We start from the raw sequence: 461,373 nt of genomic DNA, 5'->3' as shown, positions 1-461,373 counted from the left end.
TGAGTGCGATGCTGGCAATCGAAGCGCCGGGCTGGACGCACTCTTGAACGACTTGGGCCTTGAAGGACTTGGAATAGGAACGGCGTGTTGGCTGCATGAAATACCCGCTTAAAAGGCTAGAACTGGTGCCCACTTAAATTTAAGCGCACACCATGTCTTGGCTTTGCAGGGCTGGGTAGATGACTTGGCCGGACGGTTACGACTCTCTACGGTGCCGGGCAGCACCACCACGAAGGGGGCACCGGCCAACCGGCACAGTAAACCCTGACGCCGAAGATTGAGCAGCAACAGGTGACTGATCGCAACCACCACCTCATCGCCCTCGGCGTGCCCGAAGCGCTACCCAGGGTTTGCCGTTGTCGGCAAGAAGCTCTTATTAGTAAGGCTGCACGAGCATTTAGTTAGAGAGCAATTTGTCACAGGCCTCTGCCGGCTGGTCAGCAGTACTCCACCTATTACGGCCCCTTTGTTTGGCACGGTAAAGCTGTATATCGGCCTCGCTGACAAGCCAGCTTGGCAGGGAACCTGCCGTAGGAATTTGCGTGGCAACGCCAATACTTACGGTGATAAACGGGTATGTCTGTGAGGTAGCGTGTTCTATTTTTAACTCGCGAATCCTGTCGAGCATTTGCCGGGCTATCTCCGCAGCGCCAATGCTCTCGGTATTAGGCAGCACACAGGCAAACTCTTCACCTCCGTATCGTGCCGCCAAGTCGTACGGGCGCTTTAAGATGCTTTTTATGGCGCGTGCAACCTGCTGCAAACACTTATCTCCCTGTTGATGCCCGTAATGATCGTTGTAACTTTTGAAATGGTCGACATCGATCATCAGTAGAGATAAATATTCAGTATTTCGCGCGCACTGTAACCAATCCCGCTGTAGATGTTCGTCGAAACGTCTACGATTGGCGATACCGGTCAGACCATCTGTCAGCGCAATGGATTTGAACAGGTCAGATTGTAGTTTTAACGCTAAATGCGTTTTGATCCTGGCACGCACCAACGGTGCCTTTATAGGTTTGGATATAAAATCAACGGCCCCCAAAGCAAATCCGAGCATTTCATCAGCCTCCTCTTCCTGAGCCGTCAGGAATACAACAGGGATGTCACAGGTTCTGCTCTCTGCTTTCAGCCTTCGGCAAACTTCATGGCCGGACATATCAGGCATCAATACATCCAGAATAATTAAATCCGGGTATTGCGTTTCGCATTTCAGAAGGGCCTGCTCGCCCTCCATTGCCATGATCACATCGCATTCATCTTTGAACAGCTCATGGATCAGACGGATATTTAGGGGCTGGTCATCAACCACCAGAATCCTCGGCCTGAAGCCTCGACCCTCTGCGAGTTCTTTCAAGAGTGACTGCATCAAACTTGTCCTTCCAATAACCGCTTAATTGTCAGCAGGGCTGCGTCAAAGTCCAGGTCACGCACCTGTTCGGCGAGTCTGCTGAAGGCTGTTCTCTGGGATACAGGCGTGTGACGCTCGAGCTCTGCAACAACGTCCAACGCCTGCATATTGCCCGCAATCAATAACACCATTAGCTCTTCCAGACTCCCTTTTCTTTCTTTTAAAGACCACGCAGAGGGGTCTGTCTCTACGTTTGAGTCGCTCACAAAACCGGTGTGAAAGGCTCGCAGAAGACGCTTGTCACTTTCGATGATCAGTGCGGAAAGCTTAGAGATCATTTCAGCCGACAGTAAATTTGAAGCTTGCGTATCAGGATTTTTCCGGATAAATATTTCCAACTCCCCTGCCTGCTTGGCAAGCGCAAGCGCCCCAACAGTGCTGGAAATACCCCTCAACGCGTGCAATGTGTTGGCAATGCCAATCGTGTCATCGCTTCGCAAATCCATGTGCAGCGCGCTTAGCATTCGTCCGGCTTCTTTGGCGAAAATGGACAGGGCCGAACCGTAAACATCATGCAGGCCTCCCAAGCGATTAAGGATGCTATCCAGCGGCTCGATGAAGTCCTCTATTCCTAACGACTTCGGCTCTGTGACAGGAACCTTGTCGCTGTGATCTCGCCCGGTAATTCGTCTCAGCAGTGGCAGTACTTCGTCCATATTGATCGGTTTTGCTACGTGCTCGGTCATACCACTTGCCAAGCAGTTAATCCGGTCGGTGTGTGAAGCATTGGCTGTCATCGCAAGTATAGGTAGTGATTCAAACCGACTATCTGACCTAATGCGGCGCGTGGCCTCCATTCCATCGATATCTGGCATTTGGACATCCATGATGACAGCATCAAATTCACCGTAGGTCCGTGTGGCAATTGTTACCCCCTCCAGACCATTCTCGGCCAACGTCACTTTGGCTCCCTCTGCGGTCAGCAACTCGCTGACGACCTGCCGGTTAAGTGCATTGTCCTCCACCACCAGCAGGCGCATCCCTGCAAGCTGGTGTATTGCGGGTATTTCAGCGGCAGGCACGCTTGATACGCCAACGCCATCCAACGCCTGTTGAATCGCTTCGAACAGCTGTTGCGGTGTCACAGGTTTTGTGAGGAATTCCTCAAATGGAGCGTTTTTACTGTCGATCGCTAGCGTCAGCTCTTCCCGGCCAAACGCGGTCACCATTACGATCACAGGCGGTTTATTGTGCAGGCTGGCATTTTTGATCAGGGTTGCTGCCGCCAAACCATCGAGTTCGGGCATTCGCCAGTCCATGATAACCGCATCGAAAGGCTCACCCTGCTGCATGGACTGATGTACCGATTGTACGGCGGCATTCCCGCCATCGGCATAAACAGCCTCCCAGCCGAGGGCCTCAATCGTGTGGGTCATTATTTGCCCGGATAACACATTGTCATCGACAACGAGAATGCGACGGCTGGGCGCCGAGCTGCTACGTGGGGCTGTCAGGGGCGTCCATTCCTCAACGGTAAGTGTCAAGTCAAACCAAAACTCGCTCCCTTTGCCCTGTTCGCTCACGACTTGCAGGCTGCTCCCCATCAACTCAACCAGACGCTTGCTGATCGCAAGCCCAAGACCAGTGCCCCCATAGCGCCTTGTTGTTGAAGCTTCAGCTTGGGTAAAACCGTCAAAAATGTGCGTCAGCTGCTCAGGGCTGATGCCTATGCCGGTGTCTTTGACGGAGACTCGCAGTGTTATCTGACCGGCGCCACGCCACAGTTCGGCCAGTTGCACAATCACATGGCCCGTCTGCGTGAATTTCGTGGCGTTGCCCGCCAGATTGATCAGAATCTGCTGAAGACGAAGTTGGTCCCCGATCAAAACACGGGGCAATTGAGGCGCGACCTCAAACAGCAACTCGACGTCCTTCTCTTGCAAATTACAAGACAGCACGACGGCCAGATCGCACATCAGCGTTTCAACGCCGAACGGATGCAGGTCCAGCTCCAGCTTGTCTGCATCAATCTTTGAAAAGTCGAGAATGTCATTCAGCAGGCCCAGCAGCGAGCGAGCTGCAGTCTGGGCTTTGGTAGCATAGTCATGCTGCCGCGGATCTAGTCCCGTCTGCGTGAGCAGCTTTAACATCCCGAGAACCGCATTCATTGGGGTACGGATTTCGTGGCTCATGTTCGCCAGAAACTGCCCCTTGACGATAGTGGCTTGCTCCGCGTGGTCTTTGGCACTCAGAAGCTGGGCCTCGACTTCCTTGCGTTCGGTAATATCAAGATTGATCCCGGTTACACGAGTGGCGACACCCTCCGAGTCACGCTCGACATACGCTCCAGCCTGCACAAAACGTATAGAGCCGTCCGGCCTTAGTACCCTGAATACAGGATCATAATTACCGAGGCCATCAATGGCTGCGACCAGGCTTGCTTCCGTCGCAGCGATATCGTCCGGGTGGACCCGGGAGCGCCAGTGCTCATAGATACCTGATTTACCGTTCAACGCTGCGGGCAGCGCATACAAGCTGAACATCCGGTCATTCCAGTCCATTACATCGTCGACCATCAACCAACTCCATATCCCAAGTTGCGCGGCTTCGGCGGCCAGGACAAGTTGATCGCGTGCGGCCGCGAGCTCGCGGCGCTGTCGCTGCTGCAGGGTAATGTCAGTGGCGATACCGAGATAACCAGTAATCTTGCCCGTGCGGTCTCGCATGGCCGTAACAACCAACGAAACGGTTAGATGCGTTCCATCTTTGCGCACGTACGTCCACTCACGTGTTTCGGCTCCTTCGATTTCGGGGATGTGTACAAAGGCCCGAAAACCTTCTATGAGCACACCCTGCTCATGACTAAGTACTCGAGCGCGTGCACTGACTTCTTGGTCCAAATGAAACTTCGCCGAGCTGAGCACGCCCACCACCTCGTCCTCGCTATAGCCCAGCATACGCTGGGCGCCCATATTGAATACTTTAATTAAACCCTCCGTGTCAGTCGCGATGATTGAAACTTCGGAAGCGGCGTGCAATACATTGGTCAATAAAAGATGTAGTTCCGAAAGCTCTTCATCCGCAGCTCGCCGATCCGTAACGTTTATACGCAACGCTATATAGCGTTCGATTACGCCATGACTATCAAATGTGGGTGCAACAACGGTATCGAACCAGCGCAGGCTGCCATCACTGGTGCGGTTGCAAATCTCTCCGTGCCAGGCGTTTCCTTCAAGCAGCATCGTCCACATCGTTTGCCAAAATAAGTCGTCATGCGCTCCCGAATTGAGCAGCCGGTGGTCTTGGCCAATCAGCTCTGAGCGAGTTAACCCGTGAACCTCACAAAAACGTTCATTCACGTCCACTATCAGACCATTGGCATCTGTCGCTGAGTAGAGCAGTTGCTCGTTGATGGTCTGCAGCAGTACTTCGTTCGCGCGAAGGGCGCTTGCAAGATTCAATCGGCTTTCTGTCAGATCTGTCACATCATGGGCGATCACAAAGAAGCCGTTCACTTCGCCGTCGCTGACGTCCGGGATGTAGTGGGTAAGTGAATGGCGAATCTTCCCGTCAGGCCCTGGAATGGTCCGCTCGAATGTTTGCGGCTCGCCGCGCAGAACTCCCTCGATGTAGCTGCGGTTTGCCTGAAAAAGCGCCTCACCCAATACTTGCTGCATTGGCCGACCCGGCAAGGTCGAAGGTTCGAGCCCGAACCAGATCTTGTAGGCATGGTTGGCTACCCGGTTCACGAGAGAACTGTCCCAATAGCCGATCATTGACGGCAATGAGTCGAGCAAGGTGCGCAGGGTACGCTGTGCATTTCCCAGCTCAAGTGTTCGTGCCAGCACCTCTTCTTCCAGTCTGGCGTTGATTGCCAGCACTTGTGCCTCGGCCGCCTTCTCTTTCGAAATGTCGCGAACAGTTTTAGACGCACCAACGATGCGACCATCCGGACTGTATACCGGCGATATGGACACAGACACATTGATCAGGTGGCTGTCTTTGTGCTGGCGCAGGGTCTGAAAGGGCTCGATTTTCTCGCCTTTGCCAAGACGCTCAAGTATGTGCTGCTCCTGCTCTTGGGCGTCGTTCGGCACTATTAGCGAGGAGAGAGAACGCCCCACCGCGTCTTGAGCGGTGTATCCAAAGATCTGTTCGGCGCCTCTGTTCCAGCTCACCACGACTCCAGAAAGGGTCTCCCCGATTATGCCGTCGATTGAGCTGTCGACGATGGAGGCAAGCGACAACCGCGCTTCAGTAAGTTGGCTGCGTCTGCGTCGATTGAGGCTCCAGGAAAACACCAATATCGCCAGCACAACACTTGAGAACGTACCGCTTATGGCAAGCGTTCGGACAAACACGAGGGGAAGACTTTCAGCAAAGGCGGGGTAAATATCAAGCGTGAGACACCAGTTGCGCCCATAGAACGTCTGGTTAAGCGAATAGCTTCCAATCGCTATAACATCAGCCTTGGGCTTGGTGGTGGTATAGAAAGAAACAGGCTCGTCCTGCACAGTCTGGTCTTGCATCCTGATCTGCGCTTGCTCGAGATTTATGCCGCTATTACCTAATACGTCTTGGATGCTGAGAACAGCGTAACTCCATCCGAAAGCGTCATTAATCCTGGCAGCTTGTGTATCTGGTGTTTGTCCGGTTCGGTAAATAGGCAATAAGAACAGGAATGACTGATTAGGCATGCCTGTCGACTGAATTAAGGTAATCGGGCCCGTCAGAGTAGCTTCGCCGCTGCGCATCGAACTTTGCGCAGCAGCACTGCGATTGGCTTCCGACGCGATGTCCAGTCCAACGGATATGCGGTTCTTTTCGACCGGTTCTATATATTGAACAACGTAAAGCTCGCCATCATGGGGAGCGAACTGTCGAATCGATAAATCAGGGAAATCGTCGCGACGTGCCTTTTCGATAAAGGCAGCTTCTTGCGCCAGGGAAACGCGCCGGATAAACCCGAAGCCTTGAGCACCAGGGAACTCCACCTCCATATGGCGGCTATCGCTGTATCGCTTGAACTGCTCGCGTGTGATCGTCAGTTCGCCGCCCGTAAGAATGGCGCCACGTGCACCGCGCAGACCGTATTGATAGCGCTCCAACCGGGACTGGATGACCTCAGCTGCCTTCTGAGTGGCTGCGACCATGGCTTTATGGGTGATCTGCTGGTTGCGTTCCATGCCCCACCAACAGACTACTGCGGTTAGGATCAAGCCCATCGTCAGGGTCAAAAGCGCCTGGACCAGTGCAGGAGTTTGCCGCTCGGTCCTTGATGAACCGAATTCGATAGGATCGGGCATTGCGGACTCCTGGTATCAAGCTGGTTCGCGCACACAGCTCGACTGAGAGGCTATCGCCTTAGGTGTTTTTTCGGTGGGACGAGTAAAACAGCACGCGTGACAAAAAGTCCTCGAACTCTTCCATCCGCATGGCCCTGCCGTATAAATATCCCTGCATAATCTCGCAACCGAGACTGACCAGCATCTGCGCCTGCTTCGCCTGATGCAAATCATTTACTAACGCTCGGGTGGTGTGCCGCTTTTTTACCAGTCCGGCTCATAGCTCACGTCGCGGATCTCGCATCCTTTAGGGGAAGGCTGTCATTTCGGAGCAAAGGCAGGTCAAAAAGGCACAAAAAAAGCACTTGCGGTAAACGCTTAGTGCTTGATTTGTATTGAGTGTTTGGTGTGCCGAGGGGATTTGAATTTCAAGTTCATCTAATTGATTTTCTGGCTTATTTTTTTCCTGGTCAGCTAAGTGGAATACCGTTTGGAATGCCGCTTACTCTGAACGCAGGGCAAATCTTCGGGAATCGTTATATATGATTATCCACATCATCTAGGGCGGATCCGAAATGAGCAGAGTCTCTAGTCCGTTTCCTGCCAACGAGTCGGAAGTACGGCGCGCCCGAGAATAGAGCCTGCCGTATCCACCAATTTCTTATCCGGGGTGATTTACGCGACCCTCCGTCTAACTTGTTATCCGTTTGGTTTGGCAGATATCGGTGGTGTTTTAGATCGCTAGGTGCTGTGGCCGATAGCTTTTCCGTAAATGAGTCGAATGATCATTGCGCCTTGTTGAGCAAGCGTACCTTCAACCGCTCTATCGTCCAACGCCACTTGGGTGTGGTTGGGCGGCAGACGGTGTTTTGGTTGCCAAACAGACCGACTTCCTTGATGGCCTGTTCAACCGGCACGGTCTGCAGCCATTCCACGGGCACGAAGTACTCGCACAACGCTGGGTCGTTGCTGTATTCGGCGTGGTAGGTGCCACGTTTGGCGGCTTGCAGCACTGGCGTGTCGACGCCGTTATAGGGGACGGTGAAGTCTGCCGCTGCTGTGGCTCGCCCGGCTACGCGGCCAACACCGACGTACCCTTGCTGCGGAATGTTGACCCACACCCGGTCGCCGGGCGCGAGCATCTTCAGGCTGTTGCTGTACCAGGTGCCGCCACCGCCACAGATAAAACCGAAGGCTTGCGCATCTAGCCAGGAACGCGTCGGACTTTGGCCAAACGAGCAATAAAACTCACCATTCCACGGCTCACTAGGGCCATCGCTGCGGGTGTTGCTGACATTGGCTTGGGTTTCCACAGGGTCGAGCAGCCAGGAACGGCTGATCAGCTGTTGCTCGCCCTGCTGGAACACCTGAAAGCACAATACGTTGATGGCGATATCCCGCTCGCTGAGGTAGGCCACGATGCGCTCTGTACTGGCATCAAGCCCGGACGCGACGATGATAATCTGGTGGCTCTGATTGAGCGCCTCTTCATCCAGCGGAACGCCGAAGTAGGCGTGAAAGTCTACCGCCAGATCAGCGTCCTGGCGGTAGCGTTTGTAGATAGCGGCAATATCTTCGGCGGCCAGTTTCTCCACCCACGAGGCATAGTCGAGTGCCTGCGCCACCACATCACGCGGAGTGCGGTCGCGCTTGAGTTCGATCAGCACGAGGGAGGCATCCGGGGCGATAGCCAACAGATCAATCCGCCCGCCCAGGCCGGTGCTTTCCTGGCGGCCGATCAGCATCCACTCCTCCGACAATAGCCGTGGCGCGCTGACGATCATCTCCTCCAGCAACTGCTCGCTGGGCAGAATGCCCTCATGCAACTGGCTGGGTTGCCCACCGACCGTCCAGATTTGCGTTTTTATGGGCATAGGGTTGTCCTTTTTGGAAGGCGGTGTATGTTTTTCCGGTACCCGTGGCCATCACCAGCAGGATACGGTCCTGGTCGCGCGCCACAGCCTCGACGGTGCGGTTGATGGCATTCATCTGGTAGTAGCGTGGCATGCGTCCGGAGCCGTCGTCGTAGTTGGGCGCTTCGATCTTGTGCTGGACTGTATTAGCCAGCCCCTTCCACTGGCAGTAACGCTGCCAAAGTTCGGCAGGGCTGGGGAATTGATCGAGGGTGAGTTCTGCGCGGCGTGCTTCGCCACGGCTGTGAAGTTTTCCCCGGACGATAATGCGGCCTTTGGTAAAGCTGACTTCCTCGCGCACCTGCTTGTGCATGTCCCATCCAGCTTGCTGAACGGCTGGGGCGATGTACTTGCTGCCTATGTCCCGCTCGGAAAGCGACTTTTTGTCCATAACCCCAATTCCCTTTCACGGCAGCATTGTCGTGCCACCCCGGCATTGCTGATCCGCCTATTAGGCGTGAATGTAACCTGTTTGAGCCTCATTACGCATTTTGTTACTGGTCACTAGCCAATCGCAGGCTTATGACTTGAATGGGAAGGTAGATCTAATACTTTCGCGGGCAAGCGCGCTCCTACAGGAGGGGACATCAAGATCAAGAAAATGTCCGCGCAGAAAATCACCAAAACCCGGGCAACAAAAAGCCCGCGATAAACGCAGGCTCTTTGTAGGATTTGGTGGAGCCGGGGGGATTTGAACCCCCAGCCAAGCCCCGTATTCCGCGCCGCGTAGAGCGAAGGCTGTCATTTTGCTGTCATTTCATAGACCGGTCAGAAAGTTGCAGAATCTTCTCAACAGATGGCTCATGACAGCGTTTGTACTTTTCACCGCTCCCGCATGCGCAAAGGGCGTTTCGACTCGTTCCAGATTTTAGCGTAGTTATCAGGAGCAGTTTCAATTCCTCAAAGTGTATGTAAACACGTGCTTCCCTGCCTTCTAGTTCCGTTCCCGAGGGGGGGGTCTGACCGAACCAGTCGAAACTTGCTTCACAGAGCCGGATGAAATCATGGACAATTCGGTTATCAATAAGAGCCTTTCTCCAGTTATCAACTCTTTCCCCCTTATAGGTTTTGCCAAGTTCGGCGACAAACACTATCTGCCTCTCGTTTTCCAGTTTCGGGGTAATGTCGAAAAGCTCTCCGGCGGGGGACTGCCAAACAGAGTGAAATTCAGCTTCCACTAATACGCCCGGCCATTCCCAAATTTGCCATCCGAAAACCGCTTGGCCTCCAGCCACCGCGACCTTTCTCTTTACGTTTTCAAAGCATTCGCTGGGTAGCGATCCCTCACTACTGGTGTAGTCGAGGACTTGAGGTGGAAGAGAGCTAATCTCTGCGCAAAACTCTTTGACGTAAGATGGCAGACTCACTGGAGCTATAGAGGTTTGCATGCTTCATCCCTGACTCAATGGCTTGAAAACGGTATTTTTGTCCGTGCTGGCGCTCTGAGTCCACAAGCTTTCTCCTTTGCTACCAGCCGTTTCGTCCGCTGACGGCATCCAGCGGCCATAGACGCGTGCAATCATCGTCCAATCTTTATGGCCCATCTGTTTTGCAACCCACATAGGGTGCTCACCCGCTGACAGCATCATCGACGCATAGGTGTGGCGCGTTTGGTAGGGGCGTCGATATCGCACGCCGGCCTTCTTCATGGCCGGAACCCACATAGTTTTACGGATCGGGCCATCGCCTGCCCAGCGTTCCAGCGTGCGGGGGTTCTGGAACACCTCGGCATCGGCTAGGAACGTATGCGATTTCTGGGCCTTTAGGGCTTCCAATGCTGGTCTGAGCAGCTTCACTGATCGGCGCCCGGCTGACGTCTTCGGAATCTCCGCAACGCCCTTCGAGGCTTGCGTCATTGCCCGGCTGACCATCACCTCTTCTCGCAACCAATCGATATCACCCCAATCGAGGGCCACCAACTCGCTGGTGCGCAGGCCTGTCCATATCGCGAATTGCACCAGGTTGCGAGCCTGGCCAGACAAAGCGCCTTGAATAGCTTGTTGTTCCTCGGGGCTGAATGAGTCCACGTCGTCATCGGTTGTGGGCACATTCTTGCGGGAGTAGGTCCAGCCTGCCAAAGGGTTAAGTTCGATCATTTCTTCGTCCACTGCGTCGGTCAGCGCGGATCGTAAGCAGCTCTGGATGTTGCTCAAGGTTTTGTTGCCAATCTCCAGCGTGTCCAGCCAGTCCTTAAGCGTCTTTCGCTTGAGGTCGACCAGCATCACCTCCCCGAACTGCGGAATCAGCCTGAGCTCTATGATTTTCCGATAGCCGTCAAAGGTGCTGCTCGAGACATGCTTCTTCTTCCCTTCGAGCCAGCGGGTCAAAAAACCGTTCAGCGTCTCCCGGCACGACTCGGGCTCGAATTGTTGGGCCCTGGGCGAGTTAGGGAAGGTGACGGCGTAAACGAAGGTGCCAATCGAGATTGCGTGCTCGATCGCGGCTTTATGCTGCTCAGCCTTCTTCAGATTAGTGGGGGAGGGCTTGAGCGTGATGCGCTCGCGGCACCGGACGCCCCGATACATGAACGTGATTTCGATGCTCGAATCGGAGACCGCCCGAACTCCCCTCCCGCCTCTACCCATGACTCATATCCCTCTATGTCGATAAGCGTCCGGCCATCCGGCGCCCGATACCAAATTTCGCCAAGCCGCCAAATTCCATCCCGGATCTTCGAGCGGATCGCGTCCTCGCTGTAGCCAGACTCGCTGGCGAATTTCCTGATGGTCATGTAACGCATTGCTTTCACTCCTGACTCGTCAGGTTTATTTGCCAATCTGGAACTGACGCATCAGGTCAGTGCTTTGTTGGCGGTTCAAAGTCAGGCTCGCGGGAGGACGGGGGGATCAGCACCTCACCGGCGATCCCATCAAAAAAGCCAGGCTTCTCCCGGACCGTGCGATAGAACCCGGCCATGTAAATCTGAAACAGTGGACCGCTTCTTGATTCCGCGACCTTTCGGCCAGATCTGGCGCTGGCGCTGTCCTCAAGCCCAGCGATGAACGCAACTGTCGCCACCGCCCCCCGCTCTACACTGAAATGCTCACGCGCGGCGGATCGGTGACTTGCGTTGACGCCAAGCAGGTCACAGATATGGTCGAAGTCCATTGCACTGGTTATCGCTTCATCCAGCCCTCTGAGCATGTCGCACATATGCTCGGCGGTACGCCGTTGCGAGTCTCGAAGCGCTTCTTCCTGAAACCGCAAGATTGCGATCCGTTTGGTATCGGACGGAACGGTCAGCATCGCTCGCCGCAACTCGCGCCGGAAATAGTTCTCATACTCGAATTTGGCACTGATCGCGTCCCGGGCCAGCCGGCGCAGCAATGTAAGCTGGTCCCGCAGACTGAGATTTAATTGCGGCCTTCTGGTAAAGGCATAGATGGCTGCGGATGCTTTGGCGGTCATTCGCATGCTGCATTGCTCTGGCTGCTCACTGCATCGACTGTTGCACCGGCCTGCTCGGCGATGGCGCGCACCTGAAAGTTGATACCGCAGGCCTTGGCCAGATCCATCAGCTCACCAACGGTCGAGGCATCGCGCTGGAGGGCGTAGCCGAAACGCACAAGGCGTTGGCCAAGATTGGTAAATTCGGGTGCTGCATCGAGGCTACTGGTCATTACGACGCCTCCGCCAAGAGCTGAAGCGCGTTGCCGGTGGTCATGCCAACTACCACGGCTTGCGTACCCAAGCAGTGCTTGCCGTGGGGAAGCTGATTGATAAGCGCGGTAGCTGCCTGGGCGTTTGGCAGTTTGAACACCACTGTGAGGTGCATAGGCTCCATCGCGGCTTGTTTGATGCGCTCGTCAATGTGCTGCGAGATCGCCTGCCCAGCCTGAAGACTCTCCGCCTGGATGCGGTTGTGGATTTCTTCGCGGTGAACCGCAACTGCAGGCGGGGCTTCGATCCCGATTCGGGCTTGCATCCCTTGGACGCCCAAGAGGGTCACAACGATGTCGCCGCCGATGTGAATGGATTCGCCAGGTTTACGAGTGAGGATGAGCATGTGAACTCCTTGTTTCAGGCAAGCCGGGGCCGTGCCGCGATTGTTGGCTTTCGCAAATTTCAGGTGGTTATAGGGTCAGGCTTCGCTGATCACTGGACTGCGCCCGCGCACAGGCGCACGCCGCTGATCAGGCAAGGAAAATGCCCTGCGCTGACTCGTGGTCTTGATCGTGGCGATTTTGCGGCGGTGGAGTTGCGCCGCATGAAAATGCGACGAGGCCACGCTTGAAGGCCTCGGCCACCAACGCGGCTCGGTTCGATACGCCGAGTTTGAAGAAAGTCCGCTCAACCGATTTCTTCACAGTGCCAGGTGCGCAATTCAGAACTCGTGCGATTTCCTTATTCGCCAGGCCGGTGCATATCGCCAAGGTGGCGCGCAGCTCTTGCGCAGCCAGGAAGCCGATTGTGCCTTCAACATTGCCGAAGATGATTTTACCCGTATTCATGAAATGCGCTCCTTGTGCCTGGAGAGCATTTAAGCCTACTAAAGTTTTTAGGTCAAGTCTGCTGAAGTAAAAAAGTTAAGCAGGCTCAAGACATCAATTTGCGATGCTCACCTACAGGAGGGCATCGCAGATCTGTTCGGTCACTCGTCCTTCGGAACAATCCAAGATATCCGCACACTACCGTCTTCTTGCGGGTTAAGCGTGACGTTGTCGTTCTCCGCAATTTCATCCATCACCCGGCCCCAGTCATCGGGCGAATCACCTGTTGCGGGGTAAAGGACGGCCGCTTTTTTTTTGTGCGGCGGGTGAGTTCACAACCCTTTGCAGTCTGCTTCCCAAAACTTCGTATGAGCTGGGCGTGGGGGGAGTTGCCGTTTTTGCCTTTGCCATGATGTACCTCCTTGGTTGCTACTGGATACATGTACAGTAAAGGCGTCGGGTCGAACATTCAACGCTCAGGAGTACATTTGTACTCTGGCGTGTACCGAGACGGGTTGTCGACAAATTTTGGGGGGTGATTACTTGCAGGCCTCAAGCCCCACGTAGTAAGCGATCGAGCCTGAAACGATGGGCACCATATTCGCATCCGGCTGCGATGCGGCCATAGCTTCAGGCGTTTCACCTGATCCCAAGTACTTGACGGTGCTTTCCGGACAATTGAACAACCGAGTTGAATAGCTGATGCCGGATGCACCAGCGCGCTTCGTCACGATCGTGCGCTCTGCCCCGGATCCGCCTTTTTCGAGGACGGTGAATTCACCCTTTGGGTCAGACGGAACGGCAAGATTTCCTGCTACGGCGTTGAGAGACAACGTCGTTAAAGCCAGGGCGATACAGATTCGGATGGTCATGCTTGAATTTTCTGCGAATGGAGGACTGTCCAGTTTTGGGTAGTCCTCCTCAAACGTCAAAGCCCGGTCACCTTCACGTCGATGACCCTGCCGATAAATTCCCAGTCATCCTTGATGGCTACGGTCTCGAAAGCCGGATTGAGCGGGACAAGATATTCCTTTCCGGCATCGTAAACATACTGTTTGAAAGTCGTCTCGCCGTCGCGGTGCTGGGCAATATAGTACTTGCCACTGATCAAATCGAAGCCTTCTGGTTGCACGAGGACATAGGTGCCTGGCAGGAAGCTTGGGCTCGACTCAGACTTCATCGACGTCCCTTTGACCTCAAGCCAATAGCCGTCCTCGCCCGCGCTTTGATCAGACTCGAACCAAAGGTTTGCACCTGAGACATAGTCCTGAGGTGACTCAGCGCGACTGCCCGCGGCAATCCAGCTTATGACCGGATATGACCGCGAACGCTTCTGAGGGCGGAATGCAGGTCCCACGTTGGTTTCTGAGTCGCGCTCTGGCCCGGTGCCCATTGCGAGCCACTCAGCGTTAAAGCCTGTCGCTGCAGCGAGCGCGTAGATGCTCTCAGGTTTGAGGCTCTTGCTTTCACCCGACAACCACTGAGTGACAGCCGAGCTCGATACCTGGCATTCGCGCGCTATCTGCGCCTTTCGTTTGCCGCTGGCCTCGATGGCTTTGGCTACTCGTTCATATCTTTCCATAGCCGAAACCTTAAGCAGTCTGTTGTTAAGCATGCAGTGCGCTAAAGAAATTACTTGCGGCCTTTCCTTTAGCCTGCTTAAACTTCCCTCCAAATCCCGAAGGGCAGTGCAATGAATACAACTCAGGCCAAGAACCATTTCGGCAGCAAGAAGAAACTTGCCGACGCCCTGGGCATTTCCCCGGGTGCGGTCACGTTGTGGAAAGAAGAAATTCCGCGCCTCCGTCAGTTCCAAATTCAGATGCTCACATCTGGTGCACTTCAGGCCGATCCGCTGGAGCAGGCCGGGGTGGATACAGCTTCCTCCAAAGCACCCGTCCTTACATCTGGGCCTGATGGCGCTGTAATTCCATCCAGTGAAATGCAGAAGTCCGCATGAGCGGAAAATATGAATCTCCGATTTTGCTGTCTGGGTGACTTTTCACCGGGCAACAAAAAGCCCGCTTAGTAGGCGGGCTTTTAAACCACTCCTTGCCGGGAGTGTTTCGAATCTCTTCGTTCTGGAGAACGATATGTCACAGCCAAAAAATACCACCGGTTCTGTAGCGGCGCAATGCCCGCTTGAAAAATTCGAAATTCACCCATCTTCATTTGGCGGGACTAGCGAACGTCCAATGTTTCAGCTCCAGCCGGGTACTAGTGCTGGCGAGGCCTTGCAGGAGTCGAGCAGTCTCATGGCTGGAGCTCTGGCAATCATTGAACATTATGTCGACGAACCAGGCGGCGCCAACGGGTCAGTGCTGTTTGCCATCGGCTTCGTACTTGAGGGCGCTAAAGCTTTGCTCGACGGCGGCACCTATGGCATCCAGCAGAGCCAAGTGCATGGCGGTGCTAAATGAGTGCGAATGTGAAAAAGCTTGCAGAGGATGCTGGTTTCGAACTGTCAGCGGCCCGCGAACGCCTTGAATGGTTTGCCGCACTGGCGCGAGCTATCGCGCGCGATGTGGAACACTGCGAAGGCCGTGACGTTCAGTTGTTGGCGCAGTTGGCTAAGCACCTGGGTGACACAGGTGTCGCCTCCGCTGACGCTGCCATCGACCAGTTCGAACAAATCGCGCATGCAAGTTCGGAGGCTGCTCTATGAACAGCCCAACCGCATCCCCAAATCTTGAAGAATACGAAGAGCTGGCCGAGACGATGTGCGAGCAAGCTGTCCTTAGGGCTGTTGCTTCAGACGTCCCGATCGGCGTCGTAATTGGGGCCGTCATTTTTCATCTGACAATCCAAGCCCAGCACTCTCAAATCCCGGAAGACGTGTTGCACAGCGCGGTTTCCCATGCCTGCGCCTCCTACCGCTTTGACGAAGTCCGCAGAGCGGGCGTGAGGAAGGGGATATGAGTACACCAATCCCCAAATCAAAACGCCCGCTACCTAAGAGCAAGCGTTTAGGCCTGCGGTCAAAGCCCGCTGGGAAACTTGCTACCGCTCGTCTTGCATTCGTTGGCAAAGATCATGGACGCCCATCTTCATGGGATGTCCCGATGTCTGGGGGGTTCCACGGTGGATGTGACGTCGGCAAGTCCGTGTTTCGGTTGTTCCTGAAGTATGTCCGTGACGAGCAATCAAACCCCTGCCGACTGTCATCGGTCTTGCTCGAGTCGATGCTTCGCGGGCTTGCGTCCAAGCAGCCTGAAACGCCGGAGGAAGTCGACTCAGTCGATGGGCAGCGCGCCGGCTTCTTATCCGAAATGGGCAAATGGATCGAGGCTGCCGCTGCTGAACTGGGCTCCTCTCTCGACCGGGTTTCTGAGCAAGAGCTTGTGGACGAAACGAACCGGCACCTGGCTCGTACAGATGCGGCTCTTATGGCCGTGATCAAAGCAATGGAGGCTCCATGAATCTGATCACTATCGAGAACACGGAGCTCGCGGTTCTGGAATATCAAGGCCGTCGCATCGTCACCATGTCCATGGTGGACCAGGTGCACCAGCGCCCGGACGGAACCGCGCGGAGGACCTTCAATGAACACCGCGATAAATTCCGCGAAGGCGAGGATTTCATTGAGCTGGACCAGCCGGACGCTATACGTACGCTTGGTCTGATACGTCCTCAGGGTGGCACCCCCGGAAAGGTCCTGATCTTCACAGAGGTCGGATACCTCATGCTGGTGAAGCCGTTCACTGACCCGCTGGCCTGGGAGGTCCAGCGCCAGTTGGTGAACAATTACTTCCGCGTAGCTCCATCGGCCACGCTGGGCAGCTTGCCTGCCAATTACGTGGAAGCTCTTGAGGCGCACTTGGCCGTGGTGAAAGAGAATGAACGCTTAAGGCTGGCGAGCTGCCAGGTAACTCCGCAAGTCCCTCTACTGCCCGACCGATCTGCATCCAGCTTCCAAGGCGGTCTGACTCCAACTCAATTCGCTCGCACCCTCAACGGTGTGAACAGCCAGAAAATCAACTGGCATCTTTCGCGCAAGCGCTGGATATACGACGCCGAAAAAGACCAGCGCCGGAGTCACGTCTGGCGCGTTTACAGCGATGCTCGCGACAAGCTTCTGTCGGAGGACGCCACAAGCATTCCCCGCCCCGGCAAGTCTCCGCTGGTGCGCTACAAGCTGGTGCTGTTGCCCAAGGGTGAGAAGCGCCTTTGGGAGATGTACGTGGCCAACGAACTGCCGATGAAGGACAGCTGGGACGGTGAGTTTCGCTATACCCAGCACGTTGCCGAGGAGGAAGTATGACCGCTGCGCCTGATGTGCTTCCTGATCCTTTCGTTCCTGCCGGCGTTGATTTGGCTGGGATGGCTTTCATGCCTCTCGATGTGTCCCGGGTGCTCGACAGCGATCTGTTCGCGCTATCCACCGGGGAGGAATTCAAAGCGGCCGTGGCGCTTTGGTGTAAGTCGTGGATGCAGGTGCCAGCCGGCTCCCTGCCAAATAATGACCGGGTGCTGGCGCATCTGTCCGGCGCCAATAGCCGCTGGGCAAAACTCAAAGTGCAGGCGCTGCACGGCTGGCAGTTGTGTTCGGACGGTCGTCTTTACCACGCGGTGATCGCTGAAAAAGCGCTGACAGCCTGGGGCGAGCGTTTGAGCTATCTGGAGAAGCAGGCGGCTGATACAGAGCGCAAGCGTTTGCACCGGGAGGAGTCCAAGGAGCTTCGGGGTCAGTTGGCAGTCCACGGTGTGCATGTGGCTTGGAATGAATCGGTAGCGGTAATGCGGACCATGCTTCAACAACTGCCACAGACCAGTCACAAGGACAGTGACGCACCTGTCACAAGGACAGGTGCGTCACCTGCGACGGACCTGTCACCGAATATAAAGAGAGAGGTAAAGGTAAAGGTAAAAGATTTAAATCAAGAGCATGTCCCCAGCACGTTGTGCCGGACGACGAACACGAATCCGGAACACCGCCGAGCGAACAGGGCGAAGCACAGTCGCCAGTCACCCACGGTTCTGTCCAACCCGCTTCGGCGATCCCTCAGCCACCGCAAACTCAGGGCAAGCCTGACCCATTGGCCGGGTTTGCCGGTTTCTACGGCCTGTACCCGAAGCGCCAGAAGCGTGCCGAGGCCGAGAAGGCGTGGCGCAAGCTAAATCCGTCGCCCGAGCTGCGTTCGGTGTTGATGACTGCCCTCGCCGAACACATGGCGCAAGAGTCTTGGAGCCGCGACAACGGGCAATTCGTACCTCTGCCGGCCTCATGGCTCAACGCTCGACGCTGGGAGGATGAGTTGGGTACCGGCTCGCCTGAGGGCTCTTGTCCGGCCGCTGAGATTGTCGAGATTTATCACCAGCAATGCCCGAACTTCGACCAGGTGACGGTGCTGGACGAAACACTTCGAGGAATTCTCGAAGAGCGCTGGCGCGAGCACCCCGCGCAGCAAGACCTCGGGTTCTGGACGGACTTTTTCCGCGCTGCCCGACCCCTTGGCCAAGTATTTTATCGCGGTCAAAATCGCAAGCCTTACCTCGAAGCGCTAGTCGCCCGCCAGAATTTCCGCGACATCGCCGAGGGCCGCCAGCATGCGTGATCCCTACAACCTCGAAGCGGAGCACGGCTTGCTGGGCGCGATGCTTCAGCGTCCGGAGTTGATTGACACCCTGAGCGATGACCTGTCCGCCGAGTCGTTCTACTTCGCCGAAAATGCCGAAGTCTATCGCGGCATCATGGCGGTCCGATCGGCTCGGCGGGACGTCGATTTCCTGACCGTAGCGAGCCAGATCAACGTGCTGGCCAACGGTGACAGCGCGTTGGCGTACTGCAGCGATATCGTTCGGGGCACGCCGAGCATCGCCAGCGCCGGGACCTATGCGCAGATCGTCCGGGAGCGTGCCATTGACCGCGCCCTGCATGCGCTTGGCATCCAGGCAATCGACATCTCGCAGGGCGAACAGGACACACAATCGAAAATCGCCGCAGTGCAGGCGGCCGCGATGCACATCGACAGCGGCAGCCAATCGGACGAAGTCGTGAAGGTGTCCGATGTGCTGGCGGCGCAGGTCGAAGTCTGGCAGGAACGATTTGACCGCCATCTGCGCGGCGAAACGCTCCAGGGGTTGCCGACTGGCCTGGCGGATCTGGACGAAAAGCTGGGTGGGCTGCTGCCGGGGCAATTGATCATCGTCGCTGGACGCCCCGCGATGGGGAAAACCACGCTGGGCATGGGCTTTGCGTCGTTCGCCACGGTTCATGCCGGGAAGTCTGCGCTGGTCGTGAGCATCGAGATGGAGGAGGGCGCGCTGACTGATCGGGCGATTGCATCGGAGGGGCGCATTCCGTTGGCGGCCATCAAAAACGGGACGGCCTGCGATACCCACACCGCCCAGCTCACAGCCGCAACTTCCGCGATCAGCCAAGCAAACCTGTTCTTTGCCCATCGTGCTGGTGGGACGGTAGGGCGCATCCGCTCAATGGCTCGACGTCACAAGTTGCGATACGGGCTCGATTTGCTGATGGTCGACTACCTGCAACTGCTCGAAGGCGAGGGCGGCAATCGAACCGAGGCTGTCAGCAGCATCAGCCGCGGCTTCAAGCTGCTGGCGGTCGAGCTGGGCATTCCCGTCGTGCTGCTGAGCCAGCTCTCGCGCAAGTGCGAGGAGCGCCCGAACAAGCGGCCCATTCCGTCCGATCTGCGTGAGTCCGGTGCGATCGAGCAGGACGCAGACGTGATCCTGTTCGTATACCGCGACGAGATCTACAACGAACACACAGAGGCCAAGGGCATCGCGGAAATCATCATCGGCAAAGGCCGCGACGTGGAAACGGGCACTGTGCGCGCGGCGTTTCTGGGGCAATACAACCGATTTGAAAATCTGGCCGCTGGTTGGACCGAGCCGGGACCCACTCCCAGCAAGTCCACAAGTCTCTCTCACCGGTATCGCGGGAGGACCGCACAATGACCACTTCCCTGAAAACACTCCACGTCGTGCTGACGGACTCCGAGATTCGCAAGCAGTCCGCCGGCGCCGTGCGGCAGTTGCGCGACCCACGGTTCCCGGAGCTCCGTTTCCGTTACTCCACCACCGACCGCACCCGGGGCGCCTGGCACGTCGTGGTACGCGGCAAGTGGGGCAAGGCTGGCGACTATCCGGGCATCAGCGCTAAGTCGATTCAGTCAGCCCTTCCGGCGATACTGTTACGCCGCGCGATTGATCCGGAAGCAACCTCAACCGAAAACGCCTGGGCCACCATGGGCGATCTGCTGCGCTGGTACACGAATCGGATGATCCGGGACCGTAGCCTTTCGGAGAAGCGCAAGGCCGGGGCGAAGTCAGCGCTCAAGTGCCACTTGGTTCCGAGGCTGGCCAACCTGCAATTGAGCGATCTGGGCAAAGCCTCACTGGACAGTCTGCTGATGTGGCCAATGCAGGAGCGCTATGCGCTGTCGTTCGTGCGACTGGTCTACAACGTGCTGGCGGTCGCGATGCGCCAGGCCCATCGCCTCGGGCATCTGCGACTCAACCCGATGGCAGGGCTCAAGTTCAGTGACTTTGTATCGAAGCGGGTCAAGCCCAAGCCTTCTCGGCTGCGCACCGATGACCTTTCCTCGGTGCTGGCCGAGGTGTCCGCGACGTTCGCTGTGTTGCCAACAGAGGCCGTGCTGGCGCTGATGATGCTCTGCCATGGAACGAGGCTCGGCGAAACACGCATGGCGCTCTGGCGCAACGTCAACTTGAACACCCGCCAGTGGTTCATTCCGCAGGGCGATACCAAGACCAAGGCCGAACATCTGTTGCCGCTGACCGATCAGGTTTGTTCGCTCCTACAGACGTATCAGGCTTTCCAGCGGGCAAACGGCTATCAAGGCGCCTATGTCTTTCCGGGTATCAGGCGTGGCGCCATGAGCGCAACCACTGCCACCGCAGTGTTTGCCCGCCTCAGTGATCACCAGTGGACGAGCCACGACTTGCGCAAGGTGGCCCGCACAGCCTGGATGGATCTAGGTATCGACTACCTGGTGGGCGAGATGCTGGTGAACCATGCCCTCAAGAACATGGATGCGACCTACATCCACACCGCTGCGGAAAACCTCAAACGTGAAGCGCTGGAAAAGTGGCATCACCGTTTAGACGAGTACGGCTTAAGCGCTATCGCGAGCGAGACAAACGCAAGATGCAATGTTTCGGGAAATCCGCTACGGGCTACGCAATCCAAGGCCTCCAGCGCGATTAGCATTCCACTACCTAGGAGTATGGAAAGTCTCTCAGGGGGTGCGCAATGACGGCCCGCAGTCACGTCGGGAAACCACTGGGCGGCACCGAGGTGTTACTTGAGCAGTGGGCAATCTGGCGTCGGGTAGGCACCGGCTCGCCTCGATCCCTCACCACTGGCCCATCCGCCAACCAGCCTTCGTTCTTCATCACTGATGACGTCGCCTTGGTGGTTGATGGGGCAGTTGCCAGGCTCACGGCAAGGGAGCGGCAGTTAGGCGAGATGGTGTTGTCCTATTACGGCGACGGTCACGCTGCGAAGCGCATCGGCGATCTGCACGGCATGAGTGAGGCCAAGGCGCGAGAGCTGATCAGAGCTGGTGTGGGTTGGATCGATTGCGTCCTTGATCACCAGTCGAATCCCGTTGACATCCGCGAGGATGAACCCTAGCATTTGCCTCATAGTGCGGAGATTGCGTATCGCACTTCACCCCTTGAAACCCGGCCATTGCGTCGGGTTTTTTGTTTTCTGCGGTTCGTCCACCGTCGGTGGTTGGGCCGGCCTGTTGCGCCCACCGGGGGGGATGTGCAGTTTCTTTGCACCCCCGGCGGGGGGGATTGGCGTGCTACATGGGTCCTTCCCGGCCCGCCCCCCGGGTGAGGGTAATTCGAGCCCCGATCGCCCGTTATGTATGACCCTTTTACTGAATCAGCCGTTTCCGGTTCCGGTTTGTCCCGGGGCAGCATCGTGCCTCAAACCCCCTGAAACAGGGCTTCAGCGCGAATGCTGAACCGGAAACGGGTACAGCCGCGTGCTCGTACGCCAGTTGATCCGCGCAAAACCAATGCCGCCATCCCGGCATCGGCCCTGATCGTCCATCCCCACCCGCTTCGGCGGGTTTTTTATTGAGAGAAGAAAATGGAAATTAGTAAGTCCAGTGTTATGAACGTGGCCGGTAAAGAAATCATCGTCCGAGAAGTGACTGTCAATATCGCCCGGTTGATTCTCCAACCAAACCCAGACGCGGATTTTGTCGGCGATTCGCTCTTCAAAGATGTTCGGCTGTGCGACCTGGTGCACCTGACCAACCTGACTCGCGACGAGATCGAGGAGATGTTTCCGAGCGACCTCGCAAAGGTGATCGACGCCATCAAGGAGAGGAATCCAGTTTTTTTCGAGATGCTGGCCCGGGTGTGCCCGTAAGCCAGGCTCTGAATTCGTTTGATGACTGCATTTGCAAACTGATCGTTCTCGGCCACACCCAGGTGCTGGGGTATCCGTGGCGACTGTTCCTGCGCGCGCTCAAAGGCTGACCAATCATGCGTGACATAGAACTGCGTTTAACCGCCGATCTGGACGGAGCCACCAAGGAGGTGGCGGGGTCAGGAAGGAGTTCGCCGACATGGTGAAGGTGGTTGAGAAACCGCTTCGCCAAATCAATACCTTCCGCGATCTCGAGTCGAGCGTCGCGAACACCAGCAAGTCGATGCGCGATGCTCGGGACCGTGTTCGCGAGTTGGCCGCCGAGGTGGGCAGGGCAGAGAACCCGTCCAAGCAGCTGCAGGAAGCCTATAAAGCTTCGGTCCGGGAGCTTGAGCGCCTTGGGCGAGTGGAAGCTGTTCAGATTAACCAGTTGAGCACGATGCGCCAGGGATTGCGCGCCGCCGGCGTCGACACGCGCAACCTGGCCGCCGAGCAGTCCCGCCTCAGTGCCGAATACGCGAAGGCCCTTGCGGCCGGACGCAACAACGCCGCGCTGAGCTCCGCCAAATCAACGCTGGGCGTCGGGGCGGTAAGGGAGACGCAGCAAGAGCTGATCAAGTTGCGCCAGCAGTACGCGCTGGTGACAAGCTCGGGAGAATTGTCCTCAAGGGAGCTGGGCGTCGCGCAGGCGAATTACCGGCGCAGCGTCTCGGAGACCTTGGCCAAGCTTCGGGAGCTCCGGGCTGCCAGCCGTGCGCCCGCGGCCGCCCCTGATACCTCGGTGGCCACGGCGCGTAAGAATCTCGGGGTCGATCAGTACAGGGCGCTGCGTACCCAGCTCACAGCGCTGGCTGGCGATTACGCCAAGCTGACACGGCAGGGCGTGCTCTCTGCGCAAGAGCGCGCTGTGGCGGAGGCGAACTACCGCAGGAAAGTGGACGAGACCAAGCGGGCGATCGCCGACCTGAGCTCTGCATCTGGCAGATCCGGTGGCGGCCTTACCGTTGGCGGCGCCCTGGGAATCGCCGGCGGTGTGGGAGCCGCGACGGCAGTCTTCAGCGAGTACACGAAAGCGTCTGACAGTGTGAAGAAGATGGATGCGCAGCTCCGGCTTGCGACCCAGAGCCAGACGGAATTCAACATCGCACAGTCAGCCACCCGGGAGATTGCGACGAGATCTCAGGCGCCGCTCGCAGATGTGGTCACGCTTTATAGTCGCCTGTCGCCAGCCTTGTCCGCGATGGGACGTGATCAGGGCGACACCCTGAAAGTCATTGACGCGGTGACGCAATCGCTGCGCATCAGCGGCGCAACGACGTCGGAGACGAGCAGCACGATCACCCAGTTCTCACAGGCGCTCGGCTCTGGCGTTCTGCGCGGCGAGGAATTCAACTCCATCGCAGAAAACTCCCCGCGTCTATTGAGGGCTATGGCCGAGGGGTTCAAGGTCCCGATCGGCCAGCTCCGCGTCATGGCCGCCGCTGGGCAACTGACGTCGGAGGCAATCACACAAGTTGTCATCGACGCTCTGCCGCAGCTTCAGAAAGAGGCGGCGATTTTGCCGGAGACGGTGGGCGGCGCGTTCACTGTGATGGGCGACAAGATCACCCTGGCGCTCGGCTCTGTCGACACCAAGCCACTAATCGACCAAATCAAGCATTTGGGGGACACAATCGCTGACCCCACCGTGGCCAGCAACCTCAACAGACTTGGCGCTGTGGTGTTGAAGTTCGGTGAGACCATTCCGAAAGGTCTTTCGGGTTTGGTGAGTATCGGCGATGACATTGGGTACATGGCTGCGAAGGCAACCGGCCAAGTCAGCCCGCTTGAGAAAGTGGAAAAAGATATTAACGCGGCGAAGGAGGCGCTGAAGGGATTCAACATCAGCACGCTGTTCACGGCCGATGACGATACGATCGTTAATATGCTTTATTCGAAAGAATCGCTTGAGGCGAAGCTGAAGGAGTTCGAAGCGTACCGCGCTAAGTTGCTGGAGGAGGCGACAGGGTTAAATGCGGAACAGCGGACTGCACAACAAACAGCGGTCAAGGATGCGGCGACCGCTAATGATCAGCGTGCAGAAGCTGACAGAAAAAGAGTCGAGCAACTTAAGAAGACCCAGACAGACCTTCTTAAGGCGGCAAAAGAGGGGATAAAGAATCAGTTAACTGCTGAGAAGAAAGCGACTGCCGATCTCAAAAAGGCCAAAGATCAGCAAATCGAGGATCAAAAGCAGTACATTGACGCGATTGCAGCTTTACAAAATGGTGGCACTTCCGGCGAGGCATCTTACGGTAATGCTCAGGCACTTAAAGTCAGCGCGAAGCAGTCACTGGCTTCTGGCGATGTAGAGGGGGCGAAGAAGAACGCCCAGGCTTCACTCGATGTCATAAAGAGAATATCGGAAGCCGGGGGTAATACGCTGGGGTTTGCCGGTTTCATCAAAGAGCTACAGGGCATCGTTAAGCAGGCAGGCGACAAAGATGTAAAAAAAGCTGAGGACGGAAAAAAAACAATAGAGCAAAAGCTCGCCGATTTGCGGGAGGAGGCTGCAAAACTGAAAGACTTGCAGATAACGCCAGTCATCTCAGACGATGCGATTGCCGCGATACTCAAGCAGTTTCAGGACATCAGAGTGAAGTTGGGGTTGGCGTTTGATGTGCCGATGAATCTGCAGGCTACCCCTGAGCAGATGCAGACAATGTCAGGTAAGTCTGCTAATCCGCTCAAATACCCAACGGCAGAAGCTCTGGCCGCGACTGCACCTGAAGCCCAGCTAGATAACCCCCCAACTCCGCCAGTGCCCGCCACGAGCCCCAAGGCGCCGGCCTTAAAATATCAGCCAGGTGTAACCGACTACTCACAGGAGAGCATTAGCGCTCCGGTTGAGCCTGTTCTTGCTGACGATTACCGTCAAAAAATGGTTGAGCAGGTTGTTTCCCAGGGTCCGGTGCCGGTCACCGTTGCCCCGGCGATTGCCGACGGCGCCATTGCGGACCTCGGGGTGCCGGTCACGCCTGTCGTTGATTTAACCGCGCTCGATACTGCTAAAAATCAGATAGCTGCGTTTGCCGAGTTGATCAGGCAATCGTTGACCGTGGCCGTCACCGTTTTGGGGGCTGATGGCGGCGGTGGCGACACGCAGCAGGGAAGCGCAACGCTACCTGGCTATGCCGCAGGCGATCTCGTGAAGGGGCCGGGCACAGCGACCAGCGATAGCATTCTGGCTCGGCTGTCCAACGGTGAGTTTGTGATGCAGGCGGCCGCGGTGCGCCATTACGGGCCGGAGCTTCTCAGGAAGATCAACGAGCGGCGGTTGCCCCGTTTCGCAAGTGGTGGGGAGGTGGGGCGTTCCTTGCCGAACATTCCGGCACCTGGAGAGGCTTTGCTGAATCGACTAAACCCGCCAGAGCCGCAATCATTTGGTTCAGTGTCATTCACCGTTGGAGGCGACACCTACCAATTGCAGGCGCCGCAGCAGGAGTTTGACCGGATCATCCGCAACCAGCGCTTGAAGTTTGGGAAGTCGTAACTCAATCGGCAACTGATAAGAATCAGGTATTAGTGATGGCTCAATATTGGACGGCAGAGTGTATAGCCAAATCCGAGAGACCCTTTTCATTTTCCGAAGTGTGTCAGCTGGCAACTAACCTTGGTATCAATGAGGCGAGGCTAGGCGTTGTCCGATATTGGGCTTCACGAAATAAGCCCGTATATCGGTTGTTCCATGTTCCAGCGCGACATCACGACAGAACAGAAGCCTATAAAGCTTCAGGTGAATGGAGTAAGCGAATTGCAGAAAATGGCCCAAGAGTTAAAGGGCAAGGTTTGGTCGTGGTTTTAGAAGACTTCGTGAAGCCTTATCCCGGTATGCAAAACAACACTCATTGGTAATAACTTAGGAAACACGATATGGCACTGTTCGACAAACAGGCTGGCAAACCGACCGCCAGCCAAACCACGCTCCAAAAGAACGTCGAGAGAATCGCGGAGATTCAGCTCGAGCTAGGCGAAATCCCTGAACAATTGGCCGTTCTTGAGGAGAATCTCGCGAAAGCCGGCCCGCGGGAGCGAAATCCCATCTTTCAGCTCAAAGCCCATCGTGATCGGCTGTTCACCGAGAGGAACGGTCTGCAGGCTGAAAACATCCCTCTTGAGCGGATCGTGCGTTGGGAGCAGGAGCTGTCGGGTGCGCCGGCGGTGATCAAGGCGGCGCCGAAGAAGATCCAGGCAGCGCAGAAGGAGCTGGCCAAGCTTGAGGCTTCCCGTCACAAGCTCTCGATAAAGTTGGCATTTCTAAAGGCGGATGCGGAGAAGTTTCAGGCCAAGGCCCACGAAGGGGAAAAAATGGCCGCAAAGGCCTATGCCGAAGCGATGGCGGTCGACGACCCGGCAGCCGAGAGTGCGGCCTTGTTGAAGCTTCACCAGGCAACCGCGGATGCCGATGGCTCGCAGGGTCGCACGACTGGTCTGGTGATCGGCGCTCTGGAAGCCGAACATCGGTCGCTTGAAGCTGCCGTCGCGAATGCCACCGCTGATCTTCAGGAGCTGGAGGCGGAGCAGATCCGCGCCGTGCGCGTGGTGCTCGATGCGCAGTGGGACGTAAAGGCAAACGAGCTGATCAGCTTGGCCGCCAAGATCGTCGCCACCGGGCCGCTCGGAGGCGGCAACGTGCGGCACTTCGAGGCGCTGCACATCCCGCTCACATCGCGCATCGGTCGCGACAGCATCACTCAACACGTTGTTGAACGTGAGGCAGCTACCCTGAGCCGGGAAGCATTGACCCAAGCATAAAGGGCCTTCCGCTTATAGATGGCCCCAAAGCTGGGGGTATCTTTCGGGCACGTACATGGCTCGGTCGGATCGGCATCGAGCCGCGATCACCGGGCCGGCCTGTTGGGCCTGCCGGCTCAGGGACTCGACGTACTACATGGGTCCTTCCCGGCCCGCCCCCCGGGTGAGGGTAATTCGAGCCCCGGTTTCCAACTATGTATGACTTTTTTTCAGGGGGGTTGGTTGTTGTATTGTCAGTGGGCTGTAAGGCCCGTAATAGAGCGGTTTCTGCTGTTTAATACACCAACCTGACTCCCGAAAATACCAACTAAACACCAACCTGGCTTTTTGCGAGTCCGATCGAGCGCAAACCGCGTTTGAGTAAGTGCAAAAAACTACTCTCATCTGCGACATCTGCGACATCTGCGACCGTCGCCCAGTCTCCCGTGCCTATCTCTGCGAGAACCCAACCATGCGCAATGCCTTTGATATGGCCAGCTCACAACCCTGGCTAATGCTTCCATCCGCCCTTGATAACCTGCTGGCCATCTCCGATCGCCTTGGTGATCCCGCTGCGCTTGAGGCCCGGCTAGGGCAAAAACTCGACAATACCCGCAGTGTGGTCATCCGCAGTGGTGTCGCCATCGTCCCAGTCACCGGTCCGATCTTTCGTTACGCGAACCTGCTGACTGAGATCAGCGGCGCCACCAGCACGCAGATCCTGGCAACCGACATTCGCCAAGCTTTGGATAACCCGGCGGTGAAAGCGATAGTCCTGGACATCGACAGCCCGGGCGGCGTGGCCAGCGGCATTAACGAGCTGGCAGACATGATCTACGCCGGTCGCTTGCAGAAACGCATCGTTGCTTATGTCGGCGGCACCGGTGCGAGTGCGGCCTACTGGATCGCTTCGGCTGCCAATGAGGTCGTGGTCGATGACACGGCAATCCTCGGTAGCATCGGAGTGGTGGTCGAAGTGACAGTCTCCGGCGACAAAGCTGGATCGAAAAGTTACGAAATCGTCAGCCGCAATGCGCCCAACAAGCGACCTGACCTGTCCTCAGAGCAAGGGCGGGCGAAGGTTGGTGAAACTGTGGATGCGATGGCCAGCGTTTTTGAGGCGAAGGTGGCCCGGAACCTGGGTGTTTCGCCCAGTCGCGTGCCGGCCATGGGCGGGAACGGCGGTTTGCTTGTGGGAGCGGCCGCAGTTAAGGCCGGGCTTGCTCACCGTCTCGGCTCACTTGAAGGCGTCATCAGTGAACTGTCCGCGAAGAGCTCGTCAGCACAATTACCGCCGAAGACGAAACCGGCGCCATTCGTTCCTGGGAAGCAATCGGTGCGCGCTCTGAATTCACCGTTAAAAGTCGTTGCGCAGTCAGCAGAGCAAATCCGCATTGCAGGGATCATGGCTCTGGTAGCCCCAGGCTCTGGCTTTGATTCGGTGGTGCACGCGGCCGTCACTGATGGCTTGACGATCGAGGCCGCCGCCTTGCAGCTGTTCGAGGCGGGCCAGGCGCATGAGAAATCTATTCGCCTCGCGGCCGCCGCCACAGTGAAGGCGCCCATTGACCGCCCTCAGCAATATTCGACCTCGGCCATCTGGCGCTCACGCAGATCGCCGCACAATTAACCAGGAAATGAAACTCTGCAATGGCGCCTTCAAGCCATCTACCTCGAGAGGTATTTCAATATGTCAGGTGAAGAAATCCATCAATCAACTGTTCCGGGGGCGAAGGATTTTCCTCCCATGTTGGCTTTACAAATCGTAAGGAGGGCTGCGGCGCTTGCTGTTGAGTTTGAGGATGCTACGTTGATGAAGTTGACGTGTGATGCGCGGGCTGCGCTGAAACACGGGATGCATCCAAGGGAGGTTGCACGCGTTCTCAAACTGAGTTGAAGGGGCGGGCGGTGAGCGCCTAATTGACCATACAGTTATTCGGGCCTGTACCGCTGCAGGCCTAGATTAATGGTCCTGGCACTTGGTTATTTGATCGCGATCTAAGATCAACTATCAGGTTCATGAGATAGCGTGGGCACAAAATCGTTGCGCAGCGCACCGCTGGTAAACCGATCGAAGGGCACGTGTGCTGAAAAGCTTCCCAACGCATACGGACCGACTTCATATGGGCTAAACAGAAACGTGAGGCCAGTTTGAGTCAGTAGAAAACTGTCTAGGCTTCCATCTCCAACCCCTGTTGTGATCCATTCCATCGCGCTTGCATCCGGAAACTCGCCGGTTCGTTCCCAATATTCCCGCTGTATGTCATGTATGCAGCCGCTTATGATGACCTGCCGTCCTATCTCCCAACTCGTAAAAAGCTCATGCAGCTCTATTGGGTAAATCTTCGATTCAATAATCGCAAAGTTGTGACATTCAAAATGGCTATTGGGATGTGCCGCCCCAGCGCCGTACCAGCCTACGGTGTAGGAAACGCTTACAAACCGCTCACTAGCGTGAACAACTGCATAGCTGTCCCACCTCCATTATCACTGCCAAAGTATTGGTCTGCAGGGTCTTGGTGCCAGGGCTTCGTTCTGTTCCTGACCAAAGCCATGTGCGCTCGGCCAAAGAATATGGCCGAAAGTGTGCGTGCTGCATCGGACGCAGTGTCTGACGTGAATCTTGGAAAGCTTAGCTGGATATTGTGCCCAGGTGTGCCGACCCAGTCTTCGCTTATGCTCTCTTCAAACACCCTGAACGGCCCGTGGCTGGCGCCTTGCTCCCGAATAATTGCTTGTTCGACAGCGGCCTGTTCAAGCGACTTTAGAATCTTCGTCCAAAAATTTGGGTCGGCCACATTTACGAACTGTAGGCGATCGCTAATGTGTGGTGGGACTTCACAATCCTCCAGAAGCACCGGGATTATGTAGATATCAGAGGGCAACTTTGACTTGAGATTCTCAATCGCTTGATTCGCTTCGCGCTGAACGAATCCTCGCTTGCTGACGCTTGAGGTGCTCAAAAAGCATGACGACGTTCGCTTCTGCTAGAGCCTGATCGATTTCATAGCTCCAGTTATGACCCGGGAGCAGTTTCTCATTATCAAGCCAGGGGTCGAATCCCTCATGAGTCAGGCGGTGAAAAAATGGTTCGACCTTTTCGTGATCCACCTTCGTGTAACTCAAAAACACCTTAAGCATGGGGGCGTCCGTCCTTTGAAGCTGGCACTGATGGAAAAAGCTGTCATTAAGCTGGCATTACGGAGCCGAAACAGCCCCAAAAGGCACAAAAAAAGCACTTGCGATAAACGCTAAGTGCTTGATTTGTAACGCTTGTTTGGTGGAGCCGGGGGGATTTGAACCCCCGTCCGCCAGTACTCCGCTTTCGGGACTACATGCTTAGCCAGATCTATTAAGTTAACCCTCTGCGACCCGATTGGCAGGGTGCGTTGGGCGAGCTGTGTAAGTTTTAGCCGATTCGTCCACAGCGTACTGCACGGCGATTCTGTTCTATATGACAATCATTTTGGGTTTACAGACATCCCCTGATGATTGCTGGAGCCGAAGCTGCCAGAAGGAAGGCTAGCACCGCTTACGCGGCGAGAGCTTGTTCCCCGTAGGTTTCGTCATTGGCAACTATAGAAAGTTGCAACAGTGGATTTACGAGTTCTGTTACCAACTCGGCATGCCCCTAGAGTTTCATCACCGGCGTCGAATCCTAATCGGCCCCAGATCTGCTGCCCTAGCAGTCAGGTCGCGGAGTGTACCCGAATCAATAAGATACGTCGACCGTCGTGCTGAACAGCGAGCATTGACCAGCTTTTGACTGGTCAGACGCCCAGATTACTTGGCGCCTTCGCTACCCGAACCCATGGTTTTCAGCTGAGTGATCGCCTTGGTGGTGATAGAGATACATTCTTTTTCATTGCCGGCCGCTTTTGCTTTTTCGCCCGATGCGATGGTTTTTTCCATCTCATCCTTGCTGTCGGCGCTCATGTTGGTGCTTGTAGAGGTGTGAGCGTCCTTCAAGGCCTGCAGGTTTGCGCCGCAGAGGTCATCAGCCGCGAATACCGGGGAACCCATCAGTGCAGCGGTAAGGAACAAACCAGTGAGTGCTGTGCGCTTCATGTTGTATCTCCTTTAACCTGGGGACTCGGTATGGCCGCCGTGTAAGGCCGATGTCCGAGAGTATTGATAAGCCTCGTCGTTGTTCGTGGGGCTTAAATAAACTGACTCTGACCAAACGCAGGGGTTCTATTTTTTTTCACAATAATGTGAAAAAGCCACATCACACATCACGTAACAAAATGGCCGCGAACTCCGCCCCTAGGTTGCTATCAAGCGGTTCTGGGTTGAGTGACGCGGTCCACGAGGTACACCAGCCCGTGGTAGTCGATACCGCCATGTTGAGTCAGGCCGATTTCACAGGTTCGGCTAGTGGAAATCCCCTCATGGCAGTGCTGAACGGCGCCCCTGAGCGTGCGCAGCGAATGGGCATTCAGCTCCGGCGTCGTGAAGCCTTTGTCACCGGCAAAGCCACAGCAATGAATGCCTTCCGGGATGACCACGTTGACGCTGCACATGCGCGCCAGTTCGATCAGCGCCTGGCTCTCGCCCAGGTGCTGAGTGCTGCAGGTGACGTGAACGGCGATGGCTTCTTGCTGAGGCGTGAATACCAGTTTGTCGAGCAAGTGAGTGCGGATGAAACGCACCGGGTCGTACAGATCCAGCCGCGTTTCCTTGAGGTCCTGAACCAGCCGTAATGTGCATGGGCTGGTGTCGCAGTAGATGGGATCGAGCCCGCCTCGGCTGGCTTTGGTCAGCGCGGCGAGTAATTGCTGGCGCTTCTCCTCGGCCTGCGCTGCGTAGCCCTTCGAGGCAAAGGGTTGGCCGCAGCACAAACTCTCCTGATCCTCGGGGAACACCACTTGATAGCCAGCCTTTTCCAGCAGCCCACGGGTCTTTTCCAGCAGCGACATTTGCTCACGATCACCCGCTGCGGGCCCCATTACGCGAGACACGCAGGCCGCAAGATAAACCACTCTTGGGCGCTGATCTTCGACCGGAGGCGTGAAGCGAATGGCGTTTTCTGGCTGTGGCATTGCCGTCGTCCACTGTGGGATGCGTCCTGAAGAGGCTTTGCTCAGCGCCGATGAAAACTTCGCCAGTCGAGGCGCGCCCAGCAACATGCGGGCGCCATTAGCGGCGTGCAGTGTGAAGCGTGCGCCTTGCAACGCAGTCGTGAAGTGGTTCGCCAGCCAGCCTGCCGTTTTGTTGTGCGTGGCCTCGCGAGCGCGCAGCTTTTTCACCAGCTCGCCGGTGTTGATTCCAACCGGGCAGCGCTGTGCGCAAAGCCCGGTGGCGGCGCACGTTTCGATGCCTTGATAGTGATAGTCGCGCTCCAGGTCTGTGGTATCGATACCCGCACGTTTTTTCGCCTGAATCTCGCGCCAGATGACGATGCGCTGGCGTGGGCTCAAGGTCAGTCCTTTGGACGGACACACCGGCTCACAAAATCCACATTCGATGCATTTGTCGACGATCCCGTCAGCCGCAGGCATCGGTTTCAGATGTTTCAGGTGGATCTGCGGATCAGTGCTCAGCACCACATCGGGGTTGAGAATGCCGTTGGGATCGAGCAAACGCTTGAGTTGCCACATCAATTGATAAGCGTCGCTGCCCCATTCCAGTTCGACGAAAGGCGCCATGTTGCGGCCGGTGCCGTGCTCGGCCTTGAGCGAGCCGTTGAACTCCACCGCTACCAATTGGGTTACGTCCTCCATGAATGCCTTATAGCGCGCCACTTCCTGAGGGTCGTTGAAGCCCTGGGTGAAGACGAAATGCAGGTTGCCCTCCAGCGCATGGCCAAACAGGATCGCTTCGTCATAAAGGTGCTTTTCGAACAGCTCGATCAGCCGACGCACGCCCATCGCCAGCTGTTCGACCGGAAAGGTCACGTCCTCGATGATCACCGTGGTGCCGGTCTCGCGCACGGCGCCGACAGCGGGGAAGGTGTCTTTGCGGATGGCCCACAGACGCGCGTTTTCCTGCGGGTCTTCAGTGAAGTCGATTTGCTTGTCCACCGGGAAGTGCGCGATGGACGCCATGATCTGCGCCAGTTGTTCATGCAGCAGCGGCTGGGTCGCGGCGCGGGCCTCAATCAGCAGCGCGCAGGCGTTCTCCGACAACTCACGCACAAAGGGCGGCATGCCCGGCTTGTTCTGCACCGAGCGCATGCTCCGCCGGTCAAGTAGCTCAACGGCGGAAACCGGCTGGGTTTTGAGGATGGATACAGCATTGCAGCATGTCTCAACGTCCGGAAACACGATCAGCGCCGACGCCTTGTGTGGGTGATCGACCACTGTGTCGTAGGTCACCGCGCTGATGAACCCCAATGTGCCCTCAGAGCCCACCAGCAAATGGCTGAGGATATCCAGCGGCTCCTCGAAGTCGACCAGCGCATTCAATGACAGGCCGGTGGTGTTTTTCAGACGGTATTTGTGGCGGATTCTGGCAGCCAGCTTGGTGTTGGCGCGGGTTTCCCGGCCCAGTGTTGCCAAGCGCTCAAGCAGGTCGGCGTGGCTGGCGCGGAAGGCTGCGATGCTTGCCGTATCTTCGGTGTCGATGCGTGTGCCGTCGGCCAGTACGACGCGCATTCCGGCCAGCGTGTGGTAGGTGTTTTGCGCGGTGCCGCAGCACATGCCGCTGGAATTATTAGCGACGATGCCACCAATCTTGGCCGCGTTGATAGACGCGGGGTCTGGACCGATCTTGCGACCGAACGGTGCCAGCCACACGTTAGCTTGCGCGCCAATCACGCCTGGCTGTAAACGAATCTGCCCCCCTTGGGCACGCACTTCGCGACCGTTCCAGTTGTCGCCCAGCACGATCAGCACCGAGTCACTGATGGCTTGCCCCGACAGGCTGGTGCCGGCTGCACGGAAGGTAACCGGGACCTTGTCGACCTGAGCCAGCTTGAGCAGCGCAACCACTTCGTCTTCGGATTCGACGCGCACGACCAGTTTTGGGATAAGCCGGTAGAAGCTGGCGTCGGTGCCAAACGCCAATGTGGACAGCGCGTCTTCAAAGCGGCGCTCGGTGGGGATCAACCGCTTTACATCGGTCAGGAAGGAGGCGGGCAGGCTCATGCGGTCTTCCTCATGCAATCATTTTTGGTGCCGCGGCCTCTGACGTGCCGCGTGCTTTGGGTGTGGCAGTTACGTGGGCTCAGACGCCCAGTTCACGAACCAGTGAATCGCGAGTGATCTCGCTGATGGATTTGGCGCCGGTCAGCACCATCGCAACGCGCATCTCTTTTTCGAACAGGTCCAGCAGATTTTTCACGCCGGCTTCGCCGTGGGTGGCCAGGGCGTAAATGAATGCGCGACCGATCAGCACCGCATCGGCACCCAAGGCGATCATGCGCACCACGTCCAGACCGCTGCGAATGCCTGAGTCAGCGAGGATTTTCAGTTCACCCTTCACCGCGTCGGCAATGGCGGGCAGCGCCCGGGCGCTCGACAACACGCCATCGAGCTGACGGCCGCCGTGGTTGGAAACGATGATGCCGTCGGCGCCAAATGTCACCGCGTCGCGGGCGTCATCGGGGTCAAGGATGCCCTTGATAAGCATCGGGCCGTCCCACGCTTCGCGGATCCACTCCAGGTCCTTCCAGGAAATCGACGGATCGAAGTTGTTTCCCAGCCAGCCAATGTAATCGGCTAGGCCCGTTGGATTGCCACGGTAGGTCGAAATATTGCCCAGGTCGTGGGGGCGACCATTTACGCCGACGTCCCAGGCCCATTGCGGATGGGTCATGGCTTGCAGGACGCGGCGCATCGGCCCGTTTGCGCCGCTCATGCCGTGATGCGCGTCACGATAACGCGCACCGGGGACGGGCATGTCGACGGTGAATACGAGGGTTTTGACGCCGGCGGCTTTGGCGCGCTCCAGCGCATTGCGCATGAAACCGCGGTCCTTGAGCACGTACAGCTGAAACCAGATGGGGCGATCGATAGCCGGCGCGACTTCTTCTATCGGGCAGACCGAAACCGTGGATAGGGTGAACGGGATGCCTTTGGATGCGGCCGCACGCGCGGCCTGAACTTCGCCGCGGCGTGCATACATGCCGCACAACCCGATCGGCGCCAAGGCAATCGGCATGCTCATTTTTTCGCCAAATAGCGAAGTTTCCAGGCTTAGTTCGGACATGTTTTTCAAAACGCGCTGGCGCAGGGCAATGCTCGCCAGGTCCGAAACGTTGTGACGCAGGGTGTGCTCGGCGTATGCGCCGCCGTCGGCGTAGTGAAAGAGGAAGGGCGGCAGCTTGCGTTGTGCAGCTGCGCGGTAGTCGGTGGAGGCAGAAATGATCATGGGGTCTCGCTACATTGAGTGAGTTGGGCTGCTGCCGGACGCACAGGTGTGCGCCCGACACTCGTCTCGTTAGTGAACCAGCATGCCGGTGAACCAGTACGCCTGGGCATAGGTAATGCAGCCCACGATGGTGGCGAAGAAGATGCTGTGTTTGAGCGTGAAGCGGAACAGGTCGGACTCCCTGCCCACCAGGCCAGTGGCCGCGCACGCAACGGCGATTGATTGTGGCGAAATCATCTTGCCGGTCACGCCGCCTGTTGAGTTGGCGGCAACCATCAGGATGTCGCTGACGCCCACTTGGTGCGCAGTGGTCGCTTGCAACGACCCGAACAAGGCGTTCGACGAGGTATCGGAACCGGTCAGGAACACGCCGAGCCAGCCCAGGAACGGGGAGAAGAACGGGAACGCAGCGCCCGTGCCAGCCAGGACCAGTGCGAGGGTCGACGACATGCCCGAGAAGTTCATGACGAAGGCAAAGGCCAACACCATGCCGATGGACACGATGGCCCAGCGCAGCTCAAACAGCGTTTCTTTAAAAGTGGTAAGACCTGTTTTTGGGCTGATGCGCAAAACGATCATCGCCAGAATGGCCGAGAACAGGATCGCGCTGCCCGACGCAGCGATCAGGTCGAACTTGTAGATCGCGGGCATTGGCGTCGGTGTTGCGACGATTGGCGCGCCTTTGATGACCATCTTGTCCAGGAACGGGATGGCGATGTTCATGGTCCAGGCTTCAAGCGCGCCACCGGCGGCAAACAGGGCCTTGAATGGCTTGAGCGTCCAGATCGTCACGATCACGGTGAGGATCAGGAACGGAGACCACGCCTTGAAGATGGCGCCGAGCGAGTAAGGGGATTTTGTAGTGGCGCGCGGCTGACCGAAGCCACCAGGCCCACCAGCGACCGTTACAGCTGCACCGCCAGCACTGGCCACTTGGGTTTCGCCGGCGCGAGCGGGCTGCCAGACTTTCAGGAAAAGCGTCAGCGAGATCAGGCTGACAAGTGCCGAGGTGATGTCCGGCAGTTCCGGGCCTATGTAGTTGGACGTCAAAAACTGTACGACAGCGAAACTACCGCCCGCGATCAAGGCTGCTGGCCACGTTTCTTTGACACCGCGCAAGCCGTCCATCATGAACATCAGCCAGAACGGTACGAACACCGACAGCAGTGGCAACTGACGGCCCGCCATCGCGCCAATCTTGAACGCATCCAGCCCCGACACCTGTCCGGCGACGATGATCGGAATACCCAGTGCGCCGAATGCGACCGGCGCGGTGTTTGCTATCAGGCAAAGGCCAGCTGCATACAGTGGGTTCAGCCCAAGTCCTACAAGCAATGCGGCGGTGATGGCGACCGGTGCGCCGAAACCTGCAGCACCTTCAAGGAATGCACCGAAGCAGAAGCCGATTAGCAGGACTTGCAGACGCTGGTCGTCGGTGATCGACATGACCGAGCTGCGAATGATCTCGAACTGACCGCTCTTGACCGTGAGTTTGTAGAGAAAGACTGCCGCAATGATGATCCATGCGATGGGCCACAAGCCGTAACAGAAGCCGTAAAGCGCCGCTGCGATGGCCATGCCGGCCGGCATTTGGAACGCGAAGATGGCAACCAGAACCGCAAGTACCAAAGTGATGGTGCCGGCGACATGCCCTTTAAGCCGGAACACGGCCAGTGCAAAGAAGAAAAACACGATGGGTATGACAGCGGCGAGGGCGGATAGTCCAAGACTGCCGAGCGGTGTGTAGAGCTGTTGCCAGGTTTGCATGTATGAGGCCCCTAATTGTTGTTGGTTAGGCCCGGTGTCCATGTCGTACGTGCGCGGCTCCTGCAGGCGACTTCAGTTGCGCTGTCGTCCTGCTGATGCTGACGAACGAGTCGCACAGCTCACCAGCTCAAGCCCTTCGCCGTCGCGAAAGGCTTGCAGCGAAAGTGGTGGATGACCATCAATCGCCGGCATCTTAAAAATTGGTAATACCAATTTACAATGTCTAGGCGCTAGGTTAAAAGCCTTAGTGATGCCGTGTCAATTTGTCGCTCTAGAACTTTTGTCGCACATGGGTGGGGTATCTGCTCAAGCGCAGTTCGGTGTGTTATCTGTCGCGTGAATGTCGGCCGACAATCAGCGAGAATATGCGCCCCCGAAAACGGTCGGGGATGTGGAGTGAGCGGTTATGGGCTTTGATCAGGTGCGCCAGCGGCGTCTGTCTGACGATATCGTTGAGCAGCTCGAGCGAATGATTCTGGAGGGCACACTCAGGGCGGGCGAGCGATTGCCTGCCGAGCGTGCGCTTGCCGAGCAGTTCGGTGTATCGCGACCTTCCCTGAGGGAAGCGATACAGAAGCTCACCGCGAAAGGGTTGTTGCTTAGTCGTCAGGGCGGGGGCAATTACGTGGTTGAAAATCTGGGGTCCACGTTCAGCGACCCATTGCTGCATTTGCTGGAAAGCAGCAACGAGGCGCAACGCGATCTGCTGGAGTTTCGCCACACGCTGGAGGCCTCATGCGCCTATTACGCGGCAATCCGTGCGACAGATGTTGACCGTGCTCGATTGCGTGAAGCTTTCGAGGCGTTGCAGGACTGCTACAGCCGGGTCGATGAGGTGAGTCGTGCGGAGGAGGGCGCTGCCGATGCGTGCTTTCATTTGGCAATCGCCGAAGCCAGTCACAACGCCGTGTTGTTGCATACGATCCGTGGCTTGTTCGACCTGCTGACGCGAAACGTCGTCACCAATATTGGCGGGATGTACAAACAGCGCACGGAAACCCGCGACATGCTGATCAGTCAGCACCGTGAGCTGTATCAGGCAATCATTGAAGGGCGTGCAGACGATGCACGAGAGGTCTCGAGCCGACATTTGCTGTACGTGCAGGAGGTTCTGGAAGAGGTGCGGCAGCAGGTGCAACGCACGGCGAGAGCCGAGCGGCGCAACGGGATTTGAGTTCGCGCCGGTTTTTTCTGGAGGAGACAGTCTGGAGGAGACAACTTGTTGGCGAGAGGCGTTACGCGGTTGCCCTGACGCAACGCCTCGCAAACAAGTTCGCCCCTACATAATCGAGCGGCAGTTCAGAGATCAATCATCCTTGCCTTTGCTGCGCACCGCACGCTGAAGCTCACGGTCCGAATCGCGTTCGCGTTCGGTGTGGCGCTTGTCGTATTCCTTCTTGCCCTTGCCCAAAGCAATTTCGCACTTGATCAAGTGCTGCTTCCAGTAAAGCGCCAAGGCCACGCAGGCATAGCCTTTTTGCTGCACCGAGGTCGTGAGCTTTTCCAGCTCGCGCTGGTTGAGCAATAGTTTACGGGTGCGTGTCGGATCAGCGATGACGTGAGTACTGGCCGTCGACAGAGGTGAAATATGGCTACCCATCAGCCATGCCTCGCCATCTTTGAGCAGCACGTAACTGTCCACCAGCTGCACCTTATTGGCACGCAGGCTTTTTACTTCCCAGCCAGCCAGGACCAGACCGGCCTCGAACTTGTGTTCGATGAAGTAATCGTGACGCGCCTTTTTATTTTGCGCGATGGTCCCTGTGGGATGTTTCTTGAGCTTAGCCATAGGCGACGCATTATAGGGACTCGGCGCGTTGTCGGCTATGGTCAACCTGCGTGCTTGAGCACGTTGATTGAATGCCGGACAATGCGCGATCTTTTTTGCGTGCTGGACGTGTCAACGATGTCGACGGACAAGGTTTCTGTCCACGGTAGCTGGGCGAGTCGCTGGGTATTCATCCTGGCCGCCACGGGCTCCGCGGTAGGTTTGGGCAGTATATGGAAATTCCCCTACATGGTAGGCGTCTATGGCGGCGGCGCGTTCGTGCTGGTGTTTCTGGCTTGCATCGCGCTGATCGGCATTCCGGTCATGATTGCCGAGACGCTGATCGGGCGACGCTCCCGGCAAAGTCCGGCCAACGCGCTCAAGGTGCTGGCGCGTGAAGCGGGGCATTCCACGAAGTGGTCATGGGGTGCATTCGCCGGGATGATAACGGCGCTGCTGATCCTGTCTTTCTATAGCGTGGTGGGCGGCTGGTCGCTGGAATACATCCTGGACGTCGGTAAGGGAGACTTTCAGGGTGTGACGGCGGATCAGGTCGGCGGTTTCTTCGGCGTCATGATCGCTGATCCATGGCGGCTGGTCGGTTGGCACACGCTGTTTATGCTGTTGTCGGCAATCACCATCGCCAAAGGCGTGAATGCTGGTCTTGAGCGCAGCTTGCGGATCCTGATGCCGTTGCTGTTTATTCTGATGGTGATTTTGCTGGGCTACAGCTTGACCACCGGGCACTTCATGGAAGGCGTGCATTTCATGTTCGACTTCCAGCCCGAGAAGCTGTTGGACGGCTTGCTGCCCGCGATGGGGCATGCGTTCTTCTCGCTGAGCGTCGGCGTTGGATCGATCATGATCTACGGCGCCTACATGACCAAGGACGCCTCGATAAGCGCCACGGTCGTGGGTGTCGCGTTACTCGATACTTTCGTTTCGCTGCTGGCCGGCCTCGCGTTGTTTCCGATTGTGTTCGCTGCCGGCCTTAACCCAAGTGAAGGCCCTGGGCTGATGTTCGTGACGCTGCCTTTTGCCTTCGGCAATGTTGCGTTCGGGCAACTGATGGGTGTCGTGTTCTTTGTATTGGTTGCAGTCGCGGCGTGGAGTTCGGCCATTTCGCTACTGGAACCGATGGTGGCGTACCTTGTAGAGCGCACGAAAGTGCGGCGCGGCTGGGTGACATTCTGGCTTTCGTTCATTTGCTGGTTCGTCGGATTGGGTACGGTGTTCTCGTTCAATATCTGGCAACAGGCCAAATTTTTCGTGAACGATGGCGGTGCGTTCCACCTCTATCAATGGGGGGCAGTGGGCGGCCTGGACTTTTTCGGGGTGATCGATTTCTTCACCTCACGCATCATGCTGCCGCTGGGTGGCTTGTGCTTTGTGGTTTTCGCAGGTTGGGTGATGGGCCGTGAGGCGGTGCGCGACGAGTTGTCGATCCGCAGTCCGGTACTTTTCGCTTTGACGTTCTTTTTGATGCGCTATGTGGCGCCGATCGGCATTTTGGTTGTATTTGCCGCTCAGCTTTGGAAATGACGCTGACATGACTACGCATATTCAACGTTCGGCCTTGCTGCCGTACCCCGCCCAGGTGCTTTACGACCTGGTCAATGATGTTTCCCGCTATTCGGAGTTCTTGCCTTGGTGCTCGGGCACTACGGTACTGGAGCAAAATGACTCTCTGATGCGTGCGCGAGTGGAGGTGGCGAAGGGCGGTCTTAGTCAGCACTTCATTACACGCAATACGCTCACGCCCGGCCAGACCATCGAGATGAATCTGGAGGAAGGCCCGTTCAGCCAGTTGAATGGCGTCTGGACCTTTAAGGCGTTGGGTGAGAAGGCCTGCAAGATCAGCCTGGACCTTTCCTTCGATTACGCCGGGCCTATTGTGCGCGCAACATTGGGTCCACTTTTCAATCAGGCGGCAAACACGCTGGTTGATGCTTTTTGCCAGCGAGCCAAAGAGCTGCAGGGCTGAGACGATGATCACTGTCGAGCTTGTTTACGCGGCAGTTGATCGCCAGGTTCTGCTGACGTTTTATGTGCAGCCGGGTACGACTGTTCGTGCGGCTTTAGCGTTGAGCGGGATCGGTGCAGTGTTTCCTGAGCTGGATCTGCAGCATTGTCCCGTAGGAATCTTCGGTAAGAGCGTCCCCCATCCCGAGATCCGTTTGCTGAAGGAGGGCGAGCGCATAGAGATTTATCGCCCCCTTCTGGCGGATCCTAAAGAGGTCCGCCGATTGCGTGCAGCGAAGGCAATCCAAGCGAAAAAAGGCGAAAGCACGATTTAAGTTTTTGATCGGCTCGATTGAGCAGACGTAAAAAAGCCCGGCATGCCGGGCTTCTTTCTGAGCACAACTATCTGCGGATTAGCGCGGATTTGTGTCCAGTGGTTCTTGGGTTGGGACCGGAACCGTTTCAATCTTGTCCACGTCGTTCTGGATCTGCTCAAGCAATGAGCCAGGCTTGGGTGGCTCATCGGCTTTGGGCTGCTCGCCTTTGTTTTCGGGCCCTGTGCTGGTATCGCTGCCTTTGCCGAGGATCGCTTCATCGCGACTCACGCCCGGCTTGAAGTCACCTGAAAGGCTTGCTAGCTGGTCGTTGGCGTTGAAGAACAGCGCAATACGCTCTTGTTGGCGTTCGCCGCCACCTGGCTGCAGGCTGTAAAGGTAATCCCAGCGATCGGCGTGGAAAGTGTCGGTCAGCAGAGGGTTGCCCATGATAAACCGCACTTGTCGGCGGGTCATTCCCGGCCTCAACTGGTCTATCATATCTTGCGTGACGACATTTCCCTGCTGGATGTCGATTTTGTAAACCCCGGGGAATGAACAACCGGCGAGTGCGAGCAGTCCCACGAGGGTGAAACTGGTTAGCAGGAGCTTGGTGTTTTGCATCGGTGGGCGACTTCCACTATCTTGGCTGGGACAACGTAAACCCCGATCATACCTGCATTAAGAGAAGCTGCGAAGCAGCGTCTGCGAGAAAGCTGACCATGGTAGAAAATAGCGAACTACGCAAAGCTGGACTTAAAGTGACCCTGCCGCGGGTCAAAATCCTTCAAATGCTCGATTCTGCCGAGCAACGTCACATGAGTGCGGAAGACGTTTACAAGGCGCTCATGGAGGCCAGTGAAGACGTCGGTCTTGCGACGGTTTACCGTGTTCTGACTCAGTTCGAAGCAGCCGGATTGGTGGTTCGCCACAACTTCGACGGCGGTCATGCTGTGTTTGAACTGGCAGATGGCGGTCACCACGACCATATGGTCAATGTGGAGTCTGGAGAGGTTATCGAGTTCTTCGACGAAGAAATCGAGAAGTTGCAGAAGGCCATCGTCGTCAAGCACGGCTTTGAGCTGGTGGACCACAATCTGGTGCTCTACGTGCGTAACAAAAAGGCGTAAGTCTTTTTCTCGCACAAAACAAAGGCGACCCTCGGGTCGCCTTTGTTGCTTCAAGTTTCTCGCTCAGGACTTGGCCGTGACCACCATCTTCTTGGCGTGGGCCAGAGATTCTTTGGTGAGGTCGATACCGCCCAGCATGCGTGCCACCTCTTCAACGCGCTCATTCTTACTCAGCTTGGAGACGGCAGTGCGGGTTGCGTCTTGCTCTCTGACTTTGTGTACATATAAGTGTTGATGCCCCTGCGCAGCTACTTGTGGCAAGTGGGTCACCGTCATCACCTGGCCGCGCTCGCCCAGCCTGCGCAGCAATTGCCCGACGATCTCCGCAGTAGGCCCGCCAATGCCCACGTCCACTTCGTCAAAGACAAGTGTCGGTACGCGGGACGTCTGAGCAGTGATGACCTGAATCGCCAGGCTGATACGTGATAATTCGCCGCCTGATGCGACTTTGGCCAACGCTTTTAGAGGTTGCCCAGGGTTTGCGCTGACGAGCAATTCGACGTGCTCCAGGCCATGAGGCAGCAGCTCCTTGTCGCTGTTGACTAGCAGCTCAATGGTGAACCGGCCTCCAGGCATGCCCAGTCGCTGAATCTCCTGTTCTACCGCCATCGCCAGTTCAGGGGCTGCACGATGACGCAAGTCGCTCAGCTCTCTCGCTTTTTCCTGATAATGACGGGCATAAGAGGAAAGCTCGTTTTCGAGCCGCTCGATGGCCTCGTCATTGGCGTTGAGCGTCTCGATTTCATCCATCAGCTTTTGATGCAGCGCCGAAACTTCTGTTGGTTGAACGCGATGTTTGCGCGCCAGCGTGTAGATGGTGTCCAGTCGTTCTTCTACCTGTTGCAGCCGCGCTGGGTCGGCATCAAAGCGGTCCAGAAAGCGATTGATTTCTCCCACTGCTTCTTCGACTTGAATCTGCGCACTCGACAGCAGGTTGGTCGCTTCGCTCAGAGCATCAGGCGAATTGTCGACGCTGCTCAGGCGATTTAGGCTTGCGGTCAACGCGTTGAGCACATTGCCGGAGTCGCTCTCGCTGCACTGCTCGACGACCTGACGGCAAATGCTCAGCAGACTCTCGGCGTTGGTCAGGTTTTTCTGCTCCTGCTCCAGATGAAGAAGCTCTTCTTCACCCAGGCTCAGGCTCTCTAGCTCTTCAAGCTGGTAGCTCAGTAGCTGATGCTTGGCTCGCTGTTCATCACCGGAATTGGACAGGCGCTCCAGCTCTTGTCGCGTCTGGCGCCAGCGTTGAGCGGCAAGTTGCACCTGGCGCGCAAGATCGTTGGCGCCGGCGTAAGCGTCGAGCAGGCGACGATGAGTGTCGGTCTTGAGCAGGGATTGGTGTTCGTGTTGGCTATGAATATCGATGAGCAGTTCGCCCAGCGATTTCAGATCGCCCTGGGGGCACGGCGAGCCATTGATGTAGGAGCGCGAGCGGCCCTCGGCGGTGATGACTCTTCGCAGGATGCAGGGACCGTCGTTGTCGAGGTCTCGCTCTGCAAGCCATGTACGAGCTTCCGGTATATCGCACAGGTCGAATGTTGCGAGGATATCGGCCTTGTCGGCGCCGGGCCGCACGACTCCGCTGTCAGCGCGATCGCCCAGAGTGAGACCGAGGGCGTCGAGCATGATCGACTTGCCGGCACCGGTTTCACCTGTGATTACACTCATGCCCCGATCCAGTTCCAGATCGAGGTGTTCAACAATGGCGTAGTTATGTACGGACAGGTGCACCAGCATAAAGGCAGCTCCCAAGCGATTTGTCTGGTTATTTATACAGTGTTTTCAATCTGACTGACAATGCTTGCCCTTAGCTCGATTTGATTGGTAGATGATCATTTTTAGCACTGATGACGATTTTCAGCGCGTTTGGTCCAGCAAAAAGTCATGTCAGAAAATTTGTAGGGACATTCGCGCCAACCTTTCCCTGGAAACCCTTGAAGCGAAAAATTACGGCCCCATATAGCCGACAGAAGCGTGAGTTGAGCTCACGGACGTTATTAGAAGGAGAGAACTATGGCTGACGAACAGAACTCGGATACGCAGACTCAGGATCAAGCGGCTGAGGCTGCACACTCTGCAGAAGAGTTGGTGACTCGCGTGCAGGTGCTGGAAGAGCAATTGGCGACTGCGCAGGATCATTCGCTGCGTGTTGCCGCAGATCTGCAGAACGTCCGCCGTCGCGCAGAACAGGATGTGGAAAAGGCTCACAAATTTGCGCTGGAGAAATTCGCCAGTGATCTGCTGCCGATTGTCGACAGTCTCGAGCGCGGTCTGGACTTGTCCAACCCGGATGACGAAAGCATCCGCCCGATGCGTGAAGGCATCGAGCTTACGCTCAAGATGTTCGCAGATACGCTCAAGCGTTATCAGCTCGAAGCCATTGATCCGCATGGCCAGCCGTTCAACGCCGAGCATCATCAGGCGATGGCTATGCAGGAAAGCGCTGACGTTGAACCGAACAGCGTGTTGAAGGTGTTTCAAAAGGGATATCAGCTCAATGGTCGTCTGCTGCGCCCGGCAATGGTCGTGGTAAGCAAGGCTCCATCGCCTGTAGCGCCGTCAATTGACGAGCAGGCTTGAAATCAGCTGAGTGGCCCCCATTTATAGGCCATGCGTTAAAGAATTACCGCAATTTGTAAACGCAGTTGCGGCAACCTAATTAAAGTTTCGGGAGAGTCAAAGATGGGCAAGATTATCGGTATCGACCTGGGGACCACGAACTCCTGCGTCTCTATTCTTGAAAACGGCAAAGCCAAGGTCATCGAGAACGCCGAAGGCGCTCGTACCACGCCGTCGATCATCGCTTACGCCAATGACGGCGAAATCCTGGTCGGTCAGTCGGCCAAGCGTCAGGCTGTCACCAATCCGCACAACACCCTGTATGCGGTGAAGCGTCTGATCGGTCGTAAGTTTGAAGAAGACGTCGTACAGAAAGACATTCAGATGGTCCCTTACAAAATCGCCAAGGCTGACAATGGCGATGCGTGGGTTGAAGTCAATGGCAAGAAAATGTCCCCTCCTCAGATTTCTGCTGAAATCCTGAAGAAGATGAAGAAAACCGCCGAAGACTACTTGGGCGAGACAGTGACTGAAGCGGTCATTACCGTTCCGGCCTACTTCAACGACAGTCAGCGTCAAGCCACCAAAGATGCCGGCCGTATCGCGGGTCTGGACGTCAAGCGCATCATCAACGAACCCACCGCAGCCGCACTGGCTTACGGTATGGACAAAGCGAAAGGCGACCACACCGTCATCGTTTATGACCTGGGCGGCGGTACTTTCGACGTTTCGGTTATCGAAATCGCTGAAGTCGATGGCGAGCACCAGTTCGAAGTATTGGCCACCAACGGTGACACGTTCCTGGGCGGTGAAGACTTCGATATTCGTCTGATCGACTACCTCGTTGACGAATTCAAGAAAGAAAGCGGCATGAACCTCAAGGGTGACCCGCTGGCCATGCAGCGCCTGAAAGAAGGCGCAGAAAAAGCCAAGATTGAGCTGTCTTCCAGCAACTCTACCGACGTCAACCTGCCGTACATCACTGCAGACGCGACCGGTCCGAAGCACTTGAACGTGAAAATTTCCCGCGCCAAGCTTGAAGCGCTGGTTGAAGACCTGGTTCAGCGCACCATCGAGCCTTGCCGCATCGCCTTGAAAGACTCCGGTATCGACATCAGCGCAATCAACGACGTGATCCTGGTCGGCGGTCAGACCCGCATGCCGCTGGTTCAACAGAAAGTGACCGAGTTCTTCGGTAAAGAAGCGCGTAAGGACGTCAACCCGGACGAAGCTGTTGCCATGGGTGCTGCGATTCAAGGCGCTGTTCTGGCTGGCGACGTGAAAGACGTTCTGCTGCTGGACGTCAGCCCGCTGACCCTCGGTATCGAAACCATGGGCGGCGTGATGACTGCGTTGATCGAGAAAAACACCACGATTCCTACCAAGAAATCCCAAGTGTTCTCGACCGCTGATGACAACCAGGGCGCAGTGACCATTCACGTTCTGCAGGGTGAGCGTAAGCAAGCCACTTCGAACAAGTCGTTGGGCAAGTTTGACCTGGCTGAGATTCCGCCAGCGCCACGCGGCGTGCCTCAGATCGAAGTGACCTTCGACATCGACGCCAACGGTATCCTGCACGTCGGCGCGAAAGACAAGGCTACCGGCAAAACCCAGTCGATCGTGATCAAGGCGAACTCCGGTCTGTCGGACGAAGAAATTCAGCAAATGATCCGCGACGCTGAAGCCAACTCCGAAGAAGATCGCAAGTTCGAAGAGCTGGCGTCTGCCCGTAATCAGGGTGATGCACTGGTCCACTCGACGCGCAAGATGATCGCTGACGCTGGGGACAAAGTGACTGCCGAAGAGAAGACCGCTATCGAAGCTGCGCTTGTTGCTCTTGAAGCCGCTGTCAAAGGCGACGACAAGGCTGCCATCGACGCGAAAGTCGAAGAGCTATCGAAGCTTTCCGCTCCTGTTGCTCAGAAAATGTACGCCGAGCAAGCTGAAAAGCCTGAAGGTGGCGCTCAAGCCGCACAGGAAGAAAAGAAGCCAGCCGATGACGTTGTCGACGCTGAATTCGAAGAAGTAAAAGACCACAAGTAAGCGCAGGCTCACTTGAACGCCAGTTGACCGCTTTCGGGTGGTCGCTGGTAGGATGTCGCCGCGCGGGAGCTTGCTCCCGCGTTGGCGTGTCTGGTACAGACGAATTTTCAGGCTTGTGGACGCTGTCCGCGAGCCTCGTGGCAAAGCCGGACGCTCCTGCGCTCCGGCTTGTTTTGCCGCTTTTCTCGGTCGATAGAACGGCTGATGAACGAAGACCAGGATCGTTGAATTGACGTGAGTTGGGTCCGGGCCTGAATGGGGTCCAACGAGTTCGGCAAACTCAGGAGGGTTTTGTCGGACGTCCTCAAGAGTGCAGAAAACATATGGCAAAGCGCGACTATTACGAAGTATTGGGGGTGGAGCGTGGCTCCAGCGAGGCGGACCTGAAAAAGGCTTATCGTCGTCTCGCAATGAAATTTCATCCGGACCGCAATCCAGGTGACAAGGCGTCTGAAGACTCCTTTAAAGAAGCCAATGAGGCTTACGAAATTCTCTCCGATGCCAGCAAGCGTGCGGCGTACGACCAGTACGGTCACGCCGGCGTTGATCAGAGCATGGGCGGCGGTGCAGGGGCTGGCGGTCAGAACTTCTCTGACATCTTCGGCGATGTCTTCAGTGACTTCTTCGGCGGCGGTCGCGGCGGCGGTGGTCGTGGCGGTGCTCAGCGCGGCAGTGACTTGCGCTACACCCTGGAGCTCAACCTCGAAGAGGCCGTGCGCGGCACTACGGTCAATATCCGTGTCCCGACGCTGGTCAATTGCAAACCTTGTGATGGTTCGGGCGCGAAGAAAGGCTCGGCGCCGGTTACTTGTCCGACCTGTGGTGGTATCGGTCAGGTTCGCATGCAGCAGGGGTTTTTCTCCGTGCAGCAGACCTGCCCTCGCTGTCATGGCAACGGCAAAATCATTTCCGACCCGTGCGATTCGTGTCACGGCGAAGGTCGCGTAGAAGAATACAAAACTCTCTCGGTCAAGGTGCCGCCAGGTGTTGATACCGGAGATCGTATTCGCTTGTCGGGCGAAGGCGAGGCCGGTGTTCAGGGTGGACCTACGGGCGACTTGTACGTCGTAATCAATGTGCGCGAGCACGCGATCTTCCAGCGCGACGGCAAGCACCTGTACTGCGAAGTGCCGATCAGCTTTACCGACGCAGCGCTCGGTGGAGAGCTGGAAGTGCCGACCCTCGATGGTCGCGTCAAGTTGAAGATTCCGGAAGGCACTCAGACCGGCAAGCAGTTCCGTTTGAAGGGCAAGGGTGTTGCGCCGGTTCGTGGCGGCGGTGCAGGTGATTTGATGTGCCGCGTAGCTATCGAGACGCCGGTGAATCTGGGGCGTCGCCAGCGCGAGTTGCTGGAAGAGCTTAGGGCATCGTTGGACGGTGACAGCTCTCATTCGCCCAAAGCCAATGGCTGGTTCGAAGGCGTGAAGCGCTTCTTCGGCGATCTCTAAGGAGCAGGGCATGCGACGTATTGCTGTGATGGGTGCCGCCGGGCGCATGGGTAAAACCCTGATCGAAGCGATTCAGGCTACGCAGGGCGCCGGTCTCACCGCCGCTATTCATCGCCCGGACAGCTCGCTTGTCGGTGCTGATGCTGGTGAGCTGGCTGCGCTGGGCCGCATCGGCGTGCCCCTGTCGGGTGATTTGGCGAAGGTAGCTGACGAATTCGATGTGCTTATCGACTTTACCCATCCTTCCGTGACACTGAAAAACCTGGCTTTCTGCCGCAAGGCCGGCAAAGCCATGGTCATCGGAACGACTGGTTTCAGCGTCGAAGAGAAGCAGCGTCTTGTTGATGCGGGAAAGGAAATCCCGATCGTATTCGCTGCCAACTTCAGTGTTGGCGTTAACCTGTGTCTGAAGCTACTCGACACAGCTTCACGGGTGTTGGGTGATGATGTCGACATCGAGATCATGGAGGCGCATCACCGCCATAAAGTCGATGCGCCTTCGGGGACTGCGGTGCGTATGGGTGAAGTAATTGCCCAAGCGCTTGGTCGCGATCTGAGTGAGGTGGCCGTCTACGGTCGCGAAGGTCAGACCGGCGCCCGTGATCGCAAAACCATTGGTTTTGCGACGGTGCGGGCGGGGGATATTGTCGGCGATCACACTGTGTTGTTTGCCGCTGAGGGCGAAAGAGTGGAGATCACGCACAAGGCGTCCAGTCGCATGACCTTCGCCAAAGGCGCAGTTCGCGCAGCGTTATGGCTCGATGGAAAGCAGCCAGGCCTGTACGACATGCAGGATGTGCTGGAACTTCGTTGAACTCGATGTCGACACATCCAGTATTGCGGGCAGGTCAGGTGTTTTACCTGTATCCTGCCCGCTGTCCCAACCCCGCTACGCGATGTTCTGTCGCATTCCCCTGCCTCCAAGGCGTTTTAGCGGTGGATAAAAATTGTCTCTTTCTGTAAGCTACAGCTTTAGTGTGTCCACTAAAAGCGCGCAGAGAATTCTATGAAAAAAGCGGGGTGACGTGTCTATACGTCATTCCGCTTTTTTACAACCTGCGAACGCCCTTTCAGGCTTTATTACGGGAGGTCTTCTTGACTAAGCCAGCCATACTCGCCCTTGCTGATGGCAGCATTTTTCGTGGCGAAGCCATTGGAGCCGACGGTCAAACCGTTGGTGAGGTGGTGTTTAACACCGCAATGACGGGCTATCAGGAAATCCTTACCGATCCTTCCTATGCCAAGCAAATCGTCACCCTGACTTACCCCCACATTGGCAACACCGGCACTACACCGGAAGACGCTGAATCTGATCGTGTCTGGTCTGCAGGGCTGGTTATCCGTGATCTGCCACTGGTTGCGAGCAACTGGCGCAACAAGATGTCCCTGGCCGATTACCTGAAAGCCAACAACACTGTTGCTATTGCGGGTATCGACACTCGCCGCCTGACCCGCATTTTGCGTGAGAAAGGTGCCCAGAACGGTTGCATCATGGCGGGCGATAACATCTCTGAAGAAGCGGCAATCGCCGCGGCTCGTGGCTTCCCTGGCCTGAAAGGCATGGACCTTGCCAAAGAGGTCAGCACCACGGAGCGCTACGAGTGGCGTTCAAGTGTTTGGGAATTGAAGACCGACACCAGCCCGGAAATCGCTGCTGCTGATTTGAAATACCACGTGGTCGCTTATGACTACGGCGTCAAGCTGAACATCCTGCGCATGCTGGTTGCGCGCGGTTGCCGTGTGACGGTAGTGCCTGCGCAAACCCCCGCCAATGACGTGCTTGCACTCAAGCCTGACGGCGTATTCCTGTCCAACGGCCCGGGCGATCCTGAACCCTGTGATTACGCGATCCAGGCGATAAAGGATGTTCTGGAAACCGATATTCCGGTGTTTGGTATCTGCCTCGGTCATCAGTTGCTTGCTCTGGCGTCGGGCGCGCGGACCATCAAAATGGAGCTGGGTCATCATGGTGCTAACCACCCGGTCCAGGATCTGGACACAGGCGTTGTCATGATCACCAGCCAGAACCATGGATTTGCGGTCGACGAAGCGACACTCCCAGCCAATGTCCGCGCGATTCACAAATCGCTGTTTGACGGCAGCCTGCAGGGCATCGAACGCACCGACAAGGACGCCTTCAGCTTCCAGGGCCACCCTGAAGCAAGCCCGGGTCCGACCGATGTTGCGCCGCTGTTTGATCGCTTTATCACAGCCATGGCCAAGCGCCGCTAAGCGGTGTTTCGACCCTAGCGAGCGAATGGCTGCGCACGCCGGATCATTGAGGTCCGGCAACAGGCCCAGCCACCGCAGAGAATGTTCAAGACGGCTCGCCGACTGACATAGGATTTGAGTGACAACCCATGCCAAAACGTACAGACATTAAAAGTATCCTGATTCTCGGCGCCGGCCCCATCGTGATCGGCCAGGCCTGTGAATTTGACTACTCCGGCGCCCAGGCCTGCAAAGCCCTGCGCGAGGAGGGTTACCGCGTCATTCTGGTCAACTCCAACCCAGCCACCATAATGACCGACCCGGACATGGCGGATGCGACCTACATCGAACCGATCAAATGGCAGACCGTCGCCAAGATCATCGAAAAAGAGCGTCCGGATGCATTGCTCCCAACCATGGGGGGTCAGACCGCTCTGAACTGCGCACTGGATCTGGAGCGCGAAGGCGTTCTGGAGAAGTTCGGCGTGGAAATGATCGGCGCTACTGCCGACACCATCGATAAAGCGGAAGACCGTTCGCGCTTCGACAAAGCTATGAAATCCATTGGTCTCGATTGCCCGCGCTCGGGTATCGCACACACCATGGAAGAGTCGTATGCCGTCCTGGAGAAGCTTGGGTTTCCGTGCATCATCCGGCCGTCGTTCACCATGGGCGGTACGGGCGGCGGTATCGCCTACAACCGTGAAGAATTCGAAGAGATCTGCACCCGCGGTCTGGACCTGTCTCCGACCAAAGAGCTGCTGATCGACGAATCCCTGATCGGTTGGAAAGAGTACGAGATGGAAGTTGTCCGCGACAAAAAGGACAACTGCATCATTGTCTGCTCTATCGAAAACTTCGACCCGATGGGTGTTCACACCGGCGACTCGATCACTGTTGCGCCAGCCCAGACGCTGACCGACAAGGAATACCAGATCATGCGTAACGCCTCGCTGGCGGTACTGCGTGAAATCGGTGTCGAGACAGGTGGATCCAACGTCCAGTTCGGCATTTGCCCGGACACTGGCCGTATGGTCGTCATCGAGATGAACCCGCGGGTGTCGCGCTCCTCTGCACTGGCTTCCAAAGCGACCGGTTTCCCGATCGCCCGCGTCGCCGCCAAGCTGGCCATCGGTTACACCCTTGATGAGCTGCAGAACGAAATCACCGGCGGTAAGACGCCGGCCTCTTTCGAGCCGTCCATCGACTACGTCGTCACCAAGTTGCCGCGCTTCGCATTCGAAAAGTTTGCCAAAGCCGACGCTCGCCTGACGACGCAAATGAAGTCGGTCGGCGAAGTCATGGCTATCGGCCGCACTTTCCAGGAATCCCTGCAGAAAGCCCTTCGTGGGCTGGAAGTCGGGGTCAGCGGTCTGGATGCGAAGCTGGACCTGAGCAACCCGGAGAGCATGAGCGTCCTCAAGCGCGAGCTGACCGTGCCAGGCGCCGAGCGCATCTGGTATGTCGCTGATGCTTTCCGTGCTGGCATGACGGTTGAACAGATTTTCAGCATGAACATGATCGATCCCTGGTTCCTGGTGCAGATCGAAGATCTGATCAAGGACGAGGAGAAGGTCAAGACGTTAGGCCTGTCGAGTATTGATCGCGATCTGATGTATCGCCTCAAGCGCAAAGGCTTCTCCGATTCTCGTCTGGCCAAGCTGCTGGGCGTCACCGAGAAGAACCTGCGCACCCATCGCCACAAGCTCGAAGTGTTCCCGGTCTACAAGCGCGTCGATACCTGCGCGGCCGAGTTCGCAACGGACACTGCCTACATGTATTCCACGTACGAAGAAGAGTGCGAAGCCAATCCGACGACTCGTGACAAGATCATGATTCTGGGCGGCGGTCCGAACCGTATCGGCCAAGGCATCGAGTTCGACTATTGCTGCGTACACGCCGCCCTGGCGCTGCGTCAGGACGGTTACGAGACCATCATGGTCAACTGTAACCCGGAAACCGTATCGACCGACTACGACACCTCTGACCGTTTGTATTTTGAGCCAGTGACTCTTGAGGACGTGCTGGAAATCGTTCGCGTCGAGAAGCCAAAAGGCGTGATCGTTCAGTACGGCGGGCAAACCCCGCTGAAACTGGCTCGTGCGCTTGAAGCCGCTGGTGTGCCAATCATCGGCACCAGCCCTGATGCAATCGACCGTGCCGAAGACCGCGAGCGCTTCCAGCAAATGGTTGAGCGCCTCAATCTTCGCCAGCCACCTAACGCCACTGTGCGCAGCGAAGACGAAGCGATCCGTGCTGCTGCCAAGATCGGCTATCCGTTGGTGGTGCGTCCGTCCTACGTTTTGGGCGGTCGTGCGATGGAAATCGTGTACGAAGAAGAAGAGCTCAAGCGCTACCTGCGTGAAGCCGTTCAAGTCTCCAACGACAGCCCGGTGCTGCTGGATCACTTCCTCAACTGTGCAATCGAAATGGACGTGGATGCTGTCTGCGACGGCACTGACGTGGTGATCGGCGCGATCATGCAGCACATTGAGCAGGCGGGCGTTCACTCCGGTGACTCCGCGTGCTCCCTGCCTCCGTACTCGCTGCCTGCGCACATCCAGGACGAAATGCGTGAGCAGGTCAAGAAAATGGCCCTCGAACTGGGCGTTGTCGGCCTGATGAACGTGCAGTTGGCGCTTCAGGGTGAAGACATCTACGTCATCGAAGTCAACCCGCGTGCCTCGCGTACCGTGCCGTTCGTTTCGAAGTGCATCGGTGTTTCCCTGGCGATGATCGCCGCGCGCGTGATGGCCGGTAAAACGCTTAAAGAAATCGGTTTCACCAAAGAAATCATCCCGAATTTCTACAGCGTGAAGGAAGCTGTCTTCCCGTTTGCGAAGTTCCCCGGTGTCGACCCGATTCTGGGTCCGGAAATGAAGTCCACCGGTGAAGTCATGGGTGTGGGCGATACCTTCGGTGAAGCGTTTGCCAAGGCTCAGATGGGTGCCAGCGAGTTGCTTCCCACCGGCGGTACTGCATTCATCAGCGTGCGCGATGACGACAAGCCGCTGGTCGAAGGCGTTGCTCGCGACCTGATCAGCCTGGGCTTTGAAATCGTCGCCACTGCTGGAACCGCGCGATTGATCGAAGCAGCGGGCCTGAAGGTTCGCCGCGTGAACAAAGTGACGGAAGGACGCCCGCACGTTGTCGATATGATCAAGAACGACGAAGTCACTCTGATCATCAACACCACAGAAGGTCGGCAATCAATCGCCGATTCCTACTCCATCCGTCGTAACGCCTTGCAGCACAAGATTTATTGCACGACTACCATCGCTGCGGGCGAGGCAATCTGTGAAGCGCTGAAGTTCGGTCCTGAAAAAACCGTGCGTCGCTTGCAGGATCTACATGCAGGATTGAAGGCATGATCAAATACCCGATGACTCTTCAGGGCGCCAAAGCCCTGGAAGAGGAACACGCTCACCTCACCAAGGTCATTCGTCCAAAGCTTAGCCAGGACATTGGTACCGCCCGCGAGTTGGGTGACTTGAAAGAGAACGCTGAGTACCACGCTGCTCGCGAGCAGCAGGGTATGGTCGAGGCGCGCATCCGTGACATTGAAGGCCGTATGCAGAACGCGCAGGTGATTGATGTCAGTGCGATCCCGCATACCGGCAAGGTCATCTTCGGCACGACTGTAGAAATCGCCAACGTCGAGACCGACGACCGCGTGACCTATCAAATCGTGGGCGAGGATGAGGCCGACATAAAGCTTGGCAAGATATCGGTAGGCTCACCGATTGCGCGCGCGCTGATTGCAAAGGAAGAAGGTGATGTTGTCGCGGTGAAAACCCCGAGCGGTGTCATCGAGTATGAAATTGTAGAAGTGCGCCACGTCTGATGCATGCGCCCGCATTGCGCGGGTGCTATCTCGTGTAGCCATTCTTCCTGGAAAGGGAGAATGGCTACCCGATGTCGCGATAATTGCTGTCAGGCGAAACGATGTATGTTCGACAGCTGCTTGTTTACCTTGGCGTTTTTGCGATAAATCAGCGCCATTTTGCCGATGACCTGCACCAGATCTGCATGGCCCGCCTTGCACAGTTGTGCAATGGATGCCAGGCGGCTCTCGCGATCAAGGATATTGAGCTTGATCTTGATCAGCTCGTGATCGCTCAGTGCGCGCTCCAGTTCGGCTAACACACCTTCAGTCAGACCATTGTCAGCCACAGTCAACACCGGTTTCAGATGGTGGCCAATGGATTTGTATTGTTTCTTCTGCTCTTGTGTGAGCGGCATAATCTGACCTCTGCGTCTGATCTTGTAAAAAGCGGCGGCCAGTTTACCCGAGCGAGTCCGGGACCGCCCAGTTAATCGCGACTCGTCCAATTTTGAGGTGCTACGTGGCCCGTTCCAAGACAAGCCATAACTGGCTCAAAGAGCATTTCGACGACAAGTACGTCAAAATGGCGCAGAAAGACGGCTACCGTTCGCGCGCCAGCTACAAGCTGCTCGAGATTCAGGAAAAAGACAAAATTATCCGTCCAGGCATGACCGTGATCGATCTCGGTGCAGCGCCGGGTGGCTGGTCCCAGGTGACCAGTCGTCTGATTGGTGGGCAGGGTAGATTGATCGCCTCTGACATCCTTGAGATGGACAGCATCCCTGATGTGACCTTCATTCAAGGGGATTTCACGGAGGACGCCGTACTTGCTCAAATCCTTGAAGCTGTCGGTAATACGCAGGTAGACCTTGTGATTTCCGATATGGCCCCCAATATGAGTGGACTAAGCGCTGTCGACATGCCGCGCGCTATGTTTCTGTGCGAACTGGCACTTGATCTGGCTGGGCGGGTCTTAAGGCCTGGTGGTGACTTCCTGATCAAGGTTTTCCAGGGCGAAGGCTTTGACGTCTATCACAAGGACATCCGCAAGCTGTTTGACAAGGTGCAGATGCGTAAACCTTTGTCTTCGCGTGATCGTTCCCGCGAGCAATATCTGCTGGGACGCGGATTTCGAGGTATCGAAGGGTCTGCGAGCGTCGAAAGACTTTGATGTGGGGCCATAGCTTTTTTTGAATGGCTTTATTGGTGGAGCATTCGCAAGATCTTGCAGTCAAAGTTTCACAAAGGGTTACAGACGCCGCCTGCCGCGCCTGTAGGATCTGTAGTAAGTTAGGCCGGTGAATATCATGCGAGGCACCCCCCAGCCTGGGGTTTGCTTCAGAGGGTAGCTAATTGAACGATATGGCAAAGAATCTGATCCTGTGGTTGATCATCGCCGCTGTTCTCGTGACGGTGATGAACAACTTTTCAAGCCCGAACGAGCCGCAGACCCTCAACTATTCCGATTTCATCCAGCAGGTCAAGGATGGAAAGGTTGAGAAAGTCGCTGTTGATGGTTACGTCATCACAGGCAAACGAAGTGACGGCGACACCTTCAAGACCATCCGTCCTGCGATTCAGGACAATGGCCTGATAGGCGATCTGGTCGATAACAACGTGGTCATTGAAGGCAAGCAGCCAGAGCAGCAAAGCATCTGGACCCAGTTGTTGGTCGCCAGCTTTCCTATTCTCGTGATTATCGCGGTCTTCATGTTCTTCATGCGCCAGATGCAAGGTGGTGCGGGAGGCAAGGGCGGACCGATGAGCTTCGGTAAGAGCAAGGCTCGCTTGCTGTCTGAGGACCAGGTTAAGACGACCCTGGCCGACGTAGCGGGCTGTGACGAAGCTAAGGAAGAGGTGGGCGAGCTTGTCGAATTTCTTCGGGATCCGGGCAAGTTTCAGCGTCTCGGCGGTCGCATCCCGCGCGGCGTGCTGATGGTGGGCCCGCCTGGGACAGGTAAGACGTTGCTTGCAAAAGCCATTGCCGGTGAAGCCAAGGTTCCGTTCTTCACGATCTCCGGTTCTGACTTCGTTGAAATGTTTGTAGGCGTCGGCGCGAGCCGTGTCCGTGACATGTTCGAACAGGCGAAGAAACACGCACCCTGCATCATCTTCATCGACGAAATCGATGCGGTAGGGCGTCATCGCGGCGCCGGCATGGGCGGCGGTCATGACGAGCGTGAGCAGACTCTCAATCAGTTGCTGGTTGAGATGGACGGCTTCGAGATGAATGACGGCATCATTGTGATTGCCGCAACCAACCGACCTGATGTCCTCGACCCTGCGCTGTTGCGTCCGGGCCGCTTTGACCGTCAAGTAGTCGTAGGTCTGCCAGACATTCGTGGTCGTGAGCAGATCCTTAAAGTGCATATGCGCAAAGTGCCAATGGGTGACGATGTCGCACCTGCTGTCATTGCGCGGGGTACACCCGGATTCTCGGGTGCCGATCTGGCGAATCTGGTGAACGAGGCTTCCTTGTTCGCAGCCCGCACCGGCAAACGCATCGTCGAAATGAAAGAGTTCGAGCTGGCCAAAGACAAAATCATGATGGGCGCTGAGCGCAAATCGATGGTCATGTCAGAGAAAGAAAAGCAGAACACGGCTTATCACGAAGCAGGTCACGCCATCGTCGGCCGAGTGGTGCCCGAGCACGACCCGGTTTACAAGGTTTCGATCATTCCGCGCGGTCGAGCTTTGGGTGTGACCATGTTCTTGCCCGAAGAAGATCGTTACAGCCTATCCAAGCGAGCGCTTATTAGTCAGATCTGCTCACTATACGGTGGTCGTATTGCTGAAGAGATGACGTTGGGCTTCGACGGCGTTACGACGGGTGCTTCCAACGACATCATGCGCGCCAGCCAGATCGCGCGGAACATGGTGACCAAGTGGGGGCTTTCGGAAAAGCTTGGTCCGTTGATGTACTCAGAGGACGAAGATGGTGGATATCTTGGGCGCGGTGGTGGGGGGCAGGCAGCCAGTCTGTCGGCCGACACTGCTCGTTTGATCGACTCCGAAGTGCGCAGCATAATTGATCAGTGCTACGGCACTGCCAAGCAGATACTCACTGATAATCGCGACAAGCTGGATGCAATGGCGGACGCGTTAATGAAGTATGAAACCATCGATGCCGAGCAGATTGACGACATCATGGCTGGCCGCGCACCGCGTGAGCCGCGTGACTGGGAAGGCGGTTCAGGCAACTCTGGCACTCCGACGGCTCCTGTCGGGCCGCGACCTGAAACTCCGATCGGCGGCCCTGCTGCCGATCTTTAAGGTTTGATATGACTTCTGCGCTGTACCCAACCCGGTTGCCTTGCGGCAACCGGGTTCTTGATTTGGCCCGGACGCACGTCATGGGCATCTTGAATGTCACCCCCGATTCGTTTTCTGATGGCGGCCGCTTCGCGCAGCGGGATGCCGCATTGCGTCATGCGGAGTCGATGATTGCCGCGGGCGCAACCTTGATAGACGTAGGCGGCGAGTCAACCCGCCCTGGCGCAGTTCCCGTTTCTTCGGATGGTGAATTGCAGCGTGTCGCCTCGATCGTCGAGGCGATCCATCGAGAGCTCGATGTGATCATTTCAGTGGATACCTCCACACCTGCGGTCATGCTGGAGGCTGCGCGCTTAGGTGCTGGGCTGATCAACGATGTCCGCTCACTGCGGCGTGAAGGTGCTTTGGAGGCTGCTGCATCCACTGGGCTGCCCGTTTGCCTGATGCATATGCTCGGCGAACCTACTGATATGCAGCTCGATCCACACTACGAAGACCTCCTGACAGAGGTCGGCGTGTTCTTGTCGGACCGAATGGATGAATGCATGGCTGCCGGCATTGATCGAGATCGGATTATCCTTGATCCGGGCTTTGGCTTTGCCAAAACGGTCGATCATAATCTCAGCCTGTTCAAGCACATGCATATCCTCCACAAGCTGGGGCGTCCCTTGCTGGTGGGCGTGTCGCGCAAAAGTATGATTGGCAAGGTGCTGGATCGGCCTGTTAACGAGCGTCTTTACGGCGGCTTGGCGCTAGCTGCTATGGCGATGATCCAAGGCGCACGAATCCTGCGTGTGCACGATGTGCCTGAAACGGTCGACGTTGTGCGCATGATTGCCGCTGTTGAATCGGCAAAATAAGAATGATGGAGCTTTTATGACAACCAAGAAATATTTCGGAACCGACGGCATACGCGGTCGTGTGGGGCAGTTCCCGATCACTCCGGACTTCATGCTCAAGCTGGGCTGGGCTGCTGGCATGGCATTTCGCAAGATGGGCGCTTGCCGAATTCTGGTTGGCAAAGACACACGGATTTCCGGCTACATGTTCGAGTCGGCACTTGAGGCTGGACTCTCGGCGGCGGGGGCGGATGTCATGTTACTGGGGCCAATGCCTACGCCTGCGATCGCTTACCTGACCCGAACGTTCCATGCCGAAGCGGGTATCGTCATCAGTGCGTCGCACAATCCTCATCATGACAACGGCATTAAGTTTTTCTCTGGGCAAGGTACCAAATTGCCGGACGAGATCGAGATGATGATCGAGGAGTTGCTTGACGCCCCAATGACTGTTGCCGAGTCGGAAATGCTGGGGAAGGTTTCACGAGTCAACGACGCGGCTGGTCGTTACATCGAGTTTTGTAAGAGCAGCGTACCCACCAGTACTGACTTTGCTGGTCTAAAATTAGTCATCGACTGCGCGCATGGTGCTACCTATAAGGTGGCACCGAACGTGTTTCGCGAGCTGGGCGCTCAAGTCACCGTGCTGTCGGCTTCGCCGAACGGTTTGAATATCAATGATGACTGTGGCTCCACCCATATGGGCGCGCTTCAGGCTGCTGTGGTGGCCGAAAAAGCCGATATGGGTATTGGCTTCGATGGAGACGGGGACCGCGTGCTAATGGTCGACCACACGGGTGCCATCGTTGATGGAGATGAGCTTTTGTTCATTATCGCCCGTGATTTGCAACAGCGTGGCCGGCTACAGGGTGGCGTTGTTGGAACACTTATGAGCAATCTTGGGCTGGAGTTGGCTCTCGGAGAGTTGAACATTCCATTTGTGCGCGCCAATGTTGGCGACCGCTACGTGATTGCCGAACTGCTTGAGCGTGACTGGCAAGTGGGGGGCGAAAACTCAGGGCACATCGTTTGTTTCCAGCACACGACGACAGGTGATGCAATTATCGCAGCGTTGCAGGTGCTACTTGCGCTGCGCCGCAGCGGTGAAAGCCTCGCGCAATCAAGGCAGGCTTTACGTAAATGCCCTCAAGTTCTGGTCAATGTGCGCTTCGGTGGCGGCGACGTCGACCCGGTAACGCACCCAGCAGTCATGGAAGCTTGCGACAGAGTGACCACAGCAATGGCGGGGCGTGGCCGAGTTTTGTTGCGCAAGTCGGGCACTGAGCCACTTGTGCGCGTGATGGTCGAGGGAGAGGACGAACAGCAGGTTCGGGGTTACGCGGATGAGCTGGCCAAACTGGTTACGGAAGTTTGTGCCTGAATTCGGCTTGCCAGTGTTCAATCTGTTGGGTAACATCTGCGCCCACTTTGACCGACGAGGTACAGCATGCGTCGCCCTATGGTAGCTGGTAACTGGAAGATGCACGGTACCCGCGCCAGCGTCGCTGAGCTGATTGAGGGTCTTGTGAATCTTGCCCTCCCAGGCAGTGTTGATGTAGCGGTTTTTCCGACATCCCTGCACATTGGTCTTGTGGCCGAATGCCTTGAAGGCACTTCTATTGTCGTCGGTGCGCAAAATGCTGCGCATGAGACGGGGCAGGGTGCTTTGACTGGCGAAGTGTCGCCAGGTCAGGTTGTTGATATGGGTTGCAAGTTTGTACTTGTTGGGCACTCGGAGCGTCGCCAGATTATGGGCGAAACTAATTCGGTGCTTAATCACAAGTTTGCGGCTGCTCAAGCGAGTGGTCTTACTCCGATACTTTGTGTTGGTGAGACCCTTGAAGAGCGCGAGGCGGGCAAAACGCTCGAAGTTGTCGGGCGGCAGCTCGACAGCATCATCGAAGAGCTGGGCATTGATGCTTTTGTCAATGCGGTTATCGCTTATGAGCCGGTCTGGGCTATTGGTACCGGGCTGACTGCTTCACCGCAGCAAGCCCAGGATGTGCACGCTGAAATTCGTGCGCAACTTGCAAAAGAGAATGCTGAAGTCGCACAAGGCGTGCGGCTTCTTTATGGCGGCAGCGTGAAGGCGGCCAATGCGGCTGAACTGTTCGGCATGCCGGATATCGATGGGGGGCTCATTGGTGGTGCCTCCCTGAATGCAGATGAGTTCGGGGCGATTATTCGCGCCGCGGGAAACTGAAAAAATGCTGGAAACAGTCGTAGTCGTTTTTCATCTGCTGGGCGCTCTGGGCGTTGTCGCTCTTGTATTGCTGCAGCAGGGCAAAGGTGCAGACGCTGGTGCGTCGTTTGGGGCTGGCGCATCAAATACTGTGTTCGGTGGACAAGGTTCCTCTACCTTTCTCAGTAAATTTACTGCTATACTTGCCGCCTGTTTCTTCATAACCAGCTTGGGTTTAGGTTACTTTGCTAAAGAGAAAGCTCAACAGCTGACTCAAGTAGGTTTGCCGGATCCAGCAGTGTTGGAAGTCAAGCAAAAGCCTGCTGCGGATGATGTGCCTGTATTGGAAGGGCAGCAGAAATCCGCAGTAGTACCTGCCGACGTACCTCAAGCGCCGCAGCAGAAGTAAGACAGAATTCGCGGTCGATGTTTTGGCTGCAAAAAGAGTTGTAATGCCGAGGTGGTGGAATTGGTAGACACGCAACCTTGAGGTGGTTGTGCCCATAGGGTGTAGGGGTTCGAGTCCCCTTCTCGGTACCAATTAACAAGTTAGCCCGCAGTAGCGGGCTTTCTTGTAGGTGGATGTTGGATTGATTCTTCAAGGGATCGGTCGTATACTTCCGCCCCAGCTTTGTCGCGGGGTGGAGCAGTCTGGTAGCTCGTCGGGCTCATAACCCGAAGGTCGTTGGTTCAAATCCAGCCCCCGCAACCAGTTTTAGCGGAGCCCCTTTTCAGGGGCTTTTTGTTAGCTGGACACTTTATTACGCTGCCTCAGGCCGGCGTTTTTCATGATTGGGCTTCTGCCCATTTTTTATTTGCAGCATGCACGAGGGGGTTCAGGTGTCGAGCAAGCTAGAACAGTTGCAGGACTTGTTGGCCCCGGTGGTCGTGGCCCTAGGCTATGAATGCTGGGGTATCGAGTATTCATCCCAAGGGCGTCACTCGATGTTGCGCGTTTATATCGATAAAGAAGGCGGCGTGTTGGTGGACGATTGCGCGATCGTCAGCCGTCAGATCAGCGGTGTTCTGGACGTAGAAGATCCTATCAGCTCCGAATACACGCTAGAGGTTTCGTCTCCAGGCATGGAACGCCCACTGTTCACAATCGAGCAGTTTGCTTTGTTTGCCGGGGAACAAGTGAAGATAAAGCTGCGTTCGCCCTTTGAAGGTCGACGCAACTTTCAAGGCCTTCTCCGCGGGGTGGAGGAGCAGGATGTCGTGGTCCAGATGGATGATCACGAGTTCTTGTTGCCGATCGATCAGATCGACAAAGCCAACATTATTCCCACGTTTGACTGAGACGTGCCAGATACTGCGGATCCCGCGGATCCAATGGCTTGCGAAAGGCGAGGCGTACGATGAGCAAAGAAGTACTGCTGGTTGTTGAATCGGTATCCAATGAAAAAGGCGTACCGGCCGATGTGATTTTTGAAGCTCTTGAAATAGCTCTGGCTACGGCCACCAAGAAGCGCTTTGAAGACGAAGTAGACCTGCGTGTGGAGATTAATCGCCACACAGGTGCATATGAGACTTTCCGTCGCTGGACCGTCGTTGAAGAAGACGATCTCGACGACCCGGCTATTGAAACGTGGCCGAGCAAAGTTGCTCAGACGCACCCCGGCTCTAACGTTGGCGACGTGATAGAAGAAAAGATTGATTCCATTGAGTTCGGCCGCATCGCTGCGCAGACCGCCAAGCAGGTCATCGTGCAGAAAGTTCGCGAAGCCGAGCGAGCTCAAGTTGTGGATGCTTACCGTGAGCGTCTGGGCGAAATTATTTCCGGCACTGTTAAAAAAGTTACACGTGACAATGTCATCGTCGACTTGGGTAACAATGCAGAAGCACTGCTTGCGCGTGAAGACATCATTTCGCGGGAAAACTTCCGTGTCGGCGTCCGCGTGCGTGCGCTGTTGAAGGAAATCCGCACAGAAAACCGCGGGCCTCAGTTGATTCTGTCGCGTACTGCGCCAGAGATGCTGATCGAGCTTTTCCGGATTGAAGTTCCTGAAATTGCCGAAGGTCTGATCGAGGTGATGGCTGCCTCCCGTGATCCAGGCTCGCGCGCAAAGATTGCAGTTCGCTCCAAGGATAAACGCATTGACCCGCAAGGCGCCTGCATCGGCATGCGCGGTTCGCGTGTTCAAGCAGTTTCCGGCGAGTTGGGCGGAGAGCGTGTGGACATCGTGCTGTGGGACGACAACCCGGCGCAGTTTGTGATTAACGCAATGTCGCCTGCTGAAGTAGCGGCGATCATTGTTGATGAAGATGCCCATGCCATGGACATCGCTGTAGGCGCAGACAACCTGGCCCAGGCGATTGGTCGTGGTGGTCAGAACGTGCGGCTGGCCAGTCAACTGACTGGCTGGACATTGAACGTGATGACCGAATCGGACATCCAGGCTAAGCAACAGGCAGAAACCGGTGACATCTTGCGCAACTTCATCGACGAGCTGGAAGTCGATGAAGATCTGGCTCAGGTGCTGGTTGACGAAGGTTTCACCAGCCTGGAAGAGATTGCCTACGTACCGGTGGAGGAGATGCTCAACATCGACGGCTTTGACGAGGATACCGTCAACGAGCTTCGCGCTCGGGCCAAGGATCGTTTGTTGACCAAAGCCATCGCTACTGAGGAAAAGCTGGCAGACGCCCATCCCGCCGAAGACCTGCTCTCACTTGAGGGTATGGACAAGGATTTGGCGATGGAACTGGCGGTGCGCGGCGTAGTTACCCGCGAAGACCTGGCCGAGCAGTCTATTGACGACCTGCTCGACATCGACGGCATTGACGATGATCGTGCCGGCAAGTTGATCATGGCCGCCCGAGCCCACTGGTTCGAGTAATTAGGCGCGGCCTGAGGAGAGAAGTGCATGACGCAAGTCACGGTGAAACAACTGGCCGATGAGGTCAAAACACCGGTAGAGCGCCTGTTGCAGCAGATGCGTGAGGCAGGTCTGCCGCACACCGCCGCCGAGCAAGATGTGACTGATATTGAGAAACAAGCCCTTTTGACTCATTTGAAGAGCGGTCACAAGGCTAAGGTGGAAGAACCGCGCAAGATTACGTTGCAGCGTAAAACCACAAGCACACTGCGTGTTGCTGGCAGCAAGAGCATCAGTGTTGAAGTTCGTAAAAAGAAAGTCTTCGTACAGCGCAGCCCGGAAGAAATCGAAGCCGAGCGCAAGCGTGAACTGGATGAGCGTCGTGCAGTAGATAACGCCGCACGCCAGAAGGCTGAAGAAGAAGCACGTGCGCGTGCCGAGGAAGAAGCTCGTCGCCAGCCTGCTGGTGCTCAACCCTCTTCTGATGCTAATGGCACTGTTGCCGCTCCTGCGCCTGAGCCGACTCCGGCCGTTGCTCCCGCGCCTGTGCGGGAAACGCCAGTCGCAGCGCCGACGCCCACTCTCGACGTGCGCAAGCGCGAAGAGCAGCGTCGTCCTGACAAGCCTCGTGCCGATGACAACAGTCGTCGCGGCGGTGGTGGTGATGGCGAGCGCAAAAACGCTCCGCATCGGGCATCTGTTAAAGAAAAGGCGCCTGCTCCACGTGTTGCGCCACGTACTACTGACGAAGAAAGCGATGGCTTCCGTCGTGGTGGTCGCGGCAAGGCCAAGCTGAAGAAACGCAACGCTCACGGTTTTCAGAGCCCAACCGGCCCTGTTGTGCGCGAAGTGAAGATCGGCGAGACCATCACTGTTGGCGATCTTGCCCAGCAGATGTCGGTCAAGGCTGCTGAAATCATCAAGTTCATGTTCAAGCTGGGCACGCCAGCCACTATCAACCAGGTACTGGATCAGGAAACTGCCCAGCTGGTCGCCGAAGAGCTGGGCCACAAAGTGACCCTGGTCAGCGACACCGCTCTGGAAGATTCCCTGGCTGAGTCGCTGAAGTTTGAAGGCGAGGCGTTCTCGCGTGCTCCGGTTGTTACCGTCATGGGTCACGTTGACCACGGTAAAACCTCGCTGCTCGACTACATCCGTCGTGCCAAGGTTGCTGCTGGCGAAGCCGGCGGTATCACTCAGCACATCGGCGCGTACCACGTAGAAACCGAGCGGGGCATGGTGACGTTCCTCGACACCCCAGGTCACGCCGCGTTTACCGCTATGCGTGCTCGTGGTGCCAAAGCGACTGACATCGTGATCCTTGTCGTTGCTGCTGACGACGGCGTGATGCCGCAGACCATCGAGGCTGTTCAACATGCCAAGGCTGCCGGTGTTCCGTTGGTAGTTGCTGTGAACAAGATCGACAAGCCTGGCGCTGACCTCGATCGTATCCGTAGTGAGCTTTCGGTTCACGGCGTGACGTCCGAAGAGTGGGGCGGTGATACGCCGTTCGTTTCGGTCTCTGCGAAAATGGGTACCGGTGTCGACGCGTTGCTGGAAGCAGTTCTGTTGCAGGCAGAAGTTCTTGAATTGACGGCTACACCTTCGGCCCCAGGTCGTGGTGTCGTGGTCGAGTCGCGCCTTGATAAAGGTCGTGGCCCGGTTGCCACAGTGCTGGTTCAAGACGGTACGCTGCGTCAGGGCGACATGGTCCTTGTCGGTTCGAACTACGGCCGTGTTCGCGCCATGCTCGACGAAAACGGCAAGCCGATCAAGGAAGCCGGTCCATCCATCCCTGTCGAGATTCTCGGCCTGGACGGTACGCCGGATGCTGGCGACGAGATGAGCGTAGTTGCGGACGAGAAGAAAGCCCGTGAAGTTGCTATGTTCCGTCAAGGCAAGTTCCGCGAAGTCAAATTGGCTCGTGCGCATGCCGGCAAGCTTGAAAACATCTTCGAGAACATGGGCCAGGAAGAGAAGAAGACGCTCAATATCGTCCTCAAATCGGACGTCCGTGGATCGCTCGAAGCGTTGAATGGCGCTTTGAATGGCTTGGGCAACGACGAAGTGCAAGTGCGCGTAGTCGGCGGCGGTGTCGGTGGTATCACCGAAAGCGACGCTAACCTGGCGCTGGCTTCCAACGCGGTTCTGTTTGGCTTCAACGTGCGTGCCGATGCTGGCGCTCGCAAGATCGTCGAGCAGGAAGGTCTGGATATGCGTTATTACAACGTGATCTACGACATCATCGAAGACGTCAAGAAAGCCCTTACCGGTATGCTTGGCAGCGACGTTCGTGAAAACATCCTCGGCATCGCCGAAGTGCGTGATGTGTTCCGTTCGCCGAAGTTCGGTGCGATCGCTGGTTGCATGGTGCTCGAAGGCGTTGTCTTCCGTAATCGTCCAATCCGTGTACTGCGTGAAGATATCGTTATCTTCGAAGGCGAGCTGGAGTCTCTGCGCCGCTTCAAGGATGACGCTTCCGAAGTACGTGCTGGCATGGAGTGCGGTATTGGCGTCAAGAGCTACAACGACGTCAAGGTCGGCGACAAGATCGAAGTGTTCGAGAAGGTCCAAGTGGCTCGCAGCCTCTAATTCGCGAGCTTCAGGAGCCGTTGTGGGTGTTGCACGTAGATGCGCAACGCTCGCAAATGGACTCTAAACGCAACGCCCGGTCCGGCTTCTGCCAGGCCGGGCGTTTGCCGCTTTCAGACTGCATGGCTTTTGCCATGGGTCAGTGACAGGTAACGATACATGGCAAAAGAATACAGCCGTACCCAACGTATCGGCGATCAGATGCAGCGTGAGCTGGCACAGCTGATCCGTCGTGAAATCAAGGACCCCCGCGTAGGGCTGGTTACAATCACCGCGGTCGATGTCAGTCGCGATGTAGGCCACGCCAAGATCTTCATGACCGTGATGGGTCAGGACAGTGCAGAAGAAATTGCGCAGTCGATCAAAGTCCTCAATTCGGCAGCAGGCTTCCTGCGCATGCAGCTGGCGCGTGAGATGAAGTTGCGCAGCGTGCCTCAGTTGCATTTCCACTACGACGAAAGCGTTGTCCGTGGCGCCCATCTTTCTGCGCTGATCGAGCGCGCGGTGGCCGAAGACGGTCAGCACCCGCAAGGCGAAAAGCCAGACAGTACCGAGGAGTAAGGTGTGGCTCAGGTCAAGCGTATTCGCCGGAACGTCAGTGGGATCATCCTCCTCGACAAGCCGCTGGGGTTTACCTCGAACGCGGCTTTACAGAAAGTCCGCTGGCTGCTCAACGCAGAAAAGGCAGGCCACACCGGCAGTCTTGATCCGCTGGCGACTGGCGTGCTTCCGCTATGTTTCGGCGAGGCAACCAAGTTTTCTCAGTACCTCCTCGATTCGGACAAGGGTTATGAAACCCTGGCTCAGCTCGGCAAGACCACCACCACGGCAGACGCCGAAGGTGAAGTTTTGCAGACGCGTCCGGTGACCGTTGGTCGTACTGATATCGAGGCGGTTCTGCCTTCTTTTCGCGGCGAAATCAGTCAGATACCTCCGATGTACTCTGCTCTCAAACGTGATGGCCAGCCTCTATACAAGCTGGCGCGTGCAGGGGAAGTGGTGGAGCGTGAACCGCGTTCTGTTACTATTACGCGCCTGGAATTACTGGCATGCGAAGGCGAAACCGCAAGGCTTTCGGTGGACTGCACCAAGGGTACTTATATCCGTACCCTGGTCGAAGACATCGGCGAGCAACTGGGTTGTGGTGCTTACGTTGCCGAGCTGCGTCGCACGCAGGCGGGGCCGTTCGACCTCTCCCAGACGGTGACGCTTGAAGAGCTTGAGGCCATGCATGCCGAGGGCGGTCACGAGGCAGTTGATCGTTTCCTGATGCCATCGGACAGCGGCTTGTTGCACTGGCCACTGCTGCAGTTTTCCGAGCACAGTTCGTTTTACTGGCTGCATGGTCAGCCCGTAAGAGCCCCGGACGCTCCGCAATTTGGCATGGTGCGGGTGCAGGATCATCAAGGACGCTTCATCGGGATCGGTGAAGTGAGTGAAGACGGGCGTATCGCGCCACGTCGACTGATTCGGTCAGAATGACCGGACCCATCGGGGCAGGTTTTGCTGTTTCGGTGGTACGAGGGTGGCTGTTAACAGGCATGGTCACTCCTCACTTTTTAATACGAGAGTTTGCTCTCGGCCTGTTGAAGTCGTTTCTCTGAAACGATTTCTTGATAAAAGGATTGCCCACATGGCACTCAGCGTTGAAGAAAAAGCTCAGATCGTAGCCGACTACCAGCAAGCTGTTGGTGATACTGGTTCGCCAGAAGTGCAAGTTGCACTGCTGACCGCCAACATCAACAAACTGCAGGGTCACTTCAAAGCCAACGGTAAAGATCACCACTCTCGTCGTGGTCTGATCCGCATGGTAAACCAGCGTCGCAAGCTGCTGGATTACCTGAAAGGCAAAGAGATCAGCCGCTACAGCGCCCTGATCTCGCGTCTGGGTCTGCGTCGCTAATAACGACTCGGATAGAGGTTGGTTGTCTGTCGCAGGCTCACCGGTTGTTTCGGTGTGCCGGGCAGGCTTCCAGCCTCAAGTTTTATCTGGACTGCCGACGGGTCCGATTCCCGCCGCTGCCCAAGAATTCGCAAGAAACCAGTTCCCCCAAGAGCCACAAATAAGGTAGGAAACCGTGAACCCGGTAATCAAGAAGTTTCAATTCGGTCAATCGACCGTAACCCTCGAGACAGGCCGCATTGCCCGTCAAGCTTCTGGTGCAGTATTGGTCACCGTTGACGACGACGTCACCGTTCTCGTGACTGTGGTCGGCGCCAAGCATGCAGACGCCAGCAAAGGCTTCTTCCCCCTTTCCGTGCACTACCAGGAAAAGACCTACGCCGCTGGCAAGATCCCTGGTGGTTTCTTCAAGCGTGAAGGCCGTCCTTCCGAAAAAGAAACGCTGACTTCGCGTTTGATCGACCGTCCGATCCGCCCTCTGTTTCCTGAAGGTTTCATGAACGAAGTGCAGGTTGTCTGCACCGTCGTTTCCACCAGCAAAAAGACTGATCCGGACATCGCGGCGATGATCGGTACTTCGGCTGCGCTGGCGATCTCCGGCATTCCGTTTGACGGCCCGATTGGTGCCGCGCGCGTTGCTTTCCACGAAAGCACCGGCTACTTGCTGAACCCGACTTACGAGCAACTGAAAGCATCGAGTCTGGACATGGTCGTTGCTGGTACTTCGGAAGCCGTGCTGATGGTTGAATCGGAAGCCAAAGAGCTGACCGAAGACCAGATGCTGGGCGCTGTGCTTTTCGCTCACGACGAATTCCAGTCGGTCATCAAAGCAGTTACTGAACTGGCTGCCGAAGCTGCCAAGCCTACATGGGCCTGGGCACCGAAGCCTGAGGCTACCGCATTGCTGGGTGCTATCCGTTCCGAATTCGGCGACGCGATTTCCCAGGCCTACACCATTACCGTCAAGGCTGACCGCTATGCGCGTCTGGGCGAGCTGAAAGATCAGATCGTTGCCAAGCTCGCTGTAGAAGAAGGCAGCCCGTCTGCCAGCGAAGTGAAAGCTGCTTTCGGCGAAATCGAATACCGCACCGTTCGCGAAAACATCGTTAACGGCAAACCACGTATCGACGGTCGCGACACCAAAACCGTACGTCCGCTGAACATTGAGGTCGGCGTTTTGCCGAAGACTCACGGTTCGGCACTGTTCACCCGTGGCGAAACTCAGGCGCTGGTTGTTGCGACCTTGGGTACGGCGCGTGATGCACAGCTGTTGGACACCCTAGAAGGCGAGAAAAAAGACCCCTTCATGCTGCACTACAACTTCCCTCCGTTTTCGGTGGGCGAGTGTGGTCGTATGGGCGGCGCGGGTCGTCGTGAAATCGGTCACGGCCGTCTGGCTCGTCGTTCGGTTCAGGCCATGCTGCCTGCCGCTGACGTGTTCCCGTACACCATCCGTGTTGTATCGGAAATCACCGAATCCAACGGCTCAAGCTCGATGGCTTCGGTCTGTGGCGCTTCGCTGGCTCTGATGGACGCCGGCGTTCCGATGAAGGCACCTGTTGCCGGTATCGCCATGGGTCTGGTTAAAGAAGGCGAGAAGTTCGCCATCCTGACCGACATCCTGGGTGACGAAGACCACCTTGGCGACATGGACTTCAAAGTAGCCGGTACCGCCAAAGGCGTCACTGCGCTGCAGATGGACATCAAGATCAAAGGTATCACCGAAGAAATCATGGAGATCGCTCTGGGCCAAGCCCTTGAAGCTCGCCTGAACATCCTCGGTCAGATGAACCAGATCATTGGTCAGTCGCGTACCGAGCTGTCGGAAAATGCTCCGACCATGATCGCGATGAAAATCGACACCGACAAAATCCGTGACGTCATCGGTAAAGGCGGCGCGACGATTCGTGCGATCTGTGAAGAGACCAAGGCTTCGATCGACATCGAAGACGACGGCTCGATCAAGATCTTCGGCGAAACCAAGGAAGCGGCCGAAGCTGCTCGTCAGCGCGTCCTGGGTATCACCGCTGAAGCCGAGATCGGCAAGATCTATGTCGGTAAGGTAGAGCGCATCGTCGACTTCGGCGCATTCGTCAACATCCTGCCGGGCAAAGACGGTCTGGTTCACATCTCCATGCTGAGCGATGCTCGCGTAGAGAAAGTGACTGACGTGCTGCAAGAAGGCCAGGAAGTCGAAGTTCTCGTGCTGGACGTGGACAACCGTGGCCGCATCAAGCTGTCGATCAAAGACGTAGCAGCAGCCAAGGCTTCGGGCGTTTAACCACCTGATTTGCGGATGTTGAAAAAAGGATCCTTCGGGATCCTTTTTTTATGAGCGCTTTTAATTGGTTAGCTCAGTTGGCTCATACTGATCGACTGTCAGAACATGCAACTTGCAAGCGGAACTTAGTCTAAACGGGCAATCTGCACGATTTTGTGAAATTCTTAAAAACATAAACCATTGAAATATATAGATAATTTATCTTGGAGTGATGTGGCACGCCGCTTGCGACATACCAGTAACCCTGCAGCTCTATGCTTGCTGCAGTTTCTGAGAAAAACAGGAGTTACTCGTATGAAGAAGTTCGCTATCGCTGCTGCTGCCACTGCCCTGACGTTGACCATGGCCAACGTTGCTATGGCCGAGACCTCCGCCAAAGCGCCAATGGTGGTTGCTGCAAACGAAGTTGCTAAAACTAAAGAAGCTACTTCCGACACCTGGATCACCACCAAGGTGAAATCCGATCTGCTGACTGAGAAAGGCATTCCTGGCTCTGACATCAAGGTAGAAACCAACAAAGGCGTGGTTTCCCTGTCGTCGACCGTTGCTATCACAGAGGCACAAAAGACTACTGCTGTAGCAATTACCAAGAAAATCAAAGGCGTCGAAGCTGTTTCGGCTGACGGCCTGAAGGCTGAGTAATCAGCGCCAGATTGCACTGAACACGGAAAACGGTTGGCTGACGCCCAGGGAGGTCGTCAACTGAACGATTGAAAGTTCATGCGAAAGGCCATATGGATGTGGCCATTACAGGCCCTGACGTTCGCGTCGGGGCCTGTTCTATTTGTGCGAGGGGATTTTCCGGACAGCGCTTTGGGTAAGGTTTTCGCAGAGACGCTATCTTCCACGGTTGCTATCAATGCTGACTAATCGGCCCCCTTCGAACCTCAGGTACTGATACATGCCGTTGTTGGGGCCGTAGATCCATTCCTGCACCTGAACCTGATCGACCTGCCGGAAATGGTTGACCGTCTCCTTGTAGCCAATGATGTCCTGGCTCACCGGCTGACCGCACTTCTGCTGCACTTCAAACATTCGGTCGCCCACGCTGATCAGTTGGCTAGCGCAGCGCAGCGTGTCGGCATGCGCCAGTGCAGAGACTGCGCAGAGCCCCATCAAAGCCAGAAAACCGGTTCGCACACTCTTCAATGTCGTTACTCGCTGTCCAGGTGCAATGGGCTTACAACGCGCCCGTCTTTTTCCGCCTGACCCAGACCGGCGTCAACGAAGTACACGCGATCATCCGCCAATTTCCCCTTGTCTACCAGATAGTCCTTGATGCTGCTGGCACGGGATTGACCCAGTTGGCGAAGCAGTAACGCGCTGGAACTCCAGGATTTCAACACGGCATCGCGCATCTTTCCTTGACGCTCTTCCTTGCCCAGATTGACCCATTCGGCTGGCGGCTGTTGTTTCAGGCGTGTGCGGTAGATGCCTTCGAGCATCGGTGGTTTCTCGGTGTCTGGCACCGTGATGTCGCTGGCTTGAGCCGGAACCTTGTCGCCGCGTCGCTGCAGGATCTTGTAATACGTACTCTGGTATTCGCGTTCCAGACGCTGTTGTGCGATCAATGGACCGTCACTGGACTCCGCGCTGGTGCCTTCGATTTCAAGACGCAATGTCGGGCGCTCTTTCAGCGCCGCCGACAACTTGTCCAGAGACGCTTGCGCCTCGCCGCTCAGCTCGTCCGAGCCAGCGGCAAACGAGACCGTGCCCAAATCCTGCGAGCCTCCACCGCTGACCAGTCCGCCAAGCAGCTTGAAAGGCGCGGTGGCTGCGCGTACCACAAGATTACGCAGGGTTTGCCAGACTATCGGCATAACGCTGAACTGCGGATTGTTCAAGTCGCCGGAGACCGGAAGCTCGATGGAAATCTTGCCGTCAGTGTCTTTGAGCAATGCAATGGCAAGCTTGAGCGGCAGGTTCACGGCATCCGCGCTGTCCACTTTTTCACCCAACTGCAGCTGTTCGAGCACGACCTTGTTTTCAGCCTTTAATTGCCCTTTGGTGATCAGGTAATGCAGATCGAGATTCAGCCGTCCCTTGCGAATGCGATACCCCGCGAACTTGCCGGAGTAGGGCGTCAGGTTGGTCAGCTCGACGCGCTTGAAGCTCGTCGCGATGTCGAGGCTGGCCATCGGGTCAAACGGATTGAGCGCGCCCTTGATGGTCACCGGCGCGTAGCGGTCCACCTTGCCGGTGATATTGACGCTGGCGGGTTTTGACTGGCGATTGTCCAGCGTGCCGATCTTGCCGTTGAGCTGCTGAACCGCAGTCGCGAAATTAGGCGTCAGGCTGAAGTCTGCAAAGTTGGCCGAACCGTTATTGATATTGACCTCGCCGATATGGATGCCCATCGTTTTGCCGTTGCTGGCAGACTGCGGCTTGGTCGCAGGTGCGCCGCTGTCTGCGGGTTGTGGCACAAGCAGGTCATTGATGTTGGTGGTGCGGTCGTCCGCAATGATGAAGCGCGCGTATGGCTGTTCTAGGGTGACTTGAGCGATGCTCAAACTGTCACCTAGCTGGAAGTTCAGGCCTTCAAGATTCAACTGCTGCCAGCGCAGGAAATCCCGGGATTTCAGGGTGTCCAGTGTGTGCAACTGATCGACCTGCACCTTGCCAGTGACACCCAAAGCCAAAGGCTCGGTGCTTTTGAGATCGACGGCCAGATCGCTGCTCAGCATGCCGCTGCGTACTTCAAGACGAATGAAGGGCGTGACATAGGCTTGGGCCACGCGAAGATCAATGTCTCGGGTGGTGACGTTAAGCGTGGCGCGAACCGGGGCCAGATTGACCGCGCCCTCCGCGGTGAGCTTGCCTTGCTTGCCAAGCCCGGTGTCGAGTTTGATGTTGAAAGGCGACTTGTTGAGGCTGTCGAAGTTTTTGACGTCCAGATTCAGTGGGCCGAGGTCTATCAGAACGGGGTCTGTGGGCACTCGATCCGCCAGATGGACCTTGTAGTCCCGCAGCTGTACGTCGCGCAACAACACTTGCCACGGCTTGCTGGGAGCGGCCGCTATCTCGGCTTTCTTGGCTTCGGTCCCGGAGGAAGTTGCGGGTTCTTTCCGGGCGGATTCACTCACTTTAGCCGGCTGGCTGGCGAATAGTTTTTGCCAGTCAAGTTGACCGTCGGACTCGCGCGCCGCCCACGTTTCCAGGCCATTGCTGCGGATCTTGCCAACGGTCACGAGCTGTTTGGCGAGGTCGATGGATGTTTCACTTACTTCCAGCTTTTTCAGGCGAACCAGAGGTCGGCCATCCGGAGCGTTGATGCCAAAAGGTGCGACGCTCAGAGACGTCTTATCCAGCCGCAGTTCGGTCTCTTTCGACAGATTCAGCGTGTAATGGGTATTGAGATTGAGGATGCCATCTTGCAGCGCCAATGGCAGGGCATCGCGGACATACGGCCACCAGACCTTCATCTTGCCGTCAGTCACCTTAAGCGTGCCTTCGGAGCTGATCGGGACCAGGCTGATGCGCCCGACCCAATCAATCTGACCGCCTTCTGGCCCGGCAGCCACCAATGTCATGTCAGCGTTGTCTTCAGAGAGCGTGCTGAGGTTTTTCAACTCGAAGTCGAGAGCGTCGTACAGAAACTCAATGGGCTCGCTTGGACGCAGGTCTTGAAAGTGGACATAGCCGCCGGCCAGTTTGATTTCACCAATGCGCAGCGGAAACGGTTTGGTCGGTGGTTCGTCCGGTTTCGAGGGTTCGCTCGGGGGAAGTTTGAAAAGCTCGGCGAGATTGAGTTTGCCGTCTTTGCCGAACAGCAGTTCGGTCTTGGGTTTGTCGAGCTCCACCTTTTCCAGATGCAGCGCCCGGGTCCATAAGCTGTCGATCTGCAGGTTTGCATAGAGACGCTCGAAGCCAATCTGCTCCTTGCCCGGCGCCCCTATGTTCAGGCCCCACAGCGTGACTTCGAGACTAAAGGGATTGAGCTCCAGCCGATCAAGCTTCGCAGGAACGGTCGAGTAGCTGGCCAGTTGTTGGTTGATGATTCGCAATGCAACGCCAGGGAGGATTAAGAACCCAAGCGCGCTATAGACTGCGAAGACCGCCAACAAGGCGCCGATGGCGCGTTTCAATCCTTTGGGCATGTGGGGCGTCGACTCTCTTTGTGGGAGGTGATTGGAGTATGGCACGCCAATCTGGTTCCGAATCCCGGCCCGATGGAGCTTGTAGGAATATTCCTGAGTTCGATCAGGAGGTCAGAACTTCAGGATCAGCGTTTTCAAAGGGGGTTGCAGATCCAGGGAGGGGAAGTCAGCGCCCGGCGTCAGCACTTGGCAATCACGCACCGGCCGACCGATTTTGGTGGCGCAGCGCAGCACCTGATCGCGCCATTCTTCCAGGCCGACCTTCGCCAGGTTGTTGCAGCAGATCAGTACCCCGTCTTCGGCCGTGGTCAAGATGGCGGGCTTGAGCAAGCTTTGGTAATCACGCAGCAGATCGACCGTGCCAAAGGCGCTTTTAGCCCACGCAGGCGGATCAAGCAGCACCAGATCGTATTGGCGCTGATCGAGTCGCGGGTAGCTCGGCAGTTTGTGTCCGCGACGGGCTACGACAGGCAGCCCGGCCAGTTGGCGAATCGCAGGGAAGTAATCTGACTGGATGAACGTCATGCTCGGCAAGTGCGGGTTGAGCGCGCCGTTTTCGCGTCCGACCGCCAGATTGCCTTCGGCGAAATCCAGATTGCAGACTTCGCTGGCGCCCCCGGCCGCTGCACTCAATCCGACGCCGCAGGTGTAGGCGAAGAGGTTGAGCACGCTCTTGCCTGCGCTGTGATTCTTGACCCATCCGCGCGCGTTGCGCAGGTCCAGAAACAACAACGGGTCCTGCCCGGCGTGGCGCCCGCGAACTCGATAATTCAGGCCCCATTCATGGCCGATCATGTCTTCAAGCGCCGCGTCGTCGGCTTTGTAACCGGCGTCGGTTCGATCAATTCGCGAATTGCCCTGTGAGCGGTCGTTGTAGACCAATAGCGTGTCGACGTTGAGCTGGCTGTTCATCTCGGCGTGCAGGCTCAGCAGTGACTCGCGATCAAGGCTTTGATGAAAGCTCTGGATCAGCAGTTGCGGGCCGTAACGGTCGATGGTCAGACCGCTCGCGCCTTCCTGGCTGCCATGAAACAGGCGATAGCAATCGGTGCCTTGAGCGTGCAGCTCAGAGAGTAGCGATTGACGGTTATCGAGGGCGACGCGAAGCGCCTGATTCAGCGAAGACATGCACGGCGCCTTGGTACAGGAATAAGGAGCGAGAGTTTATCAGCTTGGCAAATTGAGGTCTTGCGACGCCCGATCACTGCTCTGTAGGAGCGAACTTGTTGGCGAGCCTTTCAAGCGTTGAACCTGATATCGCTTCGCGAACAAATTCGCTCCTGGAGAGGCCTGATCCCGCGTTGCTGAACGCTTCCTGAAGACTTTTCTGATAGCACTGAAAGGCGCCTTCCTACGGTTTACTCTGATGAAAGCCGGACGTAAACTTCGCTCGTTTTCAACCAATGCGGAGGCCCTCAGTGGGTACTTGTTCGAGTGACAGACGTCAGCCGGTATTGATGACCGGCCAATCCTCGGCACGCTAGCGCGCAGTTTTTTTCACTGCCGCCCAGCTCGCCGATAGTGCGAGAAGCGGCAGTACCGCAGGCTCTTTCCAGACCTGTTTCTGTCCTTTCCCATGACGCTGACCAACTGCCTGACGGCTGACTTTCGAGTCGTCGCCAGCCAACGGACGCGCACGTCTTTTTGACGTGCGGACCAGCCTGTCCTGCCAAACGTTCAAGCGGAACGCGGCAGGGCTTCGGGTCGGTCGTGCCTGCTCAAGGTTCCAGTGACACACCTTCAGCTCGGGGCAATAGCCATGAAACTCACCCTCCTGAAAGAGTTCTTCGCAGGCTTCCTGCAGAACCGGCACCTCGGCCGGCACTTCCGTCGCCTGGCCATGCTCGACAGCCTGACCGACACAACCGTCAGCCGCGAAGTACCGCCGACGCTGGCGCAAACCCTGACCAAAGGCGCGAGCAGCGATGCCGAGACATTACTCAGCCAACTCGGCAGCCACGCTGATGGCCTGACCGAGGCTCAGGCGTTGACCCTGCGTCAGCGACATGGCCTCAACGAAGTCGAACACGAGCAACCACTGCCATGGTGGGTGCATTTGTGGCAGTGCTACAAAAACCCGTTCAACCTGCTGCTGACCTTGTTGGCATTCATTTCGTGGCTGACCGAGGACATGAAGGCCGCCACCGTCATCTTCTCGATGGTGGTGCTGTCGACGCTGCTGCGGTTCTGGCAGGAAGCACGTTCCAACCAGGCGGCCGATGCGCTGAAGGCGATGGTCAGCAATACCGCCACGGTGTTGCGTCGCGCCGATGATGACACTGGGTTCGCGCCCTCCGGTGGCAGGTCTCAGCGGATCGAATTGCCGATCAAGCAGTTGGTGCCGGGCGACATGATCGTATTGTCCGCAGGTGACATGATCCCTGCCGATTGCCGCGTGCTGACCGCCAAAGACTTGTTTGTCAGCCAGGCCGCCATGACGGGTGAGTCCATGCCCGTTGAGAAGTTTCCCCGGCGTCAGGGCACTCAGACCGGCAACCCGCTGGACCTTGAGAACATCCTGTTCATGGGCACCAACGTAGTCTCCGGCGCGGCAACCGGCGTGATTCTCACCACCGGCAACAACACCTATTTCGGCGCGCTCGCCCAGCGTGTCAGCGCCACAGATCGTGCGCCCACGGCTTTCCAGTCGGGCGTCAACAAAGTCAGCTGGCTGTTGATTCGTTTCATGTTCGTGATGGCGCCGCTGGTGTTGTTCATCAACGGCTTCACCAAGGGCGACTGGATGGAAGCGCTGCTGTTCGCGCTGTCCATCGCGGTCGGGCTGACCCCGGAAATGCTGCCGATGATTGTCACCTCTACGCTGGCAAAAGGGGCGGTCTTCCTGTCACGCAAAAAGGTCATCGTCAAACGGCTGGATGCGATCCAGAACTTCGGCGCAATGGACGTGTTGTGCACTGACAAGACCGGCACTCTGACGCAGGACAAGATATTTCTCGCACGCCATGTAGACGTGTGGGGCGATGAATCCGACGACGTTCTGGAAATGGCCTACCTCAATAGCTACTACCAGACCGGTCTGAAAAACCTGCTGGACGTGGCCGTGCTGGAGCATGTGGAGGTCCATAGTGAGCTGCAGGTCGGCACGGCGTTCAGCAAAATCGACGAGGTGCCGTTCGATTTCAACCGCCGCCGGATGTCGGTGGTGGTGGCTGAACACGACCATCCACATCTGCTGATCTGCAAAGGCGCGCTGGAGGAAGTGCTAAGCGTCTGCGCGCGAGTGCGCCATGGCGACGAAGAAGAAGCGCTGAGCGCAGAGCTGCTTGCACGGATTCTGGAGGTGACGGCGGCGTTCAATGAAGAAGGCTTGCGCGTGGTGGCGGTGGCTGCTCGGTCTATGGAGTCGGGTCGCGAAACCTATGGCCTCGCGGACGAGAGCGACATGACGCTGATCGGCTACGTCGCGTTTCTCGATCCACCGAAGGAAAGCACTGCGCCCGCCCTCAAAGCACTTGCTGAGCACGGGATTGCGGTCAAGGTCCTGACCGGCGACAACGAGCGCGTCACGGCCAAGATTTGCCGTGAAGTCGGCCTGGAGCGTCAGGGCTTGCTGATGGGCGCTGATATCGAGCGCATGAGCGATGCCGAGTTGGCGGTCGCGGTGGAAACCACCAACGTGTTCGCCAAGCTCACGCCCTCGCACAAAGAACGCATCGTGCGTCTGCTCAAGGCCAACGGGCACGTGGTGGGCTTCATGGGCGACGGCATCAACGACGCGCCTGCATTGCGCACCGCAGACATCGGCATTTCGGTGGACAGTGCGGTGGACATTGCCAAAGAGGCGGCTGACATCATCCTGCTGGAAAAAAGCCTGATGGTGCTGGAGGAGGGCGTGCTGGAAGGGCGGCGCACGTTCGCCAACATGCTCAAGTACATCAAAATGACGGCCAGCTCCAACTTCGGAAACGTGTTCTCGGTGCTGGTCGCCAGCGCATTCATTCCGTTCCTGCCGATGCTGCCGATGCATCTGCTGGTGCAAAACCTGCTGTACGACATTTCGCAGATTGCCATTCCGTTCGACAACGTCGACGACGAACTGCTGAAAAAACCGCAGCGCTGGCAGCCTTCGGAGGTGGGCCGCTTCATGCTGTTCTTCGGGCCGATCAGCTCGATTTTCGACATCACCACGTTTGTGGTCATGTGGTACGTGTTCGGCGCCAATTCGCCTGAGCACCAGACGCTGTTTCAGTCGGGGTGGTTCGTTGTCGGTCTGCTGACGCAAACGCTGGTGGTGCACATGATCCGTACCCCGAAAATCCCGTTCCTGCAGAGCCGTGCAGCAATGCCGTTGATGATCATGACGGGGGTGATCATGGCCGTCGGGATTTTCCTGCCGATGGGACCGCTGGCGCACTACTTCAAACTGGAGGCGCTGCCACCGCTTTACTTCGTGATACTGCCTGTGATTTTGCTGGCGTATGTTGCGCTGACTCAAGCCGTGAAGGGCTTCTATGTGCGCCGGTTTGGCTGGCAGTGAGGAGAGGCGTGCTTTAACCGCAATCGCCAACAAGTTAGCTTCTGCAGAGTCCTGTCGAGCACTGAATCTGTAGGAGCGAATTCATTCGCGAGGCGTCGGATCGTGGTCACACCGTCAGATCGCTTCGCCAACAAGTTGGCTCCAAGGGGTTTTCTGGTTTACCGGGCGAGCGCCAGCGCCACGCCCTGGCCGCCGCCTATGCACAGGGTGGCCAGGCCTTTTTTCGCATCGCGCTTGATCATCTCGTGGAGCAACGTCACCAGCACGCGGCAGCCCGATGCACCTATCGGGTGGCCCAAGGCGATTGCACCGCCATTGACGTTGACCTTGTTCATGTCCCAACCCAGCTCTTTGCCGACCGACAGCGATTGTGCGGCGAAGGCTTCGTTGGCTTCGATCAAGTCCAGGTCGGCAAGTGACCAGCCTGCCTTGTCCAGGCATCGACGTGTCGCGCTCACCGGGCCAATGCCCATGATTGCAGGGTCGACGCCGGCATTGGCATACGCTGCGATGCGTGCCAGTACTGGCAAGCCCAACGCTTGAGCTTTCGCAGCGCTCATCAGGATTACCGCCGCGGCGCCATCGTTCAGCGACGAAGCGTTGCCTGCGGTCACGGTGCCGTCTTTCTTGAACGCGGGTTTAAGCTTGCCCAGAGATTCAGCGGTCGTGCCCGCGCGCGGCTGTTCGTCCGTGGCGAAGGACAGCGGATCGCCTTTGCGCTGAGGAATCAGGATGGGAGTGATTTCTTCGATGAAACGACCGGCCTCAATCGCGGCGGTTGCTTTCTGTTGCGACGCCGCGGCGAAGGCGTCTTGCGCCTCACGGCTGATGTCGTACTTTTCCGACAGGTTTTCGGCCGTGATCCCCATGTGAAAGTCGTTGAACGCATCCCACAAACCGTCACTGATCATCGTGTCTATCATCGTTGCATGGCCCATGCGCAGACCGGTGCGCGCGCCCGGCATCACGTAATTGGACAGGCTCATGTTTTCCTGACCGCCGGCGATGATGATCTCTGCGTCCCCGCAGCGAATCGCCTGGGTCGCCAGATGCAAGGCTTTGAGGCCTGATCCGCAGACCTTGTTCAGGGTCATGGCAGGTACCGTAAATGGCAGTCCTGCTTTGATCGCTGCCTGGCGCGCAGGATTTTGGCCAGCGCCTGCGGTCAGCACCTGGCCCATGATCACTTCATCGACCTGAGCCCCGTCCAGACCGGTTTGAGCCAGCAGTTCGCGGATGACCGCAGCGCCCAGATCAACGGCAGGAATATTCGCCAGAGAGCCTTGGAAACTGCCGACCGCGGTGCGGGTAGCGGCAACGATTACGACGTCTTGCATGGTACGAATCCTCACTGTTATTGGTCTCGCGCCAGGGCATTGGCTGCGCGTAATGGCAGCATGCCGGGGTGCGTATTCAAGGGCCGACATGGTGGCATGAATGCATCGGGATCTTTAGCCCCTTTGTCGCGCGGTCAAAGGCTCGCGCCGTTTTCCAGTTCGCCGACGATCACCACTTTGCTCTTTGGCAGAGTCCGGTCCTGAATCCGCTCAAGCAACATTCGCACGGCACTGCTCCCCGCCAATGACGCATCGTGGGCGATGCAGGCGATCGGGATGCCAAAGATATCGCCGAACGGCAGACGGTCGATGCCGCAGAGGGTGACGGTCTCAAAGCCGATGTTCTGGTCGCGCAGGGCTTTCATCGCGCCCAGGGTGATCAACTGATTGAAACCGAAGATCGCGTCGGGCCTGCGCTGTTCGCGCAGGTAGCGCAGCGTGTTCTGGTACGACGGTTCCAGGGTGTAGTCCCCGGCGAACACATCCAGATGTACCGGCTTCCCGCGTTCGGCCAGCGCCGCTTTTACGCCCTTGAGGCGCTCTTCGGAGATGCGTGAATGCGCAGGGCCCGTCAGCACCAGCAGGCGTTGCATCTGCGGGTTTTGCGCCAACAGATAACGCGCGCCTTTCAGGCCGCTGTGATAGTTATCCAGCACCACATGGCTGAACGGACTGTCTTTCAGGGCCCGGTCCAGTTGCACCACCGGCATGTCGCCGTTACTCAGGCGGTTCAGGTACGGCGGTCGGTAATCAGGTTCGTCTGAAACCGGCGACAGCACGATCCCTGCCACGCGATAGCTCAGCAGCGTGTCGACCGCTTTGTTTTCCAGCTCTTCCGAGCCATCGGTGTCGACCAGCATGATGGTGTAGCCATGCTTTTTAGCTTCGCGGGAAATGGCTTTGATCATCTCGCTGTAAAACGGGTTGTCGACCGAGGCGGTGATCACACCGATGATCATGCTCTCACTGCGCTTGAGACTGCGCGCAAAGGCATTTGGGACGTAATCGAGCTCCTGCGCAACCTCCAGAATGCGTGCCAGGGTGGCGGGTTTGACCAGATCAGGCTTGTTCAGCGCACGGGAAACCGTCACCGGCGTCATGTTCACGCGCCGTGCGATGTCGGAAATGGTGACAGGGGTTTTTTTACTCATGGGCGGCTGGCTGCCTGTAATCGAAATAACATGCCGGACAGTCACTTTCGTTATGTTGTTGCGTAAGGCTAGCACGCGCAGGTGGTGAGTCGCCTTCTGGCAACTCTGAAGTGTCATCGTTTTCATCGGTGTAATCGGGCGATCCGGGTGGGGCAACCCACCAGGTGAACCTACAGGTTTGTCGATGGGTCAATGCGGGTGTGTAATTTTGTTTCCAGAACCGCGCTGACATCGGCGGATAATGGGCGAATTCTTTATCCGTTCTCAGGGCGATCCCATGACCCAGGCTGCATCATCTTCGACACGCGACTTCATTCTGGTGGCGTGTGCACTGTTGATCGCCATGCTGGGCACGACGCTGCCTACGCCGCTTTACGCCATTTATCAGCAGCACCTGGGTTTCGATGCGAGCTGGGTGACGATCATTTTTTCTATTTACGCAGCGGGCGTGATTGCCGCGTTGTTGGCTGTCGGCAGTTGGTCCGATCAGTTGGGGCGCAGGCCTCTGTTGGGCGCCGGATTGTTGATGGGCGCGATCAGCGCGGTGATTTTCCTGTACACCGACTCGATTGGCGGTCTGCTGATCGGGCGACTGTTTTCAGGGTTTTCCGCCGGAATCATGACCGGTACTGCCACCGTCGCGGTGATTGAGCTTGCGCCCGAACGCTGGAGCAAGCGCGCCACGCTGATCGCCACCGCCGCAAACATGTTGGGGCTGGGCCTGGGTCCGCTGTTGGCTGGCCTGACCTCGCAGCATTTACCTGATCCTCTGCACCTTATTTTCTACGTGCATCTGGCCTTCTTGTTATTGGCGGCAGTGGGCGTTCTTCTTGCCCGGGAGACGGTTACCCGCCCACCCACGCTGCGATTGAGTATCCAAAAGCTGTCTATTCCGCCTTCGGTGCGCAGTGTGTTCATTTCGGCTTCCATTGCGGGGCTTGCGGGGTTCAGCGTTGTCGGCCTGTTCACCTGCATGGTGCCGTCGGTGATGATCCAGCTGATGGGCCAGAGCAGCGGTTTGTTGATCGGGGCGGTGATCGGACTGTTCTTTGTCGCCTCGATCATAGGCCAGGCTGCGCTGCAATGGCTGCCACCGCAGCGGCACATGACGCTGGGATGTCTGGCGCTGATCGTCGGCGTGATGTGTCTGGGTCTGAGCATTGCCACCGAGCAGTTGCTGCTGTTGGGGTTGGCAGGCTTCATCGCGGGCATGGGGCAGGGCATGATTTTTCGGGCAGGCATGGGCGCGGTAAGCGCCAACAGCCCACCGGACCACAAGGCTGCCGTGACCTCCGCGTATTTTGTGGTGATGTACATCTCGATTTCCGTGCCGGTGATCGCTGTCGGATTTAGCGTCCACGCGTTTGGCTTGCGGCATGTGGGGGAGTTTTTTGCATCGCTGGTGGCGGTCATTGCCCTCTTGGCAATGATCAGCATGAAGCGCGTGCAGGCGCGCACTTCCCCTGCACAGGCCAATCAGCGCTCATGAAAATCGGATTGATCTCTGACACCCACGGCCTGCTAAGGCCGCAAGCACTGGAAGCCTTGCACGGGTGCGACCACATCGTCCACGCGGGGGACATCGGCAAGCCCGAGATCCTCGAAGCACTGCGGCTGATTGCGCCGTTGACTGTCGTGCGTGGCAATAACGACAAGGATGACGCCTGGGCTGCGGATGTGCCCTTCGAGGCCACGCTGCGAGCAGGCGAAGTGGCTATTTACGTCACGCATATTCTGGCGGACGTGCCTAAGATGTTGGCGCAAGACGTGCGGGTGGTCGTCACCGGGCATTCGCACAAGCCACTTCAGCAGCACCGGGACGGCGTGCTGTTCATCAACCCCGGCAGCGCTGGACCGCGCCGCTTCAAGCTGCCGATTACGGTGGGCGTGTTGCATGTCGAAGGCATGGCTGTGCGAGGCGAGTTGATCGAGCTGTCGCTGACCTGATCGTCCTCTGAACTGCCCCAACTTGTTGGCGAAGCGTCGTTCGAATTGAGTCAGAACCGACGCCCCGCGAATGAATTCGCGCCTACAGAGTCTGTTGGCGAACCGCGGTCCGGGTTTTACTTGGCGATTGGATCTAGCCCGCTGTTTTTAATCGCCGGTGCTGCTGCGCCTGATCCCAAAAAGTCGACAAGTGCCTTGGCCTGCTCCGGGTGTTTGCTCTGGCTGACGACGCCTGCCGAGTAAAGGGTCATCTGCTGAGCCTGATCTGGGATCAGACCGATAATGTCGATGCCCTCTACCGGCTTCAATTCGCTCAATTGCTGAAAGCCTATTTCTGCCTCGCCCCGCGCAACGGATTCTCCCACCGGAAGCGCCGCGATCATCTGGCTCCTGTCCTTGATGCGGTCGGCGATGTGCATCTGATTGAACAGCACACGTGACAGGTAAACCCCGCTGGCGCTGTCGGAATAAGCGATGCTTTTGGCGTTTAACAGGGTTTGCTTGAACGCCTCCATGGTGCTGATATCAGGCTTCGGCGCGCCGTGACGGACAGCCATGGCGATGTAGGACTTACCAATGTCCACGCGGGTTTTTGGGTCGACTTGACCATCCTTGATTAACTTGTCCAGCGCAGAACTCACCATCAGCACCACGTCGGCAGGTTCGCGGCGCGCCAACCGATTGGGGATTGTCTGCGGCGTCGCGCCCATGGACGGCGCAGCTTCGGCCAGCAGCTTGACGCCAACGCGCTGTTCGTAATCCGGGGTGATGGCTTGGAAAGCGCTCATGACACCGCCCGAGCTGAGCACGATCAGTTGCACGGGAGCGGGGGTGGCGACGGCTTTGGCGAAGGCAGCAGGCGCGAAACCGATGGCAGCGGACAACAACAGCGGAATGATTTTTTTCACGAATATGAACCTGACAATGATGAAGATGATTCTAAAAATGAAGACAAAGACGAGCGCGGGCAGTATGTGGCAAATGGGCGACGAGTAAATCCCTTAATTGTCTGACCAGGGCGGTATGCGTTGGGGGAGGCGTTGAAAGCTGTATCGGGGAGGATTTTCTAAAAGGCGACGCGCCTGCGCAATCCCCCAAAAGAATTAGCCAATCGGGAGCAAGTCAGAAAAAGCGCTGAGGGATAAAGCGGGGAAACCTGCACCGGGCCTGTCGAGGCCCGGAGACGGGTGTTTGATCAGACCTTGAAGTGGCTGACCAGCATCTGCAATTGATTGCCCAGGCGGGCAAGTTCGACGCTTGAGGCGGCGGTTTCTTCGCTGGCGGCAGCGGTCTGTTCAGACACGTCGCGCACGTTGATGATGCTTCGGCTGATTTCATCTGCCACAGAGCTTTGTTGCTCCGCAGCGGCGGCAATCTGCTGGTTCATCGCCTGAATGTTGGACACGGTCAGGGTAATGCTTTCCAGCGACGAGCCTGCCTTGCGAGTCAACTGGACGCTGCTGTCGGTCAGTGTCCGGCTGCTTAACATGATATCGGAGACTTGGCGGGTGCCGTTTTGCAAGCCGGCAACCAAGCCTTCGATCTCTTCGGTCGATTGCTGGGTCCGCTGGGCAAGGCCCCGAACCTCATCGGCCACCACCGCAAAGCCACGACCGGCTTCGCCAGCGCGTGCGGCCTCAATGGCTGCGTTGAGCGCCAACAGATTGGTTTGCTGGGCGACTGCCTTGATAACGTCCATGACTTTGCCAATCTTGTCGCTTTCCTGCTCCAGCAGGGTCATCGCTTCTGAAGAACGACCCACTTCTGCGGCCAGCTTTTCGATCTGTGCGATGGCCTCACCGACCACTTTGTCACCTTCGCGGGCCTGTTGATCCGCTGCCGATGCAGCAACCGACGCCTGCTCGGCGTTGCGCGCAACCTCCTGCACGGTGGCGGTCATCTCGTGCATCGCGGTGGCCACCTGATCAGTCTCGACCTTCTGGCTGTTAACCCCGGCGCTGGTCTGTTCGGTCACGGCCGACAGCTCTTCGGCGGCGCTGGCGATTTGCGTCACGCTGTCACGAATGCCGCCAATCAGCTCGCGCAAGGTGGCCCCCATCCGCTGAATGCCTTGCTGCAATACGCCGAGTTCGTCGCGGCGGGTAACAACCATGGAATGCGACAGATCGCCGGAAGCAATGCGGTCTACCACAGCCAGTGTTTCTTGAAGTGGGCGAGTGATCTGTCGAGTAATGATCAACGCCGCCAAAGCACCGAAGATCAGCGCCAGCAAGGTGCCGGCAATCTGCATGGTCCGTGCGCTGCTGCTATCGGCGTCGCGCAGGTTCTTTTGGATGTCGTGCAGCCCTGCGTTGAGTTTGACGATGGCGCTGCCTTGATCGGTCATTTCGGTGCGCGCCGCAACGATCTGAGCGTTGGCCGTCTGGAAGCCCTGCACCGAAGTGCGGTAGGCAAGCAGTGCCGATTCCAGCTGTTTGATCCGGTCAGTCTGTGTATCGGAAAAAGCAGCGCTGAGCGGAGCGATGTCCTTGATCGCGGTGCCGAGCTGGAGCATCGCCGCTTCTTCGGTCTTGGCGTTCGGGCTGGCGGTGTAGCCGCGCACTTCGTAACGGACCAGCATCAAGTCTTCTTTGGCCTTGAGGATGGCCTGATACTTCGCGAAACGCTGTTCGTCGGTCGGATCAAGGCGCAGGACGTCATCGTTGATCGCTGCGATCAGCTCAGCAGCCTTGAGCGCGTTCACGCCCATCTCGGCCCGAACGGTGGCGCTGACGCGGTACCCTTCCCGCATTCTGCTGAAGGATGTCTGATAGCTCGCGATCTGTTCCGACAAAGCGGTCAACGTCTTCACGTTGAGCGGGTTGGAGAAACTTGATTGCAGCGATTGTTGCTGGTTTTTGTAACCGTCCATCGCGGTCTGCACGGTTTGCGCGGCAGTGTCGTCACCATTGGTGAGCATGTATTGCAGGCGTGCCACACGCAGTTTGGTCAGTTGTTCGCTGAGGTCCGAGATGTCGTTCATCCGGTCACTGCGGTCGATCAGGCTTGCCAGGCTGGTCCAGCCAGTGAGTGCCAGCATGGCCGTGAAAACCAGCACGATGCCGAATCCCAATGCCAGTTTCATGTTGACGCTGATGTTTGCAAACCAGCTTTTCATCTAAACCTCCGGAACGTCTATTTGCCAATCGTTACGCTGGAAGTTTTTCTTGTTAGTGCCAGCAACAGGATCATGTAGCCCTTGCTATCGGCTGGCTGGGTGATATCTGAATGAGTGTGCCGGCAAATAAATCTCGATGTTTCGGAACTTTCGAATTGACCGCCTCGCCGGACATACACCGTGTTGATCATTGCTGGATAGGGTCAGCCACGACGTAGCCATTGCGCTATGCCCAAGCCTGCCGTTCGACCGCTGGCCATGCATGCTGTCAGCAGATAGCCGCCGGTGGGCGCTTCCCAGTCGATCATTTCTCCTGCGCAAAACACGCCGGGCAGGGCGTTCAGCATGAGTTGCGGGTTCATGGCTTCAAACCTCACACCCCCGGCGGTGCTGATGGCTTCATCGATGGGGCGGGGCTTGATCAGCGTCAGCGGCAGCGCCTTGATCGCCTGCGCCAGCCGCGTCGGGTCGTCGAACGCTTCCCGAGGTGCCAACTCGCGCAACAAAGCGGCTTTGACGCCATCAATGTTGAGCTGACTGTGCAGGTGCTTGGACATGGAGCGCGAGCCGCGCGGTTTGCTCAGGGCCTTTTGTACGTCGCCGAGCGCTTTGCCAGGCAGCATATCGATCTCAACGGTGGCAGAACCCTGTTGGTTGATAGCCTCACGAATCTGCGCAGACAACGCGTAAATCAAGCTGCCTTCGATGCCTGTTTCAGTGAGCACACATTCGCCCAGTCGCAGGGTTTGCCCCTCCAGGCCGATGGCGATGTTTTTCAGCGGAGCGCCACCGAACTTGCTGCGCATCAGCTCGCTCCATGCCGTCACTTCGAAACCACAGTTGGCAGCTTGCAACGCTGCGATCTCTACGCCTTGCGCCTGCAGCAGTTGGACCCAGGTGCCGTCAGAACCTAGCCTGGACCAACTGGCCCCGCCCAATGCCAGTAATGTCGCCGCAGGTTTATGGGCTGATTCACTTTCGGCGTGTGCGATACGCAGACTGCCGTCGGCATTCCATCCAAGCCAGCGATGCCGGGTGTGGATAACCACGCCGCTCTCGCGCAAACGCTTGAGCCAGGCACGCAGCAGTGGCGCGGCTTTCATGTCGGTGGGGAATACCCGGCCCGAGGTGCCAACGAAGGTTTCAATGCCCAAGCCATGAATCCACTCACACAGCGCGTCTGCACCAAACCCCCGCAGCAACGGGGCGATCATGGGGGCGCGTTCGGCATAGCGCGACACGAACGCGGGGTAAGCCTCCGAGTGGGTGATGTTCATGCCGCCCACGCCTGCCAGCAGAAATTTACGCCCCACCGAAGGCATGCCGTCATACACCTCAACACTGAAACCTGCCTGGCTCAGCACTTCAGCCGCCATCAAGCCAGCGGGGCCGCCACCGATAATGGCTACTGATTGAGCGGAGGAGGGGGTTTTTGAGGTCATGGCACACGCGGCGTGGTGGGTGAGGCCGCGCATTCTACCGGACGCGTACGGCAAACGAGCCACCTGTGGACAACTATTGAGCAAAAAACGTACAGCGCTCGCCAGGCCACGGGGAACATGAGGTGCGCAGCGTTGCGCTCAGGTTATCCACAGGCGGCTCCACAGCGGTTGTGGGTAACGTGGCTGGCCTGGCGGCGCTGGGCAATCGTGCCGCACTTGCTAGAACGGGCTGCTACAACCCCTCAGACACCCACACTCGTTGCGCACTGTGATGCAAAATCCCGTGACGCCGCGCCAGCGCCTGGCGGTCCTTGCTGTAACCGCCGCCGATTACGCCCATCACCGGGATGCCGCGCGCCAGACAATGGCGCAGGACTGATTCGTCCCGTCTGGCCACCCCTTCGTCGGTAAGCTTCAGATAGCCAAGCGCGTCATCTTTGTGCACGTCCACACCTGCGTCATACAGCACCAGATCCGGCTTATAAAACGGCAGCAGGTAATTGAGCGTGTCGTCTACGACGGTCAGATAAGCCTCGTCGCCCATGCCCATCGGCAGCGGGATATCCCAGTCGCTTTGCGCCTTGCGCGCCGGGAAGTTTTTCTCGCAGTGCAGCGAGACCGTGATCGCGTCTTCGGTACCGGCAAGAATGCGGGCGGTGCCGTCGCCCTGATGCACATCGCAGTCAAAAATCAGCACCCGGCCCACGCGCCCGCTTTCCAGCAGGTATCGGCTGATTACTGCCAGATCATTGAAAATGCAAAATCCGGCCGGGTAGTCGTAATGCGCGTGATGCGTGCCCCCGGCCAGATGACAGGCCAGCCCATGCTGCAGCGCTTTCTCTGCGGTTAGCAGCGAACCACCGACAGCGCGAACGGTTCTGCGGGCGAGGTCCTCGCTCCACGGCAGGCCGAGTCGGCGCTGATGCTCGCGGGACAGATCGCCGTCCATGTACCTGCGGATATAGGCAGGGTCATGTGCGAGCGCAAGAATGTCGTCAGGACAAATCTGCGGACGAAACAATTGAGCATCCGTGGTCACGCCGCTGTCGATAAGGTGGTCGTGCAGCAAACGGAACTTGTCCATCGGAAAGCGATGATCAGCCGGGAACGCCGGGCTGTAGTCTTCGTGGTAGATGAGCGGCAGGGTCATTTTGTTTATGAGTGCGAGTCGAAGGCGGATCTTGCCAGCATTGTCTGGCGCCGCACAGCCTTAAACGCTGTGCCGGGCGCGGCACTGGTGAGTCAATGACGGGCTGGGGAAGGGAGATGTTCGATGGAACCGATAGTCGAGCTCAACAGCGCGCGTCTGTTGATGCGGCAGTGGCGAGATGATGATTTGCCAGCGTTCGCGCAGATGTGTGCTGATCCACAGGTGATGAAATTTTTTCCAGCGCCCTTGAGCCGCCTCGAAAGCGCCAAGCTGATCGGGCGTGTGCGCGGGCATTTTGCCGAGTACGGCTTCGGACTGTGGGCGCTGGAGCGTAAGGACACCGGTGAGTTCATCGGTTTCACGGGGCTGTGTGTGGTGGGCTTTGATGCGCACTTCACGCCGGCGGTTGAAATCGGCTGGCGTCTGGCCCGTGAGCACTGGGGGTTGGGATTTGCCAGCGAAGCGGCGTGGACCGCCATGGGCTGTGGTTTTGAGCACCTTGATCTCGACGAAATCGTCTCGTTCACGGCGGTGAGCAATCTGCCGTCGCAGAAGGTCATGCAGGCGATTGGCATGCACCACAACCCTGACGATGACTTCCTCCACCCTAATGTGGCGCAAGCCCACCCGCTTAAACCTCACGTGTTATACCGGATCAGTCGTCAACAATGGCTGGCCACGCTGTAGTCGCGAACAACGTCATGCTGCTTGGGAATCGGCCTACAAACCCCTGTATCATTTCGCTCAACCCGCCGTGCGAACGACGCGGACCGCCGCCACTGACTGTGCGCGGCGTTGTTTTATGCGGGATATTTTTGATGAGGAGCCCTGAATGAGCCATATGCTGGATGATCTGGTGTCGCTGTTAAGCCTTGAACCGATCGAAGAAAACCTCTTTCGCGGGCGTAGCCAGGACCTGGGTTTTCGCCAGCTGTTCGGCGGTCAGGTGTTGGGCCAGTCATTATCGGCCGCCAGTCAGACGGTCGAAGATGCGCGACATGTCCATTCACTGCACGGCTACTTTCTGCGCCCTGGCGATGCGTTGTTGCCTGTGGTTTATCAGGTTGACCGTGTGCGTGACGGCGGTAGTTTCAGCACGCGTCGCGTCACGGCCATTCAGAAGGGCCATCCTATTTTCACGTGCAGCGCCTCTTTTCAATATGACGAGCAGGGCTTTGATCATCAAAGCCAGATGCCCGATGTGGTCGGACCTGAAAACCTGCCATCGGAACTTGAACTGATGCGCCAGCGAGAACACCTGATCCCGGCGCACATGAAAGACAAGCTGCTGTGCCCCAAGCCCATCGAGTTTCGCCCGGTGACAGAGTCCGACCCCTATAACCCTGAACCTGGCGATCCGGTGAAGTACATCTGGTTTCGCGCCGATGGCACGTTGCCGGACATCCCCGCGCTACACAAATACCTGCTCGCCTACGCGTCGGACTTCAATCTGCTGACAACTTCGTTGCTGCCGCACGGCAAAACGGTCTGGCAGAAGGACATGCAAATCGCCAGTCTCGATCATTCGTTGTGGTTTCACGCGGACCTGCGTGCCGATGAATGGCTGCTGTATGTGATGGACAGCCCATGGGCGGGTAATTCCCGAGGGTTCTCGCGTGGCAGTGTTTACGACCGTGCGGGGCGTTTAGTCGCCTCGGTCAGCCAGGAAGGTCTCATTCGTCATCGTAAGGATTGGGTATGAGCCTGACGCATCTGCGCCACTGGGTGTTCGACATGGACGGCACGCTGACACTCGCCGTGCATGATTTTGAGGCGATCAAACGGGCCCTGGATATCCCTCTGGCAGACGATATTCTGACCTACCTTGCTGCGCTGCCCGCCGAGGAAAGTGCCGCCAAGCACGCGTGGTTGCTCGAGCATGAGCGCGATCTGGCAATCGCTTCAAAACCCGCGCCGGGCGCCGTTGAGTTGGTGCGCGCGCTGGCGTCGCGTGGTATCAGGCTGGGCATTCTGACGCGCAATGCTCGCGAACTGGCGCATGTGACCCTTGCGGCTATCGGCCTGGCGGATTGCTTTGCGGTCGAGGATGTTCTGGGCCGTGACGAAGCGCCGCACAAGCCTGATCCCGGTGGTCTGCTGAAGCTCGCCAGCGCCTGGAATGTCGATCCATCGCAGATGGTAATGGTCGGTGATTACCGCTTCGATCTCGCCTGCGGTCGTGCGGCGGGGACCCAGACGGTGTTGGTCAACCTGCCGGAAAACCCATGGCCGGAATTGACCGACTGGCACGTCGAAGACTGCGCAGCGCTGTTGGCGCTGCTCGACGCGCCGCCTGCATCTGGCTGTCTGTAGGCGCGAATTCATTCGCGTGGCGGCCTGCACGCTGAGGCCGTCTCGCCAACAAGTTGGCCCCTACAGAGCTATGTTGGCTGACGTGCTGGTGTCTAAAACGGTTTAAACAGTGCGGCTTGTCCTTCCGGCGAGGTGAACATCTCGTCGCCGTTATGCCCCACGCCGGGCACTTCAACCAACCGCTGGTTCAGCCCTTCCGGGTGGCGTTTGGTGAGGTAGTCGAAATAGTTTTTGCCACGCGCCAGACGGAATGGCCCTTGAGCCTCGGCACCGCAGTCCTTGTCCAGCGCTGGATGATTGGGGTCGATGTCCTTCTCACCCAGCAAGTACGTGATGTCGCGCTTGACGTAGGCCGCTTCCAGTTCCGCTGCTGTGTCCTTCTCGGCGTAAGCGGGCAGCTTATTCATCCCGTATTTCCAGGTGTCGAAAGTCGGGCAACTGGTCGCATCAACGGGCCGTGGACGCTGAGCATCGAAATACGCATAGGACGACGGATTAGCAATCACATAACGCAGACGGATGCCTTCCTTCTTCATCAGCGCATCTTCTCGGCCACCGATCAATGCATAGCGTTGCACCACCTGCGCGCCACCGGAGTGCCCGGCGATCACAATTTCCTTCAGATTGGGGAACAGCTTGCTGTCGCTCAAGCGCTTGAGAATGTGATCGATCACCACGAACGAACTGACCGCTTTGGCGCCCTGGGATTTATCGCCCGCCATCCAGTCATTGGCGTGCCAGCGCAGCACAGTGTCCGGCAAATGGTGCGCAGTCACGTCCTTCTCATCGAGAAACTGCGGCGCGATCAACAGCGTTTTAGGCCGCTGGTGCGACTGATTTGCCGCGCGCTCCACACTGCGCAAATACGTCTGGGCGTTGCGCAGTTGACCGTGAAAAACAATGACGACCCTCTGGATCTGAGGGCTGGGGCGCGTCCAGCTTTGGCTCAGGCCCAGGGTTGCCTGGCTGGTGCCATTGATCAACAGCCGATCCGGGCTGATGGATTTGACCGCCTGATCCGCAGCATGAGCTGTGATGCTCATCAGGGAACCCAACAACAGGATCGAAAGCGGTTTCATCATGTGATCAGAGGCTCTTGGCGGCGAATGTATCGCATTGGTTTATTTGACCCTGGGCGAAGCCGGTCTTGAACCAGCGAACACGTTGGGCGGACGATCCGTGAGTGAATGAGTCCGGCACGACACGGCCTTGGCTTTGTTGCTGCAAATGGTCGTCGCCAATGGCGTTCGCCGCGTTCAGCGCCTCTTCAATATCGCCGGGTTCAAGCCAGTTCAAACGCTTCTGCGCATTGAATGCCCAGACACCGGCAAGGCAGTCAGCCTGCAACTCCTGGCGCACCAGCAGACCGTTATCGCCTTCCATGCGTTGGCCACGCTGACGCGCTGCCTGCACTTTATCCGAAACACCCAGTAACGTCTGCACATGGTGCCCCACTTCATGCGCGATCACGTACGCCTGAGCGAAATCTCCACTGGCCTTGAAGCGCTGTGACATTTCGCGGAAGAACTCCATATCCAGATAAACGCGCTGATCAGCCGGGCAGTAAAACGGGCCACTGGCCGAGGACGCAAAGCCGCAGGCGGACTGCACCTGGCCGCGGAACAGAATCAAAGTCGGATTTTTGTACTGGCGCCCGGCCTGTTGAAAGATCTGGCCCCACGTATCTTCGGTGTCGCCGAGAATCGCCCGGACAAAATCCGCTTGCTCATCATTAGCCGGGGGCGCTTGTCGGGTTTGCGGGTCGACCGCAGTGGACTGACCCGTTTGCCCGGTGATCTGCCCGAGAATCTGCATAGGGTCCTGGCCGGTCAACAACCCAAACGCGACGATGATCACAATCCCGCCAATGCCCAGCCCCTTGCCACCGATGCGCATCCCACCGCCGCCGCCACCGCCCGTGTCATCGCGCGCATCGACGACGTTGTCACTGCGACGTCCTTTTTTCCATAGCATGTGGGAATCCTCTTTGTTGATGTAAGGAGTGTCGCTGTAGAGAGCGGCGGCTGCCAGACCGGTCGTCTGCCGGACTGCCGGGTACGGGGAATCATCGGGACGTAAGAGCCAATGTGTGCAGGTTGGTTCGGTTTTTTATCCTCCGATGCGCGGCGTGCTCAATTTAAAGCCCGCCGAAGCGGGCATTTGCCAAAAGATCAGGGCGTTGCTTCAGAGGCAGAAGGGCGCCTGAGGTCGCCACTCGTGAAGACACTCACCGAATACCTCACCGCCAGTTTCGCCTACAGCACTTTTGTCGAATGTGTCGATCGATCCGGCAACGATTCCGCAGCCAAGTGCGCCCGGACCTTGGGTGGGCGTTGCAAACACTGCAACGCAAATGCCCGCCTGCGCAGGGGACTGGTGTTCGCCGAGGTAGTAGTCGGCTGCTAGCGAGCTGCCCGATGTAGCACGGCGCATGCCGGTGGCGCGTTCAGCGTCGTCGGGAAGCCCGGTGGAACATGCCACTTTGAGCGCAGACACTGCGGTAGTCTGTTCAGCCCCGTCCCGATTGTCGTGCCTTTCTTCAGCCAGTGAGCGGCTCTGGCCACACCACCGATGGTTTTGACATAGCCCTGGAGTTCGCCAGTGTGCAGGTAACTTTTCGTCGAAGTCCCGAGCATCTTTTTGATCGACTGTGAGTTGTTTAAATCCGCCCCCCAACACGCGATGCCCTGAAGCTGTTGATCCAGCGTGGTAAACAGCGCGCGACGCTGGTTGATGAAAGTCTGGCGGGCAATGGAAGTGCCGTTGACGAGAGAAAGTTTATGCAGCCGCTCAGTGTCTTCGAGTGTCTTTTTCACCTCGGCGAGGTGTTTGTCCCAGCGTCCGGTTGCCGCGCCAACGCCGATGGCGCTGTAGCCCATCACTTGCTGCAACAGGTCGTAGTGTCTGATGACATGGCCGTCGCCGCCCGCAACGTCGTTGGCCAGTTGATGACGAACATGACTGGCCAGTCTCATCAGTTCGATCTCTTCGGCAGACGGGGGTCGCTTGGAGTAATCACTGACAATGACGAGTTGTCCCGGGATCACCACGTCGTTCTTGATGTGTCCGTTGATCGCATCGAATCGCGCATTGCCTCCCAGTCGGGTTTTCAACGTGATGTAGGTCTGTAGATGGTCATTGATAAAGGCATAAGGCTTTTTCATGGCAGGCCGCCGATGTCGACAAGGCGTATTGCCGATGTGACGTTGAACGCAATCTGTCCCGTAAATGCCATGTTCCAAGTCCTTTGATGGTTAACGTGCCATCAAGGATATGGAATGCCCCGGGCTGTTATCAGTCGCTGTCGGGCCATCTGAGCGCTTTCAGAAATGCCCTACAGTTGATTCGCTTTTGGCCTACATAGCGTTCCCGAATGGAGGGTGATCCAGGGGAAAAAATAGGTCCGTTGCGCTGAACACTGGCAATTTTCAAGCGCATTTTGTCCCGGTAATTTCCTTCCTCAACGTGATCTGGTGTCGTAACGATGGTGATTAGAATGGAGGCCAGTATTAAGCGATTTTTTATAAAAATATGGGTTTCAGTTTTATGAAATTGAGTGGATGTCAGCAAATTTTTATATAAATAGCCCCTATCCCGATACCATTAACCTGGAGATGAAAGTAAGCACAGCGGACCTGATTTTTTAAGCTTTTCGGTATAAGGGCGATAGTGTCGTTTCCGAATTCCCCGCGGCGGATAAGGGTTTTCTGAAATATGATTGCCAGCGCTATGTTATTTAGCCTTAGCAGTTTTCCAAGGAAACCCTCTCCGAATCTACTGCGGCACTTTGGTGCCCATTGTGTGTTTTTGAAAATGTGCTCAAGAACTTCCAGTTTCTTTATCTGCAAATATTTCAAGAACCCTAAGTTTATTGTGATGCTTGTGAATAGGATCATGACCCACCCTACATCGTCTAAAGAGGTCAATTGCTTGACCACTCATACAGTTTTTCGCCGACAAGTTCTCCTCCGGTTTCGCCAGCCCTTCCGCCTATGTAAGCTCCAGCTGCCCCGACAACGATTCCGCACGCGAGGGCGCCTGGTCCTCCCGTCGCTGCCCCTAGAACAATAATGCACGTGCCTGTGGCGACATAGGCTGCAGCCGCACCCCCAGCAATTCCCAAACCAATGCCTAAAACTAACTTGCTACCTTCGACATAGATTGACTTCTCACAGATATCGTTACGCCCAATCGAACAAGCCTCGGTAATTTCAAGCGAGGTCGACATCATATTTAACGCGATGCCTATCCCCGTGCCTTTGTTCAGCATCCTTACCGCTTTCGCCACCCCGTCAATCCGCTTCGCATACCCCTGTATCTCGCCCGTGTGCAAATAGCTTTTGGTGGACAGGCCCAGCATCTTTCGGATCGATCCGCCATTCTTCAAACCCGTGCCCCAGCGGGCAATGCCGGCCAGTTGTGCGTCGAGTTTCTTGAACAAGGCACTGCGCTGATTGATGAACGCCTGACGGGCGATAGGCGTGCCTCTGGCGAGGGACAGTTTGTACAGCCGCTCGATGTCCTCCAGTGTGTTTTTTACGCCATCAAGGTGCTTGCCCCAACTGCCTGTCGCGGCGCCAATGCCGATTGAGCCATAGCCCAATACCTGTTGAAGCAGGTCGTAATTACGGATGATTTGACCGTCGGCGCCTGCAAGGTTGTTGGTGAGTTTGAGGCGTACGTTTTGCGCCAGCTTCATGAGTTCGATTTCCTCCTCACACAGAGAAGTTGTCGAGTAATCGCCGACGATCACAATTTGACCGGGCATGACTACTACGTTGTGGATGTGCGCATTGAGCACATCGAACTTCCCATTACCGGCCAGGCGCGTCTTGAGCGTGGCGTAGGCCTGCATTTCGTTGTTGATGAACGCATACGGCTTTTTCATGCTCGCCTCATCAGCTATAGCGCTTGTTGCCGATACGGTCCCACCCGCCGCTCACATTGCCCGCTGCGCTGCCGTCCGATCTTTTCTGCTGGGTATAAACGACATTGATCCGCCCGAAATTGACCTGGACGTGCTCCAGAGGCTCACCACTCTCTCCGCTCTGGGAGAAGTCGGAGATGATGACTTCTTCAAGTTTGACCTCGTAATACTTGAGCTTTTCTCCGCCAGCTCGATGCAGCGACAGTGTCAGCTCTTTAATGTGCTCGCCCGCGCAACTGGCTTCGAACAGTCGGGCACTGGACGTGTCGAGGCGTTTGGAGAATGTGAAATCGGTGAGGTTGGCGCGCCCTGATCCAGCGCCCCCTGAAGAGCTGGCGGTGGCTGAAGTGCTCTGACTGACGCCAAAGTTGTAGGCGACAATTTCTATCCAGTCCTTATGCCTCTCGTCCAGGGACTCGCCCGCGATGCCGTCGATTTTGATGAATCCATCAAATGCCATGTTCCGATCCTTGATAGGTAAGAGGCCATCAAGGATAGGGAAGTGCGTAAAAGGTGTATGTGATTGAGGCGGGGAGTTTTGGCGTTTTCAGACCGGTCCTACACGCAGATTCTCGCGGACCTACGGAGCATTCCCACCCTCGAATAAAATGCCTTCAGGTGATCACATGGGTTGTTCGGCCTTCACCGAATTCATGAACGCCTGCATCGCCGAAGACTGTATCCGGTGGCGGCGGGTGATCAGGCCGTAGGGAGGCAGGCGCGCCTCGAAGCTGATCGGCAGCACCGTCAGCAACTCACGGCCTGGATAGTCTTCGACCACTGAAACCGGCGTGACACCGAGCATGTCGGTCTGCTGCACGAGGGACAACAAGGTCATGATCGAGGTGGTTTCGACGATGCTGCTGGGGATATCGACCCGGGCATTGTGAAACACCTGATTGATGATCGCGCGCATGGGGCTGGGGTGTTGCTGCAACACCCAGGTCTCGTTCTGTAGCGTGGCCCAGCTCAGATCGGAGGCCTTGGCCAGCGGGTTTTGTGCTCCGGCGATCACGCACAGCGCCTCTTCACCCAGGCTGTCGAACAGCAACTCTTCGGCTCTTGCACCAGCGGGAATCCGCCCCAGTACCACGTCCAGTTGATCCTGTAACAAGGCCTGAACCAGCACGTCGCTGGTGTCGACCTGGATGCTCATGGACAAGCGCGGGTGGCTCTTCTTCAGCGTGGCGATGGTGCGGGTCAAAAGCCCGGAAGCCAGCGCAGGAATGGCCCCGACTGCCACGCGTCCCAGATTGCCGGACTCCAGCGCCACCAGCTCCTCGCGCATCCCGCTGAGTTCGGCGAAGACCATGCGTGCGTAATAAATGACGGTTTCACCGAACGGCGTGGCCCGCATCCCGCGCGGCAGACGCTCGAACAGCTCGACGCCGAGCAAATCCTCGGCTTCGTGCAGCATCTTGGTCGCGGCGGGTTGGGTCATGCCGATGTTGTCCGCGGCGCGGCGCAATGACCCCAACTCCTGCAATGCCAGCATCAGTCGCAGCTGACGCAGCCGCAGGCGGCTGTGAATCACGTTGGCGGCAGGAATTCGGGTCATGGGGCTCGCTCGCAATAAAGTCTGCGGCGAGCCTGACAAGAAATCCTGAGCGTTGCCAGCCCTGCGTGAGATCACAGTGTTTTGGGCCTGGAAGCATGACGGTTGCGCCAGCCGAAGAGGGCGCCAAGGCCACTGGAAATCAGTGGCCAGAACAACATCAGCAGCGCGGCAGTGGTCAGGCTGCCCACCAGTGGGTTGGACCAGAAAATGCCCAATTGACCATCGGAAAACAGCATCGACTGGCGGAACGCGTCCTCAGCCTTGTCGCCCAGCACAGCGGCCAGCACCAGCGGCGCAATCGGATACCCCAGTTTCTTGAACAGGTAGCCCAGGGCGCCAAAGCCCAGCATCAACAGCACGTCAAACATCGAGTTGTGCACCGAGTACGCGCCAATCGCACACACCATGATGATGATCGGGGCGATGATCGAGAACGGAATGCGCAGGATCGAGGCAAACAGCGGCACGGTCGCCAGCACCACGATCAGGCTGACGACGTTGCCCAGATACATGCTGGCGATCAGGCCCCACACAAAATCATGCTGCTCGACAAACAGCGTCGGGCCGGGGTGCAGGCCCCAGATCATCAATCCGCCGAGCATGACGGCTGCCGTGGCCGAGCCGGGAATACCCAGCGTCAGCATCGGCAGCAAGGCGCTGGTGCCAGCGGCGTGATCCGCAGTCTCCGGGGCGATCACGCCTTCGAGTTCGCCTTTGCCAAAGTTGTCGCGATTCTTCGAGAAGCGTCGCGCGATGCTGTAGCTCATGAACGATGCCGCTGTAGGACCGCCCGGCGTGACGCCCATCCAGCAGCCGACAATCTTGCTGCGCAGAATGGTGAACCAGTAGCGCGGCAGCTTGGCCCAGGTCCGCAGGATCACCATTGGCGTGATGCGCGCATGTTCGCCGCGAAACACCAGCCCCTCTTCGACAGTGCACAGAATTTCTCCGATCCCGAACAGACCGATCACCGCGACTTCGAAACTGATCCCGGTCATCAGCACTGGTTGGTCGAACGTCAGCCGCAGATTGCCGGACACGGTGTCCATGCCGACTGCCGCCATGGCGAAGCCGATCATCATCGCGACTACGGTTTTCAGCGGCGGGTTTTTGCTCATGCCGATGAACGTGCAGAAGGCCAGCAGGTACACCGCGAAGAACTCCGGCGAACTGAAGGTCATGGCGAAGGCCGCGATGCGCGTGGAAAGAAAAGTCAGCAGTAACACGCCCGCCAGCGCACCGATCAACGCGGAGCTGAACGCGGCCGTCAGCGCCTCGGCAGCCCGGCCTTCGCGGGCCATGGGGTAGCCGTCGAACGTGGTGGCTACCGATGACGGCTCACCGGGAATGTTGAACAAAATCGAGGTGATCGAGCCGCCAAACAGTGCCCCCCAGTACATGCAGGACAACAGAATGATCGCTGACACCGGGGACATGGTAAACGTCAGTGGAAGCAACAGGGCCACGCCATTTGGCGCGCCGAGGCCGGGCAGTACGCCCACCAGAATGCCCAGCAGCACGCCGATCACCATCAAGCCAATGTGGCCGGGCGTGAGAATCAGGTTCATGCCTTGCAGCAGGGAATCGAACTCGCTCATCGCATTGATCTCCCGGCCATGGTCAGCAGATCATCCAGCGGGCCTGCGTCCAGCGGCACCTTGAACCACAAGGCGAAGATCAGGTAACTGGCCAGCACTGCTCCCCCGGACACACCGCCGATCATCCATTTGCCGTAGGGTTTTGCGCGGACCTTGTCCCGCCACATGAACCACGCAATGAACACCGCCGACGCGACGTAGATCCCGGTGAACGGCATGACGCAGACGAACAGCGCAATCGGGATGAACACCGACAGCACCTGTTTGAACTGGCTGCGGCTGACGAAACTGATGCTCAAAGGTTTCCATCGCACCAGCGTCAGCACGGCATTGGCCAGGCTCGCCGTACTCAGCAGCAACCCGATGTAGAACGGGAAATAACCGGGCTCCGGGCCAGAGTCGCCCCAGCCGATGCCTTGTTCGAGGCTGCCGAACATCACCACGGCGCCGATCAACACAGTGAAAGCGGCAAGGCCGAGCTCGACGACGCCTGTTTTTACCAGCGAGTCCGATTGAGAAGAATGAGACATGAGTCACCTCCAGAAGGTGGCTGCCGCTGCCTTAGCATTCAGGTCAGCGGCGGCAAGGTCGATCAGTTGCGCAGCCAGCCGGCTTCTTTGAACACCGGTGTGACACGGGCGGTGTCCTGCTCGATGTAGGCCGTTAGCTGATCGCCTTCGAGGAACGTCGGCACCAGCGCGTTCTGCGTCACGTACGCCTTGAACTCCGGCGTCTGACTGACCTTGCGCATCAACTCGGTGTAGAAGGCACGCTGCTCATCACTGACGTCGCCCGGCATGAACACCGTGCGTGGGAATCGATACTGATCAACGCCCAATCCTTCTTCCTTGCACGTGGGCACATCGGCCCAGGCTTTGTCGCCCGCGACTTTTTCCGGGTAGCCCATGCGCTCTTTACTGAACACGCACAGTGGCTGCACCTGATCGCCGCGCCATTGACTGATGCTTTCGCTGGGGTTGTTAACGTTGGCGGCGATGTGTTTGCCGGCCAGTTGCGTCGCAGCTTCACTGCCGCTCTTGAACGGGATATAGACGAGTTTGCTGCCCGTGGTCTGGTTCAGCAACAGGGTCAGGGTCTGGTCGACGTCTTTGGACTGGCTGCCGCCCATTCGCATTTTTGATGGGTCGGCTTTGACCGTGTCGTAGAAACCCTTCGCGTCTTTCCAGGGCGCGTCTTTGTAGGTCCAGAGGATGAAGTCGTCTTCGGCAACCGCTGCAACGGGCGTCAGCTCTTTCCACTCGTAGCCGAGTTTGGAGACCAGGGGCAGCAGATAGATGTTGTTGGTGCCGATGACCAGTTTGTCGGCATCGCCTTTGGACATTTTCAGGTCCAGAAACGCCTCCGCACCGTTGCCGCCGCCCTTGTTCAGAACGATGGTGTTCACGTCGAGGAATTTGTGGGTGCTGATGATCGACTGAATCAACCGCCCCAGTTGATCGGTGCCGCCGCCGGGTCCACCTGCCACGATGATTTCGACGTTCTTGTCGGGTTGCCAGGCCATGGCGAGGGTAGGGAGCGCGCTGGCGCACAGGAGCGTGCAGCCGAGCAGCAAACGGGAGGCGCGTCCAAAGGATGCGATGGGCATGGTGATCCTCGTTCTTGTAATTGTTATGAGTGACTCGTCCACACCTGCATGCGGCGAACCTTGACCCGAGTGTGTGAAAGAGCGGCTGCGGCGTCTAGTCAAAACATCACATACACCGATAGCCTGGGGTTATAGGAAGACGTGCTCACGTACCCTTTGTAGGAGCGCGCTTAGCCGCGATGGCGGTGTGTCCGATTGGCATTGGGCTGGAGGCAAACGGCTTCGCGGGCAAGCGTGCTCCTGCATCTATCTTCACTCGCTACGAATTCTGAGCGCAGCATTAGCTAACGTGCAGGCTTGCCCCATTCCAAGAGTGATGTGCTGCTATATCCTCTGGCTATCACCGTATTTCCAGGTTTGATTAGACGGTTATCGCCCGCGCTTCGATAGTGAGCCCACTGCGTAATCGACACGTTGCGCGGACACGGCGATCAAACCGATGATCACCGACTCATAAAAACAAGAAAACCGAGGTACGCACCATGGCTCGCACCAGCGCCGACGTGCACCTGTCCGCAACAGGTGAGACCTTCGCAAAAAGCCCTGCACAGGCTGCGGTTACCAAAGCCAGCACCGTTCGCTGGCGCATCTTTGCCATCATCTTCGTTCTCACCATGGTCAACCTGATCGACCGCGTCTCGCTGTCCATCGCCATGCCGACCATCGCTAAAGAATTCTCCTTAACGCCCGCCATGCAGGGCCTGATTCTCAGCAGCTTTTTCTGGGCATACGCGTTGCTGCAGATTCCGGGCGGCTGGATGATCGACCGCTTCGGTCCACGCCGCGTTATCACGTGGTCAACCGGGTTGTGGGGCACATTTCAGGTGCTTGCCGGCTTCGCCACTGGCGGTGCGTCTCTGTTGTTTGCGCGAATGTTTCTGGGGGCGGCAGAAGCACCCTTGTTTCCCTCGGGCGGCAAGTTGATATCGCTGTGGCTGGCGCCAAGCGAGCGCAGCCGGGGCGCGGTCATGATGGACAGCGGCAGCCCGCTCGGCGTAGCGCTGGGCGGTTTGATCATCGCTTACCTGATCGTGTCGCTGGACTCCTGGCGCATGGCGTTTGTCATCGCCGGTGTCGCAACACTCGCCTTGGGCCTTGTGGCGTGGCGGTATTTGCGCGATGACCCCTCGGTTCATCCTCAGGTCAACGCGGCGGAGCTTGAGAAGATCAACGCCGGACGCGAAACCCCGGCCGCCGAAGCCGCTCGCGCCAAGGTCAAAGGGCTGGGCATCGCAGCGCGCTCACTCACCGGTCTGCTGGTCGGCCGTTCGAGCTGGGCGATGGTGTATTTCGGTCTGCTGACCTGGGGGCCGAGCTACCTGTCCCAGGCTCGTGGCTTCGACATCAAGGGCATCGGCTTCGCGACATTCGTGATCTTCATCTGCGGCTCGCTGGGTTCGCTGACCGGTGGTTTTCTGTGCGACGGCCTGATCCGCAAGGGCGTACGGCGCGGCCTGGCGGTCAAGGGCCTGCTGACGTTTTCCGGCGTTATTGCCTTGGGCGCGCTGTTGCTTCTGCCACGGCTGACCGATCCGTTTGCCGCCGTCGCACTCTTGGCGATGACCGCGTTTTTCCTGATGTGGGGCAGCTTGTACTGGAGCTTCCCTGCCTTACTCGCGGCACCGGCCCGCGTTGGTTTGATCGGCGGCGTGATGAACCTCGCCGGCAGCGTTGGCGGCATCTTCGTGCCGATCCTGGTGGGAGTGATCCTGCAGTTCTTCGGCGGATTCGGGGCGGTGCTGGCGTTCTTCGCGATCTGCGCGGCCTTGTTCGTGCTCGCCACGTTGCTGATCAGTCTGGACGGCGCGCAGGAGGCGAGCGATGTCTGAATCAAGCCTCTGGAATGGCCCGATCGTCGACGCCCACCATCATTTCTGGGATCCACAGATCAACCATCACCCGTGGCTCTCGGAAGGGGTGAACGTCCCGTTTCGTTACGGGGATTACACGGCGATCAAACGCCGCTACCTGCCGCCTGAGTATTTTCAGGATGTGGGCATTCATCAGGTGGTGCAGACGGTTTATGTCGAAACCGAATGGGATCCCACCGATCCGCTGGGTGAACCCCGCTTCATCGCGACCATTGCCGCGCGTTACGGCGTACCTAATGCCGTGGTGGCACAAGCCTGGCTGGATCGCCCGGACGCCGTAGCGCTGCTGACCGAGCAAGCGGCTTTCAAGAGCGTACGTAGCGTGCGGCACAAACCGGGTGGCCCGACCTCTCCGGATCAGGTCGGGCAGCAACGGACCTTGATGAGCGACGAAGGCTGGCGCCGCAGTTACGCAGCGCTTCATCGGCTGGGGCTGCATTTCGATCTGCAAACCCCTTGGTGGAACCTCCCAGAAGCCGAACGACTGGCGCGGGACTTTCCCCACATCACGTTGATCCTTAATCACGCAGGTTTGCCCTCCGACCGCAGCCCCCAAGGCTTAGTGGGCTGGCACGCCGCGATGTCGCGACTGGCCGAGCAACCCAACGTGGTGGTGAAAATTTCCGGGCTGGGGCAGCGCGGCAAACCGTGGCGGGCCGAGGACAACGCCTGGATCGTGCGGGAAATCATCGCCATGTTTGGCGCCGGCCGGGCGATGTTCGCCAGCAACTTTCCGGTGGACAGCCTGTGCGGCTCGTTCGATGACATCTACAGCGGCTTCAAACACATCGTTCGTGATCTGCCGCGCGCCGATCAGGAACGCCTTTTCTACAGCAACGCGCAACGCATCTACCGTTGTGAGCCATGCGTCAGCGAGCAGCCCTGGCGAGAACAGTTAAGGAGTGAGGCATGAACAAAACACGTATCGCGATGGTTCTCGGCGACCCTGCCGGTATCGGCCCTGAATTGATCGCACGCCTATTATCCAGCGCCGAAGTGCGCAGCCAGGCCGAGGTGATATTGATCGCCGATGAAGCTGAAATGCGCCGTGGCATGGACATCGCCGGGCTTGAGTTTCCCTATCGTCCGATCCATTCCCTTGATGACCTGGTCTTCAGTGACGACACGCCGCTGTTCTACAACGTTCGTGGCAGCGCGGTTGGCGATTTTCTGCGCAGCGAGGCCAGCGCCATCGGAGGGCAATATTGTCTTGATACGCTGAAAATCGCGGTGGAACTGACCGCCGCCAAAACTACTAACGCGGTGCTGTTCGGGCCATTGAACAAGACCTCGCTGCACATGGCGGGCATGGCGCACAACGATGAGCTGCACTGGTTTGCCGAGCTGTTGGGGTTCACCGGGCCGTTCTGCGAATTCAACGTGCTGGACAATCTGTGGACGTCCCGCGTGACCTCCCATGTCGCGCTGTCGGCAGTGCCGGGGATGCTCAGCCAGCCGCGAGTGATGGAAGCCATCGTCCTGATCGACGATGCCCTCAAGCGCAACGGCCTCAAGGCGCCGCGCATTGGTGTCTGTGGCCTGAACCCTCACAACGGCGATAACGGCTCGTTCGGTCGCGAAGAGATCGACATCATCGGGCCGGCCGTCAAGACCGCTCAGGCCCAAGGCATTCTTGCGGATGGGCCGTATCCGGGCGATACGATTTTCCTGAAAGTGCAGGGCGATGCCAGTGCCTTCGACGCGGTGGTGACGATGTACCACGACCAGGGCCAGATCGCGATCAAGTTGATGGGCTTTTCCCGTGGCGTGACGGTGCAGGGCGGCTTGCCGATCCCGATCACCACGCCCGCTCACGGGACGGCTTTCGACATCGCCGGGCAGGGCAAAGCCAATGTAGGGGCGATTCGTCAGGCCTTCGAAATCGCCTGTCGCATGGGGCAGAGCAACGTCTGATTTCAAATACTTGAGTACGAACACATTTTTGCCGCAGCACGCTTTTGTTGAGCGTTCTGCGGCTTTTTTTTGCTTGTGATTTTGTAGGAGCGCGCTTGTTCTCGAGGCTTCTGATGGGAATGCGATTCGAAATTTCTCGCCAACAAGTGGGCTACAGAAAAGCAGCGTTCCTATAACCCCGAGCTCAACGAACTCTTCGTGCCGATCACCTGTGGCTATCACTGGATACGCATAAGTGATTAGCGGCGGGCCCGGCCGCGCTGGCAAAGTCTTCCCATCGACTCGCGAACTGCCCTGCGGTGCGGGACACGCGAAACGAATAAACAACTACAAAAAGCCAGTCCCGCCCGCGCAGGATTCACTGGCAATAAAGGAACCGTCCTCATGAAAATCAAAGCAATCCGTACCCGCGTATTCGAGTGGAAAGGCAAAGTCGTTCCGCCGCAGGCACACTTCTGCACCAACGCCAGCGACATCCTTTTCGAACGTGGTGATGCCATGGGCTCGTTTCGGTTTCACGGCTGGCTGGTGGTCGAGGTCGAGACCGACAACGGTATCGTCGGCATCGGTAACTGCGCGTTGGCACCGCGCGTCGCCAAGGAAATCATCGACACCTACCTTGCTCCGATTGCCATTGGCGAAGACCCGTTCGACAACGAATACATCTGGCAGAAGATGTACCGTCAGAGCCATGCCTGGGGGCGTAAAGGCATCGGCATGGCCGCCATTTCGGCCATCGACATCGCCATCTGGGACATCATGGGCAAGTCGGTCAACAAGCCGGTTTTCAAATTGCTGGGGGGGCGCACCAAGGAAAAAATCTGGACCTACGCCTCCAAGCTCTATGCCAACGACAACCTCGATCTGTTCCTTGAAGAAGCTCAGGGTTATCTGAGCCAGGGCTTCACCGCGATGAAAATGCGCTTCGGTTATGGTCCGAAAGATGGCCCGGCCGGCATGCGCAAAAACATCGAACAAGTGCGTGCGCTGCGTGAGCTCGCCGGGCCGGACATCGACATCATGCTCGAGTGCTACATGGGCTGGACGCTGGAATACGCCCGCCGCATGTTGCCTAAACTCGCTGAATTCGAGCCCCGCTGGCTGGAAGAACCGGTGATTGCCGACGACCTGGAAGGTTATGTGGAGCTTAAGAAGATGGGCATCATGCCGATCTCGGGCGGCGAGCATGAGTTCACCTCTTACGGCTTCAAGGACATGCTCGAACGCCGCGCCGTCGACGTGATCCAGTACGACACCAACCGAGTGGGCGGCATCACCGCCGCGCGCAAGATCAACGCCATGGCCGAGGCCTGGTCGGTGCCCGTCATCCCGCACGCTGGCCAGATGCATAACTACCACTTGACCATGTCCACCACCGCCTCGCCGATGGCCGAGTTCTTCCCGGTATTCGACGTCGAAGTCGGCAACGAGCTTTTCTACTACGTATTCAAGGGCGAGCCACAGCCGGTCAACGGCTTCATCCAGCTGGATGACAACCTGCCGGGCCTGGGCCTTGAGATCTCCGACGAGTACCTGAGCGAATTCAACATCATCGAGTAACCGAGCCTCTGACTCTGCCGGGCAGAAGCTAGATCGCATTCCACATCTACGGAGATCCGGCCCATGCGCCTGATTCAGTTTGAAAACACCCACGGCCAGCGCCAGGTCGGCGTTGTCGAGGGTTCGCAGTTAAGCGTCGTGAAGGCCACCGCCAGCACCCGCGAACTCGCGCTGTCAGCTATTCGTGCGAAACACAGCCTGCAGGAAGAAGTCAGCAAGCGCGGCACAGAAGCAGGCCCGGACTACGCTGCGCTTTTGCAAAACCGACAGATCCTGCCGCCACTGGACCACGAAGACCCAGCCCATTGCCTGATCAGCGGCACTGGCCTGACTCACCTCGGCAGCGCCGCCGCACGGGACAAAATGCACCAGCATGACGGCGAGGTCGAAGCCGGTATGACCGACACCATGAAGATTTTCAAGTGGGGCATTGAAGGCGGCAAACCTGCGGCAGGCCAGGTGGGCGCGCAACCTGAGTGGTTTTACAAGGGCGATGGCAGCATTGTCGTGCGCCCCGGCAGTGATTTTCCGGTGCCTGCGTTTGCCGAAGACGCCGGCGAAGAACCCGAGCTCACCGGGCTCTATGTGATCGGTGACGACGGTCTGCCATGTCGTTTGGGTTATGCGTTGGGCAACGAGTTTTCCGATCACGTCATGGAGCGCCGCAACTACCTGTACCTGGCCCATTCGAAGCTGCGTTTCTGCGCCTACGGCCCGGAAATGCGCGTGGGCGAGTTGCCGCGCCATCTGTCCGGCATGAGCCGCATCACCCGCAATAACGAGGTGATCTGGGAGAAGGAGTTTCTCAGTGGCGAAGACAACATGTGCCACAGCCTGGCCAATCTTGAATATCACCACTTCAAGTACACGCAGTTTCTGCGGCCCGGAGACGTGCACATTCACTACTTTGGCACAGCCACGCTGTCGTTTGCCGACGGGGTCAAAACTCGTCCGGGGGATCGTTTCCAGATCAGCCTGGACGCGTTTGGTGCACCGCTTGAAAACGGCATAGGCGAGGGAATGCCTGCGCTGGGGATCGGGCAGATCAAAGCGCTTTGAGGCGCCTGTTGGAGCGCGCTTGTACCGATGCTAAACCCGCGCGGTCTGTTCATCGGTCACGTCTTTGGGCGATGCGTCGGCAAAGTGATTCACCTGACGCAGCGCTTTAAACCCGACCATCCACGCGCCCACCACGCTCAACGTGCACACCCCGCCAATGATTGCGGCAGGCACCGCGCCCCACAGTGCGGCGCTGCTGCCAGCCCGGAACTCGCCCAGTTCGTTGGATGAGCCGATGAACAGCATATTCACCGCGTTGACCCGGCCGCGCATGTTGTCTGGCGTCGAGAACTGCACAAGTGTCGAGCGGATGTAGACGCTGACCATGTCTGCCGCGCCTGCGATCATCAGGGCGAGCAACGACAGCCAGAACAGCGTCGACAGCGCGAATACCAGATTGGCAACGCCAAACACCGCCACCGCAATGAACATCGTCAGGCCGACATTACGATCCAGTGGACGCATGCTCAGGTACAACCCGGTGCTTACTTCACCCAGGCTCATGGCGCTGCGCAACGCGCCCAGTCCTTGCGGCCCCAGGTGCAACACCTCGTGGGCGTAGACCGGTAACAGCGCCACAACGCCTCCCAGCAGTACCGCGAACAGATCCAGCGAGATGGTGCCGAGAATGATCGGACGAGAGCGGATAAACAGGATGCCAGCGGTGAAGCGCTTCCACGCGGTGGACTCCAGCGCCATTTTCTTCTCGGCGAAAATAACGGGCACGCGGGTCAGTAAAAGGGCGCCCGTGACGAAGCTTGCCAGGCACACGCTGTAGGTCAGGCCGCCACCGCCCAGTGCGTATAAACCACCTCCCACCAGAGGCCCGGCGATGGTCGCGATGCGCATGATCATGCTGTTGGTCGCAATTGCCGATGCCAGTTGTTCGCGGGGCACCACTTGCGGGAGCAGGCTTTGCAGCGCCGGGCCGGTGAACGCCCGGGCGCAACCGAATACCGCGAGTGCGGCGTAGATCAGGCGAGTGTCCTGATGCTGTGTGATGGAAAACAGCATCAGTGCCAGGCTGCAACAACCTTGCACCAGCCAACTGATGGTCAGGATCAGCTTGCGGTCGTAGCGGTCGATCAGATCGCCCGCCGGCATGAGCAGCAACAGCATGGGGATGAACTGCGCGAGCCCGACATACGCCAGCGACATCGGGTCGCGGGTCATGTCGTACACCTGCCAGGCAACCACTACCGCTTGAATCTGCATGGCGAAAACAGCGGCCAGACGCGCCGTCAGAAAAGCCAGAAAGCCGGGCTGACGCAGCGCACTGCCGGAGGTTGATCTGGCACCAGGCGTAGAAGATTCGGGACTCAAGACAGGGCATCCATTGCAGGGCAAGACGGCCGATGTTTATACCGCAGAGCTGCCCCAGATTGTCGCAGCTGTCAGAAATTTAATGATTAGCGGCGGGCAATGGATCGCCTTTGCAGGCGCTGATGAGCCAGGGCGAGGCGGCGATTGCGTCGGGTCAGACAGATTGCATCGCGGCCTCGCCTGGGCTCGTCAACCCCTACAAGGATTGGCGTGCCATTCACAATCCTGGAGCCAACTTGCTGGCGAGGCGGGCTGAAGGCCGTTTGAATCAGAACCGACGCCGCGCGAATGAGTTCGCGCTTACAGGTTGAGATGGAGCCACCGCGCAATCCGTGGGAGGGAGCTTGCTCGCGATGAGGCCGTCGTATCGCTGATTTACCGGCGTACCAGCAGAACCCCTGATTCCATGTGGTGCGTGTACGGAAACTGGTCAAACAGCGCGCAGCGCTCGACACGGTGTGTGTCGTGCAACTGCGCGATGTTGGCCGCCAGGGTTTCCGGGTTGCAAGAGATGTAAAGAATGCGTTCGAAACGACGGGTCAGCTCGCAGGTGTCCGGGTCCATGCCTGCGCGTGGCGGATCGACGAAGACGCTGCCGAAGTCATAGCGCTTGAGGTCCACGCCCGCCAGACGCCGGAACGGACGCACATCATTCAGCGCTTCGGTCAGCTCTTCGGCGGACAATCGCACCAGTGACACGTTATCTACGGCATTGTCCGCCAGGTTGCTCAGTGCGGCAGCGACCGAAGTCTTGCTGATCTCGGTCGCCAGCACTTTACGGACCCGTGTTGCCAACGGCAGGGTGAAGTTGCCGTTACCGCAATACAGTTCCAGCAAATCGTCGTCACGCTGGCCCAGCGCTTCATACGCCCAGCTCAGCATTTTCTGGTTCACGCTGCCGTTGGGCTGGGTGAAAGCGCCTTCCGGCTGACGATAGGTGAACGTGCGACCGGCGACGTCCAGTTTTTCCGTCACGTAATCGCGACCAATCACCAGCCGTTGCCCCTTGGAACGGCCAATCACGCTGACCTTCAGCTCCGCCGCCAACTGCTCGGCTTCAACTTTCCAGCCATCGTCCAGCGGCCGGTGATAGCACAACGTAATCATGCCGTCGCCCGACAGCGTGGTCAGGAAATCCACCTGAAACAACTTGTGGTTCAGGGTTTTGCTGGCTTCCCAGCGTTCCCGCAAGACCGGCATCAGCGCGTTGATCTGCTGGCTGGCGATGGGGAACTCATTGATCAGAATCGGCGTGTGCTTGTTGCCCGGCGCAAACATCGCGTAATGACGTTTGCCATCATCACGCCATAGGCGAAATTCGGCGCGCAGGCGGTAATGCGATGTAGGCGAATCGAACACCTGAGGCTCGGGCGCATCGAACGGCGTCAGCAATTCGCGCAGGCGGGCGGCTTTTTCATCGAGCTGGACGCTGTAGCTTGAGGGGTCGAATTGGGAACTCATGGGTAGAAGCCTAGCTTGATCACAAACAGGATCGAAAGAATGACCAGCGCTGAATTCAACTCACGGCCGCGACCCGACAGCAGCTTGATCGCCGTCCATGCGATGAAACCGAACGCGATGCCGTTGGCGATGGAATAGGTGAAGGGCATTGCCAGGGCTGTGATCACCACTGGCGCGGCTTCGGTGATGTCGTCCCAGTTGATTTCCGCGAGCCCCGAGGTCATCAACACCGCGACGAACAATAGTGCAGGTGCCGTTGCGAAGGCCGGAACGCTGCCCGCCAGTGGCGCGAAAAACAGCGCCAGCAAAAACAGAATCGCCACAACAATGGCCGTCAGGCCGGTGCGCCCTCCGGCACTGACGCCGGCAGCCGATTCGATGTAACTGGTGGTGGTCGAGGTGCCCAGCAGGGAACCGGCCATGGCGGCGGTGCTGTCGGCGATCAGCGCACGGCCCATTTTCGGCATGTGGCCGTCCTTGCCCATCAGGCCAGCGCGCTTGGCAACCCCGATCAGCGTCCCTGAGTTATCAAACAGATCAACAAACAGAAACGAGAAGATCACACTCACCAGACCGATGTTCAGCGCGCCCGCTATGTCCAGCTGCATGAACGTAGGGGCCAGCGATGGCGGCATCGACATGACCCCGCCAAACGGTGTGAAGCCCGCCACGATCGACACGATGGTCACGACCAGAATGCCGATCAACACAGCGCCGCGCACTTTCAAGGCTTCGAGCGCCACGATCAGGAAAAAGCCCAGGGTGGCAAGGATCGGCGCAGGTTTCGCCAGATCGCCCAGGCCGACCATGGTTGCGGGGTTGCTGACCACGATTTGCGCGTTGTGCAGGGCGATCAGCGCGAGGAACAGACCAATGCCGGCCGCAATCGCAGAGCGCAGCGGCAGCGGAATGCTGTTGATGATCCATTCGCGGATGCGAAAGATCGACAGTATGAAAAACATCACGGCCGAGATGAACACCGCACCCAGCGCCACTTGCCAGGTATGACCCATATGCAGCACGACGGTATAGGTGAAGAAGGCATTGAGGCCCATGCCCGGCGCCAGCGCGATGGGGTAGTTGGCGATCAGGCCCATGACCGTGGAACCGATAGCGGCAGCCAGACAGGTGGCGACGAAAATTGCACCCTTGTCCATGCCCGTTTCGCCGAGGATGCTCGGGTTGACGAACAGGATGTAAGCCATGGCCAGGAAGGTCGTGACCCCGGCGAGGATTTCGGTGCGCACATTAGTGTTATGTGCCTTGAGTTGAAACAGCCGCTCCAGCATGTGTGGCTCCCCGGTGACGCGTGCGCGCCATTAATGAATCGACTAAAGCAGCAAAGCACAGCCTGCCGAAACAGGCTGCACAAAATCAGGTAGTCGTAAAAAGCGGCGCATCATACCAGCAGCGTTGGGGGATGGCTGCTGATGTTGCGACGGCAGAGATTGTAAGCGGACGAAGCTGGGACCGACGCCCATCACAAACCCTGAACGTTTCCGAAAACCCACGAGTCGTACCCCTAGAGACGCAGAACACTGCGCATTCGAGTACCTACCGTGAGGCTTTTATGAGCGCGACCCCCCAACAGGACTTCGCTGGCCACGCGATTTCCTTGACTCTCAACGGCCAACTGCGACAACTCAACGTACAGCCCTGGACCACCTTGCTCGATTTGCTGCGTGAGCAGCTTGACTTGGTCGGCACCAAAAAAGGCTGCGATCACGGCCAATGTGGCGCGTGTACCGTGTTGCGCGATGGCAAGCGGATCAACGCCTGCCTGACCCTCGCAATCATGTGCGACGGCGCCGAGCTGATTACCATCGAAGGCCTCGCGCAGGACGGGCAATTGCACCCGATGCAGCAGGCATTCATCAAGCACGACGCGTTTCAGTGTGGTTACTGCACACTGGGGCAGATCTGCTCGGCAGTGGGCCTGGCCAATGAAGGCCGTGCGTCGAGCAATGACGACATCAAAGAATTGATGAGCGGCAATCTCTGTCGCTGTGGCGCGTACAGCAATATCCGTGCGGCGGTGCAGGAAGTCATTCCGCTGCTTGATGCCGCCCCAGACCAGGGAGGACGCAACCAATGACTCCGTTCAGCTACAGCAAACCGACCGACATCAGTCAGGCGATCAACCTCGCTGGCCCTGCCACGCGCTTTATTGCCGGCGGCACCAACCTGCTCGATCTGATGAAAGAAAACATCGCCAAGCCCGAACACTTGATCGATATCACCGGACTGCCGCTTAGCGACATCCAGCAAACCGCCAATGGCGGCCTGATGATCGGCGCGCTGGTCAGTAACGCCGACCTCGCTTGGCACCCGCTGATCGAAGGCCGTTACCCATTGCTGTCTCAAGCGGTGCTCGCAGGCGCCTCGCCGCAGCTTCGCAACATGGCAAGCACCGGCGGCAACCTGTTGCAGCGCACTCGCTGCTACTACTTTTATGATTCCACCGTGCCGTGCAACAAACGTGAGCCTGGCACTGGCTGCCCCGCAAAAGACGGCCTGAACCGGATTCACGCCATCCTCGGCGCCAGCGACGACTGTGTCGCAACCCACCCGTCGGACATGTGTGTCGCGTTGGCTGCCCTTGAGGCCGTTGTTCACGTCGAAGGGCGTGCGGGCAAGCGGCAGATCGAATTTGCCGACTTCCATCGCTTACCGGGCAACACACCGGAGCGCGATAACCATCTGGCCGATGATGAGTTGATCACCGCCGTTGAGCTGCCCCCTGCGCGCTTCGTTGAGCACAGCCATTACCTGAAGATCCGCGACCGGGCTTCTTACGCATTTGCCCTGATTTCAGTGGCTGCTGCCCTTGAACTGGACGGCGACATCATTCGCGACGTGCGCCTGACACTCGGCGGCGTCGCGCACAAACCGTGGCGTGACAAAGCAGTGGAATCGTCGCTCAAGGGCCAGGCTGTGTCCCGCGAGGCATTCGTTGCCGCTGCAGACGCCATGCTGCGTGACGCGCAACCGCTTGAGCACAACGCCTTCAAGATCAAACTGGCACGCCGCGCCATTGTGCGCGCGCTGAGCGATGCCGCTACCGGGGGAGCTGTTTGATGAACGCTACCAATTCGCCATTGGGCAAGCCGCTGGACCGCGTCGACGGGATGCTGAAAGTCACGGGTCAGGCGCGCTATGCCGGGGAATTCCCTGAAAAGGGTTTGCTGCACGGCAGTGTCGTGTCCAGCACCATTGCGTGCGGTCGCGTGCTGAGCATCGACATCTCCAAGGCCTTGGCTGTGCCAGGCGTGGTGGCGGTGATTGACCACACCAACCGCCCCAAGATTGCCAGCTACGACGAAGATTACGAGGACGCCGACTCGGCTGAAGGCTCACCGTTTCGTCCGCTGTACAACGACCGTGTGCTGTACAGCGGGCAACCGTTGGCGCTGGTGGTTGCCGACACACTGGAGCTGGCGCGCCATGCCGGCTCCCTGGTGAAGATCGAATACGAGACCGACGATCATCAGACCCATCTGCAGTCGGTCAAAGATGATGCCCACGAAGCGCCGGCCGAGACGCCCAAGCCCCGTGGCAACTTTCAGGCGGAATATGTTGGCGCTGCGGTCAGTGTCGACGCGCACTACACCACGCCGAATGAGCATCACAACCCGATGGAGCCGCACGCATCGACGGTGATGTACCAGGCGGACGGCAGCCTGGAAATCCACGACAAGACCCAAGGCCCGCAGAACTGTCAGGATTACCTGCACAACGTCTTCGGCCTGGAGAAGGACAAGATTCGTGTGCTCGCGGCGTTTGTGGGCGGGGCCTTCGGCTCTGGCCTGCGTCCGCAGTATCAGCTGCCGTTGGCCGTCATGGCTTCGCTGAAGCTCAAGCGTTCGGTGCGCGTAACGCTGACCCGCCAGCAAATGTTCACCTTCGGCTATCGTCCGAGCACGTTGCAGCGCTTGCGTCTGGGCGCAGCGGCCAACGGCAAGCTGGTAGCAATCGGTCACGACGTAATCGGCCAGACCTCGCGTTTCGAGGACTTCACCGAGCACGTCGTCGAGTGGAGCGGCATGCTCTATCAATGCGACAACGTGCAACTGGGCTACAAGCTTGCGCCGCTGGACGTCTACACCCCGCTGGACATGCGCGCGCCAGGTGCGACATCCGGCATGGTCGGCCTTGAGTGTGCGATGGATGAGCTGGCGATTGCGCTCGGCGTGGACCCTGTGCAACTGCGCATCGTCAATTTTGCCGAGCGCAACGGCAACGAAGACAAACCGTATTCCAGTAAGGAACTCAAAGCGTGCTACGAGCAGGGTGCCGAGCGTTTCGGCTGGAGCAACCGCAACCCTGAGCCGCGCAGCATGCGTGCCGGACGGCAATTGGTGGGGTGGGGCATGGCCGGGGGTGTCTGGGAGGCGATGCAAATGCCAGCCAGTGCCAAGGCGAGCATGGACGCCAGCGGTAAGTTGACGGTCAGCAGCGCCACCACCGACATCGGCACCGGCACCTACACCGTGATGACGCAGATTGCGGCGGACGCGGCAGGCGTGATGCCTGAAGACGTGACCTTCGTACTGGGCGACTCTTCATTGCCAACTGCACCGTTGCAGGGTGGCTCGTTCACCGTGTCGTCGGTGGGGACCGCCGTACAGCAAGCGTGCAGAGCGCTGCGTGCCAAGTTGCTTGACGCTGTGCGCATGGCGCACCCCGAGTTTGCGGTGGCGGACATGGAAGAAGTCGGCTTTGGTGACGGCTACCTGCACATTCGTGACCAGCGCTTCTCCTTCGGTGACATCGTTCGCGATTCCTCCCATGAAGTGCTCGAAGTGCAGATCGACTCCAAGCCAGACGAGAAGCGCGAGGCTTACTCCACTGCCACGCACTCGGCGGTGTTCGTCGAAGTGCATGTGGACGAAGACCTGGGCAATATCCGGGTCAATCGTGTGGTCAGCGCCGTGGCCGGTGGTCGCGTGGTCAACCCGAAGACAGCCGGCAGCCAGATTCTAGGCGGAGTGGTGTGGGGCATCAGCCAGGCGTTGCTGGAAGAATCACACACCGACCACACCTTGGGTCGCGTGATGAATCACAGCCTGGCGGAGTACCACATTCCGGTGAACGCCGACATTGGTGAGATCGAGGTGATCTTCGTCGAGGAGAACGACACCATCGTCAACGACCTGGGTTCCAAGGGCGTGGGTGAGATCGGCATCGTCGGCGTGGCGTCAGCTATTGCCAATGCCATCTACCACGCCACCGGCAAGCGCGTTCGGGAATTCCCGATCACGCTGGACAAGGTGTTGTAACGCCAATTGTTGGATAGGGCGTTGTAACTTCAATCGCTGGAGCGCGCGTGCGGCGTTTCGACTTGCCCGCGAAGCTGACAACTCGGTTTTGGATATTCTCCCAACACCGGGTTGCGAGCTTCGTCCCAACAGCCCCGTGTTGACTCTCACACTCCCGATTATCAATGTCGCCCCAGTGCAACCACAGGTCGCGCTGGTGCGTTTCATGCTGTGTGCTGCTGCGTAATTTGCATCAACGCGGCAGCACTCGTATTGCCGTGGGTCTTGAAGCCTTATAACGCTGCCAATAAAGCGCCAGAACAATAACGAGCCGACCCGAGGAGCACGCATGAAAACCTTTTTCCGTCTTGTCAGCTGCGGGGTGCTGATGCTGAGCACCACCGCTGTGCTGGCCGCTGAGCCCGCAAAGTGCCAGAACGTGCGCATGGGCGTTGTCAACTGGACCGATGTGATCGCCACCAGCGCCGTTGCTGAAGTGCTTCTGCAAAACATGGGGTACGAGGTCAAGCAGACCAGCGCTGCCCAGCAAATCATTTTTGGCGGGCTGCGCGATGACCGTCTCGACGTGTTTCTGGGGTACTGGAAGCCTGCGATGGACAAGAACATTGCGCCGTTCATTGCGGCCAATCAGGTCAAAGTGCTCGAAAAGCCGAGCATGAATGATGCGCAGGCTACCTTGGCGGTACCCGACTACGTGGCATCGGGCGGCCTCAAAACCTTCGCCGATATCGCGAAATTCAAAGACAAGCTCGGCGGCAAGATCTACGGCATCGAACCTGGCACCGGTGCAAACGCCAACATCAAGGGCATGATCGAGAAAAACCAGTTCGGCCTCGGCGGCTTTCAATTGGTCGAATCGGGCGAAGCCGGCATGCTCGCGGCCGTGCAGCGCGCTGTCAAACGCAACGAGTGGGTGGTGTTCGTCGGCTGGACCCCTCACCCGATGAACATCAACATGAAGATTGAGTACCTCACCGGCAGCGAAGATGTTTTCGGGCCCCTAGAAGGTGCCGCGACGGTGTCGGTGGTGACGGCGCCGGACTACGCCACCCGCTGCCCAAACGTCAGCAAACTCATGAGCAACCTGCAATTCACGGCGGCACAGGAGTCGCAGATGATGGTGCCGATCATGGAACGCAAGGCGCCTGCGGACGTTGCCAGGCTGTGGCTCAAGAATCACCCCGAAGACGTGCAGCGCTGGTTGAGCGGTGTCACCACCTTCGATGGCAAGGATGCGGCAGCGGCCGTGCAAGTGGCGGTCAGTCGGTAAGTCTGTTTCAGCTTTCATCGCCTCATGTATAGCCCGGCCCCTCCGCATTCGTGGGGCGGGCCGGAGTCGTTCATGCCCTCGTCGTATCCCCTTTCAACCGAGATGGCGCGCTTTGTAGCCCAGACCTGCAGCTTTGCGGTCGAGTCGCCCGAGACAAGCGCGCAACGTGCGGCTTATTCGCGGATGTGCCAGGCCTTCACGCCTGCAAGGCCGACGGGGCTTGAGGTGGAGGACTTCACGTTGAGTAATGTGCCGGTGCGTCTTTACCGGCCCAATGGGCTCTCGTCTGACTATTGCGCGCCGTGCGTGATTTACCTGCACGGCGGCGGCTGGGTGGTGGGCGACCTCGATTCCCACGACTTCCTTACCGCATCGCTGGCCGTGGATCTGAATGCGGTGGTGATTGCAGTGGATTACCGGTTGGCGCCGGAGGTTGCGTTCCCGGCGGCCTTTGATGATTGCCTGGCGGTTTGGCGTGGCGTGCAGCATCAGGCCAGGTGGTTGTGCGTTGATTCGCAGCGAGTCGTGATTGCCGGCGACAGCGCGGGCGGGAATCTGACTGCGGCGGTCTGCCTGGCGCTGCGAGATGCCGGGGAGGGGCAGCCCGTCGGCCAGGCTTTGATCTATCCAGCGCTGGGCGGTGCCGATGATCTGCCCTCTCGCAGCGAGTGCCACGACGCGCCGTTGCTGACCCGTGAAGACATCCATGTCTACCAGCGGTTGTATCTGCCTGATCCCGAAGATGCAGTGTCGCCTTACGCGATGCCCCTCACGGCGCGGCATTTTCGCGGGCTTGCGCCTGCGTTCATCGCAGTGGCGCAATTTGATCCACTTCGCGATGACGGGCATGAATATGAGCGGGTACTCAGCGAGGCAGGCGTGGCCACGCAATTGCACCTGGGCCACGGCCTGATCCACGGCTACCTGCGAGCAAAGGGCCGTGTGCCGGAAGTCGACTGTCTCTATGCCCGGATGGTCCAGGCGTTGCTCGGGTTTTTTGCGGGCAAACCGCCTGACGCCCTGTAGAAGCGACTTTCCCGAGCTCTCCCAGACAGAATCGCCCGAAACCGCCGCAAACCCCTGTAGGAGTGTTCGAGCAACGCGAGGCCGCGATGGGGTCCATAGCGGCCCAAAAACCAGGCGCCCCGGTGATGACTGAAAGACCTCATGCGCAGATCTACTGCCGCTGCGCGCCAGTTCGTCCGAGTGCGGCCCATAGACAAGCGAAGCTCCTACGCCCTCCGGGCAGAATCAAGCGGCGAATATGCCACGAGTCCGCAAACGCAGAATCAAATCCCGATGGGCCGAGGGGTGAGGCAACTCGCCACGCGACAAAAGACCACGCAGCCCATGTGCCCAAATGGGACTACTCTTTCATCGTTGGTTGACTGATATCAATGTCCAGAGCGGCTTTGATTGACGCGTCGACTGGACAAACCTCCCACGTTACGAAACTAAAAAAGAACGAATGCTCACGCATCGTACTCATAAAAGTGGGGGCAGTCGCTGCAGGCCCTGGTCTGAAGCCGGTATCACCTGATAGAGGAAGACCTATGTTCGGTTTAGAGGCGCTCGATCTCGCCCGAATCCAGTTTGCATTCACTGTCTCGTTTCACATTCTGTTCCCTGCCATCACCATCGGTCTGGCGAGCTACCTTGCGGTGCTCGAAGGCATGTGGCTGAAAACGCACCAGGATGTCTACCGTGACCTTTACCATTTCTGGTCGAAGATCTTTGCCGTCAACTTCGGCATGGGTGTGGTATCCGGGTTGGTGATGTCTTACCAGTTCGGCACCAACTGGAGTCGTTTCTCCGATTTTGCCGGCGCTGTCACCGGGCCGCTGCTGGCCTATGAAGTCTTGACGGCGTTTTTCCTCGAAGCCGGCTTTCTGGGCGTGATGCTTTTTGGCTGGAACCGGGTAGGGCGCAAGCTTCACTTCTTCGCCACGGTGATGGTTGCCATCGGTACGCTGATCTCGACCTTCTGGATCCTCTCGTCCAACAGCTGGATGCAGACCCCGCAAGGCTACGAAATCGTCGACGGCCGCATCATTCCGGTCGACTGGTTTGCCATCGTCTTCAACCCCTCGTTCCCGTACCGCCTCGCCCACATGGCGACCGCAGCGTTCGTGGCCACGGCCTTTTTCGTCGGCTCATCGGCGGCTTGGCATTTGCTGAGAGGCCGAGACACGCCGCCCATCCGCAAGATGCTTTCGATGGCGATGTGGATGGCACTGATCGTCGCACCGCTTCAGGCTGTCATCGGCGACTTCCATGGCCTCAATACCCTTGAGCACCAGCCGGCAAAAATCGCCGCGATCGAGGGTCATTGGGAAAACAAAGGCGACGAGGCTACGCCGTTGATTCTGTTCGGTCTTCCGGACATGAAAGAGGAACGCACCAAGTACGCGGTTGAAATTCCGTACCTGGGCAGCCTGATCCTCACCCACAGCCTGGACAAGCAAGTTCCTGCTCTCAAGGAGTTCAAGCCTGAGGATCGCCCCAACTCGACCATCGTCTTCTGGTCGTTCCGGGTGATGGTGAGTCTGGGTCTCCTGATGATTTTCGTCGGTTTTTGGAGCCTCTGGCTGCGTAAGCGCGACGCGTTGTATACCTCGCGTCCGTTCCTTTATATGGCGTTGTGGATGGGTCCTTCAGGCCTGATCGCGATCCTCGCCGGCTGGTTCACCACTGAAATCGGCAGACAGCCGTGGGTGGTCTACGGCCTGCTGCGTACCGCCGATGCGTCCTCGGCCCATAGCGTTGTGCAAATGAGTATTACCCTGGTGCTGTTCGTGGTGGTGTATTTCACGCTGTTCGGCGTAGGCCTTGGCTACATGATGCGTCTGGTCCGCAAAGGGCCGATCGTCAACGAAGGCGGCACACCCAAGCACGGTGGCCCAGGCCAGAAACGCACGCCAGCCCGTCCTCTTTCCGCTGCCGAAGAAGGCTCCGAAGATGGCGACCACCACGACAGCCTGGCAAAGGGGAATTGAGCCATGGGTATTGATCTTCCGCTGATCTGGGCCGTGATTATCATCTTCGGCATCATGATGTACGTGGTCATGGACGGTTTCGACCTGGGGATCGGGATTCTCTTCCCCTTCATCAAGGACGACTCCGAACGTGACGTGATGATGAACACGGTCGCGCCCGTCTGGGACGGCAACGAAACATGGCTGGTGCTGGGCGGTGCATGCCTGTTCGGTGCCTTTCCGCTGGCTTACTCGGTGGTTTTGTCGGCGCTGTATCTTCCGCTGATCCTGATGCTGATGGGCTTGATCTTCCGGGGCGTGGCGTTTGAGTTCCGGTTCAAGGCCACCGAGAAGAAACGTCATCTGTGGGACAAGGCCTTTATCGGCGGCTCGTTGACGGCCACGTTCTTTCAAGGTGTGGCGCTTGGCGCGTTCATTGACGGCATTCCGGTAGTCGACCGGCAGTTCGCAGGTGGTTCGCTGGATTGGTTCACGCCGTTCACTATGTTCTGCGGCGTGGCATTGATCTTCGCGTACGCCTTGCTGGGCTGTACCTGGCTGATCATGAAGACTGAAGGCAAGCTGCAAAAGGCGATGCACGACCTCGCACGTCCACTGGCGCTCGCCGTGCTGGCAGTGACCGCGATTGTCAGCATCTGGACACCGTTGGCCCATGCCGACATTGCAAATCGCTGGTTCAGCATGCCGAACCTGTTCTTGTTCATGCCGGTGCCCGCGCTGGTACTGCTGACCATGTGGGGCCTGTTCAAAGCGGTCGAGCGCAACGCGCACTACACACCGTTTCTGCTGACGCTGGTGCTGATCTTCCTGGGTTACAGCGGTCTGGGGATCAGCTTGTGGCCGAACATCATTCCGCCATCTGTCTCGATCTGGGAAGCCGCTGCGCCGCCGCAAAGCCAGGGATTCATGCTGGTGGGGACGCTGTTCATCATCCCGTTCATCCTGGGCTATACCTTCTGGAGCTATTACGTGTTCCGCGGCAAGGTGACCCAGGAAGATGGCTATCACTAGTGGCCACGGCTGCGGGCGCGAAGCTCGCAGCCAACATCAGGAGGAGAGCGTGATGTCTGGCAACGAATCTTTTCACGAAGACGATGACCCGGCGCTGAAACAGCCACTCTGGAAACGCGTCGGCTGGCTGGTCGTCATCTGGACCGGCAGTGTGCTGGCGCTCTTCGTCGTCGCCCTGCTGCTGCGTTCGTTCATGACGGCGGCGGGCATGAAGTCGCACTGAGAAACTCATTCCCTTTCCGTGCTTCGTGCATGGTCCCAATACCCTCTCAGGAGGGTATTTTTTTGGCCGTTACTTTCTTGCCTTCAGGATCACGAACTTTGGGGTGGCGCCGACTTGCTCCACGCCCCGGAACAGCCGCGCCAGTTTGCTGTGATACCCGAGGTGGCGATTGCCAACGATCAATAGCGCACCGCCGGTGACCAGCGCAGCGCGTGCCTGCTGAAACATCCGCCACGCGAGGAAATCGCCAACTGTCTGTTGCTGGTGAAACGGTGGATTGCACAACACCAGGTCCAGTGAGTCCGGGGCCTGTGCGGCCAGACCGTCACCGGCATGGATCTGCGCCTCGCGGTCACCCAGCGCTGCGCGCCAGTTCTCCCTGGCCGATTGCACCGCCATGAACGACTCGTCCACCAGCGTGTAGTGCGCGTCCGGATTGGTCAGGGCGCTTGCGATGGCCAGCACGCCGTTTCCACAGCCCAGATCGGCGACGCGCGCGCTGCCGAGGTTTTGCGGCAGGAACGGTAAAAAGGCACGCGTGCCGATGTCCAGGCCATCGCGGCAAAACACGTTGGCGTGATTGAGCAATTCAATCTTTGGATCGTCCAGCGTGTAACGGGTTGGATAAGGGGAGGTCTGGACCGGCTTGCTTTGCGGTGTTGCAAACAACAGCCGGGCTTTCTTCACGGCAAGCGATGCCTGAACGGGACCTATGTATTCCTCCATCAGCTCGCCTGCGGAGCGTGGCAGGTGCTTGATCATGCCGGCAGCAATCACGCGGGCGTCGGGGGCAAGTCTGCCTTGCAGGCAAATCAGTTGTTCCTCAAGCAACGCCAGCGTTTTGGGCACGCGGATCAGCACCCAGTCGAACACACCTGTCAACGGCTCGCTGGCCGGCAACACCGGCACCGCGTCGAACGCCTGACCGTTCCGTACCAGGTTTTTTTCCAGCGCCTGAGCTCCCAAAAACGAATCGCTGCTGCTGGTAACGGTCGCGTGCGGCGCCAGGCTTGCCGCCAGCGCGCCGAAGTTGTCATTGAGCACCAGCACTTTGGTCTGTAGCGTCAAACCTTGCTCGGCGACATAGTTGAGCAGGTACTCGTCTGCCGCGTCGAACGCCTGCAACGGGTCGTCCGATTGTTCGGGCTGGCGGATCAGGTCGAGTTGCGCAAAGGGGCTGTCAAGCAGGGGCATGAGCTGGAAAATCCGTTCGTGGTGACGCAGGCAAGTGTTCGATGGCCGATAGAGAAGAACCCTGTGGCCGAACTCACAGAAGCGGCGATTTTACGTGGTTTTCAGACTTTGGCACCTGACGATTGCTTACGGCTGATCATTTGATCTTTCATCCCTTTGTGCGATGCGCGGTGTTAGAAAACGCCACCCAGCGCCGCCTGGACGGCAGCAGAGGTTCTGTTTTTAACGCCCATCTTGCGAACTGCGCTGCTGACATGGAAGTTAACCGTACGGCAAGTCAGGCCAAGGATCATCCCGGTTTCAACGGCCGTCTTGCCCGCTGCGCACCATCTCAATACTTCCACCTCCCGGCGCGTCAGTGCGTTCATCACCTGCGTGGTAACCCGTTCCACCGGAACGTGGTCAAATCCCTGATCGTCCATTTCCAAGCCTCCGTGGCGGTGTATTTCTTCGAGAAGTCTAGAGAACAAAAAACGCCGTTATGGGCAGCGCCCGACGCTCCTGACGAAAGGCGTTCACCACAGTGCGCAAGTATTTTGAAAGGTCTGGAGGGGGGGCGATATTTTTCAAAGGGTTAAGTATTCCCGTAAGAGTTCTTCCCCGTTCATTGGCGATAGCGCCTATCGCCAATGAATCTAAACGTGCAGGTCCAGGCATCGCGGATACCACTACAAACGGGCGGTGTTTATCAGGGCGGCTTTGCGGGACACTGTCATCCCTCATCAAGTGACCGGAGACAGGAACGCCCATGACTGCCAGTGCTGAGAAGTTCACCCGGCAAACGCTGCTCGACGTTACTCCGCTGACGCCCAGTCTGTTCACCCTGCGCACGACCCGTGATCCGGGCTTTCGCTTCGTTGCGGGCCAGTTCGCACGATTGGGTGTCACCAAAGCGGACGGGACCACCGTCTGGCGCGCCTACTCGATGGTGTCGTCGCCCCATGACGAGTTTCTCGAATTCTTTTCCATCGTGGTGCCGGGTGGTGAGTTCACCAGTGAGTTGAGTCGCCTGCGCGTGGGTGACACGTTGATGGTGGAAAAGCAGGCGGTCGGCTATCTGACTGCAGACCGCTTTTCGGATGGCCGCGATTTGTGGCTGTTGTCCACAGGCACCGGCGTTGCGCCGTTTCTATCGATCCTTCAAGACTTTGAAGTATGGGAAAAATTCGAGCGGATCATCCTGGTGTACAGCGCCCGTGAGGGGCGTGAGTTGGCCTATCAGCAGTTGATCGCCGAGCTTACCCAGCGGGATTACCTGGCCGGGTACGCAGATAAATTTCAGTTCATTGCCACGGTGACGCGGGAAAGCTACCCGGGCGCGCTCAATGGACGCATCACGACACTGATTGAAAACGGTGAACTGGAAACAGCGGCGGGTGTGGCGCTGACGCCAGAGCATTCAAGAGTGATGATTTGCGGGAACCCGCAGATGATCGAGGACACCCGAGCGGTCTTGAAAAAGCGTGACATGCGCTTGAATCTGAGCCGCAAGCCTGGACAGATTGCGGTTGAGAATTACTGGTAGCTGAGACTGATATCTGTAGGCGCGAACACGTTCGCGAGGCGTGAGTCCTGTTTAACCAGGAAGACGTCTCGCCAACACGTTGGCGCCTACAGAAAGGTGGCGCGTTATACCGGACGCAGCGGGTCCACTGTGACCGGCGCCGCTGGCCGGGCATTCTGCTCTTTCAACAGATCCCGTATTTCACCCAGCAGCAGCTCTTCTTTAGTCGGCGTTGGCGGCAAGGTCGGCGCCTTGGCTTCCTCACGCTTGAGACGATTGATCGCCTTCACGCCCATGAAGATCGCAAAGGCCACAATGATGAAGTCGATCACTGTCTGGATGAACTTGCCATAAGACAGCATCACGGCGGGTGCTGTGCCTTCGGCCGGTCGTAACATGACAGCCAGATCACTGAAATCCACGCCGCCGATCAGCAGCCCGAGGGGCGGCATGATTACATCGCCGACGAACGACGAAACGATCTTGCCAAATGCCGCGCCAATGATGATACCGACGGCCATATCGACCACGTTACCTTTGACGGCAAAGGCTTTGAACTCGCTTAGTACGCCCATAGGTTTTCTTCCTTAGTTACACAAAAGTGGTTGTGTTGCAGTGTATGTCAGCTACGCGGAGCGTGCGTAGTCCCTGCAATCGACCGAAGGCGGTTAGGTTAGTTTTATCGGAAACGCCAAAATCCCCCTTTGTCTTCCTGCAAACGCAGTGGCTTGAGCGTTGCGTTATCATTGCCCCCTTTTCAGATCGGGGGTGTCATGGCCAAGGCCAAACGCATGTATGGCTGCACCGAGTGCGGCGCGACGTTTCCCAAATGGGCAGGGCAATGCACCGAGTGCGGCGCCTGGAACACCCTGGTCGAGACCGTCATCGAGAGCGGCGGTGCAGCAGCACCCAGCGGACGTTCGGGCTGGACCGGGCAACAGGCGCAAGTGCGCACCCTGGCCGAGGTCAGCGTTGAAGAGGTCCCGCGTTTCTCCACCAATTCGACCGAACTGGACCGCGTTTTAGGCGGTGGTCTGGTCGACGGCTCGGTGGTGCTGATCGGCGGAGACCCCGGCATTGGCAAGTCGACCATTCTGCTGCAAACCCTGTGTGCCATCGCCGAGCGCATGCCCGCGCTGTATGTCACGGGTGAGGAATCCCAGCAGCAGGTTGCCATGCGCGCCCGACGCCTGAGCCTGCCGCAGGACAAGCTCAAGGTGATGACCGAAACCAACATCGAAACCATCATCGCCACGGCCCGGGTCGAACAGCCCAAGGTCATGGTGATCGACTCGATTCAAACCATCTTCACCGAACAGTTGCAGTCGGCGCCGGGCGGTGTTTCCCAGGTGCGTGAAAGTGCGGCGTTGCTGGTGCGCTATGCGAAGCAAAGCGGCACGGCGATTTTCCTGGTAGGTCATGTGACCAAAGAAGGCGCGCTGGCCGGCCCGCGAGTGCTCGAGCACATGGTCGATACGGTTCTGTATTTCGAGGGGGAGTCGGACGGTCGCCTGCGGTTGTTGCGTGCGGTGAAGAACCGCTTCGGCGCCGTCAACGAGTTGGGCGTGTTCGGCATGACCGACAAAGGCCTGAAAGAAGTCTCCAATCCTTCGGCGATTTTTCTTACGCGGGCGCAGGAAGAAGTGGCGGGCAGCGTCGTCATGGCGACATGGGAAGGCACGCGACCCATGCTTGTGGAAGTTCAAGCGTTGGTGGATGACAGCCATTTGTCGAACCCGCGTCGGGTGACGTTAGGTCTCGATCAGAACCGTCTGGCGATGCTGCTGGCCGTGTTGCACCGACATGGCGGCATTCCTACGCACGACCAGGATGTATTTCTCAACGTGGTGGGCGGTGTGAAAGTGCTTGAAACCGCGTCCGACCTGGCGCTGATGGCGGCGGTGATGTCCAGCCTGCGCAATCGTCCGCTGCCCAATGACTTGCTGGTGTTCGGTGAGGTGGGCCTGTCGGGCGAGGTGCGTCCTGTGCCGAGCGGGCAGGAGCGCTTGAAGGAAGCAGCCAAGCATGGCTTCAAACGCGCCATCGTGCCCAAGGGCAATGCGCCCAAAGAGTCACCGCCAGGCTTGACCGTGATTGGCGTGACACGGCTGGATCAGGCGCTGGATGCGTTGTTTGAGTAGTTAACGAAAATATCGCGACTGTAGAAGCGCGATTGCCCGCGATTGCGGTCTGTCAGTGATCAGCAATGTATCTGCTCTGACGCCTTCGCGGGCAAGCGCGCTCCTGCGCGCAAGTAAGCGCGCTTCACACCTCAATCAGCGCCGCCAACTCCCGATCCAGCTCATCCTGGTCCGCCAGATTGAGCTCAATCAATCTACGCAAGTGCGTCACCGACTCAAGGTCGATGTGCTCACACACGAACCCCAGGCGATTGTTGTCGTCGTGCGTCAGGCGTACCTCCATCTGCAGGTCGGTGTCGACGTTCAGGTGGATGTCCACGGTGAACACGTCATCCGGATTACCCAGCCAGGGCGATGGCCGCTCTATCAGCAGGCCTTTGAGCGATAAGTCGATCAATTTGACCGGCCAGCTCTTTTCGCCTTGGGTGAGTTCAGTTTTGGCATCGAAAACGATGCGTTTAAATCGCCGGCGGTCTTCGTGGGAATCTGTCATGGGGGGGACTTCTCCTTCAGTGCATTGACTATAGGCGAAAAATGGCTCTAGACCATAGTGGGGGGTGGCCTTTCGCTGCATCGGCGCTAGACTCTGGTGGCTGCTAAACCAAGTCCACTCAGTTGGAAAAATAAAAAAATGAAAACCAATAATAGTCTGCTGCGCCATGTGCCCTGGCTGATTGTTGCAATTCTCGGGGCCAGCGCTCTGGGTGTCGTGGCATTGCGACGCGGGGAGGCGATTAACGCACTCTGGATCGTTGTTGCGGCGGTCGCGATTTATCTGGTCGCTTATCGTTATTACAGTCTGTTCATTGCCACCCACGTCATGCAACTGGATCCTACCCGGGCAACGCCTGCGGTGATCAACAATGACGGTCTCGATTACGTCCCAACCAACAAACACATTCTCTTTGGTCACCACTTTGCTGCGATTGCCGGGGCTGGCCCTTTGGTCGGGCCGGTGCTGGCGGCGCAAATGGGGTATCTGCCGGGTACGCTCTGGCTGATTGCCGGCGTGGTGCTGGCCGGTGCGGTGCAGGATTTCATGATCCTGTTCCTGTCCACTCGCCGTAACGGCCGTTCCCTGGGCGACATGGTTCGTGAGGAAATGGGCCGTATTCCCGGCACCATCGCCTTGTTCGGCTGCTTCCTGATCATGATCATCATCCTCGCGGTGTTGGCGCTGATCGTGGTCAAGGCCCTGGCTGAAAGCCCGTGGGGCATGTTCACGGTCATGGCGACCATCCCGATTGCGATGTTCATGGGCGTGTACATGAGGTACATCCGGCCGGGTCGCATCGGTGAGATTTCAGTGGTCGGTGTGGTGCTGTTGCTGCTGTCGATCTGGATTGGCGGTCAGGTAGCGGCCAGCCCTGCCTGGGCGCCGATGTTCACCTTTACCGGCGTGCAGATCACCTGGATGCTGGTCGGTTATGGCTTCGTGGCGGCAATGCTGCCGGTCTGGCTGCTGCTGGCGCCACGTGATTACCTGTCTACTTTCCTGAAAATCGGCACCATCGTCGCGCTGGCCATCGGCATTCTGGTGTTGGCGCCCGAGCTGAAAATGCCCGCGCTGACTCAGTTCACGGACGGCACTGGCCCGGTCTGGAAAGGCGCGCTATTCCCGTTCCTATTCATCACCATCGCCTGCGGTGCGGTCTCGGGTTTCCATGCGCTGATCTCCTCGGGCACCACGCCCAAGCTTCTGGACAACGAAACCAACGCTCGTTACATCGGCTACGGCGGCATGCTGATGGAATCGTTCGTGGCAATCATGGCCATGGTCGCGGCCTCGGTGATAGATCCAGGCGTGTACTTTGCGATGAACAGCCCGGCTGCCGTGGTCGGCAGTGACGTGGTTACGGTCGCCCAAACCATCAGCAGCTGGGGCTTTGCAATCACCCCGGAAACCCTGACGGCGGTGGCCAAGGACATCGGTGAAAACACTGTACTGGCGCGGGCCGGTGGCGCTCCGACATTGGCAGTGGGCATCGCGCAGATTCTGCATCAGGTGCTGCCGGGCCAGAACACTATGGCGTTCTGGTACCACTTCGCGATTCTGTTTGAAGCGCTGTTCATTCTGACCGCAGTCGATGCGGGCACCCGTGCAGGTCGCTTCATGCTGCAGGACTTGCTCGGGAGTTTCGTACCCGCGCTCAAACGCACGGAATCCTGGACCGCCAACGCCATCGGCACCGGTGGTTGCGTCGCGCTGTGGGGTTATTTGCTGTATCAGGGCGTGATTGATCCGCTGGGCGGGATCAACACCCTGTGGCCGCTTTTCGGCATCTCCAACCAGATGCTGGCGGGCATCGCGCTGATGCTGGCAACCGTTGTGCTGATCAAAATGAAACGCCAACAGTATGTGTGGGTGACCATTGTGCCAGCGACCTGGCTGCTGATCTGCACCGTCACGGCGGGCTTCATCAAGTTGTTCGACCCAAGCCCTGCCGTTGGTTTCCTGGCCTTGGCCAAGAAATACAGCACCGCTGCCGATGCCGGTCAGGTCCTGGCCCCGGCCAAAACCATGGACCAGATGCAGCACGTGATCTTCAACGCTTACACCAATGCCACGTTGACCGTGCTGTTCCTGTTCGTGGTCTTGAGCATTCTGTTCTATGCGGTGAAGGTCGGTCGGGCAGCCTGGATCAGAAAAGAACGTACGGACAAGGAATCGCCTTTCCAGCCATTCCCTGAAACCCATTGATCGACCGGAGCGCTGCGTATGTTCAATGACCTGAGCAAGCTCGGTAAATACCTCGGTCAGGCCGCGCGCCTGATGGTGGGCATGCCCGACTACGACAATTACGTTGAGCATATGCAGAAGACCCACCCGGACAAGCCGGTGATGAGCTACGAGATGTTCTTCAGGGAGCGTCAGGATGCGCGTTACGGCGGGAAGGGCGGGCCGAAGTGTTGTTAAAGGGTTGATTCCTGCAACGCCTGTTTCAACAACGCGCCACGCCAGTCGTGGCGCGTTCGCGTCTGCCACATTTGCTGGCAGCCGTTCCACCCCGTAGAAGCGCGCTTGCCCGCGAATGCATTTCAACTGTTTCCGAAGAGGGTGCAGACAGATCGCATTCGCGGGCAAGCGCGCTCCTACAGTCTGATTAGCGACACGTCAGGAGAATGCATGGCCGGTTCGCAAGTTATACCCGTCACAATCCTCAGCGGCTTTCTCGGAGCCGGCAAAACCACTTTGCTGCGCCATCTGCTCAAAGAAGAGCACGGCCTGAAAATCGCGGTGATCGAAAACGAATTCAGTGATGCCGGGATTGATACCCAGTTGCTCGGCGATGAGCCGGTGCAGGTGATGACCCTTTCCAATGGCTGCGTGTGCTGCACCATCCACACCGACCTGACCAAGGCGCTTTATCTGTTGCTGGAGCGTCTGGATAGCGGTGAGATTGCCTTTGATCGTCTGGTCATCGAGTGCACAGGGCTGGCCGATCCGGCGCCGGTTGCGCAGACCTTTTTCATCGATGAAGACCTGCGCGAGCGCTACATCCTCGACGGCATCATTACGCTGGTGGACGCGGCGCATGCTGACACGCACCTGACCCAGACCATTGCTCAGGCGCAGATCGGCTTTGCTGACCGTTTGCTGGTGAGTAAGCGCGACCTGGTGGACGAGGCGACGTTTACTGCCTTGAGTGACCGATTGAGCCGGATCAATCGTCGGGCGCCGATTCGTGTGGTCGAGCACGGCAAGATCGATCTGGCAGAACTGCTCGACGTACGAGGCTTCAACCTCAACGCTGACTTGGGCGGCGGCATGAGCCTGCGTCCGGTCGCGCCGGCGGGAAACTCCATCGACCGCATCAGCAGTCTGGTGTTGCGCAGCGATAAACCGCTGGATCTCGAGAAACTCAGTGAATTCATGAATGAGCTGCTGGAAGAGCACGGCAAACAACTGCTGCGCTACAAAGGCGTGCTGAGTATTGTCGGGGAACCCCGGCGGATGGTGTTTCAGGGCGTACTGAAGCTGTACGGATTCGACTGGGACGCGGAATGGGAAGAGGGCGAGACGCGCGAAAGCGTGATCGTGTTTATTGCCGATGATTTGCCGGAAGAGAAAATCCGAGCGGGGTTTGAAAGGGTGACAGCGGAGTAGGGCGACGAAACCAATTCTGTAGGAGCGAATTCATTCGCGAGAGGCCGGTTTGGCGTTAAAGCTGTAAGGGCGGACTCGTTCGCAAAGAGGCCGGTACAGCCGATAGATTTTCATCGGCTGTACCGGCGGCTCGCGAATGAAGTCGCTCCTACAGGTTTATCTGGTTACGCGCCGTAAACCGGCAGCTTCGCGCAGATGGCCTGGACTTTCCCGCGTACAGCGTCGATCACGGCTTCGTTGTTCAGGTCGGCCAGGATGTCGCATATCCAGCCAGCCAGTTCCTTGCACTCTGCTTCTTTGAAGCCACGAGTGGTGACAGCCGGTGTGCCGAAGCGCAGGCCGGAGGTCACGAACGGGGAGCGTGGATCGTTCGGCACGGAGTTTTTGTTCACGGTGATGAAGGCCTTGCCCAGAGCGGCGTCGGCGTCTTTACCGGAGATGTCCTGCTTGATCAGCGACAGCAGGAACAGGTGGTTCTCAGTACCGCCGGATACCACGTCAAAACCGCGCTCGATGAACACGCCGGCCATGGCCTTGGCGTTTTTCACGACTTGCTGTTGGTAGGTCTTGAACTCAGGCTGCAACGCCTCTTTGAAGCAGATGGCCTTGGCTGCGATGACGTGCTCCAGTGGGCCGCCCTGGCCGCCCGGGAACACAGCCGAGTTCAGCTTTTTCTCGATCTCAGCGTTGGCGCGCGCCAGGATCAAGCCGCCGCGTGGACCGCGAAGGGTCTTGTGCGTGGTCGTGGTCACCACGTCAGCGAACGGAATCGGGTTCGGGTAAACGCCCGCAGCCACCAGACCGGCGACGTGAGCCATGTCGACGAACAGGTAAGCACCTACTTTGTCAGCGATGGCGCGAAAGCGCGGGAAATCGAGGATTTGAGAGTAAGCGGAGAAGCCCGCCACGATCATTTTTGGCTTGTGCTCGACAGCCAGGCGCTCGACTTCGTCGTAGTCGATCAGGCCGTTGCCGTCGATGCCGTACTGAACGGCGTTGTACAGCTTGCCTGAGGAGGAAACGCTGGCCCCGTGGGTCAAGTGACCGCCGTGAGCCAGGCTCATGCCCAGAATGGTGTCGCCGGCGTTGAGCAGTGCGAGGTAAACAGCGCTGTTGGCTTGCGAGCCAGCATGTGGCTGGACGTTGGCGTAGTCGGCGCCGAACAGCTCTTTGGCGCGGTCGATGGCCAGTTGTTCGACGATGTCGACGTACTCGCAACCACCGTAGTAACGCTTGCCTGGGTAGCCTTCAGCATATTTGTTGGTCAGTACCGAACCTTGCGCTTCCATGATCGCAGGGCTGGTGTAGTTTTCCGAGGCGATCAGCTCGATGTGATCTTCCTGACGCTTGGCTTCCTGTTCCATTGCTGCATACAGGTCGGAGTCGTACTTGGCGATAGTCAAATTACGGCTGAACATGGCGGTCCTCGGGGCGTGGGGCAGTAAAAAAGGAGGGCATTCTAACTCATCGGCTTTTATCTGGCATATGAAAGGCAGTCATGTGGCAGATGAGTGGAATGCAGCTTTGAGCTGCAAGCACAAGTCGTTACGCTTTCAGCTCGAAGCTTATGGCTTGCAGCTTGAAGCTGCTCCTAGTCGAGCATAAACAGCGCGTCGTTGCTGAACTGAGCTTCGAACTGCTCGGGTGGCATCGGGTGGCCGAACAGGTAGCCTTGCACTTCGTCGCAACCGTGCTCTCGCAGAAACTCCAGCTGCTCGTGGGTTTCCACGCCTTCGGCGATGACCGCCAGATTCAGACTGTGCGCCATGGCGATGATGGCGCGGGCGATCTGCGCGTCCTGTTCACCTGACGGGAGACCGTCGACAAAGGTGCGATCGATTTTCAGGACATCAATCGGGAACTGCTTGAGGTAGTTCAGCGATGAATAACCGGTGCCGAAGTCATCCACCGCGATGCTGAGGCCCAGGCGCTTGAGTCCGTCGAGAATCAACATCGCCTCGCTGACTTCGCGCATCAGGATACTTTCGGTCAACTCCAGTTCCAGGCAGGCAGGCGGGAGTCCGGTTTCCTCAAGAATCGTTGCGATACGAGTCCCGAGCGTCCCGTCCGAGAACTGCCGGGCCGAAATATTGACCGATACCTTGGGCACCCGAACCTTCGCCTTGTGCCATTGCTTGAGTTGGCGACAGGCTTCGGTCAGCACCCAGTCGCCGACTTCGACCACCAGCCCCAGCTCTTCAAGCACTGGAATGAACTCGATCGGCGGCACCAGGCCACGGCGCGGATGGCGCCAGCGCAGCAGAGCTTCGGCACCCGTCAGACGCTTGCCGTTGCCGCTGAATTGCGGCTGGTAATAGAGGGTGAATTCCTGCTGTTCCAGGGCATGACGCAAGTCGCTTTCCAGCTCCAGCCGTTCCAGAGCGCTGGCATTCATGTCAGCTTGATAGAACTGAAAGTTGTTTTTACCGCGCTCTTTGGCGGAGTACTTCGCGGTGTCAGCGTTTTTCATCAGCTGGCTCAGCTCGTGACCATCCTGGGGGCTGAGGGCGATGCCGATGCTTGCGGTGACAAAGAACTCGCGCCCTTCCAGCACGAACGGTCTGACCAGGCTGGCGAGGATCTGCTCGGCAACATGGATTGCGCGGTTGAGCGCCACCTGCTGGGTTGCGCCGGACTGCAGCAACAACGTGAATTCGTCGCCGCCCATGCGCGCCACCGTATCTTCATCGCTCACGCACTCAAGTAAACGTCCCGCCATGTCTTTGAGCATGCGGTCACCTGCGGCATGGCCCAGCGAGTCGTTGATGGGTTTGAAACGGTCCAGGTCGAGGAACATCAGCACCACCCAGGCTTGCTGACGTTCGGCGTGTTGCAGGGCGGTGTGCAATCGGTCCTGAAACAGCGTGCGGTTTGGCAGGTGTGTCAGTGCGTCGTAGTAGGCGAGACGATGGATGCGTTGCTCGCTGGCCTTGCGCTCACTGATGTCGGTGAAGAAGCACACATAACTTGCCAGATCGCCCTCGTCGTCGAGCACCGCTGTGACGCCGACCCACGCGGGATATTGTTCGCCATTGCGTCGTTTCAGCCAGACTTCGCCTTCCCAGCTGCCGCGCTGGTTCAATTGCTTGAGTATGTAGCCCAGGTGCGCGTTTTCCTGATCGTCCGCCGTCAGCATCATAGGCATTTGATCGAGCACCTGCGCCACTGCATAACCGCTGACACGGCTGAATGCATCGTTGGCCTGGACGATGTAGCCGGCCGGGTCGGTGATCAGGATGGCGGAGGTCGAGTGTTCGAATACGGTCGCCGCCATCCGCAAATCTTTTTCCGCGCGCCGCTGCTGGCTGATGTCGCGACCCACGCCAAGGATGCCTTCAAAACAACCGGTGTCGCCCCAGACCAGCACCAGGCGCAGCTCGACGGCAATCTTGCGACCGTCGGCGCGCAGGCAGTCGAACAGAAAGACCTGGGCCGGTATTTTCGCTTGCAGTTGCGCCAGGGCATCGGGATCGGCCAGCGCCCTGTCCACACGGCTGACCAGGCTGTACAAACCCGATAGTTGCTGTGGATTTGCAATGGTCGACGTCCAGCCGTTCATCAAAATCCAGTCAGCGCTGTAGCCCAGCACGGCATTGACGGAGGGGCTTACGTAATTGGGTTTAAGGGCTGCGTCGGTCGAAAAAATCACGTCACTGATGCTTTCCGCGAGCATGCGATAGCGCTGCTCGCTGTCACGCAGCGACTCGCTGGCCTCGATCTGCTCGGTGATGTCCTTGGCCACGCCAATGATCCGCGTGACCTGTCCACTCTCATTGCGTGCCAATGCCTGTTCGCGCAGGTCGAACCGACGCCACTGGTCTTGCTTGTTACGGAACCGCAGCTGGAATTGCATCAGGTCTGCGCAGGTGCCGTTCTGGCGTTCGATGCGTAGCCGCTCACAGAAATCCTCGTCCTCGGGATGCAGCAGGATTTCCCAGAAATGCTCGCCCATCTCTTGCAGCTCTTCATTGCTGTAGCCGAGGGTCTGCCCCAGATGGTGATTGCTGTAGATCACGCGCCGGGTGACAACATCCTGAACGTACAAATGATCGGGCACCGTACGCACAACATCCGACCAGAATTTCTCACTCTCTTGCAACGATAGCTCGACCTGCTTGCGCCGCGTCACATCCGTGATGTTAAGGATGACCGCGTTGAAATCCTCTGGCTGCTCGGGAAGTCGCACCACCAGCCACACATGCTGATCAGCGCCTTTATCGTCTGGCAGCCGGATTTCCATTTCCAGATGGCTGCTGGCGTCTAGCAAGGCATGCAACAGCAGCAGCCCCATGCCTTCGCCTGTCCGCGGACAGCCTTCGATGATTTGTTGCCAGACTTGTTCTGCCGTCTCGCTCTTGAGCAGGCTGGCCGCAACCTGATTGACCTCGGTGATGCGCATTTGCTGAAGCAAGCCTTGCAACTGATCGGGATGACGTTCGAGCCGCTCGGTCAGTTGCGCGCTGGTTTGCAACTGCGACCGTTGCAGGTATTCCGGGAGGTCAGACAGATCGAGCACGCAGAGGGCAACGCCGGTGCCCTCAAAAATATCCTGATAGCGTCGGCGGCTCTCGTGCAGTTGACGCTGGCGGCGTCGCAGACTGAGAAGCGCCAGCAGCGGCACGATGGAGCACAGTAGCGCGATCAAGCATTTGCCCAGCAGCGGCGCTACCAGGTCCTGACGCGCTTTAGTGGCGTCGTATAGCGCCTGCAACTGCCAATCGCTGTTGGCCAGCGGCGCCTGGAATACCGTTTCAACGTCGGCGCTGGGGATTGCAGGCGTGGATTCGTTGCCAAAATTGCGATAAATGACGCGATGGCTTTGAGTGTTCTCCAACTGCCAGACCGGCTGGAAGTCTTGAGCACTTTGCCGGGTCAGTAACTGCAGGGCCTGAGTGGTCAGGCGCAACCCCCAATAACCCCGGTTGTCGCTACCGGGCTGGCGGATGAAGAGGTAGATCTGTTTCCCGCCCTCAGCGTCCGCGTAAAAGTAGGTGCGGTCCTGATTGCGCATCAGTGTGCGGGTAAGAAAATCCGCGTCCTGGGTGGCGCCGTTGCTGTCTGCCTGGATGTCTCCTGACCGGCTGATCCAGATGACGCTGTTCAGGGCGGGCAGGGCCTGACGCAGGCTGGTGATGAGGGCTGTTTGTTGTTCGACGGTTTGCGGGTTGCCTCTCGGGTCGTCCAGAAGATTGAGCGCAACTTGCGCGCTGAGCGCCATATTCAGACTGAGCCGATCCGCCAGTTGACTGCTGTAATCGACGCTGCGCTGGCGCTGAAGCTGTTGGGTCTGCTGAAACTGCTCAACCAACTGCCACAACAAAAGCGCAAGCATAAGCAGCATCACTACTGCCAGCGCGCCTTTGAGCGAACCTCGCAATGGCGAGGACGCCGCGCTTTTTGAAGAGCGCGATGAGGAAACAGAAGGTGTCGTGAGCAAACTTTGATCCTGACTACTGGACTGAATCCGCGGGTGCGAAAGGCACTATAGGCCGAACGCCCGAGGGGCGGCTAGCATGCATTGTGTTGTGGCGAAGTGCCAGTCCCGGAGGTGCAAATTGCCTGGGTTTACCCTGCGTTTGAGCTGCCATGGCGTTGTGTGACTTGGCCGATGAGTATACTCAGCAATCACCGGTGCTGATGTATTCATTAAATGAACAATCGTTGTCTTCAAGTGCACACCCGTTTGGATTGAGACTTCAGATTCGGAGGACAAAGCGATCAGATTAATAGTCTGGTTATTAAAAAGTTAATGCCTAATACATTTAGCAATCCCGATAACGGACTGCCGGCATCACTGTGTCATATGAAGTTGACGAGGTGGCACTTGTGAGGGGGCGGCTGCACGGGTTGGTCTGCGCTTAGGGGGGCGTCATGTCTTCTTATGCACAGTCCTGTGCATAAGAAGCTTTTTTAAGCTCTGGTGCAGTTAGATATCGAAGAAGTCTACGGCCCCGTTTTCCAGCGAATAGTAGGCGCCTACGACCCGGACCTTGCCTTCTTTTATAGGGTTGAACAATGTCGGCTCGGAGGCTGACCTCAAGCGCGTGACCGTTCGTTGCACGTTACTTTTGACTGAGGCCTCCAGTAAGTTTTTCGCTTTGCCGGCCTTGGCAGTGAGCACGGCTGGGATGATCGGCTCAATCATTTCGCCGATGGCGCCGGGGTACAGCGTATTGTCTTCAACGACCGAGACGGCGGCGGCGACCGCGCCGCAATTCTCATGACCCATCACCACGATCAGGGGCACCCCAAGCTGGCTGATGGCGTATTCGACAGAGCCCAGCGCAGTCGTGTCGACGGTGTTGCCGGCGTTGCGCACGATGAACAACTCGCCCAGGCCTCGACCGAAGAGTAGCTCTGGCGGCACCCGAGAATCGGAGCAGGAGATCAGCACGCAAAAAGGCGTCTGGCCTTTTGCGATCTCCAGGCGTCTTGCACGATTACGTTCGGTGTTTATCTCCTTGTCACCCATGAAGGCTTCGTTGCCTTCACGCAAGCGTTGCAACGCCTGATCAGGGGTCAGCGTCGTGCGGGGGGAGGTTGGCGTTGCGGCCATGGCAGTCAGTGGAAGTTCGGCCAGTACAGCGGCAACTGGCAGGCAGCAGGCACACTGCAATATCTTGCGGCGAGACAACGAAGGATTCATTCAAACCTCGATCAATGTATTACGCGTTATTGGATCTCACGTGAGCGATAAAGCATCGTCACGTGCGCTGTATTTGATAGCGGTGCGGATTATTTTTTGCAACCGCCGAGCAACGTCCGACAACACGCTGTAACAGTTCAAATCAAACAGCGCCGGCTGCTCCGAACTGTCTTTGGAATGTCCGCAACAGGCCACCGCTCTATTTATTGATGTAACGGGTTTTGACGATGCGCAGATAACCGTGTGCCATGCACAGACCGGTTAATCCTCATGCTGTGCTGTGTTGTTTGGACCTGCGCCGTGAATTTGGGGCGTTCCTGCGCTGCTGTCTGTCTGCGGTCGCTCAGTTAGGTTAACCTTGCGTCCCCTGAGCAAAGCTTGATCGGCATCGACGCATTGTCCCCTGCTATTGCCCTCAGGACGTCGAGCGCCCCGCAACGCCGCGCACTCAAAAGCCGCTGGCATCGCGCGTAGCATGGCTCAAGAATTTTTTAATGACCGCTGATGAGAGGTATTCATTTTGGCCCAGTACGTTTTCACCATGCATCGGCTGAGCAAAGTTGTTCCGCCGAAGCGGGAAATTCTGAAAAACATCTCCCTGTCATTTTTCCCGGGCGCCAAGATCGGCGTTCTCGGCCTCAACGGTTCGGGTAAATCAACGCTGTTGAAAATCATGGCGGGTGTCGACACCGAGTTTGACGGCGAAGCGCGCCCGATGCCGGAGTTGAACATCGGTTACCTGCCCCAGGAACCGCAGCTGGACCCTACCAAAACCGTGCGTGACGTGGTCGAAGAGGCGGTCAGCGTGATCAAGGACGCCCAAGCGCGTCTGGACGAGGTCTACGCCGCTTACGCTGAGCCGGACGCCGATTTCGACAAGCTGGCCGCCGAACAGGCCAAGCTGGAATCCATTCTGCAGGCGAGTGACGGGCACAACCTGGAGCGTCAACTGGAAGTCGCAGCCGATGCGCTGCGTCTGCCGGCCTGGGACGCGAAGATCGAACACCTGTCCGGTGGTGAGAAGCGACGCGTCGCGCTGTGCCGTTTGCTGCTGTCTGCTCCTGACATGCTGCTGCTCGACGAGCCGACCAACCACCTGGATGCCGATTCCGTGGCGTGGCTGGAGCATTTCCTCCACGACTTCCCGGGCACTGTGGTCGCGATCACGCACGACCGTTACTTCCTGGACAACGTTGCTGGCTGGATTCTGGAACTCGACCGCGGCGCCGGCATTCCATACGAAGGCAACTACTCGGGCTGGCTTGAAGCCAAGTCCGACCGTCTGGCAGCCGAATCCAAGCAGCAGTCGGCTCATGAAAAAGCCATGAAAGAAGAGCTGGAGTGGGTGCGTAAAGGCGCTAAAGCGCGTCAGTCCAAGTCCAAGGCCCGTCTGCAACGCTTTGAAGAGCTGCAATCGCAGGAATTCCAGAAGCGCAGCGAGACCAATGAAATCTACATCCCGGCCGGTCCGCGCCTGGGTGACAAGGTGATTGAGTTCAAGAACGTCTCCAAGGGCTACGGCGACCGTGTGTTGATCGATAACTTGTCGTTCTCGATGCCCAAAGGAGCCATCGTCGGCGTTATCGGCGGTAACGGTGCGGGTAAGTCGACCCTGTTCCGCATGCTGATGGGCAAGGAAACACCGGATTCCGGCAGCATCGAAATCGGCGAAACCGTGCAGCTGGCCTGTGTCGATCAGAGTCGGGATGACCTGGACGGCAGCAAAACCGTGTTCGCGCAGATCTCGGACGGTTCCGACCAGATCAAGATCGGCAACTACGAAATCCCCTCGCGCACCTATGTCGGTCGCTTTAACTTCAAGGGTGGCGATCAGCAGAAGTTCGTCAAGGACTTGTCCGGTGGTGAGCGCGGTCGCTTGCACCTGGCATTGACCCTCAAAGAAGGCGGCAACGTGTTGCTGCTCGACGAACCGTCAAACGACCTGGACGTTGAGACCTTGCGTTCGCTGGAAGAAGCGCTGCTGGACTTCCCGGGCGCTGCCATTGTGATCTCTCACGATCGGTGGTTCCTCGACCGCGTGGCGACTCACATTCTGGCTTACGAAGACGACTCACAAGCGTTGTTCTTCGAAGGCAACTACACCGAATACGAAGCCGACCGTAAAAAGCGTCTGGGCGATGCAGCAGCCCAACCGCACCGGGTGCGTCACAAGAAACTGGCCTGATTCAGGCGGGCGTAAAACAAGAACGGAGCCTCAGGGCTCCGTTTTTTTGTAGCAGAAACGTCAGGCGTCTGCCTCGATTGCAACGATCTCGATGACCTGATCACCCACCGGACGCACCCAGTTCACTTCATCACCCGCTTGCGCACCCAGCAGTGCTTCGCCCAGCGGCGACGCCCAATTGATCAGGCCGCTTGCTGCGTCTGCCTGGTCTTCGCCCACCAGTTGCACGCGCTGATGGTTGTCGTCTTCATCGGCAAAGGTCACCCAACTGCCGATCTGAATTTTTTCGGTCGAAGTAACGGGTGTGACGACCTGTGCGCTTTGCAGGCGCAGGTTGAAATAACGCAGGTCGCGCTCGATGTCGGCCTGTCGCTGTTTATCGGCGGTGTCTCCCAGAGCCGACTGCTCACTGTATTGCGCCTGCAACTGCGCGACCTGGTCGTGCAGTTGCTCTAGGCCGCTTGCGGTCACGTAGTTGGGTTGCTCACTGACCTGCCGCTCTACGGGCTGGTCGGCTTGCGCAGCGGCATTGTCTTCGTTGACGAAAGCCCTGCTCATGACGGTCTCCCTTGTTGAGTCACGAGTATCGGGCCACGGGAGCGGCGCATTAGTTTCAGTTTTGCCATGCGTCACCGCAGTGCTCCAGCCGATTCTTGACGCTTAACGAGAACGGTAGGCCTTGGCGGCGCCTTGGGTGCTCTGGCGATCCCAATCCCGATCACGGTCATTCCAGATCGTGTCGCGGCCCTGATCCTGATGGACCTGATTTTCCAGCATGGCCTGACATTGCCTGAAACCGTCACTCCAGCCTTGAGCGTACAGCGTGTCCTTGAGATAACGCGGGACGTTTTTCTTGAACTGCCCTTTCATTGCATCGACGGCCTGCCGACCACTGCCGCAGCCATCCTGAAAACCATCGGCAAAGGCAGGCGGATATCCCTCGGCCACTAATTGATCATGAGTGGACTGGCAACCCGCGACCACCACCACACACCACAGCAATACCCAGCGCGCGTTCATTTCAGATTCCTCGATGTATAACCAAAGTCTAGAACCGGGTCTGTGGGTTATTCGTGAAAGGACTGTCGGAAATGCATTAACTGATGCCCGGTATATCGCGGTTAGTTCAGTGATTCGGCCCAAAGGTTGGACGGCCTGAAAAAACTTTTAGTAATTTTTTTATGGACGGCCTGCGAACATTTAGGGCGGTTAGACTAGCGAGTCTGCTTTAAACAGCTTTGGAAGCCGGATGAACCTCAAAACGATTTTGATACTCGGCGCGCTCAGCGCTTTTGGTCCCTTGGCCATCGATTTCTACCTGCCTGGATTCCCTGCCATTGCGCTGGCATTTGGCACCGATGAAAAACACGTGCAGCTGACGCTGGCGTCCTATTTTCTTGGGCTTAGCATCGGTCAGTTGGCTTATGGGCCGGTTGCCGATCGGTTCGGGCGGCGCATTCCACTTTTGTTTGGCGTCGGGTTGTTCACTCTTGCGTCGTTGGCGTGTGCGTTCGCGCCGACCCTTGAGTGGCTCATCGCAGCGCGGTTTGTTCAGGCGTTGGGCGGATGCGCCGGCATGGTCTTGTCGCGTGCAATCGTCAGCGACACCTGCAATCCGGTTGAATCGGCCAAGGTGTTCTCACAGCTGATGCTGGTGATGGGGCTGGCGCCGATTCTCGCGCCGATGCTCGGCGGTCTAATGGTCAATGTGTACGGCTGGCAATCGATTTTTTTGGCGCTGACGATTTTCAGCGCGGCGATTTCGTTGGCGGTCGCGCTCGGCCTGCCTGAGAGCATGCCGGCTGGCCATCCGCGGCAGCCGCTTTCCGGGGCTTTCGGTCAGTACCGGCGATTGTTGGGGGATCGGGTTTTGCTGGGGCATGCCTTGACCGGCGGTATCGCCATCGCCGGAATGTTTTCCTACATCGCGGGTTCTCCTTTCGTCTTCATCAAGCTGTACGGCGTGCCGCCTGAACACTACGGCTGGCTGTTCGGGATTAACGCAGCAGGTTTTATTTTGACCGCCCAGGTCAACGCCCGGCTGGTAGGGCGCTTCGGACCGGCCAGGCTGCTTTCTCGGGCAGTGTGGGTTTACCTCGCTGCGGCGCTGACGTTGCTGTTGATCGCCAATTTGCACACCGAAAAGCTCTGGCCGTTGTTGGTGCCATTGTTCATTTATATCGCAAGCCTGGGGTGCATCCTCCCCAACGCTTCAGCGTGCGCGATGACCGGCCAGGGCAAGCGCGCCGGTAGCGCATCGGCGTTGCTGGGCTGTCTGCAATTCAGCGTTGCGGCAGGCGCAGCGGCACTGGTCGGCGTGCTGCACGACGGCACGGCTGTACCGATGGCGACGGTCATCACGTTGTGTGGTGTGTGTGCCGTCGGGCTGGCGATGTTCACGCTTCATTTGCAAAAGCGCCGCGATGCCGGTGCCGTGCACACCGATGTGAGGGTCTGATTAAAGCCGGCAGCGTTCAACGCTGTCGGCTACTCGGCGATCATCAATAAGGATCGGCGGCGCTGTGGCGTTTTCGTATCGTTTGTTCGGTCTGCCTAATAGCGGTAACGGCAGGGCTTGCTTAACACTTGGGTTGGAGACAGCAAGCGCCAACTTCGCACTTATCTAAAGCTGTTTTTCTTGCAAGACTTTGGAGTATCTCTTGTAGGCAATTACCTTGGACTGTTTGCGGGTTTTTAGTCTTTATCCGCGCACAGCATGAACTAGACGGGGTTTGAGCGTTTTAACTTGGTAGTTGTCGCTGCGCCAGTTTGCGAACCTTTGTGCTGTGATCTACCTGATCTGCACTGTAGTCCCTCTTCAGGCCTCTTTAATCCAATTCTCCTGCCGGGTTCAACGCTTATACTGGTGGCTCAATATGGCCGGGATCCAGGCGGGCGCCGGCACTGTATCGACTGTTGCTCGTAATCTGTAATAAATCCTGCCAAGGGTTATCAACTGTTCGGCTCACCCGATAAATACAAGTGTCCGCTCACCGCTGTAACGCGTTCTCGGCGTATTGCGCTTAAACGCGTGTGATGTGCCTGGAGTTGTGAAAGCAGGTTAACCAAGGTTTTGCTTTTGGCAGTTTAGCGTCTTGGTCTCGGGCTAATTGATGTCACTATGTCATCGCAATAGACAAATGTTTCGACAGGGAGTTAACACATGGAAAACGCACCTTGCATTAGCCAGATCGCCGCGTTGCTGGCTGACCCCAAGCGCAGTGCAATGATGTGGGCGTTGATCGACGGGACGTCCCGGGCAGCAGATGAGTTGGCGCTGTTGGTCGGGCTTTCAACATCCTCGGCAGGTGCGCATCTTGCGCGGCTGGCCAGCGGCGGTTTGCTCAAACAGGAGGTGAGAGGCAGAAAGCGGTTTTTCAGGCTTGCAGCACCGCAAGTGGGGGCTGCGGTCGAAGCGCTCGCCAGTGCATCCATGGTCAGCGCGGATCTGATCAACCGCAGTCGGGCTCAACCGCTACCACCCTTGCCGCTGCGTCGCGCGCGCTTGTGCGCTGACCACCTCGGTGGGGAGCTTGCAACTGACCTTTACCAGCGAATGCTTGGGGCGGGGTGGATCGAGCAGACGGAGCAGCGGCTTGAGGTCACGAGTGTCGGCATCTCGAAACTCGCCGAGCGAGGGATATTTGTGACAGCGCTGGCTCATCGTCAGCGGGAGACAATCTGCGCGTGCGCCGCATGTACCGAGCAGACCCCGCATCTTGGAGGTGCACTGGGCGCGGGCCTGCTGCAACTGTTCATGCAATTGGGCTGGCTGCGGGCCACCGAGGAGTCCAGCATGTTGCAGGTGTCCTCGGACGGTCAGCGAGAGATCAACAAAATCGCCTCGGCGGCCTGAGCCCGCGCAGCAAAAGGGGGTGAAAATCGCCCCCCGTCTTTTATCCCTTCAAGGCTTGATCAACCTGGCGTCCAGACTGTTCTGAGCCAGCCGCTTCGCCTGATCCTGCGTCATCCCGAGGTGGGTGTGCAGGGCGTAGAAGTTTTCAGTCACATACCCGCCGAAATACGCCGGATCATCCGAGTTGACCGTGACCTTCACGCCGCGCTCGAGCATGTCGAGAATATTGTGCTGTGCCATGTCGTCGAACACGCAGAGCTTGGTGTTGGAGAGTGGGCAGACGGTGAGCGGGATCTGCTCGTCGATGATGCGCTGCATCAGGCGTTCATCTTCGATTGCGCGGACGCCATGGTCGATGCGCTGGATTTTCAGTAGGTCCAGCGCTTCCCAGATGTATTCAGGCGGACCTTCTTCTCCCGCATGGGCGACGGTCAGGAAGCCTTCGTTGCGGGCGCGATCAAAGACGCGTTTGAATTTGCTGGGCGGGTGTCCCATTTCCGAACTGTCGAGCCCGACGGCCACGAACGCATCGCGAAACGGTAGCGCTTGATCGAGGGTTTTCTCGGCCTCTTCTTCGCTCAAGTGACGCAGAAAACTCAAAATCAGGCCGCTGCTGATACCGAGCTTTTGCTGGCCGTCTTTCAAGGCGCCAGCGATACCGCGCAGCACGACTTCGAAGGGAATGCCGCGGTCGGTATGGGTCTGTGGATCAAAAAACGGTTCGGTGTGAATCACGTTCTGCGCTTTGCAGCGCTCAAGGTAGGCCCACGTCAGGTCATAGAAGTCCTGCTCGGTGCGCAGCACGTCGGCGCCTTGGTAGTAGAGATCGAGAAACTCCTGCAGGTTGTTGAATGCATAAGCGCCGCGCAGCGCTTCCACGTCATTCCACGGCAGGGCGATCTTGTTGCGTTCGGCCAGGGCGAACAGCAGTTCAGGCTCCAGCGAACCCTCCAGATGCAGGTGCAGTTCTGCTTTGGGCAGGGCGTTCAACCAATCGTACATGTGCGTTTCTCATCAAGTGCAATGGGCGGCATTCTACAGAACCATGCAGGCTGGCTGGACGAAACCTGACCAGACGGTTCACTCCTGTGGCGTTTGGTCGCGGCGGTAAGCATAGGTGTCGGCAAAGCGGGACAGCAAAAAATCCGCGCAGGTGGTGGGCGGGTAGAGTGGCGGATGGTCGGTGTCACTGCATCCCGGCAGGCATTCAATGCGCGTATCGGGGGTCGGCTCGGCGAAGAACGGCATGGAATAGCGGTCAATGTTCAGCGGGCTGATAACCCGGTGCGGTGTGGACACATAACGGTCATTACTCCAGCGCGCCATCATGTCACCCAGATTGACCACGAACGTGTTGGCAATCGGCGGCGCGTCGATCCACTGCCCACGCACGTCGCGCACTTGCAGACCGCCCGCCACGTCTTGATAGAGCAGGGTGATGCAGCCGTAATCGGTATGAGCGCCCGCACCTTGCTGCTGCTCACTGCTGGCTGTGTGGCGCGGCGGGTAGTGGATCATGCGCAGTACGCTTACCGGTTGCTCGAAGCGCTGATCGAAAAAGTCAGGATCGACGCCAAGGGCCGGTGTCATGGCGCGCAGCAAGGTCAGGGCCAGAGCCTGCATGTCTTTGTAATGCTGCTCCATCAACGGTTCCCAGCCGGGTACGTCCGGATGGCGGTTGGGCCCACGCAGCGGTTTGCCTGCCAGCACGTCCACATGGTCGGCGGGCAGATGCAGGCCCATGTCGAAGGTTTCTTTCAAGTCGCTGGGCAGGCTTGGGTCCAGTTGTTCGGTGGCAACCGCGCCATAGCCACGATGATGATGGCTTTGGGTGATGTCGATTCTCAGCTTCTCGCTGCTGGGCAAGGCGAAAAAACGTTGCGCTGCACTGATGACCTGTTCGATGCGCCTGGCGCTGATCGGGTGGCCAGTGATGTAGAAAAAGCCCCACTCACGGCAAGCGCTGTCTATTTGCCGGGCGACGTCGTGCCAGGCGGGGTCGCCGGTGTTGTAGAGCGGGGAGATGTCGATGATGGGAAGCGGATTCATGGGGGCTCCGTGTTGATCTGCGCGGAGGCGCGCTTGCCGGCGAAAGCTACAGAGACGTTGTCAGCATCTGAAACACCGCCTTCACGGGCTAGCGCGCTCCTTCAGTGGTGCGATGCCGCGGAGTTACTTCGGCAAGTCCGCCTTGATCCCTTCAACGTAATAATTCATCGACGCTAGCTCGGCGTTGGTGGCGATGCTGCCAGCCGGGATTTTTACTGCGCCTGTCTGATCCTTGATCGGGCCGGTGAACGGATGGAAAGCGCCGCTTTCGATGTCCGCGATGATCTTCTGGGCCTCGGTTTTCACGTCGGCAGGCACCACGTCGCTGATAGGCAACTCCACCGTTCCCTCTTTCAGGCCGCCCCAGTAATCCTGAGACTTCCACGTGCCGTCGATCACCGATTGAGTGGCCTGGATGTAATGCGGCCCCCAGTTGTTGACGATGGAGGTCAGCACCGCTTTAGGCCCGAAATGAGCCATGTCAGACGCATAGCCAACCGCATAAACCCCACGACGCTCAGCGGCCTGAATCGGCGCCGGGCTGTCGGTGTGCTGGAAGATAACGTCCGCGCCCTGATCGATCAGCGCGTTGGCGGCATCGGCTTCCTTGCCCGGATCGAACCAGGAGTTGACCCAGACCACTTTGATTTCGGTGCCGGGGTTGTATTTGTCCAGCGCCAGCTGAATGGCATTGATGTCGCGCAATACCTCAGGGATCGGGAACGAGGCGACATAGCCGATCTTCTTGGTCTTGGTCATTTTCGCAGCGAGGAAGCCACTCACGTAACGGCCCTCATACGTGCGGGCGAGGTAGGTCCCCATGTTCTTGTCCTGCTTGTAACCGGTCGCGTGCTCGAAGGTTACTTTGGGAAATTGCTTGGCAACCTTCAGCGTTGGGTTCATGTAACCGAAGGAGGTGGTGAAAATCAGGTCGTAGCCGCCTTTTGCCATGTTGCGAATCACGCGTTCGGCGTCGGCGCCTTCCGGTACGTTCTCGACGAAGCTGGTAGTTACTTTGTCCCCAAGGGCATCGGCCATGGCTTTGCGGCCTTGCTCGTGCTGGTAGGTCCAGCCGTGGTCGCCGATGGGGCCGATGTAGACAAAGCCGACTTTCAGCGGATCTGCTGCCACTGCCATCAGGCTTGCGCTCAGGCCGACAACGGCAGCCATGGCGCACAACAATTGCTTAAGTGGGCGACGCGAGTGGAGGGTGGAAAGCATGCAGGTCGAGCTCCTTTGGTCTTGTTGGCGGTGCCGTCTGGGCGGGCTGTGCAGTCAATGCAAAAAGCTGACCAATAAGACAAGTTAGCCGTATACCCAGACCCGCCGCCGTCGGGTGATCGGTGAGGTCTGCCCATATGGCTCGGGACAGTGCGTGCGTGCGTCATATCGACGCGAACTGGTGCAAACCGCTATCGAATGCGCTTCGTCTTGAAACCTTTGGTCACAAACTGCACTCTGAACCGCTCGGAACTCGATCAATTCATGGACGCCGCGGCTTTTGTGGCAAAGGTAAAGCAACAATGGGCGCGATTCTCAAGCAAGAAAAGTTTCTCCTGTTGGCCATCATCGCGACGATATTCGCGTATGGCTTCGAACATCAATTCCTCAGCTACGGGCATACGGTCGCGCTGATTTCAGGCATCGTGCTGGTCGGCTTTATCGTCTGCGCGTCTATGCGAGTTGCGCATCACGCCGAGCTGTTGGCGGAGAAGGTAGGCGACCCGTACGGCACGATGATCCTGACCTTGTCGGCGGTGCTGGTTGAAGTGGTGATCCTCGCGATCATGATGAATAACGAGCCTTCACCGACGCTGGTGCGCGACACGATTTATTCAGCCGTGATGCTCGATATCAACGGTATTCTCGGGCTGGCCGCACTGATGGGCGGCCTCAAGCACGGGGAACAGTCCTATAACGATGATTCGGCGCGCACCTACAGCGTGATGATCCTGACGGCCATGGGCGTGTCCATGGTGGTGCCAGAGTTCATCCCCGAAGGCGACTGGAAGGTTTACTCGGCATTTACGATTGGCGCGATGGTGGTGCTGTACACCCTGTTCTTGCGTATGCAGGTTGGGCCACACAGTTACTTTTTCAGTTACAGCTACCCCGATAAAAAGCGTCGAAAGTCTGCGCCTGAGCAAGAAGACAAGCCAATTAGCCTGCCGTTTTCGATTGGCATTCTGATGTTTGGCGTGGTGGTGATTGGTGCGTTGGCGGAGGTGATGTCCAAGACCGTCGACCTGGGCCTTGAAGGCAGCGGTGCGCCACCGGTTATGACCGCTATTCTGGTGGCAGCGATTTCGGCAGCGCCGGAGATTCTGACGGCGCTGCGTGCGGCATTGGCCAATCGCATGCAGTCGGTGGTCAACATCGCACTGGGCGCGTCGTTGTCCACGGTGATCCTCACCGTTCCCGTCATGGAGGCGATGGCGCTGTACAGTGGCCAACCTTTCCAGATGGCGATGACGCCCGTGCAGACGGTGATGATATTCATCACCTTGCTGGTCAGTGCAATCAACCTGAACGACGGTGAAACCAACGCGATCGAGGGCATGACTCACTTCGTATTGTTTGCCACGTTCATCATGCTGTCGTGCCTGGGGCTGTGATCGGCTGGCTATAGGCCGCCTGTCATGGTCGCTGGGTTCGGTTTTGGACATGGCTGGGGATTTGGCTTCTGCCGGGAACCGGCAGTAAGCGCGCAGTGTTTCAGATGCGGCGATGGCGTCTGTTATCCCCTGATAAGCTCGTTCGCAGCCTGCCGATGATCGGCAATCAATCCCTTCAAATCCAGGCCCTCGACTTGGCCATCAATCACTCGCCACTGGCCGCCGATCATCACCCGATCCGCGCGGTCGGCACCGCACAGCAGCAACGCCGAAAGCGGATCATGGCTCCCGGAAAACCTTAGCTCGTCGAGTTTGAACAGCGCCAGATCCGCCTGTTTGCCTACCGCCAGTTCGCCAATGTCTGTACGTCCCAGCAATTGCGCCGAGCCTTTGGTGGCCCATCCCAGCACCAGTGCCGGGGTGATTCTTTCGGCGCCGTAGCGCAATCGTTGCAGGTACAACGCCTGTTTGGCTTCAAGGATCATGTTCGAGGCGTCATTGGACGCAGAACCATCGACGCCCAGTCCGAGTGGCACTCCGGCGGCGATCAGGTCCAGCGTTGGGCAAATGCCCGATGCCAGGCGCATGTTCGAACTCGGGCAGTGGCAGACGCCGGTCCCGGCCTGACCCAGTCGAGCGATCTCATCCGGGTTGAAATGAATGCCGTGCGCCAGCCAGGTGCGCGGTCCAAGCCAGCCCACGCTGTCCAGATAGTCCACAGTTCGCAGGCCAAAACGCTGAAGGCAGAACTCCTCTTCGTCCAGGGTTTCGGCTAAGTGTGTGTGCAGTCGAACATCCAGTGTTTCGGCCAGCGTGGCGCTGTCTTGCATGATTTGCGGCGTGACTGAAAACGGTGAGCAGGGCGCGAGTGCGATCTGGATCTGCGCACCGTCGCCACGTTCGTGGTAGGTGCGGATCAGCCGTTGACTGTCCTGCAGAATCACCTCGCCTTGCTGCACCGTTTGCTGGGGCGGCAAGCCCCCATCGTTTTCACCCAGGCTCATCGAACCCCTTGTCAGCATTGCGCGCATACCCAGCTCGCGCACGCTTTGCACCTGCACATCAATGGCGTGCTCCAGTCCATCCGGGAACAGATAGTGGTGATCGGCTGCTGTCGTGCAGCCGGACAACAGCAACTCGGTCAATGCGACTTTGCTGGCCAGCGCGAGCTTTTGCGGGGTTAAACGCGCCCACCCGGGATAAAGGGTTTTCAGCCACGGAAACAGCGGTTGGTTCACCACCGGTGCCTAGGCGCGGGTGAGGGTTTGATAGAAGTGGTGGTGGGTATTGATCAATCCCGGCAGCAGCACGTGCTCGCGGGCGTCGAACACCTGATCGCAGGGACGCGAAGGTTGTTCGGCCGGGGCCAGCAGTTGGTCGATGACGCCGCCTTCGATCACTATGCCGCCGCGGGCGTCGAGGTCGTTGGCCGTGAAAACGGCGAGGGGGTTTTTCAACCATATACGGGTGGCAGGCATGGGCCGGCTCCTCTGAAAAGTGGGTTCAGGTTCGCCAGCTCAGTGTTGCCCTGTCTGCTGATCCAGGGTCGTTGGGCTTCGGATGAAGCCCAACGAGGGGGCCGATCTTAAGGACGGCCTGACGGTTGATCAAGCACGTGGTGCGCAGCCGCCCCAAGAGTCCGCAATTACCAGGCGATGGTCTCGCCACGGTAATTAATGAAGTAATGCCCGCCCTTGCCAGCGTAGGCGTTGAGTTGGTCGACCAGGCCAGTGGTGCTGGTCTGCACATCAATGTCAGCGCCTTCGCCGCCCATCGCAGTCTTGACCCAGCCCGGGTGCATAGATAGCACCGTGATCCCGGTGTCACCCAATTGGGTCACGAAGGTATTGGTCATGGAGTTGAGCGCCGCTTTGCTGGCTTTGTACAGCGCCATCTCTGGAGCATCGGGGGAAGCTACGCTGCCCAGTACAGAACTCATGAATGCAATGGTGCCGGTGTCGGGTCGGATTTGACCGACGAAACGCTCGGCCAGTCGAATCGGCGCGATAGCGTTGGTCAGGAACAGTTGTCCCAACTCTGCGGCTGTCGCTTTGGCTGCGCTCTGGTGCGCTGGGCCCATGATTCCGGCGTTCACGAACAACAGGTCGAAGGTCTGATCCTTCAGATTCAGCGTGAGGACTTCGAGCGATGATTGCTCATCCATGTCCAGGGTCTCGACGCGTACGTTGGGGATGCTCTTCAACTCTTCGGCTTTCTGCTGATCACGCACAGTGGCAATGACGTTCCAGCCTTGTTCGGTCAGGCGTTGCACCAACCCAAGCCCCAGGCCGCGTGACGCGCCGATGACCAGTGCAGTTTTGTTAGAGGACATAAAGGGTGACTCCTTTGCAGGCAAACGAAATGCAGCTTCTGAAAGGTGGACCGCATTTACCAGCAGAAATTTGGCTGGATGACGAAACGGTCGCTGGCTTTCACAGACGGCGTACCGTATCGCGTTTTTCCGGCGCAGGCATTCACGTTATTGGCGCGAGCAGACAACACAGCTTTCGATCTGTAGCCGCGAATTCATGCGCGCGGCGCCGGGAAGGGTTCAGCCGTGAGCATCTCTCGCCAGCAAGTTGGCTCCACAGAGGCCTGTAGGCGCGAATCCATTCGCGCGGCGTATTCAGAATGGTTCAGTGCCCGGCCTGCCATGGCTGTCCCAACGAAACCGGGGCATACAGGCGTGTGCGCAGTGCATTGCGTGACAGCAACACCAGTACAACTATGGTCGCGACGTACGGCAGCATCGCCAGCAAGTTGGACGGGATCGCCAGACCAATGCCCTGTGCCACCAGGTACACAATGCTCGCGAAGCCAAACAGGTACGCGCCAAGCAACAACCGCCACACGCGCCAACTGGCGAATACCACCAGCGCCAAGGCAATCCAGCCACGGCCTGCGCTCATGTTTTCGGCCCACATCGGTGTGTAGGCGAGCGACAGATACGCGCCCGCCAGCCCCGCCATTGCTCCGCCAAACAGCACCGCCAACGTACGCACTCGCAACACTGGCAAGCCCATTGCGCTGGCAGCATCGGGGTTTTCTCCTACCGCCTGAATGATCAGGCCGACACGGCTTTTCAGAAGCGTCGACGCCACCAGCGCGAACAATCCGAAGGACAGGTACACCAGAATGTCCTGGGCAAACAGCATCCGACCGATCAGCGGGATATCGCTGAGGTAAGGGATCGCCAGCGGCTCGAACCCCAGCAACGGTTTACCGACCCAGGCGGCACCAATAAAGCTGGAAAGCCCGACGCCAAAGATCGTCAGCGCCAGGCCGGTGGCCACCTGATTGGCGTTGAACACCAGCGCTACCAGCGCGAATAGCGACGAGAGCAGCATGCCGGCGAACATCGCCATCAGCACGCCCAGCCACAAATTCCCGGTGCTCAGCGCCACTATGAACCCTATCACCGCACCGAACAGCATCATGCCTTCCTGCCCCAGATTGAGCACGCCGCTCTTTTCGCACACCAACTCACCCAGCGCGACCAGCAGCAACGGCGTGCCGCAACGCACGGTGGCGAAAAAAATATTGCTCAGCAGATCGATGTCCATCACGCAGCTCCTGTGACTGGTGTCATTTGGCGACGGCCCCAGCGCACCTTGAGGCGTGGGCGGTAAAGAATCAGCACATCGCAGGCCAGCAGGAAAAACAGCATCATCCCCTGAAACAATTGCGTGATGGCTTGTGGGAGATTGAGGGTCATTTGTGCGCTTTCGCCGCCCAGATAGAGCAGCGCCATCAACAGGCTGGAAAACAGAATGCCGATGGGATTAAGCCGCCCCAGAAACGCCACCGTGATGGCGGCGTAGCCGTAACCTGGCGAAACCTGCGGCACCAGTTGGCCAATCGGACCGGTCACTTCGCAAACACCGGCCAGCCCCGCCAGCCCGCCGCTGATCAGCAGCGCCAGCCAGACCAGACGTTTTTCGCGAAACCCGACAAAACCCGCTGCGCGTTTGTCCAGCCCGAGCACCTTGATCTGAAAACCGACGAAGCTGCGTTGCAGCAGCACCCACACTGTCACCAGTGCCAGCAGCGCGAAATACACCCCGGCGTGGGCGCGGCCGTCTTCCATCAACAGCGGCAGGCGGCTGGCTTCACCAAACATGGCAGACTCCGGGAAGTTCATGCCTGCGGGATCTTTCAGCGGCCCGTGTACGAAATACAGCAACAGGTTGAGCGCAATGTAATTGAGCATGATGCTGGTGAGGATTTCGTTGGCGTTGAAATGCGTGCGCAGCCAAGCAGTCAGCCCAGCCCATGCGGCGCCCGACATAACCCCCGCCAGGATAATCAGCACCAGTGCCCAGCGACTCTCCATGTCAATGATATTGACCGCTACTGCGCTGCCGGCCAGCGCGCCCATCAGCAGTTGACCTTCGGCGCCGATGTTCCAGATACGCGCTTGGTACACCACTGCCAGGCCAAGCGCGCAGAGCAGAATCGGCAGGGTTTTCACCAGCAATTCCGACACGCCGTACAGGTCGCTGACCGGGGCGATCAACAAAGTGTGCAACGTGAGAATCGGGTCCAGACCCAGCAACAGAAACAGCAATGACCCGCAAATCAGCGTAAGTAAGGCGGCCAGCAGCGGTGAAAACCACAACATGGGGCGCGACTGTTGGCCGCGCGGTTCCAGGGAAAGCAGCATCGGAATCTCCGTCAGTGGCGCGATGAGGCGTCAGGTTGAAAGGGTTGGAGACACTCGCCGTCAAATTGCCCGGCCATCCAGCCACCGACCTGGACCTGCGTGGTGTGCGCGGTAGGAATAAGCGGTGAGAGCTTGCCGCTGCACAGCGCACCCATTCGGTCACTGATCTGGAACAACTCATCGAGGTCTTCGGAAATCACCAGAATCGCCGCGCCGGCGTCGCGCAAGGCAATCAGCGCACGATGAATAGCCGCCGCGGCGCCGACGTCGACGCCCCAGGTCGGATGCGCCGCGATCAGCAACTTTGGCGCCTGCAGAATCTCCCGGCCGAGAATGAATTTTTGCAGGTTGCCGCCGGACAGGCTGCGAGCCGGGGCTTGGGCATTGGGGGTTTTCACCGCAAAGCGTTGAATGATTGACGCCGCCAGCGCCTGCACTTTGCCGCGCTGAATAAGGCCCTTGCTGACCAGACCTTGTTGGAAGGCAGTGAGCAGAGCGTTGTCAGCCAGTGACATGTCCGGCACGGCGCCGTGGCCTAGCCGTTCGGCGGGTACGAAAGCCAGTCCATGCCTGCGGCGTGCGTCAGGACGTAAATGGCCGGCCTTCATCTCCGCGAAACAAATGCGTGCGGCGTCGACTTTACCCAGCGTCTGCTCGCCACTCAGCAGGGCCAGCAGTTCGTCCTGGCCATTACCGGCTACGCCCGCGATGCCGACGATCTCGCCGCTGCGCACTTCAAGATTGATGTCGGTCAGCGAACAGCCAAACGGATCTGGATTGCGCCACGCCAGGTGTTCAACCCTTAGAAAGGCGGCGTTGCCATTAGCTTTCGGGTAGTGCGCGACGAGCCCTTCGGCATCGCCCACCATCAGTTGCGCCAGTTTCAGGTCGCTGCATTGAGCCGGGATGCAGTGCCCCGAGACTTTCCCCCCGCGCAACACGGTGGCGCTGTGACATAGCGCACGAACCTCGCCCAATTTGTGGCTGATGAATAGAATGCTGCAGCCTTCGTCAGCGAGACGCCTGAGGGTCACGAAAAGATCGTCGGCTTCTTGTGGTGTGAGCACCGAGGTGGGTTCGTCCAGGATCAGCAAGCGAATGTCTTGCATCAGGCACCGAATGATCTCCACCTTCTGCCGCTCGCCGATAGACAGGCTGTGCACCAGTCGTTGCGGCTCCAGTGCCATGCCATAGCGTTGCGAGACTTCACGGATTTTTGGCTCCAGTTGCTTGGGCGTACCCGCTGAAGCGCCCATGGCCAATGCAATGTTTTGCGCGACCGTCAGCGTCTCGAACAACGAGAAATGCTGAAAAACCATGCCGATTCCCAGTTCCCGTGCCTGAGCCGGATTACGCATGGTTCTCGGCTCACCTTGCCAGATGATATGACCGGCATCTGGCTGAACGACGCCGTAGATAATCTTCATCAGCGTGCTTTTACCGGCGCCGTTTTCGCCAAGCAATGCATGGATCTCTCCAGGCTGGATCGTCAGGTCAATGCCGTCGTTGGCAACGCAGCCGGGATATCGCTTGGTGATCTGGCGCAATTGCAGGCGCGCGGGGGTTATCGGATTGGACATGACTGTCTCGAATTGAAATGTGATCGCGTGATCACTTAGCAATTTCTTGGCCAGCTGGTCAGGATTTTTTCGGCTAACCAAGGACTCGCTGGCAAACCAGCGGGGCAGTTGATGGAAACTCCTGGCCAAGGCGCATGTGCGCCATCCCAACGGGGCGGGCATTCTCTAGGCACGCCCCAGTTGAGGGCGGTACGTGATGGAGGCGGTTCAATTTAGGTCAGGAGTTCTGTATGAAAAATGATCACACTTCGGCAACCGCGATGCCCCAAGCCTCCGGGATACCCTTGCACGGCTTATCCACAGGTTGGTCCACAGTTAATGTGTGAAAACTTTAAGGACGGGTATAAAGGGCGCATTCATAGGATCGTGTCGTGCTAAGAGCTGGTAACTCTCTGTTTTTTAGCGTTTTTAGCCAGTGGGTAAGTCAAATGGCTAAAAAATGATCAAACGCCGCAAAGTCATACGGGGCACGGCGTACAGCCGTATGTGCTCAGCTTGTCCACAGGCGGATGCACAGTAGATGTGAGCAAGTATCAGGGCGGCGAGAGTGTCTATTCTGTCGCGGCGCGTTGCAGGATGATTCGCCCACGACTGAGGTCAGCCAGTTGTTGCTGCAGGGAGTCAATGTGCTCCGGGCCGACCGCAATCGTGAGTTCCACGCCATTGGCTGTGAAGGACTCTTCCTGAATCAGCGCGCTTATATCCGCCAGCCGTACTTTCACCAGCGCAAGTTCACTGAAGCTGCAGTCAAGGCGCACCGGAACACGGTTGATCAACGGCAAACGCGCAGCCTGCTGCAAGCATTTGTTGGCGCCGCCCCCGTAAGCCCGCGCCAACCCGCCGGTGCCCAGTTGAATGCCGCCGTACCAACGGATCACCAGCACCACGACTTGATCGAATTCCTGGGCTTCAACGGCGGCCAGAATAGGGCGGCCGGCGGTGCCTCCCGGCTCACCATCGTCAGTGCTTCGATATTGATCCCCCAATTTCCAGGCCCAGCAGTTGTGGGTGGCGTTCTGGTCGCTGTTCTGCTCGATGAAAGCTTGCGCGTCAGCAGGGCTGTTAATGGGCGTTGCTAGAGTGATGAATCGGCTCTTGCGAATTTCTTCACGCCACTCGCAGGGGCCGACAAGGGTAAAAGGCATTCGATTTTTCCAGCTGACGGCGGGGTGCGATCTAACGCGCAGGAGGCGTCAGGCCGCAGCCCTTGAGAATGATGCTGATGAGATTGTCGCCTGCCGCTTCCATGTCCTGCTTGGTAAGCCGCGTACGGCCGGTGACCTGGCAGATCTGGGTCGCGAAGTCAGCGTAATGCTGGGTGCTGCTCCACAGCAGAAAGATCAGGTGAACCGGATCCACGGGGTCCATTTTCCCTGCATCGATCCAGCCCTGAAACACTGCCGCCCGTCCTTCAAACCAGGTGCGGTAATCCTGGCTGAAGTACTCGTTCAGGCATTCCCCGCCGCTGATGATCTCCATCGCAAAGACCCGCGATGCCTGCGGCTGACGACGAGAGAACTCCATTTTTGCGCGAATGTAGTGGGTCAGGGCCGTGGCAGGATCGTCCTCGACCTTCAGGGTGTTGAAGGTGCTGTCCCACAGCTCGATGATGTTGCTCAACACCGCGATGTACAGCCCCAATTTGTTGGTGAAGTAGTAATGCAGGTTGGCTTTTGGCAGTCCGGCGTTTTGCGCGATGGTGTTCATGCTGGTGCCTTTGAAACCGTGACGTGCGAACTCGTCCTCGGCAGCCTTCATGATCGCTTCTTCGTTTTTCTGACGAATACGGCTCGCAGGTTTGGTGGCGCCGGGATTATGAGCAGGGACTTCGAGGGTCATGTTTCGATTCCAGAAGAGCGTGGGGTGCACTGTGTGAACAGATAACGCACCCGCGACAATCCGACAAGCGTGCGCGATTGAAAATTAGCGCTCCGGCGCATCGGTCGCGTGGTTTTGCTGAGCGTCAGGCTGTTTCGCTTCCGGCAACAGCAGGCACATGACAATCGCGGTGATGCCGCCGCTGGTAATCGCCGAGTCAAACAGGTTCTGCACCAGTTGGGGCAAGTGGTGGAGCAGAGCAGGTTGCGCCGCGATGCCCAAGCCTACGCCGAACGAGGTGGCGATGATCAGCATGCTTCGGCGATCCAGTGGCGACTGCGCGAGAATCCGCACGCCTGCTGCCGCGACGCTGCCGAACATCACCAGCGTTGCGCCGCCCAATACCGGTTTGGGTATCTGTTGAAGAATGGCGCCGATGACAGGAAACAAGCCGAGCATGAACAAAATGACGCCGATATAAAGGCCAACGTAGCGACTGGCAACGCCGGTCAGCTGGATCACGCCGTTATTCTGCGCGAAGGTGGTGTTGGGGAATGCGCTGAACGTCGCGGCGATCATGCAACTCACTCCGTCACCCAGGATCCCGCCCTTCAAGCGCGCGATGTAGGACGGGCCTTTGATTGGCTCGCGGGACAACATGCAATTGGCCGTCAGGTCGCCGACGGTCTCGATGCTGCTGATGAGATAAATCAGCGCAATGGGCAGGAATGCGGCCCAGTCGAAGCTGAAACCGAATTTGAATGGCACAGGAATCGCGATCAGCGCGGCGTCTGCCAGTGAGTGCGGGACCAGCTTTCCACTCAACCACGCTGCCACGCTGCCCGCCGCCAGGCCAATGATGATTGCCGAAAGCCTGATCCACGGCGTATTCGAACGGTTCAGCAGAATGATGATGACCAGCACGAAAGCGCCCAGCGCCAGGTTGACGTGTTCGCCGAAGTCCGGGGCGTTGAAGCCGCCGCCGAGATCGGTTACCCCAACTTTAATCAGGCTGACGCCGATGAGGGTGATCACGATGCCGGTCACCAGCGGCGTGATGATGCGGCGCAGTTGCCCGATAAAACGGCTGAGTACGATCTGCACCACTGCGCCGAAGAAACACACGCCGAACACCATGGCCATGATGTCTTCAGCGCTGCCACCACGCTGCTTGACCATGAAACCTGCGGACAGGACGGCGCCCAGAAACGCAAAGCTGGTGCCTTGCAGGCAAATCATCCCGGCGCCAATACCAAACGGCCTACGTGCCTGAATGAAGGTTCCGACGCCAGAAACCATCAGTGCCATGCTAATCAGGTAAGGCAGGTATGCGCCGAGCCCCAGTGCCGAGCCGATGATCAGCGGTGGCGTGATAATGCCGACGAAAGCAGCAAGCACATGCTGGAGGGCGGCCAACGTGGCTGGCAACGGTTTTGGATGATCGTTGAGGCCGTAAATCAGTTCGCTATTGCTGGAGGAATCGGGCTGCATGTCGGACTCTCGGACTCTCGGTTTCTGGGAGTGAGCCGGATCTGCTGATTGAACACGACACTTGCGGGTGTGTGGATGAGACACGACGCCTGCGCGACTCAGCGATCCTTCTTCATTGCTGCAAAAAGCTGTCCAGGTGATCAGATTGTTGTCGTTGTGCTGCATATATATTCAATTAAATCAGTGTATTAAGGATTATTTGTGGATTTACAAGGTCTGCGGACGGAGGGCCTTTTTTTAAAAAGGCCTCATCGAGTAGCCGCCAATGTTTCCAGAAAGCTTTCAAGCACCAAATGGGGGCGGCGACCTTTGCGTGTCACCGTCACAAGGCTCAGGTCGTAGAAACGATCCTTGGGCTTGAGCGCCCGGATTCGGCCTTGCTGCACCCAGGCAGAGGCGTAGTGATCTGGCAGATAGCCCACATAGCGTCCAGTCAGAATCAGAAAAGCCATACCTTCGCGGTCCGATGCACTCGCCGTGCATTTCAAGGCCTGGTAGTGCGCCTGAATATCGGCCGGTAAACGGAAGGTCGGTGCGATGGCTTCCTGACCGGCGAGGCGCTTATCGTCAAGTTGCGCGTCGTCTGCGTAAAAAAGCGGATGCCCAACGGCGCAATACAGCAACGAGCGCTCGCTGTAGAGCGGCTGATATTCCAGCCCTGACAACGCGCTGGCCTGAGGCACGACCCCAACGTGCAGTCGCCCGTCGAGGACACCTTGCTCGACCTCGTTGGGCGCGATCATGCGGATGTTGATGTATACATCGGGACCGCGTTCTTTTAGTTGAGCAAGCGCATGGGTGATGCGCATGTGGGGGAGGGTGACAAGGTTATCGGTCAGGCCGATATTCAACTCTCCACGAAGATGTTGATGCAGGCCGTTCACCTCTGTACGAAAGCTCTCTAAAGCACCGAGTAACTGCAGAGCGGATTGGTAAACCTCTCTGCCTTCCTCGGTCAGAGAAAACCCGGCGCGCCCTCGCTGGCAGAGGCGCAACCCCAGGCGTTGTTCGAGGTCACTCATTTGCTGGCTGATGGCCGATCGTCCAATGCCAAGCGCGCTTTCGGCTGCTGAAAAACCTCCTGCTTCCACGACGCTTCTGAACACGCGAAGTAGGCGGATATCGAAATCGCTGACTTGTGCCAGCGGGTCGGGGCGACGAATAGTCATAGTTTAGTGAGCAGCCAACTAAGGATCGTAAAAGCGGTATTTTTCAGACTTTATGCCCGTGGCAAATTCACTGCAACCCGGCCCTGCCTGTTCGACCCGTAAGACAGGCCATCCATGCCCTTAGTGAGGTCGTATCAATGAACATGCTCGAATCGTCTGATATGTCATTGGCCAGCCAGTTGAAGCTTGATGCTCACTGGATGCCCTACACCGCCAACCGCAATTTCCATCGCGATCCACGACTGATCGTTGCAGCCTCGGGCAGTTATCTGACAGACGACAAGGGCCGGAAAATTTATGACGGCTTGTCGGGGCTCTGGACCTGCGGCGCAGGCCACACCCGTAAAGAGATTCAGGAGGCCGTCTCACGCCAACTTGGGACGCTGGACTACTCGCCGGGTTTCCAGTTCGGTCATCCACTGTCGTTTCAACTCGCCGAGAAAATCACCGATCTGACGCCGGGTAAACTCAATCACGTATTCTTCACTGACTCGGGGTCCGAATGTGCCGACACCGCAGTCAAGATGGTGCGCGCCTACTGGCGGCTGAAAGGCCAGGCTTCCAAAACCAAAATGATTGGTCGCGCACGCGGTTATCACGGGGTCAATATTGCAGGCACCAGCTTGGGCGGGGTTAACGGAAACCGCAAAATGTTCGGGCAGTTGATGGATGTTGATCACTTGCCGCATACCCTTCTGGCCAGTAACGCCTATTCGCGCGGGATGCCGGAGCAGGGCGGCATCGCACTGGCAGACGAGATGCTCAAGCTGATTGAACTGCACGATGCGTCCAACATCGCGGCGGTCATTGTCGAGCCGATGTCGGGCTCTGCCGGTGTCATCGTGCCGCCGCAAGGCTATTTGAAGCGTTTGCGCGAGATTTGCGATCAGCACAACATCTTGTTGATTTTCGATGAGGTCATCACTGGGTTCGGGCGCACCGGTTCTATGTTTGGCGCCGACAGTTTCGGTGTGACGCCGGACTTGATGTGCATTGCCAAGCAAGTCACCAACGGCGCGATCCCCATGGGTGCGGTGATTGCCAACAGCGAGATTTATCACACGTTCATGAACCAGGCGACGCCTGAGTACGCGGTCGAATTCCCGCACGGCTATACCTATTCAGCCCATCCCGTTGCCTGCGCGGCTGCGCTGGCTGCGCTGGACCTATTGCAGCGTGAGAATCTGGTGCAGCAGGTGGCGGAAACTGCGCCGCATTTCGAAAGCTCTTTGCATGGGCTCAAGGGCAGCAAGCACGTCATCGATATTCGTAATTACGGTCTGGCTGGCGCGATACAGATTACTCCACGTGACGGCGACGCCATCGTGCGGCCTTTCGAGGCCGCCATGAAACTATGGAAGGCCGGCTTCTACGTACGCTTTGGCGGAGACACGCTGCAGTTTGGGCCAACCTTCAACAGTAAGCCCCAAGACCTTGATCGTATGTTCGACGCTGTGGGCGAAGCGCTCAACTCGGTCGACTGATTTTCCCCCTCTCTCTGCACACAGGCGCGGCTCGGTCGCGCTTGATGTCGTTTCTTTGACGTTTGATTGATGAGCAGCATTGCGCACTTGATTCATGGCGAGCGGGTAAGCGGCGGCGGTCGTTCGGCTGATGTGTTTAATCCGTCTACGGGCCGGGTCATTCGACAAGTACCTTTGGCCAGTCGGGAAAATGTCCAGCAGGCCATTGATTCAGCCAAAGCCGCTTTTCCTGCCTGGCGAAATACGCCGCCTGCCAGGCGTGCGCAAGTGATGTTCCGCTTCAAGCAATTGCTGGAGCAGAACGAAGCGCGTATCGCGCAACTGATCAGCGAAGAGCACGGCAAGACGCTGGAAGATGCCGCCGGCGATTTAAAGCATGGGATCGAGAACGTTGAGTACGCCTGTGCTGCGCCAGAAATTCTGAAGGGCGACTACAGCCGCAACGTAGGACCGAACATCGATGCCTGGTCAGACTTCCAGCCACTCGGTATGGTCGCGGGGATTACCCCGTCTAACTTCCCGGCGATGGTGCCGCTGTGGATGTATCCGCTGGCCATTGCCTGCGGTAATTGCTTCATCCTCAAACCCTCCGCGCGCGACCCTAGCTCCACGTTGCTGATCGCGCAGTTGTTGCATGACGCCGGTTTGCCAAAAGGCGCGCTCAATGTTGTGCATGGCGACAAGGTTGCGGCCGATGCGTTGATTGAAGCGCCCGAAGTGAAAGCGCTGAGTTTTGTCGGGTCCACGCCCATCGCCGAGTACATGTATAAAGAAGCAACCTCGCGTGGCAAACGGTTCCAGGCGCTGGGCGGAGCGAAGAACCACGCTGTCCTGATGCCGGACGCGGATTTGGATAATGCGATGAGTGCGCTGATGGGTGTCGCGTACGGTTCGTGTGGCGAGCGTTGCATGGCAATCTCGGTGGGCGTCTGTGTCGGCGATCAGGTCGCTGACGCGTTGATCGCCAAGTTGGTTCCTCAGATCAAGGCGCTGAAAATCGGTGCAGGCACTGCCTGTGGCCTGGACATGGGGCCACTGGTGACCGCGCAGCATCTTGAATAAGGTAAGCGGCTTTAGAGAGGATGGGTTTTCAGCTGGCGCGAAGCTGGTCGTCGATGGTCGTGGCTTGAGTGTGCCGGGCCATGAGGAAGGCTTCTTTCTGGGAGGATGCCTCTTCGATCACGTCACCCCCCCCGAGATGCGTATCTATAAAGAAGAGATTTTTGGACCTGTGCTGTGCATCGTTCGGGTTGCTAGCCTTGAGCACGCCATGCAACTGATCAACGATCATGAGTACGGCAATGGCACCTTCATCTCTGCACGTGATGGTGACGCGGCTCGTTTGTTTTGCGACGAGATTGAGGTTGGCATGGGAGGCGTCAACGTCCCGCTGCCGGTTCCTGTGGCTTATCACAGCTTTGGCGGATGGAAACGGTCGTTGTTCGGTGATCTGCACGCATACGGTCCGGACGGTGTGCGCTTCTATACGCGACGTAAGGCAATTACCCAGCGCTGGCCACAGCGGGCTTCCCATGAGGCATCGCAGTTCGCCTTCCCCAGTCTGTAGATAGAGCGACTAGGGGTGAATCGGGCTGGTTTTTGGCATTTTCTGACTGATATGACAGTTTCATGAAATTAAGTGTTGACGGCCCTCAGGATCTGTCTATAATTCGCCCCACTTCCGGCGCGGACGAAACGGAAAACTCTTTGGTAATCAATGAGTTGGACGAAGTAAACGGTGAGGAAGTGCTTCGATTGAGTGGTTCGAATCGAAGGTGCAGAAAGGGGGTTGACAGCAGATTGTAACGCTGTAGAATTCGCCTCCCGCTGACGAGAGACGCTAAGTCGCTCACGGCGCAAGTGGTTGAAGTTGTTAAAGATTTCCAAGCGAAACTTTGAAAGCTTCTGAAAATAACCGCTTGACAGATACACGGGGCGCTGTAGAATGCGCGCCTCGGTTGAGACGAAAGATCTTAACCAACCGCTCTTTAACAACTGAATCAAGCAATTCGTGTGGGTGCTTGTGCTGTAAGACTGATGTCAACTGATTATCAGCATCGCAAGTTACTCCGCGAGAAATCATGGTTTAACCAACGATTGCTGAGCCAAGTTTAGGGTTTTCTCAAAACCCATGAAGTAATTGAACTGAAGAGTTTGATCATGGCTCAGATTGAACGCTGGCGGCAGGCCTAACACATGCAAGTCGAGCGGCAGCACGGGTACTTGTACCTGGTGGCGAGCGGCGGACGGGTGAGTAATGCCTAGGAATCTGCCTGGTAGTGGGATAACGTTCGGAAACGGACGCTAATACCGCATACGTCCTACGGGAGAAAGTGGGGGATCTTCGGACCTCACGCTATCAGATGAGCCTAGGTCGGATTAGCTAGTTGGTGAGGTAATGGCTCACCAAGGCGACGATCCGTAACTGGTCTGAGAGGATGATCAGTCACACTGGAACTGAGACACGGTCCAGACTCCTACGGGAGGCAGCAGTGGGGAATATTGGACAATGGGCGAAAGCCTGATCCAGCCATGCCGCGTGTGTGAAGAAGGTCTTCGGATTGTAAAGCACTTTAAGTTGGGAGGAAGGGCATTAACCTAATACGTTGGTGTCTTGACGTTACCGACAGAATAAGCACCGGCTAACTCTGTGCCAGCAGCCGCGGTAATACAGAGGGTGCAAGCGTTAATCGGAATTACTGGGCGTAAAGCGCGCGTAGGTGGTTCGTTAAGTTGGATGTGAAATCCCCGGGCTCAACCTGGGAACTGCATTCAAAACTGTCGAGCTAGAGTATGGTAGAGGGTGGTGGAATTTCCTGTGTAGCGGTGAAATGCGTAGATATAGGAAGGAACACCAGTGGCGAAGGCGACCACCTGGACTGATACTGACACTGAGGTGCGAAAGCGTGGGGAGCAAACAGGATTAGATACCCTGGTAGTCCACGCCGTAAACGATGTCAACTAGCCGTTGGGAGCCTTGAGCTCTTAGTGGCGCAGCTAACGCATTAAGTTGACCGCCTGGGGAGTACGGCCGCAAGGTTAAAACTCAAATGAATTGACGGGGGCCCGCACAAGCGGTGGAGCATGTGGTTTAATTCGAAGCAACGCGAAGAACCTTACCAGGCCTTGACATCCAGTGAATCTGCCAGAGATGGCGGAGTGCCTTCGGGAACACTGAGACAGGTGCTGCATGGCTGTCGTCAGCTCGTGTCGTGAGATGTTGGGTTAAGTCCCGTAACGAGCGCAACCCTTGTCCTTAGTTACCAGCACGTTAAGGTGGGCACTCTAAGGAGACTGCCGGTGACAAACCGGAGGAAGGTGGGGATGACGTCAAGTCATCATGGCCCTTACGGCCTGGGCTACACACGTGCTACAATGGTCGGTACAAAGGGTTGCCAAGCCGCGAGGTGGAGCTAATCCCATAAAACCGATCGTAGTCCGGATCGCAGTCTGCAACTCGACTGCGTGAAGTCGGAATCGCTAGTAATCGTGAATCAGAATGTCACGGTGAATACGTTCCCGGGCCTTGTACACACCGCCCGTCACACCATGGGAGTGGGTTGCACCAGAAGTAGCTAGTCTAACCTTCGGGGGGACGGTTACCACGGTGTGATTCATGACTGGGGTGAAGTCGTAACAAGGTAGCCGTAGGGGAACCTGCGGCTGGATCACCTCCTTAATCGAAGACTCAGCTTCTTCACAAGTTCCCACACGAATTGCTTGATTCATTGAAGAAGACGATAGAAACAGCCCGAAATTGGGTCTGTAGCTCAGTTGGTTAGAGCGCACCCCTGATAAGGGTGAGGTCGGCAGTTCGAATCTGCCCAGACCCACCAATTTTGTGTGGGAAACGCCTGTAGAAATACGGGGCCATAGCTCAGCTGGGAGAGCGCCTGCCTTGCACGCAGGAGGTCAACGGTTCGATCCCGTTTGGCTCCACCACTTACCGCTGTTTCGTTGTTAGAGTTTAGAAATGAGCATTCCGCTGATGAGGCGGTGAATGTTGATTTCTAGTCTTTGATTAGATCGTTCTTTAAAAATTTGGGTATGTGATAGAAAGATAGACTGGATGGCACTTTCACTGGTGTTCATTCAGGCTAAGGTAAAGTTTGTGAAATGCAAACTTTCGGCGAATGTCGTCTTCACAGTATAACCAGATTGCTTGGGGTTATATGGTCAAGTGAAGAAGCGCATACGGTGGATGCCTTGGCAGTCAGAGGCGATGAAAGACGTGGTAGCCTGCGAAAAGCTTCGGGAGTCGGCAAACAGACTGTGATCCGGAGATGTCTGAATGGGGGAACCCAGCCATCATAAGATGGTTACCTTACACTGAATACATAGGTGTATGGAGCGAACCAGGGGAACTGAAACATCTAAGTACCCTGAGGAAAAGAAATCAACCGAGATTCCCTTAGTAGTGGCGAGCGAACGGGGACCAGCCTTAAGTTGTATTGAGATTAGCGGAACGCTCTGGAAAGTGCGGCCATAGTGGGTGATAGCCCTGTACGCGAAAATCTCTTTGCAATGAAATCGAGTAGGACGGGGCACGAGAAACCTTGTCTGAACATGGGGGGACCATCCTCCAAGGCTAAATACTACTGACTGACCGATAGTGAACCAGTACCGTGAGGGAAAGGCGAAAAGAACCCCGGAGAGGGGAGTGAAATAGATCCTGAAACCGTATGCGTACAAGCAGTGGGAGCCCACTTTGTTGGGTGACTGCGTACCTTTTGTATAATGGGTCAGCGACTTATTTTCAGTGGCGAGCTTAACCGAATAGGGGAGGCGTAGCGAAAGCGAGTCTTAATAGGGCGTCTAGTCGCTGGGAATAGACCCGAAACCGGGCGATCTATCCATGGGCAGGTTGAAGGTTGGGTAACACTAACTGGAGGACCGAACCGACTACCGTTGAAAAGTTAGCGGATGACCTGTGGATCGGAGTGAAAGGCTAATCAAGCTCGGAGATAGCTGGTTCTCCTCGAAAGCTATTTAGGTAGCGCCTCATGTATCACTGTAGGGGTAGAGCACTGTTTCGGCTAGGGGGTCATCCCGACTTACCAAACCGATGCAAACTCCGAATACCTACAAGTGCCGAGCATGGGAGACACACGGCGGGTGCTAACGTCCGTCGTGAAAAGGGAAACAACCCAGACCGTCAGCTAAGGTCCCAAAGTCATGGTTAAGTGGGAAACGATGTGGGAAGGCTTAGACAGCTAGGAGGTTGGCTTAGAAGCAGCCACCCTTTAAAGAAAGCGTAATAGCTCACTAGTCGAGTCGGCCTGCGCGGAAGATGTAACGGGGCTCAAACCATGCACCGAAGCTACGGGTATCATCTTATGATGATGCGGTAGAGGAGCGTTCTGTAAGCCTGTGAAGGTGAGTTGAGAAGCTTGCTGGAGGTATCAGAAGTGCGAATGCTGACATGAGTAACGACAATGGGTGTGAAAAACACCCACGCCGAAAGACCAAGGTTTCCTGCGCAACGTTAATCGACGCAGGGTTAGTCGGTCCCTAAGGCGAGGCTGAAAAGCGTAGTCGATGGAAAACAGGTTAATATTCCTGTACTTCTGGTTATTGCGATGGAGGGACGGAGAAGGCTAGGCCAGCCTGGCGTTGGTTGTCCAGGTTTAAGGTGGTAGGCTGGAATCTTAGGTAAATCCGGGATTCTAAGGCCGAGAGCTGATGACGAGTGTCCCTAGGACACGAAGTGGTTGATGCCATGCTTCCAAGAAAAGCTTCTAAGCTTCAGGTAACCAGGAACCGTACCCCAAACCGACACAGGTGGTTGGGTAGAGAATACCAAGGCGCTTGAGAGAACTCGGGTGAAGGAACTAGGCAAAATGGCACCGTAACTTCGGGAGAAGGTGCGCCGGTGAGGGTGAAGGACTTGCTCCGTAAGCTCATGCCGGTCGAAGATACCAGGCCGCTGCGACTGTTTATTAAAAACACAGCACTCTGCAAACACGAAAGTGGACGTATAGGGTGTGACGCCTGCCCGGTGCCGGAAGGTTAATTGATGGGGTTAGCTAACGCGAAGCTCTTGATCGAAGCCCCGGTAAACGGCGGCCGTAACTATAACGGTCCTAAGGTAGCGAAATTCCTTGTCGGGTAAGTTCCGACCTGCACGAATGGCGTAACGATGGCGGCGCTGTCTCCACCCGAGACTCAGTGAAATTGAAATCGCTGTGAAGATGCAGTGTATCCGCGGCTAGACGGAAAGACCCCGTGAACCTTTACTATAGCTTTGCACTGGACTTTGAATTTGCTTGTGTAGGATAGGTGGGAGGCTTTGAAGCGTGGACGCCAGTTCGCGTGGAGCCAACCTTGAAATACCACCCTGGCAACTTTGAGGTTCTAACTCAGGTCCGTTATCCGGATCGAGGACAGTGTATGGTGGGTAGTTTGACTGGGGCGGTCTCCTCCTAAAGAGTAACGGAGGAGTACGAAGGTGCGCTCAGACCGGTCGGAAATCGGTCGTAGAGTATAAAGGCAAAAGCGCGCTTGACTGCGAGACAGACACGTCGAGCAGGTACGAAAGTAGGTCTTAGTGATCCGGTGGTTCTGTATGGAAGGGCCATCGCTCAACGGATAAAAGGTACTCCGGGGATAACAGGCTGATACCGCCCAAGAGTTCATATCGACGGCGGTGTTTGGCACCTCGATGTCGGCTCATCACATCCTGGGCTGAAGCCGGTCCCAAGGGTATGGCTGTTCGCCATTTAAAGTGGTACGCGAGCTGGGTTTAGAACGTCGTGAGACAGTTCGGTCCCTATCTGCCGTGGACGTTTGAGATTTGAGAGGGGCTGCTCCTAGTACGAGAGGACCGGAGTGGACGAACCTCTGGTGTTCCGGTTGTCACGCCAGTGGCATTGCCGGGTAGCTATGTTCGGAAAAGATAACCGCTGAAAGCATCTAAGCGGGAAACTTGCCTCAAGATGAGATCTCACTGGAACCTTGAGTTCCCTGAAGGGCCGTCGAAGACTACGACGTTGATAGGTTGGGTGTGTAAGCGCTGTGAGGCGTTGAGCTAACCAATACTAATTGCCCGTGAGGCTTGACCATATAACACCCAAGCAATCTAGCGACCCGAGAGGGCACAGATTGCGGTGACTGTGAAGATGACAGACGCTGAAAGTTTGCAGTACACGAACCAAACTACCTGATCACATACCCGATTTGCCGAAGCGAGGCCCTGGCGACAGGTGCAGCGACTTGGTACCCGAATTTCTTGACGACCATAGAGCATTGGAACCACCTGATCCCATCCCGAACTCAGCAGTGAAACGATGCATCGCCGATGGTAGTGTGGGGTTTCCCCATGTGAGAGTAGGTCATCGTCAAGATTAAATTCCGAAACCCCATCTGCTTACGCAGATGGGGTTTTGTTTTTGCGCGCGAAAAAATCGGACCTTGCTTGGTAATGGTTTTAAAATCGTTAACTATCTGTACAAACGGCTGGACTAGCTGCTATCCCGGGACATGTCCCGTACTGACAAAAAATCTGTGAGGCCTTATCCATGGTCAGTAATGTTCGCTCGTTAAAACCCAAAGCTGGGTTGCTGATACTGCATATTGAGTTGAAGTGGGTCGAGCCAGTCATATGGCGCCGCGTGGTGGTCTCCGAAAGAATTACCTTGGGCAGGCTGCACGCAGTGATCCAGATTGCGATGGGCTGGTACGACGAGCATCTACATGAGTTTGAAATTGCTGGTGAAAAGTACGGTATTCCGGATCCGGATGGATGCGGAGTGCCCATTCACGCTGAGGCCCGCAAGACATTGATCAAAGCACTGAACGGCGAAAATACGTTCAGTTATCTCTACGACTTTGGCGACGGTTGGGAGCATCAGATAACAGTGGAGGAGAAACAGCCCGCAGGCAGGCGGAAAGTGCCCAGGTGCATCGACGGTGCCAACGCCTGCCCACCGGAAGATATTGGTGGAGCGGGAGGTTATGCCTATTTCCTCGAAGTAATGGCCGACCCGAATCATCCAGAGTACGAAGCTATGTTGGAGTGGTACGGATGGCGGTTCAACCCAACGCATTTCGATAAGGCGTCGGTCAACGAGTGGTTGCGGTCAATTGAGGCCTGAGTCTCAGCAGAGGATTGCCAGACGCTTGCCATCAATCACAACCCGATAAACACCCTTCAAGGTTACACTCCGCGCTTCAGATATCCATTGGCGAAGGAGCAGCTATGCCAGTCACATCCAACCTCAGCGCCGGATTTATGGTGGTGCACGGCAATAGGCTGGATGAGCTGCGCAGTCTGGTTGTTTCATGGATGCGGCTTTATCCGCTTGCCCCGCTAGAAAATGAAATTGCGCTCGTACAAAGCAACGGCATCGCCCAATGGTTGAAGATGGCATTGGCTGAAGACGCGCAGGACGATGATCAAGGTGGATGCGGAATTGCTGCAGCTATTGACGTGCAATTACCCGGCAGTTTTATGTGGCAGCTCTACCGGCTTGTACTAGGCCGAGAAGAAATCCCCGTCACATCGCTGTTGGACAAGGCTCCACTGACCTGGCGTCTGATGCGCCTGCTTCCGGCGCTGATCAATCAGCCGCATTTTGAACCGCTACAGCGCTTCCTTACCTCAGACGCTGACCTTCGCAAGCGCTACCAACTGTCCGAACGACTCGCCGATCTCTTTGACCAATATCAGGTGTATCGCGCCGATTGGCTTGAAGACTGGGCCGCAGGCCGTCACCAGCTGAGAAATGTCACCGGCCAGACAAAACCGCTCAAGCCCGAGAATTGCTGGCAAGCCGAACTCTGGCGTGCGCTGCTGGTGGATGTGGGTGAAGAAGGCATGGCGCAGAGTCGTGCCGGCGTGCACCAGCGTTTCATGGAACGCATCAAAAACTTGACCCAAGCGCCTCTTGGTTTACCTGCACGCGTGATCGTTTTCGGTATTTCATCGCTCCCGGCTCAAGCGCTTGAAGCCTTGGCGGGATTGGCAAAATTTAGTCAGGTGCTGCTTTGTGTCCACAACCCATGTCGGCACCATTGGGCCGATATTGTTGCCGATAAAGACCTCTTGCGGCATGAGTACAAGCGACAGTCGCGTAAACCCGGCATGCCTATGGTGCTCAATCCTGAAGCCTTGCATCAGCACGCGCATCCCTTGCTTGCAGCATGGGGAAAGCAGGGCCGCGACTACATCAATCTGCTCGACAGCCACGATGAGCCTAACGACTATCGCTCAGCGTTTCGGGATGGTCGCATCGACCTGTTCAGCGAGAGCAACCCAGAGACCCTCCTCAACCAACTGCAAGACGACATTCTTGAGCTGCGCCCGCTGAATGAAACGCGTGAGCTCTGGTCGCCTGTCGATCCCAGGAAAGATCGCTCGATACGTTTTCATGTTGCCCATAGCGCACAACGAGAAGTCGAGGTGCTGCACGACCAGCTACTCGCCCGTTTCAACAAAGATCCTGATCTGCGGCCGCGTGACATCATCGTCATGGTCCCTGACATCGACAGCTACGCCCCGCACATTCGCGCCGTATTCGGGCAGCTTGATCGGGACGATCGTCGTTTTATCCCGTTCACCTTGGCAGACCAGGGCCAGCGAGGTCGTGAACCGCTGCTCATCGCGGTTGAGCACCTGCTGAAAATCCCGGACAGCCGCTTTCCTGTCAGTGAAATTCTTGACTTGCTGGACGTGCCTGCACTCAGGGCGCGGTTTGGGATCAGCGAACGTGATTTGCCCACACTGCATCGCTGGATAGAAGGAGCGGGTGTTCGTTGGGGGCTTGATGCGAAACAACGCGCAGGCCTCGGTTTGCCAGAGTCTCTGGAACAAAACAGTTGGCACTTCGGACTGCGTCGTATGCTATTGGGCTATGCGGTAGGAGACGGCGCAGCCTACGAAGGCATTGAGCCCTATGACGAGATTGGCGGGCTCGACGCTGCATTGATTGGCCCTTTGGTTTCACTGATCGATGCGCTCCAGGTTGCCCACAGCGAACTTTCAAAACCGGCCGAGCCAAGCGTTTGGGGTCATCGCCTGCAAGCACTCATGCAGCTGTTTTTCATGGCCGACAGCGAGCACGACGATTATTTGCTTAGCCAATTGGAAACCCTGCGTGAAACCTGGCTGGAGACATGCGAATCAGTGGGGCTGCACGAAGAGCTACCGTTGACGGTGGTTCGCGAAGCCTGGCTCACCGGCCTTGATCAGGGACGCCTGTCGCAGCGGTTTCTGGCGGGATCGGTCAACTTTTGTACGTTGATGCCGATGCGTGCGATTCCCTTCAAAGTGGTGTGCCTACTGGGGATGAACGACGGCGATTACCCTCGCGCACAGCCGCCTCTGGATTTTGACTTGATGGGCAGCGATTACCGCCCTGGTGATCGGTCTCGTCGGGAAGATGACCGCTATCTATTGCTTGAAGCCCTGCTCTCGGCACGCGAGCAGCTCTACATCAGTTGGGTGGGCCGCAGCATTCGTGATAATTCCGAGCGACCGGCCTCGGTGCTGATCGGCCAGTTACGCGATCACCTGTCCAGCGGCTGGAAGCTGGCTGACGCTATCGAGCCGGAGGACGAAAAACAGCGGGATCCCGGCCAACAGTTGCTGCGTAAACTCACCCTCGAGCACCCGCTTCAGCCTTTTAGTGCCAAGTACTTTCACGAGAGCCCCGAGTTCTTCAGCTTTGCTCGTGAGTGGCAGGTATTGCACGAAGCGGCCATCCCCAAGTCCGACCAGGCGCCGCTCATGAAGCATGAGCAGGAAGAGCCGCTGAGCCTGATGCAACTGCAGGATTTTCTGCGCAATCCGGTCAAACACTTTTTCAGCCAGCGCTTGAAAATCTATTTTGAAGTAGCCGAAGCACCGCTCGCCGACGAAGAACCTTTCGTGCTCGACGCTCTTGAACGATATGGCCTCAGCGACAGTTTGCTGCAAGCAGCGCTGCCTCAGAAGGCGCGTATCGAGGACGCATTGCAAGCACAGGCGATTCGCTTGCAGGGCAGTGGTTTGCTTCCGATGGCAGGGTTCGGGACTCGTTTGCAGGCCGAGCTCATGGAGCCGCTGCCTGATCTCGTCGAGCGCTATCACGCGCTATTGATTCGTTGGCCGGAACGTCTGCACAGTGCGCTGCCGGTGAGCTACCAGCATCAAGGTATTGCTTTCGATGGCTGGATTGATGGCCTGCATCGAAACGCGGCGCATGAGCTGTTGTCGATCACCGCCATCCCTAATGCGATCCTCGGAAAGAAAGCGCTCAAATGGCACCGGCTCACCCGGCCATGGGTCAACCATCTGGTTGCCTGCGCATGCGATTTGCCATTGACCACTGCGCTGGTTGCCAGCGACGAAACGCTGCTTTTGCCGCCGCTGGAAAAAGCTCACGCCATCAGCGTCCTCAATGACCTGCTGCTCGCGTGGCAACTGGGCATGCAGCGGCCGTTGCCCGTTGCAGTGAAGACGGCGTTTGCGTGGCTTGAACAGGCGGACGAAGTGAAAGCCGAAGCCGCCGCGCGCAAAGTGTATGAAGGCGACGGCCAGAATACGGACGGCGAACGCCGAGAAAGCACTGCGCTGGCTCGGCAGTTTCCGGAATTCGATGCACTCCTCGACAGCGAAGAATTTGCCGGCTGGTGTGACGCCCTCTACAAACCGATATTTGAAGCGCAGTGGCAAGCTCTGTCCACTCAGGGGGCCGGAGTATGAGCAGTCAAGCGAGCAAGCCGCTGGCCCTGAGTTTTCCACTCAAGGGCAGCCAACTGATCGAAGCCAGCGCTGGCACCGGGAAAACCTTCACCATCTCGGCGCTGTACCTGCGGCTGGTGTTGGGCCACGGCGGTGATCTTTGTGGATTCGGGCGTGAATTATTGCCACCTCAGATACTGGTAGTCACATTCACTGACGCCGCCACCAAAGAGCTGCGCGACCGTATTCGTACGCGTCTGGCCGAGGCCGCCCGATTCTTTCGCGAAGAAATCGAAGCACCCGATGCGCTCATTCTGGACCTCAGAAACGAGTTCGAACCCGGGCGCTGGGCAGCCTGCGCGAGCCGCCTGGACATCGCCGCGCAGTGGATGGACGAGGCGGCAGTTTCGACCATCCACAGTTGGTGCCAGCGGATGCTGCGCGAGCACGCGTTCGACAGCGGCAGCCTGTTCACCCAGACACTTGAAACCGATCACACCGACCTGCTCAACGAGGTCTTGCGCGATTACTGGCGCAAGTTCTGCTATCCCATGACCGATGAAGCGCTGAGTTGGGTACGCGCCAATTGGGGTGGGCCGACGGCCCTGCTGCCGCGCGTTCGCGCACTGTTCGGCAGCGACAGAGACCCGGTAACGCAAAGCCCCGATCAGTTGATTCAACAATCCATCGACGAGCGTCGGGAGGTCCTTAGAGCCCTCAAATCACCCTGGGCGAACTGGGCTGCGGAACTCCACGCGATCTGTATTGATGGTGTGCAGTGCAAGATCGTCGATGGTCGCAAGATTCAGGAGCGCTACTTCAGGCCGTGGTTCGACAAGCTGATCGCCTGGGCGAGCGATGACGAGCAAGAGCAACTTGACCTGGGCGGTGGCTTTACGCGGCTGACCCCGGACGGTATTGCCGAGGCGTGGAAGAGCAATCCGCCTTCGCACCCTGCGTTCGAGGCGATGGTTGAGCTCAAGGTTGCGCTCGATACGTTGCCAACGCCTGATGCGGCAGTGCTTGAGCACGCGGCTCAGTGGGTAGGCGCACGGTTCGAAGAGGAAAAGCGTCGTCGCGCAGAAATGGGTTTCGATGACATGCTGCTGCGCCTGGATGCCGCGCTCAAAAGCACCGGTGGTGAGCGCTTGGCCACCCTTATCCGTGACCAGTTTCCGGTCGCGTTGATCGACGAATTCCAGGACACGGATCCGGTGCAGTACCGGATTTTCGACAGCATTTATCACCTTGAACAAAGCGACGACAACACAGGCCTGTTCCTGATTGGCGACCCCAAGCAAGCGATCTATGCCTTCCGCGGTGCCGACATCTACACCTACCTGCGTGCGCGAAAGGCCACCGAAGGTCGCTGGCACACGCTCGACACCAACTTCCGCTCCAGCCACGCAATGGTCGAGGCGGTGAATCATGTTTTTGGGCGTGCTGAAACCAGCCCCACTGGGCGCGGTGCGTTTCTGTTTCGCACGGCCGATGCCAATCCTGTGCCCTTTGTCTCTGTCGCTTCCCAAGGGCGCAAAGAGCAATTTCAGTTCGAAGGCGAGGCAGTCCCGGCACTCAATGTCTGGCAGCTGGAGACCGACAAGCCAGTGGCGGGCAGCGTGTATCGCCAGCACCTGGCCGCCAGTTGCGCCAGTGAGATTACCCGTCTGTTGAATGCCGGACAGCAGGGCAGTGCCGGTTTTGCGCAGCCTGGCGAGCCGCTCAAGGGACTGCTGCCGGCCGACATTGCGATCCTGGTGCGCGACGGCAAAGAGGCGCAGGCCGTTCGTGCCGAGTTGTCAGCGCGTGGCGTGCGCAGCGTGTACCTCTCGGACAAGGACTCGGTGTTCGCTGCTCAAGAAGCCCACGATGTTTTGGCGTGGCTCAAAGCCTGCGCCGAGCCGGATGCCGAACGCACATTGCGTGCAGCACTGGCCTGCATCACGCTGGACTTGTCGCTGACCGAGCTTGAGCTGCTCAATCAGGACGAACTCGCCTGGGAAACACGCGTCATGCAATTTCGTGGCTATCGGGCGATCTGGCGCAGTCAGGGCGTGCTGCCGATGCTCCGGCGTTTGCTGCACGACTTCAAACTGCCGCAGTCGCTGATGGCGCGTAACGACGGCGAGAGGGTCCTGACCAACTTGCTACACCTGTCCGAACTGTTGCAGCAGGCGGCCGCAGAACTGGATGGTGAGCAGGCGTTGATTCGTCATCTGAGCGAGCACCTTGCCCTGTCCGGACAAACCGGTGAAGAGCAAATCCTGCGTCTTGAAAGTGACGAGCAACTGGTCAAAGTGGTGACCATCCACAAGTCCAAGGGGCTTGAGTACCCACTGGTATTTCTGCCCTTCATTTGCTCGTCAAAGCCGGTCGACGGCAGTCGGTTGCCGCTCCACTTCCACGATGAGCACGGCAATGCCCGCATCAGCCTGAAACCCACTGCTGCATTGGTCGAGCAGGCTGACGATGAACGTCTGGCCGAAGACTTGCGCCTGCTGTACGTCGCATTGACGCGCGCCCGACACGCCTGCTGGCTGGGCGTCGCCGACCTCAAGCGCGGTAACAGCACAAGCTCGGTGCTGCATCGCTCAGCGTTGGGTTACCTGCTCGGCGGCGGCGCAGTTTTGGCCGAGTCCACCGGCCTGAAAATCTGGCTGCAGGCGCTGGCCGAGGGCGCGCCGTCGCTCAGTGTTGAACGTCTGCCCGAGCCGACTCCGGCGATGTTCCACGCTCCGCGCAACGACGCCACACTGATCAAGCCGCGCATGCCCCGGCGCAGTGCGAAGGAGAACTGGTGGATCGCGTCCTACAGTGCGCTGCGGATCGGCGACACCATCACCGACGGCGGCGATCAGTCCCCGGACAGACCGCAGGCGCAGAAGCTGTTCGATGACGAGCGACTGGACCCCGAAGCGCCACGTGAGGTGTTGGTCAGCGGCGGCGATATTCACCGATTCCCGCGTGGGCCCAATCCCGGCACCTTTTTGCATGGACTGCTGGAGTGGGCGGGCGGTGAGGGCTTTTCCGTCGCCGCCAATAACCCGCAGGCACTGGAAAGTGCGGTGGCCAGACGCTGCAATCGGCGCGGTTGGGAAGGCTGGATCGTTACCTTGGTCGACTGGCTACAGCATGTGCTGACGCTGCCGTTTCGCCTGGCGGCAGGCGATCAGCCGGTCGCGTTGTGCGCTCTGGATCAGCCTAACCAATACCGCGTCGAGATGGAGTTCTGGTTTGCCAGCCATAAAGTCGATGTCGCGCAAATGGACGCGCTGGTCAGGCGCTACACCCATAACGGCGCCCCGCGGGCAGCGGTAGAAACCGTTTCGCTCAATGGCATGTTCAAGGGCTTTATCGACCTGACATTCGAGCATCAGGGCCGCTATTACGTCGCCGACTATAAATCCAACTGGCTGGGCGTGGACGATGACGCCTACACCGAGCAGGCCATGGAGAACGCGATCCTGGATAACCGCTACGACCTGCAATACGTGCTGTATCTGCTTGCGCTGCATCGCCAGCTCAAGGCGAGACTGGCCGACTATGACTACGACCTGCACATGGGCGGCGCGCTGTATCTGTTTGTCCGCGGCAACCGTTCGGCGAGCCAGGGCGCATGGTTTACCCGGCCGCCACGGGCGCTGATCGAAAACCTCGATTTGTTATTCCAGGGACAGGGCTTGATGCAAGAAGACGTGTTGTCAGGAGATTTCGCATGAGCCGATCCTTCGCCCATTTGCTGCCCACGCCGCTGGATGCGAAAAGCCTCGCCGACCTGCAACCGTTGACCCGCGTCGACGACTTGCTGTTGTTGCTGGAGCGTTGGGTCGAGCGCGGCTGGTTGCGCGCACTGGACAAGGCGTTTGTCGCGTTTCTCAGTGAGCTGGACCCGAGCGCCGATTCCCTGGTGCTGTTGGCCGCAGCGTTGACCAGTCACCAGTTGGGGCACGGCCACGTTTGTCTCGATCTTTACGAAACCCTCAAAGAGCCTGACTTTGCCTTGTCGCTTCCGCCAGAAGGAGACGCGCAAACCGGGCCCATGTTGCTGCCGTCGCAGTTACTGGTTGCGCTCGACGGTACCGCGTGGTGTCAGGCGCTGGCCAGCAGCACGCTGGTGGCCCAAGCCGGCGATGTCAGCGAGAGCGCCGCGCAAAAGCCGCTGGTGCTGGCGGAACGACGCTTGTACCTGCGACGCTACTGGAGCTATGAGCGGCGCATCGACGCGGCGTTGCATTTGCGTCTGAACCAGGCTGAAGCTGCACCGGTTGATCTGCCACAGCGTCTGGATGCGTTGTTCGGGGATGCGAAGTCAACGCCAATGATCGATTGGCAGAAACTGGCCTGCGCCATCGCCACGCGAGGTGCTTTCAGCATCATCACCGGCGGCCCCGGCACCGGTAAAACCACTACCGTCGTTCGCTTGTTGGCCCTGCTGCAATCACCGGCTGTCGAAGCCGGCAAACCGCTGCGCATTCGTTTGGCCGCGCCCACAGGTAAAGCTGCCGCCCGCTTGACCGAATCCATCAGCCATCAGGTTCAGTCACTGGAAGTCCCTGACGCCGTGCGGCAAAAAATCCCGAGCGAAGTGACGACGGTCCACAGGCTGTTGGGCAGTCGCCCGGGCACACGACACTTTCGTCATCACGCGGGGAATCCGTTGCCGCTGGATGTGCTGGTGGTCGATGAAGCGTCGATGATCGACCTGGAAATGATGGCCAACCTGCTGGACGCTTTGCCGCCGCATGCGCGGATGATTCTGCTCGGTGACAAGGACCAGTTGGCTTCGGTGGAAGCCGGCGCCGTATTGGGTGACTTGTGCCGCGATGCCGAGGCGGGCATGTACAGCCCCCATACTCACGCGTGGCTGGAAGCGGTCAGCGGCGAGGATCTGAGCGACAGCGGCTTGGCCCAGGGCAGCGACGAGCAATACCCGCTGGCGCAGCAAGTGGTGATGCTGCGCCATTCCCGACGCTTCGTGCAGGGCAGCGGTATTGGTCAACTGGCGAAACTGGTTAACCAGCAGCAGGACCATCAGGCCCGTGCGTTGTTGGCCGGCGGAACCTACAAAGACTTGTTCTCGCTTGCGCTGAAGGGCGAGCAAGATCGGGCGTTCAGTCGTCTTTTGCTGGACGGCCACGGCGAGGGCCCGGTGGGCTATCGACATTATTTGAGCGTCCTGGCCTCGCTGCGCCCGATTACGGATGCGGCTTTCGAAGACCCTTGCTGGACTGAGTGGGCGCGATCGGTGTTGCAGGCGTTCGATGAGTTCCAGCTTTTATGTGCCGTGCGCAAAGGGCCATGGGGCGTTGAAGGCTTGAATCAGCGCATCACCCAGTCGCTGTTTGGCGCAGGGCTGATCGAGAGCGATCAGCAGTGGTACGAAGGACGCCCGGTGCTGATGACCCGGAACGACTACGGGCTAGGCCTGATGAACGGCGACATCGGCATCGCATTGCGTCTGCCCGAAGGCGCGCCGGAAGAACAACGCAAGGCGCTGCGTGTGGCGTTCCCGCGTAACGACGGGAGTGGCGGGGTGCGTTTTGTCTTGCCGAGCCGCCTTAACGACGTGGAAACTGTCTACGCCATGACCGTGCACAAGTCGCAGGGCTCTGAATTTGCGCACACCGCGCTGATCCTCCCCGAAGCGCTGAACCCGGTACTGACCAAAGAACTCATTTACACCGGCATCACCCGCGCAAAAAACTGGTTCAGCCTGATCGAGCCGAGGCATGGGGTTTTTGAAGAAGCGCTTCGGCGCAAGGTGAAGCGGCTGAGTGGGTTGATGCTGGACTTGTGATGTCCGCGAACCCTTGGAGCAAGGCTTGCTCGCGAAGCTGAGATAGCGGTGTGTCAGGCACACCGTAATCGCAGCCTCGCTCTGGCTCGTCAGCTCCACAAGGGGTCAGTGATCAGCCATCAAACCCCCATAAACTGCTTGATCCGCTCGCCGCTCTGGGTCGCGCGGATTACCTCGGGCGCTGCGTCCAGTTGCACCACGCCGTTCTCCATGAAAATCACCCGGTCGGAAATCGACATCGCAAAATCCATCTCGTGGGTGACGATCAGCATGGTCATGCCTTCTTTCGCCAGATCGCCGATCACCCTGAGCACATCGCCGACCAGCTCGGGGTCGAGGGCTGAAGTGGGCTCGTCGAACAACATGATCTGCGGGTCCATCGCCAGTGCGCGGGCGATGGCCACGCGTTGCTGCTGACCACCGGATAACTGATGCGGATACTTCAGCGCGTGCGCCAGCAAACCGACCTTGTCCAGCAGGGCGTGCGCACGTTGTTCGCTGATGGCCTTGTCGCGGCCGTGATAGCGCGGGGCGAGGGTGACGTTGTCGAGAATGGTGCGATGAGGAAACAGGTTGAAGCTCTGGAACACCATTCCGATACGCTGCACCCCACTGCGAATCTGCGGCGCGTTCGGGCTATCGCCGGCGTGAATGAAGCCTTCACCGAACAGGATGATCTCGCCCTTATCGATGCTCTCCAGGCTGTTCACCGTGCGAATCAGCGAGGTCTTGCCCGATCCCGAAGGGCCGATGATCGAGATGACCTGGCCGGCATTGACCTCCAGATCAATGCCCTTGAGCACCTCATGCTGGCCGTAGCTTTTGTGGATATTCACCAGTTTCAATGCCGGTGCTGCACCGGGCGCCGAGTCAGCCCGAGTGGTCGAAGAGGGTTTCGCCACCAGCGTCGAACGCAGGCGTTGCAGGCTGGCGTCGTCCAGCGTTTGCGGCTTGCGGTTGCTCAGTTCCAGGTGCTGTTCGAGCCAGTGAAACAGCCAGCCGAACACCGTCACGATCAACACGTAATACACCGCTACGGCTGACAGGGTTTCCATCACCAGAAAGTTTTGCGCGTAAAGGCGTTGGCCCACGGTGAGCAGCTCAGTGAGGGAAATCACCGATACCAGCGAGGTGAGTTTGACCACCGTGATGTATTCGTTGATCAGCGTTGGCAGGGAAATTCGAAACGCTTGCGGGATGACGATCAGACGCTGCAAGCCAATCAGCCCGACACCCAGCGCACGCCCGGCTTCCTTTTGCCCCTTGGCAACCGAAATGAGTCCGCCCCGGTGGATTTCAGCCATATAAGCCGCTTCCGTCACCACCAGCGCCAGCAACCCGGAGTAAAACGGGTTGGACAGCACCTCGCGCGTAAACGGAAACATCTGCGGCAGGTTGTAGACAAACACCACCAACACCAGCAGCGGGACGCTGCGAAAGAACCAGATATAAATCGACGCCGGTACGCTGATCCAGCGCGATTGCGAGAGCTTGGCCGAGGCCAGCAGGAACCCCAACAGCATGCCGATGAACCAGGCGAGCGCACTGAGCTCGATCACCGTGATGCAGGATTCCCAGAAGTCCGAGACCGAAAACAGAGAAAAAAAGTAAGACCATTCAAATTGCATGAACACCTCAAGCAGCCAGCCTGAACAGGAGACCGGATCAAAACCTGTAAGAGCACGCTTGCCCGCGAGGGATGTAACAGACGATAGAAACGTATCGAATGTACCAACGCCATTGCGGGCAAGCGCGCTCCTACAGGGGGAACTCAGCGCATCAGTTTGCCGGTTCTTCCAGGTTGTACTTCTTCAGCAAGGCAGCGTATTCGCCGGACTTCTTGGTTTCGTCGAAGGCTTTGAGCAGCGCCTGATACAGCTCGTCGTTGCCCTTCTTCACGTAGATGCCCAGCGTCTGCTGGTAGATCGAGTGCTCGGTGCTGACCATCACGCGGCCTTTGGTGCGCTCGGCAATCATGCCGGCGGCGCCGTCGATTTCAACCTGGGCCTGAACGTTGCCGGACAGCAGCGCCTGGGTCACTTCAGGGGCGGACGGGAATTCGCTGACCGAAATCGCGCCCTTGTTGTTGGGGATGCAGTACTCGGTCGAGAGCTTGTTGAATTGCGCCACCCATGTGGTGCCTTTCTCAAGACCGACTTTCAGGCCGCACAAATCTTCCGGCACCTTGGGTTTGAGCGGGCTGTCCTTGAGCACCATGATCGCCGCGCCGGTTTTGGCATAGGCGATGGTTTGCGCCTGGGTCTGACGCTCTGGCGTGATGTACATGCCAGAGATGATCGCGTCGTAATGCCCGGCGTTCAGGCTAAGGATCAGGCTGGAAAACTTGGTGTCGACGAACTCGGCCTTGAGGCCCATGTGCTTGGCAAGCATGCGCGACAGGTCCGGGTCGGAACCGACGACGTTTTTCTTCTCGTCGTAGGACTCGAACGGAGGATAGGTAATCTCCATGCCGACCTTGAACTGGCCGGGCGTCACGGTCGACGCAGCTTGCGCCGCCGTAGCACTTAAAAGAGAACCGCCGAGGACGGCAGCGGCAAGCACGCTCAAGCGGACAGCGGTGTTGGGTTTGTTGCGCATCGTCGATGACTCCACGTCAGGAAAGTTAGGCACGGCGGGTTGTGAGCAAGTGTTGTGTGTGGGCAAAGGGCGTTGCATCAGGGCGCGTCCTGGGCCTGGTTTTTCAGGTGGCCGAAACTCGACGGCTTGCGTGCTTTTTCGTACAGCTTTATTTCCCCGGCTTCGACCTTGCTGCGCAGGTACTGATAGGTCTGCAACGCTTGGCCGAACATGTGCTCGCCGATGGTGATCTCTTCGTAATCCTTGCCCGCCTGCGCGAACTGCGGCAGCGGCTTGATCTGGGTATGGAAATCACACGCGTAAAACAACGGGAAGGAGTAACGCTCCTCGCTGACCGTGCGCACCCGATGGGCCGTAGCAACGAACGTACCAGCGGTCATCACCTCCAGCATGTCGCCGATGTTCACCACGAACGCGCCTTCCACAGGCGGTGCGTCGATCCACTGGCCTTGATCGTTCATCACCTCAAGCCCGGGCTTGTCAGCGAGCAACATGGTGAAGCACTCGTAGTCGGTGTGCGCACCGATACCGGGCGCGTCTTGCGCGGCGCCGTCGAACGGATAGTGGATCAGGCGCAGCTTGGACGGCGGACGCGTCACCAGCGCCTCGAAATAGCCCTCTTCAAGGCCCAATGCCAGTGCAAAACCGTCGAACAACCGACGGCCAAGCGCGAAGACCGCCGCATAATAAGCCTCGACAGCGGAACGGAAGCCCGGCAGATCAGGCCATTCGTTGGCGCCGATCAAAGGCGTTTTGGCAATCACAAGTGGGTCTTCGTCGCCCACTTCAAAACCGATATCGAACGCTTCCTTGTGGTCCGGCTTGCCTTTGGCGTAAACCTCTTCGCCTTCGGGCACGAAGCCTTTGTGGCTACGCGAGGTGCCGATGTAGTGCTGCATCTTGTACTCAAGCGACTGCGCGAACAGCTCCTTTGCGGCCTGACGCAACCCTTCGATCAAGGCAGGATCGATGCCGTGATTCTTCACATACAGAAAACCGACTTCGCGTGCGGCTTTACCCAGGTCGTTCGCTACCGCCTGGCGCTGGCCGAGATCGGCGCTGAACAGCCCGGCGATATCCACCACCGGGATACTGTTGAAGTTGGCGACCCCGGCGGCTTTGACGTGATGTTGATCAGGCATGACAAGACGCTCCTTCTCGGCTTGTTGTTGGGTTGAAGCGCTGAAAGTGTTCGCGTTGGGTTTTGGCCATCCACACGTTCAGCGACCACAGATCGGCCACGGGCACATTGGTGAAAGGCAGGTGATGCAGATAGCCGTCGGCACCGAACTCAGGTGTCAGCGTGGTGACCTGATAGCCGCGGGCTTGCTGGGAGCGCCAGATGGCTTCCCAATGCTGTTGATGGAAAGCCAGCGCTTTGGCGTATTCGGGGGCCGCGGGGTGCGGCACTTGCGGGCCTTGGTCGTAACCTACCCGGGCCTGAATGTGATGCACGCGCTCAACGAAAGCGCTGAGGTCGTCTTCGGGGTCATCAAGCAGACGCTCGCAGGTCACGATCCAGTGGCTGATGTCGCTGGTGAAGCGCAGGTCGGGCAACTGACGAATCAACTCCAGCGTCACCCATGGATTGAACAGTGAGCGCGCGCGGTGGGTTTCAAACGTACAGATCTGCCCATGCTTGCGCGCAACGTCCATTGCCCGGCCAAAAAAATCTACCTGCTGCGCCAATGCCCAGCGATCGTTGCCCGCCAGCAGATTCACGAAGCGCGGCGTCAGCTCGCTTGCCCAGCCGAGCTTTTTATCCAGATCGATCAGATGCTCGTCGACCGTCGCCGACTGCTCGGGCAACACGTCATAAGCGGTAAATACGGTGCTGATGTAACCGACATCGTTGGTGCGCAAAAACGCGGCGAATTCAGCGCGTTCACTGGCGGCCAGGGGCAGGCGAGCTTCAAGCCCGTCGAACCCGGCCTCACGCAACTCCTCGAGTGCCTGAGCCTTGCTCGCGGTGTAGCCCCACAGCGTGCGGAAGATTTCCAGCTTCATTGATCGACCCCAAAGATTCCATTGGACAGCTGACACGGCTCCGCCACGGCTAAAACCGGCGCAGGCAATAAACGGCAGTGGCATCTGAAAAAGGCAATCTTTAGGCCGTGTCTCTGCGGACGGGCTCCTTTATTGGAGCCGATCTTAGAGTCGGCCGACGGGCGGAAAGAATAGGAATCCTCAAATGCATAGTTCAGAAATTCCTAAACTATAAAAAGTTGTTTCATAAAGCGTGGGGGAATTCGCTGGCACAAAGGTACTATTAACACTTTGATACATCTTTGATGATGTTCTGGCGCGTGTATTGAACCGCATTCCAGAGCATCGCCCCGTATTCATAAGCCTTGCGGCAACGTCCCGCCGGGCAGTAACCAAGACAGAACCGATACCGCTGTGGACCTGCATCGCCGAGGCGATGTGTCAGCGGGTAACCGTGATCAAGCCAGAGGCTTAGCGATGCAAAAATTACTGATCAATGGTCAGGACCATGAGGTGGATGTCTCAGACGACATGCCGCTGCTGTGGGTCCTGCGTGATGTGCTGGGCATGACCGGCACCAAATATGGCTGCGGCATTGCCCAGTGCGGCGTTTGCACCGTGCATCTGGACGGGCAGGCCGTGCGCTCGTGCGTGCTGCCGGTCAGCGCGGTGGCCGGGCGCAAAGTCACCACCATTGAGGCCGTCGATCAATTGCCGGTCGGCCAGCAAGTGCAAAAAGCCTGGCTCGACCACGAGGTGGTGCAGTGCGGTTACTGCCAGCCCGGACAGATCATGTCCGCCGTGGCACTGCTGCAGGAGCACCCCGATGCCAATGACGAGCAGATCACCACCGCCATGGCGGGGAATCTCTGCCGGTGCGCGACCTACACGCGTATTCGTGCCGCCATCAAAAGCGTCAGCAAAGCCTGAAGGAATTGACCATGACCGATATCAAACAATTGACCACGGCGGTCTCTCGTCGTGGCTTGCTCAAGGGCAGCGCGCTGTCTTTGGGCGGGTTGCTGATCAGCGCCTGGTTGCCGCCGCTGGTCACACGCAGCTTTGCCGCCGAAACCGTCAGCGCCGGGCGTCTGGGTGATGCAGCATCGCCAGGCTTTGGCGCTTTTGTGCGCGTGGGTCGCGACGGCCTCGTGACGCTTATTTCGCCGAAAATCGAAATGGGCCAAGGCGTGCAGACCGGCATCGCCATGATGGTGGCTGAAGAGCTTGAAGTGCCACTGAGCCAGATCCGTATCGAAGAAGCACCGCCAAACGCTGACCTCTATACCGACAACGTCCTGCAATTCCAGGCCACCGGCGGCTCGTCCTCGACCCGTTACACCTGGGAGCCGTTGCGCCGTGCGGGTGCCACTGCACGCGTGTTGCTGATTGAGGCGGCAGCCCTGCGCTGGAAAGTCGCGCCGAGCCAGTGCCACGCCGAAAACGGCCAGGTGCTTGGCCCGAACGGACAAAAAGCCGCTTACGGCGATCTGGTCGAAGCCGCTTCGGGCTTGCCGGTTCCCAAAGATGTCGCCCTCAAGGCCATCGCCGACTTCAAGCTGCTGGGCACGCCTGCACAACGACTGGATACCCCGAACAAGGTCAATGGTTCTGCACAGTTCACCATTGACCTGAAAATCCCCGACATGCTGATTGCGTCCACGCTTACCTGCCCGGTGTTCGGCGGCAAGTTGCGCAGCGTCAAGGACGAGGCCGCCCGCAAAGTGCCGGGCGTGCGTGATGTCATCCGCCTGGAAAACGCCGTGGCAGTGACGGCCACCAACTTCTGGGCGTGCCAACAGGCACTCAAGGCACTGGAAATCGAGTGGGACCTGGGGCCACACGCGGCCGTCAGCTCGGCTGATCTGGACAAGGCATTGCAGGATGCCAGCACCAAAGACGGCGTGTTTGCCAAGCAGACCGGTGACATCGCCGCTGCACTGAAAAACGCGCCCAGCCATTTCGAAGCGGTCTACGAGCAACCGTTTTTGTCCCACTCGCCGCTTGAGCCCATGACCTGTGTGGCCCATGTACGCCCTGACATGTGTGAGCTTTGGGTCGGCTGCCAGGCCCCGGGTTTCGCCCAGATGGGCGCCGCGAAAGTCTGCGGCATGCCATTGGAAAAAGTGGTCATCCACAACCAGCTCATCGGTGGTGGATTCGGTCGTCGTCTGGAGTCGGACTTCATCTTTCAGGCCGTGGACATTGCCCGCCAGATCAGCTACCCGATCAAGTTGATCTGGAGCCGTGAAGAGGACATGACTCACGACAAATATCGCCCTCATTACGTCGACCGCCTCAATGCGGCGCTCGACAAAGACTTGCGCCCGACAGGCTGGGAGCATCGCATCGCCGGGGCTTCTGTGGTGGCAGCGTACGTCGGAAAATTGCCGGAAAACGGCGTGGACAGCGATGCCGTCGAAGTGGCGATTGACCCGGTCTACGCCCTCGACAATCTGCAGGTGCGCTACATCCGCCAGGACCCGGACGTCATCCCGGTTTCGTGGTGGCGCGGTGTAGGACCGTTACGCAGCACGTACGCCGTTGAGTGCTTCATCGACGAACTGGCGCACAACGCCAAGGCCGATCCTGTGGATTACCGGCTGGGCCTGATGCAAGCGCATCCGCGCGCCCAGGCTGTGCTGAAGAAAGCCGCCGAACTGGCCGACTGGAAGACTCCCTTGCCTGCGGGGCACGGACGCGGTGTAGCCGTCAGCTCCGTGTTCGGCAGCTTTGTCGCCACGGTCGTCGAGCTGGAAATGCAGGGCGAGAAGGGCTTTCTCATCAAGCGACTGATCACTGTCGTGGACTGCGGCTTCGTCAACAACCCCACCTCCGTAGCATCGCAAATGGAGGGCGGCACGCTGTTCGGCCTGTCGGCTGCGCTGTTCAATGAAATCCTCGTCGAGAATGGTCAAGTGGTGCAGAACAACTTCCACGCCTATCGGCAGATCCGCATGAGTGACGCGCCGCCTGTAGAGGTCCACTTGATCAGCAGCGCCGAGAGCCCTGGTGGTGTCGGTGAAACCGGTGCAGTTCCGGCCGCCGCAGCGCTGGTCAACGCGTTGTACGCCGCCAGCAAAAAGCGTGAACGCCGATTGCCACTGAGCCGCTTTGGCTATTTCACTGTATGAGGAGCGCAGCCATGAAAATCTTTAACGGTGCGCTCGCGTTGGTGAGCGCCGCTTTTGCATTGACGGCGCAGGCCGCCGACCCCACCTTGATCAGCAAGGGCGAATACCTGACCCGTGCCGCCGACTGTGTGGCCTGTCACCTGGCGCCAGGTGGCAAACCTTACGCGGGCGGGCTTTCGTTCAAACTGCCGTTCGGCACGCTCTACTCGCCCAACATCACCCCAGACAAAGAGACCGGAATCGGCAATTGGACCGATGACGACTTTGTCAGTGCGCTGCAAAAAGGCGTCGGCAAGGATGGCAAACATTACTATCCGGCCTTCCCGTATACGTCTTACACGTTGATGTCCCGTGAAGACATTCTGGCGATCAAGGCGTACCTGTTCAGTCTGGAGCCGATCAACCAGAAGCCGCCAGAGAACGACCTGTCGTTCCCGTTCAATCAGCGCTGGGGCATGTTTTTCTGGAACGCGATTTTCGCCTCCAATGAGCGCTTCGTTCCGGACAGCAAGCAGTCAGCGGAATGGAATCGCGGTGCCTATCTGGTGCAAGGGCCGGGGCACTGTGGCGAATGCCATACGCCGCGCAACATCTTCCAGGCCATGAGCAAAGGCAATTCGTTGGCCGGTGGCGAGCTGGGCAACTGGCGAGCCTACAACATCAGTTCAGATGCTCAATACGGCATTGGCGCGTGGCCGGAGGAGTCACTGGTCAGCTACCTTTCCCAGGGTTACGCGCCGGGCTACGGGGGTGCGGGCGGTCCGATGGCCGATGCAGTCGAGCACAGCCTGCGTTATCTGGAGCCGGCTGACCTGAAGGCGATTGCCGTCTATCTCAAGTCCACGCCTGCTCGCAGCGAAGGCATCGCAAGACCTGCGGCCAAGGTCAATGATCAGGTCGCGAGCGGCTTGGGGCACAAGGTCTTTGCTGACGCCTGCGCTGCGTGTCACCGCCTGGACGGTACCGGCAACCAGTCGCCGGTCGCGATGTTGCTCGGCCTCAAAACCGTCAACGACCCGGCAGGTACCAACCTGATGGCCACGTTGCTGGGCGGGCACACACAAGCTGCGTTGCGCGTCGATCAGCGCATGCCGGACTTTGCCCGTGCTTATAACGACACGGAACTCGCCGCAGTCAGCACCTTCGTGCTGCGTCGTTTCGGTCAGAGCAACGGAGAGGTCAAGGCCGCTGACGTGGCCAAAGGGCGTGAAACCTCGTTGCATTGACGGCGATGAATCTGGCGCGGGCACTTGAGGGCCCGCGCTGAGCCGCTCACGTCTAAAACCGTCGCGTATCTATGGCTCTCCGGGCAATCCGGAGTAGCCGCGACAAATCTGGAAAACTCATTGCAATGTCTTCTTCAATAGGTACAACATCCGCGTTCTGGATAGGGTAGGGGGGTATGGTATGTCGCACGTCAAATCAGGCAAGGATGACCTGCTCAAGCGCGTAAAGCGCATCGCGGGGCAGATTCAGGCGGTAGAGCGCGCACTCGTTTCAGATGACGACTGTGCGAAAACCCTGCATCTCGTAGCGGCCACTCGCGGCGCCATCAACGGGCTAATGGACGAGATCATCGAAGACCACGCACGTGAACACGTCGCCAACCCTGGGTTAAGCGATGAAGAGCGGGCCAAGGGCGTGGAAGAACTGCTCGAAGCCATTCGGCGCTACACCAAATAGGGTTCACCACTATGAGCAATGCACACGCCAGCTATACGCACGACCATGTGTTTCTCGGCGCCTCTCACGATGAGAACGCCAAGCGCACGCTTTGGGTGGTGGCGCTGACCGTCGTCATGATGGTCGCTGAAATCGCCGCCGGTTATATCACCGGGTCAATGGCGCTTCTGGCGGACGGCTTTCACATGGCAACGCACGCGGGCGCGTTGGGCATCGCCGCCGCCGCGTACAGCTACGCCAAGCGTCACGCAGGCAGCGCGCGATACAGTTTTGGCACGGGCAAAGTCGGCGATCTGGGCGGGTTCGCGTCTGCTCTGATTTTGGGGCTGGTCTCCATCGGCATCGCCGCCGAATCATTGATGCGGCTTTTTGAACCGACCCGCGTCGAGTTCGGCACAGCGACCCTCATCGCAGTTGTCGGGCTTGTGGTGAATATCGTGAGTGCGTTCCTGCTGTCGGGGAGCCATGGTCATCAGCACGGCCATTCTCACGGTCATGGGCACGATCACCCTCACGATCACGGTCACCCACACGCGGCACACGGTCAGGACAACAACCTGCGTTCCGCTTACGTGCACGTGCTGGCTGATGCGCTGACCTCGATTCTCGCCATCGCGGCGTTACTGGCAGGTAAATTCCTGGGTTGGGTGTGGCTCGATCCGGCCATGGGCATTGTGGGCGCCTTGGTTATCGCCCGGTGGGCCTGGTCACTTATGCGCGACACCTCAGGCGTTCTGCTTGATCAGACCGACAATCATTTGGCGCAGGAAATTCGCGAAATCCTTGAAAGCTCAGGAGACGTGCGGATCACTGACCTGCACGTCTGGCGAGTGGGGCCTGAGGCGCGCGCTGCCATCGTTAGCGTCATGGGCGACGCCACTGTCGATGCAGACAGCATTCGCCAGCGATTGAGCCCGGTCCACGAAGTCACGCACCTGACGGTGGAATACCGCAGCGTCTAAGCCCGGAGGCTAGGGGGAAATGAACTGCACGGCGTTCGTTTGCCCCAATAAAAACGCCTTGTTCTGTTCAGTGCTTTCCCTGATGTAATCCCACAGCAGCGTAATCCTCTTGAGCTTGCGCAAGTCCTCGCGGCAGTACATCCAGAACTGCCGGGTGATGTTCACGTCTTGCTCCAGCACAGGCAGCAGCCTTGCATCCTGCGCTGCCAGGAAGCACGGCAGAATCGCCAGCGCCCGGCCTTGTAACGCGGCGACGTATTGAGCGATGACGCTGGTGCTGCGCAGTGTGGCGTGGGCGCCGGGCAGCAGATTGCTCAGATACAACAACTCTGAACTGAACGCCAGATCATCGACGTAACTGACAAAAGCATGCTCGGTCAGGTCCTCGGTGCGAATGATCGGCGCGTGGTTATCCAGATAATCCTGGGTCGCGTACAGCCGCAGACTGTAGTCGCACAACTTGCAGCACACGTAAGGCCCGTGTTCGGGCCGCTCCAATGCGATGACAATGTCGGCTTCACGCTTGGACAGGCTGATGAAGTGCGGCAGCGGCAGAATATCGACTGAAATCGCCGGGTACTTATCGGTGAAACGACTCAGTTGCGGGGTGATGAAAAAGCTGCCGAACCCTTCGGTGCAACCCATCCGCACATGCCCGGACAACGCCACGCCAGACCCCGAAACCTGCTCGCAGGCAATGTGCAGCGTGCTCTCGATGGACTCGGCAGACCCCAGCAAACGCTGGCCTTCGGCAGTCAGTACAAAGCCATTATTGCGCGACTTTTCGAACAGCAAAGTGCCAAGTGAAGCTTCCAGCGAGTTGATGCGCCGCGACACGGTGGTGTAATCAACCGAGAGGCGCTTGGCCGCTGTACTCGCCTTGCGGGTACGGGCCACTTCCAGAAAAAACTTCAGATCGTCCCAGTTCAATCCGCTCAGGGACGTGATGTTTTTTTGCATGTTGAACCTGCTTTTATGTGCGTTTTTATTAGAAGTTTGCACATCTATACTCCAGGCCTGTTCAAGGAGCCAGCACACTCTGTAGGCGCCAATTCATTCGCGTGGCGTCCGATCTGTTTCAACGCTGACGGCGCTTCGCCAACACGTTGGCTCCTACAGCCATCATCGATATGGGATCTAACGCATCTGATCATCGCCTCACCCACACGCCATAACACCCTGCACAACAATAATAAGCGGAGGAGTTTATGAAGCACGCGATAACCGCAGGCCACGGCGCACTCGACGCCAGCCCTGCCAAGCAAGCCAAATCCTATCGCCTGGCCGGTGCTGCGAGCATGGCGGGCACGACCATCGAGTGGTACGACTTTTTCCTGTACGGCACGGCCGCGGCCCTGATCTTCAACAAGATTTTCTTTCCGGCGCTGGACCCGATCATGGGTGTGCTCGCTGCCTTCGCGACTTACGCCGTGGGGTTTCTCGGAAGGCCGCTGGGCGGGGTCGTGTTCGGCCACTTTGGTGACAGGATCGGCCGCAAGTCGATGCTCCTGTTCACGCTGATGCTGATGGGGATTCCTACGATCATCATCGGCCTGATTCCTACCTACGAGCAGATCGGCTACTGGGCTGCGGTCATACTGGTTGCGATGCGGTTTTTGCAGGGCATGGCGGTCGGTGGCGAGTGGGGCGGCGCGGTGCTGATGGCCGTGGAACACGCCCCGGAAGGTAAAAAGGCTTCTACGGCAGCTTGCCGCAAACCGGCGTCGGTGCAGGCCTGGTGCTTGCTTCACTGGCGATGGGGCTGGTCGCGAAGCTGCCGGAGGCTGACATGCTCAGTTGGGGCTGGCGGCTACCGTTTCTGGCCAGCATCGTGTTGCTCGGTGTCGGCTGGTTGATCCGTTTGAAAGTCCCGGAGTCGCCCGATTTCGAGAAGCTCAAACACGACAATATCGCAGTCAAAGTGCCGCTGTTCCGGGTATTTCGCGACCATCCGCGGGAAACCCTGACCATCATTGGCGCGCGCACTGCCGAGAACGCCTGGTTCTACATATCTGTCACGTTTGCGCTGGCGTACGCGGCCAACCAACTGCAGATCCCTCGCGGCGACGTGCTCAATGCAATCACGGCAGGCGCCGCCTTGTCGCTGATCACGATGCCGTTGTGCGGGGCGCTGTCTGACAGGGTCGGTCAGAAACGTCTTTATTTCGCTGGGCTTTTGCTGCTCTGTGCCTTCGTTTATCCGTTCTTCGCCATGCTTGGCAGCCGTGAACCACAACTCGTCTGGTGGGCGATGGTGCTGGCGGTCGGCGTGGTCTTTCCCATCCTGTATGCCCCGGAATCACTGCTGTTCGCTCGCCAATTCCCGGCGGAGATTCGCTACAGCGGTATCTCGGTGTCAGTGCAGTTAGCGGGCGTCCTGGGCGGTGGATTCGCCCCGATGATCGCCACCCAACTGCTCGCGGTGGGCGGTGGCAGCCCGCACTACGTGATTGCCTACCTGATCGGCATGGCGCTGATTGCGCTGGTCTGCACGGCGCTGATGAAGCGTGATCCGCCGCGTCAAAGGCCGTCCTGAACTTTACGTTGCGGGCGGCCCCGGCGGCCGTTTGCTGGAATGGAGATTGTGGAAATGAACGCATCATTGAACAAGAACAACACCACCGTGGCCCGCGTGAAGCTGCTCATCGATGGGCAGTGGATCGAGTCGCAAACCCATGAATGGCTGGATGTGATCAACCCCGCCACTCAGCAAGTGCTGGCGCAGGTGCCATTTGCCACGACGGCCGAAGTCGATGCCGCCGTGGCTGCGGCGCACAACGCATTCAAGACCTGGCGCCTGACCCCGATTGGCGCGCGGATGCGCATCATGCTCAAGCTTCAGGCGTTGATTCGTGAGCATTCCTCACGCATCGCTGCCGTACTCAGTGCCGAGCAGGGCAAGACCATTGCCGACGCCGAGGGTGACATCTTTCGCGGTCTGGAAGTGGTCGAGCACGCGTGCTCCATCGGCACGTTGCAGATGGGCGAATTCGCTGAAAACGTCGCAGGGGGCGTCGATACCTACACGCTGCGTCAGCCCATCGGCGTGTGCGCAGGCATCACGCCGTTCAACTTCCCGGCGATGATCCCGTTGTGGATGTTCCCGATGGCCATCGCGTGCGGCAATACCTTCGTCCTCAAACCGTCCGAGCAGGACCCGATGTCGACGATGTTGCTGGTGGAGTTGGCCGTCGAAGCGGGCGTCCCGGCAGGCGTGCTCAACGTGGTACACGGTGGCAAAGACGTGGTGGATGCGATCTGCACGCACAAGGATATAAAAGCCGTGTCCTTCGTGGGGTCGACGGCGGTTGGCACCCATGTGTATGAGCTGGCGGGCAAGCACGGCAAGCGCGTGCAATCGATGATGGGCGCGAAAAACCACGCCGTTGTACTGCCTGACGCCAACCGTGAGCAGACCCTCAATGCCTTGGTTGGAGCGGGGTTCGGTGCGGCAGGGCAACGCTGCATGGCGACATCGGCGGTGGTGATGGTGGGCGCTGCCAGGCAGTGGTTGCCGGAGCTGAAAGCACTCGCGCAAAAACTGAAAGTGAATGCTGGCAACGAGGCGGGTACCGATGTCGGGCCGGTGATTTCCAGGCGCGCCAAACAGCGCATTCTCGATCTGATTGCCAGCGGCGTGAAAGAAGGCGCGACGCTCGAGCTCGACGGTCGCAATATCACAGTTCCGGGCTATGAGGAGGGCAACTTTGTCGGCCCGACGCTGTTCACGGGCGTGACCACCGAGATGCAAATCTACACTCAGGAAATATTCGGCCCGGTGTTGGTGGTGCTTGAAGTCGACACGCTGGATCAGGCGATAGCACTGGTTAACGCCAACCCGTTCGGCAACGGCGTCGGACTGTTTACCCAGAGCGGCGCGGCAGCCCGCAAGTTTCAGAGCGAAATCGACGTTGGCCAGGTGGGCATCAACATCCCGATTCCGGTGCCCGTGCCGTTTTTCAGCTTCACCGGTTCACGTGGCTCGAAGCTGGGTGATCTCGGTCCGTACGGCAAACAGGTGGTGCAGTTCTACACTCAGACCAAGACCGTCACCAGTCGCTGGTTTGATGACGACAGCGTGAATGACGGGGTGAATACCACGATCAATTTGAAATGATGCTTTGACAGTAGGAGCGCGCTTGGTCTGGGCCGCATCCGGAGGATATCTGTGTGCCAGTTACCGGATTCGCTGCAGGAAAACTGCCATCTCGGACAGGCGCGCTCCTACAGTCCAGATTGCATCGCTATTTTGCGGAGACAACAGCAATGAAAATCGCATTTATCGGACTGGGTAACATGGGCGCGCCGATGGCGCGAAACCTGATCAAGGCCGGACATGACCTCAACCTGTACGACCTCAATCAGCAAGTGCTGGCCGAACTTGCGGCCGTCGGCGGACGCATCACCGAGTCCCCTCGCCACGCGGCGCAAGGTGTCGAGCTGGTCATCACCATGCTGCCCGCCGCAGCTCACGTACGCAGTGTTTATCTGGGCGAAGAGGGCGTGCTGGCAGGTATCAGTGCCGGCGTCCCTGCGGTCGATTGCAGCACGATTGATCCGCAGACGATTCGTGACGTCGCCACCGTTGCCGGCAAGCAGGGCGTGACGCTGGGAGACGCGCCGGTGTCTGGCGGTACGGGCGGTGCGCAGGCTGGCACGCTGACTTTCATGGTGGGCGCCAGCGCAGAACACTTCGCCACGCTCAGACCGATCCTTGCGCAGATGGGCAAAAACATCGTGCATTGCGGCGGCATCGGCACCGGCCAGATCGCCAAGATCTGCAACAACCTGCTGCTTGGAATCTCCATGATCGGCGTTGCCGAAGCCATGGCGCTGGGCAACAGCCTGGGCATCGACACACACGTGCTGGCGGGGGTTATCAACAGCTCGACCGGACGTTGCTGGAGCTCGGAAATCTACAACCCCTGGCCTGGCATCGTCGACACCGCGCCAGCGTCACGCGGTTACACGGGCGGTTTTGGCGCAGACCTGATGCTCAAGGATCTGGGCCTTGCGACCGAGGCCGCCAAGGTCGCCCACCAACCGGTGATCCTCGGCGCCATCGCCCAACAGCTCTACCAGGCCATGAGCCTGCGCGGCGACGGCGGCAAGGATTTCTCGGCGGTGATCGAGGCATATTTGAATAAGTGAGACTGCAATACACGATGCAGTCGGCGACGCCAAATCCTGTAGGAGTCAACTTGTTGGCGAGACGTCTTCGCGGTTGAATCAGGGTCGACGCCACGCGAATGAATTCGCGCCTACAGATCGAGACCGCAGCAAGCGGCGATGCAGTTGGCCGACGCCAATTTCTGTAAACCGCTCCGTCAAACCCGCTCAAGCTTGCGATGGGGCAGCGCCGGGAGCTTCACGATCAGGTCATCGCCCTGGCGCACCACGCCGCCTTTTATCACCACGGCCATGACGCCTGTCTTGCGAATGATCTCGCCATCGGGTTTGCGTTCGACTACGGCCGACAGCAGCCCTTTCTGAAGCCGGTCTATCTGCGAACAGGGATTACGCAGGCCGGTCAGCCGCACTACAGCGCAGTCGCCCAGTCGCAGTTCGGTATCGACCGGGAGCGCCAGCAAGTCAACGCCGCGAGTGGTGACGTTTTCGCCGAGCATCGAGGCTTCGACTGAAAATCCTTGCTCGCGCAGCTCATCGAACAATTCGCCGTGGATCAGGTGGACCTGACGCAAATTGGCGCGGGTCGGGTCCCGTGCGACGTCGGACCTGTGCTTAACGGTGACGCCGCAGTGCGCGTCACCTTCGACGCCCAGGCCTTCGAGCAGGGTGATTTCCCCGGTGGCGTGTTTGCTGAATGTGTGGCCGGGGCTCAAGCTGACAGCGGTGATAGTGGCATTCATGGCTTCAGGACACCTCAGGATGCAAAACCGGAAAGCTCAAGACTAGGCAACATCGCCGGGGCTTGCCAGCCAAAAACAGTCATGCAGGCTGTGGAATGAAGCTCCTTGTTACGGGAGCTTGTGCCAGTCAGCGGGGCGCATCAGGCAAACACAAAATACTTGCGAACGGTCTCGACCACTTCCCACGTGCCTTTCATGCCGGGTTCGACCACGAAGATATCGCCCGCACGCAAGTGGATCGGCTCCATGCCGTCGGGCGTGATGATGCAGTAGCCCTCACGGAAATCGCAGTATTCCCACTTCACATATTCAACCCGCCATTTGCCGGGGGTGCAGATCCAGGTCCCCATGATTTTGCTGCCGTCTTCGCTGGTGTAGGCGTTGAGGTTGACGGTGTGCGGTTCGCCCTCGATGCGTTCCCATTTGCAGGCGTCGACGACGGGCAACGGTGTGGTGTCGCGAAGAACGGTGATCGGCTTAGACATGACAGCTCCAGATGAGAGGCAAAGATTGCGCTCGCACACCTTAGGGCTGACGCGATGTTGTCAGTTGTCTGGGCTCGACATCGGGATGCCCAGAAGCGCGATATCGGGTGCCAATGCGCGTACCAGGGTGGTGGCGTAAACAGGCAGCGCGTTGAAATCCTGCGCACACAGCAACAGCGTGCGGTCTGCCCACGCATCGCTCAACGGCAGGCATTTGAATCGTGCTGAATCCTGAAACCGTTTGGCAGCCGCGCGCGGCACGATGCCCAGCCCGGCGCCGCGTGCGACCATGCGCATTACACCGTCATAGCTCTCTGCACGTATGCGGATGTCCAGACGGCGACCGGCGTGCACTGCCTGCTCTTCGAGATAGATCGCCATGGCGCTGGTGATGCTCAGGCCGACGAATGGGTAATCCAGGCCCTGTACGAAACGCACGGTGTCGTTGACGCAAAGGGCATGATCGTGCGGCGCGATCACTATCAGCGGATCGGCGCGAAACGGCAGGGTTTGCAGGCCGCTGGCGTCCACGGCGTCGGAGATGATCCCCAGGTCCGCCGTACCGCTGCGCACCGCTTGCAGGATGCGCAGGCTGGGATGCTCTTCCAGATTGATGTCGATATTTGGATGATCCGCCAGAAACACTGCGAGCAACTCCGGCAGGTATTCACTTAATGCCGAGGTGTTGCACAACAGGCGGATCTGCCCCTTGAAACCGTGGACATAACCCTTGAGATCCACCTGCATGCGCGCCACCTGTTGCAGGATCAGCCGGGCGTGTTGCGCCAGCGCTTTGCCCGCGGGTGTCGGCGTTACCCCGCGTCGTCCTCTGTCGAGGAGTGCTATCCCCAGCGATGCCTCCAGACCGCGAATGCGTGCGCTTGCCGACGCCAGCGACAGATGACAGAGCGCTGCGCCCGCGGTGATGTTGCCACTGTCAAGAATGTGCAGAAAAAGCTTGAGGTCAATCAGGTCAAATTGCATGGCTCTGTCCAGAACTGAGGCTGGCTCAGTATATGGCAGATTTTCAAGCGGCCAAGTCACAGGCACGATGGCCCCATGAATACACTTTTCGGGATGTACCACACCATCGGCGTGAGCCTTTCTGCGCTGGTGCTAATCACCTTTCTGCTGGCAGGCACCGTGAAGGGCATGATCGGTATGGGACTGCCGACAGTTGCCATGGGGCTGCTGGGCCTGGCTATGTTGCCGGCGCAGGCTGCGGCGTTACTGATCGTTCCATCCATGTTCACCAACGTTTGGCAGTTGATGGCGGGCGGGCACCTGCGCGGTTTGATCCGGCGTCTATGGCCCGTGCTGACGATGATTTGCGTCGGCACCTTTGCAGGATCGCTCTGGCTGGGCATCGGCAGCGGCAAATCCATGGGGCATGCATTGGGCGCCGCGCTGCTGGTTTATGCGTTGTGCGGGTTGTTTTTACCAACGCTCAAGGTGCCGCCCGCTGCCGAGCGCTGGTTGGGGCCGCTGTGTGGGCTCATCACGGGGATCATCACATCGGCGACGGGCGTCTTCGTGATCCCGGTGGTGCCCTACATTCAGGGGCTGGGGCTGGACCGCAACGAACTGGTTCAAGCGTTGGGCCTGTCTTTCACGATATCAACCCTCGCGCTCGGCGCTGGCTTGTTCTGGAATGGGGAGCTGGGCGGTAGCGAAATCGGGGCGTCAATCCTGGCGCTGATCCCGGCGTTGCTGGGGATGATGATTGGCCAATGGCTGCGACGGCGCATCAGTGCGATCTGGTTCAGGCGAGTGTTCTTTATCGGCATGGCGGCGTTGGGCGTGCACTTGATGATTGCTGGGTGAATGCCCTGCGGGCGCCACCCTGGGGTAAAAGCATTCACTGTGTATTACCGCAACTCACAGCTGGCGTTGAGGATTCAATGCTTTCTGGATTTCATTCAGCAAAAGCTGGCGCGCTACGCGACGTGAGTCTTCGAGCGACGCTGGATCAGTGGCACTGCTCTGTAGGCGCGAATTCATTCGAGCGGCGTCAGGGCTGGCTCGAACTCAGCGCGCAACATCGCCACGAACGCGTCACGCGCCGGGTGGTGTTCAGAGTGTTCGTGCCAGTAGAACAGGTTGTCGACCGAGGTCAGTTCCGCGAACTCATAGCCCACCCAGCCCGCGCCTTTTCGGTATTGCTCGAACACGCCTTTGGGCACCAGCGCAACGCCAGCTCCCGCGCTGACGCAGCCGACAATCGTCCCGTAATTGGCGATGCTGATGATCGGCTGGGTCTGCCCGCTTTGCAGCAGCCAGCGTTCCAGCGCCGCACGATAAGGACATCCTTCCGGCCACATGAAGATCGATTTGCCTTGCAGGTCGGCGGCGCTGTGGACCGGGCCAAGGGACTCCGGCGCGATCAACACCAGGTCCTCCCGGTACATGCTGGTGCGGCGCAACTGTGGGCGTTTGACATCGATGGCAACGATCGCGCCGTCGAGCTTGTTGTTCTGCGTCGCGTCCAGCAACTGCATCCCGGTGCCGGTGATCAGCTCCAGGGAAACGTCCGGGTAGCGAGCGTGGTACTTGGCCAGCAATCTGGGCAATCGCGCCGTGGCCGAAGATTCAATCGCGCCGATTCTCAAAGGCCCCGAGGGCGCTGCGTCGGGGTGAACGGCACGCTTGGCTTCGTCTGCCAGCGTCAGCATCCTGGCCGCGTACGTCAGGAATATTTCCCCGGCCGGGCTGATTTTCAAGCCCCGGCCTTGCCGGTAAAACAGCGCGATACCCAGCTCAGCCTCCAGCGCTTTTATGCGTGCGGTGATGTTGGAAGGGACGCAATGCAACACCTCCGCCGCCCGGGCGATGCTGCCGGTGTCGTAGACGGTCTTGAACATGCGGATCTGGGTCAGTTCCATTGCTCATCCAAAGTGAATGGTTGGGTCATTATTGTTCGGTTGTGGTGAGCATAGGTTGTTTCGATACTGGTGGCGAAGGCTTGAATCACGGCCTGCCCAACGGAGTATCGAGATGAACGTACTGACTGATCCGGTGCCCCTGTCGAGCGGGCTGAGCGACGCCGACAGGCGCAAAGGCGAGCGTTGGAAAATCCTGAAAATCAGCCTTGCAACGCTGTTTGTGGTGACGTGCTGGGGGTTCTCCCCGACGGGTATCCGTATCGGTTTGCTGGGCTATGATCCCGGCCATCTGGCCTTGCTGCGGTTTCTGATCGCGTCGTTGTTCATGGCGCTGATCGCCTCGTCGATGAGGATTGCCCTGCCGCGCCTGAAAGACATTCCGCTGTTGGCGGTCCTCGGGTTTTTCGCGGTCAGCCTGCACCATATCGCGCTTAACTTCGGGCAGTCCGGCGTCAGCGCTGGCGCGTCGAGTGTGTTGGTGCAGTCAACGCCGCTGTTCACCGCGCTATTGGCGCATTTCGTCTTCAAAGAGCGTGTCAGCCCTTGGCGTTGGGGCTGCGTGGTGCTGGGCATGATCGGCGCCGCGATTGTCGTGACCGGAGATCGCGGATTCGGGCACCTGGATACGCGCGGTTTGCTGATCCTGCTGGCAGCGTTTTCGTGGAGCGTTTATTTCTCGCTGCAAAAACGTCATTCCCACCGGTATGACGGGCTGACCATGGTCTGTTACACGGTCTGGTCCGGCACGGCCATTCTGCTGATTTACCTGCCGGGACTGGCCACTGAGGTCCTCAATGCGCCAATGCGAGTCAACGTGGCGGTGGGCGTGCTGGGTCTGTTTCCCAGCGCACTGGCCTATCTGGCGTGGGCTTACGTGCTCAACCACATGGACGTGAGCCGCGCGTCCATGAGCCTGTACCTGACGCCACCGATGGCCATTGCGATTGCTTCGGCAATGCTCGGCGAGTTGCCTTCACCGATGGTGATCGTCGGTGCGGTCGTGGTGTTGATCAGCGTGTTGGCGCTGAACCTGCGCCGCGAGCGAGTGGTTATTTTCCCGGTTTCGCGATGAGTTTCTGTAGGCGCGAATTCATTCGCGATGCGGTCTCTCAGGTACAGATTTAGGTTGGATCTGCCGACGTCTCGCGAATGAATTCGCTGCTACAGATCCTGCGCCGAGGGTCACTGGATTCGTGAATCAAAGGCAATAGTCATTTGGTTTTTCGTGTCTTTTTTGAATGCAGTTAGCGGCCGATACTCACTCCCATCGTTCAAATTCACAACGGGAGTCAGCCATGAACATCTTCATCACCGGCGCCGCAGGTTTCATCGGCGGCTCCATCGCAACCGGGCTTGTACAGCGCGGGCATCACGTCACGGGCTTGGTGCGCAGCGCCGAGCAAGCCGAGCAAATGAAGGCTCTCGGTATCGTGCCGGTCATCGGCACGCTTGAGGACAGCGCACTGCTCACCGAGCAGGCTTGTCAGTCGGATGGCGTGATCAACGCAGCCAGCAGCGACCATCGCGGTGCAGTCATTGCGCTGATCGAAGGTTTGAAGGGCTCCAACAAACCGTTCCTGCACACCAGTGGTTCGAGCATCGTCGGTGATGCGTCGGGTGGCAAAGGCGGTGGTCATGTGTTTCATGAAGGACAACTGCCCGCCGCAACGCCAGACAAAGCCGCACGTGTAGCCATCGATGACCTGGTGATAACGTGTGGTCCAACGTATTCATAGAAGACGTAGTCGAGTTGTACGCGCTGGCACTGGAGAAGAATCCGGCTGGCACCTTTTATTTTGTCGAGAGCGGTGAAGCCTCGTTCGTCGACATGACCAACGCGATGGCCGAAGCCTTGGGTTTGGGTATGTCCGAAGACTGGCCGCTGAAAGACGCCGAAGCCGAGTGGGGTTATGAGATGGCCAATTACGGCCTGGGCTCCAACAGCCGCGTGCGCGGTTACAACGCCCGTGAACTGTTGGGCTGGGTGCCTAAACGCACGTCGGTGATCGAGTGGATCCGCAACGACATGATCAAAGCCTGACGTCTGCGATAACAGGAGAGCGGCCACCTTCAGATGGCCGTTTGCGTTTTAGAGCAAGTTTCATCATTAATGACAGCGCAAAACTTTAGTCTTCTTCAGCACCCGGACAGCAGCCGTACAGCACGCGCGTACGATGCTGACGCACCACGCCAATAAGGAAGCCTCATGCGAGTCGTTATGCTCAAGACCCTCGCGCTGTCGGTCATTTTTTCCGCCAGTACGCCGGTATTCGCTCTTGCCCTGGAGGGTGGGGCGGTTGCATCGCCCGATCAATACGGCGCAGACGTTGCGGCGCAGATTCTCAAGAAAGGCGGTAACGCCGTCGATGCCGCTGTCGCCACCGCGTTCACCCTTGCCGTGACCTATCCCGAAGCCGGGAACATCGGTGGCGGGGGCTTCATGACGTTGTTCATGAATGGCAAACCGTACTTCCTCGACTACCGCGAAACAGCCCCGAAGGCAGCTACCCGGGACATGTACCTGGATGAAAAAGGCGAAGTCATCAAGGGCATGAGCCTGGTCGGCGCTCGGGCTGCCGGTGTGCCCGGCACCGTCATGGGGTTGTGGGAGGCGCATGAGAGGTTCGGCAGGTTGCCTTGGTCGGAGCTGCTGACGCCAGCCATTGGTTACGCGAAAAACGGCTTCAAAGTTGCCGACAAGCAATACATGTATGGCGCCGAGGCAATTAAGGAACTCAACGGCAAAACCAACTTTGGCGACTACTTCGGCAACATGAAGACGGGCGAGATGCTCCGTCAGCCAGAGCTGGCAAAAACCCTTGAGCGCATCGCCAATAAGGGTGCCAACGAGTTCTACCAAGGCCAGACCGCCGACTTGTTGGTGGCGCAAATGCAGCATGACAAGGGGCTGATCACCAAGCAGGACTTGCAGGATTACAAAGCGGTCTGGCGCAAGCCGCTGCACGTCAACTGGCAGGGCAATACGCTGTACACCGCGCCGCTGCCAAGTTCTGGCGGCGTTGCATTGGCGCAGTTGATCGGCATCAAAGAGGAGCTGGCAGACGATTTCAAAGGTGTGCCACTCAACTCTGCACGCTACGTTCACTTGATGGCCGAAATTGAAAAGCGCGTATTCGCCGACCGCGCCAACTATCTGGGCGACCCGGATTTCTCAGTCGCGCCAGTCGATCAGTTGACCGACCACGCTTACCTCGTCAAGCGAGCTCATGAGGTCAACCCGACAGCGATCTCGCCGACCGAAAACGTCAAGGCGGGCCTTGAGTCTCACCAGACCACGCACTTTTCTATCGTCGACTCAAAAGGCAATGCGGTCAGCAACACCTACACCCTGAACTGGGATTACGGCAGCGGCGTGGTGGTCAAAGGCGCGGGCTTCTTGCTCAATGACGAGATGGATGATTTCAGTGCCAAGCCGGGTGTGGCCAATGCATTTGGCGTGGTCGGTGGCGACGCCAATGCGATTGAACCCGGCAAGCGCATGTTGTCGTCGATGAGCCCAAGCCTGGTGACTCGTGGAGGGCAGGTGACACTGGTGTTGGGAACGCCAGGCGGCTCGCGGATCTTCACCACCGTGTTTCAGGTGCTGAACAACATCTACGATTTCCACATGCCGCTCAAAGACGCCGTAGCGGCTGCGCGCGTGCATCATCAGTTGTTGCCCAAGGACACGATCTATACCGAGAACTTCGCACCACTCGCCGCGCCTGTGGCCGATGAGCTGAAAGCCATGGGCTACACACTCAAGGAACAGGGCTGGTCGATGGGCAACGTGCAGGCGATCAAGATCGATGGCAGCAAGGTCGAAACCGCGTCCGATCCGCGTGGGCGGGGAGTGGGGATGGTGGTGAAGTGAGGGTATGACGGCTGATTACCGAGTCTGCCGTCAGACGCAAAACTGGCTCGCTGCGCTGCCCGAATGTAGGAGCGCGCTTGCCCGCGAATGGTAGGTACATCCGACACATGTCTGTCGTTCGAACCTAAGCTTCGCGGGCAAGCGCGCTCCTACAGGGTGTTTTGTCTGGCAGCAGATCGGGTGCGATCTGCAGATTGACCGTCAGCCGCGCTTAATGATGCTCGCGCGTTGCGCGGAATTTCACATCGGGCCAGCGCTCTTCCATCAGCGCCAGATTGACCCGCGTCGGGGCGAGGTAAGTCAGGTGACCGCCGCCATCGAGCGCCAGGTTTTCTGCGGCCTTGTTCTCGAATTCCTCCAGCTTCTTTTTGTCCCCGCACTCAATCCAGCGCGCTGACCAGACCGTGATCGGCTCGTATGCGCACTCGACCTTGTATTCTTCCTTCAAACGACTGGCGACTACATCGAACTGCAGCACACCGACGGCGCCGAGAATGATGTCGTTGCTACGCTGCGGGAAGAACACCTGCGTGGCGCCTTCTTCGGCCAGTTGCTGCAGTCCCTGACGCAGTTGCTTGGATTTGAGCGGATCTTTCAGGCGCACGCGGCGAAACAGCTCAGGCGCAAAGTGCGGAATACCCGTGAAGCCCAGTGCTTCGCCTTCAGTGAACGTGTCGCCGATCTGGATCGTGCCGTGGTTATGCAGGCCGATGATGTCACCCGCGTAGGCTTCTTCGAGCTGCTCACGCTCCGAGGAGAAGAACGTCAGGGCATCACCGATACGCACGTCCTTGCCGGTACGCACATGGCGCATTTTCATGCCCTTGTCGTACTTGCCCGAACAGATGCGCATGAAGGCAATCCGGTCACGGTGTTTTGGGTCCATGTTCGCCTGGATCTTGAACACAAAGCCTGCAAACTTCTCTTCTTCCGGCTCAACCGTGCGTTCGTTGGCAACCCGTGCCAGTGGCAGTGGCGCCCAGTTCACGACGGCATCAAGCACGTGGTCCACGCCAAAGTTACCCAGCGCCGTGCCGAAGAACACCGGTGTCAGCTGGCCGTCCAGAAACTCCTGCTGATTGAATTCATGACACGCGCCCTGCACCAGTTCGAGTTGGTCAACGAAGCGGTCGTACTCGTCGCCCAAATGGTCACGGGCTTCGTCGGAGTCCAGCTTCTGGATGATCTTGACGTCGGTACGCTCGTGGCCGTGGCCTGCGGTGTAGACGATGATGTAGTCGTCGGCCAGGTGATACACGCCCTTGAAATCGCGGTAGCAACCAATCGGCCAGGTGATCGGCGCCGCCTTGATTTTCAGGACCGCTTCGATCTCGTCCAGCAACTCGATTGGGTCGCGAATGTCGCGGTCGAGCTTGTTGATGAAGCTCACGATAGGCGTATCACGCAGACGGCAAACGTCCATCAGTGCGATGGTCCTTGGCTCAACGCCTTTACCGCCGTCGAGCACCATCAGCGCCGAGTCGACGGCGGTCAGGGTGCGGTAGGTGTCTTCGGAAAAGTCTTCGTGGCCCGGTGTATCGAGCAGGTTGATCATGTGGTCGCGATACGGGAACTGCATGACCGACGTGGTGATGGAGATACCACGCTGTTTCTCCATTTCCATCCAGTCGGATGTCGCATGGCGGTCGGATTTACGGGATTTGACCGTACCGGCAATGGAAATGGCCTTGCCCATCAGCAGCAATTTTTCAGTGATGGTGGTCTTGCCCGCATCCGGGTGAGAAATGATGGCGAAAGTGCGGCGTTTCGCGACTTCGGCGGCCTGTCTGGTCATGGGAAATCGCCCGAGAGGTGATTCAAAAAAGGGCGGCGATTATAGCCCAAACACAGGCAATAACCGAACCGTTCAGTCGATAAAGGGTGGCCAGATAATGTCTCACGTGGGAACCTTTGCGACCGTGGAGACGTCCACTCCCTCGCAACAGCAAGCTTCGAGGGCTGCTAAATCAGCAAGTTAGCTTGACGAAGCTGCGCTCATGGCTTGTGAAATCGCCCTAACCGGCGACCCACCCGCTGCTCTTCGCGAACGTTCGCAAGGCTACCCGACAGGGTCAGTCAGGCGCGACGCGTTCGCCGACTGAAATAAGGAGTCCGCCTGTGGCTAATCGCTATGGCAAGGGGCTATTGGGAGGCGCGATCACTATCGTGCTCCTGGCCCTGCTGGTCCACTGGATCGGCATCGATACATTTAGGCAGTATCAAGATGATCTGCTGTTTTACCTGCAAGCGCATCTGTTGCTGGTGCTGGCGTCCATGCTTGCGGCGTTGGTGGTAGGCATCCCGACCGGGATCTTCCTGAGCCGGCCGAGCATGGTTCACCGTGCTGAACGCTTCATGCAGATCTTCAACATCGGTAACACCATCCCGCCACTCGCTGTACTTGCCATTGCTCTGGGGATTCTCGGCATCGGCAGCGGTCCGGCTATCTTCGCCCTTTTCCTCGCTTCGCTGCTGCCCATTGTGCGCAACACCTACGAAGGCCTGAAAAACGTTCAGGGCTCTCTCAAGGAAGCCGCCACCGGCATCGGCATGACCCCACGTCAGGTGCTGTGGCGCGTGGAGCTGCCGAACGCTGTGCCGATCATGATCGGTGGCGTGCGCGTGGCTCTGGCGATCAACGTCGGCACCGCGCCGCTGGCTTTCCTGATTGGCGCCAACAGCTTGGGCAGCCTGATTTTCCCCGGCATCGCCTTGAATAATCAGCCGCAATTGCTGCTGGGCGCGGTATGTACCGCGTTGCTCGCGCTGTTGCTCGATGGTCTGGTGACGCTGGGCAGCCGAATCTGGCTGGAACGCGGCCTCGCCCATTGAGTACGCCTGCTGAGAAAGGAATTCGAATGAAGAAGTTATGCACATTTATAGCGGGCTTGAGCCTGCTGCTGACTGGATTCGTCCAGGCGGCAGAAACCTCGGCTGAACGCCCAACGCTGCGCATCGGCGCGCGCGTATTTACCGAACAGACCATACTCGCCGAACTCACCGCGCAATATCTGCGCGACAAGGGCTACGAGGTCCAGATCACCGGCGGGCTGGGCAGCAACCTGGCCCGCAGTGCGCAGGAAAGCGGTCAACTGGATATGCTGTGGGAATACACCGGTGTGTCGCTTGTGTCATACAACCATGTCGATGAAAAGCTCGACAGCGAGCAGACCTATCAGCGGGTAAAAGAGCTGGACGCCAAGAAGGGTCTGGTCTGGCTCTCGCCGTCCAAGTTCAACAATACCTATGCGCTGGCGTTGCCGGACAAAGTCGCCAAGCAATACCCGCAGATCAACACCATGTCTGACCTGACCGTGGTGCTCAAGGATGAAGCGAAGAAGGGCCACATCGTTGCGCTGGACACCGAATTCGCCAACCGATCCGACGGTCTGGTGGGGATGGTCAAGCACTACGGCATGAACCTGAGCCGCGAGAACACTCGTCAGATGGATGCCGGACTGGTCTATACCGCGCTGCGCAACGGGCAGGTGTTCGCCGGGTTGGTCTACACCACCGACGGTCGATTGAACGCTTTCAAATTGAAGGTGCTGCAAGACGACAAGCATTACTTCCCGGACTACACAGCCGCGCCGGTGATTCGCAAAGAGTATCTGGACAAGCACCCGCAACTGGCCGCGCAACTCAAGCCGCTGGCTGACCTGCTGGACAGCCAGACCATGATTGCCTTGAACGCGCGGATTGATGTCGATCACGAAAGCCCGAGTGCCGTGGCTGCTGATTTCTTGAGCAAGCATCCGATCAATCCGAGCGTGGATGACACGCCGATCAAACCGGAGGCCCAGCCATGAATTTCCTTAGCACGTTCTCCCACATCGACTGGAATCTGGTGCTCCATCTGACCCTGCAGCACATCTCGCTGGTCGGCATCGCGGTGTCGTTGGCCATTGTCGTCGGCGTGCCACTTGGCGTGTTGATGACGCGCTTCCCGACCCTCGCTGGTCCACTGCAAGCCAGTGCAACCGTGCTGCTCACCATCCCTTCGATTGCATTATTTGGTCTGCTGCTGCCTTTCTATTCCAAGTTCGGTCAGGGCCTGGGCCCGATGCCGGCGATCACCGCCGTATTTCTTTACTCGCTGCTGCCGATCATGCGTAACACCTACCTGGCGCTGACAGGCGTGGAGCCTGGTATTCGCGAAGCCGCCAAAGGCATCGGTATGACTTTCGCCCAGCGCCTGCGCATGGTCGAACTGCCCATCGCTGTGCCGGTAATTCTGGCGGGTGTGCGCACCGCCGTGGTCATGAACATCGGTGTCATGACCATCGCCGCGACCATCGGTGCCGGTGGTCTGGGCGTACTTATTCTTGCTTCCATCAGCCGCAGCGATATGTCGATGTTGATCGTCGGCGCCGTGCTGGTCAGTGTTTTGGCGATCATCGCCGACCTGTTCCTGCAATGGCTGCAACGCTCGCTGACTCCAAAAGGATTACTGAAATGATCGCCAAGCAAATGATTGAACTGCAAAACCTGACCAAGACTTTTCAGAGCAACGGCAAAGAAGTCAAAGCCGTTGACTCGGTGAACCTGACCGTCAACGAAGGCGAAATCTGTGTCTTCCTCGGCCCGTCGGGCTGCGGCAAAAGCACCACGCTGAAAATGATCAACCGCCTGATCATGCCGACCTCCGGCAAGATCCTGATCAACGGCGAAGACACCACCGGCATGGACGAAGTGGAGCTGCGCCGTGGCATCGGTTATGTGATCCAGCAGATCGGTCTGTTCCCCAACATGACCATCGAAGAAAACATCGTGGTTGTGCCGAAATTGCTCGGCTGGGACAAACAGAAATGCCACGACCGCGCGCGCGAACTGATGAGCATGATCAAGCTTGAGCCCAAGCAGTATCTGCATCGCTACCCACGTGAATTGTCGGGTGGCCAGCAACAGCGTATCGGCGTGATCCGCGCGCTGGCCGCTGATGCGCCGTTGCTGTTGATGGACGAACCGTTCGGCGCTGTCGATCCGATCAACCGCGAGATGATTCAGAACGAATTCTTCGAAATGCAGCGTGCGCTGAACAAGACCGTGATCATGGTCAGCCACGACATCGACGAAGCCATCAAGCTGGGCGATAAAATCGCGATATTCCGCGCTGGCAAACTGCTGCAGATCGATCATCCTGACACCCTGCTGGCGCACCCGGCAGATGACTTTGTCAGCAGCTTCGTCGGCCAGGACAGCACGCTCAAACGCCTGCTGTTGGTCAAAGCCGAAGACGCCGCCGACAACGCGCCCTCCGTCAGCCCGGAAACCCCGGTGGCCGATGCGCTGGAAGTGATGGACGAAAACGACCGCCGTTACGTGGTTGTCACCGACGCCGAAAACAAAGCCATGGGCTATGTCCGCCGCCGCGACCTGCACCGTCAGGCCGGTACCTGCGAGCAATACCTGCGCCCGTTCAACGCCACCGCTGCCTACGACGAACACCTGCGCATCCTGCTGTCGCGCATGTACGAGTTCAACCGCTCGTGGTTGCCGGTGCTGGACGCCGAGAATGTGTTTCTGGGTGAAGTAACGCAGGAATCAATCGCGGCTTACCTCAGCTCCGGGCAATCGCGCGGGATGAAGACCAGCATCGTGTCGCCAGCGGAAGTGGCTGAGCAGGCTGCTAGCTAAGGCGCTTGATTCTGAGCGAAGGGCGTAGAAGCCCTGCTTGCAGGCGATCGGGCGGGAACCGGCCGTCAATGGGCTGATGCGGTGTGTCAGACACATCGGCAGCGGTTGGTTCGCTGCCGGTTCCCGGCAGATCGCTGGCAAGCCGAGCTCCTGCGGCCTGCGGCCAGAATCAAAAGCCTGATCTCATCGGGAAGAAGCCTGACATTGGCATCTCCGTGAACATCACTCTGTCACATCGGTCGGTTACTACAGGGTGCATCCCGAGAACAAAATGCCCGTCCGGCAAAAACGGGCGAAATGGCGACATTTTTTGTTGATCTCGAGCCTCTCAAGTCCTACAGTTCGCGCCGAACGTCCAAGCTGGAAACGATCCATCCGGCTCAAGTACTGACGACGAGACAGCAAGGCCAGGGAAGCGTCGCTCTCCATGGCCTTTTTTGCTTTCGGCGGACATGCCTTGGGAAGTAGGCGAACCAAAGTGGGGATACACACGGAGGGCGTTCATTTGCACCCATTGTTAATTTCAGTTTGCCAGTAGGAGTTCCCAGCATGTCGATCCAGGTCGAAGACTATTTCGAAAAAAGCACCTTCGAGAAAATGAAGGCGTTCGCCGACAAGCAAGAAACCCCATTCGTGGTCATCGACACCGCGATGATCAGCAAGGCCTACGATGACCTGCGTGCAGGCTTCGAATTCGCAACAATCTACTACGCCGTCAAAGCCAACCCGGCTGTTGAAGTCATTGACCTGCTCAAGGAAAAAGGCTCCAGCTTCGACATCGCCTCGATCTACGAACTGGACAAGGTGATGAACCAGGGCGTCAGCCCGGATCGCATGAGCTACGGCAACACCATCAAGAAATCCAAGGACATCCGCTACTTCTACGAGAAGGGCGTGCGCCTGTTCGCCACCGACTCTGAAGCAGACTTGCGCAACATCGCCAAGGCAGCCCCGGGCTCCAAAGTATACGTGCGCATCCTCACCGAAGGCTCGACCACGGCTGACTGGCCGCTGTCGCGTAAATTCGGTTGCCAGACCGACATGGCGATGGATCTGCTGATCCTCGCTCGCGATCTGGGCCTGGTGCCTTACGGCATCTCGTTCCATGTGGGTTCGCAACAGCGCGATATCAGCGTTTGGGACGCCGCGATTGCCAAGGTCAAAGTGATCTTCGAGCGTCTGAAAGAAGAAGACGGCATCGTTCTCAAGCTGATCAACATGGGTGGTGGCTTTCCGGCCAACTACATCACCCGCACCAACAGCCTGGAAACCTACTCCGAAGAAATCATTCGCTATCTGAAAGAAGACTTCGGTGATGACCTGCCGGAAATCATTCTGGAGCCGGGTCGTTCGTTGATCTCCAACGCCGGTATTCTGGTGAGCGAAGTGGTGCTGGTGTCGCGTAAATCCCGCACTGCCGTCGAGCGTTGGGTGTACACGGATGTAGGCAAGTTCTCCGGCCTCATCGAAACCATGGACGAAGCCATCAAGTTCCCGATCTGGACCGAGAAGAAGGGCGAAGTGGAAGAAGTGGTCATCGCCGGCCCGACTTGCGACAGCGCCGACATCATGTACGAGAACTACAAATATGGCCTGCCGCTGAACCTGGCCATTGGTGATCGCCTGTACTGGCTGTCAACCGGTGCGTACACCACCAGCTACAGCGCTGTGGAATTCAACGGCTTCCCGCCACTGAAGTCTTTCTACGTGTAAAGGTCAGCTGTAACGAGAAAACGGCACCCCGTGGGGTGCCGTTTTTTTTGCGGTTCAAATACTGAATCGAAGAATATTGTCGAAGGTGTGATTGATCAGGCGCTGGGCCTCGCGTGCTGAGCTGGCCGCTGATTGACACGATACGGTCATGCGCCGAGCGGGCTGATCGGCCTTGAGCGCTTGGATTTCCCGGACGGTGGCGTGCAGGAGGCCGGAAAGCCGCGAACAATAGGCCCCCATGTTCCCCGCTGAGAGGATCGCCGTGTTGTAGGCGCGACGATGCCATTCCAGGCTGCTTCTTGCCGAAGCGAGACTGCTCTCGTCCGTCAACGCGCTGCTCAGTGTTTCCGGCACGTTGAGGGACTTTCCTTTGACCAGTAGCCCTTTTCGTTTTGCGTATTCATACGTCCTCACGTTCATGAAGTCCATGAACCGAGGGATGGTCTGCCTGGCACATTCGATGATGCGGTCGCATTCTGCCTGTTGTCGCTTGAACTCTGCCTCTTGGCGCAGCATATCCTGCGTGAGCTGCGCGATTCGGCTGTCAAACGGGTTGCTGTCCAACACTGCGATCATGTCGGTCAGTGTCTTTTTGGTGTCTTCATGGAGCGCGCGGATCTGCTTCGCGGTGGCGGGCCAGAGCGGGCTGCCTTGCCGCGCGGCGGCGACGGTCTGATCCATCGCGGGCTCCATGTATTTGCCGTGTTCGGCCGCAGGCACCAAATCGAGTTTGATTTTGAAGGCTTCAATGTGTTGGGGAAGCTGTTCCAGATAGCCGATGTTGTATCCCAGATAAGTGACATCGTCGTATTCGATGAGATGTGTTGTCATTTTGCGCCCTCCATGGCGTTACAGCGCGGTCTCGATACGCTGCCACTGCAAGGTGGCGTCGCATTTTGCCTGATTCAAATTCTTCGAATTTGAAATGTTATGGAAGTCCATAATTCTTGCGGAACTCACGGTCTGCCTCTTTGAACACTTTGAGCAACGTGTCCGCATCCCGTTTTATCTGGACCCAGGGTTCGGCCACCAGATTGAAAGCGTTCATGAGGCGGCGCAGTGACAGCGCGCTATCAATTTTGCTCGCTTCTTGAATCGAGTGGGTCAGGTAGATATGAAGGCCGTTCCACACGACCACCATATTCTGGGTCGCAATGTCGGCATCCAGAATGACCAGGCTCAGATCATGCAGGTCATGACGCACGCGCTGCAGCGAGGCGTGAATCCTGTTTTTCTGCTCCAGTAGACCAATGCTGTTCTCTTGTTCCTGGCGCAAAGCAGTGATCTTTTTGCGCACTTTGTCTGCTTCGACGTCGTGGTAAATACCCAGATAGATCAGGATAGAACCTGCCCCCACCGACTTCTTGATAAGCGTCTTGTACTCCCGCTGTTTTTCTTCTATCTCTGCGGCACGTCTGTTGATGGCGTCGTTCAGTGTTCTGATTTCAGTCGATACATTGTTGGTGTCGATGCTCCGCAGCTTGAGCTGCACATCGGGCATCACCGTTGTCGACAACTCCTGCGCAAAGGCATGGAGCCTACCCTTGAGTGCCTCGGTTGTACTGCGACGTTCCAGCACGAGCGCTGCGACCTGCTCAATATAATGCAGAAAATCCTGATGATCTGCCGGGTCAAGCGTCTTGGCAGCCTTTGACTTGATTTCGTCATAGAGCTGCGTTACGCCGTTTCCGTAAACTTGCATCTGATCGGCGAATACCCATAACTCGCTGCCGACGTTCATCAGGTCGGTTCGAAGTGGATTCCATTGCATGGCATGAAGATGAATGCGGTTGAAACTTTCCTGAAAATCCCTGGCTTCAAGGTTCAGGCCGGCGCCTGTCTCATAGCCCAGATACCAGACAACATCTTTGAGTGTGGTTGGAAGCGCAAGACCGTGGGTTGTATAACGCATTAAGTCAATCAGTTGTGCTTCGGTCAGGATGAGTCCTGGCGCACGAATCGCTTCTTCTGCCGTGCCCGCTGCTGCGGAAATCAAAGTGCCGGGCAGGCGCTCTGCCAGGTCAAGTTTCTCATCACGGACGGGAGCGTCGTCCATTGCTCCGGATGCGTTCATATCGTTAATCCTTTAATGAGATGAAGTGCCTGGAAGGGGAGGCCTGACTTGAGTCAGGCGCTTCGCGTAGCGGGCCGGGAAGAACACTCGTTGTACTTCCCGGCCTGCGCTGTCGCGCATTGGCAGACAAATCAGGCCATGACTTTCAAGTATTTTGCCAGCGACAGTGCGTCAACGCTGAACTGAGCGACCGCGTCCTTATCGCCACCCTTCACGTCGTTGTGAGTGGTCAGGAAGGAACGTATGGCTGTGACGCATTTCTCGAACTCGGCGATAAATTGCGCTCGTTGGTCTTCGACGTTATGGCACTCCGTGATCAGCTCTTTTTTCAACGTGACCAGACGCAACTCATCGTTCTTTGCGTCAGTGCTGTTGATCAGATCATCGATCTGTTTGCGGAGGGTGTCACGGGCTTCAGCCATACCCAGGTAGTTGATCAGGTTTTCGGCCCGTTCCAGGACCTGTAGTGCCAGGCCGATTGCGGCCTCTACGGCGATCAACTGGGGTGGGGCCATGCCCAGTTTGGCCAGTTCCTGAGCGGTCAGCGCTGTGTCTTTGGCCAGTTCGGTGAATCCTTTGGCTTCGACTATTGCCATTGCGTCAGTCAGTGCTTTGCGTCTTGCTTCCAGGGCGTCCTGCCGTTCTTTGATCTCCAGTATCTCTACCGGCAAGCGCGCCTGATCGGCTTCAAGCTGCGTGATGTACTTGCCAGTGGCCGCTCGATCGATCGGGCTTGCCATGGCCGGGATCAGGTCTTGGAGCGTCAGCTCGTTCTTACCCACGGTGTCCATGATGGTCTTAACCCGAAGGACGATGTCTTCGATGATTTCTTCCTTGTCAGACTCAGGCGCGCTTTGGAACTCATTTTGAAGTTCTCTGAGGGTGCCGACCTGCATACCTAAAAAGGTGTCCAGCGATTGAGCGGTTTCTCGAAGTCTGGAGTCAGCGTTACGCATCGCGTTGTCCAGTTCGGAGACTCGGCTGTGCAACGACGGCAGGTATTGTGTCTGGATGAAGAGTCTCTTCACTTCAATGGTTGCAGCGCTTGCTTTGGCTTTCGCCTGCTTGAACGCTGGAACGTCCAGCTCCGGGTAATCGGGGCTGCCTGGAAATTGAGAAATATTATTCATTTTTAAACTCCGTACTCTTCCTTGAATTCGCGGTCTGCTTCTGCAAACACGCGTTCTAACTGTTTGGCTTCTACTTCGATGGTTTTCCACGGTTCAACCACCAGATTGAATTGGTTACGGAACCTGCGCATGGACAGTCCGTCGTGGATGCCGCCGACCTCAGTCGCGGAAGCGGCGATGAACGTGCCTAACGAATTCCAGACACTGATCAGGTTTTTGGTGGCGATGTCGGCATCGATCACAATCAGATCGAGGTTCTGGAAGTCCATCCGTATACGACCCAACGACCCCAGGATCCGGTTTTTCTTCGCCATCAGCGCGATATCTTTTTCCTGCGCTTCGGTGAGCGTGTTGCGTTCCTTTCGGATTTTCTCGGCCTGAACGCTGGAATAAATCAGCATGACCAGATTGCCAACGACTGCACCGATAGCCTGCTTGACCAGCTCTTTGTATTCCTTGTTCTTCTCTTCAATGGCCAGCGCACGGTTATCGATTTGTGACTGAAGCGCTTTGATTTCGGTGCTTAAAGCGTTGTTGTCGATGATCGACAATTTGAGCTTGATGGCAGGGCCGATTTGCTCGGCCAATTGTAGGCCGAATGAATCCAGGCGCTCTTTGATGACAAGCGCTTGCGCCTCTTGATCTTTTACGTCGTTTAATATTTTGTCCAGGTAAAAACCCAGGTCCTTGCGGTCCTCAGTTGCAATGTCGGGGAATTTTATTTCCTGCTCAATTTCGACTTTGCGCAGATCCTCAAGTGTCTTAATATTATGTTTTTCGACCAGACTCAATGCCACGATGTCATCGAACACGATTTTCATGCTTTCGCCATTGACCTTCATGGAACTGGCGAATATTACGAGCTTGGTGTTAACGGTCAGCATGTCAGTGCGCAGCGGATTCCATAGTCTGGCGTGGCCGTTGACGAGCTTGAACGTCTGCTGGAAGTCAACGGCCTCCAGGCCAGCACCCGCGCCGTTCTCGTAACCCAAATAGGCAATAACTTTATCCAGCTCGGTAGGAAGGGCCAAGCCGGCGATTTCGTACTTCTTGAGGTTTTTGACTTGCTCTTTGGTCAGAATCAGCCCGGTGTCCCGGGTATCGCTCCCGGTTGTTGCTACCGATGAACCAATAAGGGCCGAAGGATCACTCGCTGCGTCGTTGACGAGGTTTTCCGAAAGTTGAGGCATATCATTAATCCTTTAATGATGCGTATTAATGTCTGAAGTTAATTAAAGCTTCAGATGCAGAATGATTAAATTGTCTGCACGAGAGGGAGAGTAAGTTGTGTTTTTGGGGCGGTCAAAGTGGAAAGACAGTCTGAGTTTGTAGGATGATTCCCGCCTGCATGCGCACAGTGTCTGATTTATCCCCGGAAATGGGGGCGTAACACACGATTCAGGGCTGCTTGTGCACTGTGTCTGGAAAATGATACTTACAATTGACGGTTATACAGCTATCAGTAGTGCACGATATTCCGCCGCGTCTGCTTCATTTCCCAACTGCGCGCCCGCTCATGGTAATCCAGTGGCAGCGCTCGAACCTGAGGATGTGGCGCTTGCAAGAGCGTCTTGCGACTGACCTGCAGGAAGTTGAGATTGCCATTCTCTAAGGCAGTGTTCAGCCAACCGATGGCTTCGTCGATGCGCCCGTGATCGGCGAGCACAGCCGCATGGCTAAACTGCCCACGAAAGTCTCCACCCTCAGCCGACCGTCTATACCACTCATGGGCTGCAGCGAGATCCTGCACGCAGCACAGACCCTCTTCCAGATAACGCCCCAGCAGGTTCATCGACTTTGCATGGCCCAGTTCTGCCGCCTTGCGATAGCACGCCAACGCGCGGGCCTGGTCTTTGTTCACGCCGCGCCCGGTGGCAAGCAGGTTGGCGTAGTTGTAGAAACCCCAATCAAGCCCGGCCTCGGCTGCCAGCCGGTAATGCTCCGCAGCCTCCAACCATGCTCGTGGCAACGGCGTGCCATGTTCTGCGCCATGGCGTGGCCGTGACGCGCCACAATCTGGAACCAGACCAGCGCCAGCGCAGGGTCGCGTTCTATGCCGCTACTGTCGAGCAGGATCTGCCCGAGCAGCGCCTGGGCGTCGACGATGTTTGCCTGCGCCGCGCTCAGAATCGCCCGTGCGGCGCTCGCAGGACTTTCTTCAAGCATGGCGCGCAACTGGTCGCCATCGAGCACCTCTTTACGTCGCAGATTCCAGGTCATGACTCAGACCTCGGCCCACTGCCGCAGCAGATTGTGATAGGTGCCGGTGAGTTGAAGCAGCGAGGGGTGATCAGGCACATCGCGGTTCAGTTGTTGAATGGCCGCGTCCATTTCGAACAGCAGGGTGCGGTGGCCATCATCGCGAACCAGGCTCTGGGTCTAGAAGAACGAGGCGTATCGCGCGCCGCGTGTCACGGCATTGACCTTATGCAGGCTGCTGGCCGGATAAAGCAGCAGGTCACCCGCCGGCAGCTTGACCTGACGTGTACCGAAAGTGTCCTGAATCACCAGTTCGCCGCCGTCGTAGGCGTCGGGGTCGCTGAAGAACATCGTCGAAGACAGATCCGTGCGCACGTGCTCGGCGCTGCCCTTGGCCTGACGCACGGCGTTGTCGATGTGGAAATCGAAACTGCCGCCGCCGGTGTAGCAATTCACCAGTGGCGGGAAGACCTTGTGGGGCAAGGCGGCGGACATGAACAGCGGGTTTTGCCACAAGCGTTCGAGCATCGCCGCGCCTATCTCCACCGCCAGTGGATGGCCCCCCGGCAACTGCAGATTGCGTTTGGCTTTTGCCGACTGATGCCCGGCGGTGATCTTGCCGTCGGACCATTCGGTTTCCTCCAGCGCCTGTCGGATGCGATGCACCTCCTCGGGTGAAAACAGACCGGGGATATGTAGGAGCATGAGCTGCGACCTGCGGGAAGAGTGAAGCGGCGGATGATAGTGATTCTTATTGGCCGTTTAAAACGTCGCATGCGCGCGTGACTGGACAGATGTGAAAATTGAGTAATGGGAAAGTGTAAAGAATGTAAGTTTTATGCGAATGCGAAGCGGTCTCAACTATATTCCGCCGCCTTATTGTTTCCTTGGGGAAGGAAAATGTCGCGCCAAGCACAACCGTTTACCGCACATTCGCAGCGTTCCATCGTCATCGCCGTCGCTCTTGCAACGATGTCAGCCGCCCATATGGTGCAGGCCGCGGAACCCGTATCGGACAACGCGCTGAATCTCGGGGCCACCAACATTGACGGCGAGCGCGCCGATACGGCCTACAAGACCGAAGAGTCGGCCTCGAAAAAGTACACCGCGCCGCTGCGCGAGACGCCAAAAAGCGTGACGGTGATCCCTCAGCAAGTGATTCGCGACACCGCGGCCACGAGCCTGGCTGACGCATTGCGCACCACCCCCGGCATTACTTTTGGTGCAGGCGAGGGCGGTAACCCGAATGCCGATCGCCCGATCATTCGTGGCTTTAACGCAGAAGTGACGTGTTCGTGGATGGCATGCGCGACGTGGCGGCGCAGAGCCGGGAGATTTTCAACGTCGAATCGGTCGAGGTCAGCAAAGGCCCGGGCTCGGCGTTCACCGGCGCAGGCTCCACGGGCGGCAGCCTGAACCTGATGAAGCATGATTCCAACGTCGCCGGCCGCAACGATGTCGACAACAGCCGCTGGGGCGTTGCGCCTTCGTTCGCGTTCGGTCTGGGCACCGACACGCGGGTGAAGGTCGATTACTACCACCTGTCCACTGACGACATGCCCGATTACGGCATCCCGTTGACCAGCACTGTCGGTCGCAGCAAATACATCGTCGACAAACCTGCCCACGTCAACGAAAACAACTTTTATGGCCTGACCGATCGCGACTACCGCAAGAGCGTCAACGACAGCGGCACGATCCGCATTGAACACGACCTCAACGACAACCTCACGATCTCCAACAGCTTCCGCATGTCGCGCTTGACCCTGGATTACATCGTCACCAACCCGGATGACAGTCGCGGCAACGTCGCCAACGGACGGGTATCGCGTTCGGCCAAGAGCCGTAACTCGACGTCCAGCGGCTTCGTCAACCAGACCGACCTGACGGCAAAGTTCGATACCGGCTTTATCGAGCACAGCCTGGTGACGGGCATCGAATTTTCGTATCAGGACACGCACAACCGGGCCTACAACGTACTCAGCTCCACGGGCGGCACCATTGGCTCGACGTGCAACGCGGCGCTGCTGCGCTCCGGCGATTGCACCAGTTTGTACGACCCAACGCCGAGTGCGGCATGGAGCGGCACCATCACTGACAGCCAGGCCTTCACCGACACGGACACCAAAACCAGCGCCGCTTACGTGTTCGACACCCTGAAGTTCAATGAGCAGTGGTCGCTGAACCTGGGCCTGCGCTTCGATGATTACGATGTGCGCTCCAGCGGCTACAGCACTGGCGGACGTGGTGCAGTGGCGGGTGATTTTGATCGCCAGAACACCACTCAGCTTTGGAACTACCAGGTGGGCGTGGTCTATAAGCCGCTGCCAAACGGCAGTGTCTATGCGGCGTGGTCGACGTCGAGCAACCCGTCGGGTGAAACAAGCGGTAACGGCGGGTTGGAAATCGCCGCCAACAACGCCGACCTTGATCCGGAAAAGAACCGCAACTACGAGCTCGGGACCAAGTGGGATTTCTTCGGTGATGACCTGTCGCTGACCGCAGCGCTGTTCCGCACCGAGAAGACCAGTGCGCGCGTCACTGATCCTGACAACACCACGTTCCAGGTGCTCGATGGCGAGCAGCGTGTGGACGGTTTCGAGTTCACCTACACCGGCAAGATCACCAGCAAGTGGAAGGTCTACGGCGGTTATACCTACATGGAAAGCGAGATCGTCAAAGCCACCAGCAAGGCGGACGAGGGCAATCATATGCCGAGCACGCCGCGCAATAGCTTCAACTTCTGGTCCACGTACGACCTGATGCCCAAGCTGACCGTGGGTGGCGGTGCAACGTTCGTCGACTCGCGTTTCGGCAACGAAGCCAACTCGGTGGAAGTGCCTTCCTACTGGCGCTATGACGCACTGGCGACGTACGCATTCACCAAGAATGTTGACCTGCAACTCAACGTGCAGAACCTCACCGACAAGCGTTATTACGATCAAGTGTTCACCACCCATTACGCGCACATGGCCGCCGGCCGTACCGCGCTGATGAGTGTCAGCTTCCACTTCTAAACAGTGGAAACCGCAAAGCCCCGCTTGCCAATGGTGAGTGAGGCTTTTGTGTGAACGGCGCGTTCAGCATTCATCTGTAGGCGCGAATTCATTCGCGAGCAGTTGAAATGATTGCGGTATCCAGAACGGCACACAGATGAGAATCCATTCCGTTTCGGCGCATACTGCGCGCCACGGTTAATGAGGTGGTCGAGGGTGTCGAAGAAAGTCCTGTTTCAAGTCCATTGGTTCTTTGGCATTACCGCCGGGCTCGTCCTCGCGCTAATGGGCATTACCGGTGCGCTGAATTCGTTCGAGGACGAAATCCTTGATGCCATCAATCCTACGGCGTTGTTTGTGCAGCCGTTGGAAGCGCAACTGCCGATGGCCGAGATGGTGCGCAGAATCGAAGCCTCTGCCCACGACACTGTGGCCATGTTGCGCGTCGAGGTCGATGGCGATAAAGCCGCGCAAGTCTGGTTCACGCCAGCGCCGGGCGAGCGACGCGGGCTCATGCGCAATTTCGATCCGTACACCGGAGCGCTGAAGCCCGATGCTATCGGCCAGGATGTTTTCGGTTTCATCCTGCAACTGCACCGATTTCTGGCCGCGGGCGAATACGGCAAGCAGGTGACTGCGGCGTGCACGTTGATTCTGGTGTTCTTCTGCCTGTCCGGCCTTTATCTGCGCTGGCCGCGCAAGGCGCTCAATTGGCGCGTGTGGTTGACGCTGGACTGGGCGAAGAAGGGACGCAGTTTCAATTGGGATTTGCACTCGGTAATCGGCACGTGGTGCCTGGTGATTTACCTGCTGCTGTCGATCACTGGCTTGATGTGGTCTTACGACTGGTTCAACAACAGTGTGACCCGCCTCATCGGTGATCCGCCCGTTGCAGGCGAGCAGCCGCGCAAAGGTAAAGGCGGGCGCGCCGCAACGTCAGCGGCGGCCGACGCCGGGCCGCTAATCGTCGATTACGCCGCCATCTGGGACACCCTGCAGAAGACTGCCGGGCCTGAGCTCAATTCCTACAACCTGCGTCTGCCGCCTGCGGCCGGACAACCTGCGCAGATTTACTTCCTGCTCAAGGACGCGCCGCACCCGCGTGCCCTCAATCAGATGTTCCTTGACCCCGCCACAGGCCAGCTCAAATCGGTCTCTCTCTATGGCGAAAAAGGCTTGGGTTCGCAGTTACTGATCAGCAATTACTCGCTGCACACCGGCAGCTACTTTGGCCTCATTGGTCGCATCGTGGTCACCGTGGCGGCGTTGTTGATGCCGTTGTTCTTCATCACTGGCTGGCTGTTGTATCTGGATCGTCGTCGCAAGAAACGCGAAGTACGTAACGCGCGCGGCGGTGTTTCGCTGGTCGATGGCAGCGAGACGGGCCCTGCGTGGTTGATCGGCTTTGCCAGCCAGAGCGGTTTTGCAGAGCAACTGGCCTGGCAGACAGCCGGGCAGTTGCAGTCCGCGGGGATGCCGGTGAAGGTGCAGCGTTTAGGCGATATCACCGAGCAAGACCTCAATCGCAGCCACAACGCCCTGTTTGTCGTCAGCACCTTCGGCGACGGCGAAGCGCCGGACAGCGCTCGGCGTTTCGAGCGCAACGTGCTTGGCAAGCCGCTGTCGTTGAGCAACCTGAATTACGCTGTGCTGGCCCTTGGTGACCGCCAATATCAAGATTTCTGCGGCTTCGCCCTGCGTCTGCACGGCTGGCTCGCCTCCCGTGGTGGCAGCACACTGTTTGCCCCGGTGGAAGTGGACAGTGGCGACAGTACCGCCCTGCATCAGTGGCAACAGCAATTGGGGCAACTGACTGGCAGCACGCCACTCACCGGTTGGCAGATCCCGGCTTTCGGCAGCTGGACCCTGGCTAAGCGTGAATGGCTCAATCCCGGCAGTGCCGGTTCCAAAGTGTTTCTGCTGGGCCTGACGCCACCTGAAGCTGCTGACTGGCAAGCGGGTGATCTGGTGGAAATCCTGCCGCGCAATAGCGGTAAGGCAGTTGATCAGTTTTTGTCCGGCATGGGCATTGCGCCGGACACTCAAGTGACGGTTGATGGCTTGCAGGAAACCCTCAGCCAAGCCTTGGCATCGCGGCAGTTGCCCCAGAACCGGGGTCATCTGGTCGGCCTGCACGCGCAGGCATTGGTCGATGCGTTGGTCCCGCTGGCTATGCGCGAGTACTCGATTGCCTCGGTGCCCGCGGACCATTCGCTGGAACTGATTGTTCGTCAGGAACTGCACCCCGATGGATCGCTAGGGCTGGGGTCCGGCTGGCTGACCGAGCATGCGGCGCAGGGCGATTCGATCAGTGTCAAAGTGCGCCGCAATAGCAGCTTCCATCTGCCTAGCGAGCCGGTTCCGTTGATTCTTATTGGAAACGGGACAGGCCTTGCGGGATTGCGCAGCCTGCTCAAGGCACGTATCGCCCAGGGCCAGCAGCGTAACTGGCTGTTGTTCGGCGAGCGCAATGTGGCCTATGACTTCCATTGCGGTTCCGAGCTGCAGGGCTGGTTAATGATGGGCGATATCGAGCGTCTGGATCTGGCGTTTTCCCGGGATCAGGCTGAAAAGGTCTACGTTCAGGATCGGCTGCGTGAAGCGGCAGACGAGCTGCATCGCTGGCTGGACGACGGCGCCGCGATCTACATTTGCGGCAGTCTGGAAGGCATGGCCTCGGGAGTGGATGACGTGCTGAAAGCGCTGCTGGGTGAGGATGGAGTTGAAGCGTTGATCGAGCAGGGGCGTTATCGTCGGGATGTTTATTGACTCCGGCGCACCAAGCTTCTGGCCGGAGGCCGTAGGAGTCCAGCTTGCTGACGATTGGCTGCGAAGCAGTCATGAACCTAACGATGAAACATTGGGTGTATATCCATTATCTGGGGTGTGACTGATATCGGTTCCGCCCTTACGGCGGGTCACTTTTGCCAAACGCCGCAAAAGTAACCAAAAGGTCTCGCTCCCGTGTCCGGCCCCTCCTTCGTCGGGGTTCCCTCGCTCCGGCATTGCTCCGGGGACACGCCGCCATCGGCCATCCATGGCCGGGGGCAGCTAACGCGGCATCCATGCCGCGCTGTCCCCTACGCAACGCCTGCGTTCGGCCTCCCAAAGTCGCATTTGCGGCGCATCCAAAACCTCGCCACGACACAAAACCTATACGCACTTTGTGTATCACTCAAAAGCTCGGCATGGCGCAAACCCTGTAGGAGCGAATTTATTCGCGAGAGGCCGGTGGTGTCATGACAAAGCCCATCCCAACGCCCAAAGCAGAAAGCGAATGCCCTTGATCTTCACCCACATCAGCCCAAACACCGCACATTGCGACCTGGGTGCAGGCCGAACGCAGGTGATGCGCAGTGGGCTGCCGGGCAGGGATGCCCGGCAAGCGCCTTCAGGACATGGATGTCCGTTCGGCGCGTGCCCACGGAGCATCGCCGGAGTGAGGGAACCCGACGAAGTCGGGCCAAACCGGGAGCAAAGGCGTTTTGGTTACTTTTGTGCTTTTCAAAAGTGGCTCGCTGTAAAAGCGAAACCAATATCAGCAGCACCCTGGATAACGGATATACACCCAATCCAAAGCAAATGAGCCAAGCCGAAATGCACTGGCTAGCGCTCATAAGAAGCATCGACCAAACAGGCCTCTCGCGAATGAATTCGCTCCTACAGATTGTGCGTATCGTCACCCATAGCGATCAAAGATTCAGCATAAACCCGCCCACAAAAAAGGCCGTTGCACCTGCGCGCAACGGCCTTTGATCAACACACCGCAAGGCGGCTCATATCACGCCACAAACTGCTCCGCGTAGTGACAGGCAACCTGACGGTTATCGACCTCACGCAGCGCCGGTTCCTCGTTGACACAACGCTCCGTCGCATACGGGCAGCGCTTGTGAAAAGCACAGCCGCTTGGCGGATTAAGCGGATTAGGCAACTCACCGACAATCTTGATCTTCGGCTTCAACGGGTCCGGGTGAATCGTCGGAGTTGCCGACAGCAGCGCCTGCGTATAAGGGTGCAGAGGACGCGCATAGATATCCTCTTTCGGCCCCATTTCCGCAGGCCGGCCCAGATACATCACCAGCACCGTATCGGCGACATGACGCACCACCGACAGGTTGTGCGAAATGAACACGTAAGCGGTATTGAACTCTTGCTGCAAATCCATGAACAGGTTCAGCACCTGCGCCTGAATCGAAACGTCCAGCGCCGACGTCGGCTCATCAGCCACCAACACCTTAGGTTGCAGCATCATTGCGCGCGCCAGGGCGATACGCTGACGCTGACCGCCGGAAAACATGTGCGGGTAACGCTGATAATGTTCAGGGCGCAGACCGACCTGCTTCATCATCGCCTGCACTTTCTCGCGACGTTCGGCTGCGGACAGCTTGGTGTTGATCAACAGCGGTTCGCCCAGTTGATCACCGACTTTCTGCCGCGGATTGAGCGAGGCGTACGGGCTCTGGAACACCATCTGCACGTCTTTGCGCAACTGCTTGCGTTGCTCTTTGGTGGCGCCTGCCACTTCCTGACCGGCGATTTTCAATGAGCCCGACGAAGGTTCTTCAATCAGCGTCAGGGCGCGGGCCAGGGTGGATTTGCCGCAGCCCGATTCACCGACCACCGCCAGCGTTTTGCCTGCTTCCAGTTCGAACGACACGCCGTTGAGCGCACGTACCACAGCGTTGGGCTTGAACAGGCCGCGGGAGACTTCGTAGTGACGGGTAAGGTCGCGGGCGGTAAGAACGACGCTCATTACGCCACCTCCTGATTCAGCGGATAGAAGCAACGCGCGAGGCTATGAGCCTTGGGGTCGAGGCCTGGGCGTTGCTGGTGGCATTTTTCCTGAACGTACGGGCAGCGTGGCGACAGCAGGCAGCCGACCGGACGGTCGTAACGACCGGGGACGATGCCTGGCAGCGTGGCCAGGCGCGCCGAGCCCATGCTGTGTTCCGGAATCGCCGCCAGCAATGCTTCGCTGTAAGGGTGTGCCGGGACATCGAACAAGCCTGGTACCTGACCCACTTCGACCGCCTGGCCTGCGTACATCACGCACACGCGCTGGGCGGTTTCGGCCACGACGGCAAGGTCGTGAGTGATCAACACCAGGCCCATGTTCTGCTCTTTTTGCAGCGCCAGCAGCAGGTCCATGATCTGCGCCTGAATCGTCACGTCGAGTGCCGTGGTCGGTTCGTCGGCGATCAGCAGTTTGGGCTCACCGGCAATCGCCATGGCAATCGCGACACGCTGGCTCATACCGCCTGACAGCTGATGCGGATAAGCGTCCAGACGCTGGGCAGCGCCCGGGATTTCCACTTTTTCCAGCAGTTCCAGCGCACGTTGGCGCGCCTGCTTGCCCGACATGCCCAAGTGGGCGCGCAACACTTCTTCAATCTGGAAACCCACGGTGTAGCTGGGGTTCAGCGCGGTCATCGGGTCCTGGAACACCATCGCCAGATCCTTTCCGACTACCTGACGGCGCTGGCGCGAGCTGAGTTTGAGCATGTCCTTGCCATCGAAGATCAGCGAGTCGGCGGTAACGATGCCGGGGGAGTCGATCAGCCCCATCAGCGCCATCATGGTCACGGATTTACCCGAGCCCGATTCGCCGACGATGGCCAGAACTTCGCCTTTGTCGACGCTCAGGTCCAGGCCGTCGACAACGGGTGTAGCCTTGGCGTCGCCGAAGCGAACGTTGAGGTTCTTGATTTCTAAAAGAGACATTCGGACGTCCTCAGGCGGCGTTCTTGAGTTTCGGATCAAGCGCATCGCGCAAGCCGTCGCCCATCAGGTTGATTGCCAGCACGCTGAGCAAAATGGTCAGGCCGGGCAGGCTGACGACCCACCAGGCGCGTTCGATGTAGTCGCGGGCCGAAGCGAGCATGGTGCCCCACTCAGGCGTCGGCGGTTGTACACCCAGACCCAGAAAGCCCAACGCTGCGGCGTCGAGGATTGCCGAGGAGAAACTCAACGTGGCCTGTACGATCAGCGGCGCCATGCAGTTGGGCAGCACGGTGATGAACATCAGGCGCGGCAAGGTGGCGCCGGCCAGACGCGCGGCGGTCACGTAGTCACGGTTCAGCTCGCCCATTACCGCAGCGCGGGTCAGGCGCACGTAAGACGGCAGCGATACGATGGCGATGGCAATTACGGTGTTGATCAGGCCAGGGCCAAGGATGGCGACGATGGCCACGGCCAGCAGCAGCGAAGGCAGGGCCAGCATGATGTCCATCAGGCGCATGATGGTGGGGCCGAGGACGCGCGGGAAGAACCCCGCAATCAGGCCCATGAAAATGCCCGGAATCAGCGACATCACCACCGAAGACAAACCGATCAGCAGCGACAGGCGTGAACCCTGAATCAGGCGTGACAGCAGGTCGCGTCCCAGTTCGTCGGTGCCCAGCAGGAACTGCCATTGACCGCCTTCAAGCCAGACCGGCGGGGTCAGCAGAAAGTCGCGGTATTGCTCGCTCGGGTCATGCGGCGCGACCCAGGGCGCGAACAGTGCGCAGAAAACGATCAGGACCATGAACGCCAGACCGGCGACAGCGCCTTTGTTCTTGGCAAACGCTTGCCAGAACTCTTTGTACGGAGACGGGTAGAGCAGGCTTTGATCGACTGCTACTACAGGAGTAGGTGTGCTCATAGAAGTGATCTCAGCGCTGGTGACGAATGCGTGGGTTGGCAAATCCGTAGAGGATGTCCACCAGGAAGTTGACCAGAATCACCAGGCAGGCGATCAGCAAAATCCCGTTTTGCACGACAGGGTAGTCACGCGCACCGATGGCTTCGATCAGCCATTTACCGATGCCCGGCCAGGAGAAGATCGTTTCCGTCAGAACAGCACCGGCCAGCAGCGTGCCGACTTGCAAGCCGAACACGGTCAGTACCGGGATCAGTGCGTTGCGCAGGCCGTGGACGAACACCACACGGGCAGGCGAGAGGCCTTTGGCGCGGGCAGTACGCACGTAGTCTTCGCGCAACACTTCCAGCATCGAGGAGCGGGTCATCCGGGCAATAACGGCCAGCGGGATGGTACCCAGCACGATGGCCGGCAGAATAAGGTGATGCAACGCATCAAGGAACGAGCCTTCTTCATCGCTGAGCAGGGTGTCGATCAGCATGAAGCCGGTTCTCGGCGGGATGTCGTAGAGCAGGTCGATACGCCCTGAAACCGGCGTCCAGCCCAGCGAAACCGAGAAGAACATGATCAGGATCAGGCCCCACCAGAAGATCGGCATCGAGTATCCCGCGAGCGAAATACCCATGACCCCATGGTCGAACAGGGACCCTCGTTTCAGGGCTGCGATTACCCCGGCAAGAAGGCCGAGAATGCCCGCGAAGATCAGTGCCGCCAGCGACAGTTCCAGAGTGGCCGGGAACAGCGCGGTGAATTCGGTCCACACGCTTGTGCGCGTCCGCAACGATTCGCCGAGGTCGCCATGGGCGAGCTTGCCGACGTAATCGATGTATTGCGCATAAAGGGGTTTGTTCAGGCCAAGACGTTCCATGGCTTGGGCGTGCATTTCCGGATCAACCCGGCGTTCACCCATCATGACTTCGACCGGGTCACCTGGAATCAGGCGAATCAGGGCGAACGTCAGCAAGGTGATGCCGAAGAAGGTGGGTATAAGCAACCCCACTCGGCGGGCGATAAAACTAAACATCTTCTCGTGTACCTCATCAGCCGGTTAGGCGTGTTCTGGCGGGTCTCAGGTTACGAGCCCGCCAGATTCTTCTTCTACTTCACTTGGGTGGTAGCGAAGTTATTAGTGGTGAGGGGGCTAATGTGATAGCCCTCTACATTGTTGCGCATTGCGGTGAACATCTTGGTGTGGGCCATGCTGATCCACGGCAGGTCCTGGTTGAACACTTCCTGGGCCTGTTCGTAGAGCGCTGCACGTTCAGCCGGGTCGGTTTTTTCCCGCGCCTGATCGATCAGCGTCTGGAACTTCTGATTGCACCAGCGCGCGTAGTTTTCGCCGTTTTTAGCGGCCTCGCAACTGAGCAGTGGAGTCAGGAAGTTATCAGGGTCGCCATTGTCACCTGCCCAGCCAGCCGAGACCATGTCGTGTTCGCCGTTTTTCGCCCGTTTGAGCATTTCGCCCCATTCCATGACGCGAATATCTAACTTAATGCCGACTTTCGCCAAATCGGCTTGCATCATCTGTGCCCCCATCGTCGGATTAGGGTTGGTTGCGCCTCCTCCGTTGCGAGTGAACAGAGTCAACACGGTGCCCTCAGGCACGCCGGCTTCCTTGAGCAAAGCGCGGGCCTTGTCCAGATCGTGGGGCGGGTTCTTCAACTGGTTGTTGTAGCCCAGCAAAGTGGGCGGGTAGGGGTTGACCGCCACGCTGGCGTTGCCCTTGCCGAACAGCGCATTAACGTAGGCTTCTTTGTCGAACGCAATGTCGATGGCTTTGCGCACGCGCACATCGCTCATGTATTTGTGCGTGGTGTTCATCGCGATGTAGGCGGTGGTCATGGCCTGCAGTTCGTCGATCTTAAGGTTGGGGTCTTTCTTGATGTTCGGAATGTCATCAGGCTTTGGATAGAGCGCGATCTGGCATTCGTTGGCCTTGAGCTTTTGCAGGCGGACGTTGCTGTCCGTGGCGATGGCAAAAATCAATGCGTCAGCTGGCGGCTTGCCACGGAAGTAGTCCGGGTTGGCCTTGAAGCGCACCTGTGCGTCCTTGGCGTAGCGCTGGAAGATAAACGGACCGGTGCCGATCGGGTGGCTGTTCAGCTCCTCGGTCTTGTTCGACTTGAGCAACTGATCGGCGTATTCGGCCGAGTAAACAGAGGCGAATGCCATGGCGACGTCGGCCAGGAACGGCGCTTCGCGACGGGTCAGGGTGAATTTGACCGTGTTGTCGTCCAGCTTTTCGACGCTTTTGAGCAGCTCTTTAAAGCCCATGCTTTCAAAGTACGGGTAGCCGACGGTGGACTGTTTATGCCACGGGTGGTTAGGGTCCAGTTGACGCTGGAAGCTCCAGAGCACGTCATCGGCGTTCATGTCGCGGGTCGGTTTGAAGTATTCGGTGGTGTGAAACTTGACGCCCTTGCGCAGGTGGAACGTGTAGGTCAGGCCATCATCGCTGATCTCCCACGTGTCGGCCAATGCCGGAACGATCTCTGTGGTGCCTGGCTTGAAATCCACCAGACGGTTGTAAATGGTTTCCGCCGAAGCATCGGCGGTCACGGCCGTGGTGTAGAGCGCCGTGTCGAACCCTTCCGGACTGGCTTCGGTGCAGACCACCAGAGGTTTGGCCGAAACGCCCACCGCCACACTGAACAAGGCCAGTGCAACCGCGTTGCGTAACGTTGCGAGCTTGAATTTCGATTTCATGTGGACGCCCTCCGCAAGTGTGAAGCCATTAAGTGATCAGGCGGCGACCCCGTTGGCCGGGCTCGCCGCTCAATCGCTGCAGTTACAGGATGTTGAATGGAATGGTGGTGACCACGCGGAACTCGTTGATGCTGCCGTCAGACTGTTCAGCGCTGGCGCGGTGCGTGGTGTAGGTCGCACGCACAGCCGTGGCTTTCAGCGGGCCCGATTGCAGGGTGTAAGTGGAACCGACGCCGTATTCGTAATGGGTTTCGCCATCCATGCGCGATACGTCATACGCGGTGCCTTTGTAATGGGTGCCATCAATGTCGAAGCCGCGCGCCTGATAGACGTTGAACTTCAAACCCGGGACACCGTAGTCAGCCATGTTCAGCAGGTAGCTCAGTTGCACGGATTTTTCGTTTGGTCCGTTGAAGTCCGACAGCAGGGAGTTGGCCAGGAAGATGGCGTTGGTATCGTGCACGTAGTCGAAGTAGGTATCGCCTTCGACTTCCTGGTACGCAATGCTGAAACTGTGCGCCTTGTGGGTGGCGGTCAACGACAGGCTGTACGTGTCGTTGTCGATCTCACCCATCTTGCGGGCGCCGGAATCCTTGGTTTTGTAGTAGTTCAGGTTGGTGCTGAGACCTACGACATCGGTGTCGCCCATTTCGTGCAGTACACCCAGGTAGTACTGGTGCCAGAAGTCTTCGACGTTGGAGGCGTAGAGGCTGGTCGTCAGGCTTTTGAACGGTTTGTAGTCAAAGCCGGCCATGTCGACGCGGTCGGCCTTGGCGCCGTTGGCGCTGTACTCGGAGGTGAACTTGGTGAGGCTTTGCTCGGAACGCGGCGATACGCGGTCGAAACTGCCTGCCTGGAATGACAGGTTGTTGAATTCGTCGCTCTTGAGGCTCACACCTTCAAAGCTCGAAGGCAGTGCACGGTTGCCGATGAAGGCGATCACTGGCGTGTTCACCGACTGACGGCCCAGGGTCAGCGTGGTGTTGGAAACGCGCGCCTGGACGTTGGCCAGACCCATCTTGCTCCACTGGCCAACGGCATCGCCGTTGCTGCGGGTCAGGGTGCGGTTGTTCGGGCCCATGATGTCGCCTGAGTCTTGATCCAGTGCAACAGCGTTGTACATCGCCAGTTGCGTAGCGAACCCGACGACGCCCTGAGTGAAGCCCGAGCTGTAATCGATGATGGTGCCTTGCACCCAGTTGATCCGGCGCGGGTCGCGGTCGACGACCACGCCATTGTCACTACGGCTGAACTGTCCGCCACGGCGCTTCAGCTCGTTGGCGTACCAGTTGCGGGTGGACCCGGTCAGCTTCGAATCTTCGATGAAGCCCTTTGCTTCGCTTTGAAGATTGGTCGACGCCAGTTCGGTCGGTACGAACTCCTGGCTGGTTGGCTCTGCCTGGGCCGCTACGCTCAAGGCGATCATGGACAAGGCGAATACAGCGGTACTTGCTTTTTTCACGTTTGAAGCTCCCTTTGAGACTCTTATAAGGCCAGTTTTATGAATAGGCTGGCTTGGGGTGGAACTGGTTATCACGCTGTCTTGATCGTTTTTTGATCAAAAAAGCAGATTGCAGAAATGGCTGCGCCAGGGGCGACATTCGCCCCTGGCGCACATTCATGGGTTATTGGGCGATGTCGACGCCGGAAAAATTGTTTCGACCGAACGGGCTGACCTGAAACCCCTGAACCTCGGCCCGCAACGGCTGATTGACAGTCGAGTGGGCAATCGGGGTGATCGGTACTTGTTCTTTCAGGTAGTGCTGCGCCTGTTTGTACAAATCGATGCGCTGGCCTTTGTCGGATGTTGCGACGGCTGCCTTCACCAGCGCGTCGTATTTCTCGTCGCACCACATTGAGTAGTTGTTGCCGCCGATCGCTGCGCAGCTGTAAAGCGTGCCCAGCCAGTTATCCGGGTCACCGTTGTCGCCGGTCCAGCCGATCAGCGAGATATCGTGTTCGCCGTTTTTACTGCGTTTGAGGTACTCGCCCCATTCGTAGCTGACGATGTTGACCTTGAGCCCGATCTTCCCCCAGTCCGATTGCAGCATCTGCGCCATCAGCTTGGCGTTGGGGTTGTAAGGACGTTGCACGGGCATGGCCCAGAGGTTGATCACCGTACCTTCCTTGACGCCCGCGGCCCTCAGCATTTCCCGGGCTTTGTCCGGGTTGTAAGGGGCGTCCTTGATGGTCTCGTCGTAAGACCATTGGGTCGGTGGCATCGCATTGACTGCCAACTGCCCCGCGCCCTGATACACCGCCTTGATGATTTCCGGTTTGTTGATTGCCATGTCCAGGGCCTGGCGCACCTGCAGGTTATCCAGCGGCGCGTGACGTACGTTGTAGGCGATGTACCCCAGGTTGAAACCGGGTTTCTCGATCACCTGAAGTTGCTTGTCCGCTTTCAGTGCATCGAGGTCGGCAGGACGTGGGTTGGAGGTGATCTGGCATTCGTTCTTTTTGAGTTTCTGAACCCGTACCGAAGGATCGGTATTGATGGCGAAAATCAATTGGTCCACCTTCACCCGGCTCGGATCCCAGAACTGTTTGTTGGCGCTATAACGAATTTGCGAATCTTTCTGATAACGCTGGAATACGAATGGTCCGGTACCAATGGGTTGTTGATTGATATCCCGAACGTCTCCCGATGCCATCAATTTTTCAGCATATTCACTCGAAAGAATGGACGCGAAGTTCATCGCGACATTTTGAATAAACGCGGCGTCCACTTTATTGAGCGTGAACACGACAGTCAGCGGATCAGTCTTTTCTACGGACTTGAGGTTCTTGTCCATCCCCATGCCGGTGAAGTAAGGGAACTCCGTCGGGTAGGCGACGCGGAACGGGTGATCCTTTTGCAGCATGCGGTTGAAAGTGAACAGCACATCGTCTGCATTGAAGTCGCGGGAGGGGGTGAAGGTCTTGTTGCTGTGGAACTTGACGCCGGAGCGAAGGTGAAAGGTATAGACCAAGCCGTCCGGCGACACATCCCAACCCGTTGCCAGTGCAGGAACCACGCTGGTGCTGCCCCTTTCAAATTCGGTCAGACGGTTGTAAATGGGTTCGGCTGCATCGTTGTCAGTGCCTGACGTGTATTGCGCGATATCAAAGCCTGCCGGACTTGCTTCAGAACAGAACACCAGGCTTTTGGTAGCCGCTTGAACATTCTGAGTAGTGGCTAATAGCCCTGAAGTTAGGCCGACTGTTAACAACGATGACAGAAACAGTTGATTACGCATGACAATCCTTATCGTTTGAAACGTAAAAGCGGCTGTGGCCCGGCAGACTTTGTTTGCGCAACTGTTTGCGCAAACGCCTCGGCATTGAGAGACGGCCCGACCGTTCAAATAAACGACGACAAAAAGGCACGGGCGTTGGCGTAGGTAGGGCCGCCAAGCCGCACAGTAAAGAGTTACGAGTGCTTCAGTGTATGTAGGACAAGTACATATTATTAGTAGGCAATGACTTATTCGCTCGGTGCAAACTAATGATATGGACCTTATCGCTCAAGAACGCCCAGGCAACGACACAGTCGCATCACCCGAAGGTGACGCGACTGTCGACAGTTTGCAGGTTGATTACTTGCCGCTGACGCTGACGCCGTAGAACGAGTTCAGGCCGAATGGACTGATCTTGAAGTCCTGGACTTCTTTACGCATCGGCTGGTAAACGGTCGAGTGCGCGATAGGTGTCATCGGAACAGCGTCTTTGAGCAGGTGCTGCGCCTGTTTGTACAGTTCGGTGCGCTTGGCCTGATCAGTTGTTTCTTTAGCCTGATGGATCAGGGTGTCGAACGGCTTGTCACACCATTTGGCAAAGTTGTTGCCGTCAAGGGCATCACAGCCAAACAGGGTGCCCAGCCAGTTGTCCGGATCACCGTTGTCGCCGCTCCAGCCAATCAGCATCGCGCCGTTTTCACCCGCTTTGGCGCGCTTGATGTATTCGCCCCACTCGTAGGAAACGATCTTGGCGTTGATGCCGATCTTCTTCCAGTCGTTCTGGAGCATTTCGGCCATCAGTTTGGCATTCGGGTTGTAAGGACGTTGAACCGGCATCGCCCACAGGGTGATTTCAGTGCCTTCCTTAACGCCCGCTTCTTTGAGCAGTTCCTTGGCCTTGGCGATGTCGTACGGGGCATCTTTGATCGTGGTGTCGTAGGACCATTGAGTTGGCGGCATGGCGTTGACCGCCAGTTGACCTGCACCCTGATACACCGCGTCGATGATGGCTTTTTTGTCGACAGCCATGTCCAGCGCTTGACGCACTTTCAGCTGGGCCAATGGGTTCGGCTTATCGTCACCCTTGATCTTGTCCATCGTGTTGTAAGCGATGTAACCCAGGTTGAAGCCTGCCTGATCAGGCATCTTCAATGCTGCGTCGGCCTTCAGTGGAGCAAGGTCGGCAGGGCGCGGGTAAGCGGTGATCTGGCATTCGCCTTTCTTCAGCTTCTGGGCGCGAACCGAGGGGTCGGTGGTGATAGCGAAGATCAGGTTGTCGACTTTGACGTCTTCAGGCTTCCAGTAGTCCTTGTTCCCGGTGAAGCGGATGTTGGAGTCTTTCTGGTAGCTCTTGAACACGAACGGGCCAGTGCCGATCGGCTTCTGGTTGATGTCGGCAGCCTTTCCTTCTTTCAACAGTTGGGCTGCGTATTCCGCGGACTGAATAGAGGCGAAGCTCATGGCCAGGTTCTGGATGAACGCCGCGTCCACAGTGCCCAGCGTCATTTTGACGGTGTGCTCGTCGACTTTCTCGATCTTGGTGATGTTGGTGTCCATCGCCATGTCGGTGAAGTACGGGAATTCGGTCGGGTAGGCCTTACGGAACGGGTCGTCCTTGTTGATCATGCGGTTGAACGTGAACAGCACGTCATCGGCATTGAAGGTACGCGTCGGCTTGAAGTAAGGCGTGGTGTGGAATTTAACGCCATCACGCAGATGGAAGGTGTAGGTCAGGCCGTCCGGTGTCACGTCCCAGCTGGTTGCAAGGCCTGGGATCACGGCGGTGCCGCCACGTTCAAATTGGCTCAAACGGTTGAAAATGGTTTCTGCCGAGGCGTCGAAGTCGGTACCGGTGGTGTATTGACCTGGGTCAAAGCCGGCTGGGCTGCCTTCGGAGCAAAACACCAGATTCGATGCTGCCTGGGCGAAGGGAGCGCTGGCGATCAAACCTGCGCTGAGTAGAAACGGAATGACCGCTTGTTTGAGCATGGTGGCCTCAGTTGTTGTCATTTTTTAATAGAGGGAACGACCTTGTGGGTCATTCCTGCGGATACTTATGCAGGCGTCATACCCAAAGCAAGACGCTGAAGCCACTGAAGTGTCAAAGTGTGGCACGAACGTACAGGAATGTCGCAAAACTATAATTTCTGACGCAGTTGAACGTTTGCGTGTCGCATATCGATATGTTTCGTGCACCAATCGGGCGCACGCCAATGTGGCGAATGCACCCGATTAGTACGCGGTTGTTACCTGTGAAACACTCTTTCAGCTATTTGCTCAGGCTGACGCCATAGAAAGGCGTGAGGCCAAACGGGCTGAGTTTGAAGTCCTGGACTTCCTTGCGCATCGGCTGGAAAACCTTCGAGTTGGCGATAGGCGTGATCGGCACATCCGCTTTCAGAACGTGCTGTGCCTGCTGGTACAGCTTGATGCGTTCATCGCGGTTGCTGGTCAGCTTTGCCTGATTGACCAGCTTGTCGTAGGCCGGGTTACACCACTTGGCGTAGTTGCTGCCCTTGACCGCCGCGCAGCTGTACAGTACGCCAAGCCAGTTGTCCGGATCGCCGTTGTCGCCTGTCCAGCCGTAGATCATGGCGTCGTGTTCGCCGGCTTTGGCGCGCTTGATGTATTCGCCCCATTCGTAGCTGACGATGTTGGCCTTGATGCCGATCTTCGCCCAGTCCTGCTGGATCATCTGCGCCGACATCCGCGCATTGGGGTTGGAGGCGCGCTGGACGGTCATGGCCCACAAGTTGATTTGCGTGCCCGGGGCAACGCCTGCTTCTTTCAACAGCTGTCTGGCTTTTTCCGGGTCATAGGGCGCGTCTTTGATGCTGGGGTCGTAACTCCACTGATCCGGCGGCAACGCGTTCTGCGCCAACTGGCCCGCACTTTGGTAGACCGCTTTGATGATCGCCGGCTTGTCGATAGCCATATCCAGCGCCTGGCGAACCTTGAGTTGATCCAGCGGTGGATGGGTCACGTTGTAGGCCAGAAAGCCAAGGTTGAAGCCGGCCTGGCTCAGCACTTTCAGGTTGGGGTCTTTCTGCGCTTCTTCGATTTCCTGCGGGCGTGGGTAACCGCTGACCTGGCATTCATTGGTCTTCAGTTTTTGCAGGCGCACGGCGGGGTCGGTGTTGATCGAGAAGATCAGGTTGTCGATCTTCACGTCTTCGGGTTTCCAGTAGGCCGTGTTGCCGGTGTAGCGAATCTGCGAGTCTTTCTGGTAGCGCTTGAACACGAACGGCCCGGTGCCGATGGGCTTTTGGTTGATGTCGGCAGCTTTGCCTTCCTTGAGCAACTGCGCGCCATATTCAGCAGACTGGATGGACGCAAAGCTCATCGCCAGGTTTTGAATAAACGCTGCGTCGATGTTGTTCAGGCTGAAGCGGACGGTCTGCTCGTCAACTTTCTCGACGTTTTTGATGGTGGTGTTCATGCCCATGTCGGTGAAGTAGGGCGACTCCGACGGGTAGGCCTTGCGAAAGGGGTCGTCTGGATTCAGCAGGCGTTTGAATGTGAACAGCACGTCATCGGCGTTGAAGTCCCGGGTTGGCGTGAAGTAGTCGGTGGTGTGGAATTTCACGCCAGGGCGCAGGTGAAAGGTGTAGACGAGCCCTTCGCCAGACACGTCCCATTTTGTCGCCAGCCCCGGCTCGACTTCAGTGCCGCCACGCTTGAACTGGGTCAGCCGGTTGAAGACGGTCTCTGCCGAGGCATCGAACTCGGTTCCGCTAGTGTATTGGCTTGGGTCGAAGCCGGCGGGGCTCGCTTCGGAGCAGTACACCAGCGTGCTCGCAGCCTGAACCATCGGCGCACACGCCAGCATCGCTGCGGTGAGCAGCAGGGGTTGAAACGTCTTGCCCATGTAAACCTCGCGCTTGTCCCAAAAAATCGTGCGGCAATCTCGCCGTCCTGACCATCGAAGATGATAGACCGCAAAGACTGCCGCACTGCTTGGTTTTCCTACAAGCGTTGCGTGCAGGTCAGATGAGTTTCAGGTATTTGAGCGCTCCTTTTGACAGCTGGCCGAGGGGCGTCAGGCTATTCAGGAACCAGATCGGCGAGTTCGCATCCAGAAACTCACCCCGCAGGAAGGTGAGATAGGCCGTGCTGTCTTTTCTCAGTTGCTCCAAGGCTCTGCTCCCGGAGCGCGCGAGCGTCTTGCTGATTTCAGCGAGTTCAGTCTTCGACTGGCTACGGCGTAACGCTTCAGGATTGGCAGCGGCCCAGGTAATGACAGGCGCGTCCTGCCAGTCGCAATCCTGTGGATGTTTGAAATAGGCGGTTGCTACGGCAATAGGGTCTGCGCTGGTGTCGCCATTCCAGTAGTCGGTCATGGCCTGAGCGACTTGTTTGACGGCGTCAGAGGCCAGCGAAGCGGCGAGCAGATGAAGAGGATGCTCAGCATGATCCTTGGCCAGTTGCGAGTGGGTCGGATCGGTCGAGCCGTTCAGGTGTGGATCCTGTCCATAACGGGTTTGCCAGTCGTCGACGTTCTCACCCAGATGGGTTAGCAGGTCTTTCATGATGATGCCAACCCCGTTACCGACGACGGAAGAAAGCCCCAGCAGGTACTGCGCACAGCGTTGCAAAAACTCAACGAACGGCAAATCCACCCATTCGTCACGGGTAGTCAGATAGGTGTTGAACGCTTCCAGATAACTTGGGTTGTGGTGCTCCTCCAGCAGGATTAACAACACTTGCTCCCTGGGGCTGCGATCACCTGCTTTTACAGGCATGTACGTCACGTCTTCCGTGGAAAACAGAATTTCACCCAACGGCCCGGCGAGACTTGCCAGCACATCGGTGGGACCAAACATGCCTGTCACCAGGGGAATGCCAGCTTTACAAGGGGCGGGCGAGGTCCACGCAACGACGTCAGTGTGGCCGTTCTTGATCAGGCTCAGTTCGACGAAATTGGAGTGCGCAAAGAAGTCCTCCAGCACATGCAGAGCGGAACCGAATGCCCGCAAGTTGCTGACGGAGCGCTCCTGCATCGCTATTTTCAGTTCTGCCTGCATGAACGTGACCGACTGCGCCATGTAGCGCTTCATCGACGTCTCGTAATCAACGTCCAGCAGCGGATTGCCGTCACGCACAAGCGGTTCGAAATCCTTGTCGCGAAGAGTGGGTTCAGACGCCTGCGGGTCGCTGACTTTTGGGTTGTCGATGTGCTCGGTAGGGCGGTACACCCCCAGCATTTGTGGGGAGACAGTGAAGTGTTCCGGAAAGTGGCGTCTGAGCCTGAAGTGCTTGACTGCCATCACGTCAACGATCCGTGTCAACGCATCGCGGGACAACACGTCCGGGAAGTTTTTGGGCATTGTCGTTGCGCGAACGATCTTCGGGTCGAGCAGTTGCGAGTAATCACGCAGCCAATTGCCGAAATACACCATGTGAGTTTCGTCCCGATCAAACCCCAGGCCGATCAGTACGGTTTCGATCTGCTGGTGAGTGCGCTTGTGATCGTCACCTTCACCGGCTTCGAACGGTTCGCGGTCTGGGTGAGAGTGGCTGGCATCGTAGTGACCGTGGCGTTCGTTGTAGCGTGCCTGAATGCGCGCGGCGGCTTCCTTCCAGTTGGCCTGGATTTCGTGGGTGTAGGCGCCGGTTTTCACGGGGCGGGCGATGGTGAACTCATCGTCTGCATGCTGGCCGATACGCGCCATCCAATAGGAGAAACGCTCGCCTTCTTCCCCGGCGGCATCGCCGTCGACCAAAGGAGCGCTGTGCTCATTGAGATCACAGAGATCGCGTCGCAACAGGTTGTCGATGTGATGACCGAACTCGTGCAGCAATGCATCCATCAACCAGTGCGCGTTGGGTCCTTGTGCGGTGCGCAGGTAAAACCCCCAATCGATGCGGATCGTGCGTTCGCGGTTGTCATAGTCGGCGTCGTAGCCCAAGGACTCGGTGAGGGTGATCGTCGGGTTCTGCACCTCGCCAGCCAACAGCAACGTGCGAAGTTTTGCGCAGGTGTGGGGCTCAATGTCGCTTCCAAATATCTGCTGGATGAGTGAGGTGAACGCGTCGGGCCCTTGGGCTTTCGCCACCTGGGTCAACGTTTCCAGCGCAAAGGTGCTGTGCAGAGGTTGATCGGTAAGCGGGGTCTGTTTTATCGCCAGTGCCTGGAAAGACATGATGGGATTCTTCCTTGATTCCGTGAAGGCGCCTGCGGCCTGGCCTCGGTGTCGAGGCAGCATTGGCGGCACAGCGGGCGCTGTTTAGTGAACCGCCAGTCTAGGGTTTACCGGGAGTTTGGGAATCGGCAGGGGCGGTTGCAGGTGTAGGAGAGAGGAACCGCGCAGCGAGACAAATGCCACGCGTCGGCCCTTAAAGATGTGGTGACAATGAAGGAAACAGCGGCAGCCCATGGCTGCCGCTGGCTGGCCTCAAGGGATGGCGACTTCGATCACGCCATCGGCCGTCACGCTGACTTCCGCGGTCCCGGCTTCCACTTCCGGAGTCGGCGCTGCTGCATCGGAGCGCTCCGCTTTCATCATCATCACCGGCCCGCGCATGTAGGGCTGAGGGTAGCCGGCGGTGTTGAGGTTCAGGTTGACCAGCTTATAGCTGCTGCCACCCAGCGCGTCGGTCACCAGTTGGGCGCGGGTGCGGAAGGCCGCAACGGCGTCTTTGAGCAGGGTGTCTTCGCTGGCTTTACGCGCAGGTTTGGAGATGGAGAAATCCATGCCGCCCATCTTCATTTCGGCGCCGAGCATTTCCCCGGTCAGCTTGGAGAGCGCGGCAAAGTCGGCGCTCTCCAGTCGAAGCTCGGCACGCTCGCGCCAGCCAGTGATTTTCTGGCCCTTGTCGTCGTAAATGGGGTAGCTGTTGCGATTGCCCTGACGAATGGTGATCCCTTTCACCTGACGCGCCTGACCCAATGCCTTGTTCAGGTTTTCGGTGATTTCTGCGGCCAGTTTTGCCGGGTCGGCGTTTTGCGATTCGCTGTACAGCGTGACTGACATCAGGTCGCGCTGAACCTCTTGATTGACCTCGGCGCGTACTGAAACCTGGTTGTAGTGAACGTCGTCCGCCATAGCAGGCATGCTGGCAAACGCCACTGTGCCGATGGCGATGAGGGTGGCGATAGGGTGATGGCTGAGCATAAAAACTCCTTGTTGTATGAACCTTCCGCGAGGGCTCGCCGGACGGATGTCAATGAGACTGTAATGCCGGGGTCTTGTTCCGGCAGGGGATCTGGCTGTCATCCCGGTAGGAGCGAATTCATTCGCGAGAAGGCCAGACAACCGTTATTCCTGCTTTGCCCGACCCGATGCCTCGCGAATGAATTCGCTCCTACAGATTCGTATACGGTTTCCAAGTCCATCCAGTCATGTGGCGGTTTGACGCACTTTCGCTGTATTCCAACCGGCATTGGTTATACTCCCAGCGATTCGCCTGGAGCGCTCATCAGGAGAGCTCATGCTCGCCCCCGTCCAAATGCTTTCAGCCACCCGCCAGAACCTCTGGCGGCTGACTTTTATACGCGTACTCGTACTCGCCGCGCAGGCAGGTTCGGTGGCCGTCGCTTACCTGTTCAACCTGCTACCACTGCCGTGGCTACAACTGGACATCACCCTCGGTTTCTCCGCCATCGTTTGCCTGTTGACCGCACTGCGGCTGCGAACTTCCTGGCCGGTGACCGAGCTTGAATACGCTGTCCAGCTGGCGTTCGACCTGTTTATCCACAGCGCACTGCTGTTTTTCTCAGGCGGCTCGACCAACCCTTTCGTTTCTTATTATCTGGTGCCGCTGACCATTGCTGCCGTGACCTTGCCGTGGCGCTATTCGCTGATCCTGTCGGGTATTGCGTTGGCGCTGTACACGCTGATGCTGGCGCAGTTCTATCCGCTTGAAGCGTTTGCGGTGTCCCGGGAAAAACTACAGATATATGGCATGTGGCTGAGCTTTGCGCTTGCTGCGGGCGTGATCACGTTCTTTGCCGCACGCATGGCCGAAGAGCTGCGCCGGCAGGAGCACATGCGGGCGTTGCGACGGGAGGAGGCCGCGAGGGATCAGCAATTGCTAGCTGTTGCCACCGAAGCGGCCGGCGCCGCACACGAGCTCGGCACCCCTTTGGCGACCATGAGCGTGTTGCTCAAAGAGATGCGTCAGGACCACCACGATCCGGCGCTACAGGAAGACCTCTCGATCCTCCAGGATCAGGTCAAGCTGTGTAAGGAAACCCTGCAACAGCTGGTGCGCGCCGCTGAAGCCAATCGGCGGCTGGCGGTGCAGGAGCAAACAGTTAGCCACTGGCTTGATCAGGCGCTCAATCGCTGGCATCTCATGCGCCCCGAAGCCAGCTATCGTTTTCAAAGGCTGGGGCAAGGCAAGCTGCCGTTGATATCGCCGCCGCCGGACCTTACGCAGGCCTTGCTCAACTTGTTGAACAACGCCGCCGACGCCTGTGCCGAAGGGCTCGAGGTGAATCTGGACTGGGATGAACACGAAATCTGTATCAGCATTCGTGACCACGGGGCCGGTGTGCCATTGGCGATCGCAGAGCAGATCGGCAAACCTTTTTTTACAACGAAGGGCAAAGGTTTCGGCCTGGGCCTGTTCTTGAGCAAAGCCAGCGTGACCCGCGCGGGCGGCTCGGTGAAACTCTATCCTCACGAGGAAGGCGGTACGCTCACCGAGCTGCGCCTGCCCCGTGACGCACGAGGAGATGAAGCATGACCGACGAGATTCAGGTTGAAGGCGCAGAGCTGCCGCATTTGTTGCTGGTCGACGATGACGCCACGTTCACCCGTGTGATGGCGCGTGCCATGGCGCGGCGCGGTTTTCGCGTGACCACCGCAGGCTCCGCCGAAGAGGGGCTGACCCTGGCCCAGGCCGATATCCCGGACTACGCCGCTGTCGATCTGAAAATGGAAGGCGATTCAGGGCTGGTGCTACTGCCGAAGCTGCTGGAGCTGGACCCGGAAATGCGGGTGCTGATACTGACCGGTTATTCGAGCATCGCCACGGCGGTGGAGGCGATCAAGCGCGGCGCCTGCAATTACCTGTGCAAACCTGCCGACGCCGACGACGTGCTGGCGGCATTGCTCTCCGAGCACGCGGATCTCGACACGCTGGTGCCGGAAAACCCGATGTCGGTGGACCGCTTGCAGTGGGAGCACATTCAACGCGTGTTGACCGAACACGAGGGCAATATCTCCGCCACCGCGCGAGCGTTGGGCATGCATCGCCGAACGCTGCAACGCAAGCTGCAAAAGCGTCCTGTCCGTCGCTGAGGACTTAAACATTTATTCATGGAAGATCGTGGGTGGCGTCTGGCACATTGAAGACGCCACTAAATACCTGCCACTGAGCCTTAACCATGAATTTGAATGCCGAAGAATCCAAGGTCAACGACACCGTGTCCGGGAATTTTTTCCCTCGTGTCTGGAAGCTGGTAACGCCTTACTGGCGCAGTGAAGAAAAGGGCATGGCATGGGTGCTGCTGGTCGCCGTTATCGTCCTGTCATTGTTCAGTGTTTTCATCTCGGTGCTGGTCAACAGTTGGTACCGTGACTTCTATAACGCCCTGCAGAACAAAGACCTTGCTGCATTTACTCACCTGATCCTGTACTTCTGCGGGATCGCTGCGATTGCGATTCTTGGCGCGGTTTACCGGCTGTACCTGACGCAGATGCTGACCATTCGCTGGCGCCGCTGGCTGACCGAACAACACTTCGCCAAGTGGCTCGCGCACAAGAATTACTACCGGCTGGAGCAGGGCGGCTACACCGATAACCCCGACCAGCGTTTGTCCGAAGACCTGAACAATTTCACCTCCGACACCCTGAGCCTGAGCTTGGGTCTGCTGCGCACCGTGGTCAGTCTGGTGTCGTTCTCGGTTATTTTGTGGGGCGTCTCCGGCAGCATCGAGCTGTTCGGCATCACCATTCCCGGCTACATGTTCTGGGCTGCGTTGCTCTACGCCGCTGTAGGTAGCTGGCTGACGCACTTGATCGGCAAGCGCCTGATCCTGCTAAGCAACCAACAACAACGGTATGAAGCCGACATGCGTTTCTCACTGGTGCGCGTTCGCGAGAATGCCGAAAGCATCGCCCTGTCCGATGGCGAGGCCAACGAGAATCAGCGTCTGAGCGCACGGTTCGGCATGGTCTGGAGCAACTTCTGGACCATCATGAAAGTGCAGAAACGCCTGACGTTCTTCACCGCTGGCTATTCGCAAATCGCCATCATTTTTGCTTTTGTGGTCGCTGCTCCACGCTATTTCGCGGGCAAGATCGAGCTGGGCGAACTGATGCAGATCAATTCGGCGTTCGGCAATGTGCAGGAAAACTTCAGCTGGTTCATTGATGCCTATGCGTCGCTGGCGTCGTGGCGCGCGACTTCTGATCGTCTGCTGAGCTTTCGTCAGGCCATGGACCAAAACGAAGCGCGTGTGCCTGCCATTGACGTGAACCATGAGCAAAACGCTTTGCATCTCGCGGGACTGGACCTGTCGCTGGCCGGTGGTCGTCAGTTGCTGAGCAACGCCAACGCAAGCATTGCCGCAGGCGACAAGGTCATGCTGAGCGGTCGTTCCGGCAGCGGTAAAAGTACCTTGTTGCGGGCGATGGGCGGTTTGTGGATCGACGGGCACGGCGCGGTAAAACTACCGGCGCAACGTTCGTTATTTCTGCCGCAGAAACCGTATCTGCCCATCGGGACGCTGCGTGAGGCATTGAGTTATCCACAGGCGCCGGAGGTGTATCCGGCCGAACGCTTCGCCGAAATTCTCGAGACGTGCCGCCTTGGCTATCTGATCCTGCGTCTGGATGAAAACAACCACTGGCAACGCATGCTTTCGCCCGGTGAGCAGCAGCGTGTCGCGTTTGCCCGTGCTTTGCTGTACGCACCGCAATGGCTGTATCTGGACGAAGCGACTTCGGCGATGGATGAAGAGGACGAAGCGGCGTTGTATCAGGCGCTGATTGATGAACTGCCGGGCCTGACGTTGCTCAGCATCGGCCATCGCAGCAGCCTCAAGCGCTTCCACGGTCGCCACTTGCGTATCGAAGACGGGCAACTGCGCGAACAACCGTTGCCGGAGGCAGCGGTGTAAGGCTTTGCAGCGTTCGAGCCCTTTGGTTATTGGCTTGCCGGGTGTGATCGTACAACCCGGTGAGCTATGATTAGCCTTTCACCGTATTAGAGACGCATGTTGGATATGGAAAATCAGAGTGCTCCGCCTCGCGCCCGCAGAAAGCACCGTAGCTTGGCTCAAGAGTTGGTGACCGAGTTGTCCGAGCGTATCCGCAGCGGTTTGTTGAAGCGCGGAGACAAGTTGCCCACTGAGTCGGCAATCATGGACGAGCAAGGCGTGAGCCGTACGGTGGTTCGTGAGGCCATCTCACGCCTGCAGGCTTCCGGTCTGGTCGAGACGCGGCACGGCATCGGCACTTTTGTGCTGGACACCCCAAGCCCGAGTGGCTTTCGTGTCGATCCGGCGACCATCGTCACGCTGCGGGATGTGCTGGCGATTCTCGAATTGCGCATCAGCCTGGAAGTGGAGTCGGCCGGCTTGGCCGCTCAGCGGCGGTCTCCGGAGCAATTGGCCGATATGCGTGCGGCACTGGATGCGCTGAACGAGGGCGTGTCGCACTCGAGCGATTCCGTCGGGCCGGATTTCCAGTTTCACATGGCGATTGCGCTGTCGACCGGCAATCGTTATTTCACTGACATCATGAATCATCTGGGCACCAGCATCATTCCGCGTACCCGGTTGAATTCCGCGCGCCTGGCCCACGACGACAACCAGCACTACATGAGCCGCCTGAGCCGCGAGCACGAGGAAATCTACGACGCTATCGCGCGCCAGGATTCCGATGCTGCCCGCGCCGCCATGCGCCTGCACCTGACCAACAGCCGCGAACGCCTGCGCCATGCCCATGAAGAGGCTGAGTCGCAGCGGGCTTGAGGTGGATTGTTTGATAGGGCATGGCGTAGCTGCGGTGCCCTTGATTAAAAAAGGTTATGGCTGTGTTATTCGACGGTTGGACCGACTGGTGCGATTCTCGATTTTCGCAGGACTCTGGTGAGCGCTGCGCACGTCAGCGTTGAAAAGATAAGCGTCACGCTGAGCGTCAAGAGAATGAGCATATCTTCCCCGTCTTCACAGCCTTCCAGATCGAAAAGGGTAAGAAGCCAAACATAGGCGTCCATCCCACGCTCAGTGTGAAGTAGCCTTGGCAAGGGCCATATATTCATTGCCCATTTCGCTAGCAACACCGCTAGGGTAATTGTTAAGACTATCTTGGAAAATGAACGTCCGGTTTGTAGCACTTTTTATCTCCAGTAATTTGATAGTCACTCTTGCCGATCCGACACGTAGGTCGTTCCGGTAATAACCTGCAGAACACTTTTTGGCAATGGATTAGGACGCAGCAACTGAAGTGCTGCTCGCTAGTTTGCCGAGTGCTTGACAGAAGCCCGCTTCAGCCTCCGCACGAGTAGGGTCACAGCCAGGCACGTTATGGATGAGAAGACGAGCATCACACAGAGCGAGATCGTAATGAGCATGTCCTCACCTTGCTCCATTCCCATCAAACCAAAAGAGGCGAGTAACCAGTAATAGAGATCCATTCCACGATCAGTCTGCAATATCCACGTGATCGGTCCCGTGTCCATTGCCCATCTGGTAAGCACCACTGTGAGAAAAAGTGTGAAGGTGATTTTCAATGAAGCTGTCAGTACTCTCGCTATCATTTAGATTTGCTGGATGATTTGTCGAGCACCTCAAGTACCCCGTAGTATTTGATGCTGGTTCCTTCCAGCACCTCGCCTGGCATATTTCTGATGAAAATCCTGAGTTCCTCAAAAGCCAGTTCGGAATTCAACGTTACGCAGCCCTGACTGATACGCTGTGGGCCAACGGGATGAATACGAAACGCGCCTCTGGATATGTTGTTCACGGACGTTAGGTCATCGACTACTCCATCGTCGCGGTATAGGCTAAGCCATTCGCTCCTGTTAGTTCTGGCAAACAGGTCTTTTACGGGTTCTCTAATCCAGCCCATCATGCCCCCGGACTCTCTGTCCAAAATATAGTACCGTCCCAGTGGCAACGGCCCGCTGTTGACAATATCTTGATATTGGGCATCGTTGACGTAAGTAGCGCTGTTGCCTGAAAAAGCTTCATAAGTCATTCCCTCGCACGTCAACTCACTCAACGGTTCGCCGTTAAGTACATAGGTGCAGTAAGCAATATTCGGGTTCCGCTCATTTTTACCAGCCATGCCAGCTATCCTCCATCGGGGCGGCGTTACGCATAAATCTTGTTCGCGACACCATCCCAGCCTCCAACAATCTGGCCACCGCCTGATCCATCAGAGCGCTTCTGCTGTATATAGGTCATCTTGATCCGTGCGTAATTCAGACGGATTGTTTCAGTGGGGAAACCGATTTCTTGCTGCCGTTCCCATTCAGTGATACTGACGAGACAATCACTTCTTCGAGTTTTATCTCCAGGTATTTAATCTTGTCGTTGCCGGCCCGATTCAACGCGATGGTGACTTCTTTGAAGTGCTTGCCACTGCAGCAGGCTTCATGCAGTTTCGGCGTTGCTTTATCGACAGCTTTTCGGAAGTACAAATCACTCATTTTCGCGCGACCACTGCTGGCCCCACCCGAACTCGTCGTGCTTGCGGAGGCTGACTGGCTGGCACCAACATCAAAGTCCTCCATCTCAATCCAGTCTTTGAACTGCGCATCCAGTGACTCACCCGGGATGTCAGCCATTTTCAAAAATGCATCAATTGCCATTTCGTTTCCTTACTTGCGGTTCGCGTTGATTAAGAAATCTGAATTTGAACCGCAACGACTTTAGCGACGTGACGCGGCCCGCAGAAGGTTTTCCAAGCAGGTGCGCGAGCAGTTTCAGAGAAGGACTACAACGTCTGGATCACTGGACTACGGAATAATCCGAGAGGGCGTGAAAGCGTTTGATTCTGGCCGGAAGCCTTAGGAGTGAGCTCGCTCGCATCGGCTGCGCAGCAGTCGTAGAGCTGAAGCTGCAGTTCTTTCTGAAAAGCCGCATTAACCGGAATGCTACCGCTTCGCGCCAGATCGCGAGCAAGCGCGCTCCTACAAGTGCCACGCGCAGGCTGTAACCTCCAACAGTCAGGCGCCTTCGCCCACCCCGCCGTCCCTGAAAATCACCACTCATCCTCACCCGTCATAAATATTTCAAAACGCTATTGAGTGATCCCCTTCCCAGTTGTACGATGACTTACGACATCAGCACAGGACTGATGCTTCAATCACAAAAATTGCTCCCCAGGGTGTTCGAATAATGAATCCACAAGAACTGAAGTCCATCCTCTCTGCCGGTCTGTTGTCCTTCCCGGTTACCGATTTCAATGCTCAGGGCGATTTCCATCGCGCGGGCTACATCAAACGTCTCGAGTGGCTCGCCCCGTACGGCGCCACTGCCTTGTTCGCGGCCGGTGGTACTGGTGAGTTCTTCTCCCTCGCCGCCAGCGAATACTCCGAAGTGATCAAAACTGCCGTCGACACCTGCGCGACCACGGTGCCAATCCTGGCTGGCGTGGGTGGTTCGACTCGTCAAGCGATCGAATACGCTCAGGAAGCCGAGCGCCTGGGCGCAAAAGGGCTGTTGTTGCTGCCTCATTACCTGACCGAAGCGAGCCAGGACGGCGTCGCCGCCCACGTTGAAGCAGTCTGCAAATCGGTCAAGATCGGCGTGGTTGTCTACAACCGCAACGTCTGTCGCTTGACCCCAAGCCTGCTGGAGCGTCTGGCCGAGCGTTGCCCTAACTTGGTCGGCTACAAGGACGGTCTGGGCGATATCGAACTGATGGTCTCTATCCGCCGCCGCCTGGGCGACCGATTCTCCTACCTGGGTGGCTTGCCAACCGCTGAGGTCTATGCGGCTGCTTACAAAGCGTTGGGCGTTCCGGTCTATTCCTCTGCGGTGTTCAACTTCCTGCCCAAAATGGCCATGGATTTCTATCACGCCATCGCACGTGATGATCACGAGACAGTTGGCAAGCTGATTGATGATTTCTTCCTGCCATACCTCGACATCCGTAACCGCAAATCTGGTTATGCCGTCAGCATCGTCAAGGCCGGCGCCAAAATCGCTGGCTACGACGCAGGTCCTGTACGTACGCCACTGACCGACCTGACTGCCGAAGAGTTTGAAATGCTTGCTGCGCTGATGGACAAGCAGGGCGCGCAATAAGCAGCACGCACCCCATAAAGAACCGCTGAGCAATCAGCGGTTTTTTTCCGTCGGGTTCGCATGTTTAAAAAAGATTCAATCGCAGCTGAATTCAGGGGCAGCCGCGAGCAGCGCGCACACACATAAAGATCGTTTAACCCGCACAAAAAAATAATTAGTGGGAGTTTCGAACATGCTGAAAACCAAGCCGACTCACGTCCGGTATTTGATCTTGCTCATGCTGTTTCTGGTGACAACGATCAATTATGCAGACCGTGCAACCATCGCAATCGCGGGCTCCAGCCTGCAAAAAAGTCTCGGCATCGATGCCGTCACCCTCGGATTCATCTTCTCTGCATTTGGTTGGGCGTACGTGGCGGGTCAAATCCCCGGCGGCTGGCTGCTAGATCGTTACGGCTCCAAGAAAGTCTACGCACTGAGCATTTTTACCTGGTCGTTGTTTACCGTCCTGCAAGGTTATGTCGGTGAGTTCGGACTTTCGACCGCGATTTTCCTGTTATTTGCTCTGCGCTTCATGGTGGGCCTGGCCGAGGCGCCATCCTTCCCTGGCAACGCGCGCATTGTGGCGGCGTGGTTTCCGACATCCGAGCGCGGCACGGCTTCGGCGATCTTCAACTCGGCGCAATACTTTGCCACCGTACTGTTCGCCCCGATCATGGGCTGGATCGTTTACACCTTTGGCTGGCAGCACGTGTTCGTCGTGATGGGCAGCATCGGCATCGTGTTCTCGCTGATCTGGCTTAAAGTTATCCACAGCCCGCGTAACCACCCGAAAATCAACAAAGCCGAGTTTGACCACATCGCCAACAACGGCGGCATGGTCGACATGGATCAGGACAAAGGCAAGGGCTCGGCCAGCGGTCCGAAATGGGACTACGTACGCCAGTTACTGACCAACCGCATGATGCTGGGCATTTACCTGGCTCAGTACTGCATCAACGGCATCACCTATTTCTTCCTGACGTGGTTTCCGGTGTACCTGGTTCAAGAGCGTGGCATGACCATCCTCAAGGCCGGTTTCATCGCGTCGTTGCCGGCTATCTGCGGCTTCGTGGGTGGCGTCCTTGGCGGCGTGATTTCCGATTACCTGCTGCGCAAAGGGCATTCGCTGACTTTCGCCCGTAAGGCGCCCATCATCGGCGGTCTGCTGCTCTCTACCTCCATCGTGACCTGTAACTATGTTGACGTTGAATGGGTCGTAGTGGGCTTCATGGCGTTGGCCTTCTTCGGCAAAGGCGTTGGCGCACTGGGCTGGGCGGTCATGTCCGACGCGTCGCCGAAACAAATCGCCGGTTTGAGCGGTGGTTTGTTCAACATGTTCGGTAACATCGCGTCGATCACCACGCCCATCGTGATCGGGTACATCATCAGCTCCACAGGCTCGTTCAAGTGGGCGCTGGTGTTCGTCGGTGCAAACGCGCTGGTGGCGGTGATCAGTTACATCTTCATCGTTGGTGAAATCAAACGTGTAGAACTCAAGGAAACCCCAACGAAGGGTTCCCTGCCGGCCAGTGAAGCCGAGCTTTCTCAAGCGAAAATCTGAGGAACAACCGTGATGAACTTGATTCAACATGCCGACTCGCCACGTTATATCCGCTTGCACGCGCTCGATAACGTCGTCGTCGTGGTCAATGACCAAGGCGTCCCGGCGGGGACAGAATTCGATAACGGTCTGGTGACCGTCGATAACGTTCCGCAAAGCCACAAGGTGAATACGGTGGACATCGCCGAGGGCGAGCCGGTCATCCGCTATGGCCACACCATCGGTTATGCGTTGCAGCCGATTCCGAAGGGCAGTTGGGTCAAGGAAGATCAGCTGCGCATGCCGTCAGCGCCACCGCTGGACAGTTTGCCGATGTCCGATGCGGTACCGCAGAAAGGCGAGGCGCTGGATGGCTTCACCTTCGAGGGCTATCGCAACGCCGATGGCACGGTGGGCACGCGCAACATTCTGGGCATCACCACGACAGTTCAGTGCGTCACCGGCGTGCTGGATTTTGCGGTGAAGCGCATCCGCGAGGAGCTGCTGCCCAAATACCCGAACGTCGATGATGTGGTCGCCATCACCCACAGCTATGGCTGCGGTGTGGCCATTACCGCAAAGGACGCGTACATCCCGATTCGCACGGTGCGCAACCTGGCGCGCAACCCCAATCTGGGCGGCGAAGCGCTGGTGATCAGTCTGGGCTGCGAGAAATTGCAGGCCGGTCAGGTCATGCATGAAAACGACAGCTCGGTGGACCTTACCGATCCGTGGTTGTACCGGTTGCAGGATTCCAGTCACGGCTTCAACGAAATGATCGAGCAGATCATGGAGCTGGCCGAAACACGCTTGAAAAAACTCGATCAGCGTCGTCGCGAAACCGTGCCAGCGTCCGAGTTGATTCTGGGCATGCAATGCGGCGGCAGTGATGCGTTTTCCGGGATCACCGCTAACCCGGCGCTGGGTTATGCGTCCGACTTACTGTTGCGCGCGGGCGCCACGGTGATGTTTTCCGAAGTGACCGAAGTGCGCGATGCCATCTATTTGCTGACCTCACGGGCTGAAACCATGGAGGTCGCCGAAGGGCTTGTACGCGAAATGGACTGGTACGACCGATATCTGGCCAAAGGCGAGGCGGACCGCAGCGCTAATACAACGCCGGGCAACAAAAAGGGCGGATTGTCGAACATCGTCGAGAAGTCGCTGGGTTCTATCGTCAAATCCGGTAACAGCGCAATCAATGCGGTATTGGGGCCTGGCGAGCGTGTGACGCGAAAAGGGCTGATTTTTTGCGCAACACCCGCCAGCGATTTTGTCTGCGGGACGCTGCAATTGGCGGCCGGGATGAACCTTCACGTGTTCACCACCGGACGTGGCACACCGTACGGGATGGCGATGTCGCCAGTGGTCAAGGTGTCGACCCGGACCGAGCTGGCGCAACGCTGGCCGGACCTGATCGACATCGACGCTGGCCGGATTGCGACAGGGCGTGCAAGCATCGAGGAGCTGGGCTGGGAGCTGTTCCATTTTTATCTGGATGTCGCCAGCGGCAAAAAGAAAACCTGGACCGAGCACTACCGTTTGCACAACGACATTACCCTGTTCAACCCGGCGCCGATTACCTGATCGATCCTTCTCGGGCAAGCGCGCGCCTACAGGGCTGAACTGAACTTGTGGGAGGTAGCTGCTAGCGAAATGCTGTTCGGAGGTGATTTCTCGTGACCGGAATGGCCTCATCGCGAGCAAGCTCCCTCCCACAATTCTGGCACTCAATGCCGCACGTGATCCTTGTGCGGGTGTTCGGCACAGAACCTGGCGAGGGTCACGACGCTGCGGGTCACCGGCATGGGTACGTTGACCTTCTGCGCCATCTCCAGCACTGCGTCGCCAATGGCGGCCAGCTCCAGCGGCAATCCCTTTTCGAAGTCCTGCAGCATTGAGGTGCGGATCGCGCCCATGCTGGCGCCGAACTGCATGAACGTCGTTGGCTCCATGCTCAGGCGGGCGTCGTACGCGGTCGCCACTGCCAGCACTTCGTGAAACGTTGCCAGTGCCAATTCGCGCATCTGCGGCAGGCCGTAAATCTGCTCCAGCGTTGCCCCGGTGATCACCGACACAGGATTGGACGTCAGGTTGGCAATGATCTTGGTCCACAACTGATCACGAATCCGGTCCGAGCCCTGGGTTTCGATACCTGCGCGTGCAATCAGCGAGCACAGCTCTTCAAGGCGCGGAGTCAGCGCGTTGTTAAGCTCTCCAAAGACAATCCGGTACGCGTTGTGGGTGCTCACCACGCCGGGGCCAGAGCTTTGTGCGGTCATGAACACCACGCAACCGATCACGTTGCGCGGGTCGAGGGAGGCATGGATCACGCCGTCCGGGTCGACACTGGTAATGGGCTCACCGTCAAAGCGCCCACCTTCGCCATGGAAGTACCACCACGGCACGCCGTTGACCATCGGGATTACCCGCGTATCAGGGCCGATCAGCGGCTGAATCTGTGGCAGCAGCGTGGTCAGCGAAGGCGCTTTGGTGCAGAGGAACACCACGTCCTGCACGCCGAGGGCAGCGGCGTCATCACTTGCATTGACGGTAACGTGATGCCGACCTTCCAGATCGTGCAGATGGATGCCGTTGCGTTGCAGGGCGGCGAGGGTTTTGCCTCGGGCGAACACACTGACCGGCTGGCCGCTCAAGGCGATACGCGCGGCCAGTGTGCATCCGATGGCGCCAGCGCCGGCAACGCACACGCGCAGGGAAGAAGAATTCATGACAGCTCCAAATGATCGAACAACGGCTGGGTGAGACATCAGCCCGTTGCGCAATATCGCTTGAACTCAGTCCTGCGCGCCAGCCCGTCCGCGCCCTGCCGGGCAACGTTGCCGTCAGGCGAACTCGGCGGAGTGCGGGTAATCGACGATGCGTGAGCCAATGACCATTTCGCTGATCCAGTTGCTCAGCATCGTCGTGTAGGCCTGCTGGCTGGTGTCACTGGTCAAGGCATGATCAGCCCCGTCGACCAGGCGATAGGTCAACGAGTGCGCCAGATCGAATGCTGTGCGGTAACTCATGACGGTTGCGTGCGGCACATAGTCATCGGTTTCAGACTCCACCAGCAGCACATCGCCCTTGAAGTCCTTGCACGCGGCAAGGGCACGGTTGTCAGCTGCCGTCACGGCGGAGCGTCGGTAATGCGCCAGCTTGTCTCGATCAAGCGCTTGCTTGGGCATGTCCCAATCGGCATCCCAATACAATGCCGGTACCCGCAGCGCCAGCCACTTCACCGGGCGGATGCCGCTCAGAATGGTCGCCAGGTAGCCGCCATAGCTGCTGCCGATCACCGCAATGGCGGTGTTGTCGACGGCAGGATGGCTGGCCAGTCGGTCATAGGCGGCCAGCAAGTCGGCCATGCTCTGCTCGCGGGACACAGACGCACGCATTTCGTGAGTGCGCTCATGGCCACGTAAATCGAAGGTCAGGCATACGCAGCCCAGCCCCGTGATGTTTTTGGCGCGTGCCAGGTCGCGTTGCTGACTGCCGCCCCATCCGTGGACGAACAAGATGCCGGGCAGTTTGGCGCCCGGCGTGAGAATGGTGCCGGAGATAGTTTGATCATCGACCGCGATGTCGATGGTTTCACTGCGTACCGTCATGGGGCTGGACCTGTGTGAATTTGGTGATGAAGCCGACGTCAGGATCATCGCCTTCGTAAAGCACGTTAGCGTCTGCGGGCAGCGTGGTTTCGCCGTAAATCTCGTGGGTCGATACGCTGATGCGGTTCAGGCCCGGATCGGCGGCGAACGCCTCCAGTGCCTGGATCTCCGCCGGGCTTGCACCGCCGATTCGCCAGGACTGCTCTAGCACGCCGGAGCAGACCTGCCCGCGTGAATTGGTGCCATGTGCGATGTCGTAATTGCGCCTTGACGCCAGGAAGCCGGGGAAGCAATCGAACGCCGCTTTTTCGTAGCTCATTGCCTGACTGACCGATTTTCTGACATCCGCGTCGAGACCGAGTTTGAGCAATTCGTTGTAGTCGCCACGTACCAGACACAGTTCAGACCCTCCATAAACCGTCTCGCCATTGTTGTCCTGCGTCAGGCTCTGGGTGCCGTGATAGCTGATCACTATCCCCGCGACCTCGATTTGCCCGACGCTGTAAGTGATCACATCGCTCAGGTCCTCTTCCAGCACCAGGCCCCACTCTTGGACCTCGGCGGCGTCTTGCGCCTTGATGGCGGCATCGAGTTCAGTCTCGGTTCTGGCGACAATCTGCCCACGTCCTGCGGTGGCGAGCACAGGCTTGATCCTGACGGGGCCCTGCGTGAGCAGCTGTTTGCCGGCGCGGTGAGCGTCGCCCAGGTTGAACACGGTAAAACCGCGCAGCACCGAATCGGCAGCATCTTCGAAGAAACGCTCCGACCAGCCCTTTGGTGTAGTCGTGGCGTCTTTGAGCAGCGGATGTGAGATGGCCTTTGTTGCCATGAAGGGGTGCTGAATCAAACCGCCGAAGAAGTCGTCCACTGAACGAATACTCAGGATCTCACTGGCATCTTTGCCAATCAGCGTGTCGGAAGGGATGAAGTAAAGCCCGGCGCCTTTGTGCAGCGTCGGGTCGTAGAGCCCCGAAAACGTTGCGCCCAATAACCGGGCGATCTGAGCCCCCAATGCCGAATGCACGGCGACTTCATGGGTGGCGAGAGTTTTATGGGTGGAGAGCAGAACAACTTCAGACTTTGCGTTGCTGGTGTATAGCCCGCTCATACGCCGAATCCTTGTTTGGATTACCTCAAATTGAGAAGCCCTCAGCGCCGCCTAGTTCATCGGCGCTGATCAATGGTCGGCTGCCTTGGCGGGCTAATCGTTCAAAGGTTCTGGAAATGGCTGGGTGTGATCCACGTCTTCGTTGGCGCCCATGGCTTTGTATTTTTTGCGCAGCTGGTGTAGCTCCTTCTGGTCCAGATTGTCGAGACTGAGCACTGCGTTTTGCGCATCCTTGGAGACGCGTAGCAGCTCATCGATCTTGATGTGCAGCTCATCGGTGTCGCGGTTCTGGGTGTTTTGAATCAGGAATACCATCAAGAAGGTGATGATGGTTGTTGAGGTGTTAATGATCAGTTGCCACGTGTCGTTGTAATGAAAAAGTGGTCCGGTGCAGGCCCAGACGATGATCAGCAACACGGCGACGAGGAAGGTTCTGGGGCTGCCCGTCCACTTGGATAGCGCTTGGGCAAACTTCGAAAATTTCATTACCGGTGTCCTTGGTGCAGAGAATGGATATCTGGATCGATACCTAAGGGACCGCCACAAGGCTTTGAAATTTCTTTTTACAAAATGAAATCATCTGGGAAGCGCGTCACGTCCAGCCGAACACCGCGTTGGCATTGCGCGTGCTGACATCCGCAAGCGTTTGAGACTTGATACCCATCAAACCGGCCAGCGCGCTGCAAATATCCGGCAAATGCATCGGGCTGTTGCGCTGCTGTGGGTACATCGCGGGCGCCATGTCCGGTGAGTCGGTTTCCAGCACTACGCTGTCCAGCGGCAGGTCGGCAATCACCCGGTGCATGCGCAGCGCCTGCGGCCAGGTGGCGGCGCCGCCCAGGCCCAGTTTGAAGCCCAGTTTGATGTACTCGCGTGCCTCCTCACGACTCCCTGCAAAGGCGTGAATGATCCCTGCGCGGGCAAGCTTGAAGCGCTTCAACGTGGCGATGACATCAGCATGGCTACGACGAACGTGGAGCAGGGCGGGCAGGTCGAAGTCGGCGGCCATTTCCAACTGGGCGTCGAAGACCTGTTGCTGCCGCGTGCGGTCCAGCGTCGGGACGTAGTAATCCAGCCCGATCTCTCCCACCGCGCACAGCTTCGGGTGCCCCGCCAACTGCGCCAGACGATCACGGAGCGCCTGAACATGCTCAGGCTGATGCTCATCGAGGTAGACCGGGTGCAAGCCCAGCGCTGCATAAACGCAAGGCTCTTTAAGCGCCAGATCCCAGACGCGCTGTTGATTGCGCTGATAGACACCCAGCACCACGATGCGCTCGACACCCAACTGCGCACACTGGTCGAGTAGCGCATCACGGTCGGCGTCGAAGTCGTCGAAATCCAGGTGGGTGTGCGTGTCGATCAGCCTCACATCACGCCCCGTGAATGCGTTGCTTGAAGGTGCGGACAATGGCGTGTACGCCCGGCTCGTAGTGGTCTTTCTCAATGGCGGCCAACGCCAGCGACAGGGCTTTCTCTGCGATCAGCGGGTGCTGTTGCGCCATGGCATTGACCGGCAGCGGGAGGAAGTCCAGCAGTTGAGTGTCGCCAAACGTGCCGAGGTGCAACTGGTCCGGGTTCAGGTTGTGCTTTTGCAGCAGGTCGAATACGCCCTGAAGCAGCACGTAGGAGGTGGTGATCAACGCATCGGGCATGTTGCCCAACCGGTCGAACAGTTCGCCCGCCAGGCGCAGCCCGCAGTCCCGGCTGAACGCCTCGCCGTGCTCGATGATCACCTCGCCGGCGAAGCCATCCAGTGCGTCGCTGAAGCCGCCCGCTCGTTCCCGGCTGACGCTCAGCTCAGGTCGAGCACCAAGCAGCGCGATGTGCCGTGGATGCGTTTCGAGCAGGCTGCGGGTCAGTTGCTGGCTGGCGTCACGGTCATCGCTGACCACTGAGCAAAACAGCTCAGGGTCCATTTCCCGGTCGATGGCAATGATCGGCAGGCCTTGCTTCTGCAACTGGCGATAACTGTCGTCACTGGCTGGCAGGCAACTGGCGACAAACAGCGCATCGCACCGACGTGCGCGGAACAACTGCAACAATTGCAGTTCACTGATCGGATCATCGTCGGAGCTGGCGATCAACAGTTGGTAACCGCGAGCCCTTGCGCCTTGTTCCAACTGCTTGGCGATCCGCGCGTAACTGGGGTTTTCGAGGTCCGGCAGAATAAAGCCGAGGGTGCGTGTGTGGCGGCTGCGCAAACCGGCCGCCTGCGGGTTAGGCGTGAAACCATGCGCCTCAACAACGGCACGCACACGCTCGACGGTAGCGCTGCTGATCCGTTGCTGTTCGGCCTTGCCGTTGATCACGTAGCTGGCGGTGGTCACGGACACACCCGCCAAACGCGCAATATCACTAAGTTTCAACCCGAACGTCCTTTTGTTATGTGAGCGGTTTCTTATTGTGAGCGGTGCTATGGGGATAGCTCGATTACCCGGCCAGCGATCTTCGCCGATCTGCGTCGTCATTGCATCAGACTCACGCCAGACGACACATTACTGTAGGAGCGAATTTATTCGCGAGGCGATCGTAAGCACGGCAAACGCTGCGACCTGAAACATCTTTTGCGAACGAATTCGCTCCTACCGATTCGACCGGATGGACTTCAACCCGAAGAGATTATCGAGTAACGTGCCTGCCACTTTAGATTAAACGATTCAGCGTGCGAATTTCCTTTGCTGCAATCCCGTAAAAGCGATGGTCAGAGTGATATCGCTTTTTCGCTGAAACGGTCGATCATCGATGATCGGTCCACAAAACAAGAACCAGGCGCCACCCCGCGCTGTAAGGAGAAATGCATGCTCGAACTCACCGTAGAGCAAATATCCATGGCGCAAACCGCGGTGGATAAACCCGCCGCACTGAACCTGCTCGCTGATCTGCTGGTGGCCGATGGTCTGGTAGCCGAGGGCTACCTGGCCGGGTTGCAAGCGCGCGAACAGCAGGGGTCGACGTTCCTCGGTCAAGGCATCGCCATTCCGCATGGCACCCCTGAAACACGCGACCTGGTGTTTTCCACGGGCGTGCGTCTGATGCAATTCCCGGAGGGCGTGGATTGGGGCGACGGCCAGATCGTCTACCTCGCCATCGGCATCGCTGCCAAATCCGACGAGCACCTGCGATTGCTGCAATTGCTGACCCGCGCCCTGGGCGAAACTGATCTGGGTGAGGCATTGCGCCAGGCCAAGGATCCGGAAGCGCTGCTCAAGCTGCTGCAAGGTGCGCCGCAAGCGTTGGCGCTCGACGCGCAGATGATTACGCTTGGCGTCTCCGTTGATGACTTTGAAGAACTGGTCTGGCATGGCGCGCGACTGCTGCGTCGTGCCGACTGCGCCAGCAACGGCTTCGCGGCGGTTTTGCAGCAGGTTGAACCGCTGCCGCTGGGTGATGGCCTGTGGTGGCTGCACAGCGAGCAAATGGTCAAGCGTCCGGGCCTTGCGTTTGTGACGCCGGACAAACCGATTCGCCATCTGGGTCAGCCGCTGACCGGACTTTTTTGCCTGGCCAGCCTGGGTGAAGCCCACCAAGCGCTGCTCGAACGCCTGTGCGCGTTGTTGATCGAAGGCCGCGGCCATGAACTCGGCAGCGCTAAAAACAGCCGTGCCGTCCTGCAAGTGCTGGGTGGCGAGGTACCTGATGACTGGCCAACCGAGCGTATTACCCTGGCCAATGCCCACGGCTTGCATGCCCGTCCGGCGAAGATTCTCGCGCAGTTGGCCAAGAGTTTTGATGGCGAGGTGCAAGTGCGGATCGTCGATGCCGGCGAAACTGCGGTGTCGGCCAAAAGCCTGAGCAAGCTGCTTAGCCTGGGTGCCCGCCGCGGACAGGTACTGGAGTTCATCGCTGAGCCTCGTGTGGCCGGCGATGCACTGCCCGCGTTGATCGCGGCTGTACGTGAAGGTCTGGGGGAAGAAGTCGAGCCGCTGCCGACCGTGGCGCAGCCGACACCGGTTGCTGCCGCAGTTACCAAGACACTCACAGCACCGGCGGACGGCAGCCAGATTCAGGCTGTGGCTGCCTCACCGGGTATCGCCATGGGTCCTGCGCATGTGCACGTGCTGCCAGTGCTGGATTACCCGCAAATGGGCGAGTCGCAGTTAGTCGAGCAGGATCGCTTGCAGTCGGCGCTGGTTCAGGTGCGCCAGGACATCGAGCGGCTGATTGAGCGCAGCAAGGCCAAGGCCATTCGCGAAATCTTCATCACCCACCAGGAAATGCTCGACGACCCCGAGCTGGTGGACGAAGTGGCCGCGCGCCTGAAAAAAGGTGAAAGCGCCGCCGCCGCCTGGATGAACGTGATCGACGCCGCAGCCCGTCAGCAGGAGCAACTGCAGGACGCGCTGTTGGCCGAGCGTGCAGCGGACCTGCGCGACGTCGGCCGCCGCGTGCTGGCGCAGATGTGTGGCGTCGAGGACTTGGTGGAGCCCGAGCAACCGTACATTCTGGTGATGGACGAGGTCGGTCCTTCGGACGTGGCACGCCTTGATCCGGCCCGTGTCGCGGGCATCCTGACCGCTCGCGGCGGCGCCACTGCGCACAGTGCCATCGTGGCGCGTGCGTTGGGCATTCCGGCGCTGGTTGGTGCTGGCGATGCTGTATTGCTGATCAAATCCGGTACCCAACTGTTGATCGACGGTCAGCGTGGACGCCTCAACGTCGCGCCGGACGAAGCCACTGTGCAGCGCGCAATCCAGGAGCGAGACACCCGCGACAAGCGTTTGCAGGCCGCTGCTGCCTTGCGCATGGAGCCTGCGATCACCCGCGACGGCCATGCGGTAGAAGTGTTCGCCAACATTGGTGACAGCGCCGGTACACCGGCTGCGGTGGAGCAAGGCGCCGAGGGTATTGGCCTGCTGCGTACCGAGCTGTTGTTCATGGCGCACAGCGAGGCGCCGAACGAGGCTACGCAAGAAGCTGAATACCGTCGCGTGCTGGACGACCTGCAAGGCCGTCCGTTGGTGGTGCGCACGCTGGACGTCGGCGGCGACAAACCGCTGCCGTACTGGCCAATCGACAAAGAAGAAAATCCCTTCCTGGGCGTGCGCGGCATTCGCTTGACCTTGCAGCGGCCCGACGTGATGGAAAGCCAGCTGCGTGCCTTGTTGCGCGCGGCAGACAACCGACCGCTTCGGATCATGTTCCCCATGGTCGGCACCGTTGAAGAGTGGCGTCAGGCGCGGGACATGACTGAGCGTCTGCGCCTGGAAATCCCCGTGGCTGACTTGCAGCTGGGGATCATGATCGAAGTGCCTTCTGCTGCATTGCTGGCGCCGGTTCTGGCCCGGGAAGTGGATTTTTTCAGCGTCGGCACCAACGACCTGACGCAATACACCCTGGCCATCGACCGTGGCCATCCAACGCTTTCAGCCCAGGCTGACGGCCTGCACCCGGCGGTCTTGCAACTGATCGACATCACCGTGCGAGCCGCTCATGCCCATGGCAAATGGGTGGGCGTATGCGGCGAGCTGGCGGCGGACCCGGCAGCCGTGCCGATTCTGGTCGGGCTTGGCGTGGATGAACTCAGCGTATCGGCGCGCAGCATTGGCGAAGTCAAAGCCTGCGTGCGCGAGTTGAATCTTATGGGTGCAAAACAGCTGGCGCAGGCGGCCTTGATCGCCGGCACAGCGGGTGAAGTCCGCGCGCTCGTGGAGGGCTTGTAATGGCGAAAATTCTGACATTGACCATGAACCCGGCGCTGGACCTGACGGTGCAGCTAGGCCATTTGCAGGTGGGCCAGGTCAACCGTAGCGACGCAATGCTGTGTCATGCGGCAGGGAAGGGCCTGAACGTTGCTCAGGTGCTCGCCGATCTCGGCCACGAACTGACCGTGGCCGGTTTTCTGGGCGTGGACAATCAGCAGCCGTTTGAAACCCTGTTCGCTCAGCGCGGCTTCATCGACGAGTTCGTGCGGGTGCCCGGCGAGACTCGCAGCAACATCAAGCTGGCAGAGGGCAGCGGCCGCATCACTGATCTCAATGGTCCAGGCCCGCAGGTCAGCGAGCAGGCACAGCAAGCGCTGGCAACGCGGGTTCAGCAGATCGCTTCGGACTTCGATGCGGTCGTCGTGGCGGGCAGTCTGCCGCGTGGTGTCGATGCGCAGTGGCTTAAAACGCTCCTGCTCAATCTGAATGCCCAAGGCCTCAAAGTTGCTTTGGACACCAGCGGAGAAGCCTTGCGCGCAGGCCTTGAAGCCTCGCCGTGGCTGATCAAACCCAACACCGAAGAGCTGGCCGATGCACTGGATGCGCCGATTATCTCGATTGACGCTCAGGCGCAGGCCGCTGCGCAGTTGCGTCAGCAGGGCATCGAGCACGTGGTGATCTCCCAAGGCTCCGAAGGCGTGCACTGGTTCAGCTCCAGCACCGCTTTGCAGGCGTTGCCACCCAAAGTCACGGTCGCCAGCACTGTGGGTGCCGGTGACTCGTTGCTGGCCGGCATGGTGCACGGCTTGCTCAGTGGACATCCACCGGAACAGACCTTACGCATTGCCACCGCCATTGCGGCCATGGCCGTGACACAGATCGGCTTCGGCATCAATGACGTCGCGCAGCTCAAGCGACTTGCCAGCGGCGTGAACGTACGTCCGCTGACGGAACAATAAGAGAGGATGGTCATGAAGTTAGCGATTGTTACGGCCTGTCCCAACGGCAAGATCAGCAGTGTCCTCAGCGCGCGTCTGCTTGACGCCGCCGCTCAGCGTCTGGGTTGGAGCACCAGCGTTGAAGTGCACAATCCTCGCAATCCGGAACAGCAATTGACGTCTGCCGATATCGATGCGGCGGACTGGGTGCTGGTGGTTAACAGCGGGGCGCTTGACCTGCAACGTTTTGCAGGCAAAAAGCTTTACCAGTCAACACCTGCGCAAGCGTTGCAGGACGCCGACGAATTTTTGCGCACAGCCTCTGAACTGGCCGTGGTCTACGTCGCGCCTGATGCGTCGGCTGCTGCGCCGGTTGCCATCAGCGCCCAGCCTCGTCTGGTGGCCGTCACTGCATGCCCCACTGGCGTGGCTCACACCTTCATGGCGGCCGAGGCGATCACGCAGGCTGCGAAAAAGCTCGGCTATGAGCTGCAGGTTGAAACGCAAGGCTCAGTGGGCGCGCGCAACCCGCTCGGCGCTCAGGCGATTGCCGACGCCGATGTGGTGTTGCTCGCTGCCGACATTGAGGTCGCGACCGAGCGCTTTGCCGGCAAACGGATTTACCGCTGCGGCACCGGTATTGCGCTAAAGCAGCCCGAAGCCACGCTGAAAAAAGCCTTGGCCGAGGGCAAGGTCGAGTCCTCGCAGGACGCCTCCAAGGCGCCCGCCAAGCAGGAGAAAACGGGTGTCTACAAGCACCTGTTGACCGGTGTGTCCTACATGCTGCCGATGGTGGTGGCGGGTGGTTTGCTGATCGCGCTGTCGTTTGTTTTCGGCATCCATGTGGCAGAAGAGCCTGGCACGCTGGCCGCTGCGTTGAAGCAGATCGGTGCGGGCGCTGCGTTTCAACTGATGGTGCCGCTGCTGGCGGGTTACATCGCCTACTCGATCGCCGACCGTCCGGGGCTTGCTCCCGGCATGATCGGCGGTCTGCTGGCGAGCACGCTGGGCGCGGGCTTTATCGGCGGGATCATTGCCGGTTTCATTGCGGGCTACAGCGCGTGGGCGGTCAATCGTTACGCGAAACTGCCGCAGAGTCTTGAAGCCCTCAAACCGATTCTGATCATTCCGCTGCTGGCGAGCCTGTTCACCGGGCTGGTGATGATTTATGTCGTGGGCCAGCCGGTCGCGAGCATGCTCGAAGGCCTGACGCACTTCCTCGACACCATGGGCACCGCCAACGCTGTGCTGCTGGGCGTGCTGTTGGGCGCGATGATGTGTGTCGACCTGGGTGGGCCGATCAACAAGGCGTCTTACGCATTCTCGGTCGGTTTGCTGGCCTCAAGCAGCGGCGCGCCAATGGCTGCGACCATGGCGGCCGGTATGGTGCCGCCGATTGGCATGGGCATCGCGTCGCTGATTGCTCGTCGCAAGTTCGCGCAAAGCGAGCGTGAAGCCGGAAAGGCGGCGCTGGTGCTGGGGTTGTGTTTCATCTCCGAAGGCGCCATTCCGTTTGCGGCCAAAGACCCGCTGCGCGTGATCCCGGCAAGTATCGCGGGCGGCGCATTGACCGGCGCGCTGTCGATGTATTTCGGCTGCAAGCTCATGGCGCCGCACGGCGGGTTGTTCGTACTGCTGATCCCGAACGCGATCAACCATGCACTGCTTTATCTGCTGGCGATTGTGGCGGGCAGCCTGTTGACTGGCGTGCTGTACGCCGTGCTCAAACGCCCGGAAGTCGTCGAGCTGGACACCGCGCCCGCCGGGGCATGACCCCTTGGACCTGTAGGCACGAACGTGTTGGCGAGGCGATCTGGCGGTATGGGCCTGATCCTGCGCCGCGCGAATGAATTCCCGCCTACAGGTTGTGGGTCCGGCAGAGGTTCAGTTGAGGGTAACGCTTGCTGGTGCCAGTGGCCTTAACTGCGCCGGAGCAATATGGCCCATGGTCGATGTTCAGCTTCTGCCGAAGGCGTGGGAGTCCGGCTTGCCGACGATGGGGTGCGCAGCGGCCCTGAAATCTACGGGTGCGGTGTGTTCAGATAACCGCAGCGCCTGCTTTGCGACCGCTGCGCGATCGTTCGCGGGACAAGCCGCGCTCCTACGGCCTTCGGCCAGAATCTAAAGCGAACCGCGCCCCCGAACCGCGAACCGCGAGCAAAGAACAAACAGCAACGAACAACGAACAACGAACAACGAACGGTGAGCCGTTAGCGGCTGTCACATTCAGCCAACATTGCGCTGTTAGGTTTTCTCTTTTGTGACTCGCTTGAGGGGATTCCCATGACTCAGTTCGACCTGACTCGTCGCCGCATTATCCAAGTCGCCGGTGCGGGCCTTTTGCTGCCAGGCCTGGCGCCGGCGGTCATCGCCTCGGTCAAGGATCGGCCGAAAATGACCGACGGCGTGCAGTCCGGAGATCTGCAAGGTGACCGGGCGATGGTCTGGAGTCGCAGCGACCGGCCCTCGCGCATGGTCGTCGAGTGGGACACCCGCAGCGTGTTCAACAACCCGCGCCGCAGCGTTTCGCTACTGGCCGACCAACGTACCGACTTCACCGCCCGCGTGGAGCTCACCGGCTTGCCCTCCGATCAAGCCATCTTCTACCGCGTGTTCTTCGAGGACGCTCAAACCGGCGTCGCCAGCGAGCCCTGGTTTGGGCATCTGCGCAGCGTGCCGCAGACGAAGCGCGATATCCGTTTCGTCTGGAGTGGCGATACGGTCGGCCAGGGCTTCGGTATCAATCCGGACATCGGCGGCATGCGCATCTATGAAGCCATGCGTCTGCGTCTGCCCGATTTCTTTATCCACAGTGGCGACACCATTTACGCCGACGGCCCGGTGCCCGCCGAAATCGTCACTGAAAATGGTCGGGTCTGGCGCAACATCACCACAGAAGCCAAGAGCAAAGTCGCCGAGACACTGGACGAATATCGCGGCGCCTATCGTTACAACCTGCTGGACGAAAACCTGCGCCGCTTCAACGCTGAGGTGCCGCAGATCTGGCAATGGGACGACCACGAAGTCTGCAATAACTGGTCGCCCACCAAGCAGCTCGATGAGCGCTACAAAGAGAAGGACATTCTCAAGTTGGCGGCGCGTGGACGGCAGGCGTTTCTTGAGTACGCCCCCATGCGTTTGCAGACTGCCGACAACGGCGGCAGGGTTTATCGCAAGCTGAGCTACGGTCCGATGCTCGATGTGTTCGTGCTCGACATGCGCAGTTATCGCGATGGTAACGATGCAAACCTTGCAGACAAGCCTGGCCCGACCACAGCGTTTCTCGGGCGTGAGCAACTGGACTGGCTCAAGCGCGAACTCGCGGCGTCCGGTGCGCAGTGGAAAATTATCGCCGCCGACATGCCGATTGGCCTGGGCGTACCGGACGGCGAGGTCAGCCCCGGTGTCGCGCGTTGGGAGGCCATCGCCAACGGTGACAACGGTGCGGCCAAAGGCCGAGAGCTGGAAGTTGCCGAGCTGCTGGGTCACTTGCGCGCCCAGAAGATCAAGGACTGTGTGTGGCTGACCGCCGACGTGCATTACTGCGCGGCGCATCACTACCAGCCGGACCTGGCGGTGTTCCAGGATTTCGATCCGTTCTGGGAATTCGTCGCCGGGCCGCTTAATGCCGGGACGTTTGGGCCCAACGTGCTGGACAAGACGTTCGGCCCGGAACTGGTGTTTCAGAAAGCCCCCACCGCGCAGAACATGTCGCCGTTTGCGGGTTACCAGTTTTTCGGGGAGGTGAATATCGACGGTCAGACGTCCGAGCTGACCGTGACCCTGCGCGATCTGGACGGCGTTTCGGTGTTCGAGAAAAAACTGGTGCCTGCCGCGCTGACTTGAGGCAGCCCGGCAATCACCAATCACCAATCACCCATCACCAAGCGCCCGGACACCGGCTCCGGGCGTGCCCAGCTCATCACCATAAATATGTCACGGCTGATACATTTCCCTGTAGGAACCGCTTGTTAGCGTCGGCGCTTTATTTGAATCAAGCGAAGGGTTCTTCATGCCGTGCACTAAGCAAGCTCCCCGGGTCATCGTGTCAACGCTGGTACTTTCACTCCTTGCGCTGTCAGTCCAGGCCGCAAGCCGCGCAGGGGATGACACGATCAATGGTGTCGATCTGCTTTCCGGGTTCGACACTTTGTGGACGACGGGCGCCACCTGGGACACGGGCACCCCGACAGCGCTGGGCCAAAGCCTGCTTCGACGCAATTTGCAGTTGGTGGTCGACCGTGCCAACTCGCGAACCCTGGCACAAGAAACCGCCGCTTACTTTGATGACCGTCGTGACCAGAGTTACAGCGTCATCAGCGGCCTCGGCTCGTTGAGCACTGCGTATAAGGCAGGCTCCGGTGCTTTCACCACCATCACCGCGTTTGACGACAGCAACAAAACCACCAAATACGATGACAAGGGCAACGGTGCGGGCAGCTCCACATCGGCGCTGGGCAAAGTTGTCGACCTGGTGGGCGCTGTGCGCAACGACGCATCGACCACACCGGCCAAATCGCACTATCTGTATCCGCGTCCGTGGCGGCAGAGCCTGGACGGCCAGAGTCTTGCGTTCGTCGTGCAACCCTCACTGCGCCCGGCCGAAAGCACTACGCCCGCCAGCGATTCCGGGTTCCCGAGCGGCCACACCAACGCTGCGTATCTGTCCTCCATCGCCTTGGCCTACGCCATTCCCGAGCGTTTCAGCGAACTGCTGCTGCGCGCTTCCGAGGTCGGAGACAACCGCATCGAGGCGGGCATGCATTCGCCATTTGACGTAATAGGCGGGCGAATCACGGCCACCTACTTCGCCATCGATAACCTGTCCAATCCAGCCAATGCGCAACTGCGTGCCGATGCCCGCGCTCAGTCGCTGGCGTACTTCACCGCGCAGTGCGGGGGCGATATCAACAACTGCATGGCGAGCATCGATCCGGCCACCGACCGCACCTCTCAGCATGCCCAGGACAAAGCCCTCTTCACCTCGCGCATGACCTATGGATTCGACCCGGTGGGGCCGACCAATCTTGCCCCTGTGGTGCCGGTCAATGCCGAAGTGTTGCTGGAGACCCGATTCCCGTACCTGGATGCCAGTCAGCGCCGCGAGATTCTGGCGACCACTGAAATCTCGTCGGGTTACGCGGTGATCGATCAGTCCGGTGGTTATGGCCGTTTGAATCTGTACGCAGCGGGTGACGGTTACGCGGCGTTCAATTCCACGGTCTCGGTCAACATGAACGCCGCCCTTGGCGGTTACAACGCCGTGGATGCATGGCGTAACGACATCGGCGGCAGCGGTGGGCTGATCAAGAACGGCACCGGCAACCTGATCCTTACGGGCAACAACAGCTATTCCGGTGGCACGGTGATCAACGGCGGCAGCCTCACCGGCCATGCCAAGGCGTTCGGCAGCGGTGCGATCAACGACAACGCCACGTTGATACTCGACCAATCCACAAACGATACTTTCAGCAATGCCCTGAGCGGCACCGGCGCGCTGATCAAACGCGGCGCCGGGTCGCTGAGCCTGACGAGCGACAGCAGTTTTTCCGGACCGACCACGGTGCAAGCCGGTCGATTGGCGGTCAATGGCAACCTCGGCAACTCCGTTGTCAGCGTCCAGCAAGGGGCGACGCTGGGCGGCAATGGCACGGTTGGCGGTATCAATGTCGCGCAGGGCGGTGTGGTTGCACCGGGGAATTCGGTGGGGCAGTTGAACGTCAACGGTGACGTAAGCCTCGCTCAAGGTGCGGTCTATCAGGTGGAATCCGATGCCTCGGGCAATGCCGACCGAATCGTTGCCACGGGCCGCGCAACGGTTAATAACAGCACGATTTCGCTGGTGCAAAACGGCACCTGGCTCGCGGCAAGCCGTTATTCGATTCTCTCGGCGGCCGGTGGCGTAACCGGCGCATTCGCGCCCGTGCAATCGAACTTCGTGTTTCTCACCCCGACGCTCAACTACACCGCAACGGATGTCGGGCTGACGCTCGACCGCAATGCGCAAACCTTCGCCAGCGTGGCGACCACGAACAATGCCCGGGCTGTGGCGCAAGGTCTGGACAGCGCAGGAACAGGCAACGCGTTGTGGAGGCAAGTGGTGCAGCAGGATGCGGCTACCGCACAAGCGACTTTCAGTGGCCTGTCCAATGAACTGCATGCCTCGACTCAATCAGCGCTGATCGAAGACAGCCGTCTGGTGCGCAATGCCGTGAACGATCGCTTGCAGCAGGCGCAATCATCCCCGGCAAACGGCGGCGCGACGCAAACCCTTGCCGGCGATGCGTCGCGGGGCGTTGTGTGGTCGCAGGTTCTGGGGGCAACCGGCAGAACAGACAGCAGCGGCGATATTGCCGGGCTAGACACGCATACCAGCGGGCTGGTGTTCGGTGCTGATGTGCCGCTGGATGACACCTGGAGAGTCGGCGCTTTGGCCGGGTTCAGCCACAGCAGTTTCGATCTGCGGCATGCGTCGGGGTCTTCCGACAGCGACAACTATCACGTGGGCGTCTACGGCGGTGCGAAATGGGGTCAGTTGGGCTTGCGTCTTGGGGCGGTACGCACCTGGCATGAGTTGACGGCCAAGCGTTCGCTTGATTTGCCTGGGTCTTCCGAGCGGCTCAAAGAGGACTACCGTGCAGCGACCAATCAGGTGTTCGGTGAACTGGGTTACACCATTGAGCTGGGCAACAATGCGCAGCTCGAACCGTTCGCCAATCTGGCGCATGTGCGGCTGGACACCGACGCATTTGATGAAAGCAGCAACGTGATCAGCCTGGAAAACAAGTCTCAGGAAAATCATGTCACGTTCAGCACCCTGGGCCTGCGTGCCGCTACCCGCCTGAGTGTGGGGAGCGTTGACGTCAAACCCAATGCCACGCTGGGCTGGCGCCGCGCCTTTGGCGATGTCACGCCTGAGAGCCGTGCTGCATTCAGTGGCGGCGACACGTTTGCACTGTCCGGCGCGCCCATTGCCAGAAACGCCGCCGTGCTGGGCGCAGGTGTGGATCTTGGGCTCAGCGACACGCTCAGCGTAGGCGTGAGCTACGACGGTCAGGTGGGCAGCAACACCTCGGATCAGGCGCTAAATGCGCGCGTGACATTGGCGTTCTGACCGAGGCTGGCGAAAATTCCCTGTCATACAACCGTCCGTGCTGGCCTATCATTAGCCACCTAACGACGGGACAGGGTTTTGACGGGCATGCTGGCTATTTTTTTAGAAACCCTGAACATCACAGCGCCAGTGTTCGCCATGTTGTTCATGGGTGTCCTGCTCAAACGCGTTGGCTGGATCAACGACAGCTTCATCCACACAGCGTCGGCACTGGTGTTCAACTGCACCATGCCGGCGTTGCTGTTTCTGGGCATCATCCACGCTGATTTACACGCCGCCCTCAAGCCTGGTGTGTTGATCTATTTCATCATCGCGACGGTGGTGGGGTTTGCCATTGCCTGGGGCTGGGCGATCTACCGCGTGCCCTTCGCCGAGCGCGGCATTTATACCCAAGGCGCGTTTCGCGGTAACAACGGCGTCATTGGGCTGGCGCTGGCTGCCAGCATGTACGGCGATTACGGCATTTCGCTGGGGGCCATTCTCGCGGCGCTGGTCATCCTGTTTTACAACACGCTCTCTACCGTGGTCCTGGCGGTGTACAGCCCGGTGATCAAGTCTGATCCGTGGAGCATCTTCAAAAGCGTGATGGCTAACCCGCTGATTCTCAGCATCGTGGTGGCGACGCCGTTCGCCTATTTCCAGATCCCGATTCCCAAGTGGCTTGATACGTCCGGTAGCTATCTGGCGCAGATGACGCTGCCGCTGGCGTTGATGTGCATTGGCGGGACGCTGTCACTCAAATCCCTGCGTGAGAGCGGCGGTCTGGTGATCAGCGCCAGCCTGATGAAGATGGTCTGGCTGCCGATGATCTGCACCTTCGGCGCGTGGTTGCTGGGTTTTCGAGGGGCGGAGCTGGGGATTTTGTTCCTGTACTTCGGGGCGCCGACAGCGTCCGCCAGTTACGTGATGGTCCGTGCGGCCAATGGCAATCATGAGCTGGCTGCGGCGATCATCGTCATGACCACGCTGGCTGCGGCCGTGACCACCAACATCGGGATCTTCATCCTGCAGTGGGGCGGCTGGATTTAACGGCAATCTGTGGAGCCAACTTGTTGGCGAGGCGGATAACCCGGTGTTTCTGGTCCAACGCCTCGCGAACAGGTTCGCTCCTACAGGGTAGGGGTGTTCAATGCTGTCGTCGCCAGGCGCGAACGGTGTTGAAGGCAATGCCGAGCGCAAGCACTGGCAATGCGTAGTGAATCATCAGCCGTTCCAGCCTGTCCGCCAGAGGCATGCCGGTGGTGAACGACACAATGTGCAGCCCGTAAATTACGTACAACACCAGCATCAACAAGCCTTCCACGCGTGTCAGTCGATAGCCCGAATAGAACAACGGCAGGGTCAGGACCGCCGCCGTGAGCATCACCGGAAAATCGAAATCCAGCGCATTGGGTGAGATCGACAGCGGCTCCGGGCTGATCAATGCGGTCGCGCCCAGCACTCCGAGCAGATTGAAGAGATTGCTGCCAATCACGTTACCCACCGCAATGTCTCGCTCACCCCGCAGGGCGGCAACCAGCGACGTCATCAACGCCGGCAGCGAGGTGGCGATGCCGATCACCGTCAGCCCGATTACCCGCTCCGACAGCCCCAGGTCCTGAGCGATCACGGTGGCGGCGCTGACCAGAAAGTGGCTGCCGTAGATCATCAGCACCAAGCCGCCAATCATCATCGCCACGCGCCCGATCAGTGGGCGCACTTTGCTTTGTGACGGCGTTACGGCGGGGCTGGCGCGGCGGGTGCCGTGGGCGAATTGGCGCAGCACCACCACCAGGTAAGCGCCCAGCGCGACCAGCAGAATGACGCCGTCCAACCCGCTGAGTACGCCGTTCCAGGCCAGTGCCGTGACCAGTGCGGTGGCGGCAATCATCAATGGAATATCGACCCGGACCAGTTGCCGGGCAACGCGCAGCGGGATGATCAACGCACAAAGCCCCAGCGTGACCAGCACGTTGAAAATGTTGCTGCCCACCACGCTGCCCACCGCGATATCGCCGCTGCTGGAGAGTGCGGCCTGCAGGCCGACGGCCATTTGTGGCGCGCTGCTGCCCAGCGCCACGACGGTCAGGCCAAGGAACAGCGGGCGGGTCTGGAGAATGGCGGCCAGGCCCACGGCGCCGCGTACGGACAGTTCGGCGCCGATGATGAGGAGCAGCAAGCCGCCGATCAGCTCAATCAGATTGGGCAGCGGCAGTGTCGATAATTCGAGAATTCAGGGCACCTGCGGTGTTGTCAGTGGAATGGGTTCAGATCAGTCGTCCAGCGCCTGCACGCGAACCTTGGCTGTGCCGCTGCGCAGCATACCCAATTGTTCGGCGGCTGCGCGTGACACATCGATCAGGCGCCCGCGAGTGTGCGGGCCGCGATCGTTGATACGCACTACGACCGTTCTGTCGTTGCTCAGGTTGGTGACCTGCACACGCGTACCGAAGGGCAATTGTCGATGGGCTGCGGTGTAGCTGTTTTGATCGAAACGTTCGCCGCTGGCCGTGCGTTTGCCCTGGTGCTGCGCACCGTAGTAGGACGCGCCGCCGGTGGCGTTGTAACCGTGAGGATCGATGATGCCTTCGCTGGCGCATCCGGGCAGCAACAAGATCGAGGAGAGCAGTGCGCAAGCGCCGAGAGGCCGCAGCATGAGTACAAGTCCGGTTGGGTGTCGGTAGACAGGTAAGAGCGCGCTTGCCCGCGATTGCGTCATGTCAGCCATGAATGTACTGACTTCAAGACTGCCTTCGTGGGCACGCGCGCTCCTACAGATCAGGCGTTGGGCTTAACCTTCCAGCTTGCTCTTCAACACTTCGTTGACTTGCTGCGGGTTGGCTTTGCCTTTAGACGCTTTCATCGCCTGACCGACGAAAAACCCGAACATCTTGCCGCGTTTGGCTTCGTCTGCCGCACGATACTGCTCGACCTGTTCTGCGTTGGCCGCCAGCACTTCGTCGAGCATCGACTCGATGGCGCCGCTGTCGGTGACTTGCTTGAGGCCGCGCTTCTCGATCACTTCATCAGCGCTGCCTTCGCCATTGGCCATGGCCTCGAACACCATCTTCGCAATCTTGCCGGAAATGGTGTTGTCGGTGATGCGCAGCAACATGCCGCCCAGTTGCTCGGAACTGACCGGAGAATCATCGATCTCGACGCCTTGCTTGTTCAGCAACGAACCCAGTTCAACCATGACCCAGTTGGCCGCCAGCTTGGCGTCGCCGCCGATGGCGACCACCTTCTCGAAGAAGTCCGCTTGCTCGCGGCTCGACGCCAGCACGCTGGCATCGTAGGCGGACAGTCCGAATTGCGACTGGAAACGCTCGCGTTTTTGCGGAGGCAACTCCGGCAATGTGGCGCGTACCTGATGGAGGAACGAGTCCTCTATGATCACTGGCAACAGGTCAGGATCAGGGAAGTAACGGTAATCGTTGGCTTCCTCTTTGCTGCGCATGGCGCGGGTTTCGTCTTTGGCCGGATCGTACAGGCGGGTCTGCTGAATGACTCGGCCGCCGTCTTCGATCAGCTCGATCTGACGCTGGATTTCGCTGTTGATCGCCTTCTCGATGAAGCGGAACGAGTTGACGTTCTTGATCTCGCAGCGGGTGCCGTACTCAACCTGACCTTTGGGGCGGATCGAGACGTTGCAGTCGCAACGCAGCGAACCTTCGGCCATGTTGCCGTCGCAGATGCCCAGGTAGCGCACCAGCGCGTGCATGGCTTTGACGTACGCCACCGCTTCCTTGGCCGAACGCATGTCCGGCTCGGACACGATTTCCAGCAACGGTGTGCCAGCGCGGTTCAGGTCAATACCGGTCATGCCGCTGAAGTCTTCGTGCAGGCTTTTTCCCGCGTCTTCTTCAAGGTGCGCACGGGTCACGCCGATACGTTTGACCGTGCCGTCTTCCAGTGTGATGTCCAGGTGGCCCTTGCCGACAATAGGCAGCTCCATCTGGCTGATCTGGTAGCCCTTCGGCAGGTCGGGGTAGAAGTAGTTCTTGCGAGCGAACACGTTGTGCTGACCGATCTCGGCATCAATGGCAAGGCCGAACTTGACCGCCATCTGTACCGCTTCTTTGTTCAGCACCGGCAGCGAACCCGGCATGCCCAGGTCAACCAGACTGGCCTGAGTGTTGGGCTCTGAACCGAATGTGGTGGAGCTACCGGAGAAAATCTTCGATTGGGTGGTGAGCTGGGTATGAATCTCCAGCCCGATCACGACTTCCCATTGCATGTGTTTTCTCCTTAGAAACCGGCCGGCGAGCGAGTGTGCCAATCAGTGACCTGTTGGTATTGGTGGGCAACATTCAACAGGCGGCCTTCCTGGAAATACGGTGCCAGCAACTGCACACCCACCGGCAGACCGTCGGCGAAACCGGCGGGCATGGACAAGCCCGGCAAGCCCGCGAGGTTGGCGGTGATGGTGTAGAAGTCTTCCAGATACGCAGAAATCGGGTCGTTGTTCTTGGCGCCGATTTTCCAGGCGGGGTTAGGCGTGGTCGGACCGAGGATCACATCGACTTCAGCGAAGGCGCTCATGAAGTCGTTCTTGATCAGGCGACGGATTTTCTGCGCTTGCAGGTAGTACGCATCGTAATAACCTGCCGACAGGGCATAGGCGCCGACCATGATCCGGCGTTGCACTTCAGGGCCAAAGCCCTCGGCGCGGGAACGCTTGTACAGATCGGTCAGGTCTTTGGGGTCTTCGCAGCGATAGCCAAAACGCACGCCGTCAAAACGCGACAGGTTGGAAGACGCCTCAGCCGGGGCGATCACGTAATACGCCGGGATCGCGTGCTGAAGGTTGGGCAGGCTGACGTCCTTGACCACGGCGCCGAGCTTCTTCAGCTCTTCGACGCTGGCCATGACCAGGTCAGCGATGCGCGGATCGAGACCTGCGCTGAAGTACTCCTTCGGCACGCCGATGCGCAGACCTTGCAGCGAGCCATTGAGGCTCGCGGCGTAATCGGGTACGGGTTCGTCGATGCTGGTGGAATCGTTGGCGTCGAAGCCGGCCATGCCTTGCAGCAACAGGGCGCAGTCTTCGGCGGTGCGGGCCATTGGGCCTGCCTGATCGAGACTGGACGCGTAGGCGATCATGCCCCAGCGTGAAACCCGACCGTAAGTCGGCTTCAGGCCGGTCAGGTTGGTCAGCGCTGCTGGCTGGCGGATGGAGCCGCCGGTGTCAGTGCCGGTTGCGCCCGGCAGCAGGCGTGCTGCCACGGCTGCCGCCGAGCCGCCCGACGAGCCGCCCGGAACGTGTTCGAGGTTCCACGGGTTTTTCACTGCGCCGTAATGGCTGGACTCGTTGGCCGAGCCCATGGCGAATTCGTCCATGTTGGTTTTGCCCAGCGTCACCGTTCCGGCTGCGGCCAGTTTTGCGACCACGGTGGCGTCGTAGGGCGCCTTGAAATTGTCGAGCATCTTCGATCCGCAACTGGTGCGAATGCCTTTGGTGCAGAACAAGTCTTTGTGCGCCAGCGGAATGCCGAGCAAGGGGCTATTCTCTCCTGCGGCACGACGGGCGTCGGCAGCCTGAGCCTGAGTGATGGCCAAGTCTTCGGTGAGGGAAATGAAGCTGTTGATCTGCGGGTCCAGCTGGGCAATACGCGTCAGCAGGGTGCGGGTCAATTCTTCGGCAGAAAACGTTTTATCGGCCAGCCCGCGAGCGAGTTCGGCCACTGTCATTTGATGCATTGAAGGCACATTCCCTTAGTCGATGACTTTCGGAACCAGATAAAGGCCGTCTTGGACCGCTGGTGCGATGGCTTGATACGTGTCACGGTGGTTGCTCTCGGTGACTGCGTCTTCACGCAGGCGCTGGGAGGCTTCAAGCGGGTGCGCAAGGGGTTCGATACCGGTGGTGTCGACCGCTTGCATCTGGTCGACCAGCCCTAGAATGCTGTTAAGTGCCTCGGTAGTACGCGGTATATCGGCGTCATTCAGGCCCAGTCGAGCAAGATGAGCGATTTTTTCCACGTCGGAGCGATCAAGCGCCATGGGGTTCTCCAGTGGAATGCGTAGGGCATGCGCCGTACGTCAGATTGCGGAACACTACACGCTTTAAACGGTCATAAGGCCGCTAACGTCCAGGGTAGTGCTCGGAAAAACAGCCAATTTAACATATTGGCTCCTTGCCCAAAATCCCTGTCGTTGTTAGAGTTTGCCGCACTTTTTTACCCACGCGTTCCCTAGGGTCCCTTTCCCATGTTCAAGAAACTGCGTGGCATGTTTTCCAGCGATCTTTCCATCGACCTGGGCACTGCCAACACCCTTATTTACGTGCGTGAGCGCGGTATTGTCCTGAATGAGCCATCGGTTGTGGCCATTCGGACCCACGGAAATCAGAAGAGCGTTGTTGCTGTCGGGATGGAAGCCAAGCGTATGCTGGGCCGTACCCCGGGTAACATTGCCGCCATTCGTCCGATGAAGGACGGCGTGATCGCCGACTTCAGTGTGTGCGAAAAGATGCTCCAGTATTTCATCAACAAAGTTCACGAAAACAGCTTCCTGCAGCCCAGCCCGCGTGTGTTGATTTGCGTACCGTGCAAATCCACCCAGGTTGAGCGTCGTGCCATTCGCGAGTCGGCACTGGGTGCAGGCGCTCGTGAAGTATTCCTGATCGAAGAGCCAATGGCCGCCGCAATCGGCGCCGGTCTTCCTGTCGAAGAGGCGCGTGGCTCGATGGTCGTCGACATCGGCGGCGGCACCACTGAAATTGCTCTGATCTCCCTGAATGGCGTGGTTTACGCAGAATCCGTACGAGTAGGCGGCGACCGTTTCGATGAAGCGATCATCACTTATGTACGTCGTAACTACGGCAGCCTCATCGGTGAATCCACCGCCGAACGCATCAAGCAGGAAATCGGCACCGCCTATCCAGGTGGCGAAGTACGTGAAGTCGACGTACGTGGCCGTAACCTTGCAGAAGGCGTTCCACGTGCATTTACCCTGAACTCCAACGAAGTGCTGGAAGCGTTGCAGGAATCCCTGGCAACCATCGTTCAGGCCGTTAAAAGCGCGCTGGAGCAATCCCCGCCCGAGTTGGCTTCGGACATCGCCGAGCGTGGCCTGGTGCTGACAGGTGGCGGCGCATTGCTGCGTGACCTCGATAAGCTGCTGGCTCAGGAAACCGGTCTGCCGGTGATCGTCGCCGAAGACCCGCTGACCTGTGTTGCTCGTGGTGGCGGCCGTGCGCTGGAGATGATGGACAAACACACCATGGACCTGCTCTCCAGCGAATAAGCTGCGGGAGTTTTACCCATGATGAACCCGACAGGCGGCACCCACGGTGTTGCCTGTGTGTTCGTTGTGTAGACGTCACCCCGTGGCGTTCAAAGTCTGTCAGTCTGTACTTCCGTCAATCTGCCCCGGGGCGGTTTCATGTCGCATGAATAACCACAGCCAATTGAAGCGTATTCCGTCGAACGCATGCCTGGAAGGAGCGGCCTATTAAACCGCTTTTCTCAAAAGGCCCGTCTCTGGGCGTTCGCCTGCTGGTGCTGGTCGTGTTGTCCGTTGCGGTCATGGTCGTGGACGCGCGTTTCACCTTGCTCAAGCCTGTACGCAGTCAGATGTCGCTGGTGCTGATGCAGTCCTACTGGATTGCCGATCTGCCGGAGCGCCTTTATCAGGGCGTTGCCAGCCAGTTTGGCAGCCGTACGGAACTCGCCGCCGAAAACGAAAAACTCAAGACCGAAAACCTGCTCCTGCAAGGACGCCTGCAAAAGCTGGCGGCCCTGACGGAGCAGAACGTGCGTCTGCGCGAATTGCTCAACTCCTCTGCGTTGGTCAACGAAAAGGTCGAAGTGGCCGAGTTGATCGGCATGGACCCGAATCCGTTCACCCATCGCATCATCATCAACAAAGGTGAGCGCGACGGCGTGGTTCTGGGGCAACCGGTGCTCGATGCGCGTGGCTTGATGGGGCAGGTCGTTGAACTGATGCCTTACACTTCGCGCGTGTTGTTGCTCACAGACACCACTCACAGCATTCCGGTTCAGGTGAACCGCAACGGCTTGCGGGCGATTGCCAGCGGTACCGGTAACCCCGAGCGGCTGGAACTGCGCCACGTAGCTGACACCGCTGACATCAAGGAAGGCGATCTATTGGTCAGCTCTGGCCTGGGTCAGCGCTTCCCGGCTGGTTATCCGGTGGCCACGGTGAAGGAAGTGATTCACGACTCCGGCCAGCCATTTGCGATCGTGCGGGCTGTGCCGACTGCCGCACTGAATCGCAGTCGATATTTGTTACTTGTGTTCTCTGACGGCCGTTCCCCTGAGGAGCGCGCTGCCGACGCCGCTCAGCAGCAGGAGTCGCTGGACCGCCAGACCGCTGATCCTGCGGGCGTGCCTTCGGCGACGTTGCCTGCCACGCCAGCGTCAACGGCGGCCCCGGCCAAGCCTGCGGCCACTCATGCAACGCCTGGACCGAGCACTTCAACGGCGCAGCCTGCGGCAGCAACGCCTGCTAAAACACAGACCACCAAGCCCGTCGCGAAGCCGCCTGCTAAACCTGCAACGGGCACTGCGCCAGCGACAACGGCGCCATCCACGTCAAGGTCTGCGCCAGCTACACCAAGGTCTGCGCCTGAAACGCCACGGCAGAGGGAAGAATAATGGCTCGTCATGCCCCCCCGAGAAACGGCTGGGTGGTCTGGTTGACCTTCGCCATCGGCCTGTTGTTGAGCGTTTCACCGCTGCCGCAGTTCATGGAAATCTTCCGTCCGCTGTGGCTTGCGCTGCTGTTGGCGTTCTGGGCGCTGGCCCTGCCGCACAAGGTCGGCATGGTCACTGCCTGGATGCTCGGCCTGGCTGAAGACGTGCTCTATGGCACCTTGCTCGGCCAGAACGCGCTGATTCTGACGCTGATTACGTTCCTGGTGCTGTCCCTGCAACAGCGTTTGCGCATGTTCCCGATGTGGCAGCAGTGCCTGGTGATTCTGGTGATTTTCGGTCTGGCCCAACTGGTCCAGCTCTGGCTCAGCGCGCTTACCGGTAACCGCCAGCCGACGCTTGCACTCGTTTTACCGGCTTTGGTCAGCGCGTTGTTGTGGCCGTGGGTAAGCTATGGTTTGCGCGGGTTGCGCACGCGATTGAAGATAAATTGAGTATGTGAGGCCACCGGGTGCTGGCTTGGTGGGAGGGAGCTTGCTCGCGATGCTTTGGCCCGGCTAAACATATGCCGGAAGCAGAGAGACTTTCGCGAGCAAGCTCCCTCCCACAAAGAAATGCAACGGCAGAAAGCTCGCTCGCGCCCTACCGCGTAAGCAGTCCAAGCTGAAATCACTGACACGGAGACGTCCCATGCCCCAACTTCACCTGGCCTCTGGCTCCCCTCGTCGGCGCGAATTGCTCTCCCAGATCGGCGTGACGTTCACCACGCTTGCTGCTGATATTGACGAAACCCCGCTTCAAAACGAATCTCCAACTGATTACGTCGCGCGTCTGGCGCGCGGCAAAGCCGATGCTGGCCTGCTGTCGCTGGCCAATGACTCAGGTTACCCAACCGCCTGCGTGCTGGGTGCAGACACCGCTGTGGTTCTCGATGGCCGAATTCTGGGCAAGCCGGTGGACGAAGCCGACGCGTTGGCGATGCTTGCCGCGTTGTCGAACCGCGAACACGAGGTGCTTACCGCCGTTGCGGTGGTTGATCAACAGCGCTGCGAGACGCGCACGGTCAGCAGTCGCGTCAGGTTTCGCGCAGTGTCTGCCGAAGAAGCACGCGCTTACTGGGCCAGCGGCGAGCCGCAAGACAAGGCCGGCAGTTATGCGATTCAGGGGTTGGCCGCTATTTTCGTCGAGAGTCTCAATGGCAGCTATTCCGCAGTCGTTGGTTTGCCACTGTGCGAAACCGCAGAAATCCTCCAGCGTTTCGGCATACCCTGTTGGCAATGCATGGAAGGTAACCCGTCATGAGTGAAGAGATTCTGATCAACATCACGCCGATGGAGTCGCGCGTGGCGGTTGTCGAAAATGGTGTTCTGCAGGAAGTCCACGTCGAGCGCACCCAGCGTCGCGGGATCGTCGGCAATATTTACAAAGGCAAAGTTGTACGTGTGTTGCCGGGTATGCAGGCAGCGTTCATTGACATCGGCCTGGACCGCGCCGCGTTCATTCATGCATCGGAAATATCCATGCGTGAAGGCCCGGCGGTCGAAGGCATTGCTTCGTTGGTGCATGACGGTCAAAGCCTTGTGGTGCAAGTCACCAAAGACCCGATTGGCAGCAAAGGTGCACGTCTTACCACTCAGCTATCGATCCCCTCGCGCTATCTGGTGTACATGCCCCGCACGGCGCACGTGGGCATTTCCCTCAAGATTGAGGATGAGGCCGAACGCGAGCGCTTGAAGAAGGTGGTCAGCGATTGCGTGGTGCAAGAAGGCATCAAGGAGAAGGGCGGTTTTATCCTGCGCACGGCGGCTGAAGGTGCAGGCGCTGATGAAATCCTGATGGACATCCGCTACCTGCGCAGGCTCTGGGATCAGATTGGCGAACAGATCAAAACCATCGGTGCGCCCAGCGTCATTTACGAAGACCTCGGCCTTGCACTGCGTACCTTGCGTGATCTCGTCAGCCCGAGGATCGAGAAGATTCGCATCGATTCGCGTGAGACATTTCAAAAGACCACGCAATTTGTTGCCGAACTGATGCCAGAGATCGCCGACCGTCTCGAGCACTATCCGGGCGAACGGCCAATCTTTGACCTGTATGGCGTCGAAGACGAAATCCAGAAAGCCCTGGAGCGCAAGGTGCCGCTCAAGTCCGGGGGGTATCTGGTGATCGACCCCGCTGAAGCCATGACCACCATTGATGTCAATACTGGTGCGTTCGTCGGTCATCGCAATCTCGAAGAAACCATTTTCAAGACCAACCTGGAAGCCGCCACCGCGATTGCCAGGCAGATGCGCCTGCGCAACATGGGCGGCATCATCATCATCGACTTCATTGACATGGAAGACGCCGAGCATCAGCGGCAGGTTCTGCGCACGCTGGAAAAGCAGCTCGAACGCGACCATGCCAAGACCAACATCATCGGCATTACTGAACTGGGCTTGGTGCAGATGACGCGCAAACGCACCCGCGAAAGCCTTGAGCAGGTGCTGTGTGAGCCATGCAGCAGCTGTCAGGGCCGCGGCAAGCTGAAGACCCCTGAAACCATCTGCTACGAAATTTTCCGTGAGATCCTGCGTGAAGCCCGTGCGTATCAAGCGATAGGTTACCGGGTGTTGGCCAACCAGAAAGTCGTTGATCGGCTGCTCGATGAAGAGTCTGGCAATGTGGCAGAACTTGAAGCGTTCATCGGCCGAACCATTCGTTTCCAGGTTGAAACGATGTATTCGCAGGAACAATACGACGTTGTCCTGCTCTGACTGTGCTTAAGCACGCTCCGCGATGCATGACGAATGACAAAATCAGAAAGTCGAGCCCGAGGGGCCGACGGCATGGATGCCCTTTAAAGAGAATGTTGCGTGGTAAATGAGCACTTCCGGGAAGTACCGACACCTGCACGACTGAGCCGGTTGCTGTTTGCGCTCTGCCTGACGGGAGGCGCGGACACATGGAGCGTCTGACCCGGTTTTTCGCAGCGTTGCTGCGTTGGGGCCTGAGCCTGTGCGCGTTGATCGTGGTGCTGACTGCGCTGTATGTCAGCGTGGGCCGCGAACTGGCGCCGATGGTTGCCGAATACCGCATTGAGGTGCAAAACAAGGCGCAGGCTGCCTTGGGCATGCCGCTCAGCATCGGTCGACTCGAAGGCAGCTGGAGCAGGTTCGTACCTGAGTTCGTAGCCCGCGATGTCATGGTGGGCGAGGGCGCCAGTGCGCTGCGCCTCGATCAGGTGCGTGCGGTGCCTGACCTTTGGGGCAGCCTGATGGCCCGCGAGGTGCGACTGGCCAATATCGAGCTCGACGGCGTGAGCATAGGCCTGAGCGAAGACAAGGATGGGCACTGGTCGCTTGAAGGGCTGCCGATCAGCAACCAGACATCCCTTGAACCCGAGCAAGTACTTACGCAGATGCAAATGGTCTCGCGGCTTTCGGTGTTCGACAGCCAGATTACCCTCCAGCCCTACGCTCAAGCGCCGCTCACCCTCACGTATGTCAGCCTGACACTGAAAACCGGCAGCACACACCAGCGTCTCGATGCCCGACTGACCTTGCCGGACGGCCAGCCGCTCGCGCTGAACGTCAAATCTCGTGTCCAGGCTCAACAATGGCGTGATGGTGAAGCCGATGCCTACTTGAGCCTGCCGCAAAGCGAATGGGCGCAATGGTTGCCGAAAAGCCTGACCCGCGACTGGAAAATCAAAAGCCTCAAAGCTGGCGGCGAGTTGTGGTTGAGCTGGGGCAAGGGCACAGTGCAGAGCGCAGTCGCCCGGCTGAACGCGCCTTTGTTCAAGGGTAATTACGCTGATCGCAAGCCGAGCCAGATCGAGAATCTTGCGCTCAATGCGTGGGCCAAACGCGGCGACAGCGGGCTCACAGTGACACTGGACTCGCTGGCGATGAATCTGGGAAGCAAGCGGTGGGAAAGCCGAATGCAACTGCAGCAGTCGGTGGCAACGTCCGACAGCGAAGAGGTCTGGCAGCTACAGGCGGATCGGCTGGACCTGACGCCGATCACTTCGCTTCTCGACTCGTTGGCGCCTTTGCCTGACAAAGTCATGACCATCGTCGATCATTTGAAAGTCACCGGAGGGCTGCGCAATGCACTGATCGACTACCGCCCGCAGGCCACGGGTGCCAAGCGCCTGAGCTTCGCCGCCAACCTGGATAAAGTTGGCTTTGACGCCTACTTGGGTGCCCCGGCGGCGGGTAACGTCAGCGGCTCGATCACGGGTGACCTCGGTCAGGGCGAGCTGCGGTTGAACACCGACGACTTCATGCTGCATCTGGACCCGATATTCGCCAACCAGTGGCGTTATAAACACGCCGAAGCGCGCTTGAACTATGCAGTGGACGACCAGGGTTTTACCTTGATCGCGCCTTACATCAAGGTGCTGGGCGACGAAGGCAAGATTGCCAGCGACTTTCTGATCCGTCTGAACTTTGATCACACCCAGGAAGACTACATGGACCTGCGCGTGGGCATGGTCGATGGCGACGGGCGCTACACCGCCAAGTATTTGCCGGAAGTGTTGAGCCCTGCGCTCGATGAATGGCTGCGTACAGCGATTCTCGGCGGCAATGTCGATCAAGGGTTTTTCCAGTACCAGGGTTCTATCAACAAGAATGCGTCGGATGTGTCGCGCGTCATCAGCCTGTTCTTCAAAGTGCGCAACGCAACGCTGGCTTTCCAGCCGGGCTGGCCGCAACTGACCGGCGTCGATGGCAACGTGTTCGTGGAGAACAGTGGCGTGCGTGTCCGCGCCTCCAAAGGCCGACTGCTCAATACTCAGGTCAGCAAAGTGTCGGTCGATGTGCCGCACGTTTCGGCAAATCAGCCGAGCCGTTTGTTGGTCGACGGTGACTTTTCCGGTGGGCTCGGCGACGGCGTGAAGATTCTTCAGGAAGCGCCCATCGGCACGGCGCAGACGTTTGCCGGGTGGCAGGGCGATGGGCCGCTGCAGGGGCATATCAACCTCGATATTCCGCTGGTCAAGGGCCAGGAGCCGAAAGTCATCGTTGACTTTAAGACCGACGGCGCGCGGCTCAAGCTCGCAGAACCTTCGCTGGAGCTGACGCAGCTCAAAGGTGAATTCCGTTTCGATTACACCAAAGGGCTGAGCGGCAAGAACATCAAGGCCATCGCGTTCGAAAAACCGGTGACGGCGCAGATTTTCGCCGAAGGCAAGCCGGGGGCGCCTGTGACACGCATCGCCGCCAATAGTCAGATCGGCGTCAAACGCCTCTCTGACTGGCTTGGAGTCACCCAGTCGCTGCCGGTCTCAGGGGATCTGCCTTATCAGTTGCAAGTGACGCTGAACGGAGCCGACAGCCAGTTGCGGGTCAATTCCAACCTCAAAGGCCTGGCGGTCGACCTGCCCGCGCCCTTTGGCAAAGCGGCCGATGAAGAGCGCGAAAGCGACTTCAGCATGAACCTGCAGGGTGCCGAGCGACGCTTGAGTGCCGGCTACGGGAATCTTGCCAACTTCGCGTTCGCAGCCCCCGGTGGCAAGTTCGACGATGGGCGCGGCGAGCTGTTCATCGGCGAAGGCGGGGCGATAGTGCCGGATGCGAAAGGCTTGAGGGTGCGCGGTTCTCTCGACGAGCTGGACGTTGCGCCGTGGCAGGCGATGGTCGCGCGCTACGCGGGCGATGATGCCGGAGACAGTGCAAAACAACTGGTCAATAGCGTGGATTTACAGATCGGCAAACTGACCGTCATGGGTTTAACGCTGAATCAAACCAGCGTTCAACTCAATCGCAACGCTGCTGCCTGGGCGCTGGCGCTGGACAGCTCGCTGATGAAAGGTACGGCCACGTTACCCGACAGCAAGGTCACGCCCATCGACATCAACCTGTTGTACATCCGCTTGCCGGCACCTGACCCGAACGCTGCGGTGGTCGAAAACGCGCCGGATCCGCTGGCTGATGTCGATCCGCACAAGATTCCGTCGATGAACCTCAAGGTCACTCAGGTGTTTCAGGGCGATCAACTGCTGGGCGCATGGTCATTGAAAACCCGCCCGACCGCCAATGGTATGCAGCTAGCCGACATGGACCTGGGCCTCAAAGGCATGTTGCTCAAGGGCAACGGCGGCTGGGAAGGTACGCCGGGTTCTACCAGCAGTTGGTTCAAAGGGCAGGTCACGGGCAAGAACCTGGCCGATATCCTCAAGGCATGGGGTTTCGCGCCCACGGTGACCAGTCAGGAATTCGAGATGAATGCGGACGGTCGCTGGCCGGGTTCGCCAGCGTGGGTGGGTCTCAAACGCTATTCAGGCAGCCTTGATGCCACGTTGCGCAACGGCTCGTTCGTTGAAGTGGAAGGCGGTGCTACGGCGCTGCGTGTGTTCGGCTTGCTCAACTTCAATTCGATTGGTCGCCGTCTGCGCCTGGACTTCTCCGACTTGCTTGGCAAGGGCCTGAGTTACGACCGTGTCAAAGGCCTGCTGGTGGCCAGTGACGGCGTCTATGTCACGCGTGATCCGATCACCATGACTGGCCCCTCTACCAATCTTGAGCTCAACGGCACGCTGGACATGGTCAAAGACCGTGTCGATGCGAAGTTGCTGGTGACGTTACAGGTCACCAATAACCTGCCCATCGCAGCGTTGCTGGTCGGTGCCCCGGCCATTGGCGGGGCGTTGTTTCTGGTCGACAAGCTGCTGGGTGATCGCGTCTCCCGGTTAGCCAGTGTCCAGTACAAAGTCGAAGGCCCGTGGAAAGAGCCGAAGATCACCTTCGATAAACCTTTTGAAAAGCTGCAATAGCCAGACGACATGAGCCTGCGTCCGGTGCTTGGAGTACAGTACCGGTCTATCGAGTGAGGAGTGGTTATGTCCTTTGCCGTGATTCAAATGGTCAGTCAGAGCGATGTTCAGGGCAACCTTGCTCAAGCCCGCCGCCTGCTGGAGCAGGCGGCCGCCTCGGGTGCGAAGCTTGCGGTGCTGCCTGAAAATTTCGCCGCCATGGGCCGGCGCGATGTCGCTGATATCGGCCGCGCCGAGGCGTATGGCGAAGGCCCCATTCTTCCATGGTTGAAACTGGCCGCTCGCGACCTCACGTTATGGATAGTCGCCGGAACATTGCCGCTGCCTCCCGATGATCAGCCCGAGGGCAAAGTCACTGCGTGTTCGCTGTTGGTCGACGAACACGGCCAGACGTTGGCGCGTTACGACAAGCTGCACCTGTTCGATGTGGACGTGGCCGACAGTCGCGGGCGTTACCGAGAGTCCGATGACTATGCCCACGGCAATAGCGTAGTGGTGGTCGACACGCCTGTCGGCAAGCTAGGTCTGACGGTGTGTTACGACCTCCGTTTTCCGGAGTTGTACACCGCGTTGCGGGAGGCGGGTGCCGAGTTGATTACCGCGCCGTCGGCCTTCACTGCTGTGACCGGCGCGGCGCACTGGGAAACCCTGCTGCGTGCGCGTGCCATTGAAACCCAGTGCTACGTACTGGCGGCCGCGCAGGGTGGGGTCCATCAAGGGCCGAGGGAAACATTTGGGCACGCGGCGATCATAGATCCATGGGGCCGCGTGTTGGCCGAGCAGGCACAGGGTGAAGCCGTGCTGCTGGCCCAACGAGACAGTCAAGAACAAGCGTCCATACGGGCGCGGATGCCGGTGTCGAATCACCGGCGATTTTTTTCGCAGGGCGCTGTGCGGCCTGCTAATACCCCGGAGTGAATATGAGCGACTTGTCCTCTGTCAGCGAACACCTTCTGGCGCCCGGCGGCCTGAGCATCGACAGCCTGCAGTCAGTGCTGGGCGAGCTTGCCGGCCCCGGAATCGACGCCGCTGACCTGTATTTCCAGGGGCAGATTTCCGAATCCTGGGCGCTTGAAGACGGCATCGTCAAAGAAGGCAGCTTCAACCTCGATCAGGGCGTTGGCGTGCGGGCCCAGTCGGGCGAGAAAACCGGATTTGCCTACAGCAACGCCATTACCCCCGAAGCGTTGACCCTGGCAGCGCGTGCGGCGCGTTCGATCTCTCGCGCCGGGCAAAACGGCCGTGTGCAAGCGTTCACCACTCAGGACGTTGCGCAGTTGTACGGTCCGGACAACCCGCTGGAAGTCATGACCCGCGCTGAAAAGGTCGAGTTACTCAAGCGTATCGACGTCGCGACGCGCGCGCTCGATTCACGTATTCAGCAAGTGACCGTGAGCATGGCCGGTGTCTGGGAGCGCATTCTTGTTGCGTCTACAGATGGCAGCCTGGCTGCGGACGTGCGCCCGTTGGTGCGTTTTAACGTCAGCGTGATCGTGGAGCAGAATGGCCGTCGCGAGCGTGGCGGACATGGCGGCGGCGGTCGCACCGATTATCGTTACTTCCTCGGCGAAGACCGGGCCATGGGCTACGCCCGTGAGGCGTTGCGTCAGGCCCTGGTGAATCTGGAAGCCATCCCGGCACCAGCTGGCACGTTGCCGGTGGTACTGGGTTCCGGCTGGTCCGGTGTGTTGTTGCACGAAGCGGTCGGTCACGGGCTGGAAGGCGACTTCAACCGCAAGGGCAGTTCCGCCTACAGCGGCCGGATGGGTGAAATGGTCGCGTCCAAACTGTGCACCATCGTCGATGACGGCACCTTGGCTGGACGTCGCGGCTCGTTGAGCGTGGACGACGAAGGCACCCCTACTGAATGCACGACGCTGATCGAAAACGGTGTGCTCAAGGGCTACATGCAGGACAAACTGAATGCGCGTCTGATGGGGGTTGCGCGCACCGGTAATGGCCGCCGCGAATCGTATGCGCACCTGCCGATGCCACGTATGACCAACACTTACATGCTGGGCGGCCAGAGCGATCCGGCGGAAATCATCGCCTCGGTCAAGCGCGGCATCTACTGCGCCAACCTGGGCGGCGGCCAGGTCGATATCACCAGTGGCAAGTTCGTGTTTTCGACCAGCGAAGCCTATTTGATCGAAGACGGCAAAATCACTACGCCGGTCAAAGGCGCGACGTTGATCGGCAACGGCCCTGAGGCGATGAGTAGAGTGTCTATGGTCGGCAACGACCTGGCGCTGGACAGCGGCGTGGGTACCTGCGGCAAAGACGGACAGTCGCTGCCGGTAGGCGTTGGTCAGCCCACACTGAAGATCGATGCGATCACCGTGGGTGGCACCGGTTCTTGAAAAATCGGGGTTGAAAAAGCCGCGCCGGACCTTTTTGAGGGCCGGCGCCAGACAGTTTTAGCGCAGTCCGCGTTTGGTTTCGTCCAGCTCGCGGATGTATTTGAAGATTTTACGGGTGGCAGCCGGGGCCTTGTTTTGTGCGGCTTCGTGCTGAGCCTGACGGATGAGCGAACGCAGTTGTTGACGATCGGCCTCCGGGTACTCGTTGACGAACAGCTCAAGCACATCATCGGCGCCGGTGACGAGGCGATCACGCCAGCGCTCCAGGTTGTGAAAGCGCTCGTTGTACTGGCGCGTGGAGGCGTCGAGTTGATCGAGCAGCACCAGAATCTCGTCCAGGTCCTGATCGCGCATCAGCTTGCCGATGAACTGGATGTGTCGTTTACGCGCAATGTGCGCGGTGTGCTTGGAAGCATCGGCCAAGGCACGACGCAAAGGGTCGGTCAGCGGCAGTTTGGCCAGTACATCGGCCTTGAAAGTCGTCAAGCGTTCGCCGAGTTCAACCAGAGCATGCAGCTCTCGCTTGACCTGGGTTTTGCTTTTCTCTCCGTCGAAGGAGTCGTCGTAAGAATCAACCATGGGGGCAGTCCGCAAATAAACGCCGCCATGATAACCAGTCAGGGGCCAGTTGTCCGGTCCGGTGGGTGTTAGGTCATCGCCGAAATCAGAATTTGATGGAGAAAGTCATGAGTGCATCAGAAAGCGTCGGCCCGCAGGCTTTGCCAGCGTTGCAGGCGCAGGTCGAACAAATCGTCGCCGAAGCCAAGCGCCAGGGTGCCAGTGCCTGTGAGGTCGCGGTGTCACTGGAGCAGGGGCTGTCTACTTCGGTTCGCCAGCGCGAAGTCGAAACCGTCGAGTTCAATCGCGACCAGGGTTTTGGTATCACGCTTTACGTCGGGCACCGTAAAGGTTCGGCCAGCACCTCCGCCAGTGGTCCGGATGCCATTCGTGAAACGGTTGCAGCGGCATTGGCAATCGCTAAACACACCTCCGAAGATGAAGCTTCGGGTCTGGCCGATGCCGCATTGATGGCTCGCGACCTGAAAGATTTTGACCTGTTTCACCCGTGGGACATCACTCCGGAGCAGGCCATCGAGCGAGCACTGACCTGCGAAGCGGCCGCTTTCGATGCCGACCCGCGGATCAAAAATGCCGATGGCACCACGCTGAACGTTCATCAGGGCTGCCGCGTTTACGGCAACAGCCACGGTTTTATCGGCGGTTATGCGTCTACCCGTCATAGCCTGAGCTGCGTGATGATCGCCGAAGGCGATGGCCAGATGCAGCGCGATTACTGGTACGACGTCAATCGCCAGGGCGAGCTGCTGATGGACGCCAGGCTCATTGGTCAGAAAGCGGCACAGCGCGCTGCCAGCCGATTGGGCGCGCGTCCGGTACCGACCTGTGAAGTCCCCGTGCTGTTCTCGGCGGAACTGGCAGGCGGTTTGTTCGGCAGCTTTCTCGGCGCGATTTCGGGCGGCAACCTTTACCGCAAGTCGTCATTCCTCGAAGGCGCGATGGGGCAGCGGTTGTTCCCCGAATGGATGACCATCGATGAGCGTCCGCATTTGATGGGGGCGATGGGCAGTTCGGCGTTCGACGGTGATGGCCTGGCGACGTACGCCAAGCCGTTTGTCGAAAACGGTGACCTGGTGTCCTACATCCTCAGCACCTACTCCGGCCGCAAGCTGGGTCTGCCCAGTACTGCAAACGCCGGCGGCGTACATAACCTGTTCGTTTCACATGGCACTGAAGACCAGGCCGCCTTGATCCGCCGCATGGGACGTGGGCTGCTGGTGACGGAGCTGATGGGCAGTGGCCTGAACATGGTGACGGGCGATTACTCACGCGGCGCCGCCGGTTTCTGGGTGGAGAACGGCGAGATTCAATTCGCCGTTCAGGAAGTGACCATCGCCGGCAACATGAAAGACATGTTCAAGCAGATCATCGCGGTCGGCAGCGATCTGGAGATGCGCAGCAACATTCGCACGGGCTCTGTGTTGATCGAGAAAATGACCGTCGCAGGCAGCTGATTCGCTCCGCAGTATCGACGCACCAAAGCCTGCCACCGATTCGGTGAGCAGGCTTTTTTTTGCCTGCACAAAACCTCTGGAGAAGGATCACGTCGACCCAGGATAAGCGGGGCCTATCCAGCGTTGGGGTTGTTTTGATTCTCAAACTCATTTAATAATGAATATCATTTATTGGCGGGGTCGAGGCATGACCAATGTTACCGCCACTGTCATCGCCACTGGAGGCACGCCATGGAGCAATGGAAACGCACGATCCTCAAGGGTAATAGTTGCTTCAATGCTGGCGAACTCATCGACGCCCGCGAGCTTTATCTGCAAGCGCTGGCCTTGGCTCAAGTGCTGCTGGAGCGCTGGAGCGTTGCCGACGAGGCGGTGGCTGCATTCGTGATTTCCCACCACAACCTCGCTGATCTGCACTTGGCGCTCAAACAGCCGGAGGAAAGCGCTGAGTACTTGTGCGCAGCGCACCAGCGCTTGCTGCAAGTGATTCAGAACGCCCGGTTTACTCCAGCGTTGCGTCAGGCCGCGTTCGAGCACAGTCATAAAACCTACGCCGAGCTGTTGGGATTTATCACCGAGCACGGCGAATACCCCCGCACCCATCGTCTGCTCAACAGCAATAGCGAGCACTCGCGCTCTACGCTTGCGCAAAATGCCGCTTCTGCGGGCAGCCTCTCTTTCGGAGTTCATTGATATGCCATTTATCCTGCCAGCCTTGCCCTACGCCTACGACGCCCTGGAACCGCACATCGATGCGCAAACCATGGAAATCCACTACAGCAAGCACCACCAGACCTATGTCAACAATCTCAACGCTGCCGTTGAAGGCACCGAATACGCCGAGTGGCCGATTGAGAAACTCGTAGCCGACGTTGCGCAATTGCCTGAAAAACTGCGACCTGCGGTAATCAATCAGGGCGGCGGCCACGCCAACCACTCGCTATTCTGGGAAGTAATGAGCCCTCAAGGTGGTGGTTTGCCGACTGAGGCGCTTGCCAAGGCGATCGACGATCAACTGGGCGGTTTCGATGCGTTCAAGGACGCGTTCACTAAAGCCGCGCTAACCCGCTTTGGCAGTGGTTGGGCATGGCTGAGCGTGACACCCGGAAAAACGCTGGTGGTGGAAAGCAGTGGCAATCAGGATAGCCCTTTGATGAACGGCAACACGCCGATCCTGGGGCTGGATGTCTGGGAGCACGCCTACTACCTGCGTTACCAGAATCGGCGTCCTGAATACATCAACGCCTTCTACAACGTCGTCAACTGGGCTGAAGTGGCCAGGCGTTACCACGCCGCCATGGTGTGACTATTAGTAATAACGAGCAGTAAGGCGGTTTATGCGTTCGGACATTCTTGCGATCAGCAGTGGACGGTTGTTGCGTCTGGCCCTGGGGTCGATTCTGGTACTGGTCGGTACGGGGTTATTGATCGCGCAGGGTTTTTCCTGGTTGAGTCTGGAGCCACGGATGCTGCGAGCGCTGCAGGGCGGGGCGATCTGTGCATTGGGGACGGCCCTCGGTGCTTTGCCCGTGTTGGTGATCCGCAAGATGCCGGTCGCGGTGTCCGACGGGTTGCTGGGTTTTGGTGCTGGCATCATGCTTGCGGCTACCGCCTTCTCGCTGATCGTGCCGGGGCTGAGCGCTGCCGAAGGTCTGGGGTTCACGCCCTGGGGCGCAGGCGGGCTGATCAGCTTCGGTATTTTGCTGGGCGCCATCGGTTTGTTTGCGGTGGATAGTTTGGTGTCCCGCGATGCCAGCCTTGCGCCGTCACCGGAACATCCGGCGATCCCGTCGAACATATGGTTATTCGTCATCGCAATCATCGCTCACAACATTCCCGAAGGGATGGCAGTCGGCGTATCTGCGGGCGGGGGGCTGGCTCATGCCGACAGCCTCGCCATGGGGATCGCCATTCAGGACGTCCCGGAGGGGCTGGTAATCGCGCTGGTGCTGGCGGGGGCTGGCATGTCGCGCTTCAAGGCTTTTTTGATCGGCGCGGCGTCCGGTCTGGTCGAACCGTTTTTCGCTGTGCTGTGCGCATGGCTGGTGGCGGTTGCCGAGTTGCTGCTACCTATTGGGTTGGCGCTGGCGGCTGGCGCGATGCTGCTGGTCGTGACCCATGAAATCATCCCCGAATCTCGGCGCAACGGACATCACCGTATTGCCAGTCTGGGTTTGGTCTCCGGCTTTTGCGTGATGATGGTGATGGACACGGCATTGGGCTAGGCCAATGGTTTGACGGGGTGCCGCACATGAAATCGAACGGCGCGCCCGTGGTTCGATAAAAACCCTTATAATCCTGCGCCTATTATCTTCTGATGCGAGAACCGCCGTGAGCTTACCGCCGTGCCCAAAATGCAATTCCGAATACACCTACGAAGATGGCACGCAGTTCGTATGCCCGGAATGCGCCCACGAGTGGACCGCTGACAGCGCGGCCGAGGTATCGGACGACGCCAAAGTGATCAAGGACTCGGTCGGCAATACCCTGCAAGATGGCGACACCGTTACAGTGATCAAGGATCTCAAGGTCAAAGGTTCTTCGCTGGTGGTCAAGGTGGGCACCAAGGTCAAGAATATTCGGCTGGTCGACGGTGATCACGACATCGACTGCAAGATCGATGGTATTGGCGCCATGAAGCTGAAGTCCGAGTTTGTCAAGAAGGGCTGATCGTTGCCCTGAAAGCTTTAAGAAAAAGCCCCGGCTCCTGCGAGTCGGGGCTTTTTCTTATGGATGGCGCGATAGTAGGGCTGGACAGTGCTGGGCCTATTCGCCCTCATCGAACTTGTTGTTGATCAGCTCAACCAGAGCATCCAAAGCCGCCTGGTCATCGTCGCCTTCGGTATTGAGCTGAATCTCTGTGCCTTTGCCCGCCGCGAGCATCATCACGGCCATAATACTTTTGCCGTCGACCATGCTGTCGGAAGTACGGCCAACGCGGATCTGGCAAGGAAACCTGCCAGCTACACCCACGAATTTAGCCGCGGCGCGGGCATGCAGGCCCAGCTTGTTGATGATCGTAATTTGAAGAGCGGGCATCGCAGAGGGATCCTTTCAGCTTAGGTCGCGGTGGCGAACCTGGACATTCTTGAGCGATTGCTGCAGGACCTGACCCAGTCGTTCGGTCAGGTAGACGGAGCGGTGATGCCCGCCGGTACAGCCAATGGCGACAGTGACATACGCACGGTTGCTGGCCGCAAAACGTGGCAGCCACTTGTTGAGGTAAGCGAAGATGTCCTGAAACATCTCCTCGACGTCGGGTTGCGCCGCGAGGTAATCGGCAACAGGCTTGTCGAGACCGGATTGCTCACGCAGCTCTGGTTTCCAGTAGGGGTTAGGAAGGCAGCGCACATCGAACACCAGGTCGGCGTCCACTGGCATGCCGCGCTTGAATCCGAACGACTCGACCAGAAACGCGGTACCTGGCTCCGGCTTGTTGAGCAGCCTTAATTTGAGCGCGTCACGCAGTTGGTACAGGTTGAGATTAGTGGTGTCGATGGTGAGGTCGGCAAGATCAATGATCGGCCCTAACAACGTTTTTTCATCGCGAATAGCTTCAGCTAGCGAACGGGTCGCAGTGCTGAGCGGATGCCGTCGTCGCGTCTCGGAGAAGCGCTTGAGAAGCGTCGGCTCGTCGGCATCCAGAAACAGCACGTCGCACCGAATATGGCGGGCGCGCACTTCTTCTAGCATCTTAGGGAAGCGGGTCAGGTGGCTAGGCAGATTGCGCGCGTCGATGGAAACAGCGAGCAGGGGCTCCGCCAGTTCGGTATGAATCAACGCGCGTTCGGCCAGCTCCGGCAGCAAGCCGGCGGGCAGGTTATCAACGCAGTAGAAGCCGCTGTCTTCCAGCACATCGAGAGCCGTACTCTTGCCTGAGCCGGAGCGGCCGCTGACGATGATCATCCGCATGATTAGTGACCGGTCTGCTCGTCGAGTACCACTTGATAAAGGGCTTCACCGGTTGGTGCAGTGCGCAGTTTTTCACGCACCTTCTTACGGTCAAGCATGTTGGCTATCTGGCGCAGCAGCTCCAGATGCTGGTCAGTGGCGGCCTCCGGAACCAGCAGCACGAACAGAAGATCGACCGGGGCGCCATCGATGGCGTCGAAATCAACAGGGTGACTGAGTTGCAGTAGTGCGCTAATGGGACGAGTGCAGCCCTTGAGGCGGCAGTGCGGAATGGCTATGCCGTTGCCAAAACCCGTTGAACCGAGTTTTTCGCGGGCTATCAAGCTCTCGAAGACAGTTTGCTGGTCGAGGTCAGCCAAGTGCGGGTGAATGACTTTGGCAACCTCTTCGAGTACAGCTTTTTTACTGCCGCCCGGCACGTTCACGAGGGAACGGCCAGGGGTCAGGATATTTTCAAGTCGGATCATGTGTGGGGAGTGTCAGCGAGCGGCAACACCTTTGAGGGTGCTTTGCTGCTTTTCCTTATGCTTGAGCAATTGTCTGTCGAGCTTGTCAGTGAGCAGGTCGATTGCAGCATACATATCGTCATGATCCGCATTCGCTACGACCTCTCCACCAGGGATATGCAGGGTGGCCTCGATCTTCTGTTTGAGTTTTTCGACGGCCATCGTCACCTGTACATTGGTAATTTTGTCAAAGTGCCTCTCGAGCTTTTGGAGCTTCAGCTCTATGTACTCACGCAGGGGCTTGGTCACTTCCAGTTGGTGTCCACTGATGTTGACTTGCATACAGCTTCTCCTTCATTGCCAGTGCATAAAGAGGCAGGCTTGGTTGCCTGCCACTGGAACGCTGTAGCGCGTGACCTCTACATCAGTCGCTTACGTTCGCTCGAAGGAGCTATCCCTAACGATTCGCGATATTTGGCGACTGTGCGACGAGCCACTTGAATGCCTTGTGCCTCCAGTAAACCAGCGATCTTACTGTCACTCAATGGCTTTTTCTGATTTTCGGCGGCAACCAGTTTTTTGATGATCGCGCGAATCGCCGTGGAGGAACACTCGCCGCCCTCAGAGGTGCTGACGTGGCTGGAGAAGAAGTATTTCAGTTCGTAAATGCCACGTGGCGTGTGCATGAACTTCTGCGTGGTCACCCGCGAAATGGTGGACTCATGCATGCCCACCGCTTCGGCGATGTCGTGCAGGACCAGCGGTTTCATTGCCTCGTCGCCGTACTCCAGAAACCCCCGCTGATGCTCGACAATCTGCGTCGCGACCTTCATCAGGGTTTCGTTGCGGCTCTGCAGGCTTTTGATGAACCACCGCGCCTCTTGCAACTGGTTACGCATGAAGGTGTTGTCGGCGCTGGTGTCAGCGCGACGAACAAAACCGGCATATTGCGGATTGACTCGCAGTCGCGGCACGGATTCCTGATTAAGCTCCACCAGCCAGCGCTCGTTGTGCTTGCGCACGATCACGTCGGGCACCACGTATTCGGCTTCGGTGGATTCGATCTGTGAACCCGGACGAGGGTTAAGGCTCTGCACCAATTCGATCACCTGGCGAAGATCGTCTTCCTTGATCTTCATGCGGCGCATCAGTTGGGCGTAGTCACGACTGCCCAACAGGTCGATGTAATCGCTGACCAGACGTTGTGCCTCGGCAAGCCATTTGGTCTTTGCGGGCAATTGTCGCAATTGCAGGAGCAGGCATTCGCTTAGCGTGCGTGCGCCTATACCGGCAGGTTCGAATTGCTGGATGCGATGCAGGACGGCTTCAATTTCGTCGAGTTCGATATCAAGTTCAGGATCGAAAGCGTCGAGGAGCTCCTCGAGCGATTCGTCCAGATAACCCTGATTGTTGATGCAGTCGATCAGGGTTACTGCAATCAGTCGGTCAGTGTCCGACATCGGCGCCAGATTCAACTGCCACAGCAAGTGGCTCTGAAGGCTTTCGCCAACGGAGGTACGGGTGGTGAAGTCCCACTCGTCATCATCATTGCTGGGCAGGCTGCTTGCGCTGGTCTGGTAAACGTCTTCCCAGGCTGTATCGACTGGCAATTCGTTTGGAATGCGCTCACTCCACTCGCCGTCTTCAAGATTGTCGACAGTCGGGGCGGCTTCCTGGTAGGTCGGCTCCTGGACGTCCGGGTTGGGTTTCTGTTCGATGTTGTCGGCCATCGGGTCGGCGTTATCGAAGTCTTCGCCTTCTTCCTGACGTTCGAGCATAGGATTGGACTCCAGCGCCTCCTGGATTTCCTGTTGGAGATCCAGAGTCGACAATTGGAGCAAGCGGATGGCCTGTTGCAGCTGCGGTGTCATCGTCAGCTGCTGGCCCATTCTCAAGACTAGCGAAGGTTTCATGGCAGGGGCTAAACACCTTATTCGTTCGCCGGCGCAGATGCGCGCCATCCACTACAGGGCGCTGAGGCGCCAACTTAAGCAAATTATATGCCTGAAACCAGAGTGTTTGCCTAGCGTGCGATGACAATTAATACAGATCAGTGATCGGGCAGTGATGCCATCGATCAGCAGGTCCGTTGTCATCGCCGCAAATTACAGGCGGAACTCGTGGCCGAGGTATACATCTTTCACCAACTGGTTAGCCAGAATGGTTTCAGAGTCGCCTTCGGCAATCAGCTGTCCATCGTTGACGATGTAGGCCGTTTCACAGATGTCCAGTGTCTCGCGGACGTTGTGGTCCGTGATTAACACACCGATACCCTTGGCCTTCAGGTGATGAATGATCTGCTTGATGTCGCCGACGGAAATCGGGTCGACGCCAGCAAACGGTTCATCGAGCAGGATGAATTTGGGCGAGGTGGCCAGCGCGCGTGCAATTTCTACACGACGGCGTTCACCGCCTGACAAGCTCATGCCGAGGTTGTCGCGGATGTGAGTAATGTGGAATTCCTGCAGCAGGCTCTCCAGCTCCTTGCGGCGCGCCGGGCGATCCAGCTCCTTGCGTGTCTCAAGAATGGCCATGATGTTATCGGCAACGGACAGCTTGCGGAAAATCGATGCTTCCTGCGGAAGGTAGCCGATACCGGCGCGAGCGCGGCCATGCATGGGCTGATGGCTGATGTCTTGGTCATCGATCAGCACGCGACCCTGTTCGGCCTGGACAAGGCCGACGATCATGTAGAAACAGGTAGTCTTGCCAGCGCCGTTAGGCCCCAGCAAGCCAACGATCTGGCCGCTTTCGATGGACAGGCTCACATCGCGGACGACCTGACGGCCTTTGTAGCTTTTAGCCAGATGCTGAGCTTTCAGCGTTGCCATTACTGGGCCTTCTGCTGGTCGGTTTTCTTTTTCGGCTGGATAACCATATCGATTCGTGGTCGCGGCGTAGTGATCCTGGTGCCGTTTGCACGGCCGGCATTCACAACCTGCTTGACGGTGTCGTAGACGATTTTCTCGCCTTCGGAGGTGTTGCCGTCGTTGATGACCTTGGCCTTGTCAATCAGCACGATACGATCCTGGGCGGCGAAGTACTGAATTGTAACGCCGTAAGCCTGGACAATCGGTTTATCCACAGCGGGTTTCTGCTCGTAGTACGCAAGGTTGCCCACGGACGTGAACACGTCGACTTCGCCTTGCGCGTTACGGGTGATGGTCACAGTGTTGCCCGTGATCTTCATGGAGCCCTGGGTAATGATGACGTTGCCTTTGTACGTGGCGACGCCTTGCTTGTCATCCAGCTGCGCATCATCCGACTGAATGTGGATGGGCTGGTCGCGGTCTGTGGGCAAAGACCAGGCGCTCGCGCTTCCCAGTGCTGCGCCCAGGCCGAGCAATAAAGGAAGGGTTTTAACGAGCGTCATACTGTCCTCTTACGTTGGAGAGCAGGTCCATCCTGCTGTCTTTCAAATACGCTTTCATTCCGGTGGCGGTGGTCACACCGCCAAGGCCGTCGATTCTAACGGCTTGCTGGGTCTCCGCATATTGCTTCTGAGGGAATACGGTCATGCGGCTACTGGTAATGATTGTCGTGCGACTCTTTTCGTCGGTCCGATTGATGCGCACATTGTCTATCAGCTCGACATGATCACCGCCAGGAGACACCTCCGCAGTCCTGCTTTCGACATGCCATGGAAACGTCGAGCCGCGATACAGCTCAAGGTTCGGGGTCGTCAGAAGAGTAATGTCGGTGGCCTTGAGGTGTTCGACCTTGTCTGCCGTCATCTCATACTGCATGCCGCCGTCCGGAAGGAACTGAACGCTGTGGGCATTGATGGCGTAAAAGTCGATAGCGCTCTCATCGACCGCAGACCTGGGCTGGTCCATGAAGCTTTCGGGACTGATATCCCAGTAGCCCGCCGCCGCCAGCAGCACTGCAAGCACACCGCATACCAGGAAAATACGAAATTTTTTACTGAGCATAATGGACTTCTATAAGTAGACGGCATGAGCCGCTTCGAGGTTGCCCTGGGCACTCAGAATCAATTCGCAGAACTCGCGGGCCGCGCCTTCGCCGCCACGCGCCTGAGTGACTCCGTGCGCATGCTGGCGTACGAAACCCGCTGCACTGGCAACCGCCATCCCTAATCCGACCCGCCGAATCACCGGCAGGTCCGGAAGATCGTCGCCCAGATAGGCAACCTGTTCGTAGCTTAGGCCCAATTGGCTCAAAAGCTCGTCGAGCACCACCAGCTTGTCTTCTCGCCCCTGGTACAAATGGGCGATCCCCAGATTTTTAGCCCGACGCTCAACAACGGGGGTCTTGCGACCGCTGATAATGGCAGTCGTGACGCCAGACGCAATCAGCATTTTGATGCCCTGACCATCCAGCGTGTTGAAAGTCTTGAATTCGCTGCCGTCTTCCAGAAAGTACAGGCGGCCGTCGGTCAGCACACCATCGACGTCAAAAACAGCCAGTTTGATGTGCTTGCCGCGTTGCATCAGATCGTTCATGTCGTTACTCATTACATGACTCCCGCGCGAAGAAGGTCCTGAAGGTTGAACGCGCCCACAGGACGGTCGTTCTCGTCAACCACGATCAAGGCCCCGATCTTGTGGTCTTCCATGATTTTAAGGGCTTCAGCAGCCAGCATCTCCGCATGCACTGTCTTGCCATGCGGGGTCATCACCTCATCGATTATCGCCTGGCGAATATCGATGGGGCGGTCCAGGGTCCGACGCAAATCACCGTCGGTGAATATACCGGCAAGGCGGCCGTCGGGTTCGACAATGGCGGTCATGCCAAGGCCTTTGCGGGTCATTTCCATCAGGGATTCGCGCAGTAGCGTCCCGCGTGCAACCTGAGGCAGGTCAGCGCCGGAATGCATCACGTGTTCGACTTTGAGCAGCAGACGTCTGCCCAGTGCGCCGCCCGGATGTGAGAACGCGAAGTCTTCTGCAGTAAAGCCGCGGGCGTCCAGCAGGGCAATTGCCAGTGCGTCGCCCATGGCCAGGGCTGCTGTGGTCGAGGACGTCGGCGCCAGGTTCAGCGGGCAGGCTTCATGCAAAACATGGGCATTGAGATTGAACTCGGCAGCTTTTGCCAGGGTCGATTCGGGGTTGCCGGTGAGGCTGATCATTTTGATGCCCAGACGTTTGATCAGCGGCAACAGCGTGACGATTTCAGCAGTGGTGCCGGAGTTCGAAAGCGCCAGGATGATGTCGGCCGAGGTGATCATGCCCATGTCGCCATGGCTGGCTTCGGCAGGATGGACAAAAAACGAGGGTGTTCCAGTGCTTGCCAGTGTCGCGGCGATTTTTTTGGCGACGTGTCCGGATTTGCCCATGCCCAGCACGACGACACGCCCGCTACCGGCCAGAATCATCTCGCAGGCGCTGACGAAATCCGCATTGATGTGTGCAAGCAAGCCTTCCACAGCTTCTACTTCAAGGCGGATTGTGCGTTGTGCCGATTGGATCAGGTCGCTTGATTGGCTCATGTTGTAAAAGGGTAGGCCTGATGAAAAGGCGGCGATTATAGCGGCAATGTTGAAAACCCTCACCCATCATTGTCGGTCTTTGTTTATAGAAGGGCGTTGTCTTTGAGCGCAAAGACCGGTGGAAGTGTTTATATGTGCGGGAAATTTCCGGCGCAGTTGAAATATCCTTCCTCATTCCAATTGATGAGGGCATCACTCTTGGGCGGCGCGTGACAGCGGTGGTATAGTTCGCCGCTTGTTCGGCCCTCCAGCCAGTGTGTCGTTCGTCAAGGACGAGGCATCTGAGAGACAGGCTGTTTCGCAAGGAGTTTAGATGAGTGCCGATAACGGCTACGCGGTCGAACTGAAGGGCGTGTCCTTCAAACGCGGTTCGCGAAGCATCTTCAATAATGTGGATATCCACATTCCCCGGGGCAAAGTCACCGGCATCATGGGCCCGTCAGGTAGTGGCAAGACGACACTCCTGCGGCTAATGGGCGCCCAGCTTCGGCCAAGCAGTGGTGAAGTCTGGGTTAATGGTCAGAACTTGCCTAATTTGTCTCGCAGCGATCTATTCGATGCGCGTAAGCAAATGGGCGTTCTGTTTCAGAGCGGGGCGCTGTTCACCGACCTCGACGTGTTCGAAAACGTAGCCTTCCCGCTGCGTGTTCACACGAAGCTGCCCGAAGACATGATCCGCGACATCGTTCTGCTCAAGCTGCAGGCAGTAGGTTTGCGTGGCGCTGTCGAACTCATGCCTGACGAATTGTCCGGAGGCATGAAGCGTCGTGTTGCGCTGGCCCGTGCGATTGCGCTCGACCCACAAATTCTCATGTATGACGAGCCATTCGTTGGGCAAGACCCGATTGCGATGGGCGTTCTCGTGCGCTTGATCCGCTTGCTCAATGACGCGCTCGGAATCACCAGTATTGTTGTGTCTCACGACCTCGCGGAGACCGCCAGTATTGCTGACTACCTGTACGTGGTCGGTGATGGGCAGGTGCTGGGACATGGAACGCCGGATGAGTTGATGGAGTCGGACAACCCGCGCATTCGTCAATTCATGACTGGCGATCCGGACGGTCCTGTACCGTTTCACTTTCCGGCAGCGGATTATCGCGAAGATCTTTTGGGGAAGCGCTGATGCGCAGAAAGTCACTGATGGAGCGGGTTCGCCTGATGGGGCGGTCCGCTATCGATATTGTTGCAGTGTTGGGTCGCTCGGGTATTTTTCTGGTTCATGCCTTGCTGGGACGAGGCGGGATTGGTGGTGGATTCCAGTTGTTGGTGCGCCAGTTGTACTCGGTTGGCGTTATGTCGCTTGCGATTATTGTTGTATCCGGCGTCTTCATCGGCATGGTCCTCTCGCTGCAGGGCTTCAGCATCCTGGCCAAGTACGGTTCGGAACAAGCGGTAGGGCAGATGGTTGCACTGACACTGCTGCGAGAGCTGGGGCCTGTCGTCACGGCGCTGCTCTTTGCCGGTCGCGCCGGGTCTGCATTGACCGCCGAGATTGGCAACATGAAATCCACCGAGCAGCTCTCCAGTCTGGAGATGATCGGCGTCGATCCTTTGAAATACATCGTCGCGCCGCGCCTTTGGGCGGGATTCATTTCACTGCCATTGCTGGCCATGATTTTTAGCGTTGTGGGTATCTGGGGAGGCTCGTGGGTAGCTGTCGACTGGTTGGGTGTTTACGAAGGCTCCTTCTGGTCGAACATGCAAAACAGTGTTTCGTTTACCGATGACGTGCTGAACGGTGTAATCAAAAGCGTTGTGTTCGCTTTTGTGGTGACCTGGATTGCCGTGTTCCAAGGCTATGACTGTGAGCCCACATCAGAAGGTATCAGTCGTGCCACGACCAAGACCGTGGTGTATGCCTCGCTGGCCGTATTGGGCCTGGACTTTATTTTGACCGCTTTGATGTTTGGAGACTTCTGATGCAAAACCGCACCCTCGAAACCGGTGTCGGCCTGTTCCTGCTGGCCGGGATACTGGCTTTGCTGTTGCTCGCCTTGCGCGTCAGCGGTCTGACAGCCAGCGCGACCAACGACAGCTATAAACTTTATGCTTATTTCGACAATTCGGCCGGTTTGACTGTCAGAGCGAAGGTGACCATGGCCGGTGTGACTATCGGCAAGGTCACGGCAATCGATCTGGATCGCGACACCTTCACCGGCCGCGTGACGATGGAAGTGCAGAAGCGGGTCAACAATCTGCCTCTGGATTCCACCGCTTCAATCCTGACGGCGGGCCTGTTGGGTGAGAAGTACATTGGTATCAGCGTGGGGGGCGATGACAAGTTGCTCACAGACGGCAGCACCATTCACGACACACAGTCGGCGCTGGTACTCGAAGATCTGATCGGTAAATTTTTGATGAATACCGTGAGCAAAGACGCCAAATGAGGAGTTTTTCATGATTTCAATTCTGCGCCGTGGGCTGCTGGTATTGCTGGCGGTCTTGCCGATGATGGCCAGTGCTGCCGCATCGACCCAGTCTGCCCATGATCTGGTGGATGACACGACCAAGCGCTTGCTGAGCGACCTGGCCGCCCATAAAGAAGAGTACAAAAGCAATCCGAGCGCTTTCTATGACGCGCTGAACGGGATCGTTGGGCCGGTCATCGACGCCGACGGCATTTCCAAAAGCATCATGACGGTCAAGTACTCACGCAATGCGACGCCGGATCAAATGCAGCGTTTCCAGGAAAATTTCAAGCGCAGCCTGATTCAGTTCTATGGCAACGCGCTGCTTGAGTACAACAATCAGGGCATCATCGTTGCGCCAGCCAAGGAAGAAGCGGCCGACCGTACTTCGGTGGATATGCAGGTCAAAGGCAGTGGCGGGGCGATTTACCCGGTTTCCTATACGTTGGTGAAGCTTAACAACGAGTGGAAAGTGCGTAACGTGATCATCAATGGTATCAACATTGGCAAGCTGTTCCGTGATCAGTTCTCTGACGCCATGCAGCGTAACGGCAATGATCTGGACAAGACTATCAATGGTTGGGCCGGTGAAGTGGCCAAGGCCAAAGAAGCTTCCAAGTCGGAACAGACTACGCAATGACCCAGGCAAGCGTACAAGTTGGCGCAGCAGGCGAGATCAGGCTGGTTGGCGTACTCGATTATCGGACCGGGCCAGCCTTGCGTAAGCAGGGCGCCGATCTGATCAAGGCGAGTGAGTTGTCGGCACTGGTGATCGACTGTGCTGCCGTAGAGAAATCAAGCAGCGTCGGGCTCGCCCTGCTCTTGGGTTTCATGCGCGATGGCGCTGCCGCTGGCAAGACAGTCAGTGTGCAGGCGCTGCCCGACGACATGCGAAAAATCGCTCAGGTCTCGGAGTTGACCGAAGTCCTCCAGCACCATTGATGGCCCTTATCGATCAGGCCCCTCGTCCGTCTCCTACAAAGTAGGGTTCGCAACGAGAGGGCTTTTTTGTATGATGGCCGACCCCCGCGCTTAGGGCGCCGATTGAGGTTAAGCATGCAGGCCGTAGAAGTTAAAAGCTTCCTTGAAACTAAGCTGCCGCAGATTCAAGTGGAAGTTGAGGGCGAAGGCTGCAACTTTCAGCTGAACGTGATCAGCGACGAGCTGGCTACACTGAGTCCAGTCAAGCGTCAGCAGCAGATCTATGCGCATTTGAACCCTTGGATCGCTGATGGCAGCATCCACGCGGTCACCATGAAATTTTTCAGCCGCGCTGCATGGGCCGAGCGCACCTGAGCCTATTGGCGTCGAGATTCTAATGGACAAACTGATTATTACTGGCGGCGTTCGTCTTGATGGCGAAATCCGCATTTCCGGGGCAAAGAACTCTGCCCTGCCGATTCTTGCAGCTACGCTACTGGCCGATGGGCCAGTGACCGTTCAGAATCTGCCACACCTGCACGACATCACCACCATGATCGAGCTGTTCGGTCGTATGGGGATCGAGCCGATCATCGATGAAAAGCTCAGCGTTGAAATCGATCCACGCACCATCAAGACCCTGATCGCGCCGTACGAACTGGTGAAAACCATGCGTGCATCGATCCTTGTGCTGGGCCCTATGGTTGCTCGTTTCGGCGAGGCCGAAGTGGCATTGCCTGGCGGTTGCGCCATTGGTTCGCGTCCGGTTGATCTGCACATCCGTGGTCTTGAAGCCATGGGCGCAGTCATTGACGTCGAAGGTGGCTACATCAAGGCCAAGGCACCGGAAGGTGGCTTGCGTGGTGCACATTTCTTCTTCGATACCGTCAGCGTGACCGGCACCGAGAACATCATGATGGCCGCAGCTCTGGCCAACGGTCGGAGTGTGTTACAAAACGCTGCCCGCGAGCCTGAAGTCGTCGATCTGGCGAACTTCCTCAATGCCATGGGTGCAAAAGTCTCCGGCGCAGGCACCGACACCATCACCATCGACGGTGTGAAGCGTCTGGGCTCGGCGACCTATAAAGTCATGCCGGACCGTATCGAGACCGGCACCTACCTGGTGGCTGCTGCCGCCACGGGTGGGCGGGTCAAACTCAAAGACACCGACCCAACCATCCTTGAGGCCGTTCTCGAAAAGCTGCGTGAAGCGGGCGCCGAGATCACGACCGGCAAGGACTGGATCGAGCTGAACATGCACGGCAAGCGTCCAAAGGCTGTCAATGTGCGCACCGCGCCATACCCGGCTTTCCCGACGGACATGCAAGCGCAGTTCATCTCGCTCAACGCAATTGCCGAAGGCACGGGCGCGGTCATCGAGACGATCTTCGAAAACCGCTTCATGCACGTGTACGAAATGCATCGTATGGGCGCGCAGATCCAGGTCGAGGGCAACACCGCCATCGTCACGGGCTGCACCAAGCTGAAAGGCGCACCAGTGATGGCAACTGACCTGCGTGCTTCTGCCAGTCTGGTCATCTCGGCGTTGATCGCCGAGGGCGATACGCTGATCGACCGCATCTACCACATCGACCGTGGTTATGAGTGCATCGAAGAGAAGCTGCAAATGCTGGGCGCGAAGATCCGCCGCGTTCCGGGCTAGTCGTCCCAGACGTGTGCTGGCTGGCTCTGGTACTCGCCGATGATATTGATTGGCGCAAGTGCCGGAGCCAGTTGCCGAATGCGGTATGACTTTCTGATTCTTTCACTTCAAGCCGTACCTCGGCTTGGAGGTAGCCGGTCGCCGATTGCGACCCGGCACAAGCTTCCTGATAAGGACTTACGCTTCTCATGTTGACCATTGCACTGTCCAAGGGCCGTATTCTTGATGACACGTTGCCGTTGCTCGCTGCCGCGGGCATTGTGCCGACCGAGAATCCGGACAAGAGCCGCAAATTGATCATTTCGACGACCCAGGCCGATGTGCGCTTGTTGATCGTTCGTGCGACCGATGTGCCGACTTATGTCGAGCATGGCGCGGCCGATCTGGGCGTCGCGGGCAAAGATGTTCTGATGGAGTACGGCGGCCAGGGGCTCTACGAGCCGCTGGACCTGCAAATTGCACAGTGCAAGCTGATGACCGCCGGGGCCGTGGGAGCAAGCGAGCCCAAGGGGCGTCTGCGCGTCGCCACCAAGTTCGTCAACGTGGCCAAGCGTTACTACGCCGAGCAAGGTCGTCAGGTCGATATCATCAAGCTGTACGGCTCGATGGAGCTGGCGCCCCTTGTAGGGCTGGCAGATAAAATCATCGACGTCGTCGATACCGGCAACACACTGCGCGCCAATGGTCTTGAACCTCAGGATCTGATTGCCCACATCAGCTCACGCCTGGTCGTCAACAAGGCTTCGATGAAGATGCAACACGCCCGCATCCAGGCGTTGATCGACACGCTGCGTGACGCAGTTGAGTCGCGACACCGCGGCTGATCGATAAGCGCAACGTCAGGTTGCGCCCGACTATCCGTGTCATAGCCAAATTCTCAGGTGCCCGCGCGGATAGCTTGGTAGCTTATGGACTTCGTCCACTTACGGCACCCGAGATAACCGCCAATCACTGAGGCTCCGCTATGACCACTTCCACCGACATTCGCCGACTCAACGCTGCTGACCCGGATTTCGCTCGACATCTGGATCATCTGCTGAGCTGGGAAAGTGTGTCTGATGACTCAGTCAATCAGCGGGTGTTGGAGATAATCAAGAACGTGCGCGAGCGCGGCGATGCTGCTTTGGTGGAATACACCCAGCGATTCGACGGGCTGGAGGTGGCGTCGATGGCTGATCTGATTCTTCCTCGCGAGCGCCTCGAGCTCGCCCTGACGCGTATCACTCCCGCACAACGGCAGGCGCTTGAAAAAGCTGCGGATCGCGTACGGATTTATCACGAAAAGCAAAAGCAGGACTCCTGGAGCTATACCGAGGCCGATGGCACGGTGCTGGGCCAGAAAGTCACTCCGCTGGATCGCGCCGGTCTGTATGTGCCGGGTGGCAAGGCCTCCTACCCATCGTCTGTGCTGATGAACGCCATCCCGGCGAAAGTCGCCGGTGTCGGCGAGGTAGTGATGGTCGTGCCCACGCCCCGCGGCGAGCTCAATGAGCTGGTGCTGGCGGCGGCTTGCATTGCAGGCGTCGACCGGGTGTTCACCATCGGTGGCGCTCAGGCCGTGGCCGCGCTCGCTTATGGCACCGAGAGTGTGCCGCAGGTCGACAAGGTCGTTGGTCCCGGCAATATCTATGTCGCAACCGCCAAGCGTCATGTGTTCGGCCAGGTTGGGATCGACATGATCGCTGGTCCTTCCGAGATTCTAGTGGTGTGTGATGGCAAAACCGATCCGGACTGGATTGCCATGGACTTGTTCTCCCAGGCCGAGCATGACGAAGACGCGCAAGCGATTCTGGTCAGCACCGATGGCGAGTTCCTTGACCGTGTGGCCGCCAGCATCGCGCGCTTGATGCCGACCATGGAGCGCGCCGGGATCATCAAGACATCGATCAGTGGCCGTGGCGCACTCATCAAGGTCGCCGACATGCAGCAAGCGCTTGAGGTCGTCAATCGCATTGCGCCGGAGCATCTTGAGTTGTCGGTGGCTGATCCTGAGGCCTGGTTGCCACACGTTCGTCATGCCGGCGCTATCTTCATGGGGCGTCACACCAGTGAGGCCCTGGGCGACTATTGCGCAGGCCCCAACCACGTCTTGCCCACGTCCGGCACCGCGCGGTTCTCCTCACCGCTGGGTGTTTACGATTTTCAGAAGCGCTCCTCGATCATCTATTGCTCGGAGCAGGGCGCGTCCGAACTCGGCAAGACGGCTTCCGTGCTGGCGCGTGGCGAGTCATTGACTGCTCACGCTCGCAGCGCCGAATACCGGATCGTCGATAACGTACAAGAAGGCAAAAAAGCATGAGCAAATTCTGGAGTCCCTTCGTGCGTGACCTCGTGCCTTATGTGCCGGGCGAACAACCCAAGCTGACCAAGCTGGTGAAACTCAACACCAATGAAAACCCTTACGGCCCTTCACCCAAAGCTATTGAGGCGATGCGTGCTGAGGTCAACGACAACCTGCGCTTGTACCCGGACCCCAACGGCGATCAGCTCAAACAGGCCGTCGCCCGTTATTACGACGTTGAGACCAGTCACGTGTTCCTGGGTAACGGTTCCGATGAGGTGCTGGCACACGCCTATAACGCGTTCTTCCAGCACGACAAGCCTTTGTTGTTTCCGGATATCAGCTACAGCTTCTATCCCGTCTATTGCGGGCTTTACGGCATCGAGTACACCGCAGTGCCGCTGGATGAGCAGTTTCAGATTCGTGTCGAGGATTACGTCGGCCCGAACGGCGGCATCATCTTCCCCAACCCGAACGCGCCCACCGGCTGCGTGGTGGCGCTTGGTGCGGTCGAGCAGATACTGAAGGCCAATCCGGACTCTGTGGTCATCGTGGACGAGGCTTACATCGACTTTGGTGGCAAGACGGCGATCACGCTGGTTAAGCGCTACCCGAACCTGCTGGTGACCCAGACGCTGTCCAAATCCCGCTCACTGGCAGGGTTGCGGGTCGGGCTGGCGGTAGGGCACCCGGATTTGATCGAGGCGCTTGAGCGGGTCAAGAACAGCTTCAACTCCTATCCGCTGGACCGAATCGCCATCGCTGGCGCAGCCGCTGCATTCGATGATCGCGAGCATTTCGAGCAGACCTGCAAGGCGGTGATTGCCAGTCGTGAAACGCTGGTCAAGCAGCTGGAGGGTAAAGGATTCGAGGTGCTGCCCTCGGCCGCCAATTTCATCTTCGCCCGTCACCCGTTACACGATGCGGCGGCGCTGGCAGCCAAAGTGCGTGAACAGGGCGTCATCGTTCGGCATTTCAAGCAACAGCGGATTGCGCAGTTCTTGCGGATCAGCATCGGCACGCCTGAGCAGAATCAGGCGCTGGTCGATGCGTTGGGCGATTTATAAGGCATAGCCTGCCTCTGTAGGAGGCAACTTGTTTGCGAAGCGGCGCTCTGAGTTGAATCAGGTCCGCCGCCTCGCGAATGAATTCGCGCCTACAGATGCTCTATGTCCGGTGAATCAATCATCAGCCTCTTTGGCCGCCGCTGGCGTCTGCGGTGGACGCAACCCCACTTCTGCAGTGAGCGTCAGCTCCTTGCCATTGCGCATGACCTGAATCGCGATCTTGTCGGTAGGCTTGGTGCGGGCTACCTGATTCATCGACTTGCGCCCATCGCCGGCCGGTTCGCCGTTGATGCTGAGGATCACATCGCCCAACTGCAAGCCTGCCTTCTGCGCTGGACCGTCGCGGAAAATCCCGGCCACCACGATACCCGGACGATCCTTCAGACCAAATGACTCTGCCAGTTCCTGCGTCAACGGCTGCACTTCAATTCCCAGCCACCCGCGAATCACCTGACCGTGTTCGATGATCGACTTCATCACCTCAAGCGCCAGCTTGGTGGGGATGGCAAAGCCAATGCCTTGCGAGCCTCCGGATTTGGAGAAGATCGCGGTGTTGATGCCGGTCAGATTACCGTTGGCGTCCACCAGCGCACCGCCCGAGTTGCCGGGGTTGATCGCAGCGTCGGTCTGGATGAAATCTTCGTAGGTGTTAAGCCCCAACTGATTGCGGCCCGTGGCGCTGATAATGCCCATGGTGACAGTCTGGCCGACACCGAACGGGTTGCCGATGGCCAAAGCGACGTCACCGATACGGATGTTCTCGGAGCGGCCCAGCGTGATCGCGGGCAGGTTTTTCAGATCGATCTTCAATACCGCCAGATCCGTTTCCGGGTCGCTGCCGATTACCCGCGCAATGGTCTCACGACCGTCCTTGAGTGCGACGACAATCTGGTCGGCGCCCGAGGTGACGTGGTTGTTGGTCAGCAAGTAACCCTCGGGGCTCATGATCACGGCCGAGCCAAGGCTTGATTCCATGCGGCGCTGCTTGGGCAGGTTGTCGCCGAAGAAACGCCGAAACTGCGGGTCTTCGAACAGCGGATGGCTCGGTTTGTTGTTATTGACCATCTTGGTCGTGTACAGATTGGCGACTGCCGGAGCTGCGCTGCTGACGGCATCGGCGTACGACACAGGGCCTTGTTGCACCGTTGCGGTCTGCGGCGCCTGTTGCAGGTTAACGTCCTGAGTCGGAAGGCCGACCCATTGCGGGTAACGCTGGATAATCAGTAAAGCGATAAGCACGCCAGCGAGCAGTGGCCAGCCGAGAAAACGCAGCGCTTTGAACATTGAGCCCGTCCTAAGGTTGTAGCGCAGCAATACTGGGTGTCACCTGCGCCATAATGGCGGGCATTATACGAGGACCGAGAAGGTCTGAACTGCATATTTAGGAGTCTTTTATGGCTGTGGCCTTGAGCACGCTGGTGGAGGAAGCCGACCGCTATTTGAACAGCGCGCGGATTCCGGATTATTGCCCGAACGGCTTGCAAGTTGAGGGCCGTCCGCAGGTCACGCGTATTGTCAGTGGCGTCACGGCGAGCCAGGCATTGCTGGACGCAGCGGTGCAAGCAAATGCCGACTTGATACTGGTTCATCACGGTTATTTCTGGAAGGGTGAAAACCCCTGCGTCACAGGCATGAAGCAGCGTCGCCTAAAGACTCTGCTCAGGCACGACATCAGCCTGCTCGCCTACCACCTGCCGCTGGACGTGCACGCGGACGTGGGTAACAACGTGCAGCTGGCGCGGCAACTCGACATTACGGTCGAAGGGCCGCTGGACCCGGATAATCCAAAGATCGTTGGCTTGGTGGGCTCGTTAAGTGAGCCGGTTACCGCCCGCGACTTCGCTCATCGGGTCCGGGACGCGTTGGGTCGGGAGCCGCTTTTGATTGAAGGCAGTGCAATGATCCGACGGGTCGGCTGGTGCACGGGAGGCGGGCAGGGCTACATTGATCAGGCGGTGCTCGCCGGGGTTGATTTGTTCTTGAGCGGTGAGGCCTCCGAGCAGACTTTCCACAGTGCGCGCGAGAATGAAATCAGCTTCATCGCCGCAGGTCATCACGCCACTGAGCGCTATGGAGTGCAGGCATTGGGTGATTATCTGGCGCGACGTTTTGCGCTTGAGCATCTGTTTATCGATTGCCCCAATCCGATCTGAATTCACCTGCTTGTGAGCTATATGGATAGATCGTTTCGATCTAGTTCGGTGTCTGAATAGAATTATGCGCTGTGCTAAAGTCCCCGGCGCGAATACGGCCCGCTGGCCTTCCATAAAGAACGTTATCCCCCGTGAGTAACCATGGTCGACAAACTGACGCATCTGAAACAGCTGGAGGCGGAAAGCATCCACATCATCCGCGAGGTAGCCGCCGAGTTCGATAACCCGGTGATGCTCTACTCCGTTGGCAAAGACTCCGCCGTGATGCTGCACCTGGCACGCAAGGCGTTCTTTCCTGGCAAATTGCCGTTCCCGGTGATGCACGTCGATACGCGCTGGAAATTCCAGGAAATGTATAAATTCCGAGACAAGATGGTCGAGGAAATGGGCCTGGACCTGATCGTCCACGTCAACCCGGACGGCGTTGCGCAGGGTATCAACCCGCTGACCCACGGCAGTTCAAAGCACACCGACATCATGAAGACTCAAGGCCTTAAGCAGGCCCTCGACAAACACGGTTTCGATGCCGCCTTCGGTGGGGCGCGCAGGGACGAAGAGAAATCCCGCGCCAAAGAGCGTGTGTACTCCTTCCGTGATACCAAGCACCGCTGGGACCCGAAAAACCAGCGTCCAGAGCTGTGGAACGTCTATAACGGCAACGTCAACAAAGGCGAGTCGATCCGCGTGTTCCCGCTCTCCAACTGGACCGAGCTGGACATCTGGCAGTACATCTATCTCGAAGGCATCCCGATTGTGCCGCTGTATTTCGCAGCCGAACGTGAAGTCATTGAAATGAACGGCACCTGGATCATGATCGACGACGATCGCTTGCGTAATCATCTGAGCGATGAAGACAAAAAGCGCATCGTCAAGAAGAAGGTCCGGTTCCGTACGCTGGGCGACTACCCGTTGACGGGCGCTGTCGAATCCGAAGCTGTCAGCCTTACCGACATCATTCAGGAAATGCTCCTCACGCGAACTTCCGAGCGTCAGGGCCGGGTCATCGATCACGATGGCGCAGGCTCGATGGAAGAAAAGAAACGTCAGGGTTATTTCTAAGGGGTTGTCATGTCGCACGTATCTGATTTGATCAGCGAGGACATCCTCGCGTACCTGGGCCAGCACGAACGCAAAGAGATGCTGCGCTTTCTTACCTGTGGCAATGTCGATGACGGCAAGAGCACGCTGATCGGGCGTCTGCTGCACGATTCCAAGATGATCTACGAAGACCATCTTGAAGCCATCACCCGTGACTCCAAGAAGTCCGGCACAACAGGGGACGACGTCGATCTGGCGCTGCTGGTCGACGGTTTGCAGGCCGAGCGTGAGCAGGGCATCACCATCGATGTCGCGTACCGCTATTTCTCGACGGCCAAGCGCAAATTCATCATTGCCGATACGCCGGGCCACGAGCAGTACACCCGCAACATGGCCACCGGCGCATCCACATGCGACCTGGCAATCATTCTGGTAGACGCCCGCTACGGCGTGCAGACCCAGACGCGTCGTCACAGCTACATCGCGTCTTTGCTGGGCATCAAGCACATCGTTGTCGCCATCAACAAGATGGACCTCAACGGCTTTGACCAAAGCGTGTTCGAGTCCATCAAAAGCGATTACCTCCAGTTTGCCGACGGCATCGCCTTCAAGCCGACCACGATGGCCTTCGTGCCGATGTCGGCGCTCAAAGGCGACAACGTAGTGAACAAGAGCGAGCGGTCGCCCTGGTACACCGGTCAGTCACTGATGGAGATTCTTGAAACCGTCGAGATCGCCAACGACCGTAACTACACCGACCTGCGATTCCCCGTGCAATACGTCAACCGTCCGAACCTTAATTTCCGTGGATTCGCTGGCACGCTCGCCAGCGGTATCGTCCACAAGGGTGACGAAGTGGTTGTACTGCCGTCGGGCAAAAGCAGCCGCGTAAAATCCATCGTCACGTTCGAGGGCGAACTGGAGCACGCAGGTCCGGGTCAGGCTGTGACGCTGACCATGGAAGACGAGATCGACATCTCCCGTGGCGACGTGCTGGTGCATGCCGATAACGTCCCGCAAGTGACCGACGCGTTCGACGCCATGCTGGTCTGGATGGCTGAAGAACCGATGTTGCCGGGCAAGAAGTACGACATCAAGCGTGCTACCAGCTACGTGCCTGGCTCAATTGCCAGCATCACCCACCGTGTTGATGTGAACACGCTGGAGGAGGGCGCTGCCAGCTCGTTGCAATTGAATGAGATCGGTCGCGTCAAGATCAGCCTCGACAGCCCGATTGCGCTGGATGGCTACGACAGCAACCGCACCACAGGCTCTTTCATCGTGATCGACCGCTTGACCAACGGCACGGTCGGTGCAGGCATGATCATCGCCAAGGCGGTCAATGCAGGCGGCTCAAGCTATCATGGTGAGCAGGCGCATGTTTCGGTGCAGGAGCGCGCGCAACGCTTTGGTCAGAAGCCTGCGACGGTCCTGTTTACCGGCCTTTCTGGCGCAGGCAAAAGCACCTTGGCCTACGCCGTCGAGCGAAAGCTGTTCGACATGGGCCGCGCTGTGTTCGTGCTGGACGGTCAGAACCTGCGTCAAGACCTGAACAAGGGATTGCCTCAGGATCGCGCCGGTCGTACCGAAAACTGGCGCCGTGCGGCACATGTGTCGCGTCAGTTCAACGAGGCCGGTCTGCTGACGCTGGCTGCCTTCGTTGCGCCGGATGCCGCAGGGCGCGAAAACGCCAAGGGCCTGATTGGCGATGACCGTTTGGTTACCGTCTACGTGCAGGCTTCGCCGCAGGTCTGTCGCGAACGCGACCCGCAGGGTCTTTACGCCGCCGACAAGGACAACATCCCCGGTGAGTCCTTCCCATACGACGTGCCGCTCAACGCCGACCTCGTCATCGACACCCAGTCGTTGAATGTCGACGAAAGCGTCAAGCAGGTGCTGGAACTGCTGAGAACGCGTGGCGTGATCTAAACGCTATCGGTTATACGAAGAACCCGCCGTGATTGGCGGGTTTTTTGTGGCCGGGCCGGTATCGAGAGCTGTTGCCGGACCTACAAAGAGGTCAAGTATTCCCTGTGGGAGCGCGCTTGCCCGCGAAACCGGTTTTGCCATCGGTGCACCATTGGCTGATACACCGTAATCGCGGGCAAGTGCGCTCCTATATGGTTCGTGCTGCTTTCGCGATGTGGTTCTGCCCGAAGGGCTTAGGAGGCCGGCTTGCCGACGATGAGTCCGGGGTAGCGCCCGACCGGAGCTGCCCCAGAATCAAGCGCCTCAGTTTATCCGACAGACCGCGTGCTCAGGGTGGCTACCGCCGCGCGCAGATCGTCGGCAAGCTGGCCTTTTCCGGCTTCCGGCCAGAATCAAACACAGGCACCCACGCAGGTGGCCAAAAAAAAGCCCGCTGCTGATGACCTCAGCGGCGGGCTATTTTCTTTGCCTTTCGGCTTACTTCTTCAAACCGTAATGCTCATCCAGCATGCCAGGGGTGTTTGGCATCTTTGGTGCGTAATCCCTCGGAGGCTCGGCGGCAGTGCGCGGGGGTGTCAGGCGATCGCGGGGTGGCTGGATCGCGTCCGGGTGTAAAGCGGCCAGCAGACGTTGGCGGGTCAGATCGTCCAGTGCCAGGCGGTTGGCGCCGTTGGCCAGGTGTTCTTGTACGTCCTGATAGCTCTGAGACAGCTTCTGGACCAGATTAGCGGTGCTGTTGAAGTGGGTAACCACTTCGTTCTGATACGTGTCAAAACGCTCCTGAACGTCATCCAGCTGGCGCTGGGTACTGCTGGGGGCAGCGCTGGGCACCAGGCGGGCCACGAGGAAGCCAATGACGACACCGGCGACCAGTGCGATGATCGGCAACAACCAAACTAAGAGCGAGTGTTCCACGAGTCCTTCCTCTATAAACGGCTTTGCTTTACGTTAACGGCTCGAACCTGCGCTGTATACCCGCGACGCATCGCGATTATCAGCCACAGACATCAGCTAGACGAGTCGACCTTTTGCAAGGTCACGGAGTTCATTCTTGCTCATCCGCGAAAACCCTGTATTCATCGATGGCCCCGTCGGCCAACTGGAAGCCCTTTACCTCGACCTTGAAGACCCAAGGGGCGTGGCGCTGATATGCCATCCTAACCCGGTTCAGGGCGGCACGATGCTCAATAAAGTGGTCTCGACGCTGCAACGCACGGCTCGCGATGCCGGGCTGATCACTTTGCGCTTCAACTACAGGGGCGTTGGCGCGAGTGCCGGCAGTTCCGACATGGCCCAGGGCGAAGTCGATGATGCCGAGGCTGTCACCCAATGGCTGCGGGACAAACACCCCACATTACCGCTGACCCTGTTGGGGTTCTCTTTCGGTGGATTCGTTGCCGCAACCCTTGGCGGTCGCCTGGAAGCGAAGGGTGAAACGGTTGCTCACCTGTTCATGATTGCGCCTGCTGTCATGCGCATCGCCGACATGAATGCACTCCCGCAAAATGGCCCGCTGACCCTGATCCAGCCGGAAAACGACGAAGTGGTCGACCCACAACTCGTGTATGACTGGTCCGACGCGTTGTCGCGCCCCCATGAGCTACTGAAAGTGGCAGAATGCGGACACTTTTTTCACGGCAAGTTGACCGATCTCAAGGATCTGGTCCTGCCGCGTCTCTCGAATTGATCGCAGTACCCAGAATAAGCGACTAACCATGACCACTCGTATCCTGACCGGTATCACCACCACCGGCACGCCTCACTTGGGCAACTACGCGGGCGCCATCCGCCCGGCCATCGTTGCCAGCCGCCAGAACGACGCCGATTCATTTTATTTCCTGGCGGACTACCATGCCCTGATCAAATGCGATGACCCGCTGCGCATTCAGCGCTCGCGTCTGGAAATCGCCGCCACCTGGCTGGCCGCTGGGCTGGACGTTGATCGCGTGACTTTCTACCGCCAGTCCGACATTCCCGAGATTCCGGAGCTGACCTGGCTTTTGACCTGCGTCGCAGCCAAGGGCTTGCTCAATCGCGCCCACGCCTACAAGGCTTCCGTGGACAAGAACGTCGAGACTGGCGATGACCCCGATGCAGGCATCACCATGGGCTTGTACAGCTACCCGGTACTGATGGCCGCGGACATCCTGATGTTTAACGCCCATCAAGTGCCGGTCGGCCGCGACCAGATCCAGCACGTGGAAATGGCCCGTGATATCGGCCAGCGTTTCAATCATCTGTTCGGCAATGGCAAAGAATTTTTCGTCATGCCCGAAGCCTTGATCGAGGAAAGCGTCGCTACGCTGCCTGGCCTTGATGGGCGCAAAATGTCGAAAAGCTACGACAACACCATCCCGTTGTTCAGTAGCGGCAAAGAGATGAAAGATGCGATCTCACGCATCGTCACCGACTCGCGCCTGCCCGGCGAAGCCAAAGACCCGGACAACTCCCATCTGTTTACGCTGTACCAGGCCTTTGCCAGCAAAGAGCAGTGCGCTGAATTCCGCGCTGATCTGTTACAGGGACTGGGTTGGGGTGACGCGAAGCAGCGTCTGTTTCAGTTGCTCGACAGCGAGCTGGGCGACGCGCGAGAAAACTATCACCGCCTGATCGAGCGTCCTGCCGATCTGGAAGACATCCTGCTGGCCGGCGCTGAAAAAGCCCGTCGCACTGCCACGCCGTTTCTGGGTGAGCTGCGCGAGGCGGTAGGCTTGCGTTCATTCGGCAGCGCTGCCCATACAACAACTGCAGCAAAGAAAAAGGCCAGCAAGGGCGCGCGTTTTGTCAGCTTCCGTGACGACGACGGCAGCTTCCGTTTCCGTCTGCTGGCGGCTGATGGCGAGCAATTGCTGTTATCGCGCAATTTCGCCGATGGCAAGGCTGCCGGCGTTGCCAGTAAGCAACTGCAACAAGGCGGTCCGCTTGACGTGAGAAGTGAAGGGCAAGCGTTCTCGGTCTGGCTTGATGGCCAATGTGTGGCTGACAGTCCTGAGTTCGCCGACGACGCGGCGCGTGATGCCGCGATGGAAAGCCTGAAGCTTGCGCTGGCCCCGCAACAGGACTGATTGCCAATCCCTCGGGCCATCGCTACAGTGGCGGCCCGTTTTTGCTCCCTAGCCAACGAAAACTATGACCCCCCTAGAACGATACCAGGCTGACCTGAAACGCCCCGACTTCTTCCACGATGCCGCGCAGGAAAACGCTGTGCGCCATTTGCAGCGTCTGTACGACGACCTCGTGGCTGCGCACCAAACCAAGCCGGGCCTTCTCGGCAAGTTGTTTGGCAAGAAAGAAGTGAATGTGGTCAAAGGACTGTACTTCTGGGGGGGCGTCGGACGCGGCAAAACGTATCTGGTGGACACGTTCTTCGAGGCGCTGCCTTTTGAAGACAAGGTGCGCACGCACTTTCACCGGTTCATGAAGCGCGTTCACGAAGAAATGAAAACGCTTAAAGGCGAGAAGAACCCGCTCACGCTGATCGCCAAGCGCTTTTCAGATGAAGCGCGCGTGATCTGTTTCGACGAGTTTTTCGTCTCCGACATCACCGATGCCATGATCCTGGGCACGCTGATGGAAGAACTGTTCAAAAACGGCGTCACGCTGGTCGCGACCTCGAACATCGTGCCGGATGGTCTCTACAAGGACGGCTTGCAGCGAGCACGCTTCCTGCCAGCCATTGCGCTGATCAAACAGAACACCGACATCGTCAACGTCGACAGCGGGGTGGATTACCGTTTGCGTCACCTCGAACAGGCCGAACTGTTCCACTTCCCGCTCAATCAAGCGGCTGAAGACAGCCTGCGCAAAAGCTTCCGCGCATTGACGCCGGAATGCACCAAGGCCATCGAAAACGACGTGCTGATGATCGAGAATCGCGAAATCAAGGCCATTCGTACCTGTGACGACGTAGCCTGGTTTGATTTCCGAGAGTTGTGCGACGGCCCGCGTAGCCAAAACGACTACATCGAGCTCGGAAAGATCTTCCACGCGGTGTTGATCAGCGGCGTCTACCAGATGAACGTCACCACCGACGATATCGCCCGGCGTTTCATTAACATGGTCGACGAGTTCTACGATCGCAACGTCAAGCTGATCATTTCGGCGGAAGTCGAGCTGAAGGATTTGTACACGGGCGGACGCCTGAACTTCGAGTTCCAGCGCACCTTGAGCCGCTTGCTCGAGATGCAATCCCACGAGTTCCTGTCTCGCGCTCACAAACCTTAGAAGCAAATACAAGCTGTAAGCTGAAAGCTGCAAGAGGGCGCGCGAATCCTCTTGCAGCTCTTGGCTTGAGGCTTGTAGCTGCTCTCAGGCCGCCTGCTGAAACTTCTGCCGGTATTGATTCGGTGACAGTTCGGTGTGCTGGCGGAACAGGCGTGCGAAGAAACTCGCGTCGTCGTACCCCACTTCGTAGCTGATGGTTTTGATGCTCTTGCGGCTGCCGGACAACAGCCCTTTGGCGGTCTCGATCCGCAGGCGTTGCAGGTAATGCAATGGCTTGTCGCCAGTTGCCGTCTGGAAGCGCCGCATGAAGTTGCGAATGCTCATGCCATGCTCCCGAGCCACATCTTCAAAACGGAATTTGTCCGCGAAGTGCTCTTCCAGCCAGTGCTGAATCTGCAGGATGATCACATCCTGATGCAGCTTCTGACCGCCAAATCCCATCCGGCCTGGTGCGTAACTGCGCTGAACTTCATACAGAATGTCGCGTGCGACGGTCTGCGCGACATTTGCGCCGCAGAATCGCTCGATCAGATAGATGTAAAGGTCGCAGGCTGACACCGTGCCACCCGCGCAATACAGATTGTCGGCGTCGGTCAGGTGTTTTTCCTGATTGAGCAGTACGTTGGGAAAGCGCTCGGCAAAATCATTGAAGAATCGCCAGTAAGTGGTCGCCTCCTTGCCGTCCAGAAGCCCGGCCTGCGCCAGCCAGAACACGCCACTGGCTTCGCCACACAGCACGGCGCCTTTGGCATGTTGCTCGCGCAGCCATGGGAGCACTTGGGGATAACGATCGCAAAGGGTGTCGAAATTGTCGGAGAAAGCCGGCAGGACGATAATGTCGCTGTTCTCAAGCGCACTTTCGACTGGCAGGACGATCTCGCTGAAACTGCGCACCGATTGCCCGTCCGGGCTGACCAGTCGCGTTTCGAAAGCGGGTTTCAAACCCTGTCCCAGCTGTTTTCCGTAGCGCAGGCTGGCGAGATGGAAAAAGTCTTTGGCTTGCGTCAACGTCGAAGCGAAGACGCCGTCAATCGCAAGAATACTCACGCGCCGCAATGGCACGTTGTGTTGAATAGACATGATCTGTTGTTCTTATATGGGAAAGTGGTCAAGCAACGGCGTGATCGTCTTATTTTTTGGCTAATGTGTCCAGTCTCGTCATGTAACGGCTGGGCATAGGCTTTTTTGGGTCGTTCCTGGCAGCGTTGAAACTCATGGTGCCCTGAAGATCGGGAAATCGCAGGAGGGAGCATGCTCGCAAAAATGTCGTCAGAGGCTTGAGGCATATCGCTTATGCCTATGCCTCGCGAGCAAGCTCCCTGCCTCAGTTGTTAATTAATCGCCTGATAGGGATTCAAGGTGCAGGGTTAGGCTGGGTTTTATGGATCGCATCAATCTCGGCCAGCACCTCTTCGGACAACTTCAGCTCGAAGCTGGAAATGTTGCTGTCCAGTTGCTCAAGGCTCGTTGCGCCGATGATGTTACTGGTCACGAACGGACGGGATGTGACAAAAGCCAGCGCCATTTGAGCCGGATCCAGACCGTGTTCCTTCGCCAGCGCCACGTAACGTGCGCACACCTCCTCCGATTCGGGATTGAAGTAGCGAGTGAAGCGGCTGTAAAGGCTCAGTCGTCCTTTGGCGGGGCGAGCGCCGTTCGCGTATTTGCCAGACAACATCCCAAAGGCTAATGGCGAATAGGCGAGCAGGCCGCATTGCTCGCGGATGGCAATTTCTGCAAGGCCCACTTCGAAACTGCGATTGAGCAGGTTGTACGGGTTCTGGATTGACACCGGACGCGTCAGCCCGCTCTCGGACGCGTGTAGGAACTTCATCGTGCCCCACGGGGTTTCATTCGATAGGCCGACGTGACGAATCTTGCCAGCCTTCACCTGCTCATCCAGCACCTGCAGCACTTCCAGCAGCGGCGTGAACTCTTCGTCCTTGTGCGTATAGCCCAGCTTGCCGAAAAAGTTGGTGCTGCGCTCAGGCCAGTGCAATTGGTAGAGATCCAGATAATCGGTCTGCAAGCGCTCAAGGCTGGCATCGACGGCCGCGACAATATGTTCGCGGTTGAATTTCAGCTGGCCATCACGGATGTAATCGATACCGTTGCCGGGACCTGCGATCTTGCTGGCGAGTATCCAGTCCTTGCGATCACCGCTTTTCTTGAACCAGTTGCCGATGATTCTCTCGGTGCTGGCGTAAGTTTCCTGTTTGGGCGGGACCGGGTACATCTCGGCGGTATCGATGAAGTTGATGCCTGCCGATTTTGCCCTTTCAATTTGCGCGAACGCTTCAGACTCGCTGTTTTGCTCGCCCCACGTCATGGTGCCGAGGCAGATGGCGCTGACATTGAGGTCGGTTTTGCCCAGTTGGCGATAATCCATTTGGCGCTCCTATTAAAGAGAAACATAAAAGCAGGTTGAAATTTTTTTCGCAATCTGCATAATTCCGCAGCTCTTTGCAGCGGAAGTGATGCGCCGCTGCTCAAGACTCCGCCGCAATTGGACGCGCTGACCCGAGCCCCCTATAGCGTCCGTGCCCGGCGGCCTTTGACTTGTCAAAGACCGTACTATTCAGTAAGATCCGCCGTCTAATTTTTGCAGGCGGCCCCTGAGGCTATACAGAATGAAAACTTTTACCGCTAAACCGGAAACAGTAAAGCGCGACTGGTTCGTCGTCGACGCTGCTGGCCAGACCCTGGGTCGTTTGGCCACCGAAATCGCGAGCCGTCTGCGTGGCAAGCACAAGCCGGAATACACTCCGCACGTTGACACCGGCGACTACATCGTCGTAATCAACGCTGAGCAGATCCGTGTTACTGGTGCTAAAACCACCGACAAGATCTACTACTCTCACTCCGGTTTCCCGGGCGGGATCAAGTCGATCAACTTTGAAAAGCTGATCGCCAAAGCTCCTGAGCGCGTGATCGAGACCGCGGTAAAAGGCATGCTGCCTAAGAACCCGCTGGGTCGCGACATGTATCGTAAGCTGAAAGTCTATGCGGGCACTGCACACCCTCATACTGCTCAGCAGCCCCAAGAACTGAAGTTTTAACGGAATAGTTCATTATGTCGGCGACTCAAAATTACGGCACTGGCCGTCGCAAGACCGCAACCGCACGCGTTTTCCTGCGTCCGGGCACCGGTAACATCTCCATCAACAACCGTTCGTTGGACAACTTCTTCGGTCGCGAAACTGCCCGCATGGTAGTTCGTCAGCCGCTGGAACTGACCGAGACTGTCGAGAAGTTCGACATCTACGTCACTGTCATCGGCGGCGGCGTAAGTGGTCAAGCTGGCGCAATCCGCCACGGTATCACTCGCGCTCTGATGCAGTACGACGAGACTCTGCGTGGCGCTCTGCGTAAAGCAGGCTTCGTCACTCGTGACGCTCGTGAAGTTGAACGTAAGAAAGTCGGTCTGCGTAAAGCGCGTAAGCGTCCGCAGTACTCGAAGCGTTAATTCGCTCTTCGTTCAAAAGAGAACGCCCAGATTCCTCACGGAGCTGGGCGTTTTTTTGTGGGCGTCTATTATTGGACCTGGACAGCTGGACAATAATTTAATGAGCAAATGGACACACAGGCCTAAAAAAGCTGATGGGAGAAGACGTAATGGGCAATGACGGCGTGAATGCAGGCCGGCGTCGCTTTCTCGTCGCAGCCACATCCTTGGTAGGCACAGCAGGAGCGGTAGGGGCTGCGGTCCCGTTCGTAGGATCATGGTTTCCCAGTGCCAAGGCCAAGGCTGCTGGTGCACCGGTTAAAGTGAACGTCAGCAAGATCGAGCCGGGTCAGCAAATGATCGCAGAATGGCGCGGCCAGCCCGTTTTCATCGTTCGCCGTACTGACGAAATCATCAGCAATCTGGGCAAGATATCGGGCCAGTTGTCTGATCCAGAGTCCAAAAACTCCGTTCAGCCTGCATATGTTGATCCCGTCATTCGCTCTATCAAGCCCGAGCTTCTGCTGCTGATCGGCATTTGCACCCACTTGGGCTGCTCGCCGACGTTCCGTCCAGAAGTAGCTCCGGTAGACTTGGGCAAAGATTGGGTTGGCGGCTATTTCTGCCCTTGTCATGGCTCTCATTACGACCTTGCCGGTCGCGTCTACAAATCGCAGCCCGCGCCCTTGAATCTGCCGGTTCCACCGCATTCCTACGAGTCAGACTCAATCATCGTCATTGGTGTCGATCAGGAGAAAGCGTGATGAGCAAGTTCATGGACTGGATCGATGCGCGCTTCCCTGCTACTTCGATGTGGGAGGCCCACCTCAGTAAGTATTACGTCCCCAAGAATTTCAATTTCTTCTACTTTTTTGGCTCACTGGCTCTGGTGGTGCTGTTTAACCAGATTGTGACCGGTATCTGGTTGACGATGAGCTATACGCCGTCGGCGGAGGACGCCTTCGCTTCAGTCGAGTACATCATGCGTGATGTCGAATACGGCTCGATTCTGCGGTTACTGCACTCCACCGGCGCTTCGGCGTTTTTTATCGTGGTCTACATGCACATGTTTCGGGGCCTTTTGTATGGCTCATACCAGAAGCCACGCGAGCTGGTCTGGATCTTCGGCATGCTGATTTATCTGGCACTGATGGCTGAAGCGTTCATGGGGTACCTGCTGCCCTGGGGGCAGATGTCGTATTGGGGCGCGCAGGTGATCATTTCGCTGTTTGGCGCCATTCCGGTGATCGGCAACGATTTGACGCAATGGATTCGCGGCGACTACCTGATATCCGGCATCACTCTGAACCGTTTCTTCGCGCTGCACGTCGTAGCGCTGCCCATCGTGATTCTCGGATTGGTGGTGTTGCACATTCTCGCTCTGCACGAAGTGGGGTCGAACAATCCGGATGGCGTAGACATCAACAAGTACAAAGATGAAAACGGTGTGCCGCTTGATGGCATCGCGTTTCATCCTTACTACACCGTCAAAGATATCGTCGGCGTGGTGGTGTTCCTGTTCATCTTTTGCTCAGTCGTGTTTTTCTTTCCGGAAATGGGCGGCTACTTTCTCGAGCAAGCCAACTTCGAACCGGCCAATGCCTTCAAGACCCCGGAGCATATCGCGCCGGTCTGGTATTTCACGCCGTTCTACGCGATCTTGCGGGCCATTCCAGACAAGCTCATGGGCGTGATCGCCATGGGCGCCGCGATTGCGGTGCTGTTTGTATTGCCATGGCTGGACCGAAGCCCCGTCAAGTCCATGCGCTACAAGGGTTGGCTGAGTCGGCTATGGCTCCTGATGTTCTGTGTGTCGTTCATCATTCTGGGCGTTCTCGGGGTGCTCCCACCCAGCCCGGCCCGCGCGCTGCTATCGCAGGTGTGCACATTTCTGTACTTCGCTTATTTCATTCTGATGCCGTTCTATACACGTGTCGAAAAGACCAAACCTGTTCCAGAAAGGGTGACGGGTTGATGAAAAAGCTACTCGCGGTGCTGATCCTCGCGGTCATGCCTGTTTTGTTATTCGCTGCTGACGAGCGCGGCGGTCCGCAGCTTGAGAGTGTCGACATTGATGTGTCAGACAAGGCTGCCTTGCAAGACGGCGCCCGGACGTTCGTCAACTATTGCATGGGCTGTCACAGCGCCAAGTATCAGCGCTACGAGCGAGTGGCCGACGACCTGGGGATTCCTCACGACATCATGATGGAAAAACTGGTGTTCACCGGTGCCAGGCTCGGTGATCACATGAGCATCGGTATGCAGCCCGCTGACGCCAAGGCCTGGTTTGGCGCTGGGCCACCCGATCTAACACTGGTGGCCCGGGTTCGCGGTACGGACTGGCTCTACGGCTACCTGCGATCGTTCTACGAGGACTCTGCGCGCCCGTGGGGGGTCAACAACAGGGTTTTCCCCAATGTCGGTATGCCCAACGTGCTGGCGGGCCTGCAAGGGCGCCAGGTTATTGGTTGCAAGCAGATTCAGAGGGTCGAGGACGGGAAGAAGCAGTACGACCCGCTGACCGGTTCGCCCTTGACGCACGAAGCCTGCGATCAGTTAACCATCGTGCCCAAGACCGGGAGCCTCACGCCCGAGCAGTTCGACGACAAGATCAAGAACCTCGTGACGTTTTTGGCGTATTCGGCCGAACCGGACAAGCTTCGGCATCGGCGCATTGGCACCTACGTGCTGCTGTATCTCGTCGTGCTTTTTGTGTTCGCGTATCTGCTCAAGCGTGAATATTGGAAGGATGTTCAATGATTTATCGACAGCTCTGCTGCACAAGAAACGTGCTCTGGGGAGCGGCTTTCGGGGCAGGCACACGGAGCGGGTAGAGTAACTGGCGAAAGATTGCAGAATTTACATTGAGTAAATGAGCTATCTTGTCGCCCGCGACGAACACTCGCTCACTGTGGATGTTGCCGAAAGCGCCTTCAGGGAGAGTTCGTTTTTTCTGCTTCTGAAAATTTAACAAGCGAGGAGGACCGCCATGGGCGTGACCAACCGGTTGGCCTGTTACTCCGACCCCGCCGACCACTATTCCCACCGCGTGCGCATTGTGCTCGCAGAGAAGGGTGTCAGCGCCGAGATCATTGATGTGGTAGAGGGGCGTCATCCGCCCAAGTTGATCGAGGTGAATCCGTACGGCAGCGTGCCAACCCTGGTCGACCGCGACCTGGCGTTGTACGAGTCGACGGTGGTGATGGAATACCTGGATGAGCGTTACCCGCATCCGCCGTTGTTGCCGGTCTATCCGGTAGCGCGAGCCAACAGTCGACTGCTGATCCATCGGATCCAGCGCGACTGGTGTGCATTGGTGGATCTGATTCTGGACCCGCGCAGCAAAGAAGCAGCACGTGTTCAGGCGCGCAAGGAATTGCGCGAAAGCCTGACCGGCGTCTCGCCTCTGTTCGCGGAAAAAGCTTTTTTCCTGAGCGACGAGCAAAGTCTGGTTGATTGCTGTCTATTGCCCATACTCTGGCGTCTGCCGATTCTGGGTATCGAGTTGCCACGGCCTGCCAAGCCGTTGCTTGATTATATGGAGCGCCAGTTTGCGCGTGAGGCATTCCAGGCAAGTCTGTCTGGTGTCGAACGCGACATGCGCTAAGGCCTTAGGAGCCGTTTGATGAACTCCAGTCGCCCCTATCTGATTCGCGCTCTTTACGAGTGGATCGTGGATAACGATTGCACCCCTCACGTTTTGGTGAATGCTGAATACCCCGCCGTTCAAGTCCCTCAGGGCTTCGCCAACGACGGGCAGATCGTGTTGAACATTTCGCCCAGCGCGGTTCGACATTTGCACATGGATAACGACGCTGTCAGCTTCGAAGGTCGCTTCGGCGGTGTGCCGCACACGTTGTACGTGCCTATAGCCGCAATCATGGGCATTTACGCCCGTGAGAATGGTCAGGGCATGGTGTTTGATCTGGAGCCTGCGGTAGATGACGACGAGGGCTTTCAGTCCGAAGACGACACGCCGCCACCCGACAACGAGCCGCCGCGCCCAACCGGCCGGCCGAGCTTGAAAGTGGTCAAGTAGCTGATCCTGCAGTAATGAAAAAGGCGATCCTCTCGGATCGCCTTTTTTTGCTTTGAATTGCAGGAGCGCTCTTGCCTGCGATTGCATTGGGTCAGCGATATTTACTTGGCTGACCCACCGCCATCGCGGGCAAGCACGCTCCTACAAGGTCTTAAGCAGAGCGAATGATGTGCATCAGTCGATGTACTCAAACAGCTTCACGATCTTCTGCACGCCGCTGACGCCCTGTACCAGGTTGGTGGCGAGGGTGGCCTCCTGCTGGGTGAGCAGACCGAGCAGGTAAACGATGCCGTTCTCGGTCACGACCTTGATGCGCGAACCGGGGATCGAGCCATTGGTGAGCATCTCGGTCTTGATCTTGGTCGTCAGCCACGCGTCGTTGTTACGGGCCAGTAGCGAAGAGGGCTGAATGACCTGAAGTTCGTTGTTGACCTTCTTGACCTTCTGAACGGCGGCCGCCGTTTGCTCGGCCAGTTGCTTGAGGTCTGCGCGTGGAGTCTGACCCGCCAACAGCACGATACCGTTGAAACTGGTCACCACGATGTGCGAGTTGTTGTCCAGATCAGGGCTGGCTTTGGCGACGTTGACCGCGACTTTGGTTTCGATCAGCGAGTCATCGATTTTGCTACCAAAGGTTCTGGTGCCGCGGTCGTCGTCAATCGGTTTTTCCCGACTGACGTTGATCACTGAGCTGCATCCGCTGATGCCCAGGCACAGCGTCAGTGCCATTAGGCTAAGACGTTTAGAAATCATTCTTCACTCCCGAACAGTTGGCTGTCGATCAAGTCGCATAGGCAGTGGATCGCCAGCAGGTGGACTTCCTGGATACGTGCGGTGACTTTGGCCGGGACGCGGATCTCCACGTCTTCGGGCAGCAGCAATGACGCCATGTCGCCGCCGTCGCGCCCGGTGAGGGCCACGACGATCATTTCCCGGTCATGTGCGGCCTGAATGGCCTGAACGATGTTGGCTGAATTGCCGCTGGTGGAAATGGCCAGCAGCACGTCGCCGGGCTGGCCCAGCGCGCGAATTTGCTTGGAGAATATTTCGTTGTAGCTGTAATCGTTGGCGATCGAGGTGATCGTCGAGCTATCGGTCGTCAGCGCGATGGCAGGAAGGCTGGGGCGCTCGCGCTCGAAGCGGTTGAGTAGTTCAGAGGAGAAATGTTGCGCGTCGCCGGCAGAGCCGCCGTTCCCGCAGGACAACATTTTGCCTTCGTTGAGCAGGGCGTTGACCATCACTTGGCTGGCTTGCTCGATGTGCGGTGCAAGAACCTCCATCGCCTCTAGCTTGGTATCGATGCTGGCCTGAAAAAGCTGGCGAATTCGGGATTGCATGTCCATCTGGGTAAACCTTAATAAGGGCGGCCGGCCCAAGTTGTGCGGCCTGCAAAGCAAAGAGCAAAGTTGAGTCTGTGTGTCTTCAAGCGCTATCGGCTTGTTTCATGCTGCGCTTGAGGCATCGATCATGCATCAAATGCGTTTTGTATCCAGTTCAGCGCGGGTTGCGAGCCGGGGTCGCCATTGATCGCGACAACATCGAATCGGCAGGGAGCGTCGGCCCACTGCGACTCTTTCTGCAGGAACGACTGAGCTGCCAGTGTGAGCTTTTCCTGCTTGCGATAGTCGACACTTTCAAGTGCTCCGCCCCATCCCGCGTGACGACGATAGCGAACTTCGACGAATACTACTGTATCGCCGTCGAGCATGACCAGATCGAGCTCGCCGCGTCGGCATGTCCAGTTTTGCGTAATCAGTGTCAGGTTCTGCTGCTGCAGGTGTCGCAGGGCGTAGGCTTCAGCCTCTCGCCCTGCGACTTGTCGCGCAGTGCTTTGCTTCAAGGTGCTGTGTCTGGCAGACGCTGGATCTTGCCGTCGACGAACTCGGCCCACGGCAACTGGCGCTCGACCCGCTGGTTGGCACCGATTGCCAGGCTGCCGGACAAACCGTCGAGGCGGCTTTCAGGCAGCGTCTTCAACTGACCGAGGCGCGGTGCCAGGCGATAGGCGTCGATGCCCATCGCGTACAGCCGTCCCAAGGTACCTCCAGCCTGTGGCCACTGTGCGGTCACTTGCTGACGCAACGGATCGGTCGCATTAAGCAGCCAAGGGGTCTCGCAGAAGCGCACGCCATTCAGGTCGTTGTACTGCGCCTGATCGCCACTGTTGGTGAACAAGTGTGACGTTGCATACACGGGAACATCGCCCGCGTACTGGAAAACCATGGTCGGTTTGATCTGCTGCGCCTGTTGCGGTGTCGCAGCCAGGAACATGAAATCGATATCCTGTCGACGCGTTGGCTGTGCAGCGACGTTGGCGCCCGTGGTGCTTTGCAGGCGTTGCGCGCGGCCTTCGCTGTTGCGCAACTGGAATAGCTCGGCGATCTGCTGTGCCAGTGCGACGGGCTGATCTACGCGTTCTGCGCCCAGCAATGTACCGCCCTTGGCTTGCCAGCTCTGGCGGAACGCTTCCAGCACTCGATCGCCCCATTCACCTTTCGGCACCATGGCAACGGCGCTGCGCTTGCCATCCGCCCAGGCGCGACGTGCCACTTCGCGGGCTTCGTCTTCAGCGGCAAGACCAAACTGGAACAACTGCGGCGGGCCTGCGGCGTTGGTGTCGCTGTAGTTCAGTGCCAGCGTCGTGATCGGCAACTGCGGGCGGCTGCTGAGCTGTTTGACCAGTGGCTTTTCCAGCGGACCGACTACCAGTTGCACGCCAGCAGCCTTGGCCTGCTGATAAAACGCATCCATCGACGTCACTCGGGAGCTGTCGAAAACCTGAATGGTCGGCGGGTTCTGACCCGCTTGTTGCGCCTGATAATGAGCGGCCATGAAGCCGTCGCGCAGGGCTCGCGCCACAGAAGCAAGGGCCCCATCTTGTGGCAGTAGCAAAGCGATCTTGGTCAGCGGTTCACTTTTGAGGTCACGCAGTTGAGCAAGCGTGGTCGGGAGTTGAAGCGCAGCAGGGTGCTGCGGGTTTTGCGCTTTCCATGCATCAATGGCCGCCTGCTGTTGCTCAAGCGTGCCAGCGCCCTTGACCGCGCGGGCGAGGCTCAGCCAGCCACCCATGACGTCGGTTGCGGCGCTTTGCAGTTGTTCTGGCGGCAAGGCCGCGATCAGGGTCCATATCGCCTCATTGTTGGCGCTGGCGTCGGCGCCCTTGAGCATAGGCGACATGTAGACGCGTTCGCTGGCAGCGGCGAGCGGCTGGTTGTCAGCCTCCAGAGCCTTGGCGCGGGCAGTGTGGGCGCGAACCTGCAAGTCTGTCGGCATTTCATCAAGATGTTGCAGGCTTGGATGACTGAGTGCTGTCAAGGCAGCTTTGGGCTGACTGCGCCCCAGTGCAAGTTCGGCTGAAAGAGTGCTTGCGATGATTTGCTTGTCCATCTTCAGCTGGTCCAGCTTGACCTGCTCAAGAATGCTGGCCGCGCGGCCAGGATCATTCTGGCGCGCCGCCTGGTCGGCCGCAGTCAGTCTGAGCAATGCAGCCTCTTCGGGTGATTTGGCCGCAGCGGCTTTTTCGAGCAGCTGCTCGATGCTCGCGTCAGGGGTGCGTGGAAGTTCGCCAAGGCTGGAAGAGGGCGAGCTGGCGCAAGCCGCCAACAGGGCAGCCAGGCAGAGGGCAGAGAACAGCCGCAGGCAAGCGATCATGTGTATGTTCCTGATACTCGAGCAAATTAGCGTGGAAGTGTACCCAAGCACTGGCCGGGGCGCGACGTTGGTAGCGTTAATGCCGCGATATTGGTCGCGCCGCAGCGCGATATCGTGACCAGCCTCGGGTTGAAGCGGCATGGCTGTACCGTAATCGGGGATTGAATGGTTGAGGCCGTTCATTTTCTATCTCCCTGTACCCGACGTCCGCCTGTAGAGCGCTTAGGCTGTACAATGCGGGCTTTACTGAACATGAGGTGTGCGTTTTGACTGCTCCAGGTGCTTTGAATTCCACTACGGGTTCGCTTTATGTGGTGGCAACGCCGATTGGCAACCTGGACGACATGAGTGTGCGTGCACTCAAGGTGCTGCGTGACGTTGCATTGATTGCAGCGGAAGACACCCGTCACTCGTTAAGGTTGATGCAGCACTTCGGTATCGCTACGCCGTTGGCAGCGTGTCACGAACATAACGAGCGCGAAGAAGGCAGCCGCTTCATCGCTAAGCTATTGGCCGGTGACAGCGTGGCGCTGATTTCCGATGCGGGCACGCCATTGATTTCCGATCCGGGTTATCACCTGGTGCGTCAGGCGCGTGCCGCCGGGATTCAAGTGGTGCCGGTGCCAGGTGCGTGCGCACTCATTGCCGCGTTGTCGGCCGCAGGTCTGCCGTCCGACCGGTTTATCTTCGAGGGTTTTCTGCCGGCCAAGGTTGTCGGCCGCAAAGCGCGGCTAGAGCTTCTGAAAGAAGAGCCGCGAACGCTTATCTTCTATGAGGCGCCCCATCGCATCCTCGAATGCCTGCAAGATCTTGAAGCGGTGTTTGGTCCTGAGCGTCCCGCCGTGTTGGGCCGCGAGCTGACTAAAACTTTTGAAACGCTCAAAGGTCTGCCTTTGGGAGAGCTGCGCGCATTCGTCGAAGGCGACAGCAATCAGCAGCGCGGAGAATGCGTGGTGTTGGTGGCTGGCTGGAGCGAGCCTGAGGGTGAGGATGTGATTGGTGCTGAGGCGCGACGCGTGCTTGATCTGCTGCTGAGCGAAATGCCGCTCAAGCGCGCCGCTGCACTGGCTGCGGAGATCACGGGAGTCCGTAAGAATCTGCTCTATCAGGTCGCGCTGGACAAACAGAAAGGAGAGTAAGGTTGTGATGTGCGCCGTGACGAAATGGCGCAGCGGCCTGATAAAGCTTGTTCTAAAGGCGGCGGGCCATTAACCTTGGCGGCGGAGAGTCGATTGGACAGTCGCTGCCTTCTGTTGTTCCGCAACAGAGGGGGGAGGAAAGTCCGGGCTCCATAGGGCGGAGTGCCAGGTAACGCCTGGGGGGCGTGAGCCTACGGAAAGTGCCACAGAAAATAACCGCCTAAGCACTTCGGTGCCGGTAAGGGTGAAAAGGTGCGGTAAGAGCGCACCGCACGTCTGGCAACAGTTCGTGGCTAGGTAAACCCCACTCGGAGCAAGACCAAATAGGGTTCCAAGGCGTGGCCCGCGCTGGAACCGGGTAGGTTGCTAAAGATGTCCAGTGATGGCCATCGTAGAGGAATGACTGTCCTCGACAGAACCCGGCTTACAGATCGACTCCCCACCTTTTTCCCTCGATTTATTTACTTCGCAAAATCCCCTCCGTAATACCAAAAAAATCTTACAGCTCATAAATCACTTTAAGTTCGGCTCCTATCTTTCTGTGGGCTATCGAGTTTATCCCTCAGCTCTCGTTGAAATTTAGCAAAACCCCCACGTTACCTCTCCTAAATCTCAGTTATGTAAGGCTTTTCCTTAGGGCGGCGCCTTGACGGTGTGGTGGCCGCATTCCTATAGTGTGCGCAAGTGGCAGAAAGTGGCGCGAAGTGGGTTTTTTTAACGCAAAAAGCTAATATTCGGAGAATGCGCCTGTGTTTCGTGGTGCCAACGCAATCAATCTCGATGCAAAGGGCCGACTCGCTATGCCGAGCCGGTACCGCGACGAGCTCGATTCGCGTAGCGCCGGTCAGATGATTGTGACAATCGACACCGTTGATCCTTGCCTTTGTATTTACCCACTCCCCGAGTGGGAGCTGATTGAAGCGAAATTGCGTGAGTTGGCGACGTTCCGTGAGGAAAACCGTCGTTTGCAGCGGTTGTTGATTGGTAACGCAGTCGATCTGGAACTCGATGGCAGTGGGCGTTTTCTGGTGCCTCCACGCTTGCGCGACTACGCCAAGCTGGATAAGCGCGTGATGCTGGTTGGCCAGCTCAATAAGTTTCAACTTTGGGATGAGGACGCCTGGAACGCTCTTGCTGATGCGGATCTGGCGGCCATTCAAAAACCGGGCGCGATGCCTGATGAACTACGTGATTTGATCTTGTGACTATGAATAGCGGCTTTACCCACATCACCGTACTGCTTGAAGAAGCCGTCGAGGCTCTCGCGGTGCGCGCTGATGGCTGCTATCTGGATGGCACATTTGGAAGGGGCGGGCACAGCCGTCTCATCTTGCAGAAACTGGGCCCGGACGGTCGGCTTCTCGGATTCGATAAAGATCCTCAAGCGATTGCCACCGGGCAAACGCTGGCGGCCGAAGACGGCCGCTTTGTCATTGTGCAGCGCAGCTTTGCCGAACTCGGCGAAGAGGCTCAAAACCAAGGGTTCGCAGGCAGTGTCAGCGGCATTCTGCTGGACCTTGGTGTGTCCTCGCCTCAACTGGACGACGCTGAGCGCGGCTTCAGTTTCATGAATGACGGCCCGCTTGACATGCGTATGGACCCGTCCCGTGGCGTCAGCGCTGCCGAGTTCGTGAATACTGCGCCCGCCGAAGAAATCGCGCGCGTGTTCAAGGAATATGGCGAAGAACGCTTTGCCCGACGCATGGCCGGAGCCGTTGTTGCTCGCCGTGAAACCCAGCCCTTTGAGCGTACCGGTGATCTGGCCGAAGTCCTGAAGGTCGCCAATCCGGCCTGGGAGAAAGGCAAGAACCCGGCGACGCGCGCATTTCAAGGGCTACGCATTCACGTCAATAACGAACTGGGCGATCTGGAAGCAGGCCTTGATGCTGCACTGCAAGCACTGGAAGTGGGCGGGCGTCTGGTCGTGATTAGCTTCCATTCCCTGGAAGACCGCATCGTCAAACAGTTCATGCGCAAACTGGTAAAAGGCGAAGCCGACAACCTCCCACGCAACCTGCCGATCCGCCATCAGGCGTTCGAGCCGAAAGTCAAACTGATCGGCAAGGCGCAGTTCGCCTCAGACACCGAAACAAAAGCCAATCCTCGTTCTCGCAGCGCCGTCATGCGTGTTGCGGAGAAGCTGCGATGAGTCGCGTTTTTCTCAAGCCCCTGCCGGGCGGCAGCTTCATCATGTTGATGTTGTTCGTTGCCGTACTGGTATCGGCCATCGGTGTGTCTTACAGCGCGCACTGGAACCGCCAGCTACTCAACTCTTTGTACAACGAACTCAGCGTGCGCGATAAAGCGCAGGCCGAGTGGGGTCGTCTGATCCTTGAGCAGAGCACCTGGACCGCGCACAGCCGTATAGAGGCGCTGGCGACTGAGCAACTCAAAATGCGCATTCCTGACGCCGCCCAGATCCGGATGGTGTCGCCATGATGAAGCTCGAGGGTGCACTTTATCCTTGGCGATTCCGTCTGGTTGTCGGGCTGTTGGTCGTCATGGTGCTCGCCATTTGCTATCGCATTATTGACTTGCAGGTCATCGATCATCGGTTTCTGATCGAGCAGGGCGACGCGCGTAGCCTGCGCACCATTTCCATTCCCGCACACCGTGGTCTCGTCACTGATCGCAATGGTGAGCCACTGGCAGTCAGTACGCCGGTCGCCACCATCTGGGCGAATCCATCGGAAATGCAGGCGGACAAGAGCAAGTGGGGTCTGCTGGCTACCACTCTCGGCCAAGACCCGAAAGCGCTGACCGAACGCCTTGATCAGCAGGCGAGCAAAGAATTCATCTACCTGGTTCGCGGCCTCACGCCCGAGCAGGGACAGGCTGTGGTCGACCTGAAAATTCCGGGCGTATATGCCAAGGAAGAATTTCGGCGTTTCTATCCGGCGGGCGACGTGACGGCTCACATGGTGGGTTTCACTGACCTTGATGACCACGGACGCGAAGGGGTCGAGCTGGCCTATGACGATTGGCTTGCCGGTGTCCCGGGTAAACGTCAAGTCATCAAGGATCGGCGCGGCAGGGTGATCAAGGATCTGCAGGTCACAAAAAACGCCAAGGCTGGAAAGACCTTGGCTTTGTCTATTGACCTGCGCCTGCAATACCTGGCGACCCGTGAGCTGCGCAACGCGATTCAGGAAAACGACGCCAAGGCTGGCAGCCTGGTGATCATGGACGTGAAGACCGGAGAAGTGCTGGCGATGGTCAATCAGCCTACCTACAACCCGAATAACCGCCGCACCATGGTGCCGGCCGCGATGCGTAACCGCGCAATCATCGACGTGTTCGAGCCGGGCTCGACCATGAAGCCGATTTCCATGACCGCCGCGCTCGACAGCGGTCGCTGGAAGCCAAGCGACAAGGTTGAGGTCTACCCCGGCACGCTGCAGATCGGCAAATACACCATCCGCGACGTGACCAAGACTGAAGGTCCGATCCTCGATCTGACCGGGATTCTGATCAACTCCAGTAACGTCGGCATGAGCAAGGTGGCGTTTGACGTGGGCGGCGAAGCGATTTTCCGTGCCATGCAGCGCGTGGGCCTGGGGCAGTACACCGGTCTGGGGTTCCCTGGCGAGCGCGTCGGCAACCTACCCAACTACCGTGAATGGCGCAAAGCAGAAACAGCGACGCTGTCTTATGGCTACGGCTTGTCCGTGACGGCGCTGCAACTGGTGCATGCCTATTCCGCACTGGCGAACAACGGCAAGCTGGTGCCGCTGACCATTCTCAAGACCGATACGCCCCAAAGCTCGACGCAGGCCATTCCTGAGGCCACCGCAAAAACTTTGCAGGGCATGCTGCAACAAGTTATCGAAGACCCACGCGGTGTTTACCGTGCGCGTGTTCCGTCCTATCACGTTGCAGGCAAGAGCGGTACGGCACGTAAGACTTCGGTGGGTACCAAGGGTTACGCCGAAAACTCCTACCGCTCGCTGTTCGCAGGTTTCGGTCCGATGAGCAATCCGCGCTACGCCATCGTCGTAGTGATCGACGAGCCAAGCAAAGGCGGCTACTACGGCGGCCTGGTATCTGCGCCTGTGTTCAGCAAAGTCATGTCCGGCACGTTGCGCCTGATGAACGTGCGTCCAGACAACCTGGCACCGATTCCACCTGAGCAGGCCAACGCGGCGCCCGTTGCCGCTCCAGTCAAGGGAGGACGTGGCTGATGTCTTCTAGTCTGAGCAAGATTTTCGCCTCCAGCGACCGTGATCTACAGATCCGTGAATTGACCCTGGACAGCCGCAAGGTGCGTCCGGGCGACTTGTTCCTGGCCATTCCCGGATTGAAGGTCGATGGCCGCGATCACATCACTGACGCGATTGCGCACGGTGCAGCGGCTGTTGCCTACGAAGTCGAAGGCGCGAAAGTACTGCCTATTACCGATGTGCCGATGATTCCTGTCAAAGGCCTTGCGGCGCAGCTGTCCGACATTGCAGGTCGGTTCTACGGCGACCCGACCCGCAGCTTGAATCTGGTGGGTGTTACCGGCACCAACGGTAAAACCAGCGTGACCCAATTGATCGCCCAGGCGCTTGATCAACTGGGCCAGCGCAGCGGCATCATTGGTACGCTTGGCAACGGTTTCTATGGCGCGCTGAAAAGCGGCATTCACACCACGCCGGACCCGATTTCCGTTCAGGCCACGTTGACTGACCTGCGCAAGGCCGGCGCTAAAGCCATCGCGATGGAAGTCTCGTCCCACGGTCTGGATCAGGGCCGGGCAACGGCGCTGGCGTTCGACGTTGCGGTGTTCACCAATCTTTCCCGCGATCACCTCGATTATCACGGCACGATGCAAGCCTATGGCGCTGCCAAGGCCAAGCTGTTTGCCTGGAATGACTTGCGCTGCCGCGTGATCAATCTGGACGATGACTTTGGACGCGAGCTCGCGGCGCAATCTCAGCCTTCGCGGCTGATTACGTACAGCCTGGAAGATGCCAGCGCTTACTTGTATTGCCGCCAAGCGACGTTCGATGACAACGGCGTGCGCGCCACGCTGGTCACGCCGCAAGGCGAGCACATTCTGCGCAGCAGCCTGCTGGGCCGCTTCAACCTGAGCAACGTGCTGGCGGCTGTCGGCGCGCTGTTGGGTCTGGATTACGCGCTGGACGAAGTTCTTAAAGTGCTGCCGGGTCTTGAAGGCCCGGTTGGCCGGATGCAGCGTCTGGGTGGCGGCACTCGTCCACTGGTGGTGGTCGACTATGCCCACACCCCGGATGCGTTGGAAAAAGTGCTCGCCGCTTTGCGCCCGCATGCTCAAGGTCAATTGGTGTGCCTGTTTGGCTGCGGCGGTGACCGTGATCGCGGCAAGCGTCCTTTGATGGCCGAAGTCGTCGAGCGCCTGGCAGATAAAGTGTTGGTGACCGACGACAATCCAAGAACCGAAAGCCCTGCGCGCATCTTTGATGACATCCGTGCAGGCCTCGTGGCTGGGGATCAAGTGACCTTTATTGCTGGGCGTGGCAATGCAATCGCCCGGGTGATCGCTGATGCAGATGCACGCGATGTCATCGTGCTGGCCGGAAAAGGCCACGAGGATTACCAGGAGATCGATGGCCAGCGCCATCCGTTTTCAGACCTTGAAGAGGCGACCAGAGCGCTCGCTGTCTGGGAGGTCTCGCATGTTTAGGCCTTTGATCTTCAGTGAGTTGGCGGGGCCGTTGAATGCGCGTCTTGTGGGTGAAGACGTATCGTTCGACGCAGTGAGTATCGACAGCCGTGGAGTCGGTGTCGGTGATCTGTTCGTCGCGCTGACCGGCCCGCGCTTTGACGGCCATGATTACCTCGATCAGGTTGCTGAAAAGGGTGCAGTCGGGGCGTTGGTCGAACGTGAAGTTGAAAATTCGAATCTGCCACAAATGGTGGTTGCCGACACGCGACAGGCGCTGGCGCAACTGGCGGCCATAAACCGCAATGCCTTCGTCAATAAGCCTGTGGCAGCCATTACGGGCTCCAGCGGCAAAACCACCGTGAAAGAGATGCTCGCAAGCATCCTGCGTACACGCGGTCCGGTGTTGGCTACTCGCGGCAACCTGAACAACGAATTGGGCGTTCCGCTGACACTGCTGTCCCTGGCTGCCGAGTACGACGCTGCCGTGATTGAGCTCGGTGCTTCACGCGTCGGCGAAATTGCTTTTACGGTCAGCCTGACTAAGCCGCATGTCACTGTCATCACCAACGCCGGGACTGCCCATGTGGGTGAGTTCGGTGGTCCGGAAAAAATCGTGCAGGCCAAAGGTGAAATCATCGACGGCCTGGACGCATTTGGGACCGCGGTGCTCAACCTGGACGACAAGGCTTTTGACATCTGGCACAAGCGTGCGGGCGAACGCAAGGTTTTGAGTTTCTCTCTCGGCAATCCGGTGGCAGACATTTATGCCAGCGACCTCGGGATCGACGCACGCGGCTGCCCGGCCTTCACGCTCAACAGCCCTGTTGGCGCCGCTTCAGTGCAGCTCAATCTGCTGGGCACGCACAACGTGGCCAATGCAATGGCTGCCGCGGCTGTTGCCTATGCGCTTGATGTATCGCTGCAAGGTATCGTCGAAGGCTTGAACAATGTTCAGCCGGTCAAAGGCCGGACGGTTGCGCAGTTGGCGGCCAATGGCATGCGCGTTATCGATGACACCTACAACGCCAACCCGACTTCGGTGGCTGCGGCTGTCGACATTCTGGCAAGTTTCCCCGGCCGCTCTGTGCTGGTGCTGGGCGACATTGGCGAGCTGGGCGACTGGGCGGAGCAGGGGCATCGAGAGGTCGGCGAATACGCTGCCGGGAAAGTCGATGCACTGTATGCCGTTGGTCCATTGATGGCCCATGCAACGAAAGCTTTCGGGCAGGATGCCCGCCATTTTGCCAATCAGGCCGACCTGATTGCGGCGCTCGCCGCCGAGCAAAACAAGAACACCACCATTTTGATCAAAGGTTCTCGCAGCGCCGCGATGGAAAACATCGTGGCGGCGTTGTGTGAAACCGTGCTGGAGAAACATTAATGCTGCTGCTGCTGGCCGAGTATCTGCAACAGTTCTATAAAGGCTTCGCGGTCTTCCAATACCTGACCCTGCGCGGGATCCTCGGCGTGCTCACTGCATTGTCGATGTCGCTGTGCCTTGGGCCTTGGATGATCCGGGCCCTGCAGAACAAACAGATCGGCCAATCCGTGCGTAACGATGGTCCTCAATCGCACTTGTCCAAGTCCGGCACGCCGACCATGGGCGGGGCGCTGATCCTGTCCGCCATCGCGATCAGTACGCTGTTGTGGGCTGACCTTTCCAACCGCTATGTGTGGGTGGTGCTGATTGTGACGCTGCTGTTCGGCGGCATCGGCTGGGTCGATGACTACCGCAAAGTGATCGAAAAGAACTCCAAAGGGCTGCCAAGCCGCTGGAAGTATTTCTGGCAGTCGGTGTTCGGCCTTGGCGCTGCGATCTTCCTTTATATGACTGCGTCATCGCCGGTCGAAACCACGCTGCTGATTCCGATGTTCAAGGACTTCAGTATTGCGCTGGGTGTCGGCTTCGTTGTCCTGACGTACTTCGTGATCGTGGGTTCCAGCAACGCAGTCAACCTCACCGATGGCCTAGACGGCCTGGCGATTCTGCCAACGGTGATGGTGGGCGGTGCGCTGGGCATTTTCTGCTACCTGTCGGGTAACGTGAAGTTCGCTGAGTACCTGCTGATCCCTTACGTGCCCGGTGCAGGTGAACTCATCGTGTTCTGCGGCGCATTGATCGGGGCCGGTCTGGGCTTCCTCTGGTTCAACACCTATCCGGCGCAAGTCTTCATGGGCGACGTCGGCGCGTTGGCGCTGGGCGCGGCACTGGGCACCATCGCTGTGATCGTGCGTCAGGAAATCGTCCTGTTCATCATGGGCGGGGTGTTCGTAATGGAAACCCTGTCAGTCGTCATTCAGGTTGCATCATTTAAGTTGACCGGCCGCCGCGTTTTCCGCATGGCACCGATCCACCACCACTTTGAACTCAAGGGCTGGCCCGAGCCGCGTGTGATCGTCCGTTTCTGGATCATCACCGTGATTCTCGTGCTGATCGGCCTTGCCACGCTGAAACTGAGGTAGAACGAGTGTCACTGATCGCTTCTGACCACTTCCGCATCATTGTCGGCCTCGGCAAGAGCGGCATGTCCCTGGTTCGCTTCCTGGCGAACCGGGGTGTGTCGTTTGCCGTGGCCGATACGCGGGAGAATCCGCCGGAGCTTGAGACATTGCGTCGTGACTACCCTCAGGTGGAAGTGCGTTGTGGTGAGCTGGACGTCGAATTTCTTTGCCGCGCCGATGAGCTGTACGTCAGTCCTGGTCTGGCGCTGGCCACTCCTGCGCTGCAACAGGCTGCCATACGCGGCGTGAAGCTGTCCGGCGATATCGAGCTGTTTGCGCGTAATGCGAAAGCGCCGATCGTTGCCATCAGTGGCTCCAATGCAAAAAGCACCGTGACCACACTGGTAGGCGAAATGGCCGTTGCCGCAGGCAAGCGCGTGGCAGTCGGTGGCAACCTCGGTACCCCGGCACTCGACCTGCTCAGCGACGACATCGAGCTGTACGTCATGGAGTTGTCGAGCTTCCAGCTTGAGACCACCGATCAGCTTGGCGCAGAAGTAGCGACCGTGCTGAACGTCAGCGAAGACCACATGGACCGTTACAGCGGTCTGCCGGCTTATCACTTGGCCAAGCACCGGATTTTCCGGGGTGCGCGGCAAGTGGTGGTCAACCGTCAGGACGCCTTGTCCCGGCCTTTGATCGGTGAGGGGGTGCCCGCCTGGACGTTCGGTCTGAACAAACCCGACATGAATGGCTTCGGTCTGCGGGAAGAGAACGGCGAGAAATACCTAGCGTTCCAGTTCGAGAACCTGATGCCGGTCAGCGAGCTGAAAATACGCGGCGCCCACAATCAGTCCAACGCCCTGGCTGCGCTTGCGCTGGGGCATGCGGTCGGTTTGCCATTCGACGCGATGCTGTCGAGCCTGCGCACATTTACCGGGCTGATCCACCGTTGCCAATGGATGCGCGAGCGCCAAGGCGTTAATTATTACGATGATTCCAAAGCCACCAACGTCGGCGCCGCGCTGGCTGCCATCGAAGGGCTGGGCACGGACATCGCCGGCAAACTGGTACTGATCGCCGGCGGCGATGGCAAAGGGGCTGACTTCAGCGCCTTGAAAGCTCCGGTTGCCGCGCATTGTCGCGCCGTGATCCTGCTGGGTCGCGATGCAGAACTGCTGGCCACGACCTTCGGCGATTCCGTGCCGCTGGTACGCGTCAAAACACTGGAAGAAGCTGTGCAACGTGCTGCCGAATGGGCTCAGGAAGGGGACGCCGTATTGCTGTCGCCTGCCTGCGCAAGCCTGGATATGTTCAAGAATTTCGAAGAGCGCGGTCGCGTCTTCGCCCAGGCCGTGAGGGACTTGTCATGATTTTCGGTGTGATCAAGCCTTACCCGTCGCCGCTCATCAGTGGCCGTGGCGTTGACGTGGATTTCCCGATGCTTGCCGGTTGCCTGGCGCTGCTCGGTCTGGGGCTGGTGATGATTGCTTCGGCATCATCGGAAGTGGCCGCCGCGCAGTCCGGCAACACGCTGGCAATGATGATCCGCCACCTGGTCTACCTGGTGCTGGGCCTGGGCGCGTGCATCGTGACCATGCTGATCCCGGTTGCCACCTGGCAGCGTCTCGGCTGGCTGATGCTGGTGGGTGCGTTTGGCCTTCTGGTGTTGGTGCTGGTGCCGGGAATCGGGCGCGAGGTCAATGGCTCGATGCGCTGGATTGGTTTTGGCATGTTCAACGTTCAGCCCTCGGAAATCGCCAAGGTCTTTGTGGTGATCTTCCTCGCGGGCTATCTGATTCGCCGCCAACAGGAAGTGCGCGAAAGCTGGATGGGCTTCTTCAAGCCGTTCATCGTGCTGCTGCCCATGGCTGGCCTGTTGCTGATGGAGCCCGACTTCGGCGCCACCGTCGTGATGATGGGCGCTGCCGCTGCGATGTTGTTCCTGGGTGGCGTTGGTTTGTTTCGATTCACGCTGATGGTGGCGTTGGCCGTGGGCGCGGTGTTCGTGCTCGTGCAAGCGCAGCCTTATCGGATGGCGCGTCTGATTACTTTTACCGACCCGTGGTCCGATCAGTTCGGCTCCGGTTATCAACTGACTCAGGCGCTGATCGCATTCGGTCGTGGTGAGTGGCTGGGCGTTGGTTTGGGCAACAGCGTGCAAAAGCAGTTTTATCTCCCGGAAGCCCACACCGACTTCGTGTTCTCGGTATTGGCCGAAGAGTTGGGCGTGGTGGGTTCGTTGGCGACGGTTGGCCTGTTTGTCTTCGTCAGCCTGCGGGCGATGTACATCGGGATGTGGGCCGAGCGCGCCAAGCAATTTTTCGCCGCTTACACCGCCTACGGCCTGGCATTCCTGTGGATTGGTCAGTTCCTGATCAACATCGGCGTGAACGTTGGACTGCTGCCGACCAAAGGGCTGACGCTGCCGTTCCTCAGTTATGGCGGCAGCTCGCTGATCATCTGCTGTGCAAGCCTTGGGCTGTTGCTGCGTATCGAATGGGAATCGCGCAACAACATGGGCAGTGAAGAAGCCGAGTTCAATGAAAGCGACTTCGCCGAGGAGCCCGCCCATGGCCGTAAATAACGTGCTGATCATGGCGGGCGGAACGGGCGGACACGTGTTCCCGGCGCTGGCCTGCGCGCGTGAATTCCGGGCGCGGGGCTACACGGTCCATTGGCTTGGTACACCGCGTGGCATCGAAAACGAGCTGGTCCCGGCTGCCGGTCTGAAGCTGCACCTGATTAACGTCACAGGTCTGCGCGGTAAAGGTCGGCTGTCGCTGCTCAAAGCGCCGTTCATGCTGCTCAAGGCTCTTATGCAGGCGCGCAAGATCGTGCGTGAGCTGCAGCCTGTGTGTGCGGTGGGTTTTGGCGGCTACGTCACAGGCCCTGGCGGTCTGGCGGCGAAGCTTGCAGGTGTACCGCTGATCATTCACGAGCAGAACGCCGTTGCGGGCACCGCCAATCGTAGCCTGGCGTCTTTCGCCAGCCGCGTGTGCGAAGCGTTTCCGCAGACGTTCGCGGCTTCGGCCAAGCGCCGTACCACGGGTAATCCGGTACGCACCGAGCTGTTTTTCGAAACACCGCGCCAGGCGCTGGCCGGTCGCAAGCCGCGTTTGTTGGTGCTGGGCGGCAGCCTGGGCGCCGAACCGCTGAACAAGTTATTACCAGAAGCCCTTGCTCTGGTGCCTGCGGAACTGCGCCCTGAGGTGTTTCATCAGGCGGGCAAGCAACACGATCAAGTCACCACCGAGCGCTATCAAGCGGCCGGCGTGGAGGCGCAAGTGGCGCCTTTCATTAAAGACATGGCCCAGGCGTATGGCTGGGCGGATCTGGTGGTATGTCGCGCCGGCGCGCTGACCATCAGCGAACTCGCGGCCGCTGGTCTGCCGTCATTGCTGGTGCCATTGCCCCATGCGATTGACGATCACCAGTCTCGTAATGCCGATTATCTGGCCCGCGAAGGCGCTGCCTTCGTCATGCCACAAGCGACAACTGGCGCCGCCGAGATGGCCGCTCGCCTGGAAGAGGTTTTGATGCAACCGGAACAATTGAAACGTATGGCCGCCACGGCTCGCCAACTGGCCAAGCCAGACGCCACCAACACCGTCGTCGATGTCTGCCTGGAGGTGGCCCATGGTTGAGAATCAACGCGCGATGCCCCAGCCGGAAATGCGCCGCATCCGCCGCATCCACTTCGTCGGTATCGGCGGTGTGGGCATGTGCGGTATTGCCGAAGTGCTGCTGAACCTGGGCTACGAAGTTTCAGGTTCGGACCTCAAAGCGTCTCCTGTGACCGAGCGTCTTGAATCGTTCGGTGCTCACATCTTCATCGGTCACCGTGCGGAAAACGCAGCGGTAGCGGACGTATTGGTGGTCTCCAGTGCCGTCAATACTTCCAACCCGGAAGTGGCGACCGCGTTGGAACGCCGCATTCCGGTAGTCCCGCGCGCTGAGATGCTGGCTGAGCTGATGCGCTACCGCCACGGCATCGCGGTGGCTGGCACTCACGGTAAAACCACCACCACCAGCCTGATCGCCTCAGTGTTCGCCGCCGGTGGCCTGGACCCGACGTTCGTGATCGGTGGTCGTCTGAATGCTGCGGGCACCAACGCGCAGTTAGGCACCAGCCGTTACCTGATCGCCGAAGCCGACGAAAGCGACGCAAGCTTCCTGCATTTGCAGCCTTTGGTAGCGGTCGTGACCAACATCGACGCCGATCACATGGCGACCTACGAAGGCGACTTCAACAAGTTGAAGAAAACCTTCGTCGAGTTCCTGCACAACCTGCCGTTCTACGGGTTGGCGGTGGTGTGCATCGACGATCCGGTCGTGCGCGACATCCTGCCATCGGTCAAGCGTCCGACCCTGACCTACGGCTTTGACGAAGCGGCCGACGTGCGCGCAATCAATGTGCGTCAGGACGGCATGCACACGCATTTCACTGTATTGCGTCGTGACTGCGAGCCACTTGATGTCTCGGTCAATATGCCGGGCAATCACAACGTCCTGAACTCGCTGGCGACCATCGCCATTGCGACCGACGAGGGCGTATCAGACGAAGCCATCGTTCAGGGCTTGTCGGGCTTTCAGGGCGTGGGCCGTCGCTTCCAGGTCTACGGCGAACTGCCTGTGGAAAACGGCAGCGTGATGCTGGTTGACGACTACGGTCACCACCCCCGTGAAGTGGCGGCTGTGATCGCTGCCGTGCGTGGCGGCTGGCCGGATCGTCGTCTGGTCATGGTGTATCAGCCACATCGTTACAGCCGTACCCGCGATCTCTATGACGATTTCGTGCAGGTTTTGAATGACGCCAACGTGTTGCTGCTGATGGAAGTTTATCCGGCCGGCGAAGAGCCGATACCAGGCGCCGACAGCCGTCAGCTCGCACACAGTATTCGTCAGCGTGGCCAGTTGGACCCGATCTACATCGAGCGCGGCGTCGAGCTGGCACCGCTGGTCAAGCCGCTGTTGCGTGCTGGCGACATCCTGCTGTGTCAGGGCGCTGGCGACATCGGCGGCCTTGCACCGCAGTTGCTGAAAAGCCCTTTGTTCAAGGGCGCGATCGTCAACTCAACCGAAGGGAAGCTGAAATGACAGCCGCCTTGCAATCCTCTCTGCTTTTGACCCCGACGCCTTTGCGTTTCGGGCGTGTTGCCGTGCTGAGCAGCGAGCAGGATTGTATTTTTTTGGCGACGGAACTGGACTTTCCTTTGATCGTCCAACCGGCTCATGAAGGCACTCATAGCGGTATGGCGAAAATGAACGAGGTCGATGAATCGATCGTCGTACGTCGTGCCGCTTGTACCTTTGGTTCGCAAGTAATGGTTGATGCGTCGGGCCTTGATTCCACACAGCGGTTGTTGGCGAAGTTTGCCGACAGCCTTCAGGCGCGAGGTTGATCATGCAAGGTGTGTCGCTACGTCATCAGCCACCTGCTCCCGGCCGCAAGCCAGTGCCCCGTGGCGCAAGCCGAATGGTCGCCAAAGAGCCATTGTCGGTGCGTCTGCCGAAGGCGAACTTTGGTTTCCTGAAGTTTCTATTCTGGCCCGTCCTGCTGGTCGTGCTTGGGTTCGGCACCTACGAAGGTGCACTTCGCCTGCTGCCTTACGCCGATCGTCCGATTTCCAAGATCAACGTACAGGGCGACCTGAGTTACATCAGCCAGCAAGCGGTGCAGCAGCGCATTGCGCCGTATGTCGCCACCAGCTTTTTCTCAATTGATCTGGCCGGTATGCGCACCGAGCTTGAGCAGATGCCATGGATTGCCCACGCCGAAGTGCGTCGCGTCTGGCCTGATCAAGTGGTGATACGCCTCGAAGAACAGCTGCCGGTGGCCCGCTGGGGTGAGGAGGCTTTGTTGAATAACCAGGGCCAGGCGTTCACCCCGCGCGAACTGGCCAACTACGAACACCTTCCCCAGTTGTTCGGGCCTCAACGGGCTCAACAGCAGGTGATGCAGCAATACCAGAACCTGAGCCAGATGTTGCGCCCCATGGGCTTCTCCATCGCTCGACTGGAATTGCGTGAGCGGGGCAGTTGGTTTTTGACCACTGGTGCAGGTGCCTCAGGCCCGGGTATCGAGTTGTTGCTCGGCCGTGACCACCTGGTGGAAAAAATGCGCCGCTTCATCGTCATTTACGACAAGACGCTCAAAGAACAGATCACGAACATTGCGCGTGTTGACCTGCGTTACAACAACGGCCTTGCCGTCGGTTGGCGTGAACAGGCCACAGCGCCAACGACGGACAAACCCGCCGTCGCGAAGAATTGATAAGAGGCAGGACCCATGGCAAACGTGCAAAGCGGCAAAATGATCGTCGGATTGGATATCGGTACCTCCAAGGTGGTGGCGCTGGTAGGCGAAGTCGCGGCTGATGGCACCCTGGAAATCGTGGGTATCGGCACCCACCCTTCGCGCGGCCTGAAGAAGGGCGTGGTGGTGAATATCGAATCGACGGTGCAATCGATTCAGCGCGCCATCGAGGAAGCTCAATTGATGGCCGGCTGCCGTATTCACTCGGCTTTCGTCGGCGTCGCGGGCAGCCACATTCGCAGCCTGAACTCCCACGGCATCGTCGCCATCCGCGACCGCGAAGTCAGCTCGGCAGACCTTGAGCGCGTCCTCGATGCCGCACAGGCCGTGGCCATCCCGGCCGATCAGCGTGTGCTGCACACGCTGCCGCAAGACTATGTGATCGACAACCAGGAAGGCGTTCGTGAGCCACTGGGCATGTCGGGCGTACGTCTGGAAGCCAAGGTGCACGTGGTGACGTGTGCAGTGAACGCTGCGCAGAACATCGAGAAGTGCGTGCGTCGCTGCGGCCTGGAAGTCGACGACATCATTCTTGAACAATTGGCGTCGGCGTACTCCGTGCTGACCGATGACGAGAAAGAGCTGGGCGTGTGCCTGGTCGACATCGGCGGCGGCACCACTGACATCGCCATCTTCACCGAAGGCGCCATCCGTCATACGGCGGTGATCCCTATTGCTGGCGATCAAGTCACCAACGATATCGCCATGGCCCTGCGCACACCTACGCAGTACGCCGAAGAAATAAAGATCCGTTACGCCTGCGCACTGGCCAAACTGGCTGGCGCCGGCGAAACCATCAAAGTGCCAAGCGTGGGCGACCGTCCACCGCGCGAGCTGTCGCGTCAGGCGTTGGCCGAAGTGGTCGAGCCGCGCTACGACGAGCTGTTCACCCTGATCCAGGCGGAACTGCGTCGCAGCGGATACGAAGATCTGATCCCGGCCGGCATCGTGCTGACCGGTGGTACCTCGAAAATGGAAGGTGCGGTCGAACTGGCCGAAGAAATCTTCCACATGCCGGTGCGCCTGGGTGTGCCGCATAGCGTCAAAGGGCTCGCGGACGTCGTTCGCAACCCGATTTACTCCACTGGTGTCGGCCTGTTGCTGTACGGACTGCAAAAGCAGTCTGACGGCATCTCGCTGTCCGGCCTGTCCGGCTCCGGTAGCAGTTATAGCGATGAACCTAAGGCACCAGTGTTAGAGCGCCTCAAACGCTGGGTGCAGGGGAATTTCTAAAGTTTCAAAAGTGGTAGGCAGGCAACAGGCGTAAAAAAACTAGAGAAATGAGGAGAGGGAACATGTTCGAGCTCGTAGACAACATCCCACAAAGCCCGGTAATCAAAGTTATCGGTGTTGGCGGTGGCGGCGGCAACGCGGTCAATCACATGGTCAAGAGCAACATTGAAGGCGTCGAGTTCATCTGCGCCAACACTGACGCTCAAGCACTGAAAAACATCGGCGCGCGCACCATTCTGCAACTGGGCACCGGTGTGACCAAGGGTCTTGGCGCTGGCGCCAACCCGGAAGTCGGTCGTCAGGCTGCACTGGAAGATCGTGAGCGCATTGCAGAAGTTCTGCAGGGCACCAACATGGTCTTCATCACCACTGGCATGGGCGGCGGTACCGGTACTGGTGCAGCTCCGATCATTGCCGAAGTGGCGAAGGAAATGGGCATTCTCACCGTTGCGGTGGTGACTCGTCCGTTCCCGTTCGAAGGTCGCAAGCGCATGCAGATCGCCGATGAAGGCATCCGCATGTTGTCCGAAAGCGTCGACTCGTTGATCACCATTCCCAACGAGAAGCTGCTGACCATCCTGGGCAAGGATGCAAGCCTGCTTTCGGCTTTCGCCAAGGCTGACGATGTACTGGCCGGTGCCGTTCGCGGTATCTCTGACATCATCAAGCGTCCGGGCATGATCAACGTCGACTTCGCCGACGTGCGTACCGTGATGTCCGAAATGGGCATGGCGATGATGGGTACTGGCTGCGCAAGCGGTCCGAACCGTGCACGCGAAGCAACGGAAGCGGCCATCCGCAACCCGCTGCTCGAAGACGTCAACCTGCAGGGTGCTCGCGGTATTCTGGTGAATATCACTGCCGGTCCTGACCTGTCTCTGGGTGAGTACTCGGACGTGGGTAGCATCATCGAAGCGTTCGCATCCGAGCACGCTATGGTCAAGGTCGGTACAGTTATCGATCCGGATATGCGTGACGAGTTGCACGTGACTGTGGTTGCCACCGGCCTGGGCGCGAAAATCGAGAAGCCTGTCAAGGTGATCGACAACACGCTGCAGACCGCTCAAGCGGCACCGTCGCAGCAACACGCAGCGCGTCAGGAACTGCCGTCGGTGAACTACCGTGATCTGGACCGTCCTACCGTGATGCGCAATCAGGCACACGCAGGCGCGACAGCCGCGGCCAAGATGAATCCGCACGATGACTTGGATTATCTGGACATTCCAGCATTCCTGCGTCGTCAGGCTGATTGATGAGTTCTATCAGGGGTATAAGGGTGATTGGTGTTCAGCAAAGGCGAGGTCTGCTATCATCGTCAGCCTTTGTTGATACTAATTCGCGATATGCGCTGAAGCGGCCAATGCCATGATTAAACAACGCACCCTGAAGAATATTATCCGTGCCACAGGTATCGGCCTGCACTCGGGGGAAAAGGTATACCTGACCCTCAAACCTGCGCCTGTGAATACCGGCATTGTGTTTTTCCGTACCGACCTCGATCCGGTCGTACAGATCAACGCCTTTGCAGAGAACGTTGGAGACACCACGCTCTCCACCACTCTTTTCAATGGTGATGTAAAGGTCGATACGGTTGAACACTTGCTCTCGGCGCTGGCTGGCCTTGGCATTGATAACGCCTACGTTGAACTCTCTGCCTCCGAAGTTCCAATCATGGACGGCAGCGCAGGTCCCTTCGTATTCCTGATTCAATCGGCTGGCCTGGAAGAACAGGACGCACCGAAGAAATTCATTCGTATCCTGCAAGAAGTGTGTGTCGAAGACGAAGGCAAATATGCCAAGTTCGTCCCGTTTGAAGGTTTCAAGGTGAGCTTCGAAATAGATTTCGATCACCCGTTCCTGAAAAACCGCACGCAGAGCGCAAGCGTGGATTTTTCCAGCACTTCGTTCGTTAAAGAAGTGAGCCGCGCACGTACATTCGGTTTCATGAAAGACATCGAATATTTGCGCAAGCACAACCTCGCTCTCGGCGGCAGCGTTGAAAACGCTATCGTCGTAGACAAGGATGGAGTTTTGAACGAAGACGGCCTGCGTTATGAGGACGAATTCGTCAAACACAAGATTCTGGATGCCATCGGTGATCTGTATCTGCTGGGCAATAGCCTGATCGGCGAATACCGCGGCTTCAAATCCGGACATGGTCTGAACAATCGTCTGCTGCGCGCTTTGATCGCACAGAAAGATGCTTGGGAAGTCGTGACCTTTGAAGATGCGAGTACCGCACCGATCTCTTACATGCGCCCTGTTGCGGCGGTGTAAAGCTTCCTCTTCCTTGTTTTGATTTTTTAAAGCCACCTTCGGGTGGCTTTTTTTATGCCCGTGAATTTTGAACACGGACCTGTTGGACGTTAGACGTTTAGCGTCAGGCCTTGGGCTTGGCGTGGGCTGCCAGTCTTTCAAGTGCTGCCTTGAGCTTGGGATCGGTGATCCCTTCGGCAGTGGCCTGGATACTTTCAGCTGCGGCCGTCGACAGATCCATCGTGTGGCCAGCAGCGCCTTGCGGGATGGTAGGGGGCTGCACCTTGAACAGTACGCGGGTGAGGCTGCTGAACTCATCGAACGCCAGCAGTTGGCGCTGCAGGCGTTTTTGTTGGTAGCGCAAGCGTGTCGCCCAGTGACCGTCTGTCACGATAAGCAGCAAGCTTCCTTCACGCCAAGATGCTACGTGACAGTGTTCGCGGGCAGCAGGTTGCAACTGGCTTTCGAGCAATCTTTGCAGATGTGCCAGGCGCTGTGCATGATTGAAAATGGCTTTGAGTGGCTTCGCTTCACGCAACAGGACAGCAGGTGCGCGTGCCGTTAAAGGACGAAATGCCATGTAGAGGTGCCTCGGAGAACGAGCGGGCATGGTAGCAGAAAGAGAACTTTTACCCTGTTCAGTCTGGGTGTTCGCGACTTTTAAACCCGTGAAGTATGAAAAAACATTAATCAAACTTCTGCCAGTTACGGGTTGAAGTCACGAAAAAAGACCCTATTGTTAATCTGCCCCGTAACAGCGCTGTGCCAGCATCGTGGAATAACGCCACTTTCCTCACCACCATTTCCGGGTAGAATGCTCGTTCGCATGCAGCCATGAGGGCTGCACGGGCGACTCACGGGGCCGCCCTCCATCTCTATGTGTGGAAGATCCTGTCGATATGTTTGCGCCTTTGTTAAAAAAACTTTTTGGAAGCAAGAACGAGCGTGAAGTAAAGCGCATGCTCAAGACGGTTCAGTTCGTCAATGCCTTCGAAGAGCAAATGGTGGCCCTTTCGGACGAGCAATTGCGTGCCAAGACCGAAGAGTTCAAGGCCCGCTTAGCCAAAGGTGAAACCCTCGATAAGCTCCTGCCGGAGGCCTTTGCGGTCACGCGGGAAGCGGGCAAGCGCGTCATGGGCATGCGTCACTTCGACGTTCAGCTCATCGGCGGCATGACCCTGCATGAAGGCATGATTGCCGAAATGCGTACCGGTGAAGGTAAAACCCTGGTGGCCACTCTGGCGGTGTACCTCAACGCGTTGTCCGGTAAGGGCGTCCACGTTGTGACCGTCAACGATTACCTTGCTCGTCGTGACGCCAACTGGATGCGTCCGCTGTACGAATTCCTCGGTCTGACCGTAGGCGTCGTTACACCATTCCAGCCCCCTGAAGAGAAGCGTGCCGCTTACGCGTCCGACATCACTTACGGCACCAACAACGAATTCGGTTTCGATTACCTGCGCGACAACATGGCTTTCAGCATGGAAGACAAGTTCCAGCGCGAGCTGAATTTCGCCGTGATCGACGAAGTCGACTCCATTCTGATCGACGAAGCACGGACGCCGCTGATCATCTCCGGTCAGGCCGAAGACAGCTCCAAGCTCTACACCGAAATCAACAAGCTGATTCCCAAGCTTGAGCAGCACATCGAGGAAGTGGAAGGCGAGGTTACCAAACAAGGTCACTTCACCATCGACGAGAAGTCTCGTCAGGTTGAGCTGAACGAGTCCGGTCACCAGTTTATCGAAGAGATGCTCACTGACGTCGGTCTGCTGGCCGTCGGCGAGAGCCTTTACTCAGCGCACAACCTGGGGCTGCTGACTCACGTTTACGCCGGTCTGCGTGCGCACAAGCTTTTCAATCGCAACGTCGAATACATCGTCCAGGACGGTCAGATTCTGCTGGTCGACGAACACACCGGCCGTACCATGCCGGGTCGTCGTTTGTCCGAAGGCCTGCACCAGGCCATCGAAGCCAAGGAAGTGCTGAATATCCAGGCCGAAAGCCAGACACTGGCTTCGACTACGTTCCAGAACTACTTCCGTCTGTACAACAAGCTGTCCGGCATGACCGGTACAGCCGACACCGAAGCGTTCGAATTCCACCAGATCTACACCCTGGCCGTGATGGTCATTCCGCCGAACAAAGCGTTGGCGCGTAAAGACTTCAACGACCTGGTTTATCTGACGGCAGAAGAGAAGTACGCCGCGATCGTCACCGATATCAAGGCCTGCATGGCTGAGAACCGTCCGGTGCTGGTGGGTACAGCGACCATCGAAACCTCTGAGCACATGTCCCGCCTGCTGGACGCGGAAGGCATCGAGCATAAGGTTCTGAACGCCAAGTTCCACGAAAAAGAAGCTGAGATCATTGCTCAGGCAGGTCGTCCAGGCGCGCTGACCATTGCCACCAACATGGCCGGTCGCGGTACCGACATCCTGCTGGGCGGCAACTGGGAAGTTGAAGTTGCGAGCCTCGAAGACCCAACCCCTGAGCAAATCGCGCAGATCAAAGCTGACTGGCAGAAACGCCATCAGCAAGTGATCGAAGCGGGCGGTCTGCACGTCATTGCCTCTGAGCGTCATGAATCCCGCCGTATCGATAACCAGTTGCGCGGTCGTGCGGGTCGTCAGGGTGACACCGGTTCAAGCCGTTTCTACCTGTCGCTCGAAGACAGCCTCATGCGCATCTTTGCCTCTGACCGGGTAAAGAACTTCATGAAGGCGCTGGGCATGCAATCCGGTGAAGCCATTGAGCACCGAATGGTCACCAACGCCATCGAAAAAGCGCAGCGCAAGGTTGAAGGCCGCAACTTCGACATTCGTAAGCAACTGCTTGAGTTCGACGACGTTTCCAACGAACAACGTAAAGTGATCTACCACATGCGCAACAGCCTGCTGGCTGCTGACAACGTTGGTGACACCATTGCCGAGTTCCGTGAAGAAGTCCTCGACGCCACGATCAGCTCGCACATTCCGCCGCAATCGCTGCCAGAGCAGTGGGACGTCGCCGGTCTGGAAGCTGCGCTGAAAAGCGACTTCGGTGTAGAACTACCGATCCAGAAATGGCTCGACGACGACGACCACCTGCACGAAGACACCCTGCGTCCGAAACTCCTGGAAGCCATCATGTCGGCTTACAACGAGAAGGAAGACCAAGCCAGCGCAGACGCATTGCGTAGCTTCGAAAAGCAGATTCTGCTGCGCGTGGTAGACGATCTGTGGAAAGACCACCTGTCGACCATGGACCATCTGCGTCACGGTATTCATTTGCGCGGTTATGCTCAGAAGAACCCGAAGCAGGAATACAAGCGCGAGTCGTTCACCCTGTTTCAGGAACTGCTGGACTCGATCAAGCGCGACACCATCCGCGTGCTTTCACACGTTCAGGTACGCCGCGAAGATCAAGCCGAAGAAGAGGCACGTCTGCGTCGTGATGCCGAAGAACTGGCTCAGCGCATGCAGTTCCAGCACGACGAAGCACCCGGTCTCGATCAGCCGCAAGCGCTGCTGGCCGAAGAGGGTGACGGCGTTGCGGTTGCATCGGCTCCTGTTCGCAACGACCAGAAGCAAGGTCGTAATGAGCTGTGCTGGTGCGGTTCGGGCAAAAAATTCAAGCATTGTCATGGTCAGATCAACTAAGCAGTCGACCGCCGACACGCTGTAGTTGAATGACAGAAACATCACGCCGCGACCGGCTTACCCGTCGCGGCGTTTTTCAATCGATCGAGTCGTACTGGCCTGCCGCCAGACGGCACAGGTAATTCTCAAGGAGCGCACTTCATGGCTGTTGGTCTTGGTCCTTTGCCGACGCTGCACCCTGTTCCCGGGTTTGAACTCGGCATCTCGTCTGCCGGCATCAAGCGTGCGGGTCGTAAAGACGTGGTTGTCATGCGCTGTGCCGAAGGCTCAAGCGTGGCGGGCGTTTTCACCTTGAACGCGTTCTGCGCAGCGCCAGTGATTTTGTCCAGACAGCGCGTCAAAAATGCCGTGCGCTACCTGTTGACCAACACAGGGAACGCAAATGCCGGTACGGGCGAGCCGGGTATTGCCGCCGCTACACGCACGACCGCCAGGCTTGCCGAGCTGACGGGCGTCGATGCCGATGCCGTGCTGCCTTTTTCGACCGGTGTGATCGGTGAGCCGCTGCCTGTCGAGAAAATCGAAGGTGCGCTGCAAGCTGCGCTCGACGACCTGTCTTTAGATAACTGGGCGGCTGCAGCAACCGGGATCATGACCACTGATACCCTGCCAAAAGGTGCCAGCCGTCAGTTCCAGATCGATGGCGTGACGGTCACCGTGACCGGCATCAGCAAAGGCGCGGGCATGATTCGCCCGAATATGGCGACGATGCTGGGCTACATTGCCACCGACGCCAAAGTGTCGCAGAGCGTGCTGCAGGATTTGATCCGTGACGGCGCCAACAAGTCGTTCAACCGCATCACTATTGACGGCGATACGTCGACCAACGATTGCTGCATGCTGATTGCCACCGGTCAGGCTGATCTGCCTGAAGTCACTGAGGCCAAAGGCCCGCTGTTCGACGCACTCAAGCGTGCAGTGTTCGACGTTTGCATGGACGTGGCGCAGGCTATCGTGCGTGATGGCGAAGGCGCGACCAAGTTTGTGACGGTTGAAGTCAACGGTGGCGGCAATCATCAGGAATGCCTGGATGTCGGTTACGCCGTGGCGCACTCGCCGCTGATCAAGACGGCGCTGTTCGCCTCCGATCCGAACTGGGGGCGCATCCTCGCCGCTGTCGGGCGCGCCGGCGTGCCGGACCTCGACGTGAGCAAGATTGATGTGTTCCTGAGCGGCGTCTGCATTGCCAGTAAAGGCTGCCGCGCAACGACTTACACCGAAGAGCAGGGTGCTGCGGTGATGGCAGAGGAAGAAATCACCATTCGGATCGAGCTGGGCCGTGGCGATTGCAGCGAAACCATCTGGACCACCGATCTGTCGCACGAGTACGTAAAAATCAATGCGGAATACCGCACGTAAAGGCACCCATTTTTAGGAGCGCGCTTGCCCGCGAAGCAGACGACGAAGTGTCTCAGGCAGCCCACGTCATTAGCTTCGTCCGATGCGGCCCAGACCAGTTCTCGCTCCAACAGGCGTTCTCCAATTCTGTAGGAGCCAACGTGTTGGCGAGAGATTGACGCGGTGTCTCAGGCAAGCCGCCTCGCGAACACGTTCGCTCCTACAGAGTGCGACGATCACATAACGGAGCTAAACCATGAGCCTGCACCTGATCATCGGCGACAAACGCTATTCCTCCTGGTCCATGCGCCCCTGGCTGGTGCTTGAAATGATGGGTGCGCCCTTTACCGATCAGGTCATCCCTCTCAACCAGCCCGACACCCGCGCGGCGATCCTCCAGCATTCACCCACCGGCAAGGTGCCTGCGCTCAAGTGCGAGCACGGGACCATCGTCGATTCCCTGGCGATCTGCGAATACCTGGCCGAGCTGTTCCCCAAGGCTCCTGTGTGGCCGCGCGATCTTTCGGCACGGGCTCAGGCGCGTTCAGCGTGCGCGCAGATGCACAGCGGCTTTGTCAGCCTGCGCACTCACATGCCGATGGACTTGCGACATGACGAGGCTCTTGAGGTCATTCCGGTCGAAGCCCAGGACGACATTGAGCGCGTGATCGGGCTGTGGGACGAATGCCGCGCGGCGGCTGTTGAATCGGGGCCGTTTCTGTTCGGCAAACCAAGCATTGCGGACGCGTTTTTTGCGCCGGTCGCGGTCCGTCTGCGGACCTACCGGGTGCAGTTGCCTGAACACGCTGCCGCTTACGTCGAAACGATTTACCAATGGTCTGCGTTCAAAAAGTGGCAGCAGGCAGGTCTGGAGGAAGGTTGAGCGTGAAACGAGTGCATGTAGCGGCTGCGGTCATTCGCGGCACCGATGGCAAAGTCCTGATCGCCAGGCGTGCTGACTCACAGCACCAGGGCGGGTTATGGGAGTTTCCTGGGGGCAAGGTCGAGCCGGGCGAAGCGGTCCGCGATGCTTTGGCGCGTGAGCTGTACGAAGAGCTCGGGATCGTGGTCAGCGCTGCGCGTCCTCTGATCCAGATCAAGCACGACTACCCCGACAAGCAGGTTTTGCTGGATGTCTGGGAGGTTTCCTCGTTTACCGGCGAGCCCCATGGCGCAGAAGGTCAACCTCTGGTCTGGGTGACGAGCCGGGCGCTGGCGGACTATGAGTTTCCAGCCGCCAACCAGCCGATCGTCGCAGCTGCGCGGCTGCCCGGTGAATACCTGATCACTCCCGACGGCCTGGAAACGCCGCAGATGCTGCAAGGTATTCAGAAGGCGGTGGCGGGGGGCATCAAGCTGGTTCAGCTACGCGCGCCGAACATGTACGACCCCAAATATCGCGACGTGGCGGTGGACGCTGTGGGGCTGTGCGCAGGCAAGGCGCAGCTGATGCTCAAAGGGCCTTTTGAATGGCTGGGTGACTTTCCGGCGGCGGGCTGGCACGCGACGTCGGCCCAGTTGCGCAAGCACGCAGCCAATGGTCGGCCTTTGCCAGCTGATCGATGGTTGGCGGCGTCCTGCCACAATGCTGAAGAGTTGGCGTTGGCTGAACAGATGGGCGTGGACTTCGTCACCCTGTCGCCCATTCAGAAGACCCAGACTCACCCAGATGCGCAGCCGTTAGGCTGGGAACAGGCGAGCGAGCTGATCAAGGGCTTCAGCAAGCCGGTGTTTTTACTGGGTGGCCTCGGCCCTGCCGAGCGTGAGCGTGCGTGGGACATCGGCGCACAGGGCGTGGCCGGCATCCGCGCTTTCTGGCCAGAGGTATAAGGCACGGCCAGTGGAACTGGGCCGGTTGGAGGGAGCTTGCTCGCGATTGCCATTTAACATTCAACAAGACGCCGAATGTAAGATCGCTTATCGCGAGCAAGCTCCCTCCCACTTAGTCTGTCTCACCATTCACTCAGGCTTTTTGGCCGCTTGCCACAGAATTTCCGCCACACCTTGCCGACGTGCGATCACACGCGCAGCAACGAACAGCAGGTCTGAAAGCCGATTGATGTAGGCCAGACCAACCCCCGCCAATGGCTCCACTGCGTTCAAATGCTGGCAGCGTCGCTCGGCAGTGCGTGCAAGACTGCGGCACACATGAGCCTGCGCAATCAATGCCGAGCCGCCCGGCAAAATGAAGTTCTCCAGCGGTCCCAGCTCGTCGTTCCAGACGTCGATTGCAGCTTCCAGACGTTCGATTTCCGCTGTGTTCAGCGCTTGATATGCGGGCATCGCCAACTCTCCACCCAAGTCGAACAGGCGATGCTGGCAAGGCGTCAGCACGTCAATGACCTCTTGCAGCCCAGGCGCGCTCGACACCTCGTTCGCCAGTCCCGCCAACAAAAGCCCTACTTCGCTGTTAAGCGTGTCCACTTCACCTATCGCCTCGACGCGAGGATGATCCTTTGGGACTCGACGACCATCGCCCAGTCCGGTTTCACCTGTGTCGCCGGTGCGTGTGTAAATCTTCGACAAACGAAAGCCCATGTTCAAAACTCCTGACTAAATCGCACTGATCACTTGCGCGGGGACGCTGACCTGACTGTCTGCAAGCGGCAGTCGCAAGGTGAAACACGTGCCTTGGCCCAGCGTGGAGTGAACCTCCATCTGGCCCTTGTGGTTGTTGGTGATGATGAAGTACGACACCGAAAGTCCCAGGCCCGTGCCCTGACCGATTTCCTTGGTGGTGAAAAAAGGCTCGAATGTTCGCTTGCGCACGCTTTCCGACATGCCGATACCGTTGTCCTCCACCTGAATTTCCGCCCATGGCGGGTTCAGTCGGGTGCGCAGGGTAATCCGGCCTGGCTCGCTATCCTCGGGCCGCTGGTGGATGGCCTGTGCAGCATTCTTGAGCAGGTTCAGCAGCACTTGTTCCAGTTCGTTGGCCGTGCCGGGAACGGGTCCGAGTTCTGGATCGAACTGGCGGCTGATGTTCTGTCCCTTGAAGTCAAATCCGATGGTCAGGTCAAAGTCGTTGCTGGCGATGTCCACTGCCTGATCAATCAGCGCGGGTAGATCACACGGTGCCATTTCCCGGTTACTGCGACGGCTGAAACTGAGCATGTGGCTGACGATTTTCGCAGCGCGGGCGCCTGCCTGTTGAATGCCGTCGAGCAGCTTGGGCACTTCCCTCGCATTGAGGTACTGATTGACGGCCTGCAGCTCGATGCCATCTTGCTCGGCCTGCTCAAGGTTCTTCGGTAGCTCGGGCGACAGGCGCCGACGAATGTTCTGCACGTTGTGCAGGATGGCGCCCAAGGGGTTGTTGATCTCGTGCGCCATGCCCGCCGCGAGGCCGCCGACAGACAGCATCTTCTCGGACTGGACCATCATTTCCTCAAGCGACAAACGCTGGGTGATGTCGTCGATCCGAATCACGGCACCGCGCCCGGCGCCACCCGTGAGAGGGTAGAAGGTCAAGGCGTAATGACGCGACTCTTCGGCCTTGACCCACGTGACGCGCTCGATCTTGGTCACTGTGTGGCGTTCGACGGTCTGCTTGATCTGCGGCAAAAAGGACTTCATCGGCGGGAAGGCCAGAAAGATCGGCTGATTGAGCGCTTCGTCCAGCGGCGTACCGGAAAGCGCCCCGGCCTCCTGGTTCCACTGCGTGACGTAGAGCTGTTCATCCAGCGCGATCAGTGCCGAAGGCATGGAATCGATGATGCTGTTGAGGTAGTTCTGAAAGCCCGTGAGCTTTTTCTCGATCTTGCTGCGCACCTGGACTTCCAGTTCCAGTTTGCGGTTGGTGTGACGGGTTTCCTCGGCCAGTCCTTGTGCCTGGTCGTAAGCATCCTGGGATTCATCGCGAGCCCGCTTGAGCTGCTGTTCCCGGGCCTCCATACGCGACAGCATGGTATTGAAGGCCTCGGCCAGACTGCCGATCTCGTCCTGATTGCCCGGCTCTGCGCGCAAGGCGTAATTCTCTTCACGCGTGACGCGGCGCGACAGGTCTTCGAGCTGATAGATGGGCTCGGTGATGAATCGGCGGATCTGCCGAGCGACACCGGCCCAGAGCAGCACACTGAAAATCAGAATGCCAAGGCTGGCGGTAAGCGTGCCGGTGTAGAAAGCGGTGGGCAGTTCACTGCTCGCCACCAGCAACAAATGCCCCGGCGCGCTGCCGGGTTTGGGCACCGGGATTACCTGGGTGTTACGAAACTCAGTAATTCGCCACGTTTCCAGGTTTCGAAAATGGTCAGGCAGCGTGAGTTTTTCCCCCTGCTGGACCTGCGCCAGACGGTTGCCATCGGTGTCGTAAAGGGCGGCGGCACGTAACGGACCGTAGTTTTTCAGTTCCTTGAGCAGTGACTGGCCGTTGGCAGGCGAGGAGAGCGCCTGCGCAGACAAACTCGGGTTGCTGATGAGCCGGCCAATGGTTTGCAGCGCTTGGGGCGCCATCGCTTCTTGAGAGATGTAATACGCGGCGCTGATGAATGTCAGGTTCGCGACCACCAGCACGGTGGTCAGCAGCACCAGCAGTGCCGCCAGGAGCTTTTGGCCGACCGGCAGATTTTCCAGGCGTTGGCGCAATGGCATGAGTCGGCATCACTTGCAGATGAGGAGTGGGCAGGGTAGCGCTGTTCAGTTCGGGCGCAAACCTGAGATGCGAAATTACAGCTCAGTCGGTGCGAAGCCCGCGAGCCTTCAAATACCCGATGAGACGTTCACGCAGTCGATACAAAGCAGGCGCCGGGCAGTGATGCCGTGCGGCAACGTCGCAGGCGTACCCCAGCAGGTAACTGATTTCGGTGCGCCGTCCCTGAGCTACGTCCTGATGCATCGAAGAGTAATTGGCAGCGGTGGCCTCAATCACCCGCAAGACCTCGGCATGCAGGTCGCTGGCCGCTTCGGACTGGCCGCAACGCGTCAGCAGGTGGGCGAGTTCAGCGCACAATGTCTCGACCTCCTGAGCGTGATCAAGCAACTCACCGTTGCGGCATTCATGCAGCACCGTCAGCGGGTTGATTGAACAGTTGAGCGCCAGCTTGCGCCACAGACGCGCGAAGATGTCGGGGGTCCATTGGTGTGCAATACCGCTGGCCGTCAGATCGTTCAGCCAATCCGGTGGCGCAGGATCATATGGATCACCCAGCCAGTTGAAACCCTGGCCTGCAAATACCACGCTCCAGTCTTCGTCGCGAAATGCGCCTTCGGTGCTCGATACACAGACGCAGCGGGCATGAGGCACAGCATCGGCGACGGCTTGCTGGCTGCCCAGACCGTTTTGCAGCAGCAACACGTCCGCACCTTGCGCCAGACGCCCCGTGAGAGCACGAACCGCACGTTCGGCGTCGTAGGCCTTGCAGGCCACCAACAACCGCTCGATAGGCTCATCGCTGTCCAGCGTCTGGGCTTCTATGGGGTAAGTCCGACGTTGGCCATTGTGTTCGAGGGTCAGGCCGCCGCCCGCTTGATACGCCGCCAGTCGTGCGGCATCACGAACGATCAGCCGCACCGGCAAACCGGCCCGATGCAGGCGTGTCGCCCACAGGCTGCCGAGGCTACCCGCACCAAGGATGTGCCAGATCGCAGGCTTCATGGCGTCCGTCGCTTGCGGATGATCGAGGGCGAAAAACATGAAACCGACATCGGCATCGCAGGCTCACAGTGAAGGTGGGAAAAGTCTCGTTATAATAACCGGGCTTTCATAACGTCAAGTCAGGCGCGCTCCATTTTCAGGCTGAGCCGCGCCGTTCAATTGGAGAATTTACATGCCCTCGTTCGACGTAGTGTCCGAACTCGATAAACACGAAGTCACGAATGCCGTCGACAACGCCGTCAAAGATCTCGACCGCCGCTACGACCTCAAAGGCAAAGGCAGCTTTGAGTTCAAGGAAAAGGACCTGGCCATCAACCTGACCGCTGAAGCTGACTTTCAGTTGGAAGCGATGATCGAGATCCTCAAGCTGGCGCTGGTCAAACGCAAGATCGACGTGCAATGCCTCGAAATCAAAGATGCCTATGCATCCGGCAAGCAGGTCAAGCAGGAGGCCACGCTCAAGGAAGGTATCGATAAGGAGCTGGCGAAGAAAATCGTCGCTCACATCAAGGACGCCAAGCTTAAGGTTCAGGCCGCGATTCAAGGCGAGCAAGTGCGCGTCACTGGCAAAAAGCGTGACGATTTGCAGGAAGCCATGGCCGTCCTGCGCGGGCACGAGTTCGGCATGCCACTGCAGTTCAACAACTTCCGCGACTGATCATCCCATCTCGCCAGCCTTGTTGTTTCGCCGGGAACCACAGGTTCTCAGGGGCGTCGGAGGGCTGAGCCCGATAAAAACGCCGGAAGCCGAACGTCCGGCGTTTTTGTCATCTGTTTTTTGAGTACAAGGAGACATCGATGGAGTTGAACCTGGAAAATCAGGTGGATCATCTGGTCAAGGCCTCCCAGGCCTGGATCCCGATGATCATGGAATACGGCAGCCGTGTGGTGCTGGCTTTGGTGACGTTGACCGTCGGTTGGTGGCTTATCAACCGGCTGACCGGCAAGATCGGGGCGTTATTGGCGTTGCGTCACGCTGATCTCGCGCTTCAGGGCTTCATCAGCACCTTGGCGAACGTCATTCTGAAGATCCTGCTGATCGTCAGTGTGGCCTCGATGATCGGGGTGGAAACCACGTCCTTCGTTGCCGCCATCGGTGCCGCCGGTCTGGCGATTGGTCTGGCGCTTCAAGGCAGCCTGGCGAACTTTGCGGGCGGTGTGCTGATTCTGCTGTTTCGTCCGTTTCGCATTGGCGACTGGATCGAGGCGCAAGGTGTTTCCGGCACCGTCGACAGCATTCAGATCTTCCACACCGTGCTGCGAACCGGTGACAACAAGACCGTGATCCTGCCAAACGGCAACCTGTCGAACGGGATCATCACCAACGCCAATCGTCAGCCGACCCGCAAAATCACGTTCGACGTGGGCGTGGATTACGAGGCCGATCTGAAGCAGGCGATGCAAGTGCTGATGGACATGGCCGATGACCCACGCGTGCTGCAAGATCCTGCGCCTCAGGCCGTGGTGGCTGCGCTGGGTGACAGCGCCATCACCGTCTCGCTGCGCGTCTGGACCAAGACCGGTGACTTCGGTGAAGTGTACAACCGCTTCAACGCCGAGGCTCGCGACCGCTTGCGTGCCGCCAACATAGACATCCCTTTCCCGCAGCGGGTGATTCGTGTGGTGCAGGAAGACGCTGTCGCGAAGTAATCGATACCGCACCAGGCAAAAGGCCCCGGTTTGTGAAAGCGCGGGGCCTTTTGCTGTGTACTCCAATGGCGCTCATCACATCTGGCTACCCATTGTGGGAGGGAGCTTGCTCGCGATGAGGCCGGTACATCCGCTACATCTTCGGGGCGCCAGGAATCAAATCGCGAGCAAGCTCCCTCCCACAGACTCTTGATCGCTTTCCGACAGCGCGGGGACTCGACGACGAGAAAACCCCACAGGGGTACATCGCATTAGTCTACGGCTGATCATTCAATGGCGTTTGTGGCGGGAGCGCCTTAGCGTCTTCGATAAGCTGGCCTTTTCGCGCCTCTTGAACCCAATGCAGGGCGATCATGAGCAGGGTCGGCACACCCATCAGCGCGGTGACGAGGAAGAAGTTGTGGTAGCCAAGCTTTTCGACCATTACCCCGGAGTAACCACCGATCAGGCGCGGCAACAGCAACATGATAGAGCTGAGCAACGCATATTGTGTGGCTGAAAACTTGAGGTTGGTCAGGCTGGACAGGTACGCCACGAATGCGGAAGTCGCGAGCCCCGAGCTGAAGTTATCCAGCGAGATGGTCACGATCAGCATCTTCAGGTTCGGCCCCATGTCTGCCAGCATCAGGAACAGCAGGTTGGTGGCTGCCGATGTCACGCCGCCAATGAACAGGATCGGCAAAATCCCAAACCGGACGATCAGCAGACCGCCGAAACCGGCGCCAGCCAGGGTCATGATCAGGCCGAAGATCTTGCTGACACTGGCGATCTGATCCTTGGTAAAGCCCTGGTCGATGTAGAACACGTTCGCCATGACGCCCATGACTGTGTCGGACATGCGGTACGTCGCGATCAGGCCAAGGAGCAGAAATGCCTGCCAGCGGTAGCGCAGGATGAAGTCGTTGATGGGGGTCAGTACGGGGGCCAATCCTCGTCGACCGACTGCCGAAAGGCACAGCGTAGTAAGGATGGTGTAAAGGATGGCCCGCAGGAATGCGCGGTCCTCCATGAGCAGGTCTTTCCAGGTGGTGCCCTGGAACAGCACGCTGGCGAAATCGGTGTTGTAGAGCTGGGTGAACATTGCCGGCACTGACACCAGCAGGATGATCAGCACGAAAACCGAAGCCAGCTGATGCGCGAATCCATAGCGTGCCGCAGACAGTTGGGTGCGCAACGGAACGGCGGGTTCGCGCATGATCAGCGTGGTGACCAGCGCCGGCAGCATCAATAGGCCGAACAATACATAAGTACCGGTCCATGCCGAGTGCTTGTAGGCAAAACCCGTCGAGCCAAAGCCTTCGGCGAAATACAGTGCGCCTGCCGTCGCCAGCAGCGCCGCGACCCGATAGCCTGCCATGTAGCTGGCCGCGAGCGTCGCCTGTTGGCTGTCTTCAGCAATTTCCAGGCGATAGGCGTCGATGGCGATGTCTTGTGTGGCAGAGGAAAACGACACCACGACGGCAATCGCGATCAGCCACGACAGATGTTGTTGTGGGTCGCAGAAGCCCATGCCGATCAGGCCGAGGATCACCAGCGATTGCGAGAGCACCAGCCAGGAGCGACGACGTCCGAGCCTGCCGAGTATGGGGAGCCGCCATTGGTCGAGGAGTGGAGACCACACCCATTTAAAGGCGTATGCGAGGCCGATCAGGCTGGCATAACCGATGGTTTCGCGAGCGACACCGGCTTCGCGCAACCAAACTGAAAGCGTCGAGAAGACCAACATGTAAGGCATGCCGGCGGCGAATCCCAGCAGCAGCAGTACAAAAGTCGAAGGGCTGGCATATGCGGCGAGCGCGGCGCGCCAGGTTTTGCGGGGCATGGGCTGGAATCTGCCTCAGGTTACGAAAACAAAGGGCGCACTCTAACCGTTGTGCTCTGTCGGGCGCCAGCCATGGAGCAGCATATCTACCCGATTGTTACGTATGTTCACGCCCTCTGCCCTCAGGCGCGCGCGCTGTTCATCCCCGGAGAGCGTTCCGGGCATCAGGCTCAGCTTGCCACCCGCCCCGACGACCCGGTGCCACGGCAAGCTTGAACCGTCTGGCAGCTGGCTAAGCGTTCGCCCGACCAGGCGCGCCGCCCGTCCTAAACCTGCAAGGTCAGCCAACTGCCCATAACTCACGACTTTGCCTTCAGGTACCTGATGCAATGTCAGATAGAGCGCCGATTGACGGGCCTCTGCGGGTGACTGGCCGGTGAGGTCGCCGGCTGGCGTCGACTGTTCACTCACGCGTTTGTTCCTGATTGGGGGATGAATGGTTGTTTTCGATGAGGAACTAGGTAAATTTCCCAGGGTCATTGATTCCTGTATTGGTGGTCCCCGGATTGCCTAGACGTTATCGCTCCCGATAATGCCCGATTTTTCGCAAATACGAGCCCTGTTGCCACCTATGCTGTCCAGAACCCTGTTGTGCCTCGCCCTTACCAGCGCTTCTACCCCTTTGCTTGCCGACACCGTTTGGTTGAAGAACGGTGACAAGCTGACGGGCACGATCAAAGTATTCGACGGCGGCAAGCTGCTGTTGAACACCAAGTACGCCGGGGATATCCCGCTGGACTGGAAAGAGATCAAAACGCTGGAAAGCGATCAGCATCTGCTGGTCAAGCAAGATGCCTATAACGGCGAAATTTCCAAATCGCTTAAAGCAGCGGACGACGGCAAGGTCACGCTGGCCAATGGTGATGCGCCCAAGACGGTCGATCTGGCGAGCATTCAGCAGATCATGAAGCCCAAGCCGATCGTCACTGATCTGGTCTGGAAGGGCAACATCGACGCTGCGCTGGACTTTCAGCGAGCGGAAAACGACACCGATGACTACAACATCGCCTTCAAGACCACAGCCACTCATGGCCAGTGGCGGCACAACGCCAAAGGCGCGTACAACCGCGAATCGCAAGACCAGTTGACCACGACCAACAACTGGGAAGCCGAATACTCGGTGGATCGTTTCATCACCGACAAATGGTTCTGGGACGGTCGAATCACTTACAAGCGCGACACCATTGAAGACCTGGCGCGCCAGCGTACGGTCGGTACAGGTCCTGGTTACCAGTTTTGGGATGACGAGCTGGGCGCTTTCAAACTGGGCTCATTACTTAACCGCACCGATTTCGAATACTCCGATGGCTCCAAGGACAATTTCTACTCCGTCTCGGGCACCTGGGATTACAACCGTTACCTGATTGGCAAGAAGGTCCAGTTCTTCACCAACGGTGAACTCGGCAAGCCGCTCAGTGGCGTAGCTGATTACAGCCTTGAGGGCGAGGTGGGCCTGCGCTACAAGGTCACTGAATGGGCATCGCTGAACGTCAAGGCCGAGAAGGACATCATCAGCGGCTCCTCCAGCGGCGATCTTGACCGGACGCGTTACACCGCAGGTTTCGGCGTCGCCTGGTAACCCAGTCGCCTCGCTACATTCTTTGTAGGCGCGCGCTTGCCCGCGATTGCGATATGTCAGACACCTTGATAGTGGCTGATGGAACACTCATCGCGGGCAAGCGCGCTCCTACAATAAAATCGCTCGCTACTCCCCTTCTGGCTCCCGCCCACGATAACGATTATCGTATCTGCCATTCGTCTGGCACACGCCAGCGCCTCTTTCTGCGTGCCCGCACCTTGATTCAGGAGCCCTCCCATGAGCGCCAAAGCTTCCCGGCAAGCCCGAGAACTTTTGCTTGAGGAATACCGCGGAGTCCTTTCGACCCATTCCAAGTCGATGCCGGGTTTTCCGTTCGGCTCGGTAGTGCCATATTGCCTGGATGACCACGGCCGCCCGTTGATCCTCATCAGCCGAATCGCTCAACACACCCATAACCTGCTGCTCGACGATAAATGTTCGCTGCTGGTGGGTGAGCGTGAGGCGCCGGATGTCCAGGCCGTTGGCCGCGTAACGGTCATGGCGCACGCCGTGAAGGTCACTGACGAAGCGGCCATCGAAGCCGCTGCCCAGCGTTACTACCGCTATTTCCCGGAGTCGGCCAGCTACCACAGCGCGCACGATTTTGATTTCTGGGTGCTGGCGCCGGTGCGCTATCGCTTCATTGGCGGATTTGGCGCGATCCACTGGCTGGACGACGTGACGCTGGCCAATCCGTTTGCCGGTGCCGCCGAAACCAGTATGGTCGAGCACATGAATGAAGATCACACCAAAGCCATTTCGCACTACGTTCAACTCGCCGGACTGCCCAGCCACGAGCCTGCGACTCTGGTCGGTATCGACAGTGAAGGGATGCACCTGCGTATTGGTCACGGCCTTCACTGGTTAGGCTTTGCAGAGCCCTGTAATACTCCGACACAAGTGCGCCAGGCCTTGGTGCAAATGGCTCACGCTGAAAAATGGCCCACTGTTGAGCCGGTAGAGGCTTGAATTCACGAGCTTGCGACGTCACGTAGGGTCTATTGGAAGATACTCTTCCGTCGAGGAACTCATTTGATGCGTGTTTTTCTGTTTCTTTTTTTGCTTTTTCCGGTGCTTGAGCTGTTCGTACTGGTGAAAGTCGGGATGTCTATCGGCTTCCTGGCGACGTTCCTATTGGTCGTCGCAGGGTCCATGCTGGGTGTGTTCGTGATCCGCGTTGCCGGGTTCGCGACCGCGATGCGTGCCCGCGAAGCGCTGGCGCGTGGTGAACTGCCGGCGCAGCAAATGATGGACGGGTTGATGATGACGGTCGGCGGCGGTCTGCTGCTGTTGCCAGGGTTCATCAGCGACGTGTTGGGCCTGATTTGCCTGATGCCGTTTACCCGCAAGGCGCTGGTCGCGAAAGTGCGTAAGCGCGCTGAAGATCAGGCCATGCGCCAGCGCGCCTTTGCCGACGATCCCCTGGCCGGCGGACCTTCACAGCCAGGCCCTGGCCGAACTGGAGCGCGCAAGCCCGAGGTGATCGAAGGCGAAGTGATCGAAGGCGAGTTCGAACATCGCGATAAGTGATTGCCTGGCTGGTATTGAGCGGCACCTTCGGGTGCCGCGTTTGTTTTTGCGACCGTTCCTGCCACAAAAAATTTCTGCCTTGAGCCTTGTAATCAGCTTCCCCGCCCTTATGTATGGGTCACCGCAAGGTTTCTGGCGCGTTTCGCCAGACCGTATTCTGCGGTTCGCTCGCGAACCGTAACCGGCAAGCCCGGCTGTTTTAACCTCGCCGGGGTATTACCGGGCGTTCAAAAACCATAATCAGGAGATCGACAATGAAGCTTCGTCCTCTGCATGACCGCGTCGTAATCCGTCGCAGCGAAGAAGAAACCAAAACTGCTGGCGGTATCGTTCTGCCGGGCTCGGCCGCTGAAAAGCCAAACCGTGGCGAGATCCTCGCTGTCGGTACTGGTCGCGTGCTGGACAACGGTGAAGTCCGCGCGCTGGCCGTGAAAGTGGGTGACAAAGTGGTGTTCGGCCCTTACTCCGGCAGCAACACTGTGAAAGTAGACGGCGAAGACCTGTTGGTGATGAGCGAGAACGAAATTCTCGCAGTCGTCGAAGGCTAAGGTTTCCCTCGCATTTTCCCGTTACTACAAAGTATTTAAGGAATATCGATCATGGCTGCTAAAGAAGTTAAGTTCGGCGACGTTGGCCGTAAAAAAATGCTCGCCGGTGTGAACGTCCTGGCTGACGCAGTAAAAGCAACACTGGGGCCGAAGGGCCGTAACGTGATCATCGAGAAAAGCTTCGGCGCTCCTCTGATCACCAAAGACGGTGTTTCGGTTGCCAAAGAAATCGAACTGAAAGACCGTTTCGAAAACATGGGCGCGCAGCTGGTTAAAGACGTTGCCTCCCGTGCCAACGATGACGCTGGTGACGGTACTACCACTGCGACCGTTCTGGCTCAAGCCATCGTCAACGAAGGCCTGAAAGCCGTCGCTGCCGGCATGAACCCGATGGACCTCAAGCGCGGCATCGACAAGGCGACCATCGCTATTGTTGCCGAGCTGAAAAAGCTGTCCAAGCCTTGCACCGACACCAAAGCAATCGCTCAGGTCGGCACCATCTCGGCTAACTCCGACAATTCCATCGGCGACATCATTGCCGAAGCCATGGAGAAAGTGACCAAAGACGGCGTTATCACCGTTGAAGAAGGCACTGGTCTGGAAAACGAACTGTCGGTTGTAGAAGGCATGCAGTTCGACCGTGGCTACCTGTCCCCGTACTTCATCAACAAGCCAGACACCATGGTTGCCGAGCTCGACAGCCCGCTGCTGTTGCTGGTTGACAAGAAGATCTCGAACATCCGCGAAATGCTGCCAGTTCTGGAAGCAGTGGCCAAAGCCGGCCGTCCGCTGTTGATCGTTGCCGAAGACGTTGAAGGCGAAGCCCTGGCGACTCTGGTTGTGAACAACATGCGCGGTATCGTCAAAGTTGCAGCCGTCAAGGCTCCAGGCTTCGGCGACCGTCGCAAGGCAATGCTGCAGGACATCGCTGTTCTGACTGGCGGTACCGTTATCTCCGAAGAGATCGGCCTGAGCCTGGAAACCACTACCCTGGAACACCTGGGTAATGCCAAGCGCGTCGTTCTGAACAAAGAAAACACCACCATCATCGACGGTGCTGGCGTTCGTACCGACATCGACGGTCGTATCGCTCAGATCCGTCAGCAGATTGGTGACACTTCTTCGGACTACGACAAAGAAAAACTGCAAGAGCGTCTGGCCAAGCTGTCTGGCGGCGTTGCAGTGATCAAGGTCGGTGCTGGTTCTGAAGTTGAAATGAAAGAGAAGAAAGCCCGCGTTGAAGACGCCCTGCACGCAACCCGCGCAGCCGTTGAAGAAGGCGTGGTACCTGGCGGTGGCGTGGCATTGGTTCGCTCGCTGCAGGCAATCTCCGAGCTGCGCGGCGACAACGCTGATCAGAACGTCGGTATCGCTCTGCTGCGTCGTGCTGTTGAAGCACCTCTGCGCCAGATCGTTGCCAACTCCGGTGACGAGCCAAGCGTTGTCGTCGACAAGGTCAAGCAGGGTTCGGGTAACTACGGTTACAACGCTGCGACTGGCGAATACGGCGACATGATCGAAATGGGTATCCTGGACCCGGCTAAAGTGACTCGCTCTGCTCTGCAGGCTGCGTCCTCGATTGCCAGTCTGATGATCACCACCGAAGCGATGATCGCTGACGTGGTTGATGATAAAGGTCCAGCTGGCGGCGGCATGCCAGACATGGGCGGCATGGGTGGTATGGGCGGCATGATGTAAGCCAGCTTTACCCCGATGTAAAAAACCCCGCTTCGGCGGGGTTTTTTTTGAGCGTTTTTTGATGGCGGGTATTGTTTGCAAAACCTGTAGGAGCGAATTCATTCGCGAGAGGCCGGTGTGGCTGGCACTTTTTTCATGCGCAAGCCGATGCATCCTGGCTTTTTCTTATGTACTGCGGACGGGGTATAGATCCGTTATTGGTGGTGGGGCTTATATCGGTTCCGCCCTTACGGCGGGTCACTTTTGCCAAACGCCGCAAAAGTAACCAAAAGGTCTTGCTCCCGGTTTGGCCCGACTTCGTCGGGTTCCCTCACTCCGGCGATACTCCGTGGGCACGCGCCGAACGGACATCCATGTCCTGACGGCGCTTGCCGGGCATCCCTGCCCGGCAGCCCACTGCGCATCACCTGCGTTCGGCCTGCACCCAGGTCGCGATTTGTGGTGTTTGGGCTGGCGTGGGTGAAGATCAAGGGCGTTCGCTTTTCTGCCTTGGGCGCTGGGCCGGGCTTTGTTACAACCACCCCGTCTTCTCGCGAATAAATTCGCTCCTACAGGTTTTGTGTCGAACCAACCTTTCGGATACGCCACAAAGTGCGACTTTGGAAGGCCGAACGCAGGCGTTGTGGAGGGGACAGCGCGGCATGGATGCCGCGTTAGCCGCCCCCGGCCATGGATGGCCGCCCCGTAGCAATGCCGGAGTGAGGGAACCCGACGAAGTCGGGCCGGACACGGGAGCGAAAGCGTTTGGGTTACTTTTGTGCTTCTCAAAAGTGACTCGCTGTAAGAGCGAAACCAATATCAGCAGCATCCGAGTTAACGGATATACACCCAATAACCAAATCGTCAGACAGCCAAGATGCGTTGGCTCGCGCATGAAAAAAGCGCCAGCCACACCTGCCTTTCGCGAATAAATTCGCTCCTACAGGTTTGCGTCAGATTTTATCTCTAGTCAGACACTACTTCCGCACCCACTACCTTCTCTTTCCTGCCGGCCGGCCTGTAAAGCACGGCGTAATAAGCCCCCAGACAAATCAGCCAGCAAAACACCGCCGTCCAGATGTTATGGGAAAAGAAATGCGCCCCTTGCAGCATCCGCCCAATCGAAAAAACCGTACCCAGACCAAACGCGAAAATCAGCCCGGCCTTGGCCAGTTTCGGCTTGCGATCACGAAGAACAAAAAACAGCGCAAACAACGTAAACCCAGTCGCCGCATGACCACCCGGCCAGCAGCGCCCTGGCTTGTCCGTCGCCGGACGAGGACTGAGCAGCTCACTGTACGTTTCCTTACCGCCAAATTCAGTAAGACTCCACGGGCACTGCACCGAAGTCACCACCTTTACCGGTGTGACAAAACCGGTCGACAGCGCCATCGACAGCACCAGGCAACCCAGCTCGCGACGCCATGGTTTGAGTCGCTCAATGAAAAACGCCCCCACAAACCCGATACAAGAGAGGACTGCCAAGGCAATTACCACCTGTTTGGCGCGGTCATGCAGCACGTTTTCCAGGAAGTAACTGTGGCGACCGATAAAGTCCCCCGCCAGTGGGTCATACGCCATCTTGGCGATGTCCATGTCCAGCGAGGTGAGTTCCAGCAACAGGAGCGCAATGGCCGTCACAGCCGGTATGCCCAGACACACCCACAGATTGAGCGGGCGCGACTGAGGCCGTTGAAGGGTCGTTGGCATGTCTGATCCAGAGAAGATGTCGGTAATGCTCGGACGCGGCCCGAGGGAAGGCGGCAGAGTGTACGCATTGCTGTCAGCAGCCTGTGAACCGGGAGTGAAAAAAACGTTATGCGTTGCAGCGCTTTCCCTGAGCCGCGCTTCCCCTTAAGCTGCCGCGAACTCTGACCATCGCACACGTCTTCGGTGAATCACCAATGCGTGGCAAGGCTCAGGCCGTACCCTGCATATGGAGATCGTGCGCCCATGCGAATTCTGCTGGTTGAAGACAACCGCGACATCCTCGCCAACCTGGCTGATTACCTGGGGATGAAAGGCTATACCGTCGACTGCGCACAGGATGGCTTGTCGGGCCTGCACCTGGCTGCCACCGAACATTACGACCTGATCGTGCTCGACATCATGCTGCCGGGCATTGATGGCTACACCTTGTGCAAACGCCTGCGTGAAGACGCGCGACGCGACACACCGGTGATCATGCTCACAGCCCGTGACCAGCTTGACGATCGTCTGCAAGGGTTCCGCTCGGGTGCCGACGATTACCTGCTCAAGCCGTTCGCATTGTCGGAACTGGCGGCGCGCATTGAAGCAGTGCTGCGCCGGGCACAAGGCGGCGGCAAACGTACCTTGCAGGTCGCGGACCTGATCTACGACCTGGACACGCTCGAAGTGACCCGCGAAGGTCGACTGCTCAAACTCAACCCGGTTGGCTTGAAGCTGCTGGCCGTGTTGATGCAAAAAAGCCCCCACGTTCTGCGCCGGGAAGTCCTTGAGGAAGCGTTGTGGGGTGACGACTGTCCGGACAGCGACAGCTTGCGCAGCCACGTCCACCAGTTGCGTCAGGTGATCGACAAGCCGTTCGCCAAGCCGCTGCTGCAAACGGTCCACGGCGTGGGTTACCGCCTGGCCGAGGGCCGTGATGGAGTTTAAGCAAAGCCTTGCGCAGCGGATCATCATCGCTTTCGCCCTGATGAGCGCGCTGGTGGCTGGATCATTCGCCATGGGCATCGTCGCAACCGTGCACCTGGTGGAAGAGAAACTGATTTCAGCCGGGCTGGGCGGCGACCTGACGCGTCTGCTGCTGATGGACAACGTCAGTGACTGGAGTCATCGGCCCGAGCCGGATCAGCTGTTCTACTTCAGCGGCGGCCCCGGGGATTTCGACCTGCCCAAAGACCTGCGCCATCTGGAACCGGGTTTTCATGAGGTGTTCCGTGGTCCCTTGTCTTATCACGCGATGGTTGAGGTCGTAGACAACCGCCACTACGTGCTGCTGCAGGACCAGAGTGATTTCGAAGAGCGCGAGCGGGTGCTGTTTGCCGTGGTGCTGGTGGGTTTTGTGCTGGCGTTGGCCCTGGCTGTGTTTCTGGGCTGGATTCTTTCACGCCGGGTGATGGCGCCTGTTGTGCGGCTGGCGCGACAAGTCCGCCACCGCGACCAGTTGCTGGGCCTGGCGCCGCCGCTTGCGCCTGATTACGCCGCCGACGAAGTGGGTGAACTGGCAGTTGCCTTCGATGCAACCCTGGGGCGACTGCGCGATGCCTTGACCCGCGAGCGCATGTTTACCAGCGATGTCAGCCACGAGTTGCGCACACCCTTGATGGTGCTGGCCAGTTCCTGCGAGCTCCTGTTGGAAAATCCGGCCCTTGACCAACGTGCCAAGGCTCAGGTCGAGCGTGTTGCACGGGCGTGCGAAGAAATGCGCGATCTGGTGCAGACATTCCTGATGCTGGCGCGTACTCAGCGCGATGATGCTGGCATGAACCCGCAACTCACCCTGCAAGCCGCCGCCGAGCAGCTGATTGCACTCTGGCGCGAGCCTATCGAACACAAAGGGCTGGAGCTGACTTACGCGCCCGGTGTGGCCTCGGGACAGTCTTACAACGCGACGTTCCTCTATGCGGTGATGGGCAACCTGTTGCGCAATGCCTTGCACTACACCGACAAAGGTTTCATCCGGCTCGCCCTGCACGCCGAGGGATTTGTCGTCGAGGACAGCGGTGTAGGAATTCCGGAAGAGAAACGCGAAGCCATGTTCAAGCCATTCGTGCGCGGCAATGAGCAACGCGGAGAAGGGTTGGGCTTGGGGCTGTCGCTGGTACAGCGTATTTGCGAAAACCAGGGCTGGACCGTCGACCTTGAAACCATGGAGCCCAACGGCTGCCGTTTCAGCGTCGAGCTTAAAAAGCCGCTGGGTTAACAATTGCCGCCTTTATGACAAAACGTAGAAGATTTCGTCCGTTTTCTCATTAGATGGCACCTTGATTCGTATCTTTCTTGCAAAACCTCGTAACATTTACCCCGCCCATGTAACGTTTTTTTCACATGGACATGACCTGAAGATTACGTCCGCCTGCCTAACGTGGACGCAGATATCTTCAGGAGATCCACCCATGACCAAGCGGATAGAGCTGGATTTTTCCCGCAAGTACAACCAGACACATGCGCAAAAATATTTGCGCAAGCACAAGGATGGATTGGCGCGGACGTTGTCACATCGTCGCGATGAGCAGCTGGCACGACGCGCTTTGGCGCTGGCCGGTGAGCCGGGGCTGGTGATGGACTTGCCATGCGGTGCCGGACGTTTCTGGCCGCTGCTGGCCGAGAAAGCCAATCGCGTCATCATCGGCGCTGACAATTCAGCCGACATGGTGAACATCGCTTGTGCATCGCAAGCGGCAGAAGTCGTGAAAAGGGTACAACCCTTGCAGACATCTGCCTTTGCCATCGATATGCCTGACAATGCTGTGGACAGCATTTTTAGCATGCGGCTGTTGCACCACGTAGGTGACCCGCAGCATCGGGCGACTTTATTAAAGGAGTTTCATCGGGTTACGCGAGACAGCGTGATTATTTCGCTGTGGGTGGATGGCAACTTCAAGGCCTGGAAACGCAAGCGCGCCGAGCGTAACCGTCAGCAGGAGGGTTACCAGAACCGTTTCGTGTTACCGGTGGACACAGTTGAAGCTGAATTTATGCACGCAGGATTTCGCATCCAAGAGCGATTGGACTTCCTGCCGTTTTACGCCATGTGGCGTGTATACGTATTACGTAAGAGGTAACAGGATGGCCGTTGATTTTGTAGCAGACGTGGCATTACCGGCCAAAGATCGTTTCGCCTATTTCTGGAACACTCGCGGTGACTGGGTCGAGGAACCTAATCGGCGTCGTGGCGGCGAGAGCGGTGTGCAGCGTGTGGTGTCCGAGAACGGCCGATTGCTGTATGTGAAGCGGCAAACCGGGCACATCTACCGCAGCTGGCTTCACCCGTTCGGTCGTCCTACTGTCTTGCGCGAGCGCGACGCCCTCGAGGGTTTGCGTCAACTGGATGTCAACGTCCCGAAAATGGTGTTCTGCGGGGCCGAGCGCGACGAAAACAACGAGTGGCGCGCGCTGCTGGTGACGGCTTCGCTCGACGGCTTCGAGGAAATCGAAAACTGGTATGCAGCCGGTGGCCGTGAACAGCATGGCGAGGCGGTGCATGATTTGATGCTCAAGACGCTGGCAGAGAACCTTGCCCGCATGCATAAAGGGCGCTGGCAACACAGCTGCATCTATATCAAGCACGTTTTTGTGCGCGTGGTGGGCGAGGGCGTCCACGCCAGGCCCGAGGTTGCGCTGCTTGATCTGGAAAAATGCCGACGCCGCCTGACCGCTTATGCGGCCGCGCAACACGACATGAAGCAGCTGCGTCGCCATTCGTCGTTCAAGCCAGCAGATTGGAGCAAGCTGGTCTACTTTTACGAGGCAGCGTTTGGCAGCTCTATCAAAGGTTTAGATCGATGAAGCTAGAACTGGCTCGAGGTTTGTTTCTGTTAGGTGCATTAGGTGTTGCTTCCGTCGCTCTAGCGGCTTGGGAGCAGCCTCGGGCGAAGATCCTGGGCGCGGAAGATGGCCAGGGCATCTGTCATTTGCCACGTGTCGCCCAAGTGCAGGTCCCTGCTCGGCCTGATCACGACTTGCTTTTGTTGATGTACGGTCTGGCCCAGGGATCAGGGCGACAAAATTGAATCCAGCCCTCTACTGAAAGGCCCCGTTGATCGGGGTTTTTTTTCGTCTTGCGCAAGGCTGCCTGGGAATGGATCTGTCAGGTACCGGCAATTCCACCCGCTGGCTCCGTCCGTTTATCCTTCACCGCGAGCAACGTGTAAACACACGGCAGCACAAACAGGGTAAACAGCGTCCCCACAGACATACCGGTCGCGATGACCATGCCGATGTCGAACCGGCTCACCGCGCCCGCGCCGGTCGCCAGAATCAGCGGGACCATGCCGAACACCATCGCTGCTGTGGTCATCAACACCGGGCGCAAGCGTATTGCGGCGGCTTGTTCCACGGCTTCACGTGCCGACAGGCCCTTGTCGCGTCGCAGTTGGTTTGCGAACTCCACGATCAGGATCCCGTGCTTGCTGATCAAGCCGATCAGCGTTACCAAGCCCACCTGCGTATAGATATTGAGCGTAGACAGCCCCAGAAACAGCGGGATCAGCGCTCCGCAAATTGACAGCGGCACCGTGACCAGAATCACCAGCGGGTCGCGGAAACTCTCGAACTGCGCAGCAAGCACCAGAAAAATGATTGCCAGCGCCAGCCCGAAAGTGACCCATAACGCGTTGCCTTCCTGCACGAACTGACGGGAGGCGCCGGCATAGTCGTAGGCAAAACCTGCGGGAGCTTCTTCGCTGGCGATTTGTCTGACCAACTCGATGGCCTCAGCCTGACTGACCAGCGGGAATCCCGAGATGATGGCCGAGTTGAGCTGCTGGAACTGATTGAGCTGACGCGGCCGCGCGCGATCACTGACGGTGATCAGCGTCGACAGCGGCAACATCTGACCTTTGTCGTTTCTCACGTAATAGTTGTTCAGCCATTGCGGATTGTCGCGAAACGGCCTTTCGACTTGCGCGATCACCTTGTAGCTGCGGCCCTCGATAGTGAAGCGGTTGATCTCGGACTCACCCAGCAGCGTGGCCAGCGTGCCGCCCAGGTCCTGCATCGAAACGCCCATCTGCGCTGCTTTGGCGCGGTCGATGTCCACCACCACCTCCGGTTTGTCGAACGCGAGGTCGATGTCCAGAAACGCGAACTTGCCGGACGCTTCGGCGCGTTTCTTGATGCGGTCAGCGACTTCCAGCAGCGCGGCGTAATCGTTGGGTGTATTGAGCACGAATTGAAACGGCAGACCTTCGCCAGTGCCCGGCAGCGACGGCAGATTGAAGCCGAAAATCTGCAGGCCGGTGATGCCCGCAAGTTTGGCCTGAACCTCGGGCAGGATCGCCATTTGCGTGCGGCTTCGCTCGTCCCACGGTTTGAGCAGGAAACCGCCTACGCCCGATTGCACCCCGTTGAAACCGTTGATCTGGAACGAGGAGTAGTACTCCGGAAACTCCTTGAAGATTTTGATGAACTGATCGGTGTAGGCGTTCATGTAATCGAGGTTGGTCGGTTGCGGGCCGGTCGAGATCATGAAGATGATGCCCTGGTCTTCATCCGGAGCTAGCTGCGACTGGGTGAACTTGAGAAACACCGGGATCAGGCACAGCACGATCAAGGCGAAGACGATCACCACGGGGCGCGTATTCAGCGTGCCATGCAACACGCGCTGGTAGCGCACCTTGAGGCCCTCGAAGGCGTTGTCGAGCTTGTGCGCCAGCCCTGTAGGGTTTTCGTCGCGACGCAGCAGCAGCGCACACATCATTGGCGACAGGGTCAACGCCACGATCCCGGAAATAATCACGGCGCCTGCCAGCGTCAGCGCAAATTCCTTGAACAGCGCACCGGTCAGCCCCTGAAGGAACCCGATCGGGGCGTACACCGCTGCCAGCGTGATGGTCATTGAGACCACCGGCATCGCAATCTCGCGCGCGCCCTCGATGGCCGCATTGAGCGGCGTCTTCCCTTCTTCAATATGTCGGTGAATGTTTTCCACCACGACAATCGCATCATCGACCACCAGTCCAATAGCCAGCACCATGGCGAGCAGCGTCAGCAGGTTGATCGAGTAGCCCATGAGCTGCATGAAAAACAGCACGCCGATCATCGACAACGGAATGGTAATCACCGGAATCAACACCGAGCGCAGCGCACCCAGAAACAGGAACACCACGACAATGACGATCAGCACGGCCTCGATCAGGGTTTTCACCACCTCATGAATGGATGCGGTGATGAACAGCGTGGCGTCGTAGGCAATCGATACCTTGAGGCTCGGTGGCAGCTGGCTTTCGAGCTCTGGCATGATCCGCCGGACCTCTCTGATGACATCCAGCGGGTTGGAACTGGGCGTGCCCTTGATGCCGATGTACACCGAGGGCGTGCCGTCGAACGAACTGACGGTGTCGTAGTTTTCCGCGCCCATCTCGACCCGGGCCACGTCACCCAGCAGCACGCGGCTGTCGCCCTCTGTCTTGAGCGGGATGGCAGCGAAACTTTCCGGTGATTTGAGGTCGGTGCTGGCGTTGACGCTGGTAACCACGTACTCGCCTTTGACCTCGCCTGCCGCCGACAGGAAGTTGTACTTGCGCACGGCGTCGGTCACATCGCTGGCGGTCAGGCCGAACCCTGCGAGTTTCACTGGATCGAGCCACAAGCGCATGGCGAATACCTGATTGCCCAGAATCTCGGCTTCGGCCATGCCGGGCAGGGTGGCCAGTTTGGGCTGAATCACCCGCGACAGATAATCGGTGATCTGCGGGTTGCTCAGTTGCGTGCTGTAGAAACTGATGTACATCAGCGCCGACGCGTCAGCCGCTTCTTTGCTCAGGACCGGGTCTTCGGCGTCTTGTGGCAGCTTGTTTTTGACTTCGTTGGCCTTGGCCAGCAATTCGGTGAACAGCCGGTCGCTGTCAGAGCCGATGCGGGCGTAGATCGAGATCACCGAGAAGTTCTGTCGACTGACCGAGGTCATGTAGTCAATGCCTTCGGCACTCGCCAGACTTTGCTGCAGCGGTTGGGTGATGTAGCCCTGAATGGTTTCGGCGTTTGCGCCGGGGTACGCCGTAGTCACCGTGATCAAGGCATTTTCCATCTGCGGATACTGGCGGATGGTCAACTTGCTGAACGCCTGAAAACCCAGCAGCACGATCAGCAGGCTGATCACGCTGGCGAGCACCGGACGACGAATGAAGGGATCTGTAAATGCCATTCCAGCTCCTTGGGGGCCAGCCTTGATCAGTCAGCGCGCGGCTGGCCGTTCTGTCCCGGTAACGCAGGTTCAGTGCTGACGATCACATGCGCGCCATTGTCCAGCTTGAGTTGCCCGCCGCTGACCACCTGCTCGCCTGCTTTCACTCCCTTGTTGATGATGACCTGCCCGCCGCGTCGCTCGCCGGTCTCGACAAACCGTCGCTCAACCACCAGTTGTGCCTCGCCCTTGTCGTTTTTTTCAGGCTGGCCCTCGGCATTTTTCTTCGGCACTACGACGTATACCGAGTTGCCATACAGCGTGTAGGTGATGGCGCTTTCGGGTAGCACCCACTGCCGGGTATCGTCGCCCAGCACAACCTGCAGACTGGTGAACATCCCCGGCAGCAACTTGCTTCCAGGGTTGGGAAGGGTGGCGCGAACCAACACGTTGCGTGTGGCGTCTTCGACTTTTGGATTGATCGCGCTGATGTTGGCGTCGAACACCTGATCCGGGTACGCCGCCACGCTCACCTTTACCGCTTGGCCGATGGCCAGTTTTGGCAAGGTCTGCTCCGGGACGTAGAAATCGACATACAGACTGCTGAGGTCTTGCAGCGTGGCGATCACCGTGCCGCTGGCGAGGTAATCGCCGACGTCCACCTGACGAATCCCGATGGTGCCGCTGAAGGGCGCGAGGATGCGTTTTTTGGCCAGCGACGCATTGAGTTGCGCCACCGTGGCCGCTGCTTTTTTCTGGGTGGCCGCCAGCTTGTCGAAGTCGCCTCGGGAGATCGCCTGATCGCCCACCAGCTTGCTGCCGCGGCCGTATTCCACCTTCGCCAGGCCGAGATCGGCTTCGGCCGTCCCGAGTAGTGCCTTCTCGACGTCGCTGTCGAGTTGCACTAACGGCTGACCGGCTTTGATCTTCTGCCCTGACTCGAACAGCACGGCCTTGACGGTGCCGGCGATCTCCAGACTGAGGTTCACGCCTTGCAGGGCCTTGAGGCTGCCAATGGCCGGAAGCCGGCTCTGCCATGGCCGGTCTTCGACGACTGCCACTGCCACGCTGATCGGTGGTTTGGGTGCGGTGAACTGCTGAATTTGCTGATAAACCGAGAAGGCTTTGTAACCGCCCAGGGCCAGAACTACGACCAGCACAACGGCCAACATAATCAGCATGCGGCGACGCAACATATTCCACTTCCTTGCAAAACAGGTTTCCGATTCGACTCGCATCAAGTGTAGGAGCTAACGAGCACCGCGGTGCTCGTCAACTCCTACAAAAGGGCGCCGGATGCCGTGATTTCAAACCAAATGCAGATGGTTGTCCCACAACCCGGAGGGCAGCTGCAGCGGTTGCGCGACGAGGGTGCTTTGGCGGCAATCGTAAAACCTGCAGCGGCCTTGTCCGGAGGTCACGACAAATCCGTCTGCCACGGCGCCCACGCCTGCGCAATCGGGGAGGGCAGCGTCCAGTCGCACGGCGCCGCTGTCCAGATCCCAAACGAAAAACCGGTTGCCACGCGGCGCAGTAAGCGCCACCAGACGCAGTTCGCTGTGAACAGCGACGCTGGCGGTGTAATGCCCCATCGATTGCAATTGAGCCTCGTCCACCGCAAAGGCCGTAAAGGGTTGGCCCGGACGTTTGATCGCCAGCAATTCGGACGACTCATGGGATGCGCCCATGAACTGCTGACCCGAAACGATCGTGCCGTCGCTGGCAATCGCCAGGTGCCGCACGCTGTTCATGTGTTGCGACAGCATCTCCTTGCTCAGCAGTACACCGTCACGCTGCATCAACACCAGACTGGGTTCCATGGCATTGAGGTTCATCTCGACACGGCTCTCGGCCTCGGTACGAATCCCGCCATTGGCCACCACCAGCGTTTCGCCGTCCGGCATCCATGACACCTGATGCGGGCCGATACCGTGGGTCGACAGTTCACCGGAACGCACCAGACGCTCATCGACAAACCGGTACACGCCCAGCAGTCCGCGCCCCGGATCGGTGGTGTCGTTTTCGGTGGTGTACAACCACTCGCCGCTGCGATGAATCACCGCATGGCCGTAGAAGTGCCGGTTGACAGGCGAGACGATGGTTTGCAGCAGACGGCCGTCGCGCAGATCGATCAGATAGCTTTCAGTGCCCGGCCGGCGCGCCACGAACAGCGCAATCGGCAGACTCGGGTGGTTGATGATGTCGTGGCAACGCTGAGCCACGTGCGTGGCGAATACCTGAGTGCCATCCACCCGATAACCCACGGCGTAATGTCGACCATTGCCGTCATCGCGTGCCGACAGCAGCAGCGGGCTTTCATGCTTTCTCTTGAACAGCGTCCAGCCGCCCAGCGTGCATGCGCTGAGAACAAGACTGCCGAAAGCCAGGGCCTGGCGTCGCAACATATCAGTCACCGTCGTTGGCATTGAAGCCCAGTTGAATCCCCAGCGCCTTGGCCAGCTCGCCCTCATGCAGGCGATGAACCGCGTTGAGGCTGTCGTAGAACGCATTCAGTTGCTGACGCCCCTGCTCGGTAGCCAGCAGGTCCACCAGAGGCGGCTTCAGCTCTGTCAGCTGTTTGCGGCTGGCCGCGTAAGCTGCGTCGATTTTGTCGGCCAGTGGTTTTTGCTCGGCGGGCAACAGGCCGCGCAGGCCATGGTTGTCGACGCCGACCCAGACGGTTTCTGCGCTTTCGAGGCTGGCCTGCAGGCTGCTGAGCGAGGACTTGCTGCGCCAGGCTTCTGCCTGAAAAGGCTGAGGGACGCCTTTGGTCTGACGCCCCAGCGGGGTGCCGAGTTTTTTCTTCAGGCTGTCCAGCGCAGTGACTTGTACGCGCAGGAGTTCAGCGATGGCTTCGTGGGAATCGGCGTAGCGCTGGTTCGGAAACTTGCTCAACTGCGCGAGCATGCCGTCGGTGCTGTTCCAGCTGTTGAGGATTTCCTCGGCCAAACCCTTCTGACGCTCGCCGATGGCCATCAACAGCGGGCAGTAACGGGCCTTTTGCTGGGCGTTGGCCATGTCGATGTCGGCGTCGAACAGGATGTATTCGTAGGCCGACAAGCCCTGTACGACCACGCTGGATTTGACCAGGCCTTCAGCGGTGATGTCGGGTTGAGCGGTGATCAGTTGCTCAACCTGACGACCCACGAGGTTCTTCTTGTCTGGCCAGAACTGCACCTGCCATGAACGGTTGCCCTCGGCCAGCGGGCCGATCAACAAAGGCTGCAACTGCGCCCAGGCTTTTTGTGCGTGCAGGAAGTCAGCGCGAGCGGTTTCCAGATCCGATTTGCCCTGACAGAAAGCCAGTGCGCTGACGGCCAGTTGCCGATCGGCGTCAACCCAGCGGCTGTAAGTTGGCAGGATCACCTGTTTGGCAATGGCGGCGGAAGTCACAGCCTGCGGGTCCGAGGGCGCGCAGGCACCCAGCGCGAGTGCGGCAAGGCTGGTAAACAACAGCTTGGGACGGAACATGTCCGGCTCCTTGGTCTTCAGAAAGCGGTTGAGAAATCGGGTTGCGATACGGTTAAAGCGAGTTCAGAAACGCCAACAGGGCAGCACGTTGTTGTTCATCGAACGCCAGCACGTGGCGTTGTGCCGCCTGCGCTTCGCCGCCGTGCCAAAGCACTGCTTCCATCAGGTTGCGCGCCCGGCCGTCATGCAAAAATTGTGTGTGCCCACTTACGCTCTGCGTCAGGCCGATGCCCCACAACGGCGGCGTCCTCCACTCCTGGCCGGTTGCCTGGAACTCGCTGAGGTTGTCAGCAAGGCCTTCACCCATGTCGTGCAGCAGCAGATCGGTATACGGACGAATCAGTTGACTGGCCAGCTCCGGTTCGCTGGCATCAGGTCGGGTCGTGAATTGTGGCGTGTGGCACTGCTGGCATCCAGCCTTGAAGAACAGATTCTTGCCTTGCAGCACGCTCGCGTCTTCCACGTCGCGCCGCGCCGGGACGCCAAGGTTACGCGTGTAAAACGTGATCAGCCGCAGGATGTTGTCGCTGACTTCGGGCTCGCCGTCGGGGCCTTCACCGTTGGGTGCATTCAAACAGTCGGTCTGTGCCTGCGTGCAGTCATCGGCTCGTTTGAGCGTCGACGTCAGGCCCATGTCGCCCGCCATTGCGTGGACGTTCTGCTGATTAATGCTCGGCTGTGCCGCCTTCCAGCCGAAGCGACCCAGTACGGTCCTCTGTTGTGCGTCGTCCCACACCCAGTTGGCGCGGCCAGAAATACCGGTGCCTTTTTTCTCTTCCGGGTCGGCGTTGGCAAGGATCGCCGACTCTGGAATCGCCTCCAGCAAACCCAGGCCGATCATGGGCGGTGCGATACGCGCCGACGCGCGGGTCTGCGGGTGCATAGGGCCGTAGCCCAGCTGAGTGATTTGCAGAGTAGGGCGGCGCAGGTGAATCGGTGTGCCGTCCCGGAAGTGCAGGGTCATCGAGTCGTACTCGACGCGCACTTTGCCCTCGGGCGCTACACCGGGCACGGCCATGTCCTGCAGCTGCGTGCCGTAGACCGGTTCGGGCGTGAGCCCCAGTTGAGCGATGCGGTCGGCATACGCCGGATCGTTAGGAATGGACAGGCGCACCAGCATTGACACTGCGTTGCTGTCATTGGGCTCTGGCGGGTGACCGCGGCCGTCCTTGATATGGCAGTTTTGACAGGCGTTGGTGTTGAACAGCGGCCCGAGCCCGTCGCGGGCGGTGGTGGTGGAGGGCGCGATGACCCACGGGCTGCGGAAGAAGCTGTTACCGACGCTGAAGTCCAGGCGCCGCGAAGGCGAGAGGTTGGCAGATGGCTGCGAGAAGGCGTTGCGATCAGCCTTGCTGACAGTGGCGGCGCCGGCGGACAAGCGCTCGCCGGGCTCTGCCTGAGTGAAACGCGGGGCGTCGTCACACCCGCCAATGGCTGTAGCCATCAGCAGGAGAATTGAAAGACGAAACCACGTGGTCATACACATCCTGCAACGGGCTGGTATTAAGGGCGAGCAAGCTTACCAGTCCAGCCATTCAGGAATAAGAGGGATTTGCGTTTGCTTCCCCGTTGGCAACGTGTTGTTACCAATTAATCGCTCAGCATCACACGCTGTTTTTATACGCCGACTATCTCCAGCGAGGGGTTTTGGATAATCAGTTGCATCAAGTGTTTTTCCCCATGCTCTACCTTGTACGAGCGGTAATCACCCAGTTGATCGAGTTGCCGCTCGCGCTCGCGGATGGCGAGTTGCTTGGCCTGTTCATGGCCATAGAATTCGACCCGGAACGACTTGGTGACGCTGCTGCCATTGCGCAAGGTGGTGCGCGCCACCCAATAGGCAACGCCGGTGTAGCAGCGATAGTGCACGCCAGGATGGCCGCTGGTGTTGGTGCTGATCAGTCGCTGACGGATGTCGCGGCTGAGTTTGGGCAGGTTGGCGAGCATCAGTTGGTCACGGCATTTATCAGCCGCGGCACGCGCTGCGTCCTGACCGCCGTAACGGGAGAATGAGAACAGTCGGTTGTAAACCAGACCATCGCGGTAGATCGTGACTTTCCATGCTCTGGGGCCTTTGGCGCCTACCAATAAATGGATGCCGTAATCGTTATGGTTAACGTCTTTGACGGTGCGCCTTTTTCTGACTTTTGTTGGCACTTGCTGTCTCCCTCCTGGATGGGGTGGATCAAGGAAGTGGGGATAATCGATGTGCCAAGTTCAACCTTCAATCCGACAAGGATTGAATAGGAAATACCCTACGCAAGTTAAAGATACGTCCGGCGCGGCTGACATGAGTCTGCGGTTTCATTGATTTTTGACGTAAAAAAGCCGGTCGTAAAAACGGCCGGCTTTCCTGTGTGAGCGCTGTGCTCAGCGGGTGATGCGTTGGGGATCAGAACTCGTGATCAGCGTTGTCCGGGTTCAGGTCGGTGATGCCCAGCTTGGCGGCCGCTTGCTCGATTGCGCCGGTCTGCTTGACCAATGCCCCGATGGCATCGCGCACCACTTGGTTGCCTGCGGTATTGCCCGCCGTGATCAACTGATCGAAGTGCTCGCCTTTGTTGGCGTGGTCGACGATGACTTGCAGCTTGGCCTGCGTGGCATCCAGGTCGGCACGCAGCGTGGCGTCGGTTGCAGCGTCTGCCTTGGCGACCAGCGACGACAGGCTTGGGCCGGTCACTTTATTGCCGTCAACGCGGGTGTATTCACCCAGATAAACATTGCGAATGCCCAGGCCGTTATAGAAGTGCGAGTTGTGGGTGTTATCGCTGAAGCAGTCATGTTCGTCCTCGCTGGAATTGGCCTCCAGCGCCACCTTCATGCGCTCGCCCGCCAGTTCACCCAGCGACAGGCTGCCCATGCCGAAGAGCATCTTGCGCAGGCCAGCTTCGCCCGACTCGGCTTCCAGTGACGCGCGGTAGTTGTCGGCGACACCTGGTTTCCAGTTGTTGACCATCTCTTCAAGGTCGCTGACCAGCAGGTCGGTCACCGATTTCAGGTAAGCGCGGCGACGGTCGTTATGTCCGCCAGTGCCACCGTTGCCTTCGATGTAATCGCTGGCTGGGCGCTCACCCGCGCCCGGACCGTTGCCGTGCAAGTCCTGACCCCAGAGCAGGAACTCGATGGCGTGGTAACCGGTGGCGACGTTTGCTTCGGAGCCACCCAGCTCGTTCAGGCTGGCGAGTTTTTCAGGCGTGATGTCCTTGACGTCGACTTTGTCTTCACCCACCTGCACGGTGGTGTTGGCAATGATGTTGGCCGTAGCGCCCGGATTGCCCAGGGCGTGCTGGTAATCCTTGGCCACGTAGTCGATCAGGCCTTCGTCCAGAGGCCAGGCGTTAACCTGTCCTTCCCAGTCGTCGATGATGGTATTGCCGAAGCGGAAAACTTCAGTCTGCATGTAGGGCACACGTGCGGCGACCCACGCGTCACGAGCGGCTTTTAGCGTCTGATCGTTTGGGTTGGCCAGAAAAGTATCAATGGCGGTGCGCAGTGTTTTTGCGGTGGATTCAGCGTCGCTGAAGGCAGCGAAGACCATATTGGTGTAATTGGCGACCACGGCTTTGGCGGCAGCATCGTTGGTCTGGGCCGGCGCTACTGCGGCTGGCGTCGTAGTCGTTGCGGCAGGCGCGGCAGCGGGAGCTGCAGCGGCGGGCTTGTCCTTGCCTTCGCCACAACCGGCGAGGGAGATAGCGATGGCCAACAGACTAGCGGTTGCCAGGGGCATACGAATCATGACGGAATCCTGCGTCGAGAGAATGAGATCGGCGATACGCGCCAGAAAAGCTGCGACATAATGCGAAAGATTTGCATTCTGTGTAAAGGCGTAATGCCTTTAGTCGTGCAGGTAGATATTTCAAGGTGTAACAAAGATTGTCATACGGATGACGGCGGGATCTCTGTATCAGCGAGCTTGCTCGCGAGCGGCTGTAACGGCTTCACTCAGGAAGCTGCTCCGCCTACAAGTTGGCCCCTGCAGTGTTCAATCAGGCCGTTTACAGCACTCCCATGTGCGTGCGTTCAGCCTGTTTGAGATAGGCAAGCAGTTCGCGCGCGGGCAGCGGCTTGTTGTAGAAATAGCCCTGACCCTCGTGGCAGCCCTCGGAAATGATGTACGCCTCTTGCTCTGCGGTCTCCACACCTTCGGCAATGACCTGCATCCCGAGGCTTTTACCCAACTGAATGATCGCGCGCACGATGGTCGCGTCGTCGTCATCGTCGTCGATCAAATCCTGCACAAAGCTCTTATCGATCTTGATCTTGTCCAGCGGCAGGCTCTTGAGATAACTCAACGAAGAATACCCGGTACCGAAGTCATCAATCGCAATCAGCGCGCCGGAGCGGCGCAGGCTCAGCAGGTGCTGGGCGGCGGTGCTGATGTCTTCCATCAAGCCGGTTTCAGTGACTTCCAGTTCCAGACTGCGCGGCGGCAGGCGATAGATTTGCAGCAGATTATTCACCACCCGCGGCAGTTCGGCGTGATGCAGTTGAACCGTCGACAGGTTGACCGCCATGCGCAGGTCCATGAAGCCCAGATCGTGCCATTCGCGTAGCTGTCGGCAGGCTTGATCGAGCACCCATTCACCAATCGCGATGATCGTGCCGTTCTGTTCGGCCAGCGGGATGAATTGATCCGGTGGCACAAAACCGTGTTCCGGGTGCGTCCAGCGAATCAGCGCTTCCACGCCGACCACGCGCTGATTGCGGTAGCTGATTTGCGGCTGGTAAACCAGGTGGAACTGCTCGCGGACCAACGCTTCTCGCAGGTCTTTTTCCAGTTCGCGGCGGCGGCGCATCTCGCAGTCGACGCTCGCGATGTAGAACTGGTAACGGTTACGTGACCGGGTCTTGGCCAGCGTCATGGTCTGTTCGGCTTTCTGCAGCAGCTTTTCGGTGCTGTCGCCGTCCTCCGGAAACAGCGTGATGCCGATGGTCGCGCGCAGACGGATTTCCTGCTGATCTATCGCGAAGGGAGCTTCCAGGTCATCAAGGATGTTCTGCGCCAGCTCGGCGGCTTCATAGGGTTGTTCAATATCGGCCTGCACCAGCGCGAATTGATCGCCCCCCAGACGAGCGAGCGAGCCGAGGCGACCACTGTGGCCGCGCAACCGGTCAGCCAGGGCCAGCAGCAATTGATCGCCGGTCTGATAGCTGAACTGCTCGTTGATGCCTTTAAAGTCATCCAGTCCCACACACAGTACAGCCACCCGGTGCTGCACTTTGCCAGCGTCTCCCAGGATCTTGTCGAGCTGCTGCTGCAATTGCTGGCGATTGGGCAGACCGGTAAGGAAATCATACTCGGCCATGCGCAACAGGCTGGTTTCAGCTTCATGCCGCAAGTGCGTGTTGCGCTCGATAGACGCCAGTAGCTGATTGGCGGTGTTGACCCACAAGCCTAATTCGTTTTTCTCGTGCCCTTTGAGCAGCGGAATCTGGTTCTCGCTCGGGCGGTCGGGATTGATGCTGGTCAGGTGCTCGATGATTTTCGACAGTGGTCTGGTCAGCATCCACTGATAGACCAGGTACAGCACAAGGCCCATCGCCAACGCGCGCAGCACGCCAGAGATGAAAATGATGAACGAGTTGGTGATCAAGCCTTCGCCGTAGGTGGCGGTATCGAGGGTAATGCGCAGGTCGCCGTAATATTCGCTGTAGGGGCTGCGGCCGACCAGTTGGGTGGTGAAACTGCGCTCCTTACCCAGGATTGGATCAGTCAGCCAGCGGGTGGGGGAGGCGTCTGGCTCTCGGGCTTTTTCGGCGAGCAGCGTTTCGTTCGGATGGCCGATGGAAGCCATGCGCACGGCTTTGTCCTGAAACAGTCCTTCGATGACCTGCATGCCCATTTCACGATCCAGGCTGTAGACCGCCTGGGTCGAGGGATCGCGAAACATGTCGAGAATCCGCGCGGCATCGTTGGCCACCGCCTGACGCGTCTTATAAGCGTCATAGACAATCTGCGCGCAGCTCAGCAGGACGCCCACGATCAATGCCGAGAGAAATACCACGCGCAGCAGCTTTACCGACAAGCTGTTTTTGAATTCCAGCTTCAAATGGGTATTCCTTCATCCATGCTGAGAACGGGTGACTGGTTGCAAGCACTGGCAAAAGCAAACCCTGGGCTCGAGCGCCATGGAATAAGCCTGATCGCATCACTGTTTCTTTGGATGCCTAACTGCGCGCGCAGTGAGGCCATCGTCACTGTGTCGGTCGACATGGGGCTTAACTTTAGGCGCTTTTGATCAATTCAGGGCGCAACTGATATTAGTCCGCTATCGGTTTCTGACAATACATAAACAACGAACATAAGGCGAAAAAAAACCCGGACATGCCGGGCTTTTTTCAACGTTCAGCGCTGAGGGATCAGGCGGTGAAGTTTTTGCCTTCGAACTGCTCGGCAACGAACGACCAGTTAACCAGGTTCCAGAATGCTTCAACGTATTTTGGACGCAGGTTACGGTAGTCGATGTAGTAAGCGTGTTCCCAGACGTCGCAGGTCAGCAGCGGAGTGTCGCCGCTGGTGATCGGGTTGCCGGCGCCGATGGTGCTGGCCAGAGCCAGGGATCCGTCAGCCTTTTTCACCAGCCAGCCCCAGCCGGAACCGAAAGTGCCGATGGACGTTTTGCTGAATTCTTCTTTGAACTTGTCGAACGAGCCGAAGGCTGCAGTGATCGCGTCAGCCAGAGCGCCGGTAGGTTCGCCGCCCGCGTTTGGCGCCAGGCAGTTCCAGTAGAACGTGTGGTTCCATACTTGAGCTGCGTTGTTGAAGATGCCGCCCGAAGAGGATTTGACGATCTCTTCGAGGGTCTTGCCTTCGAATTCTGTACCTGGGACCAGGTTGTTCAGGTTCACGACGTAGGTGTTGTGGTGCTTGTCGTGGTGGTATTCCAGGGTTTCCTTGGAAATGTGCGGTGCCAGTGCATCATGTGCGTACGGCAGCGGCGGCAATTCAAAAGCCATGGTAATTCTCCTAATCAGGTCAGGTTGCGGTGGGCGCAAGGCCGATCACGGACGGCCAGACAAACACGCCGACGAGTTTGTACTCTTTGCGGCGCAGGGGCAGGATCATAGCACCGGCCCCAGACCTTAACCACGCAACAACTGTGTTGGATAGAGGTTCCAGAACATGTGGGCGAAGATCATGAAGATTTTTGATGGGCGATGGAAAGTTGATTAACGCCCCGTACCTTGTCGAGTATTGCGAGGGGACTGATTTATTTTTCGCAGACTTTGCGCCGCACGAACATGTTTTGCGTGCCAATTTCCATGATCAGCCCTGCGGCCACCAGTTAACCGTTGAAATAGCTTTGCCACATGAAGAGTGCTCCGGGTCTAACTCAGTGAGCGTTGCGAGCGAGGCTGCTCAGCACATCAAGGGCCTTGAGGGCGTCGTTTTTTCCGACGAATAAGTGATCGTGGTAAAACCCGGCGATCACGTTGCAGCTGATACCTGCCTGGCTCAAGGCACCAGCGAAAGCCGCAGTCAAACCGACGGCCTGAAGTGACGAATGCACGGTCAAGGTGATCCAGGCCATCACATAGCCGCAGTCGAGCCCTAACGATTGGGCGTCGCTGCGTTCGAGAATCACGGTCAACCCCTCACGCTCCCGGAAGCTGCCGATCGCATCCTTGCCTCTGACTACATTGAGATCTGCCACGCTGCAGAACACGTAATCACCGGGGTTAAGGGCAGGGCTCATGCTTTGCAGCAGGACGTTGAGGGAAGTTTCGCCGGACATGAGCTCGTCTCGTTAATAGAAGAATGTGGCGAGTCTAGAGTCAGACGCTGTATAAGAAAAACCAATAATATTCATCGTGCATTAGGAAAAATGATGTTCGACTACAAGTTACTGGCAGCCTTGGCAGCTGTAATCGAGCAGGCCGGGTTCGAACGCGCCGCTCAAGTGCTGGGTTTGTCGCAATCGGCGGTGTCTCAGCGCATCAAACTGCTTGAAGCGCGTATCGGCCAGCCGGTGTTGGTGCGAGGGACGCCGCCAACGCCCACCGGCATAGGGCGGCGCCTGCTCAATCATGTGCAACAAGTGCGTCTGCTGGAGCGCGATCTGCAGGGCCAGGTACCAGCGCTGGACGACGGCAGGATGCGCGAACGCTTGCGTATCGCGCTCAATGCCGACAGCCTCGCGACCTGGTGGGCGCCGGCCGTGGGGGATTTTTGCGTGGAGCAGGGCGTGCTCACTGACTTGGTGGTAGAAGATCAGGACGTAGGTCTCAAGCGCATGCGTGCGGGCGAAGTGGCCGCCTGTTTATGTGGCAGTGAGCGTCCGGTGGCCGGGGCCCGAAGTTTATTGTTGGGGGCCATGCGCTACCGTGCGCTGGCAAGCCCCGCCTTTATTGCTCGTTACTTTCCCAATGGCGTAGACCCGCAGGCCATTGCTAACACGCCAGCGCTGGTCTTTGGTCCGGATGATTTCCTGCAACATCGTTATCTGGCTGCGCTTGGCGCGGAGGACGGTTTTGAGCACCATCTCTGCCCATCGTCCGAAGGGTTTATTCGCATGACCGAAGCGGGAATGGGCTGGGGATTGGTGCCGCAGTTGCAGGTTCGCGAACAGCTCGAACGCGGCACGTTAGTGGAGTTATTAGCTGATCGTCCCATTGATGTGCCGTTGTACTGGCATCATTGGCGCAACGGTGGGCAGTTATTGACGCGGTTGACTGAGCATCTGGCAAAAAATGCCGGACAATGGCTGGTGCCGCTGGTGCCGCTGGCGCCGGATCAGGCGTCAGTATCTCGACTGTAGGAGCGCGCTTGCCCTCGATCGCTGTGTGTCAGGCGACAAATACATTGCTGAAACAATGCTATCGCGGGCCAGCGCTCCTACAGGTCATCTCACCTGCATCAAGTAATAGAGCAAATCAAACGGAGCGGTAAATGAAGATTCTGGTCACCGGCGCGAGCGGCTTTATTGGCGGGCGCTTTGCGCGTTTCGCTTTGGAGCAGGGCCTGAGCGTGCGGGTCAACGGCCGTCGCGCTGAGGGTGTCGAGCACTTGGTGCGCCGTGGCGCCGAATTCATTCAGGGCGATCTGACCGACCCGGATCTGGTCCTTCGCTTGTGCTACGACGTCGAAGCCGTGGTGCATTGCGCGGGTGCTGTCGGCGCCTGGGGACGGCGTCAGGATTTTCACCAGGGCAACGTTGAAGTCACGGAAAACGTCGTCGAGGCCTCTCTCAAGCAGCGTGTTCGACGATTGGTGCACTTGTCCTCGCCGTCGATCTATTTCGACGGAAATGATCATGTGGGCATCAAGGAGGAGCAGGTCCCCAAGCGCTTCAACAATCATTACGCGGCTACCAAGTATCTGGCCGAGCAGAAAGTGTTTGGCGCCGAGGAGTTCGGTCTGGAAGTGATCGCGCTGCGCCCGCGCATGGTCACCGGCGCAGGCGACACCAGCATCTTCCCGCGCTTGCTGAACATGCAGCGCAAAAATCGTTTGTCGATTATCGGCAATGGCTTGAACAAGGTCGATTTCACCAGTATCCAGAATCTCAACGAAGCGATTCTCAGCAGCTTGCTTGCGGCGGGTTCAGCGTTGGGCAAGGCCTACAACATCAGCAACGGCACACCGCTCCCGATCTGGGACGTGGTCAATTACGTGATGCGCCAGATGCAATTGCCGCAGGTCACGCGCTATCGCTCATATGGCCTGGCTTACAGCGCTGCGGCCTTTAACGAAGCTGCTTGCATGTTGTGGCCTGGCCGACCGGAGCCGACGCTGTCGAGGCTGGGCATGCAAGTCATGAACAAGAATTTCACCCTGGACATCAGCCGCGCTCAGTATTATCTGGACTATCAGCCGCAGGTCAGTCTGTGGACGGCTCTGGATGAATTCTGCGGATGGTGGAAAGCGCAACAGTGACGGCTGGCGATTCAGCCGTTCCGTTAACCGCGGTTATACTGCCCCCCATTCAGATTTAACGGCTTGCAAAGGGATATCCATGCGCAAAGATCCATACGACGACGTTGATGACATCCCCAACCTCAGCGCCAAAGACGACGACGAAGATTTCCTGCCCACCCCAGGCGCTCGTGACCGGACCACGGTCTATTCACGGACCACGCCGGTGGTGAAGGTCAAGGCGCAGGGTACTGGCGCGCTATGGACCCTGATTGTCATCCTGTTCATCGCTTTTTGCGGATTGGGCTGGTGGAGTTACCAACAGGTTTCGCTGATGGAACAGCAATTGGTCGCAACGCAGGAAAGCTTCGCGCGCATCAGTGAGGAAGCGGCGGGTCGGCTAAAGGATATTTCCGGCAAGGTTGTCGCTACAGAGTCCTTCGCCAGTAGCGGCGGCGAAGCGCTGAAGGCTCAGATCAAGCAGCTTCAAGACAAGCTGGACGAGCAAAATAGACAGCAACAGGGCGTGGCCGGTGCGCAGGGTGGTCTTGATAAGCGACTGGAGTTGATCGCGACTCAAGCCACTCAACAGCAGGCGACCAACACCCAGTTGCAGGACCAGCTCAAAGCCTTGTCGACTGAGCTTGCCGCCTTGAAAGCATCGCTGCCGGACATGCGGTCGGCGCAGTCCGGACAAGACAAGCTGGATGCAGAGATCAAAAGCGTGGCCGCAGACGTGGCGAACCTGAAAAAGAGCAGTCCGGGTGCCGCGATCGATCGGCTTGAGCAGGAGATGATCGTGCTCAAGAGCGAGCAAGAGAATCGCCCGGCGGCTTCTTCTGGAACAGCGACCGCAGAGTTTGACGCGTTTCGCGGCCAGGTGACGCGTAACATCAATACGCTGCAAAGCCAGATTCAGACCTTGTCGCAACAACTCAACGCCCGGCCTTGAGCCCGGCTGACTCTGTAGGAGCGAACGTGTTCGCGAGGCGTTGCACCTGATACACCGCACACCTTCCTCGCCAACAAGTTGGCTCCAGTAGAAGCGGATATATCAACAAAAAGCCCCGACTCATCACTGAGCCGGGGCTTTTGCGTTTCAAGGCAGACCGATTACAGCGCTGGGTAGTCGATATAGCCGACCGGGCCTTTGGCGTAGAAGGTTTCCGGGTGCGGCTCGTTCAGCGGTGCATCTTGTGCCAGGCGCGCCGGCAGGTCCGGGTTGGCGATAAAAGGCACGCCCCAGGCGACGGCGTCGGCCTTGCCAGAAGCAAGCCACGCATTGGCGCTTTCCTTGGTGAACTTCTCATTGGCGATATACGCGCCGCCGAAGGCTTGCTTCAGGCGCGGGCCCAGGCTGTCATCCAGTTCGCGCTCACGTGCGCAGATGAACGCGATGTTGCGCTTGCCCAGTTCAGTAGCCACGTAGGTGAACGTTTCGGCCAGGTTCTCGTCGCCCATGTCGTGCAGGTCGGCGCGAGGCGAGAGGTGCATGCCGACGCGGCCTGCGTCCCAGACTTCAAGTACTGCGTCGGTCACTTCCAGCATCAGGCGTGCGCGGTTTTCCACAGAGCCACCGTACTGATCGGTACGGGTATTGGTGCTGCTTTGCAGAAACTGGTCCAGCAGATAACCGTTGGCGCCGTGAATTTCCACGCCGTCGAACCCGGCTGCCTTGGCGTTTTCTGCGCCGGTGCGATAAGCGTCGACGATGTCGGCGATTTCAGCCAGCTCCAGCGTGCGCGGGGTCGGGTAGTCGGTGATCGGGCGCACCAGGCTGACGTGGCCTTGTGGCTGGATGGCGCTCGGTGCAACCGGTGCTTCACCATTCAGGTACGAAGGATGGGAAATACGGCCAACGTGCCAGAGCTGCAATACGATTTTTCCGCCCGCGCCATGCACCGCCTTGGTGATGTTGCTCCAGCCGCGCACCTGGTCCTCAGACCAGATGCCCGGGGTGTCAGGGTAGCCCACGCCCATTTCAGTGATCGATGTCGCTTCACTGATGATCAGCCCTGCCGAGGCGCGCTGCACGTAGTACTCAGCCATCATCGCGTTCGGCACACGGCCTTCGTCGGCGCGGCAGCGGGTCAGCGGCGCCATGATGATGCGGTTGGTCAGTTCCAGATCGCCCAGCTTGATCGGATCAAAAATAGTGGTCATTCAAAAGCCCTCTTACAGTCAGTTCAGGGAAACAGTCAGTGTGAGATTCGTTACGTCTGATATTTATCGAGTCGCCGCCGCCAGTTCGGCATCGCCGCGCTGACGGAAGTTGATCAGTGTCACCAGCAGTGCCACGACAGCCAGTGCGGCGGCGGCCAGAGGTACGCGGGTCAGGCCGAAACCTTGTTCGATGACCACGCCGCCGATCCATGCGCCCAGCGCGTTGCCGACGTTGAACGCACCGATGTTGAGGGTCGAGACCAGGTTGGGTGCGTCTTTACCGAACGTCACCACATTGATCTGCAACGCAGGCACAGCAGCGAAAGCGGCCGTCGCCCAGAGGAACAGGGTGATCTCGGTCGGTATCAGCGCGACGCTGGTCCAGCTCAGTGCGGTAGACACCACGGCCATGGTGATGAACACGCCGATCAACGTTGCCGCCAGACGACGGTCAGCCAGTTTGCCGCCGATGATGTTGCCCACCGTCAGGCCTAGGCCGATCAGCAGCAGGGTCCAGGTGATGCCGTTGGGCGATACGCCAGTGACCTCGCCCAGAAGCGGAGCGATGTAGGTAAATAGCGCAAACATCGACGCTGAAAACAGGGCCGTCATGCTCAGCGACAGCCAGATACCCGCGCCTTTGAGTGCGCCCAGTTCAGCGCGCATGTCGAGTTTTTCTTCGTCGCGACGGGTGGGCAGAAAGCGAATCAGGCCAATCAGCGAGATCACACCAATCACCGTCACTGCAAAGAAGGTCGAGCGCCAGCCGGCGTATTGGCCAAGCGCAGTACCCAGCGGCACACCGAGCACGTTGGCAAGGGTCAGACCGGTGAACATCAGCGCTACTGCAGAAGCACGACGGTTGGCCGGTACAAGCCCTGCGGCAACCACCGAACCGATACCGAAGAAGGCACCGTGACACAGGGCCGTCACGATCCGGGCAAACATCAGGATGTTGTAATCAGCGGCCAGCGCGCACAACAGGTTGCCGATGATGAAGATGCCCATCAACGTGACCAACGCAGCTTTGCGCGGCAACTTCGCGGTAGCCATCGCCATGAACGGCGCGCCGATGGCAACGCCCAGGGCATAACCTGTGACCAGCCATCCGGCGCCGGGGATCGAAACGCCCAGGTCGCTGGCGACGTCGGGGAGCAGGCCCATGATGACGAACTCGGTCGTGCCGATGGCGAAGGCGCTCAGGGCCAGAATAAGTAGCGATAGAGGCACGCGGCGTCTCCTTGAAAATACGGATCAGAGCTGTTCGGACAGCTCTTTCAAAAACGCCTGTATGGCGTCGTCATTACGTCTGAAAAAATGCCACTGGCCATACTTTTTGCTGCTGATCAGGCCTGCGCGTTGCAAGGTCGCGAGGTGAGCAGAAATCGTCGACTGGGACAGGCCTGCACGCTGGTCGATCTGGCCGGCACACACACCGTTTTCCAGCGAGTGTTCCTGGTCCGGGAAGCATGCATGTGGATCTTTGAGCCACTCAAGAATCTGACGGCGAACCGGATGAGCCAGGGCTTTTATTATTTCGTCGAGGTCGATAGGCATGTCGTTCTCAATATGGGTGTAACGCAATATCGCGATGGGGCGAACTTTATATCTGTATTTCGCGATATACAAATATGAATTGATGCTTAGGATCGCGCGAAACGGTATATCGGGTTATATCGATATGGGTCGAAAGCAGAAATCGGCGTAGGCTCGGGGTACATATTTTTTAGCACGCTGAAGATCCAACAGAGCTTCGGCACGACAGCGAAAAGGTCATCCGCCTCATGAACTACCTCGCGCATCTCCACTTGGGCGGCCAGCGCCCGGCGCAGCTCCTCGGCAGCTTGTATGGCGACTTCGTCAAAGGGCTGCTGCCGGGTCGTTTCCCGCCCGATATCGAGGCTGCCATCCGGCTGCACCGGCGCATCGATGCATTCACCGACAGCCATCCACTGATCAAGCGAGCGGCAGGGCGTTTTCCGGCAGAGCGTCGGCGTTATGCGGGAATCGTGCTGGATGTGTTCTTCGATCATTGCCTGGCGCGTGACTGGCACCTGTATGCCGATGTCCCGCTTGAGGCGTTTACCGACAACGTCTACAAGGTGCTGGCGGACGAGCCGGAACTGCCCGAGCGACTGGCTTACATCGCGCCGCGTATGGCCGCTCAAGACTGGCTGGGATCGTACCGGGAATTTGAAGTGGTGGGCGACGCGCTGGCAGGCATTGCCCGGCGTCTCTCCCGTCCAGAAGGGCTGGCAGGCGCGATGCACGAATTGCGCGGGCTCTACCAGCCGTTAAGCGAAGACTTCAGCGAGTTTTATCCACAGGTCCAGGCGTTGGCTCAGGCCGCTCTGGCTGCAGGACGGGATTCCACTGGCTGATCAGCTTCCCCAAACAGCGCGAGCTGAACGGCTTGCTGTGCTTCGAATGCCAGCGCGGCGCGTTCCTTGCCTTGGGTTTCTATCGGCGTCAGCAGGTGAATATGCACATCGCCTCGTTCGTTGGCGAACAGCCGGCGCAGGTGTGACAGCAAGTCGTCGTCGCCAATGAACGGCGCGATAGGGTCAGCTTTGCCGTCGCGCAGGTACTGGATCGCTACCGGTTGCAGCGGGACACCGGTTTCCACAGCGCTGGACAGCAGGCGGCCATGAAAGGTGCGCAGGCTTCGACCGTCAGTGGTGGTGCCCTCAGGGAAAATCATCAACGGGTGATTGCCCAGCAGGTGCTGCCCGATCTGCTTCTGAATCAGTTTGCTGTCGCCTGAGCCGCGACGAATGAACAAGGTGCCCGCCTTCAGCGCCAGCCAGCCTGCCACCGGCCAGGTGCGGACTTCGGCTTTGGACAAGAACGACAGTGGCGCAAGCATCCCCAGCAAAGGAATGTCGGTCCACGACACATGGTTGCTCACCCACAGCATTGGACGGATGGGCACTTGTCCACTGACCGTCACCCGAAACGGCAGCGCGGCCGTCAGGCGCGCCATGAACCAGCTGCTCCAGCGTTGCCGGCGGGCCATCGAGTTGCCGATGCGCGTGCGCTCCATCAGGGTGAATGCGCCAGCGATGGTCAGCCCCAGAGCGATGACCCACAGCACGCGTGCGACTCGCGCATAGCTGCGCAGCGTGCTCATTACACCGCTGCCTTGAAATGGCGGGCGTAACGCGGGCACAACTCGTCGCGCTTGAGCAGGATGAACACGTCGGCCACCTGGAAGTCTTCGTCCCAGCAGGGTTCGCCACAGATTTTTGCGCCCAGGCGCATGTAGGCCTTTAGCAGAGGCGGCATTTCGCAGATCACGTTGTTGGGCAGATCAAGGGTCGGCAGCGGTTTCTTGGGCTCTGCGCGAAGGTGCTCGGTGCAGAGATACCGTTCGCGCAGGCGCTGCATGATCGCGTGGGCCTGGATGCCGCCGTCCTGCATCGGTATGCTCGCGCAACCCATCAAATAGCTGTAGCCGCCTTCGTTGAGGATTTCAGCCAACTCGCTCCAGAGCACGGCGATCGTGCCGCCGTTGCGGTAGGCTGGATCGACGCAGGTGCGGCCCAGCTCCAGGATCGGGCCTTGCAGATGACCGAGGCCGTGGAGGCTGAATTCTTCTTCGCTGTAGAACTTGCCCAGCGTGCTGGCTGCCTTGTGGTCCAGCAGGCGGGTGGTTGCCACGAGGCGCCCGGTGACCAGATCACGGACACCGATGTGTACGCAGTGAACGTCGTAATCGTCGATGTCCAGACCCAGTTCGGCACCCTTGAGTTTGGCGTCGAACTCGCCACTGAACACGCTGAACCGCAAAGCCTGGGCTTCCTTCAGAGCTTTTGGACCTGTCAGGCGCTCGGCCTGCAGGCAACGTTCCGCGCGGGTGTCTCGAATGCTGGCGATCTGAGTCATGCGTCGTCTCCATGGGCCAGCCGGTGAGTACAGGCTGGTCGACTGTATGGTTTGAACCATTGCTTCACTTATGCAGGCTAGGGAGAGGCGATGTCACCGCCATTAAGCTTTAGTGATGGTTGCGTGACAGGGGCATGGGCTGGACTGCAGGAGCGAGTGGGCGGCATTCCGGCTTGTCCGCGAAGCTGGCGACGGAGATCTTCGGATGTGGAGCGTCAGGGCCGCTCGCCAACAAGCTGCCTCCTGCAGAAAGTTTGCGTCGCGATGGCTTGTCATTTATCACGGGTATGTTTTCGCAATCCTTGCCAGAGACTCATCCATGAGCCGCCGTCTTATCCTGACTTGCTTGCTGTCGCTGATCGCCTGCTCAGCCACCGCCGAAACCTGGCCCGGTGAGACGTGGGCCGTTCAACCCATTGCGGCGTCGGCTGCGCTGGCAGACCTTGAAAAATACGCCTTCACGCCCCGTGACGAGCTAACCCGAGACGGTATCCGCACCGATGCATTGCTGGTGATCCGTGACGGGCACATCCTCTATGAGCGCTACGCAGGTCCAACCCACGGCAATACACCGCACCTCACCTGGTCGATCAGCAAAAGCGTGATGGCGACGGTGTTGGGTGTGGCCTACGGGCAAGGACGTTTCAAACTGGACGACCCGGTCGCGATGTTTTATCCGCCGTTTCGCGCGCATCCGGACATAAAGATGCAGGACCTGCTCCATTGGGCGTCCGGGCTGGACTGGCAGGAAGATTACGAATACGCGCCGCTCAACTCCTCGGTCGTCGCCATGCTGTACACCCGAGGGCGTGCAGACATGGCGCGTTTCACCGCCGAGCATCGCGTCGCCCAAGCCCCCGGCACGTCTTACCGCTATTCAAGTGGCGACAGCACGGTACTGGCCGCGGCGTTGAGGGGCATCGTCGGGGATCAGGCGTACGCCGACTATCCATGGACAGCCCTGTTCGAGCCCCTGGGTATCAAAAACGCGACGTGGGAAACCGACGCCACCGGTACGTTCGTTGGCTCGTCCTACGCCTACATGACTGCCCGTGATCTGGCCCGTGTCGGCGTACTGATGCATCGCGAGGGCCGATGGCAAGGGCGGCAGTTGGTGCCCAAGGCCTGGGTCGATTTCAACCTCACGCCTTTTAATCAACAGGTGCCGCTGCCATCGGGAGAAGTGCCTGGCGGGCAATGGTGGCTCAATCGTACCGGCAGCGGTCAGCCGGGGCCCTGGCCTGACGCCCCGCCCGATACGTTCGCCGCTCTCGGCCATTGGGGGCAGGCCTTGTATGTGATCCCGAGTGCCAGGCTGGTGATCGTGCGTTACGCCGATGATCGCGATGACACCTACGACCACAATGCGTTTCTCAGGCTGGCACTGGCGGCGTTCAAAGAGGAGGGCGGTCAATGAATGAGCGCAGCCGTTTTATCCGACGTCGTCCATTCACCAGCCTGTTGATCTTCGTCGCCCTGGTGTTGGCCGCGCTCGTCTGGCAATACCGCCTTCAGCTTCAGGCCTTTCCCGACATCATCAGCGCCTACACCGCCAAGGAATACTGTTCGTGCCGCTACGTCATGAACAACCCGGTGGAGTACTGCCAGACCTACGTGAAGCAATGGTTGCCCAGCGAATTACACGATGACCCGGCGCGCAAAATCGTCAGTGCCAGTGGTTTGGGACGCAGCAATAGCGCGAGCTGGGAGGGGGCGCGACAAGGTTGTCGTTTGCAGGCAACTGCATCGGGATATTGATTGGGCCGAACAGAGCCGTTTGCCAGCGGTCAGACTGGCGGATAAGGTTGCCCTCATTCGCTGATCTGGAGTTCGCATGACCACGTTCCCCCGCCCGCTGCCGGCTCGGCCCGCCAGCGTGTCATTGCGTTTTGTGCCGGGCGCGTCGGCTGCCGATTTCACCTTCACTTTTCCCTCAGCCGCAGCGGCGCGCTGAGATGGCGGGCTCGATTTTTCCGTGGCGTGAAGACAATGCGTTTGAGTTGATGATCGACGGCCCTGCGTTTTTTCCGCGCATGATCGCGGCTATCGAGCAGGCTCAGGAGCAGGTCGAACTTGAGTTGTATCTGGTGGAGTCGGGCTTGTGTGCCGAGGCGCTGGTTGAGGCGTTGGTCGATGCCGCGCAGCGCGGCGTGACCGTGCGCTGTCTGTTCGATGATTTCGGTTCTCTCGCGTTTGCCGTCGGCCTGCGAAATCGTCTGACGGAGGCGGGCGTCATCCTGCGGTTTTACAACAAGGTCAACTGGCGGCGCGGTATCCGCAATTTTTATCGCGATCACCGCAAGTTGTTGCTGGTGGACAAGGCGCTGGCGGTAGTCGGCGGGACGGGCGCGACGGACGAGTTCTGGCAACCGGGGAGTGAGACCAGCGACTGGCACGAAGTGATGGTCGAAATCCGTGGGCCGCTGGTGCTCGATTGGCAAGCCCTGTTCGAGCGTCAGTTTCATGCCAATCCGCTGCGCACAGCCTGGCGCCCCGGGCAAAACTTCGGTTTGCCGCGCCTGCCTCCGGCGCCAGTGACCGGCCATGGTCTGGGGCGTGTGGCCTACGCCGACTCGCGGCAGCATCGCGACATTCTGCAATCGCTGGTGCGCGCCCTTAATAGTGGTCAGAAGCGCATCTGGCTGGCGACTCCCTATTTTCTCCCCACCTGGAAGGTACGCCGCTCGCTTCGGCGCGCAGCTACTCGGGGCATCGACGTGCGATTGCTGCTGACCGGTCCGCGCACCGATCACCCGTCGGTGCGTTACGCCGGGCATCGTTACTACCCACGGCTGCTTCGCGCCGGGGTCAAAATCTTCGAGTATCAGCCTTGTTTCCTGCACCTGAAGATGGTCCTGATCGATGACTGGGTGAGCATTGGCTCGTGCAATTTCGATCACTGGAATCTGCGCTTCAACCTGGAGGCCAATCTGGAAGCCCTTGACCCGAGCCTGACGCAGGCCGTCGCCACCAGCTTCGAGAAAGACTTCAGTCTCAGCAGTGAAGTCAGCCTGGCCGACTGGAAGGCCCGGCCGCTCTGGCGCCGCGTGCAACAGCGGGTTTGGGGCTGGCTCGACCGCCTGGTCGTCAACTTGCTGGATCGGCGTGGCTGAAGGGGTAACCTGGCGCCGTCAGATCGGGCTGGGTTGGCGCTGAGACATACCGACCGCATCCGCTCTTTGCGTTGTAGTACTACGCTGTTACCCAAGGCAGTCGAGGGGCGCCGATACTGGATTGCCTCAGGTAACCACAATGCGGGAGCTGACCATGTCCGAACTCTACGTAAAAGCCGACCCGATCCTTTACGAATCGCGATCCCGTTCGTTACGCATTTGTGGGGTGGTCACGACTTTGCGTCTGGAAAATCAGTTCTGGGACATCCTTTCAGAAATCGCTGGCCACGATGGCATGACCACCAATCAACTGATCAGCAGTTTGTATGAAGAAGTGATGGGGCATAACGGTGAGGTGATCAACTTCGCGTCGTTTTTGCGGGTCAGTTGCACCCGGTACTTGAGTCAAAAGCGTCCTGCTGTGCCCGAGTTGAGCGTGGTGCGGTCGGTCGGAAAGTAGCGTCCGACCTCCTTTTCCCAAGATGCAGAAACCCCGCTTTGTCAGCGGGGTTTTGTTTTGCAGCTTTCAAAATCAGCAGCGGCGATTACTGGACTTCTACCGCCAGGCTTTCGCTGATCTTCTTTTGCCAGATCGCAGGGCCGGTGATGTGTACCGACTCGCCTTTGCTGTCCACTGCAACAGTCACCGGCATGTCTTTGACCTCGAACTCATAGATCGCTTCCATGCCCATTTCAGGGAAGGCCAACACTTGCGATTTCTTGATTGCCTGAGCGACGAGGTAGGCAGCGCCGCCGACGGCCATCAAGTAAACGGCCTTATGGTCCTTGATCGCTTCGATGGCGGTCGGGCCGCGCTCGGACTTACCGATCATGCCCAACAGGCCGGTTTGCTCCAGGATCTGACGGGTGAACTTGTCCATGCGCGTGGCAGTGGTCGGTCCAGCAGGCCCCACCACTTCGTCGCCTACCGGATCGACCGGGCCGACGTAGTAGATGAAGCGACCCTTGAGGTCCACCGGCAACGTTTCACCCTTGTTGAGCATCTCGACCATGCGCTTGTGCGCTGCGTCGCGACCGGTGAGCATCTTGCCGTTGAGCAATACGGTTTCCCCCGGCTTCCAGCTTTGCACGTCTTCTGGCGTGAGGGTGTCGAGGTTGACACGGCGCGCCGACGGACCGGCTTCCCAGACGATTTCCGGGTAGGCATCCAGCGGCGGTGCTTCCAGCGAAGCCGGACCGGAACCGTCGAGCACGAAGTGCGCGTGACGGGTGGCAGCGCAGTTGGGAATCATGCACACCGGCAGCGAGGCTGCGTGGGTCGGGTAGTCCATGATCTTGACGTCGAGCACGGTGGTCAGACCGCCAAGGCCTTGAGCGCCAATGCCCAATTGGTTGACCTTCTCGAACAGCTCGATGCGCATCTCTTCGATACGGCTGGATGGGCCACGCTTGATCAGCTCGTGGATGTCGATGGACTCCATCAACACTTCCTTGGCCATCACGGCGGCCTTCTCGGCCGTACCACCGATGCCGATGCCGAGCATGCCCGGTGGGCACCAGCCCGCGCCCATGGTCGGCACGGTTTTCAGAACCCAGTCGACAATCGAGTCGGACGGGTTGAGCATCGCCATCTTCGATTTGTTTTCAGAACCGCCGCCTTTGGCCGCTACGTCCACTTCCACGGTGTTACCCGGAACGATGGAGTAGTGAATGACCGCCGGGGTGTTGTCCTTGGTATTTTTGCGAGCGCCTGCCGGGTCGGCGAGGATCGAGGCACGCAGGACATTTTCCGGCAGGTTGTAAGCCTGGCGCACGCCCTGGTTGATCATGTCGTCCAGGCCCATGGTGGCCCCGTCCCAGCGCACGTCCATGCCCACGCGCACGAACACGGTAACGATGCCGGTGTCCTGGCAGATAGGACGATGGCCGGTGGCGCACATGCGCGAGTTGATCAGGATCTGGGCCATGGAATCGCGTGCCGCTGGCGATTCTTCGCGAAGGTAGGCCTCGTGCATGGCCTGAATGAAATCTACGGGATGGTAGTAGGAAATGAACTGCAGGGCGTCTGCGACGCTCTGGATCAGGTCATCTTGCTTGATCACGGTCATGTGGGCGCGCTCCTCTGATTGGCGGGAACATTCTGTTTGCTGGTTTCGACAGTACCGCTAAGGTCTGAAGAAAGCATCTTCATGGTGTTGGTCAGGCATACCGACATCTGCGCCGAGCAGCGTCAGGATAAAAAGGCGCGGCAGTATAACCTGCGGGCAGGCCAGGTAAACGGGCAAGCATCCCTTCGTTGGTCGAACATCGGATATCTTTTATGACATCTGTCATCTTCACCGGTCTGTGCAGTTAGACGGCGCACTAGAATTGATTAGTCAATTTCCAGCGTAACCACTAAAGTGCCGGGCTGCCTGCAATGCCGATCATTCAGATGAACGTTCGATTCATCGCTGACCTCAGGCGTTTGTGCGGGGCATCTTGCCAATGTGGGATGGATCCTTTTTACGCATGATGAGTCATCACGTGACCGACAAATCCATACATACATTGATACTCAAACGGTTTGCCCTGGCTGCCAGCACCTACCTGCTGGTTCTCGCGCTTGCCTGGGTGGCGATGTTCACAGGCTACTATCACGCGCCGCTTTACATGGCCGTCACCGGCTCCGCGCTGTTGATATTGATGCTGGCAGCCCTCGCCGCTGTTTTTCTCACCGGTTACAACCAACGCTTCGACGACCCCAGCATGACCGAGCTTCAGGTTTTGCTCGGGATTGGCTGGCAAACCTATCTGATCAGCCATCTCGACAGTGCGCGCGGCACCTTTCTGATGCTGTATGTGTTGATCCTGTTGTTTGGTGTGTTTCACCTTCCGCCCAAAGTATTCGCACGCTCGGCATTTCTGGCGCTGGCAGGTTTTTGCGGGGTAAACCTCTGGGAGGCGGCAAACGGTCAGTTGCAGGACCCCCGTCTGGGTGCGCTGCAAGTCGGCACGCTGTTCTTCGCTCTTTTCTGGTTATGCCTATACGCGCGGCTTGTGCAGCGCTCGCGCTATCGCATGCACCAGCGGCGGGTGACGCTTCAAGCTCACCAGGACACGCTGCGCGGCATGATGTTTCAGCTTGAAGAACTGGCCGCGACCGACGAGTTGACCAATCTGTATAACCGCCGTCATTTCCTGCGCATGGCCACCCGCGAGATTGAAATGATGGACGGACATTACACCCAAGGCCTGGCACTGATCGATCTCGACCATTTCAAGCGGGTCAACGACGTATATGGTCATGCAGCGGGTGATCGGGTGTTGCAGGCGTTCGCTGCCAGTGCAACTGACTGTCTTCGTGAAAACGACATCCTGGCGCGTTACGGCGGTGAGGAGTTTGTGCTGTTGATGCCGCGTTGCACCCGCGCCCAATTGCTGGAGTGCTGCGAGCGGATTCGGCAGACTTTCCAGACGGTGCAGGTGCCTGATCTGAGCCAGATGGATTTGAGTTTGTCCATTGGCATGACGCTGCTCGAAACCGGTGATGACATGGACAAAGCGCTGCAACGCGCAGATCTTGCGTTGTATCGTGCCAAACACGGCGGTCGTAATCGCTGCAGTGGCGCCTGGGAACACGCCGATGCCTGAGTTGCGCGCAGGCGACAGGCAGTGGTCAGTGGCTCAATCGACCAACTTGCTGGACGCGCTTAACGCTGCAGGTGTTTCAGTGCCCTACAGCTGCCGCGCCGGCAGTTGTCATGCGTGTCTGGTGCGTTGCGTGTCGGGTGAGCCCTTTGATGCAATGCCGCAGGCCCTTCAAGCGGACAAGCGCGAGCAGGGCTGGCGGCTGGCATGTCAATGTCAGGTGGTCAGCGATCTGAGCGTCGAAATTTTCGATCCGTTGCGTGAAGGCTTACCCGCGAAAGTCAGCGATGTGAGGTGGCTCAGCCCCTGCGTGTTGCGCCTGAGGCTCATACCTGAGCGCCCGTTGCGTTATCGCGCCGGGCAGCACTTGATCCTGTGGGCTTCAAATGGCGTGGCTCGACCGTATTCACTGGCGAGCCTGCCGGATGAAGAGGCGTTTCTGGAATTCCATATCGATTGTCATCATTCAGGTGAGTTTGTCGAAACTGCTAAAGCGTTGGCGATTGGCGATCCGATCCGTCTGGGCGAGCTGCGAGGCGGCGCGCTCCAATACGACGCAGACTGGCAGCAGCGTCCACTGTTGTTACTGGCGTCGGGTACCGGACTTGGGCCGCTTTGGGGGATAGTGCGTGAAGCGCTGCGTCAGGAGCATCAAGGCCCGATTCGCTTGATTCATGTGGCGCGTGATAGCAGCGAGCAGTATCTGGCGGATGCGTTGCACGCGCTGGCCGCTGAACATCCGCAATTACAGGTTGAGCTGATTGAAGCCAGCGGTTTTCAGGCCGCACTGGGCGGCATCCGGATCGCCTCCCGGCACACTGTTGCGCTGGTGTGTGGCTCGCCCGTCAGCGTTGAGGCCTACTCCAAACGGCTTTACATCGCAGGCCTGCCAAGAGGGCAAGTGCTGGCAGATATGTTCTTAGAGCGTGAGTAGTTATCTAGCCCTGTAGAAGCGAATTTGTTCGCGAGGCGTTTTATCTGACTCCCCGCATAGAAGGCTCTCCAGCGAGTTGGCTGCAGGTGACTGTCAAACCCCGCCACTCAAAATACCAAGCCCCGATCTCTTGCGAGTCGGGGCTTGGTGGCATGCTGCTGAACCGAGCCAGCTATGAAATCACTTCCTTACCCTATGTAACGCAGTACAAATGCTTCAGTTAAGTCGTTAGTAAACGTCGTGCCGCAAACAATAATTTTTTCGTCAGGCTGCACAGATAATCCTTGCCCCATATCGACGCTTTTGCCGATCTTGGTGCGGACCCAACCGCCTCCTTCCCCAAAGCTGTTATCCAGTGAGCCGGTCGGTAAATATCTGGCAATCAGAACATCTGCCTCTTCAAAACCTTCTGTGAAGCCCACGGCTACAATCCTTCCGGAAGCCGGTGATACCGCGGCTTGCAGCCAAGCATTTTCTTCGGCAGTGAAATCGCTGATCACGATGTTGCCGCCAGCAAGCTCCAGGTCAGCGCTGCCGTCCATGTTTTTACCGATCAGCAGGCCCCTGTTGGGCACAGCAGTGGTACCCACCCCCAAGACTGTTTCGGATTCTACCGATCGCATCGCTAATGCTTCGATCGAGCTACCGATGTCGTTCTCTACCAGAACGAAACCGTTTTCTCCGTACTGTGTGTCTAGTGCGCCCGCTTCGTCATAACGTGCAAAAAAACCATGGAACAGGTTAGCTTCTCTAAGGCTACCCGCCACTAGAATGCCCCCTGATGCCGTGATCTGCAGTGCATTTAAGAAGGTCGGCGAGTCATTAAGCTTTACTCTGATATAACCGCGACCACCGAATTCTTCGTCCAGATCACCATGCTCTTTAAGGCGAGCGATGATCGCGTAATCACCATCGGCGGTTCTGTATTGACTTGTTACCCATATGTGGGGACCTGCAACGAACCCGCTACCGATGATGGAAACACCTTCACCAAGATTCTTTTTGCCGGGCCACTTCGCTTAACGTTTAGTGCCACCTTTCGGCAAGCCGACAACGGTCTTGCCTTCCTTTCCGAATGAAATATCAGCAGTGCCATGCTTGTCGTATCGGGCTAGAGCGGGATAGGTGCCGGTGGAATCACTGCTGGTGCCCAGTAGAATTATTCGCCCATCATCCATCACATGCACGGTCGACGCAGTCGCCGGACAATCGGTTTTAAACTCGCCGGTAATGGGGCTGCCGTTATTAAACGAAGGGTCTGGAGTACCGTCGCTGTTTAGCCGGACGAGGCAAAATTTTCCTTCGCTGATATCGCCTGTGATTAGGATTTTTCCGTCTGGCTGGAGGGCCGTGCCAAGTGCTGCGCTCGAGCCGTTGGCGGGAAATAAGGACGTAACCAATCCACTATTCCCAAAGGAGAGGTCGAGCTCACCTGAACGTCCTTCCTGTTTTTTGATGTTCATTTTGTCCGTCCATAGAATTGGGATTCGAGAGCGCCATGCGGGCATATCGGCCTCATGCGATGCATGCGGACAACTGCTTGTGCCTGTGGACATTAAGAACCTCAACGAAACGTCGTCAACTGTCAGAAATGACAGGTCCTGAAGAGTGGTATCCGGAAAGTAAAAAGCCCCGAACTCTCGCGAGCCGGGGCTTTTTTGATGCGCTGGCGTCTTAGACCATTGGGTCGCCGACGTGCAGGATCTTCATGCCGTTGGTGCCACCGATGGTGTGGTAGCTGTCGCCCTTGGTGAGGATGACCCAATCGCCTTGCTCGACCAGACCGCGCTTGAGCAGCTCGTCGACCGCTGCCTGGCTGACTTGACCTGGCGGCAGGGCTGCCGGGTCGAATGGCACGGTGTACACGCCACGGAACATGGCGGCGCGCGCCTGAGTGCCACGATGCGGAGAAAACGCATAGATAGGCACGGAGGAACGGATGCGCGACATGATCAGCGGGGTGTAGCCACTTTCGGTCAGTGCGATGATCGCTTTAACGCCCGGGAAGTGGTTAGCCGTGTACATAGCCGCCAGCGCGATGCTTTCGTCACAACGGGTGAACGAGTGACCGATGCGGTGGCTGGATGTCTTGCCAGTCGGGTGACGTTCGGCACCGACGCAAATACGCGCCATGGCTTCGACCGCTTCGACCGGGTAGGAACCTGCCGCACTTTCAGCCGACAACATGACGGCGTCGGTGTAGTCGAGCACCGCGTTGGCGACGTCCGAGACTTCAGCGCGGGTTGGCATCGGGCTTGAAATCATCGATTCCATCATCTGCGTTGCCACGATCACCGCTTTGTTATGGCGACGTGCGTGCAGGATGATTTTTTTCTGAATGCCGACCAGCTCAGCGTCGCCGATTTCAACACCGAGGTCGCCACGGGCAACCATGACGGCATCGCTGGCGCGGATCAGGGCGTCGAGGGTTTCGTCATTGGCGACGGCCTCTGCGCGCTCGATCTTCGCGACCAGCCAGGCGGTGCCGCCGGACTCGTCACGCAGCTTGCGTGCGTATTCCATGTCCGCAGCGTCGCGAGGGAACGAAACGGCCAGGTAGTCCAGATCCATTTCTGCAGCGAGCTTGATGTCTTGCTTGTCTTTTTCGGTCAGTGCCGGCGCTGTCAGGCCACCGCCGCGGCGGTTGATACCTTTGTGGTCGGACAGCGGGCCGCCGATCAGCACGGTGCAGTGAAGTGAGTCTGCGGTTTGCGTGTCTACACGCATGACCACTCGTCCGTCGTCCAGCAGCAATTCGTCGCCAACACCGCAATCCTTGACCAGATCGGGGTAGTCAATGCCAACGATTTCCTGGGTACCGTCAGTCAGAGGATGGCTGGTGGAGAAGGTGAATTTGTCACCGACTTTCAGCTCGATCTTCTTGTTGGTGAATTTGGCGATGCGAATCTTCGGACCTTGCAAGTCACCCAGCAGCGCAACGAAACGACCATTCTTGGCCGCGATGTCGCGAATCAGCTTTGCCCGAGCCTTGTGCTCGTCGGGGGTGCCGTGTGAGAAGTTCAAACGGGCAACGTCCAGGCCCGCGAGAATCAGTTTCTCGATAACTTCTGGCGAATTACTTGCAGGGCCAAGTGTGGCTACGATTTTGGTGCGGCGAACGGACATGCACAAACTCCTTAAATGAAGCGCAGAGAGAGGCTACTACTCTACGGCGCTGTAGTCATTGTTCCTTTGCACTACCTCACTGCCAGATTGCTGGGCAATCGGCAGATGATCGGCAGTCAACGGACCCTGAAGAATTCCCGAAATGCGCCGATACAATGCACAGCACAGGAGAGTCTCATGCGAATCGTGATGATTTTAATCGTGATGGCCGCACTCGGCGGCTGCACACGTTGGTCGATGAACAGCCATTTGAACAATGCCAATCGCGCCTATGCGCAGGGCGACTGCGATGCAGTCATGTACAACCTGTCTAAGGTTGACCGGGAAAGTCGCTCGCGCCGCTATGTACAGCCCGAGGTGTCGATGTTGCGCGGCCAGTGCCTGGAGCGTCAAAAGCTTTACCTGGATGCCATGCAGACTTATCAGTTCATCGTCACCCAATATCCGAGCAGCGAGTATGCATACCGGGCGCAGGCACGTATGGATACACTGCATCAGTTGGGCCACGATCGGGGTGGGCAACCTGCTGTTACCCGGCCGGCGCCGCTGTGAGTAACCATCAACAGATGGACGGCGCCGTTTTGGATGTCTTGCTAACGATCTTGAGATAGTCTGCAATAGACAGGGAAGTCGAAGCGTTCGATCTCCCGGTGCCTCCTCGACATTTTGTGTACGAGCGAATTTAAATGCACTAGCGCGATCATGCTCAATGGTCATACAGGGCGAGTGTCCAATGCTTATCGAAAGACGAATCGAGCGTCATCAACTGCCGTATTACCTGCAAGTCTTTAATCGGTACACCGATAAGCCGATGGGATGTCTTGGCAACGTATCCGAACAGGGCCTGATGTTGATCAGCGAGTTGCCGGTGCTGGTCGGTGCAGATTTCCAGTTGCGGCTCAAAGTACCTGACGGCAAGAACGGCGTGAAGATCATCGATATCAACGCCAGTTGCCTGTGGTGTCAGGAGGACGAAACTCCCGGTATTTTCGACTCGGGGTTCCGGCTGCAAGCAGCGCCCATCGAGTACCACCAGTTGATCCAGGCGCTGAAGCGCTACTTCAGCTTCCATTCCCTTGAAGCTTCTGCCTGATCCGGCACCTTCTTTAGCCGGCGCGTTTTACAAGGTGCCGGCTTTCTTCCAGCTCAAATACTGACTGATCAACTCTGGTCCCAAATCACTGGGGCGCACATCCAGCACCGGTACGCCATGAGCGATCAGCCGTTCATGCACAGTGGAGCGGGCGTTGAGAAAATCCACCGTCCCGCAGTAATCCAGTGCTTGCTGCCAGGTCTGGACTTGCGTGGCGCGCAAACCGTCGAGCACCTCCTCGCGCAGGCTGGCCACCAATACTCGGTGGTAGCGCCCCAGCTGTTTGACAGCTGCCAGAAGCTCGTCGTCGTCCTCGTCGCGCAAGTTGGTCATCAGTACAACCAGTGCCCTGCGCTTTTGTCGCACCAGCAACTGTCGAACAGCTGCGCTGTAATCGGCGGGGCGCTGGGTACTGTTCAGGTCGTAAACCGAGTTGAGCAGCAGGCTCAGTTGCGCGGTGCCTTTGCCCGGTGGCAGGAAGCGGTGTTGATCGGCCGCAAAGGTTGAAAGCCCCACAGCATCGCCCTGGCGCAGCGCAACATGGCTCAGCAGCAGGCTAGCATTGAGCGCGTGATCGAAGTGCGTCAGGTCGCCGTCCTGACTGCGCATCCTGCGCCCGCAATCGAGCATGAACATGATCTGTTGGTCACGCTCGTCCTGGTATTCCCGGGTGATGGGTGTGCGCTGGCGGGCGGTGGCCTTCCAGTCGATCTGACGCAGGCTGTCGCCCTCGCGAAATTCTCGTAGCTGATTGAATTCGAGCCCCATGCCCCGGCGCTGACGCTGGCGGACACCGAGCTGGCTGAGCCAGTTGTCCACCGCCAGCAACTGACCGCCGTGCAAGCGTGCGAAATCGGGGTAAACCCGGGTCGAGCCTGCAGCGGCTATGTAGCGCCGCGATGTCCACAGGCGCAACGCACTGGGCAGGCTGATTTCGATCCGTTCGAACGTGAATTGCCCTCTGCTGGTGGGGCGCAGTCGGTAGCCCAGTTGCGCAGTGCGGTTGGGTCTAAGCTCGATACCTTGTGGCAGGTTTTCTACATCGAAACGTTGACTGGCGCTAACCGGGCCGTGATCGAAGACTTCTATCGGCAGCCGGCGGGCGTAATCATGCTGGATGTCGATACGCACATCGCTCCAGCGGCCTAATGCCAGGCTGCCCGGCAAAAGGCGCTGTAGCCGTGGCGACGGCAAACGCCATAACTTCAGCGCGTCAAGGGCTGCGACCACGCCAAGCAACAGCAATAAAGTCCAGAACACGGTAGCGAGTCTGCTGACAGGACCAAGCTCAAGCGCGTCCAGAACGCCCAGCAACACGGCCACCCCCAGCAACAGCGAGAGGCAGCGGAGCAAGCGGGGCGATGGCCGGAGGGTTTGTCTCATTGGCGGGGCGCCGGAACCTGATCGAGGAGTTGCTTGAGCACTTGATCCACAGACAGCCCCTCTATATCGAGCTCCGGCGAGACCCTGACCCGATGCCTCAAAACGGCCAGTGCGCAGCTTTTTATGTCATCGGGTATCACGAATTCGCCGCCCCGCAGCAGTGCGCGAGCTCGCGCCCCCCGTACGAGTGCGATGGATGCGCGAGGGCCGGCACCGATGATCAACCCCGGCCACGTCCGGGTTGCACGCGCCAGACGCACGGCATAGTCGAGCACCTGCTCGTCAACCGGCAGCTCGCCCGCAATACGCTGCAGCACCAATACGTCTTTGGCTTGCAGCAACGTGCGCAGCGGTTGCACGTCGAGCATGTCCGAGCGTGTCGATTTACTCACCTGCCTGACCATTTCAAGCTCTTGCGCGGCGTCGGGGTAGTCCATTCGCAGCTTCAGCATAAACCGGTCTAGCTCGGCCTCCGGCAAGGGATAGGTGCCTTCCTGTTCGATAGGGTTTTGCGTCGCCAGCACCATAAAGGGTTGCGGCACTGGCAGCGCGCGGCCCTCCAGGGTGACCTGCCGCTCCTGCATGGCCTCAAGCAATGCGGCCTGGGTCTTGGCGGGAGCACGATTGATTTCATCAGCCAGCAGTAAGTGAGTGAACAGCGGACCTTTACGCAGCTTGAACTGCTCGGTGTGCAGGTCGTATACCGCGTGGCCCGTCACATCGCTGGGCATCAGGTCGGGAGTGAACTGAATGCGCGCGAACTCGCCACCGAAGCAGCGGGCGAGGGCGCGCACAAGGAGGGTCTTGCCCAGCCCCGGTACGCCTTCGATCAGCACATGGCCGCCGCCGATAAGGGCCGTCAGCACATCGTCGATCACGGCATCCTGTCCAATGACGGCCTTTTGCAGTTCATGTCTGATTGCTTGAGCCAGGTGCACGGCGCGCTGACGCTGTTGCTGCGGATTGCTGACGGGTGCGGCAGCGTCGGCGACTGCGGACGCAGGCTTTGCCTGATCTGTCGGGCTCGCTGGTTCTGTCGGGTTATCGCTCACAAGTTCCGGAGAGTTACTCGCTGTTATATTAGATTTATTGTCCATGAATCAATTACTTACCTAATTTAACTTTTCGTGATTTTTTGTGCGGAGCGACTTAGTGCTTCTTCCCTCGCCTAGCATTATTTCCATGGTAACCGCTCAGGGCATGCGGCGTGTCGGTGCATGCCATTCAATTGCACTGACGTAGCTGCTGTCTGCACCAAAGGTAGAAATCTGCGCAAGGATGCCTTTTCTGAACGGGTGTCTCGTGGCTCCAAGGTCAGCAGTCCCGTTAAACAAACAGCTTGGGCGTGGAATAACACCACCTAGGTGTAAGCCGTGTCAGTGGCCGTGCTCTGAGAGGGTCGCGCCTGCTGATAGGAGCTTTGAGCGTTCATTGCGGGTCGGCAGCTCGCTCCACGGCTATGATTTTCGATGCCGTCACATAACCCTTCGACTGTATCTAACCCTGAGAGGACGCACCATGGGCAAGGTGGCAATGAAGGAAGGTGTCAAACAGTACGTCCACCGTGCGCTTGATGCTAAAGACGAGGTAGCGACGAAAATGATTGCTGCTGGTGTTGAGCCTTTACAGGCGCTTAAGGCATCGAGTGTTGTCACGAAAGATGCAATGGACGAGTTGATTGATCGGCATTTTGATAACGCCAGTGCTTCGGAATTTAATACCACGCTTAGCGACGGGGTATCACCGAGACTGAACTGATGGTGCGTATCCTTGTACAGAAAAATGGCCTCCGGTATCGAGTATGCCGGGGGCTTTTTTGTATGTGGCGCACAAGGTCATTTTCCGTGAACATCAGGTAGGGCCTGCTGATTCCCTTGTCAGGAGGCCCCGGCCTGACTCTCTCCAGATTGAGCACGATTCCCGTGCAATCCTGACAGAGAGGCGGCATGACAACCCGCCGCGCTACTTCGCTCCGCCCTGGACAATTTAAACACCTGATTCGCGTTGCGTCCGTTACTGGCCGCTTACCAGAGCGCGACGTAATGCTGCTATGGCTGACCCACACCACGGGCATTCGTGTTCCCGAGCTGGCCTTGCTGGAGGTGTCAGATGTTCTGTACCCCAGGCCGCTACTCATTAGGTCGTGCACGTCCAATGGAAAATTGTCAGGAGGCTGCGCGCTGACAACGAGATCCTTTCTTCCAATCGGGACACATCCATCAAAAAAAGCGCCATCAGGGCTCTTTTTCAGGTGAAGCGGCTTTATTTCTTCAGCCATCCCTCGACGACGTCAGAACCGTGTTCTGCTTTCCACTCCTTCAACGCTCTGTGATTCCCACCTTTGCCATAAACAGAAAAGCCCGAACGCATTAACGCAGCAGGCGGAAGGTGTCACGCACATGCTCGATGAGCGTTGCCGGGTTTTCCATGGCCGCGAAGTGGCCGCCGTGCTCGGCTTCAGCGAAGAACCTCAGATCGTCAAAACGCGCCTGCGCCCAGCGCCGTGAGAGACGAAGCAACTCGCCCGGGAACATGCTCACGCCCGCTGGGATGGGTACAGCGGGGGCAGGGCGTTGCTTTTGCATTTCGTCCATCCCTTCCCAATAGAAACGGACCGAGCTGGGTCCAGCATTAGGCAGCCAGTACAGCATGATGTCGTCGATGAGCGCATCGAGCTCGATTACCCGCTCAGGCTCTCCGCCGGTGTCGGAGGCATCCTGAAACAGCGCATACACCCACGCCGCCAGGCCAACGGGCGAATCCGCCAAGGCGAAGCCTACTGACTGCGGCCGGGTGCTTTGCACTTTCATATAACCGGAAAGCTCTCGCTCGTAGCGTTGTGCATCGGCCAACATGCGCTGTTCTTCAGGGGTGGCCTGCGCGACTTCCTCCTCGGTGGGTCGGTACATCACCATGTTCAGGTGAATGCCGATCAGGCCAGGTGGGCGCATCTGCCCAAGGGCGGTGGTCACGGCCGCGCCCCAATCCCCTCCCTGGGCGGCCCAGCGCTGGCCATATCCCAAACGGTCCATCAACTGAGCCCAGGCCGCCGCAGTTTTGCTGACGCCCCAGCCCTGAGAACGTGGCTTATCACTGAAACCAAAGCCCGGTAGCGCCGGGATCACCAAATGGAACGCATCGCTGGCCTTGCCACCGTGGGCGGCCGGGTCGGTGAGTGGCCCAATCATCGCCCTGAACTCAAGAATAGAGCCTGGCCAGCCGTGGGTCATTAGCAAAGGCAAGGCGTCAGGGTGAGGTGAGCGGATGTGAAGAAAGTGAATACCAAGACTGTCGATCTCGATCCGGCTGCTGTTCCACTGGTTGAGTTGGGCTTCAGTGGCCCGCCAGTCATAGCCATTACGCCAGCGCTCGACCAGCGCGCGCAGACGCTCAAGCCGTGGCCCTTGGCTGTTGTCGGATACGGTTTCTGGGTCAGGCCAGCGGGTTTGCGTCAGGCGCCGAGCCAGGTCGTCGAGTTGCGCCTGGGGGACTTGAAGGGGAAAGGGCTTGATAAGGTGGGTCATTGGTTCATCCCTTGCACATGGGTACGGGCCAGTGTGTCATGCACGGATGCCCATTTACGTTGGCCGTAGCGGTCGTTATCCAGGTTGAGCAGCTTGCCCCGCCCACTCATCATGTCTCGCAGGTATTGCATGCCTTGCCAGGCTGGGAAGGGCTTTTCACTAGACGGCGTGAGCGCGCGCACCACGTAGATAAGGGCGGACAGCGTGCCGATATTCCCAGGGCGCAGGGTGCGGTAGCGCTGCCCGGTCAGCTCGGTCAAGATGCGGGCGATCTGCGCAGGCGGCAGGGTGTTACCGGCAATGCGCAGAAAACGTGGAGTGTGGGGATCGAGCGCAGCATCGGCGGTGAAGGAGGCTACGTCGTCCTTGGCCGTGAAGTCCAATGGTTGTTGTGCGTCACCGAAATGCAGCACTCGGCGTCCGGGTAGCACGATAGGTGCGTCGCCTTCGAGCAGCTCGAGAAAGCCACCGTTCAGGATAGAGGTAACGGTAATGTCGGCCCTATCAAGCAGGGTGGCGAAGCGCCGGCGAAGGTCCAGGTTGCGGTTATCTCCAGGGCGGGTACGGGTGTAGTCGAGCGAATAATCCGAGGGAATGAACCTGGGTACCCCAGCCGCTACAGCGGCCTCCAACAGCATGCACTGCTGCTCAATGATCACCTCTTCCAGGCCGTTGAGCGTAGACACCACACAACCCGAGCCAGCAATGGCACGACGCAGGCCCTGAGCGTCATCCAATGAAACGGGCGTGATCGTCGTGCAGCTGTTGCGCAGGCCATTCAGCCGGACTTGCTCAACGCCTGGCCGAACCAGCGCTATTACATGGGCGCCGCGCTCTGCCAGCGCACGCACTACGCGGTGGCCTAAATCTCCTGTAGCGCCAGCAACCACAATGGGTAAAGCAGTAGCGTGATTCACAGAGCGCTCTCTTAGTCGGCTTGAATGCAGACCGTGTGAAAACCAGATAACCAGCAGCTAACCAAAAAAATGCCCCGATCACCTCGGGGCATTTCCCATTTATACAGAGAGAAAAAAGGCCTTCCTCAGGCCAGCAACTCCATCATTCGGCGCACGCCCAGGACGTTGATAGCCCTTTTCAGGTTATAGGCGTTTATCGCAAGCGCCATTTCCGTTCGCGCACCCTTTAGCTGGCGAAGCAAGAACCGGCCATTGCCGTAGATCCATTGTTTGAGGTTGCCAAACGGGTGTTCGACGATGCTTCTTCGGGCATCAACCATCTCAGGATGTGCCTGCATTCGCTGCTTCATTCTTTCAAAAGCTTCTTCGTGAACGTGTCGCTTGATCGAGCGATAGCGGCTCTTGGTGCATCGATGTTTAAGGGGGCAGGAGCCGCAGTCATTAGCGTTTGCGCGGTAGATTCGCTGTCCCTTGTTCAGTTGCAGCAGGGGCAAAAAATGCCCGGCCGGGCATTGGTAGCGGTCGTTTTGCTGGTCGTAGTTAAAATCGTCCCGGCCAAAAAAAGTGGGGTCTTCAATGTTGTTGCCCCGATTAATCGGTACGTACGCCGTGATGCCGGCGTCATCACAGGCCTGAAAATGCTCGCCGTTTGAATAGCCGGCATCTGCAGTAACGGTCAGATTCGGTTGTTCAAGGACTTCCTGAGTCGCTTTTGCCATCGGCTCCAGTTGCTTGCGATCATCGCCTTCCTGAGTCACTTCGTGGTGCACGATCAGGCTGTTTTCAGCGTCGACTGCGGTCTGCACGTTGTAGGCAACGGCCATGCCCTGCGGGGCTCGCATCATCCGCGCGTCGCTTTCGGTGCTGATGAATTGGGTGATCTGCAGTTCGTCCATCAGCGCCTGGCAGGTCAGGTAGTCGTCCCGTTTGGCGGTCAGTTTTGCCAGCACCGTCTTAACAGCGCTTCGATCAACCACCTCTTCATTTTCGTCGCGATCTGCGCAGTCCAAATCCTCTAGATACTTGGCTATGCGGCGGTCCAATTTTTCCTGATCGCGCTTGAGGTGCTTGGTGCTGATGTGACGACGGGCCGAAGCGACAGCCTTGAATTTGCTGCCATCGATGGCGACCAGATCACCTTTGACCAAGCCTGCGGTTCGGCAGAACTGAACAAACGCGCGGCAGGTTGCAGAGAACGCGGTAGCGTTATCCTTGCGGAAGTCGGCGATGGTTTTGAAGTCCGGCGCGAGGCGGTTGAGCAGCCACATGACTTCGATGTTGCGTTGGCACTCAGCTTCGAGCCGGCGCGAAGACCGTATGCGCTGGAAGTAGCCATAGATGTAGAGCTTGAGCAGATCGGCGGGGTTGTAAGGTGGACGTCCGTTGCCTTTGGGATGGCTTTATCAAACCCCAGAACCCGGAGATCAAGGCGCGAAACATAGGCATCAATGACCCGGACGAGATGGTCTTCGGGAATGACTTCGTCGATGGAAACCGGAAACAGGCTGGTCTGGTTTCGAGATTCGCCCTGGATGTACGCCATAAGAAAATGCCCCGCATCTTTCGATGCGGGGCATTTTCTTAGATCTGGGGCGGGTTGGCTAGGTTTTCACACAGTCTGAATGGGTAGAAGCGGCGGTTACCTGTCTCAATTTAACTGAACGTTACCGTTTAGTTGACGAACAAACAAGACGTCTGTAAGTTGCCGGCCATGACGTTGATCAAGACCAAATCCAAAGGCGGCAGGCCCAAGCAGAATCAGGCGGGTGAGGCCGAGCGTCGGTTGCTGGATGCAGCGCTGCAGCGCTTTCTGGCCGACGGTTTCGAAGGCACCTCATGCGAAGACATCGCCCGGGCGGCCTGCGCCAGCAAAGCCACCCTCTATGCTCGTTACGCTAATAAAGAGGCGCTGTTCGAAGCAGTCGTGCAGCGCCACGTGGCCACATTGCTAATGCCTGCTGAAACAACGCCCACGCTCCCACTGGAAGGCCGCCTGCGGCATGTAGGCCAGGGCATCCTCGAGCACGCGCTGCAAGCCGATACCCTGGCAATGATGCGCCTGGTGATAGCAACCTCCACCCGCGCCCCGCTGCTGGCGGCTGAAGTAAATCGCATCGGGTGGGAAGGCGGTTTCATTAGGGTACGTTCGGCCATATTGGCGGGCCCAGACCAACCCACGGACCCTGACGCACTGGCCCGTCAATTCATCGACCTGGTGTTCGCCCCCCATCAGCTTAGAGCGCTGCTGGGGGAGGACCGGGGGCAGCTGATTCAAGCCATTCCCGAGCGAGTGGGGTGGGGCCTGAAGCTGGTTCACATCGCCGGTTTACTGCACTGAGTGCTTTGGCTTTAACGGCTTGCGAGGCAATTTGCCTGAACTGTAAATCCCTCACGGCGCCTTTGACTCAGGAGGCCTACCACTGCTCATTACTAATAGCTGAGCCGCGATTTCTGATGGGTGCCACATTGACCACTCTCATCACGCTTTATGTGGGCAATGTACGGTCGGGATCAGTTGACCACTACATGCGTTGGCGGGTGGTGTTCAGCGCCAGTCCGCACGTCACCAAGCAGTAGTCTCGATAGGCTGCCACAAGGGTTTTGGCCTCACCACGATCCACGTCACGCCCATCAATTCCATGGGCTCCAAGAAAGCTGAAAAAGTCGTAAAGCGCTCGGCCAGTATTGGGCCACGAACGCTTAGAACCGATGGCCCCGCGAAGCAGGTAGTGACGAAAGAACTGGTTGACCGGGACGCAACTCTCCATTGAGTCCTAAAGCAGGATAGGGAACCCCGCATAGGGCTGCCCGACAATTACCAAATCCTCTGTAGCCCACACAAGCTCCATCTGCTATCTCCTGCACTGAACAGCTGCCCATTGCTCAGTACCAAGACCTATGAGCTTCTAAGATGTTGATTTCACTATGGCAGGAATCTAACGGTTTTCGAGTACCGGATCATAAGGCATTCCTGAGGGTTTGCAGGTAGGCAACCTGACGGGTGAATTCCGATCGGGAAAGACGCTCGCTCGGACGAGGTCGTAGCGCCTGGCCGACGGCGCTGACCGGTTGACGAGTCAGACGTGCAAGCGCCTGCCATTGTTCTGCGACGACTAACCCGTCAAATCCCGGATGACGTTGCCGGGCACGGCGCAGGATGTCGGTTTGCAGCGTACGCAACAGCAGCTGTTGTCCTCTGCGTCTCAAGAGAAAGTCGGCGCTGGCACGCAGGTGTTCGGACAATTGTCGGCGTGCTCTTTCAGGGGCTGGCTGCAACGGCCCCTCACGCATGCCCACTCGCCACAATGTGAGCATCGTCAACAAGGTCAGCGAGGTAAGCGCCAGAGGAAAGTGCTTATTTAAAAGGCTGAACAAATCCGCATGTTCTGTACGAAGCAGCAGCGTGACGTCGGTGTCCTGCGTCAGATACCACAACAGCCAGGCGTTGTCGTATTTGCCGATTGAGCGGTTTTTCCACAGATTGGCGTCGGTCACCACAGTGATCAGGCCCTTGCCGTAAATCATCTGGAGCATGTGCGTAGCGTCGGCGCTATTCGCCCAGGATTGCGCGTGGTCCTGAGGGTCGTCCAGATGAAACTCCGGATCAAAACTCATATAAGCCGGGTCGGTTTCGTTTTGCACGTAAAGACGAGTCAGCTCTGGCCATGGCGTCTGCGGGGTGGATGCAAAGGTCGGGCTCAACGGGATCACGGGCTTGATCATGTTCATTTCCCGGCGCCTCTCCTGATCGCGCAACCCCTGGGTGAGAAATTGATGGATCTGCAACTGATCGAGCAGCAGATCGCCGCTTCGGCCCTTTTTGTCATCCCACAGTTGTTCTGCAACGAACAGCAGACGCCCTCCTGATCGGGCCCACGCCAGGACGCGTTCCACTTCGGCGGGCGTCATGTCTTCTCGCGTGTCGAGCAGCATCAGGCTTTGGGTGCGCTGTCGATTATCGGGAAGCCCATGCAGCGTTTCGATAACGCTCACAGGAATTGATCGCAGCTGCAAGAAATGTTGCGCAGCGAGGTAAGGATTGGCACGGGCCTCGGGAGACGGGCCTTGGTCGACGACTTCCTGATAGTGCTCCAGTCGCTGAAAAAGCGGCAGGCTGAAAGCACCGATGATGACCAGAGCCAGCAGCACGATGCCCACCTGTGCGCGGCGGTTCATACTGATTTACCTGTCGGGAACAAGCGGCGCCACTCATCACACAGCGCTTGCTGCGCATCAAGTGGCGGCAAGCTATGGCCGTAGGCAAGGTTCTGCCAATGAGAGGTCAGGATTCGACTGAAATCCTGCAGCGATGGCTGATTCAGCGTGGCGATACGCTGAAGCACCTGACCTTCGGTGTCCGCGTTTTTCAGGGGCAATTGGTAATCCGTGAGCAATCGATTCAGAAGGGCTCTGTAGAGCAAGCTCAATGCTTCGCGCGGCTGCTGTGTCCAGAGCGCTTCTACGCTTGTGGCGACGTCACCGGGCAGGCTCTGTGTATTGACCTGCAAGCCGAAGAGTTGCTGTGGTGTTGTGGGGCGCGGCGCAGTCTTGCGCTCGCTGCCGCTGACGAATGTTCCGATCCAGCTTCTGTATCGCCATGCGCACCACCCCACTGACACGGCAATCGCCGTCCACAGCAAAACTTCTACGGCGTTGGCCAGTAACGAGGCGACGGCCAGAAGGCTGCGCATCATATCCGCCACCCAGGAAGGCGCTGCACTGCTTCTCGCCTGTTTGACGTCAGGCTTTTGGTCAATGCGCCAGCCCGAAACAGTCTTGGGATTTTTGAATGGCGGATTCTCCAACACACCTTTGATGGCGGTTTCGGATGCTTTGCTCGTCAGCGCCTGCTCGAGCAGGCGAGGGCTTGCAGGCGCGGCCACGGAGTCTTCGGCGTCAGGTTGGTCCAGCGGCGGAAGCGGGCAACTGTAGGTCTGAGCGTCTCGGGGAGGCAGCAAACTTTCGTCGGCCATGACCGGCGTGGCTGGTATTGATAACAAGAGGGCGCAGCCGAGCAGGATTGCGTAGGCGCTACCCGTCAGCCGCTGGCGCATCCGTCGAAATATCAGCTCGATGTCCCATGCCTCAAGCTGGGTACGCCGGTTCAGATAAAGGCTAAAACCGCATGCGACATAAAGGGGGCCCCAAACCATCAGCACCAGCGCATAGAAGGCGTTGGTGAGATGCTCGAGCCATGTCCACTGACCTTCGACTTCGAGCAGGCTTTGCCATGACCAGTCGATCTCTACCTGCTGGGGAAGCAGCGAATAGAACAACCCCATCAGGCCGACCCATAGGCACATTTCGAGTGCACTCCCCACCGAGGTAAGGCAGCGGGCAGCGCTTAGCCCGTCCCGGCTGAGCGTCGCAATACGATGTGCTTGCTCCGTGCCCGACAGCCCTTCGAGCTGCTGGACCGGCAGTTTGAAACTTCGGCTGAGGCTCAGGCGGCGCCAGGTCAGGCTCGCCAGTAACTGCGGTTTCAGCGCCCGGGGCCAGGCAAGCAGGGCCTGCTTTAATGTAGGCGTTATGCCAAACAATGTTTGAGAGAGGATCAGCAGCGTAAGGCGCTCGTACAGAGGCTTCAGCCACCAGAACAGAAAAATCGCAAGCGACGGATAGTCCCACAGCACGGCTGTGAGAAGGGCGAACACCGGCAGCGTCACCATTGCCCAACTGATCATTAGAAGGCTGCGATGCTCTTGCACCATCAGCACCCCAAGGTCTATGGCTTCCCAAGGGTTGCGCGGCCGAATGGCGACGCTGGCATCAGTCAGTCGCATGAGCGTTTCGTCCGGCGAACGTTAAATAGCAGGCAACCAGTGCCCAAAGCGCGGTACCCACCAGGTACTTGGTCAGCGGTGCGGGCCAGCTCATTGATGACCAGTACGCCTCGATGAAGGCAGCAATGACTAAAAACAGAATGACGCCAACGATGAGGCGGATGCTGGTTCTGGCGGCTATTCTCAGCGCTTCGGTTCTGGGCAGCGCTTCCGGCGCAAGCAGGGCCCATCCGAGTTTCAAACCGGCCGCACCCGACAGCGCGATGGCGGTGAGCTCGAATGCCCCGTGCCCGATAACGAACGGCCAGAATGTCCCCCCGTAACCAACGCCAGTCAGATGTCCGGCCACGGCACCGATCATCAAACCGTTGAAGAACAGAAAGAACAGGCTGCCGAGTCCGAAAATGAGGCCGCTGGCAAAGGTCTGAAAGCCGATACCGATGTTGTGCATGATGTAGTAGCCGAACATCAACCAGTCTTCGCTCGATCCGCGATCCGCTGCCTGACCGATGCGTCGCGCTGCCGGGTCGTACATCGCCTCCATGTCACCCACGTCAGCCGGGCTGACCACTCTGTAGACGAGGTCCGGGAAAACGTAGACCAACACCCCCATCAGCAACAGGCTGCCGAAAAACAACAGGCTGGCAATCAATACTAGTCGCCATTCGGCTCGGACCAGCCTCGGAAATCCGGCGAGGATGAAACCGAGCAGTTGCGCGCCCAGTTGGCTGCGATGACGATACAGCTGCTGATGCCCACGCATGGCCAGTTGGTGCAGAGGGTCGACGAGGTGGCTGCTGTACCCGCGTTCCTGCGCTAAGGCCAGTTGTTGGCAGATGCGTCGATAATCGGCCGCGAAGGTTTCAGTGGCCTCCACTTTGCTTCTGCTGCGCTCAAGTGCGTCCAGCCGCTCGGCAAACAGTTCCCAGTCTTCCTGATGACGGGCTTCAAACGGGGCCTGTTTCATGTTTGGTTCGTCTTCATACCGGACCCAATAGTCCACGTGCAATGCCGTTCAGGCGGGCGATCGCCTGATCTGGCGAGGCATTGAGCGGTTGCGCGAGAATCTGCGCGAGTTCATGGGTGCGCGCCGGTGAGAGGCTCACCTGGCGCTCGGCAAAAGACAGGATTGCCCGCTGCTCGTCCAGCGTCATGGACACCGGCGCTACAAAGGACGCGGCGTCCGGCAGTTCAGGACGCTTGATCGGCGCATCGCGATAAATCACCAGCGTACCGGCGGCAAGGTCGCCCAGCCGTTTGAACGATGGATGCTGAAAGCAAGTGAACGCGCCCACGCTGTAACCGAATGGCAGCATGTCGACAAACCGCAACAGGTTACGCAACAAGGAGGCGGACCAGCCAATGGGCGTGCCGTCGTCATGCACGACGCGCATGCCCATAAATTGTTTGCCCGGTGAGCGGCCCTGATTGAGAACCTCGAAGAGCACCATGTACCACCACGTGACGAGAAACAGCGCCAGTGCGCCCAGGCCCATGCCGAACTTCTCGAAGGGCTGAAGCAGTACAAACAACACGCCCAGAAGCGTCGCGCGGATAAGCAGATCAATGCCGAACGCCAAAGACCTAGGGACAAGGCCTGCCGGGCGCAGCAGCAGGTCGATGCCTTCAGGGGTTTCCATTCGGAGGCGGGTATCCAGCGGCGCAGACTGCGGCGCATGCCTTGGCGTTGCGTGCGAAGTGGGCATATCAGAAGGAGGACACCTTGGAGTGAGAGGTTGATGCTAGCCAGCAAGGTCCAGCTAAGCAACCAGCCACTTCCGACACGGGATGTAAGAAGATGCTTCCGGTTATGCGTGGCTCACTAGGCGCAAGATTTGTCCGTCCCTCCGCATTTCGGTTTCGGGCTCAAAGTCGTCGAGTGTCCTACAAAGTCGCCCCGGTACGATCTGATAGACTTTGTCCGACTTTTGTTCAGGATCAGCCCGTGACCTCCAGCATCTTCTGGTACGACTACGAAACCACCGGGATCAACCCGCGCAATGACCGGCCGCTGCAGGTCGCCGGCATTCGCACCGATGATCAGCTCAACGAAATCGCCGCCCCCCTTAATATCTACTGTCAGCCCAGTGACGATATCTTGCCGCACCCGATGGCTTGTCTTGTCACCGGGATTACGCCTGAGCGCCTGGCGGAAAAAGGGTTGTGTGAAGCGGACTTCATGACGCGCGTCCACGCTGAGCTGGCCGCACCGGGAACCTGCGGCGCGGGCTACAACACGCTGCGTTTCGATGATGAGATGACTCGCTACAGTTTGTACCGCAATTTTTTTGACCCGTACGGGCGCGAATGGCAGGGCGGTAATAGTCGCTGGGATTTGATCGATGTGGTTCGCACTGCCTACGCGCTGCGTCCCGAGGGGATTGTCTGGCCCCAGGAAGACGGGCGAGTCACGTTAAAACTGGACCGGCTCACTGTTGCCAATGGCATCGAGCATGGCGAAGCCCACGAGGCGTTGTCGGATGTCCGTGCAACTATCGCACTGGCCCGACTTGTTCGCGACAAACAACCCAAGCTTTATGACTACCTTTTCCAGTTGCGCAGTAAGCGCAAGGTGCAAGATCAGATTCGACTTCTGCAGCCACTGGTGCATATATCGGGGCGTTTTTCGGCTGCGCGCAGTTACTTAGGTGTGGTGTTGCCGCTCGCGTGGCACCCCACCAACAAGAATGCGTTGATTGTGTGCGACCTCCATCTAGACCACGAACCGCTCTTGCACGAAACACACGATGTGCTGCGTCAGCGTTTATATACCCGGCGTGAAGACCTCGCTGAAGGCGAGTTGCCGGTGCCCTTGAAGTTGCTTCATATAAATAAATGTCCGGTCATCGCACCGTTGAGCGTACTGCGTGAGGAGGATCGTCTGCGTTTGCGTCTGGATATGGACGTGTTGAAAGACCGCGTCCAGCGGCTAAATGAAGGGCAGGCGTTATGGCAGGAAAAGTTGAAGTCCATTTATGCCAGTGACGACTTTTCATCCAGCGAAGACCCGGAACAGCAGTTATATGACGGTTTTATCAACGACCGTGACCGCCGTTTGTGCGAGCAGGTCAGAATTGCCGAGCCGCAACAACTAGGCAGCGATCCCTGGCCTTTTGACGACGAACGACTTCCCGAGTTGTTGTTCCGGTACCGCGCGCGCAACTTTGCCGAAACCTTGAGTAACGCCGAACAACAGCGCTGGCTGAGTTTCTGTCAGTCGCGTCTCACCGATCCCCTGGCCGGCGCACCCAATACGCTCAAGGACTTTACCAAGGCCTTGATTGCGGCCTCGCTGACCGCATCGCCTGCTCAGTTGAAGGTTCTGGGTAAATGGCAGGATTACGCTGAGGCGTTGCGCGTACGCTTGGGCATCTAGCGCAGGGACAGCAATATTGCATGCAATAAAAAACGCCAGCTAGCTGGCGTTTTTTATTGAGCTGTACGTCACTGCACAACCACTTCCCTTACATCGGTAATTAGCCGAGCAGGGTGGCCCAACCTTCGACTTCGTCACCGCCCCACTTGGCTTTCCACTCTTTCAGAGTCTTGTGGTTGCCACCTTTGGTTTCGATGATTTCGCCGTTGTGCGGGTTTTTATACTGCTTTACTTTGCGAGCGCGTTTGGTGCCGGTAGTTTTCACGGCTGCGCCACGTGGTGCTTTGTTAGTTTTTGCTTCTGGATCCAGCAACGCGATGATGTCGCGCAGGGATTTTTGATACTCGCCCATCAGGGTGCGCAGTTTGCCTTCGAATTCCAGCTCGGTCTGCAGTTTGTCGTCTTGTTTCAGGTTCTGCAGACGAGCTTGCAGTTCTTTGATGGCTTCTTCTGCTGCGCGGTATTCGTTGATCAGGGACATGAGGATTACCTTATGTTGTGAAGTGCAGGGTGTATGGACGCAATAATAGTCACAGCGTTTGTGCAAGTAAACATTCAAGTCTGGTTTATTTGAAGTATTTCCAAGTAACGGCAGGTATGAGAGGACCGCCGAACTAATTCACACGCTATACGTAGCCGATATGTAGCGCTAATACGCAGTTTTTTCTTCACGGTGTGCGCAATGATCTGGTGGGGCCGGCGCGGCTTGCCTGTGCAGGCCTGCTTTTTTGGCACAAAGCCATTTGCGCGCATTCCATTACTGCACAGTCCTCGGGTAGTCGCTAGAATGGCCGCCTTTGCGAAGTTCTGGAGTTTCCCTCATGCGCACTTTTCGTCTGGTGATTGCTTGCCCGGACCGTGTTGGTATCGTTGCCAAAGTCAGTAACTTTCTGGCGTCCTACAACGGCTGGATCACCGAAGCGAGCCATCACTCGGACAACCTGAGTGGCTGGTTCTTTATGCGCCACGAAATTCGTGCCGATACTTTGCCGCTCGAACTGGACGCTTTCCGAGAGGCGTTCAAGCCTATCGCTGAAGAGTTTTCGATGGACTGGCGCATCACCGATTCGGATCAGAAGAAACGCGTTGTGTTGATGGCCAGCCGAGAGTCCCATTGCCTCGCAGACCTGTTGCATCGTTGGCACAGCGACGAACTTGATTGCGAGATTGCCTGCGTTATTTCCAACCATGAAGACCTGCGCAGCATGGTGGAATGGCACCATATCCCTTATCACTACGTGCCAGTTGATCCTAAAGACAAGGAGCCGGCGTTCGCCGAAGTTTCACGTCTCGTGAAACAGCACGAAGCCGACGTAGTGGTGCTGGCGCGCTACATGCAGATTCTGCCGCCGCAGTTGTGCCGCGAATATGCGCATCAGGTCATTAATATCCATCACAGCTTTTTGCCTTCGTTCGTTGGCGCCAAGCCTTATCACCAAGCGTCATTGCGCGGTGTGAAGCTGATCGGTGCGACATGCCATTACGTCACTGAAGAGTTGGACGCAGGACCGATCATCGAGCAGGACGTTGTGCGCGTCAGTCACCGGGACAGCATTGAAAACATGGTGCGTTTCGGCCGCGATGTAGAAAAAATGGTCCTCGCCCGTGGTCTGCGTGCCCACCTGGAAGATCGCGTGCTGGTACATGACAACAAGACCGTGGTTTTCGACTGACCTCTTTGTCGTCGGCGTGGCGCTCTGATGGGATCCACGCCGACACCGTCATCACGAGGATTGCCCTATGACTGATCCGCTCGACAAAGCCACCTCAAAGGCGCCGCCTACGGTGGGTGAGGGTTGCTTGAGTCGCTACGACGTTGACAGCCTTACTGATGAGGATGGCGCAACATTCGACGGCGCGGCCGAGCTTTGGCAGCAACTGCAGCAAGCACCCAATGCCGGACAAGCACCGGTCCCGGGTCCCCTCGACAATCCCGGCAACTGCGAATAACAAGGCGACTGATCACGCGCCTTTCAGGCGCATCAGTTTGTTAAGTAACGGCTTGCCGACCATTAGCAGAAAGACCGGCCCGCCTGCGATCAGATAAAAATAGTAGGTCACCGCGCGCCAGATCAGAATGGCGGCCGCAGCGGTGGATTTCCCCACCATGGGCGCCAGCAATGCGGCAGACGTGAGTTCTGCTGTGCCTGCCCCACCCGGCGACAGGCTGAATTGCCCGGCACTCAGAGACAGCATCTGAATCAGAAACGTCCACGCCCACTGCACATCTGCCCCCAGGCCTCGCAGCGTCAGATACAGCACGCTGTAGCGCAGGCCCCAGTGCAGGCAAGTCAGCACGAATACCTGAAATAACACGCGGTGCGGCATTTTCCAGGTTTCGGCCAGAGCGTCGCGAAAGTGCAACAGCTTGCGCGCCCACCGCATTCGCGTTGTCGCCTTGGTGTTGAAGCGTTTGAGCAGCACGCCGTTGAACAGAATTATCCGCCGGTGATAGCGCGCAAATCCTGCGCAAGCCACCAGCCCGGCGACGATCAGCAAAGCGCTGACAATCAGCATCCACTCCAGCCGCTCGCTCAGGTTGTGAAACAGCGCGTAGATCAGAATGCCGATCAGCGCCATCAGGAAAAACACCAGGTCCATCAACTGATCGGTGGCGAAGGCGGCAGTGCTTTTGGCAGGGCCTATGCCGTTGCGCGAGAGCAGCGCGACAAGCGTCAGCGGTGCGCCGCTGCCGCCGGGTGTCGCGCTGTAGGCAAACTCCGTGGCCATGACCACGCCCAGGCTTTTGCGAATGCTTAATCCGCTGGCGCTGTCGCCCAACAACAATCGTAAGCGTGCGGTGTTGCAGCACCAGCCAACTAGGACCATGCCAAACATGATCAACAGCAGATCCAGCGGGAAGGCGCGCAGCCGATGAAACATGTCGGTGCCTCCCATGAAAAGCGGAATCAACAAGGCCAGGATCAATGCGGCCGACAGCCATGCAAGTCGCTTCACGCAGCGGCCCTCTGGCTGGGTGATGACGCGGTGCGCGAGGTTGGCCGTGTCACTGGCTCGCGACGTTTTACATTAGATAGCTGCAAAGTCTTCAACCGGTAAGTGCAGAGAGGAAGTGATGGCGATGGCCGGATCTGTTCATCCGTCAGCAGCGCGATGATAACCGCGCGGCGTATGTTCATCATCCCATATGTCGGTTTCGTGCAGGGCGCGTTACCGGATGTCAGCTAAAGTGAGCAGAGCCACATCGACCGGATTGCTGGCGCTCACGTGAGGTACGTCTCGCGCTCACTGGGTGTTGGCGTGTATGGCGGGCGAGTTTCTGGGCGGGTTTGCAGGCAGGCCATGAAGAGGGCAATGCGCACGGCAGCCAATCAAATTGGTCGTGAGCTGGTGCGGGGGTTGATGGGTTCGTTGCTGGGTGGAAGCAAAAAGAGGAAGTAAAGCGGATCAGCTTTAAGGGGCGCTGCGGTCCCCAAACGCGGGACCGCATATCAGGGCGGATGAGTCCGCCCTTATATATCGTGTAGTTCCCGGCGTTACGCCAGCGCCTTGGACGCCAGCCAGAACAATCCGGCCGACAGCGCCACAGTTGCCGGCAGGGTCAATACCCACGCCAGCAGAATAGTGCGAACTGTGCCGCTTTGAAGGCCGCTTTTATTGGCGACCATGGCCCCGGCAACCCCTGAAGACAAGATATGCGTGGTCGACACTGGCAGCGCGAAGACGTTAGCTGCGGCAATTGCGCATGCTGTGGTGATTTGCGCCGACATGCCCTGAGCGTAAGTCATGCCTTGCTTGCCGATCTTCTCGCCGATGGTCAGCACTACGCGTTTCCAGCCCACCATGGTTCCAATACCCAACGCCAGTGCCACCGCCAGAATCACCCAGAACGGCGCGTATTCAGTGGTCGTGGTCAGGTCTTTGCGGAGTTTATCCAGATCGGATTTCTCGCGGGCACCCAGGCTTGGCAGCTTACCGACCTTACGCGCCGTGTCGTCCAGGCAGAGCAGGTAGCGACGGACTTCGATGCGGTGTTCAGGGGTGATCGAATGATAATCGGATACGCCTTTCAGATTGGTCAGCAGCGCGTCGATGGTCGGTTCGGTCTGTTCAGGATTGCAGCTGAAGCGCTCCGGCAGATCGCCTTTTTGCGACTTGCCCAGCGCCAGGTATTCACCCAGCGTCGCGTTATTGCGCTGATAGAACTGGCTCAGGTGCAGCGTGGCATCGCGGGTTCGTTCAATCTGGTAAGTGGTACTGCTCAGATCAAGCACGAACTGCGCAGGAACAATACCGATCAGCACCAGCATGATAAGGCCGATACCTTTCTGGCCGTCGTTTGAACCGTGCACGAAGCTCACTGCCATCGCTGAAATGACCAGCACCAGGCGGTTCCAGAAAGGCGGATGCTTTTTGTCATCGAGCTTGCGGCGCTGATCTGGCGTTTTGTGCATTTTGGACAGTGGACGCCAAGTCTTGAGTGCGATCAGCAGGAGTGCCGCCACGATGAACCCCGCCAACGGAGAGAACACCAGTGAGGCACCGATATCGATCGCTTTCTGCCAGTTGACGCCTTCACCCAACGGAATGTCATTGATCAGCGCGTTGGCCAGGCCGACGCCCAGAATCGAACCGATCAGGGTGTGGGAGCTGGAGGCAGGAATGCCGAAGTACCAGGTGCCCAGGTTCCAGGTGATGGCAGCGGCCAACAACGAGAACACCATTGCAAGACCATGGCCTGTATTGACGTTGATCAGCAACTCGACCGGCAGCAAGTGAACGATGGCATAGGCCACCCCGACACCGCCGAGCAGCACTCCGAGAAAGTTGAACACGCCGGAGAAGAACACGGCCAGATGCGGCGGCATCGCTTTGGTATAGATGACTGTCGCCACCGCATTTGCGGTGTCATGAAAGCCGTTGATGAACTCGAAGGTGAGGACAAAAGCGAGGGCGAGCACCAGGCTCACAATTACCCAAGCATCCAGTCCGCTGAATAAATCGATCATGGAAGGTTTTCTGACCCGGTATTAAGGGGGCGGGATTATGACAGAAAAAAAACTAATCGATAGGCGTGCTGCTGATTGGTGTTGCTGATAGCTGCTGGCAGCTACGAAAAATCAACCTGGAGCAGTGGTCGACACTTATCTGGACATCCAAACGCACGCGTCTGCGCCGGATCAATCCATCGAAACGAATTGATTTGGCGCAGGCACATGACAGGCGTTACAAACCCCTAGGCACGCAGACATTAGTTGGCGTCGGGGGGGGGCGGGGCTTCAAGGTTCTTCCTTGAGCTCTCTTTCCATCTTCTGCAGCTCTTGCTGAAACGCTTGATCAAGCAGGCTGGCCCGTTTACGCCACGGTTTACGCTCCGGGTCGGGTTGTGCGGCGTAGGTGGTGACTTCCCCGCCGTACACATCCTTGTAACGTTGTTCCTGGCGCTCTAGTTCCACGCGCAGTTCATCTTTTGTCACGGTATTACCTTGTGTAGTTTGAATGGATTCCGGCGACGACGCAGCGGGCGTGAAGTGTCAAATGTTGTAGGCAGTTGAGCTGGTTGATAGCGGCTCGAAAGGAGCGTTCAACGAATATTAATCACTTCTGTCACTGCGGCTACGAACGCCGGATAAACACAAATGTCGTAGCGACATTCTATTTTCGGTATGCCATTTGGGGCTGATTGACCAGGCTTCTGGCCTGTCTTACGCCGTACAAGCACATTAAGGGTGCATGCATTTCCGGGTTGGACCGCGCCGGTGAGACGCTGGTTGAACCACGTAGCGGCGTCATAGCGTGTCAATTGAACGCTACTATCTCCAAGACTGCTGAAAGAGTCAACTACACCGGCATGCAGGCATTTTTAAATGCGGGCGTGCAGTAGTTTCTTGTACGAAGCTTCCGAAGTTATCGAAGGTAAAATCATGACTAAACTTGTTAACCAAATGACAGTTGCCAGACAAATTTCTGACGGCGTAATTCCAGGCAAATAGGCCGTGAGAAATGTTCGTATCAATGTGTCGACATTTATACAAAAGTCCGCGGCCCAGGCAGGACAGAAACCGTAGAAATAAAAAAACGGCCTTGCGGATAGCAAGACCGTGCCTGGGACTTCTCAGTGGGTACCTGACCAGTATTTCCAAGAAGCCACATGGTGGCATGTGAAAGGTATAAGCAACGCGACGGCGGGTCAAATACGATTATCGCCCAGTTGTTCGATAATCGCCCAAATCGCTCTTGCCAGCATCTGTAAACGAGGCGAGAGTGGCGGTCTGCAAGGCTGAGCAAGCCACGACGAACGGTATCAATAATGAACGACCAACTGCGCAACGCGTTCACCTCACTGGCGCCACCTATCGTCGCCTCCCCGGCGAAGCGGATTCAGGCACTCACGGGTGATCCGGATTTCATGACGTCACTGGCCAGGGGGCTTGCGGTGATTCAGGCGTTTCAAGAGCGTAAGCGGCACCTGACGATTGCGCAGATCAGCCACCGAACCGAGATACCCCGCGCGGCGGTCAGACGCTGTTTACACACGCTGATCAAGCTGGGATACGCCACCACCGACGGCCGCACCTATTCGCTTTTGCCTAAAGTACTCACCCTTGGCCATGCTTACCTGTCGTCGACGCCGCTTGCAGTGTCATCGCAGCCTTATCTGGATCGCATGAGCAATCAGCTGCATGAGGCCTGCAACATGGCAACGCTGGAAGGCGACGATATTCTTTACATCGCGCGCTCAGCGACCACGCAGCGGCTAATCTCCGTAGACCTTGCTGTGGGCGGTCGTTTGCCGGCGTATTGCACATCCATGGGACGCATTTTGCTGGCGGCCCTCGATGATGTATCGCTGCGTGAATACCTTGATCACGTCGATCTGCAACCCAAGACCAGTCGCACCTTGCGTACCGCCGATGCCTTGTTCGAATGCTTGCAACAAGTGCGTCAGCAAGGCTGGTGCATTGTCGATCAAGAGTTGGAGCAGGGCCTGCGATCTGTCGCCGTGCCGGTCTATGACGCTTCGGGCCAGGTGCTGGCGGCGCTCAATGTCAGCACCAGCGCCGGCCGGGTTACGCGCAATGAGTTGGAGCAGAAGATCCTGCCCATCATGCTCGACGCCAGCCGGGACCTGAGTACGCAGTTGTTTACGTGAGTGAGTGATTGTGTAGGAGCCAACGTGTTGGCGAGACGATCAATGCGGCGTGTCAGATAAATCGTCTCGCGAACACGTTCGCTCCTGCAGGGATCGGATGCTCAGCTTATGTTGTTCGGTAATCGAACACTTAGTCGATTATCGGATTGTTCGTCTCTTGGCCCAGGCATAACCTCAAGACAATTGCAGCGCTCACTGTTGCGCTGTTGTTCATTGAGCGTTTGAACTGGAGCATCTCATGGCTGACATCATTTCCCTGCGCGACGCCGTGAAGCAATTCATCAACGATGGCGACACCGTTGCGCTTGAAGGCTTCACCCATCTGATTCCGACGGCTGCCGGTCATGAAATCATTCGGCAGAAGAAGAAAAATCTAACGCTGGTACGCATGACACCTGACCTCATCTACGACCTGATGATTGGTGCAGGCTGTGCGAAAAAGCTGATCTTTTCGTGGGGCGGTAACCCGGGCGTTGGTTCATTGCACCGTCTGCGTGACGCTGTTGAAAGACAGTGGCCTCAGCCCCTGGAAATCGAAGAGCACAGTCATGCCGATCTGGCCAACGCCTACGTGGCCGGCGCCTCGGGGCTACCGTTTGCGGTACTGCGGGCTTACGCAGGGTCCGACTTGCCGAAGGTCAACCCGTTAATCAAAACCGTCACCTGCCCGTTTACTGGCGAGGTGCTCGCCGCTGTGCCTGCTGTGCGGCCGGACGTTACGGTCATTCACGCACAAAAAGCGGATCGCAAAGGCAACGTGCTGTTGTGGGGGATTCTCGGTGTGCAGAAAGAAGCCGCGCTATCAGCCAAGCGTTGCGTTGTCACGGTGGAAGAAGTCGTTGACGACTTGCAGGCACCGATGAATGCCTGTGTGTTGCCGACCTGGGCTCTAAGCGCTGTCTGCGTCGTACCGGGTGGCGCGCATCCTTCCTACGCGCATGGGTACTACGAACGCGATAACCGCTTTTATCAGGCGTGGGATCCGATTGCCCGGGATCGTGCGACGTTTACAGCGTGGATCGACGAATACATTCATGGCACGCGCGATTTCAGCGAATTCCAGAGCAAGCTGGCCACCGCTTCGGAGGCAAAGTAATGACTTACACCACCAACGAAATGATGACCGTGGCTGCCGCTCGCCGTTTGAAAAATGGCTCGGTGTGCTTTGTCGGCATCGGCCTGCCTTCCAAGGCAGCCAATCTGGCGCGGTTGACGTCGTCGCCTGACGTGGTCCTGATCTACGAATCCGGTCCCATAGGCGCCAGGCCGGATGTCCTGCCGCTGTCGATTGGCGACGGCGAGCTGGCTGAAACGGCTGATACTGTGGTGTCCACCAGTGAGATTTTCCGTTACTGGCTGCAGGGCGGTCGTGTCGATGTCGGGTTTCTGGGCGCGGCGCAGGTCGACCGTTTCGGCAACATCAACACCACGGTCGTCGGCGATTATCACCACCCAAAGGTGCGACTGCCGGGTGCGGGAGGTGCGCCGGAAATCGCAGGGTCCGCCAAACAAGTGCTGATTATCCTCAGGCAGTCCCCTCGCGCCTTTGTCGAGAAGCTGGATTTCATGACGTCCGTTGGCCATGGCGAGGGTGGCGATTCGCGTAAGCGCCTCGGTCTTCCGGGTGCTGGCCCGGTCGGCATCATCACCGACTTATGCGTCATGGAGCCGGAGGAGGGCAGCAACGAATTTGTCGTCACGGCCCTGCATCCGGGCGTGACGCGTGAGCAGGTAATTGCCGCCACTGGCTGGACAGTGCGCTTCGCAGAGCAGGTGTTCCAGTCTGCGCAACCCACTGCATCTGAACTCAAGGCCCTGCGTGATCTGGAGGCCAGAACGGCCGCCGCTCATGGTCAGGCACCGGGAGAAGCATGATGCGTGAAGTCTTTATCTGTGACGCCATTCGCACGCCGATTGGTCGGTTTGGCGGTGCATTGGCGACGGTGCGTGCCGACGATCTGGCCGCGTTGCCCATCAAGGCATTGATGGCACGCAATCCTTCTGTGGACTGGGCGCAGGTCGATGAGGTGTTCCTCGGCTGCGCTAATCAGGCGGGCGAAGACAACCGCAACGTTGCTCGGATGGCCTTGTTGTTGGCCGGCTTGCCGGCGTCGGTGCCGGGCGTCACGCTCAATCGACTGTGCGCTTCCGGGCTGGACGCGGTGGGTACGGCGTTTCGGGCGATTGCCTGCGGCGAAATGGAGTTGGCGATTGCCGGTGGTGTCGAGTCGATGTCGCGGGCACCGTTTGTGATGGGCAAGGCCGAATCCGCTTTCGGGCGAGGCCAGAAGCTTGAGGACACCACGCTTGGGTGGCGCTTCATCAACTCACAGATGAAAGACCAGTACGGCGTCGAAAGCATGCCGCAGACCGGTGACAACGTGGCCGCAGACTTCGACATTTCGCGCGAGGATCAGGATGCGTTTGCCTTGCGCAGTCAACTGCGCACTGCAGCGGCACAGGCGTCGGGTTTCTTTGCCGAAGAAATCGTGCCGGTGCACATCGCCCATAGAAAAGGCGAGACGGTCGTCGACACCGACGAGCACCCGCGCCCCGACACCCGACTGGACGCGCTTGGCAAGCTCAAACCTGTCAACGGACCGGGCGGTACGGTCACTGCGGGCAATGCGGCGGGACTCAACGATGGTGCCGTGGCGTTGATTCTGGCGTCCGCCGACGCGGTCAAAAAACACGGCCTCACGCCACGTGCCCGTGTGCTCGGCATGGCGAGCGCAGGTGTGCCGCCTCGGGTGATGGGCATCGGACCGGTACCTGCGGTGCGCAAATTGACTGAGCGACTGGGGCTGTCGCTGTCGGATTTCGACGTCATCGAACTCAATGAAGCCTTCGCCAGCCAGGCGCTGGCGGTGCTGCGTGAACTCGGGATTGCCGACGACTCATCGAGGGTTAACCCGAACGGCGGGGCCATTTCGCTGGGCCATCCTCTGGGCATGAGCGGCGCGCGTCTGGTGCTGACGGCGCTGCATCAACTCGAGCAGACCGGCGGCGGCAAAGCCTTGGCGACGATGTGTGTCGGTGTCGGACAAGGGCTGGCGTTGGCAATAGAACGACAACGGCTGGATTGAGATTGCACGGGTAAGCGCCAGTGGCCCTTGTGATGCGTGGCACTTGCTGCTAAGTCTTAGTGTTACAGGTTATGTCTTAGACTGACTGCTTTGGGCTTGCGTGTTGCAGCCCTTTTTTTAAAACCGGGAAAAATAATGACAACGACTCACTACACCGGGGAAGAGCGACGCAAGAGGATTTTTGCGATCGTGGGCGCCTCTTCCGGGAACCTCGTCGAATGGTTCGACTTTTACGTTTATGCTTTCTGCGCCATCTATTTTGCGCCAGCGTTCTTCCCGTCCGATGACCCCACCGTTCAATTGCTCAACACAGCTGGCGTGTTCGCGGCTGGCTTTCTGATGCGGCCCATTGGCGGCTGGTTGTTTGGCCGCGTGGCCGACAAGCATGGCCGCAAGAACTCCATGATGATTTCGGTCCTGATGATGTGTGCTGGCTCGCTGGTCATCGCGTGCTTGCCCACTTATGCGCAGATTGGCGCCTGGGCTCCGGCATTGCTGTTGATGGCGCGTTTGTTTCAGGGCCTGTCGGTGGGTGGCGAATACGGCACCACGGCGACCTACATGAGTGAAGTGGCATTGCGCGGGCAGCGTGGTTTCTTCGCCTCGTTTCAGTACGTGACGCTCATTGGCGGTCAATTGCTGGCGGTCCTGACCGTGGTCATCCTGCAGCAGTTCTTGAGCGCCGATGAACTCAGGGCTTACGGCTGGCGGATTCCCTTTGTGGTCGGCGCCATCGCTGCGGTGATTTCGCTGCTGCTGCGCCGCACCTTGAAAGAAACTACCACTGCAGAGGCACGTCAGGACAAGGACGCCGGCAGCATCGCGGCGCTGTTCAAGCACCACAAAGCGGCGTTCATCACTGTGCTGGGCTACACCGCTGGCGGCTCGCTGATTTTCTACACCTTCACGACGTACATGCAGAAGTACCTGGTGAACACCGTTCACATGGACCCGAAAGTCGCCAGCTACATCATGACGGGCGCGCTGTTTCTGTACATGTGCATGCAGCCGGCGTTCGGTGCGCTGGCAGACAAGATCGGCCGTCGCAATTCGATGCTGTGGTTCGGTGGCCTAGGTACGCTGTGCACCGTGCCGCTGTTGATGACACTGAAAACCACCACCAGTCCGGTGCTGGCATTCGTGCTGATTACCTTGGCGCTGGCGATTGTCAGCTTCTATACCTCGATCAGCGGTCTGGTCAAAGCCGAGATGTTCCCGGTGCAAGTTCGGGCGCTGGGTGTGGGCCTTGCCTATGCCATCGCCAACGCTATCTTCGGGGGTTCGGCCGAATTCGTAGCGCTGAGCTTCAAGAACGCCGGCATTGAAAACACCTTCTATTGGTACGTTACAGTGATGATGGCCGTCGCGTTCCTGTTCAGCCTGCGATTGCCCAAACAGCCGGCTTATCTGCACGAAGATCATTGATTGATGCGTGCGCACCTGTTTCTGGGTGCGCGTTGTCCAACCTTCAATACATCACTTTGAGCGTTCGAATAAAGAGGGACTTCCATGCCATTCGTACAACTTGATGACGGTGAGCTGCACTATCAGATCGACGGCCCGCAAGGCGCGCCGGTGCTGGTGCTGTCCAACGCACTGGGCACCGATCTTCACATGTGGGACGCCCAGGTGGACGCGTTCAGTCAGTCGTTTCGAGTGCTTCGTTACGACACGCGAGGGCACGGCAAATCGCTGGTAAGCCAAGGGCCTTATACGATTGAGCAGTTGGGGCAGGACGTTTTGGCGTTGCTCGATGCCTTGCAGATCGACAAAGCGCATTTCTGCGGCCTGTCGATGGGCGGGCTGACTGGTCAGTGGTTAGGGATTCACGCCAGTGACCGACTGCACAAGCTGGTGCTGAGCAACACCGCAGCGAAGATCGGCACGCCTGACATCTGGAACGAGCGCATTACGCTTCTGGAACACGAAGGTGCCCAGGGCATGCTGACACTGGCGCAGACAGCGCCTCAGCGCTGGTTTACCCCGGAGTTCACGGCGAGCCACCCGGAGCAGGTCAAAGCGGCTACCGACCAGCTCGCCGCGACGTCGCCATTCGGCTACGCCGCCTGCTGTGCTGCGCTACGCGATGCCGACTATCTCAAGCAGGTCAGCTCGATTGCGGTGGACACTCTGATCATTTGCTGCAGCCATGACGCGGTCACGACCGTTGCCGATGGTCATTACCTGCAAAACCATATCGACGGATCGCAGCTGTCCGACTACTACGCAGCGCATATGTCCAGCGTAGAGCTGGGGCAAGTGTTCACGTTGCGTGTGACAGAGTTTTTGCTCAGCTGAACACGCTGATCTGACCGGTATGTCCTGTCGCAAGCAAGCTCCCCCACAGGCCAAAAAAAACCCACCAATCGGTGGGTTTTTTCATGGTGCATTTACATCAGAACAACCGGGTAGACGGCACGTCGCCTGAGGTCGGCTGCTTCTGGCCAGCTGGCGTCCGTTCGTACCAGCCGCCGCCAAGCGCCTTGTACAAATTGACCTCACTGGTCAGCTGCGACAGTCGATCACTGATCAACGACTGCTGCGCGCTGAACAACGAGCGCTGGGCGTCGAGGAAGGTCAGGTTACTGTCGATGCCGATGCGATAACGACGTTCAGCCAGACGGTAGTAGTCCTGGTTGGCCTGAACGAAATCGTTTTGCGCCTGCAACTGCTCGCGGAACGTCTTGCGCGAAGCCAGGCCGTCGGAGACTTCCTGGAACGCTGTCTGAATCGCCTTCTCATAGTTGGCGACGCCGATGTCCTTCTGGATCTTCGAATAATCCAGGCTGGCACGCAGGCTGCCGGCGTTGAAGATCGGCAGATTGATCTTCGGCGTGAACAACCAGGTTCCAGAGCCGCCCTTGAACAGGCCGCTCAAGTCACCGCTGGCGGTACCGGCACTGGCCGTCAGGCTGATGCTGGGGAAGAACGCTGCACGGGCTGCGCCAATGTTCGCGTTCGCCGCTTTGAGGTTGTATTCGGCTTGCAGGATGTCCGGACGACGTTGCAGCAAGTCAGATGGCAAGCCCGGTGGCAGCTCTGTCAGCAGGTCGTTGCTCAAAGGCTGGCCTGTCGGCAGATTCTCCGGCAGCGTCGTGCCCAGCAGCAGCGTCAGGTTGTTCAGATCCTGAGCCACAAAGCGCTGGTACTGCGACAGCTTGACGCGAGCGCTTTCGACCGAAGTCCGCGACTGCGCCAGGTCCAGTGCCGATGCCACACCGACTTCATTGCTGCGCGAAGTCAGGCGATAGCTTTCTTCAAACGCGCCCAGCGTGTCCTGGGTCAGCTTGAGCAGTTCTTTGTCAGCCTGCCAGGTCAGATAAGCCGTTGCCACGTTGGCAACAAGGCTGATCTGGGTGCTGCGGCGCGCTTCCTCAGTGGCGAAGTATTGCTGCAAGGCTTGTTCGCTGAGGCTGCGGATACGGCCGAACAGGTCGAGCTCATAGGCACTGATGCCCAGACCGACCGAGTACTGGCTGGTGATCCCCGCCTGACCTGTCTGCGACAGATCGCCCGGTACCCGCTGGCGTGTACCGCTGCCTTCTGCGTTAACGGCAGGGAACAGGTCCGCACGCTGAATGCGGTACTGCGCGCGGTAGGCATCGATATTCAGCGCCGCAACGCGCAGGTCACGGTTATTGACCAGCGAGGTCTGAATCAGCTGCTGAAGCGCCGGGTCATGGAAGAACTGACGCCAGCCTTGTTCGGACGCCGCCACGTTGGCCGCCTGGGCCGGCGAATACGCCGGGCCTTGCGGATATTGTGCGGCGACCGGGGCCGCAGGCTGGTTGTATTCAGGGATCAACGAGCAGCCGCCGAGAATGAACGCGGTAACTGCCAGCGAGATCAGGGACTTGCTCATTGGCCAGCCTCATCGTTTGGAGTGTGTTTCTGTTTGCCCTTGAACAATCCGGAGATCGATACGAAGAACAGCGGTACCCAGAAGATCGCCAGCACCACGGCCGTAATCATACCGCCGATTACACCAGTACCGATGGAGTGTTGGCTGCCCGAACCTGCACCGCTGGAGATCGCCAGAGGCACAACGCCGAGGATGAACGCCATTGACGTCATGATGATCGGACGAAGACGCATGCGGCACGCTTCAATCGTGGCATCGACCAGACTTTTCCCCTGCTCGTGCAGTTCTTTGGCGAACTCGACGATGAGGATGGCGTTTTTCGCCGCCAGACCCACCGTCACCAGGAGCCCGACCTGGAAGAACACGTCGTTGGACAGACCTCGCAGGCTGGTTGCCATCAGTGCGCCGATCACGCCAAGCGGGATGACGAGCAGCACGGCAATCGGAATCGACCAGCTCTCGTACAGCGCCGCCAGACAGAGGAAGACCATCAGGATCGAAATGGCATACAACGCTGGCGCCTGGGAGCCCGACAGGCGCTCCTCGTACGACAGACCTGTCCAGGAATAACCGATGCCGGCTGGCAGCTTCTTCACCAGCGCTTCGACTTCATCCATGGCCTGGCCCGAGCTGTAGCCCGGCGCTGGTGTACCCAGCACTTCCTCGGCCGGAACGCCGTTGTAACGCGACAGTTTCGGTGAGCCGTAGACCCACTCGCCGGAGGCGAACGAGGCGAACGGCACCATGTCACCTGCGCTGTTGCGCACGTACCATTTTTTCAGGTCTTCAGGCTTCATGCGGGCATCGGGTTGACCCTGTACGTACACCTTCTTCACGCGACCGCGGTCGATGAAGTCGTTGACGTAGTTGCCACCGAAAGCCACCGACAACGTGGTGTTGATGTCGCTCAGGCTGACGCCCAACGCACTGGCGCGTTCGTCGTCGATCACCAGTTGATACTGCGGCTCATCGTTCAGACCGTTAGGACGCACGCCAGCCAGAACCTTGCTCTGCGCCGCCATGCCCAACAGTTGGTTACGCGCTTCCATCAACTTGGCGTGACCGACACCGCCCTGGTCCTGCAGGTATAAGTCGAAACCTGTGGCGTTACCCAGCTCCAGTACTGAAGGCGGGACCACTGCGAACGACAACGCATCGCGGAAGGTGAAGAACTGCGCCTGAGCGCGTTTGGCCAGCGCGAAGACACTGTTGTCGTCGTTACGGTCGCCCCACGGTTTTAGCAGGATGAACGCCAGACCGGAACTCTGACCACGGCCCGCGAAGTTAAAGCCGTTGACCGTGAACACCGATTGCACTGCACTCGACTCTTTGTCGAGCAAGTAGCTGCGCGCCTCGTCGAGGACCGCTTGGGTCCGTTCTGCGGACGAGCCTGGAGGCGTCTGAACCTGGGCAAAGATCACGCCCTGGTCTTCTTCTGGCAGGAACGCAGCCGGGATGCGCATGAACATCCAGATCATGCCGGCGAAGATCAGCAGGTAGACCAGATAGGCCGGAATCTTGTGGCGCAGCATGTTGCCGACACCACGCTCGTAGCTCAGAACACTGCGGTCGAACGTGCGGTTGAACCAGCCAAAGAAGCCGCGTTTAGGCTGACCGTGTTTTTCCGGGTCGATCGGCTTGAGCATGGTGGCGCACAAGGCCGGGGTGAAGATCAAGGCAACCAAGACCGACAAGCCCATCGCCGAAACGATGGTGATCGAGAACTGCTTGTAGATCACGCCCGTGGAGCCGCCAAAGAACGCCATTGGCAGCAATACTGCAGAGAGCACCATGGCGATACCGACCAGGGCGCCTTGAATCTGGCCCATGGACTTGATCGTGGCATCTCGGGGGGAGAGCTTCTCCTCCTCCATCACCCGCTCGACGTTTTCCACCACTACGATCGCATCGTCCACCAGCAAGCCGATGGCCAGAATCATGCCGAACATGGTCAGGGTGTTGATGGTGAAACCGGCGGCGGCGAGGATGCCGAATGTCCCGAGCAAGACCACTGGCACTGTCATCGTGGTGATGATGGTGGCGCGGAAGTTTTGCAGGAACAGGTACATCACCAGGAACACCAGAACGATCGCTTCACCCAGAGTATGTACAACTCCGGTAATCGATTCGCTGACCACTGGCGTGGTGTCATACGGGTAAACCACTTTCATGCCGGGCGGGAAGAACGGTTCCAGCTGGCTGACGGTGGAGCGAATCGCTTTTGCGGTGTCCAAAGCGTTGGCGCCGGTCGCGAGTTTGATCGCCAGACCCGAAGCCGCCTTGCCGTTGTACTGCGCGTCTACGCTGTAGTTTTCGCCGCCCAGACCGACCGTACCCACGTCTTTGATCCGCACTTGCGAACCGTCGCGGTTGACCTTCAGCAGGATGTTGCCGAACTGCTCGGCCGTCTGCAGACGTGTCTTGCCGATGATGGTGGCGTTGAGCTGTTGATTGCTGACTGCTGGCAAGCCGCCCAGTTGACCGGATGAAATCTGAACGTTCTGCGCCGCAATAGCGGTTTTGACGTCCACTGGTGTCAGCTGGAAGTTGTTCAGCTTGGCCGGGTCGAGCCAGATACGCATCGCGTACTGAGCACCGAACACCTGGAAGTCACCCACACCGGAGGTACGAGAGATCGGGTCCTGCATGTTGGAAACGATGTAGTTGGCCAAGTCTTCCTTGGCCATGCTGCCGTCTTCCGATACCAGGCCGATCACCATCAGGAAGTTCTTCACCGCCTTGGTCACACGAATGCCCTGCTGCTGCACTTCTTGCGGCAGGAGCGGGGTTGCCAGGTTCAGTTTGTTCTGTACCTGAACCTGTGCGGTGTCGGGGTTGGTGCCCTGATTGAAGGTAGCGGTGATGGTCATGCTGCCGTCGGAGTTACTTTCCGAGGCGACATAACGCAGGTTGTCGATACCGTTGAGCTGTTGCTCGATGACCTGAACCACGGTGTCCTGCACGGTCTGTGCTGACGCGCCTGGGTAGGTCACCTGAATCGCGATGGCCGGTGGCGCAATCGCTGGATATTGGTTGATCGGCAGCTTGAGGATCGATAAACCCCCGACCAGCATGATCACGAGGGCTATTACCCACGCGAAAATTGGACGGTCGATGAAAAATTTCGACATGAATTACTCCCCTTTACTGCCTGCGGCTTTGTCAGTTGCCGGAGCAGCGGCCGGGGCGGATTCTGCAGATTTGACGTTCTTGGCGTCGGCGACTTTCACTTCAGCGCCGGGCTTGACGAACTGCAGACCTTCGGTGATCACGCGGTCACCTGCATTAAGGCCTTTCTCGACCAGCCAGTCGGTGCCGGAAGTCCGGTTGGCGACCAGCGTACGCAGCTCGACTTTGTTGTCCTGGTTGACAATCAGCGCGGTAGGCGTGCCTTTGAGGTCCCGCGTGACACCTTGCTGCGGCACCAGAATTGCCTGGGCACTGACACCCGATTGCAACTGCGCATGAACGAACATGCCTGGCAGCAGGCGGTGCTCAGGGTTGGGGAACACTGCGCGCAAGGTCACGGAACCGGTGGTCTGGTCGACCGACACTTCCGAAAACTCCAGCTTGCCTTCCTGTTTGTAGACGCTGCTGTCTTCCAGGGTCAGTTTGACCTTGGCTGCGTTGTCACCGGATTTCTGCAGTTTGCCGCTGTCCAGATCGCTGCGCAGGCGCAACATCTCGGCTGAAGACTGAACCACGTCGACGTAGATAGGATCGAGTTGCTGGATTGTTGCCATTGCATCGGCCTGGCCGTTGCTGACCAGCGCACCTTCTGTCACCGAGGAACGCCCGATACGGCCGGAAATAGGTGCATAGACCTTGGTGTAGCGCAGGTTGATATCAGCTGTCTGCACCGCAGCCTGAGCTTCACGCGCGGAGCCGACGGCGGTGTCGTACTCCTGACGGCTAACGGCCTGCTCATTGATCAGCTGTTTGTAACGACCGGCCAGCGAGTTGGAAGCTTGATAAGTGGCTTTCGCGCTGTCGAGCGTCGCTTGATAGATGGACGGATCGATCTGATAAAGCTGCTGACCCGCCTTGACGTCGGCACCCTCAGTAAACAGACGTTTGAGAATGATGCCATTGACCTGCGGACGAACTTCCGCGATACGGAATGCCGTGGTGCGGCCAGGCAGCTCGGTAGTCAGGGTATAGGCCTGGGTTTGCAGAGTAACTACGCCGACCTGAGGAGGCGGTGGTGCTGCGGCCGCTTCTTCCTTTTTGCTGCATCCGCTGAGCAGCGATGCCAGGGCGACGGCAGTAACCAGTACGGTAACAGCTGGCTTGAATTGCATGAAGATCCTCGGGTCAGGAGCTAGTGCTCATGAAAGTGGAAAGGGCGAAAACTTTTTCCGGCTGGATAAGTAGCAAGCTAACGAATATACTTACGTTCACGGTTGTTTGTAAATACCCAAGCCTGCGACAATCAAGCGCAGCAAGCAACTTTTTGTAAAGTCGGGACAAGGCGATACAAGCGCTGCCCGGAAAGCTGGCCAGGCGCATCAGCCTGCAAGCCTGAAGCAATTTTATTGAGGTTTTACTGCCATGGTCCGACGCACCAAAGAGGAAGCTCAGGAAACCCGTAAGCAGATTCTTGAAGCGGCCGAGAGAGCTTTTTATGAGCGAGGGGTGGCCAGGACCACACTGGCAGACATCGCCGCACTGGCGGGCGTGACCCGCGGCGCAATTTACTGGCACTTCAGCAACAAGTCGGATTTGGTCCAGGCGATGCTCGACAGCCTGCACGAGCCGCTGGAAGAAATGGCCAAGAATAGCGAGAGCGAGGACGAGGTCGACCCGCTTGGCTGGATGCGGAAGCTTCTGGTTCATTTGTTTCAACAAGTTGCACTGGACCCCAAAACCCGTCGCATCAATGAAATCCTGTTTCACAAGATCGAGTTCACTGACGAGATGTGTGACATGCGACGCCAGCGGCAGATTATCTCGCTGGAATGTAACGAGCGCATCGCGTTAACCCTGAGCAATGCCGTGCGTCGTGGACAGTTACCCAATGACCTCAACCCCGTGCGCGGGGCAATCTGTTTGCATGCGCATATAGATGGCATTCTGGGTCAGTGGTTATTGGTCCCGGATAGCTTTTCGCTTCACGATGAAGCCGAGAAACTGGTCGATTCCGTCATAGATATGCTTCGCTTGAGCCCGGCCTTGCGTGGCTGAGTCGCTGCAACGTTGAGGGTCAACGTGGGGCATTACCCCTCCGATACGACTGGTTTCAGCCTCGCTCTGCGCCCGATTGACTATAACTGCACGGCGTCTGAGCATCTATACCCTCCACAATCCCGCTTTAATAGTCGGCCGACGTCCTGTTTGCCGATTCCCTTCTTTTATTCAGCCCCCCGACAGCCTCTTGACGCACCAATCTGGCGTTTCTCATAGGTCTGACGAATGATTCCCTATCGCCATACTGTGGCTAAGCTGTGAGCCAAATGTTTCAAAAACACTCATAAGATCGGGGGTTGGCAATGGGCCTTTTGTCGGGAGATCGTGCTGTCAAAACAGCCCTTGTCGTCTTGCTGGCTTTGCTCTGCATCAGCAAGTCCTGGGCTGCCGGTGATGAAGCACAAGAAGCATCAGCTGCCAGGTCCTTGCTGGAAAAAGCCGTAGCCCGTTATCGGCAGGAAGGCGACAAGGCGTTTGCGCAGTTCAGCCGTCAAGGTGAATTCGTTGACGGTGAGCGCTATGTTTTTGTGACCGACACCCACGGCGTAATGCTTGCAAGCGGCGGACCGTCAGTGGCGCTCATCGGACGTGACGTCTCCTCTGTGCTTGACCCCGAACTGCAAAAAAACCTCCAGAGCGCGCTGCAAACACCTGAGAGCGCTGGCATTCAGCAAGCCGAGTACCGTTGGCAGAACTGGGCCGATGGCAAGGTTGAGCGCAAACGGGTTTATTTCCAGCGAGTGGGCAACCGCCTGCTGGCCGTAGGGTATTACCTGCCGCGCGCCTCGCCAGCACAGGCGAAGGCATTGCTCGACAAGGCTGCAACTGAGCTGTCAGCGGATGAAAAAGGCACCGTTGACGCGATAAATAGCCTCAAGGGCGGCTTCCTGCAGGACGATCTCTATGTGTTTGTCGTCAACACCGACAGTCAACGCTACGTCGCTCACGGCACCAATCTCCGGCTGGTCGGCACTGATTTCAGTAAAGTCAAAGACCCTGAAGGCAAACCGGTAGGCGTACCGATGCTGGCGATGGTCAAAAAACAGAGCGACGGCGAGTACGAGTATCGCTGGCGAAACCCTGTCACCAACAAGATTGAGCTCAAGCACGCCTACATGCGCAAGGTCGGTCATTTCATGGTTGCGGTGGGTTACTACAGCGGTTGAGCCGGCCTTGGCGGGAGGGTTATTCCCGACAGGGACGTCATCGGTCCTTGTCACCCCGGCCACGCAACACGTGATTGGGCATTGCAAAGGCGGCGGCCAGTCCCAGCAAAGAGATCGCGGCGCTCGCGAACAGGAGATGCTGGAAGGTCATCGACAGTTTTCCCCGCAGCAACTCAAGCCCTGGCCCGCTGGCGGCGTGCAGGCTGTCCATCAGCAAATTGCCGGATGCGCCTTCGCCGGTCAGCGTGCCGTTACCTGGACTCACCACGCCCGAGCCCGCCAGCATTGCCAGCAACAGCGCCGACATCGACGCCACACCGACAGCACCGCCCAAGGAGCGAAACAGGTTAGTGGTGCTGGTGGCGACTCCCATGTCTTTGGGTTCTACCGAGTTTTGTGTGCCTACCAGAGAGGTCGGGAACTGCAGACCGCTGGCGATCCCTGTGAGCACCATGAACACGCCCGTGAGCACGGCCGATTGCGGCGGCGTCAGGGCGATGCCCAGAATCGCCAGCGGCATCAACAGAGCACCCGCGAAAATGATCGGCTTGTAACGACCGGTTTTCGAGGTGCGACGACCGCCGAAATACGCCCCCATCGGCATGCCGATCGCCAGCGGCATGAGGTGCAGCGCAGCGCTGTCCGCACCCCCGCCGGTGACTGTCTGGAACCGCAACGGCAACAACACAATCAATGAGATCGCCTGAAAACTGGTGAAGAAGATCGTGCACCAGCACAACACGGCGCTGCGGTTGGCAAACAGGTGCATCGGCAGCAGCGGTTCACGTGTGCGACGTTCGTACAGGACGAAAAGCACCAGGGCCAGCAACGCGATACCCAAGAGCGTGATCACCTGTTGATCGCGCCAACTGCGTCCCTGGCCAATGTCAGTGATACCGAGCAGCAGAGCGGTCAGGCCGATGATCATCAGCAGCGTGCCCAGATAATCAATGATTGGCTTGCGCTGCGGTATGGGCAGACCCACCAGCGTCTTGCGTGCTACCCACCAGGCGGCAAGGCCCAGCGGCAGGTTGATAAAAAACACCCAGCGCCACGACACGTATTCCGTCATCAACCCGCCGAGTACCGGGCCGGCGACGCTGGCCGCTGCGTACATCCCGCTGAAGTAACCCTGATAGCGACCGCGCTCACGTGGCGGGACGATGTCCCCGATGATTGCCTGGCTTACCGATACCATCCCGCCGGCGCCAATGCCTTGCAGGACCCGCGCAAGCACCAGCTGCTCCATGCTCTGCGCCATCCCGCAGAACAACGATGCCAGCGTAAACGTGCCCAGCCCGAACAGCATCAAGCGGCGGCGGCCGTAGAGGTCGCCCAGCTTGCCGTAGATCGGCACAGCCACGGTCAGCGCGACCATGTAGGCGGAAATTACCCAGGCGAGCAGGTCGAAGTCATTGAATTGAGTGGAGATCGCTGGCATCGAGACCGCAACGATGGTCTGATCGAGCGCACTGAGGAAAACGGCCATCATCAGCGCAAACAGAATGCTGCGAATGTCCGGTCTTGTTTGATTGAGACTGGTCAAGGCTGGGGACCTGAACTGGCAGAGTGTCCCGCCGAAAAGTCAGCGGGAGAGGCGGCTCAGTCTAATCCGATAGCTTGCTAATCGATAGCGGCCTTGATCAGTCAACACATGGCTGGTGAAGATTTATTCATCGCAGCGCGCTGAAACTCGTCGCCGTTGGCGTGCAGTGCCCGAATGAACACACAGCAACGCTCGGTGTTCGCCTCAACTGTTCAATCCGATAAGCGCCAGCGCCATAAAGGGACAGTACAACCGCGACTGAAAGTACATAAACGCATTGTCTTTTTATTGTGGTTTTCATGCTGTTTACCTCAATCCGACTTAAAAAAAGTTTTTAAACGGGACAAGGTAAGTGTAGGCGGGGATTGGCAGAGTGCGATGCTCTGTTGAGTGAGTTTGCCAAACGGAAGCGGGGGCGCTTACGCATCTTCCCGCGCAGAAGCCTGCGCCAGCAGCCAGTCAATCAGCTCCTGCAGCGGTGGCGCGGCTGCGGCACGATTTGGGTAGACCAAATAATAAGCTGCGCCGGTTCTGACTTTCAGATCAAAGGGCATCACCAGCCGCCCGGCGCTCAAGTCCTCGGCAATCAACGCCCAGTCACCCATCGCGACACCCGAGCCTTGGGACGCCACTGTCATTGCCAGGTCCAGCGTGTCGAAGTGCTGACCTTTGCCGATGTTGCTCAACGTGGTGCCCGCCACGTTCAGCCATTGCTCCCAATCACGCTGGTCTCGGGTCGGGTGCAGCAGCATGTGGTGTTCCAGATCACTCGATTTTGCAAGCGGCTGCGGGCCGTCGAGCAATTGCTGCGAGCAAACAGGCGTCAGTTGTTCATCGAAAATGTGATGCACCTGCATTGATCCATCCGGTCGGGTGCCATACACCACCGCCGCATCGAAGGCCTCGCGCTTGAAATCCACAGCATGCTGGACGGTCGTGGTCAGTTCCACGCGTACATCGGGACGTTCTTTTTGCCACTGCAACAAGCGCGGTAGCAGCCAGCGCATCATGCACGTCGGTGCTTTGAGTTGCAGCGCCTCACGCTTGACGCCGACTTGATCGACCGCATCGTCAATCAACGCAAAAATCTGCTGCATCCGCGCAAACAGTTCTCGCCCCTGCGCCGTCAGGCTCAACCCCCTGGCCTGACGCTGAAACAGGCTGTAGCCCAAATAGCTTTCAAGCCCGGAAATCTGCCGGCTGACCGCGCCCTGAGTAATGTTCAGCAGCTCGCCAGCACGGGTGAAGTTGCAGCACTGAGCCGTGATCAGAAAGGTATGCAGCGCGGGGAGGGGAGGCGGGCGTTTCATCGGCGTGCGCAGCCATGCGTTGAGAACATGGCTAAGCATGACATTTTTTGCGTTGTCACAGATATGGCCGCGCGGTTCCAATCAGCCTCACTGCTGGCGGTGCTCGTTGTGCACGATGAGGGCACTGGAACGGCTCCGTTGTTGAGTGATCCCCGAAAACAAGGACTCAGAGACATGGCAACCTGCGGCGAAGTGTTGGTCAAGTTACTCGAAGGCTATGGCGTCGAGAAGGTATTCGGGATTCCCGGCGTACACACGGTAGAGCTTTATCGCGGGCTGGGCAGCTCGACGATCAACCACGTGACGCCACGTCACGAGCAGGGCGCAGGCTTCATGGCCGACGGCTATGCGCGTACCAGCGGTAAACCGGGCGTGTGTTTCATCATCACCGGCCCCGGCATGACCAACATCACCACCGCCATGGGCCAGGCGTATGCCGACTCGATCCCGATGCTGGTGATTTCCAGCGTTCAATCACGCAATCAATTGGGTGGCGGGCGCGGCAAGCTGCACGAGCTGCCCGTACAGAGCGCCTTGGTGGCAGGCGTCGCGGCGTTTTCTCACACGCTGATGTCTGCCGCGGACCTGCCCTCTGTACTGGCGCGTGCGTTTGCAGTGTTTCAGGCCGGCCGGCCGCGCCCTGTCCACATCGAAATCCCGTTGGACGTGCTGTTGGAGAATGCCGATGCACTGCTCGACAGCCAGCCCGTCAGTATCAGCCGTGCCGGTCCGTCGCCTGCCGCGATAAAGCAGATGGCGACGTTGCTGGCCCACGCTGAGCGTCCGTTGATCCTTGCGGGTGGGGGCGCTATCGATGCAGCCGAAAGCTTGACCCGACTCGCGGAGCGACTGGCGGCGCCCGTTGCCTTGACCATCAACGCCAAGGGGATGCTGCCGTCCAGCCACCCATTGCTTATTGGTTCCACGCAATCCCTCGACCCGACCCGCGAGTTGATACACGCCGCCGACGTTGTCCTGGCGATTGGCACCGAGCTGGCTGAAACCGACTACGACATTACCTTTCAGGGGCACTTCAAAATCCGCGGCACGCTGCTGCGCATCGACATCGACCCCGATCAGACGGTGCGCAACTTTGCGCCGAAAATCGCGCTGGTATCCGATGCCCGAACCGCCGCCGAGGCGCTGGTCCTTGCGCTGGACAATGAGCATCTGGCACCACGTGGCGATGACTGGGGCCACAAGCGCGCCGCAGCACTGCGCGAAAGCCTTGCGACGTCCTGGGATGAAGCGACTCGCGGCCAGACAGTGTTCCTCAAGACCGTGCTTGAAGTGCTGCCCAACGTGGTGCTGGTCGGCGATTCAACGCAGCCGGTCTACACCGGGAACCTCACGCTGGACCTGGACCATCCGCGCCGCTGGTTCAATTCATCCACCGGCTACGGCACGTTGGGTTACGCCTTGCCCGCAGCCGTGGGCGCCTGGCTCGGCAGTCAGGACAAAGGCGAGTGCAATCCTGTGGCCTGCCTGATCGGCGACGGTGGCTTGCAGTTCACGCTCCCGGAGCTGGCCAGCGCAGTCGAAGCGCGCACGCCCATCATCGTCCTGCTGTGGAATAACCAAGGCTACGAGGAGATTAAAAAGTACATGGTCAACCGCGACATCGAGCCGGTCGGCGTGGACATCTACACCCCGGATTTCATCGGGGTGGCCAAAGCGCTGGGCTGCGCGGCTGAGGCGGTGAGCAGCGTCGCCCAGCTCAAGGCTGCGCTAAATGAAGCAAATGATCGTCAAGGGCCCACTGTGATCGAGATCGATCAGCGCAGCTGGATGAAGGGATTGAGCGAAGCGTAACGCGGTGGCTGATCCCGACGCGCACACTCACAAGCTCTTGCGCAAACGGGCGAGATCGCGTAACGGCGGTGCGCCAAATAGCCGGCTGTATTCGCGGCTGAACTGCGAAGGGCTTTCGTAACCCACTTTATAGCCAGCGGCGGACGCTTCCAGTCCGTCGTTGAGCATCAGGCGACGGGCTTCCTGCAAACGCAGCTGTTTCTGATATTGCAGCGGGCTCATGGCGGTGACCGCCTTGAAACGATGATGCAAGGTCGAAACGCTGAGGTTCACTTCCCTGGCCAGTTCGTCGATACGAAGCGGCTGTTGATAATGTTCGTTCAGCCATTTGATCGCCTGCGTCACACGGTGCGTCTGACAGTTGGCAATCGCGATTTCGTACAGCTTGTGTCCTTGCTGCCCACGCAGCAGGCGATAGAGTATTTCGCGATTGATCAACGGCGCCAGCATCGGTATGTCTTTGGGGCTGTCGAGCAGCCGGATCAAGCGAATCACGGCGTCGAGCAATGTACTGTCGATACGCTCTATGTACAGACCACGCCCGCTGGGCCGCGAGGGCACACTCATGGGGCCCGCTTCGGCGATCAGCGCGTTGATCTCGGCAGGGTCGATGTCGATCCGCATCGCCAGATGTGGCTCTTGCGACGAGGCGTAGACGATCTTGCCACTGATGGGCATCGCCACTGACAACACCAGGTAATGCAGCGGGTCGTACGTGAAGCTGGCGTCCCCCAGTTTCACGTCCTTGCTGCCCTGGGCCATGATGCAAAGCGCCGGCTGGACCAAGGTCGGAATCGACTGCGTCGGGGACTCGTGTCGCACCATGTGCAGCGCCTTGATTGCCGTCTGCTGGCTGCCCTCACTTTTGGAGTGGCGCAGAATCAGATCGGTCAACTCGACGCGTTGTTGCTCCATCTGAGCGCTCAGTTCGGGCTGCTTGACGGGGCATGGCAACGCGTCTTGGCTGGCTGCGTTTGGCATGGGTGGATCCTCTGACAGGCGTACATTGGGTCACAGCTTATTTTTGTGCAAGCAATGGCGTTAGGCGAATCCTGCTGGATGATTGCCTGATTCTGTCGTGGTCGGGTGAATGCCGCAATGCGCAGCCCTGAGCGCAGGCGCAACTTGCTTGAAAGTCCTCGCGGTGGGGTTCGGGGTTTTGCATGCTTGCCGCACCCGTACGCGTCATTGGCGCAGGATCAGGCAATCACCGCGCAGTAATCGGCTAACCAGCAATCGCTTTGCGCCTTTACGCTTCATTCCTGCCGCAACGCCTCCCTTCGACGCGGCCTTAAAGGAGTGCAGACCATGCCCAGATCCTCCATCGTGATTCACCATGTCACCGCCCGAGCCCGTAAAGGGCACAGTGAACGACTCGGCGCGGCGCTGAGCGGCCTGGTGGGTCTCGCATCCGCCGCGCAGGGTTGCCTGCATTTTGCTCTTGAGCAATCCACCACCGACGCTGAGTCGTGGGTGATCAGCGGCTCATGGACGGGGGAGCAGGCGATGAATGCCTGGCTTGGCTCTCCTGACCTGTCCGTTTTTTCGGAACTGGTCCAGCAGTGCGTCGTCAGCAGCTTCGATTTCGAGACGTTCGTGAGCGTGGGTGCGGCCGAGGCCGAGGCGGTCTAGAATCTGCCCTTTTACTTCAGGCAGGGATCAATCTCATGGCTCGCAAAGAATTTCAGTATTTCGAGGCGGTGTCTGCCGCGTCTCCGGGTGAAGACGGTTACAGCGCCGCAATCGCGGTAAAGGGTATTGGCGCTGGTGGTGCACCGACGTTTAATCGTGTGCTGCAAGACCAGCGTTTCAAGACTGCGCTGGAGGCCGATCAGGCCGCTGTTCAGGAACTGGAGCGGCTGATCGACGTAACGCCTGAAGGCGAACTGCTGTTCGCCCAGGATTAATCAGGACTGCGGTCGATACATTTTGAACAGTGATTCAGGGCCCAGCTGGAAATAATCAGCCGGGCCGCCGCCGCGCAAGATTGGCTCGCCGGCAGCGGTGTCGTAAATCCCGTCCTTGAGCAAGCGCTTGGCGATATGCACCGCCACCACTTCCCCCAGAATCAGCCAGCTCGGCACTTCGGTTTTATCCGCCCGTTGCAGCTGAATGATCTGCGTCACCTTGCATTCAAACGCCACTGGCGTTTCCTTTACGCGGGGCACCGAGACAATGCGCGAAGGTTCTGCAGTCAATCCTGCCAGCTCGAACTCACTCACATCCGGCGCCACTGGGGCGCAGCTTTGGTTCATCTGCTCGGCCAAAGGCCGCGTTGCCAGATTCCAGACGAACTCACCGGTTTGCTCAATATTGTTGAGGCTGTCTTTGCGGCCAACGCTGCAAAAACCAATGATGGGCGGGATGTAATTGAAGGCGTTGAAAAAGCTGTACGGCGCCAGGTTCAGCCTGCCTTCTTTGTCGTGGGACGAAATCCATCCGATAGGTCGTGGGCCGACGATTGCGTTGAAGGGATCGTGTGGCAAACCGTGGCCGTTGGCGGGTTCGTAGAAATGGATTTCTTCTGACATGGCGCGCTTCCTGAAGAGCTGATATGACGGTAGAGATTAATGAGGGTCGTCATAGTGCAAGGCATTAGGGCAGGTTTCTACACCTGTATCGCTGGGTTTGACAACGCCACGCAGATTTTCTCATGCCTCAGAAACGATCAAGCCCGGCAGATGCCGGGCCAGGTATGGAAAGGTGAAGCGGTTGTTAGCTGACGCGATTGTTGCCTACACGGTCAGCACCATCTGCTGCCAGACGGTTGGCACCGATGTGATCTGCGCCATCAACGGCTTGACGGTTATTGCCGACGCGGTCAGCACCATCTGCTGCCAGACGGTTGGCACCGATGTGATCTGCGCCATCAGCAGCTTGACGGTTATTGCCTACGCGGTCAGCGCCGTCAGCGGCCAGACGGTTTGCACCGATGTGATCCGAACCATCCGAGGCCTGGCGATAAGAGCCGGTGTGAGAAGCATTAGTGTGGGAAGAACCACCTTCTGCGACAACAGTGCCATTTAGTGCAGAATAAGTTTGTGTGCCTGGCAGTGCAAAAGCGCTCGATGCCAGAAGTGAAAGTGTGAGGCCCATAATCAGTGTGTTGGTTTTCATGATAGTGACTCCATCAAAGTTCAAAAAAGTTCAAAAGTTTGTTAACTCGGTATGGAGCCAATCTTACGCGTGCAACGATTAAGTAGAAGTTAACAAGGTTGCTAACGAACATCGCTATAAATGATAGTTGGCTGAGATGCCCGATTTTAAAGCGCTCCAGCGGATTGTGGGCTGCATTGGGGCGTTTCTCTGTCAGTTTGGTAATTTAGAGTGTTGACAGATTGCCTTTCGTGAGTGTTGACGATTTTCTTCGCGAAGGGGATCAATGCACAGGTGCTGGGCCGAGCGGGCTTCTGAACGACATTTTTCATCTTCAGTCATGACAGGCGGGTAGGGCTGAGGCAAGTAGGGCAAGGGTTTTAGGGGCTTTGCGCGGAAAAAACTAAGCCCGGCAAAAAGCCGGGCTGGGGGAGGACGTCGAAAAGCGATCAACTCAAGCGATTTGCGCCGACACGATCAGCGCCATCAGCAGCGAGGCGATTTGCACCAATATGGTCAGCGCCATCAGCAGCAACTCGATTTGCACCGACGCGGTCAGCACCGTCAGCGGCTACGCGGTTTGCACCAACACGATCAGCGCCATCAGCAGCCAACCGACCTACATTGGTGTGGGAAGAACCGTTTTCAGCGACAAGAGGCGCATTGATGTGTTGAGTTGTAACGTTGCCTGGAAGTGCAAAAGCGCTACTTGCAAGAAGAGAGAAAGCCAGGCCGAAGATCAGTTTGTTAGTGTTCATGTTAGTTGCTCCAGATCGATGATTAAGTGCGTAACTCGGTATGGGGGCAACTTTACTCGGCTATGGATTATTAAGAAGTCAATCGTGTTGTTAGCCATCATCGTTGAAATTGATACTACAAAAACCGGGCGGTTGCAGAAGCTGAGTGCAACACAGTTATTGACTTGAGGCTGGGGCCGTATCATGCATTCCCATTACTTCAGTCATTACTTCAATCGGACATTTAAAACCGAATCGCTTACGAGGACGAATATTCATTTGATAGAGAGATGGCGTCCAGCGCCTCCTGACTGTAGCCCGGCAGGTCAGTACCTTGGCGAATCAGGCCGTTGATGTTCTCGTTACTGCCGCGCTGCCAAGGGCTATGCGGGTCACAGAAGTAGATTGCTACCCCAGTTTTTTGCGTTATTTCAGCATGCCTGGCCATTTCCCGGCCCCGGTCATAAGTTATGCTTTTACGCACCGAAAACGGCATGCTATTGAGCGCAGCGCTGAACCCCTCGACGGCAGAATCAGCTCCTTGCGCAACTGCCCAACAAGCAGCGCGTAGATCGCGTTAGGGGTCAGATAGGCGAAGAAAGTGGCTTCTCGTTTACGCCGACCTGTCAAAAAAACCTATCTAACAAAAAAATCTGTACTAGCCTTACTAAGGCAACAGAAAACGTGTCATTTTCACTATACAGGGAGTATTTTCATGGAAACTAAAGTCTACGCAAACAAAGGCTGGCAACACATCGGAAAAGTGCTTGAAGCAGGTAATCTGTATGCAGACGGGGAATGGTGCTTTAATACCAATGAACGCCAGGCTCGAACCTGCAACTCCAAGGGATCCGGCTCAGCCGGAAACTATTACATCATTGAGATCGGCAAGGGTGATAACCGTTATCCCTATAGCGGCGACAGGGCTAAAGTTGGTCAGTTGATCTTCAGGGTAGGAGAGCATGGCTCGCCAGAGGCTATGGATATCCGTGGAGAGTTCAGCGGTGGCGAAGATCTGTGGATGACGATTAACGATACCGATATTGAAAATAACGATGGCTTCTTGACGCTCAGATTCGTTTCCGCGGCAGCCTCTCAGGCCTATGAGGATCGGATGAAGCCTACAAACTCCTATGGCGACCCTATCGGGACTCAGTACACCCGAGACGGTGCCGGCAATTATGTGAGGGTGCGTTAAGTCAGTTACTTGAAAGCTCTGCGGGGCTATGGAATCCAACATAGTCCCGCCCCGGTTATTCGTGCACTGAAAACTTAACGACACTCAATGAGTAAGCACGGTAAGCGTCTACCCTACACACCTTGCGTAGTTGAACGGGCGCCCACTCATGCGGCAGCAACGTAAGCGTTCTATAACACCTTCCCATTGCAACTACTGGCGCCGTCGATCGATACCCCCATCATGCAGGGCGTAGATCGCGAATATGGATAACGGCATGCCAAGATTGTCATTCACCGTCAGAATTTCGGTCACATACTGCCTTGCCCCTTATATCAATTCAGGCACTTACCTTCCATCCGCGGGTGCGCCGACGCGCAAAAAGGGCAGCGCACGTGAGTGGGCTGCCCTGGTTTTTGCTGGCGGGAGGGTGGTTTTCGGTCAGTCGGTTTCGATCCGCGAATGCTTGCGGGTGTCCTTCATGAATACGTAAACCAGCAGCGAGCAGGCAATACAGGCGGTGACATACCAGTAATACCCGGTCTCCATGCCGATGCTTTTGAACCACAGCGCGATGTATTCAGCGGTCCCGCCAAAGATCGACACCGTCAATGCGTACGGCAGGCCGACGCCAAGGGCGCGGATCTCGGTTGGGAACAATTCGGCTTTCACCACTGCGTTGATCGAAGTGTAACCACTGACGATGATCAACGCCGCCATGATCAGGAAAAATGCGCCCCACCAGCTTTGCACGGTGTGCAGCGTGGTCAGGATCGGCACAGTGCACAAGGTGCCGAGCACGCCGAATGCGATCAGGATCGGGCGCCGACCGATTTTGTCAGAGAGCGCACCTACGACAGGTTGCAAGAGCATGAACAGAAACAGCGTCGCCGCTGAAATACTGGTGGAGTCCGTGATGCTCATGCCAACCGTGTTCACCAGGTATTTCTGCATATACGTGGTGTAGGTGTAGAAAGCCAGTGTGCCGCCCATCGTCAGGCCAACCACCGTCATCAGCTCTTTGGGATGACGCATCAGCGTGCGCATCAGGCTTTCTTTTGGCTTGTCCTTTTTGCGGGTGAATGACTCGGTTTCTTCCATGCCGCGGCGCAGGAACAGCGCGACCACAGCGCATAATGCGCCGATACCAAACGGAATACGCCAGCCCCACGACGTCAGTTGTTCAGTGGTCAGTGTTTGTTGCAGCACGATCAGCACAGCCAGCGCGATGAGCTGACCGGAAATCAGCGTCACGTACTGAAAGCTGGAGAAGAAGCCGCGACGCTCTTTGGTTGCCATCTCGCTGAGGTAGGTGGCGGACGTGCCGTATTCGCCGCCTACGGACAGGCCCTGCAGCAAGCGGGCGAACACCAGAAGGATCGGGGCGCCCACGCCGATGGTTTCGTAACCTGGGGTGAGGGCGATGATCAGCGAGCCGAAACACATCAATAGCACCGAGGCCATCAGGGCGGCCTTGCGACCTTTGCGATCCGCATACAGGCCCATCAGCCAGCCGCCGATGGGACGCATCAGGAAGCCAACGGCAAAAATGGCGGCGGTGTTGAGCAGTTGTGCGGTGGTGTCGCCTTTGGGGAAGAAGACTTTGGCGAAGTAGAGGGAGAAGGCGGCGTAAACGTACCAGTCGTACCACTCGACCATGTTGCCGACAGAGCCGCTGAAAATCGATTTCAGACGGCTTTTGGTGGTTTTTTCAGCGGTCGGCGCAGCAGCCGACCCTTTCGACAGAGTGTTGGGAGTATCCATGAGATGCCTGCTTTTCATTGTTTTTAGAAGGAACGCACCGGGGCGCTCTAATGATCTTGATAGCAGGAGCTGTGCCAGCGGGAAAACGTGGCTCTAGAGGGGGGTTAGCTGAATTTATGAGCGGAATTCCGCTGGTGACGGCGCAAGGCGTAAGCGGAAAACCGCCGATCGCTCAGTGAAAACCGGGCGGTCATGCTGAGCAAGGTCAGTCGACAAAGGTTTCGCGCAGCAAGCCGTGACGCTGCATTTTCTCGTTCAGCGTGCGGCGGGGCAGTTGCAGCTCGTTGAGCACGGCCTTGATATCGCCTTTGTGACGCGCCAGCGCCGAGCGCAGGCAGTGGGCCTCAAACGCTTCCTGTTGTGCGGCGAGGGACTGACCCGCCTGAGCTTCAATCGCGTGCGGTGCGTCCAGGCCCAGCACGTGTCGTTCGGCGGCGTTGGCCAGTTCACGTACGTTGCCCGGCCAGTCGTGGCTAAGGAGGTGACTCAGTTGCGCACCGTCCAGCACCGGCGTGCTGCGGCCCAGGCGTTGCGCTGCAACCTGGGCGAAGTGACTGAACAATGACGGGACGTCTTCGCGCCGCTCACGCAACGGCGGCAAACGCAGCTCCGCGACGTTCAGACGGTATGCCAGATCCTCGCGAAAGCGTCCGGCGCGGGCTTCCTCCAACAGGTCCGGTTTGGTGGCCGCAATGATTCTCAGGTCAACCGTGATGCTTTGGTTGGAGCCCAGACGTTCCAGGCGTCGGTCCTGAATCACTCGCAACAGCTTGACCTGCTGCGCCAGCGGCATGCTTTCGATTTCATCCAGAAACAGCGTACCGCCGTCAGCGTATTCGAGCTTGCCGATGCGCTTGCCTTGAGCGCCCGTGAATGCTCCCGTTTCGTGACCGAACAACTCGGCCTCGAACAACTGCTCCGGGATCGCCGCGCAATTGAGCGCCACGAAGGGTTTGCCCGCTCGCGGTCCAAAGTCATGCAGGCAGCGTGCGACCAGTTCCTTGCCGCTCCCGGTTTCCCCGCGTATCACCACGTTGACCGGCAAAGTCGCCAGATCAAGCACCTGGCGGCGCAGGGTCTGCATCCCCGCAGACTGACCGATCAGCGTGGCGTCCAGTCGGGTCCTGGCGTCGGCGCGCTCATGCAGTCGGCGGTTTTCCAGCACCAGCGAGCGCTTCTCAAGCGCACGGCGCAAGCTGCTGAGCAAGGTTTGAGGGGTAAACGGTTTTTCCAGAAAGTCATAAGCGCCGTCACGCATCGCGTCGACGGCCATCGGCACATCGCCATGCCCTGTCAGCAAAATCACTGGCAGATCGGCATCCAGCGATTGCAAATGCGACAACAGCGCCAGCCCGTTCATATCCGGCATGCGCACGTCGCTGAGGACGACACCTGGAAAGTGCTCCGGCAGATTCTCAAGACAGTCCTGCGCACGGCTGTAAACCTGAACGCTGAAGCCAGACAGCGTCAGCCATTGCTCGACCGCTTCGCGAATGGGGGCTTCATCGTCAACCACAATCACCGAGTTCAGCATGCAGGCTCATTCTCCAACGCGTTGGGTAGGCAAAAGAAAAACACTGCGCCGCGCCCTTCGTCGCCCACGCAATGATTGCTCGCACTCAAGCGTCCGCCCAGCTCGTGAACGATTGCATAGGACACCGCCAGCCCGAGCCCCAAGCCGTCGCCCACCGGTTTGGTGGTGAAGAAGGGATCGAAGATGTTCGCCAGATGCGCCTCGTCGATGCCGCCACCACTGTCACCTACGCTAAGGCGCCAGTTGTCTTCTTCTTGATCGATACGGATTTCCAGACGTTTGAGTCGTTTATCGCCCATGGCATCCAGCGCGTTGCGCAACAGATTGATCAGCACTTGTTCCAGGCGAATCGCGTCGCCGCGTACCCAGGCTGGCCGCGTGAGGTTGAGCACACAGCTGACCCGTTCGTCTCGCAAACGGGCATCGAGCAACAACAGCGCCTGATCGACTACCGATGCCAGATCAAGGCGCTCGCGCAGGCCGCCAGGGCTTTTGCGCGCGAAAGTTTTCAGGTGACCTGTGAGCGCCGCCATGCGCGTGAGCTGTTGATCGAGCAGCGTCAGGGCGTTATAGGCGTCGTCCACGCGGCCGTGATCGAGCAGCAACCGCAGCGTCGCCAACTGCATGCGCTGCGCGGTCAGCGGTTGATTGATTTCGTGAGCCAATGCGGCAGACATCTGCCCGAGCGCCGCCAGCTTGGTTGATTGCACCAGCCCATCCTGTGCCGTGCGCAGGTCTCGCGTGCGCACTTCCACCAGTTGCTCGAGTTCATCACGGCTGCGCTGACGTAACCGCGCCAAACGCCAGCGCTGATAGAGAAACAACCCCAGAAACACCAGTGTCAGCCATACGCCGGCTGCGGCCAGTGCAGCATTGCGGATGTCCTCCGGCGCCACTTGCGGTTTGCGCAACAGGTGCAGGGTCCAGCCTTCGTGGGGCAGCGGTAGCGACTGCCAGAGGTAATCGACACTGCCATCCGGCGCCTGTACACGGCTCAACTGGCTGGTCTCGCTGAAGATGTGCAACGGCTGTCGCTGGAGGGGCATTAAAGGTTGTTTGTCGTACTGGCGGGTGGCGGTCAGTTCCGCCTGGTCCTGGCTGGACAGCGCGTGCAAGGCCCGGTAGCGCCAGCCCGGCTGATTGGCGATGAACACGATGCCTTTGGCGTCGCTGACAAGCAAAAGATCATCGCCTTGCGCCCAGTTGTGCTCGAGGTCGGGAAACTCCAGCTTGACCACCATTGCGCCAAGGAAGCGTCCGTTTTCATCGAGTACCGCGTTGGACAGAAAGTAACCGGGAATGCCGCTGGTGACGCCGACGGCATAAAAACGGCCGGTGCCCTGTGCCCGCGTCTGCTGGAAGTAAGGCCGAAACCCGTAATTGTGGCCGACATAACTGCTCGGCAAGCGCCAGTTGCTGGCGCCCACCGCAAGGCCTGTCTGATCGAGCAGCTCCAGCGTTGAAGACTGCGCAGCGCCGTTTATGTGCTCGAGTTTGACGTTGAGCGCTTGCGTTGCCTCGGCGCTCACCGGACCGCTCAGCGCCTCGCGCAATTGCGGGTCCAGCGCCAGCACGGCGGGCAGGGCGCGATAGCGTTCAATCAAGGTTTGCAGCGTATTGGCGTAAAGAGACAGTTGGTCCTGAGCACGACTGGCATCGTCTTCAAGGGCATGGGTTCGGGCTTGATGCATCGCCAGCGTCGCCGCCAGCACCGCCCCCGCGAGGATGAGGGCTGCGCAGAGGAGGAGACGGGCGGTGCGGGGCATGGGGGCGAGCCTTTTTATGAAGGAGCTTTAGATGCAACGCCGAGGTGGCGAGACTGCGATGGTGATGTCCGGGATGGTGTCCGGGATGTAGCGCATCGCAGTGTCGCGCAGCTCGTAAGCGCCGGTTAAGACCAGTGGGCGCTTACAGCAGATTGAAGCTGGCCTCTTTCACGTCCACCGAGTCCAGCCCGATCATCACCTTGAATTCGCCGGCCTCTGCCGCGTATTTCAGCGACGGGTTGAAGAACTTCAGGTCTTCTTCGCGCAGCGTAAAGGTCACGACCTTTTCTTCGCCGGGTTCGAGCATGACCTTCTCGAAGTTCTTCAGCTCCTTGACCGGACGGCTCAACGATGCGGCGATATCACGCAAGTAGAGCTGAACCACAGTGGCTCCCGCGACTTTGCCCGTATTTTTGACGGTAACGCTGGCGGTCAGCTTGTCCTTGCGGGTCATGCTGGTGTTCGACAGGGTGATGTCCGACACGCTGAAGTCGGTGTAACTCAAGCCATACCCAAAGGAGAACAGCGGGCCTGTGGGCTCTTCAAAGTAGTTCGACGTGTAGTTGGACTCGTTCGGGCGATAAGGACGACCGGTGTTCAGGTGATTGTAGTAGGCGGGGATCTGGCCCACCGAACGCGGGAAGGTCATGGCCAGTTTGCCCGACGGGTTGTAGTCGCCGAACAGCACGTCTGCCAGTGCATTACCGCCCTCAGTTCCCAGGAACCAGCTCTCGACCATTGCATCGGCCAACTGGTTTTCTTCATTGAGCGCCAGAGGACGCCCGTTCATCAGCACCAGCACCAGCGGTTTGCCGGTGGCCTTGAGGGCCCTGATCAAATCACGCTGACGACCCGGGATGACAATGTCCACGCGGCTGGCGGCTTCGTGGGACATGTTGCGGGATTCGCCGACCACGGCAACGATCACGTCAGCCTGCTGAGCGACTTTCACTGCTTCATCGATGATTTCCTGAGCAGGACGTGGATCGACGGTGATCTGATCGTCCATTTTATTCAGGTAGGTGATGGCGTGCTGGTTGTCGGTGACGTTGGCGCCCAGTGCGAACACCAGTTTCGCCTTGTCACCGACCGCATTGGCCAGACCGTCGTAGGCGCTGACGGTTTGTCGCGCCAGACCCGCTGCTGACCAGCTGCCCATCATATCCATCGAGCTTTTGGCCAGCGGACCGATAACGGCGATGGTGCCTTGCTTCTTGAGTGGCAGGGTGTGGTTGTCGTTCTTGAGCAGCACGATACTTTTGCGCGCCACGTCGCGGGCGGCTTCGCGGTGCAGACGGCTCTCATCGTTGCGGTCGGCCGGGTCGTTCGCAGCCGAACCAATGCGCAGGAACGGGCTGGCGAACAGGCCCATTTCCCACTTCGCGCCGAGTACTTCGCGCACAGCGTTGTCGACTTCCTTGATCGACACTTCACCGCTTTTCACCAGACCCGGCAGCTCTTCGCCGTAGGCCTTGTCGTTCATGCTCAGGTCGACGCCCGCCTTGATCGCAAGCTTTGCCGCTTCACGGAAGTCTTTGGCGACGCCGTGGTCGATCAGCTCCTTGATGGCGCCGTGGTCGCTGACGGTGACGCCTTTGAAGCCCCACTCCTTGCGCAGCACGTCCTGGAGCAGCCAGGCGTTGGCGGTGGAGGGCACGCCGTTGATCGAGTTCAAGGCAATCATGACGGCGCCCGCACCGGCATCAATGGAGGCGCGATACGGCGGCAGATAGTCCTGACGCATGCGCACCGGGCTCATGTCCACCGTGTTGTAATCGCGGCCGCCTTCAACGGCGCCGTAAAGCGCGAAGTGCTTGACCGCCGCCATGATGCTGTCAGGCGCTTTTGTGTTGTTGCCCTGAAAGGCCCGGGTGATGGTGCTGGAGATGCGCGACACCAGATACGTGTCCTCGCCGAAACCTTCGGAGCTGCGGCCCCAGCGTGCATCGCGGGTGATGTCGACCATCGGTGCGAAGGTCATGTCCAGACCGTCGGCCGAGGCTTCGATTGCAGAAGTGCGGCCGGTCTGGGTGATCGCGTCCATGTCCCAGCTCGCTGCGAGCCCGAGGCTGATCGGGAATATGGTGCGGTGGCCGTGCACGACGTCGAAGGCGAAGAACATCGGGATCTTCATGCGGCTGTGAGCGACGGCCGCGTCCTGCATGGCGCGGTTATCGGGCAGAACCACCGAGTTGAATGTACCGCCTATCCGGCCAGCGGCGATTTCCTTGAGAATTTCTGACTTGGGCATTTCCGGGCCGATGCTGATGAGACGCAGCTGACCGATTTTTTCATCGAGTGTCATCTGCTGCATGAGCTTGGAAATGAAGGCATTCTTGGCCTGTAAGGTAGAAGCATTGTTGCCGTCAGCGTTGGCGGCAAGCGCAGACTGACTGACCAGACCAACCACAAGACCCAATAAACACAGCTTATTCATGAATGTTTTCTCAAGGCGTTGCTCGGCAACTCGCGTGGAATACCGTGCAGCCATTATGTTCGGGGATTCAAAACTTCGGCTTTTATTGTGATCAGTGCGATGTGTTCGCTGAACTCTTTGATGCCGATGAGTATCTGTAGCGCAGCAAGTTTTATCTGATTGCCTTTCAGCAATCCAGCACCTGACAGCGCGTTGGGGAAGATTATGCCGGGGATCGCCTGATTTGGCTAAAGTCATATCTGACCGGAAGACATATCCATCATTTCTAGGGAGCATCAAGGCCATGCAAATCCAACACCACGAGCACTTTCGAGGTCATCGTTACAAATTGTCACTGATGCTCTTGATGGTGTTGAGCACGTTTCTGGCCGGTTGCGGAATCAACAACATTCCGACCTACGACGAGCAAGTGAAGGCTGCCTGGGCGCAGGTGCAGAACCAGTACCAGCGCCGTGCCGACCTGATCCCCAATCTGGTGGAAACGGTAAAAGGCTACGCCAAACAGGAGCAGGACACGTTGACCGCGGTGATTGAAGCGCGGGCCAAGGCCACTTCGATTCAGGTCGATGCCAACACCCTGAACGACCCGGCAAAGCTCAAGCAGTTTCAGGATGCACAAGGCCAGTTGAGCGGTGCCTTGAGCCGTTTGATGGTGGTGTCGGAGCGCTATCCGGACCTCAAGTCCAACCAGAACTTCCTTGCCCTGCAATCTCAGCTTGAAGGCACCGAAAACCGTATCGCCGTTTCGCGTCGGGATTTCATCGCCTCCGTCGAGCGCTACAACACTGAAATCCGTACCTTCCCGGGCCGCCTGTGGCACACCGTGATGTACAGCGATTTGCCTATCCGCCCGAATTTCGAGGCTACTTCTGCGGATGCGGATAAAGCCCCGCAAGTGAAATTCTGATGCGCGCGCTGCGGCGGGCCTTGCAGGTTGCCTCGTTGTGCGTATGCGCCGTGCTGGTTACGTTGCCCGCGCACGCAGCCCTCAGTTTTCCGGCGCTGACCGGGCAGGTGGTCGATACCGCCGGCATGCTTGATGCCCCAAGTACCGAGCGTCTGTCGCAAATGCTGCGTGCCCATCAGCAGTTGACCACTGAGCAAGTGGTGGTGGTCACGGTCCCGAATCTGCAAGGCACCAGCATCGAAGACTACGGCTATCAACTCGGCCGTCACTGGGGCATCGGCCAGAAAGACAAAGACAACGGCGCGCTGTTGATCGTGGCGCGCGATGATCGCAAGGTGCGGATCGAAGTGGGTTACGGCCTGGAAGGTCGCCTGACTGACGCGCAGTCTTCGGTGATCATCAACCAGGTCATTACGCCAGCGTTCAAGAAAGGCGACTTTGTCGGCGGGATCACTCAAGGCACAGAGGCCATCGTGCAGGTGTTGGGCGGCGATCCGCTTGCCGAGCCAGCAGCCGGCGCGACGGGCAACACCGAATCCTCCAGCTCCCTGTTCGAGAGCCTGGCGTTTCTGGTGCTGTTGCTGATCTTCATCTTTATTAATCTGCGCGGCGGGCGTGGACGCTCCGGTGGCGCCGGTTACCTTGGCGCCGGTGCACTTGGCGGTCTGGGCGGGCTTGGCTCGCGCGGCGGCGGTGGCGGTTCGGGTGGTGGAGGTTTTAGTGGGGGCGGTGGCAGTTTTGGTGGCGGTGGCGCGTCTGGCAGTTGGTAATTGATCGCTCAACAGGAATGTGCACAGCATGTCGCTACTTAATGAAGAAGAACAACGACAGGTCGCTCAAGCGATTGATCACGTCGAACGAGGCACCGACGCGGAGCTGGTGACGGTGCTTGCTGCGTCCGCCGATGACTACGCATACGCGCCGCTGATCTGGGCGGGAGTGGTTGCATTGCTGGTGCCCGGGCTGAGCAACCTGTATTTCGGCTGGCTGGACGCCAACGAGCTGCTGATGGCGCAAATCGCCACGTTTATCGTGGTCGCTCTGATCGGCTGGCTGCCAGCGATAACCAGCCGTCTGGTGCCCATGCGCGTTCGGCACTGGCGCGCGGGTAACCTGGCGCGGCGGCAGTTTCTGGAGCAAAACCTGCACAGGACAGCAGGCGGCACCGGAATCCTGATCTTCGTCAGCGAGGCTGAGCGTTATGTCGAAATCCTGGTGGATCACGGCATTTCTCACCGGGTGGACGACAGTGTGTGGCGGGCGATGGTCGATGAGTTCACCCAGCGGGTGCGTGATGGCCAGACGCTGGAAGGGTTTCTTGGTTGCATTCAGGCCTGCGGCGAAGTGCTCAGCGAGCATGTGCCGGTCACACAAGGACGCAATGAGCTGCCCAACCGGTTGATCGTTTTGCAGTGATGCATGGCGGCGGTTTCCGATCTGCGGATGACCGCCGGGCCACAATTAAATCCACCTGCGGCGCGCATCGCGCCTAAAATACCGGCCTCGCATTTTCTGCTCCTTGAGGCTTCACCCGATGTCCGTCACTGCACCCAACGCCGCTTCTGCGCCGGATCACCGCGCTCAGTTTCTGAGCCTGCTCGACACCTGCCTGACGCAAAATTCGCTGATCAAGCTGGTTCTGGCCAAATACGTCGGAGCCGAAGCTGATCTGCAACGGGTGATCATCAAGCCTTTGACCGTCAAGGATCAGCCCTGCCTCTCTTTCGTCTACCGCTATAAAACGCGTGACATCACCAAGAATCACCCGCTCGACGAAGCGCAGGCGCTCATTGCTGAGCTGTTGCCTGATTCATTCAAGAACGCTCATTTGCTGTCGCTCACCGATGAGGTGCAGCTGGAATTCAGCAAGAAGGGCAAAAGCACGCTGTTCCGTAACAAGGCTCAACAACAGCGTGAAGCGCCTTCTGCCGAACATGATCGCGAGAAAAAGCGTTACCTGGAGCTGACCCGGCCGTTCCTGATGGATCTGGGCGTGACCAATAAACAGCATGAGCTGATCCCGGCCATGTCTCGCAAGTGGAAGCAGATCAACAAGTTCATCGAGGTGTTTTCCCACGCCTTGACGACGTCGCCCATCAAGCTCGATCAGACGATTACCGTGGCCGATTTCGGCTCCGGCAAAGGCTATCTGACCTTCGCGATCCACGACTACTTGCGCAATACGCTGCAAGCCGACGGGCAGGTCACGGGTGTTGAGTTGCGCGAGGACATGGTCACGCTGTGCAACAACGCCGCCTCGCGCCTGGAGCATCCGGGGCTGGTGTTCAAGCATGGCGACGTGCGCTCGGTAGCGCCGAGCGAGCTGGACGTGATGATCGCCCTGCACGCATGTGACATTGCCACCGATTACGCCATTCACACGGGGATTCGCTCGGGTGCGTCGATCATCATGTGTTCGCCATGCTGCCACAAACAGATCCGCTTGCAGATCCAGAGCCCGACGCTGCTGCGGCCGATGCTGCAATACGGTTTGCACATGGGGCAGCAGGCGGAAATGGTCACCGATGCCTTGCGCGCACTGCTACTTGAGGCCTGTGGTTACGAGACCAAGGTTTTCGAGTTCATTTCGCTGGAGCACACCAATAAGAACAAGATGATTCTGGCGGTCAAGCGCGCAACCCCGTCAGACCCTACAGAGCTGCTGGCAAAGATTCAGGAACTGAAAACCTTCTACGGGATTCAGGAACAGTGCCTGGAAACGCTGCTCAAAGCCGACGCGCTGATCTGATCAATCTGTAGAGCCAACGTGTGGGCGAGACGGCGGCATGGGTTGAATCCGATGCGCCGCCACGCCAATGAGCTCGCGCCTACAAACTCCCATGGTGTCGGCGACGACCCCCTTCAACGTCACGGCCAACAGCGCCTGGAATTGTCCCTCGTACTTCTTGTCCGAAGCCGCTTTTGCCTGGGGCGTGAAGTTTCACCCGCGCCGCCTCGACATTGGTTCGAAACTTGAATGCAACCTGACTGCAATCGTTTGATGGTCAAATTTGCGTAAGAGCATTCAGCCAGGAGAAGCGTCATGTCAGATATCGGAAAGTGGGCGTTGCAAGCGGTCGTCGTGTTCCTGTTCGCCTGGCTGGCCATCGCGGCAGCGCAATGGAGCAACAGCGTCATCAAAACCACCAGCAGCGACCGATTGGCGGCGTTGAGCAGCGTGCGTTATTCGCTCGAACCGGTCGCCTCCAGCGTCAATAAAAAGACGCAGGGCGGGGCGGTTGGTGTGGGGGCTTTGGCACAAGGTAACGAGTGATTGATTGCCGGTGGGTAGATTTGAAGCGGTGCCGAGAAAGTTGTTTTCCCTCAGACCTTCAAACTGTCCACCGGAACCAGAAAATCGGCATTGCCCAGCGGGTGTGTCTTGGCGTTGAAAAACTTCAGTTCCGATCCTGACTCGGCAAACAGCGCGCTGTAGTGGCGCTTTTGATGCTGAATGAACGCGTCGCTGCGCGGCAGAATCGAGAGGGCGATCGTGGCAGGTTTAGCCTCACGTACCGCCTCGACGATATGCCGATCCTGTTTGCCCAGCGCATGCCCGAAGATGCACAGCGCACCCTCGTGGCGGGCCAGTTGCGCATTGCAAAACGACAGGTAGTCAGAGCCTCGAATCACTTTGAGCTTTTCCTGCGCGCTGCCTTCGCAGACGAACAGCGGCACGTCATCCAGCGCATTGACTGCAAAACTGCCCAGCAGGGTGCTTTCCGATGACAGCAATTTGCGAGCGCTGCCATCGAAGTTCTTCACCAAGTGCATTCCACCGTGCAGGTACAGCAAGCGTGTGCCGCTGGCCTGGTTGGCGTGCAGGTTGAACGTGGCGTCTTCGCTGAAAAGGTCATCGAACGGCGCTTGCCCGTGCATCGCAGCCCAATAGGTGATCAAGTCGTAGTTGGTGGAATACACCGTGCCGTATTGGCTGAGTGCCTGACTGATGGCGAGCAACGTATGTTGCTCCATCAGCCGCCAAGGGATATGCACCGAGCGCACACCGTGGATCAACGCTTCCTTGATCGCAAAGTAACGATTGCGCGGTGAGGACGAACTGATTGTCAGTGCGGCGTTTACCCGGATAGACGTCTTGAGGGCGCTCAATACAGGCTCGAAATTCTGAGTCTCCATCGCTTTGAACAGCGCAAGCTCGGTCGGGCTTAGCGGCTTGTTGCGCGTGGTTTGCGCCAGCTCGAACAGCGAGTCGTAGGAAAAGTTTTTCCAAACGGCCAGACTGGCGCCGTTGCCCAGCAACAGCCCGGAACACGGCGTGGTGGCCTGCACATCGTTCCAGTCGCCAAGGGCTGCGTCAAAATCCGTGAATTCCATTGTCTCGCTTCGCTATCGGTTTTAAGGGCGCCGTGGCCGGGCACGCCAGAACGGAGAGGACTTATAGGAACCTCGGCCAACAATGTCAACGACCGGCCATGGCGTTGCCCGGTTCAAATTAAATCGAACAAGTGGTTTCGCTTCACAGCTGTGGGGTGATGGTGGGATGAGGTGTTCGTGTCAGATTGAAGTCGTTAGACCTGGCTCAGGAACTAGCCTGATTTCAACGCGCTGGCCCAACGCTCGCGCCGCGCTGGCGAGTGTCGCCAGTGTCATCCCGGGATCGTTTTGATCCAGTGCTCGATCCACTGCCGTTCTGCTGGTGTGCATGCGCTCGGCGAGTGTTTTTTTGGTGAGGCTCTGGGCCTTCATCAATTCCGCTATTTGCCAAGCAATCACGCGTTTCAAAGCGGTCGCAGAGACCTCCTCGGCAATGCCTTGCTCGTCTAGAAACTCGTCGAAGTCAGAGCCTATATGTGTGCTCATTGAGCGTCTCCTAAACTGGATTTGCGATGTCTTGCCACCTGTAAGTCGGCGGCCGGAGTCTTTTGCGATTTCTTTATGAAGCCATGCAGCAAGACCATTTCACCGCCCTTGACGGTGAAGATTATCCGGGCAATCGTCCCGATAAGATGGGTCCGCACTTCCCATAACCCGTTTTCAAGCTTGCGTACCACTGGCATTCCCAGCGGCCAGCCAAACTGAACAGTCTTCACGTCGGTTCCTATTTCTTTACGCGATGCCTTTGACAGCTCACTGAGCCAGTTTCGGACAGGCTCATTTCCATTCTCGGACCGGAAAAATTTGACTCGCAAAACCGTTGGGATCGTATCAGGCATCGAGTGTACCAAAAAAAGTGCATTTACCAGGTGTTGCGATCAGGGTGCTTGCACCATGAAGGTTGGCGTGAGGTATCTGGAGCCTAGTGCGTTGCTTGACTGTGCGGAGGGTTGCTGTATTGCCGGACATGACGGCTGTCTGAAAGACCCCTTGTTTACCGATACGTCGATTGCCCAGCTTCACGTATGCATCCACAATGCCATCATCCTCCACAGAGAAACTCATCATGCGCAGCACTCTTTCCGTTTTGGGCCTGACCCTTGTGATGTCTCAGACCGTATTCGCAGCGGGCGATGGCACGGCAGCAGTAGGTGGCGGCCTGGGCGGGGCGCTTGGTAACGTGATCGGCCAGCAAATGGGCGGCAGCACCGGCGCTGCAGTGGGCGCTGGTGTCGGCGGCGCGGCAGGCGGTGCGGTCGGCGCGAAGAAAGGCAATCGTGTGGAAGCCGCGCTGGGCGGCGGCATCGGCTCGGCCGGTGGCTCGTTGATCGGTAACCAGCTCGGCGGTTCCACCGGTTCAACCATCGGCGCAGGCCTGGGTGGCGCGGCAGGCGGCGCGGTCGGCAATAACCTGGGCAATGACGATGGCCACAGCTCCAAAGGCAAGAAGCACAAGCGCAAGCATCGGTGATGACTGAGCGGTAATTCGCTCACACCCGACGCACAAAAAAACCGGCTCTGAAGAGGCCGGTTTTTTTATGCTGAATCAGCCGGTTGAGGCGACCTCAGACAGCCGCTGCTGGCAAAAACCTCAAGATACCTAGAATCTCGCGACCGGCTTTGCCCACACGATCTGAGGGATGATTCACGTCATCGTTGACGGGAATTTCCTCAAAATCAAACGGGCTAACACCTGCCAGGCATTAAGCGTTGATACCAGGTTGATTGGGATAGAATCGTCCCAGGTGAGGATAGGTAAGTGAGAAGCCTGTGGTCGACTTAAATAACCTGCTGTTGGTATTCACTGCCTACATCATTGGAGCCGCAAGTCCTGGGCCCAGTAACATGCGAATAATGGGCGTCGCGATGCACCAAGGCAGGCGCTCGGCACTCATGCTTGCGGCAGGTGTAATAAGCGGGTCGTTGTTGTGGGGGACGTTAGCGGCAACGGGCGTTTCGGCGGTGTTGACGCAGTATGCGCAAGCGCTGGTAGTCCTCAAGGTTTTGGGTGGAATCTACCTGCTTTATCTGGCGATCAAAGCAGGCAGATCCGCCCTCACGACTGATGAGAAAACTGCGACGCAATTGGCCGCAGTTCCCGGCACCTCAGGGTTCAGACTCTTCCAGCGTGGCTTGCTAATGCATCTCACAAACCCCAAAGCGTTGTTGGGATGGGTGGCCACGATGAGTCTCGGGTTGGGGCCAGGCGCATCCTCATTGACAGTTGCAGTGATACTCGCCGGATGCACCTTGCTCAGCATTACGATCTTCTGCGGTTACGCCATCGTCTTCTCTACTGCGCCCATGATTCGGGGATACCGTAAAGCTCGTCGCTGTATCGAAGGATCATTGGCGATGGTCTTTGGCGCTGCTGGCGTAAAGTTGCTGTTCACGGGGAGCTGATTGCCGTAGCGATAACACTGAATACCGGCTTTTTGAATTTTCGAGGGTAACTCGCCAGGTCGTCCGGTCAATGATGCCAGTTGGCAAGGGCGGTTGTTGTAGTGGTGTCCATCGACGGCGTTCAAATACGCTGCTCGGATAGGCAGTATTGGAAGTTGAGGTGCAACGCTAGCCCCGCCTGACCTTGTGCGCAATCTTCAGCCCATATGAACTATCGCCCCTTGAGATCCTTTGGTGAGCCGCCACTTTGGCGTCCTGGCTGGAGGTGACGATAATGATCCAGACCCCTCCAATGCTCTCTTGTCAAAGCCCGAGCTCAATGTTTTTCCAATCCTGTTTTTCAAGACGC

At 58.1% G+C, this 461,373-nt stretch carries 382 protein-coding genes, 4 tRNA genes, 3 rRNA genes, 2 other RNA genes and 20 pseudogenes (1 of these 411 cut by a window edge); 224 read left to right on the top strand and 187 right to left on the bottom strand.

The features are described from left to right. The 15 genes and pseudogenes from tnpA to OYW20_RS22170 form a co-directional block, all read right to left on the bottom strand. A protein-coding gene (tnpA, locus tag OYW20_RS22240) for an IS66-like element accessory protein TnpA (protein ID WP_268798051.1) crosses the window boundary here: on the bottom strand, positions 1-97 show its 5' end (the start). Its footprint begins 236 nt before the window's first position; the window shows 97 of its 333 coding nt (coding positions 1-97); its start codon is at positions 95-97; its stop codon lies off the left edge, out of view. A 101-nt stretch (positions 98-198) separates the two neighbouring features. Then, positions 199-336 (bottom strand): annotated as a pseudogene (locus OYW20_RS22235) (diguanylate cyclase domain-containing protein); the annotation flags it as partial. Positions 337-397: 61 nt separating this feature from the next. Next, positions 398-1,369, bottom strand: coding sequence for a diguanylate cyclase domain-containing protein (locus tag OYW20_RS22230; RefSeq protein ID WP_268798050.1), 972 nt, complete (start codon positions 1,367-1,369; stop codon positions 398-400). Beyond that, a complete protein-coding gene (locus tag OYW20_RS22225; protein WP_268798049.1) occupies positions 1,369-6,657 on the bottom strand; it encodes a PAS domain S-box protein in 5,289 nt (1,762 codons plus the stop codon). The genes OYW20_RS22230 and OYW20_RS22225 overlap by 1 nt, the downstream gene beginning before the upstream one ends. A 764-nt stretch (positions 6,658-7,421) precedes the next feature. Then, on the bottom strand, positions 7,422-8,510 hold the full coding sequence (locus OYW20_RS22220; RefSeq protein ID WP_268798048.1) for an endonuclease NucS domain-containing protein: 1,089 nt from the start codon (positions 8,508-8,510) through the stop codon (positions 7,422-7,424). Between the two features lie 13 nt (positions 8,511-8,523). Further along, positions 8,524-8,940: pseudogene (locus OYW20_RS22215) on the bottom strand (DEAD/DEAH box helicase family protein); the annotation flags it as partial. 361 nt (positions 8,941-9,301) lie between these two features. After that, a complete protein-coding gene (locus OYW20_RS22210; RefSeq protein WP_268798047.1) occupies positions 9,302-9,937 on the bottom strand; it encodes an SEC-C domain-containing protein in 636 nt (211 codons plus the stop codon). A 3-nt stretch (positions 9,938-9,940) separates the two neighbouring features. Then, positions 9,941-11,134 (bottom strand): site-specific integrase, encoded by a 1,194-nt coding sequence (locus OYW20_RS22205; protein ID WP_268798046.1) that lies wholly within the window; start codon positions 11,132-11,134, stop codon positions 9,941-9,943. A 211-nt stretch (positions 11,135-11,345) separates the two neighbouring features. Beyond that, the gene (locus tag OYW20_RS22200; RefSeq protein WP_268798045.1) at positions 11,346-11,957 is read right to left on the bottom strand and encodes a hypothetical protein; all 612 of its coding nucleotides are present in this window, start codon (positions 11,955-11,957) and stop codon (positions 11,346-11,348) included. Further along, positions 11,954-12,169, bottom strand: a complete 216-nt coding sequence (locus tag OYW20_RS22195) for a hypothetical protein (RefSeq protein WP_268798044.1) — start codon at positions 12,167-12,169, stop codon at positions 11,954-11,956. Before OYW20_RS22195 ends, OYW20_RS22200 begins: the two co-directional genes overlap by 4 nt. Positions 12,170-12,393: 224 nt before the next feature. Further along, positions 12,394-12,555, bottom strand: a pseudogene (gene csrA, locus OYW20_RS22190) (carbon storage regulator CsrA); the annotation flags it as partial. Between the two features lie 127 nt (positions 12,556-12,682). Then, positions 12,683-13,000: a response regulator transcription factor gene (locus OYW20_RS22185; protein ID WP_268798043.1), complete on the bottom strand. Its 318-nt coding sequence runs from the start codon at positions 12,998-13,000 to the stop codon at positions 12,683-12,685. A gap of 140 nt (positions 13,001-13,140) precedes the next feature. Continuing rightward, positions 13,141-13,390 (bottom strand): annotated as a pseudogene (locus OYW20_RS22180) (DUF1654 domain-containing protein). A gap of 128 nt (positions 13,391-13,518) precedes the next feature. Beyond that, positions 13,519-13,851 carry a hypothetical protein gene (locus tag OYW20_RS22175; RefSeq protein ID WP_268798042.1) on the bottom strand — a complete coding sequence of 111 codons (333 nt, stop codon included), beginning with the start codon at positions 13,849-13,851 and terminating at the stop codon, positions 13,519-13,521. A 56-nt stretch (positions 13,852-13,907) separates the two neighbouring features. Beyond that, positions 13,908-14,561, bottom strand: coding sequence for a LexA family protein (locus OYW20_RS22170; RefSeq protein ID WP_268798041.1), 654 nt, complete (start codon positions 14,559-14,561; stop codon positions 13,908-13,910). A gap of 111 nt (positions 14,562-14,672) precedes the next feature. Here OYW20_RS22170 and OYW20_RS26025 point away from each other — a divergent pair, with 111 nt between their 5' ends. The 15 genes from OYW20_RS26025 to OYW20_RS22095 all read left to right on the top strand — a co-directional run bounded on the left by OYW20_RS26025 (position 14,673) and on the right by OYW20_RS22095 (position 28,761). Next, entirely contained in the window at positions 14,673-14,939 is a 267-nt protein-coding gene (locus tag OYW20_RS26025; protein ID WP_328284795.1) for a Cro/CI family transcriptional regulator, read from the top strand. Between the two features lie 133 nt (positions 14,940-15,072). After that, positions 15,073-15,399 (top strand): DUF3077 domain-containing protein, encoded by a 327-nt coding sequence (locus OYW20_RS22160; RefSeq protein WP_268798040.1) that lies wholly within the window; start codon positions 15,073-15,075, stop codon positions 15,397-15,399. Between the two features lie 8 nt (positions 15,400-15,407). Further along, complete coding sequence (locus OYW20_RS22155; protein WP_268798039.1) at positions 15,408-15,644, top strand: hypothetical protein; 237 nt, start codon at positions 15,408-15,410, stop codon at positions 15,642-15,644. Beyond that, positions 15,641-15,898 carry a hypothetical protein gene (locus OYW20_RS22150; protein WP_268798038.1) on the top strand — a complete coding sequence of 86 codons (258 nt, stop codon included), beginning with the start codon at positions 15,641-15,643 and terminating at the stop codon, positions 15,896-15,898. Before OYW20_RS22155 ends, OYW20_RS22150 begins: the two co-directional genes overlap by 4 nt. Next, complete coding sequence (locus OYW20_RS22145) at positions 15,895-16,398, top strand: hypothetical protein (protein WP_268798037.1); 504 nt, start codon at positions 15,895-15,897, stop codon at positions 16,396-16,398. The genes OYW20_RS22150 and OYW20_RS22145 overlap by 4 nt, the downstream gene beginning before the upstream one ends. After that, positions 16,395-17,240 (top strand): ORF6N domain-containing protein, encoded by an 846-nt coding sequence (locus tag OYW20_RS22140; protein ID WP_268798036.1) that lies wholly within the window; start codon positions 16,395-16,397, stop codon positions 17,238-17,240. The genes OYW20_RS22145 and OYW20_RS22140 overlap by 4 nt, the downstream gene beginning before the upstream one ends. Continuing rightward, on the top strand, positions 17,237-18,097 hold the full coding sequence (locus tag OYW20_RS22135) for a DUF1376 domain-containing protein (protein WP_268798035.1): 861 nt from the start codon (positions 17,237-17,239) through the stop codon (positions 18,095-18,097). The genes OYW20_RS22140 and OYW20_RS22135 overlap by 4 nt, the downstream gene beginning before the upstream one ends. 23 nt (positions 18,098-18,120) lie before the next feature. After that, entirely contained in the window at positions 18,121-18,534 is a 414-nt protein-coding gene (locus OYW20_RS22130) for a hypothetical protein (protein WP_268798034.1), read from the top strand. Further along, the gene (locus OYW20_RS22125) at positions 18,527-19,903 is read left to right on the top strand and encodes a replicative DNA helicase (protein WP_268798033.1); all 1,377 of its coding nucleotides are present in this window, start codon (positions 18,527-18,529) and stop codon (positions 19,901-19,903) included. Before OYW20_RS22130 ends, OYW20_RS22125 begins: the two co-directional genes overlap by 8 nt. After that, positions 19,900-21,225: a tyrosine-type recombinase/integrase gene (locus OYW20_RS22120; RefSeq protein ID WP_268798032.1), complete on the top strand. Its 1,326-nt coding sequence runs from the start codon at positions 19,900-19,902 to the stop codon at positions 21,223-21,225. The genes OYW20_RS22125 and OYW20_RS22120 overlap by 4 nt, the downstream gene beginning before the upstream one ends. After that, the gene (locus OYW20_RS22115; protein WP_268798031.1) at positions 21,222-21,605 is read left to right on the top strand and encodes an antiterminator Q family protein; all 384 of its coding nucleotides are present in this window, start codon (positions 21,222-21,224) and stop codon (positions 21,603-21,605) included. The genes OYW20_RS22120 and OYW20_RS22115 overlap by 4 nt, the downstream gene beginning before the upstream one ends. Positions 21,606-22,073: 468 nt before the next feature. Then, a complete protein-coding gene (locus OYW20_RS22110; RefSeq protein ID WP_268798030.1) occupies positions 22,074-22,358 on the top strand; it encodes a hypothetical protein in 285 nt (94 codons plus the stop codon). A gap of 199 nt (positions 22,359-22,557) precedes the next feature. Further along, positions 22,558-25,890, top strand: a complete 3,333-nt coding sequence (locus OYW20_RS22105) for a tape measure protein (protein WP_268798029.1) — start codon at positions 22,558-22,560, stop codon at positions 25,888-25,890. A 380-nt stretch (positions 25,891-26,270) separates the two neighbouring features. Further along, positions 26,271-27,152: a hypothetical protein gene (locus OYW20_RS22100; RefSeq protein ID WP_268798028.1), complete on the top strand. Its 882-nt coding sequence runs from the start codon at positions 26,271-26,273 to the stop codon at positions 27,150-27,152. A 451-nt stretch (positions 27,153-27,603) separates the two neighbouring features. Continuing rightward, positions 27,604-28,761 (top strand): S49 family peptidase, encoded by a 1,158-nt coding sequence (locus OYW20_RS22095; protein ID WP_268798027.1) that lies wholly within the window; start codon positions 27,604-27,606, stop codon positions 28,759-28,761. 374 nt (positions 28,762-29,135) lie between these two features. Here the strand turns inward: OYW20_RS22095 and OYW20_RS26395 are convergent, their stop codons facing one another. The 7 genes from OYW20_RS26395 to OYW20_RS22065 all read right to left on the bottom strand — a co-directional run bounded on the left by OYW20_RS26395 (position 29,136) and on the right by OYW20_RS22065 (position 37,211). Then, the gene (locus OYW20_RS26395; protein ID WP_408005432.1) at positions 29,136-29,342 is read right to left on the bottom strand and encodes an RsiV family protein; all 207 of its coding nucleotides are present in this window, start codon (positions 29,340-29,342) and stop codon (positions 29,136-29,138) included. A 690-nt stretch (positions 29,343-30,032) separates the two neighbouring features. Continuing rightward, positions 30,033-30,272: a toll/interleukin-1 receptor domain-containing protein gene (locus OYW20_RS22090; RefSeq protein WP_268798026.1), complete on the bottom strand. Its 240-nt coding sequence runs from the start codon at positions 30,270-30,272 to the stop codon at positions 30,033-30,035. Positions 30,273-30,409: 137 nt separating this feature from the next. Next, positions 30,410-30,801: a transfer-messenger RNA gene (ssrA, locus tag OYW20_RS22085) on the bottom strand. Between the two features lie 113 nt (positions 30,802-30,914). Then, positions 30,915-31,199: a hypothetical protein gene (locus tag OYW20_RS22080; RefSeq protein ID WP_268798025.1), complete on the bottom strand. Its 285-nt coding sequence runs from the start codon at positions 31,197-31,199 to the stop codon at positions 30,915-30,917. 209 nt (positions 31,200-31,408) lie between these two features. Then, complete coding sequence (locus OYW20_RS22075) at positions 31,409-34,219, bottom strand: FAD-binding and (Fe-S)-binding domain-containing protein (protein ID WP_268798024.1); 2,811 nt, start codon at positions 34,217-34,219, stop codon at positions 31,409-31,411. A gap of 79 nt (positions 34,220-34,298) precedes the next feature. Further along, on the bottom strand, positions 34,299-35,444 hold the full coding sequence (gene lldD, locus OYW20_RS22070; RefSeq protein WP_268798023.1) for an FMN-dependent L-lactate dehydrogenase LldD: 1,146 nt from the start codon (positions 35,442-35,444) through the stop codon (positions 34,299-34,301). Between the two features lie 69 nt (positions 35,445-35,513). Further along, positions 35,514-37,211: a lactate permease LctP family transporter gene (locus OYW20_RS22065; RefSeq protein WP_268798022.1), complete on the bottom strand. Its 1,698-nt coding sequence runs from the start codon at positions 37,209-37,211 to the stop codon at positions 35,514-35,516. A gap of 406 nt (positions 37,212-37,617) precedes the next feature. Here OYW20_RS22065 and OYW20_RS22060 point away from each other — a divergent pair, with 406 nt between their 5' ends. After that, the gene (locus OYW20_RS22060; protein WP_268798021.1) at positions 37,618-38,385 is read left to right on the top strand and encodes a GntR family transcriptional regulator; all 768 of its coding nucleotides are present in this window, start codon (positions 37,618-37,620) and stop codon (positions 38,383-38,385) included. 132 nt (positions 38,386-38,517) lie between these two features. Here the strand turns inward: OYW20_RS22060 and smpB are convergent, their stop codons facing one another. Beyond that, positions 38,518-39,000 carry an SsrA-binding protein SmpB gene (gene smpB, locus OYW20_RS22055; RefSeq protein ID WP_268798020.1) on the bottom strand — a complete coding sequence of 161 codons (483 nt, stop codon included), beginning with the start codon at positions 38,998-39,000 and terminating at the stop codon, positions 38,518-38,520. 117 nt (positions 39,001-39,117) lie between these two features. On the opposite strand from smpB, the gene OYW20_RS22050 reads away from it, so the two are divergent. From OYW20_RS22050 to OYW20_RS22040, 3 genes are read left to right on the top strand one after another with little or no spacing between them, the layout of a single operon-like run. Continuing rightward, positions 39,118-40,521, top strand: coding sequence for a sodium-dependent transporter (locus OYW20_RS22050; protein WP_268801207.1), 1,404 nt, complete (start codon positions 39,118-39,120; stop codon positions 40,519-40,521). Between the two features lie 7 nt (positions 40,522-40,528). After that, positions 40,529-40,963: a type II toxin-antitoxin system RatA family toxin gene (locus tag OYW20_RS22045; protein WP_268798019.1), complete on the top strand. Its 435-nt coding sequence runs from the start codon at positions 40,529-40,531 to the stop codon at positions 40,961-40,963. 4 nt (positions 40,964-40,967) lie between these two features. Next, a complete protein-coding gene (locus OYW20_RS22040; protein ID WP_268798018.1) occupies positions 40,968-41,276 on the top strand; it encodes an RnfH family protein in 309 nt (102 codons plus the stop codon). Between the two features lie 78 nt (positions 41,277-41,354). On the opposite strand, the gene OYW20_RS22035 is transcribed toward OYW20_RS22040, so the two are convergent. Then, positions 41,355-41,879, bottom strand: a complete 525-nt coding sequence (locus tag OYW20_RS22035; protein ID WP_268798017.1) for an outer membrane protein assembly factor BamE — start codon at positions 41,877-41,879, stop codon at positions 41,355-41,357. Positions 41,880-41,977: 98 nt separating this feature from the next. Between OYW20_RS22035 and fur the strand changes: the two genes are divergently transcribed. Further along, the gene (gene fur / locus OYW20_RS22030) at positions 41,978-42,385 is read left to right on the top strand and encodes a ferric iron uptake transcriptional regulator (RefSeq protein ID WP_268798016.1); all 408 of its coding nucleotides are present in this window, start codon (positions 41,978-41,980) and stop codon (positions 42,383-42,385) included. A 63-nt stretch (positions 42,386-42,448) separates the two neighbouring features. Here fur and recN read toward each other — a convergent pair whose 3' ends face one another. Next, on the bottom strand, positions 42,449-44,122 hold the full coding sequence (gene recN / locus OYW20_RS22025; protein ID WP_268798015.1) for a DNA repair protein RecN: 1,674 nt from the start codon (positions 44,120-44,122) through the stop codon (positions 42,449-42,451). A gap of 276 nt (positions 44,123-44,398) precedes the next feature. Between recN and grpE the strand changes: the two genes are divergently transcribed. The 7 genes from grpE (at position 44,399) to greA (ending at position 54,490) form a co-directional block, all read left to right on the top strand. Then, entirely contained in the window at positions 44,399-44,965 is a 567-nt protein-coding gene (gene grpE, locus OYW20_RS22020; RefSeq protein WP_268798014.1) for a nucleotide exchange factor GrpE, read from the top strand. Between the two features lie 102 nt (positions 44,966-45,067). Then, positions 45,068-46,987, top strand: coding sequence for a molecular chaperone DnaK (gene dnaK / locus OYW20_RS22015; RefSeq protein ID WP_268798013.1), 1,920 nt, complete (start codon positions 45,068-45,070; stop codon positions 46,985-46,987). 323 nt (positions 46,988-47,310) lie between these two features. Beyond that, positions 47,311-48,435 carry a molecular chaperone DnaJ gene (gene dnaJ, locus OYW20_RS22010; protein WP_268798012.1) on the top strand — a complete coding sequence of 375 codons (1,125 nt, stop codon included), beginning with the start codon at positions 47,311-47,313 and terminating at the stop codon, positions 48,433-48,435. A 10-nt stretch (positions 48,436-48,445) separates the two neighbouring features. Further along, positions 48,446-49,249: a 4-hydroxy-tetrahydrodipicolinate reductase gene (gene dapB, locus OYW20_RS22005; protein WP_268798011.1), complete on the top strand. Its 804-nt coding sequence runs from the start codon at positions 48,446-48,448 to the stop codon at positions 49,247-49,249. A 281-nt stretch (positions 49,250-49,530) separates the two neighbouring features. Continuing rightward, entirely contained in the window at positions 49,531-50,667 is a 1,137-nt protein-coding gene (gene carA / locus OYW20_RS22000) for a glutamine-hydrolyzing carbamoyl-phosphate synthase small subunit (RefSeq protein ID WP_268798010.1), read from the top strand. Between the two features lie 128 nt (positions 50,668-50,795). Then, positions 50,796-54,017 carry a carbamoyl-phosphate synthase large subunit gene (carB, locus tag OYW20_RS21995; RefSeq protein ID WP_268798009.1) on the top strand — a complete coding sequence of 1,074 codons (3,222 nt, stop codon included), beginning with the start codon at positions 50,796-50,798 and terminating at the stop codon, positions 54,015-54,017. Further along, entirely contained in the window at positions 54,014-54,490 is a 477-nt protein-coding gene (gene greA, locus OYW20_RS21990) for a transcription elongation factor GreA (protein ID WP_268798008.1), read from the top strand. Before carB ends, greA begins: the two co-directional genes overlap by 4 nt. A gap of 89 nt (positions 54,491-54,579) precedes the next feature. Here the strand turns inward: greA and OYW20_RS21985 are convergent, their stop codons facing one another. Then, positions 54,580-54,888: a YhbY family RNA-binding protein gene (locus OYW20_RS21985; protein WP_268798007.1), complete on the bottom strand. Its 309-nt coding sequence runs from the start codon at positions 54,886-54,888 to the stop codon at positions 54,580-54,582. A 104-nt stretch (positions 54,889-54,992) separates the two neighbouring features. On the opposite strand from OYW20_RS21985, the gene rlmE reads away from it, so the two are divergent. From rlmE to OYW20_RS21905, 16 genes are all read left to right on the top strand, one after another. Continuing rightward, the gene (gene rlmE, locus OYW20_RS21980; RefSeq protein ID WP_268798006.1) at positions 54,993-55,643 is read left to right on the top strand and encodes a 23S rRNA (uridine(2552)-2'-O)-methyltransferase RlmE; all 651 of its coding nucleotides are present in this window, start codon (positions 54,993-54,995) and stop codon (positions 55,641-55,643) included. A gap of 191 nt (positions 55,644-55,834) precedes the next feature. Then, complete coding sequence (gene ftsH, locus OYW20_RS21975; protein WP_268798005.1) at positions 55,835-57,745, top strand: ATP-dependent zinc metalloprotease FtsH; 1,911 nt, start codon at positions 55,835-55,837, stop codon at positions 57,743-57,745. 8 nt (positions 57,746-57,753) lie between these two features. Continuing rightward, positions 57,754-58,605, top strand: a complete 852-nt coding sequence (gene folP, locus OYW20_RS21970) for a dihydropteroate synthase (RefSeq protein ID WP_268798004.1) — start codon at positions 57,754-57,756, stop codon at positions 58,603-58,605. A gap of 16 nt (positions 58,606-58,621) precedes the next feature. After that, complete coding sequence (gene glmM / locus OYW20_RS21965; RefSeq protein WP_268798003.1) at positions 58,622-59,965, top strand: phosphoglucosamine mutase; 1,344 nt, start codon at positions 58,622-58,624, stop codon at positions 59,963-59,965. A 66-nt stretch (positions 59,966-60,031) separates the two neighbouring features. Further along, positions 60,032-60,787: a triose-phosphate isomerase gene (gene tpiA / locus OYW20_RS21960; RefSeq protein ID WP_268798002.1), complete on the top strand. Its 756-nt coding sequence runs from the start codon at positions 60,032-60,034 to the stop codon at positions 60,785-60,787. A gap of 4 nt (positions 60,788-60,791) precedes the next feature. Further along, the gene (gene secG / locus OYW20_RS21955; protein ID WP_268798001.1) at positions 60,792-61,175 is read left to right on the top strand and encodes a preprotein translocase subunit SecG; all 384 of its coding nucleotides are present in this window, start codon (positions 60,792-60,794) and stop codon (positions 61,173-61,175) included. 45 nt (positions 61,176-61,220) lie between these two features. Continuing rightward, positions 61,221-61,306: transfer RNA gene (locus OYW20_RS21950), tRNA-Leu, on the top strand. Between the two features lie 95 nt (positions 61,307-61,401). Further along, positions 61,402-61,478: transfer RNA gene (locus OYW20_RS21945), tRNA-Met, on the top strand. A 128-nt stretch (positions 61,479-61,606) separates the two neighbouring features. After that, positions 61,607-62,065: a ribosome maturation factor RimP gene (gene rimP, locus OYW20_RS21940; protein ID WP_268798000.1), complete on the top strand. Its 459-nt coding sequence runs from the start codon at positions 61,607-61,609 to the stop codon at positions 62,063-62,065. A 59-nt stretch (positions 62,066-62,124) separates the two neighbouring features. Beyond that, positions 62,125-63,606, top strand: coding sequence for a transcription termination factor NusA (gene nusA, locus OYW20_RS21935; RefSeq protein WP_268797999.1), 1,482 nt, complete (start codon positions 62,125-62,127; stop codon positions 63,604-63,606). Between the two features lie 27 nt (positions 63,607-63,633). Next, positions 63,634-66,177 (top strand): translation initiation factor IF-2, encoded by a 2,544-nt coding sequence (infB, locus tag OYW20_RS21930; protein ID WP_268797998.1) that lies wholly within the window; start codon positions 63,634-63,636, stop codon positions 66,175-66,177. Positions 66,178-66,336: 159 nt separating this feature from the next. After that, on the top strand, positions 66,337-66,738 hold the full coding sequence (rbfA, locus tag OYW20_RS21925; RefSeq protein ID WP_268797997.1) for a 30S ribosome-binding factor RbfA: 402 nt from the start codon (positions 66,337-66,339) through the stop codon (positions 66,736-66,738). A 3-nt stretch (positions 66,739-66,741) separates the two neighbouring features. Then, the gene (gene truB, locus OYW20_RS21920; RefSeq protein WP_268797996.1) at positions 66,742-67,659 is read left to right on the top strand and encodes a tRNA pseudouridine(55) synthase TruB; all 918 of its coding nucleotides are present in this window, start codon (positions 66,742-66,744) and stop codon (positions 67,657-67,659) included. Positions 67,660-67,810: 151 nt separating this feature from the next. Beyond that, positions 67,811-68,080: a 30S ribosomal protein S15 gene (gene rpsO, locus OYW20_RS21915; protein ID WP_268797995.1), complete on the top strand. Its 270-nt coding sequence runs from the start codon at positions 67,811-67,813 to the stop codon at positions 68,078-68,080. Positions 68,081-68,255: 175 nt separating this feature from the next. Further along, positions 68,256-70,361, top strand: a complete 2,106-nt coding sequence (pnp, locus tag OYW20_RS21910) for a polyribonucleotide nucleotidyltransferase (RefSeq protein WP_268797994.1) — start codon at positions 68,256-68,258, stop codon at positions 70,359-70,361. Between the two features lie 294 nt (positions 70,362-70,655). After that, positions 70,656-71,003 carry a BON domain-containing protein gene (locus OYW20_RS21905; protein ID WP_268797993.1) on the top strand — a complete coding sequence of 116 codons (348 nt, stop codon included), beginning with the start codon at positions 70,656-70,658 and terminating at the stop codon, positions 71,001-71,003. Between the two features lie 195 nt (positions 71,004-71,198). On the opposite strand, the gene OYW20_RS21900 is transcribed toward OYW20_RS21905, so the two are convergent. From OYW20_RS21900 to OYW20_RS21890, 3 genes are all read right to left on the bottom strand, one after another. Further along, the gene (locus OYW20_RS21900) at positions 71,199-71,477 is read right to left on the bottom strand and encodes a DUF2845 domain-containing protein (protein ID WP_268801206.1); all 279 of its coding nucleotides are present in this window, start codon (positions 71,475-71,477) and stop codon (positions 71,199-71,201) included. 38 nt (positions 71,478-71,515) lie between these two features. Further along, on the bottom strand, positions 71,516-74,458 hold the full coding sequence (locus OYW20_RS21895; RefSeq protein WP_408005431.1) for a DUF748 domain-containing protein: 2,943 nt from the start codon (positions 74,456-74,458) through the stop codon (positions 71,516-71,518). Positions 74,459-74,569: 111 nt separating this feature from the next. Next, entirely contained in the window at positions 74,570-75,586 is a 1,017-nt protein-coding gene (locus OYW20_RS21890; protein ID WP_268797991.1) for a class I SAM-dependent rRNA methyltransferase, read from the bottom strand. 631 nt (positions 75,587-76,217) lie between these two features. Between OYW20_RS21890 and mgtA the strand changes: the two genes are divergently transcribed. Then, entirely contained in the window at positions 76,218-78,956 is a 2,739-nt protein-coding gene (gene mgtA / locus OYW20_RS21885) for a magnesium-translocating P-type ATPase (protein WP_268797990.1), read from the top strand. 158 nt (positions 78,957-79,114) lie between these two features. Here mgtA and OYW20_RS21880 read toward each other — a convergent pair whose 3' ends face one another. Both OYW20_RS21880 and OYW20_RS21875 read right to left on the bottom strand, forming a co-directional pair. Beyond that, positions 79,115-80,293, bottom strand: a complete 1,179-nt coding sequence (locus OYW20_RS21880) for an acetyl-CoA C-acetyltransferase (RefSeq protein ID WP_268797989.1) — start codon at positions 80,291-80,293, stop codon at positions 79,115-79,117. Positions 80,294-80,427: 134 nt separating this feature from the next. After that, positions 80,428-81,444, bottom strand: a complete 1,017-nt coding sequence (locus OYW20_RS21875) for a LacI family DNA-binding transcriptional regulator (RefSeq protein ID WP_268797988.1) — start codon at positions 81,442-81,444, stop codon at positions 80,428-80,430. Between the two features lie 277 nt (positions 81,445-81,721). Here OYW20_RS21875 and OYW20_RS21870 point away from each other — a divergent pair, with 277 nt between their 5' ends. Continuing rightward, the gene (locus tag OYW20_RS21870; RefSeq protein WP_268797987.1) at positions 81,722-82,933 is read left to right on the top strand and encodes an MFS transporter; all 1,212 of its coding nucleotides are present in this window, start codon (positions 81,722-81,724) and stop codon (positions 82,931-82,933) included. After that, positions 82,930-83,391: a metallophosphoesterase family protein gene (locus tag OYW20_RS21865; protein ID WP_268797986.1), complete on the top strand. Its 462-nt coding sequence runs from the start codon at positions 82,930-82,932 to the stop codon at positions 83,389-83,391. Before OYW20_RS21870 ends, OYW20_RS21865 begins: the two co-directional genes overlap by 4 nt. A 116-nt stretch (positions 83,392-83,507) precedes the next feature. On the opposite strand, the gene OYW20_RS21860 is transcribed toward OYW20_RS21865, so the two are convergent. The 5 genes and pseudogenes from OYW20_RS21860 to OYW20_RS21845 form a co-directional block, all read right to left on the bottom strand. Further along, the gene (locus OYW20_RS21860) at positions 83,508-84,299 is read right to left on the bottom strand and encodes a substrate-binding domain-containing protein (RefSeq protein WP_268797985.1); all 792 of its coding nucleotides are present in this window, start codon (positions 84,297-84,299) and stop codon (positions 83,508-83,510) included. Between the two features lie 287 nt (positions 84,300-84,586). Further along, positions 84,587-85,180: pseudogene (locus tag OYW20_RS26390) on the bottom strand (methyl-accepting chemotaxis protein); the annotation flags it as partial. A 309-nt stretch (positions 85,181-85,489) separates the two neighbouring features. Beyond that, positions 85,490-86,431 (bottom strand): annotated as a pseudogene (locus OYW20_RS26385) (methyl-accepting chemotaxis protein); the annotation flags it as partial. 281 nt (positions 86,432-86,712) lie between these two features. Continuing rightward, complete coding sequence (locus OYW20_RS21850) at positions 86,713-87,951, bottom strand: TIGR03862 family flavoprotein (RefSeq protein WP_268797983.1); 1,239 nt, start codon at positions 87,949-87,951, stop codon at positions 86,713-86,715. Positions 87,952-88,183: 232 nt separating this feature from the next. Further along, on the bottom strand, positions 88,184-89,101 hold the full coding sequence (locus OYW20_RS21845; protein WP_268797982.1) for a histone deacetylase family protein: 918 nt from the start codon (positions 89,099-89,101) through the stop codon (positions 88,184-88,186). A gap of 123 nt (positions 89,102-89,224) precedes the next feature. Between OYW20_RS21845 and OYW20_RS21840 the strand changes: the two genes are divergently transcribed. The 3 genes from OYW20_RS21840 to OYW20_RS21830 all read left to right on the top strand — a co-directional run bounded on the left by OYW20_RS21840 (position 89,225) and on the right by OYW20_RS21830 (position 91,414). Further along, positions 89,225-89,788, top strand: coding sequence for a GNAT family N-acetyltransferase (locus tag OYW20_RS21840; protein ID WP_268797981.1), 564 nt, complete (start codon positions 89,225-89,227; stop codon positions 89,786-89,788). 145 nt (positions 89,789-89,933) lie between these two features. Further along, positions 89,934-90,803, top strand: a complete 870-nt coding sequence (gene tesB, locus OYW20_RS21835; RefSeq protein WP_268797980.1) for an acyl-CoA thioesterase II — start codon at positions 89,934-89,936, stop codon at positions 90,801-90,803. Further along, the gene (locus OYW20_RS21830) at positions 90,800-91,414 is read left to right on the top strand and encodes an HAD family hydrolase (RefSeq protein WP_268797979.1); all 615 of its coding nucleotides are present in this window, start codon (positions 90,800-90,802) and stop codon (positions 91,412-91,414) included. The genes tesB and OYW20_RS21830 overlap by 4 nt, the downstream gene beginning before the upstream one ends. A 92-nt stretch (positions 91,415-91,506) precedes the next feature. Here the strand turns inward: OYW20_RS21830 and OYW20_RS21825 are convergent, their stop codons facing one another. The 9 genes from OYW20_RS21825 to OYW20_RS21785 all read right to left on the bottom strand — a co-directional run bounded on the left by OYW20_RS21825 (position 91,507) and on the right by OYW20_RS21785 (position 101,103). Next, a complete protein-coding gene (locus OYW20_RS21825) occupies positions 91,507-92,496 on the bottom strand; it encodes an alpha/beta hydrolase (protein WP_268797978.1) in 990 nt (329 codons plus the stop codon). A gap of 4 nt (positions 92,497-92,500) precedes the next feature. Continuing rightward, positions 92,501-93,388: a KPN_02809 family neutral zinc metallopeptidase gene (ypfJ, locus tag OYW20_RS21820; RefSeq protein WP_268797977.1), complete on the bottom strand. Its 888-nt coding sequence runs from the start codon at positions 93,386-93,388 to the stop codon at positions 92,501-92,503. A 428-nt stretch (positions 93,389-93,816) separates the two neighbouring features. Further along, the gene (locus tag OYW20_RS21815) at positions 93,817-94,578 is read right to left on the bottom strand and encodes a hypothetical protein (RefSeq protein ID WP_268797976.1); all 762 of its coding nucleotides are present in this window, start codon (positions 94,576-94,578) and stop codon (positions 93,817-93,819) included. A gap of 758 nt (positions 94,579-95,336) precedes the next feature. Next, entirely contained in the window at positions 95,337-96,302 is a 966-nt protein-coding gene (locus tag OYW20_RS21810; protein WP_268797975.1) for a hypothetical protein, read from the bottom strand. A gap of 10 nt (positions 96,303-96,312) precedes the next feature. Continuing rightward, positions 96,313-96,801 carry an Hcp family type VI secretion system effector gene (locus OYW20_RS21805; protein WP_268797974.1) on the bottom strand — a complete coding sequence of 163 codons (489 nt, stop codon included), beginning with the start codon at positions 96,799-96,801 and terminating at the stop codon, positions 96,313-96,315. Between the two features lie 162 nt (positions 96,802-96,963). Further along, positions 96,964-97,899, bottom strand: coding sequence for a LysR family transcriptional regulator (locus OYW20_RS21800; RefSeq protein ID WP_268797973.1), 936 nt, complete (start codon positions 97,897-97,899; stop codon positions 96,964-96,966). A gap of 71 nt (positions 97,900-97,970) precedes the next feature. Continuing rightward, positions 97,971-99,497, bottom strand: coding sequence for a tripartite tricarboxylate transporter permease (locus OYW20_RS21795; RefSeq protein WP_268797972.1), 1,527 nt, complete (start codon positions 99,495-99,497; stop codon positions 97,971-97,973). Continuing rightward, entirely contained in the window at positions 99,494-100,027 is a 534-nt protein-coding gene (locus tag OYW20_RS21790; protein ID WP_268797971.1) for a tripartite tricarboxylate transporter TctB family protein, read from the bottom strand. The genes OYW20_RS21795 and OYW20_RS21790 overlap by 4 nt, the downstream gene beginning before the upstream one ends. A 62-nt stretch (positions 100,028-100,089) precedes the next feature. Then, positions 100,090-101,103 (bottom strand): Bug family tripartite tricarboxylate transporter substrate binding protein, encoded by a 1,014-nt coding sequence (locus OYW20_RS21785; protein WP_268797970.1) that lies wholly within the window; start codon positions 101,101-101,103, stop codon positions 100,090-100,092. Positions 101,104-101,585: 482 nt separating this feature from the next. Between OYW20_RS21785 and OYW20_RS21780 the strand changes: the two genes are divergently transcribed. From OYW20_RS21780 to araD1, 5 genes are all read left to right on the top strand, one after another. Next, positions 101,586-102,932, top strand: a complete 1,347-nt coding sequence (locus tag OYW20_RS21780; protein ID WP_268797969.1) for an MFS transporter — start codon at positions 101,586-101,588, stop codon at positions 102,930-102,932. After that, positions 102,925-103,887, top strand: a complete 963-nt coding sequence (locus tag OYW20_RS21775; protein WP_268797968.1) for an amidohydrolase family protein — start codon at positions 102,925-102,927, stop codon at positions 103,885-103,887. Before OYW20_RS21780 ends, OYW20_RS21775 begins: the two co-directional genes overlap by 8 nt. Then, positions 103,884-104,888, top strand: a complete 1,005-nt coding sequence (locus OYW20_RS21770) for a 4-hydroxythreonine-4-phosphate dehydrogenase PdxA (protein ID WP_268797967.1) — start codon at positions 103,884-103,886, stop codon at positions 104,886-104,888. The genes OYW20_RS21775 and OYW20_RS21770 overlap by 4 nt, the downstream gene beginning before the upstream one ends. Before the next feature lie 384 nt (positions 104,889-105,272). Next, positions 105,273-106,448, top strand: a complete 1,176-nt coding sequence (locus tag OYW20_RS21765) for an L-rhamnonate dehydratase (RefSeq protein ID WP_268797966.1) — start codon at positions 105,273-105,275, stop codon at positions 106,446-106,448. Positions 106,449-106,511: 63 nt separating this feature from the next. Continuing rightward, positions 106,512-107,507 (top strand): AraD1 family protein, encoded by a 996-nt coding sequence (gene araD1 / locus OYW20_RS21760; protein WP_268797965.1) that lies wholly within the window; start codon positions 106,512-106,514, stop codon positions 107,505-107,507. Positions 107,508-107,537: 30 nt separating this feature from the next. Here araD1 and OYW20_RS21755 read toward each other — a convergent pair whose 3' ends face one another. The 3 genes from OYW20_RS21755 to OYW20_RS21745 form a co-directional block, all read right to left on the bottom strand. Beyond that, positions 107,538-108,830, bottom strand: a complete 1,293-nt coding sequence (locus OYW20_RS21755; RefSeq protein WP_268797964.1) for an MFS transporter — start codon at positions 108,828-108,830, stop codon at positions 107,538-107,540. A 375-nt stretch (positions 108,831-109,205) separates the two neighbouring features. Next, positions 109,206-110,291 (bottom strand): tRNA (uridine(54)-C5)-methyltransferase TrmA, encoded by a 1,086-nt coding sequence (trmA, locus tag OYW20_RS21750; RefSeq protein ID WP_268797963.1) that lies wholly within the window; start codon positions 110,289-110,291, stop codon positions 109,206-109,208. Further along, entirely contained in the window at positions 110,288-111,580 is a 1,293-nt protein-coding gene (locus OYW20_RS21745; RefSeq protein ID WP_268797962.1) for an NCS2 family permease, read from the bottom strand. The genes trmA and OYW20_RS21745 overlap by 4 nt, the downstream gene beginning before the upstream one ends. Positions 111,581-111,861: 281 nt before the next feature. Here OYW20_RS21745 and OYW20_RS21740 point away from each other — a divergent pair, with 281 nt between their 5' ends. The 8 genes from OYW20_RS21740 (at position 111,862) to OYW20_RS21705 (ending at position 121,070) form a co-directional block, all read left to right on the top strand. Next, the gene (locus tag OYW20_RS21740) at positions 111,862-112,386 is read left to right on the top strand and encodes a (2Fe-2S)-binding protein (protein WP_268797961.1); all 525 of its coding nucleotides are present in this window, start codon (positions 111,862-111,864) and stop codon (positions 112,384-112,386) included. After that, a complete protein-coding gene (locus OYW20_RS21735; protein ID WP_268797960.1) occupies positions 112,383-113,369 on the top strand; it encodes an FAD binding domain-containing protein in 987 nt (328 codons plus the stop codon). Before OYW20_RS21740 ends, OYW20_RS21735 begins: the two co-directional genes overlap by 4 nt. Then, positions 113,369-115,570: a xanthine dehydrogenase family protein molybdopterin-binding subunit gene (locus tag OYW20_RS21730; RefSeq protein WP_268797959.1), complete on the top strand. Its 2,202-nt coding sequence runs from the start codon at positions 113,369-113,371 to the stop codon at positions 115,568-115,570. Before OYW20_RS21735 ends, OYW20_RS21730 begins: the two co-directional genes overlap by 1 nt. A gap of 328 nt (positions 115,571-115,898) precedes the next feature. Next, on the top strand, positions 115,899-116,840 hold the full coding sequence (gene choX / locus OYW20_RS21725) for a choline ABC transporter substrate-binding protein (RefSeq protein WP_268797958.1): 942 nt from the start codon (positions 115,899-115,901) through the stop codon (positions 116,838-116,840). A 72-nt stretch (positions 116,841-116,912) separates the two neighbouring features. Then, positions 116,913-117,866, top strand: coding sequence for an alpha/beta hydrolase (locus tag OYW20_RS21720; protein ID WP_268797957.1), 954 nt, complete (start codon positions 116,913-116,915; stop codon positions 117,864-117,866). 527 nt (positions 117,867-118,393) lie between these two features. Beyond that, complete coding sequence (locus tag OYW20_RS21715) at positions 118,394-119,836, top strand: cytochrome ubiquinol oxidase subunit I (protein ID WP_268797956.1); 1,443 nt, start codon at positions 118,394-118,396, stop codon at positions 119,834-119,836. A 3-nt stretch (positions 119,837-119,839) separates the two neighbouring features. After that, positions 119,840-120,847 (top strand): cytochrome d ubiquinol oxidase subunit II, encoded by a 1,008-nt coding sequence (gene cydB, locus OYW20_RS21710; RefSeq protein WP_268797955.1) that lies wholly within the window; start codon positions 119,840-119,842, stop codon positions 120,845-120,847. Positions 120,848-120,899: 52 nt separating this feature from the next. Continuing rightward, positions 120,900-121,070, top strand: coding sequence for a DUF2474 domain-containing protein (locus tag OYW20_RS21705; protein ID WP_268797954.1), 171 nt, complete (start codon positions 120,900-120,902; stop codon positions 121,068-121,070). A gap of 69 nt (positions 121,071-121,139) precedes the next feature. On the opposite strand, the gene OYW20_RS21700 is transcribed toward OYW20_RS21705, so the two are convergent. Further along, a complete protein-coding gene (locus OYW20_RS21700; protein ID WP_268797953.1) occupies positions 121,140-122,264 on the bottom strand; it encodes a methyltransferase in 1,125 nt (374 codons plus the stop codon). A 173-nt stretch (positions 122,265-122,437) separates the two neighbouring features. Beyond that, positions 122,438-122,686: a helix-turn-helix domain-containing protein gene (locus tag OYW20_RS21695; RefSeq protein WP_408005430.1), complete on the bottom strand. Its 249-nt coding sequence runs from the start codon at positions 122,684-122,686 to the stop codon at positions 122,438-122,440. A gap of 326 nt (positions 122,687-123,012) precedes the next feature. Between OYW20_RS21695 and OYW20_RS21690 the strand changes: the two genes are divergently transcribed. After that, positions 123,013-123,789 (top strand): ferredoxin--NADP reductase, encoded by a 777-nt coding sequence (locus tag OYW20_RS21690; RefSeq protein WP_268797952.1) that lies wholly within the window; start codon positions 123,013-123,015, stop codon positions 123,787-123,789. Positions 123,790-123,893: 104 nt separating this feature from the next. Here the strand turns inward: OYW20_RS21690 and mscL are convergent, their stop codons facing one another. Beyond that, positions 123,894-124,343, bottom strand: coding sequence for a large-conductance mechanosensitive channel protein MscL (mscL, locus tag OYW20_RS21685; RefSeq protein WP_268797951.1), 450 nt, complete (start codon positions 124,341-124,343; stop codon positions 123,894-123,896). Positions 124,344-124,541: 198 nt separating this feature from the next. Here mscL and radA point away from each other — a divergent pair, with 198 nt between their 5' ends. Beyond that, a complete protein-coding gene (radA, locus tag OYW20_RS21680; RefSeq protein WP_268797950.1) occupies positions 124,542-125,909 on the top strand; it encodes a DNA repair protein RadA in 1,368 nt (455 codons plus the stop codon). Positions 125,910-126,033: 124 nt separating this feature from the next. On the opposite strand, the gene OYW20_RS21675 is transcribed toward radA, so the two are convergent. Next, the gene (locus OYW20_RS21675) at positions 126,034-126,402 is read right to left on the bottom strand and encodes a PilZ domain-containing protein (RefSeq protein ID WP_268797949.1); all 369 of its coding nucleotides are present in this window, start codon (positions 126,400-126,402) and stop codon (positions 126,034-126,036) included. Between the two features lie 138 nt (positions 126,403-126,540). On the opposite strand from OYW20_RS21675, the gene OYW20_RS21670 reads away from it, so the two are divergent. The 3 genes from OYW20_RS21670 to yjiA all read left to right on the top strand — a co-directional run bounded on the left by OYW20_RS21670 (position 126,541) and on the right by yjiA (position 130,017). Further along, on the top strand, positions 126,541-128,610 hold the full coding sequence (locus tag OYW20_RS21670) for a carbon starvation CstA family protein (RefSeq protein WP_268797948.1): 2,070 nt from the start codon (positions 126,541-126,543) through the stop codon (positions 128,608-128,610). Positions 128,611-128,628: 18 nt separating this feature from the next. Further along, the gene (locus OYW20_RS21665) at positions 128,629-128,826 is read left to right on the top strand and encodes a YbdD/YjiX family protein (protein ID WP_037018459.1); all 198 of its coding nucleotides are present in this window, start codon (positions 128,629-128,631) and stop codon (positions 128,824-128,826) included. A gap of 210 nt (positions 128,827-129,036) precedes the next feature. Continuing rightward, complete coding sequence (gene yjiA / locus OYW20_RS21660; RefSeq protein WP_268797947.1) at positions 129,037-130,017, top strand: GTPase; 981 nt, start codon at positions 129,037-129,039, stop codon at positions 130,015-130,017. Between the two features lie 164 nt (positions 130,018-130,181). On the opposite strand, the gene glyA is transcribed toward yjiA, so the two are convergent. The 3 genes from glyA to OYW20_RS21645 all read right to left on the bottom strand — a co-directional run bounded on the left by glyA (position 130,182) and on the right by OYW20_RS21645 (position 136,663). Then, on the bottom strand, positions 130,182-131,435 hold the full coding sequence (gene glyA, locus OYW20_RS21655) for a serine hydroxymethyltransferase (RefSeq protein WP_268797946.1): 1,254 nt from the start codon (positions 131,433-131,435) through the stop codon (positions 130,182-130,184). A 173-nt stretch (positions 131,436-131,608) separates the two neighbouring features. Further along, on the bottom strand, positions 131,609-135,454 hold the full coding sequence (locus tag OYW20_RS21650; RefSeq protein WP_456239190.1) for an EAL domain-containing protein: 3,846 nt from the start codon (positions 135,452-135,454) through the stop codon (positions 131,609-131,611). Positions 135,455-135,943: 489 nt separating this feature from the next. Next, on the bottom strand, positions 135,944-136,663 hold the full coding sequence (locus tag OYW20_RS21645; RefSeq protein ID WP_268797944.1) for a carbonic anhydrase: 720 nt from the start codon (positions 136,661-136,663) through the stop codon (positions 135,944-135,946). 520 nt (positions 136,664-137,183) lie between these two features. Between OYW20_RS21645 and ettA the strand changes: the two genes are divergently transcribed. Continuing rightward, positions 137,184-138,848, top strand: coding sequence for an energy-dependent translational throttle protein EttA (gene ettA / locus OYW20_RS21640; RefSeq protein ID WP_268797943.1), 1,665 nt, complete (start codon positions 137,184-137,186; stop codon positions 138,846-138,848). Between the two features lie 60 nt (positions 138,849-138,908). On the opposite strand, the gene OYW20_RS21635 is transcribed toward ettA, so the two are convergent. Continuing rightward, positions 138,909-139,406 (bottom strand): GreA/GreB family elongation factor, encoded by a 498-nt coding sequence (locus OYW20_RS21635; RefSeq protein ID WP_268797942.1) that lies wholly within the window; start codon positions 139,404-139,406, stop codon positions 138,909-138,911. A gap of 102 nt (positions 139,407-139,508) precedes the next feature. Further along, positions 139,509-139,868, bottom strand: coding sequence for a hypothetical protein (locus OYW20_RS21630; protein WP_268797941.1), 360 nt, complete (start codon positions 139,866-139,868; stop codon positions 139,509-139,511). A gap of 229 nt (positions 139,869-140,097) precedes the next feature. Here OYW20_RS21630 and OYW20_RS21625 point away from each other — a divergent pair, with 229 nt between their 5' ends. Both OYW20_RS21625 and OYW20_RS21620 read left to right on the top strand, forming a co-directional pair. Further along, positions 140,098-141,306, top strand: coding sequence for a Bcr/CflA family multidrug efflux MFS transporter (locus OYW20_RS21625; RefSeq protein WP_268797940.1), 1,209 nt, complete (start codon positions 140,098-140,100; stop codon positions 141,304-141,306). 705 nt (positions 141,307-142,011) lie between these two features. Then, on the top strand, positions 142,012-142,704 hold the full coding sequence (locus tag OYW20_RS21620; protein ID WP_268797939.1) for an ArsR/SmtB family transcription factor: 693 nt from the start codon (positions 142,012-142,014) through the stop codon (positions 142,702-142,704). 48 nt (positions 142,705-142,752) lie between these two features. On the opposite strand, the gene OYW20_RS21615 is transcribed toward OYW20_RS21620, so the two are convergent. The 3 genes from OYW20_RS21615 to OYW20_RS21605 all read right to left on the bottom strand — a co-directional run bounded on the left by OYW20_RS21615 (position 142,753) and on the right by OYW20_RS21605 (position 145,974). Further along, the gene (locus OYW20_RS21615) at positions 142,753-143,706 is read right to left on the bottom strand and encodes an adenosine deaminase (protein WP_268797938.1); all 954 of its coding nucleotides are present in this window, start codon (positions 143,704-143,706) and stop codon (positions 142,753-142,755) included. 78 nt (positions 143,707-143,784) lie between these two features. Beyond that, entirely contained in the window at positions 143,785-144,753 is a 969-nt protein-coding gene (locus OYW20_RS21610) for a 2-oxoglutarate and iron-dependent oxygenase domain-containing protein (RefSeq protein WP_268797937.1), read from the bottom strand. A gap of 123 nt (positions 144,754-144,876) precedes the next feature. Then, positions 144,877-145,974: a BMP family ABC transporter substrate-binding protein gene (locus tag OYW20_RS21605; RefSeq protein ID WP_268797936.1), complete on the bottom strand. Its 1,098-nt coding sequence runs from the start codon at positions 145,972-145,974 to the stop codon at positions 144,877-144,879. A 302-nt stretch (positions 145,975-146,276) separates the two neighbouring features. On the opposite strand from OYW20_RS21605, the gene OYW20_RS21600 reads away from it, so the two are divergent. Further along, complete coding sequence (locus tag OYW20_RS21600; RefSeq protein WP_268797935.1) at positions 146,277-147,368, top strand: calcium:proton antiporter; 1,092 nt, start codon at positions 146,277-146,279, stop codon at positions 147,366-147,368. Positions 147,369-147,490: 122 nt separating this feature from the next. On the opposite strand, the pseudogene OYW20_RS21595 reads toward OYW20_RS21600, so the two are convergent. From OYW20_RS21595 to OYW20_RS21555, 9 genes and pseudogenes are all read right to left on the bottom strand, one after another. Beyond that, a pseudogene (locus tag OYW20_RS21595) lies at positions 147,491-148,846 on the bottom strand (8-oxoguanine deaminase). A gap of 167 nt (positions 148,847-149,013) precedes the next feature. Next, positions 149,014-149,700 (bottom strand): SDR family oxidoreductase, encoded by a 687-nt coding sequence (locus tag OYW20_RS21590; protein ID WP_268797934.1) that lies wholly within the window; start codon positions 149,698-149,700, stop codon positions 149,014-149,016. Positions 149,701-150,004: 304 nt separating this feature from the next. Further along, positions 150,005-150,931, bottom strand: a complete 927-nt coding sequence (locus OYW20_RS21585) for an ABC transporter permease (RefSeq protein WP_268797933.1) — start codon at positions 150,929-150,931, stop codon at positions 150,005-150,007. Beyond that, positions 150,931-152,031 carry an ABC transporter permease gene (locus tag OYW20_RS21580; RefSeq protein WP_268797932.1) on the bottom strand — a complete coding sequence of 367 codons (1,101 nt, stop codon included), beginning with the start codon at positions 152,029-152,031 and terminating at the stop codon, positions 150,931-150,933. The genes OYW20_RS21585 and OYW20_RS21580 overlap by 1 nt, the downstream gene beginning before the upstream one ends. A gap of 11 nt (positions 152,032-152,042) precedes the next feature. Next, positions 152,043-153,611 carry an ABC transporter ATP-binding protein gene (locus OYW20_RS21575; RefSeq protein WP_268797931.1) on the bottom strand — a complete coding sequence of 523 codons (1,569 nt, stop codon included), beginning with the start codon at positions 153,609-153,611 and terminating at the stop codon, positions 152,043-152,045. A gap of 551 nt (positions 153,612-154,162) precedes the next feature. Continuing rightward, positions 154,163-154,756, bottom strand: coding sequence for an IMPACT family protein (locus OYW20_RS21570; RefSeq protein WP_268797930.1), 594 nt, complete (start codon positions 154,754-154,756; stop codon positions 154,163-154,165). 31 nt (positions 154,757-154,787) lie between these two features. Then, on the bottom strand, positions 154,788-155,450 hold the full coding sequence (locus OYW20_RS21565; protein ID WP_268797929.1) for a TetR/AcrR family transcriptional regulator: 663 nt from the start codon (positions 155,448-155,450) through the stop codon (positions 154,788-154,790). Between the two features lie 84 nt (positions 155,451-155,534). Further along, positions 155,535-156,920 (bottom strand): uracil-xanthine permease family protein, encoded by a 1,386-nt coding sequence (locus tag OYW20_RS21560; protein ID WP_268797928.1) that lies wholly within the window; start codon positions 156,918-156,920, stop codon positions 155,535-155,537. 248 nt (positions 156,921-157,168) lie between these two features. Beyond that, on the bottom strand, positions 157,169-158,089 hold the full coding sequence (locus OYW20_RS21555; protein WP_268797927.1) for a LysR family transcriptional regulator: 921 nt from the start codon (positions 158,087-158,089) through the stop codon (positions 157,169-157,171). A gap of 137 nt (positions 158,090-158,226) precedes the next feature. Here OYW20_RS21555 and OYW20_RS21550 point away from each other — a divergent pair, with 137 nt between their 5' ends. The 11 genes and pseudogenes from OYW20_RS21550 (at position 158,227) to recD (ending at position 177,032) form a co-directional block, all read left to right on the top strand. Further along, positions 158,227-159,573 (top strand): aspartate aminotransferase family protein, encoded by a 1,347-nt coding sequence (locus OYW20_RS21550; RefSeq protein ID WP_268797926.1) that lies wholly within the window; start codon positions 158,227-158,229, stop codon positions 159,571-159,573. Positions 159,574-159,642: 69 nt separating this feature from the next. Further along, a pseudogene (locus OYW20_RS21545) lies at positions 159,643-161,140 on the top strand (CoA-acylating methylmalonate-semialdehyde dehydrogenase). 575 nt (positions 161,141-161,715) lie between these two features. Next, a 16S ribosomal RNA gene (locus OYW20_RS21540) occupies positions 161,716-163,252 on the top strand. Positions 163,253-163,332: 80 nt separating this feature from the next. Then, positions 163,333-163,409: transfer RNA gene (locus OYW20_RS21535), tRNA-Ile, on the top strand. 30 nt (positions 163,410-163,439) lie between these two features. Further along, positions 163,440-163,515 (top strand) — tRNA-Ala (locus tag OYW20_RS21530). 232 nt (positions 163,516-163,747) lie between these two features. Next, positions 163,748-166,635 (top strand): 23S ribosomal RNA (locus tag OYW20_RS21525). 165 nt (positions 166,636-166,800) lie between these two features. Further along, positions 166,801-166,916: ribosomal RNA gene (rrf, locus tag OYW20_RS21520) — 5S ribosomal RNA — on the top strand. The 16S, 23S and 5S rRNA genes sit together here with 2 tRNA genes alongside, the layout of an rRNA operon. Before the next feature lie 174 nt (positions 166,917-167,090). Further along, the gene (locus OYW20_RS21515; protein ID WP_268797925.1) at positions 167,091-167,666 is read left to right on the top strand and encodes a plasmid pRiA4b ORF-3 family protein; all 576 of its coding nucleotides are present in this window, start codon (positions 167,091-167,093) and stop codon (positions 167,664-167,666) included. 104 nt (positions 167,667-167,770) lie between these two features. Continuing rightward, positions 167,771-171,256, top strand: a complete 3,486-nt coding sequence (gene recC / locus OYW20_RS21510; RefSeq protein ID WP_268797924.1) for an exodeoxyribonuclease V subunit gamma — start codon at positions 167,771-167,773, stop codon at positions 171,254-171,256. Then, positions 171,253-174,954, top strand: a complete 3,702-nt coding sequence (gene recB / locus OYW20_RS21505) for an exodeoxyribonuclease V subunit beta (RefSeq protein WP_268797923.1) — start codon at positions 171,253-171,255, stop codon at positions 174,952-174,954. Before recC ends, recB begins: the two co-directional genes overlap by 4 nt. Next, positions 174,951-177,032: an exodeoxyribonuclease V subunit alpha gene (recD, locus tag OYW20_RS21500; RefSeq protein WP_268797922.1), complete on the top strand. Its 2,082-nt coding sequence runs from the start codon at positions 174,951-174,953 to the stop codon at positions 177,030-177,032. Before recB ends, recD begins: the two co-directional genes overlap by 4 nt. Positions 177,033-177,151: 119 nt before the next feature. Here recD and OYW20_RS21495 read toward each other — a convergent pair whose 3' ends face one another. The 4 genes from OYW20_RS21495 to OYW20_RS21480 form a co-directional block, all read right to left on the bottom strand. Then, entirely contained in the window at positions 177,152-178,660 is a 1,509-nt protein-coding gene (locus OYW20_RS21495; RefSeq protein WP_268797921.1) for an amino acid ABC transporter permease/ATP-binding protein, read from the bottom strand. A gap of 151 nt (positions 178,661-178,811) precedes the next feature. After that, entirely contained in the window at positions 178,812-179,630 is an 819-nt protein-coding gene (locus OYW20_RS21490; protein ID WP_268797920.1) for an ABC transporter substrate-binding protein, read from the bottom strand. Positions 179,631-179,707: 77 nt separating this feature from the next. Then, the gene (locus tag OYW20_RS21485) at positions 179,708-180,772 is read right to left on the bottom strand and encodes an isopenicillin N synthase family dioxygenase (RefSeq protein WP_268797919.1); all 1,065 of its coding nucleotides are present in this window, start codon (positions 180,770-180,772) and stop codon (positions 179,708-179,710) included. Then, positions 180,765-181,637 carry a sugar phosphate isomerase/epimerase family protein gene (locus OYW20_RS21480; protein ID WP_268797918.1) on the bottom strand — a complete coding sequence of 291 codons (873 nt, stop codon included), beginning with the start codon at positions 181,635-181,637 and terminating at the stop codon, positions 180,765-180,767. The genes OYW20_RS21485 and OYW20_RS21480 overlap by 8 nt, the downstream gene beginning before the upstream one ends. A 456-nt stretch (positions 181,638-182,093) precedes the next feature. Here OYW20_RS21480 and OYW20_RS21475 point away from each other — a divergent pair, with 456 nt between their 5' ends. From OYW20_RS21475 to dmeF, 5 genes are all read left to right on the top strand, one after another. Further along, complete coding sequence (locus OYW20_RS21475) at positions 182,094-182,546, top strand: (2Fe-2S)-binding protein (protein WP_268797917.1); 453 nt, start codon at positions 182,094-182,096, stop codon at positions 182,544-182,546. Between the two features lie 11 nt (positions 182,547-182,557). Next, a complete protein-coding gene (locus OYW20_RS21470; protein ID WP_268797916.1) occupies positions 182,558-184,750 on the top strand; it encodes a xanthine dehydrogenase family protein molybdopterin-binding subunit in 2,193 nt (730 codons plus the stop codon). A gap of 11 nt (positions 184,751-184,761) precedes the next feature. Further along, positions 184,762-185,976, top strand: a complete 1,215-nt coding sequence (locus OYW20_RS21465) for a cytochrome c (RefSeq protein ID WP_268797915.1) — start codon at positions 184,762-184,764, stop codon at positions 185,974-185,976. Positions 185,977-186,157: 181 nt separating this feature from the next. Continuing rightward, positions 186,158-186,433, top strand: a complete 276-nt coding sequence (locus OYW20_RS21460) for a metal/formaldehyde-sensitive transcriptional repressor (RefSeq protein WP_268797914.1) — start codon at positions 186,158-186,160, stop codon at positions 186,431-186,433. Positions 186,434-186,444: 11 nt separating this feature from the next. After that, complete coding sequence (gene dmeF, locus OYW20_RS21455) at positions 186,445-187,395, top strand: CDF family Co(II)/Ni(II) efflux transporter DmeF (RefSeq protein ID WP_268797913.1); 951 nt, start codon at positions 186,445-186,447, stop codon at positions 187,393-187,395. A 9-nt stretch (positions 187,396-187,404) separates the two neighbouring features. On the opposite strand, the gene OYW20_RS21450 is transcribed toward dmeF, so the two are convergent. Continuing rightward, on the bottom strand, positions 187,405-188,355 hold the full coding sequence (locus OYW20_RS21450) for a LysR family transcriptional regulator (protein WP_268797912.1): 951 nt from the start codon (positions 188,353-188,355) through the stop codon (positions 187,405-187,407). A 248-nt stretch (positions 188,356-188,603) separates the two neighbouring features. On the opposite strand from OYW20_RS21450, the gene OYW20_RS21445 reads away from it, so the two are divergent. The 4 genes from OYW20_RS21445 (at position 188,604) to mmsB (ending at position 192,546) form a co-directional block, all read left to right on the top strand. After that, entirely contained in the window at positions 188,604-189,251 is a 648-nt protein-coding gene (locus OYW20_RS21445) for an MFS transporter (protein ID WP_268797911.1), read from the top strand. Beyond that, entirely contained in the window at positions 189,134-189,931 is a 798-nt protein-coding gene (locus OYW20_RS21440) for an MFS transporter (protein WP_328284794.1), read from the top strand. Before OYW20_RS21445 ends, OYW20_RS21440 begins: the two co-directional genes overlap by 118 nt. Before the next feature lie 54 nt (positions 189,932-189,985). After that, the gene (locus OYW20_RS21435) at positions 189,986-191,512 is read left to right on the top strand and encodes a CoA-acylating methylmalonate-semialdehyde dehydrogenase (RefSeq protein ID WP_268797909.1); all 1,527 of its coding nucleotides are present in this window, start codon (positions 189,986-189,988) and stop codon (positions 191,510-191,512) included. Positions 191,513-191,661: 149 nt separating this feature from the next. After that, positions 191,662-192,546, top strand: coding sequence for a 3-hydroxyisobutyrate dehydrogenase (gene mmsB / locus OYW20_RS21430; protein WP_268797908.1), 885 nt, complete (start codon positions 191,662-191,664; stop codon positions 192,544-192,546). Positions 192,547-192,722: 176 nt separating this feature from the next. Here mmsB and OYW20_RS21425 read toward each other — a convergent pair whose 3' ends face one another. The 3 genes from OYW20_RS21425 to OYW20_RS21415 all read right to left on the bottom strand — a co-directional run bounded on the left by OYW20_RS21425 (position 192,723) and on the right by OYW20_RS21415 (position 194,734). Beyond that, the gene (locus OYW20_RS21425; RefSeq protein WP_268797907.1) at positions 192,723-193,265 is read right to left on the bottom strand and encodes an MOSC domain-containing protein; all 543 of its coding nucleotides are present in this window, start codon (positions 193,263-193,265) and stop codon (positions 192,723-192,725) included. A 140-nt stretch (positions 193,266-193,405) separates the two neighbouring features. After that, positions 193,406-193,750, bottom strand: coding sequence for a cupin domain-containing protein (locus OYW20_RS21420; protein WP_268797906.1), 345 nt, complete (start codon positions 193,748-193,750; stop codon positions 193,406-193,408). Positions 193,751-193,810: 60 nt separating this feature from the next. Beyond that, positions 193,811-194,734: a LysR substrate-binding domain-containing protein gene (locus OYW20_RS21415; protein WP_268797905.1), complete on the bottom strand. Its 924-nt coding sequence runs from the start codon at positions 194,732-194,734 to the stop codon at positions 193,811-193,813. Positions 194,735-194,809: 75 nt separating this feature from the next. Here OYW20_RS21415 and OYW20_RS21410 point away from each other — a divergent pair, with 75 nt between their 5' ends. Both OYW20_RS21410 and OYW20_RS21405 read left to right on the top strand, forming a co-directional pair. Beyond that, positions 194,810-195,574: a sulfite exporter TauE/SafE family protein gene (locus tag OYW20_RS21410; RefSeq protein WP_268797904.1), complete on the top strand. Its 765-nt coding sequence runs from the start codon at positions 194,810-194,812 to the stop codon at positions 195,572-195,574. A 39-nt stretch (positions 195,575-195,613) separates the two neighbouring features. Continuing rightward, positions 195,614-195,700 (top strand): annotated as a pseudogene (locus tag OYW20_RS21405) (hypothetical protein); the annotation flags it as partial. Between the two features lie 47 nt (positions 195,701-195,747). Here OYW20_RS21405 and OYW20_RS21400 read toward each other — a convergent pair. Then, entirely contained in the window at positions 195,748-196,632 is an 885-nt protein-coding gene (locus OYW20_RS21400; protein WP_268797903.1) for a LysR family transcriptional regulator, read from the bottom strand. 112 nt (positions 196,633-196,744) lie between these two features. On the opposite strand from OYW20_RS21400, the gene OYW20_RS21395 reads away from it, so the two are divergent. From OYW20_RS21395 to ggt, 3 genes and pseudogenes are all read left to right on the top strand, one after another. After that, the gene (locus OYW20_RS21395) at positions 196,745-197,704 is read left to right on the top strand and encodes a DMT family transporter (RefSeq protein WP_268797902.1); all 960 of its coding nucleotides are present in this window, start codon (positions 196,745-196,747) and stop codon (positions 197,702-197,704) included. Between the two features lie 223 nt (positions 197,705-197,927). Beyond that, a pseudogene (locus OYW20_RS21390) lies at positions 197,928-198,673 on the top strand (NAD(P)H-binding protein). Positions 198,674-198,838: 165 nt separating this feature from the next. Beyond that, on the top strand, positions 198,839-200,506 hold the full coding sequence (ggt, locus tag OYW20_RS21385) for a gamma-glutamyltransferase (RefSeq protein WP_268797901.1): 1,668 nt from the start codon (positions 198,839-198,841) through the stop codon (positions 200,504-200,506). A 211-nt stretch (positions 200,507-200,717) separates the two neighbouring features. Here ggt and OYW20_RS21380 read toward each other — a convergent pair whose 3' ends face one another. Next, the gene (locus tag OYW20_RS21380) at positions 200,718-202,301 is read right to left on the bottom strand and encodes a peptide chain release factor 3 (protein WP_268797900.1); all 1,584 of its coding nucleotides are present in this window, start codon (positions 202,299-202,301) and stop codon (positions 200,718-200,720) included. Positions 202,302-202,624: 323 nt separating this feature from the next. On the opposite strand from OYW20_RS21380, the gene OYW20_RS21375 reads away from it, so the two are divergent. From OYW20_RS21375 to OYW20_RS21355, 5 genes are all read left to right on the top strand, one after another. Then, entirely contained in the window at positions 202,625-203,338 is a 714-nt protein-coding gene (locus tag OYW20_RS21375; protein WP_268797899.1) for an ABC transporter permease, read from the top strand. Positions 203,339-203,364: 26 nt separating this feature from the next. Further along, positions 203,365-204,315: a glycine betaine ABC transporter substrate-binding protein gene (locus OYW20_RS21370; protein WP_268797898.1), complete on the top strand. Its 951-nt coding sequence runs from the start codon at positions 203,365-203,367 to the stop codon at positions 204,313-204,315. Next, positions 204,312-204,965, top strand: coding sequence for an ABC transporter permease (locus OYW20_RS21365; RefSeq protein WP_268797897.1), 654 nt, complete (start codon positions 204,312-204,314; stop codon positions 204,963-204,965). Before OYW20_RS21370 ends, OYW20_RS21365 begins: the two co-directional genes overlap by 4 nt. 11 nt (positions 204,966-204,976) lie before the next feature. Next, the gene (locus OYW20_RS21360) at positions 204,977-206,143 is read left to right on the top strand and encodes an osmoprotectant ABC transporter ATP-binding protein OsmV (RefSeq protein ID WP_268801204.1); all 1,167 of its coding nucleotides are present in this window, start codon (positions 204,977-204,979) and stop codon (positions 206,141-206,143) included. A 549-nt stretch (positions 206,144-206,692) separates the two neighbouring features. After that, positions 206,693-207,856 carry a type III PLP-dependent enzyme gene (locus tag OYW20_RS21355; protein ID WP_268797896.1) on the top strand — a complete coding sequence of 388 codons (1,164 nt, stop codon included), beginning with the start codon at positions 206,693-206,695 and terminating at the stop codon, positions 207,854-207,856. 54 nt (positions 207,857-207,910) lie between these two features. On the opposite strand, the gene OYW20_RS21350 is transcribed toward OYW20_RS21355, so the two are convergent. The 6 genes and pseudogenes from OYW20_RS21350 to OYW20_RS21325 form a co-directional block, all read right to left on the bottom strand. Beyond that, positions 207,911-208,687, bottom strand: coding sequence for a hypothetical protein (locus OYW20_RS21350; protein ID WP_268797894.1), 777 nt, complete (start codon positions 208,685-208,687; stop codon positions 207,911-207,913). A gap of 97 nt (positions 208,688-208,784) precedes the next feature. Continuing rightward, a complete protein-coding gene (locus tag OYW20_RS21345) occupies positions 208,785-209,930 on the bottom strand; it encodes an alpha-xenorhabdolysin family binary toxin subunit A (RefSeq protein ID WP_268797893.1) in 1,146 nt (381 codons plus the stop codon). 131 nt (positions 209,931-210,061) lie between these two features. Beyond that, on the bottom strand, positions 210,062-211,060 hold the full coding sequence (locus OYW20_RS21340; protein ID WP_268797892.1) for an alpha-xenorhabdolysin family binary toxin subunit B: 999 nt from the start codon (positions 211,058-211,060) through the stop codon (positions 210,062-210,064). Between the two features lie 2 nt (positions 211,061-211,062). Beyond that, positions 211,063-212,250 (bottom strand): alpha-xenorhabdolysin family binary toxin subunit A, encoded by a 1,188-nt coding sequence (locus tag OYW20_RS21335; RefSeq protein WP_268797891.1) that lies wholly within the window; start codon positions 212,248-212,250, stop codon positions 211,063-211,065. Between the two features lie 269 nt (positions 212,251-212,519). Then, positions 212,520-213,280: pseudogene (locus OYW20_RS21330) on the bottom strand (tetratricopeptide repeat protein). Between the two features lie 3 nt (positions 213,281-213,283). Continuing rightward, positions 213,284-213,964, bottom strand: a pseudogene (locus OYW20_RS21325) (Fe2+-dependent dioxygenase). A 195-nt stretch (positions 213,965-214,159) separates the two neighbouring features. Here OYW20_RS21325 and OYW20_RS21320 point away from each other — a divergent pair. Further along, a pseudogene (locus tag OYW20_RS21320) lies at positions 214,160-216,276 on the top strand (TonB-dependent receptor). Between the two features lie 195 nt (positions 216,277-216,471). Continuing rightward, on the top strand, positions 216,472-219,024 hold the full coding sequence (locus tag OYW20_RS21315) for a PepSY domain-containing protein (RefSeq protein WP_408005429.1): 2,553 nt from the start codon (positions 216,472-216,474) through the stop codon (positions 219,022-219,024). 1,012 nt (positions 219,025-220,036) lie between these two features. Here the strand turns inward: OYW20_RS21315 and OYW20_RS21310 are convergent. From OYW20_RS21310 to OYW20_RS21260, 11 genes are all read right to left on the bottom strand, one after another. After that, positions 220,037-221,008: a peptide ABC transporter ATP-binding protein gene (locus OYW20_RS21310; RefSeq protein ID WP_268797889.1), complete on the bottom strand. Its 972-nt coding sequence runs from the start codon at positions 221,006-221,008 to the stop codon at positions 220,037-220,039. Beyond that, positions 221,008-221,976 (bottom strand): ABC transporter ATP-binding protein, encoded by a 969-nt coding sequence (locus OYW20_RS21305; RefSeq protein WP_268797888.1) that lies wholly within the window; start codon positions 221,974-221,976, stop codon positions 221,008-221,010. The genes OYW20_RS21310 and OYW20_RS21305 overlap by 1 nt, the downstream gene beginning before the upstream one ends. 10 nt (positions 221,977-221,986) lie before the next feature. Beyond that, positions 221,987-222,898 carry an ABC transporter permease subunit gene (locus tag OYW20_RS21300; RefSeq protein WP_268797887.1) on the bottom strand — a complete coding sequence of 304 codons (912 nt, stop codon included), beginning with the start codon at positions 222,896-222,898 and terminating at the stop codon, positions 221,987-221,989. A 10-nt stretch (positions 222,899-222,908) separates the two neighbouring features. Further along, a complete protein-coding gene (locus tag OYW20_RS21295) occupies positions 222,909-223,919 on the bottom strand; it encodes an ABC transporter permease subunit (RefSeq protein ID WP_268797886.1) in 1,011 nt (336 codons plus the stop codon). A 74-nt stretch (positions 223,920-223,993) separates the two neighbouring features. Next, positions 223,994-225,601 carry an ABC transporter substrate-binding protein gene (locus tag OYW20_RS21290; RefSeq protein WP_268797885.1) on the bottom strand — a complete coding sequence of 536 codons (1,608 nt, stop codon included), beginning with the start codon at positions 225,599-225,601 and terminating at the stop codon, positions 223,994-223,996. An 82-nt stretch (positions 225,602-225,683) separates the two neighbouring features. Next, complete coding sequence (locus tag OYW20_RS21285; RefSeq protein WP_268797884.1) at positions 225,684-227,063, bottom strand: OprD family porin; 1,380 nt, start codon at positions 227,061-227,063, stop codon at positions 225,684-225,686. Positions 227,064-227,226: 163 nt separating this feature from the next. Next, positions 227,227-228,840, bottom strand: a complete 1,614-nt coding sequence (locus OYW20_RS21280) for an ABC transporter substrate-binding protein (protein WP_268797883.1) — start codon at positions 228,838-228,840, stop codon at positions 227,227-227,229. Between the two features lie 339 nt (positions 228,841-229,179). Next, complete coding sequence (locus OYW20_RS21275) at positions 229,180-230,808, bottom strand: ABC transporter substrate-binding protein (protein ID WP_268797882.1); 1,629 nt, start codon at positions 230,806-230,808, stop codon at positions 229,180-229,182. A gap of 280 nt (positions 230,809-231,088) precedes the next feature. Continuing rightward, positions 231,089-232,687, bottom strand: a complete 1,599-nt coding sequence (locus tag OYW20_RS21270) for an ABC transporter substrate-binding protein (RefSeq protein ID WP_268797881.1) — start codon at positions 232,685-232,687, stop codon at positions 231,089-231,091. Between the two features lie 118 nt (positions 232,688-232,805). Beyond that, positions 232,806-234,962: an HET-C-related protein gene (locus OYW20_RS21265; RefSeq protein WP_268797880.1), complete on the bottom strand. Its 2,157-nt coding sequence runs from the start codon at positions 234,960-234,962 to the stop codon at positions 232,806-232,808. 252 nt (positions 234,963-235,214) lie between these two features. After that, positions 235,215-235,934 carry an SIMPL domain-containing protein gene (locus tag OYW20_RS21260; protein WP_268797879.1) on the bottom strand — a complete coding sequence of 240 codons (720 nt, stop codon included), beginning with the start codon at positions 235,932-235,934 and terminating at the stop codon, positions 235,215-235,217. Positions 235,935-236,250: 316 nt separating this feature from the next. Here OYW20_RS21260 and OYW20_RS21255 point away from each other — a divergent pair, with 316 nt between their 5' ends. The 4 genes from OYW20_RS21255 to OYW20_RS21240 all read left to right on the top strand — a co-directional run bounded on the left by OYW20_RS21255 (position 236,251) and on the right by OYW20_RS21240 (position 240,745). Next, positions 236,251-237,510: an ATP-binding protein gene (locus OYW20_RS21255; RefSeq protein ID WP_268797878.1), complete on the top strand. Its 1,260-nt coding sequence runs from the start codon at positions 236,251-236,253 to the stop codon at positions 237,508-237,510. After that, a complete protein-coding gene (locus OYW20_RS21250) occupies positions 237,507-238,067 on the top strand; it encodes a response regulator transcription factor (RefSeq protein WP_268797877.1) in 561 nt (186 codons plus the stop codon). The genes OYW20_RS21255 and OYW20_RS21250 overlap by 4 nt, the downstream gene beginning before the upstream one ends. 86 nt (positions 238,068-238,153) lie before the next feature. Continuing rightward, positions 238,154-239,890 carry an ABC transporter ATP-binding protein/permease gene (locus OYW20_RS21245; protein ID WP_268797876.1) on the top strand — a complete coding sequence of 579 codons (1,737 nt, stop codon included), beginning with the start codon at positions 238,154-238,156 and terminating at the stop codon, positions 239,888-239,890. A gap of 105 nt (positions 239,891-239,995) precedes the next feature. After that, a complete protein-coding gene (locus tag OYW20_RS21240; RefSeq protein ID WP_268801203.1) occupies positions 239,996-240,745 on the top strand; it encodes a FadR/GntR family transcriptional regulator in 750 nt (249 codons plus the stop codon). A 784-nt stretch (positions 240,746-241,529) separates the two neighbouring features. Here OYW20_RS21240 and OYW20_RS21235 read toward each other — a convergent pair. After that, positions 241,530-242,063: a DUF2778 domain-containing protein gene (locus OYW20_RS21235; protein ID WP_268797875.1), complete on the bottom strand. Its 534-nt coding sequence runs from the start codon at positions 242,061-242,063 to the stop codon at positions 241,530-241,532. A gap of 26 nt (positions 242,064-242,089) precedes the next feature. Next, a pseudogene (locus tag OYW20_RS21230) lies at positions 242,090-242,589 on the bottom strand (Hcp family type VI secretion system effector). Between the two features lie 529 nt (positions 242,590-243,118). Here OYW20_RS21230 and kdgD point away from each other — a divergent pair. From kdgD to garD, 3 genes are all read left to right on the top strand, one after another. Then, positions 243,119-244,030, top strand: a complete 912-nt coding sequence (gene kdgD, locus OYW20_RS21225; RefSeq protein WP_268797874.1) for a 5-dehydro-4-deoxyglucarate dehydratase — start codon at positions 243,119-243,121, stop codon at positions 244,028-244,030. Positions 244,031-244,202: 172 nt separating this feature from the next. Continuing rightward, positions 244,203-245,573 (top strand): MFS transporter, encoded by a 1,371-nt coding sequence (locus OYW20_RS21220; RefSeq protein ID WP_268797873.1) that lies wholly within the window; start codon positions 244,203-244,205, stop codon positions 245,571-245,573. Positions 245,574-245,585: 12 nt separating this feature from the next. Then, a complete protein-coding gene (gene garD / locus OYW20_RS21215) occupies positions 245,586-247,139 on the top strand; it encodes a galactarate dehydratase (protein WP_268797872.1) in 1,554 nt (517 codons plus the stop codon). A 143-nt stretch (positions 247,140-247,282) separates the two neighbouring features. On the opposite strand, the gene OYW20_RS21210 is transcribed toward garD, so the two are convergent. The 6 genes from OYW20_RS21210 to cra all read right to left on the bottom strand — a co-directional run bounded on the left by OYW20_RS21210 (position 247,283) and on the right by cra (position 252,643). Beyond that, positions 247,283-248,284, bottom strand: coding sequence for a ketopantoate reductase family protein (locus OYW20_RS21210; RefSeq protein WP_268797871.1), 1,002 nt, complete (start codon positions 248,282-248,284; stop codon positions 247,283-247,285). Between the two features lie 114 nt (positions 248,285-248,398). Next, entirely contained in the window at positions 248,399-249,166 is a 768-nt protein-coding gene (locus OYW20_RS21205; RefSeq protein WP_268797870.1) for an alpha/beta hydrolase family protein, read from the bottom strand. Further along, the gene (locus OYW20_RS21200; protein WP_268797869.1) at positions 249,150-250,274 is read right to left on the bottom strand and encodes a DUF3182 family protein; all 1,125 of its coding nucleotides are present in this window, start codon (positions 250,272-250,274) and stop codon (positions 249,150-249,152) included. The genes OYW20_RS21205 and OYW20_RS21200 overlap by 17 nt, the downstream gene beginning before the upstream one ends. 93 nt (positions 250,275-250,367) lie before the next feature. Then, positions 250,368-250,760, bottom strand: coding sequence for a low affinity iron permease family protein (locus tag OYW20_RS21195; RefSeq protein WP_268797868.1), 393 nt, complete (start codon positions 250,758-250,760; stop codon positions 250,368-250,370). A gap of 106 nt (positions 250,761-250,866) precedes the next feature. After that, positions 250,867-251,646, bottom strand: coding sequence for a TatD family hydrolase (locus OYW20_RS21190; RefSeq protein WP_268797867.1), 780 nt, complete (start codon positions 251,644-251,646; stop codon positions 250,867-250,869). Between the two features lies 1 nt (position 251,647). Then, positions 251,648-252,643: a catabolite repressor/activator gene (cra, locus tag OYW20_RS21185; RefSeq protein WP_268797866.1), complete on the bottom strand. Its 996-nt coding sequence runs from the start codon at positions 252,641-252,643 to the stop codon at positions 251,648-251,650. A 432-nt stretch (positions 252,644-253,075) separates the two neighbouring features. Between cra and ptsP the strand changes: the two genes are divergently transcribed. The 6 genes from ptsP (at position 253,076) to OYW20_RS21155 (ending at position 265,000) form a co-directional block, all read left to right on the top strand. After that, complete coding sequence (gene ptsP / locus OYW20_RS21180) at positions 253,076-255,937, top strand: phosphoenolpyruvate--protein phosphotransferase (RefSeq protein WP_268797865.1); 2,862 nt, start codon at positions 253,076-253,078, stop codon at positions 255,935-255,937. Further along, on the top strand, positions 255,937-256,878 hold the full coding sequence (gene pfkB, locus OYW20_RS21175; RefSeq protein ID WP_268797864.1) for a 1-phosphofructokinase: 942 nt from the start codon (positions 255,937-255,939) through the stop codon (positions 256,876-256,878). Before ptsP ends, pfkB begins: the two co-directional genes overlap by 1 nt. Positions 256,879-256,890: 12 nt before the next feature. Continuing rightward, positions 256,891-258,630: a PTS fructose-like transporter subunit IIB gene (locus OYW20_RS21170; RefSeq protein ID WP_268797863.1), complete on the top strand. Its 1,740-nt coding sequence runs from the start codon at positions 256,891-256,893 to the stop codon at positions 258,628-258,630. A 510-nt stretch (positions 258,631-259,140) separates the two neighbouring features. Further along, positions 259,141-260,703, top strand: a complete 1,563-nt coding sequence (locus tag OYW20_RS21165; protein ID WP_268797862.1) for an alkaline phosphatase D family protein — start codon at positions 259,141-259,143, stop codon at positions 260,701-260,703. A 166-nt stretch (positions 260,704-260,869) separates the two neighbouring features. Continuing rightward, positions 260,870-263,971 carry an autotransporter domain-containing protein gene (locus OYW20_RS21160; protein ID WP_268797861.1) on the top strand — a complete coding sequence of 1,034 codons (3,102 nt, stop codon included), beginning with the start codon at positions 260,870-260,872 and terminating at the stop codon, positions 263,969-263,971. Between the two features lie 87 nt (positions 263,972-264,058). After that, entirely contained in the window at positions 264,059-265,000 is a 942-nt protein-coding gene (locus OYW20_RS21155) for an AEC family transporter (protein WP_268797860.1), read from the top strand. 97 nt (positions 265,001-265,097) lie between these two features. Here OYW20_RS21155 and OYW20_RS21150 read toward each other — a convergent pair whose 3' ends face one another. The 5 genes from OYW20_RS21150 to gatC all read right to left on the bottom strand — a co-directional run bounded on the left by OYW20_RS21150 (position 265,098) and on the right by gatC (position 269,953). Then, entirely contained in the window at positions 265,098-266,150 is a 1,053-nt protein-coding gene (locus OYW20_RS21150; RefSeq protein WP_268801202.1) for a calcium/sodium antiporter, read from the bottom strand. A gap of 72 nt (positions 266,151-266,222) precedes the next feature. Beyond that, the gene (locus tag OYW20_RS21145; RefSeq protein ID WP_268797859.1) at positions 266,223-266,606 is read right to left on the bottom strand and encodes a septal ring lytic transglycosylase RlpA family protein; all 384 of its coding nucleotides are present in this window, start codon (positions 266,604-266,606) and stop codon (positions 266,223-266,225) included. Positions 266,607-266,741: 135 nt separating this feature from the next. Then, the gene (gene gatB / locus OYW20_RS21140; protein ID WP_268797858.1) at positions 266,742-268,187 is read right to left on the bottom strand and encodes an Asp-tRNA(Asn)/Glu-tRNA(Gln) amidotransferase subunit GatB; all 1,446 of its coding nucleotides are present in this window, start codon (positions 268,185-268,187) and stop codon (positions 266,742-266,744) included. 11 nt (positions 268,188-268,198) lie between these two features. Beyond that, positions 268,199-269,650 (bottom strand): Asp-tRNA(Asn)/Glu-tRNA(Gln) amidotransferase subunit GatA, encoded by a 1,452-nt coding sequence (gatA, locus tag OYW20_RS21135; protein ID WP_268797857.1) that lies wholly within the window; start codon positions 269,648-269,650, stop codon positions 268,199-268,201. A gap of 15 nt (positions 269,651-269,665) precedes the next feature. Next, positions 269,666-269,953: an Asp-tRNA(Asn)/Glu-tRNA(Gln) amidotransferase subunit GatC gene (gene gatC, locus OYW20_RS21130; protein ID WP_268797856.1), complete on the bottom strand. Its 288-nt coding sequence runs from the start codon at positions 269,951-269,953 to the stop codon at positions 269,666-269,668. 207 nt (positions 269,954-270,160) lie between these two features. On the opposite strand from gatC, the gene mreB reads away from it, so the two are divergent. The 8 genes from mreB (at position 270,161) to tldD (ending at position 281,688) form a co-directional block, all read left to right on the top strand. Next, complete coding sequence (gene mreB / locus OYW20_RS21125) at positions 270,161-271,198, top strand: rod shape-determining protein MreB (protein ID WP_020292894.1); 1,038 nt, start codon at positions 270,161-270,163, stop codon at positions 271,196-271,198. Positions 271,199-271,434: 236 nt separating this feature from the next. After that, positions 271,435-272,571 (top strand): rod shape-determining protein MreC, encoded by a 1,137-nt coding sequence (gene mreC, locus OYW20_RS21120; RefSeq protein WP_268801201.1) that lies wholly within the window; start codon positions 271,435-271,437, stop codon positions 272,569-272,571. Next, the gene (mreD, locus tag OYW20_RS21115; protein ID WP_268797855.1) at positions 272,571-273,062 is read left to right on the top strand and encodes a rod shape-determining protein MreD; all 492 of its coding nucleotides are present in this window, start codon (positions 272,571-272,573) and stop codon (positions 273,060-273,062) included. The genes mreC and mreD overlap by 1 nt, the downstream gene beginning before the upstream one ends. A gap of 196 nt (positions 273,063-273,258) precedes the next feature. Then, positions 273,259-273,870, top strand: coding sequence for a Maf family protein (locus OYW20_RS21110; RefSeq protein ID WP_268797854.1), 612 nt, complete (start codon positions 273,259-273,261; stop codon positions 273,868-273,870). After that, positions 273,867-275,324 (top strand): ribonuclease G, encoded by a 1,458-nt coding sequence (gene rng, locus OYW20_RS21105; RefSeq protein WP_268797853.1) that lies wholly within the window; start codon positions 273,867-273,869, stop codon positions 275,322-275,324. Before OYW20_RS21110 ends, rng begins: the two co-directional genes overlap by 4 nt. A gap of 188 nt (positions 275,325-275,512) precedes the next feature. Beyond that, the gene (locus OYW20_RS21100) at positions 275,513-279,328 is read left to right on the top strand and encodes a YhdP family protein (protein WP_268797852.1); all 3,816 of its coding nucleotides are present in this window, start codon (positions 275,513-275,515) and stop codon (positions 279,326-279,328) included. Between the two features lie 66 nt (positions 279,329-279,394). Next, on the top strand, positions 279,395-280,246 hold the full coding sequence (locus OYW20_RS21095) for a carbon-nitrogen hydrolase family protein (RefSeq protein WP_268797851.1): 852 nt from the start codon (positions 279,395-279,397) through the stop codon (positions 280,244-280,246). A gap of 2 nt (positions 280,247-280,248) precedes the next feature. Beyond that, positions 280,249-281,688: a metalloprotease TldD gene (gene tldD, locus OYW20_RS21090; RefSeq protein ID WP_268797850.1), complete on the top strand. Its 1,440-nt coding sequence runs from the start codon at positions 280,249-280,251 to the stop codon at positions 281,686-281,688. A gap of 57 nt (positions 281,689-281,745) precedes the next feature. Here the strand turns inward: tldD and yjgA are convergent, their stop codons facing one another. Continuing rightward, entirely contained in the window at positions 281,746-282,267 is a 522-nt protein-coding gene (yjgA, locus tag OYW20_RS21085) for a ribosome biogenesis factor YjgA (protein WP_268797849.1), read from the bottom strand. Between the two features lie 107 nt (positions 282,268-282,374). Here yjgA and pmbA point away from each other — a divergent pair, with 107 nt between their 5' ends. The 5 genes from pmbA to OYW20_RS21060 all read left to right on the top strand — a co-directional run bounded on the left by pmbA (position 282,375) and on the right by OYW20_RS21060 (position 286,391). After that, entirely contained in the window at positions 282,375-283,721 is a 1,347-nt protein-coding gene (gene pmbA / locus OYW20_RS21080) for a metalloprotease PmbA (RefSeq protein WP_268797848.1), read from the top strand. Positions 283,722-283,952: 231 nt separating this feature from the next. Then, on the top strand, positions 283,953-284,414 hold the full coding sequence (locus OYW20_RS21075; protein ID WP_268797847.1) for a hypothetical protein: 462 nt from the start codon (positions 283,953-283,955) through the stop codon (positions 284,412-284,414). Between the two features lies 1 nt (position 284,415). Further along, the gene (locus OYW20_RS21070) at positions 284,416-285,027 is read left to right on the top strand and encodes a superoxide dismutase (protein ID WP_268797846.1); all 612 of its coding nucleotides are present in this window, start codon (positions 284,416-284,418) and stop codon (positions 285,025-285,027) included. A gap of 31 nt (positions 285,028-285,058) precedes the next feature. Beyond that, positions 285,059-285,946 carry a ZIP family metal transporter gene (locus OYW20_RS21065; RefSeq protein WP_268797845.1) on the top strand — a complete coding sequence of 296 codons (888 nt, stop codon included), beginning with the start codon at positions 285,059-285,061 and terminating at the stop codon, positions 285,944-285,946. A 106-nt stretch (positions 285,947-286,052) separates the two neighbouring features. After that, positions 286,053-286,391, top strand: coding sequence for a zinc ribbon domain-containing protein YjdM (locus OYW20_RS21060; RefSeq protein ID WP_268797844.1), 339 nt, complete (start codon positions 286,053-286,055; stop codon positions 286,389-286,391). A 96-nt stretch (positions 286,392-286,487) separates the two neighbouring features. Here OYW20_RS21060 and OYW20_RS21055 read toward each other — a convergent pair whose 3' ends face one another. From OYW20_RS21055 to OYW20_RS21010, 10 genes are all read right to left on the bottom strand, one after another. After that, entirely contained in the window at positions 286,488-286,760 is a 273-nt protein-coding gene (locus OYW20_RS21055) for an HPr family phosphocarrier protein (protein WP_268797843.1), read from the bottom strand. Between the two features lie 15 nt (positions 286,761-286,775). Beyond that, a complete protein-coding gene (gene rapZ, locus OYW20_RS21050) occupies positions 286,776-287,633 on the bottom strand; it encodes an RNase adapter RapZ (protein ID WP_268797842.1) in 858 nt (285 codons plus the stop codon). Positions 287,634-287,635: 2 nt separating this feature from the next. After that, on the bottom strand, positions 287,636-288,100 hold the full coding sequence (gene ptsN, locus OYW20_RS21045) for a PTS IIA-like nitrogen regulatory protein PtsN (protein WP_268797841.1): 465 nt from the start codon (positions 288,098-288,100) through the stop codon (positions 287,636-287,638). A 12-nt stretch (positions 288,101-288,112) separates the two neighbouring features. Continuing rightward, the gene (gene hpf / locus OYW20_RS21040) at positions 288,113-288,421 is read right to left on the bottom strand and encodes a ribosome hibernation-promoting factor, HPF/YfiA family (protein WP_268797840.1); all 309 of its coding nucleotides are present in this window, start codon (positions 288,419-288,421) and stop codon (positions 288,113-288,115) included. A gap of 77 nt (positions 288,422-288,498) precedes the next feature. Then, on the bottom strand, positions 288,499-289,992 hold the full coding sequence (locus OYW20_RS21035; RefSeq protein WP_268797839.1) for an RNA polymerase factor sigma-54: 1,494 nt from the start codon (positions 289,990-289,992) through the stop codon (positions 288,499-288,501). Between the two features lie 192 nt (positions 289,993-290,184). Beyond that, complete coding sequence (lptB, locus tag OYW20_RS21030; RefSeq protein ID WP_268797838.1) at positions 290,185-290,910, bottom strand: LPS export ABC transporter ATP-binding protein; 726 nt, start codon at positions 290,908-290,910, stop codon at positions 290,185-290,187. Beyond that, a complete protein-coding gene (lptA, locus tag OYW20_RS21025; protein ID WP_268797837.1) occupies positions 290,910-291,452 on the bottom strand; it encodes a lipopolysaccharide transport periplasmic protein LptA in 543 nt (180 codons plus the stop codon). The genes lptB and lptA overlap by 1 nt, the downstream gene beginning before the upstream one ends. Further along, the gene (lptC, locus tag OYW20_RS21020; RefSeq protein WP_268797836.1) at positions 291,439-292,011 is read right to left on the bottom strand and encodes an LPS export ABC transporter periplasmic protein LptC; all 573 of its coding nucleotides are present in this window, start codon (positions 292,009-292,011) and stop codon (positions 291,439-291,441) included. The genes lptA and lptC overlap by 14 nt, the downstream gene beginning before the upstream one ends. 9 nt (positions 292,012-292,020) lie before the next feature. Next, complete coding sequence (locus OYW20_RS21015) at positions 292,021-292,554, bottom strand: KdsC family phosphatase (RefSeq protein WP_268797835.1); 534 nt, start codon at positions 292,552-292,554, stop codon at positions 292,021-292,023. Next, positions 292,554-293,528, bottom strand: coding sequence for a KpsF/GutQ family sugar-phosphate isomerase (locus tag OYW20_RS21010; RefSeq protein ID WP_268797834.1), 975 nt, complete (start codon positions 293,526-293,528; stop codon positions 292,554-292,556). Before OYW20_RS21010 ends, OYW20_RS21015 begins: the two co-directional genes overlap by 1 nt. A gap of 313 nt (positions 293,529-293,841) precedes the next feature. Between OYW20_RS21010 and OYW20_RS21005 the strand changes: the two genes are divergently transcribed. From OYW20_RS21005 to hisC, 10 genes are all read left to right on the top strand, one after another. Then, a complete protein-coding gene (locus OYW20_RS21005) occupies positions 293,842-294,651 on the top strand; it encodes an ATP-binding cassette domain-containing protein (protein ID WP_268797833.1) in 810 nt (269 codons plus the stop codon). After that, positions 294,651-295,448, top strand: a complete 798-nt coding sequence (gene mlaE, locus OYW20_RS21000) for a lipid asymmetry maintenance ABC transporter permease subunit MlaE (RefSeq protein WP_268797832.1) — start codon at positions 294,651-294,653, stop codon at positions 295,446-295,448. The genes OYW20_RS21005 and mlaE overlap by 1 nt, the downstream gene beginning before the upstream one ends. Beyond that, positions 295,448-295,915 carry an outer membrane lipid asymmetry maintenance protein MlaD gene (mlaD, locus tag OYW20_RS20995; protein WP_268797831.1) on the top strand — a complete coding sequence of 156 codons (468 nt, stop codon included), beginning with the start codon at positions 295,448-295,450 and terminating at the stop codon, positions 295,913-295,915. Before mlaE ends, mlaD begins: the two co-directional genes overlap by 1 nt. 10 nt (positions 295,916-295,925) lie before the next feature. After that, positions 295,926-296,576, top strand: a complete 651-nt coding sequence (locus OYW20_RS20990; RefSeq protein WP_268797830.1) for an MlaC/ttg2D family ABC transporter substrate-binding protein — start codon at positions 295,926-295,928, stop codon at positions 296,574-296,576. Then, positions 296,573-296,878 carry an STAS domain-containing protein gene (locus OYW20_RS20985; RefSeq protein WP_268797829.1) on the top strand — a complete coding sequence of 102 codons (306 nt, stop codon included), beginning with the start codon at positions 296,573-296,575 and terminating at the stop codon, positions 296,876-296,878. Before OYW20_RS20990 ends, OYW20_RS20985 begins: the two co-directional genes overlap by 4 nt. 114 nt (positions 296,879-296,992) lie before the next feature. Then, positions 296,993-297,232, top strand: a complete 240-nt coding sequence (locus OYW20_RS20980) for a BolA family protein (RefSeq protein ID WP_268797828.1) — start codon at positions 296,993-296,995, stop codon at positions 297,230-297,232. A gap of 22 nt (positions 297,233-297,254) precedes the next feature. After that, on the top strand, positions 297,255-298,520 hold the full coding sequence (gene murA, locus OYW20_RS20975) for a UDP-N-acetylglucosamine 1-carboxyvinyltransferase (protein ID WP_268797827.1): 1,266 nt from the start codon (positions 297,255-297,257) through the stop codon (positions 298,518-298,520). A gap of 188 nt (positions 298,521-298,708) precedes the next feature. Next, on the top strand, positions 298,709-299,344 hold the full coding sequence (hisG, locus tag OYW20_RS20970; protein ID WP_268797826.1) for an ATP phosphoribosyltransferase: 636 nt from the start codon (positions 298,709-298,711) through the stop codon (positions 299,342-299,344). Between the two features lie 140 nt (positions 299,345-299,484). After that, a complete protein-coding gene (gene hisD / locus OYW20_RS20965; RefSeq protein WP_268797825.1) occupies positions 299,485-300,819 on the top strand; it encodes a histidinol dehydrogenase in 1,335 nt (444 codons plus the stop codon). Beyond that, the gene (gene hisC, locus OYW20_RS20960) at positions 300,816-301,868 is read left to right on the top strand and encodes a histidinol-phosphate transaminase (RefSeq protein ID WP_268797824.1); all 1,053 of its coding nucleotides are present in this window, start codon (positions 300,816-300,818) and stop codon (positions 301,866-301,868) included. Before hisD ends, hisC begins: the two co-directional genes overlap by 4 nt. Before the next feature lie 114 nt (positions 301,869-301,982). Here the strand turns inward: hisC and algW are convergent, their stop codons facing one another. Then, positions 301,983-303,152 (bottom strand): Do family serine endopeptidase AlgW, encoded by a 1,170-nt coding sequence (gene algW, locus OYW20_RS20955; RefSeq protein WP_268797823.1) that lies wholly within the window; start codon positions 303,150-303,152, stop codon positions 301,983-301,985. Between the two features lie 110 nt (positions 303,153-303,262). On the opposite strand from algW, the gene OYW20_RS20950 reads away from it, so the two are divergent. From OYW20_RS20950 to cysN, 3 genes are all read left to right on the top strand, one after another. Then, a complete protein-coding gene (locus OYW20_RS20950; protein WP_268797822.1) occupies positions 303,263-304,021 on the top strand; it encodes a Nif3-like dinuclear metal center hexameric protein in 759 nt (252 codons plus the stop codon). A gap of 141 nt (positions 304,022-304,162) precedes the next feature. Further along, positions 304,163-305,080, top strand: a complete 918-nt coding sequence (cysD, locus tag OYW20_RS20945; protein WP_268797821.1) for a sulfate adenylyltransferase subunit CysD — start codon at positions 304,163-304,165, stop codon at positions 305,078-305,080. Between the two features lie 9 nt (positions 305,081-305,089). Beyond that, on the top strand, positions 305,090-306,988 hold the full coding sequence (gene cysN / locus OYW20_RS20940; protein WP_268797820.1) for a sulfate adenylyltransferase subunit CysN: 1,899 nt from the start codon (positions 305,090-305,092) through the stop codon (positions 306,986-306,988). A gap of 477 nt (positions 306,989-307,465) precedes the next feature. Here cysN and OYW20_RS20935 read toward each other — a convergent pair whose 3' ends face one another. Next, positions 307,466-307,903: a YhcB family protein gene (locus tag OYW20_RS20935; RefSeq protein ID WP_268797819.1), complete on the bottom strand. Its 438-nt coding sequence runs from the start codon at positions 307,901-307,903 to the stop codon at positions 307,466-307,468. Positions 307,904-308,039: 136 nt separating this feature from the next. On the opposite strand from OYW20_RS20935, the gene OYW20_RS20930 reads away from it, so the two are divergent. The 3 genes from OYW20_RS20930 to zapE all read left to right on the top strand — a co-directional run bounded on the left by OYW20_RS20930 (position 308,040) and on the right by zapE (position 311,212). Continuing rightward, a complete protein-coding gene (locus OYW20_RS20930; RefSeq protein ID WP_268797818.1) occupies positions 308,040-308,675 on the top strand; it encodes an alpha/beta hydrolase in 636 nt (211 codons plus the stop codon). Positions 308,676-308,703: 28 nt separating this feature from the next. Beyond that, a complete protein-coding gene (locus OYW20_RS20925) occupies positions 308,704-310,053 on the top strand; it encodes a tryptophan--tRNA ligase (protein ID WP_268797817.1) in 1,350 nt (449 codons plus the stop codon). A 64-nt stretch (positions 310,054-310,117) separates the two neighbouring features. Beyond that, positions 310,118-311,212 carry a cell division protein ZapE gene (zapE, locus tag OYW20_RS20920; protein ID WP_268797816.1) on the top strand — a complete coding sequence of 365 codons (1,095 nt, stop codon included), beginning with the start codon at positions 310,118-310,120 and terminating at the stop codon, positions 311,210-311,212. An 84-nt stretch (positions 311,213-311,296) separates the two neighbouring features. On the opposite strand, the gene OYW20_RS20915 is transcribed toward zapE, so the two are convergent. After that, the gene (locus tag OYW20_RS20915; RefSeq protein WP_268797815.1) at positions 311,297-312,292 is read right to left on the bottom strand and encodes a GlxA family transcriptional regulator; all 996 of its coding nucleotides are present in this window, start codon (positions 312,290-312,292) and stop codon (positions 311,297-311,299) included. A gap of 274 nt (positions 312,293-312,566) precedes the next feature. Beyond that, positions 312,567-313,601, bottom strand: a complete 1,035-nt coding sequence (locus OYW20_RS20910) for an NADP(H)-dependent aldo-keto reductase (RefSeq protein WP_268797814.1) — start codon at positions 313,599-313,601, stop codon at positions 312,567-312,569. 241 nt (positions 313,602-313,842) lie between these two features. Here OYW20_RS20910 and rplM point away from each other — a divergent pair, with 241 nt between their 5' ends. The 7 genes from rplM to OYW20_RS20875 all read left to right on the top strand — a co-directional run bounded on the left by rplM (position 313,843) and on the right by OYW20_RS20875 (position 318,696). Next, positions 313,843-314,271 carry a 50S ribosomal protein L13 gene (rplM, locus tag OYW20_RS20905; RefSeq protein ID WP_025166857.1) on the top strand — a complete coding sequence of 143 codons (429 nt, stop codon included), beginning with the start codon at positions 313,843-313,845 and terminating at the stop codon, positions 314,269-314,271. Between the two features lie 14 nt (positions 314,272-314,285). Beyond that, on the top strand, positions 314,286-314,678 hold the full coding sequence (gene rpsI / locus OYW20_RS20900) for a 30S ribosomal protein S9 (RefSeq protein WP_002555064.1): 393 nt from the start codon (positions 314,286-314,288) through the stop codon (positions 314,676-314,678). A gap of 149 nt (positions 314,679-314,827) precedes the next feature. After that, complete coding sequence (petA, locus tag OYW20_RS20895; protein ID WP_268801200.1) at positions 314,828-315,421, top strand: ubiquinol-cytochrome c reductase iron-sulfur subunit; 594 nt, start codon at positions 314,828-314,830, stop codon at positions 315,419-315,421. Continuing rightward, positions 315,421-316,632, top strand: coding sequence for a cytochrome b (locus tag OYW20_RS20890; RefSeq protein WP_268797813.1), 1,212 nt, complete (start codon positions 315,421-315,423; stop codon positions 316,630-316,632). The genes petA and OYW20_RS20890 overlap by 1 nt, the downstream gene beginning before the upstream one ends. After that, positions 316,632-317,417 (top strand): cytochrome c1, encoded by a 786-nt coding sequence (locus tag OYW20_RS20885; RefSeq protein WP_268797812.1) that lies wholly within the window; start codon positions 316,632-316,634, stop codon positions 317,415-317,417. The genes OYW20_RS20890 and OYW20_RS20885 overlap by 1 nt, the downstream gene beginning before the upstream one ends. A gap of 229 nt (positions 317,418-317,646) precedes the next feature. Beyond that, entirely contained in the window at positions 317,647-318,264 is a 618-nt protein-coding gene (locus OYW20_RS20880; RefSeq protein WP_268797811.1) for a glutathione S-transferase N-terminal domain-containing protein, read from the top strand. A gap of 18 nt (positions 318,265-318,282) precedes the next feature. After that, positions 318,283-318,696, top strand: coding sequence for a ClpXP protease specificity-enhancing factor (locus OYW20_RS20875; protein ID WP_268797810.1), 414 nt, complete (start codon positions 318,283-318,285; stop codon positions 318,694-318,696). 174 nt (positions 318,697-318,870) lie between these two features. On the opposite strand, the gene OYW20_RS20870 is transcribed toward OYW20_RS20875, so the two are convergent. From OYW20_RS20870 to OYW20_RS20855, 4 genes are all read right to left on the bottom strand, one after another. Beyond that, a complete protein-coding gene (locus OYW20_RS20870; RefSeq protein ID WP_268797809.1) occupies positions 318,871-319,449 on the bottom strand; it encodes a BON domain-containing protein in 579 nt (192 codons plus the stop codon). Beyond that, positions 319,446-320,039, bottom strand: a complete 594-nt coding sequence (locus OYW20_RS20865; RefSeq protein WP_268797808.1) for a phosphoheptose isomerase — start codon at positions 320,037-320,039, stop codon at positions 319,446-319,448. Before OYW20_RS20865 ends, OYW20_RS20870 begins: the two co-directional genes overlap by 4 nt. 122 nt (positions 320,040-320,161) lie before the next feature. Further along, positions 320,162-320,536, bottom strand: coding sequence for a YraN family protein (locus tag OYW20_RS20860; RefSeq protein ID WP_268797807.1), 375 nt, complete (start codon positions 320,534-320,536; stop codon positions 320,162-320,164). Then, positions 320,533-322,347: a penicillin-binding protein activator gene (locus OYW20_RS20855; protein ID WP_268797806.1), complete on the bottom strand. Its 1,815-nt coding sequence runs from the start codon at positions 322,345-322,347 to the stop codon at positions 320,533-320,535. Before OYW20_RS20855 ends, OYW20_RS20860 begins: the two co-directional genes overlap by 4 nt. A gap of 344 nt (positions 322,348-322,691) precedes the next feature. On the opposite strand from OYW20_RS20855, the gene rsmI reads away from it, so the two are divergent. The 18 genes and pseudogenes from rsmI (at position 322,692) to lpxC (ending at position 341,383) form a co-directional block, all read left to right on the top strand. Continuing rightward, on the top strand, positions 322,692-323,486 hold the full coding sequence (gene rsmI / locus OYW20_RS20850; RefSeq protein WP_268801199.1) for a 16S rRNA (cytidine(1402)-2'-O)-methyltransferase: 795 nt from the start codon (positions 322,692-322,694) through the stop codon (positions 323,484-323,486). Between the two features lie 85 nt (positions 323,487-323,571). Beyond that, positions 323,572-323,929: RNase P RNA component class A (gene rnpB / locus OYW20_RS20845), an RNA gene on the top strand. A gap of 306 nt (positions 323,930-324,235) precedes the next feature. Next, on the top strand, positions 324,236-324,691 hold the full coding sequence (gene mraZ, locus OYW20_RS20840; protein WP_268797805.1) for a division/cell wall cluster transcriptional repressor MraZ: 456 nt from the start codon (positions 324,236-324,238) through the stop codon (positions 324,689-324,691). A gap of 2 nt (positions 324,692-324,693) precedes the next feature. Further along, positions 324,694-325,635, top strand: coding sequence for a 16S rRNA (cytosine(1402)-N(4))-methyltransferase RsmH (rsmH, locus tag OYW20_RS20835; RefSeq protein WP_268801198.1), 942 nt, complete (start codon positions 324,694-324,696; stop codon positions 325,633-325,635). Continuing rightward, the gene (ftsL, locus tag OYW20_RS20830; protein ID WP_268797804.1) at positions 325,632-325,925 is read left to right on the top strand and encodes a cell division protein FtsL; all 294 of its coding nucleotides are present in this window, start codon (positions 325,632-325,634) and stop codon (positions 325,923-325,925) included. Before rsmH ends, ftsL begins: the two co-directional genes overlap by 4 nt. After that, positions 325,922-327,667, top strand: coding sequence for a peptidoglycan D,D-transpeptidase FtsI family protein (locus OYW20_RS20825; RefSeq protein ID WP_328284793.1), 1,746 nt, complete (start codon positions 325,922-325,924; stop codon positions 327,665-327,667). The genes ftsL and OYW20_RS20825 overlap by 4 nt, the downstream gene beginning before the upstream one ends. Beyond that, positions 327,667-329,130, top strand: a complete 1,464-nt coding sequence (locus OYW20_RS20820) for a UDP-N-acetylmuramoyl-L-alanyl-D-glutamate--2,6-diaminopimelate ligase (protein ID WP_268797803.1) — start codon at positions 327,667-327,669, stop codon at positions 329,128-329,130. The genes OYW20_RS20825 and OYW20_RS20820 overlap by 1 nt, the downstream gene beginning before the upstream one ends. Continuing rightward, positions 329,123-330,493, top strand: a complete 1,371-nt coding sequence (locus tag OYW20_RS20815; RefSeq protein ID WP_268797802.1) for a UDP-N-acetylmuramoyl-tripeptide--D-alanyl-D-alanine ligase — start codon at positions 329,123-329,125, stop codon at positions 330,491-330,493. Before OYW20_RS20820 ends, OYW20_RS20815 begins: the two co-directional genes overlap by 8 nt. After that, positions 330,493-331,575 (top strand): phospho-N-acetylmuramoyl-pentapeptide-transferase, encoded by a 1,083-nt coding sequence (gene mraY / locus OYW20_RS20810; protein ID WP_268797801.1) that lies wholly within the window; start codon positions 330,493-330,495, stop codon positions 331,573-331,575. The genes OYW20_RS20815 and mraY overlap by 1 nt, the downstream gene beginning before the upstream one ends. 5 nt (positions 331,576-331,580) lie before the next feature. Beyond that, the gene (gene murD, locus OYW20_RS20805; protein ID WP_268797800.1) at positions 331,581-332,927 is read left to right on the top strand and encodes a UDP-N-acetylmuramoyl-L-alanine--D-glutamate ligase; all 1,347 of its coding nucleotides are present in this window, start codon (positions 331,581-331,583) and stop codon (positions 332,925-332,927) included. After that, complete coding sequence (ftsW, locus tag OYW20_RS20800) at positions 332,924-334,141, top strand: putative lipid II flippase FtsW (RefSeq protein ID WP_408005427.1); 1,218 nt, start codon at positions 332,924-332,926, stop codon at positions 334,139-334,141. Before murD ends, ftsW begins: the two co-directional genes overlap by 4 nt. Then, on the top strand, positions 334,128-335,201 hold the full coding sequence (gene murG, locus OYW20_RS20795; protein WP_268797799.1) for an undecaprenyldiphospho-muramoylpentapeptide beta-N-acetylglucosaminyltransferase: 1,074 nt from the start codon (positions 334,128-334,130) through the stop codon (positions 335,199-335,201). Before ftsW ends, murG begins: the two co-directional genes overlap by 14 nt. Beyond that, positions 335,194-336,654 carry a UDP-N-acetylmuramate--L-alanine ligase gene (gene murC, locus OYW20_RS20790; protein ID WP_268797798.1) on the top strand — a complete coding sequence of 487 codons (1,461 nt, stop codon included), beginning with the start codon at positions 335,194-335,196 and terminating at the stop codon, positions 336,652-336,654. The genes murG and murC overlap by 8 nt, the downstream gene beginning before the upstream one ends. A 35-nt stretch (positions 336,655-336,689) precedes the next feature. After that, positions 336,690-336,890, top strand: a pseudogene (locus OYW20_RS20785) (D-alanine--D-alanine ligase); the annotation flags it as partial. A gap of 71 nt (positions 336,891-336,961) precedes the next feature. After that, positions 336,962-337,831, top strand: a complete 870-nt coding sequence (locus tag OYW20_RS20780) for a cell division protein FtsQ/DivIB (RefSeq protein ID WP_268797797.1) — start codon at positions 336,962-336,964, stop codon at positions 337,829-337,831. Between the two features lie 15 nt (positions 337,832-337,846). After that, positions 337,847-339,106, top strand: coding sequence for a cell division protein FtsA (ftsA, locus tag OYW20_RS20775; protein WP_268797796.1), 1,260 nt, complete (start codon positions 337,847-337,849; stop codon positions 339,104-339,106). Between the two features lie 62 nt (positions 339,107-339,168). Continuing rightward, positions 339,169-340,359, top strand: coding sequence for a cell division protein FtsZ (gene ftsZ / locus OYW20_RS20770; RefSeq protein ID WP_268797795.1), 1,191 nt, complete (start codon positions 339,169-339,171; stop codon positions 340,357-340,359). 112 nt (positions 340,360-340,471) lie between these two features. Further along, positions 340,472-341,383 (top strand): UDP-3-O-acyl-N-acetylglucosamine deacetylase, encoded by a 912-nt coding sequence (lpxC, locus tag OYW20_RS20765; RefSeq protein ID WP_268797794.1) that lies wholly within the window; start codon positions 340,472-340,474, stop codon positions 341,381-341,383. A gap of 103 nt (positions 341,384-341,486) precedes the next feature. Here lpxC and OYW20_RS20760 read toward each other — a convergent pair whose 3' ends face one another. Then, entirely contained in the window at positions 341,487-341,942 is a 456-nt protein-coding gene (locus OYW20_RS20760) for a DUF721 domain-containing protein (RefSeq protein ID WP_268797793.1), read from the bottom strand. 319 nt (positions 341,943-342,261) lie between these two features. Here OYW20_RS20760 and secA point away from each other — a divergent pair, with 319 nt between their 5' ends. The 4 genes from secA (at position 342,262) to OYW20_RS20740 (ending at position 348,171) form a co-directional block, all read left to right on the top strand. Beyond that, positions 342,262-345,003, top strand: a complete 2,742-nt coding sequence (gene secA, locus OYW20_RS20755) for a preprotein translocase subunit SecA (protein ID WP_268797792.1) — start codon at positions 342,262-342,264, stop codon at positions 345,001-345,003. 141 nt (positions 345,004-345,144) lie between these two features. Next, positions 345,145-346,362, top strand: a complete 1,218-nt coding sequence (gene argJ / locus OYW20_RS20750; RefSeq protein WP_268797791.1) for a bifunctional glutamate N-acetyltransferase/amino-acid acetyltransferase ArgJ — start codon at positions 345,145-345,147, stop codon at positions 346,360-346,362. A gap of 235 nt (positions 346,363-346,597) precedes the next feature. Then, positions 346,598-347,224: a glutathione S-transferase family protein gene (locus tag OYW20_RS20745; RefSeq protein ID WP_268797790.1), complete on the top strand. Its 627-nt coding sequence runs from the start codon at positions 346,598-346,600 to the stop codon at positions 347,222-347,224. Between the two features lie 2 nt (positions 347,225-347,226). Beyond that, complete coding sequence (locus OYW20_RS20740; RefSeq protein ID WP_268797789.1) at positions 347,227-348,171, top strand: Nudix family hydrolase; 945 nt, start codon at positions 347,227-347,229, stop codon at positions 348,169-348,171. 129 nt (positions 348,172-348,300) lie between these two features. Here OYW20_RS20740 and OYW20_RS20735 read toward each other — a convergent pair whose 3' ends face one another. From OYW20_RS20735 to OYW20_RS20725, 3 genes are all read right to left on the bottom strand, one after another. Next, a complete protein-coding gene (locus tag OYW20_RS20735) occupies positions 348,301-348,879 on the bottom strand; it encodes a cob(I)yrinic acid a,c-diamide adenosyltransferase (protein ID WP_268797788.1) in 579 nt (192 codons plus the stop codon). A 15-nt stretch (positions 348,880-348,894) separates the two neighbouring features. Beyond that, positions 348,895-350,931, bottom strand: coding sequence for a sensor histidine kinase (locus tag OYW20_RS20730; protein ID WP_268797787.1), 2,037 nt, complete (start codon positions 350,929-350,931; stop codon positions 348,895-348,897). An 82-nt stretch (positions 350,932-351,013) separates the two neighbouring features. Continuing rightward, positions 351,014-351,973, bottom strand: coding sequence for a putative 2-dehydropantoate 2-reductase (locus OYW20_RS20725; protein ID WP_268797786.1), 960 nt, complete (start codon positions 351,971-351,973; stop codon positions 351,014-351,016). Positions 351,974-352,106: 133 nt separating this feature from the next. Here OYW20_RS20725 and OYW20_RS20720 point away from each other — a divergent pair, with 133 nt between their 5' ends. Both OYW20_RS20720 and OYW20_RS20715 read left to right on the top strand, forming a co-directional pair. After that, on the top strand, positions 352,107-352,592 hold the full coding sequence (locus OYW20_RS20720) for a YajQ family cyclic di-GMP-binding protein (RefSeq protein WP_268797785.1): 486 nt from the start codon (positions 352,107-352,109) through the stop codon (positions 352,590-352,592). A 140-nt stretch (positions 352,593-352,732) separates the two neighbouring features. Next, the gene (locus OYW20_RS20715; RefSeq protein WP_268797784.1) at positions 352,733-353,584 is read left to right on the top strand and encodes a mechanosensitive ion channel family protein; all 852 of its coding nucleotides are present in this window, start codon (positions 352,733-352,735) and stop codon (positions 353,582-353,584) included. Positions 353,585-353,840: 256 nt separating this feature from the next. On the opposite strand, the gene OYW20_RS20710 is transcribed toward OYW20_RS20715, so the two are convergent. Both OYW20_RS20710 and OYW20_RS20705 read right to left on the bottom strand, forming a co-directional pair. Further along, positions 353,841-355,406 carry an AmpG family muropeptide MFS transporter gene (locus tag OYW20_RS20710; RefSeq protein WP_268797783.1) on the bottom strand — a complete coding sequence of 522 codons (1,566 nt, stop codon included), beginning with the start codon at positions 355,404-355,406 and terminating at the stop codon, positions 353,841-353,843. 42 nt (positions 355,407-355,448) lie between these two features. Continuing rightward, a complete protein-coding gene (locus OYW20_RS20705) occupies positions 355,449-355,817 on the bottom strand; it encodes an MGMT family protein (protein WP_268797782.1) in 369 nt (122 codons plus the stop codon). Positions 355,818-355,977: 160 nt separating this feature from the next. On the opposite strand from OYW20_RS20705, the gene OYW20_RS20700 reads away from it, so the two are divergent. The 5 genes from OYW20_RS20700 (at position 355,978) to groL (ending at position 360,761) form a co-directional block, all read left to right on the top strand. After that, positions 355,978-356,985 (top strand): DUF481 domain-containing protein, encoded by a 1,008-nt coding sequence (locus OYW20_RS20700; protein ID WP_268797781.1) that lies wholly within the window; start codon positions 355,978-355,980, stop codon positions 356,983-356,985. A gap of 237 nt (positions 356,986-357,222) precedes the next feature. Further along, the gene (locus OYW20_RS20695; RefSeq protein ID WP_268797780.1) at positions 357,223-357,954 is read left to right on the top strand and encodes a HugZ family pyridoxamine 5'-phosphate oxidase; all 732 of its coding nucleotides are present in this window, start codon (positions 357,223-357,225) and stop codon (positions 357,952-357,954) included. Between the two features lie 66 nt (positions 357,955-358,020). Then, positions 358,021-358,515, top strand: a complete 495-nt coding sequence (locus tag OYW20_RS20690; protein ID WP_268797779.1) for an FxsA family protein — start codon at positions 358,021-358,023, stop codon at positions 358,513-358,515. Positions 358,516-358,769: 254 nt separating this feature from the next. Next, complete coding sequence (locus tag OYW20_RS20685; protein WP_268797778.1) at positions 358,770-359,063, top strand: co-chaperone GroES; 294 nt, start codon at positions 358,770-358,772, stop codon at positions 359,061-359,063. Positions 359,064-359,114: 51 nt separating this feature from the next. Then, positions 359,115-360,761, top strand: coding sequence for a chaperonin GroEL (gene groL, locus OYW20_RS20680; RefSeq protein WP_268797777.1), 1,647 nt, complete (start codon positions 359,115-359,117; stop codon positions 360,759-360,761). 945 nt (positions 360,762-361,706) lie between these two features. On the opposite strand, the gene OYW20_RS20675 is transcribed toward groL, so the two are convergent. Further along, on the bottom strand, positions 361,707-362,450 hold the full coding sequence (locus OYW20_RS20675; protein WP_268797776.1) for a phosphatase PAP2 family protein: 744 nt from the start codon (positions 362,448-362,450) through the stop codon (positions 361,707-361,709). 243 nt (positions 362,451-362,693) lie between these two features. Here OYW20_RS20675 and colR point away from each other — a divergent pair, with 243 nt between their 5' ends. The 5 genes from colR (at position 362,694) to OYW20_RS20650 (ending at position 366,457) form a co-directional block, all read left to right on the top strand. Continuing rightward, a complete protein-coding gene (gene colR / locus OYW20_RS20670; RefSeq protein WP_268797775.1) occupies positions 362,694-363,377 on the top strand; it encodes a two-component system response regulator ColR in 684 nt (227 codons plus the stop codon). After that, the gene (locus OYW20_RS20665; protein ID WP_268797774.1) at positions 363,367-364,647 is read left to right on the top strand and encodes a sensor histidine kinase; all 1,281 of its coding nucleotides are present in this window, start codon (positions 363,367-363,369) and stop codon (positions 364,645-364,647) included. The genes colR and OYW20_RS20665 overlap by 11 nt, the downstream gene beginning before the upstream one ends. Before the next feature lie 193 nt (positions 364,648-364,840). Beyond that, positions 364,841-365,509 carry a class I SAM-dependent methyltransferase gene (locus OYW20_RS20660; RefSeq protein ID WP_268797773.1) on the top strand — a complete coding sequence of 223 codons (669 nt, stop codon included), beginning with the start codon at positions 364,841-364,843 and terminating at the stop codon, positions 365,507-365,509. 4 nt (positions 365,510-365,513) lie between these two features. Beyond that, entirely contained in the window at positions 365,514-366,233 is a 720-nt protein-coding gene (locus OYW20_RS20655; protein WP_268797772.1) for a lipopolysaccharide kinase InaA family protein, read from the top strand. Beyond that, complete coding sequence (locus tag OYW20_RS20650) at positions 366,230-366,457, top strand: hypothetical protein (RefSeq protein WP_268797771.1); 228 nt, start codon at positions 366,230-366,232, stop codon at positions 366,455-366,457. The genes OYW20_RS20655 and OYW20_RS20650 overlap by 4 nt, the downstream gene beginning before the upstream one ends. A 77-nt stretch (positions 366,458-366,534) precedes the next feature. Here OYW20_RS20650 and OYW20_RS20645 read toward each other — a convergent pair whose 3' ends face one another. The 10 genes from OYW20_RS20645 to OYW20_RS20600 all read right to left on the bottom strand — a co-directional run bounded on the left by OYW20_RS20645 (position 366,535) and on the right by OYW20_RS20600 (position 380,777). Beyond that, a complete protein-coding gene (locus tag OYW20_RS20645) occupies positions 366,535-369,591 on the bottom strand; it encodes a multidrug efflux RND transporter permease subunit (protein ID WP_268797770.1) in 3,057 nt (1,018 codons plus the stop codon). A gap of 26 nt (positions 369,592-369,617) precedes the next feature. Beyond that, complete coding sequence (locus OYW20_RS20640; protein WP_268797769.1) at positions 369,618-370,766, bottom strand: efflux RND transporter periplasmic adaptor subunit; 1,149 nt, start codon at positions 370,764-370,766, stop codon at positions 369,618-369,620. Between the two features lie 111 nt (positions 370,767-370,877). Next, positions 370,878-371,975: a DUF1513 domain-containing protein gene (locus OYW20_RS20635; RefSeq protein WP_268797768.1), complete on the bottom strand. Its 1,098-nt coding sequence runs from the start codon at positions 371,973-371,975 to the stop codon at positions 370,878-370,880. 1 nt (position 371,976) lies between these two features. Then, complete coding sequence (locus OYW20_RS20630) at positions 371,977-373,041, bottom strand: imelysin family protein (RefSeq protein ID WP_268797767.1); 1,065 nt, start codon at positions 373,039-373,041, stop codon at positions 371,977-371,979. Between the two features lie 52 nt (positions 373,042-373,093). Then, entirely contained in the window at positions 373,094-374,521 is a 1,428-nt protein-coding gene (locus OYW20_RS20625) for a di-heme oxidoreductase family protein (RefSeq protein WP_268797766.1), read from the bottom strand. 137 nt (positions 374,522-374,658) lie between these two features. Continuing rightward, positions 374,659-375,198, bottom strand: coding sequence for an AP2 domain-containing protein (locus tag OYW20_RS20620; RefSeq protein WP_268797765.1), 540 nt, complete (start codon positions 375,196-375,198; stop codon positions 374,659-374,661). A 235-nt stretch (positions 375,199-375,433) separates the two neighbouring features. Then, the gene (locus OYW20_RS20615) at positions 375,434-376,777 is read right to left on the bottom strand and encodes an imelysin family protein (protein WP_268797764.1); all 1,344 of its coding nucleotides are present in this window, start codon (positions 376,775-376,777) and stop codon (positions 375,434-375,436) included. Positions 376,778-377,036: 259 nt separating this feature from the next. After that, positions 377,037-379,091 carry a putative bifunctional diguanylate cyclase/phosphodiesterase gene (locus tag OYW20_RS20610; protein WP_268797763.1) on the bottom strand — a complete coding sequence of 685 codons (2,055 nt, stop codon included), beginning with the start codon at positions 379,089-379,091 and terminating at the stop codon, positions 377,037-377,039. 310 nt (positions 379,092-379,401) lie between these two features. Beyond that, positions 379,402-379,998, bottom strand: coding sequence for a superoxide dismutase (locus tag OYW20_RS20605; protein ID WP_268797762.1), 597 nt, complete (start codon positions 379,996-379,998; stop codon positions 379,402-379,404). Between the two features lie 377 nt (positions 379,999-380,375). After that, positions 380,376-380,777, bottom strand: coding sequence for an ACT domain-containing protein (locus tag OYW20_RS20600; RefSeq protein ID WP_268797761.1), 402 nt, complete (start codon positions 380,775-380,777; stop codon positions 380,376-380,378). 93 nt (positions 380,778-380,870) lie between these two features. Between OYW20_RS20600 and OYW20_RS20595 the strand changes: the two genes are divergently transcribed. The 3 genes from OYW20_RS20595 (at position 380,871) to OYW20_RS20585 (ending at position 383,849) form a co-directional block, all read left to right on the top strand. After that, positions 380,871-381,800 (top strand): LysR family transcriptional regulator ArgP, encoded by a 930-nt coding sequence (locus tag OYW20_RS20595; RefSeq protein ID WP_268797760.1) that lies wholly within the window; start codon positions 380,871-380,873, stop codon positions 381,798-381,800. 131 nt (positions 381,801-381,931) lie between these two features. After that, positions 381,932-382,918, top strand: coding sequence for an NAD-dependent epimerase/dehydratase family protein (locus tag OYW20_RS20590; RefSeq protein WP_268797759.1), 987 nt, complete (start codon positions 381,932-381,934; stop codon positions 382,916-382,918). Positions 382,919-382,997: 79 nt separating this feature from the next. Next, on the top strand, positions 382,998-383,849 hold the full coding sequence (locus OYW20_RS20585) for an ATPase (protein WP_268797758.1): 852 nt from the start codon (positions 382,998-383,000) through the stop codon (positions 383,847-383,849). A 161-nt stretch (positions 383,850-384,010) separates the two neighbouring features. On the opposite strand, the gene OYW20_RS20580 is transcribed toward OYW20_RS20585, so the two are convergent. The 3 genes from OYW20_RS20580 to OYW20_RS20570 form a co-directional block, all read right to left on the bottom strand. Beyond that, positions 384,011-385,060 (bottom strand): alkene reductase, encoded by a 1,050-nt coding sequence (locus tag OYW20_RS20580; RefSeq protein WP_268797757.1) that lies wholly within the window; start codon positions 385,058-385,060, stop codon positions 384,011-384,013. A 63-nt stretch (positions 385,061-385,123) separates the two neighbouring features. Beyond that, entirely contained in the window at positions 385,124-386,290 is a 1,167-nt protein-coding gene (locus OYW20_RS20575; RefSeq protein WP_268797756.1) for an MFS transporter, read from the bottom strand. A gap of 24 nt (positions 386,291-386,314) precedes the next feature. Beyond that, entirely contained in the window at positions 386,315-386,617 is a 303-nt protein-coding gene (locus tag OYW20_RS20570; protein ID WP_268797755.1) for an ArsR/SmtB family transcription factor, read from the bottom strand. A gap of 227 nt (positions 386,618-386,844) precedes the next feature. On the opposite strand from OYW20_RS20570, the gene OYW20_RS20565 reads away from it, so the two are divergent. Beyond that, on the top strand, positions 386,845-387,441 hold the full coding sequence (locus OYW20_RS20565; protein ID WP_268797754.1) for an acyl carrier protein phosphodiesterase: 597 nt from the start codon (positions 386,845-386,847) through the stop codon (positions 387,439-387,441). On the opposite strand, the gene OYW20_RS20560 is transcribed toward OYW20_RS20565, so the two are convergent. Continuing rightward, positions 387,402-388,190 carry a lysophospholipid acyltransferase family protein gene (locus tag OYW20_RS20560; RefSeq protein WP_268797753.1) on the bottom strand — a complete coding sequence of 263 codons (789 nt, stop codon included), beginning with the start codon at positions 388,188-388,190 and terminating at the stop codon, positions 387,402-387,404. The genes OYW20_RS20565 and OYW20_RS20560 overlap by 40 nt on opposite strands. Further along, positions 388,190-388,945: an L-ornithine N(alpha)-acyltransferase gene (gene olsB / locus OYW20_RS20555; protein ID WP_268797752.1), complete on the bottom strand. Its 756-nt coding sequence runs from the start codon at positions 388,943-388,945 to the stop codon at positions 388,190-388,192. Before olsB ends, OYW20_RS20560 begins: the two co-directional genes overlap by 1 nt. 319 nt (positions 388,946-389,264) lie before the next feature. Between olsB and OYW20_RS20550 the strand changes: the two genes are divergently transcribed. The 4 genes from OYW20_RS20550 (at position 389,265) to OYW20_RS20535 (ending at position 392,518) form a co-directional block, all read left to right on the top strand. Beyond that, positions 389,265-390,362, top strand: a complete 1,098-nt coding sequence (locus tag OYW20_RS20550; RefSeq protein WP_268797751.1) for a serine hydrolase domain-containing protein — start codon at positions 389,265-389,267, stop codon at positions 390,360-390,362. Next, on the top strand, positions 390,359-390,703 hold the full coding sequence (locus OYW20_RS20545; RefSeq protein ID WP_268797750.1) for an amidase: 345 nt from the start codon (positions 390,359-390,361) through the stop codon (positions 390,701-390,703). The genes OYW20_RS20550 and OYW20_RS20545 overlap by 4 nt, the downstream gene beginning before the upstream one ends. Positions 390,704-390,900: 197 nt before the next feature. After that, positions 390,901-392,058 (top strand): phospholipase D-like domain-containing protein, encoded by a 1,158-nt coding sequence (locus OYW20_RS20540; protein WP_268797749.1) that lies wholly within the window; start codon positions 390,901-390,903, stop codon positions 392,056-392,058. 154 nt (positions 392,059-392,212) lie between these two features. Further along, complete coding sequence (locus OYW20_RS20535) at positions 392,213-392,518, top strand: ribbon-helix-helix domain-containing protein (protein ID WP_268797748.1); 306 nt, start codon at positions 392,213-392,215, stop codon at positions 392,516-392,518. An 85-nt stretch (positions 392,519-392,603) separates the two neighbouring features. Here the strand turns inward: OYW20_RS20535 and OYW20_RS20530 are convergent, their stop codons facing one another. Then, positions 392,604-394,127 (bottom strand): fumarate hydratase, encoded by a 1,524-nt coding sequence (locus tag OYW20_RS20530; RefSeq protein ID WP_268797747.1) that lies wholly within the window; start codon positions 394,125-394,127, stop codon positions 392,604-392,606. A gap of 418 nt (positions 394,128-394,545) precedes the next feature. Here OYW20_RS20530 and OYW20_RS20525 point away from each other — a divergent pair, with 418 nt between their 5' ends. Continuing rightward, positions 394,546-395,652 carry a GGDEF domain-containing protein gene (locus tag OYW20_RS20525; RefSeq protein ID WP_268801195.1) on the top strand — a complete coding sequence of 369 codons (1,107 nt, stop codon included), beginning with the start codon at positions 394,546-394,548 and terminating at the stop codon, positions 395,650-395,652. Further along, positions 395,645-396,583: an iron-sulfur-binding ferredoxin reductase gene (locus OYW20_RS20520; protein WP_268797746.1), complete on the top strand. Its 939-nt coding sequence runs from the start codon at positions 395,645-395,647 to the stop codon at positions 396,581-396,583. The genes OYW20_RS20525 and OYW20_RS20520 overlap by 8 nt, the downstream gene beginning before the upstream one ends. Positions 396,584-396,771: 188 nt before the next feature. On the opposite strand, the gene OYW20_RS20515 is transcribed toward OYW20_RS20520, so the two are convergent. From OYW20_RS20515 to pyk, 3 genes are all read right to left on the bottom strand, one after another. Continuing rightward, the gene (locus OYW20_RS20515) at positions 396,772-397,350 is read right to left on the bottom strand and encodes an NHL repeat-containing protein (RefSeq protein WP_268797744.1); all 579 of its coding nucleotides are present in this window, start codon (positions 397,348-397,350) and stop codon (positions 396,772-396,774) included. Between the two features lie 252 nt (positions 397,351-397,602). After that, the gene (locus OYW20_RS20510) at positions 397,603-398,046 is read right to left on the bottom strand and encodes a hypothetical protein (protein WP_268797743.1); all 444 of its coding nucleotides are present in this window, start codon (positions 398,044-398,046) and stop codon (positions 397,603-397,605) included. 211 nt (positions 398,047-398,257) lie between these two features. Next, positions 398,258-399,709, bottom strand: a complete 1,452-nt coding sequence (gene pyk / locus OYW20_RS20505; protein ID WP_268797742.1) for a pyruvate kinase — start codon at positions 399,707-399,709, stop codon at positions 398,258-398,260. 177 nt (positions 399,710-399,886) lie between these two features. Between pyk and OYW20_RS20500 the strand changes: the two genes are divergently transcribed. Together OYW20_RS20500 and OYW20_RS20495 are read left to right on the top strand one after the other, a co-directional pair. Next, a complete protein-coding gene (locus OYW20_RS20500; RefSeq protein WP_268797741.1) occupies positions 399,887-400,261 on the top strand; it encodes a tetratricopeptide repeat protein in 375 nt (124 codons plus the stop codon). A gap of 181 nt (positions 400,262-400,442) precedes the next feature. Continuing rightward, positions 400,443-400,802 carry a PilZ domain-containing protein gene (locus OYW20_RS20495; RefSeq protein WP_268797740.1) on the top strand — a complete coding sequence of 120 codons (360 nt, stop codon included), beginning with the start codon at positions 400,443-400,445 and terminating at the stop codon, positions 400,800-400,802. A 27-nt stretch (positions 400,803-400,829) separates the two neighbouring features. Here OYW20_RS20495 and OYW20_RS20490 read toward each other — a convergent pair whose 3' ends face one another. Beyond that, a complete protein-coding gene (locus OYW20_RS20490; protein WP_268797739.1) occupies positions 400,830-402,185 on the bottom strand; it encodes a DUF58 domain-containing protein in 1,356 nt (451 codons plus the stop codon). Then, positions 402,182-403,237, bottom strand: coding sequence for an AAA family ATPase (locus OYW20_RS20485; RefSeq protein WP_408005528.1), 1,056 nt, complete (start codon positions 403,235-403,237; stop codon positions 402,182-402,184). Before OYW20_RS20485 ends, OYW20_RS20490 begins: the two co-directional genes overlap by 4 nt. Before the next feature lie 466 nt (positions 403,238-403,703). Between OYW20_RS20485 and OYW20_RS20480 the strand changes: the two genes are divergently transcribed. Both OYW20_RS20480 and OYW20_RS26380 read left to right on the top strand, forming a co-directional pair. Then, positions 403,704-403,943 (top strand): hypothetical protein, encoded by a 240-nt coding sequence (locus OYW20_RS20480; RefSeq protein WP_268797737.1) that lies wholly within the window; start codon positions 403,704-403,706, stop codon positions 403,941-403,943. A 188-nt stretch (positions 403,944-404,131) separates the two neighbouring features. Then, positions 404,132-404,312: pseudogene (locus tag OYW20_RS26380) on the top strand (site-specific integrase); the annotation flags it as partial. A gap of 135 nt (positions 404,313-404,447) precedes the next feature. On the opposite strand, the pseudogene OYW20_RS20475 reads toward OYW20_RS26380, so the two are convergent. The 4 genes and pseudogenes from OYW20_RS20475 to OYW20_RS20460 form a co-directional block, all read right to left on the bottom strand. Next, positions 404,448-404,531 (bottom strand): annotated as a pseudogene (locus tag OYW20_RS20475) (transcriptional regulator); the annotation flags it as partial. Between the two features lie 23 nt (positions 404,532-404,554). Next, complete coding sequence (locus tag OYW20_RS20470) at positions 404,555-405,709, bottom strand: epoxide hydrolase family protein (protein WP_268797736.1); 1,155 nt, start codon at positions 405,707-405,709, stop codon at positions 404,555-404,557. Further along, entirely contained in the window at positions 405,706-406,626 is a 921-nt protein-coding gene (locus OYW20_RS20465) for an NmrA family NAD(P)-binding protein (protein ID WP_268797735.1), read from the bottom strand. The genes OYW20_RS20470 and OYW20_RS20465 overlap by 4 nt, the downstream gene beginning before the upstream one ends. Before the next feature lie 125 nt (positions 406,627-406,751). Beyond that, positions 406,752-408,169 (bottom strand): annotated as a pseudogene (locus OYW20_RS20460) (IS1182 family transposase). A 168-nt stretch (positions 408,170-408,337) separates the two neighbouring features. Between OYW20_RS20460 and OYW20_RS20455 the strand changes: the two are divergent. Beyond that, complete coding sequence (locus OYW20_RS20455) at positions 408,338-408,964, top strand: TetR/AcrR family transcriptional regulator (RefSeq protein WP_268797734.1); 627 nt, start codon at positions 408,338-408,340, stop codon at positions 408,962-408,964. Between the two features lie 184 nt (positions 408,965-409,148). Here the strand turns inward: OYW20_RS20455 and OYW20_RS20450 are convergent, their stop codons facing one another. The 5 genes from OYW20_RS20450 to OYW20_RS20430 all read right to left on the bottom strand — a co-directional run bounded on the left by OYW20_RS20450 (position 409,149) and on the right by OYW20_RS20430 (position 414,115). Then, complete coding sequence (locus OYW20_RS20450; protein WP_268797733.1) at positions 409,149-409,394, bottom strand: hypothetical protein; 246 nt, start codon at positions 409,392-409,394, stop codon at positions 409,149-409,151. A 190-nt stretch (positions 409,395-409,584) separates the two neighbouring features. Further along, complete coding sequence (locus tag OYW20_RS20445; protein WP_268797732.1) at positions 409,585-410,802, bottom strand: DUF4350 domain-containing protein; 1,218 nt, start codon at positions 410,800-410,802, stop codon at positions 409,585-409,587. Next, positions 410,799-412,409, bottom strand: coding sequence for a DUF4129 domain-containing protein (locus OYW20_RS20440; protein ID WP_268797731.1), 1,611 nt, complete (start codon positions 412,407-412,409; stop codon positions 410,799-410,801). The genes OYW20_RS20445 and OYW20_RS20440 overlap by 4 nt, the downstream gene beginning before the upstream one ends. After that, complete coding sequence (locus tag OYW20_RS20435) at positions 412,396-413,376, bottom strand: stage II sporulation protein M (protein WP_268797730.1); 981 nt, start codon at positions 413,374-413,376, stop codon at positions 412,396-412,398. Before OYW20_RS20435 ends, OYW20_RS20440 begins: the two co-directional genes overlap by 14 nt. 13 nt (positions 413,377-413,389) lie before the next feature. Continuing rightward, the gene (locus OYW20_RS20430) at positions 413,390-414,115 is read right to left on the bottom strand and encodes an RDD family protein (RefSeq protein WP_268797729.1); all 726 of its coding nucleotides are present in this window, start codon (positions 414,113-414,115) and stop codon (positions 413,390-413,392) included. Positions 414,116-414,354: 239 nt separating this feature from the next. Here OYW20_RS20430 and sbcB point away from each other — a divergent pair, with 239 nt between their 5' ends. Then, on the top strand, positions 414,355-415,785 hold the full coding sequence (gene sbcB / locus OYW20_RS20425; protein WP_268797728.1) for an exodeoxyribonuclease I: 1,431 nt from the start codon (positions 414,355-414,357) through the stop codon (positions 415,783-415,785). A 100-nt stretch (positions 415,786-415,885) separates the two neighbouring features. On the opposite strand, the gene mvaT is transcribed toward sbcB, so the two are convergent. Next, on the bottom strand, positions 415,886-416,266 hold the full coding sequence (mvaT, locus tag OYW20_RS20420) for a histone-like nucleoid-structuring protein MvaT (RefSeq protein ID WP_268797727.1): 381 nt from the start codon (positions 416,264-416,266) through the stop codon (positions 415,886-415,888). A gap of 340 nt (positions 416,267-416,606) precedes the next feature. On the opposite strand from mvaT, the gene purU reads away from it, so the two are divergent. After that, a complete protein-coding gene (gene purU, locus OYW20_RS20415) occupies positions 416,607-417,458 on the top strand; it encodes a formyltetrahydrofolate deformylase (RefSeq protein WP_268797726.1) in 852 nt (283 codons plus the stop codon). Between the two features lie 67 nt (positions 417,459-417,525). Continuing rightward, on the top strand, positions 417,526-417,735 hold the full coding sequence (locus OYW20_RS20410; protein ID WP_268797724.1) for a hypothetical protein: 210 nt from the start codon (positions 417,526-417,528) through the stop codon (positions 417,733-417,735). Positions 417,736-417,747: 12 nt separating this feature from the next. Here the strand turns inward: OYW20_RS20410 and OYW20_RS20405 are convergent, their stop codons facing one another. Next, positions 417,748-418,743 (bottom strand): lysylphosphatidylglycerol synthase transmembrane domain-containing protein, encoded by a 996-nt coding sequence (locus OYW20_RS20405; protein WP_408005426.1) that lies wholly within the window; start codon positions 418,741-418,743, stop codon positions 417,748-417,750. Positions 418,744-419,053: 310 nt separating this feature from the next. On the opposite strand from OYW20_RS20405, the pseudogene OYW20_RS20400 reads away from it, so the two are divergent. Further along, positions 419,054-419,187 (top strand): annotated as a pseudogene (locus OYW20_RS20400) (helicase HerA-like domain-containing protein); the annotation flags it as partial. 95 nt (positions 419,188-419,282) lie between these two features. On the opposite strand, the gene OYW20_RS20395 reads toward OYW20_RS20400, so the two are convergent. Together OYW20_RS20395 and OYW20_RS20390 are read right to left on the bottom strand one after the other, a co-directional pair. Beyond that, positions 419,283-420,755: an inorganic phosphate transporter gene (locus OYW20_RS20395; RefSeq protein WP_268797723.1), complete on the bottom strand. Its 1,473-nt coding sequence runs from the start codon at positions 420,753-420,755 to the stop codon at positions 419,283-419,285. A 270-nt stretch (positions 420,756-421,025) separates the two neighbouring features. Beyond that, complete coding sequence (locus OYW20_RS20390; protein ID WP_268797722.1) at positions 421,026-421,223, bottom strand: hypothetical protein; 198 nt, start codon at positions 421,221-421,223, stop codon at positions 421,026-421,028. A gap of 833 nt (positions 421,224-422,056) precedes the next feature. Here OYW20_RS20390 and pcaR point away from each other — a divergent pair. From pcaR to pcaD, 6 genes are all read left to right on the top strand, one after another. After that, positions 422,057-422,899 (top strand): pca regulon transcriptional regulator PcaR, encoded by an 843-nt coding sequence (gene pcaR / locus OYW20_RS20385; RefSeq protein WP_268797720.1) that lies wholly within the window; start codon positions 422,057-422,059, stop codon positions 422,897-422,899. A gap of 238 nt (positions 422,900-423,137) precedes the next feature. Next, entirely contained in the window at positions 423,138-423,995 is an 858-nt protein-coding gene (locus OYW20_RS20380) for a CoA transferase subunit A (protein ID WP_268797719.1), read from the top strand. Next, positions 423,995-424,774: a CoA-transferase subunit beta gene (locus tag OYW20_RS20375; RefSeq protein WP_268797718.1), complete on the top strand. Its 780-nt coding sequence runs from the start codon at positions 423,995-423,997 to the stop codon at positions 424,772-424,774. Before OYW20_RS20380 ends, OYW20_RS20375 begins: the two co-directional genes overlap by 1 nt. Then, positions 424,771-425,985, top strand: a complete 1,215-nt coding sequence (pcaF, locus tag OYW20_RS20370; protein ID WP_268797717.1) for a 3-oxoadipyl-CoA thiolase — start codon at positions 424,771-424,773, stop codon at positions 425,983-425,985. The genes OYW20_RS20375 and pcaF overlap by 4 nt, the downstream gene beginning before the upstream one ends. Before the next feature lie 135 nt (positions 425,986-426,120). Then, positions 426,121-427,410 (top strand): MFS family transporter, encoded by a 1,290-nt coding sequence (locus OYW20_RS20365; RefSeq protein WP_268797716.1) that lies wholly within the window; start codon positions 426,121-426,123, stop codon positions 427,408-427,410. Positions 427,411-427,494: 84 nt separating this feature from the next. After that, on the top strand, positions 427,495-428,283 hold the full coding sequence (gene pcaD, locus OYW20_RS20360) for a 3-oxoadipate enol-lactonase (protein WP_268797715.1): 789 nt from the start codon (positions 427,495-427,497) through the stop codon (positions 428,281-428,283). Between the two features lie 97 nt (positions 428,284-428,380). Here the strand turns inward: pcaD and adeC are convergent, their stop codons facing one another. Genes adeC through OYW20_RS20345 form a run of 3 tightly spaced genes read right to left on the bottom strand, consistent with a single transcriptional unit; the run spans position 428,381 to position 434,148 of the window. Continuing rightward, positions 428,381-429,847: an AdeC/AdeK/OprM family multidrug efflux complex outer membrane factor gene (gene adeC, locus OYW20_RS20355; RefSeq protein WP_268797714.1), complete on the bottom strand. Its 1,467-nt coding sequence runs from the start codon at positions 429,845-429,847 to the stop codon at positions 428,381-428,383. Next, positions 429,844-432,978 carry an efflux RND transporter permease subunit gene (locus OYW20_RS20350; RefSeq protein ID WP_268797713.1) on the bottom strand — a complete coding sequence of 1,045 codons (3,135 nt, stop codon included), beginning with the start codon at positions 432,976-432,978 and terminating at the stop codon, positions 429,844-429,846. Before OYW20_RS20350 ends, adeC begins: the two co-directional genes overlap by 4 nt. 3 nt (positions 432,979-432,981) lie before the next feature. After that, positions 432,982-434,148, bottom strand: a complete 1,167-nt coding sequence (locus tag OYW20_RS20345; protein ID WP_268797712.1) for an efflux RND transporter periplasmic adaptor subunit — start codon at positions 434,146-434,148, stop codon at positions 432,982-432,984. 250 nt (positions 434,149-434,398) lie between these two features. Between OYW20_RS20345 and OYW20_RS20340 the strand changes: the two genes are divergently transcribed. Both OYW20_RS20340 and OYW20_RS20335 read left to right on the top strand, forming a co-directional pair. Then, complete coding sequence (locus OYW20_RS20340; protein WP_268797711.1) at positions 434,399-435,031, top strand: TetR family transcriptional regulator; 633 nt, start codon at positions 434,399-434,401, stop codon at positions 435,029-435,031. A gap of 305 nt (positions 435,032-435,336) precedes the next feature. After that, positions 435,337-436,200 carry a cache domain-containing protein gene (locus tag OYW20_RS20335; RefSeq protein ID WP_268797710.1) on the top strand — a complete coding sequence of 288 codons (864 nt, stop codon included), beginning with the start codon at positions 435,337-435,339 and terminating at the stop codon, positions 436,198-436,200. 37 nt (positions 436,201-436,237) lie between these two features. On the opposite strand, the gene OYW20_RS20330 is transcribed toward OYW20_RS20335, so the two are convergent. Together OYW20_RS20330 and OYW20_RS20325 are read right to left on the bottom strand one after the other, a co-directional pair. Continuing rightward, positions 436,238-437,746: an MDR family MFS transporter gene (locus tag OYW20_RS20330; RefSeq protein WP_268797709.1), complete on the bottom strand. Its 1,509-nt coding sequence runs from the start codon at positions 437,744-437,746 to the stop codon at positions 436,238-436,240. Positions 437,747-438,165: 419 nt separating this feature from the next. Then, positions 438,166-439,056, bottom strand: a complete 891-nt coding sequence (locus OYW20_RS20325) for a LysR substrate-binding domain-containing protein (protein WP_268801193.1) — start codon at positions 439,054-439,056, stop codon at positions 438,166-438,168. 174 nt (positions 439,057-439,230) lie between these two features. Here OYW20_RS20325 and OYW20_RS20320 point away from each other — a divergent pair, with 174 nt between their 5' ends. After that, positions 439,231-440,868: a 5-guanidino-2-oxopentanoate decarboxylase gene (locus OYW20_RS20320; protein ID WP_268797708.1), complete on the top strand. Its 1,638-nt coding sequence runs from the start codon at positions 439,231-439,233 to the stop codon at positions 440,866-440,868. 27 nt (positions 440,869-440,895) lie between these two features. Here the strand turns inward: OYW20_RS20320 and OYW20_RS20315 are convergent, their stop codons facing one another. Next, positions 440,896-441,849: an AraC family transcriptional regulator gene (locus OYW20_RS20315; protein ID WP_408005425.1), complete on the bottom strand. Its 954-nt coding sequence runs from the start codon at positions 441,847-441,849 to the stop codon at positions 440,896-440,898. A gap of 327 nt (positions 441,850-442,176) precedes the next feature. Between OYW20_RS20315 and OYW20_RS20310 the strand changes: the two genes are divergently transcribed. Then, entirely contained in the window at positions 442,177-442,500 is a 324-nt protein-coding gene (locus tag OYW20_RS20310) for an antibiotic biosynthesis monooxygenase family protein (protein WP_268797707.1), read from the top strand. A gap of 35 nt (positions 442,501-442,535) precedes the next feature. Then, positions 442,536-442,775: a hypothetical protein gene (locus OYW20_RS20305; protein ID WP_268797706.1), complete on the top strand. Its 240-nt coding sequence runs from the start codon at positions 442,536-442,538 to the stop codon at positions 442,773-442,775. On the opposite strand, the gene OYW20_RS20300 is transcribed toward OYW20_RS20305, so the two are convergent. From OYW20_RS20300 to OYW20_RS20285, 4 genes and pseudogenes are all read right to left on the bottom strand, one after another. Further along, a complete protein-coding gene (locus OYW20_RS20300) occupies positions 442,776-443,399 on the bottom strand; it encodes a flavin reductase family protein (protein ID WP_268797705.1) in 624 nt (207 codons plus the stop codon). It lies immediately after the preceding gene. Between the two features lie 184 nt (positions 443,400-443,583). After that, positions 443,584-443,985, bottom strand: a complete 402-nt coding sequence (locus tag OYW20_RS20295) for a hypothetical protein (protein ID WP_268797704.1) — start codon at positions 443,983-443,985, stop codon at positions 443,584-443,586. A gap of 428 nt (positions 443,986-444,413) precedes the next feature. Then, on the bottom strand, positions 444,414-444,722 hold the full coding sequence (locus tag OYW20_RS20290; protein WP_268797703.1) for a hypothetical protein: 309 nt from the start codon (positions 444,720-444,722) through the stop codon (positions 444,414-444,416). 156 nt (positions 444,723-444,878) lie between these two features. Continuing rightward, positions 444,879-445,239: pseudogene (locus tag OYW20_RS20285) on the bottom strand (IS30 family transposase); the annotation flags it as partial. Between the two features lie 177 nt (positions 445,240-445,416). Here OYW20_RS20285 and OYW20_RS20280 point away from each other — a divergent pair. Further along, positions 445,417-445,899 (top strand): hypothetical protein, encoded by a 483-nt coding sequence (locus OYW20_RS20280; protein ID WP_268797702.1) that lies wholly within the window; start codon positions 445,417-445,419, stop codon positions 445,897-445,899. A 420-nt stretch (positions 445,900-446,319) separates the two neighbouring features. Here OYW20_RS20280 and OYW20_RS20275 read toward each other — a convergent pair whose 3' ends face one another. From OYW20_RS20275 to bglX, 4 genes are all read right to left on the bottom strand, one after another. Next, a complete protein-coding gene (locus OYW20_RS20275) occupies positions 446,320-447,642 on the bottom strand; it encodes an MFS transporter (RefSeq protein WP_268797701.1) in 1,323 nt (440 codons plus the stop codon). A 205-nt stretch (positions 447,643-447,847) separates the two neighbouring features. Next, positions 447,848-449,176, bottom strand: a complete 1,329-nt coding sequence (locus OYW20_RS20270; RefSeq protein ID WP_268797700.1) for a sigma-54-dependent transcriptional regulator — start codon at positions 449,174-449,176, stop codon at positions 447,848-447,850. Beyond that, positions 449,170-450,942, bottom strand: a complete 1,773-nt coding sequence (locus tag OYW20_RS20265; RefSeq protein WP_268797699.1) for an ATP-binding protein — start codon at positions 450,940-450,942, stop codon at positions 449,170-449,172. The genes OYW20_RS20270 and OYW20_RS20265 overlap by 7 nt, the downstream gene beginning before the upstream one ends. A 142-nt stretch (positions 450,943-451,084) precedes the next feature. Next, positions 451,085-453,379 (bottom strand): beta-glucosidase BglX, encoded by a 2,295-nt coding sequence (gene bglX, locus OYW20_RS20260; RefSeq protein ID WP_268797698.1) that lies wholly within the window; start codon positions 453,377-453,379, stop codon positions 451,085-451,087. 337 nt (positions 453,380-453,716) lie between these two features. Between bglX and OYW20_RS20255 the strand changes: the two genes are divergently transcribed. The 5 genes from OYW20_RS20255 (at position 453,717) to OYW20_RS20235 (ending at position 457,560) form a co-directional block, all read left to right on the top strand. Continuing rightward, entirely contained in the window at positions 453,717-454,286 is a 570-nt protein-coding gene (locus tag OYW20_RS20255; protein ID WP_408005527.1) for a LemA family protein, read from the top strand. After that, entirely contained in the window at positions 454,286-455,056 is a 771-nt protein-coding gene (locus OYW20_RS20250) for a TPM domain-containing protein (protein WP_268797696.1), read from the top strand. The genes OYW20_RS20255 and OYW20_RS20250 overlap by 1 nt, the downstream gene beginning before the upstream one ends. A gap of 28 nt (positions 455,057-455,084) precedes the next feature. Then, positions 455,085-455,702, top strand: a complete 618-nt coding sequence (locus tag OYW20_RS20245) for a TPM domain-containing protein (RefSeq protein WP_268797695.1) — start codon at positions 455,085-455,087, stop codon at positions 455,700-455,702. Between the two features lie 118 nt (positions 455,703-455,820). After that, positions 455,821-457,035, top strand: a complete 1,215-nt coding sequence (locus OYW20_RS20240; RefSeq protein WP_268797694.1) for a class I SAM-dependent methyltransferase — start codon at positions 455,821-455,823, stop codon at positions 457,033-457,035. Between the two features lie 294 nt (positions 457,036-457,329). Then, on the top strand, positions 457,330-457,560 hold the full coding sequence (locus OYW20_RS20235) for a hypothetical protein (protein WP_268797693.1): 231 nt from the start codon (positions 457,330-457,332) through the stop codon (positions 457,558-457,560). Positions 457,561-457,610: 50 nt separating this feature from the next. On the opposite strand, the gene OYW20_RS20230 is transcribed toward OYW20_RS20235, so the two are convergent. From OYW20_RS20230 to OYW20_RS20215, 4 genes are all read right to left on the bottom strand, one after another. Beyond that, entirely contained in the window at positions 457,611-458,621 is a 1,011-nt protein-coding gene (locus tag OYW20_RS20230) for a DUF4917 family protein (protein ID WP_268797692.1), read from the bottom strand. A 180-nt stretch (positions 458,622-458,801) separates the two neighbouring features. Next, on the bottom strand, positions 458,802-459,107 hold the full coding sequence (locus OYW20_RS20225; protein WP_268797691.1) for an XRE family transcriptional regulator: 306 nt from the start codon (positions 459,105-459,107) through the stop codon (positions 458,802-458,804). Further along, on the bottom strand, positions 459,104-459,460 hold the full coding sequence (locus OYW20_RS20220; protein ID WP_268797690.1) for a type II toxin-antitoxin system RelE/ParE family toxin: 357 nt from the start codon (positions 459,458-459,460) through the stop codon (positions 459,104-459,106). The genes OYW20_RS20225 and OYW20_RS20220 overlap by 4 nt, the downstream gene beginning before the upstream one ends. After that, the gene (locus OYW20_RS20215) at positions 459,453-459,689 is read right to left on the bottom strand and encodes a hypothetical protein (protein ID WP_268797689.1); all 237 of its coding nucleotides are present in this window, start codon (positions 459,687-459,689) and stop codon (positions 459,453-459,455) included. Before OYW20_RS20215 ends, OYW20_RS20220 begins: the two co-directional genes overlap by 8 nt. Between OYW20_RS20215 and OYW20_RS20210 the strand changes: the two genes are divergently transcribed. After that, positions 459,688-460,092 (top strand): glycine zipper domain-containing protein, encoded by a 405-nt coding sequence (locus tag OYW20_RS20210; protein WP_268797688.1) that lies wholly within the window; start codon positions 459,688-459,690, stop codon positions 460,090-460,092. The genes OYW20_RS20215 and OYW20_RS20210 overlap by 2 nt on opposite strands. Positions 460,093-460,391: 299 nt before the next feature. Then, positions 460,392-461,024 carry a LysE family translocator gene (locus tag OYW20_RS20205; RefSeq protein WP_268797687.1) on the top strand — a complete coding sequence of 211 codons (633 nt, stop codon included), beginning with the start codon at positions 460,392-460,394 and terminating at the stop codon, positions 461,022-461,024. The last annotated feature ends 349 nt before the right edge of the window (positions 461,025-461,373 follow it).

It is taken from the genome of Pseudomonas sp. BSw22131 (assembly GCF_026810445.1).
Lineage (GTDB): Bacteria > Pseudomonadota > Gammaproteobacteria > Pseudomonadales > Pseudomonadaceae > Aquipseudomonas > Aquipseudomonas huanghezhanensis.
The sequence above is the reverse complement of the archived record's forward strand: the minus strand, read 5'-3'. Positions and strand labels throughout refer to the sequence as shown.

Bases quoted from the DNA above. Each gene is read 5' to 3' on its own strand.
- OYW20_RS22230 (WP_268798050.1), bottom strand. From the start codon at position 1,369: ATGCAGTCACTCTTGAAAGAACTCGCAGAGGGTCGAGGCTTCAGGCCG.
- OYW20_RS22225 (WP_268798049.1), bottom strand. From the start codon at position 6,657: ATGCCCGATCCTATCGAATTCGGTTCATCAAGGACCGAGCGGCAAACT.
- OYW20_RS22220 (WP_268798048.1), bottom strand. From the start codon at position 8,510: ATGCCCATAAAAACGCAAATCTGGACGGTCGGTGGGCAACCCAGCCAG.
- OYW20_RS22210 (WP_268798047.1), bottom strand. From the start codon at position 9,937: ATGCAAACCTCTATAGCTCCAGTGAGTCTGCCATCTTACGTCAAAGAG.
- OYW20_RS22205 (WP_268798046.1), bottom strand. From the start codon at position 11,134: ATGGGTAGAGGCGGGAGGGGAGTTCGGGCGGTCTCCGATTCGAGCATC.
- OYW20_RS22200 (WP_268798045.1), bottom strand. From the start codon at position 11,957: ATGACCGCCAAAGCATCCGCAGCCATCTATGCCTTTACCAGAAGGCCG.
- OYW20_RS22195 (WP_268798044.1), bottom strand. From the start codon at position 12,169: ATGACCAGTAGCCTCGATGCAGCACCCGAATTTACCAATCTTGGCCAA.
- OYW20_RS22185 (WP_268798043.1), bottom strand. From the start codon at position 13,000: ATGAATACGGGTAAAATCATCTTCGGCAATGTTGAAGGCACAATCGGC.
- OYW20_RS22175 (WP_268798042.1), bottom strand. From the start codon at position 13,851: ATGACCATCCGAATCTGTATCGCCCTGGCTTTAACGACGTTGTCTCTC.
- OYW20_RS22170 (WP_268798041.1), bottom strand. From the start codon at position 14,561: ATGGAAAGATATGAACGAGTAGCCAAAGCCATCGAGGCCAGCGGCAAA.
- OYW20_RS26025 (WP_328284795.1), top strand. From the start codon at position 14,673: ATGAATACAACTCAGGCCAAGAACCATTTCGGCAGCAAGAAGAAACTT.
- OYW20_RS22160 (WP_268798040.1), top strand. From the start codon at position 15,073: ATGTCACAGCCAAAAAATACCACCGGTTCTGTAGCGGCGCAATGCCCG.
- OYW20_RS22150 (WP_268798038.1), top strand. From the start codon at position 15,641: ATGAACAGCCCAACCGCATCCCCAAATCTTGAAGAATACGAAGAGCTG.
- OYW20_RS22145 (WP_268798037.1), top strand. From the start codon at position 15,895: ATGAGTACACCAATCCCCAAATCAAAACGCCCGCTACCTAAGAGCAAG.
- OYW20_RS22140 (WP_268798036.1), top strand. From the start codon at position 16,395: ATGAATCTGATCACTATCGAGAACACGGAGCTCGCGGTTCTGGAATAT.
- OYW20_RS22135 (WP_268798035.1), top strand. From the start codon at position 17,237: ATGACCGCTGCGCCTGATGTGCTTCCTGATCCTTTCGTTCCTGCCGGC.
- OYW20_RS22125 (WP_268798033.1), top strand. From the start codon at position 18,527: ATGCGTGATCCCTACAACCTCGAAGCGGAGCACGGCTTGCTGGGCGCG.
- OYW20_RS22120 (WP_268798032.1), top strand. From the start codon at position 19,900: ATGACCACTTCCCTGAAAACACTCCACGTCGTGCTGACGGACTCCGAG.
- OYW20_RS22115 (WP_268798031.1), top strand. From the start codon at position 21,222: ATGACGGCCCGCAGTCACGTCGGGAAACCACTGGGCGGCACCGAGGTG.
- OYW20_RS22110 (WP_268798030.1), top strand. From the start codon at position 22,074: ATGGAAATTAGTAAGTCCAGTGTTATGAACGTGGCCGGTAAAGAAATC.
- OYW20_RS22105 (WP_268798029.1), top strand. From the start codon at position 22,558: ATGGTGAAGGTGGTTGAGAAACCGCTTCGCCAAATCAATACCTTCCGC.
- OYW20_RS22100 (WP_268798028.1), top strand. From the start codon at position 26,271: ATGGCACTGTTCGACAAACAGGCTGGCAAACCGACCGCCAGCCAAACC.
- OYW20_RS22095 (WP_268798027.1), top strand. From the start codon at position 27,604: ATGCGCAATGCCTTTGATATGGCCAGCTCACAACCCTGGCTAATGCTT.
- OYW20_RS26395 (WP_408005432.1), bottom strand. From the start codon at position 29,342: ATGGAATGGATCACAACAGGGGTTGGAGATGGAAGCCTAGACAGTTTT.
- OYW20_RS22090 (WP_268798026.1), bottom strand. From the start codon at position 30,272: ATGCTTAAGGTGTTTTTGAGTTACACGAAGGTGGATCACGAAAAGGTC.
- OYW20_RS22080 (WP_268798025.1), bottom strand. From the start codon at position 31,199: ATGAAGCGCACAGCACTCACTGGTTTGTTCCTTACCGCTGCACTGATG.
- OYW20_RS22075 (WP_268798024.1), bottom strand. From the start codon at position 34,219: ATGAGCCTGCCCGCCTCCTTCCTGACCGATGTAAAGCGGTTGATCCCC.
- lldD (WP_268798023.1), bottom strand. From the start codon at position 35,444: ATGATCATTTCTGCCTCCACCGACTACCGCGCAGCTGCACAACGCAAG.
- OYW20_RS22065 (WP_268798022.1), bottom strand. From the start codon at position 37,211: ATGCAAACCTGGCAACAGCTCTACACACCGCTCGGCAGTCTTGGACTA.
- OYW20_RS22060 (WP_268798021.1), top strand. From the start codon at position 37,618: ATGGGCTTTGATCAGGTGCGCCAGCGGCGTCTGTCTGACGATATCGTT.
- smpB (WP_268798020.1), bottom strand. From the start codon at position 39,000: ATGGCTAAGCTCAAGAAACATCCCACAGGGACCATCGCGCAAAATAAA.
- OYW20_RS22050 (WP_268801207.1), top strand. From the start codon at position 39,118: ATGTCGACGGACAAGGTTTCTGTCCACGGTAGCTGGGCGAGTCGCTGG.
- OYW20_RS22045 (WP_268798019.1), top strand. From the start codon at position 40,529: ATGACTACGCATATTCAACGTTCGGCCTTGCTGCCGTACCCCGCCCAG.
- OYW20_RS22040 (WP_268798018.1), top strand. From the start codon at position 40,968: ATGATCACTGTCGAGCTTGTTTACGCGGCAGTTGATCGCCAGGTTCTG.
- OYW20_RS22035 (WP_268798017.1), bottom strand. From the start codon at position 41,879: ATGCAAAACACCAAGCTCCTGCTAACCAGTTTCACCCTCGTGGGACTG.
- fur (WP_268798016.1), top strand. From the start codon at position 41,978: ATGGTAGAAAATAGCGAACTACGCAAAGCTGGACTTAAAGTGACCCTG.
- recN (WP_268798015.1), bottom strand. From the start codon at position 44,122: ATGCTGGTGCACCTGTCCGTACATAACTACGCCATTGTTGAACACCTC.
- grpE (WP_268798014.1), top strand. From the start codon at position 44,399: ATGGCTGACGAACAGAACTCGGATACGCAGACTCAGGATCAAGCGGCT.
- dnaK (WP_268798013.1), top strand. From the start codon at position 45,068: ATGGGCAAGATTATCGGTATCGACCTGGGGACCACGAACTCCTGCGTC.
- dnaJ (WP_268798012.1), top strand. From the start codon at position 47,311: ATGGCAAAGCGCGACTATTACGAAGTATTGGGGGTGGAGCGTGGCTCC.
- dapB (WP_268798011.1), top strand. From the start codon at position 48,446: ATGCGACGTATTGCTGTGATGGGTGCCGCCGGGCGCATGGGTAAAACC.
- carB (WP_268798009.1), top strand. From the start codon at position 50,796: ATGCCAAAACGTACAGACATTAAAAGTATCCTGATTCTCGGCGCCGGC.
- greA (WP_268798008.1), top strand. From the start codon at position 54,014: ATGATCAAATACCCGATGACTCTTCAGGGCGCCAAAGCCCTGGAAGAG.
- OYW20_RS21985 (WP_268798007.1), bottom strand. From the start codon at position 54,888: ATGCCGCTCACACAAGAGCAGAAGAAACAATACAAATCCATTGGCCAC.
- ftsH (WP_268798005.1), top strand. From the start codon at position 55,835: ATGGCAAAGAATCTGATCCTGTGGTTGATCATCGCCGCTGTTCTCGTG.
- folP (WP_268798004.1), top strand. From the start codon at position 57,754: ATGACTTCTGCGCTGTACCCAACCCGGTTGCCTTGCGGCAACCGGGTT.
- glmM (WP_268798003.1), top strand. From the start codon at position 58,622: ATGACAACCAAGAAATATTTCGGAACCGACGGCATACGCGGTCGTGTG.
- tpiA (WP_268798002.1), top strand. From the start codon at position 60,032: ATGCGTCGCCCTATGGTAGCTGGTAACTGGAAGATGCACGGTACCCGC.
- secG (WP_268798001.1), top strand. From the start codon at position 60,792: ATGCTGGAAACAGTCGTAGTCGTTTTTCATCTGCTGGGCGCTCTGGGC.
- nusA (WP_268797999.1), top strand. From the start codon at position 62,125: ATGAGCAAAGAAGTACTGCTGGTTGTTGAATCGGTATCCAATGAAAAA.
- infB (WP_268797998.1), top strand. From the start codon at position 63,634: ATGACGCAAGTCACGGTGAAACAACTGGCCGATGAGGTCAAAACACCG.
- rbfA (WP_268797997.1), top strand. From the start codon at position 66,337: ATGGCAAAAGAATACAGCCGTACCCAACGTATCGGCGATCAGATGCAG.
- rpsO (WP_268797995.1), top strand. From the start codon at position 67,811: ATGGCACTCAGCGTTGAAGAAAAAGCTCAGATCGTAGCCGACTACCAG.
- OYW20_RS21905 (WP_268797993.1), top strand. From the start codon at position 70,656: ATGAAGAAGTTCGCTATCGCTGCTGCTGCCACTGCCCTGACGTTGACC.
- OYW20_RS21900 (WP_268801206.1), bottom strand. From the start codon at position 71,477: ATGGGGCTCTGCGCAGTCTCTGCACTGGCGCATGCCGACACGCTGCGC.
- OYW20_RS21895 (WP_408005431.1), bottom strand. From the start codon at position 74,458: ATGCCCAAAGGATTGAAACGCGCCATCGGCGCCTTGTTGGCGGTCTTC.
- OYW20_RS21890 (WP_268797991.1), bottom strand. From the start codon at position 75,586: ATGTCTTCGCTGAATCAGGCGCTTCGCGTCGCCCTCGATAACCGTCAA.
- mgtA (WP_268797990.1), top strand. From the start codon at position 76,218: ATGAAACTCACCCTCCTGAAAGAGTTCTTCGCAGGCTTCCTGCAGAAC.
- OYW20_RS21880 (WP_268797989.1), bottom strand. From the start codon at position 80,293: ATGCAAGACGTCGTAATCGTTGCCGCTACCCGCACCGCGGTCGGCAGT.
- OYW20_RS21875 (WP_268797988.1), bottom strand. From the start codon at position 81,444: ATGAGTAAAAAAACCCCTGTCACCATTTCCGACATCGCACGGCGCGTG.
- OYW20_RS21870 (WP_268797987.1), top strand. From the start codon at position 81,722: ATGACCCAGGCTGCATCATCTTCGACACGCGACTTCATTCTGGTGGCG.
- OYW20_RS21865 (WP_268797986.1), top strand. From the start codon at position 82,930: ATGAAAATCGGATTGATCTCTGACACCCACGGCCTGCTAAGGCCGCAA.
- OYW20_RS21850 (WP_268797983.1), bottom strand. From the start codon at position 87,951: ATGACCTCAAAAACCCCCTCCTCCGCTCAATCAGTAGCCATTATCGGT.
- OYW20_RS21845 (WP_268797982.1), bottom strand. From the start codon at position 89,101: ATGACCCTGCCGCTCATCTACCACGAAGACTACAGCCCGGCGTTCCCG.
- OYW20_RS21840 (WP_268797981.1), top strand. From the start codon at position 89,225: ATGGAACCGATAGTCGAGCTCAACAGCGCGCGTCTGTTGATGCGGCAG.
- tesB (WP_268797980.1), top strand. From the start codon at position 89,934: ATGAGCCATATGCTGGATGATCTGGTGTCGCTGTTAAGCCTTGAACCG.
- OYW20_RS21830 (WP_268797979.1), top strand. From the start codon at position 90,800: ATGAGCCTGACGCATCTGCGCCACTGGGTGTTCGACATGGACGGCACG.
- OYW20_RS21825 (WP_268797978.1), bottom strand. From the start codon at position 92,496: ATGATGAAACCGCTTTCGATCCTGTTGTTGGGTTCCCTGATGAGCATC.
- ypfJ (WP_268797977.1), bottom strand. From the start codon at position 93,388: ATGCTATGGAAAAAAGGACGTCGCAGTGACAACGTCGTCGATGCGCGC.
- OYW20_RS21815 (WP_268797976.1), bottom strand. From the start codon at position 94,578: ATGAAAAAGCCTTATGCCTTTATCAATGACCATCTACAGACCTACATC.
- OYW20_RS21810 (WP_268797975.1), bottom strand. From the start codon at position 96,302: ATGAAAAAGCCGTATGCGTTCATCAACAACGAAATGCAGGCCTACGCC.
- OYW20_RS21805 (WP_268797974.1), bottom strand. From the start codon at position 96,801: ATGGCATTTGATGGATTCATCAAAATCGACGGCATCGCGGGCGAGTCC.
- OYW20_RS21800 (WP_268797973.1), bottom strand. From the start codon at position 97,899: ATGACCCGAATTCCTGCCGCCAACGTGATTCACAGCCGCCTGCGGCTG.
- OYW20_RS21795 (WP_268797972.1), bottom strand. From the start codon at position 99,497: ATGAGCGAGTTCGATTCCCTGCTGCAAGGCATGAACCTGATTCTCACG.
- OYW20_RS21790 (WP_268797971.1), bottom strand. From the start codon at position 100,027: ATGTCTCATTCTTCTCAATCGGACTCGCTGGTAAAAACAGGCGTCGTC.
- OYW20_RS21785 (WP_268797970.1), bottom strand. From the start codon at position 101,103: ATGCCCATCGCATCCTTTGGACGCGCCTCCCGTTTGCTGCTCGGCTGC.
- OYW20_RS21780 (WP_268797969.1), top strand. From the start codon at position 101,586: ATGGCTCGCACCAGCGCCGACGTGCACCTGTCCGCAACAGGTGAGACC.
- OYW20_RS21775 (WP_268797968.1), top strand. From the start codon at position 102,925: ATGTCTGAATCAAGCCTCTGGAATGGCCCGATCGTCGACGCCCACCAT.
- OYW20_RS21770 (WP_268797967.1), top strand. From the start codon at position 103,884: ATGAACAAAACACGTATCGCGATGGTTCTCGGCGACCCTGCCGGTATC.
- OYW20_RS21765 (WP_268797966.1), top strand. From the start codon at position 105,273: ATGAAAATCAAAGCAATCCGTACCCGCGTATTCGAGTGGAAAGGCAAA.
- araD1 (WP_268797965.1), top strand. From the start codon at position 106,512: ATGCGCCTGATTCAGTTTGAAAACACCCACGGCCAGCGCCAGGTCGGC.
- trmA (WP_268797963.1), bottom strand. From the start codon at position 110,291: ATGAGTTCCCAATTCGACCCCTCAAGCTACAGCGTCCAGCTCGATGAA.
- OYW20_RS21745 (WP_268797962.1), bottom strand. From the start codon at position 111,580: ATGCTGGAGCGGCTGTTTCAACTCAAGGCACATAACACTAATGTGCGC.
- OYW20_RS21740 (WP_268797961.1), top strand. From the start codon at position 111,862: ATGAGCGCGACCCCCCAACAGGACTTCGCTGGCCACGCGATTTCCTTG.
- OYW20_RS21735 (WP_268797960.1), top strand. From the start codon at position 112,383: ATGACTCCGTTCAGCTACAGCAAACCGACCGACATCAGTCAGGCGATC.
- OYW20_RS21730 (WP_268797959.1), top strand. From the start codon at position 113,369: ATGAACGCTACCAATTCGCCATTGGGCAAGCCGCTGGACCGCGTCGAC.
- choX (WP_268797958.1), top strand. From the start codon at position 115,899: ATGAAAACCTTTTTCCGTCTTGTCAGCTGCGGGGTGCTGATGCTGAGC.
- OYW20_RS21720 (WP_268797957.1), top strand. From the start codon at position 116,913: ATGCCCTCGTCGTATCCCCTTTCAACCGAGATGGCGCGCTTTGTAGCC.
- OYW20_RS21715 (WP_268797956.1), top strand. From the start codon at position 118,394: ATGTTCGGTTTAGAGGCGCTCGATCTCGCCCGAATCCAGTTTGCATTC.
- cydB (WP_268797955.1), top strand. From the start codon at position 119,840: ATGGGTATTGATCTTCCGCTGATCTGGGCCGTGATTATCATCTTCGGC.
- OYW20_RS21705 (WP_268797954.1), top strand. From the start codon at position 120,900: ATGTCTGGCAACGAATCTTTTCACGAAGACGATGACCCGGCGCTGAAA.
- OYW20_RS21700 (WP_268797953.1), bottom strand. From the start codon at position 122,264: ATGCCCCTGCTTGACAGCCCCTTTGCGCAACTCGACCTGATCCGCCAG.
- OYW20_RS21695 (WP_408005430.1), bottom strand. From the start codon at position 122,686: ATGGACGATCAGGGATTTGACCACGTTCCGGTGGAACGGGTTACCACG.
- OYW20_RS21690 (WP_268797952.1), top strand. From the start codon at position 123,013: ATGACTGCCAGTGCTGAGAAGTTCACCCGGCAAACGCTGCTCGACGTT.
- mscL (WP_268797951.1), bottom strand. From the start codon at position 124,343: ATGGGCGTACTAAGCGAGTTCAAAGCCTTTGCCGTCAAAGGTAACGTG.
- radA (WP_268797950.1), top strand. From the start codon at position 124,542: ATGGCCAAGGCCAAACGCATGTATGGCTGCACCGAGTGCGGCGCGACG.
- OYW20_RS21675 (WP_268797949.1), bottom strand. From the start codon at position 126,402: ATGACAGATTCCCACGAAGACCGCCGGCGATTTAAACGCATCGTTTTC.
- OYW20_RS21670 (WP_268797948.1), top strand. From the start codon at position 126,541: ATGAAAACCAATAATAGTCTGCTGCGCCATGTGCCCTGGCTGATTGTT.
- OYW20_RS21665 (WP_037018459.1), top strand. From the start codon at position 128,629: ATGTTCAATGACCTGAGCAAGCTCGGTAAATACCTCGGTCAGGCCGCG.
- yjiA (WP_268797947.1), top strand. From the start codon at position 129,037: ATGGCCGGTTCGCAAGTTATACCCGTCACAATCCTCAGCGGCTTTCTC.
- glyA (WP_268797946.1), bottom strand. From the start codon at position 131,435: ATGTTCAGCCGTAATTTGACTATCGCCAAGTACGACTCCGACCTGTAT.
- OYW20_RS21645 (WP_268797944.1), bottom strand. From the start codon at position 136,663: ATGAATCCTTCGTTGTCTCGCCGCAAGATATTGCAGTGTGCCTGCTGC.
- OYW20_RS21635 (WP_268797942.1), bottom strand. From the start codon at position 139,406: ATGAGCAGGGCTTTCGTCAACGAAGACAATGCCGCTGCGCAAGCCGAC.
- OYW20_RS21630 (WP_268797941.1), bottom strand. From the start codon at position 139,868: ATGAACGCGCGCTGGGTATTGCTGTGGTGTGTGGTGGTGGTCGCGGGT.
- OYW20_RS21625 (WP_268797940.1), top strand. From the start codon at position 140,098: ATGAACCTCAAAACGATTTTGATACTCGGCGCGCTCAGCGCTTTTGGT.
- OYW20_RS21620 (WP_268797939.1), top strand. From the start codon at position 142,012: ATGGAAAACGCACCTTGCATTAGCCAGATCGCCGCGTTGCTGGCTGAC.
- OYW20_RS21615 (WP_268797938.1), bottom strand. From the start codon at position 143,706: ATGTACGATTGGTTGAACGCCCTGCCCAAAGCAGAACTGCACCTGCAT.
- OYW20_RS21610 (WP_268797937.1), bottom strand. From the start codon at position 144,753: ATGAATCCGCTTCCCATCATCGACATCTCCCCGCTCTACAACACCGGC.
- OYW20_RS21605 (WP_268797936.1), bottom strand. From the start codon at position 145,974: ATGCTTTCCACCCTCCACTCGCGTCGCCCACTTAAGCAATTGTTGTGC.
- OYW20_RS21600 (WP_268797935.1), top strand. From the start codon at position 146,277: ATGGGCGCGATTCTCAAGCAAGAAAAGTTTCTCCTGTTGGCCATCATC.
- OYW20_RS21590 (WP_268797934.1), bottom strand. From the start codon at position 149,700: ATGTCCTCTAACAAAACTGCACTGGTCATCGGCGCGTCACGCGGCCTG.
- OYW20_RS21585 (WP_268797933.1), bottom strand. From the start codon at position 150,931: ATGGACATCGATCTGCTGAGCAATATTTTTTTCGCCACCGTGCGTTGC.
- OYW20_RS21580 (WP_268797932.1), bottom strand. From the start codon at position 152,031: ATGCTGCTTTCCCTGGAACCGCGCGGCCAACAGTCGCGCCCCATGTTG.
- OYW20_RS21575 (WP_268797931.1), bottom strand. From the start codon at position 153,611: ATGTCCAATCCGATAACCCCCGCGCGCCTGCAATTGCGCCAGATCACC.
- OYW20_RS21570 (WP_268797930.1), bottom strand. From the start codon at position 154,756: ATGCCTTTTACCCTTGTCGGCCCCTGCGAGTGGCGTGAAGAAATTCGC.
- OYW20_RS21565 (WP_268797929.1), bottom strand. From the start codon at position 155,450: ATGACCCTCGAAGTCCCTGCTCATAATCCCGGCGCCACCAAACCTGCG.
- OYW20_RS21560 (WP_268797928.1), bottom strand. From the start codon at position 156,920: ATGCAGCCCGATTCCTCCAGCAATAGCGAACTGATTTACGGCCTCAAC.
- OYW20_RS21555 (WP_268797927.1), bottom strand. From the start codon at position 158,089: ATGACTATTCGTCGCCCCGACCCGCTGGCACAAGTCAGCGATTTCGAT.
- OYW20_RS21550 (WP_268797926.1), top strand. From the start codon at position 158,227: ATGAACATGCTCGAATCGTCTGATATGTCATTGGCCAGCCAGTTGAAG.
- OYW20_RS21515 (WP_268797925.1), top strand. From the start codon at position 167,091: ATGGTCAGTAATGTTCGCTCGTTAAAACCCAAAGCTGGGTTGCTGATA.
- recC (WP_268797924.1), top strand. From the start codon at position 167,771: ATGCCAGTCACATCCAACCTCAGCGCCGGATTTATGGTGGTGCACGGC.
- recB (WP_268797923.1), top strand. From the start codon at position 171,253: ATGAGCAGTCAAGCGAGCAAGCCGCTGGCCCTGAGTTTTCCACTCAAG.
- recD (WP_268797922.1), top strand. From the start codon at position 174,951: ATGAGCCGATCCTTCGCCCATTTGCTGCCCACGCCGCTGGATGCGAAA.
- OYW20_RS21495 (WP_268797921.1), bottom strand. From the start codon at position 178,660: ATGCAATTTGAATGGTCTTACTTTTTTTCTCTGTTTTCGGTCTCGGAC.
- OYW20_RS21490 (WP_268797920.1), bottom strand. From the start codon at position 179,630: ATGCGCAACAAACCCAACACCGCTGTCCGCTTGAGCGTGCTTGCCGCT.
- OYW20_RS21485 (WP_268797919.1), bottom strand. From the start codon at position 180,772: ATGCCTGATCAACATCACGTCAAAGCCGCCGGGGTCGCCAACTTCAAC.
- OYW20_RS21480 (WP_268797918.1), bottom strand. From the start codon at position 181,637: ATGAAGCTGGAAATCTTCCGCACGCTGTGGGGCTACACCGCGAGCAAG.
- OYW20_RS21475 (WP_268797917.1), top strand. From the start codon at position 182,094: ATGCAAAAATTACTGATCAATGGTCAGGACCATGAGGTGGATGTCTCA.
- OYW20_RS21470 (WP_268797916.1), top strand. From the start codon at position 182,558: ATGACCGATATCAAACAATTGACCACGGCGGTCTCTCGTCGTGGCTTG.
- OYW20_RS21465 (WP_268797915.1), top strand. From the start codon at position 184,762: ATGAAAATCTTTAACGGTGCGCTCGCGTTGGTGAGCGCCGCTTTTGCA.
- OYW20_RS21460 (WP_268797914.1), top strand. From the start codon at position 186,158: ATGTCGCACGTCAAATCAGGCAAGGATGACCTGCTCAAGCGCGTAAAG.
- dmeF (WP_268797913.1), top strand. From the start codon at position 186,445: ATGAGCAATGCACACGCCAGCTATACGCACGACCATGTGTTTCTCGGC.
- OYW20_RS21450 (WP_268797912.1), bottom strand. From the start codon at position 188,355: ATGCAAAAAAACATCACGTCCCTGAGCGGATTGAACTGGGACGATCTG.
- OYW20_RS21445 (WP_268797911.1), top strand. From the start codon at position 188,604: ATGAAGCACGCGATAACCGCAGGCCACGGCGCACTCGACGCCAGCCCT.
- OYW20_RS21435 (WP_268797909.1), top strand. From the start codon at position 189,986: ATGAACGCATCATTGAACAAGAACAACACCACCGTGGCCCGCGTGAAG.
- mmsB (WP_268797908.1), top strand. From the start codon at position 191,662: ATGAAAATCGCATTTATCGGACTGGGTAACATGGGCGCGCCGATGGCG.
- OYW20_RS21425 (WP_268797907.1), bottom strand. From the start codon at position 193,265: ATGAATGCCACTATCACCGCTGTCAGCTTGAGCCCCGGCCACACATTC.
- OYW20_RS21420 (WP_268797906.1), bottom strand. From the start codon at position 193,750: ATGTCTAAGCCGATCACCGTTCTTCGCGACACCACACCGTTGCCCGTC.
- OYW20_RS21415 (WP_268797905.1), bottom strand. From the start codon at position 194,734: ATGCAATTTGACCTGATTGACCTCAAGCTTTTTCTGCACATTCTTGAC.
- OYW20_RS21410 (WP_268797904.1), top strand. From the start codon at position 194,810: ATGAATACACTTTTCGGGATGTACCACACCATCGGCGTGAGCCTTTCT.
- OYW20_RS21400 (WP_268797903.1), bottom strand. From the start codon at position 196,632: ATGGAACTGACCCAGATCCGCATGTTCAAGACCGTCTACGACACCGGC.
- OYW20_RS21395 (WP_268797902.1), top strand. From the start codon at position 196,745: ATGAACGTACTGACTGATCCGGTGCCCCTGTCGAGCGGGCTGAGCGAC.
- ggt (WP_268797901.1), top strand. From the start codon at position 198,839: ATGCGAGTCGTTATGCTCAAGACCCTCGCGCTGTCGGTCATTTTTTCC.
- OYW20_RS21380 (WP_268797900.1), bottom strand. From the start codon at position 202,301: ATGACCAGACAGGCCGCCGAAGTCGCGAAACGCCGCACTTTCGCCATC.
- OYW20_RS21370 (WP_268797898.1), top strand. From the start codon at position 203,365: ATGAAGAAGTTATGCACATTTATAGCGGGCTTGAGCCTGCTGCTGACT.
- OYW20_RS21365 (WP_268797897.1), top strand. From the start codon at position 204,312: ATGAATTTCCTTAGCACGTTCTCCCACATCGACTGGAATCTGGTGCTC.
- OYW20_RS21360 (WP_268801204.1), top strand. From the start codon at position 204,977: ATGATTGAACTGCAAAACCTGACCAAGACTTTTCAGAGCAACGGCAAA.
- OYW20_RS21355 (WP_268797896.1), top strand. From the start codon at position 206,693: ATGTCGATCCAGGTCGAAGACTATTTCGAAAAAAGCACCTTCGAGAAA.
- OYW20_RS21350 (WP_268797894.1), bottom strand. From the start codon at position 208,687: ATGACAACACATCTCATCGAATACGACGATGTCACTTATCTGGGATAC.
- OYW20_RS21345 (WP_268797893.1), bottom strand. From the start codon at position 209,930: ATGAACGCATCCGGAGCAATGGACGACGCTCCCGTCCGTGATGAGAAA.
- OYW20_RS21340 (WP_268797892.1), bottom strand. From the start codon at position 211,060: ATGAATAATATTTCTCAATTTCCAGGCAGCCCCGATTACCCGGAGCTG.
- OYW20_RS21335 (WP_268797891.1), bottom strand. From the start codon at position 212,250: ATGCCTCAACTTTCGGAAAACCTCGTCAACGACGCAGCGAGTGATCCT.
- OYW20_RS21310 (WP_268797889.1), bottom strand. From the start codon at position 221,008: ATGAGCGTCGTTCTTACCGCCCGCGACCTTACCCGTCACTACGAAGTC.
- OYW20_RS21305 (WP_268797888.1), bottom strand. From the start codon at position 221,976: ATGTCTCTTTTAGAAATCAAGAACCTCAACGTTCGCTTCGGCGACGCC.
- OYW20_RS21300 (WP_268797887.1), bottom strand. From the start codon at position 222,898: ATGAGCACACCTACTCCTGTAGTAGCAGTCGATCAAAGCCTGCTCTAC.
- OYW20_RS21295 (WP_268797886.1), bottom strand. From the start codon at position 223,919: ATGTTTAGTTTTATCGCCCGCCGAGTGGGGTTGCTTATACCCACCTTC.
- OYW20_RS21290 (WP_268797885.1), bottom strand. From the start codon at position 225,601: ATGAAATCGAAATTCAAGCTCGCAACGTTACGCAACGCGGTTGCACTG.
- OYW20_RS21280 (WP_268797883.1), bottom strand. From the start codon at position 228,840: ATGCGTAATCAACTGTTTCTGTCATCGTTGTTAACAGTCGGCCTAACT.
- OYW20_RS21275 (WP_268797882.1), bottom strand. From the start codon at position 230,808: ATGCTCAAACAAGCGGTCATTCCGTTTCTACTCAGCGCAGGTTTGATC.
- OYW20_RS21270 (WP_268797881.1), bottom strand. From the start codon at position 232,687: ATGGGCAAGACGTTTCAACCCCTGCTGCTCACCGCAGCGATGCTGGCG.
- OYW20_RS21265 (WP_268797880.1), bottom strand. From the start codon at position 234,962: ATGTCTTTCCAGGCACTGGCGATAAAACAGACCCCGCTTACCGATCAA.
- OYW20_RS21260 (WP_268797879.1), bottom strand. From the start codon at position 235,934: ATGCTCAGCCATCACCCTATCGCCACCCTCATCGCCATCGGCACAGTG.
- OYW20_RS21255 (WP_268797878.1), top strand. From the start codon at position 236,251: ATGCTCGCCCCCGTCCAAATGCTTTCAGCCACCCGCCAGAACCTCTGG.
- OYW20_RS21250 (WP_268797877.1), top strand. From the start codon at position 237,507: ATGACCGACGAGATTCAGGTTGAAGGCGCAGAGCTGCCGCATTTGTTG.
- OYW20_RS21245 (WP_268797876.1), top strand. From the start codon at position 238,154: ATGAATTTGAATGCCGAAGAATCCAAGGTCAACGACACCGTGTCCGGG.
- OYW20_RS21240 (WP_268801203.1), top strand. From the start codon at position 239,996: ATGGAAAATCAGAGTGCTCCGCCTCGCGCCCGCAGAAAGCACCGTAGC.
- OYW20_RS21235 (WP_268797875.1), bottom strand. From the start codon at position 242,063: ATGGCTGGTAAAAATGAGCGGAACCCGAATATTGCTTACTGCACCTAT.
- kdgD (WP_268797874.1), top strand. From the start codon at position 243,119: ATGAATCCACAAGAACTGAAGTCCATCCTCTCTGCCGGTCTGTTGTCC.
- OYW20_RS21220 (WP_268797873.1), top strand. From the start codon at position 244,203: ATGCTGAAAACCAAGCCGACTCACGTCCGGTATTTGATCTTGCTCATG.
- garD (WP_268797872.1), top strand. From the start codon at position 245,586: ATGAACTTGATTCAACATGCCGACTCGCCACGTTATATCCGCTTGCAC.
- OYW20_RS21210 (WP_268797871.1), bottom strand. From the start codon at position 248,284: ATGAATTCTTCTTCCCTGCGCGTGTGCGTTGCCGGCGCTGGCGCCATC.
- OYW20_RS21205 (WP_268797870.1), bottom strand. From the start codon at position 249,166: ATGACGGTACGCAGTGAAACCATCGACATCGCGGTCGATGATCAAACT.
- OYW20_RS21200 (WP_268797869.1), bottom strand. From the start codon at position 250,274: ATGAGCGGGCTATACACCAGCAACGCAAAGTCTGAAGTTGTTCTGCTC.
- OYW20_RS21195 (WP_268797868.1), bottom strand. From the start codon at position 250,760: ATGAAATTTTCGAAGTTTGCCCAAGCGCTATCCAAGTGGACGGGCAGC.
- ptsP (WP_268797865.1), top strand. From the start codon at position 253,076: ATGCTCGAACTCACCGTAGAGCAAATATCCATGGCGCAAACCGCGGTG.
- pfkB (WP_268797864.1), top strand. From the start codon at position 255,937: ATGGCGAAAATTCTGACATTGACCATGAACCCGGCGCTGGACCTGACG.
- OYW20_RS21170 (WP_268797863.1), top strand. From the start codon at position 256,891: ATGAAGTTAGCGATTGTTACGGCCTGTCCCAACGGCAAGATCAGCAGT.
- OYW20_RS21165 (WP_268797862.1), top strand. From the start codon at position 259,141: ATGACTCAGTTCGACCTGACTCGTCGCCGCATTATCCAAGTCGCCGGT.
- OYW20_RS21160 (WP_268797861.1), top strand. From the start codon at position 260,870: ATGCCGTGCACTAAGCAAGCTCCCCGGGTCATCGTGTCAACGCTGGTA.
- OYW20_RS21155 (WP_268797860.1), top strand. From the start codon at position 264,059: ATGCTGGCTATTTTTTTAGAAACCCTGAACATCACAGCGCCAGTGTTC.
- OYW20_RS21145 (WP_268797859.1), bottom strand. From the start codon at position 266,606: ATGCTGCGGCCTCTCGGCGCTTGCGCACTGCTCTCCTCGATCTTGTTG.
- gatB (WP_268797858.1), bottom strand. From the start codon at position 268,187: ATGCAATGGGAAGTCGTGATCGGGCTGGAGATTCATACCCAGCTCACC.
- gatA (WP_268797857.1), bottom strand. From the start codon at position 269,650: ATGCATCAAATGACAGTGGCCGAACTCGCTCGCGGGCTGGCCGATAAA.
- gatC (WP_268797856.1), bottom strand. From the start codon at position 269,953: ATGGCGCTTGATCGCTCCGACGTGGAAAAAATCGCTCATCTTGCTCGA.
- mreB (WP_020292894.1), top strand. From the start codon at position 270,161: ATGTTCAAGAAACTGCGTGGCATGTTTTCCAGCGATCTTTCCATCGAC.
- mreD (WP_268797855.1), top strand. From the start codon at position 272,571: ATGGCTCGTCATGCCCCCCCGAGAAACGGCTGGGTGGTCTGGTTGACC.
- OYW20_RS21110 (WP_268797854.1), top strand. From the start codon at position 273,259: ATGCCCCAACTTCACCTGGCCTCTGGCTCCCCTCGTCGGCGCGAATTG.
- rng (WP_268797853.1), top strand. From the start codon at position 273,867: ATGAGTGAAGAGATTCTGATCAACATCACGCCGATGGAGTCGCGCGTG.
- OYW20_RS21100 (WP_268797852.1), top strand. From the start codon at position 275,513: ATGGAGCGTCTGACCCGGTTTTTCGCAGCGTTGCTGCGTTGGGGCCTG.
- OYW20_RS21095 (WP_268797851.1), top strand. From the start codon at position 279,395: ATGTCCTTTGCCGTGATTCAAATGGTCAGTCAGAGCGATGTTCAGGGC.
- tldD (WP_268797850.1), top strand. From the start codon at position 280,249: ATGAGCGACTTGTCCTCTGTCAGCGAACACCTTCTGGCGCCCGGCGGC.
- yjgA (WP_268797849.1), bottom strand. From the start codon at position 282,267: ATGGTTGATTCTTACGACGACTCCTTCGACGGAGAGAAAAGCAAAACC.
- pmbA (WP_268797848.1), top strand. From the start codon at position 282,375: ATGAGTGCATCAGAAAGCGTCGGCCCGCAGGCTTTGCCAGCGTTGCAG.
- OYW20_RS21075 (WP_268797847.1), top strand. From the start codon at position 283,953: ATGGAGCAATGGAAACGCACGATCCTCAAGGGTAATAGTTGCTTCAAT.
- OYW20_RS21070 (WP_268797846.1), top strand. From the start codon at position 284,416: ATGCCATTTATCCTGCCAGCCTTGCCCTACGCCTACGACGCCCTGGAA.
- OYW20_RS21065 (WP_268797845.1), top strand. From the start codon at position 285,059: ATGCGTTCGGACATTCTTGCGATCAGCAGTGGACGGTTGTTGCGTCTG.
- OYW20_RS21055 (WP_268797843.1), bottom strand. From the start codon at position 286,760: ATGCCCGCTCTTCAAATTACGATCATCAACAAGCTGGGCCTGCATGCC.
- rapZ (WP_268797842.1), bottom strand. From the start codon at position 287,633: ATGCGGATGATCATCGTCAGCGGCCGCTCCGGCTCAGGCAAGAGTACG.
- ptsN (WP_268797841.1), bottom strand. From the start codon at position 288,100: ATGATCCGACTTGAAAATATCCTGACCCCTGGCCGTTCCCTCGTGAAC.
- hpf (WP_268797840.1), bottom strand. From the start codon at position 288,421: ATGCAAGTCAACATCAGTGGACACCAACTGGAAGTGACCAAGCCCCTG.
- OYW20_RS21035 (WP_268797839.1), bottom strand. From the start codon at position 289,992: ATGAAACCTTCGCTAGTCTTGAGAATGGGCCAGCAGCTGACGATGACA.
- lptB (WP_268797838.1), bottom strand. From the start codon at position 290,910: ATGGCAACGCTGAAAGCTCAGCATCTGGCTAAAAGCTACAAAGGCCGT.
- lptA (WP_268797837.1), bottom strand. From the start codon at position 291,452: ATGACGCTCGTTAAAACCCTTCCTTTATTGCTCGGCCTGGGCGCAGCA.
- lptC (WP_268797836.1), bottom strand. From the start codon at position 292,011: ATGCTCAGTAAAAAATTTCGTATTTTCCTGGTATGCGGTGTGCTTGCA.
- OYW20_RS21015 (WP_268797835.1), bottom strand. From the start codon at position 292,554: ATGAGTAACGACATGAACGATCTGATGCAACGCGGCAAGCACATCAAA.
- OYW20_RS21010 (WP_268797834.1), bottom strand. From the start codon at position 293,528: ATGAGCCAATCAAGCGACCTGATCCAATCGGCACAACGCACAATCCGC.
- OYW20_RS21005 (WP_268797833.1), top strand. From the start codon at position 293,842: ATGAGTGCCGATAACGGCTACGCGGTCGAACTGAAGGGCGTGTCCTTC.
- mlaE (WP_268797832.1), top strand. From the start codon at position 294,651: ATGCGCAGAAAGTCACTGATGGAGCGGGTTCGCCTGATGGGGCGGTCC.
- mlaD (WP_268797831.1), top strand. From the start codon at position 295,448: ATGCAAAACCGCACCCTCGAAACCGGTGTCGGCCTGTTCCTGCTGGCC.
- OYW20_RS20990 (WP_268797830.1), top strand. From the start codon at position 295,926: ATGATTTCAATTCTGCGCCGTGGGCTGCTGGTATTGCTGGCGGTCTTG.
- OYW20_RS20985 (WP_268797829.1), top strand. From the start codon at position 296,573: ATGACCCAGGCAAGCGTACAAGTTGGCGCAGCAGGCGAGATCAGGCTG.
- OYW20_RS20980 (WP_268797828.1), top strand. From the start codon at position 296,993: ATGCAGGCCGTAGAAGTTAAAAGCTTCCTTGAAACTAAGCTGCCGCAG.
- murA (WP_268797827.1), top strand. From the start codon at position 297,255: ATGGACAAACTGATTATTACTGGCGGCGTTCGTCTTGATGGCGAAATC.
- hisG (WP_268797826.1), top strand. From the start codon at position 298,709: ATGTTGACCATTGCACTGTCCAAGGGCCGTATTCTTGATGACACGTTG.
- hisD (WP_268797825.1), top strand. From the start codon at position 299,485: ATGACCACTTCCACCGACATTCGCCGACTCAACGCTGCTGACCCGGAT.
- hisC (WP_268797824.1), top strand. From the start codon at position 300,816: ATGAGCAAATTCTGGAGTCCCTTCGTGCGTGACCTCGTGCCTTATGTG.
- algW (WP_268797823.1), bottom strand. From the start codon at position 303,152: ATGTTCAAAGCGCTGCGTTTTCTCGGCTGGCCACTGCTCGCTGGCGTG.
- OYW20_RS20950 (WP_268797822.1), top strand. From the start codon at position 303,263: ATGGCTGTGGCCTTGAGCACGCTGGTGGAGGAAGCCGACCGCTATTTG.
- cysD (WP_268797821.1), top strand. From the start codon at position 304,163: ATGGTCGACAAACTGACGCATCTGAAACAGCTGGAGGCGGAAAGCATC.
- cysN (WP_268797820.1), top strand. From the start codon at position 305,090: ATGTCGCACGTATCTGATTTGATCAGCGAGGACATCCTCGCGTACCTG.
- OYW20_RS20925 (WP_268797817.1), top strand. From the start codon at position 308,704: ATGACCACTCGTATCCTGACCGGTATCACCACCACCGGCACGCCTCAC.
- zapE (WP_268797816.1), top strand. From the start codon at position 310,118: ATGACCCCCCTAGAACGATACCAGGCTGACCTGAAACGCCCCGACTTC.
- OYW20_RS20915 (WP_268797815.1), bottom strand. From the start codon at position 312,292: ATGTCTATTCAACACAACGTGCCATTGCGGCGCGTGAGTATTCTTGCG.
- OYW20_RS20910 (WP_268797814.1), bottom strand. From the start codon at position 313,601: ATGGATTATCGCCAACTGGGCAAAACCGACCTCAATGTCAGCGCCATC.
- rplM (WP_025166857.1), top strand. From the start codon at position 313,843: ATGAAAACTTTTACCGCTAAACCGGAAACAGTAAAGCGCGACTGGTTC.
- rpsI (WP_002555064.1), top strand. From the start codon at position 314,286: ATGTCGGCGACTCAAAATTACGGCACTGGCCGTCGCAAGACCGCAACC.
- petA (WP_268801200.1), top strand. From the start codon at position 314,828: ATGGGCAATGACGGCGTGAATGCAGGCCGGCGTCGCTTTCTCGTCGCA.
- OYW20_RS20890 (WP_268797813.1), top strand. From the start codon at position 315,421: ATGAGCAAGTTCATGGACTGGATCGATGCGCGCTTCCCTGCTACTTCG.
- OYW20_RS20885 (WP_268797812.1), top strand. From the start codon at position 316,632: ATGAAAAAGCTACTCGCGGTGCTGATCCTCGCGGTCATGCCTGTTTTG.
- OYW20_RS20880 (WP_268797811.1), top strand. From the start codon at position 317,647: ATGGGCGTGACCAACCGGTTGGCCTGTTACTCCGACCCCGCCGACCAC.
- OYW20_RS20875 (WP_268797810.1), top strand. From the start codon at position 318,283: ATGAACTCCAGTCGCCCCTATCTGATTCGCGCTCTTTACGAGTGGATC.
- OYW20_RS20870 (WP_268797809.1), bottom strand. From the start codon at position 319,449: ATGATTTCTAAACGTCTTAGCCTAATGGCACTGACGCTGTGCCTGGGC.
- OYW20_RS20865 (WP_268797808.1), bottom strand. From the start codon at position 320,039: ATGGACATGCAATCCCGAATTCGCCAGCTTTTTCAGGCCAGCATCGAT.
- OYW20_RS20855 (WP_268797806.1), bottom strand. From the start codon at position 322,347: ATGATCGCTTGCCTGCGGCTGTTCTCTGCCCTCTGCCTGGCTGCCCTG.
- rsmI (WP_268801199.1), top strand. From the start codon at position 322,692: ATGAGTGTGCGTGCACTCAAGGTGCTGCGTGACGTTGCATTGATTGCA.
- rsmH (WP_268801198.1), top strand. From the start codon at position 324,694: ATGAATAGCGGCTTTACCCACATCACCGTACTGCTTGAAGAAGCCGTC.
- ftsL (WP_268797804.1), top strand. From the start codon at position 325,632: ATGAGTCGCGTTTTTCTCAAGCCCCTGCCGGGCGGCAGCTTCATCATG.
- OYW20_RS20825 (WP_328284793.1), top strand. From the start codon at position 325,922: ATGATGAAGCTCGAGGGTGCACTTTATCCTTGGCGATTCCGTCTGGTT.
- OYW20_RS20820 (WP_268797803.1), top strand. From the start codon at position 327,667: ATGTCTTCTAGTCTGAGCAAGATTTTCGCCTCCAGCGACCGTGATCTA.
- OYW20_RS20815 (WP_268797802.1), top strand. From the start codon at position 329,123: ATGTTTAGGCCTTTGATCTTCAGTGAGTTGGCGGGGCCGTTGAATGCG.
- mraY (WP_268797801.1), top strand. From the start codon at position 330,493: ATGCTGCTGCTGCTGGCCGAGTATCTGCAACAGTTCTATAAAGGCTTC.
- ftsW (WP_408005427.1), top strand. From the start codon at position 332,924: ATGATTTTCGGTGTGATCAAGCCTTACCCGTCGCCGCTCATCAGTGGC.
- murG (WP_268797799.1), top strand. From the start codon at position 334,128: ATGGCCGTAAATAACGTGCTGATCATGGCGGGCGGAACGGGCGGACAC.
- murC (WP_268797798.1), top strand. From the start codon at position 335,194: ATGGTTGAGAATCAACGCGCGATGCCCCAGCCGGAAATGCGCCGCATC.
- OYW20_RS20780 (WP_268797797.1), top strand. From the start codon at position 336,962: ATGCAAGGTGTGTCGCTACGTCATCAGCCACCTGCTCCCGGCCGCAAG.
- ftsA (WP_268797796.1), top strand. From the start codon at position 337,847: ATGGCAAACGTGCAAAGCGGCAAAATGATCGTCGGATTGGATATCGGT.
- ftsZ (WP_268797795.1), top strand. From the start codon at position 339,169: ATGTTCGAGCTCGTAGACAACATCCCACAAAGCCCGGTAATCAAAGTT.
- lpxC (WP_268797794.1), top strand. From the start codon at position 340,472: ATGATTAAACAACGCACCCTGAAGAATATTATCCGTGCCACAGGTATC.
- OYW20_RS20760 (WP_268797793.1), bottom strand. From the start codon at position 341,942: ATGGCATTTCGTCCTTTAACGGCACGCGCACCTGCTGTCCTGTTGCGT.
- secA (WP_268797792.1), top strand. From the start codon at position 342,262: ATGTTTGCGCCTTTGTTAAAAAAACTTTTTGGAAGCAAGAACGAGCGT.
- argJ (WP_268797791.1), top strand. From the start codon at position 345,145: ATGGCTGTTGGTCTTGGTCCTTTGCCGACGCTGCACCCTGTTCCCGGG.
- OYW20_RS20745 (WP_268797790.1), top strand. From the start codon at position 346,598: ATGAGCCTGCACCTGATCATCGGCGACAAACGCTATTCCTCCTGGTCC.
- OYW20_RS20735 (WP_268797788.1), bottom strand. From the start codon at position 348,879: ATGGGCTTTCGTTTGTCGAAGATTTACACACGCACCGGCGACACAGGT.
- OYW20_RS20730 (WP_268797787.1), bottom strand. From the start codon at position 350,931: ATGCCATTGCGCCAACGCCTGGAAAATCTGCCGGTCGGCCAAAAGCTC.
- OYW20_RS20725 (WP_268797786.1), bottom strand. From the start codon at position 351,973: ATGTTTTTCGCCCTCGATCATCCGCAAGCGACGGACGCCATGAAGCCT.
- OYW20_RS20720 (WP_268797785.1), top strand. From the start codon at position 352,107: ATGCCCTCGTTCGACGTAGTGTCCGAACTCGATAAACACGAAGTCACG.
- OYW20_RS20715 (WP_268797784.1), top strand. From the start codon at position 352,733: ATGGAGTTGAACCTGGAAAATCAGGTGGATCATCTGGTCAAGGCCTCC.
- OYW20_RS20710 (WP_268797783.1), bottom strand. From the start codon at position 355,406: ATGCCCCGCAAAACCTGGCGCGCCGCGCTCGCCGCATATGCCAGCCCT.
- OYW20_RS20700 (WP_268797781.1), top strand. From the start codon at position 355,978: ATGCTGTCCAGAACCCTGTTGTGCCTCGCCCTTACCAGCGCTTCTACC.
- OYW20_RS20695 (WP_268797780.1), top strand. From the start codon at position 357,223: ATGAGCGCCAAAGCTTCCCGGCAAGCCCGAGAACTTTTGCTTGAGGAA.
- OYW20_RS20690 (WP_268797779.1), top strand. From the start codon at position 358,021: ATGCGTGTTTTTCTGTTTCTTTTTTTGCTTTTTCCGGTGCTTGAGCTG.
- OYW20_RS20685 (WP_268797778.1), top strand. From the start codon at position 358,770: ATGAAGCTTCGTCCTCTGCATGACCGCGTCGTAATCCGTCGCAGCGAA.
- groL (WP_268797777.1), top strand. From the start codon at position 359,115: ATGGCTGCTAAAGAAGTTAAGTTCGGCGACGTTGGCCGTAAAAAAATG.
- OYW20_RS20675 (WP_268797776.1), bottom strand. From the start codon at position 362,450: ATGCCAACGACCCTTCAACGGCCTCAGTCGCGCCCGCTCAATCTGTGG.
- colR (WP_268797775.1), top strand. From the start codon at position 362,694: ATGCGAATTCTGCTGGTTGAAGACAACCGCGACATCCTCGCCAACCTG.
- OYW20_RS20665 (WP_268797774.1), top strand. From the start codon at position 363,367: ATGGAGTTTAAGCAAAGCCTTGCGCAGCGGATCATCATCGCTTTCGCC.
- OYW20_RS20660 (WP_268797773.1), top strand. From the start codon at position 364,841: ATGACCAAGCGGATAGAGCTGGATTTTTCCCGCAAGTACAACCAGACA.
- OYW20_RS20655 (WP_268797772.1), top strand. From the start codon at position 365,514: ATGGCCGTTGATTTTGTAGCAGACGTGGCATTACCGGCCAAAGATCGT.
- OYW20_RS20650 (WP_268797771.1), top strand. From the start codon at position 366,230: ATGAAGCTAGAACTGGCTCGAGGTTTGTTTCTGTTAGGTGCATTAGGT.
- OYW20_RS20645 (WP_268797770.1), bottom strand. From the start codon at position 369,591: ATGGCATTTACAGATCCCTTCATTCGTCGTCCGGTGCTCGCCAGCGTG.
- OYW20_RS20640 (WP_268797769.1), bottom strand. From the start codon at position 370,766: ATGTTGCGTCGCCGCATGCTGATTATGTTGGCCGTTGTGCTGGTCGTA.
- OYW20_RS20635 (WP_268797768.1), bottom strand. From the start codon at position 371,975: ATGTTGCGACGCCAGGCCCTGGCTTTCGGCAGTCTTGTTCTCAGCGCA.
- OYW20_RS20630 (WP_268797767.1), bottom strand. From the start codon at position 373,041: ATGTTCCGTCCCAAGCTGTTGTTTACCAGCCTTGCCGCACTCGCGCTG.
- OYW20_RS20625 (WP_268797766.1), bottom strand. From the start codon at position 374,521: ATGACCACGTGGTTTCGTCTTTCAATTCTCCTGCTGATGGCTACAGCC.
- OYW20_RS20615 (WP_268797764.1), bottom strand. From the start codon at position 376,777: ATGATTCGTATGCCCCTGGCAACCGCTAGTCTGTTGGCCATCGCTATC.
- OYW20_RS20605 (WP_268797762.1), bottom strand. From the start codon at position 379,998: ATGGCTTTTGAATTGCCGCCGCTGCCGTACGCACATGATGCACTGGCA.
- OYW20_RS20600 (WP_268797761.1), bottom strand. From the start codon at position 380,777: ATGTCCGGCGAAACTTCCCTCAACGTCCTGCTGCAAAGCATGAGCCCT.
- OYW20_RS20595 (WP_268797760.1), top strand. From the start codon at position 380,871: ATGTTCGACTACAAGTTACTGGCAGCCTTGGCAGCTGTAATCGAGCAG.
- OYW20_RS20590 (WP_268797759.1), top strand. From the start codon at position 381,932: ATGAAGATTCTGGTCACCGGCGCGAGCGGCTTTATTGGCGGGCGCTTT.
- OYW20_RS20585 (WP_268797758.1), top strand. From the start codon at position 382,998: ATGCGCAAAGATCCATACGACGACGTTGATGACATCCCCAACCTCAGC.
- OYW20_RS20580 (WP_268797757.1), bottom strand. From the start codon at position 385,060: ATGACCACTATTTTTGATCCGATCAAGCTGGGCGATCTGGAACTGACC.
- OYW20_RS20570 (WP_268797755.1), bottom strand. From the start codon at position 386,617: ATGCCTATCGACCTCGACGAAATAATAAAAGCCCTGGCTCATCCGGTT.
- OYW20_RS20565 (WP_268797754.1), top strand. From the start codon at position 386,845: ATGAACTACCTCGCGCATCTCCACTTGGGCGGCCAGCGCCCGGCGCAG.
- OYW20_RS20560 (WP_268797753.1), bottom strand. From the start codon at position 388,190: ATGAGCACGCTGCGCAGCTATGCGCGAGTCGCACGCGTGCTGTGGGTC.
- olsB (WP_268797752.1), bottom strand. From the start codon at position 388,945: ATGACTCAGATCGCCAGCATTCGAGACACCCGCGCGGAACGTTGCCTG.
- OYW20_RS20550 (WP_268797751.1), top strand. From the start codon at position 389,265: ATGAGCCGCCGTCTTATCCTGACTTGCTTGCTGTCGCTGATCGCCTGC.
- OYW20_RS20545 (WP_268797750.1), top strand. From the start codon at position 390,359: ATGAATGAGCGCAGCCGTTTTATCCGACGTCGTCCATTCACCAGCCTG.
- OYW20_RS20540 (WP_268797749.1), top strand. From the start codon at position 390,901: ATGGCGGGCTCGATTTTTCCGTGGCGTGAAGACAATGCGTTTGAGTTG.
- OYW20_RS20535 (WP_268797748.1), top strand. From the start codon at position 392,213: ATGTCCGAACTCTACGTAAAAGCCGACCCGATCCTTTACGAATCGCGA.
- OYW20_RS20530 (WP_268797747.1), bottom strand. From the start codon at position 394,127: ATGACCGTGATCAAGCAAGATGACCTGATCCAGAGCGTCGCAGACGCC.
- OYW20_RS20520 (WP_268797746.1), top strand. From the start codon at position 395,645: ATGCCTGAGTTGCGCGCAGGCGACAGGCAGTGGTCAGTGGCTCAATCG.
- OYW20_RS20510 (WP_268797743.1), bottom strand. From the start codon at position 398,046: ATGAACATCAAAAAACAGGAAGGACGTTCAGGTGAGCTCGACCTCTCC.
- pyk (WP_268797742.1), bottom strand. From the start codon at position 399,709: ATGTCCGTTCGCCGCACCAAAATCGTAGCCACACTTGGCCCTGCAAGT.
- OYW20_RS20500 (WP_268797741.1), top strand. From the start codon at position 399,887: ATGCGAATCGTGATGATTTTAATCGTGATGGCCGCACTCGGCGGCTGC.
- OYW20_RS20495 (WP_268797740.1), top strand. From the start codon at position 400,443: ATGCTTATCGAAAGACGAATCGAGCGTCATCAACTGCCGTATTACCTG.
- OYW20_RS20490 (WP_268797739.1), bottom strand. From the start codon at position 402,185: ATGAGACAAACCCTCCGGCCATCGCCCCGCTTGCTCCGCTGCCTCTCG.
- OYW20_RS20480 (WP_268797737.1), top strand. From the start codon at position 403,704: ATGGGCAAGGTGGCAATGAAGGAAGGTGTCAAACAGTACGTCCACCGT.
- OYW20_RS20470 (WP_268797736.1), bottom strand. From the start codon at position 405,709: ATGACCCACCTTATCAAGCCCTTTCCCCTTCAAGTCCCCCAGGCGCAA.
- OYW20_RS20455 (WP_268797734.1), top strand. From the start codon at position 408,338: ATGACGTTGATCAAGACCAAATCCAAAGGCGGCAGGCCCAAGCAGAAT.
- OYW20_RS20450 (WP_268797733.1), bottom strand. From the start codon at position 409,394: ATGGAGAGTTGCGTCCCGGTCAACCAGTTCTTTCGTCACTACCTGCTT.
- OYW20_RS20445 (WP_268797732.1), bottom strand. From the start codon at position 410,802: ATGAACCGCCGCGCACAGGTGGGCATCGTGCTGCTGGCTCTGGTCATC.
- OYW20_RS20440 (WP_268797731.1), bottom strand. From the start codon at position 412,409: ATGCGACTGACTGATGCCAGCGTCGCCATTCGGCCGCGCAACCCTTGG.
- OYW20_RS20435 (WP_268797730.1), bottom strand. From the start codon at position 413,376: ATGAAACAGGCCCCGTTTGAAGCCCGTCATCAGGAAGACTGGGAACTG.
- OYW20_RS20430 (WP_268797729.1), bottom strand. From the start codon at position 414,115: ATGCCCACTTCGCACGCAACGCCAAGGCATGCGCCGCAGTCTGCGCCG.
- mvaT (WP_268797727.1), bottom strand. From the start codon at position 416,266: ATGTCCCTGATCAACGAATACCGCGCAGCAGAAGAAGCCATCAAAGAA.
- purU (WP_268797726.1), top strand. From the start codon at position 416,607: ATGCGCACTTTTCGTCTGGTGATTGCTTGCCCGGACCGTGTTGGTATC.
- OYW20_RS20410 (WP_268797724.1), top strand. From the start codon at position 417,526: ATGACTGATCCGCTCGACAAAGCCACCTCAAAGGCGCCGCCTACGGTG.
- OYW20_RS20395 (WP_268797723.1), bottom strand. From the start codon at position 420,755: ATGATCGATTTATTCAGCGGACTGGATGCTTGGGTAATTGTGAGCCTG.
- pcaR (WP_268797720.1), top strand. From the start codon at position 422,057: ATGAACGACCAACTGCGCAACGCGTTCACCTCACTGGCGCCACCTATC.
- OYW20_RS20380 (WP_268797719.1), top strand. From the start codon at position 423,138: ATGGCTGACATCATTTCCCTGCGCGACGCCGTGAAGCAATTCATCAAC.
- OYW20_RS20375 (WP_268797718.1), top strand. From the start codon at position 423,995: ATGACTTACACCACCAACGAAATGATGACCGTGGCTGCCGCTCGCCGT.
- pcaF (WP_268797717.1), top strand. From the start codon at position 424,771: ATGATGCGTGAAGTCTTTATCTGTGACGCCATTCGCACGCCGATTGGT.
- OYW20_RS20365 (WP_268797716.1), top strand. From the start codon at position 426,121: ATGACAACGACTCACTACACCGGGGAAGAGCGACGCAAGAGGATTTTT.
- pcaD (WP_268797715.1), top strand. From the start codon at position 427,495: ATGCCATTCGTACAACTTGATGACGGTGAGCTGCACTATCAGATCGAC.
- adeC (WP_268797714.1), bottom strand. From the start codon at position 429,847: ATGAGCAAGTCCCTGATCTCGCTGGCAGTTACCGCGTTCATTCTCGGC.
- OYW20_RS20350 (WP_268797713.1), bottom strand. From the start codon at position 432,978: ATGTCGAAATTTTTCATCGACCGTCCAATTTTCGCGTGGGTAATAGCC.
- OYW20_RS20345 (WP_268797712.1), bottom strand. From the start codon at position 434,148: ATGCAATTCAAGCCAGCTGTTACCGTACTGGTTACTGCCGTCGCCCTG.
- OYW20_RS20340 (WP_268797711.1), top strand. From the start codon at position 434,399: ATGGTCCGACGCACCAAAGAGGAAGCTCAGGAAACCCGTAAGCAGATT.
- OYW20_RS20335 (WP_268797710.1), top strand. From the start codon at position 435,337: ATGGGCCTTTTGTCGGGAGATCGTGCTGTCAAAACAGCCCTTGTCGTC.
- OYW20_RS20325 (WP_268801193.1), bottom strand. From the start codon at position 439,056: ATGAAACGCCCGCCTCCCCTCCCCGCGCTGCATACCTTTCTGATCACG.
- OYW20_RS20320 (WP_268797708.1), top strand. From the start codon at position 439,231: ATGGCAACCTGCGGCGAAGTGTTGGTCAAGTTACTCGAAGGCTATGGC.
- OYW20_RS20315 (WP_408005425.1), bottom strand. From the start codon at position 441,849: ATGCCAAACGCAGCCAGCCAAGACGCGTTGCCATGCCCCGTCAAGCAG.
- OYW20_RS20310 (WP_268797707.1), top strand. From the start codon at position 442,177: ATGCCCAGATCCTCCATCGTGATTCACCATGTCACCGCCCGAGCCCGT.
- OYW20_RS20305 (WP_268797706.1), top strand. From the start codon at position 442,536: ATGGCTCGCAAAGAATTTCAGTATTTCGAGGCGGTGTCTGCCGCGTCT.
- OYW20_RS20300 (WP_268797705.1), bottom strand. From the start codon at position 443,399: ATGTCAGAAGAAATCCATTTCTACGAACCCGCCAACGGCCACGGTTTG.
- OYW20_RS20295 (WP_268797704.1), bottom strand. From the start codon at position 443,985: ATGAAAACCAACACACTGATTATGGGCCTCACACTTTCACTTCTGGCA.
- OYW20_RS20290 (WP_268797703.1), bottom strand. From the start codon at position 444,722: ATGAACACTAACAAACTGATCTTCGGCCTGGCTTTCTCTCTTCTTGCA.
- OYW20_RS20280 (WP_268797702.1), top strand. From the start codon at position 445,417: ATGGAAACTAAAGTCTACGCAAACAAAGGCTGGCAACACATCGGAAAA.
- OYW20_RS20275 (WP_268797701.1), bottom strand. From the start codon at position 447,642: ATGGATACTCCCAACACTCTGTCGAAAGGGTCGGCTGCTGCGCCGACC.
- OYW20_RS20270 (WP_268797700.1), bottom strand. From the start codon at position 449,176: ATGCTGAACTCGGTGATTGTGGTTGACGATGAAGCCCCCATTCGCGAA.
- OYW20_RS20265 (WP_268797699.1), bottom strand. From the start codon at position 450,942: ATGCCCCGCACCGCCCGTCTCCTCCTCTGCGCAGCCCTCATCCTCGCG.
- bglX (WP_268797698.1), bottom strand. From the start codon at position 453,379: ATGAATAAGCTGTGTTTATTGGGTCTTGTGGTTGGTCTGGTCAGTCAG.
- OYW20_RS20255 (WP_408005527.1), top strand. From the start codon at position 453,717: ATGCTCTTGATGGTGTTGAGCACGTTTCTGGCCGGTTGCGGAATCAAC.
- OYW20_RS20250 (WP_268797696.1), top strand. From the start codon at position 454,286: ATGCGCGCGCTGCGGCGGGCCTTGCAGGTTGCCTCGTTGTGCGTATGC.
- OYW20_RS20245 (WP_268797695.1), top strand. From the start codon at position 455,085: ATGTCGCTACTTAATGAAGAAGAACAACGACAGGTCGCTCAAGCGATT.
- OYW20_RS20240 (WP_268797694.1), top strand. From the start codon at position 455,821: ATGTCCGTCACTGCACCCAACGCCGCTTCTGCGCCGGATCACCGCGCT.
- OYW20_RS20235 (WP_268797693.1), top strand. From the start codon at position 457,330: ATGTCAGATATCGGAAAGTGGGCGTTGCAAGCGGTCGTCGTGTTCCTG.
- OYW20_RS20230 (WP_268797692.1), bottom strand. From the start codon at position 458,621: ATGGAATTCACGGATTTTGACGCAGCCCTTGGCGACTGGAACGATGTG.
- OYW20_RS20225 (WP_268797691.1), bottom strand. From the start codon at position 459,107: ATGAGCACACATATAGGCTCTGACTTCGACGAGTTTCTAGACGAGCAA.
- OYW20_RS20220 (WP_268797690.1), bottom strand. From the start codon at position 459,460: ATGCCTGATACGATCCCAACGGTTTTGCGAGTCAAATTTTTCCGGTCC.
- OYW20_RS20210 (WP_268797688.1), top strand. From the start codon at position 459,688: ATGCGCAGCACTCTTTCCGTTTTGGGCCTGACCCTTGTGATGTCTCAG.
- OYW20_RS20215 (WP_268797689.1), bottom strand. From the start codon at position 459,689: ATGATGAGTTTCTCTGTGGAGGATGATGGCATTGTGGATGCATACGTG.